The organism is Runella defluvii, from assembly GCF_014195535.1.
In the GTDB taxonomy this organism is placed as follows: Bacteria; Bacteroidota; Bacteroidia; order Cytophagales; family Spirosomataceae; genus Runella; species Runella defluvii.
Genome location: NZ_JACIBY010000006.1, coordinates 173,015 through 504,424, shown reverse-complemented (window position 1 = coordinate 504,424; position 331,410 = coordinate 173,015). Strand labels below are relative to the sequence as shown.

The 331,410-nt window shown below is 45.8% G+C and carries 258 protein-coding genes and 1 tRNA gene (1 of these 259 running past the window's edge); 123 read left to right on the top strand and 136 right to left on the bottom strand.

Annotation, left to right across the window (positions count from 1 at the left end; all coding sequences use genetic code 11):
- Positions 1-138: 138 nt before the first annotated feature.
- The 4 genes from FHS57_RS17010 (at position 139) to FHS57_RS16995 (ending at position 4,820) form a co-directional block, all read left to right on the top strand.
- Positions 139-1,131 carry a DUF6438 domain-containing protein gene (locus FHS57_RS17010; RefSeq protein ID WP_183975720.1) on the top strand — a complete coding sequence of 331 codons (993 nt, stop codon included), beginning with the start codon at positions 139-141 and terminating at the stop codon, positions 1,129-1,131.
- A gap of 73 nt (positions 1,132-1,204) precedes the next feature.
- Entirely contained in the window at positions 1,205-1,639 is a 435-nt protein-coding gene (locus FHS57_RS17005; protein WP_183975718.1) for a DUF5990 family protein, read from the top strand.
- A 133-nt stretch (positions 1,640-1,772) separates the two neighbouring features.
- Positions 1,773-2,111 carry a PadR family transcriptional regulator gene (locus FHS57_RS17000; RefSeq protein WP_183975716.1) on the top strand — a complete coding sequence of 113 codons (339 nt, stop codon included), beginning with the start codon at positions 1,773-1,775 and terminating at the stop codon, positions 2,109-2,111.
- Between the two features lie 18 nt (positions 2,112-2,129).
- Entirely contained in the window at positions 2,130-4,820 is a 2,691-nt protein-coding gene (locus tag FHS57_RS16995) for an ABC transporter permease (RefSeq protein WP_183975714.1), read from the top strand.
- Positions 4,821-4,977: 157 nt separating this feature from the next.
- On the opposite strand, the gene FHS57_RS16990 is transcribed toward FHS57_RS16995, so the two are convergent.
- Positions 4,978-7,524 (bottom strand): glycosyl hydrolase, encoded by a 2,547-nt coding sequence (locus FHS57_RS16990; protein ID WP_310587001.1) that lies wholly within the window; start codon positions 7,522-7,524, stop codon positions 4,978-4,980.
- A gap of 229 nt (positions 7,525-7,753) precedes the next feature.
- Here FHS57_RS16990 and FHS57_RS16985 point away from each other — a divergent pair, with 229 nt between their 5' ends.
- The 3 genes from FHS57_RS16985 to FHS57_RS16975 all read left to right on the top strand — a co-directional run bounded on the left by FHS57_RS16985 (position 7,754) and on the right by FHS57_RS16975 (position 9,200).
- Entirely contained in the window at positions 7,754-8,302 is a 549-nt protein-coding gene (locus FHS57_RS16985; protein ID WP_122933610.1) for a ferritin, read from the top strand.
- A gap of 200 nt (positions 8,303-8,502) precedes the next feature.
- Complete coding sequence (locus FHS57_RS16980) at positions 8,503-9,003, top strand: hypothetical protein (RefSeq protein WP_183975712.1); 501 nt, start codon at positions 8,503-8,505, stop codon at positions 9,001-9,003.
- The gene (locus tag FHS57_RS16975) at positions 9,000-9,200 is read left to right on the top strand and encodes a helix-turn-helix transcriptional regulator (RefSeq protein ID WP_122933612.1); all 201 of its coding nucleotides are present in this window, start codon (positions 9,000-9,002) and stop codon (positions 9,198-9,200) included. The genes FHS57_RS16980 and FHS57_RS16975 overlap by 4 nt, the downstream gene beginning before the upstream one ends.
- A 131-nt stretch (positions 9,201-9,331) precedes the next feature.
- Here FHS57_RS16975 and FHS57_RS16970 read toward each other — a convergent pair whose 3' ends face one another.
- The 11 genes from FHS57_RS16970 to FHS57_RS16920 all read right to left on the bottom strand — a co-directional run bounded on the left by FHS57_RS16970 (position 9,332) and on the right by FHS57_RS16920 (position 33,102).
- A complete protein-coding gene (locus FHS57_RS16970) occupies positions 9,332-10,081 on the bottom strand; it encodes a M15 family metallopeptidase (RefSeq protein ID WP_183975710.1) in 750 nt (249 codons plus the stop codon).
- A gap of 12 nt (positions 10,082-10,093) precedes the next feature.
- Complete coding sequence (locus FHS57_RS16965; protein ID WP_183975708.1) at positions 10,094-10,873, bottom strand: DUF4846 domain-containing protein; 780 nt, start codon at positions 10,871-10,873, stop codon at positions 10,094-10,096.
- Between the two features lie 371 nt (positions 10,874-11,244).
- On the bottom strand, positions 11,245-14,766 hold the full coding sequence (locus FHS57_RS16960; RefSeq protein WP_183975706.1) for a VCBS repeat-containing protein: 3,522 nt from the start codon (positions 14,764-14,766) through the stop codon (positions 11,245-11,247).
- 71 nt (positions 14,767-14,837) lie between these two features.
- Positions 14,838-18,200, bottom strand: a complete 3,363-nt coding sequence (locus FHS57_RS16955; protein WP_229601366.1) for a VCBS repeat-containing protein — start codon at positions 18,198-18,200, stop codon at positions 14,838-14,840.
- The gene (locus FHS57_RS16950; RefSeq protein WP_183975704.1) at positions 18,200-20,593 is read right to left on the bottom strand and encodes a TonB-dependent receptor; all 2,394 of its coding nucleotides are present in this window, start codon (positions 20,591-20,593) and stop codon (positions 18,200-18,202) included. The genes FHS57_RS16955 and FHS57_RS16950 overlap by 1 nt, the downstream gene beginning before the upstream one ends.
- A complete protein-coding gene (locus FHS57_RS16945) occupies positions 20,590-21,795 on the bottom strand; it encodes a DUF4249 domain-containing protein (RefSeq protein WP_183975702.1) in 1,206 nt (401 codons plus the stop codon). Before FHS57_RS16945 ends, FHS57_RS16950 begins: the two co-directional genes overlap by 4 nt.
- Complete coding sequence (locus FHS57_RS16940; RefSeq protein ID WP_183975700.1) at positions 21,792-24,572, bottom strand: TIM-barrel domain-containing protein; 2,781 nt, start codon at positions 24,570-24,572, stop codon at positions 21,792-21,794. Before FHS57_RS16940 ends, FHS57_RS16945 begins: the two co-directional genes overlap by 4 nt.
- On the bottom strand, positions 24,569-27,892 hold the full coding sequence (locus FHS57_RS16935; RefSeq protein WP_183975698.1) for a VCBS repeat-containing protein: 3,324 nt from the start codon (positions 27,890-27,892) through the stop codon (positions 24,569-24,571). The genes FHS57_RS16940 and FHS57_RS16935 overlap by 4 nt, the downstream gene beginning before the upstream one ends.
- A gap of 23 nt (positions 27,893-27,915) precedes the next feature.
- On the bottom strand, positions 27,916-28,497 hold the full coding sequence (locus tag FHS57_RS16930; protein ID WP_183975696.1) for a hypothetical protein: 582 nt from the start codon (positions 28,495-28,497) through the stop codon (positions 27,916-27,918).
- Positions 28,498-28,576: 79 nt separating this feature from the next.
- On the bottom strand, positions 28,577-30,073 hold the full coding sequence (locus FHS57_RS16925; RefSeq protein WP_183975694.1) for a RagB/SusD family nutrient uptake outer membrane protein: 1,497 nt from the start codon (positions 30,071-30,073) through the stop codon (positions 28,577-28,579).
- 23 nt (positions 30,074-30,096) lie between these two features.
- Positions 30,097-33,102 (bottom strand): SusC/RagA family TonB-linked outer membrane protein, encoded by a 3,006-nt coding sequence (locus FHS57_RS16920; protein ID WP_183975692.1) that lies wholly within the window; start codon positions 33,100-33,102, stop codon positions 30,097-30,099.
- Positions 33,103-33,399: 297 nt separating this feature from the next.
- Here FHS57_RS16920 and fsa point away from each other — a divergent pair, with 297 nt between their 5' ends.
- From fsa to FHS57_RS16900, 4 genes are all read left to right on the top strand, one after another.
- Positions 33,400-34,056: a fructose-6-phosphate aldolase gene (gene fsa, locus FHS57_RS16915; protein WP_183975682.1), complete on the top strand. Its 657-nt coding sequence runs from the start codon at positions 33,400-33,402 to the stop codon at positions 34,054-34,056.
- A gap of 87 nt (positions 34,057-34,143) precedes the next feature.
- On the top strand, positions 34,144-34,830 hold the full coding sequence (locus FHS57_RS16910) for a cell division ATP-binding protein FtsE (RefSeq protein WP_028524979.1): 687 nt from the start codon (positions 34,144-34,146) through the stop codon (positions 34,828-34,830).
- Between the two features lie 332 nt (positions 34,831-35,162).
- Positions 35,163-36,890: a DEAD/DEAH box helicase gene (locus FHS57_RS16905; RefSeq protein WP_183975681.1), complete on the top strand. Its 1,728-nt coding sequence runs from the start codon at positions 35,163-35,165 to the stop codon at positions 36,888-36,890.
- A 438-nt stretch (positions 36,891-37,328) separates the two neighbouring features.
- The gene (locus FHS57_RS16900; RefSeq protein WP_183975679.1) at positions 37,329-39,179 is read left to right on the top strand and encodes a YgiQ family radical SAM protein; all 1,851 of its coding nucleotides are present in this window, start codon (positions 37,329-37,331) and stop codon (positions 39,177-39,179) included.
- 5 nt (positions 39,180-39,184) lie between these two features.
- Here FHS57_RS16900 and FHS57_RS16895 read toward each other — a convergent pair whose 3' ends face one another.
- Positions 39,185-41,161, bottom strand: a complete 1,977-nt coding sequence (locus FHS57_RS16895; protein WP_183975677.1) for a DUF3857 domain-containing protein — start codon at positions 41,159-41,161, stop codon at positions 39,185-39,187.
- 79 nt (positions 41,162-41,240) lie between these two features.
- On the opposite strand from FHS57_RS16895, the gene FHS57_RS16890 reads away from it, so the two are divergent.
- From FHS57_RS16890 to FHS57_RS16875, 4 genes are all read left to right on the top strand, one after another.
- Entirely contained in the window at positions 41,241-41,633 is a 393-nt protein-coding gene (locus FHS57_RS16890; protein WP_183975675.1) for a hypothetical protein, read from the top strand.
- A gap of 75 nt (positions 41,634-41,708) precedes the next feature.
- Complete coding sequence (locus FHS57_RS16885) at positions 41,709-42,797, top strand: alpha/beta hydrolase (RefSeq protein ID WP_183975673.1); 1,089 nt, start codon at positions 41,709-41,711, stop codon at positions 42,795-42,797.
- A 121-nt stretch (positions 42,798-42,918) separates the two neighbouring features.
- Positions 42,919-45,240 (top strand): ELWxxDGT repeat protein, encoded by a 2,322-nt coding sequence (locus FHS57_RS16880; protein ID WP_183975671.1) that lies wholly within the window; start codon positions 42,919-42,921, stop codon positions 45,238-45,240.
- 9 nt (positions 45,241-45,249) lie between these two features.
- A complete protein-coding gene (locus FHS57_RS16875; RefSeq protein WP_183975669.1) occupies positions 45,250-47,187 on the top strand; it encodes a hypothetical protein in 1,938 nt (645 codons plus the stop codon).
- 86 nt (positions 47,188-47,273) lie between these two features.
- Here FHS57_RS16875 and FHS57_RS16870 read toward each other — a convergent pair whose 3' ends face one another.
- On the bottom strand, positions 47,274-48,026 hold the full coding sequence (locus FHS57_RS16870; RefSeq protein ID WP_183975667.1) for a type 2 periplasmic-binding domain-containing protein: 753 nt from the start codon (positions 48,024-48,026) through the stop codon (positions 47,274-47,276).
- Between the two features lie 156 nt (positions 48,027-48,182).
- On the opposite strand from FHS57_RS16870, the gene FHS57_RS16865 reads away from it, so the two are divergent.
- From FHS57_RS16865 to FHS57_RS16855, 3 genes are read left to right on the top strand one after another with little or no spacing between them, the layout of a single operon-like run.
- The gene (locus tag FHS57_RS16865) at positions 48,183-49,001 is read left to right on the top strand and encodes a hypothetical protein (protein ID WP_183975665.1); all 819 of its coding nucleotides are present in this window, start codon (positions 48,183-48,185) and stop codon (positions 48,999-49,001) included.
- Between the two features lie 5 nt (positions 49,002-49,006).
- Positions 49,007-49,423 carry a hypothetical protein gene (locus FHS57_RS16860; protein ID WP_183975663.1) on the top strand — a complete coding sequence of 139 codons (417 nt, stop codon included), beginning with the start codon at positions 49,007-49,009 and terminating at the stop codon, positions 49,421-49,423.
- Entirely contained in the window at positions 49,420-50,448 is a 1,029-nt protein-coding gene (locus FHS57_RS16855; protein ID WP_183975661.1) for a sensor histidine kinase, read from the top strand. Before FHS57_RS16860 ends, FHS57_RS16855 begins: the two co-directional genes overlap by 4 nt.
- Before the next feature lie 58 nt (positions 50,449-50,506).
- Here the strand turns inward: FHS57_RS16855 and FHS57_RS16850 are convergent, their stop codons facing one another.
- Positions 50,507-50,977 carry a hypothetical protein gene (locus FHS57_RS16850; protein ID WP_183975659.1) on the bottom strand — a complete coding sequence of 157 codons (471 nt, stop codon included), beginning with the start codon at positions 50,975-50,977 and terminating at the stop codon, positions 50,507-50,509.
- 336 nt (positions 50,978-51,313) lie between these two features.
- Between FHS57_RS16850 and FHS57_RS16845 the strand changes: the two genes are divergently transcribed.
- Positions 51,314-51,991: a LytR/AlgR family response regulator transcription factor gene (locus tag FHS57_RS16845; protein WP_183975657.1), complete on the top strand. Its 678-nt coding sequence runs from the start codon at positions 51,314-51,316 to the stop codon at positions 51,989-51,991.
- A gap of 2 nt (positions 51,992-51,993) precedes the next feature.
- Here the strand turns inward: FHS57_RS16845 and FHS57_RS16840 are convergent, their stop codons facing one another.
- The 4 genes from FHS57_RS16840 to FHS57_RS16825 form a co-directional block, all read right to left on the bottom strand.
- Positions 51,994-52,320, bottom strand: coding sequence for a hypothetical protein (locus tag FHS57_RS16840; RefSeq protein ID WP_183975655.1), 327 nt, complete (start codon positions 52,318-52,320; stop codon positions 51,994-51,996).
- Positions 52,304-52,546 carry a DUF433 domain-containing protein gene (locus tag FHS57_RS16835; protein WP_183975652.1) on the bottom strand — a complete coding sequence of 81 codons (243 nt, stop codon included), beginning with the start codon at positions 52,544-52,546 and terminating at the stop codon, positions 52,304-52,306. Before FHS57_RS16835 ends, FHS57_RS16840 begins: the two co-directional genes overlap by 17 nt.
- 51 nt (positions 52,547-52,597) lie before the next feature.
- Positions 52,598-53,905 (bottom strand): cryptochrome/photolyase family protein, encoded by a 1,308-nt coding sequence (locus FHS57_RS16830; RefSeq protein ID WP_183975651.1) that lies wholly within the window; start codon positions 53,903-53,905, stop codon positions 52,598-52,600.
- A gap of 70 nt (positions 53,906-53,975) precedes the next feature.
- Positions 53,976-54,971 (bottom strand): polysaccharide deacetylase family protein, encoded by a 996-nt coding sequence (locus tag FHS57_RS16825; RefSeq protein ID WP_183975649.1) that lies wholly within the window; start codon positions 54,969-54,971, stop codon positions 53,976-53,978.
- A gap of 100 nt (positions 54,972-55,071) precedes the next feature.
- Between FHS57_RS16825 and FHS57_RS16820 the strand changes: the two genes are divergently transcribed.
- The 5 genes from FHS57_RS16820 (at position 55,072) to FHS57_RS16800 (ending at position 60,801) form a co-directional block, all read left to right on the top strand.
- The gene (locus FHS57_RS16820; RefSeq protein WP_183975647.1) at positions 55,072-56,232 is read left to right on the top strand and encodes a serine hydrolase domain-containing protein; all 1,161 of its coding nucleotides are present in this window, start codon (positions 55,072-55,074) and stop codon (positions 56,230-56,232) included.
- Between the two features lie 108 nt (positions 56,233-56,340).
- On the top strand, positions 56,341-57,267 hold the full coding sequence (locus FHS57_RS16815) for an ABC transporter ATP-binding protein (protein WP_183975645.1): 927 nt from the start codon (positions 56,341-56,343) through the stop codon (positions 57,265-57,267).
- A 14-nt stretch (positions 57,268-57,281) separates the two neighbouring features.
- Complete coding sequence (locus FHS57_RS16810; protein WP_183975641.1) at positions 57,282-58,625, top strand: ABC transporter permease; 1,344 nt, start codon at positions 57,282-57,284, stop codon at positions 58,623-58,625.
- A 66-nt stretch (positions 58,626-58,691) separates the two neighbouring features.
- Entirely contained in the window at positions 58,692-59,861 is a 1,170-nt protein-coding gene (gene lepB / locus FHS57_RS16805) for a signal peptidase I (protein ID WP_183975640.1), read from the top strand.
- A 13-nt stretch (positions 59,862-59,874) separates the two neighbouring features.
- A complete protein-coding gene (locus FHS57_RS16800) occupies positions 59,875-60,801 on the top strand; it encodes a glycoside hydrolase family 43 protein (RefSeq protein ID WP_183975638.1) in 927 nt (308 codons plus the stop codon).
- Between the two features lie 93 nt (positions 60,802-60,894).
- On the opposite strand, the gene serS is transcribed toward FHS57_RS16800, so the two are convergent.
- The 4 genes from serS to FHS57_RS16780 form a co-directional block, all read right to left on the bottom strand.
- Entirely contained in the window at positions 60,895-62,166 is a 1,272-nt protein-coding gene (gene serS / locus FHS57_RS16795) for a serine--tRNA ligase (RefSeq protein WP_183975636.1), read from the bottom strand.
- Positions 62,167-62,246: 80 nt separating this feature from the next.
- Positions 62,247-63,605, bottom strand: coding sequence for an aspartate kinase (locus FHS57_RS16790; protein ID WP_183975634.1), 1,359 nt, complete (start codon positions 63,603-63,605; stop codon positions 62,247-62,249).
- A gap of 43 nt (positions 63,606-63,648) precedes the next feature.
- Positions 63,649-63,900, bottom strand: coding sequence for a CBU_0592 family membrane protein (locus FHS57_RS16785; protein WP_183975632.1), 252 nt, complete (start codon positions 63,898-63,900; stop codon positions 63,649-63,651).
- A gap of 54 nt (positions 63,901-63,954) precedes the next feature.
- Positions 63,955-64,638: a glycosyltransferase family 2 protein gene (locus tag FHS57_RS16780; protein ID WP_183975630.1), complete on the bottom strand. Its 684-nt coding sequence runs from the start codon at positions 64,636-64,638 to the stop codon at positions 63,955-63,957.
- A gap of 101 nt (positions 64,639-64,739) precedes the next feature.
- On the opposite strand from FHS57_RS16780, the gene bshC reads away from it, so the two are divergent.
- Together bshC and FHS57_RS16770 are read left to right on the top strand one after the other, a co-directional pair.
- Positions 64,740-66,296, top strand: coding sequence for a bacillithiol biosynthesis cysteine-adding enzyme BshC (gene bshC / locus FHS57_RS16775; RefSeq protein WP_183975628.1), 1,557 nt, complete (start codon positions 64,740-64,742; stop codon positions 66,294-66,296).
- Between the two features lie 85 nt (positions 66,297-66,381).
- Positions 66,382-67,809: a CotH kinase family protein gene (locus FHS57_RS16770; protein WP_183975626.1), complete on the top strand. Its 1,428-nt coding sequence runs from the start codon at positions 66,382-66,384 to the stop codon at positions 67,807-67,809.
- Between the two features lie 28 nt (positions 67,810-67,837).
- Here FHS57_RS16770 and FHS57_RS16765 read toward each other — a convergent pair whose 3' ends face one another.
- The 3 genes from FHS57_RS16765 to FHS57_RS16755 all read right to left on the bottom strand — a co-directional run bounded on the left by FHS57_RS16765 (position 67,838) and on the right by FHS57_RS16755 (position 69,909).
- The gene (locus FHS57_RS16765) at positions 67,838-68,680 is read right to left on the bottom strand and encodes a helix-turn-helix domain-containing protein (RefSeq protein ID WP_183975617.1); all 843 of its coding nucleotides are present in this window, start codon (positions 68,678-68,680) and stop codon (positions 67,838-67,840) included.
- 26 nt (positions 68,681-68,706) lie between these two features.
- Positions 68,707-69,144 carry a hypothetical protein gene (locus tag FHS57_RS16760; RefSeq protein WP_183975616.1) on the bottom strand — a complete coding sequence of 146 codons (438 nt, stop codon included), beginning with the start codon at positions 69,142-69,144 and terminating at the stop codon, positions 68,707-68,709.
- A gap of 81 nt (positions 69,145-69,225) precedes the next feature.
- Positions 69,226-69,909: a hypothetical protein gene (locus FHS57_RS16755; RefSeq protein WP_183975614.1), complete on the bottom strand. Its 684-nt coding sequence runs from the start codon at positions 69,907-69,909 to the stop codon at positions 69,226-69,228.
- Between the two features lie 475 nt (positions 69,910-70,384).
- Here FHS57_RS16755 and FHS57_RS16750 point away from each other — a divergent pair, with 475 nt between their 5' ends.
- Positions 70,385-72,742, top strand: a complete 2,358-nt coding sequence (locus FHS57_RS16750) for a PDZ domain-containing protein (RefSeq protein ID WP_221225646.1) — start codon at positions 70,385-70,387, stop codon at positions 72,740-72,742.
- A gap of 27 nt (positions 72,743-72,769) precedes the next feature.
- Here FHS57_RS16750 and FHS57_RS16745 read toward each other — a convergent pair whose 3' ends face one another.
- Both FHS57_RS16745 and FHS57_RS16740 read right to left on the bottom strand, forming a co-directional pair.
- Positions 72,770-72,943 carry a hypothetical protein gene (locus FHS57_RS16745; protein ID WP_183975612.1) on the bottom strand — a complete coding sequence of 58 codons (174 nt, stop codon included), beginning with the start codon at positions 72,941-72,943 and terminating at the stop codon, positions 72,770-72,772.
- 15 nt (positions 72,944-72,958) lie between these two features.
- The gene (locus FHS57_RS16740) at positions 72,959-73,762 is read right to left on the bottom strand and encodes a hypothetical protein (protein ID WP_221225645.1); all 804 of its coding nucleotides are present in this window, start codon (positions 73,760-73,762) and stop codon (positions 72,959-72,961) included.
- A gap of 223 nt (positions 73,763-73,985) precedes the next feature.
- On the opposite strand from FHS57_RS16740, the gene FHS57_RS16735 reads away from it, so the two are divergent.
- Positions 73,986-74,636: a Uma2 family endonuclease gene (locus FHS57_RS16735; RefSeq protein WP_183975608.1), complete on the top strand. Its 651-nt coding sequence runs from the start codon at positions 73,986-73,988 to the stop codon at positions 74,634-74,636.
- A 4-nt stretch (positions 74,637-74,640) separates the two neighbouring features.
- Here the strand turns inward: FHS57_RS16735 and FHS57_RS16730 are convergent, their stop codons facing one another.
- The 5 genes from FHS57_RS16730 to FHS57_RS16710 form a co-directional block, all read right to left on the bottom strand.
- Entirely contained in the window at positions 74,641-75,426 is a 786-nt protein-coding gene (locus FHS57_RS16730; protein WP_310587000.1) for a helix-turn-helix domain-containing protein, read from the bottom strand.
- Positions 75,427-75,513: 87 nt separating this feature from the next.
- Positions 75,514-76,842, bottom strand: coding sequence for an NAD(P)/FAD-dependent oxidoreductase (locus FHS57_RS16725; protein ID WP_183975604.1), 1,329 nt, complete (start codon positions 76,840-76,842; stop codon positions 75,514-75,516).
- A gap of 12 nt (positions 76,843-76,854) precedes the next feature.
- The gene (locus FHS57_RS16720) at positions 76,855-77,463 is read right to left on the bottom strand and encodes a hypothetical protein (protein ID WP_183975602.1); all 609 of its coding nucleotides are present in this window, start codon (positions 77,461-77,463) and stop codon (positions 76,855-76,857) included.
- A 106-nt stretch (positions 77,464-77,569) separates the two neighbouring features.
- Positions 77,570-79,015, bottom strand: a complete 1,446-nt coding sequence (locus FHS57_RS16715; RefSeq protein WP_229601365.1) for a BamA/TamA family outer membrane protein — start codon at positions 79,013-79,015, stop codon at positions 77,570-77,572.
- Positions 79,012-79,782 (bottom strand): M15 family metallopeptidase, encoded by a 771-nt coding sequence (locus FHS57_RS16710; RefSeq protein ID WP_183975600.1) that lies wholly within the window; start codon positions 79,780-79,782, stop codon positions 79,012-79,014. Before FHS57_RS16710 ends, FHS57_RS16715 begins: the two co-directional genes overlap by 4 nt.
- Positions 79,783-79,936: 154 nt before the next feature.
- On the opposite strand from FHS57_RS16710, the gene FHS57_RS16705 reads away from it, so the two are divergent.
- A complete protein-coding gene (locus tag FHS57_RS16705) occupies positions 79,937-81,403 on the top strand; it encodes a Gfo/Idh/MocA family protein (RefSeq protein ID WP_183975598.1) in 1,467 nt (488 codons plus the stop codon).
- 68 nt (positions 81,404-81,471) lie between these two features.
- On the opposite strand, the gene folB is transcribed toward FHS57_RS16705, so the two are convergent.
- From folB to FHS57_RS16690, 3 genes are all read right to left on the bottom strand, one after another.
- Positions 81,472-81,822 (bottom strand): dihydroneopterin aldolase, encoded by a 351-nt coding sequence (gene folB / locus FHS57_RS16700; RefSeq protein ID WP_183975596.1) that lies wholly within the window; start codon positions 81,820-81,822, stop codon positions 81,472-81,474.
- Positions 81,823-81,906: 84 nt separating this feature from the next.
- Complete coding sequence (locus FHS57_RS16695; RefSeq protein ID WP_183975594.1) at positions 81,907-82,704, bottom strand: DivIVA domain-containing protein; 798 nt, start codon at positions 82,702-82,704, stop codon at positions 81,907-81,909.
- A gap of 74 nt (positions 82,705-82,778) precedes the next feature.
- Positions 82,779-84,227: a M61 family metallopeptidase gene (locus FHS57_RS16690; RefSeq protein WP_183975592.1), complete on the bottom strand. Its 1,449-nt coding sequence runs from the start codon at positions 84,225-84,227 to the stop codon at positions 82,779-82,781.
- Between the two features lie 128 nt (positions 84,228-84,355).
- Here FHS57_RS16690 and FHS57_RS16685 point away from each other — a divergent pair, with 128 nt between their 5' ends.
- The 8 genes from FHS57_RS16685 to FHS57_RS16650 all read left to right on the top strand — a co-directional run bounded on the left by FHS57_RS16685 (position 84,356) and on the right by FHS57_RS16650 (position 101,259).
- Positions 84,356-86,263, top strand: a complete 1,908-nt coding sequence (locus FHS57_RS16685) for a tetratricopeptide repeat-containing sensor histidine kinase (RefSeq protein WP_183975590.1) — start codon at positions 84,356-84,358, stop codon at positions 86,261-86,263.
- Between the two features lie 71 nt (positions 86,264-86,334).
- On the top strand, positions 86,335-88,185 hold the full coding sequence (locus FHS57_RS16680; RefSeq protein ID WP_183975588.1) for a tetratricopeptide repeat-containing sensor histidine kinase: 1,851 nt from the start codon (positions 86,335-86,337) through the stop codon (positions 88,183-88,185).
- A gap of 75 nt (positions 88,186-88,260) precedes the next feature.
- Positions 88,261-88,899: a response regulator transcription factor gene (locus FHS57_RS16675; protein ID WP_183975586.1), complete on the top strand. Its 639-nt coding sequence runs from the start codon at positions 88,261-88,263 to the stop codon at positions 88,897-88,899.
- Between the two features lie 204 nt (positions 88,900-89,103).
- The gene (locus tag FHS57_RS16670; protein ID WP_183975584.1) at positions 89,104-90,750 is read left to right on the top strand and encodes a hypothetical protein; all 1,647 of its coding nucleotides are present in this window, start codon (positions 89,104-89,106) and stop codon (positions 90,748-90,750) included.
- Positions 90,710-95,341, top strand: a complete 4,632-nt coding sequence (locus FHS57_RS16665) for a hypothetical protein (protein WP_183975582.1) — start codon at positions 90,710-90,712, stop codon at positions 95,339-95,341. Before FHS57_RS16670 ends, FHS57_RS16665 begins: the two co-directional genes overlap by 41 nt.
- 19 nt (positions 95,342-95,360) lie before the next feature.
- Positions 95,361-97,343 carry a fibronectin type III domain-containing protein gene (locus FHS57_RS16660; RefSeq protein ID WP_183975579.1) on the top strand — a complete coding sequence of 661 codons (1,983 nt, stop codon included), beginning with the start codon at positions 95,361-95,363 and terminating at the stop codon, positions 97,341-97,343.
- A gap of 13 nt (positions 97,344-97,356) precedes the next feature.
- Complete coding sequence (locus FHS57_RS16655; RefSeq protein WP_183975577.1) at positions 97,357-100,806, top strand: fibronectin type III domain-containing protein; 3,450 nt, start codon at positions 97,357-97,359, stop codon at positions 100,804-100,806.
- A 12-nt stretch (positions 100,807-100,818) separates the two neighbouring features.
- Positions 100,819-101,259 carry a hypothetical protein gene (locus FHS57_RS16650; RefSeq protein ID WP_183975575.1) on the top strand — a complete coding sequence of 147 codons (441 nt, stop codon included), beginning with the start codon at positions 100,819-100,821 and terminating at the stop codon, positions 101,257-101,259.
- On the opposite strand, the gene rdgB is transcribed toward FHS57_RS16650, so the two are convergent.
- The 4 genes from rdgB to FHS57_RS16630 form a co-directional block, all read right to left on the bottom strand.
- On the bottom strand, positions 101,238-101,825 hold the full coding sequence (gene rdgB / locus FHS57_RS16645) for an RdgB/HAM1 family non-canonical purine NTP pyrophosphatase (RefSeq protein WP_183975573.1): 588 nt from the start codon (positions 101,823-101,825) through the stop codon (positions 101,238-101,240). The genes FHS57_RS16650 and rdgB overlap by 22 nt on opposite strands.
- A gap of 66 nt (positions 101,826-101,891) precedes the next feature.
- On the bottom strand, positions 101,892-102,827 hold the full coding sequence (locus FHS57_RS16640; RefSeq protein ID WP_183975571.1) for an FKBP-type peptidyl-prolyl cis-trans isomerase: 936 nt from the start codon (positions 102,825-102,827) through the stop codon (positions 101,892-101,894).
- A 58-nt stretch (positions 102,828-102,885) separates the two neighbouring features.
- Positions 102,886-103,797 carry an FKBP-type peptidyl-prolyl cis-trans isomerase gene (locus tag FHS57_RS16635; protein WP_122933674.1) on the bottom strand — a complete coding sequence of 304 codons (912 nt, stop codon included), beginning with the start codon at positions 103,795-103,797 and terminating at the stop codon, positions 102,886-102,888.
- A gap of 55 nt (positions 103,798-103,852) precedes the next feature.
- Entirely contained in the window at positions 103,853-104,881 is a 1,029-nt protein-coding gene (locus FHS57_RS16630; protein WP_183975569.1) for a DHH family phosphoesterase, read from the bottom strand.
- A 121-nt stretch (positions 104,882-105,002) separates the two neighbouring features.
- Between FHS57_RS16630 and FHS57_RS16625 the strand changes: the two genes are divergently transcribed.
- Positions 105,003-105,422, top strand: coding sequence for a nucleoside-diphosphate kinase (locus tag FHS57_RS16625; RefSeq protein WP_028525028.1), 420 nt, complete (start codon positions 105,003-105,005; stop codon positions 105,420-105,422).
- 197 nt (positions 105,423-105,619) lie between these two features.
- Complete coding sequence (locus tag FHS57_RS16620) at positions 105,620-106,300, top strand: response regulator transcription factor (protein ID WP_037301114.1); 681 nt, start codon at positions 105,620-105,622, stop codon at positions 106,298-106,300.
- Here FHS57_RS16620 and FHS57_RS16615 read toward each other — a convergent pair.
- A complete protein-coding gene (locus tag FHS57_RS16615; protein WP_183975567.1) occupies positions 106,295-107,029 on the bottom strand; it encodes a LytTR family DNA-binding domain-containing protein in 735 nt (244 codons plus the stop codon). The two genes, FHS57_RS16620 and FHS57_RS16615, sit on opposite strands and share 6 nt — an antisense overlap.
- A 604-nt stretch (positions 107,030-107,633) precedes the next feature.
- Between FHS57_RS16615 and FHS57_RS16610 the strand changes: the two genes are divergently transcribed.
- The 8 genes from FHS57_RS16610 (at position 107,634) to FHS57_RS16575 (ending at position 140,629) form a co-directional block, all read left to right on the top strand.
- Entirely contained in the window at positions 107,634-107,813 is a 180-nt protein-coding gene (locus FHS57_RS16610; protein ID WP_028525031.1) for a hypothetical protein, read from the top strand.
- Positions 107,814-107,828: 15 nt separating this feature from the next.
- Positions 107,829-108,938, top strand: a complete 1,110-nt coding sequence (locus tag FHS57_RS16605; protein WP_183975565.1) for an LpxL/LpxP family acyltransferase — start codon at positions 107,829-107,831, stop codon at positions 108,936-108,938.
- Between the two features lie 943 nt (positions 108,939-109,881).
- The gene (locus FHS57_RS16600; RefSeq protein WP_183975563.1) at positions 109,882-116,055 is read left to right on the top strand and encodes an SdrD B-like domain-containing protein; all 6,174 of its coding nucleotides are present in this window, start codon (positions 109,882-109,884) and stop codon (positions 116,053-116,055) included.
- Positions 116,056-116,383: 328 nt separating this feature from the next.
- Positions 116,384-119,161: an Ig-like domain-containing protein gene (locus FHS57_RS16595; RefSeq protein ID WP_183975561.1), complete on the top strand. Its 2,778-nt coding sequence runs from the start codon at positions 116,384-116,386 to the stop codon at positions 119,159-119,161.
- A gap of 228 nt (positions 119,162-119,389) precedes the next feature.
- A complete protein-coding gene (locus tag FHS57_RS16590; RefSeq protein ID WP_183975559.1) occupies positions 119,390-126,241 on the top strand; it encodes an SdrD B-like domain-containing protein in 6,852 nt (2,283 codons plus the stop codon).
- Positions 126,242-126,536: 295 nt separating this feature from the next.
- Positions 126,537-132,704, top strand: coding sequence for an SdrD B-like domain-containing protein (locus FHS57_RS32080; RefSeq protein WP_183975557.1), 6,168 nt, complete (start codon positions 126,537-126,539; stop codon positions 132,702-132,704).
- A gap of 455 nt (positions 132,705-133,159) precedes the next feature.
- Complete coding sequence (locus FHS57_RS16580) at positions 133,160-139,864, top strand: Ig-like domain-containing protein (RefSeq protein WP_183975555.1); 6,705 nt, start codon at positions 133,160-133,162, stop codon at positions 139,862-139,864.
- Positions 139,865-140,200: 336 nt separating this feature from the next.
- Entirely contained in the window at positions 140,201-140,629 is a 429-nt protein-coding gene (locus FHS57_RS16575; RefSeq protein WP_183975553.1) for a hypothetical protein, read from the top strand.
- A gap of 91 nt (positions 140,630-140,720) precedes the next feature.
- Here the strand turns inward: FHS57_RS16575 and FHS57_RS16570 are convergent, their stop codons facing one another.
- From FHS57_RS16570 to FHS57_RS16485, 18 genes are all read right to left on the bottom strand, one after another.
- A complete protein-coding gene (locus FHS57_RS16570) occupies positions 140,721-141,359 on the bottom strand; it encodes a sterol desaturase family protein (RefSeq protein WP_183975551.1) in 639 nt (212 codons plus the stop codon).
- 1 nt (position 141,360) lies between these two features.
- Positions 141,361-141,930: a DUF4833 domain-containing protein gene (locus FHS57_RS16565; protein ID WP_183975543.1), complete on the bottom strand. Its 570-nt coding sequence runs from the start codon at positions 141,928-141,930 to the stop codon at positions 141,361-141,363.
- A 10-nt stretch (positions 141,931-141,940) separates the two neighbouring features.
- Positions 141,941-142,861 (bottom strand): PfkB family carbohydrate kinase, encoded by a 921-nt coding sequence (locus FHS57_RS16560; protein WP_183975541.1) that lies wholly within the window; start codon positions 142,859-142,861, stop codon positions 141,941-141,943.
- A gap of 100 nt (positions 142,862-142,961) precedes the next feature.
- Entirely contained in the window at positions 142,962-143,660 is a 699-nt protein-coding gene (locus tag FHS57_RS16555) for an HAD family hydrolase (protein ID WP_183975539.1), read from the bottom strand.
- 78 nt (positions 143,661-143,738) lie between these two features.
- Positions 143,739-144,740, bottom strand: coding sequence for a lysylphosphatidylglycerol synthase transmembrane domain-containing protein (locus tag FHS57_RS16550; protein ID WP_310586999.1), 1,002 nt, complete (start codon positions 144,738-144,740; stop codon positions 143,739-143,741).
- Between the two features lies 1 nt (position 144,741).
- Positions 144,742-145,674, bottom strand: coding sequence for a CDP-alcohol phosphatidyltransferase family protein (locus FHS57_RS16545; RefSeq protein ID WP_183975537.1), 933 nt, complete (start codon positions 145,672-145,674; stop codon positions 144,742-144,744).
- 56 nt (positions 145,675-145,730) lie between these two features.
- Entirely contained in the window at positions 145,731-146,612 is an 882-nt protein-coding gene (locus FHS57_RS16540; protein ID WP_183975535.1) for an ATP-grasp domain-containing protein, read from the bottom strand.
- A 157-nt stretch (positions 146,613-146,769) separates the two neighbouring features.
- Positions 146,770-147,474, bottom strand: coding sequence for a nucleotidyltransferase family protein (locus FHS57_RS16535; protein WP_183975533.1), 705 nt, complete (start codon positions 147,472-147,474; stop codon positions 146,770-146,772).
- Positions 147,475-147,569: 95 nt separating this feature from the next.
- Positions 147,570-150,125, bottom strand: a complete 2,556-nt coding sequence (locus FHS57_RS16530; RefSeq protein WP_183975531.1) for a DUF5686 and carboxypeptidase-like regulatory domain-containing protein — start codon at positions 150,123-150,125, stop codon at positions 147,570-147,572.
- Between the two features lie 74 nt (positions 150,126-150,199).
- Entirely contained in the window at positions 150,200-151,195 is a 996-nt protein-coding gene (locus FHS57_RS16525; RefSeq protein WP_183975529.1) for an NAD-dependent epimerase/dehydratase family protein, read from the bottom strand.
- Positions 151,192-152,313: a GNAT family N-acetyltransferase gene (locus FHS57_RS16520; protein ID WP_183975527.1), complete on the bottom strand. Its 1,122-nt coding sequence runs from the start codon at positions 152,311-152,313 to the stop codon at positions 151,192-151,194. The genes FHS57_RS16525 and FHS57_RS16520 overlap by 4 nt, the downstream gene beginning before the upstream one ends.
- Positions 152,310-153,515 (bottom strand): serine palmitoyltransferase, encoded by a 1,206-nt coding sequence (spt, locus tag FHS57_RS16515; RefSeq protein WP_183975525.1) that lies wholly within the window; start codon positions 153,513-153,515, stop codon positions 152,310-152,312. The genes FHS57_RS16520 and spt overlap by 4 nt, the downstream gene beginning before the upstream one ends.
- A 149-nt stretch (positions 153,516-153,664) precedes the next feature.
- The gene (locus tag FHS57_RS16510) at positions 153,665-154,288 is read right to left on the bottom strand and encodes a TetR/AcrR family transcriptional regulator (RefSeq protein WP_310586998.1); all 624 of its coding nucleotides are present in this window, start codon (positions 154,286-154,288) and stop codon (positions 153,665-153,667) included.
- A 177-nt stretch (positions 154,289-154,465) separates the two neighbouring features.
- Positions 154,466-155,374 (bottom strand): helix-turn-helix domain-containing protein, encoded by a 909-nt coding sequence (locus tag FHS57_RS16505; RefSeq protein WP_183975521.1) that lies wholly within the window; start codon positions 155,372-155,374, stop codon positions 154,466-154,468.
- Between the two features lie 4 nt (positions 155,375-155,378).
- Positions 155,379-155,723 carry a hypothetical protein gene (locus FHS57_RS16500; protein WP_183975519.1) on the bottom strand — a complete coding sequence of 115 codons (345 nt, stop codon included), beginning with the start codon at positions 155,721-155,723 and terminating at the stop codon, positions 155,379-155,381.
- A 216-nt stretch (positions 155,724-155,939) separates the two neighbouring features.
- On the bottom strand, positions 155,940-156,863 hold the full coding sequence (locus tag FHS57_RS16495) for a hypothetical protein (RefSeq protein WP_122933700.1): 924 nt from the start codon (positions 156,861-156,863) through the stop codon (positions 155,940-155,942).
- A 38-nt stretch (positions 156,864-156,901) separates the two neighbouring features.
- Positions 156,902-157,351, bottom strand: coding sequence for a hypothetical protein (locus tag FHS57_RS16490; protein ID WP_122933701.1), 450 nt, complete (start codon positions 157,349-157,351; stop codon positions 156,902-156,904).
- A gap of 55 nt (positions 157,352-157,406) precedes the next feature.
- Positions 157,407-157,862, bottom strand: coding sequence for a hypothetical protein (locus FHS57_RS16485; RefSeq protein WP_183975517.1), 456 nt, complete (start codon positions 157,860-157,862; stop codon positions 157,407-157,409).
- Positions 157,863-158,051: 189 nt separating this feature from the next.
- Between FHS57_RS16485 and FHS57_RS16480 the strand changes: the two genes are divergently transcribed.
- The gene (locus FHS57_RS16480) at positions 158,052-160,025 is read left to right on the top strand and encodes a tetratricopeptide repeat-containing sensor histidine kinase (RefSeq protein ID WP_221225644.1); all 1,974 of its coding nucleotides are present in this window, start codon (positions 158,052-158,054) and stop codon (positions 160,023-160,025) included.
- An 18-nt stretch (positions 160,026-160,043) separates the two neighbouring features.
- The gene (locus FHS57_RS16475; protein ID WP_183975515.1) at positions 160,044-160,658 is read left to right on the top strand and encodes a response regulator; all 615 of its coding nucleotides are present in this window, start codon (positions 160,044-160,046) and stop codon (positions 160,656-160,658) included.
- 186 nt (positions 160,659-160,844) lie between these two features.
- Here the strand turns inward: FHS57_RS16475 and FHS57_RS16470 are convergent, their stop codons facing one another.
- Complete coding sequence (locus FHS57_RS16470) at positions 160,845-161,567, bottom strand: EcsC family protein (RefSeq protein ID WP_183975513.1); 723 nt, start codon at positions 161,565-161,567, stop codon at positions 160,845-160,847.
- A 416-nt stretch (positions 161,568-161,983) separates the two neighbouring features.
- Here FHS57_RS16470 and FHS57_RS16465 point away from each other — a divergent pair, with 416 nt between their 5' ends.
- From FHS57_RS16465 to FHS57_RS16440, 6 genes are all read left to right on the top strand, one after another.
- Entirely contained in the window at positions 161,984-162,568 is a 585-nt protein-coding gene (locus tag FHS57_RS16465) for an RNA polymerase sigma factor (RefSeq protein ID WP_183975511.1), read from the top strand.
- 53 nt (positions 162,569-162,621) lie between these two features.
- Positions 162,622-163,701, top strand: coding sequence for a FecR family protein (locus FHS57_RS16460; protein WP_183975509.1), 1,080 nt, complete (start codon positions 162,622-162,624; stop codon positions 163,699-163,701).
- Positions 163,702-163,937: 236 nt separating this feature from the next.
- Positions 163,938-167,366: a TonB-dependent receptor gene (locus tag FHS57_RS16455; RefSeq protein ID WP_183975507.1), complete on the top strand. Its 3,429-nt coding sequence runs from the start codon at positions 163,938-163,940 to the stop codon at positions 167,364-167,366.
- Between the two features lie 34 nt (positions 167,367-167,400).
- Positions 167,401-168,906: a RagB/SusD family nutrient uptake outer membrane protein gene (locus tag FHS57_RS16450; RefSeq protein ID WP_183975505.1), complete on the top strand. Its 1,506-nt coding sequence runs from the start codon at positions 167,401-167,403 to the stop codon at positions 168,904-168,906.
- Between the two features lie 252 nt (positions 168,907-169,158).
- On the top strand, positions 169,159-170,058 hold the full coding sequence (locus FHS57_RS16445; protein ID WP_183975503.1) for a ThuA domain-containing protein: 900 nt from the start codon (positions 169,159-169,161) through the stop codon (positions 170,056-170,058).
- Positions 170,059-170,092: 34 nt separating this feature from the next.
- Positions 170,093-173,254, top strand: coding sequence for a PVC-type heme-binding CxxCH protein (locus FHS57_RS16440; RefSeq protein WP_183975501.1), 3,162 nt, complete (start codon positions 170,093-170,095; stop codon positions 173,252-173,254).
- A gap of 94 nt (positions 173,255-173,348) precedes the next feature.
- Here the strand turns inward: FHS57_RS16440 and FHS57_RS16435 are convergent, their stop codons facing one another.
- The 3 genes from FHS57_RS16435 to FHS57_RS16425 all read right to left on the bottom strand — a co-directional run bounded on the left by FHS57_RS16435 (position 173,349) and on the right by FHS57_RS16425 (position 177,557).
- A complete protein-coding gene (locus FHS57_RS16435; RefSeq protein WP_183975499.1) occupies positions 173,349-173,492 on the bottom strand; it encodes a hypothetical protein in 144 nt (47 codons plus the stop codon).
- A 96-nt stretch (positions 173,493-173,588) separates the two neighbouring features.
- Entirely contained in the window at positions 173,589-176,588 is a 3,000-nt protein-coding gene (locus FHS57_RS16430; protein WP_183975497.1) for a leucine-rich repeat domain-containing protein, read from the bottom strand.
- Positions 176,589-176,696: 108 nt separating this feature from the next.
- A complete protein-coding gene (locus FHS57_RS16425; RefSeq protein ID WP_183975495.1) occupies positions 176,697-177,557 on the bottom strand; it encodes an alpha/beta hydrolase in 861 nt (286 codons plus the stop codon).
- A 177-nt stretch (positions 177,558-177,734) separates the two neighbouring features.
- Between FHS57_RS16425 and FHS57_RS16420 the strand changes: the two genes are divergently transcribed.
- The 6 genes from FHS57_RS16420 to FHS57_RS16395 all read left to right on the top strand — a co-directional run bounded on the left by FHS57_RS16420 (position 177,735) and on the right by FHS57_RS16395 (position 187,097).
- A complete protein-coding gene (locus tag FHS57_RS16420; RefSeq protein WP_183975493.1) occupies positions 177,735-178,388 on the top strand; it encodes an RNA polymerase sigma-70 factor in 654 nt (217 codons plus the stop codon).
- A 54-nt stretch (positions 178,389-178,442) separates the two neighbouring features.
- Positions 178,443-179,450, top strand: coding sequence for a FecR family protein (locus tag FHS57_RS16415; RefSeq protein ID WP_183975491.1), 1,008 nt, complete (start codon positions 178,443-178,445; stop codon positions 179,448-179,450).
- Positions 179,451-179,573: 123 nt separating this feature from the next.
- On the top strand, positions 179,574-183,050 hold the full coding sequence (locus FHS57_RS16410) for a SusC/RagA family TonB-linked outer membrane protein (RefSeq protein WP_183975489.1): 3,477 nt from the start codon (positions 179,574-179,576) through the stop codon (positions 183,048-183,050).
- 21 nt (positions 183,051-183,071) lie between these two features.
- Positions 183,072-184,508: a RagB/SusD family nutrient uptake outer membrane protein gene (locus FHS57_RS16405; protein WP_183975487.1), complete on the top strand. Its 1,437-nt coding sequence runs from the start codon at positions 183,072-183,074 to the stop codon at positions 184,506-184,508.
- Between the two features lie 164 nt (positions 184,509-184,672).
- Complete coding sequence (locus tag FHS57_RS16400; RefSeq protein WP_183975485.1) at positions 184,673-185,386, top strand: SGNH/GDSL hydrolase family protein; 714 nt, start codon at positions 184,673-184,675, stop codon at positions 185,384-185,386.
- A gap of 10 nt (positions 185,387-185,396) precedes the next feature.
- A complete protein-coding gene (locus tag FHS57_RS16395) occupies positions 185,397-187,097 on the top strand; it encodes an FAD-dependent oxidoreductase (protein WP_183975483.1) in 1,701 nt (566 codons plus the stop codon).
- Positions 187,098-187,179: 82 nt separating this feature from the next.
- Here FHS57_RS16395 and FHS57_RS16390 read toward each other — a convergent pair whose 3' ends face one another.
- Positions 187,180-187,710 carry a DUF2911 domain-containing protein gene (locus FHS57_RS16390; protein ID WP_183975481.1) on the bottom strand — a complete coding sequence of 177 codons (531 nt, stop codon included), beginning with the start codon at positions 187,708-187,710 and terminating at the stop codon, positions 187,180-187,182.
- A 243-nt stretch (positions 187,711-187,953) separates the two neighbouring features.
- On the opposite strand from FHS57_RS16390, the gene FHS57_RS16385 reads away from it, so the two are divergent.
- From FHS57_RS16385 to FHS57_RS16365, 5 genes are all read left to right on the top strand, one after another.
- Entirely contained in the window at positions 187,954-189,354 is a 1,401-nt protein-coding gene (locus FHS57_RS16385) for a glycoside hydrolase family 88 protein (RefSeq protein WP_183975479.1), read from the top strand.
- Between the two features lie 177 nt (positions 189,355-189,531).
- On the top strand, positions 189,532-190,980 hold the full coding sequence (locus FHS57_RS16380) for an oxidoreductase (RefSeq protein WP_183975477.1): 1,449 nt from the start codon (positions 189,532-189,534) through the stop codon (positions 190,978-190,980).
- An 85-nt stretch (positions 190,981-191,065) separates the two neighbouring features.
- Positions 191,066-191,380, top strand: coding sequence for a type II toxin-antitoxin system HigB family toxin (locus FHS57_RS16375; RefSeq protein ID WP_183975475.1), 315 nt, complete (start codon positions 191,066-191,068; stop codon positions 191,378-191,380).
- Positions 191,368-191,727, top strand: a complete 360-nt coding sequence (locus tag FHS57_RS16370; protein WP_183975473.1) for a helix-turn-helix domain-containing protein — start codon at positions 191,368-191,370, stop codon at positions 191,725-191,727. Before FHS57_RS16375 ends, FHS57_RS16370 begins: the two co-directional genes overlap by 13 nt.
- Positions 191,728-192,498: a 3-ketoacyl-ACP reductase gene (locus FHS57_RS16365; protein ID WP_183975471.1), complete on the top strand. Its 771-nt coding sequence runs from the start codon at positions 191,728-191,730 to the stop codon at positions 192,496-192,498.
- A gap of 9 nt (positions 192,499-192,507) precedes the next feature.
- On the opposite strand, the gene FHS57_RS16360 is transcribed toward FHS57_RS16365, so the two are convergent.
- The 14 genes from FHS57_RS16360 to FHS57_RS16295 all read right to left on the bottom strand — a co-directional run bounded on the left by FHS57_RS16360 (position 192,508) and on the right by FHS57_RS16295 (position 204,070).
- Positions 192,508-193,338: a hypothetical protein gene (locus FHS57_RS16360; RefSeq protein WP_183975469.1), complete on the bottom strand. Its 831-nt coding sequence runs from the start codon at positions 193,336-193,338 to the stop codon at positions 192,508-192,510.
- 84 nt (positions 193,339-193,422) lie between these two features.
- Complete coding sequence (locus FHS57_RS16355; RefSeq protein WP_183975467.1) at positions 193,423-193,803, bottom strand: hypothetical protein; 381 nt, start codon at positions 193,801-193,803, stop codon at positions 193,423-193,425.
- A 36-nt stretch (positions 193,804-193,839) separates the two neighbouring features.
- The gene (locus tag FHS57_RS16350) at positions 193,840-194,376 is read right to left on the bottom strand and encodes a hypothetical protein (RefSeq protein ID WP_183975466.1); all 537 of its coding nucleotides are present in this window, start codon (positions 194,374-194,376) and stop codon (positions 193,840-193,842) included.
- 164 nt (positions 194,377-194,540) lie between these two features.
- A complete protein-coding gene (locus FHS57_RS16345) occupies positions 194,541-195,062 on the bottom strand; it encodes a hypothetical protein (protein ID WP_183975465.1) in 522 nt (173 codons plus the stop codon).
- 475 nt (positions 195,063-195,537) lie between these two features.
- Complete coding sequence (locus FHS57_RS16340; protein WP_183975464.1) at positions 195,538-196,071, bottom strand: collagen-like triple helix repeat-containing protein; 534 nt, start codon at positions 196,069-196,071, stop codon at positions 195,538-195,540.
- A gap of 46 nt (positions 196,072-196,117) precedes the next feature.
- Positions 196,118-196,936, bottom strand: coding sequence for a hypothetical protein (locus FHS57_RS16335; protein ID WP_183975463.1), 819 nt, complete (start codon positions 196,934-196,936; stop codon positions 196,118-196,120).
- Between the two features lie 13 nt (positions 196,937-196,949).
- The gene (locus FHS57_RS16330) at positions 196,950-197,348 is read right to left on the bottom strand and encodes a hypothetical protein (RefSeq protein WP_183975462.1); all 399 of its coding nucleotides are present in this window, start codon (positions 197,346-197,348) and stop codon (positions 196,950-196,952) included.
- A gap of 1 nt (position 197,349) precedes the next feature.
- Entirely contained in the window at positions 197,350-197,694 is a 345-nt protein-coding gene (locus FHS57_RS16325) for a hypothetical protein (RefSeq protein ID WP_183975461.1), read from the bottom strand.
- A 45-nt stretch (positions 197,695-197,739) separates the two neighbouring features.
- Positions 197,740-198,144 carry a hypothetical protein gene (locus FHS57_RS16320; protein WP_183975460.1) on the bottom strand — a complete coding sequence of 135 codons (405 nt, stop codon included), beginning with the start codon at positions 198,142-198,144 and terminating at the stop codon, positions 197,740-197,742.
- A 90-nt stretch (positions 198,145-198,234) separates the two neighbouring features.
- The gene (locus FHS57_RS16315; RefSeq protein ID WP_183975458.1) at positions 198,235-198,525 is read right to left on the bottom strand and encodes a hypothetical protein; all 291 of its coding nucleotides are present in this window, start codon (positions 198,523-198,525) and stop codon (positions 198,235-198,237) included.
- Between the two features lie 57 nt (positions 198,526-198,582).
- On the bottom strand, positions 198,583-200,982 hold the full coding sequence (locus tag FHS57_RS16310; RefSeq protein ID WP_183975456.1) for a CHAT domain-containing protein: 2,400 nt from the start codon (positions 200,980-200,982) through the stop codon (positions 198,583-198,585).
- A 406-nt stretch (positions 200,983-201,388) separates the two neighbouring features.
- Positions 201,389-202,705, bottom strand: a complete 1,317-nt coding sequence (locus FHS57_RS16305) for a S8 family peptidase (protein WP_183975454.1) — start codon at positions 202,703-202,705, stop codon at positions 201,389-201,391.
- A gap of 41 nt (positions 202,706-202,746) precedes the next feature.
- Positions 202,747-203,460: a tetratricopeptide repeat protein gene (locus FHS57_RS16300; protein ID WP_183975452.1), complete on the bottom strand. Its 714-nt coding sequence runs from the start codon at positions 203,458-203,460 to the stop codon at positions 202,747-202,749.
- Positions 203,461-203,470: 10 nt separating this feature from the next.
- Positions 203,471-204,070, bottom strand: coding sequence for an RNA polymerase sigma factor (locus FHS57_RS16295; protein ID WP_183975450.1), 600 nt, complete (start codon positions 204,068-204,070; stop codon positions 203,471-203,473).
- A 150-nt stretch (positions 204,071-204,220) separates the two neighbouring features.
- Here FHS57_RS16295 and FHS57_RS16290 point away from each other — a divergent pair, with 150 nt between their 5' ends.
- Positions 204,221-205,522, top strand: coding sequence for a Gfo/Idh/MocA family protein (locus FHS57_RS16290; protein ID WP_183975448.1), 1,302 nt, complete (start codon positions 204,221-204,223; stop codon positions 205,520-205,522).
- Between the two features lie 53 nt (positions 205,523-205,575).
- On the opposite strand, the gene FHS57_RS16285 is transcribed toward FHS57_RS16290, so the two are convergent.
- The 12 genes from FHS57_RS16285 to FHS57_RS16230 all read right to left on the bottom strand — a co-directional run bounded on the left by FHS57_RS16285 (position 205,576) and on the right by FHS57_RS16230 (position 214,119).
- Complete coding sequence (locus FHS57_RS16285) at positions 205,576-206,394, bottom strand: DUF6597 domain-containing transcriptional factor (protein ID WP_183975446.1); 819 nt, start codon at positions 206,392-206,394, stop codon at positions 205,576-205,578.
- Between the two features lie 78 nt (positions 206,395-206,472).
- Complete coding sequence (locus tag FHS57_RS16280; RefSeq protein WP_183975444.1) at positions 206,473-206,919, bottom strand: ester cyclase; 447 nt, start codon at positions 206,917-206,919, stop codon at positions 206,473-206,475.
- 27 nt (positions 206,920-206,946) lie between these two features.
- A complete protein-coding gene (locus FHS57_RS16275) occupies positions 206,947-207,561 on the bottom strand; it encodes a DinB family protein (protein WP_183975442.1) in 615 nt (204 codons plus the stop codon).
- A 31-nt stretch (positions 207,562-207,592) separates the two neighbouring features.
- Positions 207,593-208,111 carry a DinB family protein gene (locus FHS57_RS16270; protein ID WP_122933749.1) on the bottom strand — a complete coding sequence of 173 codons (519 nt, stop codon included), beginning with the start codon at positions 208,109-208,111 and terminating at the stop codon, positions 207,593-207,595.
- Positions 208,112-208,284: 173 nt separating this feature from the next.
- Positions 208,285-208,620, bottom strand: a complete 336-nt coding sequence (locus FHS57_RS16265; protein ID WP_183975440.1) for a DUF2853 family protein — start codon at positions 208,618-208,620, stop codon at positions 208,285-208,287.
- Between the two features lie 86 nt (positions 208,621-208,706).
- The gene (locus FHS57_RS16260) at positions 208,707-209,420 is read right to left on the bottom strand and encodes a hypothetical protein (protein ID WP_183975438.1); all 714 of its coding nucleotides are present in this window, start codon (positions 209,418-209,420) and stop codon (positions 208,707-208,709) included.
- Between the two features lie 39 nt (positions 209,421-209,459).
- A complete protein-coding gene (locus FHS57_RS16255) occupies positions 209,460-209,885 on the bottom strand; it encodes a gamma-glutamylcyclotransferase family protein (protein ID WP_183975437.1) in 426 nt (141 codons plus the stop codon).
- A gap of 15 nt (positions 209,886-209,900) precedes the next feature.
- On the bottom strand, positions 209,901-210,734 hold the full coding sequence (locus FHS57_RS16250) for a DUF481 domain-containing protein (protein WP_183975435.1): 834 nt from the start codon (positions 210,732-210,734) through the stop codon (positions 209,901-209,903).
- Between the two features lie 40 nt (positions 210,735-210,774).
- Positions 210,775-211,860 (bottom strand): hypothetical protein, encoded by a 1,086-nt coding sequence (locus FHS57_RS16245; RefSeq protein ID WP_183975433.1) that lies wholly within the window; start codon positions 211,858-211,860, stop codon positions 210,775-210,777.
- 89 nt (positions 211,861-211,949) lie between these two features.
- Entirely contained in the window at positions 211,950-212,771 is an 822-nt protein-coding gene (mazG, locus tag FHS57_RS16240) for a nucleoside triphosphate pyrophosphohydrolase (RefSeq protein WP_183975431.1), read from the bottom strand.
- Positions 212,772-212,782: 11 nt separating this feature from the next.
- Positions 212,783-213,868 carry a M20 family metallo-hydrolase gene (locus FHS57_RS16235; RefSeq protein WP_183975430.1) on the bottom strand — a complete coding sequence of 362 codons (1,086 nt, stop codon included), beginning with the start codon at positions 213,866-213,868 and terminating at the stop codon, positions 212,783-212,785.
- Positions 213,869-213,930: 62 nt separating this feature from the next.
- Positions 213,931-214,119: a hypothetical protein gene (locus tag FHS57_RS16230; RefSeq protein WP_183975428.1), complete on the bottom strand. Its 189-nt coding sequence runs from the start codon at positions 214,117-214,119 to the stop codon at positions 213,931-213,933.
- A gap of 64 nt (positions 214,120-214,183) precedes the next feature.
- Between FHS57_RS16230 and FHS57_RS16225 the strand changes: the two genes are divergently transcribed.
- On the top strand, positions 214,184-214,522 hold the full coding sequence (locus FHS57_RS16225; protein WP_183975426.1) for a glyoxalase: 339 nt from the start codon (positions 214,184-214,186) through the stop codon (positions 214,520-214,522).
- Here the strand turns inward: FHS57_RS16225 and FHS57_RS16220 are convergent.
- Positions 214,502-215,311, bottom strand: a complete 810-nt coding sequence (locus FHS57_RS16220) for an alpha/beta hydrolase (RefSeq protein ID WP_183975424.1) — start codon at positions 215,309-215,311, stop codon at positions 214,502-214,504. The two genes, FHS57_RS16225 and FHS57_RS16220, sit on opposite strands and share 21 nt — an antisense overlap.
- 192 nt (positions 215,312-215,503) lie before the next feature.
- On the opposite strand from FHS57_RS16220, the gene hflX reads away from it, so the two are divergent.
- Together hflX and FHS57_RS16210 are read left to right on the top strand one after the other, a co-directional pair.
- Positions 215,504-216,739, top strand: a complete 1,236-nt coding sequence (hflX, locus tag FHS57_RS16215; protein ID WP_028525099.1) for a GTPase HflX — start codon at positions 215,504-215,506, stop codon at positions 216,737-216,739.
- Between the two features lie 114 nt (positions 216,740-216,853).
- Positions 216,854-216,925: transfer RNA gene (locus FHS57_RS16210), tRNA-Arg, on the top strand.
- A gap of 30 nt (positions 216,926-216,955) precedes the next feature.
- Here the strand turns inward: FHS57_RS16210 and FHS57_RS16205 are convergent.
- The 5 genes from FHS57_RS16205 to FHS57_RS16185 all read right to left on the bottom strand — a co-directional run bounded on the left by FHS57_RS16205 (position 216,956) and on the right by FHS57_RS16185 (position 221,046).
- Positions 216,956-217,195, bottom strand: coding sequence for a DUF4926 domain-containing protein (locus FHS57_RS16205; protein ID WP_183975422.1), 240 nt, complete (start codon positions 217,193-217,195; stop codon positions 216,956-216,958).
- A gap of 36 nt (positions 217,196-217,231) precedes the next feature.
- Positions 217,232-217,462, bottom strand: a complete 231-nt coding sequence (locus tag FHS57_RS16200) for a hypothetical protein (protein WP_183975420.1) — start codon at positions 217,460-217,462, stop codon at positions 217,232-217,234.
- A gap of 4 nt (positions 217,463-217,466) precedes the next feature.
- A complete protein-coding gene (locus FHS57_RS16195) occupies positions 217,467-217,931 on the bottom strand; it encodes a DUF6932 family protein (protein WP_183975418.1) in 465 nt (154 codons plus the stop codon).
- Between the two features lie 188 nt (positions 217,932-218,119).
- Positions 218,120-219,418: a serine hydrolase domain-containing protein gene (locus FHS57_RS16190; RefSeq protein ID WP_183975416.1), complete on the bottom strand. Its 1,299-nt coding sequence runs from the start codon at positions 219,416-219,418 to the stop codon at positions 218,120-218,122.
- A 74-nt stretch (positions 219,419-219,492) separates the two neighbouring features.
- Positions 219,493-221,046, bottom strand: a complete 1,554-nt coding sequence (locus tag FHS57_RS16185; RefSeq protein WP_183975414.1) for a S10 family peptidase — start codon at positions 221,044-221,046, stop codon at positions 219,493-219,495.
- A 197-nt stretch (positions 221,047-221,243) separates the two neighbouring features.
- On the opposite strand from FHS57_RS16185, the gene FHS57_RS16180 reads away from it, so the two are divergent.
- On the top strand, positions 221,244-222,251 hold the full coding sequence (locus FHS57_RS16180; protein WP_183975412.1) for a YpdA family putative bacillithiol disulfide reductase: 1,008 nt from the start codon (positions 221,244-221,246) through the stop codon (positions 222,249-222,251).
- Positions 222,252-222,255: 4 nt separating this feature from the next.
- On the opposite strand, the gene FHS57_RS16175 is transcribed toward FHS57_RS16180, so the two are convergent.
- From FHS57_RS16175 to FHS57_RS16155, 5 genes are all read right to left on the bottom strand, one after another.
- Positions 222,256-222,828 carry a helix-turn-helix transcriptional regulator gene (locus FHS57_RS16175; RefSeq protein WP_183975410.1) on the bottom strand — a complete coding sequence of 191 codons (573 nt, stop codon included), beginning with the start codon at positions 222,826-222,828 and terminating at the stop codon, positions 222,256-222,258.
- 251 nt (positions 222,829-223,079) lie between these two features.
- Positions 223,080-224,099: a tRNA 2-selenouridine(34) synthase MnmH gene (mnmH, locus tag FHS57_RS16170; RefSeq protein WP_183975408.1), complete on the bottom strand. Its 1,020-nt coding sequence runs from the start codon at positions 224,097-224,099 to the stop codon at positions 223,080-223,082.
- A gap of 12 nt (positions 224,100-224,111) precedes the next feature.
- Positions 224,112-225,047, bottom strand: coding sequence for a methylenetetrahydrofolate reductase (locus FHS57_RS16165; RefSeq protein ID WP_183975406.1), 936 nt, complete (start codon positions 225,045-225,047; stop codon positions 224,112-224,114).
- 96 nt (positions 225,048-225,143) lie between these two features.
- The gene (locus FHS57_RS16160) at positions 225,144-226,796 is read right to left on the bottom strand and encodes a S41 family peptidase (protein ID WP_183975404.1); all 1,653 of its coding nucleotides are present in this window, start codon (positions 226,794-226,796) and stop codon (positions 225,144-225,146) included.
- Positions 226,797-226,912: 116 nt separating this feature from the next.
- Positions 226,913-227,806 carry an OmpA family protein gene (locus tag FHS57_RS16155; protein ID WP_183975402.1) on the bottom strand — a complete coding sequence of 298 codons (894 nt, stop codon included), beginning with the start codon at positions 227,804-227,806 and terminating at the stop codon, positions 226,913-226,915.
- 320 nt (positions 227,807-228,126) lie between these two features.
- Here FHS57_RS16155 and FHS57_RS16150 point away from each other — a divergent pair, with 320 nt between their 5' ends.
- The 4 genes from FHS57_RS16150 to tamL all read left to right on the top strand — a co-directional run bounded on the left by FHS57_RS16150 (position 228,127) and on the right by tamL (position 237,133).
- On the top strand, positions 228,127-229,131 hold the full coding sequence (locus tag FHS57_RS16150; protein WP_310587004.1) for a pyruvate dehydrogenase complex E1 component subunit beta: 1,005 nt from the start codon (positions 228,127-228,129) through the stop codon (positions 229,129-229,131).
- Positions 229,132-229,263: 132 nt separating this feature from the next.
- On the top strand, positions 229,264-230,001 hold the full coding sequence (locus FHS57_RS16145) for a hypothetical protein (RefSeq protein WP_183975398.1): 738 nt from the start codon (positions 229,264-229,266) through the stop codon (positions 229,999-230,001).
- Between the two features lie 24 nt (positions 230,002-230,025).
- Positions 230,026-234,783, top strand: a complete 4,758-nt coding sequence (locus FHS57_RS32075) for a translocation/assembly module TamB domain-containing protein (RefSeq protein ID WP_183975396.1) — start codon at positions 230,026-230,028, stop codon at positions 234,781-234,783.
- 19 nt (positions 234,784-234,802) lie between these two features.
- The gene (tamL, locus tag FHS57_RS16135; protein ID WP_183975388.1) at positions 234,803-237,133 is read left to right on the top strand and encodes a translocation and assembly module lipoprotein TamL; all 2,331 of its coding nucleotides are present in this window, start codon (positions 234,803-234,805) and stop codon (positions 237,131-237,133) included.
- Between the two features lies 1 nt (position 237,134).
- On the opposite strand, the gene FHS57_RS16130 is transcribed toward tamL, so the two are convergent.
- Together FHS57_RS16130 and FHS57_RS16125 are read right to left on the bottom strand one after the other, a co-directional pair.
- Positions 237,135-237,968, bottom strand: a complete 834-nt coding sequence (locus FHS57_RS16130; RefSeq protein WP_183975386.1) for a helix-turn-helix domain-containing protein — start codon at positions 237,966-237,968, stop codon at positions 237,135-237,137.
- A gap of 1 nt (position 237,969) precedes the next feature.
- Positions 237,970-238,515 (bottom strand): cupin domain-containing protein, encoded by a 546-nt coding sequence (locus FHS57_RS16125; protein ID WP_183975384.1) that lies wholly within the window; start codon positions 238,513-238,515, stop codon positions 237,970-237,972.
- Positions 238,516-238,664: 149 nt separating this feature from the next.
- On the opposite strand from FHS57_RS16125, the gene FHS57_RS16120 reads away from it, so the two are divergent.
- The gene (locus FHS57_RS16120; protein ID WP_183975382.1) at positions 238,665-239,888 is read left to right on the top strand and encodes an MFS transporter; all 1,224 of its coding nucleotides are present in this window, start codon (positions 238,665-238,667) and stop codon (positions 239,886-239,888) included.
- A gap of 221 nt (positions 239,889-240,109) precedes the next feature.
- Positions 240,110-243,745: a T9SS type B sorting domain-containing protein gene (locus FHS57_RS16115; protein ID WP_183975380.1), complete on the top strand. Its 3,636-nt coding sequence runs from the start codon at positions 240,110-240,112 to the stop codon at positions 243,743-243,745.
- Positions 243,746-243,752: 7 nt separating this feature from the next.
- Here the strand turns inward: FHS57_RS16115 and FHS57_RS16110 are convergent, their stop codons facing one another.
- Positions 243,753-244,976, bottom strand: coding sequence for a serine hydrolase domain-containing protein (locus FHS57_RS16110; RefSeq protein ID WP_183975377.1), 1,224 nt, complete (start codon positions 244,974-244,976; stop codon positions 243,753-243,755).
- A gap of 114 nt (positions 244,977-245,090) precedes the next feature.
- Here FHS57_RS16110 and FHS57_RS16105 point away from each other — a divergent pair, with 114 nt between their 5' ends.
- Positions 245,091-245,720, top strand: coding sequence for an LON peptidase substrate-binding domain-containing protein (locus FHS57_RS16105; protein WP_183975376.1), 630 nt, complete (start codon positions 245,091-245,093; stop codon positions 245,718-245,720).
- 43 nt (positions 245,721-245,763) lie between these two features.
- Here the strand turns inward: FHS57_RS16105 and FHS57_RS16100 are convergent, their stop codons facing one another.
- Together FHS57_RS16100 and FHS57_RS16095 are read right to left on the bottom strand one after the other, a co-directional pair.
- Positions 245,764-246,189, bottom strand: coding sequence for a hypothetical protein (locus tag FHS57_RS16100; protein ID WP_221225643.1), 426 nt, complete (start codon positions 246,187-246,189; stop codon positions 245,764-245,766).
- Positions 246,190-246,312: 123 nt separating this feature from the next.
- Positions 246,313-247,509 carry an NAD(P)/FAD-dependent oxidoreductase gene (locus tag FHS57_RS16095; RefSeq protein ID WP_183975372.1) on the bottom strand — a complete coding sequence of 399 codons (1,197 nt, stop codon included), beginning with the start codon at positions 247,507-247,509 and terminating at the stop codon, positions 246,313-246,315.
- Positions 247,510-247,551: 42 nt separating this feature from the next.
- Here FHS57_RS16095 and FHS57_RS16090 point away from each other — a divergent pair, with 42 nt between their 5' ends.
- From FHS57_RS16090 to FHS57_RS16080, 3 genes are read left to right on the top strand one after another with little or no spacing between them, the layout of a single operon-like run.
- Positions 247,552-248,784, top strand: coding sequence for a glycosyltransferase family 4 protein (locus FHS57_RS16090; RefSeq protein ID WP_183975371.1), 1,233 nt, complete (start codon positions 247,552-247,554; stop codon positions 248,782-248,784).
- A 25-nt stretch (positions 248,785-248,809) separates the two neighbouring features.
- Positions 248,810-249,259, top strand: a complete 450-nt coding sequence (locus tag FHS57_RS16085) for a PaaI family thioesterase (RefSeq protein ID WP_183975370.1) — start codon at positions 248,810-248,812, stop codon at positions 249,257-249,259.
- 25 nt (positions 249,260-249,284) lie between these two features.
- Entirely contained in the window at positions 249,285-250,730 is a 1,446-nt protein-coding gene (locus tag FHS57_RS16080; protein WP_183975752.1) for a cellulose synthase family protein, read from the top strand.
- Positions 250,731-250,806: 76 nt separating this feature from the next.
- Here FHS57_RS16080 and rpmB read toward each other — a convergent pair whose 3' ends face one another.
- From rpmB to FHS57_RS16060, 4 genes are all read right to left on the bottom strand, one after another.
- Positions 250,807-251,031, bottom strand: coding sequence for a 50S ribosomal protein L28 (gene rpmB, locus FHS57_RS16075; protein WP_028525126.1), 225 nt, complete (start codon positions 251,029-251,031; stop codon positions 250,807-250,809).
- 77 nt (positions 251,032-251,108) lie between these two features.
- The gene (gene ruvB, locus FHS57_RS16070; RefSeq protein ID WP_183975368.1) at positions 251,109-252,137 is read right to left on the bottom strand and encodes a Holliday junction branch migration DNA helicase RuvB; all 1,029 of its coding nucleotides are present in this window, start codon (positions 252,135-252,137) and stop codon (positions 251,109-251,111) included.
- 71 nt (positions 252,138-252,208) lie between these two features.
- On the bottom strand, positions 252,209-252,946 hold the full coding sequence (locus tag FHS57_RS16065) for a hypothetical protein (RefSeq protein ID WP_183975366.1): 738 nt from the start codon (positions 252,944-252,946) through the stop codon (positions 252,209-252,211).
- A gap of 9 nt (positions 252,947-252,955) precedes the next feature.
- Positions 252,956-254,023 (bottom strand): Ldh family oxidoreductase, encoded by a 1,068-nt coding sequence (locus tag FHS57_RS16060; RefSeq protein WP_183975364.1) that lies wholly within the window; start codon positions 254,021-254,023, stop codon positions 252,956-252,958.
- Positions 254,024-254,132: 109 nt separating this feature from the next.
- Between FHS57_RS16060 and FHS57_RS16055 the strand changes: the two genes are divergently transcribed.
- Complete coding sequence (locus FHS57_RS16055) at positions 254,133-254,858, top strand: 3-keto-disaccharide hydrolase (RefSeq protein WP_183975361.1); 726 nt, start codon at positions 254,133-254,135, stop codon at positions 254,856-254,858.
- 131 nt (positions 254,859-254,989) lie between these two features.
- On the opposite strand, the gene FHS57_RS16050 is transcribed toward FHS57_RS16055, so the two are convergent.
- From FHS57_RS16050 to FHS57_RS16020, 7 genes are all read right to left on the bottom strand, one after another.
- Entirely contained in the window at positions 254,990-257,029 is a 2,040-nt protein-coding gene (locus FHS57_RS16050; RefSeq protein WP_183975359.1) for an OPT family oligopeptide transporter, read from the bottom strand.
- Between the two features lie 58 nt (positions 257,030-257,087).
- Positions 257,088-257,765 (bottom strand): pirin family protein, encoded by a 678-nt coding sequence (locus tag FHS57_RS16045; RefSeq protein ID WP_183975357.1) that lies wholly within the window; start codon positions 257,763-257,765, stop codon positions 257,088-257,090.
- Positions 257,762-258,277 carry a hypothetical protein gene (locus tag FHS57_RS16040; RefSeq protein WP_183975353.1) on the bottom strand — a complete coding sequence of 172 codons (516 nt, stop codon included), beginning with the start codon at positions 258,275-258,277 and terminating at the stop codon, positions 257,762-257,764. Before FHS57_RS16040 ends, FHS57_RS16045 begins: the two co-directional genes overlap by 4 nt.
- Before the next feature lie 14 nt (positions 258,278-258,291).
- Positions 258,292-259,035 carry a dioxygenase family protein gene (locus FHS57_RS16035; protein ID WP_183975352.1) on the bottom strand — a complete coding sequence of 248 codons (744 nt, stop codon included), beginning with the start codon at positions 259,033-259,035 and terminating at the stop codon, positions 258,292-258,294.
- A gap of 215 nt (positions 259,036-259,250) precedes the next feature.
- Positions 259,251-260,570: a S41 family peptidase gene (locus FHS57_RS16030; RefSeq protein ID WP_183975351.1), complete on the bottom strand. Its 1,320-nt coding sequence runs from the start codon at positions 260,568-260,570 to the stop codon at positions 259,251-259,253.
- Between the two features lie 284 nt (positions 260,571-260,854).
- On the bottom strand, positions 260,855-261,550 hold the full coding sequence (locus FHS57_RS16025; RefSeq protein ID WP_183975349.1) for a LytR/AlgR family response regulator transcription factor: 696 nt from the start codon (positions 261,548-261,550) through the stop codon (positions 260,855-260,857).
- A gap of 124 nt (positions 261,551-261,674) precedes the next feature.
- On the bottom strand, positions 261,675-262,784 hold the full coding sequence (locus tag FHS57_RS16020; RefSeq protein ID WP_183975347.1) for a sensor histidine kinase: 1,110 nt from the start codon (positions 262,782-262,784) through the stop codon (positions 261,675-261,677).
- A 167-nt stretch (positions 262,785-262,951) separates the two neighbouring features.
- Here FHS57_RS16020 and FHS57_RS16015 point away from each other — a divergent pair, with 167 nt between their 5' ends.
- From FHS57_RS16015 to FHS57_RS15995, 5 genes are all read left to right on the top strand, one after another.
- Positions 262,952-263,524 carry a helix-turn-helix domain-containing protein gene (locus tag FHS57_RS16015; RefSeq protein WP_122933802.1) on the top strand — a complete coding sequence of 191 codons (573 nt, stop codon included), beginning with the start codon at positions 262,952-262,954 and terminating at the stop codon, positions 263,522-263,524.
- Between the two features lie 35 nt (positions 263,525-263,559).
- Positions 263,560-263,805: a GlsB/YeaQ/YmgE family stress response membrane protein gene (locus FHS57_RS16010; protein ID WP_183975345.1), complete on the top strand. Its 246-nt coding sequence runs from the start codon at positions 263,560-263,562 to the stop codon at positions 263,803-263,805.
- An 85-nt stretch (positions 263,806-263,890) separates the two neighbouring features.
- Entirely contained in the window at positions 263,891-264,832 is a 942-nt protein-coding gene (locus FHS57_RS16005; RefSeq protein WP_183975343.1) for a M20/M25/M40 family metallo-hydrolase, read from the top strand.
- Between the two features lie 24 nt (positions 264,833-264,856).
- Positions 264,857-265,522: a hypothetical protein gene (locus FHS57_RS16000; RefSeq protein ID WP_183975341.1), complete on the top strand. Its 666-nt coding sequence runs from the start codon at positions 264,857-264,859 to the stop codon at positions 265,520-265,522.
- A gap of 122 nt (positions 265,523-265,644) precedes the next feature.
- Positions 265,645-266,925 (top strand): PQQ-dependent sugar dehydrogenase, encoded by a 1,281-nt coding sequence (locus FHS57_RS15995; protein ID WP_183975339.1) that lies wholly within the window; start codon positions 265,645-265,647, stop codon positions 266,923-266,925.
- A gap of 325 nt (positions 266,926-267,250) precedes the next feature.
- On the opposite strand, the gene FHS57_RS15990 is transcribed toward FHS57_RS15995, so the two are convergent.
- Positions 267,251-267,793 (bottom strand): SMI1/KNR4 family protein, encoded by a 543-nt coding sequence (locus FHS57_RS15990; protein ID WP_183975337.1) that lies wholly within the window; start codon positions 267,791-267,793, stop codon positions 267,251-267,253.
- A 75-nt stretch (positions 267,794-267,868) separates the two neighbouring features.
- Here FHS57_RS15990 and FHS57_RS15985 point away from each other — a divergent pair, with 75 nt between their 5' ends.
- From FHS57_RS15985 to FHS57_RS15960, 6 genes are all read left to right on the top strand, one after another.
- A complete protein-coding gene (locus tag FHS57_RS15985; RefSeq protein ID WP_183975335.1) occupies positions 267,869-269,749 on the top strand; it encodes a hypothetical protein in 1,881 nt (626 codons plus the stop codon).
- A 92-nt stretch (positions 269,750-269,841) separates the two neighbouring features.
- Entirely contained in the window at positions 269,842-271,290 is a 1,449-nt protein-coding gene (locus tag FHS57_RS15980; RefSeq protein WP_183975333.1) for a Gfo/Idh/MocA family protein, read from the top strand.
- Between the two features lie 105 nt (positions 271,291-271,395).
- Positions 271,396-272,499: a zinc-binding dehydrogenase gene (locus FHS57_RS15975; protein ID WP_310586997.1), complete on the top strand. Its 1,104-nt coding sequence runs from the start codon at positions 271,396-271,398 to the stop codon at positions 272,497-272,499.
- Between the two features lie 5 nt (positions 272,500-272,504).
- Complete coding sequence (locus FHS57_RS15970; RefSeq protein ID WP_183975329.1) at positions 272,505-273,755, top strand: MFS transporter; 1,251 nt, start codon at positions 272,505-272,507, stop codon at positions 273,753-273,755.
- Positions 273,756-273,761: 6 nt separating this feature from the next.
- Positions 273,762-274,511 (top strand): sulfite exporter TauE/SafE family protein, encoded by a 750-nt coding sequence (locus FHS57_RS15965; RefSeq protein ID WP_183975327.1) that lies wholly within the window; start codon positions 273,762-273,764, stop codon positions 274,509-274,511.
- Between the two features lie 52 nt (positions 274,512-274,563).
- The gene (locus tag FHS57_RS15960) at positions 274,564-276,153 is read left to right on the top strand and encodes a glycoside hydrolase family 28 protein (protein ID WP_183975325.1); all 1,590 of its coding nucleotides are present in this window, start codon (positions 274,564-274,566) and stop codon (positions 276,151-276,153) included.
- 92 nt (positions 276,154-276,245) lie between these two features.
- On the opposite strand, the gene FHS57_RS15955 is transcribed toward FHS57_RS15960, so the two are convergent.
- Positions 276,246-279,206, bottom strand: coding sequence for an Ig-like domain-containing protein (locus FHS57_RS15955; protein ID WP_183975323.1), 2,961 nt, complete (start codon positions 279,204-279,206; stop codon positions 276,246-276,248).
- Positions 279,207-279,476: 270 nt separating this feature from the next.
- On the opposite strand from FHS57_RS15955, the gene FHS57_RS15950 reads away from it, so the two are divergent.
- From FHS57_RS15950 to FHS57_RS15940, 3 genes are read left to right on the top strand one after another with little or no spacing between them, the layout of a single operon-like run.
- A complete protein-coding gene (locus FHS57_RS15950; protein ID WP_183975321.1) occupies positions 279,477-279,956 on the top strand; it encodes an RDD family protein in 480 nt (159 codons plus the stop codon).
- Entirely contained in the window at positions 279,956-280,336 is a 381-nt protein-coding gene (locus FHS57_RS15945) for a DUF2752 domain-containing protein (protein ID WP_183975319.1), read from the top strand. Before FHS57_RS15950 ends, FHS57_RS15945 begins: the two co-directional genes overlap by 1 nt.
- Positions 280,337-280,342: 6 nt before the next feature.
- On the top strand, positions 280,343-281,356 hold the full coding sequence (locus tag FHS57_RS15940) for a threonine aldolase family protein (RefSeq protein ID WP_183975317.1): 1,014 nt from the start codon (positions 280,343-280,345) through the stop codon (positions 281,354-281,356).
- Between the two features lie 408 nt (positions 281,357-281,764).
- Here the strand turns inward: FHS57_RS15940 and FHS57_RS15935 are convergent, their stop codons facing one another.
- A complete protein-coding gene (locus tag FHS57_RS15935; RefSeq protein ID WP_183975315.1) occupies positions 281,765-282,241 on the bottom strand; it encodes a hypothetical protein in 477 nt (158 codons plus the stop codon).
- Between the two features lie 261 nt (positions 282,242-282,502).
- Here FHS57_RS15935 and FHS57_RS15930 point away from each other — a divergent pair, with 261 nt between their 5' ends.
- Positions 282,503-283,096 (top strand): DUF502 domain-containing protein, encoded by a 594-nt coding sequence (locus FHS57_RS15930; RefSeq protein WP_122933820.1) that lies wholly within the window; start codon positions 282,503-282,505, stop codon positions 283,094-283,096.
- A gap of 2 nt (positions 283,097-283,098) precedes the next feature.
- On the opposite strand, the gene FHS57_RS15925 is transcribed toward FHS57_RS15930, so the two are convergent.
- From FHS57_RS15925 to FHS57_RS15910, 4 genes are all read right to left on the bottom strand, one after another.
- Positions 283,099-284,313, bottom strand: coding sequence for an MraY family glycosyltransferase (locus tag FHS57_RS15925; RefSeq protein ID WP_183975313.1), 1,215 nt, complete (start codon positions 284,311-284,313; stop codon positions 283,099-283,101).
- A 94-nt stretch (positions 284,314-284,407) separates the two neighbouring features.
- The gene (locus FHS57_RS15920; protein WP_183975311.1) at positions 284,408-285,178 is read right to left on the bottom strand and encodes a glycosyltransferase family 2 protein; all 771 of its coding nucleotides are present in this window, start codon (positions 285,176-285,178) and stop codon (positions 284,408-284,410) included.
- A 43-nt stretch (positions 285,179-285,221) separates the two neighbouring features.
- The gene (locus tag FHS57_RS15915) at positions 285,222-285,797 is read right to left on the bottom strand and encodes a WcaF family extracellular polysaccharide biosynthesis acetyltransferase (protein WP_183975309.1); all 576 of its coding nucleotides are present in this window, start codon (positions 285,795-285,797) and stop codon (positions 285,222-285,224) included.
- Positions 285,739-286,677, bottom strand: a complete 939-nt coding sequence (locus FHS57_RS15910; protein WP_183975307.1) for a glycosyltransferase family 2 protein — start codon at positions 286,675-286,677, stop codon at positions 285,739-285,741. Before FHS57_RS15910 ends, FHS57_RS15915 begins: the two co-directional genes overlap by 59 nt.
- A gap of 95 nt (positions 286,678-286,772) precedes the next feature.
- Here FHS57_RS15910 and FHS57_RS15905 point away from each other — a divergent pair, with 95 nt between their 5' ends.
- From FHS57_RS15905 to FHS57_RS15895, 3 genes are all read left to right on the top strand, one after another.
- Positions 286,773-287,996: a 3-phosphoshikimate 1-carboxyvinyltransferase gene (locus FHS57_RS15905; protein ID WP_183975305.1), complete on the top strand. Its 1,224-nt coding sequence runs from the start codon at positions 286,773-286,775 to the stop codon at positions 287,994-287,996.
- A 106-nt stretch (positions 287,997-288,102) separates the two neighbouring features.
- Positions 288,103-289,872 (top strand): ABC transporter ATP-binding protein, encoded by a 1,770-nt coding sequence (locus FHS57_RS15900; protein ID WP_183975303.1) that lies wholly within the window; start codon positions 288,103-288,105, stop codon positions 289,870-289,872.
- A gap of 21 nt (positions 289,873-289,893) precedes the next feature.
- Positions 289,894-290,748, top strand: coding sequence for a flavin reductase family protein (locus FHS57_RS15895; protein WP_183975301.1), 855 nt, complete (start codon positions 289,894-289,896; stop codon positions 290,746-290,748).
- On the opposite strand, the gene FHS57_RS15890 is transcribed toward FHS57_RS15895, so the two are convergent.
- The 4 genes from FHS57_RS15890 to FHS57_RS15875 all read right to left on the bottom strand — a co-directional run bounded on the left by FHS57_RS15890 (position 290,745) and on the right by FHS57_RS15875 (position 295,742).
- Positions 290,745-292,337 (bottom strand): serine hydrolase domain-containing protein, encoded by a 1,593-nt coding sequence (locus FHS57_RS15890; RefSeq protein ID WP_183975299.1) that lies wholly within the window; start codon positions 292,335-292,337, stop codon positions 290,745-290,747. The genes FHS57_RS15895 and FHS57_RS15890 overlap by 4 nt on opposite strands.
- 3 nt (positions 292,338-292,340) lie before the next feature.
- On the bottom strand, positions 292,341-293,072 hold the full coding sequence (locus FHS57_RS15885; protein ID WP_183975297.1) for a GDSL-type esterase/lipase family protein: 732 nt from the start codon (positions 293,070-293,072) through the stop codon (positions 292,341-292,343).
- A gap of 354 nt (positions 293,073-293,426) precedes the next feature.
- Entirely contained in the window at positions 293,427-294,803 is a 1,377-nt protein-coding gene (locus tag FHS57_RS15880) for a hypothetical protein (RefSeq protein ID WP_183975295.1), read from the bottom strand.
- 102 nt (positions 294,804-294,905) lie between these two features.
- Positions 294,906-295,742: an alpha/beta hydrolase gene (locus FHS57_RS15875; protein WP_229601364.1), complete on the bottom strand. Its 837-nt coding sequence runs from the start codon at positions 295,740-295,742 to the stop codon at positions 294,906-294,908.
- 156 nt (positions 295,743-295,898) lie between these two features.
- Between FHS57_RS15875 and bamJ the strand changes: the two genes are divergently transcribed.
- The 5 genes from bamJ to FHS57_RS15850 all read left to right on the top strand — a co-directional run bounded on the left by bamJ (position 295,899) and on the right by FHS57_RS15850 (position 301,112).
- Positions 295,899-296,678, top strand: coding sequence for a BamJ family beta-barrel-assembly machinery protein (bamJ, locus tag FHS57_RS15870; protein WP_183975293.1), 780 nt, complete (start codon positions 295,899-295,901; stop codon positions 296,676-296,678).
- A gap of 86 nt (positions 296,679-296,764) precedes the next feature.
- Positions 296,765-298,858 carry a carboxy terminal-processing peptidase gene (locus FHS57_RS15865; protein WP_183975291.1) on the top strand — a complete coding sequence of 698 codons (2,094 nt, stop codon included), beginning with the start codon at positions 296,765-296,767 and terminating at the stop codon, positions 298,856-298,858.
- 3 nt (positions 298,859-298,861) lie between these two features.
- Positions 298,862-299,167, top strand: coding sequence for a (2Fe-2S) ferredoxin domain-containing protein (locus tag FHS57_RS15860; protein WP_183975289.1), 306 nt, complete (start codon positions 298,862-298,864; stop codon positions 299,165-299,167).
- Positions 299,168-299,279: 112 nt separating this feature from the next.
- Positions 299,280-300,611 (top strand): NCS2 family permease, encoded by a 1,332-nt coding sequence (locus FHS57_RS15855; RefSeq protein ID WP_183975287.1) that lies wholly within the window; start codon positions 299,280-299,282, stop codon positions 300,609-300,611.
- 90 nt (positions 300,612-300,701) lie between these two features.
- Positions 300,702-301,112: an OsmC family protein gene (locus FHS57_RS15850; RefSeq protein WP_028525169.1), complete on the top strand. Its 411-nt coding sequence runs from the start codon at positions 300,702-300,704 to the stop codon at positions 301,110-301,112.
- Between the two features lie 78 nt (positions 301,113-301,190).
- Here FHS57_RS15850 and xylA read toward each other — a convergent pair whose 3' ends face one another.
- On the bottom strand, positions 301,191-302,519 hold the full coding sequence (xylA, locus tag FHS57_RS15845; protein WP_183975285.1) for a xylose isomerase: 1,329 nt from the start codon (positions 302,517-302,519) through the stop codon (positions 301,191-301,193).
- Positions 302,520-302,880: 361 nt separating this feature from the next.
- Between xylA and FHS57_RS15840 the strand changes: the two genes are divergently transcribed.
- The 3 genes from FHS57_RS15840 (at position 302,881) to FHS57_RS15830 (ending at position 306,709) form a co-directional block, all read left to right on the top strand.
- Entirely contained in the window at positions 302,881-303,720 is an 840-nt protein-coding gene (locus tag FHS57_RS15840) for a fumarylacetoacetate hydrolase family protein (protein ID WP_028525171.1), read from the top strand.
- Positions 303,721-303,735: 15 nt separating this feature from the next.
- Positions 303,736-304,662 carry a dihydrodipicolinate synthase family protein gene (locus FHS57_RS15835; RefSeq protein ID WP_183975283.1) on the top strand — a complete coding sequence of 309 codons (927 nt, stop codon included), beginning with the start codon at positions 303,736-303,738 and terminating at the stop codon, positions 304,660-304,662.
- 193 nt (positions 304,663-304,855) lie between these two features.
- Entirely contained in the window at positions 304,856-306,709 is a 1,854-nt protein-coding gene (locus tag FHS57_RS15830) for a glycoside hydrolase family 127 protein (protein ID WP_183975281.1), read from the top strand.
- Between the two features lie 25 nt (positions 306,710-306,734).
- On the opposite strand, the gene FHS57_RS15825 is transcribed toward FHS57_RS15830, so the two are convergent.
- Together FHS57_RS15825 and FHS57_RS15820 are read right to left on the bottom strand one after the other, a co-directional pair.
- Positions 306,735-308,558 (bottom strand): ABC transporter ATP-binding protein, encoded by a 1,824-nt coding sequence (locus FHS57_RS15825; protein ID WP_183975278.1) that lies wholly within the window; start codon positions 308,556-308,558, stop codon positions 306,735-306,737.
- Complete coding sequence (locus FHS57_RS15820; RefSeq protein ID WP_183975276.1) at positions 308,555-308,773, bottom strand: DUF433 domain-containing protein; 219 nt, start codon at positions 308,771-308,773, stop codon at positions 308,555-308,557. Before FHS57_RS15820 ends, FHS57_RS15825 begins: the two co-directional genes overlap by 4 nt.
- 98 nt (positions 308,774-308,871) lie before the next feature.
- Between FHS57_RS15820 and FHS57_RS15815 the strand changes: the two genes are divergently transcribed.
- The 5 genes from FHS57_RS15815 (at position 308,872) to FHS57_RS15795 (ending at position 316,221) form a co-directional block, all read left to right on the top strand.
- Positions 308,872-309,438 (top strand): Uma2 family endonuclease, encoded by a 567-nt coding sequence (locus tag FHS57_RS15815; RefSeq protein WP_183975274.1) that lies wholly within the window; start codon positions 308,872-308,874, stop codon positions 309,436-309,438.
- 92 nt (positions 309,439-309,530) lie between these two features.
- Entirely contained in the window at positions 309,531-311,894 is a 2,364-nt protein-coding gene (locus tag FHS57_RS15810) for a PSD1 and planctomycete cytochrome C domain-containing protein (RefSeq protein ID WP_183975273.1), read from the top strand.
- 33 nt (positions 311,895-311,927) lie between these two features.
- The gene (locus tag FHS57_RS15805) at positions 311,928-313,385 is read left to right on the top strand and encodes a DUF1501 domain-containing protein (RefSeq protein ID WP_028525176.1); all 1,458 of its coding nucleotides are present in this window, start codon (positions 311,928-311,930) and stop codon (positions 313,383-313,385) included.
- 109 nt (positions 313,386-313,494) lie between these two features.
- The gene (locus tag FHS57_RS15800; protein ID WP_183975271.1) at positions 313,495-315,636 is read left to right on the top strand and encodes an FN3 associated domain-containing protein; all 2,142 of its coding nucleotides are present in this window, start codon (positions 313,495-313,497) and stop codon (positions 315,634-315,636) included.
- A 39-nt stretch (positions 315,637-315,675) separates the two neighbouring features.
- Positions 315,676-316,221: a DUF2911 domain-containing protein gene (locus FHS57_RS15795; RefSeq protein WP_183975269.1), complete on the top strand. Its 546-nt coding sequence runs from the start codon at positions 315,676-315,678 to the stop codon at positions 316,219-316,221.
- Between the two features lies 1 nt (position 316,222).
- Here the strand turns inward: FHS57_RS15795 and FHS57_RS15790 are convergent, their stop codons facing one another.
- Positions 316,223-316,744, bottom strand: a complete 522-nt coding sequence (locus FHS57_RS15790) for a DUF2141 domain-containing protein (protein WP_229601363.1) — start codon at positions 316,742-316,744, stop codon at positions 316,223-316,225.
- A 130-nt stretch (positions 316,745-316,874) separates the two neighbouring features.
- Here FHS57_RS15790 and FHS57_RS15785 point away from each other — a divergent pair, with 130 nt between their 5' ends.
- Positions 316,875-318,341 (top strand): MFS transporter, encoded by a 1,467-nt coding sequence (locus tag FHS57_RS15785; protein WP_183975267.1) that lies wholly within the window; start codon positions 316,875-316,877, stop codon positions 318,339-318,341.
- 139 nt (positions 318,342-318,480) lie between these two features.
- Here FHS57_RS15785 and FHS57_RS15780 read toward each other — a convergent pair whose 3' ends face one another.
- A complete protein-coding gene (locus FHS57_RS15780; RefSeq protein ID WP_183975266.1) occupies positions 318,481-319,164 on the bottom strand; it encodes a hypothetical protein in 684 nt (227 codons plus the stop codon).
- Positions 319,165-319,401: 237 nt separating this feature from the next.
- On the opposite strand from FHS57_RS15780, the gene FHS57_RS15775 reads away from it, so the two are divergent.
- From FHS57_RS15775 to accC, 7 genes are all read left to right on the top strand, one after another.
- Positions 319,402-319,947: a YceD family protein gene (locus FHS57_RS15775; RefSeq protein WP_183975263.1), complete on the top strand. Its 546-nt coding sequence runs from the start codon at positions 319,402-319,404 to the stop codon at positions 319,945-319,947.
- Positions 319,948-320,007: 60 nt separating this feature from the next.
- The gene (gene rpmF, locus FHS57_RS15770; RefSeq protein WP_028525183.1) at positions 320,008-320,199 is read left to right on the top strand and encodes a 50S ribosomal protein L32; all 192 of its coding nucleotides are present in this window, start codon (positions 320,008-320,010) and stop codon (positions 320,197-320,199) included.
- A gap of 128 nt (positions 320,200-320,327) precedes the next feature.
- Positions 320,328-321,266, top strand: coding sequence for a phosphate acyltransferase PlsX (plsX, locus tag FHS57_RS15765; RefSeq protein ID WP_183975261.1), 939 nt, complete (start codon positions 320,328-320,330; stop codon positions 321,264-321,266).
- Positions 321,267-321,335: 69 nt separating this feature from the next.
- On the top strand, positions 321,336-322,325 hold the full coding sequence (locus tag FHS57_RS15760) for a beta-ketoacyl-ACP synthase III (RefSeq protein ID WP_028525185.1): 990 nt from the start codon (positions 321,336-321,338) through the stop codon (positions 322,323-322,325).
- A 94-nt stretch (positions 322,326-322,419) separates the two neighbouring features.
- Positions 322,420-322,983, top strand: coding sequence for an elongation factor P (gene efp, locus FHS57_RS15755; RefSeq protein WP_122933849.1), 564 nt, complete (start codon positions 322,420-322,422; stop codon positions 322,981-322,983).
- 36 nt (positions 322,984-323,019) lie between these two features.
- The gene (accB, locus tag FHS57_RS15750) at positions 323,020-323,493 is read left to right on the top strand and encodes an acetyl-CoA carboxylase biotin carboxyl carrier protein (RefSeq protein ID WP_183975259.1); all 474 of its coding nucleotides are present in this window, start codon (positions 323,020-323,022) and stop codon (positions 323,491-323,493) included.
- Positions 323,494-323,509: 16 nt separating this feature from the next.
- A complete protein-coding gene (gene accC, locus FHS57_RS15745) occupies positions 323,510-324,853 on the top strand; it encodes an acetyl-CoA carboxylase biotin carboxylase subunit (protein WP_183975257.1) in 1,344 nt (447 codons plus the stop codon).
- Between the two features lie 91 nt (positions 324,854-324,944).
- Here the strand turns inward: accC and FHS57_RS15740 are convergent, their stop codons facing one another.
- From FHS57_RS15740 to aceB, 3 genes are all read right to left on the bottom strand, one after another.
- On the bottom strand, positions 324,945-325,982 hold the full coding sequence (locus FHS57_RS15740) for a dienelactone hydrolase family protein (protein WP_183975255.1): 1,038 nt from the start codon (positions 325,980-325,982) through the stop codon (positions 324,945-324,947).
- Between the two features lie 487 nt (positions 325,983-326,469).
- Positions 326,470-327,759, bottom strand: a complete 1,290-nt coding sequence (gene aceA / locus FHS57_RS15735; protein ID WP_183975253.1) for an isocitrate lyase — start codon at positions 327,757-327,759, stop codon at positions 326,470-326,472.
- A 50-nt stretch (positions 327,760-327,809) separates the two neighbouring features.
- On the bottom strand, positions 327,810-329,423 hold the full coding sequence (aceB, locus tag FHS57_RS15730; protein WP_183975251.1) for a malate synthase A: 1,614 nt from the start codon (positions 329,421-329,423) through the stop codon (positions 327,810-327,812).
- Between the two features lie 283 nt (positions 329,424-329,706).
- On the opposite strand from aceB, the gene FHS57_RS15725 reads away from it, so the two are divergent.
- Together FHS57_RS15725 and FHS57_RS15720 are read left to right on the top strand one after the other, a co-directional pair.
- Positions 329,707-330,129: an IS1/IS1595 family N-terminal zinc-binding domain-containing protein gene (locus FHS57_RS15725; RefSeq protein WP_028522187.1), complete on the top strand. Its 423-nt coding sequence runs from the start codon at positions 329,707-329,709 to the stop codon at positions 330,127-330,129.
- Between the two features lie 388 nt (positions 330,130-330,517).
- Positions 330,518-331,410, top strand: the 5' portion of a protein-coding gene (locus tag FHS57_RS15720; RefSeq protein ID WP_183975249.1) for a porin. Its footprint extends 499 nt past the window's final position; only the first 893 of its 1,392 coding nucleotides appear in the window; the start codon lies at positions 330,518-330,520; the stop codon falls past the right edge of the window.

Genomic DNA, 331,410 nt, shown 5'->3' with positions numbered 1-331,410 from the left:
AAAATGGAATCGATATGAAAAATAGTCCCATTAACCGAGTTCCCATTCTCTAAAATAAGGGACGGTTTTCTGTCCAGTTTTTATCGGTCAGCACATTATTCATTTGAAGATTACTGGCTGAATAAAAGGGCATATCGTATGGATTCAACAGTCAAGCTTTATAATGGGAATCGGAAGCGTTTTAAAATCTCTGAAAGTCAAGAATTTCAGGTGTTTGAATCAGATAGCATCCAGTGGCAAACTAAGGGCAAAATTGATTTGATAAAAGATACATTGATTGTGAAAGAAAAACATCAGGAGACGAAATATGTGCAACTTACGAGAATTACGAAAAATGATTTTGATGAAATTGTTATCAATTCCTCAGGGTGCTACGGCACATGTCCTGTAATGTCAGTCATTATTCAGCATGACCGCAAGGTGTTCTACTACGCAGAAGACCATACCGTTAGAAAAGGTCTTTATCAGGGAGAACTGCCTGAAGAGTTATTTAAAGTAATTTGGTTTCGTTTTACAGCAGGGTATAAAAAGGGATTGAAAGACATCTACATGGCATCTCATACCGACGATGAATCAATAGAAGTTAGCTTTGTTAAAGACGGTAAAATAATAAAATCAGTCTATGATTATGGACGTGAGAGTCCTCAGGAGTTTATGAGTGCTTATGTTTATCTGATGAATCGTATGGATAATCTGGTCGATTTACGAAAATCTAACCAAGTTGAGCCTACTGGAATGTCGTTTGAGTATTCTTTGAATGAAGGGAAAAATCAATACAAACTGCTGCATTCGGAAAGCTTTTGGCTTTGGTCAAGGCTTTTGAAAGCGAAAATTTTAAAACCTAATCAGGTAAATGTGGCTTTGACTTGTATGATTGAAAAGCAAAAAAGTTGGAGTACGATTAATAGGAACGGGCATTTAGAGGACGTGCTTTTAGAATACTACGACCTGATTTTGTTGGATGGAAAGGTGTACAGGGTCAAAAATAGAGCAAAAACCGATGGTCGCTTTTTTTTAATGGAAACAGTGGAAGGTAAGCGACTTTTCCTAGATATTGGCACCAATTTTTTGACGTCTATTATTGTTAATCGCCCACTGAAATATCCATATATTCCTTTTCATTTGGAATAACGATAGCTGCAAAAATGGCTGTTTTTGAGCTAAGCCATGTCACTCTGTTAAATAAACCAAACACCCCAATGCCATGGAACGAGAAATTAAACTTCGGATTATTTTAGAAAAACCAAAGCCTGCTACCGATTTCGGGATTCAGGAAGGGAGTGGGCACAACTACGTCACGCTCCAAAAGCAAAAATCTACGGGCGATGACCTGACTTTTGAAGCAACGGTGCGCGTGAAGCCTTCGGCGGATGGTTCACCCGTTTTTTTAGGGGCGATGACCCAAGGCCCTCCCAAAGAACGTTTTGTCTATATCGACATTGGCCGAGCAGCGGGACAACTCGATACCCTGTGGAGCCGTCGGCTAAAAATTCCTTTGAAAAGCATTACGTGGGAACTTATCCAGCAACTGGAAACTACGCCACAGTCGGCGTTGGAAGTGCGCGTGCCAGGCGTTGGTAAAGATGGTGGGCCAAATTGTGGCGGGGCTAAAAACGTCTTTTTTACGTGTCCACAATAGTACAGTCATTGTCCGTTTTTGGACATCTTCATTCTTCTTTATAGGCTCTAAAAGGCCAAATTAGGCTGTTTTCTGCACTGGCACAGGATTTGATTTGCATTATTATAACTAATCATCCTGAGCCCCTATTTCAATGAAAAGAACTTTTCTCGGTGAGTTTGAAGAAATCGTTTTGCTGGTCGTTGCGGGCTGTGCCGAAGATGCCTACGGCGTCGTTATTTGGGAGCAGTTGCAGCAACAAACGGGGCGAAGCATTACCATCAGTGCAGTACACGCTACGCTGTATCGGCTGGAAGAAAAAGGGTTTTTGAGTTCCCAAATGGGAGGAGCCACGGCCGAACGAGGAGGCCGCCGCAAACGATTTTTTACCGTAACGGCCTTAGGAAGCCGAGCCTTACAGGAAATTCAAGTACTGCGCGACCAGCTTTGGAAGGCCATTCCGCAGGGAAAATTACAGTTGATTGGTCAATAAATCAGTTTACAGTTTTTTATGGCTACCCAAAAAGAAAAATTTGAACCTCAAAACCGCCTCAATGATTCTTTTGAGCCGCCACGTTGGCCCGCTCGTTTGTTGGACTGGTTTGTAGCCCCGCACCTACGCGAAGATTTGCAAGGTGACTTGTACGAAATTTTTCAGAAGCGAGCCGAGCAGGTAGGCATTGCCCGCGCCAAGTGGGAATATACGTGGGCAGTGCTGCATTACCTGACGCCTTATTTTTTTAAACGAAAGCCTAATAAATACCCTAAACGTTTTTTACTCAGCCCTGATATGTTACGAAATTATGTTAAAATCGCTCTGCGGAATTTGGCTGCCAACAAGGCATTTGCTGCTATCAATATTGTAGGTTTAGCAGTTGGACTGGCCTGTTTTATGCTCATTGCCGTTTTTGTGTATGACGAACTCCACTACGATACCCACGCGGCCAACGCACGGAACATCTACCGTGTTCAGCTTTTGGTGACGGGCAACGGTGACGTGGCCGTTTATCCACACGCTGATGCGGCCGTAGGTGAAGGAATGAAAGCCGCCTTTCCCGAAATTAAGGCTTCTTCTCGTCTTCTGTCGGTGAGTGATTTCGTGAAATTTGAAGACAAGCAGTTCAAAGAAGAGCATTTAGCGTTTGCCGACGCCAATTTACTTTCTCTGTTTTCGGTTCCGTTCTTGGAAGGAAGCGTAAAAGAGGCTTTGACGGCTCCTAACACCATTGTGGTTACTAGCGACCTCGCCAAAAAATACTTTGGGAAGCAAAATCCGTTGGGGAAATCGTTGGCCATTGGTACCCAAAAAACACCTTATAAAGTAACAGGAGTCATCGATAAATTGCCCGATAATTCCCATTTTCACTTCGATGCCTTTTTGAGCCTTTCAACATTTAAGATTCCTCACCCGACCTGGAGCAATGTGGGTTATTATACTTATTTGGAACTGAAGGATAATGCCGATGCTCGAAAACTCGAAGCGAAGTTTCCGCAGCTAGTAGCCAAATACGTGGTGCCCGAAGTGCAGCAAGATATGGGAATTAGCTTGGCCGAAGCACAAAAATCGGTCGATACGTTTCGTTTTAAGCTACAACCGCTGACCGATATTCACTTGCATTCGCACACAAAATACGAGCTAGAATCCAACGGCGACGTCCAGTATGTGTATATCTTTTCGATTTTGGCTTTCTTCATTTTGCTACTGGCCTGTGCCAATTTTACCAATCTTTCTACCGCATACGCCGCTCGCCGCTCGCGTGAAGTAGGGATTCGAAAAGTAATGGGTTCCATCAAAAAACACATTGTTTTTCAGTTTTTAATTGAGTCGGTGTTGCTTACGTTTTTTGCCATGCTGCTGGCTTACGCGGTCATTTGGGGGTTGCTTCCTTTCTTTAACCAAGTGACTGACAAGCACACTACTTTTGCCTTTTTTCTCAGTGCGCGAATGCTTTTTGTCCTGTGTTCGGTGAGCCTTTTTGCAGGAATACTGGCAGGTATCTATCCCGCGTTCTTCTTGTCGTCGTTTACCATTTTAACGAACCTGAAAGGAACGTTGTTGAGTCCCAAAATGCAAAAGAAATCGTTGCATAACGGGCTGATTGTCTTTCAGTTTTTTATTTCTACGGTGTTGATTATCTCCACGATTGTTGTCAATCGTCAGTTGAATTATATGCAAAATAAAAAATTGGGGTACGATAAAGACCAACTTCTCTTTTTGCCTGACACAAGGGCGTTAGCGCAAAATCAAGTAGCTTTTCAGCAGCAGCTGTTACAGCATAAAAATGTGATTTCAGCCAGTGTCTCAAGGAATGTTCCCACGAATAAGACCATCGTAGGTACCCAAGTTTTTCCTAAAAACGACACGGGTAATGGCACCGAAATTCACACCGATATTTTTAACGTTGATTATGACTATATCCGTACCCTGAGCCTGACGATGTTGCAGGGGAGAAACTTTTCAAAAGAGTTTGCGACGGATTCGTCGGGGGTTATTATCAACGAAGCGGCCGTGAAAGAATTGGGGTGGAATGGGACAAATCCTGTCGGGAAGACGATTGTTGGTTCGGGGCAAGTGGAGTGGAAGGTAATAGGCGTTGTCAAAGATTTTAATTACACGTCGGTAAAACAAAAAATAGCTCCCTTAATGCTGACGTTGGGCAACAACGGCGGCGGACTTGTGCTAAAAATCAAAACCAATGAGGTGCCAAGCTTTCTGGCAGATTTACGAAAACAATGGCAAGCCTTTACCCCCGATATACCGTTACAATACCATTTTGTGGACGAAAAATACGCCTCGTTGTACGTGACAGAGCAACGTACTCAGCAATTATTTACGGTGTTTTCGCTGTTGGCAGTCATTATTGCGGGGCTTGGCCTATTTGCGCTTTCTGCTTTTGTGATTGAGCAGCGCACCAAAGAAATTGGCGTTCGGAAAGTCATGGGTGCTTCGGTGGTTGGAATTGTTGCCCTTCTTTCCAAGGATTTTCTCAAACTCATTCTGGTGGCTATTGTCATGGCGTCGCCTATTGGCTGGTATGCCATGACGCATTGGCTCGAAAATTTTGCGTACCGAATTGAAATACAGTGGTGGGTTTTTGCGCTTTCGGGTTTTCTTGCAGTAGCTATTGCATTACTTACGGTTAGTTTTCAGGCCATCAAAGCTGCGTTGATGAATCCCGTAAAATCGCTACGGGCTGAATAGAGATTGAGGGGAGAGCTAAAACAAAAAATCGCCGTCGGTAGGACCAACGGCGATTTTCTCTCTCTAACAGCCATAAAAACGAATACGATTATCTATCTAATCATCTTCTTGATTACCTGTACGTTGGTTAGAGAGGTAGCGTTGCAAAAAAAGTAAATTATTTTTTCTCCCAATACTCGATTTTTACCTCACTCAACAATCCCGACGGCATTGCTTGCCACTTTGAGGCGTTGAAAGGCTTGTACTGAATGTCCACCATGTTGATTTCCTGAAACTTTTTCCAGTCGGGCTGCTGCGTGTCGCGGAGGCGCATGTAGTTGGCCGAGAGGTTGGTTACTTCAATTTCAAGGGTATTTTGTTTCGCTTTCAAACTCCCAGCGGGCAATTCGAGACGGAAAGGCAAGCTCCACGCCGTACCGATTTTTTGACCATTGAGCGTCACCTCGGCCACTTCGCGGACATCTCCTAAATCTAATACAACTTTACTGACTTTTTCGATGCCCGCAGGGGCGTCGAAAGTCAACGAATACCGCGCTGTCCCCGAAAAATAACTAGCTGAATCGGATAATGTTGTCCAAGAACCTAAACTAGAAACTGTTTTTGGGGTGGGCAAGTAGGGCTTTCCTTCAATAAATTCGAGTTTTCCATTGCCTTTTAGGGTGAAAGTTTGAGATGGCGATGACGGAACGTTGGAAAGGTTCAAAACCTTTCCAACGTTTGAGTCCAGCTTCAAAAAACACGATTCACCCGAAAGGAGAGAGAGGTGAACCTGTGTTTTTCCTTGTTCCGTTCTGACGGGTAATTCCATCGTTTTATCGGTCAACGGCTGGTACATATACACTCTTTTAGCAGAAGTAGCGAGCGTAATCCACCCTTCGCTGAAAAGCTGATTTTGGTTGGCGATAAAGTAAACAACTTTTCCATTTTGTACTTTACGGATGTACCGCAAGCCGTTTTTAGCCCACGTTTCTTGGCGAATTTTCTGAGTGGCTAGGATACCTTCCAAGTCTCCAAGACTTGGAAAGTGTGATGGTTGACTTGCCCACGTTTGGAGGAGTTTTTGGAAAGACGCTGCCCGCTCTGTTTGTCGGGCAAAACCCGTCGGGAGGCTGGGTAAATGTTCCATAAAAATCACCTTAACGCCTGCTTTTGACAATTCTGCGAGGCGCGAAAGGGTCGCTTCAGGTAAGTAGGTGGTGGCAGGAACCAAAATCGTTTTGTACTTTTTGGTGGCCAACGATGCAAAACGTTGCAACTGCTCGTCGGAAATGAAATCAAATGAAAAGCCGTTGTCCCAGAGCCAGTTAGAGAGTTTTCCAAATGGAAGTTTTAACAACCACTTGTCCACGTGGTGAACTTCCAATAAATGGATTCCTCCGCTGGCACGGGCTTTGGTCGCCCATAAGTCGTGTGCTGGAAAATAAACCAATAGGTCGTTGTCGGCTTGGCTGTTTTGCAAAATCGTTTGACAACGTTCTACGTATTTGTTCAACAATGGATAGTGTTTCCAAAAGTGGGAATGAACGCCGTAGTTGGTGGAAGCATAAAACAACCAGCCTGGAAATGCCTCGCTTTGGGGCGTGTACGTAGTGCCGTGGTAAAACAAATGGTTGATGCCTGATACAAATAGTTCGTCCAACTGCGGCTTGATTTGCGAAAGTGAAACTTTAAAGTGATTGGCCAACCAAGTGGTACTTTCGGAACTTACCCATTTTTTGGAAGCAAGGTGAGCGGCCGAACTCGCAAACTTCATAGCAAGTGCATTGGGCGTGCCAAAACGGTCCACCTCGTATTGGTCATCGATGCGTAAGCCTTTGATGGGCAAGCGGCTTGTGCCAAAAGACTCGGTTTCGGGAATGTCGGAGGCTTCGTATAAATCGAGCAAGTTGCCTGGCGAACCGTGGGCTTGGTAGCGCGTGATGAAGCCTTGCTTGTGCGACCAATCGGTCCATTTTTTGGCATAATTTTCCAATAACAATTCCGAAAGCGTCTGGTGATAGTCGATTTTGACCAAGGCCGTGGTGGTGTCGGTGAAGGCCGCCCATTGACTTTTGAGGTCGTATCCGCGTCGTTGTTGAAATTCATTCAGAAAATCATCCGTCCAGTTGGCGCCATAAACCTCGTAAGAGTCGTTGTACATAGCGCGAGGACGGTCTTTGAAATTGGCAAACGCCGAGTCAAAACGTTGCACATAATGCGGGATGGCTTTGGCCGAAAACGGGTCAAGTACCAGTCCTTCACCGCCAGGCGCCGCGCGTTTGACGGCCTGCTTGGTGAGTGCGCTTTGAATTTCGCCATTGACAACCTGCCATTTTTTGGCCGCAAACTCGGGTGATACGTTCGGGCCGCCAAAAGGCCAGCCCGTTCCCGTGGTCATGTCCACGCCTAATCCGAGGCGTTTTCCTTCCCGAACCGTATGGGCAAGAACCTCCATCCAGCGCGGACTTAAATAAGGAATTGCTTGTTTTTCAAGTCCTTTGACGCCATAAATAGGAATGATGTGAACTCCTCCCAGACCTGCTTTGGCGAAATTTTCGAGCTGCCACGTAATGTCGCTTTCGGTGACGGTACTTCCCATCCACCACCAGTAAGTCCAAGGTTTGGCGGTGTTGAAACTCGCAGAAGAGGAGGCCTTATTGGTCTGTGCGTATGTTTTGATAGACAACGCCAAAAGTAATGCTGCTATCCACGTGTTGAATCTCACTTGTATCGTTGTTTAGGATGATCAATGACTAGGTTTGAAGATTGTTACGCAATTAAAAAGACGAAAATGAGATTACTTACCTTCACTCTCCTGCAAATCGTAGGTTTCTCAAATTCAGACTCATTCCAAATTTTAGGGAAGCACGGTTGAAATAGAACATTTTTGCGTCAAAGGGTGTAGTATTGTTGATAAAAATAATGGAAACTTCCCATTTCAAACTAATATAACTATGAAAGACACCGTTCGTATGCGAACTTCGTTGAAAGAAGATTTAGAAATTGCTTTGAATGCACAAGTAAAAATGGAAGCCGAATCTTCGGCAAAATATTTGGCCATGGCTGCGTGGTGTGATCGCAACGGTTATTCTAACAGTGGCGATTTCTTCTTTGCGCAAGCCGACGAAGAACGTGGTCACATGCTCAAAATCTTTAAATTTATCTGCGATATGGGCGGAACGGCCATCACCCCCGATGTGGTTGGAATTCCGCAAGAATATCCTTCGTTCCGTTCGGTATTTGAAACGGCGTTGGAGCAAGAAATTATGGTTTCGCAGGCCATCAACCGCTTGGTAGGCATCAGCCGCCGCCTCGACGATTACGCGACCGAAAACTTCTTGCAGTGGTTTGTGAAAGAACAAATCGAAGAAGAATACATTGCTCGCCGCCAAGTTGAATTGTTTGATGTGATTGGCGAAGAAGGCATTGGCCGTTTTACAATTGACATGGAAATCGCCAAAGTAACCTACCCAGGAGCCGCGGGCGAAGCAGGAGGAGAATAATTTTTTCTTTTACCTTCCCGAAAGTTTTAAACTTTCAGGAAGGTGGGAAAAAAACTTTCGGGAAGGTAATAAAAGCGCATCGTACCAACTACGATGCGCTTTTATTTTTGACTTTGTGTAAAAAATATTTGCTTAAATGTAAAGTATATTTTACATTTGAATCGAAAATCAATTTTTCAAACAAAAACCTATTAACAGCTATGGATACCAAATTACTTTTGCCCAATCGCTTTAAGAGAATCGGTTGGTTGTTGTTTGTGCCTTGTTTGGTGCTTACGGTGTTGGCGTTGTTGGAAGTAGCTCCCAGCGTCAGTTTTTTTGGAGGAGAACACTTCTTGGTGAAGTGGACGACCATCACCTTTTCGGAGAAAGGAACTATGGTTGCGTTATTAGATGGCAATGTGGCCGATTTTGCGGGTGAACTTTTGATGACCTTGACCACGGTAGGCTTTTTCTTTGTCGCTTTTTCGCGTGAACGCACCGATGACGAATGGATTACGAAAGTGCGTCACGAGTCGCTGCTCTGGGGATTTTATGTGCACCTGATTGGGTTTGTTTTGGCAGCTTGGTTGTCGTATGGCCTTGATTTTTACTTAATTCTATCGTGGAATATGCTCACGGCACCGTTAGTTTTTTTGGCGCGTTTTCACTGGATTGTTTACGTAAAACCGTTTTTTGAAGAAAGGAGGGCTGCCGCATGAAAAATACGATTCACGTAGAACGAGCCATAAAACGCATGACGCAGGCCGATTTGGCCGAAGCCGTAGGTGTTTCGCGCCAAACCATCAATGCGCTGGAGGCGTCGAAGTATGTGCCGTCGGTTGTGTTGGCACTAAAAATTGCCCGCTACTTTGACAAACCCGTCGAAGCCATTTTTGAGCTGGAGAAAGAGGATTAGAGTAGTCCATGGTCGATAGTCCACTGTCCATAGTAATTACAGCCAACTAAAAATCTGTGGACCATTGACTATTGACTAACAACTTCTAACCGTGGACTATCGACTATCGTCTGTGGACTATCGACCATCGACTAAAAAAGCAACTCAGGACGATATTCGAAGTGCATGGTGTCGTAGTGATACCACTTTCCGCCCCAGATAAAGCCGTGTTTTTCAAAGATTTCTACTACTTGAGCGGCTATCTTATTGCGGTAGGAGAGTGGTACATTTTCGTCTTTACAACGACAATCCCACTGCCAATAATGCGACAAATTGAGGTTGATGTCGATGGCTACGCCGTAGCTGTGCATACTGAGGCGGTTGGTGCCGCTGATAAGTCGCCACACAAATGTCCCCGCAGGATTATCGACGTACTTGAGCAATTCGGGATGGCGTTCTAATTCGTCCGAAACGGCTTGAAAATGCTGGTGTACGTTGTTGATTTTTGATACCAATAATTTCTTCTTCAGGGTCTTGGGAAGCCACACAATCTCAACGAGATTTTTGCGGACTTCCGCTTCGGTATTTCCGTACATTTTTCTAAAAAAAGGCTCGTACCGAAACCTCCCTGGGTCGTGGTTGAGTTGGGGAGCTTTTTCTTGGCGTTTTTTGGAATACTTCTGCACCAGTTGATCTTCCAAGTCGGCGTTTTGGAGAAGTTCGGCAAAGGTCTTTTTTTGTCCGTCGTCAAAAGGCATGAGGGTGGAGTCTTTCCACACAATGCCTCGGGACGTAGCCCGCACAATGTGGTCGGGGTAAGCCCGCAGGTATTCCGACTGAGCACGGCTAGTGAGGCTGAGTAGGACAAAAAAAACAAGAAGAAAAGGCTTGAAAAATGACATCGTTTGGGCTAGTTAGTTTTCCTTAAAACGTCGTACATCACTGGGTTCAAAGGTCCATTCGGGGGTTTCCAACGTCTCGTTTTTAAGTTCATACCACGGGCTAAGGGCGGTATTGTTGGGATTTTTCAAAATCTGGGTTTCTTGGGCAGGCATGTAGCTTTGGGCCAACAAAAACAATTTTTGCCCCGTTGTAGGATGTTGAACCATGTCCACTACCATCACCGCATGACCGAAAGGTACACCTTTTTGAATAAAAACGTCGCCAATTTTCAGGTTTTGCATGGAGATAGGCTGCAATTCGTCGTGCAACGAACGGGTGTTGGCCGATGCGAAAATGTACTCCATGTACTTCCAAAATGTTGGATACGAATAGTTGCCTTTGGCGTAGGTGCTGAAATAACGGGGCTTGCCATCGGCCAAAAAATTGAAATGAATTTTGTCAAACTGCTTTTGCTGAAACAAATACTCCGCCCGCAATCGCATGACGGCATCGGCGCATTGATGCAGGTCTTTCTTCCCAATGCCTAGAGCCACGACCGAAGCATAGACGTCGGGGGTGTTTTTGGGACGACCATCAAAATAGAGCACCTTGCTTCCCCAAGGTTTGAGCGGTAGCTGGCGCAAAAACGCATCAAAAGAGGTGGACGCAGCGGCAGTTCGTTGAAACCCCGTAGGAGCAGGAAACCGTGCCGACAAGGTCGTGGCAGTGGGCGACACGGGAGCTTGGGCGTGGCTGGTTTGAAGTAGAAAACTGACCCCAAAAAGCAGGAAACAGGCGAGGAAGCGGTTCATAGAAAAGAGTTTTTTTAACACATAGAGCACATGAGAATAAACACATAGAAAATACAGCTATGTTTTCTATGGACAAAAGCTATCTGATCGATGTGGTTAACTAAAAAGCTTCGTGTAAGAGAGAGCTAATTGACTGTGAAAAAACGAAGCGATGGGCAATTCATTTTTTGAGTAGCTTTAAAAACTTTTTTGAAACGCTTTATTACGTTGTTTATTAAGTTTCTTTATAATTTACCCGCAGATTTACGCTGATTCTAAAACCGCAGATAACCGCAGATTTTGGGTGATTAATTCGGCTAATGAGCTTATCTGCGGGATAAACAATATCATATTACTTTTCAAACAAGGTATTTATTTATCAGTATCGCCGTTTATTGCACCCCAAACACCTGCACTTTGTCTTTGTTTTTGGCCAAAATGACGTAGTTCTTCCCTTGGGCCGTTCGGAGGGTTTTCATGCGGCGTACTTGTCCGCGTACGGCAAAACCCGACTGCGCGGGGCGAACGGGCGCAAAAGTGGGGTGTCCGCTGGCGTTTTTACCCGTATTTTGAAGCAATAAACCATCGTTGCCGTCGTAGCGTCCTATTTCGGGCAGCACATCGAAAAAGTTGCCTGTGAGTAACAAGTCGGTTTTGCCGTCGTGGTTGTAGTCGGTGGCTACAATGCCAAAAATGGGCGATAATTGGGCTTCCAACGGTAACGCTACCAACGTAAAGTTTCCTTTGCCATCGTTGAGTAATAAAGAAGAGGCCGCTTGCACGGCTTTTTTGGTCTCAACGCCTTCGAGTTGGTCGCTGGTAAATAATGCGTCGATGGGTTGCCCTGCGTAATCGACGTGTTTCACGAAACGCTTGTTGATAACAGGCAATACTTTTTGCAAATCCGATTTCAAGACCATCGGGTAAGGTTTGCCGTCAGGATTGTACGAAACGATGATTTGTTCCACGGTACCATTTCGGTCAAAGTCGTTGATATACAGTTCGGCAGGCTCTTTTTCAGAGCACTTGAGTTTGGTATTAAGCCCTAAATTTCCGACCACAAAGTCGATGTCGCCGTCGTTGTCAATATCCGTAGGTTCAATGACGTTCCACCAGCCTTCCGATTGTGGAACGGTTTGCGGAATGAATTTTCCTTTTTGATTTTTAAGTACTGTAATCGGCATCCAATCACCGACTACGACCAAATCGGGGTAGGAATCTTTATCAACGTCGGTCCATTGGGCGTCGGTAACCATCCCCAGTTGCCCGTTGGTGAGGGTTTGCGTGGTAACGTCCGTAAAATTTCCTTTGCCGTCGTTTTGGAGTAGGTGGCTTTTGGGGCTGTAACCATATTGCGCCGACACCATCCGACTGCCGACAAAGACATCAAGGTCGCCGTCACGGTCGTAGTCAGCCGCCGCTACACACGAGCCGTTGTCCAATAACTTAGGGAAAGTGTTGGACAGTGTAAAGTTTCCTTTGCCGTCGTTGAAATAAAGTGCATCGGCCAAGGCAGGGTCGTTAGGTAAGAACTCATTTCCGCCCTTTACCACTAACAAATCAAGGTCTTTGTCACCATCGGCATCAAAAAACAACGCGGCGGTTTCGTCGGCTTGGCTAGGGGTATTGAACGTGGCTTGGTTAGACTTCGTAAATTTTCCTGCACTTGTTTGCAAAAACAACGCCCGTGGTTTTTCCGCCCCTCCGCCAATGTAAGCATCGTCGAGGCCGTCACCGTTGACATCTCCCACGGCCAACGCAGGCCCTTGGGTCGAGTACATTTGCTTGAGGAGCCCGTCGCGGTTGTAGTCCACAAAGGCGTTTTCTTCGTGCAAAAAGTCCAGCCCCGAGGCCGAAGTAAGGTCGTTGAAAGGTAAGTTGGTAAACTGAGGAGGGGTAAATTTCCAAAGGTCGCGGGCGTCGGCGTGGTTCAACGCCAATTCAGTATCGGTCTTGACGTTGGTGAGGGTTTGCTTGCGGTCGTCGGGCCAAATGACCACCAAAGAGTCGATTTGAGGATTTTTTCCCAAACCAAAAACCATCGTCAGGTCGCTCGATGACTGAAAGCCGCGCGTCGGCATTTGTTGCAAACACTGCATTTGGCCTTTTTGGTAAACCGATACTTTGGCTCCAATGGCGTGCGGATTGGCGCTTGTGCCTTTTAAATTGACCCGTAAAAAGCGCGTTTTGAGTTTTTCAACCGAGTGGTTTCGATACACGCTGAGCGGCGAATTATTGTTGTTGACGACCAAGTCCAAGTCTCCGTCATTGTCCAAATCTCCGTAGGCGGCCCCGTTTGAGAAACTAGGTTCGGCCAAGCCCCAAGCGGGTGCTTTGTCGTCGAAAGCAAGGTTTCCCTTGTTTTTGAAGGCAAAATTTGGGATAGGCGTGGTCGAAATCATATCGACAAACTTGCGGTAATCGAACTTCATTCTGCCTTCCAGCATGGCCTGAATATTGTCTTTATCGGCCAAAAAGGCTACGTAGTCTTGGTCGGTGAGGTTTTTGATGATGCCGTTGGCGACAAACAAATCCTTGAGGCCGTCGTTGTCCATGTCAAAAATCAACGCGCCCCAGCTCCAATCCGTTGCATGTACACCCGCCATTTGCCCCACTTCAGTGAAGGTAGGAGGGAGGACTGTATTCTGTTTTGGGTTTCCTGTTTCGAGTTTTCTGTTTTGAGTTTGCTGTTTAGCGTCGCCCATCGACTGTGGACTATCGACTGTGGACCGTGGACTAATCGACTGATTCCCCTGATTCAAATGCAGCATATTGCGCATGTATTGGTGCCAATAATCTTGCTTTAGTTTAAATTCGGTGAGTTCGTAGCCTTCAAATACGGTGGTGGTTTTGAGGCGTTTATCATCGCGGGGGAGCATGTCGGTCACAAAAACATCCAAAAGCCCATCGTTGTTGATGTCGGCAATATCCGCTCCCATCGACGACATGCTGATGTGGTTCATGCTTTGTTCCAACGATTCTTTGAAGGTGCCGTTGCGTTGATTGATGTACAAATAATCGCGTTCGTAGAAGTCGTTGGAGACGTAAATATCAAGCCAATTGTCGCCATTGACGTCCCCAACGGTTACGCCTAAGCCAAAAGCAATCAAACTCCCGTAGATACCAGCCTCTTCGGAGACGTCGGTGAAGCGGATTGGGTTGTTTTTAGATGCCCCTTGCCCTTTGCCTCTTGCCTCTTGCCCTTTGCTGCCCTGAATCATTTCATTTCGAAAGAGCTTGTGGCCGCCGAGGGAGTCGCGAACGGTACGGATGTTTTGGTATTGCAGTTTGTTGACGGGCGTAAAGCTATTGTTGAGCAAATACATGTCTAAGTCGCCGTCGCGGTCGTAGTCAAAAAAGGCGGCGTGGGTCGAATATCCCCCATCGACTAAGCCATATTCGGGGGCTTTATCGATGAACGTAGGCACGCCGTCGGGGCCAATGCCTTGGTTGATAAATAGTTCATTTCCACGGCTATCGCCTTTCACATTTCCCGCATTGCAGACATAAATATCCATGAGACCGTCGCCGTTGACGTCGGCAAAAGTAGCGCCTGTGGACCAAGCCTTTTTGCCGCCTACGCTCGCTTTGGCCGTAATGTCCTCAAATTTCCAGCGTTCTTCGGGATTTTTACCTTTGTTGAGGTACAGTTTATTTTCTTCAAAATTAGAGGTTACGTAAATATCCGCCCAGCCGTCGTTGTTGACATCGGCGATGGCCACTCCGCCACCGTTGTAGAAATTGCGGTAGTTGAAGATGTTCAGTTCTTTTTTGTCAAGAATTTGATTGGTAAACTCAATGCCCGTTTCAGACGAAGAAAGTGTTTCAAACAGGTTGTCGTCAGGAGCGGATTGTTGACAACCGCTTGCTCCTAAAAATAAACTAAGAATAATAAATAATGAGGAATGCTTCATTGGTTACTGGGCCATTCTACGGCTGCCTATTTTACAAAAATACGTAAAGCCGCAAGAACTTTCCGAAAGTTTTAAAACTTTCGGAAAGTTGGGGTTGTGAGGGATAAAATTTGGGCTTTATCGTTGTTTTTTGCCAACAGCCAGTACAATTTTCCTGCCGAATTTTTAAACGGTTTGATGTGCCGAACTTGCCCGTAAATTGGCACTTGGGAAAGTTGAATTTCAAACTGATTTTTGCCTTTGTTGAGCAAAACAGTACCAAAATCGGCGTCATACCGCCCCATTTGGATGTTGTTGTCGTAAAAATTTCCTCCTAAAAACACATCAGGCAGGTTGTCGCCGTTGGCGTCGATAATGGTGGCTGTTTTGTACGGGCTCAACTGCGCCAAGTACGGCAAAGGCTGAAACTGGAAATTCCCTTTACCGTCGTTGACAAACACACCGTTGGCAAATTCGTTGGCTTCTAACACGGCCATTTTGCTCAATTTGTCTTTTCCAAACAGGTTTTCTACCGACGTTTTGGCAAAATCGCGGGCGTGGATGTATTCTTTTTTGATGTAGGGAAACTGCTTGTCGGTTTCCATTTTATTGGCAAAGAGCGTTTCTTCGCCGTTGAGGTAGTAGGTCAAAATCTGGTCAACGCGATCGTTTTTGTCAATGTCACCTACGTACAGCCGAACAGGTTCTTTTTCAGCGGCTTTGATGCGGCTATTTAACCCCAAATTGCCTGCCAAAATATCCAAATCACCGTCTTGGTCAAAATCATGCGTCAACGTAAAATTCCACCAGCCTTTCTGGTTGCTTCCAAGGGGTATTGCTTTTTCAAACCGCCCGTTGTTTTGGTGAAAAACCGTTAGGGATTTCCACTCGATGGACAATAGCAAATCAAGGCGTTGGTCTTTGTTCAAATCCACCAGTTCTACATTGGTCACCATTCCGATGGTGCGCAGTTCGGGGGCGAGTTGCGTTGTTTTGTCCGTAAAGTTTCCTTTGCCATCATTCACGAGCAAATACGAAGTAGGATTGTCGCCGTAGGCTTTGGGAATGGAGCGTCCACCGATGAACAAATCCACCGCTCCGTCGCCCGTAAAATCGAACGCACGCACGCACGAAGCCGTTACGTAGAGGTCTTTGAAGGCATCTTCTTTGCGGGTCAGTTGGCCACGGCCATTGTTCAAATACACCCGTGGCTGGAGTTGATACGTTTTACCAAAAAACTCATTTCCGCCGCTTGCCACCACCAAATCAAGGTGTTTGTCGCCGTTGACATCGGCCCACTGGGCGTCCACATCCTCGTAAATCAGGTCTTTTTCGAGGGTAGGTTGGGGCAAATTCTGAAATTTACCGTTGGCATTTTGGAGATACACTTTGCTGAGGGCATCGCGGGCATTGCCCAAGAAAATGTCTTCAAGCCCGTCGTGGTTAATATCGGCTATCGCTACCGCAGGCCCTGCCGATGAGGCCAAATGCGGAATGAGTGCTTCGCGGTCAAGTTCGTTAAAATTGTTTTCTTGGTGGACAAAGTCAAGGGTTAATGCCGTCGTTTTGTCTTCAAAAGGAACTTTGGGCGTCAGTAGTTTTTGTAAACGTTGGTAATCAAAACGGGGCAGGTTTTCGCTTTGGACGAGTGTAAGCTGTTTTTTCAACTCGCCTTTACGCAATACTTGGTAGGTTTGGTTAGGCCAAACAAAAAGCAGCGAATCCACTTCGTCTATTTTGCCCACGCCTACCACCAACGGAATCTCAGCGCTCGACTGAAAACCACGCACGGGAAACTTCTCGTAGCTAATCACTTCCCCTTTTCGGAATACTAAACACTTAGCCCCAATCGCGTTGCGGTTGCCCGTTTTTCCTTCGATCTGAAGGGTAATCGACTCGTTGGTTGTCGAAAGATTTTCGTAGATAAATGCCTTGTCGTTGATGTTGTTGGCAATCACGTCGAGGTCGCCGTCGTTGTCCAAGTCGGCATAAATCGCACCGTTAGAGAACGAAGGCTTATCGTTTTCAATGGTGTTTTGCCAATCAGCAAATTGAAGATTTTGGGTATTGTGGTAAAACTTATTGGGAAGTTTGATTTCGGGCAAAATATCCACCACGTCGGGGTCATCTTCGTTAAATTCGCCCTTGTTCATTTTTTGCTGAATCGCTTCGTCCGACACAAACTGAATGTAGTCGATGTCGTTCATCCGTTTGGGAATACCGTTTGAAATGAAAATGTCTTTCTTCCCGTCGTTGTCAAAATCCATCATCAGCGGCGACCACGACCAGTCGGTGGCGTGTACGCCCGCGTACATTCCCATTTCTGAAAAAAGGCCATTTCGGTTGAGTTGGAGGTTATTTCGGGCAAATTGATAGCTGTAGCCTTGGCGGATTTTGTACTTAAAAATGTTGTACGAATCTTCCCCTTCCGAACGCTTCAAAATTTCTTTGTCGTTGGGAAGCATGTCGAGCGAGATAATCTCGGGAAGGAGGTCGTTGTTCAAATCGCCGATGTCGATACCCATCGAAAACTGACTCGTGTGCATAATCTGCCGCTCAGAATCTTCGGCAAACGAGCCATTGCGCTGATTGAGGTAGAGGTAGTCGTTTTCGTGAAAATCGTTCCCGATGTACATGTCAGGATAACCGTCGAGGTTGACATCGCCAATGCCTACGCCCAAGCCGTAACCCAGCACGTCGTCGATGATGTGCGCTTGCTGCGTAACTTCCACAAATTTGCCATTGTCGTTGCGGAAAAATTTATCGCCTGCCGTGGGGTGCGGTGTTCCTTGAAAAGCCGAACGAAAGCCAAATGTACCGTTTTGGTGGACGGAATGATTAAGCTGAAAAAAGTCCAAATCACCGTCTAAATCGTAGTCAAAAAAGGCAGCTTGCGTGCCCAGCCCTTTCAAATCGAGGCCATATTCTTTGGCTTTTTCTTCGTAAACTGGGACTCCTTTTGCCGTAATTTCTTTGCAAACAAACAACAAATTTCGCCCGTCCAAACTCGGGATTCCGCCTACTTGGCTGATGTAAATGTCCAGCTTTCCGTCTTGGTTGATGTCCACTACCGACACGCCGTTGGCCCATGCCTTGTTTTGGTTGATGTTGGTTTGAGCGGTGACGTCTTCAAACTTCATCTTGCCCCGATTGAGGTACAGTTTGTTGTCCGACAGGTTTCCCGTAAAGCACAAATCAACGAGCCCGTCGTTGTTGAAATCGCCCGCTCCTACGCCGCTTCCGTTGTAGAAGTACATGTAGTTGAAAATATTGAGCTTGCTATCCGCTTTGAGGGTATTGGCAAACTCAATGCCTGTTTCGGAAGCGTCTAGTAATCGGAATTGGGCAGGCGGTTTGGGCTCGCTCGATGATTGACAGCCCACAAAAACATAGGCCGCGTAGGTAACGAAACAAAGGGCAGAAAAACGATATAAAAGGGTTGAATTAGACATCATCAAAATTCAAAATTATAGGCTAAACTAACAATAGGCGCGCCAAAAATCTGCAAACGTTTTGCTTGGCTAATGTTCTTTTCGGTTTTGAAAAAGACCGAATACACATTCCGACGGGCGTACAAATTATAGACCGTAAAGGCCCATTTTCCTCGGAAGCGACGGTCTTTCATGCTGGGGTTGTAAATGTTCCAAGCAAAGTCCAAACGGTGATAATCAGGTACGCGTTTGTTGTTACGTGCTTCATAAAACGGAAAGAAATTGTTGAGGTAATTGACAAAACCCACGGGCTGTGTGTAAGGTCGCCCTGTGCTATAAATAAACGTAAAACTAAACGAATTGTGTTTGTCAATGCTAATGTCGAACGAGGTATTGACGCTGTGTGGTCGGTCATAATTGGCGCGGTACCAATGCCCGTTGTTGACTTGTTCAATCGAAGGGAGGTCGGTGTAGGTGCGGTTAAAGGTGCGCGAATAGGTATAATTGACCCAGCCGTTGAGCCGCCCTTTTTTCTTGGTCAACATGACTTCGAGCCCGTAAGCCTTGCTCAAACCTTGGACAATCTGCGTTTCGGGGTAGGGTTGGAGCAAAAAATCGGCACCAGGTTTGTAGTCCACCATGTTTCGGGTGAATCGATAGTAGCCTTCCACCGAAATCTCATAGATGTCGTTATCGAACGAATGGTAGTAGCCTGCCGAAAGTAAATTGCTGATTTGGGGTTTGATGTGTAAGTCGCTCGTTTTCCAACGCGACGTAGGAATCGGCGTGGTGGTATTGGAAACAATCTGCAAATATTGACGCATGAGGTTGTACCCAAACTTAAACGATGTCCGTTCGTTTAGGGCATACCGAATCCCGACCCTAGGCTCAAAACCGCCGTAGTGACTAAACACTTTGTTGTGACCCGCTTGTACGGAGTCTATCACGGAGAAGTCGTCGCGGGGTTGGCCTGCTTCGTAATTTCGGTAAAGGGCAGGCCCCAATGTTTGAAAATACGAATAACGAATCCCTATCGAAAGCGCCAGTTGTTTGCTGAAACTGTATTCATTATCGGCGTGCCACGCCCATTCGTTAGCGCGTTCGGAAGGCGTGACGATGTTACTCACACTGGCGCTGTTATTGGGGACTAGCTCGCCAGGTTGAATATCGTAACGCGTAAAACTAAGCCCCGTTTCTAGCTTGTAGTTGGTCAATACATAGTTTAGGTTAGACTTGAGTTGTTTCTGCGTCAGGGCCGAATTCAAATCGACGAAGTTGTCGGTGTCTTTTTCTTGGGTGGAAATTTGTGGGGTATAATGGGCGTAAACGGCCGTGGTTTGAATGTCCATTTTGGGCGAAATCACCGTCAACCAGCGTGCCATAGCATTGGTAGAAGTATGCTGGTAACGGGTAAATTCACCAATCACGTTGGGAAGCCCTGGGAGGAGATTGGTGCTAAAAAGGTCGTAGCTTTTGTAAAACGTGCCCGTCAGGGTGTTTTTAGGGTTAATTTTCCAAAATCCTTTCCAAACGCCTTCGCCGAACTTTGCTTTGATGTCTTTGAGTTTGTCGGAAGCAATTGGCAACAAAAAATCATTGAACGCGCCCCGCGCCGCCACATAAAACCCAAGTTTGTCTTTGACAACGGGGACATTGACCATGAGTCGGTTGGACACAATGCTGACACCTCCCTTGATTTTGAGGCTGTCTAAGGTAGGATTGCGGAGTTTGATGTCAAGCACAGAAGCCGCGCGCCCGCCGTAGCGACCTGGCACGTTGCCCTTGTACAAATCCAAGGTAGAAACGGCATCGGGTGGAAACACCGAAAACAACCCAAACATGTGCGTAGGGTTAAAAATGGGCGTATCGTCTAAGAGGATCAAATTTTGGTCGGTGGTTCCGCCTCGAATATTGACCCCGTTGGAGGCTTCTCCCACGCTCGTAACGCCTGGAAGCATCTGAATTCCGCGCAATAAATCCACTTCCCCAAAGGCCGAGGGAAGTTTTTGGAAGGTCTTGATGTTGATTTGATTCACCCCCAAAATCGGTTGCCGAATGGTTTGGTCAAACCCTTTGGTCGTAATTACAACTTCCTCCAGTTGATTTTCGGTTTTATCCAACAGCACAGTTATTTTCAGGCTGCGGGTCATTGGCGGAAAATACTTGGAATAAGGCACGTACCCCACATAACGTATCGCTACGACGTGACTTTGACGGTCAACGGTCAGGGTAAACTCGCCTTTTTCGTCGGTTTTGGTCGCTCCTTTGCTGCGGTTGTGGTCGAGGATGACGGTGGCACCCGCGAGCGGTTGCTTGCTAATGGAGTCCAAAACCGTTCCACTGATGGTGTATATTTGACCCAAAGCGGCAGAGGCGCTCAAAAACCATCCCAATACTAAGTAAAGTGTTTTTTTCATCGCCAGCCAAGGGGGGTAACAGGTGTGCGGGTAAAACTTGGTTGACAAATGGCCAACGGAACATCAGGACGCTCGTTTGAGAGTTCTTCGAGCGTAACGGGGCGGTTGTTGATAAAGCTATAAAGTCCATTTGGAAGCCCTCCCGTGGTATTTCGGCGGTCGAGCATCACGCGTACTTCGCTCACCGAAGAGGCAGAAAAATAGCCCAATACCAATTCATTGGCGTCTTTTACGTTTCGGATATTTCCTCGCAAAGGCGCAGGAGGCGTATCGGCCAAAGTTCCTGTATTGACGGATTGGTCTTGGAGTAATTTTAGGTAACGATACGTGTTTGGTGACAAGGACATTTGCTGGAGACTTACCAAACAAGGGTTCGACTGCCGAAGGGGGATTTGGGCGGCTAACCTGTTTTTCTGGGGTTTGCCATTGGTATAAACATCCGACAAAATGTTGATGTCCGAACTGTAAAAAATGTCCCAACAGCGCGTTCCGCAGTAATAATCAAAACGGTCGTTGACTTTTAAGGTCAGGTCGCGGTAGCAATCGCCTGTTTCTCCCTGTTCGGTTTCAAATAAGTAATAGCGCCCTTGGGTGCAAGTGGCACAAATGCGCTGAATTTCCCAATTGACCCACCGCCAACGGTAAAAATTCTTTTCGTTGGGGGCGTCATCAAAATCAACATAAATGTCGTTGCTCGAAATCTTTTCACTCGACCCTGCTGCATTGGGAATCCCTGTAAGGTTAAAATCCTCCGATACGTTTTTGATGGCTGGAACAGAATACATCGTCTCGACATCGGTTTCATACACTTTTCCGTTGGCCAACTGAAACCGCAATTGGTACGTATTTCCTGCTTTGGCCCGAAAACCAGTGGGACAATAGTAGTAACCCGCGAGCCGTTCTTCTAGCTGGATTTCGTCTTTCTGGTTGATAATCAGCTTGACGAGGGCTTGCTGCTCAGGGAAATAAGACTGCCGCGCTGGATAGATTTTGGACGTAAAATCGGAGCTTTTGAACGAAGCATCTTTGGGCGTACTGAAAATGGAGACGTACTGTGGCTCGTTCAAGTCGGTCAGTGTCCCATCTACCAGCAAGTATTCTTTAGAAGTGTAAATATCTGCATTGAAATCATCCACGCAGCCGATGAGATAGACCAAGCTACACAAAACTCCCATCGCTATCAATAACCGTTGGCGTATCATAGAATCATCATTTTTTTTGTGGTCGCTTCCCCTTTTGTATTTCTAAGCAGGACGGTAAAAATGCCCTTTTGAGGTGCGGAGGGGAGGCTATGGTGGGTTTGTTGGTATTGGGTCAAGTTGCCGAGGGTGTGTTTGTAAATCAGGGTTCCTAGTATATCAATCACTTCAATGGTATAATCGTCGGTTGTAGGGGCGATGATTTGCAAGTTTACTGCGCCTAAGTCCCGTGCTGGGTTGGGATAAACAACGAGGGCATCCTGTGCTGGCGTCACAACGCTGGTGAGAATCCCCAAATCGGTACGAATGATTTGGGCCGAGGCGGTCTTGTTACAATCCCAATCAAAGGGAATACTCAATTGGAAATTGGCCAAATCATAGTAGGCCGTTTTGGCTTTTAGAGGTGAATCTGTTACAAAACGAACGGGAATCGTTTGCCCATCGAGCAGCACCGCTTTGGGAATGTTCGTTACATTTTTTATTTCCAACAAAATATAACGACTCCCGAGCCCTTGGGCGGAGGTGTGAGTGCGGGTGAGCGTTACACCGATGGTATCCGTCTTGGATTTGCCTGTCAGCTTGAGGAGCTCGTAATTCTGGTTTGTAAGCACGTTTGCCTCCGTGCCCTTGTCGTGGAAAATGGTAAAATCGGAGTTAGGTACCGATACATCTTGAAAAAACTTGATAACCAAACTATCCGAAACGTAGGCATCGGTCGAAGACTTGGCACTGACCGCCATCGGGACAAAACCACCCGCAGGTACATACACGGGGATATTTTCGAGGACTACATTTTCAAAAATAGTACCTCCACCTTGATAAGATTTTTTAGACCAAAAATCAAACCATTTTCCATTGGGTAGTTGCACTTTCCGCACGAGCATTCCGTGAATCATAACGGGAGCTATGAGTAGGTTTTTTCCAAAAAAGAACTGGTCGTCGATGTTTGCTAGGCGATTGGATGGTTCAAAGTAGTCCATCGAGAGGCAGAAAGGCCGCCCCGTTGTGGTGGTTTGATAGGCAAGGCTATAAATGTACGGAAGTAGCTGATAACGAAGCTTTATCGCGGCACGGGTATTGTTGTAAAAAGGCTGCGTCAGGATGTAGGGTTCGGTAACGTTTCGCTCACCATTGACGCGCATAATGGGCGAAAAAGTCCCAAATTGCGTCCAACGCATGTCCATTTCTTCGTCTTTAGGCGCTTTGTCGGAAGGAGTCACGTAGCCCCCAATGTCGGAGTGCATATAGGCTAAACCTGAGTAGCCCGCGTGAATCATCATCGGAATTTGGAGGGTAAGCCCCAGCCAATACCGAGCTACGTTGCCAGTCCAAGGCAAAACGCCGTACCGCTGTGCGCCCGTCCAAGCTGAGCTTGTGAGATGGAACAAGCGACTGGCGGGAAAAGCCGCGCGGTGGTTGTCATAAATGGTTTTGGCCCAGAGCAGTGAGTAAAGATTATGGACTTGTGTCGAGGGATTAGTATTGTTATGGACAAAAAACGTGGGATGTTGCGGTGGCTCCAGCCCGACACTCGCCCAGCCGCCGATACCGTCGTTTGTTCGAGGGGTTAGTTTGCTGGCGAGCCACTGTTGGGTATTGGTTTGAAAAATGTCCAGCAAACTGGTCGTATCACCGCCTTGGGTGAGGAGACCTGTGCTTCCTGAAAGTGTTTTTGTGAGAAGACGAAGCGAATCCAAACTACGGTAATTGGCAGAGGCTTTGTTGACGTAGGGTGAGTTCATTACCACTGTTTTTACACCTTTTGCCAACCAGTTTTTCATCATGTTGGCAGGTGACGGAAAGCCTGTTTGTCCCCAATTCATGTTTCCAAGGTTGTTGGTATTGCCTTGCCACGGGGTATTGATGATGACAGCATCCAAGGGGAAACTCTGACTCTGTAAGTTGGTAATTACATCGTTTAACTCGCGCTCGGTACTGTAGCTGCTTTTGGATTGGAGATAGCCCAATGCCCAACGCGGCACCAACGGCTGCCGTCCCGTGAGGGCAGTGTATTCGTACAAAATTTCGTCGTTGTTGGCGCCGTTGATAAGGTAATACGACCAGAGTCCTAGGCTGCTTATTTGGGCATCTATTCGGGTAGAGTCCAATGCGCCTAAATAAGTCCGCATGTCGCCAGGGAGCGGACTGTCGAGCAAGAGACCGTATTGCCCCGACGCCACAAAAAATGGAATGGTGATGCTTTGAGCCAAGCCGAAGGTTTGGCCATAAATATCATCAAAGTACCACGGACGAAAGGTGTTGGTAAATTCCGAAACCTTGCCCGTTAGGTTTACTTTAGACACCCTTCCGCCTGTCCCGTGAAAAATTTCGTTGGGGTCAATAACGAAGGAAATCGAAACGTTTTGGTTTTTATAGCCAAAAACGTCTTGTTTGATTTTGGTTTTGCCGTTTGATTTTAGCGCAATCGAAATCGGGGACTTGGTGATTTCTAATTGGCTTGAAGGGGTAACAATCGTCAGCGTTGCTGGGGTTTCTACCAGCTGAAATTGGCGCAGCGAAAGCGGCTGACCAACGACGGCGTAGGATGTATCTTGAAAAGCGCTGTTGGAAGGAAACTGCGTTACCTTAAAAACGTTGTTCGAGAAGACCTGCACGCGCACTTCGGCCGATGAACCGACTAAGCGAAGTTCGGTATTTAGAACCGAAAAACGAAGTAAGTTACCTGCGTTTTGTGCTAAAATAGGCCACGAAAAGCACCCGATAAGCGCGATTGTTGCCCCAATAAATTTCCACATTCCTGTCCGCACATTGTTTCTCATAGCGTGGGTTTGGGCTGTTCGATTTTAAATAATTGTGGTATGGAATTGTTCAATAAACCAATCACGTATGGCGTGCCATTGACCTTGACGGGTTTGAGTTGGGTCATTTCGCCTTGCGGAGTAAAGCCCGAAAGGTGGTCGGATACTGCGGCAAAAACGCCTTTCCCTTTGTTGATAAGGATTTTTCCCTTGAAAGCATCCAAACGCGAAAACTGAGGGATGAAGTTGTAGTTGTTGCCACCGAGCAAAATATCTTTCAATCCATCGTTGTTGACATCGACGCAGTAGGTCGCGTTGATGCACGAAATCTGGGCTTCCACTGGGAGTGTTGATAGGCTAAAATTGCCTTTGCCGTCGTTGATGGCTACGGCAGAGTGCATGTAGTTTACTTGTTTGACTGTTGCTTTTGAAAGCACATCGGACGTAAATAAATCCTTCAGCCTTTTGGTTGCGTAAGCCGAGTGTTTCAAACTTTCTTTTTTCAAAATCGGAAACTGCTCCATCATTTCTCGTTTCAGTAGCACGGGACTATCTTCGTCCTCAACGGTTTTGGTTAAGATTTTATCGGTTAATCCATTGTTGTCAAAATCGCTTACCCAAATTTTGATGGGGCTGTTTTCGGAAGCGCGCAACATGAAGTTATCGCCGATGTTGCCCAGCACCAAATCCAAATCTTTGTCATTATCGATGTCCACCGCTTCGATTCTTCCCCAAAAGCCTTGGTACGCTTCTAAACCTGTGTTGATTTGGGTAAAAGCCCCGTTTTGGTACGCAAAAGTCATGGGGTTCATCCAATCACCGACCACCGTCAGTTCTTTGTTACCATCCCCGTTGAGGTCATCCCAAACGGCGTCTCGAATCAGCCCCAAGGTTTGAAAGCTTTTGGGGGTACTGTCTTTAAATTTGAGGTTGCCAAGGTTTTCAAAAACGTAACTGATGGGAGAAAGTCCGTAGGTTTTGGGCAAACTTCGGCTACCGACAAACAAGTCTAAGTCACCGTCTTTGTCGTAATCCATCGGAATTACAACGCTGGTATTCATGCCGTTTGGCGGCAAGGCATTGGCGGCGAGGGAGAAATTGCCTTTGCCGTCGTTGGCATACAAGCGGTCGTTTAAGCCTCGTTGGTTAGGGTCGAGTTCGTTTCCTCCTGCCCCGATATATAAGTCTAAGTCACCGTCTTTGTCGGCGTCAAAAAATACAGCTTCGGTATCTTCAAAATACTTAAAGTCTTCAAAAACCTGTTGTTCCGATTTTTTGAATGAACCGTTGACTTGAAGGTACAATTGCCCTGCTTGGTTGGCCGCTCCACAAATGTAAATGTCGTCGGTGCCATCGTTATTTACGTCTCCCACGGCTGCCCTTGGGCCTTCCTTAGAGAGCTTGACGGGAATGTTTTTTTCTTGGTAAAAATCTTCGTAATCGTTTTCCTTATGGGCATCGAAGGGAGCCTCAGTTTTTGCCAAATAGAGCGACAAGCGCTCAACAGGGGTAGGAGTGGGGAGCTTTTTGCCACTACCAATGCTCAGTTCGTGGGTTCGGTCAGCGGGAAGGTTGTTAAGTTTGCTGATGCGACCATCGTACCAAGTAATGGTCACGGAATCAACTTTGGTCATCGAACCTAACCCAAGAGTTACGGGATATTCGGTACTTGACTGGAAGCCCCGCGCAGGCATGATGTTTTTGCTTAAAATTTGGTCTTTTACATAGACTTTTAATTGCGTTCCGATGGCGTCGCGGTTTTTACCTTCGCCTTTTAGCTTAAACTTAACGTAGTGAACTTCTTTGTTTTCGTTGGTTTTGTTGCGATACACAAACGCTTTTTGGTTGACGTTGTTGACAACCAAGTCCAAATCCCCGTCATTGTCCAAATCGGCATACGCCGCTCCGTTGGAAAAGGATGGTGTTCCAAACCCAAAACTTTTGCTGGCTTCTTCAAATTTGAGGTTGCCTTTGTTATGGAAAAAATTGTTGACAATAGGGCGTGAAGGCATTTGATTGATGATGGCATCAAAGCTCTTTTTCTCTCCCGAGAGCACCATTGTTTGGGCTACTTCGTCGGCAAAGAAGTCAATAAAATCTTGGTCGATGACGTCGTTATAAATACCGTTGGACACATAAATATCGGTTTTCATGTCGTTATCGGCATCAAACATCAGTGCACCCCAACTCCAGTCGCTGGCTTCAACGCCGCTCAAACACGCAATCTCGCTGTAAGTACCATCTTGGTTGTTGAGTTGCAAGGCATTTTGCATAAACTGATTGTAAAACCCTTTTTGTTGCTTGAGTTTGAAGATGTAGTGGCTTTCAAACGAAGTGGTGCTTTTAAGGCGGGTTTCGTCGATGGGAAGCATGTCGGTCGTAAAAATATCCGAGTAGCCATCGTTGTTAATATCGGCAAAATCAGCCCCCATGGATGCCAAGCTGGTATGCCCGATTCGTTTTTCTATTTCTTCTTTAAAGGTCCCGTTGCGTTGATTGATGTAGAGATAATCTTTTTCAAAAAAGTCATTTGAAATATAAATATCGGGGTAGTTATCATTGTTAAGGTCGCCGACGGTCACGCCCAATCCAAACCCAATCAAACTTCCATAAATTCCTGCTTGCTCACTGACATCGACAAACTTGTTGTTGTCGTTTCTAAGTAATTTATCCCCTCCACCTTTCAGATAATCTTTGACGGGCCAATCTTTGGCGCGTAAGTCGCGGTTGTTGTCGTAGTTGAGGGTATTGACAGGAATAAAGCTATTGTTCAAAATATAACAATCTAAATCGCCGTCGAGGTCATAGTCAAAAAAGGCTGCGTGGGTAGTATAGCCATCTTCATCGAGGCCATATTCTTTGGCTTTTTCGGTGAAGGTCATGTCGCCATTGTTGATATAAAGAGAATTACCCTGGTTTTTGATGCGTTTGTCGATGCCCGCATTACAGACATAAATATCCAACAAACCATCGTAGTTAATGTCCACCATCACCACCCCTGTGCTCCACTTGCCTGCGTCGGCAACGCCTGCTTTTTGGGTAATGTCCTCAAATTTAAAATTGCCTTTGTTGAGGTACAGTTTATTTTCACCCATGTTCGACGTCATATACACATCGGGCAGCCCGTCATTGTTGACGTCGCCAATTCCTACACCACCGCCGTTGTAGAAGTTGCGGTAATTGAAGATATTGAAGTTTTCATTGTTGGTTACCTTATTTTCAAAATCAATACCCGAATTGGTTACCGATTCAAAAAGCCCTTCGGTAGCATCTTCACGTTGGCAGCTTGTGAAACCAATGGCGAATAAACTAAGGCAGATATATAGACGAGAATGACGCATGAATGAAATAAGTGCAAAATGGATTAAAAGTAAAGTTGCTGAGGCGTGAGCCCTTGGACTTTTAAAAGGGGCTTTTTATAGACAATGAGTCCTTCTACGGGTTTCCACGTCGCAGGGTTTCCCATGGTGGTGTATTCTCCCACTTGGCCTTTGAGTCGTAAAATAGCTTTTTCTTCGGATAGTGCATCGAGCGTTATTTCGCCCGATGTCATAATGTATCCTAAACCGCGACGATTGACGGGGTCGGTCATGCGTCCAATCATGGCGCTGGCTTGGGTCTGGTTGTTGGTATCAACGGCTTTGGTGATGGGTTTGGTGGCAAACCATTGGTCGCCGCCGATAGCAATCACGGTGTTTCCCTGAAATTGATCGGTGATATTGATGCGGAACGCGTGGTCAAAAGCCGTTATCTCTCCTTTAAAAACACTGCTGTCGCTATAAAATGGCTGATTATCAATGGTGAGCCATACTTTAGCTTCGCCTTCTTTCAAGGTAGCGAGTATGTCGGAAGGGTTTTTTGAAGTTGAAGAACTGGTACAGCTCGACACGGAGCTTCCGAACAAAAAAAGAATAAAATAAAAAGATAATGTACGTGCTGCTATCATAGGTGGGGAAAGTCACTAAAAGAAAAATGCCCGATGTGATTCGAGCATTTTTCTTTGAATTTATAACTACTAAAGCGGATTAATACCCTTGATTTTGCTTCAAGTTAGGGTTAGAAACAAGCGCGATAGCAGGGATTGGGAACAATACAGTGTAGGCTTCTTTGTTGTCAGCACCAGCACCTGTAGTAAACTTACCGTAGCGAACTTCTACCGTACGTTTGCCACCTTCCCAGTACAATTCGCGACCGATTTCGTCGAACATACCGTCTGTGTTGATTGAGGCAAGTGCTTTTGCTTTGCGGGCAGTTCTGATAGAGTTTACAGTTACCAACGCACCAGCAGCGTCACCACCACGGAGTTGAGCTTCTGCTTTCATCATTAGTGCTTCAGCATAACGCATCAAGATGTACTTACCAGCTGTTGCAGGGTGGTACTTGATAGCGCGGATACCTTTATCGGTAGCTGCACCTGCCAAAGGTACGTCACGAGTGAACGAAAGTACTTTTTGCGTACGTGAGTCAATAAGGTCTTTACCTTTATCATCCACTTGTTTGCCAATCAAGAAACCGTAACCGATACCAGAGAACTCAGTACCATCGCCTTTTGCGGCCTTACCGATACGTGGATCATCTTTCTCGAACTTATCGTAGAAGTCAGCCAAGGTCGTAAAACCGTTCCATCCAGATGGGTTTTGACTGTAGTGCAACGTCATAAACCAACGGTTCTGAGGTGTACCTTCCAAGCTCACGAAAATGGTTTCTGAGTTGCCATTTTTTGTAAAGGCATTAAAGTAATCAGTATCAAGCTTGTATCCGTCGGCAGTGATAGCATTAACATACGTTGATACTTTGTCCATATCTGCTTTATCAAATGTATATGGACCTGCTGGAGTCGAAGCTTTGTAAACTGCCTTATTCAAATACAACTTAGCAAGTAAGAAGTTGGCAGCTGCTTTGTTAGCCACACCGTTTGATGCTGATGGGCCTGCTTTTACCAATACGGGAAGTGCTTCTTCCAAATCTTTTACGATAAAGTCGAATGCTTCTGAGCGAGTCATTACGCGAGGAAGATCGTCAACCCCTTGTGTAAACTCTCTGAAAGGAACTTGACCATAGAAGTCCATCACGTGATACATATTCCAGGCACGCAAGAACTTAGCTTCTGCTTTCTGAGCCGCTGTTGCGGTCGTAGAAGCCAAGATTTCGGTGGTTTTAAACACGCGAGAGTTCAAGCTATTCCAAGTATCACGAACTTGTTGGTGGGTCGCATCCCAAGTATGTTGGTCAAGCGTACGCCAAACCCCGTTATCACCCCAGTCAACCCCACGTGTAGGAGGAATCATTTCGGCTGAAGTGTGCATACCCAAAGCGTAAGCATTGGCTTGGTCAGTATAAAACCCTAGGTCTTTGTAAGCAGATTCCAATAGACCAACAGGGTCTCCTGCTACAGGAGTACCACCTTCAGACTGTCTGACGATAGAATCTTTTTCGTTATTTACTAAATCAGTACAAGAAGTGATGGTAGTTAAGCCTAGCCCAACTATCAAAGTTCTTACTATGTATTTATTAGTCTTCATTTTGTTTAGTTTTTTGTTAGTTCTTAGAACGAAATGTTAGCACCAATGGTCCAAGTTCTAGCTCTTGGGTAAGCAGTGTAGTCGATACCAAACGATGGAATACCGTTGATAGACTTGTTGGTGCTTACTTCTGGATCTTGACCAGTGTACTTAGTGAAGGTCATCAAGTTTTGACCTGTCAAGAATACGCGCAAGTTTGAAATAGTTTTACCACTTACTGGTACACGGTAGCTCAAGTTCAAGTTTTGTAAACGAACAAAATCACCTTTTTGCAAGAAACGAGTTGAAACGTCTGGAGCGTTCAATGGACCTTCTTTGCTTGTTACCACATTCTTAGTCACGTTACGTCCGTTTGCAAATGATCCTTTTGTAAAGAACGCATTTTCAGTATTTGAGTAAAGGTAGTTACCAAATACGCCGTTGAAGAACAAGCTCAAATCCCAGTTTTTGTAACGCAAGTTGTTTGTCAAACCACCAGTAGCAGTTGGAAGTGGGCTTTTACCATTCAAGAATTGTTGGTAGTCACCATTCGGATAAAGCGAGTTCCCGTTTTCATCATATCCGCCGAAGTCACGCAAGAAATAAGCAAACAAAGGCTGACCAGCTGCGATACGTTGTGCAAACGCACCTGTCAAACCTTGACCGTTGATTTCACCCGTGTCAAATACCCCATTAAGGTTTTTAACCATGTTTTTGTTGAAACCAGCGTTTAACAATACTTCCCAACTAAAGTTAGTTTGGTCAACCACCGAACCTGTCAATGAAATTTCTAACCCACGGTTTTGGATGTCAGTATCCAAGTTTTTCCACGTAAATGGCGTAGGAGCAGGTTGTGCTGAAATAACGTAGAACAAGAGGTCTTTGGTGTTTTTCTGATAGAAATCAATCGTTCCAGAAAGACGGTTTTTCAAGATAGCAAAATCCAAACCTAAGTTGATAGATGACGTTGTTTCCCATTTCAAGTTAGGGTTGTTAAATGCTACGGCGTTCAAACCACCACCTTCGATGTTATCACCACCCTGGTTGATTCCCCAGCCACTGTAACGGTCACGACGGTCATAGACGTTGTGAGGAATTGATTGGTTACCTGTCAAACCATAGCCCAAACGAACCGATAAGTCATCGAAGATATTCTTAGGAGCGAAGCTTTCGTTCATGATTTTCCACTTAGCAGCGAAAGATGGGAAGAAACCATATTTGTTGTTGCCCCCGAATTTCGTAGAACCGTCTGAACGCAAAGTAGCTGTTAACAAATATTTGTCATTGATACCTACGTTTACACGTCCGAAATATGATTGCAATTCGTCAGTTTCTGAACCAGAGTTGTTGATAACGTTGCTACCAAATTTACCAGCATTTGCTGATGCGATGTTGTTGATCATCAAATCTAAGTCGCTGGTACGGAAGTTAGCAGCTGCAATATTTTTTGAGTAGCGGCTGAACATCTGATACGAATAACCTAACAACGCATTGAATGTGATTTTGTTAAACTCTTTGTCGTATGTGAAGTAGTTTTCCCACAATTTGTTGTCAGTTTCGATATCCGCAACGTAAGCACGGCCGAGTTTGTCAACACCTGTCAACACGAGGTCACGAGAATAAGCTGATTTTCTTGAAGAGAATGACTTGTCAAAACCAATTACTGTTTTGAATTTCAAGTTCTTCACAATTTGTAATTCAGCATTGATGTTACCCAAAGCGCGAAGCGTGTTTGTGTTGTCTTGAGACAATACAATCATTGCCAACGGGTTAGGTTCAGTGTTACCTGGTTGGTTGAACGTACCGTCGCTGTTGTAAACAGGGCGAGTTGGGTTAGCTTTCAAGATGTTACCTAAAAGGTCTCCTTCAAAACCAATGTTCTCTGAGATAGGTACGTTAGCGTCTTGGTTGTTTGAAATGTTGATGTTACTCGCAATCGTCAAACGGTCATTAAGGAATTTCTTAGAACCATTGAAGCCTAAGCTGTAACGCTTGATTTCTGACTCTTTGATAATCCCCTGTTGGTTCAAATAACCCAACGTAAAGCGGTAGCTTCCGTTGTTATCGCCAGCTCCGAAGGCAAAGTTGTGTTGGTTAGTGTAACCAGTTCTGAACAATTCTTTTTGCCAGTCAGTATTACCTTTTTGATCTTGACCACCCGCTGCACGGTATTCATCGGCATTTAGCAAATCATAACGCTTTGTAAGACTACTTGCTCCAAGTGAGTAACCGTACTCAAGCGTACCTTTACCTTTTCCTTTTTTCGTTGTAATCAAAACTACCCCGTTAGCACCACGTGAACCGTAGATTGCCGTTGCCGAAGCATCTTTCAAGATGTCGATGCTTGCAATGTCTTCTGGGTTCAAGAAGTTCAATGGGTTTTTAGCTGGCTGACGACCAACCCCCGAAGCATCTCCACCAGATGAGGTATTGTCACCTGCCAAAGGTACTCCGTCGATAACAAACAATGGGTTGTTACCACCAAATACGGAAGACGTACCACGGATACGAACGTTGATGCCACCACCTGGCTCACCGCTTGACTGAGTGATTTGCACCCCAGCTACGCGTCCTTGCATCAATTGTTCGGGTGATACTACAATCCCTTTTTGGAAGTCTTTTGCACCAATAGCGTTTACAGCACCAGTCGCATCTTTTTTCTTGACTGTACCATAACCTACTACCACTACTTCATTCAGGACTTTGTTGTCTTCGAGAAGAGTTACATCGACAACTGAGCGGGTACCAACCGCAATTTCTTGGTTTGAGTAACCTACGTAGCTAAATACGAGTGTCGCGTTTGTAGGAACGGCAACTTTGTAATTTCCATCAACATCTGTACTCGTACCGCGTTGAGTTCCTTTTACTGCAACTGTTACACCTGGCATTCCTGTGCCTGTTCCATCTTTTACTTTACCAGTGACTTGTCTTTCCTGAGCTTGGACTCCCAAGAAGACCACTGTGAACAAAACTGTCATGGCGATTTTACCAAGGACAGCAAACTGACGAGCGAGTAAAACTCGCCCTACAGAAGGGAAACTGTTCATCATAGGTTTAAAATTGTTTTGTGAATGATTACCTGTTTGGTCCAGTCACTTGGAAGGACTCACTACAAGGGATTTTGGATTGTTCCAAGTATTTCTTGTCCGCAAGTAACCTAACCAGAAAGCAAATTACAATAATAAATTTCTATAATGCAAATTTTGAAAATTAAAAAGGAATAGCCTTTTTGGGTAATAGTGGAGTAAGTTGTACTTTTAAAAGTGGGCAAGTCTATTTTCATGGTAAAAATTTTAGATACGGCCTGCTTTGCCTAACTTTGCACGACATAACTTAAATCTCTCATTATGAAATTTTTCATTGATACGGCTAATTTGAAAGAAATTCAAGAAGCGTATGATTTGGGCGTTTTGGATGGTGTAACCACTAATCCATCGCTTATGGCCAAAGAAGGAATTACGGGAAAAGCGAATGTAATTGCGCATTACAAAGCGATTTGTGACATTGTGGACGGAGATGTGAGTGCGGAAGTGATTTCGACCGATTTGGAGGGGATGCTTAAAGAAGCGAGCGAGCTTATCGAAATAGATGACAAAATCGTGGTAAAAGTGCCAATGATTAAAGACGGGATAAAGGCAATCAAAGCGCTTTCTGACCGTGGCATTCGTACCAACTGCACCCTCGTTTTTTCAGCTGGTCAGGCGTTGTTGGCAGCCAAAGCGGGCGCCACTTACGTTTCTCCTTTCATTGGTCGTTTGGACGATATTTCAATGGACGGTATGGAGCTGATTGAGCAGATTGTGGGTATTTACCAAAATTACGGATTCACAACAGAAGTATTGGCTGCTTCGGTACGCCACCCAGTTCACTTGTTGAAATGTGCAGAACTTGGCGCCGATGTCGTAACTTGCCCACTTAGCGTTATTACATCGTTGTTGAAGCACCCACTTACAGATATTGGATTGGAGAAATTCTTGGCTGATTACAAAAAAGCAAACCAGTAATCAGGCTCAGCAGTTAGCGATTTGCAGTCAGTAAAAGATTGTCAATCGCTGACTGCTGGTTAACTAACTGCTAATCGCTGCAAACAAATGACCGCATTTTCTTCGGAACCCATCATTAAGCTTGAAGGAGTAGATATATACCAAAACGGCAACAAGTTGGTATTGTCGGATGTCAATTTCGAAATCAACAAAGGTGACTTTGTGTTTCTTATTGGCCGTACAGGAAGTGGAAAAAGTTCACTTTTGAAAACTTTGTACGGGGACTTGTGGCTTGAATCGGGAAAAGGAAAAGTGGTAGGATATGAATTGCAAAAAATGAAACAAGCAGAAGTGCCGTTTTTGAGAAGAAAACTGGGCATTGTGTTTCAAGATTTTCAATTGTTTTTTGATCGTAACGTGGAAGAAAACCTAGAGTTTGTTCTTCGTGCGACGGGTTGGACGGATAAGTCGGCCATTAAAACTCGGATTTCGGACGTGTTAATGCAAGTCGGGCTGGGTACGTCTCCCAAAAAAATGCCACATCAACTTTCGGGTGGAGAACAACAACGTGTAGTGATTGCCAGGGCCATGCTCAATGAGCCCCAAATTTTACTTGCCGATGAGCCTACAGGAAACCTCGATCCAGAGGTAGGAGAGCAAATCATGCAAGTCTTCCAAACCATCAATACCGCAGGAACGGCTATTTTGATGGCTACCCACAATTATGACTTCCTAAAAAAATACCCTGCTCGGGTGGTTAAATGCGAAAATGGAGCGGTAACTGAAATCCAGTAGCGAAGCCCGCAAAATTTTATATTGCTACGAAAAATACAAAATTTTATCTCTCATTTGTCGTTTATTCGATAAATAGTCTTACTTTTGCAAAAGTTTTACTGCACGAACACGCTCGTTCGTCTCTGCGATTTTTTGTGTTAGGGTTTACCCCTTCTTTTCGTCCTCAGAAAATACACGCAGGCCATCTGTTTTAACCTACAGAGACTCTTCGGGCTGCAGTGCTTTTTTAAGCGAGTATTGAGTATTCAGTTTGTGGGTGTGGAGACGCTGTCGCGCCTGTATGTGCTGTTGTACTCTATGCTCCCAACACAATATTCAATATAAACAATACAATGCAAGAAGAAACATTAAGTTTTCAAACGTTGGGCTTATCAGATGAACTGTTACAAGCAACCAACGAAATGGGTTTTGAAAAACCATCTCCTATTCAAGCACAAGCAATTCCCCATCTTTTACAAGGATTAGACGTTATCGGACAAGCCCAGACAGGTACAGGTAAAACTGCGGCCTTCGGTTTGCCAGCGCTAGAACTTGTTGACGTTACTGAAAAACACACTCAGGTACTTATTTTGTGCCCAACGCGTGAATTGGCGGTTCAGGTAACCGACGAATTGCGTCGCTTGGCGAAATACAAGAAAGGCGTAAAAATTGAAACGATTTACGGAGGTGACTCGATTGAGCGCCAAATTAAAGCGTTGCGTGGTGGCGTACATATCGTCGTAGGTACGCCAGGTCGTACGATGGATATGATGGAGCGTCGCGCCTTGAAATTAGAGAAAGTAAGTTACATGGTGCTTGACGAAGCGGACGAAATGCTTGACATGGGCTTCCGTGAAGATATCGAAAGCATTTTGGAAGAAATGCCAGGTGAACGCCAAACGGTTTTGTTCTCTGCGACGATGTCAAAGCCTATCATGGCCATTACGCAGAAATTCCAAAATGATCCTGTTCTCGTTAAAGTAACTCGTAAAGAAGTAACCAATGAGAACATCGAACAGGTTTGTTTTGAAGTAAAACAACGTGCAAAGGCGGAAGTAACTTGCCGTTTGATTGATTCTTACGACTTGAAACAAGTGATTATCTTCTGTAATACAAAACGTAAAGTAGATGAAATTACGGAAGATTTGATGATACGCGGCTACCAAGCTGAAGGACTTCACGGCGATTTGCGCCAAGCCCAACGTAACAACGTAATGGCGAAGTTTAGAGCAGGTACAACTACTATCTTGGTGGCTACCGACGTGGCAGCTCGCGGAATCGACGTGTCGGGCGTGGATGCGGTAATTAACTTTGACCTTCCCCTCGACGAAGAATATTACGTACACCGTATTGGCCGTACGGGCCGCGCGGGTCGTACAGGTAAGGCGTTGACATTGGTTGCAAAAGACGAAAAATTCCGCCTCCGCCAAATCGAAAGTTACACAAAAGTTCGCATCGAAAAAGGAGTAATCCCTACGTTTGAGGACATTGTGGGCGTTCGTAAAGCTCGTTTTATTGAGCAAGTAGAAAAAGCGGCGACCGAAGGTGATTTGGATATCTACAGCGATATGCTCACGATGTTGCACCATACGACTGGCCTGAGCACTGAAACAATTGTAGCCGCTTTGGTGAAAATCAACATGGGTGTTCAGAAAAGCGAATTTGCTGATACTGACTTGGCATGGGACGAAGACCGTAAGTTTAAAGACAGAAATGGCGCACGTGATGACCGTGGCGGACGTTTCGAAAAACGTGGTGAAGGTAGTGGCCGTTTTGGCGACCGTGGTGGTCGTGGTGGTGACCGTGATAGCCGTGGTGGTGGTGACCGTCAGAAACGCAATGACCCAGGTATGATTCGCTTGTTTGTGAGCGTAGGTCGTAAAGACCGTGTTCAACCTCGCGACATCGTAGGTGCCATTGCGGGTGAAGCAGGTATCCCAGGCCGCGTGATTGGTTCGATTGACATTTTTGATGCGTATTCGTTTGTTGACGTTCCTGAGCGCGATGCTCGTCGTGTGGTAGAAGCCATGAGTGGCAATACCATCAAAGGAAAGCCAGTGAATATCGAAGTAGCACGATAGATAAAAAAGTAACAATTGGCAGTTCACAGTTTACAATAGCTTATTATATTGTAAATTGTGGACTGTTTTGTTTTGGGGTATTTCTCAAACTATTTTGTTTCATACTTGGTTGAGTAAATTAGCTTCGGTTGTGAGCAACCGAAGCCGTGGTTATGAGTAACCACGCCCACGGCAAGTGCTTTCGGTTGCTCACAACCGAAAAATAGCGGCTAATTTTTAATAGCCGAAGTCGTGGTTATGAGTAATCACGCCCACGGCAAGTGCTTTCGGTTGCTCACAACCGAAAAATAGCGGCTAATTTTTAATAGCCGAAGTCGTGGTTATGAGTAATCACGTCCACGGCAAGTGCTTTCGGTTGCTCACAACCGAAAAATAGCGGTTACTTATAACCGCATGAAGTTGCTAAATTCCCATTCGCAAGAAAAATAGTAAGGTGTTATGTTAGAAAGACCGATAACCGATTGGTTGCCCATTACCAAGAAAGAGGTTGAAAAACGGGGCTGGGACGAAGTGGATGTCGTCATTGTATCGGGAGATGCGTACGTTGACCATCCTGCTTTTGGAACGGCAGTGATTGGCCGAATCATCGAAAGTGAAGGCTTTCGGGTGGCGATTGTGGCGCAGCCCAACTGGAAAGATGATTTGCGCGATTTTAAGAAATTCGGACGCCCTAAGTACTTTTTTGGCGTTACGGCGGGTTGTATGGATTCGATGGTGAATCACTATACGGCTAATAAGCGTCTTCGGTCAAACGACTCATACACGCCTGGGGGAGAAGCGGGGTTTCGTCCCGATTATGCCACAACCGTTTATTCCAAAATATTAAAACAACTCTATCCCGATGTTCCTGTACTTATCGGAGGAATTGAAGCGTCGCTTCGTCGGGTAACGCATTATGATTATTGGCAAGACCGCCTGATGCCAACGATTTTGGCCGATTCACAAGCCGATTTGTTGGTCTATGGGATGGGAGAACAGCCCTTGCGGGAGATTTTGCGTCGTTTGAAAGACGGATACGATTTTTCAGGATTACGCGACATTCACCAAGTGGCTTATTTGCAAAAAGCATCCGACGAACTGCCTAAGTGGAACGAATGGGAAACGGTCGAGCTGGCGAGCCATGAGGTATGTTTGCAGGATAAAATCAAGTACGCGGCTAACTTCAAAATTGTAGAAGTAGAATCCAATAAGTGGCAAGCCAATCGCATTACACAGTTGGTTAATGAAGACGTTTTGGTAATAAATCCACCCTTTAAGGTAATGACTGAAACCGAAATTGACGCTTCTTTTGATTTGCCATACACGCGCTTGCCGCACCCAAAATACAAGAACCGTGGGCCGATACCTGCCTACGACATGATTAAGTTTTCGATAAACATGCACCGTGGGTGTTTTGGAGGTTGTAGTTTTTGTACAATTTCGGCGCACCAAGGGAAGTTCATCGCATCGCGGAGTGAAAAGTCGATTTTGAAGGAAGTGGACGAAGTGACGAAGCATCCCGAATTTAAGGGATACCTGTCGGATTTGGGCGGCCCTTCGGCGAATATGTACCGAATGAAGGGTAAAGACGAGTCGATTTGCGCGCGCTGTACAAGTCCAAGCTGTATTCACCCTGTCATTTGTTCTAATTTAGATACATCACACAAGCCCATTACGGAACTTTACCGTAAGGTGGATGAGCATCCAAATATCAAAAAAGCGTTTGTTGGCTCGGGGATTAGGTACGATTTGTTAGTGGACGATTTCAACAAAAACAACAAGGACGGCAACCACGACGAATACATGGAGCAGTTGATTACGCGCCACGTATCGGGTCGATTAAAAGTAGCGCCTGAACATACCTCCGACGATACGCTCAGGGTGATGCGTAAACCATCGTTTAAGTATTTCAAGCTTTTCAAAAAAAAGTACGATCAGATTTCGGACAAACATAACCTCAAACAACCCCTGATTCCGTATTTTATTTCGTCGCACCCAGGGTGTGAAGAGGCGGATATGGCTAATTTGGCGGCTGAAACAAAAGAACTGGGTTTCCGTTTGGAACAAGTGCAAGATTTTACCCCAACTCCCATGACCGTTGCGGAAGTAATTTATTACACGGGAGTGCATCCTTATACGTTGAAACCTGTTTTTACGGCCAAAACCCGCGAAGAAAAGCAGAACCAAAATCGCTTCTTTTTCTGGTACAAGCCTGAGTACAGAGATTTGATTCGTAACCGTCTCAATAAGCTCAAACGTCCTGATTTGGCCAACCGCCTTTTAGGGGGAGGAAATGCTAAAAAGAAATAAAGACGCTAGCCCTTCTTCAACGAAATCACTTCGCTGTAAGCTTCGTTGAGGGCAGCAACCATTTTATTCCATTCAGGGAAACTTGATTTTTTGACCAAAAGCGAGTTCAACGTCCATTGACTGCGAACCACGATTTGGTCATTTTTTTGTTCATAACTCAGCTTAAACCCAAAGTCAGGGTGCGAAAACGACGCATTGGTAGGAAGGTTGGTTACGGTATATCCTTTTGGAATAGGTAAAACCGTGACCATGTCTTCAATGTGCGTAAACTCGTGTTTCCAGTCGTTTTTGCGACTTTCTTCTTGGCGTTTGTCGGCCCAAGGACGCGTCAAATGAGGATTGATAAAAAGTTCTCCTGCGGCTTCCTGAACGTAATCAGGCACCGAAAATGCGTACTGAAGACGAACAGGCACGTCACGATCTTGAAGTCCCGTGACTACATTTTTTAACAAGGCGCATTTGTTAGAGCCTCGACTGAGTACGTTTTTGTAGTATTCGTCGCGTTGTGGCTCCGAACGGTACTGCACGGCCGATTTGAGCGATGTTTTCCATAGTCCTTCAAAAGTCAAGGTGCCGTTTCCTTTCAATGTTTTTCCGTCAATCGACAGTATCATTGAGTCCACTTTGGTATTTTGATTGGCAGGAACAACAGGCACAGGAACGATTTCATACTTGTCTTCCGAAGTCATTATCAAGGCTTCCTTGCCTTGGATGTGCGAGGTCGGAAGTCCGAAGTCGATGCGGTCGTCGGTGGCATCCAAAAATTGCCATTTTCCTTGCAACTTTACCGCCGCAATCATGTGGTTATCCACGCTCATGGAAGGATTTTCGGCGTATTTGTACGGAATGTCACGCGTTCCAATCCACACCAAATGCGACGGAATACCCGCTAAATTGAGCATCGACGAAGTAAGACTGGCCATGTCTTTGCAATCACCGTAGCGTTTTTGACAAACATCGTTGGCCTGACGAGGAATAAACCCGCCAAGCCCTTCTTCAAAGGCAATGTATTTGACGTGGTCTTGCACCCAATAATAAACCGACCGAATTTTCTCCACTTCGCTTTTGCCACGCGTCAATGAATCCGTAAGGGCTTTGAGCTGCGAACTGGGCTGTTTGTTAAGGTCTTTGACCAAACTTTTGTAATAATTAAAGAGCTTCTGAACGTCGCCCAATACCTCTTTCGTTTGTCCGTTGGCCGTATAACTTTCGATAAACAAAAACACCTGTGGTACGTAATGGCGCAACGAAAGCGATTCCGTTTCCAGAGGCGACGCTTTTAAATTTTGTGCTTTCCACGTATAAACCGTTTTGCCATTTTGGGCTGTTTTGGCAAAAACAATCCCCTTCGTATCGCCGTAGGTTTTGTAGGAAACTTTTACTGAAGCGGGAAATGAAACCGAAAACTCGCTGTTGATAACAGGTACATAATTTCCAAAAACAAAGCCCGAAAGCATATAAGGGCTTTTGACTCTTTCGGTATAGGAAACGGTGCCAATGCCTCCTTCTTTGGCGCCTGGAAAGGTGAATTTTTTGACCTGCATATCATCAAAAAAGATTCCTCCCCCTGGGCTGGGGCGTTCGGTTTTGATGTCGGTGACGGGCGTACGATTATAGCCCGATTTTTCGGGAATGTATGAGACCGCATCAAGGTCTTTGATTTCCTGAAAAGCTTCGGAAAAGTAAATGCGTTCGTCGGCAAAAACACTGGCTCGTTTGTCCAAAAACACGCGGTCTTCTTGGTGAAACACGTCGATTTGAAGTTCCCCATTCACAACCTCGATGGCTACTTTTTCGGAGCGATTGAGGTACGCCATTTCATCGTTAGGAAACTTCGCTTTCAGTTGCGACAAGTTGACTTTAGGTTGAGCCACTGCCGAAAGGTGAGTGACGAGCAGGGCAAAAAAGAAAAAATGAAACGAAACCTTGAAATTCACCAACGCAAAGCGCATCATACGAGAAGGAATTAGTGTAGTTTCCAAATAACGGAAGGTTGGAAATAAAAGTTTTATTTTGCTGCCTTTATTGTGTTCCTCACGGGAGCACGTTTATTTTGTAACAATGCCGCACGAAACAGATAAACTAACAAACTCCTCGCCCGAAGAACTAGAACAGGTGCTTCGGCTACCCAACTTGCTGCGCGATTTGTTGCTACAACTCATAAAAGACTTCCAAACGGCGCAGTTACCCTTAGAGCTCGATATCGACGAACGCTATTCGTTTGAAGAGTTGCGTGAATATTTGGCCCACAAAATAGACGAGCATTTAAAAAAAGGAGGAACCCTAAAATACCTCCTGAATCGGGTTGATTTGACCGAAAAACAAATTCACCGCGCCATTCCTACGGCGATTCATGCTAGTTTACAACTACTTGCCGAATTGATTATCAAACGCGAACTTCAAAAAGTGGTGATTCGGTACTGGTACCGACAGAGTGAAGAGAAAGAGGATTAAAACTAGAAATTTTTAAATTTTATTGAACATTAGTACTTTTGTGGGTGTTAAACCGACACATTTAACCTGTGAGGAATGAGTAACCGTAATGCGTCTTTGGCGCTTGAGTTGACAACTGCTGTTGACGACGAGCGTCCTGTATTTATTTCTGGTAATTTTTGTGAGTGGTATCCTGATATTGAACGTTATCAGATGCAAAAGGTAGGAGTAGGAAAGTATCATTTTCAATTTCCCCCCGATTTTCACTTCGAACAACCCATTGAGTACAAATATACCCGCGGTGGCTGGGACCAAGTAGAGCTGGATGCCTTTGGCGAAGCGCCCCAAAATCGCCGTATTAAGGGAAAAAGTGCTACCCAAAAGGATTTTGTGCCTCACTGGCGTAGGGATGGCCGTGCGTTTGATGTGACGTACGTGCCCACAATTCAGACCGTAGCAGAGGATTTTGAAATACCTCAGCTGGGCAAAAAACGCCGTATTCGTATTCTTCTCCCGCACGACTACAGTACTTCTACCAAACGCTATCCCGTATTGTACCTCCAAGATGGGCAAAACCTCTTTGGTGATGGTTCTATTTTTGGAAATTGGGAAATAGACAAACGCATGGCGGTACTGGCCGAGCAAAACAAAGGCGGTATCATCATTGTGGCTATTGACCACGGAGATGAAGACCGTTTGCACGAATTTGCACCTTATACGCACCCAAAATTTGGTAAAGGAGCAGGGAAAAAGTACGCCAACTTCATCGTTCGTACCCTTAAACCGTACATTGATAAAAATTATCGTACCCGCACCGAGCGCCAATTTACGGGCATCGGCGGCAGTTCGATGGGAGGCTTAATAAGCATATATGCGGGCTTAATGTACCCCGAAACGCTAGGTCGTCTTATGATTTTTTCGCCGTCGCTTTGGGTTTCGGACAAAATCTATTTTGACTCCATCGAATTCTTTAACCCCTTGGAAACCAAAATCTACGTCTATGCGGGGGGGAAAGAAGGACGCTATATGATTCCGAGTGTAGAGCGGCTGAAAGAGGCGATTGAACGACAAGGATGGAACAACGAACGACTTCAATTTAAACTATCGCTCGACCCCGCTGGCGAGCATACCGAAATGCGCTGGGGCAAAGAGTTTCCGAAGGCCGTGGAGTGGCTCTTTGGCTGATAGATAGCCCATTATCAATCATTTTGGCACTTTTATTGCTGTATTCAAAGAAATTTTGCCCATTTCTTTGAATACAGCGACGTATCGTTTTATGCGATACTAGAAAAACTCGGTGCCAGTAATGCTAGTTGTCAGGAAAACTATTTTGTGGGGTTTGCTATTGCTGGTGAGCAGTGTATATGCTCAATATCCGCTATTGCTGAAAGATATTAACCTTCAGGCAGATCCGCTTGCTACCTCTGCCACCTTGGGAAGCGACCCGCGCTTTCTGACCAATCACAATGGAATCCTTTATTTTACGGCCAAACAAAACGGCTCGACCGTGGGGCTGTGGAAATCATCAGGGCGAAATGCTAGTACGGCTAAAGTTCTGGATTTGCCAGGCACAGCCTATTCCCTCACGAGTGTGGGAACTTCATTGTATTTTGTAGCTGACCAAACAGGCTACGGCTACGAACTTTGGAAATCAAACGGCACGGCCGCAGGTACAACCCGCGTGAAGGACATCAACGACGGGCCGCTGGGAAGTATGCCAAGTGGTTTTACGAACGTCAACGGAACACTGTATTTTGTAGCAACCACCGCAGGAGCAGGAAGTGAACTCTGGAAGTCGGGAGGGACGGATGCGACCACGGTTATTGTCAGAGACATTGTGACGGGGGCAGGTAGCTCGAACCCTCAACAACTGACCAACGTCAACGGAACACTCTATTTTGTGGCAAACGATGGCACGAATGGGTACGAACTTTGGAAAACCAACGGTACGGCGGCAGGAACTACTTTGGTCAAAGATATTAATGCAGGAATTGGAAGCTCGAACCCTCAGTACCTCACCAACCTGAACGGAACGCTGTATTTCACGGCAACCAATGGCACTAACGGCTTTGAATTATGGAAGTCGGACGGAACGGCGGCAGGGACGGTACAGGTACGAGATATTTGGAGTGGCTCGATGAGTGGAATGCCGCATTATTTGACGGCGCTCAACGGCACGCTTTACTTTGCAGCCAACGATGGACAAGCAGGAATCGAACTCTGGAAGTCGAACGGAACGGCAGCGGGGACAGTGCTTGCCGTAGATATTCAAACAGGCAGCGGCAGCAGTGACCCCCGAAACCTCAAAACACTCAACGGGCTGCTTTATTTTTCGGCCACCAACGGAGAGGCAGGACAAGAGCTTTGGCGTTCGGACGGCACAGTAGCTGGGACAAAAATGGTGAAAAATATTCGTGTCGGCGGAGAAGGTTCTAACAGTACGCCGTCGATGTTTAATCTCCGAAAAGGCATTGTGTATTTTACTGCCTACGATGATTTTGCGGGAAGAGAACTTTGGCAAACTGATGGCACCGAAGCGGCCACCAACGTGTTGGAGTTGTATTCGGGAACAACGGGAAGTGGAATCAGTAACCTTACCGTGCTGGGTGATACCCTGTTTTTTACGGCAGACGATGGTAAAAAAGGAAGCGAAATCTGGAAAATAGAAGCCTGTATGCCACTACGAATGGCATCGGATACCACAATTTGTCACACAGGGCCGTTGTCATTGCCTGCCCAAGTCGCAAACTATGGCAGCTTTACTACACCAATTTGGCGAAAAGACTCCTACGACGGCCCGATTGTGACGAACCCTACCAACGTGCGCCTAGACAGTACGGTTACTACGTTTTACCTTGAAGCACAATACACAACGGGTTGCACAAGTACGGCCAAAATTACCATTCGAACCATGACCCTCCCCGAGGGCGTCGGTAGTATTCGGGTGTTGTTGGAAGGTGCTTATCGCAATGGTGTAGGTTCGATGACAACGACCCTCAACCAACAGGGATTATTGCCAGGACAAACGCCCGTTAGTCCGCTCGCAACCAAAACGCCAGCGGGACAGCCATACGTGGGAGCGCCGTGGTATTACATGGGCAGTGAAATGGTGTCCACTTATGACCCGTCGGTTACGGATTGGGTGCTGGTTTCGCTACGAACCGACCCTGCGAATCCTGCTACGACGGTTTTTAAAGCAGCCGCCTTACTTCAAAACGATGGCTTAGTGCCTACTATTCAGGGCTGTCCGAGTCGGTTAAAGGAATACACTAATTATTATGTGGCCGTCGAACACCGTAATCACCTGCCGATTGTGGCGGCCACGCCTACGCTTTTTGTGAATGGTGGTTTTTTCTATGATTTTGGTATCAACCAATCCTACATCCCTGCCAATGCTCCAGCAGTTGGGCAAAAGATGCAGGATACGCGCTATATGATGTATGCAGGCGATATCGTCAAGGGGACAAGTGCAGAAATTAATGCAAACGATATGACCGTCTGGAACCAAACTAATGGTTCTTTTGGAAAGTACTTAGCAGGAGATATTAACCTCGACGGCGAAGTGAACGCACTTGACAGGATTTTGTGGATAATCAATAACGGGTTGTTTTCGGGGGTAAGGTTTTAATTTGAAGAAATGATGAAGCGTTGTTTTGGGATATTGTTGTTGTTATTGGGACTTTTTAGAAATGCCAACGCACAGGGCATTCCTAAAGAAGTACTGTACGAACCCGATGAAGGGGGCTATCCGCAAGGCTACACACCCAACGCAAAATTGGGCACTTTTGATTTATCAAGTACTGCCGCAAACGAGCCGTTTCGACACTTATTAAAACTTTTTGAAGCCCAAAAAGTAGTGTGGGACGACGTGACAGATTTTCGAGATTATGGTTTTAAAGCATTTTTTGGTGGAGTAGGTGAGGGCAAACCCAAAGAAAATCGGTATGCGGATATTAACGAAGGTATTTTTCGGGATGCCTTTACGGTGCAGGGTGTAAGTTTTGGAAAAAATCCAGTGTATGTTCCTGACCCAAATCGCCTACTTTCGGCGCAGGGAAAGAATTTTCGCTGTTTTAATGCACCTTTTTTGTCGATAACGATTGAAAATGTGGACGAAGCAGGGAAATGGAATCCTTTTTTACTGACCGAATACGAACTCGACCGCCGAGCCAAATACGCAGGCGATGGGCGCATGGGCTTTTTGCGTTGGGACATTGAAACGTTTTCGAATTCCGAATGGTCGTCCATTTTGCGCGGGCGACAAGTGTGGGAAAACGGAAAATACCGCCATGCCTTCAACGGTGGTACCGACCCTACTTACAAAAATTGGGACGATCAACAGTTTTTTGACCACGTTCAGCACCGCTGGAGTTATGTGTTTACGGAGTTGTTTTACAAAACAAAACTTTACAGCAACGGCGCGAAAATTTGGCAGTACGGAGCAGGCCCTATCAATCAAATGGATCCGTTTATTTTCCCTCAGTTTGATGACAACGGCAATATCCACTCCAATTGGGGTGTACCCAACAATCCCATTTGGAAGCTCAAAAACAAATTTAATAACCGTGCTGTCAATGAAGAACTTAACTACATGGAAGCATGGGATTTTGTGCAGCAGTTTGCCATGTGGGCGGTTCTTCAGTACGATTCAAACGTCAATTATTGGGTCAATACGGACATAATTCGCTTGAAAGAAACCCCCAAAACCAACGTAACAGCGGGCGTTCCTACGCGCTATCACATCGTTGATATTGGAGCCGACCCCAATACGCCTTTGGGGAATCGGCGGGTACGGGTGTCGCTGCACGCCCAAGATGGTAGCCTGCGCAATGCCGATAAAACCTACCGCATCACGTTTCAACACTGGCGAGGGTTTGCCGAAATAGACATTCCTGCGGGGAGCAACAGCGTAGAATTGACCACTACTTCGCCCGAACTGGTTTGGCAAACCGACGACCATTTCTTGTTGCTCATTTGGAGTACCATTTACTGTGCCCGTTACCAAGAACCGACCAAATTAGGCTTTTTAAACTGGGAACCTACGCCGCGTACCTACAACTTTAGCCCTTATTCGTTGGCTACAACCGATATTTTTGAACAGCGTATTTACGACGCTATGATTGGTTTTGCGAACCTTCAAAATTACGGCGTCGTCAACTGGGAGGCCAACACGGTAGGAAAAATAAACCCGATGGTACGCGAGAGTATTATTTTAGCCCAAAAGAAGATAGCACCTTACAAAACCCACATTGAAAATCAATCCCTTGTTCATGTAGATGTGAGTATTGACGGCGGACAAACGTGGATAACGGGTGGGTATCCGCAAACACCTTTTGAAGCGCATTACAATGGCTGGTGGATGGGTGGTTTTTACCAAAATAATCAGCCTTATCCGATGGTATTTGGGTCGTATAATGCTCAGCAACGGACGTTTTTATTCACCCACCTCGCAGGCCGACTTCCTACGGGAACGTTGGGTTATAAGGTACGCGTGAAAATCCCGAGCACTGCTACTTCATATACGTTTGATATGTCTTCCACGCGTGATTTAGGGTATTCGCTCTTTAAGATTTAAAAGCCGTGCAAGTTGTGCTAAGGGTTGCTCACAACCCGTTTCCCATCGTGCTGAGGGTTGCTCACAACCCGACTAAATCGCTGAATTTATTTCAAAAGCGTAGCGTCAATGGCCTTCCAATCAATGCCTTTCACAATTTCGCGGGCGAGTTCGACAGGGGCGGTGATGGTCACGACCAGGTTTTCTACCAATTTCCCCCCTTTTCTAAACTGCGGTTGGTAGCGCGTATCTTGGCCTCTCTGAACAGGCTTAGTATTCCAGCCACCCAACAAAATCACCGTTTCTTGACGACCTGTTGCTCCTTTTAAATCGGGTTTTAGCAATACTTCAAGCGCAAGAGTAGCACCTGAGACGTTGATAACCTGAGACGACTGCACCAAGCGAGCGCTTTCAGTATCTTGTAATCGGTAATTGCCGAGGTTCATTTCTACGCTTATAGAATACGTATCTTGAGCACGCTGGGCAACGGCTTGCGGGTTTTCGGTGTACATCGTGTCGCGGTGAACGTACAACGAAGGCAGGGTCGAAGTGGCAGGTTTCATGGAATCAACCACCGCTTTTCGGGCCGAAGCAATGTCGGCACGCTCCATGATGAGGTCGTAGCGGTCGGTACAAAGGTGCACAAATCCACCCCACTCTGAGGTTACTTCCAACGCTCCCATCGAATGTTTTTCGTCAAAAGTCTTCCAACTTCCCTGCGGCGTTTTGGCCGTAAACTGCCGCTGGAGTTCTTTCACGACGCGCTCGTAAGCGGCGTTTTCTTGGGCTGTCGCTGGGCGGCATTGCGCCTGAATCCAAAGGGGGAAAGAAAGGAAAAGAATACTAAATAAGAGCTTCATTGTGGTCGTGTTGTCGGTTATTCAAAGTTACACTAAAAAACTGTTCTGACCTCAAACTTGTGCTTTTTCGCCACAAATCGCCCCAATTTGGCCACAAACTGTTGATAGCTTATCGCAGAAGTTGTTGGTTTGTTGCCATTAAAACCTATAACAACCATGAAAACATTTTCTTTATTCATCTTTTTTCTCCTGGGCTATGCCCAAGTTTTGTTGGCCCAAAAAGACTCGGTCGTCATTCCTGACCCTGACGAGTACGATTGGAGCTCTCATATTTATTTGGGTCCGTTTATCAACATGAGTATTGGTAATTATGCCCAGCTTAAAAACGCACTTAATCGGCAAGGGATTGATTTTGGTAGGTTTCAGACCAACTCCATGGCCACCCTTAGCTTTGGAATTCAAAAGCAGCGGGTAAAAATAGGAATGGAGGCATTGTATGGATTAAACAATTCAAATACCAGTAAGAAAACAGCTACGCAAACACGGCTAGGATTTCAAGCATGGAGCGTTACGGTGGGTTACGGGCTCATCCGTCAGCGCAATCGGCAGTGGTTTTTAAACGCGGGAATAGGCTTCCAAGAGACTAGGGTCAACATTTACAAAATGGGTGCTGCGAGTTCTGCCCCATCGGTTCCGTTCGATAATTTACTTAATGCTCCAACGGCAGGTCAGTCACCCACTTTGCTGCATCAAAATACATTTCTTGAACTTTCGCTGGAACATACGTTTCGGCCTAAGCGCCCCGTTTCATTGAATCCTGTCGTGAGGTTTGGATATAGGTATGGGACAAAGCCAAGGGATTGGGGTAGTGATGCCAACATCTCGTTCCAAAATGCACCTGCGGATCGGCTCAACCAGTTTTTTATTCAGAGTATTTTTGTGATGAGTAAAAACCACAAAAAACTCACCCCTGCCGAAAAAGAAGCGCGTCGTAAGAATAGAGAAGCGAATACTTGGGGAATTAATCCACAATAAAGGCCATGAAAAACGCACTGATGGTTGGATTGTGGATGGTTTTCGCAACGCCCAACAAAGAACTGAACGAGTCTGGCGAGCGAGGAACGTTGGTTTTGTACCGAAGAAAAGATTACTTTTCCTCTGATTTTACCCTCAAAATCAATAACCAACAGGTAAGCCAAAAATTTAGCAACAACGAATTCATCCGTTTGGATGTTCCCGCTGGAAGGTTAAAAATAGAAACCGAGGGAGGTTTTATCACCGAAAAACAAAGCATGGCGTTCAGCGTCGCACCCAACGAGACGGTCTATCTCAAAGGCATTGTGGATTATGATTACCTGAGCAATGCCTTGTATTTTAAGCGCATAGATGATGAGTCAGCCACCCGCGAAATCACCAAAACAAAACTCGACGAAACTGCCCTCCGACGAATCGAATGAAACGCCCCACGCTGATACCTAGTCGATGGTTCTTCCTTGCCGCACTGTCCCTCGTTGGTGGGTACATTGGCTGGTTGTTGACCGAAAGTTTACATGAACAATTCGGGGAAAATGGGCAAGGACGAAGCGGGTTCTTTACCTTTCTGTTGAGTTATGTGCTTTTGGTAGGGATTGTGTTGGTATTAAGCTGGCTCAATTTTCGGGGTCCGTTTCGTTGGTGGTTGCTTTCGGATAAAAAATGGACGTACTGGACGTGGCTCGTACTGCTAACGTGGCTGACGTTTGAAGGATTGCAGTTTCGAAAAGGCTACGAGCAAGAGTTTGTGGACGAAAACGTTCTGGTGACTTTGGTGTTTGTGGGAATAGTGATTGGGTTTGGGTACGTGGCCGATGCGTTTCGGGTACGACGGGAGCAATTGGTGCTTCATCAACAAAAAACCGAAGCCGAACTTCGGGCGTTGAAATCACAAATCAATCCACATTTTTTGTTTAATGCCCTCAACACCATTTACAACGAAGCTGATGCGGCTGAGAACGAAACGGTGGCGGAATTGGTGCAGCAATTGGCAGGCATTATGCGTTTTACGCTTCAAGAAACCCAAAAAGATTTTACAACCGTCGAACGAGAAATCGCGTTTTTGGAAAAGTACTTGGCGCTCCAACAAGCACGCCTGCCCAAGCGCGAAGGGCTACGAATAGAAGCTCAAATGGATTACGACGGCCGTCCTGCCCGTATCGCTCCACTTTTATTGATTCCTTTTGTAGAAAATGCGTTTCAGTACGGTATCAGTTTGCAACAAGATAGTTTTATTGCGCTGAAACTAGAGGTGGAAGAAGGCAAACTTGTGTTTCAGATTCGCAATAGTATTTCACCCCAAGCAGCGCAGAAACAAGGCCACGGAACGGGGATAAAGAATGTGAAGCAGCGTTTAGAACTGATTTACCCAAATCGCTATGGGTTGTCTGCGGAGGGCAATTCGGGGATGTTTGAGGTGTTGTTACGGATACAATTGGAAGAAAAATAAAGCACTAAGCAGTTGGATAAAAATCTCCAACTGCTCATTATAACTTGCAAATGAAGTACTATTTTTTGATTCTAATTCCAGAGAAAGCCAACACCGAAGTAGGAATACTATCGCGTTGAATCCCTGTGTAGCTCAGCTGATTATTTTTAGAAACATCAGGGCAGGTGATGGCATTTTGGGTATTTGAGCCAAGCTTATACGTGAGGGCTAAGTTATTGCCCGACTTGCTTGCAAAAAACATAGCAGCTGCATTGAGCTTTACAAACACGCTGTCGCCGTATTTGTAGTTGACAGTCAGGTTAAAAGGCGAAGAGGTTAATGGTACAGTTTTTATTTTTTGATCCGAATCCATGTAAGTGATTGAAGATGGCCGTTTGTCATCTAACGTGGAGTAGGTTAAGTTGTAATTGAGGTTGTAAGTGCACGAGCTGTAATCTTCGACAGGTGTTACGGGAGTATCTGATGATGATTGATTACAGCTGGCCACAAAACAAGCCAGTAAACTCCAATAAAGAGAAGAGATTTTCATAATAATGGTGCTTGCGTTTTTGGTGTTAAGTGGCAAAATTAAGGTGCTCGTTTAGTTTGTCCAAATTGTAAAAGCGGCCTTAAAATAACTTTTGGGTAATGAATATGCCTTATCGCCTTTGAATGAGAATCTTAGAAAAGAGTAAGTTGTTGGTAACTTTTCTTTCGTTTTTCGTCTTGAGGAAAGCAGGAGTACTGCGGCGGAGAATAAAATGAAGCAAAAATGTTGTAAATTTGTTTAGGCTTAAAAACAGAACAAACATCATGGAAACAAACAAAAAAAACTTTGGGGAGAGCTCGTTGTATGCTGATTTAGTGTATGAATTGATTTCCTAACATGATTGCTATAGCGCTTGACGACGAACCTGCGGCTTTGCAAATCTTGCAGCGACACGCGGAGAAAGTCCCTTTTGTGGAATTAAAATACGCTTTTGAAAATGCCGCGGAGGCGTTGCGGTACCTACACCAACACCCTGTCGATTTGCTCTTTTTGGATGTACAAATGCCCGATATGTTGGGTACTGATTTTGCACGGCTACTCAAAAACACGACCACAAAAATCATTTTTGTGACGGCCCACGCCGATTATGCCGTTGAAGGCTTTGAATTACAAGCGCTTGATTACCTGCTCAAACCCGTAGAATTTGGCCGTTTTCTTCAAGCTTGCAATCGCGCTTTGGGGCAGCAAGCCAAGCAGACGGGCGAGGCATCAAGTTTGTTTGTGAAAGACGGCTACGATTGGGTGCGGGTCAACGTGGACGAAATTTTATACATCCAATCCGACACCAACCTACTCTTTATCCACGAGCGTACCCGCAAAGTCACGACCCGTATGACTCTTGGTGAAATGATGTCACAATTGCCTACCGAGAAGTTTTTGCGCATCCACAAATCGTACATTGTCGCCTTGAAAGCCATTCAAAAATTAGAACGCCACCAAGTAACGGTAGGAAGTGTAGCGATTCCGTTGGCAGGAACCTATAAAACCGAATTAGAAGAACGGCTATTGAGGTGAGGTTATTTGTTGATTACTAAAATGCCTTTTGGGAGAGTATCGGTAATTAGTAATTCTTTAATTTGGGGCAAAAAAAACATTAATGACTCATACGAATTATCTTTCGTGTCTGCTACAATGACTGTTATTGGGTATTTGTCAAAGTTTTGTTGATACGCAAGGTTTTTATCGACAGTAAGTAAAATATCAATACCTTCGATTAGCATCAAAGCTAATAGCTGTCCATTTTTCTTTCCATTCCAGCCTCTTTCTGAGACAGTTGTTACGTCAAACGAAGAAAGGCGGTATTTTAATTTCTTTGGGATATTTTCGTCAAGCAGCACTTTCATAAAAATGGCGTAGCATTTGTTCGGAAGAGAATGTTTGTTGCACTATTTCAAGTAAGGCCACAACATATTCGTGTTTAACAGAGGGGAAATCTTCAAGAAATTCTTCTAACGAAACCCCCTTTTCTAAATGCACAAACAAGGACCAGACGGGCACACGGGAGCCTGCAAAAACGGGGGTTCCGCCTAAAATTTCAGGGTCTATGGTGATGATTTCGCTGATTTTCATAGTCTTTGGATAAGAGAATTGATGCAATTTACACAAAGCGTATGAAAAAAGTTACTGTTTCAACGCCTTCTGATACGTTGCTAGGCAGCGCTCACGGGCGGCAGCATGATCCACAATTGGTTTGGGGTAGTCAAAGCTGTTTAGTTCAGGAACCCATTTTTTGATGTAAACCAGTTGGGGGTCGAACTTCTGCGTTTGAGAGGTAGGATTAAAGATTCTGAAATAAGGCGCAGCATCCGTTCCTGACCCCGAAGCCCATTGCCAACCACCGTTGTTGGCCGATAAATCAAAATCCAGCAGTTTTTGGGCAAAATACGCTTCGCCCCAGCGCCAGTCGATGAGCAAATGTTTGGTCAAAAAACTAGCCACCACCATCCTGACGCGATTGTGCATGAAGCCCGTCGCGTTGAGTTCGCGCATTCCTGCATCCACAATCGGATAACCCGTACGGCCTTCGCACCATTGTTTGAATTGAGCTTCGTCGTTGCGCCATTCGATGCGGTCATAATCTGCCCGAAACGCCTTGCCTTCGCCCACGTGCGGAAAATGCCAGAGAATCTGCATGTAGAAATCCCGCCAAATAAGTTCGTTCAAAAACGTTTCACTGAGGTCTTTGGTGTGACGCGCAAGCTCCCGAATCGAAATCGTTCCAAACCGCAAATGCACGCTTAATCGAGACGTACCTTGAATCGAAGGGGTATCTCGGCGTTCTTTGTAATTTTTTACCAACTCATCCCGCACTGTTTTTTGGGGGAAAGGTTGTCCTACGGCCTCAAAACCAATCTCGGCTAAACTAGGGAGTGGGAGGGGAGAGGTCTTGTAAAAATGCTGGAAATAAGCTTCTGTCGGATAGGGTTTTAGGTAAAACGAATTCAGCGTTTCTTTCCACTTGCGGCTGTAAGGAGTAAACACCGTGTAGGGCGTTCCTGCTCCGCTTAGCACTTCGCTTTTTTCAAAGATACACTGGTCTTTATACGTATAAAAAGCAATTCCGCGCGCATTGAGCCATTCGCCGATGGCTTTATCGCGGCGAATCGCGGCGGGTTCGTAATCATGGTTCGTATAAACTTCGGCGACGTTATAGTGTTGGGTGAGTCCTTCCCAGCAAGCAGCCGCTGAGCCGCGTTTGACCACCAACGTACTGCCCATTTGCGTCAATTGTGCCTGTAATTCTTGCAAGGCTTGGTGAATAAACTCTACTCGTCGGTCGCGCTTGTCATCAAGTTTGCCCAGGATGTCGGTATCAAAAAGGAAGACAGGAAGCACAGGATTCCCCGATTTGAGGGCGTGATACAAAGCAGCATTGTCGTGCAAGCGCAAATCGCGACGAAACCAAAAAATCGTAATTGGTTGACTCATAAAAAAAGCGTAGTGTTTTGAGAACAACTACGCTTTTGGAAAGAATGTTTTTGTAAAAATAAAGTTGGGATTACTTTACTTTCTTGCGGCGCTCGTACATTTCCCGCCAAGTAGTGAGGACAATCCCTTCTTTGTCCAGAAAAGTTTTCAATTCGGGGTCGAGCATGGCCCAGAAATCGCCATAACGCGTAGGCCAAGAATCGGTGATTTCTTTGAAGTTGTCGCTCGGCGCGGCGCAGTGCATAATTACCATGGTGATGCCAGGTTTCGCTTCTTTGAGGAGTTCGATGTACTTCTGGGTTTTCATTTTGCGCAAATTTTCTTCCGTATTGGGAGTGCTTGCGGGAAGTTTCCAACCGTAGGTGTCGGCAAACAAATCATCTAGCACGGGCAAACCCGCATTCCACAACATTTTTCCCACTTGCTGAAACTGCTGAATTTCTTGCGCGGGGCTGCTGCGTTCTTTCGCAATGAGGGTGGCATGACCGCCCGGTAGCATAACGGGAATTTTTTCTTGAATACCTACTTTGACGTAGCGTTCGGTAAAAGCAGGCGAACCAAACAACGTTCCCATGTGGGAGTCGATGTGTGAGGGTTCGACGCCAAAACTCCGAAAACGCGCAATTTGTGCCCGAATTTCGGTTTCTACTTCATCGGCGGAGGCGTGCTTTACCACATCTCCGACGTTGGACCACATTGCCCCTTCTTTATCAACTAACCCAGGCACTTTGTCTCGTCCCGAAATCGGAAACCAACGGTAGCCTTTCCACTCCGAGGTTAGCGTGAGGTGAACGCCCGCGTCGGTGTTGGGGTATTTTTGAAGGTATTTCATGTAAGCAGGTACCCATCCACAAGGCATCATAACACTCGTAGAATTGGCCACTCCTTTTTCCATCGCAATGATGGTGCCTTGGTTGGCTTCGTACGACATCCCCGCGTCGTCGATGTGGAATAAAATGATTTTTTTGCCTTTGGGATAGCCCAATTTCTCGGCATACGTTTCTTGAGCTTGGCTAGGGCTGTAGAGGAAAGAAATAAGCGCAGCAACAAAAAAAAGCTGTTTCATGGACAAGCAACGGTTATATTTGTTTGTATAAAGTCTTGCAAGGGTAAACCATACCCAATCAAGTCTCGAAGGGAAGTCCTTCTACTTACTTAGCATTCAGATGAAAAGACTATTACGAAAGTCGCTTTTTGGCTTAGGAGGCCTGTTATTGGCAGGCACGGCGCTTACGTATGCGCCGCCTTTGGTGCATATTCGCAACTACGTGGAGCGGGGCGCAGTCGATATTTTGGATTACAAAAAACACCCCGTTCGGCAGGTGTTGGCGTCGGCCCGACCCGAACCTTGGCCGTTGGATTCTACGTTTAACAAAGCCAAGATTTCTCAAAACTTGATTGATACCCTCGAAAAGTACGAAACCACGGCTTTTTTGGTTTTTAAAGACGGCAAACTCAAGTACGAGCATTACTGGGAAGGCTACGACACCAAAACGCTGAGTCAGTCGTTTTCGGCGGCTAAAAGTGTGATTTCGATGCTTGTGGGAATTGCCCTCAACGAAAATAAAATCAAAAGCTTAGACGAGCCGATTTCGCATTACATCGGTTCTTTTTCGGAGGGGGAAAAAAAGAAAATCACGGTTCGGCACTGTCTCACGATGAGTTCGGGCTTGAATTGGCACGAAAAAGACCGTGGGGTATTTAGTAACAACGCCTACGGATATTACGGCGAAGACATTGCCAAAGTGATCGACAATCTCACGGTTGAAAAGCCCGTTGGGAAAGAATTTGAATACCGCAGTGGCGATACCCAAATCTTGGGTTTGGTGCTGGAAAAAGCCTATAACAAGAAAATCTCGGACTTGGTCTCCGAAAAAATCTTTCAGCGGATTGGTTCCGAAACGGATGCCGTCTGGATGTTGGATAAACCCAAAGGCCGCGAAAAATCGTTTTGTTGTTTTGCTCCTACTGCCCGCGATTATGCTCGTTTTGGACACTTGATGCTCTGGAAAGGCGCATGGGGGCAGCAGCGGATTGTATCCGAAAAGTACATGAATCAAGCACTTAGCCCTGCTACCAACCTTCTTGATCCCAAAACCAATGCACCGTTGCAAGTATATGGTTTTCAGTTTTGGATACAACCGTATAAGAACTTACAAACGGTCAGTATGAGAGGCTTGCTGGGGCAATTGGTCTGGGCGATTCCTTCGGAGAATGCGGTGGTAGTACGTTTGGGTCACAAAGAGTCGCCAGGGAAAGTAGGGCCGTATTTCCGTCAAGATTCGGAAGCCTATTTGGCGGCGGCGTTGGAGGTTCTTAGGCAGTAAGAAGGGTAGCGACTGCCATTTATCCTATCAAATCACCAAACATCCACAAGTTAGTTGAATAATCACGGATAAAGACTGTAATTTTCGGTATAATCTTCTACCTAAATTATGTCTCACATTCTCGAAGCGCATGACATTGTCAAGCAATATGCTACTCATCGCGCCCTTGATGGCGTTAGTCTTAATGTTCCCAAAGGATGTATTTTCGGGTTACTTGGACCCAACGGAGCGGGTAAAACATCGCTGATTCGTATCATTACCCAAATCACAGCCCCCGACGAGGGGTATGTGCTATTTGATGGCCAGCGCCTTCAGCCCAACCACATTCAGGACATTGGTTACTTGCCCGAAGAACGTGGTTTATACAAAAAAATGAAAGTAGGCGAGCAGCTGCTCTATTTGGCACAACTCAAAGGGTTGTCGGAGCGCGAAGCCATGGACAAGCTGAAGGTTTGGATAAAAAAGTTTGACATCAAAACTTGGTGGACAAAAAGCATCGAAGACCTCTCGAAAGGGATGCAGCAAAAGGTGCAGTTTGTGGCTACGGTGATGCACGAACCTAAACTGATTATTCTCGACGAACCTTTTTCGGGCTTTGACCCCATCAATGCCAACCTCATCAAAGACGAAATTTTGGAGCTTCGCCAACGTGGTACGACCATCATCTTTTCGACCCACCGAATGGAATCCGTAGAAGAGCTTTGCGACCACATTGCACTCGTCAACAAATCGAGGATTATTTTGAACGGTAGTAAAAAAGAAATCAAAAACCAGTTCAAAGAGAATAGTTATTCGGTGAGTTACCATGGTGAGTTAGGTAATTTGCCTCCTGATTTTGAGTTGATTACTACAAAAGATGCGGAGGGAAGCTTGCAACAAGCTACCATTCGTATTGTAGGCGATGCCACGGTAAATCAGTTGGTTGGCAACCTCATTAACCAAGTGGAATTGGTTTCTTTCCACGAAAATATTCCTTCTTTCAACGACATTTTCATCAAAGCCGTAGGTAGCGACGCTCCCGACGAATCAAAGTAATTTAGAACAATACTATGAAAAACATTTTCCTTGTTCTCAAGCGCGAATACCTCGTACGGGTACGCAAAAAGTCGTTCATCGTAATGACTTTCCTAACGCCTATTTTGATTGCTGCTTTCTACGGAATCATCGTTTGGGCGGCAGTAGGCTCGTTTAAAAGCGAGCACAAAACCATTCAGGTGATTGACGAAAGTGGGTTGTTCAAAGAGAAATTTAAGAGCGATAAAAACACCACTTTTGAGCTTATCAGTGGCCCTGTAGCCACGGCACAGAAGAAACTAAAGGGCAAAGAAGACAAGCTACTCGTCCATATTCCTGCTGACATTATGAGTCGTCCAAACGGCTTGCAGATTTATGCCGAAAAGAACATTGGACCTATGCTCAAAAATCGCATTGAGAAGGTGGTGCAGCAAGGGTTGAGAAACATCAAGTTGTCAAAAGCAGGAATTACGCAGCAAGTGATTGAGGATGCGAATCAAGACGTTGATGCCCAGACTTATAGCCTCGACGATGAAGGTAAGTCGCAGTCGAGCAGTACCATGGCGGCCTACGTGGCAGGCTATGCGGCGGCTTTTTTGTTGTACATCTTTATTCTGGTCTATGGTGCGGGAGTGATGCAGGGTGTCATGGAAGAAAAATCAAACCGTATTATCGAGGTGATTATTTCGTCGGTGAAGCCTTTTCACTTGATGTTGGGTAAAATTTTGGGCGTAGCGGCCGTGGGGCTTACCCAGTTTGTGTTGTGGGGAGTGCTTACGTTTGGCGTATCGAGCGCTACTCAAACGCTCTTTGGCTTTAATCGCTTTACGGCTACGCAAGAGGTAATCAACAAACAAGCTGAGCAAGCCGACCCCGAAGTGAAAAAAGAAATGGAGAAGCAGCAAAACAATACCTTGCAGACAATCGAAAATTTCTCAAAATCAGCCCAGTCGCTGCCATTAGCCAAAATTTTCTTCTGCTTCTTATTTTACTTCTTGGGCGGGTATTTGTTGTATAGCTCGCTGTACGCGGCCATTGGAGCCTCGGTCGAAAACCAACAAGAAGCGGGGCAGTTTACCTTCCCGATTATGTTACCGATTATTGCGGCCATTATTTTTGCGCAATTGGCCATCAATCAGCCCGATGGTTCACTGGCTTTCTGGACGTCGATGATTCCGTTTACGTCGCCTGTGGTAATGATGGCGCGGATTCCGTTTGGAGTACCTGCGTGGGAAATCGTCCTTTCGATGGCGCTGCTCGTGCTTGGATTCGTCGGAACAACTTGGATTGCGGCACGGATTTATCGTATCGGTATTTTGATGTACGGTAAAAAGGTGAATTATAAAGAGTTGTCTAAATGGTTGTTTTATAAAGGATAAATAATTTTCCAAGCCCAACATCCCGAAAGTTCAAACCTTTCGGGATGTTTTTTATTCCCAAAACTCATGGAATCAAAAGAAAAAGTACAAGAAAAAGCAGCGCCGCCAAAGCCTAAAAAATCGGCTTTTCGCGAGTGGATCGATTCGGTAGTGTTTGCGGTAGTGGCGGCGACTTTCATTCGGTGGCTGTTTTTTACGCCTTTTACCATTCCCTCTTCGTCAATGGAAAAAACGCTCCTCGTGGGTGATTTTTTGTTTGTGAGTAACCTCCATTACGGTGCCCGAACCCCCGTGACACCGTTGCAAATTCCGCTAACGCACCAAACGATTTGGGGAACGTCGATTCCTTCTTTTTCGACCTTGATTCAGTTGCCGATGTATCGTTTGCCAGGTTTTACCCACATCAAACGCAACGATGTAGTGGTATTCAACTACCCAGGCGATGCCGACGAACCGTTTGAAGATGTGTCGATTGGGAACGGAGGTTATAAAGACTTTCCTGTCGATTTGAGAAATAACTTTATCAAGCGCTGCGTGGCCGTTAGTGGTGATGTTCTTGAGATTAAAAACGCGGAAGTGTATATCAATGGAGTAAAAGCTCCCGTACCTCCGCACGCCGAGCTTTATTACCGAATGGAGTCGAGCGATGTGTTGGATGATCGCTTTTTTGACAAAGAAAATATTCAAGATTATAGCGCACTTCCTCCTGATTCTGCGCGGACTGGAGTACAACGTTATCAAATCAGAACGACGCCTGAAATCGTTGAAACGCTCAAAAAATACGATTTTGTACGTTCGATTCAGCAAATAGCTCGCTACAATGCCAGCATTTCAGAGCCAGGCATTTACCCCGCAGCACTTGCCCAAAACCAAGAGTTTTATGGGCCTATTCAGATTCCTAAAAAAGGGCTAACCATCACGTTGGATTCGGTCAACATCGCCAAATACGGACACGTTATTAAGTATTTTGACTACAACGATGCCGAAAAAGTAAATGTCACAAAGACGCAAATCAGCATCGACGGCAAGCCACTGACGCAATATACCTTCAAGCAGGACTACTTTTTTATGATGGGAGACAATCGTTATGAGTCGGCCGACTCGCGTTTTTGGGGGTTTGTTCCTGAAGACCACATTGTGGGTAAGGCGCTTTTTACGTGGATGTCGATTGACCCCAATCCTAAATCATTTATTCACAAAATCCGTTGGAATCGCCTATTTCGCTTGATTGAGTAGGTTCGTTAAAGGTATGAAACGTTGGTTATTGTTCTTGTTGTTGGGTGGGACGTTGGTTGCTAAAGCGCAACAAAACGCGTATTTGTTTTCGTATTTCGTGAAAAATGGGGAAGATGGTCTTCACTTTGCTTACAGCACCGACGGGTTGCACTGGAAAGCATTGAAAGGAGGAAATCCTTTTTTGAAACCCACCGTGGGAAAGGATAAGCTAATGCGCGACCCGTGTATTTACCAAGACAAAAAAGGAACCTTCCACATGGTTTGGACGAGTGGGTGGTGGGACAAAATCATCGGTTATGCTTCTTCCAACGATTTGGTAAATTGGTCGGAACAGCGGGCTATTTCGGTGATGGAGCATGAACCTACGGCTAAAAATAGCTGGGCACCCGAGATTGCTTACGATGACAAAACGAAACAGTTTTTAGTATTTTGGGCAACCACCATTCCTGGCCGCCATACTGACGTGGCCGATTCGGAGCGCGAAAAAGGCTTGAACCACCGTATGTACTACGTTACAACCAAGGATTTTAAGACATTCAGCGAAACAAAGCTGTTTTTTAATCCTGATTTCAGCGTCATTGATGCGACTATCTTGAAGCGAGGTAAAAACTACGTGATGTTTCTGAAAAATGAGAACCCCAATCCGCCCGAAAAAAACATCCGTATCACAGAAGCGAAAAGCGCGCTGGGGCCATTTCCTACAAAAGTGTCTGAACCTATCACGGGGAAATACTGGGCCGAAGGACCTACCGCGATTGAGGTGGGAGAGTATGTGTACGTGTATTTTGATAAATATACCCAGCACAAGTATGGAGCAGTACGTTCAAAAGACCTGAAAACATGGGAAGACGTGTCGGAGCAGGTAACGTTTCCTGAAGGTATTCGCCACGGAACAGCCTTCAAAGTACCGATGACGCTGCTGGAAGCTTTACAGAAATAGGAAAAAAACTGAAAAAGACCTGCCAAGTTTCAAAAACTTGGCAGGTCTGCCTACAAAAAGAGGAGGTTGTAAGCAACCTCCTCACACAAATCTCTACTTAATCAGCTCAAACCCACAGTAAGGTACCAATGCCTTCGGAATACGGATTCCTTCGGGCGTTTGGTTGTTTTCGAGTAGTGCGGCCAAAATACGTGGCAACGCCAATGCCGAACCGTTGAGAGTATGTAACAACTGCGTTTTACCGTCAACTTTATAACGCAACTTGAGACGATTGGCTTGGTAGGTTTCAAAGTTAGAAACCGAGCTACATTCCAACCAACGGCCTTGCGCGCCTGACCATACTTCAAAATCGTACGTAAGTGCCGAAGTAAAGCCCATATCGCCACCGCACAAACGAATGATGCGGAATGGTAATTCCAACGCTTGAAGCAATCCTTTGACGTGTTCCGCCATTTCGTCGAGGGCTTGGTACGATTCCTCGGGTTTGCGTACTTGCACAATCTCCACTTTGTCAAATTGGTGAAGGCGATTAAGCCCCCGTACGTGCGCACCCCAGCTTCCTGCTTCGCGGCGGAAACAAGGCGTGTAGCCTACGTTTTTGATGGGTAGCTCGTTTTCGTTTACGATGACATCGCGGTAAAGGTTGGTGATAGGTACCTCCGCCGTTGGAATAAGATATAAATCATCAGCGGTAGCGTGGTACATCTGCCCTTCTTTGTCGGGTAATTGCCCCGTACCAAAGCCAGATTCGGCATTGATAAGAATAGGGGGCTGTACTTCCATGTAACCCGCTTCGACGGCTTTGTCCAAGAAAAATTGAATCATAGCTCGTTGAATACGCGCTCCTTTTCCTTTGTAAACGGGGAAACCTGCTCCCGTGATTTTGGTGCCGAGTTTGAAGTCGATGATGTCGTACTGCTCAATCAAGTCCCAGTGAGGCTTGGCCGTTTCGGGTAGCGTTGGTTTTTCTCCCCAAAGATATACTTCCACGTTTTCTTCGGGCGTACGGCCAGGAGGAACGCTTTCGTGGGGAAGGTTGGGTAGTAATACCAACGTCGCTTGAAGTTGCTCTTCGACTTCTTTCAGACTTTCTTCCAGCGATTTTGCGCGAACTTTGAGGGTGGAGGTTTGAGCTTTAGCCGCTTCGGCCTCTTCTTTCTTACCCTCTTTCATCAATTGCCCGATTTGTTTAGCCAAGGCATTGGATTGGGCTAATGTAGCGTCCAATTCACTTTGAGTGTCGCGACGTTGCTTGTCCAAGCCTAAAATAGTGTCCACCGCTTCGGTAGCCCCTTTAAAATACTTGCGTTCCAACCCTTCGATGGTTAGCTCGCGGTTTTCGCGGATGAAGTTAATCTGTAGCATTACAAATTAGATATAGTTATTCAGGGCTAAAGCCCCTGTGTTATTTACTTCGCGTTTCCACAGCCTGACGTTGTTAGCTGCTATTGCGCATTAAAGATCGTCTTCATTGCATCTTCGTAATAGAAGAGACGCTCGTTGAGGACATTGAGAGCCTCGGCTTTGTCTTTTGACCATACCAAAATCGAAAGGTTGTGCTCCGATGCGCCGTACGAAATCATGCGGATAGGAATGTGCTTCATTGCCTCAAATACCTTCAACGCAATTCCTTCTTTGTCGGCTTTGAAATCTCCAACGATACAGATGATTGACAAGTCGCGGTCGTGTTCTTCCAAGTCTGCGATTTCGCTCAACTCCGCCGTGATTTCGCTCAAGTGCGTATCGTTGTCGATGGTAACCGATACCGATACCTCCGAGGTTGTAATCATATCGACAGGCGTTTTGTATTTTTCGAAAATCTCAAATACACGACGCAAGAAACCGTAGGCATTCAGCATACGAGTCGAGTGAATATAGATAGCGGTAAGGCCGTCTTTGGCCGCAATCGCCTTGATTTCGCGGTCGGTCGTAGTGGTGGCAATCAGTGTACCAAAGGCTTCGGGTTCCATCGTATTTTTCAAACGAACGGGTACGCCGCGCAATTTGGCAGGAGTAATGGTGCTTGGGTGCAAAATCTTTGCGCCAAAATAAGCCAATTCAGCCGCTTCTTCAAACGTCAACTCGCGAATGGGGAACGTACGTTTTACGATGCGAGGGTCGTTGTTGTGCATGCCGTCGATGTCGGTCCAGATTTGGATTTCTTCGGCACGAATCGCTCCCCCAATCAACGAGGCAGTATAGTCAGACCCACCGCGCTTGAGGTTATCTACTTCCCCACGAGGGTTGCGGCAGATAAATCCTTGCGTAACCACGATTTGCTTTTCGGGGTGGTGGCTAAGCATTTCGCTTAATAGTTGTTCGATAGTTTCTAATTCGGGCTCGCCATCGTGGTCGATACGCATAAAATCCAAGGCAGGCAATAGTACCGAACTTTCGCCTACTTCTTCCAAATACGCTTGGAACATCTGCGTACTCATGATTTCACCTTGTGCCACCAACTCTTTGTCTTGTTTGAGGCCAAAAGGGCGACTCTTCAACACCGAACGAATGAAGTTAAACTCATTGTCAACAACGGCTTGTCCTTTCTGGAGTCCTTCTTCGGTGCTATATAATTCTTTGATAAACGCATCGTAGTGCGCTTTCAAAGCGTCTATTTTTTCTTGTACTTCGGCGTCGTTGTTTGCCTTGGCCGAGTCGCCCATCGAAATCAACGCGTTGGTGGTTCCCGAAAGCGCCGATAATACTACGATTTTGCGGCCGCTATCTGCCGTCACTAGATTTCTGATTGAGTGCATCCGTTCGGGTTTTCCTACCGACGTACCGCCAAATTTCCAAACTTGCATTTTGTTACTGAATTATTATTGGTGAGTTGTGTTTGAATCTGATTTAGTGGGTATTGGGCTCCCGTTTAAACATTCCCCAAAGGGCAATGCCCACCCAAATGATATTCACCATAGCGGAGGGAATGGCACCATACGTAAGGGTATTAACAATGAGAAAAGCACTTCCTACCAAATTGGCCCACAGATACGCCTTGGTTGTGGCCTGTAATTTACCGCTGATATTGAGGGCGTACGCGCCCACCACTAGCACCGAACCTATCCATCCGAGAATATCTATGATAAGACGTTCTGTCATTTTTCTGAAATTTTCCGCAAAATTACACGATAAATCCGTACTATCTTGCCCCGTTTACCAATACTTGAAAATTGTCGTAATAATCTTGTAACCTGCTAATACAACGCCCTTTACCGTACCCGATATTTTAGAAAAACCAATACGCTTTCGGTAGTTAACCGCTACTTCTGTTGATTTAAGGTGTTGTTTCGCCGCTTTTAGTTGCATTTCGACCGTCCAGCCGTAGGTTTTGTCTTGCATGTCAAGGGCCAAAAGTTTATCCCATTTAATAGCCCGAAAGGGGCCTAAATCAGTGTATTGAACGCCGTATAAAAGACGTAACAGAAACGTAGCGAGCCAATTGCCAAACACTTGTTGCGGAGTCATGGAACCACGTTCACGTTTACCTAAAGACCGAGAACCAATGACCATGTCATAATTTTGTTCCAAAATCGGCCGCACCAAATCAGGGAGTTCTTCGGGATAATCGGAGTGGTCACCGTCTAAAAAGACAATGATATCGGGTGGCGTTGCCAACGATTTTACGTAATCCATTCCGCGTAAACAAGCCCTACCGTAGGCAGGAAGCGCTTCGTGAACAACAGTCGCCCCTGCTTCTTGGGCACGAAGGGCTGTCTGGTCGGTAGAGCGGTTATCGACAACGACAACCTCACGTACCCAATTGCGAGGGATTTCGGAGATTACTTGCCCAATGGCAGCTTCTTCGTTGTAAGCAGGAATAATGACAATAATGTTCAAAAGATTACAATTTGCAGTGAGGAGTTTGCAAAGATAGGGAAACTTTACGGCGATATGTTTGGTTTAGGGAGATAGACTCAAGGCGCTATTTTTCTTAACTCATGCACTGTCAACCCTTACCACTTGCATCCACAGGGGCGTTTCCCCCACTTTTTTTAGATTACATTTCCCAAAAAGACCAGTTGCAGCCATTCTACGGTTTATTCCCTGTTCTTGAAAACTTTGAAAAACAACTCCAGCAAAAGTCCGCGTTTAGCCCACAACACCGCCAAGTACTGGTACAATCGCTTGAACGTCAGTATGCTCATTTGAGTCAGAAGCCCGACTTTTCGAGTTTATTGAACGAAAATACATTTACCGTTACCACGGGACATCAGCTCAATATTTTTACTGGACCGTTGTACGTCATTTATAAGATTGTAACGACCATCAACTTGGCGCGTCAGCTCAAAGCGGCTTATCCCAAGTATGATTTTGTGCCAGTGTATTGGATGGCAACCGAAGACCACGACTTCGACGAAATCAGTTATTTTAATCTTTTTGGTAAAAAATATACGTGGCAAACCCAACAAAAAGGAGCCGTAGGTCGAATGAACCCAAGAGAGTTGGGCGAAGCGTTGAAAATTTTGCCTGAGCGACTGCCTATTTTTGAAAAAGCCTACCTGCGCCACGACAATCTTGCGGATGCTGTGCGTTGTTACATGAACGATTTGTTTGGCAAAGATGGCTTGGTGTGTGTGGATGGCGATGATGCGGCGTTGAAACGTTTGTTTTTGCCCGTTATCGAAGATGAACTCAAAAATTCAAAGGCGTTTGATTTGGTGAAAAATACCACGGAAGCCATCGAAAGCCTTGGATACCATACTCAGATTAGCCCGCGTGAAATCAACTTCTTCTATTTGGCGGATGGCCTGCGCGAACGGATTGTAAAAGAAGGCGACGAATACAAAGCGCTCAATTCGGATATTTCATTCTCCGAAACCGAAATTTTGGCCTTGGCCAATGAGCACCCTGAGCAATTTAGCCCCAACGTCGTATTACGCCCGTTGTACCAAGAAATCATTTTACCCAACTTGGCCTACATCGGTGGCCCTTCGGAAGTGCCGTATTGGATGCAGTTGAAGGGAGTATTTGATCATTATCAAGTACCGTTTCCGTTGTTGTTGCCGCGCAATTTTGCGTTGTATGTAAACGCTGCGAGCCAAAAACGCGCGGAAAAACTAGGAGTGACGGTCGAAAACTTGTTTTGGGATGATGTACGCTTGCGCAAGTCTTTTGTAGAAAAAACATCGACGGTGTCGCTGGAATTGGCGCAGGAAAAGAAGGCGATAGAAGAGGTTTTCAACGACATTTTGCACAAAGCCTTGGCCATTGACAAAACCCTTGAAGGAGCGGTTAATGCCGAAAAGGTGAAAATGCTGAATACCCTCGAAAATTTAGAAAAACGCCTTCAAAAAGCCGAAGAGCGCAATCACGAAACGGAAGTAAATCAGTTATTGGGCTTAAAAGCAAAACTTTTCCCGAGCGGAGGGTTGCAGGAACGAAGCGAAAACTTCCTTAATTTTTATCTCAACGATAGCACATTCATCGAGAAACTATTGGCGCATTTTAATCCCCTCGATTTTTGCTTTAATATTTTGACCGAAGAAGGAGAGTAAGAGATAGGGCTCAACTACTTAATAGTAAGGGCTCTATCGAAAAGTATATTTTTAGTGATAGTAGGGTTCAAGTAATGTACACGCCATGAGAAACTATCGATTAAATAAACTTTCTAAGCTATGGAGACTTGCTACTTTAGGTTTGATAATACTTGTTTCTTGCTCAAAAGGAGATAGGCCGACTCCCATAAGTTCTGTTATCCCCAGTGGAGAGCTGCCCACTATAAAACCCAGAGGGAATGAAAATTACCTGAAGGAAAACTCTGATTATATCTACAACCAAGAGAAGGTAAAGACTTTTGAGCTAATTATTAAAGATAAAGATTTAGAAAAGCTCAATTTCGACCCCGTCAATCAAGATTATGTAGAAGGAGCTTTGATATTCGAGGGGGATACGATTAGCCCAATTGGTGTACGTTACAAAGGTTCGATTGGGGCGTTTGGAGGTTGTTTGTCTAATCCAGATTGGACGCGGCCTTCAGGCCAAAAGGTTTGTGAAAAGCTCAGTTTGCAAATAAAAATTAACTGGAAAGACCGAAAAGAGCGTTTTTTTGACTTAAATAAGCTTCAATTTCATGCGCAAAACTACGACAAGTCCCAGCTTCGTGAACGCCTAGCGTATTGGCTTTTTGCCGAAATGGGCGTTCCTTCTCCACGTTCAGTGCACGCGCGACTGCTTATCAATAAAAAATATTCGGGATTATACGGCCTAACGGAAGAGGTAGATAATCGCTTTGCGGAATATTTTTATAAAGAAGGTAAAGGGAATATCTACAAGGAAGTTTGGCCACTAAAAGCCAATGGTGAGGTGCAATCGGATGCTGAACTTATCAATGCTTTAAAAACGAATGAAGAGCAGCAAGACATTGGCTTAATCAAAGAATTTGGTCAAGCAATTGCGGCTTCTAACGCATCAAATAACAAAGATGTAGTAAGAAAGTATATGAAAATCAATGAGTTGATGTCATACGTCGTAGTCGATAGAGCCATTCGACATGACGACGGCCCGTTTCATTGGTATTGTAACAATGAAACCGTCAATTCCTGCACAAACCACAATTACTACTGGTTTGAAGATAAAAAAAATAGAAAAATGCACCTCATTCCATGGGATATGGACGGCACGTTTGAACATGTAATCAAAAATGCAAATGAATATACATCTTTGGCGGATAAATGGGGTGGGACATCGAATAACTGCCTACCTTTTGCCAAAGGAAGTGGTAATTTAAAACACCGTTCAGCTGCTTGTGAAAAACTAACAGCAGCATGGGGGGCTTTTGACCAAGAATATGCGTCCATCAAAAGCGATTTTCAGACTAATTTCGTTTCAAACGATAAAATACTTACCCAGTTAGATAAGTGGGCAAAACAAATTCAACCATATATTATTGAGGCAGATAATGTTCATAATAAAGACATTATGTATGCCGCAAATAAAAGAACAACGACACTTCTTGTTTGGGAAAATGCAACAAACACCTTGAGAAGCCAAGTAAAAGCCATTCAGTGAAATGGTTTTTTAAAACGCTCATTGGCTTTTACAATCCAGAAAATTTGTCATTTAGCTTTAACTGGCGTTCGGGATTTAGATTACTTTCTTGAATCAGCATATTGGGCGTAACGCCAGCAAATTGTTTAAAATCTTTGACCAAATGTTGGTAGTCGGAGTAGCCAGTTTGGATGGCGATGCTCAACCAGTCTAATTCTTGGCGGGCATCTTTGAGCGAATAAGCCTGATAAAATCGACAAATACGGGCAAAGTATTTGGGTGTGACGCCCACTTGTCGCTCAAAACGTTTTTCAAATTGGCGAAAACTCAAGCAGGCGTCACTGGCGGTTTGGGAAAGATTAAACCCCTGAGGATTACTCAAAATAATGCTCCCAATTTTATCAATGGGTTCAAATCCAAACTTGACTCGGGTGACCTTCTTCGTAAAGTAGCGGTCGAGAATAAGCGGCAGCTCGTCGTAGGTAGTCGTATGGGCCAGCTGGTCTTCTACATCGTTGATTTCTCGTCCCAAAATCACTTGTGCTTCTACGTATTGATGCAAAAGCTCGTACATCGGAATTCGTAGCAATTTATGAATCGCTCCAGGCTGAAATCGAACATGAACCATCATGTATTCGGAAGGCAAATGCAGATTTTGGCGGGCAATGGGTAACCCAAAAATACAAGTTCGCGGACGTACATTAAACGCTCCTGTTTCAACCGTCTCGGCGGTTTTGGTGCCTCGTATCACAAAGGTCATTCCTTCTTCTGGATTGACGGGGTATGCCTTTATAGGAGGTGGGAGCTCTTTCCCAAATCGCATGTGTAGCACCAAATACTCTTTAATGTATGGGCCGAGAATAGGAGCAGGTTGACAACGTTGGCAAATCATGGCATTTGATTGTCAGTTTATTTGGGTCAATAATAATGTTCTGAAATACTGGTTATTTTCCACGCGTTTCCTACCTTTTCGAGCAATACCACTCGGTGGGCTTTTACTGATTTTCCATCGGGGGCGGTGTAGGTGGTTTGATAATTGGCACTGGCAAAATTTCCCGCTGATTTGATTTTAAAATCGGCATTGCTCACACTGAGTGGCATGGCAGGCGGAAAGGCGTCGTCGCGGGTAAAATCGGCTCCCGTGCGAGACGTGTAGCTGCCGTCGGGTAAATTTACGCTTACAATGGTATGTTTTGTGTCTTTGGGGTCAAACGACCACTGTTTCCGTACTTCGCTGGGTTGATGCGCTTTGAGTGCTTTTGCTTCGGCGAGGAGGGTGGCTTTGATGGCGTCATCGTTGGTTTGAGCATACAAACTGCCCGAACCAACCAAAAGGGCAAACAATAAATTTTTCATTTTTAACAGGTTGTTGGGTGAAACATAACTGTACAAAAATGGGGGCTTAAAACTGGTTTTTAGTGGTAAAAAATCGTTGAATTACGGCTTCCCAAAAAACAGTTGCCAAATTTGATTCAACAATTCCTGATTACCCAAAAATAAATAAGCGACAATTGCCAAATTGAACACATAATATCCGAGGCCAATCAGGTATGGTTTGTAGGTTTTGCGAGTAAAAAATTCTACCCCAAAAAATAATAACCACAAGCCCAACTGCACAGCCAAACCATTGGCAAGCAGGCGAGCTACCGCAGGATTGATAAAAGGTATGATGCTCATCACCATAAATCGGGCGTGATAAGCGGGCTTTCGGCGAAAGTATATAGCCAAGCCATAAAAAACCACGAAAACAGGTACATCGAATAGATTGGCAGTGAAAACAGGCAGGCTTTTTTCTCGACTTTGCTCTTGGTTGATAATCAGTAAAAGAGAGACGACCATCAAGACCACCACTACGTACGACGCTTTGCCTACGAACCGATGCCATTCGAGTTTTTTCTGCACAATCAAAATCGGTTGAACAATGAGCATCAGCAACCAGATGATGATGATGAGAGCGTGAAAGTGAGTAACGGTAGTAATGGCAATAGGAACATTGCCAATGGGACTGATAACACCTTGAAAATCTGGAAATTCACCAAAGTAACTTTGGTAGAAGCAATAGATGACCAAAATAAAAAAGGCAACAAAAAAGTAGGGTAGAAAGCGGTAGGTTTTTTCCATGATGAATGTTTTTATGGTAAGAGGAGGCATTGGCCATTTGCTCATTGACGGTTTTTATCTCCTGTCCAATCACACTTTCCGTGTCGAGGTATTGGTCGGTAATGCAACGGAGGGAGTAATGTGTTCAAAAACCATCCTTTTCTTTGAAATAGAATTGACAGGGTGTACGAATAAATGCCGTTTTTAAATTTGTGTGCTATGCGAAAATTCTATGTGGCCTATGTGTTTACCTTGGCCTAAATACTTGCAAAGTCTCGTACACCCAATTGATAATGACCTAATTCAAAAGTAAACAATGAAGTTCTAAAACAGGATACCGCTAAATAAGTTGCCCCGACGAAGTGGTGTATGATTACGCCTAGGTGTGTCAACAAAAGTAAAAATAGGCGTGAAGTCGCTTTTTTGATGGTAAAATGCTCACTTTGATACACGTAAATCGGCAACTTATTCCTCCATTTCTCAACCTCTCTTTTTGATGATGATACGTTTTTTTGCTTTGTGGGTGATGAACTGCATCTTCGTTTCGGTAGCAAGTGCTCAAGTGACGTACTATGTGGCGCCTAACGGACAAGATACCTATGCAGGTACGCTGCAACGGCCCTTCAAAAGCGTATCCAAAGCCATCGCCCTAGCCAAGCAAGCCAAAGGGAAAAAGGTGAAAATCTATTTGCGAGAAGGAGCTTATTATTTGCCTACTACCATCACGTTGGATGCTGCGGAAGTAAAGGCGTCTGCGCTGGAAATCGAAGGATATACCAACGAAAAAGTGACCATTAGCGGGGGAGAAGCTGTACAGTTAGCTTGGAAACCGTTTAAAAATGGTATGTATCAGGCTCAAGTAAGCGGTAGTACTGCCTTCGAACAATTTTTTGTCAATGGGCAATTACAGCATTTGGCACGTTTTCCCAATTATGACTCTACCGCTCGGGTATTTCATGGAACATCAGCGGAGGCAACAAGTCCCGAACGCGTACGGACGTGGAGTCAACCCGAAGGAGGGTATGTCCACGCCCTTCACTCGGGCGAATGGGGCGGATTTCACTACCTAATTACGGGCAAAAGCCAAAATGGTGAGTTGGCGTTGGAGGGCGGCTGGCAAAACAACCGCCCGTCGTCGATGCACAAACAGCACCGTTTTGTCGAAAATATTTGGGAAGAATTGGATGCACCGCACGAATGGTATTTTGATAAAAAGACCCGTACGCTGTATTTTATCCCGCCATCGAACGTCAATCTTTTCAAGGCGAAATTCGAGGTTTCGGGGCTACATTCCTTGTTTGAACTGCGCGGCACTCCCGAAAAACCGTTGCGTAATGTTCATTTCAAAAACCTGCATTTTACCCATACCGAACGTAGCTTTATGGAAACCAAAGAGCCGTTGGTCCGCAGCGATTGGACGTTTTTTCGCGGCGGGGCCGTGCTGTTGGAGGGAGCAGAAAACTGTACTTTGACCGACTGTGAATTTGCTGATTTAGGAGGGAATGCCATCGTAATGAGCAAATACAATAGAAATAATACCGTTAAAGGGTGTTATATTCATCATATCGGGGCGAGTGCCGTAGCGTTTGTGGGCGACCCCAAGGCCGTACGTTCGCCTTCGTTTCGGTATGAGTGGTCGATTCCCTACGAGCAACTGGATAAAACCCCTGGCCCTCAAACCAACAATTATCCGCAAGCTTGTTTGGTAGAGGATAATTTAATCCACGATGTAGGCCAAATTGAGAAACAGGCCACGGGTGTTCAAATCGAAATGTCGGCGCAGATTACTGTGCGTCACAATAGCATCTACAACACGCCAAGGGCAGGAATAAACATCGGAGATGGGGCCTGGGGCGGGCATGTGCTGGAGTACAATGACGTGTTTAACACCGTACTAGAAACAGGCGACCACGGTGCTTTTAATTCTTGGGGGCGTGACCGCTTTTGGTACGCTAATCGACGTTACATGGATAGTCTCACAGCGGTACATCCAGAACTGATACTGCTTGATGCGCAGCAAACGACGATTATTCGTAACAACCGTTTTCGCTGCGATCACGGCTGGGACATTGACCTCGACGATGGCTCGTCTAACTATCACATTTACAACAATGTATGCCTCAATGGTGGTCTCAAACTTCGGGAAGGATTTTACCGAACGGTTGAAAACAACATCATGGTCAACAACTCATTTCACCCGCACGTTTGGTTTAAAAATAGCCACGATGTGTTTCGGCATAACATTGTGATGAAAAAATATTTTCCTATTCAAATTAACGATTGGGGAAAGGAGATTGACCAAAATTTATTCCCTGATTCAGCCGCCTTGGCGTTGGCCCAAAAGAACGGCACTGACTCCCGAAGTAGGGCAGGAAACCCTGTTTTTGTGAATGCCTCGGAGGGAAATTATACCGTTAAGAACGCATCGGAGGCGCTGACGGTCGGTTTCAAAAACTTCCCGATGCAGTCGTTTGGTGTGCAGAAAATTTCCCTGAAAAAACGCGCTTTACAGCCTGAGTTTCCAGCACTGCTAACCAACGAATCGGTGGAAGGAAAAGCCGTGGCGATTAATTGGTTAGGCAGTTTGCTCAAAAACGTTGAAGGCTTAGGCGAACGCTCTGCTTATGGCTTGCCCGATGAAACGGGCGTCATCATAACGAGTACTGGTGCCAATAGCCTGTTGTCGAAAGCAGGTTTACAACCCAAAGACGTCATCCGCATGGCTAATAACAAGCCAGTCAAAACCATTCGCGATTTGCTGGAAATCTATCAAGAAGTCAACTGGCAAGGGCACATGGAAGTAGAAGCATTGCGAAATCAGCAGTGGGTGAAGGTAAGGCTATCGTTAAAGTAAGGACGTCGAAATATCAGATAATGAATTTCAAGGGTAAATCTCTTGTTTTCGCTTTGTTAAAAAAGGACAAGCTGCCACCAGCAAAAAACCCAAAATAGAAAACCACTCCCTTCCCTGAAAATTCTTGATGACTTGCGGGTGCATTTCATTGATTTTTGCCACTTGCTCGGCGGTAAGGTGCTTGTCAATGAGTGCGTTCATTCGGTGATTTTGAGTTTAGTTTTGGATTCTGCTTATGCCACTTTTCTTGGATTTTGTCAATAAAGCTACTCCCAACCAATACAAAAGAAAAAACGGTATGCCTGGAATAAAGAATAGCATTAATATCTCAAAACCTTTGGGAAAGTTAAATTGAATAAAATAAATCATTATTGCAGTGATTATCCCAAGTAGGCTAAAAATGACGGACACGATTGGTGACCAACTATTGGTGTGCCGCAACTTATAAAAATAGACTGAAAGCCATATTATCAACGAAAACTGAATCAGCCGCCCCAATATGCCAATGTTAACAACAGTTGTGTTGTCATAGTATCTGGCAAAATCTTCTACTTTTTTGCCTTGACTTATCCATTCTTTCATTGCTTCGGGATATAGGTAATGATGCCTAAATTCCCAGCTAAATTCGGCAAAAGCAAGAATAAAAAAGGCTGTCATCAACCACCTCATTAAACGCTTATTTTTGAACGAGTTGCTCATCAATAGCAAGAAGCCAAATACTCCAAAAAGTATTGCTGCGATGAATAAGAAAATATAGCGCAAATGCTCTCGTTCGGGATGTTCAAGCATTTTGAGGCTGAGGTCAGGAGCGGAGGCTAATCCAAATATACCTATCAATGGGCAAACTAGTAAAAACAAAAATGCACCACTAATGGGCACGCCTTCAAATGATTGTAGAGAGTTTTTAAAGAATAACCAAACCGCCAACACAATGGACATCGAAATAACACTACAGATGGTGACATACCTCAGAAAACTATTGCCTTCTACGTAGGGAGAATAGCGCCCAATTAGGCTCATAACCAAAAAAGGCAGTATGACTAAAACGAAGGTTGTCAGAATATATATGGCTTTCCTTTTCATTCGTTCATAAAGAGTTATGTTTTTACAAACGTAGAGATAAGGAGAAAGGAAAGCATAGTAAAAAAACGACATTTTACCTGATAGCACATTCTCAAAAGCGGGTGCGATTGACCTAGCTTATATCAATTTTTTGTATATTTGTTTACCAACTGAACGTATCATGAGCAATCGCCTTATTTCTGAAATTCTGAATGAACCAGATGCTTATTTTTTGATTCAAGCCATTGAAGTGGCACTTGAAAATGAAAAGCAGCGAAGAATTGCTTTTTATAATGACATCACCGAACAAGAAAAAGCGGAATTTATCAATGGTGAAATCATCGTTCATTCGCCTGTGATGAAACGCCACAATACTGCTTCGTTGTTGCTGGCTCGTTTGATGAGTATCTACGCCGATACAAATCAGCTCGGTTTTGTAGGTATCGAAAAAATCATGATTACGCTCACTCGTAATGATTATGAGCCAGACATCTGTTTCTTCAAAAAAGAGAAAGCCGCTATTTTTACCGAAAAGCAAACACTTTTTCCCGCTCCTGATTGGGTGGTTGAAATTTTGTCAGAGGGCACAAAAGAGCGTGACCGCGGGGTGAAATTCAAAGATTATCAAGCACATCAAATAGAGGAATACTGGATTATTGATCCCGACCATCAAACCATTGAACAGTATCACTACGCAGAAGGCGAATACGAACTGATTCTTAAATCGGCAGAAGGGCAGATTAAAAGTTTTGTCATGGAAGGGTTTTACATTCCAATTCGGGCCGTATTTGATGAAGCCCTAAACGTCGAAACCTTGAAAAAGTTGATGTAAGGTTTTAGTATATCACGGCATTCTCAAAATCAAACCCCGAAGGAACGACGCCCGTAAATTGCTTAAAATCTCGTAACAAGTGGTTGGGGTCAAAATAGCCACAATGGTACGTTATATCGACCCATTTTAAAGCAGGGTTTTGTTTTCTTAAGTTCATTACCTGATTGAATCGAAGCAGACGTTGGTAAATTTTTGGACTTACTCCTATGCGTTCCAAAAACTGACGCTCAAATTGCCGAGAACTTACACAAGCGGCTACCGCTAGTTGGTCTAAAGTTTGCGTTCGTAAATTGGTTTGGGTCAGGACAACGTCGATAGGTAATGCTGCGACTTTACTTCTGCTCAGTTGACGAACCAAATACTCGTTTGTCAAGGAAATAACTTCGGTGTCAGAGTCGGCATTACAAATGTGTTCCGAAAGCTGCTTTACCTCTCCGCCCAACACCGCCGCACTTTCTTCATAATTATTTGCAAAATACGTCATCGGTACGTTTAACAACCGATACATACCTCCAGGCTGAAAAAGTATTTTAAACATACAATACCCGTTGGGAACCAGCAGCTTGGTGTTTCCAATTGTTGCCTGTCCCATAATCATCGTGTTAAAAGCTGTTATGGGTTTTCCCGTTGCATCAAAGGGTTGGGGCTGGCTGCGGGGGTAAAAATAGAGGCACTGCTCGGGTACGGGAGCCATCACCAAAGGAACACCGCTCCCCTGACCAAGGCGAAGCAGCCAGTATTCTTTTATGAAAGGGCGCAAAAGGGGCGGGGGTAGAAATTTTTGTAACAAAGCAAAGCAGGTTTAGTATCGTTGAAAATACATTAAACCCACCTGATAGACAAAAAGATAGCATTAAAGTTAGTAAACGGTCTGACGTCAGCGGGACAACCGCAGCTTCTCAAAAAACTCAGGGTTAAAATCGGCCTCTTGGAAGTGCTCTAACACGTAGTCTAACGAGCACTGTTGGCGTATCCACGCGTCGCAAGTAGCGTGACGAAGGCGAGTGCCAAGGGCGTTAAAACCCGTGACTGCCTGTGTGCCTTGGCGGTAGTTGATTCGGATGGCGATTTCTTTGCTTGGGTGCTGCCAATAAAAGCTCTGAATGTCGTCGGGGCATTGGGCGGGGACTTCGCCGTAGGTTTGGTATTCGAGGTCAAAAAACTTGGCCGAATTAAAAAATACGCCTGGCTGGTAAGGCGTCCGTTGACCACCAATGGTCTGAGCAACGGTTTCGCCCATGATGCGGCCCGTGTACCAAATTTGCTCCACCGATTTACGGCCTTGCGGAGGCGTACGGTGTTCGACGCAGTCACCAACCGCATATACGTCAGGAAGGTTGGTTTCTAAATACTCATTGACCAAAATTCCGCGTTGCGTTTCGAGGGAGGTATTGGTTAAAAAATCAATCGTTGGTTCAACGCCGATGGAAATGCCTACAAGCTGACAGTCAATCGTTTCTCCCTGCGAAGTGATAACGCGCTCCACCCGTTGAGTACCTTGCATTTCTTTTAGCTCGCAGCCAAATCGGAGATCAATCCCACGCTTTTGGACATGTTGGGTGACAAGAGTAGATTCTTCGGGAGGTAATACACTGTTCCAATAGCTCGATTCACGCACGAGCATGGTCACATGGATGCCGCGCGAATGAAGCATTTCGGCCAATTCTACCCCAATTAACCCACCACCCACGACCAAGGCTTGTTTTACTCCTGCCGACGACCGTTCGAGTTTTTCCAAATCCTGAAAGCTATAAAGCCCTTGGACGCCATCCAGATGGGTATTGGGCCAGTCGCCAAAACGAGGTACAGAACCCGTTGCAATGATAAGTTTATCGTAAGAAAGTTCGCGTACTTGAGAGGCAGAAGTGGCTGGTTTTGAGGCTACTTTGGTGAGTCGCTCAAGCAGGGTTGGTTGGTAAACTACCGTTTGACTGTTGGCCGAAAGAAACAATTTACGTTGGGCAAAATCAACAGATTCAATCGTTCCTCTGACTAGCTCAATCTTATTTTTTTGCCAAAACCAGTTTTCATAAGGTTGGGTATGCTCAAACTTGAGGTGCCCCATATACACGTACATTAGCGCCGTTCGGGAAAAGAAATAGTCGGTCTCTTTGGAGATAACCGTGATGCGGCAATCGCTACGTTTGCGCAGCTCCCGTGCGGCTGTGATGCCCGCAATTCCATTCCCGATGATAACAACGTGCATATTGAAAAGCGGCTATTGCAAAGGTTTGGGCTTTTTCTCGGTCGATTTGCCTTTGGCACCGATTCCGATGCGAAGGCCAAAATCTTTGCCTTTACTTACGTCTTCGAGCGATACGAGCATTCCCCCTCGGGCCTTCCACGTCGTACGTTTGCCTTGTTTTGAATCGGGTGCGTATTTCCCCGACAAATAGGTGTCAAATTGATTGTACAAACTTTGGGCATCATTGGCTTCGTTGAGATAAATGTCCACGCGGACGCCGTTGAGGGCTTTGTTGTTGTCGAGGTAATAAAGAATATCAATTGCTTCAAAATTCTCCGTTTCGTGCGTGTAGCCTACGTGGTTGGTGCTGTCTTCAAACAGTTCAAACTTCTCTTCGGCCTTGATTTTGCTTAACGGGTCGCCAAACTTAAAACCACGAAAATCGCCCCCTTGAGGCGTAATGACGAGCTTCAATAGCTCTGATTGATTGCTACTTACAACAGGTGTTTTGACGGCATTGGCTGTATCGGTAGCAGCTTTTTGTTCGGCTGTTTTTTCGTTACTTTTTCCACACGAAAACAAGATTGCGACAACGCCAGCCAAGACTAATAAGTAGGTGTATTTTGGGTAATAATGAGTCATTTCGTCCAAATTTGCTTAAAATCCCTGCTAAGTTAGGGCTAAATACGCTTCTATACCAATGACTTACTTCTTTTTAATGGGAAACTAATACTTTGTTGGGTGAAAATCAGAACTCTCGGCCTATCGAAAAATAAGGACGCGCTTCGCCTAAGTGATTGACTGAATAATTGAGTCGTCCCACAAAATTATACCAAGTCACTACATCCAGCCCTATTCCTACACCCATCAACGGGCGGTTGGCCAATGTGCTGTTGTTTAGCGAACTGTATTGGTTTCGGGTATAACCAAAATCGGCGTAGATATTGGGATAAATCGCCAACGGGAAGGTATTAAACTGACGCATTTTGATGAACTTACTCAAGTTAAACGTTCGGTTTAATAATTGGTAGCGCAAATTGGTTTTAGCTAAAGCAAAGTGTTGACCATCAATGACGTACAGTTCGTAGCCACGGACAAGGTCGGTGCCGTAGCCCAACCCCCGCGTCTGTAGAAAAGGCTGTAAAAAGGGGCTAGAAGTCTTGGCTTTGAAACTGTAGCTAAAAAAGAGCTTTTTGCCTAAGGAGAAGTATTGTCCATAGTTGGCAGTAGCCTCCCATTGTTGAACATCATCGGAAGAAAAGAGTCCTAATCGGCTAAAAACTATGCCATAATAAAACCCTCTTAAAGGATATTGGACCCGGTCGCGGCGGTCAAAAAAATGCGAATAGCTCAGTTGGAAATAACGCTGTTGTCGGCGACCTTCCAAAAAATAATTAGGATTTAGGCGTGCCACGGTATCGCTAAGGGTGGTATGGGAATATTGGGCGGTTATTGAATGAAAACCGTAGAACCGTGGCCGATAGGTAAAAGTAACGTAGGGGTTGAGCCGTTCGCGCATACGGCTGTCGCTCGGAAAAAAAATGAGTTTATCGGCACGGGTACGGTAAGGCAAGGTTCGGTTGGTTAGCCGAATCATTCCGACGGTCATGCCTAGTTTTTGTTTTTTACCCAAATAAGGTCGGGAGTAATACAAATCAAGCCGAGGAATAAACCCAAACTCAGCGCGTAGTCGAAGGCGGTCGTTGTTGCCCGTCAGGTTTTGGTGTAAAATGTAAGTTCCGTAAATCGTGCGACTCAGGTCGCGCCCGCGTTCGTACCACCATTCGTTGAAATTGCGGTCGGCGAGTTCAAATACAGGAAAAGCCAGCAAATACCATTGTTCTTTTAGAACGACCTCTACGTCGATGGTTTGGGGGGGAGCGATGAGTTTTCCGTCGGCGGTATAAAAACTCAGCGCGGTGGTGTCATTGTCTAAGCGCTTCTTTTTTAGCTCTACCGTGATGAATAGGTTGGTGTTGAGGATTTTGCGGCGGTCGTACTCCAGCAGCGAATCAAGCTTTTGTACCGTAATCACATCGCCTGCGCGCACATCCATTTCGCGGCGGATAATGTGCTCTCGGGTGCGAAAATTGCCCGTAAAAGTCACTTGTCGGACAAGGACGTGCTGGGTGGTGTCACTGCTGCCAAACAGCGAAAGCCAAAAACTATGAAAAAGTGCGAGAAGGAGCATCATTCAATAAACCCGTATTTAGCTTTTGCTTTGGCGCGAGACAAGGCATTGAAATGCCACCATTCGGTCTGAATCGACGTAAATCCTGCCTTGAGCATGACGCGCCGTAGCAGCTTGCGGTTTTCGACTTGTTGGCGAGATAGTTTACCCGATTTGAGCATTTCGGCTTCGCGTCGTGGTTCGGCACTAACGCCAAAAAAATCAAAAATAGTGCCCATATCCAGCGGCTTGCCATTTTCGTCGGCGATGGTTAGGTCAACCGCACAGCCAAAGTTATGAATAGAGCCTTTGGCAGGGTCGGCCACAAAATCTTCGCGGCGGTTATAGGGCAAGTGACTCATCCGTGCCCAAAAAATCTTGGTAACACTCAGCGGACGAGCGCCGTCGTACACCAACAACGTATAAGTAGGCTTTTCTTGTTTTAAAAACTGATTGGCTTTTACCAATTTTTGGGCGGCCATGGGTTGCAAATAAGCGCGCTCTAAGTCGCCATAGACATCTTCTTTGATGAAGTTATCGGTCGTGGAGTACTTGAGTTCCACCTTGAGCGTAGGGTCGAGGGTTTGGATGTCCACTAGACCGTGTTTGATAAACTTTTTCTCCAACGTACCCACCTTTGTTTGGGCATAACCAGCCAACGAAAGGCTTACAAAAAGCCACAGCGCAGCAATTCTTCTTCTCCTCTGAAACCAATAACCAATAACCGATAACCAATAACCGATAACAGTCTCCCCAATAGTCCACTTTGCTTTTAAGAACGTATTATACATCAGGCGTTTGCTTTTTTGTCTCTAATCAATCTCAAAAGTAAGCAGAGTTTTAGCATCTTTTCTAAAAAAATACTCAATAAAACGGTAATTATTGCCTGCTTTTGTGCTTTAAGTTATGAGTCTGTTCAAACAACTTAAAAAAACTACTAAACCAATGAAATCAAAACAAAAGACCTTATCGGTATCAAGACGTGATTTCGTGCAAAAGAGCGCCTTGGCCGTAGGTAGCTTTTTCATTGTGCCCCGCCATGTGATTGGAAAGGGTTATACTGCACCATCTGACAAACTTAATTTGGCAGCTATCGGAGCAGGTGGCAAGGGAACAAGTGACATTTTTAACGCATCAAACAACGGAGCCAATAACGTGGTGGCGCTCTGCGATGTGGATTACAAACAAGCTGCGAAGTCAATCGAGCGTTTCCCTAACGCAACGAAGTACAAAGATTGGCGTGAAATGTTGGCCAAAGAAGGTAAAAACATTGATGCCGTTACCATTTCTACGCCTGACCACAACCACGCGGTGATTGCGATGGCGGCCATGCAATTGGGCAAACACGTCTATGTACAAAAACCATTGACCCACAATATCTACGAAGCGCGTATGCTTACAGAAGCCGCTCGTAAGTACAAAGTGGTGACGCAGATGGGTAACCAAGGCGCGTCGAACCCTGCCCAACTACAAATGGTTGAGTGGTTCAATAAAGGATTAGTAGGGCCTGTGCATACGGTTCAAATTTGGACTAACCGTCCTGTTTGGCCACAGGGGATTCCTGTACCAACGGGTAAGCCTGACATGCCAGAAGGTGTCGCTTGGGATCAGTGGGTAGGGCCTGCACAGTGGGTTGACTATCACCCTGGCTATCACCCGTTCAAATGGCGCGGTTGGTGGAACTTCGGTACGGGCGCGTTGGGTGACATCGGTTGCCACACCATCGATACTCCGTTCCGTGTATTGGGTCTTAATTACCCAACGGAAGTAGAGTGTAGCATAGGTTCGGTGTTCTTGAAAGACTGGAACCCAGAGTGGATTCCAGAAGGATGCCCGCCATCGGCGTTGGTAGAAATTAAATTCCCTGCCACTGCGAAAAATAAGAGCCCATTGAAAATGGAATGGATGGACGGCGGTTTGCGTCCGTTCCACCCTGATTGGATTCCTGCCAACGAACCACTTAGCACCGACGGAAACGGCGCGAACGGGGTGTTGATGATTGGTAGCAAGGGAATCATTGCCTGCGATATGTACGGCAACAATCCTAAGATTTATTACAAAAACGGCGACAAAGTAGAAATGGCGAAAGACAGCAAGTATGCTGCGCCTACAAACTTGCCAGAATACGGCCACCAAATCCACTGGACCGAGGCTTGTAAGGCAGGTTTTGGTAGCGACAAGCACAAAGGCTTGACGTCATCGTTTGATTACTCAGGACCACTTACTGAAACGGTATTGATGGGTAACTTGGCGATTCGTAGCTACATGCTTCGTCAACCAAAAGGCAATGGCTTCGATTACTACGGTCGTAAGAAGTTGTTGTGGGATGGTAACAACATGAAGATCACCAACTTCGACGATGCGAACCAGTTTGTATCGCGTCAGTACCGCGAAGGTTGGAAATTGGTGTAGGCTATTTCCCCGACGATGATAAACACAACGCCCCCGTTTGCTTGGCAGACGGGGGCGTTTCGTTTGCTTTACCCTTTCATCGTAATGCGCGAACGCGCACAGACGCCCCCGACGGGCGGGTTAAATTTCGACACGCTGACTTCGATGCTTTCTACGCTGGGGTAGGTGGCGCGTAGTCCTTCGATGATATTGTACGCAATGTGCTCCAGCAGCCGACTTGGCTTGCTCATCACTTCTACTACTACTTTATAGACCACTTCGTAATTGACTGTGTCGCGCAGGCGATCGAGGCGGGCGGCTTCTAAAAAATCGGTTTGGATGGTGACATCAATCGAAAACTTGTTGCCAATTTTTTGCTCCTCATCCGAGGTGCCGTGGTAAGCGAATATTTCAATTCCTTCTAGTGCTACTGTTCCCAAAATAAACGTGTGTAAAGATGAATGAAAGCAAACCTATAAGGTGTCACGGTATAACGTTAGCTAAACCTCATAGGTTTTTGGGGGTTAAATTTGGTCAAAGAATGAACCCTCTTGTTTCGGTTTTTCTTCTTCAGAGGCTGGTTCGTCGGTTGTTTCTTCGGCTACAGTTTCTTCCGTAATCGCCTCGGCTACTACTTCTTGTACGGCCTCAGGCGCTATTTCTTCTACAGGAGGTTGGCTTTCCACGATTTCTTCCACAATCTTCTCTGCTTCTAAGCGAGCTTGTTGGGTTTGCTCTCCTTGCAGAATGGCGTCTGATACTTGCGTTTTAAGGTCTTCGAGACGTTCGGCTACCGTATTTTGGGCAAATTTCTTTTCAAAACGCTCCACACTGTCCACTGTATTGTTGGCAAGGGTTTTGAGCTGGACAATCAAGTTGTCGCGGTATTTTTCCATGGCTTTGAAATCACGTTCCTGATTTTTAAAATCATTCATGATTTCTTCGCGCACGTATTTTGCTTGGTTTTCGGCATCAATGACGAGCATATTCGACTTCTTCCGCGCTTCGTTGACGAGTTCTTCGGCTTTTTGGCGCGCGTCTTCGATGTACTTTTCGGCGGCGGTTTTGGCCTGCTCGGTCATTTGCGTACTGGTATCTTCCGCCGTTTTGAGCATTCTAAACATCGTCAATTCTACTTCCCGAAGTTTGTTGAGCTCTTTTTCGGCTATTTCAAGCTGCATTTTTAGCATCTTGTTTTCGTTGAGCACGCGTTCCCATTCGTGTGACAAAGAGGCCAAAAAAGCATTTACTTCTTCTGCGTCGTATCCACGTAAGACTCTTTGGAAAGTATGTTGACGAATCTCAATCGGCGTGATTTTCATTGTCGTTGTTAGATTTATGCCTGATAATTTGGTGTTAATGTATAAAAAAATCCGCTAAAACACTCAAAAATGCCTTAAATATTGCCATTTAACCATTTTTTTCGTTCTAAAACGGCAGGTTCACTTCCTAATTCTTGTAGTTGGACTGTTCCGTCCCCAAAACTAACCATGTGTAAACCTACCCACGTGAGGGCATCGTTTAAGTGATTTTCCAGGGGTAAATTGCTCAAAATACAGTCGTTCCAGTACCACGGAAGCGTTTCCCCCGCAATTTCTTCCACCACTGCTTGGTAGTCTTCCATCGTATATCCTACAAAAGGTATGCCAAATCTTTGCCATAAAGCGTACATAACGTCATCGAGTGACCGTTTGTGGTTGTGAATCTTGCGAATGGTTAGGTCAAGAATTAACGCTGCCAACGCCCCTTTATGATACACCGATACTTTTCGCTGCGGAATTCCCTTCTCGTAGCCGTCGAGCCACAAGTCCCACGATGATTCTACCAGCGATTGCTGGGCATGACGACTATTTTCAAAATGGCGCTTCATGTACGTCTGTAGCTCGCGATAGTAGCCTTCGTCATTGAAGACGCCCGAACGCCGTAGAAACAAATCGCCGTAGTAGGTTGTCACTCCTTCGGCCACAAAGCAAGTCGTGAAGTAATTTTCTTTGGTAAAATCGTACGGCAGTAATTCTTTCGGCCGAATCCGAATGATGTTCCAAGCATGAAATAGCTCGTGTGAGCTTACGCCGAGGAGGTCGAGGTGCAGGCCATCGCCTTCATCGTCGGGGCCAAGTACGACCATTGTTGAGTGGCGGTGTTCGACGCCGTGGTAGTACGGTGTGGGTAAAATCAAGTTTAAAAAGTGGTATTCGGGTTCGGGAAAAGAGCCCATTACGGCGATTTGGGCGGCCGAAAATTTCTGAAAATCGGCAACAATTTGCTCCCAATTGGGCTTGATATTCCCTTGCATCCAAACGTAAAACGTGGTATCCTGCACCTGATAGGTACGGTGTTGAAGCGTTTCGGAAGCCATCAAAGGGCTATCGACGAGTTCGTAATAATCTTTGGCGAACAGCGTTTTGGGCGCAATCTGCGGCAATCCACAGGCAATTTGGTACGTATCGGGAATGGCGAGTTGAAGCGTACAAGGTTGGTTCAAAAAAGCATCGGCATAGACACAAAGATTCACAGGATTAACATACCAAAAGTCGTTATTGACGTAGCTACTTCCTGCATTTTGTACATTGGCATAGTAGTTGTAACGAACCACCACTTCCGTTTCGGCACCCGTTTCTACCCGCCAGCGGTCTTTGGTAATTTTCCGATAAGTAAGTGGCTCATTATTTTTATTGAAAACTCCAAAACGCTGAATATTTTTGGCAAAATGCTGTAGCTCATACCTTCCAGGCCGCCAAGCAGGAAGTTGGATTTCGAGATATTCAGTTTCTACGTCGAGAAATGTACATTCGATTTCAATAAAACGGCTTTCTGGATTGGGGGATGATAGGAGATAATACATACGCTGTTGGTCAGTGGAGGGGGAATAAAACTAGGTAAAAATAGCAAAAAGCGCTTTCCAAAGTCAATTTGTAGTTTCTTTTCCAAAATAATAGTACCTTAAACGTAAATTCTTAACCCTACTTTTAAATGAAAAAAAGCTGCTTATTGGTAGGTTTTTTTGGAATACTTTTAGGTGCAGTGGCGGTTGCCCAAAAACGTACTGTACCCCAATCCGCTGACTCGTTGGTTCAATTTTTAACCACTTCGCCCAAAGATACACTCTACCTGCAAGCACTTGCGGACTATGCCTGGAAGAAAGTGGATGCGTCTGAGTACAAGGCAGCAGACTCGCTGGCGAAAGTACTGCTGACGTTGGCGCAACAACTCAAAAACAAAAAAGGAGCGTTTGATTCGTACGATTTGCGAGGGCGGAGTGCGTACGTGCAAGGAAAATACAGCGAAGCGTTGGACTTTTACAAAAAAACGTTGCAGTTGACCAAATCGTCTTCATTGGGGGCTTCGTCACAACAACGCGCTTTGACGAACGTAGGCATGATTCTTCATTTAATGGGGAACAACGAAGAGGGGTTGAAGTACGTGTTGGAATCTATCAAGATTTTTGAACGAGAGCGCTTACCCAAATTGTCAGGAAGTTCTCCCTACGATATTGCGGCGGCAATCTACCACCTTCAAGGTAAAAATGAGGTGGCTCTGAAATACTTTCAGCAGAGTTTGGAAATCAAAACAAAGGAAAAGAATTACCGTGGATTGGCCGTTACCAACAACCGAATTGGGTCGTTGCTGGCCGAACAAAAAGAATACCAACGGGCCTTGTCTTACCTTCAAAAAGCCGACAGTTATGCGCAGCAAGCTAATTATGAAGCGATTATGGTGGATATTGCCATCAATTTATCGTCGGTGTACAGGGATTTAAACAAACCAAAAGAAGATTTGGCGGCTTTAAAAAAAGGGGAGGAAAGTGCTAAAAAACTTCATCTTACGCATCAGCTTGGGGCTATTTACGGGAATTTAGGCCAGTACTACCAATCTCAAAAACAGTTCGAGAAAGCAGAAATGTATCTGAAAGACGCGTTGTCGATTTTTAAAGAAATTGGCTCGCTCGAATACCAAGGCTATATCTACCAAGCCCTGAGGGAAATGTTTGTGGAAAAAGGAGATTACAAACAGGCGTACGAAAATCAACAAGTAGCTCAAAAACTGAGTGACTCGCTGTTTTCGCAACAACAAAAAGCCCGCATGGATGAGTTGAGCATGAAGTTTGAAACCGAGCGAAAAGAACAACAAATCAAGCTATTGCAAAAGGAATCGGAGCTTCAGTCGCAGCAAAACCGCCTATGGCTCATCGGTGGAGGGCTGGCGTTGCTGTTGGCGTTGGTGAGTATTGTTTTTGTTATTAATCGCGCCAAATACCGTCGTTTGCGGGAGTCATTGCAGTTACGCAACAAGATTGCGGCTGATTTGCACGACGAGATAGGGAGTACTTTGAGTAGTATCTCGCTGCTGAGTGGCCTAACGCAAAAGCAACTGGCGGCCAATCAGCCTCAAAAAGCGGAGCAAATGGTGGGTAAAATTAGCGAAGATGCGCGTCAAATGCTGGAGTCGATGGATGACATTGTGTGGACAATCAATCCACGCAACGACTCGATGCAGCATTTGTTTACGCGTTTGCGGGAGTATGCCAAGCCGCTGGCAGAGTCGAAGGAGATAACGTTGGATTTTGCGACGGATGCCCAAGTGGAGTCGTTGAGTTTGCCGTTGCAAGTACGTCAGAATGTGTATTTGATTGTAAAAGAGGCGTTAAACAACGCGTTCAAATACGCGCAAGCGAGCCAGATAAATGTCGAATTTAGAAGGCAGAATGACGAATGGAATGTGGCAGTAATTGATAATGGAGTAGGTTTCGATGTTGAGGCGGTCAATACGCGTAATGGGCTCAAAAATATGAAAAAACGGGCGGAGGAAATTGGTGGGACGTTGCTCATCATGAGCCAAGAAGGACAAAAATCAGAAGTAAAATTGCAATTTAACCTATAACTCACCCTTCGGTTATGCGCAGAAACAAAGTGTTAATGCCCCTCTTTTTTATGGTTTTTTTGGGGGAAACGATGATAGCTCAAATCCCGAATACACGTGATTCGTTGGTGATGTATCTTAAAACTGCCCCCAAAGACAGCAACTACGTATGGGCGCTCAATCGCTACGCCAATAAGCTTCTCAATGAAACGGATGAATATGATAAAGTGGATTCTGTGCTAAAAATAGCGGAACCGTTAGCGCTAAAATATAACTACTTCTTAGGAAAGTACGCCAACACACGTGTGCGAGCTACGATGTACTATTATAAAACCGATTATGTCAAAGCGTTGGCTTATTTTCAAAAAGCGGTGGAAGAAGCTACACGTTTTCAACTTCCTGGGAGCATACTGTATGAAGCGTACAGCAATGTTATTACGTTACATAATAGCCTAAACAACTACGATGAGGCGTTGAAAATGTCATTCAAGTGCCTTGAAATGCAAGAAAAATACAAACTCAAGCCGTATGCAAGTATTTATGCGGCCATTGGAGATGCGCTCAAAGCCCTTCAGCGTCCGAAAGAGGCGCTTGCGTACCTCAAGAAAGCTATTGTGATAGACAATGAGCAAAAAAATTGGAAAAATGCAGCTATTCACAACAATTCGTTGGGAAATATCTATGATGATCTCTCTCAGCCTAAAGAGGCATTGAAGTATTTTCAATTAGCCCTTTCGCTGGCCAAAAAAGCAGAATTTTTACGCGGCCAAACCGATTATTTGGCAAATACTGGGAGGATGTACCAGCAACTCAAACAGCCCAAAGAGGCAATCCGTTACATGGAACAGTCGTTGCAGCTGGCCGAGCAGCTAGAGGCAGTTACCTCGGTGGCGGTTGCCAAATCCAATTTAGCGTTGGTTTACCGTGAAATTGACCAACCCGAACGGGCCGAAGCGTATTTGAAAGAAGCTCTAGCGCTTGCCAAGAAACAAAATGATGCCGTAAGAATTGCCGAATACCAAGGAGGTTTGTCAACGCTATATGCAGAAAATCAGTCATTTAAAAAAGCGTATCAAAGCCTGCTCGAAAGTACAAACCTTAGCGATTCTACGGAAAAAGTAGCAACAGCACAGCAGCTTCAAGAACTAATTGCGAAGTACGAAACAAAAACCAAAGAGCAACAAATTCGACTGCTTCAACAAGAGTCTAAAATCAAAGACCAAGAACTACTCCAAAACCGCCTGTGGCTCATCGGTGGAGGGCTGGCGTTGCTGTTGGCGTTGGTGAGCATTGTTTTTGTCATCAACCGCGCCAAATACCGTCGTTTGCGGGAGTCATTGCAGCTGCGGAATAAGATTGCGGCTGATTTGCACGACGAGATAGGGAGTACTTTGAGTAGTATCTCGCTGCTGAGTGGCCTGACGCAAAAGCAACTGGCGGCCAATCAGCCGCAAAAAGCGGAGCAAATGGTGGGTAAAATTAGCGAAGATGCGCGTCAAATGCTGGAGTCGATGGATGACATTGTGTGGACAATCAATCCACGCAACGACTCGATGCAGCATTTGTTTACGCGTTTGCGGGAGTATGCCAAGCCGCTGGCGGAGTCGAAGGAGATAACGTTAGATTTTGTGACGGATGCCCAAGTGGAGTCGTTAAGTTTGCCGTTGCAAGTGCGTCAGAATGTGTATTTGATTGTAAAAGAGGCGTTAAACAATGCGTTCAAATACGCGCAAGCGAGCCAGATAAATGTCGAATTTAGAGGGCAGAATGACGAATGGAATGTGGCAGTAATTGATAATGGCGTAGGTTTCGATGTTGAGGCGGTCAATACGCGTAATGGGCTCAAAAACATGAAAAAACGGGCGGAGGAAATTGGTGGGACGTTGGTCTTAGAATCGGTTTTGCAAAAAGGGAGCGCAGTACGTTTAAACTTCAAGAACTAAGCCGTCAATCATATATTTATCCGATTTACAACGAGGCTATCGTCCTTTACCTTTGCCTAATAAACGAGAATTACCATGCCACGTATTTCGATTTACGACGACAACGATTCGTTTAGACATACCATCGCGCTCATCATTGAACTGAGCGATGGTCTTGAGCTGGTAGGCTCGCATCCTGATGCTACGCGGGTGCTCGAAACCGTTCAGGTTGAAAGGCCCGAAGTGGTTTTAATGGACATCGAAATGCCGTCTCGAACGGGCATCGAGGCCGTGGCTTTGTTGCAACAGTTGACTTCTCCTCCCAAAGTGCTGATGCTGACGGCCTACGAAGATACCGAAAACGTCTTTGCGGCCATCGAAACGGGGGCGGTGGGCTATTTATTGAAGAAAACTCCTGCCGAAAAAATCATTGAAAGCATTGACGAAGTACTGCAAGGCGGTGCGGCCATGAGCCCGAGCATTGCGCTCAAAGTGTTGGGGGCTTTCCGAAAACCCAAACAAAAAATAACCTACGACCTGACTCCCAAAGAAATAGAAGTGCTGCATCGCTTGGTTGAAGGCGATAGTTATAAGCTCATTGCGCACCACTGTCAGATTAGTATCAGTACCGTACAGACGCACATTATGCGGATTTACGAGAAACTTCAGGTCAATTCCAAAGGCGAAGCCATCAATAAAGCCCTTCGCGAAAATGTCATTCAGCTTTCTCGCTGACCGTTAACTCAATTCCTACGACCGTTTACTCAAAACCTATTCTCAAAAAATATACTTTTAGAGAATAGGTTTTTGTTTTAATTGTCTGTCTAATAGGTATTTATGCTTTTTTAAATATACGCGAGTAGTTCTACGGTCATATATTTATACGATTGACGAACCTATATAAATGGGCTATTTTTGTTCTACCCAATAGCAAAAACTATGCGCCGATTTCTACTGTTTTTGTGTTTTATCCTGAGCAATGCCATCTATGCTCAAAACTCTTCCTCTCAGGCTGTGAAGTTGTCGGGCGGGTTAAATGCCTACGCGGGACTTTACCAAGCCAGCGGTATTGACGCTCGCAACCAAACCACACCCTTCGGACTGAGCGGTTCGGTCAATGTGGCCTTGCCAGGGGGTGTCTCGTTGCCCTTTTCGATGGTCTTAGGAAACCAAGGAGCTAACTTTCGTCAACCTTTCAATCAGTTTGGCGTAAGTCCTACCTACAAATGGGCGATGGTTCATGCGGGGTACCGCAACGTCCAATTTTCGCCCTTTACCTTGGCGGGGCACACGTTTTTAGGGGGCGGTTTTGAGATAAATCCTGGAAAACTACGTCTGGGAGCAGTGTATGGGCGATTCAACAAAGCCATTTCGACCGACCTCGCCAACCCCGACCAAGCACTGCCTTCGTTTAAGCGGACGGGCTACGCCGTAAAATTGGGCTACGGGACAGCTTCCAATTACGTTGATTTGAATTTGCTCAATGCCGCAGACGATCAAAATTCCATCACCCCCAACGAGTCGATTGCACCTGCCCGCAACACCGTGATAGGGCTTACGTCGCGGTTTACGCTCGTAAAAAGAGTGTCGTTTGAATTGGACGCTGCGGGGAGCGCCTACACCCGCGATACCCGCGCGCAGTTGATTCCGTTGGAACAAGGCTCATTGCTTAAAGCTTTCACCGTTTTTATGCCTGCTCAGCTCAGTACGCAGTTGACGACGGCCCTCCAAACGGCCGTGGGCTACCAAAACAAAGTGTTTGGCCTCAAACTCCAATACAAGCGCATTGATCCCAATTTCCAGACGATGGGGGCGTATTATTTCCAAAGCGATATTGTGAGCTATACCGTAGCCCCAAGTTTCAATTTGATGAATAGCAAACTGCGGATTATGGGAAGTTTGGGGATTCAGAAAGATAATTTGGCCCAAAACAAAAACGCCCAGACGGGCCGTACGGTTGGTTCGGCGGTGGTGTCGTTCAACCCCTCCACTGCCTTTGGGCTCGACCTACAGTTTTCAAATTATGGCATCAGCCAACAAGCAGGGTTGCGGCCCATCATCGACACGTTGCGGTTGGCACAAAACAACTTGAGTCTGATGGGAAACTTGCGTTATAATCTTCAAAATGAGTCTGTCTCTCACTTGTTTACGCTTACGGTCACGCACCAACAACTGTCGGATTTGAACCAAAATACCGCCGAGTTTACCCAAAACCAGAACCAAAATGTGAACCTGAGCTACTTCTTTACGCAATTGGAATCAGGTTTTGGAGCCAATGCCACCGCGAGCTATACCCAGACGTTTTTGCCCCAAAATCAAACGGTTCGGTTTTATGGGCCTACGGTGGGGGTAAATCACACGTTATTGGATAAAAAACTGAACGTATCGGCCAGCGGAAGCTATTTGTTCAATCAACAATTAGGACAAAACGGTCAAGTCATTAATGGTTCGGCCAACGCGAGCTATCAGCTTGGCAAGCGCCAGAGCTTGAGTTTACAACTAGGATACCTTAACTCAAATACGGGACAACCCGATCAAAAATTCAATGAACTTAGAGGCTCACTTGGTTATGGAATCTCGTTTTAACCCCCTCTCAACCTCTCCCAGTAGGGGAGGAGTTGGGCATCCGCAGCGAATTTTAAACCCGTTTATTTTGATAATAGGGTTGATTTGTGGTGCTTTTTTAGCGCCCATTGGGGGTTGGGGGCAGCAAGTGCAGGTAACGGTCAACGTATTGCCGCCCTACAGCGCCTATTTGCAGGACTACCCAGGCCGAGGTAATCAAGTCCAAATCTTTGTGCGGAATACGACTTCGGCGGCGTTGGAAGTTCGCTTTTTGGGAACGATTACGGGCGACAATGGCGTGCGGATTGCCACGCCACAAAACTTCCGTCCGTTGGTGCCGCTGCGGTTGGCTCCCTTAGAAAACAAGCTACTGACGCGTTCGGATTTGGAAGGGTTATTTGATTTGGGGCAAATTGAGGTCCAAGGCGTGGACAAAGCCCAACTTTACCGTGGAATGCCCCTGCCAGAAGGCAATTATCAGTTGTGTATTCAAGCCTTCGACAACCGAAGCAGCCGTCCTCTGTCGGCCGATTTTCCGTTGGGATGTAGCGGGTTGTTTACCCTCAGAAGCGTGGAACCTCCGATGCTCATTAATCCCATTTGTGACAGTAAAGTCGCTGCCAATACGCCACAAAATGTCATTTTTTCGTGGACGCCACCCGTGGGCGTATCGCCCGCGCAGGTGAGTTATACGCTGAGAGTGATTGAATTACCCGATGTTCAGCCAGTAGCCGAAAATGTCCTGAACAATCAATCCAACGTAATCAGCGGTTTCCCGAACAGCGGTCAGGATAAAAAGCCTACCTCTAAACCTACCAAAATTGAAACAACAGAAATTAAAGTAAATACATCCAATGCTCTATTGGGATACGACCCCAACGTTTTTATTGATGCCGTAGTGCTGCCGCCATCGGGCGTAGAGGTGAAAAACATTCGGGTAAACTCATTTTTATACGGTCCCAACCAGCCTGCCTTGAAGGTGGGCAAACGGTATGCCGTGCGCGTTCAGGCGTTTGACGCTTCGCGAAAAATCAATTTTCTGAACGAAGGAAAAAGCCCCGTTTGCTATTTTACGTACGGAGAAGATACAACTCCGAAAAATGATACGCCGACCATAGTCGAGGTTGCCAAAGAGTCCGCTAAAAATGTCAGTATGAACGGCTTCGAAATGGCGGGGTTCAGGGTCGCCGTCAGTCTTACTCCTAAAGATGTACTTAAACCTATCAATAAGAAAGCTAAGCTTTATATCAACGATAAAACAAGTGTACCGGTTGTGCTTGAAAATGTGGTGGTGAAATCTTTTCAGCAAAACAATAAAGTGGAGTTAAAAGCTATCAGCGGCAAAGCAAAAACAGAAGAAGGGGCCACGCTTAAATCGTTTATCATAGCTGTAAGCAGTGAATTGGAAGGCGAAGCGCGCTTTGAGCCCAAATTGTTGGAAGTAATTGCAGATTTGCAAACGGAGGCACCGTTGGACAAACAATTGGATAATAATGCTTCGGTTTTTGAGAAAGCCAAGGCAGGGCCTTTGCAATCAGCCAAAGTATTTGGTCGAATCATCTGGTATTCACTCATAGATGCCGAAAAGGAACTGTCACTACCAGCTACGGGAGGGGCGGTTGTGGTGGAAATGAATAAGGACGGCGTGGCCAAACAGGCCCAAAAAAATGCCGCGAAGGGAGTGAGTGAGGGCTTGGCGAAAAACCCGAACCTAACTCAAACAACTACATCGGAGACTTTAACAGAAGCCAAATTTACGCCTGGTCCGCAAAAATTAACTACCAAAAACGAGTGGTTTGCACTTGAGGTTCACAATGACAAATTTCTCCTGAAAGGCACTGCCGCGTTGGCAAAGGACTATCAGTTTAAACTGTCCATGCCAACTGACTATGAATTGAAACTGTCGGGGGTATTATCGTTGGGGGTAAATGATATCTCTCAGGTAACGGGGGAATTAAGCGGGATAGTAATGATTCCTCATTTGAAAAGTAATGCACTGATCCCTAAATCTTCGTCTGGTTCTCCATCCACTACGGCTTCCAAGCCGAATACAAATGTGGGTGCCGGGGTGGGGACAAAGCCTATATCCAAAAACGGCATCGGTACAGACGCAAACACTTCAAAGGCATTGGAGGATCCGCTTTTATTCAGTACCGTGGGTCTCATGATTCCTTTTACCAACAAAACAAGTCTGGCTTTTGATGCAAAAATTGATGAAACAACCATCACCCTTAACAAAGACGCATCCGTAAAACTCTCCTTTGATTACGCGGTGGTTTCATTGGGACCCGTAAAACCCGCACAGGACCTGAAGATCAATACCCCTTATGGCCTTTCGATGCCTTATGCTAAGGTCGATTTTACGGCCGGAGATAAATCTGTCTATACATTCAGCGTCGGCAGTGCGTACGATAACGGTGTTTTGTGGGTGAAGGCCGAGGAGACGTCGTTCAGTAAAAAAGGGCTTTATGAAGGCTTTCAGGCCAAATTTACTAAAGCCCGACTGGATGTTTTTGAGGGGAAGCTCTTTGAAGCAGTAGTGTATGGCGATGTGTTTGTTCCGTTCATTAACCAAAAATGCAAACTTAATCTCTTTGCCGATAAAAACGGTTTTCAGTACGCATCGGTCAGTAAGTTTGCGAAGCAGAAATTCATGCTTTACGGCAAAACTCAAACCGATAAGGCCGAGATTGAGATGTACGATGCTTATTTTAACAAAGGAGCAGTGGCCATCACCGGTTCTTCGCTGAACTTTTACAATGCGGAAGATGAAGATCGAAATATCTACCTTAAAGATATGCCTATGCCGCCTCTCTACATTTGGCCAGATGGTAGGGTCAGCAATTTGGAGAATACCACCAATTATACTCCTTTGGATAACCAGGTGACTGGAAAATACAACGGATTCAAATACAAAGTCACTCAAACGGCACTTTTCAGCGATACCAACCCTAAAAAATACCATTTCTTTGTTTTCGGTGATTTTGTTTTGGCCGATAACCTGGCCGGTGTAGGTGGAAAACCCATTCAAAAATACACTCACCTTTCGTACATTGATAATACCGTCGTCAACGATCCTTTTCCTGACGGCCCCAAATACAACGTTCCCGACAAACCCGTTGATCAGACACCCGTTAATCCGACGAAAAAGGCGGGTGGCCCTGCCTGGGACGATGATGATACTGGCAGCGGTCTTTTTTATATCGCAAGCAACACAGCTGCTGCTGAAGAACCCAAAATTGAATTTGACCTCGACAATAAGTGCGTAGCCGTGGGTGGTTTTGAATCGTTGCCTATCAGTTTCGGCCAAGTTTGTTTTCAATATTATAGGGATGATCCTACCTGGGGAACCGGTTTTGGAGTATCGGCAAAAGCCACCCTCAAACAACCGGCATCTATTGGTTCTGTCGATGCCCGATTAAAAGCTGGAAAGCGTAAGCAGGATGATTTCACGTATTGGTTTGCGGAGTTTGGCGTAATGAATTTGAACCCGGCCATTGATATATTTCTTGATCTGGAGATCTATGGGTTCAGGGGAAGAGTGTATTATAATATGGAGCATACAGCTGGCTCACAAAGCATCAACGATGCTGATTATATTCCCAAAAAAGGAGGAAGTTTGGGTCTTTATGCCTTTACACCCATCCGTACGAAAGACCGTACGCTTTTTTGGGGCGACGTAGCTACGGAATTGAGCATCGGAAACAAAACCCTTAAAATAGAAGGAAACGGACGATTTATTTCCTCTACCATGGACGGTGAAAATACTCGTGGTAGTGGAAAAGTAACCTTAGATTTTGATTTCAAAAATAAAACCATTCTGGGACAGGCTACCCTGACCAATCTGGATCTCGGTGCTGGTTGTGTCAACGGCGGAGCAACGATTTACCTGAGTCCCCAAAACTTTGTCTTGGCCGTAGGAGGACCATCCAAGACGCTTAATCTCAAAGCTTTTTGCGGTACATTCGGTGATTTATCGCCTCATGTAGATATGTACATGGCGCTGTATGCAGTCAGTAATGATGAAATCAAAAAGATACCGAGCATTGCCTGGGTTCCCAAAGGAATAGGTGCTGTAGTATATGAAAAAGGCACAGTATTCAAATTCAATACCGCTGACTACACGGATACCGACTACGGGCTGACGGCCTCAGCTTATCAGGAGGCCACGATTACGGCTACGATTTCTCCCGAATTTAAAATTTTTGCAAAGGTTGGAGCGGCATTAACCGCTGCCGCTTTCTACAAAGATTACAGTTTTGATTTGGTCAATGAAGCCTTGGAACTTCAGTTCATGTTGCCCGCTCCTATCTGTGTTTCAATCGGCAAAAGCATTTGTATCGGCGGCATCGGCGGCTTTGTCTTTACGGGGAAAGTAAGCATCCCTGGAGGCCCTGCTATCTTTTCGGGCATGTGTGACGGCACTTATCCTGCGGAATGCAACGGACTACTTAATGTGCTGATTAAAGGTCTGAAAAAAGCGGGTGAGTTATTGGGCGATGGGGCAGAAGCGATCGGAAAAGCGCTTGGAGTGGCGGCCGAATGCGTATCCGATCCTTTGGATTGTGCCGAGGATATTGGTGGGGCGATCGTCGATTTTTTCAGTTGGTAATCTCTTCGAATCTAAGATCATGAAAAATATACTTCTTTTATTGGCCATTTTTGGAACCACTGCCAATGGCTTAGCCCAGCAGTTTTTCTACGCAGGCAATACGTCTGTGCCCACTGCTATTCAGTTAAAATGGACACGAAGCAGTCCGAAATTCAATGTTGAGTTTGAGATTTATCGAACGGTGAAAGGTGAAAAGAATTGGAAAAAAATAAACAGCAAACCCATTCGCCCTTTCGACCCTGCTCAGCCCTCTCCCGACAAAAACGCCAACAGCGCGGATTGGACCATGTATCAACAATTCCGTGCGCTTAAATTTAACAACAAAAATGACCAACGAATGGCCGAGATCGGTTTTTATGGTCAAGCGATTCTTAACAATAACCTGGCGCGCTATGCCGGCTTGTATTATAAAGACGAAACGGCAGTTGTCGGACAAACCTATGTGTATATGCTGGTTGTTTCTGACGGCACCAAAAAGCTTCCAGCGGCGTTTTCCGAGCCCATTATGGCCAGGGCTTTTCAGGCCCTGAAGGCCCCCGAAGGTCTGTTGACCAAAGCGGGAAATCGCAGTGTCACGCTTACCTGGAAACGAAGCGACCATTTTCTGTTCTATCATGTGTTTCGTAAAAAAGGCTACGAAAAAGAAATTCAATTGACCAAAAAGCCAGTTTTGGTTCCCGATGCCGTGGATGGAAAAGATTTTACACCTTCTTATACCGACAGCGATACGACCTTGCAGGGAGGAATGGCGTACGGCTATCGGATTGTCGGGGTAGATTATTTTGGCAATATGAGCGAATATAGCCTGCCGAGTACGGCTTTTGTGCGCGACCTCAACCCACCGCAAGCGGCACAGGAGGTTACAGCCATCAAGAATGGAAATAAGGCGGTTATCAGCTGGAAATCTTCTCCTTCTGCCAAGTGCATCGGTTACAATATCTACCGCAGTTTTCTCATCAATGGAAATTACGTCAAACTCAATACGGCCTTATTACCGCTCGGAACCAGTTCGTTTGAAGACCTGATTCAGAACGAAAACCTTACGCATCATTATTACGTGGAAGCCGTTGATGATTTTGGCAACAAAGCAGTTTCCAACATTGCCCGGATCATAGGCGTGGACACCACTCCACCCGCCGCACCGGTCGTGTCTGAGGCAAAAACAGGTAAAGGGGTTGTTTCCATCAAATGGCGGACTAATACCGAAAAAGATGTATTGGGCTACCGCATTTATCGCTCCATTACGAGTGATGCCGAAAGTTTTAATCTTATTCATGTAAAGCCCATCCGTCAGGCAGCCTTTTTGGACTCGCTGCCTCCGGTGGCGCAGAATCGATTTTACTACAAAATCACTGCCGTTGACAGTGCATACAATGAAAGTATCGGCACGGTAGTAGCCCTTAAATTGCCCGACATTGTTGCGCCCCATGCGCCGATCCTGACTGAAATTGCTCTTGATAAAGGAAAAGTAACACTGCAATGGGAAACACCGCCCGATTTGGACCTGAAGGGTTTTACGATCCTGCGCCGAACCGTGAGTGATACCGCTCGGGAGTTTACAAAAATTACGTCTGCGTTGATTTCTCCCAAAGTATTTTCCTTTACGGATGCGTCTGTACAAAGCGGGCGAGGGTATGAATATGTGCTTACGGCCGTCGATAGCAGCGATAATTCCTCGAAGCATTCCGCTCCCAAGCTACTGTATGTAAGCGGCAGCGAAAATCTCGCCATTCCGCAACTTCTTACGGCTGACTACGACAGTTCATCGCGAGTCATCAAAATCCACTGGCGTATGGTAGGCAAAGACACGGCAGTACGGCGCTACCTGCTCAAAAAGGAGAATGACGGGAATTTTATGCCGATTCTGTTAAGAGAGGAACGGGATGAATACCTGCTGCGGGAGGTAGAGCCCAACAGCGGAGAATATCGATTCAAGATCCGACTGCTGGCCGCCAACGGCACCTTAGTTGAGAGCAACGAACTGAATATTACGGTCAGATAGAATTCTCTTCCCCATGAAAAAGCTATTCTTATTTTTAGTATTTATCAGTTTTGGGAAAGCCTTTGCCCAAAGCGAAGCACCTTCCAATTTGGCCGCGGTTGCCGTTTCGAGCAAACAGGTTAATTTGAGCTGGAAAGATAATTCGACTCGGGAGTTGGGCTTTGAAATAGAGCGCTCAACAACTTCTGAAACGGCGGGTTTTACAAAATTAGGAGAGGTAGCAGCCAATGTTGTTTCTTATACCGATGCCAATCCGCCCGCCAATACGTATAGTTATTATCGGGTAAGGGCGAAGTTGACAGCGACCACTTTTAGCGGTTATTCCAACGTGGTTTATGCTTTTCCGCCCGTTGCGCCCAACATTTCAAAAATTGAAGTGAAAGGGACAAACTGGATTGCGATTACGTTTAAGGTGCAAGGGGGAAAAGAAAACGGCAATGTCGTTATTCAGCGTCGGCAAGGGCAGGGTGGAGCATGGAGTACGATTGGTTCGTTTGATTCCAACCTTACGTTTTATGATGACCAAACCGTTCCGTTAGACAACACGGAGTACTGCTATCGGGTGTCTTGGACGGGAGCTCCCAATGAGTATTCTAATATCGCCTGTGCCACTACGCTCGCTTCGCCACCTAACCCCCCGACCAATCTTAGCGCTGTAGCGGTATCGTCAAGCCAAATCAACCTTAGCTGGACGGATGCTTCTAATAATGAGTCAGGTTTTGAAGTTTTTCGCTCTACTGACAATGCTAATTTTTCTAAAATTGCTGATGTAGGTGCCAATGTAACGACCTACGCCAATGCGGGGCTGAATGCTTCTACCCGTTATTATTATTATGTAGGTTCTCAACGGGGCGGAACGCCTTCGCGCACCAAATCCAACACCGCCGATGCTACCACGCAATCGGCCTTGCCCAATGCCCCCGCGCGCTTAACGGCCAACGCCACAAGTAGTTCCCAAATCAATCTTTCGTGGGCAGATTTGTCAGACAATGAAACGGGTTTTGAAATAGAACGTAGTACGGATAGCCGAAATTATAGCAAAATAGCCGACGTAGGGGCTGGAACGACGACCTATGCCAATACGGGACTTGTTAGCAATACGCAATATTGCTATCGGGTACGGGCAAAAAATGGAGCAGGAAATTCGGGTTATACCGACCCCGCTTGCGCCACAACCCAAGCACCACCCGTAACCATTCCTCGTCCGCCGAGCGGCTTGACAGCCACAGCGACGAGCAGCAGCCAAATCAATTTGAGTTGGACGGACAATGCTTCCGACGAAACGGGCTTTGAAATAGAACGGAGTACAGACGGGATAAATTTTGCCAAAATCGCGGATGTAGGTGCCAATGCGACGACCTATTCGAATACAGGTTTAAATGCTTCGACGCGTTATTGGTACCGCGTTCGAGCCAATAATTCAGCTGGAGCGAGTAGTTACACTAATGTCGCGGATGCTACAACCCAAGCGCCACCCGTAACCATTCCTCGTCCACCGAGCGGCTTGATAGCCACGGCGACGAGCAGCAGTCAAATCAATTTGGGTTGGGCGGACAATGCTTCTGACGAAACAGCCTTTGAGATAGAACGGAGTACGGACGGGACAAATTTTGCCAAAATCGCGGATGTAGGCGCAAACGCCACGACCTATTCCAATACGGGCTTAAACGCTTCGACGCGTTATTGGTACCGCGTTCGAGCCAATAATTCAGCTGGAGCGAGTAGTTACACTAATGTCGCGGATGCTACAACCCAAGCGCCACCCGTAACCATTCCTCGTCCACCGAGCGGCTTGATAGCCACGGCGACGAGCAGCAGTCAAATCAATTTGGGTTGGGCGGACAATGCTTCTGACGAAACAGCCTTTGAGATAGAACGGAGTACGGACGGGACAAATTTTGCCAAAATCGCGGATGTAGGCGCAAACGCCACGACCTATTCCAATACGGGCTTAAACGCTTCGACGCGTTATTGGTACCGCGTTCGAGCCAATAATTCAGCGGGATCGAGTAGTTATACCAACGTGGCGGATGCTACTACCCAAGCGCCACCCGTAACCATTCCTCGTCCGCCGAGCGGCTTGATAGCCACGGCGACGAGCAGCAGTCAAATCAATTTGGGTTGGGCGGACAATGCTTCTGACGAAACAGCCTTTGAGATAGAACGGAGTACGGACGGGACAAATTTTGCCAAAATCGCGGATGTAGGCGCAAACGCCACGACCTATTCCAATACGGGCTTAAACGCTTCGACGCGTTATTGGTACCGCGTTCGAGCCAATAATTCAGCGGGATCGAGTAGTTATACCAACGTGGCGGATGCTACTACCCAAGCGCCACCCGTAACCATTCCTCGTCCGCCGAGCGGCTTGACAGCCACGGCGACGAGCAGCAGTCAAATCAATTTGGGGTGGACAGACAATGCTTCCGACGAAACGGGCTTTGAAATAGAACGGAGTACGGACGGGACAAATTTTGCCAAAATTGCAGAGGTAGGCGCAAACGCCACGACCTATTCCAATACGGGCTTAAATGCTTCGACGCGTTATTGGTACCGCGTTCGAGCCAATAATTCAGCAGGAGCGAGTAGTTATACCAACGTGTCGGATGCTACTACCCAAGCCCCGCCCGTAACGATTCCTCGTCCACCGAGCGGTTTGACAGCCACGGCCACCAGCAGCAGTCAAATCAATTTGGGGTGGGCGGACAATGCTTCCGACGAAACGGGCTTTGAAATAGAACGGAGTACGGACGGGACAAATTTTGCCAAAATCGCGGATGTAGGAGCCAATGCGACGACCTATTCCAACACGGGTCTGAATGCTTCGACGCGTTATTGGTACCGCGTTCGGGCTAAAAATTCAGCAGGCGCGAGTAGTTATACCAACGTGGCCGATGCCACTACTTTATTGGCGGTTCCTGCGACTCCGACCAACCTCACGGCTGAACTCGCAGATTATGACCAAATTCGATTGACGTGGGGAACGCTCTCGAACGCCACCAACGTCCTCGTTGAGCGTTCAACCAGTCCTACTACGGGCTTTGCGCAAATTACGCAGCAACCTGCTACGAGTACGTCGTACGTGGACCTTGGGCTCAACGAACAAACTACGTATTATTACCGCATTCGCCTTTCTAACGCCGCAGGGAACTCAGGATACAGCAACGTAGTGAGTGTCACTACGCCCGAAGTCGTGATTTCGGTGCGGCCGCAGTTGTCGGAAGTAGGCTTGACTTTGGTTGCTTACGGCCAGACGTTACGCATCCAAAACGAGCGTTTTCAGCCGTTAGAAATCGACTGGAAAATAATGAGTTTGAATGGACAACCCCTCAAAACCGACGCGGGGATTGTGGCAGGAAAACAGGCGTGGATACACGACCTAAGTGCGTTGAGAGGAGGCGTGTACGTGGTCATTGTTAATGCCGAAAATCATGTTTTTTCAACCAAAATTGTGCTCAATTAATTCTCAAAGAATATGAAGACGTTAGCGATAGTTAGTTGTTGTTTGCTGCTGTTGGCAGGATGTACGCCCCAAAAAGTAGTTCCGATTACGGATTTGATTGGTAAAAAATGGAAAGCCAAATTGGTAAAAGAAGGCACTCAAGTGGTGTTTAGCTTAGGAGGAGCGGCCAACGTGAAGCCAAGTTATGCCAATTTTCGGCTGGATTTGAGCGATCCCAAACAAGTCACGTTCAAAGACATTGACGGCCGAACGTTGGTAGGAACGTGGACGGTTTCGACCGATAACCAACGCCTCATTTTAGAAAACCTCGTGCCCAAACCCACGGGTACGATTGGGACGGTGGAGTTTTTTATTACCGAAACCCCCACCGCCGATTTGCTAAAATTGGAACGCACTGCCGAAAGTCGCAAAACGGGAAATAGCATTAATAGTTATGAGTTGATTCCTGAGTAACTCTGCAAAAACGCTACCAGCTTAGCAAACGCTCGTGAACGGTGGCTGATTTTTCCCTTTTCGTCCAGCGTCATTTCGGCAAACGTGCGGTTGCCGCCTTCTGGCACAAAAATAGGGTCGTAGCCAAAGCCGTCGGTGCCGCGCGGACTGTCGATGATGGAGCCTTCTACAATTCCCTCAAACGAATGGCTTTTTCCTGCTAACGTAAGCGTAATAACGGTTTTGAAACGTGCCTTGCGGTTAGACTCGTTGGCCAATTCACTCAAAACGCGCTCAATGTTGCGGGCGTGGTTGCGCTCGCCGCTGTAATAGGCCGAATGAACGCCAGGCGCGCCGTTGAGCGCTTCTATTTCAAGGCCAGAGTCATCGGCAAAGCAATTGACGCTGTAGTGTTCCCACACGTATTCGGCTTTTTGGGCAGAATTGCCTTCAATGGTATCGGTGGTTTCGGGAAGTTCTTCGTTGCACCCGATTTCTTGGAGGGTTTTTAATTCAAAATTATCGCCCAAAATAGCTTTAATTTCGGTGAGTTTGTGGGCGTTGTTGGTAGCAAAACAAAGTTGCATGATATTAAAAAGGTAAAAGAACAAAAAGCGGCCGTTCAGCCGCTTTTTGTGGTATAAAAAATAAAATTATTTGCGTTTCGCTTCGACCTCAAAGAGCAGCGGAGAGTAAGCTGGGATTTTTCCACCACTACCAGTAGCGCCGTACCCGAGGGTAGAAGGGAAGATGATGATGGCTTTTTCGCCGTAACGCATCTTAGCAATACCGTCGTTAAATCCTTTTACCACACCTCCTGATGCGGTACCTTTAGGGTCAACCACGTTTACGTCGATTGTACCACTGTCAAACTGTACTCCGTTGCGGATGAGTTTTCCAGTATAGACAACACTTAACGTCGTTCCAATTTCGATTTGGGCAGAATCAGGACGAGCCAAAGTCTTTACAAACCGAAGTCCGTTTTCGCTGTTTCTTTCTAACCCCAAAATCTTATTAGCAGCTACGTAGTCGTTAATTTGTTCTTCCTGCGTACGTACTTTTAGGATATTTATATCGTAGCGAATGGGAATATACAATGGGGCTAACAACGAAACATCGCCAGAACCACGCAACGACCACGGAACAAAAAGCGTTACTTTATCGGTCTCTCTTATTTTTTCATAAGGAGCGTTCATGAGTATCTCAAACGACGGCACAGGATTGAAACGGTAAGCCATTGCATAACCAGAAGTGGTGATGTCAGTGGTATTAAACGAACGAATAAACACGTCTCCGTATCCTACTTGGCTACTGTCAATAATGGTTCCATCAAGCCGTCGAGCGATGTAGCTAAACGTTACTTCGTCTCCTATTTGAGGTTTCTGGAGGCTTGTGTCGGCGTTGCTAACGACATAAAACAAGCCTGAATTGAGGCTATCAGCCACGAGTTTGTTCGCGCTCAGATAGTTCTTGATTTCGGTCTTATTTTCGAGCGTTTTACGATCTTGGTACACATCTTCCGTCTGCTTGCAAGCAAACATAGTTGCTACAATACTTGCCGCTGTACCTAAAATTAACTTTCCCCTCATTCTTGTTCGATTGAGTGTGTTTGATTGAATTTGTTTGCGATTTGCAATGGTTGGCTGCTTACTGTTGCCCACCTACTGCGCCAGGCCCTGCGGGAGCTGCTGGTGCTTTTTTCACGTCCACCAATTCAACGTCAAATACCAACACAGAGTTTGGTGGAATCACGCCTGGAGAACCTGCCGTTCCATAAGCTAACGACGATGGAATGATAAACGTACATTTTCCACCTTTTTTCATGGTCATAATTCCTTCTTCCCAGCCTGGAATCACCATTCCTTGGCCGATAGGGAAGTCGATGGGCTTACCACCACTTTGTGGGTTTTTCACTGAGCTATCAAAAACCTTTCCGTCGAGGAGTTTGCCAGTGTAGTGTACGGTTACTACGTTTCCAGCAACGGGCTTCACGCCTGTTCCTTCCTGAGTTACTACATAGTTCAAGCCCGACGCCGTTTCGGTTGCGTTAAGTTTGTTTTTAGCTACGTAGTCGTCGATGATTTTAGCATCTGTTTTTACTTGTTTTTCGCGCGCCGAGGCTTGTGATTTTTGGAATTCTTGCTCATTCTGAACATCCACAAGTTTTACCGTAAACTGAATGTCCGAACCTTTAGGAATACCTGGAGGAAGCGGTTGCATCATGCGTGTAAAGAGTGAATCGGCGCTTACGAAAAACGACGCACTGTCTTGTTTTGAAATCATGGCAAGACCTTCTTCAAAGCTACCTTTGAAAGGAGGTACTTGAAGCATCATTTGCATTGGTTGGCCTTCCTTATAGGTATCACGCAAGACAGAGTCTTTGCTGTTTTTTAATACCAAATGAAATGTAAGAATATCGCCAACTTTTGGTTTGCGGCTATCAGAATGTTCATCGTGAATTTGATATTTAAGACCGGTTTCGCTGACACTAACACGGTTGTTGCAAGCAGCCATGAGGGCAGCTACCGAGAAAAAAGCAATGGTTGATTTAAATTTCATGAAATGAGTGCAAAGCACAGTTTAATTGTATTTGAATTGGGATGCGATTACAAGATTATTTTTTAACGCTTAAAAGCTCGTTTTGGTATTCGGGCAATACTGATAATAAAAGTTCAGTGGTTGCTTTTAATGAGGTATTGGTCCGCCCACCAGAGGCGTTTTTATGACCTCCTCCCGAAAAGTACTGATGGGCTAAGTCGCGCACCGAAAAATCAGACACTGAACGGAATGATAGCTTGATTTCGTCGCGGCGTTCGATGATGAGTACCGACATAACGATGTTTTCGAGCGAAAGTCCATAATTAACAATGCCTTCAGTGTCGCCCATCTCCGATTGAAAGCGTTTTAACTCTTCGAGCGATAAGGTCATATATACCGTACGGTATTCAGGCAAAACGGTAAGTTTTTCTGACAAAACATATCCTAAAAGCCGCGTGCGACTCAGGGTGTTGTTGTCAAAAATAGCCCGATGGACGTCGTTTACTTGCAAACCCGTTTTCATGAGTTCAGCCACGGCAAGGTGTACTTCGGGCGTGGTACTTCCGTGTCGGAATGAACCCGTGTCGGTCATAATTCCCGCGTACAAGCACTGAGCCATGGGCAAGTCCACCAGCGAGGCATCCCCTAATTGCTGAATGAGTTCAAATACATACTGTGCCGTTGCGGCTTTGGTTGTATCCGAAAACACAAAATCGGCAAATGACTCGGGCTCTAAATGGTGGTCAATGAGCACTTTGGTGGCCGTTGACGCCAGTGCAAGTTCGCCCAAGCCTTTGATACGATGCAGGGCATTAAAGTCTAAGCAGCAAATCACCTCGGCATCTTGTATCACCTGCTTGGAGTGTGCTTGAGACTGAACGTTTTGGTCGTACGTAATGACTTCAGCAAAGTCGGGCATCCAGCGCAAATTGGCCGAACATTCGTTGGGAATGATGACCGTTGCACTGTGTCCTTTTTTTTGAAGGTATAATTTCCATCCCAAAGAAGAACCTATCGCGTCAGCGTCAGGATTTTGGTGGGTCAAGATGACAACACGTTTTTGGGGCGAATTGATGAGTTCGTAAAATGCGTTCCACTGTTGCATAGCTTGCAAAATTAGCAATTTTCTTAAAAAAGACCTGCTAGGTTTTCAAAACCTGTGTAGTCTGCGTAGTTTTGCCCCACTTTTTTATCGAAAATTGTTCATTTTAAATCACAACATACTAATGGCAACCAACAGAACATTCACCATGGTGAAACCCGACGCTGTAGAAGCAGGGAATGCAGGCGCAATTTTGAAGATGATTGAAGAAGCGGGATTCCGTATTGTGGCGTTGAAAAAAACATTGTTGACCCAAGAGCGCGCAGGACAATTTTATGCTGTACACGCCGAACGTCCGTTTTATGCCAGCCTGTGTGCTTACATGTCATCGGGCCCGATTTATGCGGCGATTTTAGAAAAAGAAAATGCCGTGGCAGATTTTCGCACGTTGATTGGTGCGACCAATCCAGCCCAAGCGGCCGAAGGAACCATCCGTAAATTGTTTGCTACGTCGCTAGAAGCAAACGCCGTTCACGGTTCTGACTCAGACGAAAATGCAGCGATTGAAGGAGGCTTCTTTTTCTCCTTGACGGAGCAATTTTAGTAAAAAAATAGCCCAAAAAAAGTTTAGGCTTCGAGGTATATCGAAGCCTTTTTTTTTGCCATTTTTCGTGAAACATCAATTTCGTGTAGATTTCACGGGCAAAAAAGTAGGTTTCACGGAAATGTCTTGCGTATGGGGGGGAGCAAAGCGTATCTTCAATACAGTTATAAACTGTAAAATCACCCATAAGTAGAGAAATGAAAAATCCCGAAATGAGATTGCGGAAGATGGATTCGTCCGTATTGATTGCCAAAGAAGAACCGTTTTCATGCGAAGTATTGAGCAAACTTTTAGAGAGCGAAGGCTTCGATGTTGTAGGACGAGCTAACGAGTTGGATGAGCTTATTCAGAAGATTCACACCAAGAAACCAAAGTGCGTGATTGTTGAAGCCAACTTAATTGGAAAAGAGACAAGTCACTTGCTAAAGCAAATTGCGGAGGCATCGAGCCGACCTAAGATGGTTTTGTTTTTTAATGCCTCTAATTCCAGGGAACTCTCGAAAGCACTGGACGCCAATTTTAACGGCTACCTGTACTCGGAAGATAAATTGGAGGAGTTGTACAAATGTTTGTTGTATATCCAGACGCAAACAAAATACTACAGCGATGGCTTCAAGGACCTCATGAAGAAGATGGGAGTCAATGAGGTGGATAGTGAAACGCACCGAAAGTTGAAGTCACTCACAAAGCGAGAACGGCAGATTCTGTACCTAGTAACTGAGGGGCTGACGGGCTACGAAATAGCCGACTCGTTGTCGATTAGTTATCGAACACTGGCGAATCACAAACAAAATTTAATTCAAAAGCTAGGCATTGAGAGCAATCGACATTTACTCAAATTTGGGCTACAGATAAAATCGTACCTCAATACGCTATAGTTGTTTGCTAGGAAGGCTACGGTTTTCACTAAGCGATTTTTTGAAGGCATCCAGCCGAGTACGGGGCATCACGAGCTCTCGTGCTTGGTTGGTACCTTTGACATACACAAGGTATTTCCCTTTTTCCCAGTACGTATAGCTATTAAGGTGGTTCATGTTGATGATGCAACTTCGGTGAATTCGGAAAAAGTGAATTGGATCAAGCTCTAGTTCTAACACAGATAGGGGTTTGGAGACTTGGAAGCGACCTTTGGGGTGTTCCACAAAGTACTTCTCTTCTACTGTTTCAAAAAAGTAGCAATCGTCAATTCTCAAAAATGCCTCACCCGTCGTTGCTTTGCCGTCAATAAACTTGATGTATTTGTCGGCAGATGCAGGGCTATTGACGGTTATGGGGGTATTGATTGAAAATGTAGTAAATGATTCTGATTCAGCAGCAGGGACGGCTTCGGCAAAACTTTTTGGTGGAGCAGGAGGCGCTATTGTCTCTTTAATAACAGTGGCTGCTGGCGAAGAATGCCGACGAAGCGCAATGGCTTGTTTTTGAGAATGTGTTGGAGTGAGTGCATTGATTTGTAAAAAATCGCGCACAAGCGACACATTCAATAAAATATAGCCGAGAATGATAATAAATGGTAGGTACAAAAGATAGGTTTCGATGGTGAAACCATGCAAAATGTATAAATCGAGGTAGCGATTAAACGAATAGTGGGGGAATTCGCGGAGCAAAAAGCGAACATGTAGCGTAACAGGGAAAAAAAGGAAAAATGCTACAAAAAACAGCGGTAGGAATTTTAGTTCGTACCAAAGAATAGATAAGGTATTAAAGTTGATTTTACGGATTCCCCAAAAACGGTGGTATATGTCAATTAGGAAGGACAGTATATATAGGGTACAGAACTCTGGTACTAAAATGCCGATTAAGATATTTTTTGCATAACTAAAAAATGTCTGATACGAGACATAGATATCCAAGCGAGTTTTGGGGGATACAGCCCACCCGAGAATCTCGCAAAAGATTACTATAACCAACAAAAAAATAACCCCAGTCTTTGGGTTTTTATAGAAAGACCGATTAAGCGTCATCGACTTCATGGCTTCTCTTTAAGTATCAACTGCCTCAGGCAGTGTAGGGTATTGTGACTCGCAAAGATACAAAATAGTCAATAGTTACTATAACATTTCATAAATATAGGCATTACTGCGGATTTCCCAGCATGCTTCACTCCTCTACCTTTGTATCATCCAAAGCGGAAAACAACAGTGGGTTAAAAATAACAAATAATGCACTGGTTATCAATAATTTAAAATCACAAATTTAACAACTACAACAATGAAAAAGTCATTCGAAATCAAAGCAAAAAAAGAATTGAACTCTTTTATCCGGGCTGGCAAATTTTATGCCAAAAATGAAACTGCAAAGGTACTCAACCTTGGTGAGTCAGATCCGTTTGCGTCTTGCTACAAAATTGTGGTAAACAACGACGTTGAAAATAAGCTAGTTCTTCAATAAATCTCTCTGTCAGCAATGAGCTTTTCAGGTTTTATAAACTATCAGCGTGCGCTTCTCGACTGTGAAAGTGCATTCAACAAAGTGAATTTACACGATGAAGAAGGGTATATGGTAAGGTTTGCGATATTTTCAGCGAACCTTACCAACTTCCTGCCTGAAATCCCTGTTTCGGAACATGCTGAGATGTTTAGAAAACTACTGACGAGCTTGGCATTTGAGACATTTGATCGTAATGTATTGCACATCAGTGAGGTATGCTCTCTCAATGGCGACCTGAAGGCGTTAGAAACCCCAGGTGCTCCGAGTATATTTTGTACATTTCATTTAGGTTCGTACCGAATCATTGCCAATTTGTTGATTAAAAATGGGCATCATTTTACAACCATTGTAAAAAAAGATGTCTATAAACAGCAGATTGATTCGATGATGGACTATACCGATAGGATGAAACAAACGTACAAAACGGATAGTGAAGTCCATGTGGTGAGTGCAGAAGACCCTAATATTGTACTAAAACTGCTTAGAGAGTTAAAAGCAGGAAGGTCCTTACTGGTATATTTGGATGGAAACGTAGGTGCAAGCGATGAAAAACTTGAGAAAATCACGTTTTTAAGCCAAACAATCACTGCCCGAAAAGGAATGGCCTACCTTAGTTATGTAGCTGGGGTGCCGCTTGTGCCAGTGATTTCGTATCGAAAATCCGATATGAGTAATGTCCTTTACATGGGCGAAGGGATATTCCCTAATAAGTCTGTACCCAAAGAGGCATATTCACAGCGAGTTTTACAACAACTTTTTGATTTTTTTGCCAAATACGTTGCCAATTTTCCCGAACAATGGGAGGGTTGGAATTATATACACCATTCTTTACAAACAGATGAAACGTCGTTATCGCCACCACCCCCTTCGGCTTATCGAAGGTTGAGTTATCAATTCAACGAGCATCGCTACAGTATTTTTGACCTGAAAGAGTCGCCCGTTTTGTTTGATAAACGCTATTATTCTACGTACGAAATATCGGATAGTTTGCGAGATTACCTGCTTGAATCTCCTTTTAGTAACCCTAAAAGAGTATTGGGAAAACCAATTTTTCAAGAGTTAGTTCGCCAAGAAATTATAATTTGAGTGTAGAAAGTCTCCAAATTTGGAGGCTTTTTGTTTTTTACCCCCATCCCAAACCGCCGTTTTTGGTCATTTTTTGAAAATGCTTCACGGGCAAAAATGTAGATTTCACGGGCTAAAATGTAGGTTTCACGGTTTTGGACTTGAAACGGCGTCATCTGTGTTTGTTTTCGTAGTAATTTCGTCACAGAGAATTTAAGCTCAAAAGCAATAAATCGTTTAGCTGTACAGAGACAGCTTGCTCAACGTTATGTAAGGTAATAGGACAACGTTATGAGGTGTCTCCAATTAACGATGACATAATTTTTCAAAGTAGGGTAAAGTGTGCAGCATTGGCCTCATCTCTTTGGGATGGGGCCATGTTTTTTTAGGGCATTTGCTATTGATCTTTACAGTGCTTTCAATGAGATTTGGTTTTATGATACGGCCATTTCATTTGAAAAATAAAATCTTATACCAGATTATTTATGGATTTGAAATAAGAATTTTGGCATAGTATTTGACAGGTGAAGGTATATCCCTTGCAGTGGTCGGTGGCAAAGTATTGTATATCATACTAAAGCATATTGGTCTTGTAAGCGGAGGTTTAAAATTAGACAGGATTACCAACACAACTGTTTTAAATGTTTATGTGTCCAAACAATTACCAACATCTCTCAGCCTTAGTCAAGGATAAGGGCTTGAACCCACCAAAGGGGATAAGGAGGTTACTCAAATGGGGGCTGTTCTGCATATGTTTGTTGCTGAATCAGCAAGTAATGTCCCAAGTAAGTGGAACTGTGTTCCGTGATTTTAACATCAATGGTACACAACAAACCCCATTGAGCCAGGTCTTGAGGGGGTTACCGTCAAAGCCTTTAATGCTTCTAATGCGCAAGTAGGCGCTACTGCCACTACGAACGCTTCTGGGGCATATACCATTGCGGGCATTACGGGAAATGTACGCTTGGAGTTTACGCTTCCCAACACGTTTTATGCCTCCAATGGTAAAACGGGAAACACCACAGTACGTTTCGCAACTGCTCCTGCGACGGGAATCAACTTGGCAGCAAACAATCCAAGCGACTATTGCCCTGGTACACCTGATGTGATTGTTACCTGTTTTGTGAACGGAAACCCACTAGGAGGTGGTACGGCAGGAACGGGTAAAGCCTTGGTGAAGTTTCCTTACAACATAGCGAATGCCTCAACGACTGGTCCTACGGGATTGGCAAATGCCGTTGACGTAGGGTCTGTGTGGGGAGCAGCGTACCAAAGAGAAACAGATAAAGTCTTTACTGCGGCTTTTTTGAAACGCCATACTGGCTTACTTGCTGCAGGCTTAGGGGGGATTTTTACTACCCAATTAGGTGCAACGCCTTCTACGGCCTTGTTGGTCGATTTGGAAACTTTCAGTGGTGCCCCGCATAACATTGATCTTGGTCAGTCGGTGATTGGAACGCGTACCTTGCCTGCGGCAGCCGATGGAAGTAGTGAGGATGCTTCGGCTTTTGGAGCCGTTGGTAAAGTCGGTTTGGGGGGAATGACCATATCGGAGGATGGACGTACGCTCTATGTCATTAATTTATACCAGAAAAAACTTATTTCTATCAATATCGGTGTACCTGCCAAAACAACAATCACATCGGCGGATATAAAAACCTATGATATTCCTAATCCTGGCTGTACCAATGGGGCTTCTCGCCCTTTTGCAGTGCGTTATTATCAAGGGAAAGTATATGTAGGTACCATCTGTAGTGCAGAAAGTGCTGGAGGAACTCAAAATAATCTTAATGCGTACGTATATACGTTTGACCCTGTGGCAACAACTTTTAATACGACTGCTGTAGCCAACTTTTCGTTAAACTATCCCAAAGGAAAAGTTCACACTTTGGAAACTCCTGCTAAGTGGCTTCCGTGGAGTGATAATTTTGCCGATATGTATTTTGGTACTGCAAATAATCCTCCGGCTCCAAGGACAATGCGTCCACAGCCTATTTTATCGGATATTGACTTTGTGGAAAATGGGGATATGGTATTGGGCTTTATTGACCGTGCTGGGCATCAGTTAGGATACCGAAACCGAGGTGTAGGCTCACCTTACAATGCAAATACCTACAGTGGTTACATTGGTGGGGACATCCTTCGTTTAGCGAAAGGGTCGGGCACTTGGACGCTGGAGTCAGGTGGTAATGTAAGTGGGTTAACAGGCGCGGCCAACAGCCAAGGCCCAGGAGGGGGTGAGTTTTATTCAGATGATCAATTTACTGGGATATTAGTAGCAGGTAATCCTCCAGAAGAAATCCACCAAGAAACTTACGTAGGAAGTAGCTTTACAGTTCCTGGGAGTGGTGAAGTGTTAGCAACGGTTATGGATCCATTGAATACTTGGTCGGGAGGGACTTCTTGGTTTAGTAACACCACGGGTAAAGCATCTAAACGCTACCAAATTTTTAGTACAACAGGTGATGGAGGGGTCACTTTTGGTAAAGCGGCTGGTTTGGGGGCGTTGGAACTTAGTTGTGCTCCTTCCCCCATCGAAATTGGTAACCGAATTTGGCTTGATACCAATAAAAATGGTATCCAAGACCCAGGTGAAAATGGAGTGTCAGGGGTTGTGGTAACTCTTTGTGATTCAACTGGAGCAACCATTACGACTGTTACGACGGATAATAACGGTAACTATTACTTCTCTTCGCTAGCGGGAACAAACGTGACAGGCATCAAATATGGCGTAGCCTTAAAACCGTTTACGAAGTATAGATTGAAAATACCATCAGCTAGCGGTAGTAACGTATTAACAAGTACAGATGCGCTGGGCAATGATTTGGCAGATAATGATTTTGCCCTTAACGGAGCCAATGGCGAATTGACTTTGATTACGGGGGGCTCTGGTGCCAACATCCACACCTACGATGGGGGGTATCAGCCTGCCGTAGGTTCAATAGGAGACTATATTTGGAAAGATGTCAATGATAACGGCAAGCAGGACAGTGGTGAAGTTGGAGTAGCAGGCGTTATTCTTCAATTATTACAAGGTGCAACGGTATTGGCTACAGATACCACGGATGCCAACGGTTTGTACGGGTTCCCTAACTTGAGTGCTGGAACCTATCAAGTCAAAATTTTAGTGACTTCTCTACCAGCAGGCTGTGTTATTTCTTCAAAATCCAACGCTGCAGGAGTAGCTGATAGCCTTGATTCTGATTTTGACCCAACAACTGCCTTGAGCCAAACGGTAACAATCACGCCTACGGGAACGGGTATTGCCAAAGATAACCCAACAATCGACGGGGCGCTTTATTCACCGCTAGGTTCTATCGGTAACTTTGTCTGGAAAGATACCAATAATAATGGTAAACAAGACAGCGGAGAAGCAGGACAAGCGGGTATAATCGTACAACTTTTGCAAGGTTCAAGTGTGGTTGATGAAGATACGACCGATGTGAATGGTTTCTACAGTTTCAACAACCTGACCTCGGATACGTATCAAGTTAAGTTGCTTTTGACGTCACTGCCAGCGGGTTGTGTTATTTCTTCTAAACCCAATGCCGCAGGGGTTGCTGATACACTAGATTCTGATTTTAATGCGGCAGGTTTGAGTCATTTGATTACAATTGATACTTCAAAACCAGCGGCCGATACGTTGCGTAACAATCCGCACATCGACGCAGCATTGTATTCACCCAAAGGTTCGATTGGAGATTATGTTTGGAAAGACCTCAATAATAATGGTATCCAAGACGATGGTGCAACGGGTGTAAAAGACGTGATTGTGGAGCTATACAAAGGAAGTACGACGGGTAGTCCCATTGCGAAAGATACGACCGATGCCAGTGGGGCCTATGGTTTTACCAACTTAGATGCGGGCGATTATTACGTCAAAGTCGTTGTTACAAGCCTGCCAGTAGGTTGTGTCATTAGTACTAAACAAGATTTGGGCGGCGACGATACCAAAGATTCGGATGTGAGTCCAGTCACTGGTTTTAGTGCAAAAATCACGTTAGACCCAACCTTGACGGGGCTTTCAAAAGATAACCCAACGATAGATGCGGCTTTGTACTCGCCAAAAGGTTCAATTGGTGATTACGTATGGAAAGACCAAAATAACAACGGTGTTCAAGATTCGGGTGAGCCAGCAGTAGCGGGCGTGATTGTTCAATTGTTGAATTCAACAACGAGCGCCGTATTGGCAACCGACACAACGAATGTCAATGGTTTGTACTTATTCTCAGACCTGTCGAGCGGCACTTACCAAGTAAAAATTGTGACAACGAGTTTGCCAGCAGGTTGTGTCATCAGCAGCCAACAAAATTTGGGTGGCGACGATACCAAAGACTCTGACTTTAACCCAACCACGGGTTTAAGCCAAGTAGTAACCATCAATGCGTTGGGCACAGGCATTGCCAAAGACAACCCAACAGTTGACGCAGGTTTGTACTCGCCGAAAGGTTCGATTGGTGATTATGTTTGGAAAGACCAAAACAATAATGGCGTTCAAGATGCAAGCGAATCAGGAGTGGCGGGTGTGATTGTTCAATTATTGAACTCGACAACCAGCGCGGTATTGGCAACCGACACAACGGATGCCAATGGTTTGTACTTGTTCTCGAACTTGTCGAGTGGCAGCTACCAAGTAAAAATCGTGACAACGAGCTTACCCGCAGACTGTGCACTTAGCAGCCAACAAGACTTGGGCGGTGATGATGAGAAAGATAGTGACTTTAACTCAACCACAGGTTTAAGTCAAGTAGTAACCATCGATGCTTTGGGTACAGGCACAGCTAAAGATAACTTAACGGTAGATGCGGCTTTGTATTCACTCAGAGGCTCAATAGGAGACTTTGTTTGGAAAGACCAAAACGATAATGGTATCCAAGACCCGAACGAATCACCCGTGGCAGATGTAATCGTGCAGTTGTTGCAAGGAGGAACTGTTATAGCGACGGATACGACAAACTTTAACGGTTTGTATTTGTTCCCTAACTTACCAAACGGTACATACCAAGTAAAAATCGTAACAACAAGTTTGCCAGATAGCTGTGTAATTAGCAGCAAGCAAGATTTGGGCGGCGACGATACGAAAGACTCTGACTTTAATCCAACCACAGGCTTGAGTCCATTGATAACCATCAATGTTTCGGGGACAGGTATCGCCAAAGACAATCCAACGATAGATGCGGCATTGTCAACACCGAAAGGTTCGATTGGTGATTATGTATGGAAAGACCAAAACAACAACGGTGTTCAGGATTCAGGAGAACCAGCGGTGGCGGGCGTAATTGTTCAGTTGTTAAATTCAACGACGAGCGCCGTATTGGCAACCGACACAACGAATGTCAATGGTTTGTACTTATTCTCAGATTTGTCAAGCGGTAGTTACCAAGTGAAGATTGTGACGACGAGCTTACCAGCGGGTTGTGTGATTAGTAGCCAACAAAACTTGGGTGGCGATGATACGAAAGACTCTGACTTTAACCCAACGACAGGTTTAAGCCAAGTAGTAACCATCAATGCAACAGGTACAGGCATTGCCAAAGACAATCCAACAGTTGATGCAGGTTTGTATTCACCGAAAGGTTCGATTGGTGATTACGTTTGGAAAGATCAAAACAACAACGGTGTTCAGGATTCGGGCGAACCAGCAGTGGCGGGTGTGATTGTTCAGTTGTTAAATTCAACAACGAGCGCCGTATTGGCAACCGACACAACGAATGTTAATGGTTTGTACTTATTCTCAGACTTGTCAAGCGGTAGTTACCAAGTGAAAATCGTCACGACAAGCTTACCAGCGGGTTGTGTGATTAGTAGCCAACAAAATTTGGGTGGCGACGATACGAAAGACTCTGACTTTAACCCAACGACAGGTTTAAGCCAAGTAGTAACCATCAATGCAACAGGTACAGGCTTGGCGAAGGATAACCCAACGGTTGATGCGGCTCTAGTCGTGCCATGCGTAGAATCAAGTGTAACCCTAACTGGCCCTCCAGCTTGTTCGGCAGATGTACAAACGTACAGCATAACTTTCACAGTGACCAATAAATTGGGTATTGTGAAAGTGAACAAAGGAACGTTGAGCGGAAACAACCCTTACACGGTGACAGGTATCCCATCGGGAGCGAGTGTGATCATTACGGATAGCTTGAGCGCTATTTGTAAATCAGATACGACGATTGTTGGGCCTAACTGTAACTGTAATCCACCAGTCCCTGTATTGTTGACGCCAAGTATGGTCGCTTGTATCGGTGATACCTTCCCGACCTTAAAAGCGACGGTAGTAGGACTAGCAACGGTAGAATGGTTTAGCCAACAAACGGGCGGAACGGTGTTGTCAACGGGCTTGAGTTTCAAACCAAGTGGCACAGTGACGGGCACAACAACGTATTACGCCCAAGCGCGCAGTACCGACCAGACCTGTCCAACGGCAGTGAGTACGAGCCGCGTCCCTGCGACGATCAATGCCCAAACTTGTATTGACACGGTTGACTTAGCATTGAAGAAATCGATTAACACGAAGATAGCGCAGGTAGGTGATGTACTTACTTACACGCTGAAAGTCTGGAATGAATCGAACAAAAATGCAACGGGGGTAGAAGTAGCCGATAGCATTGCAACAACGGTACAGTTCATTGCGGGCAGTTTTGTGGCCAGCCGTGGCAGCGCTACAATCAGTGGTAATGCCATCAAATGGACGATTGGCAACATTGCTGCTAATGGTGACACTGTGACCTTGCGCTACCAAGTACGAGCAACCCAAGAAGGATTGCACTTTAACACGGCTGAAATCTCGAAAGTGGATCAAAAAGATGTGGATTCGACGCCAGGCAATGGTAATCCAGCGGAAGACGACATCGACCGTCAGTGTTTCAGCGTGCCGTTCAAAGTGTGTCCAACCAACCAAGTGGAAGCATCAGTACCTGCACTTTACACAAATGTTCAATGGTTTAAAGACGGAGGAACAACGCCAGTAGCAACGGGCAATGTGGTTCTGTTTAGTGAAGTGGGTATATACACGTTCACCGCAACGAACCAGACCTGTCCAGCAGGAGGATGTTGCCCAATCATCATTGAGCCAGGAGTGAACTGCTGCCCAGAGGATTTGTGCGTGCCATTCACGATTCAGAAGAGAAAGAAAAAGTAAAATAAGGTTGTAGCCAACCACGCCTCCCTTTTTCATTGGAAGAAGGGGGGCTTTTTATTGGTATTTATTTTGAAGAATTAAAATTTAACCAAAAATTAGTAACATACTTAAATTTGGTACATTTATTGCTGGGATATTTAATAGTTGATTTTGGATAATATTTTTACGACAGTTGCTTCTTAAGGCATCCTAAACTGTGGTTTAGGGATGCCTATATCTGCATTTTAGCCATTTCGGCACTATTTTTGCACTTGTCCTTAGCATACGTTCACAAATGCGCTGACTAGCATTTGGTATATTCTTTTCCTACTCTATTATACATACATTTATGATTATCCTCCCAAAGGTGTGTTTGCGCGCTTGCGTAGGCATAGTGGTATCATTAGCAGCATTGTTAATGGATGGAAATGCGTTTGCACATTCCGCAAATAAAACAAAACGTACTTCTTCGCGGGTTTTCACCTGTGTTTCCCCCAAATTTAATTCAGTAACTGTTACATCGGCCACTTGTAAAACGGGCGGAGGGGGCAATAACGATGCTACGATTGCCTTGGTCGCAACGGGAGCCGACAAATACGGTATTTCCAAAGGCGCAACCTATACGGGTCCGACCTATGCCGCGGCCAAAAACCTTTCATCGGGAGCGGCTGATAGTCTTAATATCACCAATGCTTCGTCTTTGTGGACCATCCGCGTATTCAACGGGGACAATACTTGCTTTAAGGATACGACCGTGGTGCTGAACTGTAACCGTTGTGTAGTGCCGTGTACGAACATGACGATTTTGGTGGGGGAAATTACGAATGCGGGCGAAAAAGTGATTATTCAGCCTTTAGATCCCAACAGCGGCACCATTCCTTGTTCGATTCCCAACACGGGGGGAGATGGCATTGCCATTGATCAAGTTAATAAAATCGCTTACATCGGCAGCCCTTTTAGTAGCCCCATCAAAGTGTATAGCTTTGCTCAAGCTACCTTTTTCCCCAATGTACAACCGTCGTCGGGGACTAACTCGTTTGATATTACGCTTTCGGAAGATAAAAAGTACTTACTACGGGGTGGGACCAATGGCCGTGTGGAAAAAATTCGGATTCAGAACGGGCAAGTGGTAGTTTCGCGAGCAACGTCTTTTTTCTTGGATGGCCAAAATAAAATTTGGGGTGTGGCAGCCTACGGCGGAAAGGTGTATGTGACCACGGGCTACAACGACCTAAATACTGCAGGCAGAAGCACTGTACAGGTGATGGATAGCACCTTGTCTAACCCCGTACGCTTACGAACCCGTAATGATGGCAAAATTTATGTGGGTATTACGGTGGACAAAGACGGCACGCTTTGGACAACGGTGGACGGCTACGGAAACGGGGATGCCGTAGAGCACTTAACGGCGGAAGGCGCATTGATAAAAAGCTACCCCATTACGTCGTCCAACCAACAATCACGCCGCCGCCCGTTTGACATTGACTTTGGTCCCGATGGCAACCTTTACGTGGCTACTTTCTACGGTGATTGCGTTTCTAAACTTACCCTCGATTCGCCCGCTAATCCTGATTTTGGGAAATTTAGTACTTACCTCGGTTTTGAGTCGGGAGTACTCAGTAAAAACTTGGCGTTTGTGTGTGGCGATGTGATTTGCCCCTGTGATCAGCCAACGGTGGCCGTGAAAGCGACAGACCCGACTTGTGAAAGTGCGGGAAAACTCGAATTGACGGCTGTCACGAAAGGGAACAAATTTGGAATTAGCAAAGGCACTACCTACGCAGGGCCATCGTATGCCAATGCAACTACTTTACCCAATACCTTTCCACTAACACTTGTCTCAAATATCAATACAACGGCCGATTCTACGTGGACAGTACGGGTGTTTAACCAAGAAAGTGGTTGTTATAAAGATACCACTGTGACCATAAAAGGCGTTCGGGCCAAATCCCTCATTTCGATGCTAGGCACACCGACTTGTTCTGACGATGCCCTAACGTACAGTTTTACCTTCAGCGTGACCAACAAACTAGGGACGGTGAAAGTCAATAAAGGAACCTTAACGGGCAACAATCCCTATACCGTCACGGGGATTCCTTCGGGCGAAGACGTGGTTATTACAGACAGCTCAAGTGCGATTTGTAAATCAGATACCACCGTGACAGGGCTCAACTGTAATTGTAATCCATCTTTGCCCAAAGTGATAACGTCGAGTTTTACGATTTGTATTGGCGATTCGTTGCCAACACTTCAGGCCGCGATTGTGGGCTTGGCTACGGTCGAGTGGTTTAGTCAGTCAGTGGGAGGCGACATCTTGGCCACTGGCTTGACCTACAAACCAACGGGCATCGTGACGGGTACTACGACCTATTATGCCCAAGCTCGGAGTACAGACCCCGCCTGTCCAGTAGCCATTAGTACGAGCCGTACCCCCGCCACCATCAACGCAGACACCTGTACCATTGATTTAGCCCTAAAGAAATTTATTGACAAAAAAATAGCCCAAATTGGCGACACCTTGACTTATACGATAAAGGTATGGAACGAATCAAGCAAAGGAGCTACGGGGGTGGTGGTCACAGACTCCATGACAACGGCGGTGGCTTTTGTGTCAGGTAGTTTCGCCGCAAGTCGAGGCAGTGCGGTCATTAGTGGAAATGTGATTCAATGGACGATTGGTGAGCTTGCTGCCAATGGAGATACGGTTACTTTGACCTACAAAATCAAGGCCATTCAAGAAGGTATTCATTTTAATACCGCCGAAATTTGTACTGCAAACGAACAAGATGTGGATTCTACGCCTTGTAATAACACAGAAGGAGAAGACGACATCGACCGTGAATGTTTTACCGTGCCTTTTAAACTTTGCCCCACCGAGAAAATCGAGGCGAGCGTGCCGCCCAACTATACCAGCGTACAATGGTATAAAGATGGCGGCACAACGCCCATCGCCACTGGAAATAGTATCCTTTTGAGCGATGTCGGGGTATATACTTTTACCGCCACCAATCAGACCTGCCCAGCTGAAGGATGCTGCCCAATTATCATTGAAGAGGGGCTTAATTGTTGTCCTATCGAATTATGCCTGCCTTTTACCATAAAACAATCCAAAAAAGTAAGGAAATAAATATTCTAATGCTACAAATGTCCTGTTTGGTGTAATTGTTGGTAGGGATAATACTACCTTTTTGGGTTAATATTTTAAGGAATAGAATATAATAATTTGACTAATATATTCTACTATTTAAAGTTAATTGTCCTTTTTTGGTGAAATAAGTATTTTTGGTATGTGTTTTGTTGAGAATGGATACGTAATTATAAATGTATCCTTTTACCCTATTCTTGGCAAAGCTTCATGGCAATTTTACACCGTATCCACCAGCGGGAGTATGCAGCGTGGTTTGTGCAATATAGCATAAAAACCCTCACTCTTCTTGGCATTCTCTTGGGGTCTTTCCAACTCGTTCGGGCGCAACAGTGCTCAATTACGATTAACAAAGTGACCGTTTCGGGCTGTTATTTGTTAAGTGGCCAAAGTAAGGCTACTGTGAGCATTGAAGTCGGTTGGTCGGGTGCACCTGCAAACGACAGTATTGAGGTGACACTTGGCGCTGACAAACGGTACATTCGTCCAGGGACGTTTGCCGTAAGTTACCCAGCAACAAACATCAAGGGAAATCAGACCATTGTGACACCTCAAGTGATTGCTTTTGAGGTAAATGCGACTGGAAGCAGTTTGCCAATTACGGCCCAATTTACCACCCAAACTTCGTGTAGTGCAACCTCGACGGCTCAATTGCCTGCGGCTTGCCCACCCTTGGTTTGTAGTGGAAATCAGGCAGGGGGAACGGTCTTTAACGATTATAATGCGAATGGGGTAAAAGATGCGGGCGAAAGTAATGGCGTGGCAGGTGTGACTGTCATTGCTTATGATTGTGCAGGAGGAATCGCCGCCCAAACAACCACTGATGCGTCAGGGAAATATGTGTTAAGTGTCTCAGCTTCAGATTATCCAATTCGGGTAGAGTTTGCAAGCCTACCGAGTTATGCGGGGCAAGGAACAATGCACGGGGCAGATAACCGCACAACTGTGCAGTTTGTGACAGCCCCCGATTGTACGATTGATTTGGGGGTGCTTGATAACAACGATTATTGCCAAACAACTCCCCAAGTGGTGGTGCCTTGTTATGTTTATGGAAAGCCTGATGTGGGTAGTTTAAGTGGACAAATGGATGCTTTGGTGGCATTCGATTATGGCACTACTGGGCCCAAAGACATGTCGAAAATAGCGCTTTTGGCCAAGGCAGAAGAAGTGGGTACACTATGGGGCGTAGCTTATGATCGATATAAGCATAAGGTATATACCTCGGCCACATTGAAACGGCATGCGGGCTTAGGACCACTCGGTTTGGGAGGTATTTATGTGACAGACATGGCAACAAACACGGCGTCTCCGTATGTTGATGTGTCACAACCGCCACTTAATATCAATGTTGGAGCTACCAATGCAGGCAATCCTTGGTTTGGGGTGACCAATGCCACACGAGGACTAAATCCTGACCCAGCCCAACCAAGTGCCGATTCGCTAGCTTTTGAGTTGATAGGTAAAGTCGGAATAGGTGATTTAGAAATTTCAGAAGATGGTAAGTCGCTGTATTTTATTAACCTATTTGATAAAAAACTGTACCAAATAAGTATTAGTGGGGCTGCTCCAAGTTTAGTCGGTTCTTGGGCTATTCCTGATCCAGGATGTACGGGTGGGACACTGCGTCCTTTTGCGACCAAAGTGTATAAAGGAAAAGTATATATAGGTTCAGTTTGCGATGCCTCCACTTCCACAAAATCAAACCTACGGGGTTTTGTCAATGCCTTTGACGGAACCAATTTCTCCCAAGTATTTGATTTTCCATTGACCTATCCCAAAGGAGCAGTTTTGGTAAATACCACACCTGCGGTGGTTGATCGGGTAGGTTGGTATCCTTGGACGGATAGTTTTAATACCGTCAATAGCAATACCACCAACGGAACTTTTATACGGGTATTATATCCTCAGCCAATGCTTACCGACATCGAATTCGACATTGATGGGTCGATGGTGTTGGCCTTGGGTGATCGTACAGGTTTGCAGTCGGGATACAATAACTACCGCCCTTCAGGAACAGGTGTATATACTGGATTAGCAGGAGGCGATGTACTAAGAGCAGCATTTACGAATGGTACGTTTATTCTTGAAAATAATGGGAAAGTGCCAGGGGTTTCAGGCTCGGGTGTGAACAACAACCAAGGCCCTGGTTTTGGAGAATTTTACAATGACGATTTCTTAGGAGGAAATGGTGCATTGACGCACGCGGAGATTGCATTCGGAGCGTTGGCGTTAAAACCAGGGTCAGGCCAAGTAATTACGACGGCAATGGATCCAATCGACCAAAACCAAACGGGCACTAACTTTTCGGGCGGGATTCGTTATTGGAGCAATACCACAGGGCTTGCGCCAAGTGGTGCTGCCATGGGCTTTGTGCTGTACAATACAAACAACGACGTAGGTACCTTCGGAAAGTCAACGGGCTTGGGAGATATGGAGATTTTGTGTGAGCTCCCGATGTACCTCGAACTAGGTAACTACGTTTGGAATGATGCCAATAAAAACGGGGTACAAGATCCATGTGAAAAAGCGTTGAAAGACATCAACGTGACGCTCTACAAAGGCGCGACCAAAATCGCTACGACCAAAACAGGGACAAACGGCGAATATTATTTTTCATCAAAATCAAAACTTACAACGGGGACGTGGACAGGAACAGGTGCTGATACGACGCTTCTTGCTACTACAGCTTATAAGTTGGTTTTTGGTGAAGGTCAATTGGTTGCTGGTAAACTAACCGTAGCAGGTTTGGGTCAATTTGACGTAACGCTCAAAGATGCTACCGCCAGTAACGGCAACGACCAAAACGACAGCGATGCGGAAGTAATCAGTGGTGCTTTTTGTATTAATCTTACTACTGGAAATGCAGGAAGTGTAAATCACACCTTCGATGCAGGTTTTTATTGCACCAACCCATCCATTGGGGCTAATTCAATCGTTGTGACTGCCCCTAAATGTGCGGTAACCGTTCCTCAAAACGATGGGAAAATCAGTTTGAGCAGTGCGATAGCTCCTTATGATAAATATAGAACAAAAACGGGAACGGGCGCATGGAGTGGAGACACAACTTACGCTACGGCAACGGCGATTGGTAGTACCTTCCCCAAAGACTTGGTGACAGGCATTAGCAATGCGGGGGCCACTTACACCATCCGTTTTTATAACGGGGAATGTTGCTACAAAGACACGACGATAACTATTGCGCCAGTGGCATGTTGCGTTTTGCCCGTAGCCTCAGCCACCCCACAAAAACAAACGATTTGTGTAGATGGCACGGCAACGGCCTTCACGGCTACGCCAAGCACGGGTGTGCAATACAAATGGTACGGCCCATTGGCAGACACAACGAGCAGTTTGGGCACAGCCGTGAGCGGTGCAACAAGCGCGACGTTTACGCCGAGTGGCGCAGCGTTGACGACGGATGGAACGAAATACTACGCAGTGGTAGTAAATACGACGGGCGATGTGGCGTGTGCTGATACAGCTTATGTACAATTAGTAGTGAATGCCAAGCCAGTGATTGGTGATGGTTCTGCGACGATTTGTTCAGGCGAGTCTGTGGATTTGACTACAAAAATTACAAACTACAACAGTTACCAAGGCCAAGTGTGGACAGTCGGTACAGCAAACGGCACAGCAGTAGCAACGCCAACTTCAGTGAAGCCAACGGGCACAACGACTTACGTATTGGTTGCTCAAAACGCAGCTGGTTGTAAAGACACGGCGAACGTAGTAGTAACGGTGAATCCAAAACCAAGTGCAGGTAAAGACACGACGTTAGCCTGTGTGAATGCGGCAAACAACACCTTAGCTACGAGCTATACGTTAGTTCCAAGTCCAACGGGAGGCACATGGTCACAATTGGGTACGACCCCAACGACGGCGACGATTACGGGTAACAACGTGACGGGTATGAGTGTGACAGGGACGTACCAGTTTATCTACACGACAACAGCAGGTTGCAAGGACACGGTTGCGGTAACGGTAGCACCGTGCCCAGTTTGTGTAAAACCAAACGCAGGCCCTGATGCCGCCTCGGTATGCCAACCGACAAGTACGGCTAAATTGACGGCAGTGACGACAGGCGGCACATGGGCACCAATCGGCAGCCCAGTGAACCCAAGCGCAGCGACGATAGATGCGAGTGGCAACATCAGTGGTTTGAACGCCGCAGGTACTTATAAGTTTGTGTATTCCATCACCTCGGGTGGTCAAACGTGTACGGATACGGCGCAAGTAGTGGTCTTGGCCAAGCCAACGATTGCCGACGGTTCTGCGACGATATGCGCAGGTGAGTCAGTGGATTTGACTTCAAAGATTACAAACTATAATACTTATTTGAGTCCAGTGTGGACGGTAAGCACAGCGGGTGGCACGGCGGTAACAACGCCAACTTCAGTAAAACCAACGGGTACGACGACTTACGTTTTGGTTGCGCAAAACGCCGCTGGTTGCAAGGACACAGCGAATGTAGTGGTGACGGTGAATCCCAAACCAAGTGCGGGCGCTGATACAACCTTGGTATGCTTAAACGGTAGTGTACCATCAAGCGTGCAGTTGGCTGCGGCGCCAACGGGTGGCACGTGGACGGCGTTGGCAGGTAACCCAACAGGAGCGACCATAAGTAGTACAGGTTTGGTGAGTGTTACCAACGCAACGGCACAGGGCAAATCGTTTGATTTTATCTATACGTTGAATGGTTGTCAGGATACAGTGAAAGTGATTGTCCCAGTATGTGTACAACCCAAAGGTTCGATTGGTGACTACGTTTGGAAAGACCAAAATAACAACGGTGTTCAAGATTCAGGTGAACCAGCGGTGGCGGGTGTGATCGTTCAATTGTTGAATTCAACAACCAGCGCCGTATTGGCAACTGACACGACGGATGCACAAGGTTTGTACTTGTTCTCTAACTTGAATTCGGGTACCTACCAAGTGAAGATTGTGACGACGAGTTTACCAGCGGGTTGTGTGATTAGCAGCAAGCAAGACTTAGGCGGCGACGATACGAAAGACTCTGATTTTAACCCAACGACAGGTTTGAGTCAAGTGGTAACGATAGATGCTTTGGGAACGGGCATTGCCAAAGACAACCCAACGATAGATGCGGGCTTGTATTCTCCGAAAGGTTCAATTGGCGACTATGTATGGAAGGATCAAAACAACAACGGTGTTCAAGATTCAGGCGAACCAGCGGTGGCAGGCGTGATTGTTCAATTGTTGAATTCAACAACCAGCGCCGTATTGGCAACTGACACGACGGATGCGCAAGGTTTGTACTTGTTCTCTAACTTGAATTCAGGTACTTACCAAGTGAAGATTGTCACGACGAGTTTACCAGCGGGTTGCGTAATCAGCAGCAAGCAAGACTTAGGCGGCGACGATACGAAAGACTCTGACTTTAACCCAACGACAGGTTTGAGTCAAGTGGTGACGATTGATGCTTTGGGAACAGGCATTGCGAAAGACAACATGACGGTTGACGCAGGTTTGTATTCGCCGAAAGGTTCGATTGGCGATTTCGTTTGGAAAGACCAAAACAACAACGGCGTTCAAGATTCAGGCGAACCAGCGGTGGCGGGCGTAATCGTTCAATTGTTAAATTCAACGACCAGCGCCGTATTGGCAACTGACACGACGGACGCACAAGGTTTGTATTTGTTCCCGAACTTGAATTCAGGCACATACCAAGTGAAGATTGTGACGACGAGTTTACCAGCGGGTTGCGTGATTAGCAGCAAACAAGACTTAGGCGGCGACGATACGAAAGATTCTGACTTTAACCCAATGACTGGTTTGAGTCAAGTGGTAACGATAGATGCTTTGGGAACAGGCATTGCGAAAGACAACATGACGGTTGACGCAGGGTTAGTTGTTCCTTGTGTCGCATCAAGCGTAACTTTGACGGACGCTCCAGTATGTTCGGCGGATGTACAAACGTACAGCATTACGTTTAGTGTAACCAATAAATTGGACATTGTGAAAGTGAACAAAGGCACATTGAGCGGTAACAATCCTTACACGGTGACAGGTATTCCGTCGGGCGCGAGTGTGATTATTACGGACAGCTTGAGTGCGATTTGTAAGTCAGATACGACGATTGTTGGGCCTAACTGTAACTGTAATCCACCAGTACCCGTATTGTTAGCTCCAAGTTTGACGGCTTGTATCGGTGATACCTTCCCAACGTTGAAAGCGACGGTAGTAGGCTTAGCGACGGTAGAATGGTTTAGCCAGCAAACGGGCGGAACGGTATTGTCAACTGGCTTAAATTACAAGCCAAGTGGCACAGTGACTGGTACGACGACGTATTATGCTCAAGCGCGTAGCACCGACCCAACCTGCCCAACGGCAGTGAGTACAAGCCGTGTTCCAGCGACAATCAATGCGCAAACTTGTATTGATACAATTGACTTGGCATTGAAGAAGTCGATTAATACAAAAGTAGCGCGGGTGGGTGATGTGTTGACGTACACGATAAAAGTGTGGAACGAATGGACCAAGAACGCGACGGGTGTAGAAGTAACCGACAGCATCGCGATGACGGTACAGTTTGTGAGTGGCAGTTTTGTGGTAAGTCGTGGTAGTGCGACGATCAGTGGCAACGTGATTAAGTGGACGATAGGCAACATCGCCGCAAATGGCGATACGGTAACGTTGCGTTACCAAGTGAAAGCGACGCAGGCGGGTGTCCATTTGAACACGGCTGAAATCAGCAAGACCAACGAGAAAGACAAAGACAGCATGCCAGGCAACGGCAAAGGTGGTGAAGATGACATTGACCAACAATGCTTCACAGTGCCGTTTGACTTGTGCCCCAACCAAAAGTTGGAAGTGAGTGTTCCTGCGACATTGACGAACGTACAATGGTTCAAAAACGGTGGTACGGTGGCAGTGGCAACGGGGAATGTGGTGTTGTTCTCAGAAGTGGGAGTTTATACCTTCACGGCGACGAACCAGACGTGTCCAGCCAACGGCTGTTGTCCAGTCATCATCGAAGCGGGTACTAATTGTTGCCCTGTGGATATTTGTGTGCCGTTTACGATTAAAAAGAAAAGAAAGTAAAGGGATATTAAGTTTCTTTTGGTATTCTTTAGAGCGTAAAAAAGGGGATAAAGTTTAGTCTTTATTCCCTTTTTTTAGTGTTTTTGCGTGAATTTTGGCGTGATTGTTGTGGGATATGCGAGGTCTTTTTTAGGTATTATTATACAAAGATTAGATATAAATATTTCAATATTATATCCAATGGAATTGTAGGTATATACTAAATTTTCAACAAAATGTTGAGTTGGTATGTGTTTTGCGGAAAAAGAATAGCAATGGAATGATTTTTCACTTACCCTATTTGTCGCAAAACTATATGAAATTTTTACTCCGAATTTATCGAGGGGAGTATGCCAATCGACTGTTTAGTTTTTGGCTACAGTTGATGGCTATCATAGGTATGTTCCTGTGGAGTTCCCCAGAAGCCCAAGCCCAGTGTTCTGTCACCATTCGCAAAGTAACAGTATCAGGCTGTTACTTGGTAGGCAGCCAAAGCAAAGCCACTGTTAGTGTGGAAGTTGGATGGGCTAATGCCCCCTCAGGTGGCGTGATTACCGTTACAACAGGTTCTCAGACGAGGACGATTACCCCAGGGAACATCACAGTAAGTTACCCACAAGCAAACAACAGTTCGCCGCTGTCAGGTACACAAACAATTGTGAGCCCTCAGGTAGTGGCCTTTGAGGTAGATGCCAATGGTAGTACAAACAACACCATCACGGCTAGATTTAGTGCAACCTGTACAACATCAACGACATTTAATGCTCCAGCAGCCTGTCCTACGGCCGCTTGTAGTGGAAACAATGTCGGAGGGATGATTTTCAAAGACTTTAATGATAACGGAATTAAGGAAGCGGGCGAAACCGCTGGCGTGTCAGGAGTAGGGGTGAAAGCCATTGCTTGCGACGGTACGGTCTATAACACTACTACTGATGGATACGGCTTTTATTCGTTGCCTGTTCCTGCTAATAAATACCCAGTTCGGGTTGAATTTAGTAATGTCCCCTCTATTTATAAATTGGGAGTAAACGGAACCAACTCACGCACATCCGTGCAGTTTGTGAATGCGCCTTCTTGTAATGTCCACTTAGGGCTTGTTAATCCTATTGAATTTTGCTCAGATAACAACCTGAGGGTTTTTGTGCCTTGTTTTACCTACGGAGACCCGCTCCAAACATCGGGAGCTACGGCGGCTAACTTGTCTGCCAATGCTGACGCTTTGGTAAGTATTCCGTACGGCGTTTCTTCTTCTACTTTTCAGGGCGAACAAATGATTACCAAGGCAGGTAACATTGGAACAGTTTGGGGATTGGCGTATAATAAATACAATAAAAAACTGTTTTTGAGCGCGGTTCTAAAACGCCACGCAGGACTAGGACCTTTAGGTTTGGGAGGTTTGTACGTGATGAATTATACAAATTCAGCTTCGCCAACTGTAAGTAACTTCATTAATGTATCAACGATTGGCATTCCTGTTGGAACTATTGCTTCCAACAGCGCCCGTGGCTTACAAGCGGATAAAACCCAGCCTAGTCGCGACACCCAAGCGTTTGCTGCCATCGGTAAAGTGGGGATTGGAGATATGGATGTTTCGGACGATGGTAATAAATTGTGGTTGACCAATTTGAATGATAAGAAGTTGTATTCGATTGATATTACTCAGTACAATCAAGATGGTACAACCCTGCCGACCTCTTCTAATGTGACTGAATTTACGGTGCCTGTTACCTGTACGGGAGGAGAATATCGTCCGTGGGCAGTAAAAGCGTATAATGGGAAAGTATATGTAGGGGGAGTTTGTGACGCTTCTACTTCTTCAAAAACAAACCTTAGGGCGTCAGTTTATGAATTGGATGGAACCACGTTCACGCAAATTTTTGATTTTCCATTGACGTATCCGAAAGGTTATCCAGCAGCAGCCAATACAAGTATTACAGGTTGGTTTCCTTGGACAGATACCTTTAGTGATTTGCTCGAAGGGACAGTACTTCGTCACCCAGTGCCTATTTTTTCTGACATTGAGTTTGACGTGGACGGCTCAATGGTATTGGCTTTTGGAGACCGTACGGGGCTTCAAGGAGGTGATGCCAACTACCGCCCAGACAATACTAGCACGACTTTGTACGAAACCAATTCACAAGCAGGTGATATTTTAAGGGCTTTTTATGCGAATGGTACATTTGTACTAGAAAACAATGCCAAGGCTGGCCCCAATGTTGGGTATGGCCCTAATAACTCGCAAGGCCCAGGTTTCGGAGAGTTTTATAATGACAACTGGATTCAAGATGGTAACCCAAACCGCATTTGGCACGCCGAGCAAATCATGGGGGCATTGGCCCTTAAACCTGGTTCTGGTGAGGTGGTTGTAACGACCATTGATCCAGTAGATCAGCAACCCTACGCAGGGGGAGTTCGTTATATGAACAATACCACGGGCTTAGTGACAGGCTCTTATGCGGTCTATGTGACACGCCTCCCTGGCAATTTTCAAGTACCTGGTACGTTTGCCAAAGCAACGGGTTTGGGAGACATTGAGCTAAGTTGCGACAACCTCGACATTATCGAAATCGGGAACCGTGTTTGGTTAGATACCAACAAAGACGGGATTCAGGATGCGTGCGAAAAAGGCTTGAAAGATGTCAACGTGACTCTCTACAAAGGCACGACAAAAATTGCCACTACCAAAACGGACGCCAATGGGGAGTATTACTTTAGCCGTAAATCAAAACTTACCACAGGTACGTGGTCGGCAACAGGAGCTGATACAACTTTATTGCCTCTTACGGCCTATCGCTTGGTGTTTGGTACATCAGGACAAATCACCAATAGCAATGATACGTTGAAAGTTGCGGGAATTGGGAAGTTTTTGCTTACGACCAAAGACGCAACAACAGGCACTGGAAATGACCATAACGACAGTGACGCTGCGAAAGCCAACGTCGCTGGAGAAGGAGGAAGTTTCCCTGTGATTACTTTGACAACAGGGGTAGCTGCAACCACCGATCATACCTTTGATGCAGGTTTTTACTGCGTAGAGCCGTATAACTACAAAGCGACAGTTACACAGGCGACGTGTACGGGCATTACGGCCAATAGTAACGCAAAAATTGAATTGACCGACGTAAAATGTGCCGACAAATATGCTTTCTCGAAAAACTCGGGTGGTAAATTTACGGGAGCTGCCTACGCATCAGCAACGGCTTTGACGGGAACAACTATTACGTTGAATAACTTAGCTAATCCTGCAACGGCCGCAGGTGATACATTCTACGTTCGTTTGTACAATGGCTTGTGCTGCTACAAAGACACGACGATTATTTTGCCTTTCAAAGATTGTAGCTGTATCAAACCTGTGGTGACTGCCACGCCAAAAAATCAGGTAATTTGCCAAGGAGGAACAATCGTTTCTTATACTGCGGTCACCCTTCCAAGTGCAGGAATAACTTACCGTTGGTATGGCCCATTGACTGATACGACGGGAACGTTAGGAACGGCAATCAGTGGTCAAACCAATGCTTCGTTTACTCCAGCAGGAGGCTTTACAGGAAGAAGATACTATGCCGTGATAGCAACTGGCGTAGCGGCGATATGTTCGGATACGGCCTTTGTATCGTTGACAATTAACGTTCGCCCCGTAGCCAATGCCACGGCGAAACAGCAAACCATTTGCGTGGGAGATTTACCTGCGGCCTTCACCGCTACTCCAAGTACGGGCGTAAGTTACCGTTGGTACGGAGCGTTGAGCGATACGACGGGAAGCTTAGGAACGGCTATTTCGGGCGCGACGAATGCAAGCTTTACTCCATCTGGAAGTGCAATTACAACCGTAGGAACAAAGTACTATGCCGTGATTGTGACCAATACCCAAACGTCATGTGCCGATACGGCTTTTGTTCGCTTAATAGTGAACAAAAAACCAACGGCAGGAGCTGATAGCACGGGAACGAATGCAATATGTAATACAGTAGGTACCATCAATCTTCCCGATGCAGCCTCTGGTGAGACTTGGGTTCAATTAGGGACGACTCCTAAGACGGTGACAATCACGCCTCAAACAGGAGTTGTTACTGGTATGACGGACTTGGGCGTATATCGGTTTATCCTGAGAAATGCTCAAACGGGTTGTGCCGATACGGTAGCGGTTGAGGTGAAAAACTGCCAGAAAGGTTCGATTGGGGACTATGTTTGGAAAGATTTGAACGACAATGGTATCCAAGATTTGGGTGAGCCAGGGGTGAAAGGAGTCATTGTACAATTGTTGAACTCGACGACGAGCGCAGTACTAGCGACTGATACAACGGATGCGAGTGGATTGTACGGTTTCAATGGATTAGAGACTGGTAGCTACAAAGTGAAAATTGTAATTACTAGCCTCCCTGATAGCTGTACCATTAGTAGTAAACAAAACCAAGGTAGTGATGATGCCAAAGACTCGGATTTCAGCCCGACAACAGGCGAAAGTCAGGTTGTAGAAATCAATACGTTGGGTACGGGTTTACAAAAAGACAACCCGACGATAGACGCGGGCTTGTTTACGCCAAAAGGTTCGATTGGAGATTATGTGTGGAAAGACCAGAATGACAACGGCGTTCAAGATTCAGGCGAGCCAGCCGTGGCGGGAGTAATCGTTCAGTTGTTGCAAGGGACAACCGTATTGGCAACCGATACAACGGACGCGAATGGCTTGTATTTGTTCCCGAACTTGTTGAGTGGTACTTACCAAGTGAAAATTGTAACGAGCAGTTTGCCAGCAGGCTGTGTGATTAGTACCAAAAAAGACCTAGGTGGGGACGATACCAAAGACAGTGATTTTGACCCAACCACAGGTTTGAGCCAATTGGTGACAATCAATGCTTTTGGAACGGGGATTGCCAAAGACAACCCAACGGTGGACGGGGCTTTGTTCTCGCCAAAAGGCTCCATCGGAGACTTCGTTTGGAAAGATTTGAATGACAATGGTGTTCAAGATTCGGGTGAGCCAGGCGTGAAAGGCGTGATTGTACAGTTGTTAAATGCAACGACGAGTGCAGTTTTGGCAACTGATACAACAAATGCGAATGGTTTGTATTTGTTCTCTGATTTGTCGAGTGGCAACTACCAAGTGAAAATTGTGGTAACGAGCTTGCCAGACAGTTGCACCATCAGCACAAAGCAAAACCTAGGCGGAGATGATACCAAAGATTCGGATTTCAGTCCGACCACAGGGTTGAGCCAAGTGGTGACGATTGACGCGTTGGGAACGGGAACAGCGAAAGACAACCTAACGATTGACGCAGGTTTGGTCGTACCATGTATCACAACAAGCTTTACTTTGACGGGAGCGCCTGTGTGTTCGGCGGATGTTCAGACGTACAGTTTAACCTTTAGTGTAACGGGCAAAAACGGCGCAATCAAAGTAGATAAAGGCGTATTGAGTGGAAATAATCCATATACCGTCACGGGTATTCCTTCGGGAGCGAGCGTGCGGATTGTGGATACGTTGAGTGCCATTTGCGTCCAAGACACGATTATCACAGGGCCTAACTGTAACTGTAATCCTCCTGTACCAATCTTGTTGGCACCAAGCTTGACAGTTTGTAAAGGTGATACATTCCCAACCTTGAAAGCAACCGTTGTAGGTTTGGCAACGGTAGAATGGTTTAGCCAACAAACAGGCGGAACGGCGTTAGCAACGGGCTTAAACTACAAACCAAGCGGCGTAGTGACGGCCAATACCGTATTCTATGCACAGGCCCGTAGTACCGACCCAACGTGTCCGACGGCGGTGAGTACAAGCCGTGTACCTGCAACAATCAATGCCCAAGACTGTGAAATTGATTTGGCATTGAAGAAGTTGATTAACAAGAAAGTGGTACAAATCGGCGATACGCTTACTTATACCATTAAAGTATGGAACGAGTCAGCCAACAACGCCTCAGGTGTATCGGTGACTGATTCAATAGCAACTTCAGTTCAGTTTATTGCGGGAAGTTTTGTATCGAGTCGTGGAACGGCAAGCATTACTGGAAGCGTGATTACGTGGAATATCGGAAACATTGCTGCCAGTGGAGACACAGTTACATTGACGTATCGCATCAAGGCAATCCAAGAAGGTATTCACTACAATACTGCTCAAATTTGTGCTGCCAACGAAGGCGATGTCGATTCAACACCTTGTAATAACAACGAAGAAGAAGATGACATCGATCGTCAATGCTTTACAGTACCGATTAAGCTTTGTCCAACCGAGCAAATTGAGGTAAGCATTCCAGCCAAATACACCAACGTACAATGGTTTAAAGATGGAGGCACAACACCAGTAGCAAGTGGCAATTCAGTATTATTGAAAGATGTAGGTAGCTATACCTTTACTGCCACCAACAATACGTGTCCAGCGGAAGGTTGTTGCCCAATCATCATCGTACCAGGTGAAAACTGCTGCCCAGTTGATTTGTGTATTCCGTTCACGATTAAGCAAACCAAGAAGGCGGGTAAGAAGCTGTAATAGTTGTAGTTAAGAATACTAAGAGAAGGGGTGGTGCTACGGCATCATCCCTTCTCTTTTTTTATTTGGTGCGATTTTTGTGGGGAAAGATGCCTTTTTAGGACGGAGAGATAGAATTGCTATTTTTTAGCTCAAATCTGTGATTAAGTATAAAAAAAAAGTATATGGGTTATTTTTATTCTACTTGGCATGTTTTTTGGGGGATTTTTTAGGGAGTAAAAGGGCGTGTTTTGGAAAAAAAGTTGGATTGTTTATACCAGAGTATGACTATTAAAAATAAGCTGCTTTGATAGGAAAGGATATGATTTTCTTATTACAGAATATTTTTTAAGCAGTTCGAGATGGTGGGTTATTGTGATTTCATACCATGAATATGTCAGGGCAAATAAATGGTTAGAAGCCTGCAAATAGTATTTGTCCTTTATTTCAATACGTTTTTTGATAAGAAATAATTTATGAAAAAGTTAGCTACCCTACTTATTGCCTCGTTGCTTTTTAGCAGGCTTCTTAGTGCACAAACGTGCAAAGTCACAGATTTTATTTATTTGAATGATCCCCAGGATTATCAAACACAGGGTTTTGTTCATAAGCTTAAAATTGGGACGGGAGGTACGCTGACAGAAGTTCCGAATGGCTTAGGGAATATGCCTTGGTTTCCACAAGGTGGTGGATTAGGATCTCCACACGGATTGGGACAAGATTTGAATGGTAATCTTTATATCGGTGCAAATTCAGATACTGGCCCAATTGCTAAAATTACCTGCGAGGGTACTTTAGTCAACCTAAATTTTATCAATGATGCTGGTTTTAATATCGTCTCTAAAGATGGGTATTTATTTGTAAACTCTTCGAGCGATAACCGTATCCGTCGCTATGCCCTTTGTGATGGTTCTGCTCAAGGATACGTAACTCTCAATGGAAGTACTCAGCTTGATTGGGGGCTTTTTATTAGTCCAAACGGTACTTTTTATGCAACGACAGGCCTTGATCCAGCATTTGCCAGCGCTACTGGTACGAAAGCTATCTACAGATTCACCCCTACTGACGCTGATTTTGTTAATCATACAAGTTACTCTCCATTGGTTTCTGCCAACGACGTGCCGCCAGGTGTAGCAGCAGCGAATCTACCTATTCAGTCGGCATGGCTTTGGGGGATTACTGCCGATGATGCGGGTAATATGTATGTAATAGCTGAAGATCCGTGGTTTAATCATCAAGGGACCACTTGGACGGGATTTACTTGGATATTAAAATATGACCCTAATGGTAATTTAGTAGCTTGGACAAAAGATGAACAAACAACCACGCCTGTATCTGGATTTAAAGGTGGTCGTGGTATTCTTTATTATCCTGCAAAAGATGTATTGTATATTGCTGCTGGCCAGTATGGCGATTGTGTTGCAATGATTAAGCCATCTGATTTATCCTATATGGGGGCAGCAGCAGGGAATGTTCCAAATCAAAATCCTAAAACTCTCCGAATTGCTTCTGAGGCTTGCCCCGTGAATGCGTCAACTAAGGTTGATACGACACTTTGTAATGTAAAAGTGGGAGATAGAATCTTTCTTTCTCAAATCGTTGGAGCTTGTAATGCCCCAATTTGTGGCGGGACTTGGACCGCCGCCCAAGCCAATGTAGGGATGACATTCAATCAATGTGATTTGAGTTTTACTGTAACGGGATTGAATGGCTGTGGAAAATTTACGCTAACCAATGTCGGAGGAACGTGTGGAGATTTTACTATTGAGGTAAACGTTGATTTTGCCAATATAACTGCATCGGTGATAACTGGTAATCAAACGGTGTGTGCAGGTACGGATCCTGTTGCTTTTTCGGAAAGTACCCCAGCTACGGGTAGTGGGACGGTTAGCTACCAATGGCAAAAAAGCACCACTTCGTGCACTACAGGTTTTACGGATATTGCAGGAGCTACTAATAGTACCTATGATCCTCCAGTTGTTTCGCAGACTACGTACTATCGGGTAGTGACTTCGGTCGTAGGAGGATGTAGCTTTCCACAAAAAAAATGTAGCGATACAAGTAATTGTGTGACCGTTACGGTAATTCCTGCTCCTGCATTTGGGAGTCTGACTACTTCAAATCCAACTTGTACTGGACCTACTGCCAACAACAACGGTGTAATCACCCTTGAGTCGGCTACAAACACGGATAAATGTGGAATTAGTACCTTAGGGGCAGCAACTTACGATGGCCCCGCGTATGCTTCAGCCACAGCTTACGCCGCCAATAAAAATGTAAAAACGGGTATTCCAAATACGGGTGGGACGTATATTTTAAGGTTGTTTAATGGCTCAAATGATTGCTACAAAGACACGACGATAACTATTGCGCCAGTGGTATGTTGTACGCTTCCCGTAGCCTCAGCCACCCCACAAAAACAAACGATTTGCGTAGGCGGTACGGCGACGGCCTTCACAGCTACGCCAAGCACAGGTGTGGACTATAAATGGTATGGGCCACTGACGAGTACTTCGGGCAGTTTAGGTACGGCCATCAGTGGCGCAACCAATGCGACATTTACGCCAAGTGGCGCAGCGTTGACGACGGCTGGAACGAAATATTATGCGGTAGTGGTGAATACCACGGGTGATGTGGCGTGTGCGGATACAGCTTATGTTCAGTTGGATGTGAGCAAAATCACGGTACCAACGGTGACGGCACTTTGCCACGCCAACGGCACGCCTGAGAGTGGCACCGACGATTACATGACGTTCAGTATTCATGTGTCCACCGAACCGATGAGCACGAATAAATTGACGGTAACGGCCACGCAAGGAGGAAATCCATTGGCAGTAACGTTGTCAAACGGCAGCGCGGCGACGGCAATTAATTGTGGGTTAAATACACCTCTACGCACGCCAGCGGGTAGCTCGGGCAAAGGTAATGTGACCTTGACAATTACGGATAATGTAACGGGCTGCTCGACGACTTTGGTGGTGACTGACCCAGGAACGTGCGCCGTGACTTGTGTGCAGGGCACGCCAAGCACAGTGACGTATGAATATGGCACCCAAGTGGATATTACGGAGTTGAACTCCTTGCCGATAATTATACCAAAGTTTGATGAACAAGGCGGCACGCGTGTTTTACAATCGGTGAAATTGGAATATACCGTAGGAGGCAAAACAGCATTTGTGTTTGAGAACAGGGCCGCGCAATCGCAGTCGTTCAATGCCAAAGCAAGTTCGGAGGCGACGCTTACGTTGAACTCGACGGATATTGCGACGAATACGTTGGAGATGGCGATTCCTCAAACGACGTTGCCAGGGGGAGTTTTAGTGCCCGCGACGGGCAGCTGGGCGGGCGATAGTATTCCATCACCCACGCCCACGCCAACGACTTTGGGTCGAATGGAGTCTTGGGTGAGTGATTATTTGACGGTTTTCAAAGACCCTCGCACGGATGCCCGCTGGGTAACGAACGCAACGGGAGATGCGACTGACGATGATGATATGTACCTAAATCCGATGATAGCAGATTCGGCAAGTGGGACCTTTACCTACAACACAGCGTTGGCGTTGGCACCCTTTATTGGGACGGGAAATGTACCATTAGAAGTGAGTACGCTATCTGGTCTTGCGTTGACAGGCGGTGGCGGTAATTTAATCTACATTCAGCGTACACGAGCGTATGCGAGTGCGAAAGTGACTTACACGTTTGAATGTATTTTATGTACCAAACCCGTGGCAGTAGCTACGCCGAAAACACAAACGATATGTGCTGGTGGTACAGCAACGGCTTACACGGTCACACCAAGTACAGGCGTAGAATACAAATGGTACGGCCCATTGGCAGACACGACGAGCAGTTTGGGCACAGCGGTGAGCGGCGCGACGAGCGCGACGTTTACGCCGAGTGGCGTAGCGTTGGCGACGGCAGGTACGAAATATTATGCGGTAGTAGTAAATACGACGGGCGATGTGGCGTGTGCAGACACAGCTTATGTACAATTGGTAGTGAATGCTAAGCCAACAATTGCCGACGGTTCTGCGACTATCTGTGCAGGTGAGTCAGTGGATTTAACTACAAAGATTACTAATTATAACAGTTACCAAGGCCAAGTCTGGACAGTCGGTACAGCGGGCGGCACAGCAGTAGCAACGCCAAGTGCGGTGAAGCCAACGGGCACAACGACTTACGTATTGGTTGCTCAAAACGCGGCTGGTTGTAAAGATACGGCGAATGTTGTTGTGACGGTGAATGCTAAACCAAATGCGGGTAAAGACACGACGTTGGCTTGCGTGAATGCAGCGACAAATACCTTGGCGACGAGCTACACCCTAGTGCCAAGTCTATCGGGAGGCACATGGACGCAATTGGGTACAACGCCAGCGACGGCGACGATTACGGGTAACAACGTAACAGGCATGAGTGTAACAGGCACGTACCAGTTTATCTACACGACAACGGCAGGCTGCAAGGACACGGTAGCTGTAACGGTCGCACCATGTGCGGGTTGTGTAAAACCGAATGCAGGGCCAGATGCGGCGAATGTTTGTCAACCAACGAAAACGGCGAAGTTGACGGCGGTGACAGCAGGTGGCACATGGGCACCAATCGGCAGCCCAGCGAACCCAAGCGCAGCGACGATAGATGCGAGTGGTAACATCAGTGGATTGAATGCAGCAGGTACGTATAAGTTTGTCTATTCGGTGACAAGTGGTGGCCAAACGTGTACGGACACGGCGCAAGTGATTGTACTTGCCAAGCCAGTGATTGCTGATGGTTCTGCGACAATTTGTGCAGGTGAATCGGTTGATTTGACGTCGAAGATTACGAATTACAATACGTACTTGAGTCCAGTGTGGACGATAGGCACAGCGGGTGGCACAGCAGTAGCAACGCCAAGTTCAGTGAAACCAACGGGCACAACGACCTATGTTTTGGTTGCCCAAAATGCAGCAGGTTGTAAAGATACGGCGAATGTGGTGGTGACGGTGAATCCAAAACCAAGTGCAGGTAAAGACACGACGTTAGCTTGCGTGAATGCAGCAAACAATACCTTAGCGACGAGCTATACCTTAGTACCAAGTCCTACGGGTGGCAGTTGGGCGCAATTGGGTACGACCCCAACGACGGCGACGATTACGGGCAACAACGTGACAGGTATGAGTGTAGCAGGCACGTACCAGTTTATTTATACGACAACGGCAGGTTGCAAAGACACGGTTGCCGTGACAGTAGCACCATGTGCGGGTTGTGTGAAGCCAAATGCAGGTGCCGATGCGGCGAATGTTTGTCAACCAACGAAAACAGCGAAGTTGACGGCATTAACAGCAGGAGGCACATGGGCAGCAATTGGCAGTCCCGCCAACCCAAGCGCGGCGACGATAGATGCGAGTGGCAACATCAGTGGATTGAACGCAGCGGGCACTTATAAGTTTGTCTATTCAATTACCTCAGGCGGTCAAACATGTACAGATACAGCGCAAGTGATTGTACTTGCCAAGCCAGTGATTGCCGATGGTTCTGCGACGATTTGCGCAGGCGAGTCGGTTGATTTGACAACGAAGATTACCAATTACAATACGTACTTGAGTCCAGTGTGGACAGTCGGCACGGCAAGCGGAACAGCAGTAGCAACGCCAACTTCAGTGAAGCCAACGGGCACAACGACTTACGTATTGGTTGCTCAAAACGCAGCAGGTTGTAAAGACACGGCGAATGTGGTGGTGACAGTGAATGCCAAACCAAGCGCAGGTAAAGACACGACGTTGGTATGTTCAAATGGCAATGTTCCATCAAGCGTACAACTATCAGCGGCGCCAACGGGAGGAACATGGTCAGCTTTGACGGGTAATCCAACGGGCGCGACGGTGAACAGTGCTGGTTTGGTAAGTATCACTAACGCCACCGCTCAAGGCAAGTCGTTTGACTTTATTTACTCGGTGAATGGTTGTCAAGATACGGTGAAAGTGATTATTCCGACTTGCCCCGCTCCTTGTATCAAATCGTCGATTAGTTCAGCGGCGCCTGTATGTTCTAACGACGCCCAAACCTACAGCTTCACCTTCACGGTGGCTAACAAGTTAGGGACGATTAAGGTGAATAAAGGCACGTTAACGGGAAGTAATCCTTACACGGTTTCAGGCATTCCATCGGGTCAGAATGTGATTATTACCGATAGCCTGAGCGCGATTTGTAAGTCAGACACGATTATCGCGGGCGTGAATTGTAACTGTAACCCAGCGATGCCACAGTTGTTGACACCAAGTTTGACGGTTTGTATCGGCGATACGTTCCCAACGTTGAAAGCGACGGTGGTAGGACTGGCAACGGTAGAATGGTTCAGCCAACAAACGGGTGGTGCGGTGTTGTTCACAGGTTTAAATTACAAACCAAGTGGCACAGTGACGGCTAATACGATATTCTACGCCCAAGCACGTAGCACAGACCCAACGTGCCCAACGGCAGTAAGCACAAGTCGCGTCCCAGCGACGATTAATGCGCAAGATTGCACGAAAGAAGTGGATTTAGCTTTGTCTAAGTCGATTAGTAAGAAAATTGCTCAGATTGGCGATGTGTTGACTTATACCATCAAAGTGTGGAACGAATCAGCGACGAATGCAACTGGAGTCTCGGTGACGGATAGCATCGCGACGACCGTACAGTTTGTGAGCGGTAGCTTTGTGGCGAGTCGTGGCAGTGCGAGTATCAGCGGCAATGTAATAAAGTGGAATATTGGTAGTATATCAGCCAATGGCGACACGGTGACGTTGACTTACCAAATCAAAGTAACGCAAGAAGGCGTCCACTTCAATACGGCGGAGATTTGCACGACCAACGAGAAAGATGTGGATTCAACGCCTTGTAACCACGATGATACTGAAGACGACATCGACCGTGCGTGTTTTACAGTGCCAGTGAAACTATGCCCAGGAGAAGTAGTGGAGGTAAGCATTCCAGCCAAATACACCAATGTCCAATGGTTCAAGAATGGCGGTACAACGCCAGTAGCGAGTGGTAATTCGGTGTTGTTCTCCGATTTGGGAAGTTACACTTTCACAGCCACGAACCAGACGTGCCCAGCGGAAGGCTGTTGTCCAGTCATCATCGAAGCTGGTACGAACTGCTGTCCAGTTGATTTGTGTATTCCGTTCACAATCAAGCAGACCAAGAAGGCGGGTAAGAAGCTGTAAAAAAAGTAGGCTATAAGTAAAAAAGCCGTTTCGACTGAAACGGCTTTTTTATTGGGTTGGTTTGATAAAATTGTACTATTTTAATATGTTATTGTAAAATAAAATTTGGTTTTAATCCCGTTTTAAGGCCCATTTAACCCTGTTTTAACCCTTTTATGGGCGTTTTTAGAATTTTCAACAGAATATAATTCCGTTTGTATTTATTTTAGGTCGTTCGTCATTGAAAAATACCCTTCGTCATTAACTACTTTCAGGAATGGCAAAAACAGGCAATCTTTGTATCAACAAAAAGCAAAACACAAACAGAATTACAGCCACATACAAATAAATAAAACCATGAAATCGCTTATCACAACCATCGCATTAAGTCTTGTAGGTTTAACCACTGTAGCAGAAGCTCAACCTACTAGAAAGTTCACCCAAGCTGAATCTCAATTGTTGGCTACTTTGCCAACTGAAGATGCAAATGCTGCCACTTTCGTATCAGTTTCAACAATGACACCACAAATGCTGATTGCTTCATTGCCAGTAACTGATGAAAATATCGAAACTCCTGCTCCGCGTATCAGTGGTGCAAAATTGTTGGCCTCTTTACCAACGGTTGACGAAAACCCAGGCTTGCCAATGGTAAAAATTAACTTTACAAAGTTGTTGGCAGCGTTGCCTACCGCAGATGAGTTTACTCAAACAACGGTTTTGATTGACAGCCCAGTGAATGTTGATACAAAAAGCCACGCAACGGCAGTTCGTTTGTCGGAAGAATAAGCCAAGCCGCTATACGATTCCAAAAATCAAGATTATAAAAAAAGCCCTCCTCTGAGCGATTCAGGGAGGGCTTTTTCTTTGGAAGAGATTCCTATTTTGTTTCTACATGTTTTCGTTCCGAAAAATCAGAATTAAAAAGCTTATCCCACAACTCCGAACTAACGCCGTATCCTTTATCGGGTTCGGCATAGTGGTGCAGCATGTGGTGTTTCTTTAGTTTCTTCCAAAAACCAGCTTTAAAGTTGGCATGATGTAAAGCGTAATGTGTCATGTCATAGAACAAGTACCCCGTAATAAAGCCTGCAAAGAAAGCAGCTACAACGTATTTGGTCATAAAAACAGTGAAGAGCAGATAAAACGCCGTTGCCAACGGGATACTGACCGACGGAGGCATTACCAAACGTTTGGCATCGTTGGGGTAGTCGTGATGAACTCCGTGGAAAATGAAATGGATACGTTCCATCAATTTCCCTTTAGGCGTGAAATGGAACACAAAACGGTGCAGAAAATACTCCGTAAACGTCCAAATAAACAATCCACCAGCGTAATAGCTTAAAAAAGCCAGCCCACCTACTTGGCCTTCAAAGAGAGATTGCCAAGTAAAAAATAAAATAACGGGAATAAAGATAAATAACGGAACACTGTAGTGTACTTTGGAAAGAGCTTCCAACAAGTCGCTCTTGAACATTCGGGTAGATTCCGTTGAATTTGAAATAAAAAGCTTTGGCATATCAGGATGGTTTTATGCGTTGAACCATGGTTTTTCCTGAGACGACGTCAGTGCCTTTGAGTTCGATAAAAAGTACGTTGGGTGACCAAAACGAGCCTCCATCGATGCGGATAAAGACGCGACTCAGAACACATTCTTTTTTGTTGATATCGGTATAAACGTGGTACTTGTTATGGGCATCTTTTCGTAAATGCAGTGGTAGCTTAGAGTAAGCCACCGACCGCAAATCGTAACTTCCGTTGCTGTTGGCTTTGACGTTGATGCCGTACGCAAACTTACGCTGGATAAAATTGAGCTCCTTGCGCATTCCTCCTTCGGGGTATCGAATCCAGAAAACGTGCACGGGGTCTTCGGCTTCAAAATTGCCGTTTTTATCCACATTTAGCTCATAGCAAATCGTGTTGGTATTGGGGTCGCGTTGGATATAAAATAGCAACCCTGGAATACCGTTGGGCACGGGAAACGTTTCGGGGTCGGGCAGCGGGGTATTGACCGCCGAGCTTTCGGGCGAAACGGCAGAAAACAAAAAAGGGATGGCTGTAAATAAAAAAACAAAAAGACTTTTCTTCATAATAACAAGGCTATTGAAGCAGGGCTTCCGACCACGAAAAGACCTTTCGGTATCCGTTGTGAGCACCAAACTTTAGTACGTTTTCTACTTTTTCAAAATCACTAGAAAATGGCCCCGATGCTTCGATTTTAATGGTGGCCATGGCGGCACCAAACTCGCCTGCTTCTTGGACGTGTGCCCCTTTGATGCGTTGATACAAATACCCCGCCATGTAGGTATCGCCGCAACCCGTAGCGTCGGCTACTTGGGAGGGGGTAAACGCAGGAATTTTGTGAAATACGCCATCGGTATAGATAACCGAGCCGTGGCTTCCCAAAGTGATGATTACCTCTTTAACGCCCAAATCGGCCAAGTATTCTGCCCCATCTTTCACGCGGTGGTGGCCTGTCAATACCTCCATTTCAAATTCGTTGGCTTTTAAAACACCGATATAAGGAAGCAATGCTTTTTTGTCGGCCCAATCGCGATAACGTACTTTTTTATTATCAACGTAACGCAAAAAGCCTTGAATATCCAACGAAACCATGCCGCGACGCGCCAGTTCTTTCACCAACTCCGCCGAAATATCATCGGAAAGAAGCGGGCCTAAGTGGAAAATCCGCGCTTGGAGGTCGGGGAGAGCGGGAACGTCAAAGGGCGTAGCTTTTTGCAAAACGTTTTGCTCACGGTGGTTTTGGTCAAAGCTGTAAATGTTTTCAAAATAGACCGTGTGCTCGCTAGGTAAGGCAAACACTTCAGTGCCTGATTTGCGCAAGTCTGCTACTACTTTTAACTCTTCCGTCGCCACGGCCGTAACGAGGGCGTAGTTTATTTCGGCATTTTGCAATGCTTTTGAAAAGTAAAAAGAAGTGCCGCCAGGCATGTAGTTGGTTGATTTCGGGGTCACTACCTTATCGAGGGTAATGTGCCCAATAGTGCAAATGTCATACATGGTTGTTAACGATTTTGGTGTCTGTGCAAAGGGCTGCTCCCAACCCGCTCTTTGTGTCAAGGGTTGCTCACAACCCGTTTTGTTCGTGTCAAAGGGTTGCTCACAACCCGCCTATTACCTCAGGAATCTGCGCAAAGTCATCTATTTCAACGTCAGCTTCAGAACTTACCTCGGTAGTTTCCCAGCCTTTGACGTTGAGCCAAATGGTTTGGCAACCAACGGTTTTGGCGGGTAAAATATCTTTGCTGTACGAATCACCAATGACGACGCATTCGTCAGGCGAAAAACCCAGTTCTTGTACGCCCAAGGCATAAATGGCCGCATCAGGTTTCCGGACTCCCACAACCGCCGACTCAACGATGGTTTGGAAATACCCCGCAATTCCGAAGTCTTGCAAGACCGTGGATAAGTTTCCGTAAAAATTAGAAACCATTACCAAAGGATAGCGGTTGGCCAATTGAGCCAAAACGGGCGCTGCTTGCTGAACAGAGCTTTTGGCGAACTGATAACAATCGTGGGCAATGGCCTTGCCAAGTGAGGCGGGTAGGTCAATGCCTTCGTTGCGCAAAAACAAAAACTGCTGTTCTACCTTCAGTTGTAAGGTATCTAAAAAAGTGTGCCGAGGCTCAATAATCGGGTGAATGGCCAAGGCCCTTTCTCCGTAGGAATAGGCTTTCAGAAACACGCCTTCGGGTACACCTGCTTGGTGTTTTTCGTAGCTGTCCCAAAGCACCCTTCCCCAGTGGAGGCCGTTGGTGTCGATGGTGCCTCCGTAATCAAATAGCAATCCTTTTATCATAAGTAATGGTCTCTGTTAACAGTTAATTGTTATCCGTTAACGGTGTTAAATATCAGTAAGTGAGCTCTTCTTCTTCCTTCACAACAGGTTGTGCTTTTTGGTTCTCATCATCAATAGCCCAATCCCAATCCAAACCACTTCACGGATGCGCGTTACCAACCCGATGAACACCCCCGCCGTGGCAGGCATACCCACGGCCGTCAGGGCCAGTGCCAAGCCACCCTCGCGGGTGCCGAGCTGCATGGGTAAAAAGAAAATAAGGTTGGCAAACAACGACGACCCAGAGCTGATAATCAGCGAATCGACGATGGACATATTGAGCCCAATGGCTTGGCCTGTAAAGTAAATTTCGGCACAACCCACCACGCGCGCTGCAAATTCGAGCCAAAGAGAAGCGTGAAAACGAGGGCGTCGTTCGGCGTAAAGAATCCGAATTTGGTCGTCGATTTCGTGCAACGTATCGGCTTTGTTGGCCAGCATGGCTTGTACTTTATTACCGACCCAAGGCAGGCGCGTCAACAGGCGAAACGTACTGACGGTAAAGCCGCGCTTGTAGGCTCGCATAAACCAAAATCCCAGTACCAGCCCCACCACCAGCATAATCAAACAACCCGTGAGCATCAAAGGAGCCAGAGGGACAAATGCAAAAATGAGCAAGATAGACGCCAGCCAGAAAATCACGTGCGAAAACATGTGCATCAGGCTGTAGAGCAGCACCGACGAACTGGCTTTCTGGAGCCCCAGCGTGGGCTTTAATTCCATAATGCGGTAAGGCTCACCGCCCAACGCCACAAAAGGCGTGATGTAATTAATCACATAGCCCGTAATGGTGAGCCGCAAAACTGACCCAAATGACAGATTGCTTTGGGGTAAATTTGGCTCCTGAATGATGGCTTTGAACGCCAACGCATTGAGGATATAAATCACCAGCCAACTGCCAATGACGGGCACAAACCACCAACCTGTTTTTTGGATATTTTCCCAAATAACCTCAATACCCAAGCCATGCACCATGTACACCAGCGTACCGATGCCAATGGCCATGAACAGGATTTTGTAGGTAACAGCGTTGATTTTCACGTTAGGCGGTTAGTTTGTGGTAAAAATGACGGCTTACTTTTTCCTGACTTACGCACATGTAAATCAAGATAGGGTTAAGCACGAAAATGTCGAAGAGAAAGTAAATCCACGCTTGGTCGATGAAAAGCCACAAAAACAAAAACAGCACGCGGGTGTTGAATTGTACGATGTTGGTATATTTCATCAACGGCTTGTTCATCGCCCGAAAATCAGTGATAAGCCATTCGGGCAAGCCGTTTTGAAAGCGTTCGCGTACGACGCCCAAAAGTTTTTGAAGATTAGGCGAGAAGCTTTCTTGTAATTTGGTGTAATTGAGGTAATTACGGGCAACGAGTTTCGGGAAGAAATGATTGCTCCACGAAAGGGCATCGTATTCTTTTTGCAAATCGCGACTGTTGTCTAACTCACTCCCAGAAGTTCCTTTGATAAAAAACAAATGGACGTTGCGATAGTAATCAGCCATGGCTGATTGAACGATGTGAGATAATCCTGCCACTACGCCAGGCACCCAAATCAAGGCGCTCCAGCCTTCGTTTTGACTCCGCAAGCAGATAGCGACGTGAATGGCAATGAACCAAAAATCGCCCGCCAGTCCGTCCAAAATACGTCCCAAACGGCTTTTGTTATTGGTCAAACGAGCCAATTGTCCGTCGGCGCTGTCGAGGGAGTTGGCAAATACCAACGATAACATCCCGATGACGTTAATCCACAGTTCTTGGTAATAAAAGAGAATCCCCGCTGCTACGCCAAAGAAAATACTGATGATGGTAACGGCGTTGGGCGTAATGCCGATTTTGGCGCAAAAAAGGGCAATTTGGTAGCCAATGGGGCGGTAAAACCAAATGTCAATTCGTTCTTCGGTATCGCTGGACTTGAGCGAACTTTGAAACGCACTTGCCTGAGGGGCTTGGGTATCTTTTGTCAATGTCTCCATTCGTTATCGTTAGTATAGGTAATGGTTAAAAAGTAGCAGCGAGCAACTGGTAACAACTAACTCACAGCTACGGGCTGTAGCTCAAATTGCTCGGCAATGGCTTGAGCAATATAAACGGATGCTTCTTGGCGGCAAGGCGCAAAGCTTGGCCAGTCGTTGACGTCGATGAGGTGAAAATTACCGTGTTTGTCGATGATGGCATCGCCTCCGTAAATGTGAATGTTGAGCACTTCTGCCGAGGCGTTGGCGGCTTGTTGTAAGGCTTTTTCGTCAAACGGATAGTAAACCGATTGGCCGTTGATGTGTTCGTACTCGGCGTACTTGTGGTGATTGTTGGCGTACGGATAAAACCAGAAGAAAAAGTCGGTGTTACGTACGGCATAAAACTTTACCAAATCGCCACGAAGGTGTTCCGAAATAACGGCATCGGGAATTTCGCGCAGGGCATATTCTTGCAGCATTTCTTTGGCTTCTTCGGCAGTAGCGGCAAATGACACGTCTTCTTTGTGGATGGCGTGAAAATCTCCTCTTTTTACCCAAAAACCCTTTCCTGGAAGGTTTTCAAAAACATCGTTTCCGTCGTAATCGGTTGGGACAATGTAGCTTTTTGGGTACGGAATTCCGTTTTCCAACAAATTTTTGGTCATGTTGGTACGGAAGCAGTTTTCAATCCCAAAGCCCGAATTGACGACGGTTTTGCCTTCGTTTTCAAGCTGTTGTAATTTCTTCACAACTCGTTTTTGGCGGGCCATGGTGAAAATATACTGTTGAGGGATTTCGGTGGCTGCCAAGAAGGTATCTTCGTCCCAAAGTTGGACAGAGTAACCCATTTTTTCGAGCTCTTGGGTAACTAAAGAAAAAATCGCGCCGTCGTTCCCGACGTGGTTGGGCGAAAATTTCTTGTTTCTAGTTACTCCTAGTAATGTAGTGGTTTTCATCGTAATAATAGTTGATGTCAAAAGAGACCTTCCCAGACTTGGAAGGTCATGCTAAGTTCTCAAATGAGACCTTTCAAGTTTGGTTACAAGCAAGTTCAAAACTTGGAAGGTCTTTCTAAGTTCTCAAAAGAGACCTTCCAAGTCTAGGAAGGTCTTGTTAAGTTTCGCCTAAAAACAGTTCGGCTGTTGTAATGTCTCTTACGTGGTCGATATCGACGATTTTCTGAAAGGGAAACGCTTTTAATTGTAACCCTTCGGCGACTAAGCGGCGCTGAAAGTTGCGCATTCGATTGGTACCACTTTCGACCGCCTGCGTTACCTGCGCCAGGGCTTTGCTGCGTAAACAGTAAATACCGCCTGACACATAGGGCATTGGCTGGTCGTTGGTGTCACAAAAATCAGTAATTCCAAGTTGCTCGTTGGTACGGACAAACAAGGGGCTTTCATCATCCACAAACGACGTAACCGCCATCAGTCCGTCGAGGGTAGTTTCTGCTTCAAAAGCCTGAATATATGCCTTGAACTCTTCTTCCTTAAATACAGTATCAGTGGTAGTTAAGCAAAAATCGTTGGGGGCTTCGGTACTTTTTAGTAATTCGTAAAAACTATGAAGCGAGCTAGGCGTTGTTTTTTTTACAATATGAACAGGGACGGGATACTTGGCCTGCAACAAATGCGTTTCGAGCACGGCTGAGTTTTCGTTGATAATGATATGAACGGATTCGGCGCGGTTGCGGGCAAATACCGCAATCAGGCGGTCAATCAGCATTTCGCCGTGCAGCTCCACCATGGGTTTGGGAAGGGTAAATCCTTCCTTCGCCAACCGCGAACCTTCTCCCGCTGCTATGATTCCGTAATTCATGTTGGTGTTTGTTATCTGTGTATCTGTTAACCGTTATCTGTGTATCCGTTAACCGTTATTGAACGGATAACTAGTAACCAATAACAGATAACCAATTAAAAATCAAGTCTAAAGCGTGTTCTTACTCCCCACTGAACTGTATTGGGGTTGTTGAGATAGCTAAAACGTCGTACCAAATCGACCCGAACTAATTTGAAAATATTGGCCACGCCAACGCTTCCTTCAATGTACGGCTGACTGCCTAGGTTATAGCTGATGCTACGTCCTTCCGAATCGACGGGGAAACGAAAAACAGACGCGCCTTTATTAGGATTATTTTCATCACGAAGGCCACCTACCAAGGCTTTTAGGCTCACCACTTCGCGCAATTTGAGTCGTTTTAACAATGGTATCTTGTTGAATAAGAAGCCGTTGAAGTAATATTGTACGTCGATGCTCGCGTAGCGGTCGCTTACAAACTCAAGGAAGTTCATCAAGTTGTAAGAGTTCAATTGGTACGCGTAGGTTTGGTTGGCGCGGTGAATCATCAACAGCGGAAACGGAATGTTTTTGCCAAAAATGTAACCACCCTCAACTGTGACGTCGGCAAAACCGTATTGTGACAGATAAACACGCTTGGCCACATTTCCCGTAACCGTGTGGTAATCAGTTTCTCCCGATAATAGTCCTTTTATCCCAGCGTTGTAGCGCAACGTGAAAATGGGGTAACGATTGATAAGCGGAGTACGGTAGAGTTTTCCTTGATAAAATTGCTCGTTGGGAGCATAACGCAGCTCTAAGCTCAATTCGGTATTGTTGAGTTGAGCTACATTTTGAGCGGCACCGTCGGTGGTTCGTTCGTATTTGAGAATGCCTGCGGGCGTTTGCGCCCACTGAGTAAAACCTAATTTATACGAAAAGTGATTAGTAAACTCGCGGATGTATTCCAGCTTCAACACATCGTTGTACAGCCAGCGGTTATTATCGCCGCGTTTGAACGAGAGCAGGAAGTTGTCTTCTTGGACAAACTGCAACTCTTGCCCAGGGATTTTGGTGTCGCGCTGATAACTCGCTCGAATGTAGTGCAGTGGAAAATGATAGACTGATTTATTGTTGAGCGAAAAGGTACTGCTCGCAAAATATTTCCACTTTTGGTCTTTGAAACCGTATGCTCCATACCCTTCAAAATAGAGCCGATTACTAAGTTCGGTAGTGGTGCGCCCGCCAAATCGGAGTCTAAAACCTTCTACGGGGTTGAAACTATAAAACGTGTTGGCAGGCCCGATTTCTACTTTTCCAAACGATTTGTATCCCGCAAAAAACAAGGTCGTAATGTCCATGATTCGACGGAACGACGGAATCGTTTGCAAGGTATCGACGTTGCGGTAGATGTTGCTCTCCATGCGGTCGAGGGGCAAGTGGCGCAAATTTTGCCAATAGGCTTCATTGTTGGTATTTAGCTGGGCAAACGTCGGGGCATTTTCTTGGGCTGGGCCTTTGTAAAGGCTATCAGGACGGGGTTGGTTGGTTAAGAAATTTTTGAAATTTACCACGCGCTGACCATACAAACCTGCGGCTTTTTCGCCCAACGAAAACTCCATCCCCAACGACGTTTTGCTGGGGCGGTAGCGTCCATCTTCCTCTTTGACAAATTCAATTTTGGCCTCAAGGTCACGCATGAAATTGAGGTTAATGTCTTTGTTTACAGTTAAATACGCATTTTGAACGCTGTAGTTTCCATCGAGGGTGATAAACAGTTTACCCTCAAAAAGCATGTCGGCTTTGTTGCGAGGCACAAACCCAAGCTCAATCAACCAAGGCGTTTGGGTCTTGACGGTATCACGAATAAAAAACTTATAAAACGTAGGAGCGGTGTTGGCAATGGGGCTCAAAAGCAAATTAGTCGCAATTGAGATGTCATTTTTATAAATATCAATGTCTTCGTACAAGCGTCGGAAATAAGCATTTAGCCCGTCGTTGTCGATGAATTTTTGGTCAAATTCGGCCTTGCGGTCGGCCTGTACCCATTGTTTTTTGGTATAGGGGTTTTTGCGAAAATATACTTGTGATAGTTTTTCCTGCATGTAAGCGGGTAGCATATTTTTACCGCCCATTCCAACCGAATCTTGGGTTACAAACAAAAATTGATAATTACGAAAGATACGCTTGTCCTTAAATTCATCAGAAAGATTGCTCAGAGCGAGCGAGATTTTTTCGTACTGCTCGTACTCCACGTAGTCGTTTTGGGTCATGCGGTTCTGCTCCTTGTGGTCAATCACCTGACGAATGAGCTGAACTGCAGGATTATCCTTGTTGCGGTAGCGTGTGGTTTTTCCCTTAATGACAACCTCCTTGAGCAAAAGCGCATCCACCACCATTTTGACGTTGATGGTTTGCGTATTACCTGGCGTAATGGCTTTTTCGATGCTTTGGTAGCCGATGTACGTAAATTTGATTTTAGGCTGTTTGTTGGGTACGTTGAGTGTGTATTGTCCATCGGCATCGGAGGTGGTTCCGATGGTCGTGCCTACTACCTGTACGTTGACAAAAGGTAGCGTTTCGCCCGTTTTAGCGTCCGAAATGACTCCTTTTACAACCGTTGCGCTTTGGCCGAAGAGAAGAGTAATCGGCAAAAGCAGCACTAATACGATGAGTGTGGTTATTCTTTTCATTTTGTTATTTCAAGAAGTCTTTGTCGTTCACGTCTGTTGCTGTAATGGTAATGGTTTTTGTAATCGGTTGGCTATCAGAGCCATTGGTTTTCTTTATACCACGTTAGGGTTTCGAGAAGCCCTCTTTTTAAGTCATATTTTGGTTGGTAGCCGAGTTGCGATTGGGCGGCGTCGATGCTACAAAACCAGTTTTGAGCCGTCAATTCTTTGAGTTTTTCGCGGTTAATGACGGGCGTATTTTTTGAAAATGTATAGCATACTTCCAAGGTCGTTGCGACAATTTTCATCAACCCCAAAGGAATATGAATCCGAACGGGCTTTTTGCCACTCCATGCGTTGAAAATCTCGGCCAGTTCATAACGGTTGTATGCGCCTCCGTCCGATACGTTGAAGGCATGGTTGGCGGTGCTGTTGTGAAGCGCTGCTTTTACCGTTGCATCTGCTAAATCCTTTACGTAAACAAAGCTGAAACGTTGCGCACCACGGCCAATGTAGGCGTCGATGCCGCTGTTGAGGGTTTTGAAAAGGATAAACACATCTTTTTCGCGGGGGCCATAGACTGCCGTCGGGCGAATGATGGAGGTTCGCAACCCTTTTATTTCAGCTAAATAGTGCTCGGCCAACAACTTGCTTTTCCCGTAATCGGTGACAGGCATTGGTGGCGTATTCTCGGTAATTGGTTGTTTTTCAGCGTACGATAACGGCCCAAGGGCGGCCAAACTGCTCACAAACACAAACCGCTCCAACGGTTGACTGATTTGGCAGGCTGCTTCGGCCAACCGACGGGTATATTCGGCGTTGATGAGGTTGTACGTGGCACTGTCTTTGGCGCGCGTTGCACCTGCTGAGTGGATAATGTACTGGTATTGACCCTTCTCCAAAAACGACCGGAGCGCGTCGGTTGAACGGTAATCGGGATACACAAAAACAGGAGCTAAGGGTGCAAGGTGCGACACGTCGCTCGATGGGCGCACTGCGGCATGGACTTCCAATCCCGCTTTTTGGGCTGCCTCAATCAAGTGGTATCCAATAAACCCGCTTGCCCCTGTTATCAATACGCGCCCGCTCATAGTTCTTTTTCGTACAACCGATACCGCTTGTATAATTTTGCGTTGATTTGTTCGATGGCGTGGTTCATGAGGTAATTGTCTTCAAGCATCCACGAACATTCGCCACCCGTAATTTTTGTTCCGTACGTATTTTTAATGATGGTACCGTACAAACAGGCTTCGATACCCAGTTTGCGGTAGTTTTCAAGAACGCCAAGCGCCAATACGCGCAAACGAGTAATGTTTTTGCGTTGGGTCAGCAACTTGAAAATCCCCGTTGGAAACAACCGACCTCGTTTGATTTTAATCAAGATTTGGTTGAGATCTGGGACGCCGAGGGCAAAGCCGATAAATTCACCGTCTTTTTCGGCAACGAGGCAGAACCTAGGGTCGAGCAATAACTTCAAATCGTTGGCCAAAAAGTCAAACTCTTTGTCGGTCATGGGGACAAACCCTAAGTTTTTGTCCCAAGCCTTGTTATATACTTCACGAATCTTAACGGCCTCTTGTTTGAAGTCTTTGAGATTTACCTGACGAATGGTGATTCCTTTGTTTTTCAAACGGCTTTGCAATACCTCCAACAGTTTGATAGAGCGGTCGTTAGACTCGCTTACTTCCAACTCGTAGGCCAGCAAATCGGTCATTTTTCGCAACCCTATGCTTGACAACAACGTGTCGTAGTAGGGCGCGTTGTAGGTCATCATCACGATGGGTGGGCGTTCAAAACCCTCAACTAACACCCCCGAAGGGTCGTTGGTAGAAAAGTTAACGGGGCCAATAAGGCGGGTTAATCCTTTCTCTTTCAGGTGATTTACTGCGGTATCAATCAGTGCTTGGGCGACTTCTTGGTCGTTGATGCAATCAAAAAAACCAAAGAAACCGTCTTGTTTCCCCGTAAATGCGATGTGATTGCCATTGACAATTGCCGCAATTCGACCCACAATGTGGTTGTCTTTATAGGCTAAAAACAGCTTTACCTGCCCGTGTTCGTGGAATGGATGCTTCTTGGGAGAAAGCATATCACGTTGGGCAATAAAGAGTTCGGGTACGTAATTGGGGTCGTTTTTATACAAATCGTGCGGAAAATCAATGAATTTTCCTACCTCTTTGCTAGACTCTACGGGGGCTATACGAATCATATATGTTGCTTTAGCGCTTCAGGACAAACTTTTTGGGCAACTCGTGCCAATTTATCCACGGCTTCTTCGATTTGAGTGAAGGTATGCGTGGCCATCAGCGAAAAGCGAATGAGGGTGTCTTCGGGGCGTACCGCTGGCGATACGACAGGATTGACAAATACCCCTTCGTCTTGTAAAAACTTGGTCATAAGGAACGTGCTTTCGTTGTCACGGATATAGATTGGGAGAATCGGGCTTTCGGTTGGGCCTAAATCAAAACCGCTGAGGAGCAATAATTCTTTGGCATAGCGGGTATTGGCCCACAAACGCTCGATGTGGAACGGCTCTGACTCAATAATGTCGAGTGCTGCAATCGTACTCGCCGCCGTAGCGGGGGTCATGCTGGCGCTGAATATGAGCGAACGCGCACGGTGTTTGAGGTATTCGATGGTCTCGTTGTCGCTGGCAATAAACCCTCCCAACGATGCCAAGGACTTGCTAAAAGTACCCATAAACAAGTCGGTGTTGTCGGTTTCGCCAAAATGCGAGGCAGTTCCCGCTCCGCGTTCGCCAATAACGCCTAAGCTATGGGCATCGTCCACCAGCACAGACGCATCAAACTCAGCGGCTACTTTGTTGAGTGCGGGTAGGTTTACGATGTCACCTTCCATGCTAAAAATTCCGTCGGTGGCAATGAGCTTCACGGCTTCATCAGGCAGGAGACTAAGTTTTTTGCGAAGGTCTTCCATGTCATTGTGGGCGTACTTAATGACCTTGGAAAACGACAACCGACTTCCGTCGATGATGGAGGCGTGGTTCATTTCGTCCAACAAAATGTAATCATGGCGACCTGTCAGACTAGAAAGCGCCCCCAAGTTGGCCTGATAACCCGTGCTGAACAAGATGGCAGCCTCTTTTCCTACATAGGCGGCGAGTCGGCGTTCTAGCTCGATGTGAATGTCGAGCGTACCGTTCAAAAACCGTGAACCCGCACAGCCTGTACCGTACTTTTCAGCGGCTTTTTGAGAAGCCTCAATGATGTAGGGGTGGTTGGTTAGTCCTAAGTAAGAATTAGAACCAAACATTAAAACGGGTTTACCGTTGATGAGAACTTCAGTATCCTGCCCCGACTCAATCGGTCTGAAATAAGGGTAGATTCCTTTCTCTTTAGCAATCGCAGCGTCTTTAAACTCCGCGAGCTTGTTGCGTAATTTGTTTCCCATACTGTCAATAGCGTGTCAGACTTTGATAATACAACGGATCCGATGAAGCATCGGCACGTTGTTTTTGGTGTAATGGTGGTTAGGTAATGTCCTATCCTTGAAATACAAACAACTCTTTTTTGAGAATTGTTTGTAGAGTGACAGAAAAACTAAGAAGCTGTTTCTGGTACAAACAGGTACTCAGTAATCATGCTGATAATAAGGTTTTTATGGCATTCGGCGAAGTGGTTGAACTCTTCTTCGCAGGTGTTATGAAGTTTCATATTCATTTTTTTGCCCACAAAAATGAACTGAAGACTTCCCATAATGAGTGGTATTAAATGGTCGGCACTGATGTCGCGCATTCGACCATTTTGTACTTCTTCTTTAATTTGAGTTGTCAACGTCCCATGCAACAACTCCTTGAACTTCGATAACTCGGGGAGGAGCTGTTCGGAGTCGCGCTGAATTTCATTCATCAGAAACAGTACCAAGTTGGGTTCTGCCTTCATGACCCTAAAATCCTCTTCAATCAATTCGATTAATTTCTCGCGAATACCGACGGGTTTCTCAAAAATCCTCAGGGTGTTTTGGCAATAGTAGTTGAACAAATCCCTGAAAATTTCAATAAACAATTTTTCCTTGCTTCGAAAATAATAATTCGTCAAAGCAATGTTCATGTTGGCCGCTTCAGCTATATCTCTTGCCGTTGTTCCTGCGTACCCCTTTTTCAAAAAAATAGCCCTTGCCGCTTCTTTGATTCTCTTTTCACTAGACTGAGTAATACATGTCACGATAACCTCCATTTTCAAATTTCCGCAACAAAAGTGAAAACAAATTTTTGATTGAACAATTATTTTAAATGTTATTTTTAAACAAATGTTTAAACCATTTGATTAGTCCAAGAAAAACTTTTTTTTGGCCAATTTTACGAGGCCAAAACAGATCATATTGAACAGTTACTGATAACCTTAATTGAAGGAATGCCTAAATTCGAGGGGGCTCTGGTTGGTCTTGGCTTTGAACAGTTTATTGAACGATTGAGAATGTTCAAACCCCAATTCGTAGGCGATTTCGCTCACGGTAAGTTCGGTGGTGGACAGTTTTTCTTTGGCCTTTTCAATCAATTTTTCGTGGATAAGCTGCTGAGTAGTAAGTCCGATAAGCTGTTTCAACATGCTACTCAGGTATTTGGTCGAGAGGTTAAGCGAATCGGCAACGTGCTGAACGGTCGGTAGCCCTTTTAAGACCAAATCTTCACTGTTGAAATAGGTGCTCAATATCTCCTCTAAGCGGGTGAGAACCTGATTGTTGGTGATTTTTCGGGTAATAAACTGGCGCTCGTAAAACCGTTGGGCGTAGGTAAATAGCACGTCCAGTTGAGCAATGATTACGTCTTGGCTGAATTTGTCAATGTTGGCGTGGTATTCTTCTCGGATGTTATTGACAATACCGTTGATGGTCGTTTCCTCTTTGTCGGATAAAAACAACGCTTCGTTGGTTGAGTACCCGAAGAACTCGTACTGCTTGATTTTTTTGGCAAGTGGGGTATTCCACAAAAAATCAGGGTGAACAAAGAGCATCCAGCCGTCCAAATTATCAGGTACGCCGTTGGCTTCTCCGCGCAAAATTTGCCCTGGCGCAATGAACGCCAGCAAGCCTTCGTCGAAGTCGTATTTTTGCTGGCCATAAAACAATTTGTCGCAGCCTCTTTTGAGTGAAACCACATAAAAATCGGAAAGCACAGCCTGAATGTTGGGGGCGGATTTTAGTATTTTGAGGTCAATCATGCCGATAAGCGGGTGCTGGGGCTTCGGCAGGTTCATCAACCGATGAATTTCGGCAATGGATTTGATTCGGTACGGTTTTTCTTGGGGCATACTGCTAAAATTTAAAAGGGTATTTTAACCAAATCAATAGCAATGGCAACGTAAGAAATGGAATTTCGATGAAGGCCATTTTGACATTTCCTGCCCGCAACGAAAACGCCATAATCAACAGAATAACAATCGCATTGAGCAGGTTGCCCACAAAAAAAGTTTGGGGAAAGAGAAGCATTAAACCGATAATAATGGAGAGTGCGCCCACAAAAGGCATGAAGGATTTGGTAATGCCCAAGTCGGCCATCATTTTGGCTTGCTCGGCAGTGGCAGGTTGGAAGGCATCCCAGCCGTGTTTGAGGCTCAAAAACGACGAAATGAGCAGGAGTGCGATGGTGACGAATTTCATTGTTGCTTTTGTTTTTTTAAAGTTACTCCAATTTTTGGAGTTATTTGATAGTGCAAAGTTCTGCAACAATTAAATAAAGGATGTAGCCAAAAGTCGCAATGTTGTAGCTAAAAAGTACAAAGGGAAACACAACAATTGGAAAACAGACTAGGGGCTACAACAAAAAGTGGTACCGAATTGCTTCAGTACCACTTCAGGAGGGGAGAATAAAAATAATCAGAGTGTTACGGCGTAGCTCAGCGTAATTACTTGGATATAAACAGGCTTAAAAGGTTTCTCTTCCAATGCTCCTCGTAGCGTAGCGCGGTGGGTCAGGTAGATGTTTTTGATGAGTTTGATTTTGGTGATAAAAAGGCCGTCGAGTGCACCATTGTCCAATAATTTTTCAGCATAACTCGACTTGATGGCTAAGCGGTATTGCATTTGAAGCCACTTCTTAAATTTGCGATCGTACCAAATGTTCAATTCTGCTCCTTGTTTTTCGATGATTTGTTTGACGTAATCACTCCCGTTGGGTTGATAGCCTTCAGTATAAAGCCCAGTGTTTGCAATGGCCTGACTTATAAGTCCATAAATTCGGAAAGTGTAGGGCGAAAGCGAGACTCGAAATGCTTTAGTAGGTTGCCACTTGATTCCAGGGGAAAGTATCAGTTCGTAAGGATTCAGAAAACTTTGGACTCTACTACCACCTGTGGTATCTCGAAACATGCCGTCTTCGTAGGTGCTGAACACGCCCGTTTTGGTTTTAGCGATGATATTAATGTTCCATTCACGGTCGGTGGATAACCCTGTGGATAAGTCGTGTAAACTGAGTAGTTCGTCGGCCGTTTTTTGGGTAATGCTTTTGAGACCCGCTTTGTAAAGGGAAAACTGCCAGTGAAATTCGTTGGTCGAAATGATACGGTTTTTGGTATAATTGATATTGAGGTCGATGCCGTTGGTGGTCGAAAAACCTAACCTGCCTGTGTTTGGGACGCCATTAACTTGCATGGTATGCGAGAGATTGAGGCCCAAATTGATGGCAATTTCCCAGGCTTTGGCCGTAGTGTCTTCCTCAATTGCAGTGGAATCGGCCTGGGCTAGTACGTTTTTCCCAAAAAAAATAACCCAAACCAATAATAGTTTTGAAAAAGTAGCCATAAAAGTAAAGATGGATGATAGCGTATTTAGGTAAAAGCTCAGTTCTTTTTCCCATAAAACACCACTGTTTTTGAGGGTGTTGGGTCGGGAGCAATAACCCCTAGTTCACCATTGATAAAGGTGACGAGCTTGGTAGAGCCTTGGTATCCTTCTATTTCGCCAGTGGTTGTTTTTTTAAGAATGAGGCCATCGTAGGTTTGAAATGAATCTGCGGCTTTGCCAGCTTTATCGGTAAGGGTAAAGGTGACTTTAAAATTGGCTGATTCGTCACCGACTTTTGTTACTGATATTTTACTGGTGGCTACTACCCCTGCGGCGTTGGTAGCAGGTAGGCTGATGCGCGTAGTTCCTACAGTGTAGTAAGTACCTGTGTATTCGCCTGCCACTTGGTCGGCAAGCGAGGGCTCAACTTCTTTTTGGCAGGAAAAAAATAAAAGTGTAAAAGCTACAAAGAAAAGAGCGTTACGAATGCTGCTAGAAGATTTCATAATGGGTAGGGGGAAAGGAAGAAGCAGTTAAATAACCACTTCTTCCGAGTGGGTTTTAAAACTCAATCGTTAACATTTTGCCATTTTCGGTGACCTCATAGGTGCCTTTACGAATAAGATAAGAGCTAACTAGTGCATTCTCTAATTCTATTTTGTAAGGCTCTTCGACCACAAATTGATTATTGGCAAAGTGTTTTGAGATAGTCTCACTGGACATTGAGCTTTTGAGGAGATTCACAACGAGTTTTCCATTAGACATACTGGCAGTTCCTCTACCCGTGTTGGGTTCTACCGCACTAATGTCAATATCAATCGGGCCTTCCGACTGAAAGCTGCAAACACCTGTTCGGGTACATCCCGAGCTTTTTTTGCCAAACTTGAGCTTTACTTTGATGATGGCGTGAGGACTCGACGACAATTTTGCCGAAGAAGAACCCGCAGAAAGAATGTTGTTGTCGTTTGAGAAGATTGTGCTAGATACAATCACGGCGAGTGCAATTAGAAGTTTCATTTTTGTGAGCGTTGATAGTGAAAGAAAAGAACTTTTTGCTCTACAAAACTACACCTGCTCCCCTTCCAAAATCAATCGGCTAAAAATCCGATTTTTTAAAAATCCGCCTTTTGGAGGATTTTATTAAATGGTTTTGTTCCAGAACTTTACCGTCGTAAATTAGAAGGGAAAACCCTATCCTTTACCTCGATGAAACCATTACTCACGCTTGTATTTTTGATGGTAGTGCCGTGTTTGGTATGGAGCCAACAAGAACTCATTGATAGCTATCGACAAGAGCTAAAAAAAGAAAAGATTGATACCTCACGCATTCACATTATTGGAGATTTGTCGCGGATGCTCATCATGAATGCTGATACCACGGAAGCGCTGGCGTTGTTGAAAGAAGGCTTGGCGTTGTGTAAAAAACAAAACTATGATTACGGATACGGGCATATTTACAACGGATACGGCATCCATTATTTAGAAACTTCCCGATTCGATCAAGCCGAGGTTTATTTCCAGAAAAGCTATGACTATTTTAAAAAGAGTAAAAAAGATACCGCTCCGTTGGGAGTAGCTACTGCCTTGGGAAACTTGAGCCTCATTGCCGAAACCAAACGAGACATCGAAAAAGCTGTTCGACTACAGCTACAAGCGCTGGACGTGTGGCAGGCGTCTGTCTTTCCTGAGCGGTTTGTGGCGGTGGGAAATATGTATCTCAATATTAGCAATTTATATACCAAAGTAGGCCAGCACGATAAAGCCATTATTTATACCAAAAAAGCAGTAGAAACGCGCCTCAATGCGGACTTGAAAGATGCTGATTTGGCGACATCGTACATCTATTTGTTGAATAGCTTCATCAAAAACAATCAATTGGATAGTGCCCAAAAATACTTGCTTACCACCCAAACTTTGGTCAACGACCTTAAAAATCCCGTCGTTTATATGCGCTATTACGCCGTGCTGGGAGAAATTGGGGTGGCTGAAAAGAACTATGAAAATGCCCTCGGGCAATACCAATTGGCGTTGCAGTATGCTCAACAAACCCAAAAAATGACTTTTCAGATAAGCAGCTCAATGGGCATTGCACGCTGTTATCAAGAATTGAAACGGCCTGCCGAAGCGATTCCATTTTTGACGCAAGCGCTTCAATTAGCCGAAAAAGGGAACCGCCTAGAAGCCAAAACAAGGGCGTTGAAAGGCTTGGCGGAGGCATATCATCAGCTCAACAACGACCAAAAGGCTTTTGCTTATTTTACCCAGTACAACGCCCTGAAAGATAGCATTCAAGCCGAAGAAACCAAGCTTAAACTCAATGAGATAGATACCAAATACCAGACAGTGCAGAAAGAGAATCAGATTCTTCAGTTAGAAAAAGACAAAAGCCGCCAAAATACGCTCATTTATGGGTTGGTGGTGGGACTAATTCTCATAGCAAGCATCGGAGTATTGATGTACCGTAACGCGGCTAACCAACGAAAAATAGCCCAACAGCAAACCCTCCTGAAAGAAAAAGAAATTCAACAATTACAGCAAGAACGACAACTCGTTGCCACCAATTCTATTTTAAAAGGCCAAGAAGAAGAGCGAACGCGCGTAGCCCGCGATTTGCACGACGGCTTGGGCGGAATTTTAACAAGCGTAAAACTAACCTTGGGGAAAGTGAGAGGAAACTTTATTTTGCCCGAAGCAAGTACGGTCGTATTTGCTCGGGCGTTGGAACAACTAGATCTCGCCATTAATGAAATGCGCCGCGTCGCTCACAGTATGATGCCCGAAGCGCTCGTACGCTATGGCCTGCCTGACTCGCTGAAAGATTTTTGTGAAGACCTCAACGAAACGGGGCAAATCAACGTGCATTTGCAAGTACTTGGGATGGAAAATCGGCTTGATTCGTCGGTCGAAGTGGTGCTTTATCGCATCGTGCAGGAATTGCTGAACAACATTCTCAAACACGCCCAAGCTACCGATGCCTATGTGCAGTTGGTTCGGAGGGACGAAATTGTACACCTCACCGTGGAGGACAACGGCAAAGGTTTTGACCTAAAACAAGTCGAATATCGTAGAGGGGCGGGAATGCGAAATATCGAAAATCGTGTGGCGTATTTGGGCGGTAAGTTGGATATTCAAAGCACAGTAGGAGAGGGCACTTCGGTAGAAATTGAAATAAAACTGTAGCCCAAAACACGATTCGAGATGATAAACGTATTTATAGTAGATGACCACCCGCTAATTACCGAAGGCTTGAAATCGCTTCTTAATGATTGCGTGGATATTTGTGTGGTAGGTACAGCCTCCAACGCCATTGATGCCCTCGAAGCATTGAAAAAACAGCCCGTTGACGTCGCTTTTTTAGATATTAACCTCCCCGAAATCAGCGGAGTAGAGTTGTGTAAAAAGATTCGGGATAAGCTACCTCACATCAAATGTGTTGCCCTCACAACCTCCAACGAACGGAGCCATGTGAGCCGAATGATGCAAAATGGAGCCATGGGCTACTTGATTAAAAGTTCACCCAAAGAAGAACTGGTCAAAGCCATTCGGCAAGTGCATTTGGGAGGGTATTACATGAATGTGAATGTGCAAGAGGTAGCCCCTAAATCCGTGCAAGTGCCGTTTTTAACCCGTCGAGAAAAGGAAGTTTTGGGGTTGATTTCGGAAGGGATGACCAACAATGAAATTGCAGAAAAGCTTTTTGTGAGTCCTGCTACTGTAAAGACCCACCGCGAAAATTTGCTGATGAAATTTGAGGTGGCCAACACGGCTGCACTTATCAAATTAGCAGCGCAACAGGGGTTACTTTCGGGCTAATGTTTTCAGAATTCTTGTTTTGCTTTTGGCACGAGGATTCGGGTTGTGAGCAACCCTCAGCACGAAACTGTTTAGGGTTTCCAGTTTACTGTTTTGGGTTTTCTGTTTAACCCCTTTGCTCCTTGCCCCTTTTTCCTTCGCCCCTTGCTCCTTGCTCTTTGCCTTTTGCCCCTCTTGCCCTTTCCATCACTTTCCCACACCTTTCCGCATTCGGTAGGCATTCATGGCGGTTTTGCCTAGTTTGTCGATGAGTTGGTAGTTCACGACCACCCCCACGGCAGCGCCGATGCCAGGAATGAGTTGCGCCATTTTTGCCAAATCAATGTAGTCGCGGTACTCTTGTTGAAACGTTCGCCAGTCGAAGGCGTGTATGTCTTCGGGCAGAAGCTTACTTTTTTCCTCCCAATCAACGATTTGAAGATATACCTCTCGCCGCCGTTCTTGGCTCGAAAATGCCAGCTGAAAAATGTGTAAAAGAAAAATCCGTTCTCGATAATCGTCGATGGGATAGCCATAACAAGCCGTAATATCGAAAAGGAGTTTCATTTTGAGACTAAGCAACAGTGGAAAGTCGGCCAAAGCCAACCAGAAGCCGCCCGCGCCTGCAACACCCCCCTCGGCTGCACCTGCGGTTTTGTAAAAACTAATGCGCCGCCGCACCTCCTCTTCTTGTTCTTCGAGGCTAGTCACAGGGGCAGGGAGTGGCGTGATAAACTCCGCTCCAAAAAGTACGCCGCGCGTCATTTGTTTGATGGTAGTCGTGATGATTTCGTGGATTTTCTCAGGAATCAACCCATTAATCCACTTTTGGGTGGCTTTGGCAAGGCGATTTGCTGCGGAAGGCTTTCGCTGCATTTGGCGTTGCCAGAGGCGAAGTTCTTTTGCGATAGTTTCTTCGTAGGGGGTCATAACAAGATGGGTGAGGCAGTCAAGTTAGTGAAATTTTAAAAATATACGAAAAATAGAAAAACCCTTGGTTGAATTCCCATCCCCAAAAACGCCTCGGCGAGGCGCAACATTTGTAGGATAATGAATGTAGAAGTTAGAGTGCAAAATGTCGAATAAAATGAAATATAAAACGCCTCGGCGAGGCGCAACATTTGTAGATGTTGAATGTCCATTCCCAAAACGCCTCGGAGAGGCGTAACATTTGTGGATTATGCTTGAAAATCAAATGGTTATGTGAATTTTTACGTGGCCAAAAAATGTAGAAATAAAAAAATAAAAAAATAATGAGAAAAAATAGGATTAAAAAACGGCATTCTTGGCATTAGTAATTGAAGCTATCGAAAATTATTCGACTGTACTACTTAATCCGACGTTCTGTGACTCCACACCATTCACATACTGCGCTTTGGGATGCTTTCCGCGAAGGAGAACGATGGGCCTTCAAGCGGATTTATGAGCTTTATGCCCAAGAGTTGGTGCGTTATGGGCACAAGGTTACCTCAGATGCGCGCCTGATAGAAGACAGTATCCACGATTTGTTCATCGAATTGTGGCAAAGCCGAACTCGCCTGAGTGAGACCGATTCCATCAAATTTTACTTGTTTAGGTCGTTGCGTAATAAAATTACGCGGGCGCAGCAGCGCGATGAGTTTTATGCCGCCACCAACGTTGATAATGTTGACAATGCCGACGAAGCAGGCACCATTGAGCACCAATGGATTTCGGACGAACGCCAAGAGCAGTTATTGCGACGCTTGCGGGAGGGCTATCAAACGCTTAGTCCACGCCAGCAACAGGCCATTGATTTGCGATTTACCCACCAGTTTAGTAACGAAGAAGTCGCCCAATTGATGGGCGTGAATTATCAATCAGCTTGCCGATTTATTTACACCGCCCTGAAAACATTGCGCGAAACCGTCCGAATTTTTTCGATGGCGCTTACGATGTTTTTTTTCTACTAACAGAGAAACTCGTTATCCACACCCTATTTTTTAAAATCGAACATCTTTAACCTATGGACTATTACCAATTTACAGCCGAAGAACTTGCCGCCGATGAGTATTTTCGGGCTTGGGTTTGTGCGCCTACGCCCGAGAGTGATGCTTTTTGGCAACAATTTTTACGAGATTGTCCCGAACGTTATTATCAACTCGAAGAAGCGCGCCGACTTATTTTGGGGCTTCAAGAATTACACGATTCAAACGCAGAAAGCGTAACCGCCGCCGTGATTTGGGAGCGAATAGAGCATAGCATAGATACGTTAGAATCAACGCCGAGCGTGCGGACACATTCGTGGTTTTGGCGCGTTGGAGGTTGGGCGGCAGCGGCAGTAGTCGTGCTGGCTTTGGGCTATGCTTGGCAAAGGGGCGAAATTGCCCCCGCCGAAAAAACAGAAGTAGCCACCAAAGCACTACCAGAATGGATGGAGGCCGTTAATTCATCGGATAAAATGATGCTCATTCAACTCTCAGATGGCAGTCGGGTAGAATTAGAAACCAACAGCCGCTTGAAGTACCCGCGTCGTTTTCAGAACGATACGCGTGAAGTGCATTTAGAAGGAGGTGCTTTTTTTGACGTAGAAAAAAATCCAAAGCGTCCTTTTTTGGTCTTTGCCAATGGCTTGGTAACAAGGGTACTAGGGACAAGTTTTCACATTGCGGCCTATCAAAAAGACCCCAACGTGACCGTCGCGGTAAAGTCGGGGAGGGTATCGGTATATGCCGACCGCCGCGACCCTCGCCAAGATCCCGAAAGTAAAGGCATTGTGCTCACCCCCAACCAGAAAGCGGTATTTGTACGCAGTGAGGCAACCATCCGAAAGCTACTCGTAGAAACGCCTATACTGCTATTGCCGCCCGCCGAAATGGCCCGCTTTGTTTTTGACGCAGCACCCGCGCCTCTGGTGTTTGCAGCGCTAGAAAAAGCCTATGGTATTGAGGTGGTTTATGATGAAGAAGTATTGAAAAACTGCTTACTTACCATTAACCTTACCGACGAAAACCTTTTTGAAAAGCTGGAAGTTATTTGTAAAGTACTTGATGCAGACTATAAATTGATTGATGGTCAGGTGATTATTTATGGCAAAGGGTGTTGATGCCCGACTTGTTAAAGTGATATATTATTAAACCTTTCTACTTAACCCCTTAACCCCAATTTACGACTATGAAACAGTTCTGTTGTTCGTCCTGATGTAAAAGAAACACCAGCAGTGGTTGCAACACCGCTGGTGCCGTTAGCCTCCCCTTGTGATTTTGGTCGATCGGCAAGCGTCTCGTAAAAGACGTGAGGGAGGTGTTTTTGCCTAATTCTTAACAAAAACATTCAAATCTAATGAAAACAAAGGTACGTTTCAAACCCCTCTTTTACCACCTTATGAAATTATCACTGATACAATGCCTGCTGGCGGTGATTTTTACGGGTGTGTCGTTGGCCAATGAAGTCAATGCCCAAGAAATTCTCAAGCAAAAAGTGTCTGTACACGTTGAAAATCAAGGAGTAAGACAAGCGTTGACGGTCATTGAAAAGCAGATTAAAATCCGCTTTGCTTACCGTCCGACGGCGCTTCCTGCCGACCGTAAAATCACGCTGATTGCCTCCAATGAGCCTCTTTCGGAGGTATTGGGGAAACTCACCCGCTCGCTTAGGCTACGTTATGAAATTATCGGGCAGCAAATTATTCTAACGCCCGAAAAAGAAGCGGCTCCTGTTCCTGCGTCATCGGGAGCGTTACCCCGCGAGGCGGTAGCGCCCTTGGCGCGAAAAGTTGGCGGTGTCGTCAACGACGAATCTGGTACGGGATTGCCAGGCGTTAGTGTGGTCGTGAAAGGTACGACCCGTGGCACGACGACCAATTCCGACGGTCGTTTTGACTTGGAAGTCCCAAACGATAATGCCACGTTGGTATTTAGCTACTTGGGTTATGTTACCCAAGAAATAATGGTAGGAAACCAAGTCCAACTAACCATCGCGCTCAAAGTCGATGCGAAGTCGTTGGAAGAGGTGATTGTGGTAGGTTACGGGGTGCAGCGTAAGTCAGACTTGACGGGTTCGGTTGGAACGGTCAAAGGCGAAGCCTTGCAAGAACGCCCCTCGGCGTCGTTGAACCAAGCCCTTTCGGGGCGCATTACGGGGGTAAACGTATCGGTCAATTCAGGTCGCCCTGGAGGTCGTGCCAATATCCGTATTCGTGGAAATACCTCGGTGAGTGTGGCCAACAACCCGCTTTATGTGATTGACGGCGTGATTTTGAACGCCACTGACCTTGCCAATGGTAGCACTCCCATGGACTACATCAACGCCAATGATATTGCGTCGATTGAGGTATTGAAAGATGCCTCAGCCACCGCAATTTACGGAGCGCGGGGTGCCAACGGGGTAATTTTGGTATCGACCAAACGCGGAAGTAAAGACGGTGGGCGGGTCAACTATGATACCGATTTCAGCGTGGGCGTATTGCCCCGCAAAATTCCGTTGTTGAACTCAGAAGAGTTTTTACGCATAGAAGACGTGGCCTACGAAAATGCCAAGAAATACGATCCCGTAGGCTGGGCAGGCGGCAAGTACGTTGATCCTAAAACCAAACGCACCAACCCATTGCTTTTTGATTCAAACGGCAAGCCATTGTACAACACCGACTGGCAAGACGAGTCGTTTCGGAAAGCATTGACCCAAAACCACCAATTGTCGTTTACGGGTGGAAACTCAAAAGATAACTTTGGGGTGTATTTGGGCTACCGCAACGAAGACGGATTGATGACGGGCTCGTGGTTGAAGCGCTTTTCGGGGCATTTTGTGGTGGATAGCCAAATCAAAAAATGGTTGAAAGTGGGCGGTGCGTTGAGTTATAACGACCAAAACGAGAGCCAAGTCGATCCACTTGGCGGGGGCGGAATTATCGCCATGCGTCAGGTGTTGGAGGCGTTGCCAATCATCCCCGTACGCTATCCCGACGGCCGTTGGGGCGGAAACGAAGACTACCCAGGCATGGAAGGTGGCGGTAACCCCGTCCACGTAGCGACGGAGCGTTTGTATTACCTCAAAACCCAAACCATGTTGGGGAATATTTATACCAACATTACGTTGGCCAAAGGTTTGGAACTACGCACAACGCTTGGAACCAACATCATCAACCAGCGCAACGATTACTACGGTGGGCGGACGTTGAACTACATCTCGCGCAACCAAGGAGGAGATGCCTACATTACCAACGAACGTCACAATTCTTGGCAGTTTGAAAACTACTTGACCTACAATACCAAATTTAAGTCGATTCACTCCGTGAACGCCTTGTTGGGTTTGGCGTGGCAGCACGTTGATCGTTTCTCGTCGCAAGCCAGAGCCCAACGTTTCCAAGATGATTATTTTCAGTTCAATAACTTAGGGGCAGGGGCTGTTGCGGTAGCGCCGACTTCAAGTACAAGTGCTTATGGCTTAAACTCTTACTTCGGTCGTATCAACTACAGTTTGAAAGAAAAATACCTGTTGACCTTCACGGGACGGATTGATGGCTCGTCTAAATTTGGTTCGTCCAATCGGTACGCAATATTCCCGTCGGCGGCGTTGGCGTGGCGGGTTATTGACGAAGATTTTATGAAAGGCATCCCCGTTATTTCTAACCTGAAATTACGCACGAGCTACGGATTGACGGGTAACTCCGAAATTACGGCCTATCAAGCCTTGGCGGGATTGGGCAACTACTCGGTGATTTTTAACAATACGCGTCAGATTGGTATTGGGGTCAACCGTTTGGCCAACCCTGATTTGCGTTGGGAAAAAACGGCCCAAGTGGATGCAGGTATCGAAATAGGTTTGTTTAACAACCGCCTGAACCTCGAATTTGACGTCTATCGCAAGCTGACTTCCGACATGTTGTTGAGCGCGCCTGTGCCATCAAGTAGCGGCTATACAACTGTGAGCCAGAATATTGGTAGCATGGAAAACCGTGGGATTGAATTGGGAATTAATTCCGTGAACGTAGCAACCCCTAATTTCAACTGGAGCACTGCCTTTAATATCTCTATCAACCGAAATAAGGTAATCGCCTTGACGGGCGGCGCCGACATCTTCAACGGCTCGACCATCATTCGCGAAGGACAGCCTGTGGGTTCGTTCTTTGGGTTTGTTCACCAAGGCACGTGGAGCTTGGCCGAGGAGTCAGAAGCCGCACGTTACTTGAAAAAACCAGGGGACATCAAGTACCAAGATGTGAATCAGGACGGTGTTATCAACGACAACGACCGGGTGATTATTGGGAAAGGGATTCCTGATGGGTTTGGGACATTGACCAACACGTTTTCGCACAAAAACCTAGAGTTGATGGTGGATTTGCAGTTTATGTACGGCAACGACGTGCTGTTCCGAAGCAAGCACTCTGCCGAAGACCGCACGGGAATTGCCAACAGTTTCAAAACGGTATTGAACGCTTGGACACCTGAAAGACAGAATACCAACATCGCCCAAACTCGCCCTGTTTCGGCAGGATATAACACCAACAACGACACCGACCGCGTGCAAGATGGGTCATTCATTCGTGGACGTAACCTGTTGTTGTCGTACCGCTTCCCGACCAAAATGATTGAGAAAATTCATTTGAACCGTTTGCGCGCGTTTGCATCGGTACAGAATTTCTTCCTCAGAACCAAGTTCGAAGGTTATGATCCAGAAGTTTCTACCTCAGGTTCGGCCTTTGACCAAGGCGTGGATTTGTACGCTTATCCAAAACCACGGGTGTTTATGGTAGGGTTAAATATCGGTTTGTAATTGTTGTATCACCTTCATTAAAAAGAAATCAAGCATGAACGCGACAGTAAAATATATCAGCCGATGGTTAATTAGCGGAGCGCTATTGGTATCGGCAGGAAGTTGCTCGGAGTTTTTGGAAGAACCCGACCGCTCAAACTTCACCCTCGAAAACTATTTCACCAAACCCGAACACGCCGAAAGCGTGGTCAACTCCATCTACGAAAACCTCCGCAACGTACTGGGAGGAGGTTTTGGAGGAGCCCCTTGGATGATGCTCGAATTTGCGACGGGCTTGGCCAATACTGAATTGGGGCAAGCCCAAAACAGTATTTTTGTGCGTAACTTGGTCAACAACTCCGACAATGGCTACGGGGCGACGTACTGGACCAACCACTACCGTGGCATTGCCAATGCCAACTTGGCCATTGCCAAAATCCCTGGCATTACGATGAACGAGGCTGCCAAAAAGCGGTATTTGGGCGAAGCACGTTTTTTACGGGCATTGTACTACTACGAATTGGTGCGCATTTTTGGCAGCATCCCGTTGATTAAAGACCCCATCGACCTCAAATCACCCGATTTGTACGCACCACAAGCATCTGTCGAAGAAATTTATAAATTGATTGAAGCTGATTTGGTAGAAGCTGAGGCTTCGGGCTTGCCCAATGCGGATGTGACGGGGCGCGCTTCGTTGGGTGCAGTGAAGTCACTGCTATCTTCGGTATATCTGACGATGGCGGGCTATCCTTTGCAAAAAGGCGCTGAGTACTACAAAAAAGCGGCTGACAAAGCCCAAGAAGTAGTTCAGATGAAGAGCTTTAGCCTGTTTCCATCGTACGACGACTTGCACAATCCTGCCAAGAAAAATACGGGCGAAAACATCTTTATGGTGCAATTTGCCGCCTTTGTATTGCCTTCCAACTGGCAAACGTCGATTATTCCGTACAACCAAGGTATTTCGGCTTATACCGACGAAACGGGTGCGATTTTTGCCAACAAAGAGTTTGTGGAATCGTACGAACAAGGAGACAAGCGGGTCGCTGAAAAGCAATTTTACTATTCGTCGTTTTCGTTGCGCAGCGACCGTACCAAAACGCGTAATTTGGGAGGCTATTATTTGTACAAACATTTTGACAACACCGCCCAACTTTCGACCACTAGCAGCGACTTGAACTGGACGGTATTGCGCTATGCTGAGGTATTGTTGACATTGGCGGAGGCGTCAAACGAAGCAAATGGCCCAACGGCGGCGGCGTATGAGGCGGTCAATGCCGTTCGTAAGCGCGCCGAATTACCCGAATTGAAGGGCTTGAGCAAAGAAGAGTTGAGAGAAGCCATTTGGCGGGAACGTTGGTACGAGTTGAGCTTTGAAAACAAAACGTGGTACGACATGGTGCGTTTGCGTAAAGCTTTCAACGTCACAACCAAGAAGTTTGAAAACTACGTGGGTCACAAGTTTTCTTACGGCCCTACGCTCAAAGACCGTGAGTTGCTGTTCCCTATTCCAACGGCTGAAATCCGTAACAATAGCAAATTGAAGCAAAATCCTGGTTATTAGGTGTCATTTGCTTTAAACACATAGCGCACAGTAGAATAGACACATAGAAAACATAGTGAACTATGTGTATTGCAGTTAACGAATAACGGTTAACACGTATTAAAAGGGTGCATAAATAGATAGAAAGCTTGATTCATACCGTAGGCATCTTTTAATCAGAAGCCTACGGTATAAACTCCAATTTGGCTACTTTTTATACAAACACATCGTTTCCTTTTTTAACCAACACAGAAGCTTAATCAGTACATGCCGATGAACCAACCGACCCACCGTCATTCGAAACTCCGTACCCTTTGGAGTTTTGGCCTTATTTCTTTTCTCTCACTTTTTATTGCTTGGGTGCTTCCGTCGCAGGGCGTATTGGCACAAAAAAAACCGTTGGTGGTTTTTGTGTGCGGCGACCACGAATACAGCGGCGAGCAAACTTTGCCATTGATAGCCGCCGAGTTGGAAAAAAACTACGGCGTTCGTACCAAAATCCTCTCGTCCTATCCTGACCAAAACGCCGAAAAAAACATTCCAGGGTTAGAAGCGCTCCGCGAAGCTGATTTGGCCGTGTTCTTTTTGCGTTGGCGGCAGCTTCCCGCCGACCAACTGGCTTTTATTGATGAATACTTAAAGTCGGGAAAACCTGTGATGGGTTTCCGTACCTCTACCCACGCCTTTAATTTCCCCAAAGGTGACCCTTCCGAAGTGTGGAATGCCTTTGGTGAACGCGCTTTTGGTACGCCTCCAGGTTGGGGCAGAGCGGGGCACACGCACTACGGCCACAAAAGTACCACCGACGTAACCATCATTCCTGAAGCGGCCAAGCACCCGATTTTGAGAGGAGTACCTGCCTCGTTTCATGTGTCTTCGTGGTTGTATCGCGTCAAACCCGATTATCCTCCTCAAGGTTCTGTTTCGCTTTTGCTGGGAAAATCAGTGAATCCCGACAAAGCGGCCATTGACAACCCCGTAGCGTGGACGTGGAAAAATAAGGAAGGTGCAAAGGTGTTTTTTACCACATTAGGGCACCCCGAAGATTTTCAAGAAGAAGGGGTTCAGCGCCTGACCATCAATTCAATACTATGGCTATTGGATAAGCCTGTTCCAAAAAAATGGAAGGGAAAAATAGCCATTCAGGTACCTTACCGTGGTATTGTAAAATAGAAAAGTAAACCCTATTACATAAATTCCTAAATCCATGAGAAGAAGCGTCCAAGGATTGCTGATCGCTGCGAGTGCGGCGTTCATTGCCTTCAGTGCTTTTCAGCCAGAGTTAGCCACCCCACTGAAAATTGAAAAAGGAACGCACATTTCGTTAATCGGGGGGAATCTTGGTTCTCGAATGCTGAACTACGATTATTTCGAAACAGAAATGCAGCTCCGTTATCCCGACAGTCAACTGTACATTCGTAACATGTGCGACGGCGGCGATACCCCAGGTTTTCGACCTCATGCGAGCCGAAACAACCCTTGGGCGTTTCCTGGAGCAGAGAAATTTCAAACCGAATACGCCAATAAATCGGCCAGTGAAGGCTTTTTTGACGCGCCAGACCAGTGGTTGACGCGCCTCAAAACCGATGTCGTCATCGGAATGTTTGGCTACAGCGAGTCGTTTCAAGGAGCGGCAGGTGTTGCCAATTTCAAAGCCGAGCTGGATGCGTTTATCAAACATACCCTCAGCCAAACCTACAACGGAAGTGCAGCGCCTCAGTTGGTGTTGGTCTCGCCGATTGCGTTTGAGGACTTATCAAATTTGCACGATTTACCCAATGGCGTGAAAGAAAACGCCAATTTGCAATTATATACCAATGCCATTAAAGAGGTAGCAACGCGCAACAACCTTTTGTTTATTGACGCTTTTACTCCTTCCAAACAATGGTATGCCGAGTCGAAAGAACCATTGACCATCGACGGTTCGCAATTGACGGAAGATGGATATAAAAAGTTCGGAGTGTTTTTGGCCGATAAATTAGCAGGAAAAACGCCTGCCAAAGCCGAAAGCAACCGTACGCTCGTTCATGCGGCCGTAGCAGAGAAAAACTGGATGTGGCACAACGATTTCAAAATTCCTAACGGAGTACACGTCTATGGCCGCCGCTACAATCCGTTTGGCCCTGATAATTATCCTGCCGAAATTGAAAAAATTCGTCAGATGACGGCCATTCGTGATACAGCTGTGTGGTTGGCAGCGTCCAAAGGTGCAAAGATGGACATTGCGGCAGCCGACGCTAAAACGCGGACGTTGCCTCCCGTTAAAACCAACTTTAATCCCGACAAAAATGGTAGTCTGACCTACCTCTACGGAGACGAGGCAGTGAGTAAATTGAAAGTACCTGATGGATATAAAATTGAGTTGTTTGCCTCTGAAAAAGAATTTACCGACTTGGCCAACCCCGTGCAGATGTCGTTCGATAACAAAGGACGTTTGTGGGTAGCCACCATGCCAAGCTATCCGCACTATAAACCAGGAGACGCCAAACCTAGCGATAAAATCATCATCTTGGAAGATACCAACAACGACGGTAAGGCCGATAAACAAACGATATTTGTGGAAGGACTGCACTTGCCGTTGGGTTTTGAAATCGCCAAAGAAGGCGTGTATGTATCGCAAGGAACGAATCTAAAGTTATTTACGGATACCAACGGCGATGACCGCGCCGACAAAGTAGAAATTTTGATGAGTGGCTTCGACGACCACGATACGCACCACAACAGCAGCGCGTTTTGTGTCGATCCATCGGGGGCTATTTATACGGGAGAGGGTGTGTTTTTGCACACCAACGTCGAAACATCGTACGGAACAGTACGCGCGACCAACGGTGGTTTTTATCGATACGCACCTCAGTTGCACAAATTGGAACGCACGGCTCAACTCTCAATTCCTAACCCGTGGGGCATTGCCTTCGACGATTGGGGACAGCCTTTCTTTGCCGAAACGTCCAGCCCTGACGTGCGTTGGATGTTGCCAGGTTCGGTATTGCCTCGCTATGGCCAAGCCACCCACAAATCGGTGCAGTTGATTGAAAAAGACCACATGGTACGCCCAACGTCAGGCTTAGAGTTCTTGTGGAGCCGCCACTTCCCCGACGAAGTTCAAGGGGATATGTTGATTAACAATACCATTGGTTTTTTAGGAACAAAACAACACCAAGTGTGGGACGACGGCACAGGTTTTAAAACAAAACACCGCCAAGACCTGATTGTAAGCTCCGACCGCAACTTCCGCCCTGTGGATATGGAAGTAGCGCCCGATGGCTCGTTGTACGTCATCGACTGGCACAATATCCTCATCGGTCACATGCAGCACAACGCCCGCGACCCGCTCCGTGACCACGTTCACGGCCGTATCTATCGCGTAACGTACCCATCGCGTCCGTTGGTTACTCCTGCCAAAATTGACGGGGCTTCGGTAGAAACATTGTTAGACAACCTAAAACTACCCGAATACCGTACCCGCTACCGCACTCGCCGCGAACTTCGGGGCCGTAATGCCGCTGAAGTATTGCCAAAAATCACCAAATGGGCGGCGAGCCTCGATAAAAGCGACCCGCGCTACGAGCATCATTTGTTGGAGGCACTTTGGGTAAGCTGGGGATTGGATAAAGTAGATCAAAAACTATTGCGTCAGTTGCTCAAAGCCAAAGATTACCACGTGCGTTCGGCGGCGGTTCAAGTAGTTCGCTACACAGGCCACCAAGTGCCCGACCAAGCGGCTTTGCTCATGCAAGCGGCCAAAGACGAAAATACGCGCGTTCGCTTGATGGCGATTGTGGCGGCCTCGTGGATTGGCAAAGAAAAGGGCTTGCCAATTTTGGCCGAAGCCGCCAAAAAACCATTGGACGATTGGATGGTGTATGCCCACGAAACGGCAGTGGCTCACTTGAAGGGAGAGAATGTGGTGGTGAAGAAAAAAGAAGCAGAAGTAGTATCGACCTTGAAAGGAGCAGAATTGGAATTGTTTAAGCTGGGTAAAACCATTTATGGCAAAGAAGGCTATTGCGCTACCTGCCACCAAGCCGACGGAAACGGACTGACAGCTTCGGGCTTCCCACCGTTGGCAGGGACGAAGTGGGTACAGGGCAACGAAGAACGTCTTATCAAAATCGCTCTCAAAGGACTCATGGGGCCGATTGAAGTAAATGGCAAACAATACGCTGGCCAAGTGCCAATGACGCCGTTTGCAGGGTTGCTAAACGACAAAGAAGTCGCGGCTGTTTTGACCTACGTCCGAAACTCCTTTGGCAACAAAGCCTCGGCCATTACGCCCGAAAAAGTAAAAGAAGTACGGGCAGCCACGGCCAGCAAAAGCGATATTTATACTTCAACAAAGCTCCTGAGCGAGCATCCGTTGGAGAAGTAATAAAAACGCTGTCAGGGTTCGTTAACTACTATAACAAAACCTGACAGCGTTGAAATTTGATGAAGCAGAGGCGCATTATGGTACCTCTGCTTTTTTATTTGGAGGCGTTAGCCCGTGCTTTTTCGATGGTTTCTTGAAGTTGTTTCATATCTATTGTTTTAGCATCCGCATTGGCAATTCGTAGCTTTTCTTCTACAATATTGTAGCCTTGTCTTGGCGACTCATCTGTTGTTTTCATCTTAAAGAGCGTTTGAAATCAAAAAATAATCATATTGTTGATTAGCCTCAAAAGGTGCAGGGTGAATAGTATCAAACCTAAAGGCTTCTACTGTACTTAGATAAAAAATCCTTTAAAAGTTTCCCATTGTTCCAATAAAGTGGGAAGTTTCTTTTCAATGTCAACGCTTAGGAAGCCAATCGCGACAACATCTTTTAGGTCTTTTAGTTTTTTGAATGTTCTGTCAATAATTGAAATTGATGTTTTTTGTTGCGATTTTTCTTCGGCGTCTTCCAGCTTATTAAATTCATCAAGTGCTTTTATTAAGGCTTTTTTCCAGTTCTCATTTTCAATATTATACTCTTCTAAATCAAGTAATAACTCTTTGATTTCTGAAAATTCTTTTAAACCGCCCACATCTACTTTGATGCTTACAGTAGCCTTGTTTACATTTTTTTGTTCAAAATGAGGTTTATTCTCAATTTTTATATTTATTCCATCGTGTCCCATTTTTCGTTGCGTTTGGTTTTTATCCTCAAATAAATCTAAAACTTCTAAAACATCAATGTTGGAAAGCTGGTAACTTGGATGATAGGGAATAATTCTAACACCGTTCCGCAAGCTGTTCAACATTTCATCGTAAGGCAGAAAAGTTTCGTTGCCGTCTTTTTGATACAATACTTGCTCTTTGAAATCAAAATTATGGTAAATACTCAAAATTTCCCTAAAATCAGCCCGTATCACTTCCCAAAAACCTCTGATGTTAACTCCCTTTATCCAACAATCAATTTGTTTTGAGTAGAGATTGGTTTCTATCAAAGCATAAGTTTCACTATCTGGATGTTTGATGTAAATTCCTGATTGCCAATAATCTTTCCCTTTTATTTTTAAGAGATTTTTGGCAATAAACCTATGAATGATAAGCATCTCAAAAGGGGAATCAAATTGCAAACGGTAAGATCGAGCTTCCTGTTTGGCAAAGCTATAGTCTCTATTTGGTTTTTCACCAAAAGCAGAGGGTACCAGAAAACTGTTTTGTTGGAAAGGGTCTCGTTGACATAAATCGTATTGAAGCATTAGTTCAATAATAAATTGAAACTGATTCTCGGTGTATTTAATTCGAATGGTTTTATCAGAAAAAATTTCTTTTTCGTCTTTGAAAATCTCTTTCAAATCATACCAAGATAAATGGCCTTTGTTGACTCTGTTTTGTTCAGAAACTAAAATAGAATAAGCTCCTGTTGTAAGCCATTCGGGATTCAAGACTTGCAAATCCTCTAAAATAGGTTTGTCAAAAAATACAATAGAGCCTATTGAGTCTAATATTTTCAACAAGTTTTTTTGTCTATCAAGGTCATCGTATTCTTCTTCGTTACACCATTTTTGATACGTTTCGTAAGTGATATAGTTTCTGCCTACCGAGACTTCTTCCTCTAATCTTTGCTTTATGTTAAACCATTTAACCAAATACTCAGCATTTAAGCCTTCATTTCTTAAAATATGTGCTGTAAGGGCTTTTTTGAACGATTCTATACCTTCTCCTGTTTGACAGGACAGTAAAAATGGCTCAGGAACTTTTGGGTATTTTTTTCGTAATTCATAAAAATTACTCAGGAAATCCGCCTTTTTATCTTCTTCCTGTTTGCAATTGTAAGCAATCAAAATTTCTGAATCACGGCCTAATTTTTCAATTTGGTCGAGCCAATAATTGGCTTTTTGGTCATTACGTGGATTGAGCACTAATACGTAGATAACACGCTCAGTAAAGAAAAATTGATGCAGAGAGTGTTGAATATGTTGCCCGCCAAAATCCCAAAGATTTACTCGGATTGTTTCCCCTTTTTCATTCTCAATTTCTTCCCACGCAATTTTATTGATACCATGTGTAGTAACTTCATTTTTGTCGAATGTATTAAAAACTACTCTTCGCATTAGGCTTGTTTTACCTACTCCGCCATCACCTACAAAAATTAATTTGCACTCATTTAAAGGTTTCCTTTTTCCTACAAAATATTCAATAACGGCCTCTCGCCCCTGCTTTACTATTTCAAGCGGAGGGTTGACAATTGGATTATCTTTTAAGCCAATTTTGCCTTCTAACTCCCAAGAATATTCGTTTTCTAAATCTATTTCCAAGCCATTGTTTAGCAATGGCAATAATGATTTAAGGTCGTTGGTTTGATTGAAGTTCAGGTTTAACAATTGTAATGCTGTGAGTTTTTCAAGAAAACGAATATCGGAGATTTGATTGAAGCTCAGGTTTAACGATTGTAATGCTGTGAGTTTTTTAAGAAAACGAATATCGTTGATTTGATTGAAGTTCAGGTCTAACGATTGTAATGCGGTGAGTTTTTCAAGAAAACTATAATCGGAGATTTGATTGTTGCTCAGGTCTAACGATTGTAATGCGGTGAGTTTTTCAAGAAAACTATAATCGGAGATTTGATTGTTGCTCAGGTATAACGATTGTAATGCCGTGAGTTTTTCAAGAAAACGAATATCGGAGATTCGATTGTTGCTCAGGTATAATGATTGTAATGCCGTGAGTTTTTCAAGAAAACGAATATCGGAGATTTGATTGCTGCTCAGGTTTAACAATTGTAATGCCGTGAGTTTTTCAAGAAAACGAATATCGGAGATTTGATTGTTGCTCAGGTCTAACGATTGTAATACCGTGAGTTTTTCAAGAAAACGAATATCGGAGATTTGATTGATGCTCAGGTCTAACGATTGTAATGCCGTGAATTTTTCAAGAAAACGAATATCGGAGATTTGATTGTTGCTCAGGTCTAACGATTGTAATACCGTGAGTTTTTCAAGAAAACTATAATCGGAGATTTGATTGTTGCTCAGGTCTAACGATTGTAATGCCGTGAGTTTTTGTAAGACAACCAATTCATTTCCTTTAAAGCTATTTTTTTTGCCTCGATTAGAAGTTGTAACCCATTTTTTAATCTCTTTATCAAAATAAAAATCTCCTAAATTTAATTTTTCCAACCAAACACAGTCCAACAATTCTTCGGGTAATTGATTTTTTAATCCACAATTTCCTAAATCTAAAAAAGGAGCTTTGGTGCGTTTGTTTTCGGCAATGAGGCGGAGAGCAAGTTTAGACATAGTATAAAAAGGGGAGGTTGAGTAACTACCAAAAATAGTAGAAGTTTCTTTGGGTTCAAAAAAAACGCTGTTAGGACTTTTGTCTCGGTCAGACGATAGTCAGACCGATTACAACACCCCCTTAAAAAATCCCGCCATCTTATTCATCAATTCTTTCTTGGCATACTCAGGGCTGGAGTGGCCTGCGTTGGGAATAAATTCAATCTGAACGGGTAGGTTCTTACTTTTGTAAACACTCATCAATTCGATGGATTGGTTGATAGGTACCTGAATATCTTGCTCGCCGTGCACAATAAAAAGGGGCGGCGCATTGGCAGTTACCTGATAAACAGGGCTGGCGAGTTTGGCTAGGTCGGGCACTTGCTCAACGGGTTTGCCCAATAAAATGGCCAAGGCAGGCAAACGTACGTTCAGGCCGTGCGGTGTTGATTGGTTCAGAATGGTCAAGAAATTGGTTGGGCCAAAAAAATCAATGCACGCTTGTACCGATGAAGAAGTAGAGGTGTATTTCCCAAGCGTTCCTTCGAGCGTTGGATGGTTGTTGGTCGTAGCAACCAACGCCGCCAAATGTCCACCCGAAGAAGCTCCCCAAATGATGATTTTATCGGCTCGGTAGCCATAAGTAGCGGCGTTGGCCCTCAAAAAGCGAATTGCGGCTTTGATGTCATGCACGGGCGCAGGGAAAGCCTTTTCGGTACTCGCCCGAAAATCAACACTTGCCAGCGCATAACCATGTTCCAACATCCCTAAAGGCGGGTTTTCTTTGCTGCCCGAATGCCAAGCGCCGCCGTGAATCCAAACAATTAAGTAGGGAGAAGTATGCTGCTTGAGTTTATAAATGTCCAGTTGGAGCTTTTTGCCGTCGGCTTCGGCATATACAATGTTTTTGACAACAAGCGTATCTTCCTGAGCCTGTGCCCAAAACGTAAGAAGGCAAACCCAAAGGGTTAAAAAAGGGAGTTTCATCATTATTAGTATCTCCAAATGAGTTCAAAGATAAATAGTAAAGTCGATAGTTGACGAAGGAGTAACACTACGATTAGCACATTAATTTCAAAATTTCTGATAGGGAACTAAGGGGAGTTTTTAGAAAACTTGTCTCTATTATATAAAGTGTCTAAGAAATTTTTATCCAAAACCCATAAAATGCAATCGACCTTACTGGATAGTGCGGGTGATGAAGCACCGAAACCGAATGTGCATTCATTACTGAACGAAGAGGCTACCAACGAGGAATTGGCCAGCGAAAAACGGGAATGGAATGACAACGAACTGTTTATCCGACAAGCTTTTGTCGAGAACCCTTCTCAGGGTTGTGCGTTGTTGTTTCGCCGTTATCACAAAATCCTGTGCAGCCATGCTGTGCGATTTGTGTATTCCAAAGACATTGCCGAAGACCTAGTAAGTGATGTGTTTTGTCGGTTTTGGAAAACCAAAGCCTACGAAACCGTCACGAGTTCGTATCGTCTTTATTTGTTTAGAAGTGTGCGAAATGAGGCACTTAACTACTTACGTTGGGAGTTTAAAGAAACCGAAACCATCGAGTTGGCAGAATACCGCGAATCGCCCCGTGGCCAACAACCCGACCACGCCACGCAATACGAAGAAGTTGTCAAAAAAGTGGAAGAACTCGTCAATACCTTACCTCCACAATGCCAAAAGGTGTTTTTAATGAGCCGTTTTGAGGGAAAAAAATACCAAGAAATAGCGGATGAAATGGCCCTCTCCCTCAAAACAGTCGAAGCTCATTTAGGGAAGGCGCTGAGTATCATGCGAAATGGGCTCAAAAACCACCTGTGACTAAGGGGAGTTGGCCTATTTCTTATCTAAATAGTAACACACTATCTGAAACAAATGAAACAAGACATAAGCAAAGAGTTGATATTTAGCCATTTTGCCCATAAATCTTCGCCATTACAACGAAAGATGATTGACGAATGGTTACAAATCGAAGCCAACGAAGAGCAGTATTTCGCGTGGCTCGAAGAGTGGGAGCAGACGCACCCGCAATACTTACCTCAGAGCGAATTGGCCTTAGAAAATTACGAGGCATTTTTGGAAGCCAACCCCCATACCCACCTCCAAGCCGAATTGGCCGCGTCGGAACCCGTGGTTTCCTCAAACCGTCGCTACTGGTTTCGTTGGTTAGCCGCGGCGTCTGTTGTGTTGGTGTTGGGCGGCGTGGGCTGGCTGTTCCGTGGCAGTTTATTATACCAAACCTACCAAACTGCCTTTGGCGAAACCAAGTCGTTGCTGTTGCCAGATGGAAGTAAAGTGACGCTCAATGCCAATTCGTTGCTACGGCTCCCGCGTTTTGGTTTTGGGACAAAAAATCGGGAAGTGTTCTTGAAAGGGGAAGCGAGTTTTTCAGTTACGCATACGCCTGACCATCAGAAGTTTGTGGTAAAAACCAACAAGCAATTTGAGGTGGTGGTTTTGGGGACGGAATTTTCGGTATATGCCCGCCAGCGGATTTCTAAAGTGGTATTGAGCAAAGGGAAAGTACAGGTGCGCTACCAACAAGGCCGTACCCAAAAACAAATTGTGCTTACACCTGGCGATTTGGTCACGCTCGACCGCGAGAATAACATGGATAAAAAGGCCGTGTCGCATCCCCAAAACTACGCCGCATGGGAGCAAAAACGATTTGTGTTTGAAGAAACGAGCTTGCAGGACGTCGCCTATCTGCTGCAAGAAAACTACGGGTTGGAGGTCGAGATCAAAGACAAAGATTTGTCCGAGCGGGTCATTATGGGGTCGTTTCGGGCAGAGAACGTTGACCAACTCTTACAGTCCATTTCGGAGCTGCTGGATATTAGCGTAGTTAGGCAAGGGAATAGAGTTCAACTGTCTGATAAATAAGTGAAATAGCCGACTTTCCAAGTTTAAAAATCTATTGATTATCAAAGAGATGAGCTTGAAACTTGGACAGTCTATAGTGGTGTAACTGTTTAATTAACTAAGCGAATTTAACTTATCGAGAATATGAAAAAACGATTATCAAATTCCTCCAAAATTGGGCTTCTCCTCACAGTGATTTTACTGGGAAATCAGTTGGGACGAACGCAGACGTTTGCCAAAGCCCAAACGGTTATCAAAAAAAACAACGATAGCGCTCGCACGGCTGCGCCGCGCCCGCTCAAAGAGGTGCTCAGTGAGCTGATGAAAACGTACCAAGTAGAGATTATGTTTGAGCGCGATGCGGTCGAAGGCTTGGTCGTTCAAGCAGCGCCCGTGAATCAACAATTGAAGCTTGAAAAAAGCCTAGACAACCTGCTGCGACCGTTGGGGTTGAAGTACAAAAAAGTAAACAGCAATTCTTATTTGATTATTGGCGAGCGTAAAAAATCTTCCAAATCGTCCAGTGGCGTTTTGGAGCGGTTCCCCGAGGGCATGTTGCCTGGGCAAGAAGTAGAACGAACTGCCACCACAACGGAAGTATTGACGCCGTTCGAGACAAGGGCGGCGGTTGAGCAAGTACTTAAAGGCAAAGTCACTGATGCCGAAAAAGGCGATGGGCTGCCAGGGGTAAGTGTTTTGATAAAAGGAACAACAAAAGGCACAACCACCAATGCCAATGGGGAGTATTCACTCCCAATTCCTGACAATGGCGCCGTGTTAGTGTTTAGCTTTGTTGGCTACGAGCCGCAAGAAATGGCCATTGGTAACCAAACTCAGCTGAACATCGCTTTGAAAGCCGACATCAAGGCGCTGAACGAAGTAGTGGTAGTTGGTTATGGACAAGTCAAAAAAAGTGATTTGACGGGTTCGGTAGCGACGGTGGCCGTTGAGGAAATCAAGAAAGTGGCGGTTACGTCGCTCGACCAAGCCTTGCAAGGGCGCGCGGCGGGGGTGCAAATCACCCAAAACTCAGGTGCGCCAGGGGGCTCTACCACCATCCGAATTCGCGGAGGAAACTCAATTCAGGGAGACAATGAACCCTTGTACGTTATTGATGGGATTCCGTTCAAAAACGATGGTGCGGGCAGTGGGTCGAGTTTCAACGTGTTGAGTACGCTCAATCCCAGCGACATCGAGTCCATGTCGGTCTTGAAAGATGCTTCTTCTACGGCCATTTATGGTTCGCGCGGGGCCAATGGCGTAGTGATTATTACCACCAAACGAGGCAAAGCAGGCAAATCCACCATCAACCTTGAAAGCTATTATGGTGTGCAAGAAGTCCGTAAGAAATATGGCGTATTGAACGGCCGTGAATACGCCCAGTTTGTCAATGATGCCAATACCAACGAAGGACGCGCCGCCGTTTATACCCCAGACCAAGTGAACGCTTTTGGCGAAGGTACAGACTGGCAAAATGAGATTTTTCGCTCGGCGCCCATTTCTAACTACCAACTTTCGATGAGTGGTGGCGATGAACGAACGCAATACGCGCTTTCGGGAGGTTATTTTAAACAAAATGGGATTGTGACAAACTCCGATTTTGACCGTTATTCGCTCCGACTCAACTTAGACAGAAAGCTCACCAACCGCCTCAAAGTAGGAAACAGCCTTACCGTTAACCGTACCGTGACCAACCAATCGCGTACCGATGGGGATTTGGGAAGCGCGGGATTGGTGACGATAGCAGCCTTGCAATTCCCGCCCATCCTGCCCGTTTATAACCCTGATGGTACTTACCTTATCACCAGTCCAGCGTTATCTTTTACGGCCGATAACCCCGCTGCTTTGGCCAAAGAAAGCCAAAATACTACCACCGCGATGCGTGTTTTTGGAAATGTGTTTGGAGAATACCAAATCATGGAAGGGTTGAATTTTAAAGTGTTATTGGGGGCAGATGCCATCATTCAAAAGCGAGATTCGTACCTGCCGCGTAGCGTAGGGAGTGGTTTGGCGCAAGGTGGTGCGGCGTCTATTTTCAATGGACAATCCATGACGTGGTTGAATGAAAATTTGTTGAGCTACACCAAATCTTTTGGCGTCCATAACATCAGCGCCCTTATAGGCTATACCCAACAGGCCAACCGTACCGAAAACAATACGGCGGCTTCGCGAAACTTTGTAAATGATAACTTAAATTCGGGCAATTTGGGGGCAGGTTCGGTGCCATTGGTACCTTCGTCGGGCATTGGTACGTGGGGCTTGCAGTCGTACTTGGCCAGAATCAATTACGGTTACCGCGACAAATACCTCTTTACGGCGTCTTTTCGGGCCGACGGTTCTTCGCGCTTTGGAGCCAATAATCGCTACGGATATTTCCCTTCGGCGGCGTTGGCGTGGCGTGTGTCAGAAGAGGATTTCTTGAAAAATGCCCGAGTAATTAGTGACTTGAAATTGCGGGCTACCTACGGTTCTACAGGAAACCAAGATGGTATTGGCAATTATCCAGCATATTCGTTGTTAGGAACGCAAAATTATATTTTTGGCAATGCCGTTTCGACGGGAATTGGGCCTTCCCAAATTGCCAACCCCGATTTGTCGTGGGAAACGACGACCCAAGCGGATTTGGGTATTGATGTTGGTTTCTTCAATAACCGAATCACCTTTGTGGCCGATTTGTACCTCAAACGTACCAAAGATTTATTGCTTAACGTAACCGTTCCGAGTACGTCGGGGTATTCGAGCGCTATTCAAAATTTGGGAAAAGTAGAGAACAAAGGGATAGAATTTAGCCTTTCGTCGCGCAATATTGATAAAGCGTTTAAATGGAATACCGACTTCAATTTTGCCACCAATCGCAACACTGTTTTGGACATTGGCGGCGCTCCCCAAATTTTTGCGGGCCAAGTAGCCAACATTGCCCAAAACGTCAACTCTGGTGTTATTCGGGTGGGCGAACCGTTGGGGTCGTTTTATGGCTACGTGACCAATGGCCTCTATCAAACAACCGATGAGCTGACGGCACTGAGCGACCCGCAGGCGCGGAAACCAGGCGATCGCAAATACGCTGATTTGAACGGCGATAAGAAGATTGATGACAACGACCGTACCATCATCGGTCGCGCCCAGCCCAAGTTTTTGGGAGGTATCAGCAACTCCTTTTCGTACAAAGGCTTTGAGCTAACCCTGTTTTTGCAAGGTGTTTATGGGAATAAAATCCTGAACGCCAATCGGTTTGAGTTGGAGTATTTGAGCGGGGTCAACAACCAAAACCGAGATATGTTGAACCGTTGGACGCCAACAAATACCAATACAGATATTCCAAGGGCTTCAACCACGCGGCCTGCCAACCGTATTTCGTCGCGCCAAATCGAAGATGGTTCGTACTTACGGTTGAAAAACGCCCAATTGGCCTATAACCTGCCCACATCGGTGATAAAAGCGCTCAATATTCAGTCGTTTCGGGTGTATGTGACTGCACAAAACTACCTGACTTGGACGAAATATTCGGGCTATGACCCTGAGGTAAACCGCTTCGGGCAAGATAGTCGTAGTCAAGGGTTTGATTACAGCAGCTACCCTGCCGCAAAAACCTTGTTATTGGGCATTAATGTCGGTTTTTAATTCATTAAACTCATGAATACAATGAACGCAAAATATATACTTACAGGTCTTTGTCTGACACTTTGTGTTGCGTCTTGCAACGTCTTAGAGCAAACGCCTGAGTCGAATTTTACCCCTGAAAATTTTTACCGAAATGCCGATGACGCCAAAGCCGCAGTAAGTTCGGTCTATGACCTGATGAATACGGCCGAAATGTACAATCAAATCGTGTGGATTTTGCAAGACCAAGCCACCGACGACTCCGAATGGGGCGGAGGACGCTCAACGGCCAACCAAGCCAAAAACGATTTGGATAAATACACCTTTACGCCTGCCACGAGCACTTTTCAATCGCTCTGGACGGCTACTTACCGTGCCATCAATCGGGCCAATACCGTCATCAGTCGCGTACCTAATGTGACGATGGATACTGACTTGAAAAACCGATTAATTGCCGAAGCTAAGTTTATGCGTGGTTTTTATTATTTCAACTTGGTGCGCTTGTTTGGGGGCGTTCCGTTGGTGACTAAAGAGACCACTTCGCTCAACGATTTGGCCGTAGCACGGGCGTCGGCCGATGAGGTGTATCAGCAAGTTATTCAGGATTTTACGGAAGCAGAGGCGGTTTTGCCAGCTACTTACGGAGCGGGCGACCGTGGCCGCGCCACGAAGGGAGCCGCAAAGGCGTTTTTGGCCAAAGTCTATTTGACCCGCCAAGAATGGCCCAAGGCATCGGCAAAGGCCAAAGAGGTAATGGATATGGGGGTGTATGACCTTTGGGCTAACTACGCCGACGTGTTTGCCATTGCGAACAAAAACGGAAAAGAAGCCATTTTTGAAGTACAAGCCCTCGGCGGTGGGGTTGGAGAAGGAAGCTTTATGCAGGGCTACATGCGGCCTAATTTTGACCGAGTTAATGGCGTCTCTGGTTTTGGAGATGACCCCGTAACCGAAAACCTTTACCGTGCTTACCGCGCCGACGATAAGCGCCGAAACATCAATTTGCGACTTTACACGGCCACAGGGACTCCTGCGGCTCCAGCGAGTGTCGCGTTTCCGTGTTATGTATATAAATATTTAGACCCCACCGCTACCGCCAATGGAGAAGGAAGCAATAACTTTCCCGTACTTCGGTATGCCGATGTTGTTTTGATGTATGCCGAAGCCCTCAACGAACAAGCAGCTGCTTCTACCGAAGCCTACGCTAACGTCAATCGGATTCGTAGTCGTGCGGGGATTCCGAACTTGACGCCCAACCTGACGCAGGCACAATTTAGAGATAGTTTGCTGTTGGAAAGACGCTTAGAATTGGCCTTTGAGGGACATCGGTGGTTTGATTTGTCCAGACGGAAAAAACTGATTGAAGCCCTGAAAATCCAAAACCCGAGCATCAAGGTTGAGGAGTATCACTATTTGTACCCCATTCCGCAAACGGAGAGAGATTCTAACCCCAAACTAAGTCAAAATCCTGGTTATTAGAGGAGTATTCGTGGTTGAGCAAGGTACAAAAACTTCTATTTTTTGGTGCCTATTCTATTGTGTTCTATGTGTTTTCACTGATAGAACACAATAGCCAGAGTAAATCTAAACGTAGTTTTGGTTTATTATCATAACGCGTCGGGAACGGGCATTAACCTTTTTTTATGAAGCGTCGAAAATTTATTCAGCATACAGTTTTGGGTTCGTCATTGCTGACGATGGGTATAGCTCAAGCCAAAGGTATATCTACAGAAATTATCAACTCAGGCGTAGGTGGTAACAACACGGTCGATTTATTGGCCCGCATCGACAAAGACTGTTTGGCACACCAGCCTGACTTAACGATATTGATGGTAGGAACCAACGATATGAATAGCCGAAAATTCATTCCGTTGGCAGAATATGAGAAAAATATGCGCCAAATCATCGAAAGGATTTTGGCTGTTAAAAGCAAAGTTTTACTCATGAACCTACTGCCTGTATATGAACCATACTTAATGACGCGACACAAGCCTGAGTTTTATCAACCCGAAGGCCATGCGGGTCGTAAGGCACAAATGAACCAGTTGATTAAACAATTGGCAACGGCTTATAGGCTGTCTTTTTTGGACTTACATCATCTTTTTGAAAAAGTGGGCAACGTGAGTTTAGAAACCAGTAGCTTGATAAAAAACGAAGCAAACAGCAAAACAACGGATGGGCTACATCCAACGCCCGACGGCTATCGAGTAATCGGAGTAGCAGTGTATGAGCACTTGATTAACAATGAGTTGCCTCGTCAAAAAATAGTTTGTTTTGGTGACAGTATTACCATTGGCGATGGCAAGCCCGATGGCGCCAATTATCCCGCGTACCTGAAAAAACTTTTAAATTCCTAAACCATTTCTAATGAAAAAAACATCCCTTTTAATTTGGCTTTTGGGGGCTATTCTTTTCTTGCCAAGTTTCAAAACCAACCGAACGCTGGTTCCTCACGCTTTGGTTCGTAAAGCCGACGTGATTATTTACGGCGGTACGTCATCGGCGGTGACGGCGGCGGTGCAGGTGGTAAAAATGGGTAAAACCGCCATTATCGTTTCGCCTGATAAACACCTCGGTGGGTTGTCGTCGGGTGGGCTTGGGTTTACCGATACGGGCAACAAGCAAGTCATTGGCGGGCTTTCGCGGGAGTTTTATCATCGCTTGTACCAGCATTACCAAGAAAATGAGTCGTGGCAATGGCAAAAAAAGGAAGAATATGGCAACAAAGGCCAAGGAACGCCCGCCCTCGATGGTGCCAACCGTACGATGTGGATTTTTGAACCCCACGCGGCAGAACAGGTTTTTGAAGATTTTGTCAAAGAAAACAAATTGGTGGTGTATCGCAACGAATGGCTCGACCGTTCGGCCAAAGGTGTTGTCAAAAAATCGGGAAAAATTACCTCGTTTCGTACCCTAAGTGGCAATGTCTATGAAGGAAAAATGTTTATTGACGCTACTTACGAGGGTGATTTGATGGCCGCTGCGGGCGTGAGTTACCACGTGGGGCGTGAGGCCAACAGCGTCTATGGCGAAAAATGGAACGGTGTACAAGTAGGGGTGTTTCAGCACGGGCATTATTTCAAAAAACCAGTGAGTCCGTACAAAGTTGAGAATGACCCTAAAAGCGGACTTTTGCCTGAGATTTCGTCCGAAACACCAGGTGAAAATGGGTCGGGGGATAACAAACTCCAAGCCTACTGCTTCCGAATGTGTTTGAGCAACCACCCCGACAACCGCGTGTTTTTTACCAAACCTGAAGGGTATAACCCCGACCGATACGAGTTGGTAGCGCGGGTGTTTGCGACGGGTTGGCGCGAGACGTTCGATAAGTATGACCCCATTCCGAACCGTAAAACGGATACCAACAACCACGGGCCTTTTAGTACCGACTACATTGGCAAAAACTACGATTATCCCGAAGCGAGTTACGAACGTCGTAAGGCTATCATCAAAGACCACGAATTATACCAAAAAGGCTTGATGTATTTCTTGCAAAATGACCCTCGCGTTCCTGCCGACGTACAAGACAAAATGAAACAGTGGGGCTTACCCAAAGATGAATTTAAGGACAACGGCGGCTGGCCGCATCAACTATACATCCGCGAAGCACGACGGATGAAAGGTGTTTTTGTGATGACCGAAGCCGATGCTTTGGGCAAAACGAATGTGCCTCAGCCTGTGGGAATGGGGTCGTACTCGCTCGATTCGCACAATGCCCAGCGTTTTGTGACTAAAGCGGAAGGCCGCCCCGAAGCCTACGTTCAAAACGAAGGCGACATCGGCGTTCATCCCGATAAGCCATATTCGATTGCTTATGGGGCAATTTTACCCAAAGAAACGGAATGTGCCAATCTGCTGGTACCCGTCTGTGTATCAAGTTCGCACATTGCTTATGGTTCTATCCGTATGGAGCCTGTGTTTATGATACTGGGACAGTCGGCGGCAGCAGCGGCGGTCTTGTCCATTGAAAACAACGTTTCGCCTCAAAAATTGCCGTACGAGAAACTTCGTCAGGTACTTGAGAAGGAAAACCAGCGTTTAGATTGGGAAACAAGCCAAGGGAAATAAGACCAAGGCTTACACAAAATAAACCACATAGCGCACAATTATTGTGAGCTATGTGGTTATCTGCCAAGGTTTGTACAACAGGTTACTGATTTACACTAAAAGCTACTTCTACATTTTCCCACAACAGTGAAACCTTGCCTTTGGGAGAAATGGTGTAGAGCAGTTTTTCGTTGAATTGCGACGATTTTTTAGGCTGTACACTCACGCGCAACGCATCCTGTTTTTCGTCGTACTTGAAAGCTCCCCACTGCGCCGCTACTTTGTTGAAAATGAGCGTCCATTTCCCCTCGCTAGGAATGACAAAGAAACCGTATTTGCCCGCAGGCAAGGTAGTGCCTTCAATGGTTGCATCTTTGTCGATTTCAAAAGTGGTAGCCTCGTTGGCCCCCGCCCGCCACACTTGTCCGTAAGGCACCAATTCCCCCCACACTTTGCGGCCTTTGACCGAAGGCTGACCGTAGTTGAGACTAATCGTAATGCCACCTACTTCCCGAGATACTTGAGCGGGCGGGCTTGGGCGTGTGCTTTTGTCTTGGGCAATGGTGTTGAAACCAAAGAAATAAACCAAGGTAAAGGCAAAGAATGTCAGGCTGTTTTTTAGGTACGATTGCATAGCTTACAATAATTTGAGTGGTTAATAAAAATGACTGCGACAAAATTGTGGAACCCTTCAAAAACAACCCGTTCAAACGTGGTTCAAATTGGTGCAAGTTGATTCAAGGAAAACTGGGGAGAACTTTGTGGGAAACTCAAGTAGATTTTAGTCAAAAAACGGTTTATACTACTGACCAAAAAGAAACATTTCTGCTCGGAAAGCGGAACGTTTTCCTCGACTATTAACCGTTGACTATACCGAATGATTCAGATTAACTCCACCCTTACACCTTCTGATTTATCAGCCAAGCTACACGATTTCTGGGCGCTTTCGGCGCAAAAAATCCGCGCTATTGCCGACCACTACGACGTCGCTAAAGGCTCACCTGTTTTTACCGTACAAGGTCAATACACCACGCGCGGCTGGACCGAATGGACACAAGGCTTTCAGTTTGGCGCGGCTATTTTACAATTTGATGCCACGGGCGACGAAGCGTTTTTGGACTATGGTCGCAAAAATACGCTCTCGGTCATGGCCCCTCATGTGAGCCACATTGGCGTGCACGACCACGGCTTCAACAACGTCAGTACCTACGGCAATTTGTTGCGATTGATGCACGAAGGGAAAATCCCTTTCAATGAATGGGAGAAAAATTTCTACGAATTGGCCCTGAAAATCTCAGGGGCTGTGCAAGCAAGCCGTTGGACGACCATCAAAGGCCGCGACGGTGAAGCGAGCGGCGGCTTTATTCATTCCTTCAATGGCCCTCATTCATTGTTTGTTGATACCATTCGCTCGTGCCGCGCTTTGGTGGTAAGCCATCAATTGGGACACGTTTTTCAGGGAGAAAATGACGTTAAAATCAACCTACTCGAACGCGCACTTCAACACATCAAAGCCACGGCCGATTATGCCGTCTATTACGGAGAAGGACGCGATTCGTACGATCTTTGGGGACGTACCGCCCACGAAAGCGTTTTTAACACAAAAGATGGGAATTATCGTTGCCCCAATTCGCAACAAGGTTATACTGGATTCAGTACTTGGACGCGTGGCTTGGCTTGGGCAATGTGTGGTTTCCCTGAGCAGTTGGAAGCCCTCAGTCATATTTCGGACGAGGCGTTAGAGCCGCTGGGAGGACGCGCGTCTATCGAAGCCATGATGCTCAAAGCCGCCCGTGCTACTTGCGACTTTTTTATTGCGCATACGCCTACCGACGGTGTGCCTTATTGGGATACGGGCGCGCCAAATTTACACAAATTAGGCAATTACCTCGACCGTCCTGCCGAGCCGATCAACGACCACGAACCTGTCGATAGTTCCGCCGCTGCCATTGGCGCACAAGGGTTGTTGCGTCTGGGTAAGTATTTGACAGACAAAGGTGAAGCTGCCGACGGACAACGTTATTGGCAAGCAGGACTCACGGTGATGGATACGTTATTGCAAGCGCCTTACCTCAGCACCGACCCTGCGCACCAAGGACTATTGCTACATTCGATTTATCACCGTCCCAACGGTTGGGATTATGTACCAGAAGGTAGTAAAATCCCGTACGGAGAGTCGAGTATGTGGGGCGATTATCACATTCGAGAAGCAGCCCTGTACTTGCAGCGTAATATCAATAACGAACCGTACTACGCTTTTCTAAACTGTGTAAAATGAGGTCAGACGGTAGTCAGACCTCAAACGAGCATAAGCGATAAAGCACCCCGTCTGACTATCGTCTGACGGGGGTAAAGGTCAGACGATAGTCAGACCTCAAACGAGCATAGGTAATAAAAGCTCCGTCTGACTATTGTCTGACGGAGTAATCCAGCAATCACGAACAACAGAACTCCCATGAGCAGCGGAAAATACAAACCCAAATATACCCGAGTGGCCCAGTTAAAAACGACGGCCGATTTGAAGAAACACTTAGAAAATAGCCAAGTTGATTTGGCGTTTGACGAAACTTTATTGCCTCCTGCCGAAAGCCCATTTGGTAAAAAGATTACCCTCAAATCGGGCAAGACGATTGGTAACAGCCTGTGTATTTTGCCCATGGAAGGCTGGGACGGCACACTCGACGGGAAGCCATCGGAGTTTACCAAAAACCGTTGGGTGAAATTTGCGGTGAGCGGAGCCAAGCTATTGTTTGGTTGTGAGGCGGTAGCGGTATGCCACGAGGGAAAGGCCAATCCCAATCAGTTGGTCATGAACGAAGAAAATTTTGAAGAGTTCGTTCAATTACGGCAACTGATTTTGGATAAACATTATGAAAAATTTGGCACCACCGACGACTTAGTCATTGGCCTGCAACTCACGCACTCGGGGCGTTTTTGCAAACCCAATAGCCACAAAAAGTTTGAGTCGAAAATTTTGTATTCGCACCCGTTTTTGAATAAAAAATTTGGCATGGAAGCCGATCACCCCGTCTTGACCGACGAAGAGGTGGACGAAATCATAGACATGTACGTAAAAGCAGCGGTGTTGGCGCAGAAGGCAGGCTACGATTTTGTGGACATAAAGCACTGTCACGGCTACTTGGGGCATGAGTTTTTGAGCGCCATCGACCGCGACGGAAAATACGGTGGTAGCTTTGAAAACCGTACACGCTATCTCCGCAACATCGTCGCGGGTATCAAACAGGCCGCTCCAGGGTTAGAAATGGGGATTCGCTTGAGCGCTTTCGATTTTATACCGTTTAAAAAAGGCACCAACAACCAAGGTGAACCCGAACAAATGGAGACCTATCCGTATGCGTTTGGCGGGCAAAAAGACGGTCTTTCGATTGATTTGGCCGAACCCAAAGCCTTTTTGAGTTTGGCGCAAGAGTTAGGAATTCAGTTGATATGCGTAACGGGGGGAAGCCCTTACTACACGCCTCACCTGACACGTCCTGCGTTGTTTCCGCCGTCGGACGGTTACTTGCCGCCTGAGGAGCCTTTTGCGGGTGTAAAGCGCCAAATTGATGTGACGGCAGGGTTAAAAGCTGAATTTCCTGAATTGGTGATTATTGGTTCTGGCTATTCCTATTTGCAAGAATGGTTGCCCAACGTGGCGCAATACGTGCTTCGCAATGGCATGGCCGATAGCGTGGGTTTTGGGCGTATGGTGCTTTCGTATCCATCTATGCCCGACGATATGATTCAAGGAAAAACACTCACTCGCAATCTCATTTGCCGTACATTTTCCGATTGTACCACCGCGCCACGCCACGGCCTAATCTCAGGTTGCTTCCCACTAGACCCCTATTACAAAAAACGCCCCGAAGCCGAGGAGCTAAAAGCGATAAAGGAAGGGTTGTAGGGAATGGCATCAAAATAGTAAAAATAAATTAGTAGCAAACAAAAAGTTCGCATTTTGCGAACTTTTTGTTTTAACTTTGCAGAGTATGAGAATACATGCCTTGAAAACATTAAAACAGTTTTGGGAGAAATATCCTGACTCGGAACCAAACCTAAGGCACTGGTATGGTAAAATTGAGGGCAATCACTACAAAACGCCTCAGCAAGTGATTGCTGATTTTAAAAATGCAGACTTTGTAGGTAATGAAAGAATAGTATTTAACATAGCACGTAATAAATACAGATTAATAGCAGCATTCAACTATGAATTCCAGCTTTGTTTTGTGAAATTTATTGGCACTCATGCAGAGTATGATAAAATAGATGCTAAAACAATAGATTTTGACTCATGGAAGCAATAAAACTTATTAAAACAGAGGAGGATTATGATAAAGCATTGAAACAATTAGAAATTGTTTTTCATGCAAAACCTGATACTCCAGAAGGAGATTTGTTGGAAGTAATCTCATTATTAATCCACGAATACGAGCAAAAACATTATAAAATCGTACCTCTTACTCCATTAGAAGCACTGAAATACGAAATGGAAGAACAGGGGCTGTCTCAGTCAGGGCTGGCTAAGAGAATGGGGTTGAGTAAAAGCACGATTTCCGAAATTTTGGGTGGTAAAAAACAAATGAGCATCAATTTTTTGAAGTTCATGCACAATGAATTAGGGATTCCAGCACATATTTTATTGGCTTATTAAATGAAAAAAGTAGCATTCGTCACGGGAGGAAGCCGTGGAATAGGGTTGGGAATTGCGGAGCATTTAGCCCCAAAAGGATTTGATTTGGCTATCAATGGAGTACGCGATGAAGCAGCGGTCAGCGATGTCTTGGAACATCTGCGAACGTTGGGTGCCGAGGTCATCTATTGTCAGGGAGATATTGCTTCGGCGGAGGCGCGTGCTAGTATGTTGGCCAAAATAAAAAGCCATTTTGGCCAACTCAATGTATTGGTTAACAACGCGGGAGTTGCCCCCAAAGTGCGTGCCGATATTTTGGAAGCCGCCGAAGAAAGCTTTGATTATGTGCTCAATACCAACCTCAAAGGAACGTATTTCCTGACGCAAGCTGTCGCTAATTGGATGGTCGAACAAAAAGAAACATCACCAGATTTTGAAGGAAGTATCATTACCATTTCGTCGATTTCGGCCACAGTAGCGTCCGTCAATCGCGGGGAGTATTGCGTGGCGAAAGCAGGATTAGGCATGATGACGCAGCTTTTTGCTGCTCGATTGGGCGAGCTGGGCATCCCCGTCTATGAAGTACGCCCAGGGGTCATCAAAACCGACATGACGTCGGGGGTAGCGGCTAAGTACGATAAACTCATCGCCGAAGGACTTACCGTGCAACCTCGCTGGGGCTACCCTGACGACATCGGCAAGGCCGTGGCGGCCATTGCCGATGGAGCGTTTCCGTACTCAACGGGCCAAGTATTTGTCATTGACGGAGGGTTGACGTTGGCGCGGTTGTAGGAAGTATTCCTAGTATTGATATTCGTAAAATACCTTCGTGCCATCGCTCCGCTGAATGGTCATGCGGGAGATGCGTCCGTTGCCATCGAAGGTGTAAGAAAAGTCGAGAATGAGATTGCCAGATGACATACCTGAGGTAGCGTTAATGGTCATTTTTTTAACCAAACGGCTGCTATATTTACCTAAAAAATCGCCACGCATCGAAAAATGAGGAGTAATCCAGCTAGTGATTTCTTGACGAATGGTATTTGGAAGGTCGGTGTATTCGTAAGAAGCATTTGTCGTTAGTCCTTGGTGATTAACACCACTCCACGAAAGCAAATTTCCTTGGCCATTGTACTCAAACTTAGTCAGTTTAGTCTCATTGGCCATGCTTACCAAAAAACCGTTTTTGTAAAAATAACGGGTATTGACTTCACGTTTAGGAGTGCTGGCGGTAGTCCCTTTTGAACTTTGAGCCAGTCCTTCAGCATTCAACTGAAATGTCGTTGTTTCACCACTTACTTTACTAAAAGCTGTTTTAGTCGTACGGTCAGTTCTTTCCTGAAAAATAGTGTCGTTGCCTGTAACGATGTGAAGAAGTTCGTTGTTTGAACCATATTTGAAAGAATAAGTGCCCACAAATAACTGATCAATAGCCACTTTGACCGAAGACGGCTGTGCATTGTTCAGGGCGGGAGACGCAATGTCAGGATGCGTTTTTGCGTAATTTTCAGCTTGTTCTGCCAGGGTAGGCTCATTGGGTTTTAGCGGTTCTGGTTCGGTTTCCAATCCCGCCTGGCGACAAGAGAAACTCCCCAATGCCACCATCAATGCGATAAGTAAAAATGAAGCTTTCATAGAAGTAAAGATAGAAACGTTGTAGATGTCTGTTTCTAACTAAAACGCTCTATGAAAGCTAGTTAGTGTGTGGAGATTGATTTTTTACTCTCCTTGATTACCTATTTTTTCAAACACAGGAACGTAGAACTGTAAACGCTTGTCGCGATAGCCCCAGCTTTGTAGTTGTGCGTCGGTTAGTTCGTGTTCGGCTATGAGGATAGACTCTTTGCAGTTGGGCATGATCCACCGATACACTGCCGTTACATTGTCGCCATTTGGCTCTTCCGAATACGCCTCAAACTGAAATGTTTTTTGGGTATAACCCCAGCTAATAAGCTGCTGGTCAGTATAAATACTTTCGGGCAATGACATAAAATCTTTGGTAACGGGCGATATCCAGCGATTGACTACTGTAGTTTGTTGGGCGATACTGTGCCCAGCTACGCTTGCCCACAGGCAAAGCGAGAGGAGGAGGGGTTTCATAAATGTATTGTTTTGGGAGGGGGGGAAAAGAGTATCTTACTTACTTGCATTGATAATAAATGCACCGTAAGAGGCATCGGTGGCTGAGGTAATGCGTGGGAAATTGGTTATGCCAAAGCCAAAAGTAGCAGCCCAACCTAATGCTTCCTGAGCTCTTTCACGGGCACTCGTACCCATGATTACATTGTCAGACGTGAGCGTTAAGGAGTTGTTACTTAGATTGTAAGTGAAACTTACGACATCTTCGTTGGTGGATTGGTCTATGAAGACAACCTTTTTGATTCCATTTACTTTTTCTTGACGATAGTTGTACGTTGTATTGCCTATGGTGACGGTGCCCGTACTAAAATCCAGAAAGTCATTAGGAATACGAGTCGTTGTACCTCTCTGATTATACAATGTGTTGTTGGCAGTGTATTTCAACTCCAATTGAACATTGCTCATTTTGTAAGTGCCCAGCAGTGGCCAGGCGGCTTCTACCGCTTTCTGGAAAAGACCGCAGCTTGTAAGCGTAGCAGTGAGCAAAATGGCTACAAGCGAGGCAGTATGAATAGGTCGAATGAAGGTCTTCATTTTATTTATTATCTTGAAGAAATGACTTAGTGTAATTTTTGTAAAGTGGCTTCAAAAAAAGCAACAATTCCCATTTGGTGAATATGAAACCATACCCGTGCGCTCGTACCTACTACTTCTTTGTAGCGTTGGGTCTTGAAAATAGCTTGGTAGCAGCCATCTTCTTAAAAAATAGTAGTTATTTGTACGGGTGATACCCCCTCAACTATCAGTTGAACTTTAACAAATAGTTCATCTTGGTGCGGTTTGGGAATCCGTTGAGTAACGGGAGGGCGGCCAATGGTGATAAATTCTAAAGTCGGGTCTTCATTCAGTCGAGATTCTAATACCAATTTCTCTTCTACAAAATCCATCTCAGTGGTTGTGGGAGTTAGGGCTTTCTGATATACAACTGAGCCCACAATAGAAAGTGCCGATGTAGATAACGTGCCGTTTCCACCGCTAAAATCAAAATCACCTATGGCGGTATCCCAGCGTAGCCATGGAGGAAATTGGCGTGCGTCATCAACGTCTATGCCAGGCCTATCTGTGCCAAAAAGCGTTATTCTTACTTGAAATGGACTTCCGACCTCTTCTGGTGCAAACTTAAATTTGGCCGATACTTTTACCTTTCTGCACCATTCTTGATTGCTGTTTTGTACCCGATCACCACCGATGACCATAGATACATTTTCTACTTTTGCCATGATTGTAAATGTATTAGAAGTGAAAAATTGATGGAAGCCGAACGATTACTCCTCATTTCATCTGGAAAACCGTTGAAGAAATTGTTAAGCATTGCGTTTAATGTTCATAAACCATCTTGATAGGGGTGTACGAGTAAATGCAGGTTTTAAGGGCATTCATTCTAAAATACATAGAGCACGTTAGAATAAACATAAAAGACAGCCCAGTCACCTGCAAAATTTCGCACACCCCTTGACCCCTTTGATAGGTGTATTCAAGATATTCGGTTATTTTGCCTGTATCATATTTCGTACATACAGTGTTCCTTCTCCTATTATCGAAGCATAGGTTTCATAGCTTCTGCCTCCTTGTGTCCATCTGATGACACGGCCATTGTCATACTGACACGGTTGTGTTATAGTGTCGTTTTCATTTTCTGTGACCGATTTGCGCGATGTGATGATTGATTTAGAAGATTTAAATGTTGAGGAAAGATTAATCGGGTAAATTGTAGTACTTTTTGACGGCATTGTAGTCTGAAAAATCAATATCAGGCAAGCCAACACGGCCATTGATGAGGTTATTGGCAGGGATGATAATAACTTTTGTCATGCTTATGGAAGAAACGTATACACCTGATTGTCGCCTAATCTGAAAACTACGGCTGGACGGGATTAAAAAGTATCTAAAATCGTCTCCTGCAATCATGCCAGGGATTGGATATAAATTGTTTGGATCATTGCTTGTTCGAATATATACCAATATCGCACTTGAATTGAGGATATCCGTGGTGATTGCTGGCGGAAAAGTAAACGATTTATATTCTGTGGCATTAAATGTTTGATTAAACGTGACTTGTGTTACGTTGGCGTTGCCATTCTGCCCAGCAGGGCCTTGTGGACCTGCTACACCTTGCGGCCCCGCAGGCCCCTGTGGTCCAGGTTCACCGCTCGTGGGGGTACAGGCAATTGATAAAAATAAAAGAGAGGCACTGAGAAGTGCAGTTGAAAGAGAGTGTAGGGTCTTCATGAGATGAGAGAAATGTATTTGATTGTTTGAGAGATATGAAATAGTTTTATCGTTTACCATTCCACCACATAGTTATTTTTGAGCCTCGACATGGACCGTTGGTGTCTGTCCAAGTACCTGAAAAAGACGAGTTACTGCCTAACGTAAACTGAAAGGTACCGCTGTAGGTAAGATTGGGGCATGTAATACTATTTTGATAGATTACTTCGTACCACGTGCCTTTAAGCACATGACCATCGAGTGTACCTAGCAGGAATCCGCTGTGCTGATTCCCTTTGCTGTCTGAGCCTCCGCCCCACGCTCCGTACCAACGAGCTTTATTATGAGGGTCTTGTTTGAAGCTGAGTTTAGCACTTGATACGATCTTACCGTTAGAGTTACAATCTGACCATTCGGAAGCCCAGCAGCCATTGAAAGTCATAGGGTTTGGCGCTTGAACGGATACTTTACAGTCTCGGGATGCACTTTCGCCAGTGAAACGGTGCCAAGGTGTTCCCGAGCATTGGGCAATTTGAACACCATTCAATAAAACCGTTAAGGTTTCTAAATTCCAATTATCGTAAGTATCAGGAAATTTTCTGGGAGCACCGTCGTAACGGATACGAACAGCAGCAATGTTACTTATATTTGGTATAGGTTGTATCTGAAAAGACGTAGTATGCATGGAGTTATTTCCCCAACCTGCTCCTTGATTCAAATCGAATTCTTGTGAAACGGTGTTATTGCGGTATATGAGTTGGACAAAGGCTGCTTGCCCGCCTCGTAGGTCGTCGCCTCCTGTGCGAATTGTAACCGTTAATTGTGCACAAAGAACATGAGAATAACCTATCAGCCCCAGAAAGAGGCTCATTATAAGTGTTTTCATTGTAATAAAATGTTTAAACTGTTTCTACTTCGGCAAAGCCTGTATTGATTTTTGGGCAGATGCGACAGGCATCGCCACCCTCTTGCATAAACCAACGGCAGGTGGTTCTGATACTGCACGCAGGTAATAACTCATCGACATGCGGCTCAATATGCGCCAATTGGCGGGCGATGTCGAGTACCATACAATGATGACCTGACCAATTAGCGCACCCTTTGGCCGCGCACGGACTGGCAAACCGAAAACGCTGGCCAAGGTCGCGGCCTTGCGAGGCGGTTTCGATAAAGTGTTCGTCTATCTCTATACGTTGAGATAGCAGCGCTACTTCGCCATCCTGCTTTACTACGCCTAGTAGTACCGCGCCAGCCTTTGGCTCAGCACTGGGACAAGTGGCTTTTTGGTCGGGTTTCATGTTAGCGAAGTAGTTGAGGTTTTTCAAAAGCGCCTCGAACGGCAAAGTCTGGGAAACTTGCCTTCAAACGATCTAACTGTACTATTTGGCCAGGTTTAGGTTGTTTCCACAGAATGTACCCAAACCACCATTTGGGGCGTTTAGGAAGGACAAAAGGGGGAAATCCAGTGTCTTCTGGATTTTCAGGGTTGGGCTTGTACGCTAAAAGCCCGTCGCTGAATCCATTGTCCAGCTTCGCCAAAAACTGCAAAGTAGTTTGTTGAAGGGCTTTTTCAAGCTCTTGGGCTTGTTTTTCGTTGAGGTCTATTCCTCCCAAATTGACCTCAAATTTTGGTGACTGAATCATTTTTTTGAATTTAAGAATGATGGAATTGATTAAAGGCTGGTACTTTTACTGCTTTGTCCCAGTGAAACTGAAATTGGCAAAAGTTGGGCTTGATGTGTTGGTGAGTCGATAGCTCCCAGTGATATTAAGGGTGTTTCCATTGACTGTTATTTGTCCACTGTAAGAAAATCCATTACGAGTTCCAGAGAATGTTCCATTAGGGAAGCCTGTCAAGACCAATTGATAGGTAGAGGATGTAATGCCTACCGACGATACGTACAAGCGATTATCCTGAGTTGAGGTAGTCACATTAGCACGGGTATTTTGAATAATGCTCGTGTTGTCCTGTGCTGAACCCATATAAGTTCCTGCCGCACTGGCGAGAGGGTCGGGGTCTTTTTTCTTGAAAATATTACACGAACTAAGCCCTAAACAGGCGATATAAAATAGGGTCAGTGAAGCTGTTTTCATGTGTTTGGTAGTAAGCATATTGTGCGATTTTGCTTTCAATCTCTTAGTCGTAGGCCGACAGGACGAGGGAAACAATTTTTTTCATTTTTTTTAAAAAGAAGAAACCGACGACGGCCGCAGCGATAATCGGTGCAAGACAAATTCGGCAAAACCTCGTTCGTAACGGATTCGGCTGTGCTTACGTTGGGAGGCAAACGCGAGGATTTTTATTTCGGCAAATGATAGTCTTCCTTCGCCCGTTCGGCGAAAAATTTCTAGGGTGTCTCGGTGGCTTTGGATATCCACTTGAAGTTGTACGCTCATATCCTCCGATTGGTACGTCGATTGGGCGTAGTTGGTAAGCCAGCCACAGCAGAGGGCAGTAATCAGTAGCGGTTTCATGATTGAAAAGTGGTTTCAATCAGTTAGTCGCAATAATGAAACAAAAGGGAAACAAACTTATTTTTTTCGCCGCCACCACCAAACTCCCCCCAAAACTCCCAGCCCCAACAACCCTAAACCCAAAATAATAAACCGTAAACCGTCCATTGCCAAAGGGGCAGTGTCGCCGACCAATATCATGCCTGCCCATTGCGAAGGGAGGGCGTCGGCAGCATTGCCTTGGTTCAGCCAGTCGAGTTTGGCGCGTTGGAGTGCTTCGTCCTTGGGGAGCCCTTGGTCTAAGTAGTTGTAAAATAGATTGGTTAATTCGTAGGTTGGTTGGTCTTCTACGCTCCAGAGCGTGGTGATGGTGCTTGGGATTCCCAAGGCCGCAAAGCCCCGTGCCAAGCTAAACACCCCCTCACCGCGCTGATTTTGCCCCACGCCCGTTTTGCAGGCGGAAAGGACCAGCAACTGCGCCGCAAAGCGGTCGGCTTGGGTAAGTTCAGACAGACGCAGTGCCGCATCGTGAAAATAAATGCGCGGTTCGACGGCCTCGGTACTGTCGGCGTCGGCGTGGGTAAAGAGCTGAATCACCCGCGAATTGGGGGCATAACGCATAAACTGCGCCTTGGTGGCTTCGTTGTTTCTTAGCGTTTTTCCCCACCAAAACTTTTCTTCTACGGCCTCCAAAGCCGCGACCGAACCTTTGAGCGAAGCTTGGCGGAGCGACGGCTGAAAAGTCTCAGGTGCAAACCCAACGAAGCTACGGTGGAATAGTTTGTCACCCTGACGTAAGGAAGGGGCTAAATCTGTCTGGTTTTTTGCCAAAAAATTAGCCGAATACGTGTAGCTAATGGCGTGGTGTTTGAGCAAAAAATCGTTCTGGTTTGGCTGAACAAGCAAGGTTTCAAAGGGCAAAAACACGCCATCTTGGGAGATAATCACGCGTGAGGCAGTCATTCCAAGCGGTTTCCATAGAAGTTGGTAAAGCCGATGGGCCAGCGCACGATACTGCGGATAGTGAGCATTGAGGCGGGAGCGGTCGGCGCAAAGGGAAAGAAACTCGTTGGCCAAAGATTGGTAGTCAGATGGATGTAGGGAAAGGCGAACAAGTCGCGCTTTTTGGTCCAAACAAAAGGCATAAATAGCACTGTCGCCGACAAAGTAAGACACGAACCCCACCGTGCGTGCCCCCGACCCATTAGTCGAGATGGATTTTTGAAACTCAGCGATAGTTGGGGTACTGTTGTCGTATTTGTAACGGTAATAGGCGGGGTTTGTTGATTCGAGTTGCTTGCGAAAAGCCTCAAAATCGTCGTTAAATTGTTCCAAACGGCGTTGGATACCGCTTCTTTTGGCGTCGTTGGCAGGCAGGCTGGCGAGTTGGTTTTGGAGATTAGCGATGCTGTCGCGTAGGGCACGTTGACGTTTGGCGCTACTTTCTGTCAGTTGTTGATTCGCCCCTAGTTCATTCAACTTGTCGGAGAGCAGGACGGCTTTTGATTTTTCAAAGAAACGAAATGCGGCCTCGGCATCGCCCGCCAAATAACTGGCTTCGATGGCACGTTCGTACATGCCACGCGTTTTTTGCCGCCAAAACAACTTAGAGCCTTCCCCCACGTGTTCGTAACGCATAAAATCAATCATGCTATCGGCGAGGGCGTAGGTTTTGAGGGCGTTGGTTAGGTGGCTTTTGGTGTTGGTTGCTTTGTAGTAATCAAGCCAAGTGTCGGCTTTGTCTTGGATGAGGGTGAGGAGGTATGATTTGCCAGCGGCATTTTGAATAGATTTTGCGGGAGGGTTTTGCCAAACTTTGGATGTAGTAAAATTAATTGGAGCAATGAAAAGGGCCTCTTGATACGTTTCAATACTTAATTTATATTGGCTGATTTTTCCGTATGTTTCTGCTATGTTTCCTAAGATTCGGCTTTTGGCAAATCGTTCCTCAGCATATTTCGATGCTTCCTGAAAATAAAAAAGGGCGTTTTTATAATCTCGTAAGTTTTCAGAATATATGTTGCCTATGTTATTCAGAGTCACTGCAAGATTTTGTCGGGAGTCGATGCTGTTTTTTGACTTATAATCATAGGCGGTAAATGATTTTTTATAAACTTCAATTGCTTTTATATAATTTCCTTGAGAAGCATAAACATTAGCTGTTTGTGATAACAAAAACCCTTTGGTATCAGTATCAGTTATTTTTTCAGCTATGGTAATTGTATTGTGTAATACTTGAAAAGCCTCATCTACTTTTTTGAAACTTAGTAATGACTGAATTTTTTCAAATCTATTATTGACAAGTGAACTAATATTATTCTGTTTAATAGCCTCTCTCTCGCCTGCCTCGGCAAATTCGATACTTTTCTGGTAATCTCCAAGAGTGTGATAAAGGTTGGCTAGTTCTTGGTAAGAAATAAGTGCTATATTTTTCTTTTCAGGGTATTTTTTTGCTAGTAAAATGGCTTTTTGTAACATAATAATAGCTGTACTGGTGTGATTTAAGTCGCGCTCTATACGTCCTAAATTAAAGTAAGTCCCTGCACAGTTTGCTTTGCTTGCAGAGGGATTGGATAGTTGATTAATTTCTATAGATTTTAAGGAAAAAAGCCTTCCAGTTTCAGGACTACCACTGAGCCAATATGAACGTCCTAAAAAGTGTAAAACACGTGCATACACAGAGTCTTTTGTATAATTACAAGTTTCACACGTTTTTTTTAATTGTAAAGTTAAATTGAGTAATTCATCATCATTTAACACTTGATTTCCTTTTTCTACTTCTTGCCAAATATGAATTCGCGATGGACATTGAGCTTTTAGTTCAATGTCCATCGCGAGTAAACTAATAAATAATATCATTAAAAATAAAGGAATATGCATGGATTTATGGGCTTTGGATCGTTCCCACTTTCACTTTAGAAGGAGCAGTGATTGGTGCAACGCCTATACTCTGAAAAAGTACATCTCGATCTACTTGTAAGCCTGACCTTAATAAGGCTGCCGCTTTTCCTGCTGCTATTGGAGTGGCAAATGAACTCCCTTGTCCTCCCCAATAGCCTTCTAAAACACCAATTCCGCATTCGCCATAGCGAGCCGTTACAGCTAAATCAATGTATTGGTTAGAAAAGTTTTGGGTATCGCATACTTCGTATGGATTTTTATTAGTTTTGCTTGATGTAACAGACACCAATTTGTTCGCATCTGTAAGGCATGCAGGGTAAAATTTAAAGTGTCGTTGTGCCAAATCTCTAAGGTTACTTATACGTTCTGTTCGATCGATTGTTGGATTTGCATTTCCAGCAGCAGTAAAAATCCAAGCTTCTGTATTGTCAAGATATGTTTTTAAGAGTTTAGATGGAATGGAATCAGACGGGGCATAGAAGCCTAGACTCAAGTTGACTATATCTACATTTTGATTTTTTAGAGATGCTAGTCCACATACTAAATTAAATAAGGTTCCTTCTCCTTTGGAGTCTAAGACTTTAACTGGAATAATTTGTGCTTGATTTCGTAAAGCCCCCATGCTGTTCATAAGCAACGCTGTTACTGTTGTGCCGTGTAGTTGCGGGTCTTCATCATGAAAGTCTTTAAAATCGGGGCAGTTTATAGATCCAGGGCTATTTATTAGGTTTATACTTGTATAATACCCTGTGTCAAAAATAGCTATTTTAACTTGAGGGCTTGTGACTTTCTGGGGTTGTTCTAAACTATGTAATCTGTTAGCTGCATCAAAGGAATTTTTGAAATTATCACTGTCGTAGTTTAGTGGAGTAGTTATTTTGTAGTTAGGTGAAAAGAAAGCAATATTACTATCGATAAATAGCTCATCTCCCGATTTATTAGTGCTTCTTTGAGTGAGAGGTTCACTGTTTTTATAAATTTTTTTTAGAGGGAAATTTTTATAACCTCGTAACATTGGGTCACATGAACAAGAATCTATGTATTCCTTTTTAATTCCCCAATCTCTTTCGTATTTATGTATGGTATCAATAGGAGTTCCATCTTTAAATTTAAAAACAAAGCTATTAGGAATTCTACCATCCCCAAGGACAAGCCCTGTATTGTCTTTTGAATATAATGATTTGTTGGAAGCAACAGTGTCTAATTCCCAAATAAGTGTGGGAGAGTTTTGCTGTGTGTCTCGACAGCTTACTAGAGAGAATGAACAAAGGATAGTAAAAAAGTAATATAGCTTTCTCATGGTTTTGTTAAAATTTAAAAGGGGATTTTTTTTAGTTTCTCTCACTCCACATCCTTCCATCCCTCCAATTTATGCCTCTTTACTTCCTTGAGCAAATTTTGCGCGGACTTTTGAGTTAACGGTTCATTTTTCATCAAAAGCGCGATGGCTTCGTAAAATTTGCCAGGATTTGAGACCAAATCAGTGCGGGTGCCAAGGCGGTGAAAGTGTTCAATGGCTTGGTCGTATTCCTTGAGGCGAAGGGAAACAAGACCCGCATTTTTTTCTGCTTCGGCATTGGTGCTGTCGCGCTGGAGGAGTGCTTCAAAAATAGCCTTGGCCTTTTGCAAGTCGCCTTCGTTATAGCTTCGGATGCCCCATTGCAGGCTATCTGTTTCGGCATTTCCTAGTTTAAGTCCGTCGAGGGTTGAGAGGTTTTTTTCGATGTACGTACTTGCCCATGCTTGGTTGTAATCGCTTTCAACAACCGACTTTCGAAGCCATACGTACCAGCTAATGCCCAAACACAAAACCACCGAAGCAGCCGCACTCAAGGCATAATAAAGACTGCGGCGACCTTTTTGTTGGAGTTGCTGCCCTAGCTGCGTCAACTCTTCTTTGCGCCGCGCGCGCGCCTCCGCTTGGGCGGCGGCACGGGCTTGCAGCCAAAAAGCAACCTCTTGGGCCAACGCTGGATTGGCCTTGAGTTCTGTCTCAAACTCAGCCCGTTCTGCTTCCGAAAGGGTATGATTAAAATAGTTTTCTATTCGTTCCATAAATCGCTCCCTAGTCCCCAAAGGGAGATTTGTATTTTTCTTTCAATTTTTCTAAACACCGTAATCGACTTGTTTTGGCTACGGCGGCGGTGTTGTAGCCCATCGTTTGGGCAATTTCTTCGTCGGAGTACCCTTCTCCCCACGCCAAAATCATCTCACGGCACTTGTCTCCCAAGGCCCGTAAGCGCTGCTGCAACGTTTCTATTTCACTTTCCACAATCAGTTTCCGTACGGCCGACTGCGTTTCGTCGGGTAGCCAAGCGAGCGCATCTTCCAAGCCAATGCTGTTGGTATGAACCTCCGCTTTGTTAGTCGTATTTTTTCGGATATTATCAACACATTTGTTCGTAAATATCTGAGTTAGATAGGTTTTTAACTCCGAACGCCCCTCAAAACGACGACTGACGACGTGCTCGATGACGGTCAAAATCGCGTCAGAATATGCGCTTTCGGCATCGTCTTGGCTGATTTTGTGCTTGAAACAGGCTTCCCGAACGAGGTAGTGGTATTTTTCGTACAGTTTATTTTCATAGAGCCGCCTTTGGGTAGTTCCTGCTTGAAGACCTTGCAGGAGGGCGTCATCTTTTAAGACTTTATTAAAAATAAACATTCAGGTAGGGATAAGTGGATTTTGCTGTCACTAAAATGGTAAACGATTTCCAGAAAAACAAGTATTTCTTTCCCCGAATAGCCTTACTGTGCGTAGCTGCTGTACTTCTTTCAAACGATGATACAGTTCATTTCAAACCCTTGACTTCCAATGAAACACACACCTTTTTCCCGCCGTTCGTTTATTAAGACGGCGGCAGTGGGCACGGCTTCGTTGTCCTTTCCAACTATTATCCCTGCCAGTGCTTTTGGCGCCAATGACCGCGTGCGCGTCGCCGTCATCGGTATCAATGGCCGTGGGAAAGACCACATTTCTGGCTTTTCAAAATTACCCAATGTAGAAGTGGCTGCCTTGTGCGACGTGGATAACGTGGTTTTACAAGAAAGAGCGGCTGATTTTGAGAAAAAGAACAACAAAAAGGTCAAGACGTTCCAAGATTTGCGGAAGGTCTATGAAGATAAAGACATTGATGCCGTCAGTATTGCTACCCCCAACCATTGGCACGCGTTGGCGGCGATTTGGGCTTGCCAAGCGGGTAAAGATGTCTATGTGGAAAAACCAGGCTGTCATAATATTTACGAAGGACGAAAACTCGTAGAAGCTGCGAATAAATACAATCGGATTGTGCAGCACGGGGTGCAGTTGCGGAGTTCGGTGGCCATACAAGAAGCCATCAAACACCTCCGCGAAGGACTGATTGGGAATGTTTATATGGCGAGGGCGTTGATTTACAAATGGCGTCCCGATATTGGCAATCAGCCCACGTCGCCTGTGCCTGCGGGGTTAGATTGGGACTTGTGGCAAGGTCCCGCCCAAGCCCGTGCTTTCAGTAAAAACTATGTACACTACAACTGGCACTGGTTTTGGGATTATGGCAATGGCGACATTGGCAACCAAGGGATTCACGAAACCGACCTCGCGTTGTGGGGCTTGGACGTAGGGCTGCCCGAAGAAATTACGTCGGCAGGCGGGAAGTTTTTGTGGAATGACTGCAAAGAAACGCCCGAAACGTTGACGTCAACCTACATTTATCCCAAACAAAAAAAGGTGATTGAGGTAGAAGTCCGCCCGTGGATGACCAACAAAGAAGACGGTGTGGAAGTCGGAAACCTGTTTTACGGCGATAAAGGCTACATGGTCATCAACGGTTACAACGACTATAAAACGTATTTGGGGAAAGAGCGTACGCCAGGCCCTGCGCGCAAAGAAGGCGGCGACCACTACCAAAACTTCATTGATGCCGTGCGTGCGCACGACAAAAAACTCTTAAATGGTCCAGTGGAAACCGCGCATTTGTCGGCGTCGTTGGCGCATTTGGGCAACATCGCCTACCGTCTCGACCGCAAACTTAAGTTTGACCCAACTACCGAAAAATTTGTAGGAGACAAAGAGGCCAACGCGATGCTCACTCGCAAATACCGCGCTCCTTTTATTGTACCAGATAAAGTATAGAATTGTTGATTCAGAATGTCAAAAGCCACCCAAGGTTTCGGCCTGCGGTGGCTTTAATTTTTGAGATAATTGGCCAACTCAGCGTTATTTTTTACGTAAAGCGAAGGGGCTTTTCCGATAAATTCGGTGAAGTCTTTGATAAAATGCGATTGGTCGTAGTAGCCATAATGGTAAATAAGGTCCTGCCAATCGTCTATTTTCCAGCGCTTTTGGGCTAGTTCGTTGCACAAATGCCCCACCCGACGAATGCGAGTGTAGTATTTGGGACTGACGCCTACTTTTTGCAAAAACTTCCGTTCAAACTGTCGGCGGCATACGTAAAGTTCGCTGATGACATCGTTGATGTTGATAAGTCCGCGTTTATCCACAATTAGGTTTGCGGCAAAGTCAGTACGGTCGGCAACGGGGTTTTTACGAAGAAACTGCACGTTGACAAATTGCTCCAGCAGCGCTAATCGCTCACCGTGCGACGACGCCTCTTCTATTTTATCGCTGTATTCATCCACGCATTTTCCCAGCACATCACGCAGGTTGGTTCGCTCGTCCGAAAACTCATACATCGGCATTCCAAACAACGTATGCAAGCCCGCAGGCCGAAATACGATGCCCACCATGCCAATTTGCCCCGAAAGCTGTAACTGATAACTTTTGGTAGCTTGTCCCGTCAGGAAGTTTTTGGGGACGAATCCACCGTTTAGTTTTTGGGATGTAACGCGGTAGGGAGTGCCGTAGTTAAAAACAATCGACGCAAAACCCGAAGGTGGCGACTCAACAGTGAGGGGTTTGGCCAGTGTTTTACTGTATTCCCAAATGTAGAAACATTCGACAAAGGGCTGTAAGTGGGCAGGTGGAGGAAACTTTCGGTAAAACATGGGGTTAGTCACGATTTACCGAAAGTTAAGAATTAGTGGAAAAAACCTCAAAAACAACAACTATTATTTATCGAACGGTTACGCACCCGTCAATTGAGCCACAAAATTTTCGTGGTTCCAGTTGATGCTTACATCCGTGATTTTATCATTTTCATCAAAACGAAACACGAAAATATGGTCGCTATTGAATTTCAATCCCTTGCTAGGAAGCCCCATAAATTCTTTTTCTTGCGTTCCAAAAATCGCCACTTTACACGTCACCGTGTCGTCTTCGGAATACATACTATCAACGGTGTTGTCAATGTCGGGAAAGCAGTCCATCAACAAACCCCAAACCGCTTTGCCAAACTCGCGGAATAGCCCTTTGCCGCCTTCACCCAGCGGCTGAAACGACACGGTTGCTTCGGGCGTGGCAAGGTTAATCATGCGTTCGGTATCAAGGTCTTGGTAAGCCGAGAAAAACTCGATGCAAGTGCCTTTGCGGGTCAGTTCCGCGATTGATTCGGTCGTCTTTGTTGTTTCCATCTTTTTTATTGTGAGGGTTGGAATGCGTTATTTCGGATAATTAGGATGCGTTTTTACTTTACGGATTTGGCGTAAATGGCGATCCACGTGTCCCCATTGAAAAATCAACACTTGATGCATATTTCGGGGGTTGGGAGTACCAGTAAATTCAAAATGCGCCCGCAAATCAGCTTGTGTAGTCTCAACAAATGCCAGGTTAATGGCATGATTTCGCAGAAAGAAGGCCAAATTATTTTTACCTTCGACAAAGCCTGTTGGTTTGGTATAGTCGGAGGCGTTATGTTTGGCGTCTTCCATGATAAACTCATTGTAATAGCTGTCGGGGCGGCTGCTGGCGTTGAGTTCGGGAGTTGGTTTGTTCCGAACCCCAATGCTGATTTCACGGTTCCAAATAATTTCCCATAGGGCCAAATGCTCCACAATTTCACCGATAGACCAGCGGTCGGCCGACTCATGAAACGCCCATTGTGCTGGGGTAAGGTTTTGGGTTTCTTTGACCAACTCATCCCGAGTTCGTTTCATGTTATCGAGTGTGTACTGACGGTCAGCGGTCGTCCACAATTTGGGTGTCGTATTTTCTTGTGCTTGTAAAAATGCGACAGTCGTTGTCAATAAAAATAGGCAGAAAAATAGCTTTTTCATATGCTGGGGCTATGATTGTAAAAACGACTTGCTAAAACAATCCTTCAGCTGGCGGTTTAATGCCTTTGAGGCGGAGATAAATGGTCGTTTGGCCGCGGTGGTGGCACACGTGTTCAAACGACTTTGCAAAAACACTTTCAACCGTCAGTTCTTGTCCAAAGACTTTTACTTTTTTCTCAAAATCAGCATCGGGTACACCTTTCAGGGCTTCGATGGTAAAATCAATGCTTTGCATGACGGTCTTGGTGACAGTTGCTTTAGAGTGGTCGGCTGATTTTTCGGCCGAACCTTGATACGGACTTGCTTTGCCACTCGCGGCGGAAGCAAAGGCAAAGTTGGCGTCGGCGATGTGCATCATTTGCTGGGCATACGTACGAATTTCTGGCGTAGGCTGAAAGCCATAGCCATCGTCGGGCATGGCGGCGAGGTATTCGGTCATAAATTTTTTACCCCGTTCCCAATCTGCCAGTAAGCGAGATTTGGCGCTTTGGGCATAGCTAAGTTGGCCCAATAGTGCGAACATCGACAGCAGTAGTAGTGATTTTTTCATGGAATTGGTACGTTTTTTAAATAGGATGTTTCAAAAGTAATAGGACGCTTTTTGTCGTCATTGTAAAAATGCGACATCTTGCTTAGGAGAAGTGAGGGGGGGGGATTTAAAACCAACAGAGCCGACTTTCTTAAAAGTCGGCTCTGTTGTCGTCAGATTAAAACAAAAGTGTTTTAGGAATAGATAGCTTCTTTGCCAAATTTTTTAACCAAAAGATAGTAAACCACCACGCGGAGCTTGCGGTTTATGCCTTTGAGCGTTGCCATAGTTTCGGCAATGGCAGCATCGAGTTCGGGGCCATCAGTCAAGCCCAATTTCCCAATCAAGAAGTTTGTTTTTACGCGCTCAAGTTCTTCGGGGTCAGAGGCGGCCACCAATGAAGAATCTAAGTTGTAAATCGAGGGGCCTAAGCCTTTTGCTACGGCAGAGACAAGCGCTTCGTCAGCGGCAGCTCCCACACCCGTAAGTTGTTCGATAGATTTCTCTACTACTTCGGCAAATGCACTCATGGTAATAAAGTCTTTTTGTGGTTAAATTGAAATAGGATATACAAATGAATCGAATAATCGGAAAAAGCTTTGAAAAGTACAACTATTTAGTGCCTTTTTTTGATTCTTTTGTAAACATTCCAGCATTGGAGTACTTCGTAGGTAAGGTCGTAGTCGGTCGATAAGAGCAAAAACTCCTCCGAGAAGTCGCAGAAATACCGAAAACGCTCCAGATTTTCGCCACTCAGGTCGGTAGCTTGCCCTGCAATCATCCCAAAACGGTAATTGGCCAAGTCGCGGCGGCGCTTTTCTTGCATGAGCATGGCCACCTTGCGGTCTTCTTTGGCCGATTTACTGAACAACTCGTACAATAACGTTATTGGTGATTGTGCCATGGATACGGCCTCCCCAAACGATAAATTCTTTTTGGCTTCGGGTTCGGCGAGAACTTGTTTGATTTCTTTTTCGAGTTGTTGCTCGCGTTTGGAGGCTACCCTTACTTCGGGGAGTTCGATGGCTTTGTCCAGTTTTTTGAGACGAAACACGATTTCTTCGGCATTTCCATTCCAACGAAAAGCCCCTCGCTCGTGGGTGAGGCTCGCGATTTCAATCGAATCGCCCACCGAAGCATCCAAAAAGAACACGCCTTCTTTATTGGTGCGCGTCATGTCGCGGTTTTTGAGGTTAGTAATGGTGGCTAGATTGACACCTTGGCCAGTGGCAGCATCCAACACTTTACCCAAAACATATCCCTTTTGGGCAAAGGTTTGTCCAGTTAATATACAAAAGAAGAAGAAGCAATAATATTTAAAGTAATTCACAGGTATAAAAGGTACGGAAATAGACTTAACGCCTGAAAGTTACAAATGTTGTTTGTCGTCTAAAAGCCATTGGCGATAATCGCCGTGTTTAATTTGGACAAAAGCGTCGGTGGGTTGGCAATATAGATAGGCCCAAGCTAGTTGTACTTGCCCAGTTTCGAGTAAAACGGGAATAGGCTCGCGTACGTATTCGGGCTGAGAATCATGAATGCCTTCATAGTAGTCGAGGCTGGTAATAACGGCGTTAAAATCTGAAATTTCCCAAACTTCCCCGTGAACGAGCGAAAGCGTATTTGAATTAAAAACGGCGCCAGGATAACTACCTAAATCGAATAGTTGTCCAGTAAAGGTGGCTTTTCCTCGCCAAATGGCATTTTTACGTAATTTTTTCGCGAATGGATTAGAAAACCCTTGCATCAATGTTCCGTAAACAAAGAGGAGCGGAATTGAGTTTTTTACCTCCATTTGATTGGTAAAGGATTAATTTTCAATGGAAAGCCCGAACGTCCAGCGAAAATCGTTTGATTGCCGTCCTGGTACAACGTAACTTTCGTAGGCATCTTCAAATTTAGTGCGCAGACTAATGTTTTTATTCAAGCGATAGGCCAAAACGAGGGTGCTACTCCAGCGAAAATTGTTGCGCATCGAAATCGCAGGTTGCAAAAACAAAACGCTGTTGATGGTAAAACGCCCCGATGACCCAGGGGAAAATTCTCCAAAAAAACGAGTCGAATTTCGCCATACATCAATGTCGGTACGTTCGATAAAATCGGTGTTTTCGTGCAGAATTAAATTGGTTATCGAAAGATAAGCGCGTTTTTTCTGAATGATTTTTATCCCGATACCCGCGCCTTGCGACCAGCGGTTGTTGATGTGCCGCAAATTACTGCGTTCCCAAGCGACAAAACCAAGCCCATAAACCACTTTTTGGTGCCAAAGCGAAGCGCGTAAATCGGCGTTAAATTCTCGTTCGGTGAGCTGTCCGCCTTGTTTTCCATAGACAAACGACGGGCTACTTGATAGCTTAAATTTGGAATTAGGTTTCCAATCCAACGCACTTGAAAATTGCAAGAGCAAGCGCTGGACGTTGCCCGTCGAAGCGGTTCCATCGACAGTAAACTTTTGGTAAAAATGGCTACTGCTGTCTTGATCGGCTTCAGCAACGGCATAATTGGGGTCTTCGTCCTCTTCATCGCCTGTCGAAGTAGCAGGCTGAGTAGGCGGCGCTGTTTGTAAAGTATCAGGGACTTGGGCAAAAGAAGGCTGCGAGTACAGCCCCAAAATGAGTAGGGAAAAATAAATGATACGATTCATGTAGCTCAAAGATTGACTACAAAAGTAACTCAAAACTCGGTTACGGCATTAGGAAAAGTTTGGCATTGATAAAAGTGGTGTTTGTGGTGCCAATAAGCCAATAATACCCCTGCGGAACGTGGGTTTGAAGTACATACTCGTCTAGTCCACTGGAAACCCATTGAAACGGAATCTCTTGCCCCAACATGGAGACGAGGCGAAGCTCAGAAGGGAAAAGCTTATGCAGCCGAATCCGAATAGATTGGGCCGAAGTAGGGTTTTCAAAAACCCAGATTTGAGGCTGTTCGGGTTCGATTTTTACGGCAATGATTTTAGAGAACTCCGTACTTCCATCCAAATCGGTTTGGCGGAGTCGGTAATAGTTGATGCCCACCAAAGGTGTTAGGTCTGCAAATTGGTACGTAGTTTGGGTCAAATGGTCGCCTCGGGAAGGCGTTCGGCCAATGGTGACAAACTCTTTTAAATCCGCACTCCGTTGAATGTCAAAATGGGAAGAATTGCGTTCCCAAGCCGTTCCCCAGTTGAGTTCAATTTGATTGGAAAACGGTTTTCCTTGAAAATGCGTCAGTTCTACAGGCAATGGATTGAGAATGACCGTGCCGTTGATGCGTAGGTTATCGAGTCGAAGTGCTCCTTGGCTGCTGGTAGCGGCATAGCCATAAATCCGAAAGGTGATGGTTCCTTGGGCGTCGTTGACAAAAAGAGGAACGTTTAATCCCGCAAAACCCGAACCCACGGGAGACGTACCGAGATTATTAGAAAAATTATCTTGACTAAAACGCACCGCGATTTGGTTGGGGCCGTCGGTGGTGTGGTTGAAACTAAAGGAAATCGAAGAAAGCGAAAAACGGTAGTTGGGAGAAGTTACCGAAACTTCGGCATAGTCAGTAGAACTCAGCTCGCCCGTCGGCCAAAACTGAAGACTCACGGCATCGCCCGTTTGTCCTACGGGATAGCCCAAAAGTCGCACGCCAGTAATATTTAGAGAAGAAACGCTGATGTTAGGGTTGTTGCTGCTGCCGTTGGAGTTGTTTTCAAAATCCCACGCTGCCGTAAAAGAAAGCTGTCCTTGCGAAACATACGACAGCACACAACCGAGAATGAGTAAGTAGCTTTTGATACGCATAAACCAAGTCGTTTAAACAAGAAGAATCTCTACCTGTTTAAAAGACTTGATTAGGCAAAAAAAGTAACAAAGTGCCTGAAAAACAACGCTTACAATTTTTTGGCTTGGTTCCAGTACTCGTCCATTTCGGCGAGGGTCATTTCGTGGAGTTGCTTGCCATCGGCCCGCGACTGACTTTCGAGGTAATTGAAGCGTTTGATGAATTTTTTGTTGGTGCGTTCGAGGGCTGTTTCGGGGTTGAGGTCAATAAAACGGGCGTAATTGACGAGCGAGAACAGCAAGTCACCAAATTCACCTTCGGCTTTTTCGGGGTCAATCACCGAGTCGTCTTCGGCATTAAAATGCTCTTTAAACTCCGCCATTTCTTCCTCTACCTTTTCCCACACTTGCTGTTTTTCTTCCCAGTCAAACCCAGCCCCGCGCGCTTTCTCCTGAATCCGCATGGCTTTCACCAGCGCAGGCAGCGACTGAGGGACACCGCCCAACACTGATTTTTTACCGTCGCCTTCTTTGAGCTTGATTTGCTCCCAGTTTTGCTTTACTTTCTCTTCGGTGTCGGCTTGCACGTCGCCATAAATGTGGGGGTGCCGTACGATGAGTTTTTCACAAATCCCGTGCAGCACACTCGAAATATCAAAGTCACCCGTTTCGGAGCCGATTTTGGCATAAAACACCATGTGGAGGAATAAATCGCCCAATTCTTTTTTGATTTCGGGCAAATCATTCTCCAAAATGGCATCCGAAAGCTCGTACGTTTCCTCAATCGTCAGGTGGCGCAGGCTTTGAAGCGTTTGCTTTTTGTCCCACGGGCACTTGGCGCGCAGGTCGTCCATGATGTTTAGCAATCGGTCGAAAGCGAGAAGTTGCTCTAAGCGTTCGGGCGAAATATCAGACAGCGTACGAGTTTGCATAAGTGTTAATTCTATAAAATCACGTCTTCCAACATTTTGATGTATTGAGCGACTCCTTCTTCGATTTCGTGGAGGTAAATAAATTCATCCGCCGTGTGCGAACGCCCCGAATGGCCTGGCCCCATTTTGAGCGATGGGCAGTCGATAAGCGCTTGGTCGGAGGTGGTAGGCGAACCGTAGGTGTTTCTTCCCAAACGAACACCCGCTTGTACGATAGGGTGCTCCATCGGGATGCTCGACGGGCGCAAACGTACCGAACGCGCGGCAATTTCGGATTTGATGTTTTTATTGATAATGTCAATGATTTCTTCCAAAGTGTATTGGTCAGTGACGCGGACATCAATGGTAAATTTGCAGGAATCAGGAACCACGTTGTGCTGCGTACCTGCGTTGACAATCGTCACCGACATTTTGATGGGGCCGAGCGTAGGAGACACTTTGGGGTATTGGTACGAACGAATCCACTGAATGTCGTCAATGGCTTTGTAGATAGCGTTTTCGCCTTCTTCCCGTGCCGCGTGCCCCGATTTCCCGTGGGCAATGCAATCCAGCACCAACAGCCCTTTTTCGGCCACAGCTAGGTGCATTTCGGTAGGCTCACCCACAATGGCAAATTCGATGGGAGGAAGGTCAGGTACAATCAGTTCAAGCCCCTCGCGTCCCGAAATTTCTTCTTCGGCAGTGGCAGCCATTACAACATTGTAGGCCAAATGAGGGTTATCATAAAAATGGCAAAACGTCACGATGAGCGAACAAAGCGACCCACCCGCGTCGTTGCTACCTAATCCGAAGAGTTTTCCGTCTTTTTCGAGAGGTTCGTACGGGTTGAGCGTCCAAGACGGATTGGGTTTAACAGTGTCGTGGTGAGAGTTGAGTAAAACCGTGGGTTTGCTGGCGTCAAAGTAGCGATTGTAAGCCCAGATGTTGTTTTTTTTGCGGTGGAACGGAATCCCTTTGCGTTGGAAGAATGCTTCAATCAAAGCGGCAGTTCCTTCTTCTTCTCGACTAAACGACTGAGTAGAAATCAGTTGTTTAAGTAATGCGATGGCCTCTTGCGCAAGCGCGTTAGGCGATAGTGTCATGTTTGTTTCAGACATAAAAAGCTGTTTTGTCTGCCGCAAAGTTACGCAAAGGGAATGTATAGTTGACAGCTTGTAGGTTAAAATCCAATGAATACCGTGGGTTGGGCAAAAAAAACCTTTGCATGGGGAGAATCCAACTCGTCGGTAGGTCGGGTTTTGAACTCGTCGGTAGGGTCGGTTTTGAACTCGTCAGTAGGTCGGGTTTTGAACTCGTCAGTGGGGTCGGGTTTTGAGAAACCCTCCACACGGTGCAGAGGGTTTCTCAAAACCCGACTTTTTAATCAAATGTAGTACAAAGGGTTTCTCAAAACCCGATTAGTTAATCAATCAATGAACCTAGTGATTTCCTCCGCCGAACAGTTTCAGAATGATACCCTTCGGCCCATTCTTAAAGCTCAAAATGAGTTGTTGGTAGCGCTATTTCGCCATTACTTACAAAAGCGAAAAATCGCATTTGAACGGTTTTCGCCCGAAGACCAACTGGCGCATATCGAGCAAATTATTCGTAAAGATTTACAATTTAGGAGTTTGTTGTTGGGAACAATTGTAGGCCATTTAAGCCCAGCGCAGTACCTGATTTTTCTTCAAGACGAAGAGGAACTCAACCGCCGAACCATCAATATGCTGATTCGCAGGCTGCAAAGTCAGTTAGTGGCGGTGGGGAATTAATAAATAATTGAGCCGTTCTTGATAGCGCTTAGAGGTGTCCAAATCGCGATGGGTACCGTTGGGAATCGTAGTAAGGGTGACCTTGGCGGAGGTGGGTGCCCGAAGAAGAAGTTGGCTATTGGCGTAAGGAACGACGCGGTCGCGGGTGCCGTGGAAAAGTTGAATAGGGCAGTGAATGTGCTGAAAACAGCTATCGGTACGAAATTTATAACGGCTCAACCATTTGTAGGGATAAATGGGCAATTGGGTGCGAAACAAGGTCGGAATAGTAGCGTAAGGCGCTTCCAAAATCAACAACCGAGGTCGGTGGTTGGCCGCTACGCGCGAGGCCATACCTGTACCCAATGAATACCCATAGACAACGATGGAGCCTTCAACGCACTGCTTTCGTATAGCGTTATAGACGTAGTCTGCGTCGTGGTGCAAAGCGACTTCGGAGCGAGGACCCGTGCTTTTGCCGTAGGTGCGGTAGTCGTACATGAGGACATCGTAGCCCCGTTGGGTAAAGCGGGTAGCGTATTCGCGCCCCCATCGGGTGAGGTTGTCGCGGTTGCCGTGAAAAAACAAAACAACGCCTTGTCGAGGCTGCGCTGAAGTCCGAAACCAAAGGGCGTTGAGGTGTACATCAGGGGCAGGTTTGAGGGTAACCTCCTGAAAAGGTTGGGGAAACTGATACCGAAAATCGGCAGAAAGGAGGGTAGGTTGAAACAAGATAAATGGATGCCCCGCCCAGAACAGCAGCCCCACTAGCAAGTAAAAAGCGAACAAATAGACCAAAAAACGCAGCATAAAAAAATGAGGCAGGAAAGACCAATCCGAATTTTTGGGGACTTTTCGAATGGACAAATTACAAAAAATCAGCGGAATGTCTTAATTTCGTCTTTTTCCAAGAAACTTTCTGAGAATCAACACCGTTTACTTTTATCCGCTGCAACAACAGCGAAAACTATCATCCTGACGATTCGGGAACAACTATTGTAAATGAATTCAACTGCAAAAAAACAAGAAACAGCGGTTTTGGTCGCTGTCACTACCCAACGACAGTCGCCCGAACAGACCCAAGAGTATTTAGAGGAATTGGCATTTTTGGCTACCACGTTAGGTGTCCAAACCGTAAAGACATTTACCCAAAAATTAGAACATCCCGATAACCGTACGTTTGTAGGAAAAGGCCGTTTGGAAGACATCAAAATCTTCGTGACGGACAATCCTGTTGATATGATTATCTTCGACGATGAGCTTATTCCGTCGCAAGTACGTAACCTTGAAGCCGAATTTAAGGAAATCAAGGTGCTCGACCGTAGCTTGTTGATTCTTGATATTTTTGCCATGCGTGCCCAAACAGCTCAGGCGAAAATTCAAGTGGAATTAGCTCAGTATCAGTACATGTACCCACGACTTACTCGTATGTGGACGCACTTGAGCCGTCAAAAAGGTGGGGTAGGGATGCGTGGTCCTGGGGAAAAAGAGCTTGAAACCGACCGCCGTATTGTCCAAGACCGTATTGCGTTTTTGAAGGATAAATTGGCCAAAATCGACAAGCAAAGCATGACGCGCCGCAAGGAACGGAGCCGATTGGTGCGCGTGGCTTTGGTAGGATATACCAACGTAGGGAAATCAACGTTGATGCGCCGTTTGGCCAAGGCCGAGGTATTTGCCGAAAACAAACTCTTCGCTACGGTTGACTCTACCGTGAGAAAGATGGTGCTTGATAACATCCCGTTTTTGTTGACAGATACGGTTGGGTTTATCCGTAAGCTACCCACGACGCTGATTGAGTCGTTTAAGTCCACGCTCGACGAGGTGCGGGAGGCGGATATACTGCTGCACGTGGTGGATATTTCGCATTCATCGTTTGAAGAGCAAATTGAGATTGTAAATCAAACCTTGGCCGAAATCAAAGCGGGCGATAAACCGACGATTTTGGTGTTTAATAAAATTGATGCCTACCAGCCTAAATTAGAGGCGTTTGATGAAGTGATTGAGACGGAAGAGGGCGAGGTAGTGGTAGAGCAGACCAAGGAGAGCGTTTTGGAGAAATTAAAGCAAAGCTATCTGACGGGAAAATCAGACCACGTCGTGTTTATTTCGGCCCAAAACAAGGAGAATTTGGACGAGCTTCGTGCCAAAATGTTTGATTTGGTGAAGGACAAACACTTTATGATTTATCCCAATTGGCTTGAGATGCCTTTCACGAACTTTGATTTTGCGGAATAGTTTTCGAAATTCGCGCAAAATTCAGCTGACCCCGTAGTTCAACGGATAGAGCGGAGCGCCGCCCGATAAGCGTTTCCTAAACGCTTGATATGGGAAAAAGTGAAAAATAGTGTTGACCCCGTAGTTCAACGGATAGAATAAGCGTTTCCTAAACGCTTGATATGGGTTCGATTCCCGTCGGGGTCACAACTTTGATTTATAATTTGTACGCTCTATTTAGACTGTGTTGGTAGAAACGTTGGCTACGTGGAGGATAGCATTTTGTGGCTGAACTGCAAGAATCTCACTTTCGCTCAAAGTAGCAACGGCTACAGTTTCACCTATAGCATTTATAAATTCAACTTCATAGAGGCCGCCGTCGTTATACATAAATGCGATAGTTCCAACGTGCCCCCGCACTAGCTCTTTTTCTGGCAAATCCTTTACAATAGCTACTAAATCACCTTCTTTATACATAATCTATGGCAGTTATGTTATTTCCTGTTCCATTAACTACGCTGCGTTTGCCCCCTGCTCAAATCGAACAATAACCCCGTACTGTTTCATCAATTGAGCCAATTCGTCAAAATAGTGGGCGCGTAACTCCATATACTGTTCGATTGCCAAACGGTCGGGTTCGGGCTGCTCAGAGTGTATTTTTATGGCCTCTGATTTACGGGCTATCAATTCGGTGAGCCGTGCCACTCGTTCACTCCATTCGTCAGAAATGATATTTGGTTGCATGGTTTTAAAAGTTAATTTGAATGATTCCTTTCTCTCTTTTATTTACGAAAGACCGCCCAAAGTCAAATTGCCACTGTAAACGGTCAAACTCGAATAGTTGCCTCTGATGATGAGTTTCTGGATAACACTTGACAAAGTATCCGTCAATTTTATTTCCTCTCCTAAATCTTATTTTACGCACTTCTTCTAGTTGTTTCTCGTACCGTTGATATATACCGAAATCAATAAACGTTACAAGGTCAATGTCATTTGGGTTACGTTTAAGAGTGGTGAAACTCCCATCAATCCACTGATAAAACCCTCCTCCTATAATTTGCTTGAGGTCGGAGAGGTAGTTTAGGTATGCTTCAAAAATGCCTGAACGAGTAGAAGAATGAGTAAAATCAGTAACAAATATTCGCTCAAACGCTGCTAAGTCAGTATCAATAATGTCGTAGGGGACTAAATGCCCGTAGTTGTCAAACTCCATTAGTTCACAATTTTAAATACTCCCTGTTTTTCCTGCGTAAAGAAGGGATGTTTAGTCATTCGGTGAACTGCCTCCTTGCGACTTTGTCTAAATAACATTATAGACAAAGATAATAAAAAAACACTATCCTTAAAAAACCAGAAAAGCCTCTTTCGGAGGCTTTTCTGGTAAAATGAAAGGGATTTTTGTCAGTCATCAATGGATTGATAAATCACTTGACGGAACAAATTATTGAGGTTATCGCCGCTGCTTTGGGTTTGTTTCATAATCACGCCAATGATTTTCTCTTTGGGGTCGGCAAAATAGTTGGTGTTGAAATATCCCCCCCATTCAAACGTGCCTGTGCTTCCTTTCGCCCCCTTATCTTCGCCCGCTTTATTGAGGAGGCCGAAGGCTAAACCATAAGACGAATTGGCTTTTTCGCCACCCAATAAATCACCTACTTGGTTGCTCAAAATGGTTTGTATCGTCGTGCGACTTAAAAAACGTTTTCCGCCCAATTCACCGCCGTTGAGGTACATCATCAAAAACGTAGCGTAATCTTTGGCCGTACTTGATAATCCAGCTCCTCCTGAGAAAAATGTTTTTGCCCCTTTAATGGGGTACTCGGTATCGTAAAAAGTGTTGGGGTAGCGCACCCATTGCCCGTTTTGCGGTTTTTGAATCGCCACCAATCGAGACGCCTTGGCATCGGGCAAGTAGAAGTAGGTATCGCCCATGCCCAACGGCTCAAACAACCGTTTCCGCAAAAATTCATCAAAAGGCATTCCTGACATCAGCTCAATAAAATAGCCTAATACGTCCAATCCTTCCGAATACACGTACTTTTCGCCTGGGTGATGGTGAAGGGGGAGTTTGGCGAGCTTCTTGATGTTGTCACCAATTTTGACAGGTTCGGTCGTGAATAAATCAACGATGCCCGCTTTGTGGTACATGGCTTTGAAACGTTCGTCGGCATCAATGACCCCGTAGCCAAGCCCCGACGTATGCGTCAGCAAATGACGGATGGTGATTTCTGATTTTACGGGTTCGGTCGTGTAGGTGGAGTCCTGAAACTTGAAGTTTTTGAGAACTGTTTGGTTTTTAAATTCAGGAATGTATTTCGAAATAGGGTCGTCGAGTTGAAACTTTCCTTCTTCCCACAACATCATCACGGCCGTGGAGGTGATGGCTTTACTCATTGATGCAATCCGAAAAATATCATCCCGCTTCAGAGAGCGGTTTGCTGCATTGTCGGCCATTCCGAAGGCTTTGTAATAGACAATTTTACCGTTTCGTACGATAAGTGCAGATACCCCTGGGACGCTACTTTGTGCAACCGCATTTTGGAGGACTCCATCAAGGCGGTTGAGGCGCTCCGACGACATGCCGACGGTCTCAGGGGCGGCTTCCGTAAGTGGAGGGGAATTTTTGAGCGATTTGGTTTGGGCCTGAACCAGTTCAGTTGCGAGGCCAAAAAGGCTTAAAAGGAGGAAAACTTGCTTCATAAGATTCGGAAAAGTTTATCCCCTTATGAAGCAAGTTTTCGCTGAATTTTACTGATACTATAACCGCCTATTCACTAGTACTTGGCAGGCTGGTTCGACTTCGGTGTTGACTTCTTGATAAAGTCGCGAATGTCGTCATTTGACTTTTGAAGGTCTTCCTTGCGCAAATACATCATGTGACCGCTGCGGTAGCCTTTCCAGCTCATGCGGTTTTTGAGTTTTCCAGCAGGGTCCATTTGCCACATGTTGTATTGGGCATTGAAATAATCGCAAGCGCCGTCGTAGTAACCCGACTGTACCAATAAGTGCAAGTAAGGGTTCTGAGCCATGGCCTGACGGAGGTTTTCGCCCGTTTGGTCGTTAGAGCGATCCCAAGGGTTGACAGGGCCAAACATGTAGTATTTGAGGTCGGTTTTGTAATTGAGCTCGTTACGAAGGTACATGTTGATGGCAGGCGTAAACGAGTGCAACCACGACGTCAACTCTGCGTTAAAATCGGGGCGGTCGCCAGCGTCTTTGCGGTCGATGCCTTTGTAGCGAGAATCCAAACGCCCTACTGTGTAGCCTTCGTCGCGCAAAAGCTCTTTCCAGAAGTATTGAAGCGGCATGTTGAGGTTATTTTGGAGAACTTCTTTTTCCGAAACTCCCGTATAACGAGCGAGTTTAGCCGCGATGGCTTTGCGTTTGGCATCATCCAAAAAGCCGCCCATGCTTACGGCAGGAAGAAGCTCATTGATGGTAAAATTCTCAACTTCGGGTAAGAAATCGGTCAAGTCTTTTTTCTGTAAATCCGCAGGAAGTTTTTTGTGGTACCAAGCGGTAGCAGCACAGTAAGGTACTTTCAATGCTGCCTCAGAAGCTTCACCACGCTCGATACCAAGCGTAGTCGGCGATACCAAGATTACGCCGTTGATGTACATCCATTGGTTGCTTTGCAGCTCAAGTGCCAAGCCTGAGACGCGCGTCGTGCCGTAACTTTCGCCGATGAGGTATTTCGGCGAATCCCAACGATTGTTGCGAGTCACAAACGTACGAATCCATTCGGCCAAATATTTGATGTCGGCATTTACCCCAAAAAACTTCGATGTAGGAACATCTTTGCTAACGGGGCGCGAATAACCTGTATTAACGGGGTCAATGAACACAATATCGGCTACGTCCAAAATCGAATAGGGGTTTTTCTTATAGCCATACGGTTGTAGCGGATAGCCCTCGTCGTCGATGTTGAGCAGGACAGGGCCAGTGTAGGCCATGTGCATCCACACCGATGCTGTTCCAGGTCCTCCGTTGAACGAGATAATCAACGGGCGTGTGCCGCGGTCTTTTACGTCGCTGCGTTCGTAGTACATGTAAAATAAGCCAGCGATGGCTTTGCCCCCTTCGTCAAAAACGGGCATGGTGCCAGTGGTGGCTTTGTAAGGCACGCGCTGCCCTTTTACGGTTACTTCGCTTTCGGTAACAACAAAGGAATCAGGGTTAAACGGAATGCTCTCGCCCGATTTGTCGTCTTTTGAGGGAGCCGTAGAGGTAGAGGCTTGGCGCTCGCCACCGCCTGCGGGGCGCTGTTGGGCATGGGTGAGGTAGCTTCCTACGAGCAAGGCCGCTGCCAAGAGTAATGGTTTTTTCATTTAGGTTTAGTTTGATTGAAAGTTATAATTGACCAGACACGCAATGTGAACGCTTATGCAAGAAAGCATTCTAGGCTACAAATGTAAAATTGTATAGCTTTAAAAGCCTAAAATGTCGCTATATTACCTTATTGATGAGACTACTTTTGGGATGAAAGCCGTAATTTTGGGACTTCACTAAGTAATCGTAATCCACCATGCAATTGTACGATGTATTGATAGTAGGCGCGGGGCCTTGTGGGCTGGCGGCTGGGATAGAGGCTGCGAAGGCAGGATTGAGCCATTTGATTCTTGAAAAGGGGAGCATCACGGAGTCGATTCGACGCTATCCCAAACGAATGCGTTTTTTCTCTACTGCCGAAAATATTGAGATTGGAGGCATCCCGTTTCCCATTTCGGACGTCAAAGCCAACCGCAGTGAGGCGTTGCAGTATTATCGGAAAGTGGCGGGGTATTATCACCTCAACTTTAAATTGTTTACGGAAGTAGCGCAGGTTGTAAAACAAGACAACGAAGTCTTTGAAATTCAGACGGTAGGAGGAGAAAATTACTATGCCAAAAAGGTCATTATCTCGACGGGTTATTTTGACTTTCCTCGCTTTTTGGGGATAAATGGGGAAAAACTTCCGCATGTTTCTCCTTATTATGACGAACCGTTTCAGTACTCATTTTCCAAAGTTGTGATTGTGGGAGGAGCCAATTCTGCCGTGGAGGCCGCGCTGGAAATGTACCGCCACGACGTGGACGTCACTGTCGTTCACCGAGGGGAGGATTTCCGTCCAACTGTGAAGTATTGGCTTATTCCTGACGTCAAAAATCGGGTCAAAGAAGGGAAAATAAAAACGCGTTTTAATAGCCTTACCAAAGCCATAGAGCCGAAGCGGGTGTTGATAGAAAATACCCAAACGGGTGAGGAAGAATGGCTTGAAGCTGATTTTGTATTGATGCTCATTGGGTATATACCAGATGGAGCATTGCTTCAGCGGTGTGGGGTGGAGTTGCGCCAACCAAGTATGGTGCCAGTATTTGACCCAGAAACCTTTGAAACCAACGTCTCTGGGTTATACTTGTGTGGCACCGTGGTGGCAGGTATTCATACAGAAAAAGTCTTTATCGAGAATGGGCGCGACCATGCAGCCGCTATCATTGACCATATTGCGGGTCGTAAGGTACGTAAGGTCAAAGAATTGATTGATCGGATTTAACGAACTACCGTCGGTTTATTTTACCATAAAACTGGAGTTGGTATTTTTTGGGAGTCATTTGAAAGTACTTCTGAAACATTTTGTTGAACTTAATCGCAGAGGATGCACTGTAGCCAATCATCGCTGCTATTTCGTTTGCTTTATACCCTTTTTTCAAGAGCGAAGCAGCTTGCTCCATTCGCTTTGTTGTGTAAAGTTGATAAAATGGCTGTCCATATACTTTTTTAAACAGACTTTTAAACAAGGCAGGTTTAATGCCATGATTTTCAGTGATTTCTTTTTCGGAAGGAGGCACTTTGCTGAAATCTCCTTGAAGGTATTCATCATGGATTTTTTTTATAATTTCAAGGTAATTGTCATTAGAAGTCGAATCACCATCAGTGGCTGTTTTTGGAGAAGAATATCCATTGTATTTCACTTCAAAGGCAATCTGTTGGCGAACCAATTCCAAACAACATTCTTGAAAGTCTTTTGCATTTAAGACAATCATGATTTTACTATTTTCCTTTTGAGAAGATGCCGATTTTTCTAACCCGCTTCCTTCTTTGGAAGTGCTTGGTTGTAGGGCGATGTTCATAATGATATTTTGGCTAGAATGAGTAATCATTAATGTGCGAAAACAGTCAAAAATTGCCCCAATGTTCAGTAAAATCAATCTTTTTTTAGCGAACTGGCCACTAAATGCAATCAACTATTCAAAAACTGTTATGTCGTGGTAAAAGTAGTGTCTTTTATTACCATGGAATTAATAGTTTTATCGGTTGGATAAAATGTAAAATTTTGATTTACTGATAGTTATTCGTAAAATTATTTAAAATAGACTTGGCATTAATATGCTTTAAGTTGTAAGATGGCTTGCGCTGTAGCCGTGGGGTTGTCGTCGGTAGGGTGGAGGTGATGAGAAATAGTGCGTTGAGAAAGCTCGTAGAGGTAAGCTTTGTCGTAGTAGTTGAGCGAAATATCGGCTACAGTAGCGTAGTCGTGGCGTTGGAGGGCCTCAATGGCGGCTTTGTAGTGCTGGCCGCCAAGGCGTTTTTTGATGCGCTCGGTAGCCGCTTGCAGTAACGTGTGGTCGTAGCAAGCGTATTCGCGGACGAGGCGTTGAATGCGAAGGTCTTTAGGAAGGTCAACAAAAACAAACTCCGTCGGTTGCTGCATTTGTTGCCAAAAAGCCAGCGGAATAAAACAGCCTCCAATGTGCCGACTTTCGCTTTCTAGCCACACCCGTTGGTGTGGGTTAAGCAAACGCCATTGTTGATGCAGCAGGTTTTCAAATTGCTCCGACGAAGGCTGTGGCGCTTGGCCAATTGCGCCGTAGGCCGAGCCTTTATGGTGGGCGATGGCCTCCAAATCAATGACTTGTTCGCCCATTTCGGCCAGCGCACGTAGAATGTCGGTTTTGCCGCTCCCTGTTGGGCCACCCAAAATGGACATGTTTTGCGGGTGCTGAAACGACTCCAAAACGTGGTTGCGGTAGGCTTTGTAGCCACCTTCGAGGGTTGATACGCGGAAGCCCGCAGTTCGTAATAACCACGCAAAGCTTCCACTGCGCATTCCTCCGCGCCAGCAGTGAACCAGCACTTCCCGTTGAGGAGCGACTAAGTCGGCTTTTTTGACGAATAAAGCGAGTTTAGGCCCGACCATTTCTAACCCTAATCGTACGGCAGCATCGCGTCCTTGTTGTTTGTAGCAAGTGCCTACTTTGACCCGTTCATCGTTGCTAAAAAGCGGGATATTGATGGCACCAGGAATGTGAGCGTGGCTATATTCGCCTGGCGACCGCACGTCGATGATGGGCAAGCGCTGAGAGGCTTGCAAAAAATCAGCGGGAGAGAGTGCTGTCGCCATGAAATTTTCCGATTAGTTATTTCTTAGTCCTTTTGCTACAAGCCGCTCACGTAGTTGATTGACCATGTAAATAGATGCTTCGATTTCGTCTTTACGGATGGCCACACTTTCGATGTTAAAGCCAAAAGGAATGGCGTGCTCGTCACAAAACTCAATAAGTTCATCCGCAATTTGTAAGCAAAGATTCACCGACGTTTCGAGGATGTTTTCAGATTCCAGCAAGGTTTCTTTGACCGAATCAGGCACGTGAATACCCAACCATTCCATGAAGTGGAGTGTTTTTTTTGACCCACAGGCGGTAATGGTAAATACAAACGTAGGAAGGGGCAATTGTTGCGCTTGACAGGTGTTGACGACGGCCGTAAGCATTTGTTTGGCATAGGCTACGTTGAACACACACTGGGAGACAAAATAACTAACCCCGCTGGCTACTTTGTCAAGGATGCGTTGGTCTTCGTCGTTGAGAACAGCATGTCGTTCGGGAATGGTTACAGCCCCAATGATAGAATTTTGTTCAAATTCCCGCCAAACGGCGTAGGCGTTGGGTAGGCTGGTGACGGGCATAAAATCAGGCGAGGGAACGCCCACAAACACAGGATAAAAGCCTTGTTGGGTCAAATCGCTCACCCACTGACGAAGTTCGTCTTGGGTAAACTTTCCTGCGGGGCGATAAATAATTTTGGGGATTTCAAGAGGTGCCAAATGCTGACGGGCAAAATCAAAGGGGTCGAGGGCGGTAATAAATGGAAACGGCCGTTCTTCCGAAGTGCGACTCGATTCATCTTGGACGTCATACACAATGAGGGCGTCGATGTCTAGCCCTTGCAAACGGGCCAGTGTTTTTTCGGCAATCTCACTTACTTTTTCAGGAGCGGTTTGTGATTTGGGAGGAGTGATTCCGTAGAGCAATAAACCCGACTCTTTTGATTTGATTTTCGTTAAAAACATGCTGCAATTCGTAAATGGAGTTGCAAATGTAGGAAATAGGGGGAAAATACCGAATACATTGTGGGTCGGGCTGCTCATAGCCCGACCCACGGAGACTTATTTCTGTCCTTTCAATATTTTTTCGTAGCGAGGCATGTCTTTAAACAAATCAAGCGCTGCCTTTACTTCGGCATCTGTGCGGAATACGTATTCGCGCTCCCCTTTTTGGAGGTAATAGTGCGACACAATCTCCCGCTCTAGCAAATGCTTAATGTCTTTTTTGAACATAGCCAAATCACTCTCTTTGCTATGGCCTAGCTTGGTTTTAAGCGCTTTGAGTTGTTCTTGGATAACATCAAAATACTTTTCTTTTTTTGCCGACGCCTCAAGCGTGCCGAGGTCTTTCTCTACCTGCGTCACGTAGTCGTATTCTTTGTCTTTTAACCAAGTCGAAAATGCTTGATAATCGGCATCGGTCAGTTCAAATTCCTTGGCAGTTTTGATGGTCGGGTGTGCTGCGCGGTAGTGCAAGGCATAGTCAAACAACAAGCCTTTGGCGTTTAGACTTGTCACAATTGTCGGCAATGCGGGCAGTTCGGTAGCTACATCAGGTTCTACCCCACCACCGTCATATACCACGCGGCCATTGCGGGTTTTGAAGGCCACTTTGAGCGAGTCAGGTACTTTTGCTACGCTTCCGTCGGGGTTGCGGTGGCTATAATCAATGGCCTGAATACAGCGCCCGCTCGGGATGTAGTACTTCGCAACGGTTACTTTCAATTTGGTATTGTACGACAAATCGCGGGTTGTCTGGACAAGCCCTTTGCCGTAGGTTCTTTGCCCCACCAACACACCACGGTCGTAATCTTGCATTACTCCCGAGACAATTTCAGAAGCTGAGGCACTGCGGCCATTGACCAGCACCACCAACGGAATGTCGGTGTCCACGGGGGCCATTGGAGCCGTATAAGTTTTGTTCCACTCCGTTACTTTTCCACGGTTTGATACCACTTCAGCATCTTTGGGAATGAATAAGTTACAAATCAATACAGCTTGGTCAAGCAATCCACCTGGGTTTTCGCGAAGGTCAAGCACCAATTTTTTCATGCCTTTTCCTTTGAGCTCCACCAGGGCATTTTTTACCTCGCGGGCCGCCGTTTGATTAAAATCTTTGAGGTCGATGTAACCTACTTCGTTTTCGAGCATTCCGTAATAAGGAACATTGCCTGTTTTGACAAATTCACGCGTTACATTGACTTCAATCAGGTCTTTGGTACCCACACGGCGCACGGCGAGCTTCACCGACGAATTGGCCTGCCCTTTCATGAGTTTGTCGGGGTTGGCGTCCTTGCGGGTTGTGATGTCTATTCCGTCGATTTTGACAATTTCATCTCCTACGTGAAGGTTTGCTTTGGCGGCGGGAGAATCTTCCAGAATAGAATAAATGATTTGTTTGCCTTTGTTGGGAGTGATTATTGCCCCGATGCCCGTGTATTGGCCCGTGGTCATGGTGCGATAATCTTCAATTTCGTCTTCGGCGTAGAAGTTGGTGTAAGGGTCGAGGTTTTTAAGCATAGATTCTATGCTCATTTTAGTCAACCGATTGGGGTTGATTTCGTCCACATAATAGCGATTAAGTTCCTTAAACAGCGTGGCATAAATGTCTAAGTTACGGGCGATTTCAAAAAAGCGTTCGTCATTGCGGAAGGCAAAAAAACCTACGGACACAACGCACACAGCGGCAAGAATGAGTTTACGGAAATGTTTCATGGTGGTCCTTTTTATCAAAAACGCGTAAAGTGTCACGAAGTTATGAGATTTCCCCAAAAAAACGAGCGATGCCTCGAAAGACATCGCTCGCCATGGTTGGGAAAGGTTTTTAGACCTTATTTTCCTCCTTCAAACATTTGGAAGAATTGGTCAAGTTTTGGAAGAATAACGATTTCAGTACGACGGTTTACGCTGCGGTTTTTGCTGCTGTCGTTCGCTACTTTTGGTACATATTCTCCACGGCCACCTGCGGTCATACGCTCAGGTGCTACGCTGTATTTTTTCTGAAGTGTACGTACTACTGACGTTGCACGCTTAGCACTCAAATCCCAGTTGTCTTCCAACACCGATGCGCTGTTGTACGGTACGCTGTCTGTGTGGCCTTCTACCAAGATGTCGAAATCTTTGCGGTCGTTTACTACTTTAGCAATTTTGCTCAACACGGTTTCAGCTTGTGGCGTGATTTCGTAGCTGCCGTATTTGAACAACATTTTGTCTGAAAGCGAGATATACACTACGCCTTTTTTCACTTCGATGTTTACGTCTTCGTCGTTCACATTGTCAAGTGAGCGCTTGAGGCTCATCACCAACGCCAAGTTAAGTGAATCCTTGCGACGCAAGTTTGAGTTCAAATCTTGGATGTAAGAGCTCTGACGGTTCAAGGCATCCAATGATTTTTTGATGCTTTCTGCTCCATCTTTACTTACAATAGACAAGTCAGACAAACGGTCAAGAAGGTTGGTGTTTGTACGTTTCAAGTACGCCAATTCATCTTCCAATGCTTTGAGTTTAGCACGTTCGTTGGTAACATCGCCATCTTTCAACTTGATTTGGCTTTTCAAATCGCTGATGTCATTGTTCAATTTTGAGGTCAACGCGTCGCAATCAGCCTTGTTTTTGTCCAACAATGCTTGGAGTTCAGCTTTTTCTTTGTTGAGTTGGGCCAGTTGTTTCTTGTTGCAAGATGCAAAGAGGAGAACAGACAATGAAAATAAAACAATTTTTCTCATTTCTTATGAGGTTAAAAGTGGATTATATAGTTAGGTATTTGCTACAAACTTAAAGCGTTTGCTTCAACTTTTCGCTATATAAACTCAATTCTTTGCATTTTTTACCACTGTAAGGGCAATTTTTTTTCAAAAAAAGCGATTTGGAACCCTTTTGAGCCGTTTTGGAGTAGTAATGTACGAAAGCTTCCTACATGTCTAGGTGGGCTATGTGGGGCGCTTACCATAGAAATGAAAAACAGCAAGTGGCGTAGGGGAAGTCGTGGCCAAATGACTAGATTTACGAAAAAATTCCTATTTTTACGGCCGTTTTCAACCCCCAAATCCAGAATTTTACACATACAATGAGACAAATACTTTTCCGTGAAGCTTTACGTGAAGCCTTGAGCGAAGAAATGCGTCGTGACTCACGCGTGTTTTTGATGGGTGAAGAAGTAGCCGAATACAATGGAGCTTATAAAGTAAGTCAAGGAATGCTTGACGAATTTGGGCCCGAACGCGTTATAGACACACCTATTGCAGAATTGGGTTTTGCTGGTATCGGGGTAGGTGCTGGAATGAACGGTTTGCGACCTATCATCGAGTTTATGACATTCAACTTCTCGTTGGTAGCCATCGACCAAGTGATCAACTCTGCTGCTAAAATCCTTTCGATGTCAGGTGGACAATACAGCTGTCCTATCGTATTCCGTGGGCCTACTGGGAACGCGGGTCAGTTGGGCGCACAGCACTCTCAAAACTTTGAAAACTGGTATGCCAACACCCCAGGCTTGAAAGTGGTTGTGCCGTCAAACCCTTATGATGCAAAAGGATTGTTGAAGGCATCTATTCGTGATAATGACCCCGTTATTTTCATGGAGTCAGAATTGATGTATGGCGATAAAGGCGAAGTACCAGAAGAAGAATACATCATTCCACTTGGAAAAGCGGAAGTGAAAAAGGCAGGTACTGACGTAACCATTGTTTCCTTTGGTAAAATGATTCCGCGCGTTGTGAATCCTGCCATTGAAGAATTGGCCAAGATGGGTATCAACGCCGAATTGATTGATTTGCGTACGGTACGCCCTATCGACTATGCAACGGTGATTGAGTCTGTCAAGAAAACCAACCGCTGCGTGGTGGTAGAAGAGGCATGGCCATTGTCGTCGATTGCTACGGAACTTACTTACATGATTCAGCGCAAAGCGTTTGATTATTTGGATGCTCCTGTGGTACGTGTGAATAGCATGGATGTGTCGCTTCCGTATGCGCCAACCTTGATTGAAGCCGCTTTGCCAAACGTAAAACGTACGATTGATGCCGTGAAAACGGTGATGTATCGTAACTAATAAACAGTGCATACTGTAGATAAAAACAAAAAAGCCCCCGACGGGGCTTTTTTGTTTGGCACGATTTTTTAATGGTATCCTATCATAAAACCATTATTTTTGGAGTTATTCATCCAAACGTCTTTTTTAACGATGAAACAGCTAGTTGTAACCTTCTTTTTGGCCGCTGTGGTAAGCACAGGGCTTTATGCGCAGACTTCAGACGCAAAGGCAGATTCTGTCTTTTTAAAGTATTATACAGCCACGGGTGGCAAAGCATTGTGGGATTCGGTTCAAACGTACACCCTCAAACAAGCCTACCGCGCAGGAACGGCCAACGATTTTGATTTGGACATCAAAGCCTCCCTGCCCTCGCAGGCAATGGTAAAGGTGCGTACCATTTTAAAACGCGATTTTATCTATGGCATCAAAGCAACCGATGGCTGGCTCAAAATCCCTATTGGTAGCCGTGACAAGGTAACGCAGTACCAAACCAGCAACTTGAGCGATAAAGAACGTGAGATTATGCGTCGCGAACTCACAGATATACTTATTCCTTTTGATGATTATACCACCAAAGGTTACATTGCTACCGTCGTTGGAACGGAGCAAATCAACGGTGCCACTGCCACGCAAGTAGAGTTAGAAGGAAAAGGAGTGAAATACAACCTGTATTTTGATGCAAAAACGGGCTTGCTACTCCGCGAAAAGTTGACATTGGCAACGGGCGAAATTCAAACCCGTGACCATGCCAAATACGAAAAGTCAAAGTATGGCCTTTCGTATCCTTCAGAAACGACGTATGTAAGTAGCATTGATAAAAAACCGATGAAGGTCACAACGTTGACGGACTTCAACGTGAAGTTTGCCGAAGATCCGTTTGTGAAATAGAACATCTAATGAAGGGGGTATTGAGTGAAAAAAGTAGGTAGAGGCATATTGTTTGTTGTATTGGGGCTACTGCTAGTGGTCGGTTCGGGGGTGGTTTGGCTACAAACTACTTCGGGCCAAGACTGGCTGACCCAACAAGCAGTGTCGTACCTTCGTAAAAAGCTTAATACAAAAGTGGACATAGCCCAAGCCCGCTTTTCATTGCCCGACTGGATTGAACTACGTGGGGTGTATGTGGAGGATTTGAAGCGTGATACGCTACTTGCAGGGGGGCGCCTATACGTGGACTTAGACGTGTGGGGCTTGCTGCAAAGTCGGGTGGGTATCAACGAAATCCAACTGGAAGATATTCGCCTCAAAGCCTACCGTACACTCCCTGATACTACGTTCAATTTTGCCTTTGTCGCCAAAGCCTTTGCATCGGAAGATACAACGCCCGACACCACAACAGCACCGCTGGATATGCGACTGGATGCGATTCAGCTTCGGAATGTGCGTTTGTCGTATCAAGATGCCGTCATTGGCACCGATGCCGACCTGTCGCTGCCCGACGCACGCGTTCGTTTCTCGGCTTTTAACCCTTCTCTGAACCGCTATCATTTGTCAAAAACCGACATCCGTTCGGGAAATATGACGGTGAAAATGTACCAACCCCTTCGTCAAGATACGACGAAGACGGCGGCCTCGGCTCCTGCTTCTGACTCGCTTGATTTGAAGCTGGGAACGCTGCTCTTAGCCGATTATCGGGTGGTGTATGAAGACGAAAAACAACAAATAAAAACCGCCGTCACCGTTGGAAAAATAGAGGTCGAAGCTGAAAAATTGTTTTTGACCAAACCGCTGGTTGCCCTCAATAAATTAGGCATTGAAAATACCGACATTACTTTTCGTTCGGGTGATTTTGTCGTAGAACTCCAGCGTTTCCAAACCCAACTGGACAGCTTTTTGTTTGCCCCCGAGCGCATTTCGGGGCAGTTGAAGTCGGGGAGTTGGGTAGAAAAACGACGCGGAGTGGTGCGCCAACTTCGTGCTGATTTTGTCTATACGCCCCGTGAAGTATCACTACAAAACCTGCTGCTGCAAACCAACGAGACACTTCTTCAAGATCGGGTTGTGCTGCGCTATGCGTCGTTGGATGATTTTTCAAAAAACATAGGAAAAGTGGGGGTTGACGTGCGTTTGACCAAAAGCCAACTTGGTTTTAAAGACGTCCTTGCTTGGGTACCTTCGCTGCGCAAAACTCCACCATTTGCCAAAAATCCTGCGGCCATCGTCAAATTTAATGGCCTTGTACAAGGCCGAATCGACGATTTGAGCTTAAAAGGAGTTGACATAAGTACGTTAGAAACGACCCATTTACGGGCCGATGGACGAATTAAGGGTTTGCCCGACCCGCAACGAATGGCGTTGGACTTAAACATTGCTGATTTATCGTCTTCGCGGCGAGATTTGCAGCGGATTTTGCCCGATAGCGCCCTGCCTGCTACCATCGAATTGCCCGAAAACCTGCGTTTATCGGGCAAAGTGAAAGGGAGCTTAGACAACTTGCAGTTGGATACCCAATTGGCCTCCGACCGAGGGAATGCAACCTTTGCGGGAAACCTCAAAAATTTTGTAAAAGGCCGTCAACAAAGCTACGACGGAACGCTTGTTTTGCAGGAATTTGATGCAGGAAAATGGCTCAAACAACCGCCTTCGGAGTTGGGAAAACTTTCGCTCAAAGCAACGGTTGTTGGTCAAGGCATTGACCCCAAAACGCTCCAAGCAGACTTGACTGGTGTCGTTGAAAAGGCCGATGTGAAAGGCTATGTTTATCAAAATTTGGCACTAAAAGGGAGTGTGCAGGAGCAAGTCGCTGACCTAACAGCCGCCATTGCTGATTCCAACGCGACCCTGACATTGGTTGCCAAAGCAGATTTGCGGACGGACTATCCCACGTTTTCATCCCAATTAGACATCCTAACGCTGCGCCTAAAACCGCTTCATTTGTACGAAGAAGATTTGGAAATCAAAGGGGGGATAAACGCCAACTTTACTTCTACTGACCCCGAAGACCCACGCGGAACGTTCCAAATTACCAACGGGATTTTGGTACAAAAAGGCAAAACCATCCCCCTGCAAACTATTCAAGTCGTGCTCGATAATCAGCAGGGAGAGCGCTTGGCGCGGATAGATGCCCCTTTCTTGAAAGCCAAAGCGACGGGTACGTTTCGCTATGTGCAGTTGGCCGACGTGGTGTTGACTGAAATCAATCGTTACTTTGCCCTTCCCGATGTCTCTTACAAACCTGTGACCAGTCCGTATCGCTTGTCGATGGACGGAAAAATAGCCAATCACCCTGCGATTCAGGTATTTGTTCCTGAACTGACTCGAATGGATACGGTTCGTTTTTCGGTGTATTTGGACAGCCAGCGCGACACTACTTTGTTGGCGCGTATTTCGGCACCGCACGTTGAGTACGATAGCATGGTGGTTAAAAATGCCGATTTTGGCGTGTTAGGAGTCGAAAATCAGGCCAATTACGTGGGGCATGTGGACAACTTTTTGTACGATACTTACCAAATCAAACGGGCAGCTGTAGAAGGTCAGGTGGCTAATAGCTTGGTGGGCTTTAAGGCGTCGTTTAAAGATTCATTATACCAAAAACAACACGAATTGGCAGGCACACTGGCAAGCGTGGGCAATGCGTATCGCTTACAACTTGTACCAAATGGCCTGTTGCTTGACTATAAATCTTGGCAAGCAGCGCCTGATGGATACGTTCAGTTTGGCAAAGAAGGATTGTTGGTCAAACAATTTGGTTTGCAACAAGACCGCCAACGACTGCTCATTAACACCACAACCAATACGCCCAACGGCCCCTTGCGGGTTGAAATGGATAGCCTTGATTTGGGCTCACTGACCTCTTTGGTGATGGATTCGTTGCAGGTAAGCGGTAAGTTGGGAGGAAATGTGTTGCTACAAAATTATACCGAGTCTGCCGTCTTTACGGGCGACTTGGGCATTGAAGGGTTTAAATACACCAATATCCCAATCGGAGATTTGAAAATCAAAGCGGCCAACGAATCGGCGTCTAAGATTGTGGCGGAAGCGACCTTAAAAAGTCCTCAAAACGATGTGCGTTTGACGGGAAACTACCTGCTGAAAAGTAAAACACCGCTCGATTTGCAGGTGGACATTCGTAAGCTTGGAGCGCAGACGATTGAGGCATTTAGCGCAGGACAGCTTCGTCGCGCTACGGGGGCACTGTCAGGAAAAGCCACCATTCGAGGAGCGACCGATAAGCCGCAGGTAGAAGGGGAGGCGCTGTTTGACAGTGTGGCCTTTAACATAACCAAGCTCGGTGCTACGTACCGCATCCCCAACAGCCGTTTGCAGTTTGCTAATTCTGATATTTTCCTCAAAAAATTTGTGGTCAGAGATACCCTTAACCAACCCTTGCAGGTGGACGGAAAAATCAATTGGGCTAACCTACCGAACGTAGCCTATAACCTGACGATTGAAGGAAAAGACTTTACGGTATTGAACGCCTCACGCAAAGAAAATGACTTCTTCTACGGCAAAGGCATCGTGGACGCCAACTTGCACATCGAAGGCGTAGGTACCAATCCGACGATTGATGGGTCGGTCAAACTCAAACAAGGAAGCGATATTACGGTCATTATGCCTGACGATGATTTGGGCAAGGCAAGTACGGAAGGGATTGTCGAATTTGTGAATAAATCGGACACCACTGCTACCCCAACTACAGGTGCCGAAACGGCCGCGCCCCTGGCTTTTGGGGCAGGGATTTCGCTCAACTTAGAAGCCGACGATCGCTCTCAGTTGACCATTGTGGTGGATGAACTGAACGGAGACAACCTAAAAGTAAAAGGCAATGCGCAGCTCAATGCGGGCATCACACCCGAAGGACAACCGTATATTTTGGGATTGTATGAACTTACCCAAGGGTCTTATAATCTTACGTTTGAAATTTTAAAACGAGACTTTACCATCCAAAAAGGAAGTCGCCTGCTCTGGACGGGCGACCCTATGAAGGCCGACGTGGACATTACAGCGGTGTACCCCGTCGTTGCCGATTTGGCTCCCCTTCAAGGCAAAGCCGCGCAGTTTGGCAAAGTGCCGCTTGAGGTATTGCTCAAAATGCAAGGAAGCCTTAGCAATCCACAAATTAGCTTTGAAGTGCGTCCCGACCCCGCCAAGGTGTCGGCCAACGTGCGTAGCCGCATCGAAGAAGATGGGGTTTTTAACAACATCAAAGACCCCGTTCAGATGAATAAACAGGTGTTTTCTTTGCTGGTTTTGAATAAATTTATGGGAGAACAGTCGTCTGATTTCTTCTCGTCGGTCAATCCCGAAGTAATCGCCCGCCAAAGCGTGAGTAAGCTTCTGACCGACCAACTCAACTTGTTGGCTTCGGATTTGATCAAAGGAGTTAAACTCAATTTTGATGTAAACTCGACTGCCGTGGCAACGGGAAGCGGCAGTGCAGGCCAAACCGACTTGAACGTGGGGCTGAGCAAAGCATTTATGAACGAACGTTTGACGGTGAATGTGGGCCGAAACTTTGAGATTGAAAGCGGAAACCGTACCCAAAAATCCACCGAATTGGTCGATAACGTCAACATCAATTATAACCTAACCCGCGACGGGCGCTATGCGGTTCGCGCTTATCGAAAAAATCAGTACCAAACCGTATTAGAAGGATTTATTGTAGAAACAGGCGTGAGTTTTGCCGTTGTTTTGGATTACGAAACCTTCAAAGAAATGTTCAAAAAATAGGTTCTCAAATTAAAGATACATGTCAAGAATCACGGCTGTCTGGCTTTTTATGGTTGGAATCGTGCTGAGTAGCTGCTCGGTATCGAAGCACTTGCCTGCGGGAGAGAGCCTGTACATGGGGGCGGAAGTGAAAGTGGTGGCCGACTCGGCAGTATCGGCCAAAGATGCCAAGGCGGTGAAGGCAATGGTAGAACCCTTGATTCGGCCTGCGCCAAACAGCAGTTTGTTGGGTTTCCCATACAAAGTTTGGTTTTATTATTTTATGGGTGAGCCTACCAAAGAAAAGAGTTTTCGCGGGTGGTTTCGGAAGCGCTTTGGCGAGCCACCCGTGTTGGCAAGTCGTCGGACGGTTACTGCAAACGGCGAAATCGTAACGAATTACCTCCAAAATGAAGGGTATTTCCGCACCGAAGCCTCGGGTGAGTTGGTTGAAAAAGGGCGCACCGCCAAAGCCCATTATACGGTTGCACTAAAACCACGGTATTTGATTGAAAACGTCGAATTTGTAGATTCTAATACGGGCCGAGGTTTTACCCGAGAATTTCTCAAAAACCGCCAAGCGTCCCTGCTAAAATCTGGGCAACCTTACCAGCTTTCGGTCATTGAGGCCGAGCGCCAGCGGATTGAACGAGATTTGAAACGCGTTGGGTTTTATTACTTTCGTCCCGACTACCTCATTGTCAAGGCCGATACCAACCTCAAGCGTAATCGGGTGAATCTGTACGTGGAGCTAAAACCCAACACAACTCAGTTGGCCCTAAAAAGGTATTTTATTAAAAATGTCTATGTCATTTCGGACAATGGCCTACTGCGTTCTGATACCTTAGCGGGGGCGGTGTATCGGCGTGGTTTTCAGATAGTGGACCCTGCGCGGGCGTACCGTGTTCGGACATTTGCCGATGCCATTGGTTTTCGTCCTAAAGCAATATATAGCAGCGATATACAAGATGTGTCGTTGTCGCGGTTAATCAACCTCAAGAACTTTAAATTTGTTAAAAACCGCTTTGAATTGCTTCCTCGTTCCGATTCGGCTTTGTTGGATGTGTATTATTATTTGACACCGCTTAAAAAGAAATCGCTGCGGGCAGAATTAAGTGCCGTTACGAAGTCAAACAACCTGACAGGGTCGCAGCTAAACCTGACGTGGATGAACCGAAACCTGTTTCGGGGGGCGGAAATGCTACGCCTAACGGCCAATGCAGGGATAGACGTACAGCTGGGAAGTCAGCGAAATATAAAAGTGCGGGATTATTACCGAACCAGCGTAGAAGGCGAGTTGTCGTTCCCGCGTTTTGTCTTGCCTTTTTACCGAATGAATCCCGCCAAAAATCAAACATTACCCAAAACAACACTGACGGTAGGGTACGAAGAGTTATCTCAAAAAGATTTTTATACCCAAACCTCGGTGAAACTTAACTGGGGCTACATGTGGCGACGAAGCACGCGGATAGAACATTCGTTTACGCCGATTTCGCTCAACATTGTCAAGCCCCGAAACATCAGCGAGGCGTTGGTGGATAGCATTACTTCGCCTACTATTCCTTTGCAAGACTTACTTCGGTATTTTAGTATCCTCGAAAACCGTCTCATTTTGGGGGCGCAGTACAACTTCAGCTTTACCCCTCAGCCTGCTTTTGGTAGTAAAGGAAAGTTTGTGTTGAACGCAGGGGCTGATATTGCGGGCAATGTAGCGGGGCTCATTTCCAAAGGTCGCCAAGAAGTGGGTTTGGTGTTTGGGATTCCGTACGAACAATACGCGCGTTTCGACGCAGATATGCGGTACTACTACGATTTTACCCCTTCCATCCGTTGGGCTAATCGCCTCCTTGGAGGGGTCGGAATCCCTTACGGAAACTCGTTTGCCCTGCCTCAGTTTAAACAATATTTTGCGGGTGGAAGCAACGGCATTAGGGCGTTTCGTGGGCGAGCCGTTGGGCCAGGAAGCTACCAGCCCGACTCGCTGAGCTTGTTTGGCTTTACGTCGTTTGGGGACATTCGACTGGAAGCCAATACCGAACTTCGTTTTAAAGTAAATCAGTACATCGAAACGGCCCTTTTTGCCGATGCGGGCAATATCTGGATGTATCGAAATTTCGATAATTCGTTTTATTTCCCCGAAGACAATGCCGTTTTTACCAATAAATTTTACAAACAAGTAGCCGTAGGAGCGGGGCTTGGCCTGCGCCTGACCTTGCCGTTTTTGTTGCTTCGTTTTGATTTAGCGACACCCCTTCGCAAGCCTTGGCTTCCCGAAACCGACCGCTGGGTCATTCGTCAAATGGATTTTGGAAGCCGTAGCTGGCGAAAAGAAAACTTGGTACTCAACATTGCCGTTGGGTATTCGTTTTAGACTACACTTCTGCCACGCCAAAGGCGCGTTCGGGGGCTTTGCCTTCGGCAATCAGAAAACCGTTGGGCGTCAGGTGCGTAAACTCTTTAAAGTCGCGTACCAAATGTTGATAGTCGTAATAGCCCAATTCGAGCGCAATCGTGAGCCAATCTTTGTGAGGTTGGGCATTTTTGAATTTGACGGCTTTTTCAAAACGCGTAATTCGGTCGAAGGTTTTGGGACTCACGCCGACTCGTTCGGTAAAGACGCGGTGAAACTGGCGTACACTCAAGCAGGCGTCGTTGGCCAAAGAATCCATGACGGGGGCTCTGTTTTGATATAAAAGCACTTGTGCCACTTTATCAATTCCGAGCAGCGGGCGTTTTGATTTTTTGATACACTCTTCCAGAAAACGCTCCGCCAGCCGAATAGCCCCAAAAGGGTCGTCTAAATTGGAAATCGCTTCGTGAACCGAACGAATATTACTTCCCCAAATCGCTTCTGCGTCAATAAAGGTATTGGTCAATTCGGAAGAAGGAAGACCCGTGAGTCGAAATAAAGCCGTTGGTTGTAACACAATCTGCAACGCCCAAAAATCGCGTCCAATGTATCGGTTTGTCAGCAGTGTATGTTGGCCGTTGAGGGTACATTTTGGGTGCTTTTGCAGTGGTACATCGTTGGAATAACCTACGTTTTGTAAATCTCTTAAATAAAAAACCAAACACTGTTCGGGGCGGGGCACGTAGGCTTTGAAAGGCAATACCTCATTTGTCCCAAACTTAAATCGGATGATTTGATGTTTGCGGACGTATTCTTGCAAATGCAAACTGGGTAAAACGTCTTTCAGAATAACCATTTTAGTCGAGGCTTAAAGGTGGTCCTACATTTTTCATGCCGTGCGCCATGGTGATTTGTTGAAACTCCTCTTCAGTGGGCGGCGCTTTCAATTCATTCATTTTCAAGAAAAATTCTTCCATTTTTCCCGCTGGTTGCACCATATAAATCAACTTGCCCTTGTCGCTAAGTTGAATCCAAGTGTGAGGTATTTTTCGGGGTAAAAATATCGTATCCCCCTGATTTAAAACCTCTTCTTTTTCGCCCACCCGAAACCGATAGCTTCCTTCTACCACGGTAAAGATTTCGTCTTGGTCGTTGTGTACGTGCAGTACGGGACCTTCTTTCACATGGCCAATATACTCAAAAACAGCCAATTGTCCATTGGTATCTTTTCCCGAAATTTTAACATCGTTGGGGTTGATACCTTTGTAGGGTGTATGAACCCCAAAACGAGCTTCGCCATTTTTGATGAGGAAAGGTTTAGGGTTACTTTGGGCAAACGATTTGGGGGCAAAACTGCCAGCAGTAGCTACGACCGCCGCAGAAAGAAATGTTCGACGTTGCATACGAATGAAGTAAATTTTGTGCGTGAATGATGACACAAAAGTGGAAAGACGACGGGGAAGGTTGGTGGTAAAAATCGGACGTTTTGGGGCAAGGAGAGTAATTTTTAGGGTTTGTTTTCTTTTTTGAGCATTCGCCTTAAACCTTAATCATGTCGCAGAAATCCACCTTACAGCACCTTGTCCAAATTCCCGTTATCGTTGCCGCACTGGGATATTTAGTAGATATGTACGACCTCTTTTTGTTCAGTGTCGTACGCGTCAATAGCCTCAAAGCTTTGGGCGTTTCGGCCGAGCAGCTTCTTCCAGAAGGGGTTTTCTTACTCAATACGCAGTTGGCAGGTTTGCTGGTTGGTGGTGTGTTTTGGGGTATATTGGGCGATAAAAAAGGCCGTCTTTCTATTCTTTTTGGTTCAATTTTAATGTACTCGCTGGCCAATATTGCCAATGGCTTTGTCCAAACCGTTGAGCAATATGCTTTCCTGCGCTTCATTGCGGGTATTGGCCTTGCGGGCGAGTTAGGCGCAGGAATAACGCTTGTGTCAGAAGTATTGCCCAAAGAAATCAGGGGCTATGGCACCACCGTTGTTGCGACAATGGGGCTGGTGGGCGCCATCATGGCCAATTTTGTGGCTGATTGGTTCGACTGGCGGGTGTCGTATTTTGTCGGTGGAGGGATGGGGCTAGTGCTGTTGGTTTTACGCTTAAATGTGTTTGAGTCTGGCCTGTTTGAAAAAGTAAAATCCCAGAAAGTCCAAAAAGGCAATATTTTGATGTTGTTCAATAACCGACGCCGTTTTACGAAATACATACTGTCGATTCTGATTGGAATTCCCCTGTGGTTTGTGACGGGTGTCTTGATGACTTTCTCGCCAGAATTTGGCAAAGCCGTCGGACTAACCGAACCGATTGTAGCGGGAAAATGCGTCATGTTTGCCTTTTCGGGGCAAATTGTTGGGGATATCGTCAGTGGATTGGTGAGTCAGTACCTCAAAAGCCGCAAAAAGGTCATGGGACTATTCATCCTGCTTTCGTTCGTATTTATGCTTACGTATCTGCTATTCCCCGTCAAAAGCGTCGATTCGTTTTACGTAATTTGTGTGTTATTAGGCTTTTGTAACGGTTACTGGACGATTTTTATCACGATTGCAGCCGAGCTTTTTGGGACAAATCTCCGCGCAACGGTCGCTACCTCCGTGCCTAATGTGGTACGTGGAACCGCCATCATTCTTACGTCGGCCTTTGTCGCTCTAAAACCTAGTTTAGGCATCATCAACAGCGCCGTAGTGATCGGAACAGTCACGGTAATCATCGCATTGGCATCGCTGTATTTCTTGGAAGAAACTTTCACCAAAGACCTCAATTACGAAGAATGAGTTGAACTCCTATCGAGGGATTGTATATTTTATTACCTTACCGTTAAATGCGACAAAATTTTCGGTAAGGTTTTTTCGTTTTTAGTAAGACTTACCCCCTTTGAGATTAGATTTTGCTTAGAAACGCAGCGTAAACAACGAAATTTGCGTAAACAAGATAACAACATAATACGTTGAAATTAGGCACAAGATTTGAGGAAGAGGAGAAAGAGACTAAACCAATGAGAAAGCAACCCTACATATTTCTTGTTATTATCGGCTTATGGGCGTTGGGAATGGCGTTGCCTACCCAAGTACACGCTCAGTTTGACGTAAAAGGTAAACTGTGTATTCCAGATGTTGAGTGTAAGAGTGATTCTGTGACGTTCTCGGACACACTCAAAACTTCTACGGCTTGGCTTTGGGATTTTGGCGACCCAGGCAGCGGTACCCAAAATACCTCTACCAAAGTCAGTGCCAAGCACTTGTATCAAACGCCTGGGCCTTATACCGTGACGTTGACGCGGACGGTAAATGGGGTACCGCAGACAGTAACAAAAACCATTAACATCGGAGTGCCTCCGCCACAATTTCCAGGATGGCGGCGCGATACGATGATTTGTAAGGAAGACTTGGGGAAATTAATCCTGAATCCTTATCCCTCCAATGCACCTTCGGGAGCGAAGTACCTGTGGTTTCCCAACGGAGATTCTACCCAAACCATGCGCGTGGACAGCTCGGGCTGTTATTCGGTAGAAGTAACCAACGCCGAAGGCTGTACCTACGAAGACCGCATTAACGTGAAGGTTTGTTTGGAACAAAGTAGTCAAGAAGGCGCAAAGTGGTATTTTGGGAACAATGCGGGTTTGGATTTTTCGGGCGGCAGTCCAACCCCCCTCACCAATGGTCAGCTGAATACGCCAGAAGGGACGTCGTCAATTGCCAATTCGAAAGGACAACTCTTGTTTTATACCGATGGGATAAGCATTTATGACAAAGGGGGTGCATTGATGCCTTCCAAAGATGGAACGACTACGCCTTTGGGAGGAAGCCCGAATTCTACCCAATCGGCTTTGATTGTGCCCAAACCCACCTGCCGAGGATGTGAATACTTATACTACGTGTTTACAACTTCTGACATTAATGGCAAAAAACAACTCAGTTATAGCCTCGTCGATATGCGCCGTAACGGAGGAAAAGGAGAAATTGTAGAAAAAAATCAAGTACTAACCGACAATACAACCGAACGTATTACGTCGGTTCGGAACGACCAAGATTCGACCTACTGGGTAGTAACCCACGATTATAATAGCAACGCTTTCAAGGTATATCACGTAACCAAAGCGGGTATTGAAGGGCCTACGGCTTATCCGTTGGGAACGCTCCAAAATACACCTAGCCAAGCAGAGGGATACATGAAGTTTTCGGCCCAAGATAGTACGGGTTCGAGACGATTGGCGATGGTCGTACCTGGGCCACCCAAAAACTTGGTACAGATTTATACTTTTAGCGATTCGTCGGGGAGGCTTTCAGCGCCTTTGACCATTGACATAGGCCCTGCGCCGCCCAAGGCATACGGGGTCGAATTTTCGCCCGATGGTACCAAAATGTACGTCACCCTGCAAAAAGATGACAGTGATACCACCCTGTCGCGTCTTTATCAGTACGACATTAGTTTGGGTGACTCTGCCCGCATTGCCGATTCCAAAATACTCATCGACAGTTCGGCGACGCAAGTGTATGGCGCTTTGCAAGTAGGCTCAGATGGGCGTATTTACATGGCTATCAAAGGCAGTCAGTATTTGGGGGTCATTAACTATCCCGACGAAGATTCTCAGGACGAAGTACGGTTTGTTGAAAGGGGGATTAATTTGGGAGGAAAAACCAGCCAAATAGGCTTGCCCAACTTTGTCTTCAACTTTACTCAAGAGTCCTCTGGGCCAGGTTTTACGTATTCGGATACCTGTTCCAACCAAGCGACCAATTTCCAAGCGTCCCCTCTCTGCGACCCCATTAAAGATTCATACACGTGGAATTTTGGGGATGGCTCTGCGCCAATCGTTGGCCAAAACCAACAAGTACAGCATACCTACCGAAACCCAGGTACCTACACCGTGAGTTTACGTTTGGTCAACCGCTGTAAAGACACTACCATTACCCAACGACTCACGATTGTAGCTACCCCTGACCCGATTAACTTGAGGTCGCCTATTGATACCTGCGTCAATCGACTGGTGCTGGATGCGGGCGTGCAAGCCGAACAGTATATATGGCTGAGGAATGGCGCGGTGATTGGTCGAACAAAAACGATTACGTTGCAACCCAATGGGGGTTCTGGAACGTATCGGGTGATTGCTGCCAATGGAATAGAAGGCCAGTGTCGGGTACAAGGAGTTACGCAAATAACCATGCGAAGACCGCCCGCGTATGTATTGCGTGATACCAGTTTGTGTGTTGGAGGCGGAACCGTCGTATTAGATGGAAAACCTTCTCTTACAAATTGGAATAAATTTCAGTGGAGCACAGGTGAAACTTCACAGACCATCACGGTCAGCAGACCAGGGCCATATTCAGTTCAAGTGACTATCAATGCGGGCACTCCTCAAGCCTGTGTAAATGAAGATACCATTCAAGTTCGAGCCTTACCCAAGGCACGAATGCAAGCGACGCTTACTCCACCCACGGGCTGTACCACGCGCGACGGTAGGATTGTGATCGGGAGTATTACGCCTGCGGGAAATTATGCGTTTAGCTGGTTTGGCCAACCCAATGACACCCCGCTAACGGGCACAGGAAGTAGCTTGGCGAATTTAGGAGAAGGAACGTACAAGGTTCGACTGACGGGTAACCCAACGGTTTGTGCCACCGATTCGTCGTTTACCTTGCGGGTGGTCAAAAACCTACGACTGCAACCGACGGTGATCGATGCGCGTTGTAAAGAGCCTAATGTAGGGGCTATCAACCTTTCTACCCTTGCAGGAACTCCTACGCGCTATGTTTGGACCAATGCCACGGGCGGCACCGTGGGCACAAATGCGCCGATAATCAGCAACTTGCTGCCAGGGAAATACAACGTGCTGGTAACCGATGCGGGTGGGTGCGATACGACCCTGCGCGACATAACGGTGGGTGTCATCCCAGAAAAATTCTTGAGCCTCGGCCCCGATCGTGAAAAGTGCGTTGGAGATACGGCTTTGTTGGTGCCAACCCTTCCCAATATTGCAGGAAATCAATACCAATGGAGTACGGGAGAAACGACCAACCGAATCACGGTGAGTCGAGCAGGAACGTATTCATTGACAGTGACCAACTCCGTGACGGGTTGTACCGATACCGACAATTTTGTGTATTCGTTGGCGCCGCGCCCCGTCTATGATTTAAACCGCGATATAGGTTTGTGTGATTTGGACGTGGGTGCTACAGCGACGTTAATTATTCGTCCTACTACGCCCAATTTACGCTATCGTTGGTTTCCGCCTCTTGACGCAACAACGATGCGGGTCACCGTCAATCAGGTTGGAACGTACCGAGTAAGCATTACCAGCCCAGCGAGTTGTGAAGTGACCGACTCAGTGCAAGTGGTGGTGCGGTGTGAGCCTCGATTGTTTATCCCTGACGCGTTTTCTCCAAACGGAGATGGCCAAAATGACCTGTTGGATGTGTATGGCGACCACTTGAGCGATTTTGAATTGAAGATTTTTAACCGTTGGGGCGAAGTCATTTTTTATACCAACGATATGAACGAGAAGTGGGATGGAAAATACCGAGGTACGTTTTATCCTCCGATGACCTATCCTTACGTGGTCTCATTTAAGTCTAAATTTTTCCCCGACCGCCCTCGTATTTCTCAACGAGGGGCGGTGACGCTACTTCGATAACCAAAAATTACCGTGAGAAAGCTTCTAACACACGCTTGATAATCCCATCAAGCGACGAGTTTTCAATCCAGCGAACGACCATCACGAGTTCATGGTCGGGGTCAACATAAACGATATTTGTCCCGTTACCAACGTGGTAATAAACGTTCGCTGGAGCACTCGGAAGCGGTTTGCGGTCGGTATTCAAAAACCAGTTCATATACCCATAGGTCGGTTGAGCTGTTGTAGGGGTTGTGGCTTGTTTCACCCATTGCTCTGATAACAATTGTTTACCGTTCCAGCGTCCACGATGGAGGGTTAATAATCCGAAGCGTGCCATGTCGTAGGCATTGATAAACATTCCTCCTCCCCAATGCCCGCCGCCACTTACCGACTGAGCAGGCTGCCCGTCAAGTACAATCCATGCATTGCGATAGCCCGTCCAGCGCCACGTAGTTGACGCCCCAATTTCGTCCATGATTCGTTCTTTTAGTACTTGAGGCAGAGGCTTTCGCCAAACGCTCGTGGCAGCCAATGCCAGTGCATTTACGCGGACATCGTTGTACTCATATACTGCGCCAGGGGCATTCCGAGGACGCGTCAGCCACTTCGACGCATCGGCATCGGGGCGGTCGGCCCAGTCAGGTTTTCCCCAAAGCGTCCCTTCCCAATCTGAGGTTTGGCGTAGCATGTGGTCCCACGTAATGCGGCGATTGTGGGGTGTATCAAATAAATTTAGAAGTTCCGATTTGCCAAACTCTTCGGCTGGGCGCTGCACAGGTTGTCCGTACAATTCGATGGGGGGAACATAGCCCGCTACCGTGTCGTTCACGCTACGAATCAGACCTTTGTCCACCGCCAGTCCCACCACTGTGGATAAAAAGCTCTTGGTGACACTGTGCGTAATATCGCAGCGGTTGGGTTCGCCCCACTGCGCCACAATATACCCTTTGTAAACAATGATGCCTGTTTGGTCGCCACGGTCGTTGAAGGGGCCAATGGCAAATCCGTAAGGTTCTTTTCCAAAAGTCTGGTAGTGTGACTGCTCCATGCTTCGCGGGTTTTTAGACTCGGATGCTTTCGCAAAAGCAATCGCTTCGGCCAATTTGCTAGGATTTAAACCCAGTTCGGTGGGTGTTTTTTGTGCCCACGTGTGAGCAGGAGGAAAGTAAGAGGTTGGGGTAGTATTTTTTTGACCAAAAGAAGAAATAGCCAATGTCCAAAAAATCAAACCAGTAGCAACAATACGCATAAACAGTGAGTTAAAATGTAAATTTAAAAGTAGGAAATTTTCAAAAAGCAGAAGTACATTTGTTACAACTGTTTTTTAACATTTCTGTCTATTCACTGGCAGTGTCGTAATCGTATGGAACGTTTTCTCCCGCTTTTTCCTTTGGCCTTGGTAGCTTATCCTACCGAGAATCTCAATCTGCACATTTTTGAGCCTCGTTACCGTCAGCTTATTACGGAATGTATAGAGGAAAAGAAAACATTTGGGATTCCTACGTTCATTGGCAACAAACTCCCAGGTTACGGAACCGAAATGGAAGTTGTACGCCTAGCCAAATTTCACGAAGATGGTCGGATGGACATCAAGACGCGAGGAATACGGGTTTTTAGAATACTTACGTTACAAAATCCAGTGGCAGGAAAACTGTATTCGGGAGGAGAGGTTGATTTTTTTGAAGAGCCTGAGTCACTACAAGGCGCGATTCCTGAATTGCTTTTTCAACTCGACCGCCTTTATACCCTACTTCAAACGAAGGTCGATTTTAACCCTGATGTAATGCCTTTTTCGTACCAAATTGCGCATAAAATTGGTTTATCGCAGGAAGAAGAATATCACTTGCTGACGATTCGTTCGGAACCAGAACGCCAACAATATATTTTACGGCATTTGAATAAAGTACTTCCCGTAATGTCAGAAATGGAGCGTACCAAAGAACGTATCCGCATGAATGGTCACTTTAAGAACCTCGATCCGTTGAATTTTTAACGGTTTTCTTCTGGTTATGAGCAATCAGAAGCACTCGTGCAGCTTATTTGGCCTGATTTCTAAGCTTTTGCACAGTTTCAACAGATACATCAGCTAACGACGCAATTTTAGCATCATCAAAGTCCGTTTCAGCCAGCAGGGTATTTACAAAATGCTGCTTTTGAGTTTCTATGCCTTTTCCTACCCCCTTTTTCTCCCCTTTGGCTAACCCTCGCTTTTCTCCCAAGCGACGTTCGCGCTCCAACACAAATTCAACAATCCCCATCGTTTCTTTCGGTTTGTTTAACAATAACTCTATCGCTTCGTCAAATTTAACATCATTTTCCCGTTTTCCAAAACGTACGTAAAGCTTCAAAAATCCCATCAACGCCTCTATCTTTGCTCGACTAAAACCCTTACTAACCAACCGCTTGAGCAATTCTACTTTTTGTTGTAAAAGCTCCTCTTCTGTTACTTTCCCCTTCTGCAATGCGACCAAAACTGTCAAGACAATCATCGCAAAAGGGTACACTGTGTAGCGGGTTGCTCCCAACCCGCCCTTGCGGCTGAACTGGCGGTTTTCTTCTGGTTGTGAGCAACCTACTATAATCCCTTACTCTCGCATTCGGAAGAGATTTTCTAGGGGGCGTTTCCCTGAAATAATATCGGCTGCAAGTTCGCCCAAGGCGGGGCCGTGCTTATAACCGTGTCCAGAACCTCCTCCCAAAAACCAGCAGTTTTCGGCCTCAGGATGCGTATCCAGAATGAAGTTGCCATCGGGGGAGTTTTCGTAAGGACACACGCGGTTTTCGACCAAGGGAGCATTTTTTAGCGCGGGAAAACGGTGTGCCATAAAAGCCCGTGCTTTGGTCAATACCTCCGCATTTGCTACACGTTCTCCGTCGGTGGGGTCAAAAATCTCCCCTCGTTTGTCAACCCCAACTTTAAAGCCTCGGTACGCATTCCCTGGAATTCCGTAATAAAAATCGTCCCCATCGAGGTCAATCCAAGCGGGCATTTGGTCAAAATACGCTGTATGCGACGCAGGTACTCCCAAGTAATAGGCTTCTTGTTTGGTGCACGTAATGATTGCTCCAAGTACATCAGGAAACAGTCGCCCTAGCCAAGAACCACAGGCAAATACGTATGCGTCAGCCGACAGCCGCGTGCTGTTGGACAAAGATAAAGTTGTCATCTTACCGTTTTCAATCGCGGCGGATTGAACCAACGCATTCACATAGGTTCCTCCTTCTCGTACAAATGCTTCGAGTACCGTTTGGCAACTTTCACGGGCTTTTAGGTAGCCGCCATGAGGGTCGAGAACGAGGTGGTGTAGGTCATTGGTAGCAATATGAGGATAGCGTTGTGCTGCTTCGGTTTTGGATAGATATTGGTATTCTAAACCGTGTTTTTTCATAAATGGCAACGTCGCTTCAATCATTTCGGGGGCTTCATCGTAACAAAACCACAGTACACCTGAGTTGAAAAACATTTTTTTGTCCCACTTTTGTTGGTGTTCGCGCCACAACTCAATGGCCCGTACGTTGAGGTCGAAATAGGTTTCGTTGGCACCATAAGTGGAGCGAATGACCCGCGTTTCGTCGCCCGAGCTTGCCCGCGAGTTACCTGGCCCCCAAGCGTCAACCAACGTTACCCGAAATCCTAAACGGCGTAACCACAAGGCCGTCCAGCCCCCAAAAACGCCTGCTCCCACCACCGCAACGTGGGCATGAGCATCGAGTAATGCCCCTTGGCGTGGAGTCTGAAAGATTTGGTTATTTCGGGGAGCAAAGGTAGGTTGAGCAGGCATAGGTTTAAGATTTAGGACTTTACTGTATCTTCGCACCAACTTATGAGAATTTTACTAATTCACCAATATTTTTTGGAAGACAACGACGGCGGAGGTTCGCGTTGGAACGAAATGAGTCGGTTTTGGCAAGAATCGGGACATCAAGTCATTGTGCTTGCGGGCATGGTGCATTACATGGGGCATCGTCCTGCCAAATACAATGGGAAATATTTTGACCGCAGTACCAACCAAGACGGCGTGGACGTCATTCGTTGCCACGTTTCGGAGTCGTATAACAAAAGCTTTGTCGGGCGGCTGTGGGCGTATTTTTCGTTTACATTTTCGAGCATTTGGGGTGGCCTTCGCTATGCCCGTGGCAATTATGATGTTATTGTGGTGACGTCGCCACCTCTTTTTGTAGGAATCACGGCCTACGTCCTGTCACTGTTCAAACGGACTCCTTTTGTTTTTGAAATCCGCGACTTGTGGCCCGAATCCGCCATCGACACGGGTGTCTTGACCAACGGCATACTTATCAAATTTGCCTATTGGTTTGAGAAATTGATGTACCGCAAAGCCTGCCTTATCAATGTACTCACTCCCGCTTTTCGCGATAAATTGATTACCAGTAAAGGAGTTTCTCCGTCAAAAATCATCTTTATTCCCAACGCCGCTGACTTTTCATTGTCGGAAGAATTGCTCCAAACGTTCGATGTTGCCGCTTTTCGTCGTGAACAGCAGTTGGAGCAGCACTTTGTGGTAACTTACGTAGGTGCGCACGGGGTTGCCAATCACTTAGTTCAGGTGCTTGACACGGCCGAATTGCTGCGTGATACCAACGTTTTGTTTTTGCTGATTGGGGATGGAATGCTCAAGGCTGAACTAAAAGCTGATGCTCTGCAACGTGGCCTGACGAATGTCCGTTTTATTGATTCTGTTCCCAAGCGAGATGTGTTTAAATACATTTTGGCTTCCGACGCAGGGGCGTCAGTTCTGAAAAAAGTAGATACATTTAAGACCATTTATTCTAACAAAACCTTTGACTATATGTCTTGCCAAAAACCTATTTTAATGGCCATTGACGGTGTTTCGAGGCAATTGTTGGAAGACGCCAATGCAGGTTTGTACGTTGAACCCGAAAATCCAGCCGATTTTGCCGCCAAAATTCGTGTATATTTACATAATCCATCGTTGGCAAAACAGCACGGGCAAAACGGCTACCGCTACGCCCAAGCCCATTTTGACCGCGAAGTTTTAGCCAACAAGTACCTAGCAGCATTGCAACAAGTAAAGTGAATTATTCTCCACTCACAACAACTTCATGACTAACGAAACCAATCCACGTTTAGACTTTTTTCGTTCTCAAATCGGCCAACAAATGACCAAAAGCCCATCGGGGCTTGGGCGCTGGCTTAACGGTAAACTTGTTGATATTCAATCCAATGCAATGGTCGTCGAGTTTGTCGTACGCGAAGACATGACCAACCCCATGATGACCCTCCACGGCGGGGCGGCGGCTTCTATTATGGACGATATTGTGGGCATGTTGGTGTTTACACTAGGCCGCGAATACGCCTATACTTCTGTCAACCTCAACTGTGATTTTCTCAACGCCGCTCGCGTCGGCGACGTACTCACCGCTAGAGCGGAAGTAATTCGCGCGGGTAAAAATGTGATTCATTGCGAAGCACGGATTACCAATGCTGACCAAAAGATTATCGCAAAGTGTAGCACTAACCTGATTCAGACCTCGATGAAGTTGGCGTTTTAGGCAAACTCATGATGTAGCGTTGCGTATGGAATTTTTGGTGATTTTGTTGTACCTCCTCCCCACCTGTGTGCTGTTTTTGTACAGTTGCGCACAGCTGAGTTTGGTTTGGAGTTATTGGCACCGTCAAGCACCGATAGAGGAGCTGAGTTTGCTAACTAGCTTGCCAAAAGTTTGTGTACAACTCCCTATTTACAACGAACGCTACGTCATCGAACGACTCATTGATGCTGTTTGCGCTTTTGAGTATCCCCAAGAATTGCTTGAAATTCAAGTATTGGATGATTCCACGGACGAGACCGTTGCGCTTATCGCCCAAAAAGTAGCGCATTATCAATCAGTAGGGTTTGCCATTTCGCACATTCGCCGCCCTCAGCGTGAAGGCTTCAAAGCAGGGGCGTTGGCCTACGGACTGACGCTTACTCAAGCTGAATTTATTGCGATTTTTGACGCTGATTTTATTCCTGCGCCCGATTTTTTACAAAAAACACTGCCTCATTTTTCCTCGTCTTCGGTGGGGGTGGTACAAACCCGTTGGGGACACCTCAACGAATCGTACTCGTTACTTACGCAACTTCAGGCTTTTGGGTTAGACGGGCATTTTGTGGTCGAACAGGGCGGCCGCAACGCCGACGGACATTTTATCAATTTTAACGGAACGGCAGGCGTTTGGCGAGCGAGCTGTATCACCGACGCAGGTGGTTGGTCGTCGGATACCCTCACCGAAGACCTCGACTTGAGCTACCGTGCCCAACTTCGGGGGTGGCAGTTTGTGTATCTCGAAAAGGTAGAAAGCCCTGCCGAGTTGCCTGCAACCATGCCCGCATTTAAGTCGCAGCAATACCGTTGGATGAAAGGTGCTGCCGAATGTGCTCGCAAAAATTTGTGGAAAGTATTTAAAAATGAGGCGCTTAGATTTTCTACAAAAACCCATGCAGCGTTTCATTTACTCAACAGCGGCGTGTTTATTGCGGTGTTTGTAATGGCGCTGCTGAGTATTCCTGCCTTACTTATCACGCACGAGTCGCCGCGTTTTAATTCGGTACTGGGGATTTTTCAGTTTTTTCAACTGAGTGTTGTTATTCTTCTTGGATTTTATGGCACAACGCACTACGGCCGAAAATCGCTTTTTGAACTAGCGTGGCAATTGCCCTTGTTTTTGTCCGTTATCATGGGGCTTTCGCTGCATAATTCGATTGCGGTAATTGAAGGATATTTTGGAAAAAAAACGCCTTTTGTCCGTACTCCTAAATGGGGAATTGTACAACATCAAGGAAATTGGCAGCAAAAAAAATACCTCGTTCGGAGCCTCAACCTGCTTACTTGGCTGGAGCTAGGTTTGGTTTTATACTTTGGTTTTGGCCTTGCCCTGGGTTTATATTGGCAGACTTACTCGTTGGTTGGGCTGCACAGCATGTTGGTGTTGGGATACGGGTTTGTGGGTTATTATTCCGTCAAACACTCGTTATCTTAACTTTTTGGCTCAAAAGGGCAACAAAAAACCCCGCCGTCGCGGGGTTAAATCTTTTGCAAAAGATGGTCGTGTATGACTACAACGCACCTACTTCTTTCAAAACTGCTTCAATACCTTTTTTATTGATAGTACGAAGAGCTGAAGTAGCCAATTTAATTTCTACCCACTCATTCAAAGAAGGAATAAAAAACTTCTTTGTTTGCAAGTTTGGATAAAACTTACGCTTGGTTTTATTGTTAGCGTGCGATACGTTATTACCAACTCGTGTTCTTTTGCCCGTAATTTCACAAACTCTGGCCATGACAATTGTTGTTTTCAGAATGAGGGTGCAAAAGTCGTAATTTTTCAAAAAAATAACAAGTGTTTTCTAAAAAAAGACTAGCCAAATAGGTCGCCCGTCCTAAATTTAGGGACAATTCCTAGGTGTCGATAGGCTTTTTCGGTGGCTTCTCGTCCCCGTGAGGTACGTTTTATAAATCCTTCTTGAATCAAAAAAGGCTCATAAACTTCCTCAATCGTCTCGGCTTCGTCGCCGCAAGCGGTTGCAATGGTTGTAATTCCCACGGGCCCACCTTTAAACTTATCAATAATGGTACTCAAAATACGAATATCCATTTCGTCGAGGCCATGCTGGTCCACATCAAGGGCTTTGAGGGCAATCTCAGCTATCTCAACCGTGATGCGTCCTTGGCCTTTTACTTGGGCAAAGTCGCGGGTACGGCGTAATAAATTATTGGCAATACGCGGCGTGCCACGGCTACGGCGGGCAATCTCAAAGGCGCCATCGTCTTCAATCGGTGTGCCCAAAATGGCAGAAGACCTTTTTACAATGGATGATAACAATTGGGCATCGTAATACTCTAGGCGGCAATTGATTCCAAAACGAGCTCGTAGAGGTGACGTAAGCAAGCCCGCGCGGGTAGTAGCACCAATAAGTGTAAAGGGATTCAAGCTGATTTGAATACTCCGCGCATTCGGCCCAGAATCGAGCATGATGTCGATTTTATAATCTTCCATGGCCGAATACAAGTACTCCTCCACAATTGGGTTGAGGCGGTGAATCTCGTCGATAAACAGCACATCGTTCGGTTGGAGGTTGGTCAGCAACCCCGCCAAATCGCTTGGTTTGTCCAATACAGGCCCCGACGATGTTTTCATGGTAGAGCCTAATTCGTTGGCAATGATGTTAGAAAGGGTTGTTTTCCCCAAACCTGGAGGCCCGTGAAGAAGCACGTGGTCGAGTGGTTCGCCCCGTTGTTTGGCTGCCGTTACAAAGATCCGAATGTTTTCAAGAATCTTGTCTTGCCCCGCAAAATCACTGAATGACAACGGCCGTAATGCCTTGTCAATTTCTTTTTCGATGGGCGAAAGCGGCTCTTTATTTCCTGATAGATAATCTTGACGCATACATCAAAGATACGTTAAAATGGTGAATAGCCGAAGTCTTTGTGGACAAAGCGGTGTTTTACTACAAAAAACTAATCTCCTGCAAAGAACAGTCCTTTGATGTAACTTTCCCACGGTTCGTTTTTGTTGAGACGTAGCCATCCGATAAGCCCAAAATCGGTACGAACCAGAAAATGTTCTTCTAGTTCAAAATCAGGGCGGCCAAATTCGGCCATTACTACTTCGACTTTGTAGCCTTTGGGGAGGGTTGCTACTACCTCTTTGGAGGTTTTGTCTTTGTACAACGTAAGCTCTTTCAACGCCACTGATTGTAACCCCACGTAGTAAAAAGGTTGGGTGATTTCGGCGATGGTGTCGTTTTTGATTTGAAACTTCCGACGTTTATCAAACAAATTATTGGTATGTCCGCTGACGTAAAAAGTGGTGCTATTGGTCAGGAATAGCTGCAATCCATTGACCGTTCCGAGGGTTTTGCCCGATTTGGTCGCAATCATAAAATTGGGGTCTTCGCTGGGTCCGTGTGAAAACAACACATACAACGAATCGCTGATTTGCGGATGTTTAAAAATCGCTAACCGTTCATAAACAGGGGCGTCGGGGTCGGGGCAATACCAAGGGCTATTTTTGGGAAACTGCGTACATTTTTTGCGACTGAGCTTGATGGTAGCTTTGTCGTAGCCAAATACCACAGGGTTCATACCGCCATCGACGCGAATTTTGGTCAGTTGCGGAAAATAGTTGGGTGTTTGTCCGCAGGCGATGTGCGTCACTAGACTGCAAATCGTCAGGGTGAAAAATAGTTTTTTCATAAAGGTTGATTATAAAGAAACACCAAATCGTTTGCCAAGTTCTTCCAGAGATTGTACGACGGGGTCGAGCAAATCGAGTCCGTTTTCGAGGCGGTCGGCTTCGATGGCGCGTTCGGGGTCGCCAGGAATCAAGACTTGTTTGCCCTCAACGGCCTCGGCCGAGCGAAAACGGCGAATCCACGTGTCCATGTGGGCTTTGAATTCGTCGGCAGGGCGGAAACCGTCTATCCGCATCGCGCCAAAAAAATGCCCAGTTCCTTTTCCTACCCCTTCGTTGGCACTCATAAAGCCTGCCGTAGCAAAAGGTGGTACCCAAGGTCCGTAATTAGCCCCCGATAATACGCCCGAAAAAATATCTACAATCGCCCCTAATCCGTAGCCCTTGTGGCTACCGTGCTCGCGGTCAGAGCCAAGTGGAAGCAATGCCCCGCCGTTTTTGATGGGGTTGGAGTCGGTCGTGATGTTGCCTGCCGAATCTTGCGCCCAGCCAAGGGGAGCTGGCAGGTTTTTGCGTTGCAAAATCTCAAACTTACCGTAAGCCGCCGCCGTACTGGCAAAATCGGCGACAAAGGCAGGCTCTTCATGGGCAGGAACGGCCACGGCAATGGGGTTGGTACCGAGCATTTTTTCCAATGAAAACGTGGGGGCAACCAACGGGGCGGCGTTGGTCATGGCCATGCCTATCATGTCGTGGGGGAGGGCAAGCATGGCGTGGTAGCCCGCAATACCAAAGTGGTTGGAGTTTTGCACCGAAATCCAGCCCGAACCGACGTTTTTGGCTTTTTCAATGACAATTTCCATGGTTTTTGGCCCAACAACCAGCCCGACACCAGCGTCACCATCGACGACGGCGGTGCTGGGGGTTTGATGTACAATTTTAATGGTTGGGGTAGGGTTGAGCCGTCCGTGGTCAAACAGCCGTACGTAACCTGCCAAACGAGCGATGCCGTGCGAGTCAACCCCGCGTAAGTCGGCGGCAATGAGGACAGTGGCGGCTAGGGTGGCATCTTCTTCCGAAAAACCGATGCTTTGGAATATATTTTTGGTAAAAGTTCGTAGTTGTTCAGCAGAAAACATAGTGAAAAGTATCTTGAAATTGTTTGGGCGCAAATGTCGCAAGAAATGCACGAAAGTAAAATAGTCTGCTTCTTGGCTTTGGATAGCAACAGTCAAACTAATTTTAACGATGTATAAGCTAGTACTTTCGCTCGCCCTGTTGATGGGAACTTGGGCCGCTCAAGCCCAAACACAAAATGCCCTTTCGTCCCAAGAAAAGAAACAAGGATGGGAGCTGTTGTTTAATGGGAAGGATGTGTCGGGGTGGCATACGTATGGTAGCAAAGGCGTAGGAACGGCGTGGAAAGTGGAAGGCGATGCCCTCAAGCTTGATGTGCCCACCCGCGCGGGAAACAAAGCCCCTAATGGCGGCGACATTGTTTCAAATGTGCTTGTTTCGGGGGATTTTGAGTTTAAAGCTGACTGGAAAGTAAGTCCATTGGCCAATAGTGGTATTTTCTTTTTTGTGAAAGAAGCGGAGCAGTATAAAAACATGCACAATACGGGGCTTGAGCTTCAGGTGTTGGACGATAAAATTTACGAAGGTGCCGCCGAAAACAAACACCGCGCGGGCGATTTCTTTGGTGTCGCCAATGCACGTCTTCGTGAAATCAATCCTGTCGGCGAATGGAATCAGGTGCACGTAGTGTTTCGGAAAAATAAATTAACAATTACGCTCAACGGTTTTGTGGTTCAAGAACACGACTTATCGAGTGCTGATTGGAAGCAACGAATAACTAATAGTCCGTTGAAAAATGCACCTATTGCTCAAAATCAGCTAACGGGTGTCATTGGGTTACAAGATTGGGGAAGTACAGTTTGGTACCGAAATGTCAAACTTCGGAAGTTGAAGTAGTGGAGCATTGCCTGAAATTTTTCCCACAGATTTTCCCAGATTTAAAGCCGCAGATTTTCGCTGAATAATTGCTTTATGAAGTTCTTGTTCGGCGAAAATCTGCGGGTGAAAAATATTTTTGTACAAAAATCTTATCGCTTCATTGCTACGCGATACAACACTACGGCCATGGCGGCAAATAAGCCTGCGCCGAGGAGTTGGTATCCGCCTTCACCGAAGACTGAAGCAAGGGCGTGTTCGAGGTTGATGTTGGCAAGGGCATTAAAAATACTGTCGTTGACCGAGAGGAGAGCTACAACCACGCCCGCCAACGCACCACCTGCCACCAATCCCGTCGAAAACAAATTCCCTTTGCCCAAGTCAGCGTCTTCTTCTTCGATTCCTTGGCGTTTTGAGTTCCAGTTGACAAACGCTTTGACGCAACCACCCGCAAAAATGGGCAACGTTGTTGAGAGAGGAAGGTACAAACCCACGGCAAACGAAAGCGCGTTGACTCCCATGATTTCGATGGTGAGGGCAATAAAGACACCTACTAATACAAACTGCCAATCGAGGTTAAACGATAAAAGTCCTTTGATAAGCGTAGCCATCAACGTGCCTTGAGGAGCAGGAAACTTGTCGGTGCCAATCGCATGCTGAATGCCTTGAGCAGCCAAATCAGGGGTGGGTGTGTCGAGCAATTTGACGGTAGCACCAATCACCAACGACGACACAATGACCCCGATGAAAAGGGCAATTTGTTGATAACGCGGCGTAGCACCCACCAAATACCCCGTTTTGAGGTCTTGTGAGGTGTTTCCTGCATTGGCGGCGGCGATGCAAATCATTCCCCCAATGACCAAAACGGCAGGTTCGTACATTTTTCCTGTTAGCCCAAACCCAATGAAAACCAGTGAAGTAGCCATAATGGTAGCAATGGTCATTCCCGAAACAGGCGACGAACTTGAGCCAATAATACCAACAATGCGGCTGGCGACGGTGACAAAGAAAAAGCCAAAAACCACGACCAACACCGCAATCAAAAACTTGGTTAAGAACCCGTCACCAGGAATTTGGGGTAAAATGACCATCAAAATCACTAGGGCCAAACAGCCAAAAAGCACCACTTTAAACGACAAATCTTGTTCGGTACGGAGGCGAGTGGCATCAGCGCCTGCTTTCATTGAGGCTAAACTCTGGCTGAAGGATGAAACAATCGTAGGAATGCTTTTAATCAAAGCCATAAAACCACCCGCTGCCACGGCACCTGCGCCAATCTGACGGATGTAAGCGCGATAAATGGCCGATGCGGTGTCAGTAAAGCTATGAGAATCAGGGTTCCAGCCACCTGGGCCGCCTGCGGTAGCGAGGTCTTTGAGGTAGCCTAATTTGATAAGCTGCTCGGCGATGGTATCGGCAGGAACGAGGGTTGCTAAGAGAGGAATGAGCCCTAGCCAGGCCAAAAGTCCGCCACCTACCAAGACGGCTGAAATACGAAAACCAATGATGTAGCCTACGCCTAAGTATTCGGGGGTAATTTCACCGCTGACGACGGCCGAGGGGAAAATTTTGCTGGCTTGAGATGAGGCTAATTTGGGTACTTCGGCAATCACATGTAAGATTTTTTGGAAGAAAGCATACAGCATGGCCACGCCAAGCCCTTGATAGGCTGTTTTGGCAAGGTCACCGCCTTTTTCGCCCGCAATCAACACCGAACCGCAAGCCGTCCCTTCGGGGTAGGGAAGGGTGCCGTGCTCTTGCACGATGAGCGACCGCCGCAGTGGAATCATCATAAACGTCCCTAAGAATCCACCCAAAATGGCCAACGTGAGAATGGTCCAATAATTGAAAAAATCGGCCCCGATGCTTTTGCCCTCTTCGGTCATGGAAAGAAACAAAAAGCCGGGCAATGTAAACACCACGCCCGATGCGATGGACTCGCCCGCCGAACCCGTGGTTTGAATGATGTTGTTTTCGAGGATGGTGGTGCCTAAAAATTTGCGACCCAGCGAGATAGCCAAAACGGCAATGGGGATAGAGGCCGAAACAGAAAGTCCTGCTTTGAGCGATAAATAGACCGTAGCAGCGCCGAACAATACGCCAAAAATAGCACCCATGACGACCGATTTGACAGTAAATTCGGCGACGCTACTTTCGTTGGGAACGTAGGGTTTGAAGTCTTTTGATTCCATAAAATTTTAAGGTTTAGGAGATAAACCTTAAAGATAGCATTGAAATAGAAAACCACAATTAGGTTTCCAAAATCAACAACATAGCATCGTTCGATAATGCTTCAAATTCTACCTCCGTCACCGACGAAAGCGATAAACCATCGCGAGCATGAAGCAGGCGGTTTTGGACTTCAAATGCACCTTCTATCACAAAAACATATACTCCTTTTCCTGCGGATTGCACTTGATAACTATCCTCTGCCCGCCCGTCATAACGCCCGATGAAACCTGGCACACACGCATTAAAAAGAGGAAGCAACTGATTCTTTTGCGAAAAATTGAACGTATTCATCTCTGTTTTTGGGGTAAAATCTTCTGGCGGACGCTTTAGCCAAATTTGCAAAAAATTCACCAGATGGTCAGGATACGGGTTGGTTACTTTGTAGCTCATCCCTTCCTTTGCCGAAAAGACCTGCACTTGCCCAGCTTCTACAAAACCCGTTTGGTGTAGGCTATTTTCGTATTCCAAAGCCCCAACCAACGGAATCAAGACCACATCCGTCGCTTGGTCAACCGTCATTTCGATGCTACGTTCGTAATCTAGGGTGTCGTCGTTCAGCACGCGTAACGCACCAAATGGCTCACGGTTTTCGGCGCGATAGGCCCCAAAATTGAAACTATGGTAGCTCCGAAACCAGTCGAGTTGTGACACTCCACGTTGGTCGGCTAAAAAAATGACAGCGTCGATTTGGGTCATAATGATTTTTGCAAAGAAGAAATACTCAAAAAGGGTTGAAGAGCAATTAAATCGGTCTCAATGTCTGCACCGTTCGCTAAGGCAGTTCGATGGTCACCGTAGGCCACCAATAAATGGTCGCCGACGGTGTCAATCCAAGTAAGAGGGTCGCTATAGAAATAAATAGCTATTTTATGTTCAGCCTTGTTCTGAATGTTCGATTGAACAATCTCAAACCGAAAACGCTTGAACGGAAGACAAAGCTTGCCGTGAGTGTTGGCTATGTCAGGGATTATATCGTTGAGTTGGCGTAAGTACCCAATCGCTGCTGTACTCACCATACCGTGAATCTGCTCGGCATTGGGCACATGGTCGAGTAGTTCTTGCAAGGTTTTATAACGGCTATTAGGGTCAAAATACTGCGCCCTCATAAAAAACTCAAGATGAGTATCGTCAAAAACAAACTTATCCCAAGCTTTCTGTGACGATGCGTCAATCACTTTCCGATAACACAGACTGATTAGTCCTTTCATAAATCCACTAACTATTAGGCACTTACAACAATTGTATGAGTAATTGTATATCCATTGGCTACGCTTCCCGAAACCGTACCAAGCTCGTTGGTATATCCATCCCCAAATACGTTGTCTTTTTCGTTAGTCGTATCCGCTTTGCCTTTTTTGTAATAGTTGGTGGCGGTAGTGAATACGGTGTCACACACATCGGCAGGAAAAGCGATTTGGGTGACCAACAACGACTTGCCCGTAGAGTCATAGATGTGAACGTGGATGTGTACTGCACGACCCGAATACCACCCAGGGAAAATAGTTGTAAAACCTACATTACCCGACGCATCGGTAGTTTGGCGTCCTCTCAAAAAATGCACTGATGTATAGTTGGTACTTTGCATACCTGTACCGCCGTATTCTGAGTAGTTTCCATCCGCATCGCAGTGCCAAATGTCAACGAGTGCTCCCGACAGCGCTGCGCAGCTATTATTTTTATTTTTGATGGTAATAGTAACTGTCATAGGAAGCCCCGAACGGTCTGAACGAATATCTTTCATGACCAATGAACTCGGAGTCTTGGTTGGGAACGGCCCTTCGGTTTCCGAATTTGTGACTGTACAATTCGAGCTTGACGAGCCATTGGTAGAGCCTTGCGAAGTAGTAGAGCCCGAAGTAGTGGAGGTTGGGTCAACAGTCTCTTTGCTACAAGAGCTGACAATAGGGACTACGGTTGCAATGCCTAATACCGATAAGCTTCTTTTCAAAAATTCCTTGCGTTCCATATTCGTATGATTTTGGTTAGAATGAGTGATTTTAATTAACCATACGTACAAGGCATTTACAACGTTGTGCAAAAAGCCTGTTTTGAGGTAAAGGGCTCAAATGTTGCGGTAAACACAGGTCAGACGATAGTCAGACCAGTGTTTACGATAACATCCTTCGTGGTCTGACTATCGCTGACCAGTGTTTGAGGACTCTTCTACTCTTCGTGGTCTGACTATCGTCTGACCACGGTGTTTTTGACCATTTTTTTGTCAAGTGTTTGGTTCATGGTCACTTGTTCGGCCGAAAGGCGGGCGTTGCTTGCCACGGTGAAACTACCCGCCTGAATATAGTTGAGTGTTGCAGCCAAACAGTTCTCCTGCGTATCGCCCCAATTTTTGCTGAGTCCATCCGCCACCGCCGCATCTACCGCCAAACCCGTATAATAATCTCCTACATTTTGGGCATTCACCGTTTTAAACGCAATCGGAGCAATGACGTAATCCATCACCTCAAAACCGTACATGCCTACGGGCTTACCATGCGTGGTGCTGCCAATTGTTTTGACGTCCAAATACGGCTTTAGGTTATTGATAAGTAATTCGGATGCTGAAGCAGAGGCCGACGACGTAATGAAGAAAATTCGAGAAAGATTCAAAGCGCCTGTTTTAGAAAAGCGAATCGTCTCGTTCCACTGCGAAAGTTTGGTGTTGTGAAGATAGCTAAACATCACCGACGACTTGGTGACACTCGTAGGAGCAAGCGTGTTGGCCAACATAATTTGCGTTTCGACGTCCCCACCGCCATTGTAGCGCAAGTCCACGATGAGTTCGTTGACTCCTGCACTTTCAAAATTGCTCAACACCGCTTTTAGCTCATTTTGCGAAGGGGTTCCTGTAAAACTATTGAAGACAAAATAACCCACTTTTCGTCCCGCCACGTCGTAGGTTTTATTAAAAAGCACCGTATTCATCGTGTAAGTCGCGGCTGTTAGCGCAACGGTGGACGTCGTTCCATCTGATTTCTCAAACCCAAACGTCGTAGAAGTCGCATCATAGAAGGCACTAACAATGGCATCGTCCGTCATTGATTTTACCGATTGCCCGTTCAGTGTCGTCAGTTTCCAGCCCCGTTCTACCCCCGCTTTTCCAGCAGGCGATTGGGCATATACATACCGTACCCGCAGGTCGTTGTTGGCATCGTATTTTATCCAAAAACCAAAATCCTGTGTTTCGCCGTCCGAAAAATAGCTATTGAAGGTACTCGCCTTTTCCACAAACGACCAGCGGTCTAATGTTTGATAGGTACGCAAGGCATCCATCTCACTTTCAGGGTCGGCATACGAACGGGGGTTGAACGTAGTAGGAAGTTTGTCGTACCACAAATACACATCTTGCATATACAGCCAAAGCGAATCGCGTATATCGGCTGTGGTAGCGGACGTGTTTGACGAAGTGGAGCCGTTGGAAGTGGTTTGAGGGTCGAGGTTGTTTTGTTTGCAACTGAAAAGGGCAATACAAAACGCCACAGTCATTCCAATAATAAGTTTTGCCATGTTGCTCATGAGACTGTTTTTAAGTTAGGTGAAGAAAAAAACAGGGAGAGGTATGGCAAATTCGGGTGATGCTCAAAAAGTGGATGATTGCGTTAACAATTGCTGTTACGCATATCTTTTCGAGAGCGTTGCAGAAAACCGCGCTCGTGTTTTCTTCGCCATACTCGTGTTTTCTTCGCCGTGCTCGTGTTTTCTGTGCGGTGCCCGTGGTTTCTCAAAACCACGGACTCAACAGACGCGGTTTTGAGAAACCGCTAACACAGTAGAGAAACTGCTGACACTTACTAGGAAGAAAAACGTTTGAAAAATTCTGCTTCGTAGCTACTTCCAATCGGGATTTCATTTTCACCCAGTGCAATTACTTTATTTCGAACGTTTTCAATGCGTCGCAGAGGTACAATAAACGACCGATGCACTCGTATAAAATCCCGTGCTGGCAGTTTTTCAACCATGCTTTTCATGGTCATACGCGCCACGATAGGTTTCGCATTTTCGAGCTGAATTTTGAGGTAATCGTCTAGCCCCTCGATAAACAAAATGTCAGCGATGGCAATTTTATAGGTGCTGTAATCGGCTTTTATGTACAAATATTCAACAGCAAGCTCAGGTTCTGCTTTTTTGATGAACTGAGAATAATCCAGCGCTTTTTGAACCCCCTGTTGAAAACGCTCGAAGGTAAATGGTTTTAAAAGATAATCAACCGCGCTGAGGTTAAAGCCCTCTACGGCATATTCGGCGTAGGCCGTCGTAAAAATCACCATCGCAGCTTTTGGAATCGCTTTATAGAAATCAATCCCCGACATGGCGGGCATATTTATATCCAAAAAGAGCAAATCCACCTCATTCTCGGCCAAATAAGCCAGCGCCTCGTCGGTACGCGAAAAGGTTTTTTGTAAGTCAACCAAAGATACTTGACTGCAAAAATGAGAAATCACCCGCAGGGCAGGGGGCTCGTCGTCGATGGCAATTGCTTTTAGCATAGTTTGGTATGTTGTTTACATATAAAATAACAGGGTTGTGAGCAACCTTTTGCACGTGAGGTCGGGTTTTGAGAAACCCTTTGCACGTAGGGTCGGGTTGTGAGCAACTCTCTGCACGGTGGTTTTACGCTATTCGCAACTGCAAATCTACCGTAAAACTATCCACGCTATCCCCGATTTTCAATTCATAATCATCAGGGTAGAGCAATTCCAGTCGCGTTCTTGTGTTTTCGATACCTATCCCACTCGCCGCTTCTTCATCATAAAACACCCGTACTTTTTTGTTAAATGTAGTTAAGGTCAATACCCCTTCTTTTACCGAAATCCGTAGCTGAATCAGCGATTTTTCCTGAGGATTTACGCCGTATTTAAACGCATTTTCGATGAATGAAATCAAAATCAACGGTGCAATTTTATGGCCATTGGGTTTGCCTTCTATCCCAAAGTCCAGCTCTACGGTATCCCCAAGGCGAAGCTTTTGCAGTGCTACATAATTGGAAATATACCCAAGTTCGTGCTCCAATGCCACCCAATCTGTAGCTGCTTCGCGCATGACGTACCGCATCAACGACGACAGCTTCACCACCGCGTCGGCTGTGTGTGGCGACTGCTCAATCGCTAGTGAATAGATGCTATTGAGCGTATTAAATAGAAAGTGGGGGTTGATTTGTGCTTTCAAAAATGACAGTTCGGTATTCAGTTTTTCGCTCTCAGTTTGCCGCAAACGATGGTTGATACGCAACGCTAATGACACAAAAACGCCGACCAAAAACAGAAAAAGCGCATGGCTCAGTTCAAACCCCATAGGAGGTTTGTTATCCGTTATCATTTGGTGAGAAGAGGGCGGGGGAGGAAAATCATGGGGGCTTGCTTCAGCATTGGATGGCGGGGGTGGGTGACCGTGTTCCTCAAAGCGACCTCGGTACATTTCAGGCCCAATTGCTGTTCGGTCGATGGAAGCTAGAAGCAGGAAAATTATCCCAAAAGCAGCTCCAATGCTCAGAGCGTATCGAACATATTTTTTGGGGAAATAAAGGGCAGGAATCAGGTAGTAGTAATTCAAATAAAAGAAACCCAACATAAACAAATACGAAGCAAAACTGGTGAGTTCGTGTGGATTGGAGGTCAGGTGAAGGAGTTGCGAAAGCCCGTTGGGCGCAAAAATGTAGGGGAGAGCCAAAAATGCCAGTCCTCCTAATACATGTACCGTCAGCTGCCACGCGGGGCTTTTCATAAAAGGGTATTTTTGGGGAAAATTAGAACTCCTCTTTATTCCTCCCAAATTCTTGAGGTCATCAGGCATAATTTGTCGGTAGATAAGTATTTATAGCATAGGTTTTGGTTTTTGGTATAGATACGCCTACTTTGTCCCCAAATCCTATAATTGTTTGTTCTGTAGTTATGGCCAACGAAGTACTTCTGCAAATTAGCAGTAAACTGAAAGATTACCGCAAGTCGAAAGGAATAACCATTCAACAATTGGCAGATCGTGCCCAAGTAAGCAAGGGACTTATCTCGCAAATTGAAAACAATCGGACGATTCCTTCTTTATTGGTACTGATCAATCTCATTCGCTCGCTAGGGGTGGATTTGAACGATTTTTTTGCCGATGTAGAACAAGCTTCTGAAGCCAAAGTGCTGGTCAAACGCAGTAGCGAGTATCAGTCGTTTGAAAAAGAACAGTCCAAAGGTTTTTTGTACAAACGCATCATGACGCGCAACATCCAAAGTCTTCCTACTGACATTGTTATTTTGGAACTAGCCCCCAAAGCTACCCGTGCTTTCATGGTCAAAACCAATGCCTACGAATATAAATACATCATCAGCGGAGAAGTAGAATACACCGTAGGTGACCAAAAATATACCTTGAGTGCAGGAGATTCTATCTTTTTTGACGCGAACCTCCCGCACAAACCCGTCAATGTGGGTGATACCACCGCTTCTATGCTCGTCATGTATTTCTTCAAAGAATAACTTTGTTTTATTATCAATCCTAAACCTTTACTACCATGAGTCATTTAATTTATGTATTGATTGTAGGTGCTATTTCAGGATGGTTGGCTGGTCAAATAAGACGCGGCTTTGGATTCGGTCTTTTTGGCAATATCGCTGTCGGCATTGTAGGTGCTTTTGTTGGGAATTGGGTCTTCGGTCAGCTCGGCGTCTCGTTGGGAGCGGGTTTATTAAGCACGATTCTCACCTCCGTTATCGGGGCATTGTTGGTGTTGTTCGTGATTGGCCTCATCAAAAAGTAGAGCGTTTATCAACATTTTATACCCAAATAGCCCGTATTTTGCGGGCTGTTTTATTTTAGTCACTCCATTTTCTGTTTTTAGTAGTATGAAACCTTTTATTGTTCTCGCTTTTTTTCTCGTATCTCCGTTGTTATACAGCCAGTCGGTACGTCCAACCACAGAATCCGTCGCAAAACACATTCAGTTTTTGGCTTCCGATAAAATGAAAGGACGGGGTACGGGAAGCAAAGAGAATGAAAAAGCAGCGGCGTATATCATCAAACAATTTAAGAAAAATGGGCTTACCCCCCTTGGCACCGACGGTTTCTTGCAACCCTTTACGGCAAAAGTGCGCCGCATTGTGGTGCCCGACAGTATTCGTCCTGCTTCAAACGTGATTGGTTTTCTGGACAACGGCGCGCCCTACACCATCGTCATCGGTGCGCACTACGACCACTTGGGCGAAGGCCGCCAAGGAAGTCTGCGCGATGCCAACGCCGTAGGGCAAATTCACAACGGCGCCGACGATAATGCGTCGGGTGTGGCAGGATTGATAGAATTGGTGCGGTATTTTGCCAAAAACGACGTCAAAGAGTCTTACAATTTCTTGTTTATTGCCTTCGGAGCCGAAGAACTGGGTTTGGTAGGGTCGCGGTATTTTGTAAATAATCCTACTTTGCCGTTGGAAAAAATAAATTTCATGGCCAACATGGACATGATTGGCCGCTATGCTCCCGACCGTGGCGTGGGTATCGGGGGGTACGGCACCAGCGATGCTTGGCCCGCCATTTTTAAGGAAGTGAATGGCGGAAGCGTCAAATTTTTTACGGACAATTCGGGCAGCGGCGGTGCGGATCACGCCTCGTTTTATGCCAAGAAAATCCCCGTTTTGTTTTTCCACACGGGTGGCCACGACGACTACCACAAACCTACCGACGATATCGAAAAAATCGATCTCGTGTCTGAAGTGGGTATCTTAAGCATTGAAATTCAGTTGATTGAGAACGCCATGAAATTGCCCAAGCTGAATTTTACTGAGGTGAAGTAATCACATTTTAATCCTTTTAACGTTATGAAGTTTACCACACTCTTAGTCATTGGTTTGTTATCGCTATCAGGCTTTGCTTTTGCTCAACAAAAGGAAATTTCCATTGACCTATTACCGCTAATCAACAAAGAGAAAGAAATTCCCAATGTCCTTTTGAGGATTCCCCACGCAAATCATAGGGGGAATTATAGGCTAAAACTTGGAGGAAGCTTGAGCAGTAATAACACCAATCCATTTATGGAGCAAAGGAATAATAATGCACGGATAAATCTTGGATACGAGTTCTATCGAACGTTGAAGTCTATTGACTTTATATATGGGTTTGAGGTGTTGGGAGACTTTCAATTTAAAAAAAATACAGATCCTTTTTGGGAGGGAAGGTCGTATTATTTTGATGAAAACAACGTACAAACCGAACAAATCGTGAAGCGTACGATGCTAAATAGCCAAGGTTTTGGGAGTAATCTTTTTGTAGGCTTTCGGAAAGTGTTTTGGCAAGATTTATCGCTCTCGATAGAAACCGCAACTGCCATTGAGCTGTATTTTTCAAAAGTGGAGTTAAGAGAAACTATTACGAAGCCTTCGATCGGATTCTTTAGTGAATCAGTTCGCTCCGAAAACAGAAACTCTTCTTTCGCCAACCTACATCCTCTTTTTGCAATACGCTTGGGGTACCAATTTGGCAAATGATGAAGTAGGTTCGAAGTGGATAGAATTGGAGTAAGCGGGTATTTCAAAACTCTACCAACGTTATAATCTGTTTTCAAAGTGCTTTATACCAAAGTAATCTAACTTCAACCTCCTTTTACTTTATGTATCCATTTCTACGAACGCTTTCTGTGGCTGCGGTACTGGCCACAGCGAGTAGTCTGGCCGCTTACAAAAGTGACCCCTCTTTACGCCCCGCTAAAAAGCCAGCCGTTGCAGCTGCCGATATCAAAGTGCCTGCGGGTTTTAACGTCACTATTTTGGCTGAAGATTTAGAAACACCTCGACATTTGGCCGTTTCTAAAGGCGGGGATATTTACGTCAAAATCAACAAACTCAAAGAAGGCAAAGCCATTTACCGCCTCCGCGACACCAATGGCGACGGCGTTATTGATGAAAAAATTGGCTTTGGCGATTACAAAGGCTCGGGTATGTACATCCGCGGCGGTTATTTGTACGCGTCATCGTCCACGAGTGTTTATCGCTACAAACTCAATGATAAAGAAGAAGTTATCGACTACGATCATCCCGAACTTATCGTCAAAGGGCTGGTAGCACGCGGCCGCGACGAAGCTAAAAACTTGACCGTCGATAACAATGGCTATGTGTATGTAAACGTAGGTTCGTATGACGAAACTTGCAAACAACCTGGCACCAAACAGGGCATCATGCCTTGCCCGTTGTTGGATTCTATCGGGGGGATTTGGCGCTTCAAAACCGACCGTTTGAACCAATATTACAGCGATGGAATCCGCTACGCTACGGGTTTAAAAAACGTCGTAGGCTTGGATTGGAACTCGACTAACAATTCGCTTTTTGCCCTTATGCACGGTCGCGGGAAGTTCCATGAAGATTTTCCTCAGTATTATACCCCGCAAGACAGCGAAAAATTGCCTGCCGAAACGCTTTACGAACTTCGCCAAGGCGACGATGCGGGCTGGCCTTACGTCTATTATGACCCTTTCCAAAAGAAGAAAATCCTTTGCCCCGAATACGGCGGCGACGGCAAGAAAACGGGAGGAGAAAAAGCGGTGAATCCCGTAGCTGATTTTCCTGCCCACCTTGGCCCTAATGCGTTGTTGTTTTATACGGGTAAAATGTTTCCTGCCAAGTACAAAAACGGTGCATTTATTGCCTTCCACGGGCAGTCACCTGTGTTGAAAAAGGGCTACATGGTGGCTTTTGTACCGTTCAAAAACGGCAAGCCCTCTGGCCCTTGGGAGATTTTTGCCGACAATTTCGCAGGCACTGATTTAGCCAAGCCCACAGGCCCCGTTCAACACCGCCCCACGGGCCTCGCCCAAGGTCCCGACGGCGCTATCTACGTCACCGACGATTTGAACGGAACGTTGTACAAAATTACGTACAAGGCTCCTAAGAAATAGGTTTTCCCAATTGTATAAAAAATCCCGCGTCGGTAATTGGCGCGGGATTTTTTTGTGTATGCCTTAAAAACAAAATAGCCTCGGTAGAGGCGAAACATTTGTAGTGGCAGTGGGAGATTTTTTTAATTTTTGCTTCGGAGAAGCATAACAAAGCAACATATTATGCTTCTCCGAAGCAAAAGGCAAATAAATACATCCCCTCCAAGCCCATTCATTCTTTCTACTAAGATTTAGCTCCTCTGGAGCAATGAGGCAGGATGGGGCGCCGTGGAAGAATGGCCACAAGGATTTTGAAAACCATTTTAGCCGAAATATCTTCTCTTCCTCAAACTTTGATAGTGCCATCAGTCCACCATTTGATAAATGTGGCTAAGTTTGGGGCAACCCATGTCCTACTATCGGTTTCATGATCCCAAACAAAAATATCGTAACGGTCAAACTTTCTATTGAGCGTTTCAAAACCAAATAAATCTCCATTGCCTGCGTCTGCAATAAAAAAAAGCTGCTCAAAAGGTATTTGAAGTTCTTTAAAATCTGCTCCAGTCCGATATTCTTTGTTTATCTCAATAACTCTATCTATTGTCCAAATTAGGTGTCCTATTTCTTCGCCATTCAGAAGTTCGTCCACCCCATTTGTTTCATAATATAGTTCTTCAAGTTCCCTTGGAAGTTCTTCGAGACTAAATTGAGCACTCAAATCCTCCAATAGGTTAGCTGAAACAGGCAAATTAAAACCATAACTTAACCCCTCGACAGTTAAGCTTAATGTTTTTATGTATTCTTTCCAATCCATTGTGGTCTCACTAAGGCTGTTTTTAAGGCATTTTTTCAAACTCCAAGTTACTAAAGAAAATTTTCTTTCTTTCATTTACCCCAAAATCCCCCACCTTCCTTAGTCCAAATCTTCCCATCCAACGTATTCTAAAAAAGACCACTGAGAGATATGAAAAAACTAGGTTGGTGTAGCCTTGTACTGGGAATTGGTTTATCTACAAGCTTCGCCCAAACGGGCAGCGTCCACGAACCTGTGCGCTACGTAGGTGGCATCAGCGCCGACCCGCAAGTCCACGAAGGGCGGCTGCGCTATGCCATTGGCGTGGAAAGTCGGCAAACGCTGCGGGTCAACCGTACGCATCCTGAATTGGCCGATGGTTTTGGCTGGACGTACAACCACGCCTCCACCCTTTGTTATTGGAACAACACCTTTTACCAACAATACCTTAGCAACCCCGTCGATGAACACATCGCCCCAGGCCAAACCTTGGTGGTTACTTCCAAAGACGGCCGCACTTGGAGCAAGCCTACTGTGGTCTTCCCGCCGTATGTCGCACCCAAGGGTGTCAAAATCCCCAAAGGGTCAGACGGTTACATGATGCACCAGCGCATGGGCTTCTACACCGTGCCCAACGGCCGTTTGTTGGTGCTGGCTTTTTATGCCCACGCCGAAGAACCGTTTCGGGAAGGGGGAATCGGGCGAGTGGTGCGGGAAGCCTACAAAGATGGCACGTATGGCCCCATTTATTTTATTCGGTACAGCAGCCATAAAACAGTGGATGGGGTTCAGTGGACCGAGAAAAATACCAGTTATCCCTTTTACCAAAAATCAACCGACCAAGGGTTTGTGGAGGCTTGCAACGCGCTTTTGGGCGATAAACTCATGACGCTCCAGTGGCGAGAAGAGGACAACGGCTTAGACGGTTTTTACAAAAACAACCTCGATAAATCGCTTGATATTCAGGCGCTCTCGTATTATCACCGCAAAGATGGCAAGGTCGTTGCTCTCTGGAAACGGTCAAAAGCTGCTTTGTCGGATGACGAAGGAACGACGTTTTCTACGCCTGTCAAAGTACCTACGTTGACCATGGCTGGGGGCAAACAATGGGGGCAACGCACCGACGACGGGCGCTATGCCATTTGTTATAATCCCATTGAAATGGACGAACATCGCTTTCCGCTGGTCGTCATCACGGGCGACGACGGGGCTATTTTCGATAACATGCTTTTGGTACAAGGCGAAGTGCCGCCGCGTCGATTTTTTGGCCGTTGGAAAGATTTTGGCCCTTGTTACATGCGCGGCATGGAGGAAGGAAACGGCAACCCGCCTGGCAACGATATGTGGTTGTCGTACAGCATGAACAAAGAAGATATTTGGATTAGCCGCATTCCTACGCCCGTGCGATACGAAGTGAAAGGCGATGTCAGCGATGACTTTAATGCGCTTCAAAACAACGGCTCAGTGCCTGATTGGAACATTTATGCTCCGCAATGGGCACCCGTCACGGTTGTGGCAACGCCTCAAAAGCAAGGAAAGTGCCTCGAATTGGCCGACAAAGACCCCTACGATTACGCACGCGCCATTCGGGTGTTTGAAGAGGGTACCCAAATCGAATGTTCGCTGACGGTATCACCCGCCCAAAACAAGACAGGTTCCCTAGAAATTGACCTCACCGACTGCTACGGCAACCGCCCTGTTCGGCTACGTTTCGACGACAAAGGCAACATCGTCGTGACTGATGGCGGTACCGAAAAAATCGTCCAAACGTATGATGCTTCGCAATGGTACACGTTAACGTTCTCGGTCAATGCCCAGCTCGCGGGCGGCTCTTTCGACTTAGCCATCAACGGCAAGAAAGTGGTGGAAAAGGCGGCGTTGGCAGAAGCGGTAAAATCAGTAGAACGCTTATCGCTACTCACGGGGCCGTACCGCGATTTACCCAACCGAAAGACCCCCAACGAAGACCCACACCCGCCACTTGCGGGAGCTGATGAACCCGTTGCAACTGCCATTTTTTTCGTGGATGATGTAATGGTGAAAAAACGATAAATCCGTGAGAAAAATCGGAGAAAAGGGGGGTACTATTGCACTAAAAATCAGTAGTATAGAAAATTCTTAAACCCCCAAAAACCAGTATTCTCATGGAAGAAAAAAAAATCACTCCACACGCCAACAGTCGTCGCAATTTTTTGAAAGCTTCGTCGGTGGCAGCCACTTCTTTTTTTATTGTTCCTCGTCACGTATTGGGCAAAGGTTTCGTCGCACCGAGCGATAAACTCAACATCGCAGGAATCGGTGTCGGCGGAAAAGGAAAAAGCGATTTAGCGTCGTTTGCCAACAGTCCCAACGTCAACATTGTCGCTCTCTGCGACGTGGACGACCGCCAAGCCGTTGAATCCCGCACGCGTTTCTCTAAAGCCACGTATTACAAAGACTTCAGAGAGATGCTTGCGAAAGAACATAAAAACATCGACGCTTGCTCCATTTCTACCCCCGATAACACCCACGCCGTGGCGACGCTGGCTGCCATGCAATTGGGCAAACACGTTTACACCCAAAAACCACTCACGCACGACATTTACGAAGCGCGGATTTTGGGGATGGCTGCCAAAAAATACAAGGTGGTCACCCAAATGGGAAACCAAGGTGGTTCGGGCAACGGCGTTCGTCGTATGAAAGAAATCTATGACTCGGGCATCATCGGCGATGTGCATAAAGTATTGACGTGGACCAACCGCCCCGTTTGGCCGCAAGCCATCCCAACCGACAAAACCTACGAAGTTCCCAAAGAATTGGACTATGATTTGTGGCTTGGCCCCGCCAAAAAAGTGCCTTACAACGAAGCGTACTTGCCTTGGAACTGGCGCGGTTGGTGGCCTTATGGTACGGGAGCGCTCGGCGACATGGCTTGCCACATCATGGATCCCGTGTATCGTATTTTGCCAATTGATTATCCCACTTCGGTGGAATGTAGCGTGGCAGGTACGTGGACGTTTACCCTTCGCCCGCAAGACGATAATCCCGATTGGACGCCTTTTTCAACCTCCATCCACTTGGATTATCCGCGTAAAGACGGCAAAGGCAACATCAAAGTAAGTTGGTACGACGGCGGTATTTTACCCGAATTACCCGAGGAGTTATTGCCAGGTGAAAGCTTCGGAAACTCAGACGGAGGGGTATTGTTTATTGGAACCAAAGGCAAACTCATGGCCGACTGCTACGGCGCTAAGCCTCGTTTGTTGCCTTTGAAAGCCAACGAAACCCTCAATATTCCCGAAACCATACCGCGGGTTCCCAACGAAGACCACTATTTGCAGTGGGTGAATGCGTGCATTGCGGGCTACGGCAAAGGCGTAACCAGTTCGCCGTTTGAGTATGCGGCACCGTTTACCGAAAGTATTTTGATTGGTAACTTGGCCATCCGTAGCTGGATGTTGCGCGATAACCCAACTGCCAAGCGTTCGGTTGACCGATATAATGGCCGTAAGAAATTATACTACGACGCGCCAAACATGAAAATCACCAATTATGACTTGGCCAACCAATTTGTAAAACGCGACTACCGCGAAGGCTGGAGCTTAAATCTGTAATTTTTTTAGTACGTACTCATAGACCTTCCAAGTTTCCAAAACTTGGAAGGTCTTACTGTTTTATAAACATAAGTTCAGTAATTATAAACAAAAACCACCACCTTTGTGATTTCACTTTCATTCGTAAAAAAGGAATTGCAAACAATGGATTCGGGAAATATAGTAGTGTTTACTGCATCGGGGCAGGAAATGGAATTGGTGAACAAAAAGTTGCCTGAATTACGCCCAGGTGAAATCTTGGTTCAGAACCACTATACCACCATTTGCGGCAGCGATTTACACACATTTTGCGGGCTACGAAAGGAAAAAACGCCCACGGTCTTGGGCCACGAGATTGTCGGAAAAGTGGTCAAAATAAGCGATGCGCATTCGGGGAACGATTACTCAGGAGCACCGCTTCGTCAGGGCGACGTCGTTACGTGGAGTATTTTTTCGGCCAATGACCAATCCGACATGGCGCAACGCGGAATGCCCCAAAAATCCGAAAATGTCTTCAAATATGGCCACGCCCTTGTTACCGACGACGACTGTTTTCACGGTGGATTGGCCGAATATACCATTCTGAAACCCAACACGGCGGTGCTCAAGCTTCCTGAGGAAGTGCCCCTTCCCGTGGCGGCAACCATCAACTGCGCCGTGGCTACCGTCGCAGGAGCTTTGCGCCTCGCGGGCGAACTCACCCACAAAACGGTACTTATCACGGGCATGGGGCTGCTGGGTGTTGTGTGTGCGGCGATGTGTCGAGTAGCAGGTGCGGCCAAAATCATCGCCGCCGACATCGACGAACTCCGTTTGCAACAGGCAATTTCTTTTGGGGTGAACCAAACGCACTTGCTTCAGCATCAATCTATTGACACCCCCATCGATGTCGTTTTTGACATGAGTGGAGCACCCACTGCCATGGAAGCAGGCATCGAAGCCCTTGGCGTTGGAGGCGTAGCGGTGTGGGTTGGGGCGGTCTTTAAAAACCGTAAAATCGAAATTGACGCCGAACAAATCATTCGCCGCTTGATTACGATTCGCGGATTGCACAACTACAATTACGACGACTTTGCCAATGCCGTGGCCTTTATTTCTGAGCACCATCGGTCGTTTCCTTTTGAACAGATTGTGGCCAAAGAGTTTTCTCTTCCTGAGGCCGAACAAGCCTTCCAATATGCCCTCACACACAAACCCCTCCGCGTAGGAATTCGCATAAACCACCTTTAACTTACATGAATTCATCTTTCCGTAGTCAGCAGTGGAAAATGTTGTTGGTCACGATGCTGTGTTACTTGTTTTTTTACACAGGTCGGCACAACTTCGGGTGGGCTGCCAAAGGCATGGCCTCTGCCCTCAACGTTCCTTATTCGTTCATTGGTTGGATTAGCTTTGCCATGCTGCTGGGCTATGCCATTGGGCAATTTATCAACGGCAACCTTGCCGACCGCGTCAGTGCGCGGTTTATGATTGTCACGGGAGCATATTTGTCGGTACTTACCAACATCGCCATTAGTTACAGCAACTCCATCACCGTCATCCTGATTTTGTGGGCTTTCAATGGCTATTTTCAGTCGATGGCTTGGGCGCCTGGTAGCAAACTTATTAGCAATTGGTGGAGCAAAGCCGAACTGGGGAAAGCCTTCGGGTTTTATACCATGGCCGCGGGGTTTTCGTCGGCCGTTACTTACCTACTTTCCATTATTTTGCTCCAGCAAGGCATGGAATGGCGAATGCTTTTCCGACTTCCAGTACTATTGTTACTGGTAGCTGCCACCATTTTTTTGATTTTTGCCAAAGACACCCCTTCGCAAGCAGGTTTTACACTAGACAACGAACATGCCTCCCAAAACGTAGTACAGGAAGGTTGGTGGAGTCGCTACCGCACCGTACTGTCGCATCGCCATTTTTTGTTTACGGCTTTGGCACTCGGTTTTGAAAGCATGGCGCGTTATGGGCTTATTTTTTGGGTTCCTGTTCATTATTTGGGTAAAACGTGGAAAGAAAACCCCAGCAACCTTTGGGTAACGTTTTTGCTACCCGTTGGCATGGCCTTCGGCGCGCTTTCTTTTGGGCTATTGTCCGATACTTTTTTCAAAGGAAATCGCATCCACGCCATCCGTTTTGGAATGGCCGTCAGTGCGGTTATTTCATTGCTTGTTTTTATAACCCCAACGGATAGTTTGGTGCTAGGTGGTTTTTTGATGCTGTCGGTGGGCTTTTTTGTTTATGGCCCTCAATCCTGTTTTTGGGCACTTAGCCCTGAGATGTTGGGGCAAACTTACACGGGTACGGGCGTGGGTTTGATGAACATGTGTGCCTACGTTTTTGCCGCCCTTGGTGAGCCTTTGTTTGGATATATTATTGACAAAACGGGTAATACCTCCACCATTTTTATCTTTATTGCAGGAATTTGTTTCTTGTCGGTCGTGATGATTTCATTGGCAAAAAGGGCTTGGGCAAATTCAGTTCAACGCGTAGTTTGATAAACAATGGACATCTCTTCGACTTTTACGTGGCAACTTTGGGCGTTGGTCTATTTGGGCGCTTTTATCATTGGCTTGGCCAAAGCGGGCCTCAAAGGCGTCGAAATGCTCAACGTGACCATCATGGCTTTGGTATTTGGTGGAAAAGCTTCTACGGGCGTGGTCTTGCCAATGCTCTGTGTTGCGGATATTTTGGCCGTTTTGTACTATAACCGCCACGCCCAATGGAAATACTTTTGGCAACTGTTACCTTGGATTATTTTTGGGGTGTTGTCGGGGGTATATATTGGGAATATACTGGAAGAGGCGGTTTTTAAGAAAATTATGGCTTTTGTCATCTTACTCATTGTGGGAGTAATGAGTTGGCTCGAATACCGCAAATCGGCTCCTATTCCCACCAGCAAGTGGTTTGCCGCTATGATGGGAATTGTGACGGGGTTTACGACCATGCTGGGCAATCTGGCGGGGCCACTCTCGACGATTTATTTTTTAGCCCTTCGTCTTTCCAAAAACGATTTGATTGGCACCGCCGCTTGGTTGTTTTTAGTGATTAATTTGTTCAAACTTCCGTTTCAGGTGTTGGTATGGCACAATGTCACGTTTGATACCCTTCAGCTTAATTTGATGCTGCTGCCTGCGCTGGTGCTGGGCTTTTTTGTGGGCATCCGAATCGTTTCTATCATCCAAGATAACAATTACCGTCGGGTGATTTTGGGATTGACATTGTTAGGAGCGTTGGTGATTTTTATGCGTTAAATAGTATGATTGAGTACGGAAAGAGTACTATTTATACGTTAAAAAGCCCCGTATGAATCGTCTTTTTCTTCTGTTTTTGTTTCTTTATCAAGGAGTTGTAATTGCCCAAAAAGAGCGAAGTGTCAACGTTAAAACCTTCGGTGCGAAGGGGAATGGAACAACACTGGACACCAAAGCCATCCAAAAGGCCGTTGACCATTGTGCCGCCCAAGGTGGTGGAACGGTCTGGTTTCCCGCTGGCCGTTATTTGACAACCACCGTTTTTCTGAAAGACAACGTCACGCTTGATATTCCTGCGGGTACGACCATTTTGGGCGCGACTGATATTTCGTTGTACCCTGTTCTTACCCCCAAAATCCCTTATTACAGCAATGATAACATTCATTTTGCGCTGTTTTATGCAGAGGGAAACCAAAATATTAGCCTACGTGGCAACGGTATCATCGATGGCCAAGGGGCTGCTTTTAAAGATACTTCACCTGCTTTTCCCAAAAATTATAATGCACGGCCGTTTGTTTTTTGGTTTGTACAAGTGAAGGGATTAACCGTCAAAGAATTACACTTGCGAAATTCGGGGTTTTGGATGCAACACTACTTGAATTGTGAAGAAGTGTTGATTGATGGTATTGAGGTATTCAACCATAGCAACAAAAACAACGACATGATGGACATCGACGGTTGTAAAAACGTTCGGATTGTCAATTGCCTTGGCGATAGCGACGACGATGGCATTACCCTCAAAAGCATGAATCAGTACCCTGTCGAAAATGTCGTCATCAGCAATTGTATTTTGAGCAGCCATTGCAACGCCATCAAGTGCGGTACCGAGTCGTCGGGAGGGTTCAAAAATATTGCCATCACCAATTGTATCGTACGGCCGTCCATCGTTTCTGACCGCGCTATTTACGGCAACCCTACAGGTAATTCAGGGATTACGCTTGCGACCGTCGATGGTGGAGAACTGGACGGTATTGTCATTGATAATATCCGCATTTCGGGGCCACAAGCACCTATTTTTTTGAGGTTGGGTAATCGGGCACGGCCTTATAAAAAGGACCAAGAAAATGTCCCCGTTGGTGCATTGCGCAATGTGTACATTTCTAATGTGGTAGCTACAGGAGCTTCCCGTTTGGGCTGTTTGCTGGCGGGTTTGCCTGAGCACCCCATTGAAAATGTGCATTTATCCAATATTTCTATCTCGTTTTCGGGTGGTGGCACATTAGCCGATGCGCAAAAACAATTGCTCGAAAATGAGAAAAAATACCCCGATGCCGAGCAGTTTGGCCTCAGCAATGCCTATGGTTTTCAAGTGCGACATGCTCGTGCTATTTCACTGAAAAACATTCAGTTGAATTATTTGAAAACCGACGACCGTCCTGCGGTGGTTTTGGATAATGTACAACAAGGGACGGTAGAGGGAATAAGTGCTGTAGTATCGCCCAACGCCGAAGCATTTGTGCAACTGCGGAATTGTCAGGCCATCAAAGTAATTCATTGTTTTCCCGAATTTGCTTCAACCTCCGCGTCCTTTCTCAAAGCTTCTAATGTTAAAAATGTATTGTTGTTAAACAACGATTTAAGAGGTTTTGCCAAGCCCATTGCCACCGAAAATACGGCCGCCGAAGAAATTATGCTCAAATAAAGCGGCCTTTAAAACGCCAACCCAAACGCCTTCTCGCATATCAGCCCATGTGAGAAGGCGCTTTGGTTATTAAAGCATTGCTTTCGCTTCTTTTATTGTTTTATCCCTTTTAGAGTCAAATGCGTTTTATCCTCGTAATTCACCCGAATCAGGTAAATTCCCGTCGATAAATGCTCGCCAAAACTCACTTTTGTACCTCGCATTATTTTTTCAAGTCCAACGCGCTCTAGCCCTAAAATATCATATACTTTGAGCGTTTCGACGTTTTTGCCTGACACCCACGTAAACACATTTTGAGTAGGGTTAGGATAAAGCAAGAACGCATCGGCAGATACCAGCTCCTCGGCGGCTACCCTTGCTGCGGCGCATACGTTCACCGTTTTGCAGTATTGCTTGTACCAAGGCGAAGCCGAATAATTTACCCCTACGCAAACTTGGCCACCCGAAAACCATTGGCCAAAATTAATCGTCACCTTGTAAGGCTGACCCGAAGTTGGGGTAATACTTTGTACCGAACCCGTACTCCACCACGAATAGCTGGTGGCGTTGGCTCGATTGGTGACATTTAGCTCAAACGGTTTTACTGAATTGACGGCGGCACAGTCATCGCCAATAATATCAGCGGTTGTGGTAGGGGGCGCATTTACCGTTACGGAAACCGCCGAAGAAGTGCTCGTTGCGCCTTGGTTATCAGTCGCTTTGGCCGTTAAGCTATAAGAACCTGCCCCAACGTTTACCCAGCTAAAGGTGTAGGGAGCGGTGGCATCTTCGCCTAGCTTGGTGCTACCGCTGTAAAACTCCACCTTGGCGATACTGCCATCCGAATCAGAGGCATTCGCCGCCAACGAGATGGAAGCAGGTGCCGTAAAAGAGGCATTATTGGAGGGGGCCGATAAACTCACCGAAGGGGCTTGATTGACAACTGGGGCATTTACCGTCACCGATACCGCCGAAGAAGTGCTCGTTGCGCCTTGGTTATCGGTCGCTTTGGCCGTTAAGCTATAAGAACCTGCGCCAACGTTTACCCAGCTAAATTCGTACGGCGACGTCAGGTCTTCGCCCAACTTCGTATTTCCATTGTAGAACTCTACTTTTGAAATACTACCGTCGTTGTCGGCGGCAGTGGCAAATAGCGCAATCGTTGCAGGTGCCGTAAAGGAGGCATTGTTCGATGGAGCCGTTAGACTCACCGAAGGGGCTTGATTGACAGGAGGTTGTCCCGTGCAGAGTGTCACTGTTTTACAAAACTGCTTGTACCAAGGCGCAGCCGAGTAATTGACGCCAACGCACACTTGTCCGCCCGAAAAGTTAGCCCCAAAATTGATATTAACTTTTGAAGGTTGCCCCGAAACGGCCGTAATGCTTTGGGTAGAACCCGTACACCACCATGAAAAACTGTTGGCGTTGGGTAGATTGATAGAATTTAGCTCAACTAATTTTGTTTCATTCGCACTCACGCAATCAGGCCCAATGATGTCTGCGGAAGGATTGCCAGGGCTATTTACATACACGGTTACACTGCCTGAATTTACCACCGAATTTTGGTTGTCAGTCACTTTAGCCGAAATCGTGTATGCGCCTGAGGCCACGTTCGTCCAGTCAAAACTATACGGCGCTGAGGTATCTTCCCCCAGTTTCGTCGAACCATTGTAAAACTCCACTTTCGCGACACTACCATCACTGTCGGCAGCATTGGCCGCAATCGAAATGGTGGCTGGAGCCGTAAAAGTTGTTCCGTTGGTGGGGGCTGTAAGGGTAATTGTAGGCGGTTGGTTAGGTGCAGGAATCGCCGTCACTTGCACCAGCGACGACGTCAGTGGAACGCCTGAATTAAGCAACGCTTTTACGGTTAAATTATACGTTCCTGCTTGGATGTTCGACAGGGTCAATGAATACGGGGCGGTGGCATCTTCGCCCAGTTTGGTCGTACCATCGTAAAACTCTACCACGGTGGCGGTGGCATTTCCCACGTTGGCCGTAATGGTCAAATTGGCACCAATCGTCACCGTCGAATTGTTGGCAGGGCTACTAATCGTGACAAAAGGCGTAGGAGGGCCAAAATTATCGGCAGGATTTAAGATTTTATCTTTGACCCACGTTCCCGACGTGCTCGTATTGTTCCAGCCATTGTTGCCACAGGCTCCAGGCATCAACGCCGCAGAAGATTCGTCTTTGTCGCAATAACTCCAGTTGCACCAGCTAATTTTCATTCCAGAGGAGTTATTGCCCCCCATAAAACTCACCCAATTTTGGGCGTTGGTGTAATCGTTCCCGCCGTTGCCTGAATAATTACTCGTGCCCCATTCTGATACGAACAAAGGCACCGTTTTAATCACATCGTCGATGTAGCTTTGGGTATAATGCGAACCTGCGTAGAAGTGGAAGGTGTACATGATGTTGTGGGCGTTGGACCCCGTCAGTGGATTAGAACGGACGTCGCCTGGCGAACCGCTCCACGAAGGTGTACCCACCAAAATAATCGCGTCGGGGTCGTACTGACGGATGGCTGGGATGACCTGCTCAGCATAACTTTTGACCGACGACCAGTTGACGCCGTTGGGTTCATTGCAGATTTCGTAAATAACGTGTTTTTTACCCGCGTGCTGCTGCGCCATTAACTGAAAAAACTCAATGGCATCGGCGGTGTGCAGGTTAGGGTCACCAGGGTTCAGAATATGCCAATCGATGATGCAATACATCCCAAACTGAGCCGACCAATCGACCAACTGGTTGACTTTGTTGCGCAGACCGACTTTGTTGTTCATGTACCCACCTTCGTCCACGTACATGGCTGCCCGAAATACGTCAGCGCCCCAGTCGTTGGCCAGTGTTTGTAAGGCCGAAGAATTATAACATTGGTCAAACCAATGCAACCCGTGCGAACTCATTCCCCTCAGCTGAATGGGCGTTCCTGCTTCGTTACAAAGCTGGCGGTTGATTACCTGTAAGCGGCCGTTGGCTGCCAAAGGAGTGGAGGATTGTCCAAAAGCAAGAGAATGGACAATGAAAAGGAGCGCAGACACTCCGAAGATACGTACAATTGCGTTTTTCATACACCTAAAACTTAATGGAACAATAGATAAAAAATACGTTCCCTGCGCTATCTTCAGCGAAGAGAATAATGCCATTAAAAAGTAGGGGAAAATGCGATTAGGGGTAAATATACGGGTTTTTGGCTTTCTTTAACCTCATTTAAGACAATCTTTTTTTGAATCTCTACCTAGGCTTTCTTTTGTCTATTTTCTGGATAAAAACTTGTTTTTTGTCCAGAAAACTCTTGCTTTGCATAAGTTCACTTCTTTCATCCCTAAACCTCTATTTGCATGAATACCTTTCCACTTGCTGGGTTTGGCAACCGCTTGGTCGCCCAAATCATTGATAGTATTATTGTCGGGATTGCTTTTAGCCTTATTCTCGTTCCTTTTGGGGGCTTAGCTGCCCTGATTGGTCTCAGTTCTGCCGATGCCCTTGAAGGCTCCGACGAAGCTACGGCCGCCGTGATGGGGCTTTTTGGCATTGGGCTTATCGTTCTAATTTTAGCCAGTATCTTTACTCCCTTTGTTTACGATGCTTTTATGGTAAGCTCAAGCAAGCAAGCCACGTTTGGCAAAATGATTATGAAAATAAAAGTGGTAGGCCCTAATGGAGAGCGCCTTACGTTTAGCCAAGCGTTAGTTCGTTCACTGATTAAGTACATTTCAGGCCATTTTTGTTTTCTGCTGTGGTTATGGCCTTTATTTAACCCTGAGGAACAAGCCTTGCACGATTTAGCGGCCAAAAGTTTAGTCATTCGAGAAGCCTAATGATAAAAAAAATCATTTTAACGGTAACGGCCTTGGTCATTACCGTTTTTTATTTTTATTATAATCCTGCTGTTCAATCGTTTGGGCCGCCTTGCCTCATTCACAAAACTACGGGTTTGTATTGCTGGGGCTGCGGTGGGCAACGGGCGTTTCATGCGCTACTTCACGGAGAGTTTGGTAGGGCATTTCAGGACAATGCGCTCATTTTCTTGGTTCTGCCACTTTTAGGCTTGGTTTTGTACGCCGAACTTTTCGACGATGTCCGTCCGTTTCATTATCTTCGCCGCCGCTGGGTAGTCCTCCTGGCCGTAGGAATATTTTTCCTGTTTACGATTATTAGAAACCTAAATGGATTTGATTTTTTAATTCCAACAAACTAATTCATCATGCTTACCATTGACCTTCGTTCCGACACCGTTACCAAACCCACCAAAGCAATGCTTGAAGCCATGTTTACCGCCGAAGTCGGTGACGATGTCTTCGGTGACGACCCCACCGTTAATGCGTTGGAAACAAAAGTAGCAGCTTTATTTGGTATGGAAGCGGCGCTTTTTTGTAGTTCAGGAACCCAAACCAATCAATTGGCAATACGTGTGCACACTCGCCCTGGCACGGAGGTCATTTGTGACAAACTTTCGCATATTTATTTGTACGAAGGCGGTGGCATCGCGCTCAACTCGTTGAGCTCAGTCAAACTGTTAGACGGCGACAAGGGGCGCATCTCTGCGCAACAAGTACGAGATGCCATCAACAACCCCGACGACGTACACGCGGCCGTATCGCGGTTGGTTTCCCTCGAAAATACCATGAACAAAGGCGGCGGTTGTTATTACAGTTTCAGCGAAATTGAAGCTATTAAAGACGTTTGTACCCAACATGGTTTGGCACTTCATTTAGATGGAGCTCGCTTATTTAATGCCCTCGTCGAAACGGGCGAAACTCCGCTCCAATACGGGCAAGTTTTCGACAGCATCAGTATTTGTTTGTCCAAAGGGCTTGGCTGCCCCGTAGGGTCGTTGTTGTTAGGCAGTAAAGACTTTATTAAACAAGCGCGTCGAGCTCGTAAGGCCATGGGAGGCGGCTGGCGCCAAGCGGGCTATCTTGCTGCCGCAGGAATTTATGCCCTCGACCACCACGTTGAGCGTCTTCGTCAAGACCATGCTCGCGCCCGTGCCATCGGAGAGCTACTAAAAGGCCGCCCCGAAGTAGAAGAAATTTATCCGATTGATACCAATATTGTCATCTTTCGCCTACCTGAAACCATCCTTGCTACCGACTACGTAGCTCAGCTTGCTTCTCAAGGCATCAGAGCCGTGACGTTTGGGAAGCACTTGGTTCGCTTTGTGACGCACCTTGATTTTACGGATGAGCACCTTTCAGAATTACAAAAACGGCTCTAAAGTTATTTTTCGGTAACAAAATGCGTATTTCTACGCTATAATTTTGCCCAAAAAGTTGGCACTTTTGTTGCTGTAAAATTTTTGTGATTTTTTTTAAACCTTTTTGTACTTTTTCCCGTCTAAAGTAAAAATAGGTGCAAAAAGCAATGTGATTGAGAAAAAACCAGAAATGATGTTTTTTCTACAATAGCAAGGCAGAAAGTCCGTTAATTGAGCTAAATTAGTTGTTTTGTTAATTTCTAAATCGTCCGTCAAAGCCATGAAAAAAGTCGTCAAACTCTTGTCAGTTGCTTTAGCAGTGGGTGCAGCCGTATATACATACAAAAAGTTGCAACCTAAGAAAGCATAAAAAGGGGGCGTTGCTGAGGGTCAGCAGCGCCCTTCGCTTTTATGTTCAGTTTGACTTGTTTATGAAGCAACGCCTAAGCGTTCAAAACCAGCATTCTTCTCTGCGGTAGTTTCAAAAATACCCTTCGTTTTTTCAACGTGATATTCCCGAATCACCATCTTTTGGGCAATTTGTACGAGTTCGTTTTCATCAACTCCTTCGGGGACTTCACCTGCCCACTGCAAGAAAGTTTGGTAGTCTTTAAAGTCGCATATCGGTAGCGACATAGCCAAAATTCTACACAAGCCATCAAGCGTTGTTGTATCAAAACAACAATTCCACGGGCTATTCCACATCTTACTGTAACTTTTTTTGGCGGCTTCAGGAGTGGGTACTTTTCCCAAATGATGGCAAAGGGGAATTTTTTCCGAAAACCAATGAAGCAACTTTTTGTCAGTGGGCCTATTTTTGGGATAATCCTCTATTGCCCAAGCAAGAAGACTTGTCAATAAGCCCATGTAATAGGCTGAGTGAGTAGGGTTGGGTTTACGTGGCATAGAACTAAATGGTTTAGATGTCGGTACACCAAACAACTAAGTATGCGCACGAAAGTACTTTTAACGGGGTAAAGTTAACACCCTGTAAAAATGAAACGAATGAATTTAAAATACTAGGAATGAAAGTAGAAAATTTTAGGAATCTTATTCATGGGTATCAACAAGGAACTTCCCTCGACCAATAGCAGTTACTAATTCATAACATTTCATAGTGATTAGCCTTGGAAAGTGCAGTTTCCCTAATTCGCTATTTATTTCAAAATGCTCCAAAATCGCTTCATAAAACGGGTTTTTGCCTACTTTGTACGGGGGCTTGTACTTGTTGCTCCCACGTATTTTACGTTCCTAATTATCAAAGAAGGAATTTCATACTTAGACAGTATTTTACCCATCTACATTCATACCGATGCCAAGCATCCACTTTATTTGCCAGGGCTGGGGCTGTTGATTATCGTCTCAAGCATTGTTTTTTTAGGGTTTATTTTTTCCCGCTTCGTGCCCCAATCGGTATTTAGTTTTAGCGAAAGCATTTTGAAGAAAATGCCGTTGGTGAGTTTGATATATTATTCTATCAAAGACCTTATTTCGGCGTTTGTGGGCGACAAGCGTAAGTTTAACCAACCTGTGTTGATTACAATCAACCCGCAGTCAGACCTAAAAAAACTGGGTTTTATAACGCAGAACGACCTTTCTAGCTTCGAGCTTAGTGAGTACGTAGCCGTTTATTGTCCACACTCTTACGCGTTTTCGGGAGAGTTATTTATTGTAGCAAAGTCCAACATCAAGATTCTCGACAACGTATCGAGTACTGACGTCATGAAGATGATTGTTTCGGGAGGGGTTTCGGTCAAATAGCTTTACAACCCACGAATCACACGGCGTGCCCATGAGTTACGTCCGCGTGGCGTGTCGGGGGCTTTGAAAACATCCGTCCAAGTCATTTGTTTCTTGCGCTTCATCGCCCGAATTTTAAGGAAGTAGCCTGCACCAAGGTAAACACAAAATAAACCCACCAAAATAAAGAAGGCTTCGGTATTGGTGATGTATTCAAAGGTGAGGAAATAGCCCATCACGTTGACAATGGTCATGCCCCAAAACGTAAGCGAAGTTTGGATGTGGGTAAATCCATTGTCTAAAAGTACGTGGTGCATGTGATTGCGGTCGGCTTTAAACGGAGAGCGGCGGTTAAGAATACGTACCAAAAACACGCGCAATGTATCGAAAATAGGAACAATCAGAAGCACTACTGCAAGAATAGGCGCATTGAAGAACGCAGTAGAATCATGTTGGTAAGTGATGTTAAGACGGATAAACTTCACGGCAAAAAATGCCAACAAGAAGCCAACAATCAACGATCCCGTATCGCCCATGAAAATTTTGCTCGTCTTTGAAAAGTTGAACCGCAAAAAGCCTAGAAGGGCCCCCGAAAGCGAGAAAGCCATGCAGGCCATTGAGAAATGGTGATTTAACAAAAACCACGTTCCAAAACTCAAACTTGCAATAAAAGCAATTCCTCCTGCAAGCCCATCCACGCCATCAATGAGGTTGACGGCATTGATAATGGCAATGAAAATGAAAATTGTGAATGGAATACTGATGACATCTGGAATGTGCGTCCAGCCAAAAATACCAAAGAAGTGATCAACTTTCAGTCCTCCAAGTAATATCAAGGTAGAAACGGCTACGACTTGAAGCAAAAGCTTTTTGTTGGGGTCAAGTACTAAAATATCGTCTTTGAGCCCTAAAAAGAACAGTATTGTAAGCCCTACTACTGCCAAACTTGTCAGGTAAGCATCGGTTTGCTCGTTGGTGTGAGGCCACAAAAAATGGGCAATGAGAAGCGAAGCATAAATGGCAATTCCTCCAAACTCAGGCGTTTCTTGCTGGTGAGAACTGCGGAAGTTGGGTTTCTTTTTCAGTTCCAACAATCCACTAATATTGATAATCACTGGAATAGACGTAATGGCCACAGCGCAGGCAATCAAAAAGGATATAAGGCACTGATACACTTCGTGTTGAAGTATATTTTGATATTGGCTTCTGAGTACGTCTATTAGTATATCTGCGTTCATAGAATTCCGTTTCTGCCTTTTTGTCTCTCATAACGGAAGACAAAAATTATAAAAATTAGCTTATCTCACAAAAAACACTCCCGAAAATACGATTCTATTTATTATTCGGTCGTTTTGGTTTGTAAACAAATTGTAAAACCTTTCTAAGGGGTTTGAGCCATAAAGTAAACCAATAGGGCTCCAATCCATTCAGGTGCCACGCTTCTCGGTCACTTTGATTTGCCTTTAAGCGATTCCCCACTGTTTTGTTACTTACCCCACCCGTTCGCATCACGGTGACAATCTCTGGAAGGTAAGCGACCTTTAGACGTTGCTTGTATAGGAAACGTAACATTAATTCGTAATCTGCCGCGCTTCCCAAATCAAGACGATACGTTCCAAGCTGCTCATAAGACGCTTTTTTTACAAAAAACGTTGGGTGAGGGGGCATCCAACCGAAAAGAAATTTTTTTCTATCAAATCCGCCCGACTTCCAATAACGTGTTACCTGTGCCGTATCGTTTGCATCTACGTAAACCAAATCGCCATAGATGCCGTCAGCGTCCGTTTCTTTCAACTTTGTCACTAACTTCTCAATGACTTGGTTGTCTGCATAAAAATCATCGGCATTCAAGATACCAATTACCTCGCCCGTTGCGTGGGCGATACCTTTGTTCATCGCATCATAAATCCCTTGGTCTTTTTCAGAGATAAATACAGCAATTTTTGTGCCGTAATTAGCGACTATCTTAGGTGTATTATCGGTTGATTTTCCGTCAATTACGATGTATTCTATATCGTGATATGACTGATTTAGTACCGATTCTATACAACTCTTTAGGGTCTGTTCTCCGTTAAAAACTACTGTAATAATACTTACTTTCAAAGCCTCTTGGGTTGGTGATGAGATGATGTCTAACGTTTTAGCGTTACTCCGTTATTCTACGTTCGCGGATCCACTGAGCGGGATTCCCTTGATAAATACCGTATGGCTCTAAGTCGCGCACGGCCACCGAATTGACGGCTAACATAGCGTGTGAATGGCAGGTAACCCCTGGACAAACCACCGCTTTGGCGCCAATCCATGCGCCTTCTTCGAGAATAATTTTACCCACTTTCAAATCAAACGTACTGCGGGTATAGTCGTGGTTCCCAGTCAGGAGCATGGCTCCTTGCGAAAGGCACACATTGTTCCCAATCACAATCTCGGTTAAGCTATCAATCCATACCTCTTCGCCTATCCAGACGTAATCCCCAATCGTAAGTAACCAAGGATACTTGATGTTTACTTTGGGTTTAATCATCACATTGTGCCCGACTTTCGTGCCAAAACCTCTCAAAATAAAACACTTAATAGAGGCTGGCAACGGAAAATACGAATTAAAAAAAAGTGCGTTTACCAAAAACCAAAGCACATTTTTCCAAAAAGGCGGATGCTTGTACCAACTATTGTCGTACCGAGACAGGTCGGTTTTGAACCGATGAGAGGTCTTTTCCGTATTCATTTCGGAAAAATTCAATGATAGCTTGTTTATCTTTTCCAACTCGAAACTCTACTTCAAACAGTTTGGCGTCCACCAAGAAACGATACCATAATCCCTGTAAAAAGTGCCATACTAAGCCTTTTTTACCGTCAAGGAAGCCAAACTTTATAAAATAACGATACAAAAAATAAGCGAATGGACGAGTAAAAAGGGGTAAGGAAGCATACTTTTGCTTTAAATAGCGCTTCCGTTGCTCTTGTGTTCCAAAAAGCTTGGGAATAACGCGCTCCGCTTCTGCAAAATTATACTTTATGTCCAATAAATCAATCACTTCTCGAATGGCATAATTATTATGCTTTTGTGTCCACCACGTGAGGTTATTCAAATTGTGATCCACAATGTCATTTTTGAATTGGATAGTTTCCCCTTCTGAAAGTTTAATGTGTTCATCCATCCAAAGTTCCTCGCAAATCCCTTTGTCGCGGTGCCATAAGCGTAACAACCAAATGGGATAATACCCCCCGCGCCGAATCCATTGGTTCATAAACATCACACGGCGCTTGACATATACACCAGTAATTGTAGGTGCTAGTCCAGCAAGGGTTTGATTGATTTCGTTGGCCAACTCAGGCATTACGTACTCATCGGCGTCCATACGCATGAGCCATTTGGTCTGAAAAGGGGTATTCTCAATCCCAAAATTAAACTGCGTAGCGTAGGTAATCCACGGGTTATGAACGACTTTCGCACCTAATGATTCGGCGATTGCCACTGTGCGGTCGGTAGAACCCGAATCCACAATAAAGATTTTGTCCGTAAACACTAATAAGCTACGGAGACATCGTTCGATGTGTTTTTCTTCGTTGTGTGTGAGGATAATGACTGAAATATCAGATTTCACAGTTGTGCGATTTCAAGCTGCAAATTGTACTTTTTTAGGTTGAAAAGCAAAAAAATGGCCTTAACTTTGTAAAATTATCAGATTATCGACTCTCAATGCAAGCAGTAACCGTTTACCCACCTCTGGCTCCCATTCAAGCCAAAATCCAGTTAGCAGCTTCTAAAAGCGAAAGTAATCGCGCTTTGATTATCAATGCGTTATCGAATTTTGGAGGGCAACTTTCTAACGTATCAGCCGCTCGTGACACCCAAACGATGCTGCGTTTGTTGCAATCGTCGGAAACGGTCGCCGATGTACTTGACGCTGGTACGACCATGCGTTTTCTCACTGCTTATTTTGCAGTGACAGGCCAAAATAAAACCATGACAGGAACGCCACGCATGTGTGAGCGCCCGATTGGGATTTTGGTCGATGCCCTACGCACGCTTGGCGCAGATATTACGTATTTGGGAAAGGATGGATACCCACCAACCCAACTAAATGGTTTTACCTATTCGGGAGAAAATAAGGTAAGAATACGGGGCGATGTGAGTAGTCAGTATATTTCTGCCTTGCTAATGGTAGGCCCTACGCTTCCCGAAGGGATTACGTTAGAGCTTACAGGTGAAGTTGGTTCACGCCCTTACATTGAAATGACGCTTCAACAAATGGTTGCTTTTGGAGCAACGTTTGAAGCGGATTGGGAACAGAAAATTATCCGCGTTCCTGCCCAAAAATATACCCCAACTCACTACCAAGTAGAGTCTGATTGGTCGGGGGCAAGCTATTGGTACAGTGTGGTTGCTTTGGCCGAACAAGCTGAAGTAGAGCTTTTGGGTCTAAAAGAAAACTCATTGCAAGGCGATAGCGCCATTGTCGATATTATGCGACAGATGGGCGTGGAAAGCACTTTTACGGCGCAAGGAGTTCTTTTGACCAAAATTCCTGCCCAAGAAGCGTTTGCTTGGGACTTCACTGACTGTCCTGATTTGGCACAGACCGTGGCTGCTTGTGCCGTAGCTAAAGGCATTACGGTAACAATGACGGGCATTGAAAGCTTAAAAATCAAAGAAACCGACCGTGTAGCGGCTCTTCAAGCAGAGTTGCCTAAAATTGGTGGAGAATTAGTAGAAGTTGAAAGTAATACCCAATACGTGGTAAGACGTACCGTAGCGCCTACAACACAGCCTACCATCGAAACTTACGACGACCACCGCATGGCCATGGCGTTTGCACCTGTAGGAATGGTAATGCCTATTGTTATTGAAGAACCGCACGTGGTGGCCAAGTCGTACCCAAGTTTCTGGGAAGACTTGAAAAAAGTCACAACTGTTGAATAAATCGTAGGAGCATCGCTCTCCATACGCCACTACCTTTTGCCAGCCCGAAGCTAATACCTTCGGGCTAAAATCATTGTTTCATTTTACTGATATTTGTCTCCAAACAATGAAAAATCCCTATTTCTCGCTCTTACAAACGGCTTGGCGATATGCACGCAAGGAAAAAGGGCGATACGTGTTGGTATATGGCCTTTTTGTCCTTGCCAATGTGGTTTTTGCGCTTAATCCTCTTTTGTACGGCTGGTTTGTCGAAGCCATTCAAAAAGAGGGAACGGGTGTAATCAAGCACGTTTGGATGTATGCAGGCGGCTACCTATTTTTGATGCTGTTGGAGTGGGCCTTTCACGGTCCTGCGCGGGTGATGGAGCGCGAACTCGCGTTTAATCTGAGCCGTAATTTTTTAGAAGAACTGTATCACCAATCGCTGCATTTGCCCGTTCGTTGGCACCAAGACCACCACAGCGGCGCTACCATCAACCGTATTCGGAAAGCCTACGAAGCCTTGAAAGACTTCTTTCAGAACGGCTTTATGTTTTTGCACGCCTTTTCAAAGTTCATCTTTTCGTTTTTGGCCATTCTGTATTTTTCTCCGCTTTACGGAAGCATTGGTGTTTTGATAGGCGTTTTTACGGTTTGGATTATTTTTAAGTTTGACAAACCCTTCATCAAAGCCCTCGACGAAACCAACGAAAAAGAACACGTCGTGTCATCGACCTTGTTTGATAGTCTTTCCAACATCATTACAGTGATTACCCTGCGCCTCGAAAAACGCATGGAAAATAGCCTGTTGGCCAAGGTAAAAGAGATATTCCCGCCATTTCGCCGTACGGTGGTTATCAACGAATGGAAATGGTTTGTGGCGAGTGTGCTCATTGGGGTTATTTATGTGGTGGTTGCGGTTGGGTACGTGTATCAAAATTACGTTCCCAACGCAGTGTTTTTAGTGGGCGGGCTGGTCACTTTGTTGGGTTATGTCAATCAATTTACCAGTGTTTTTCAGGATGTTGCGTGGCAATATACCGAAATCATTCGCTACAATACCGACGTTCAAACGGCTCGTTCCATCGGCGAAGCCTACCGTCAGCAACACCGCGCCGAAGCAACTGAAATTCTGCCGTCTGATTGGAAAACAATACAAATCAACCAGTTGAGTTTTTCGCACCACGATACCTACGACGCCCAGAAATCGGCGCATAGCCTTCATCAATTAAACTTGCGCATCGAACGAGGCCAACGCATTGCTTTTATTGGGGAAAGTGGTAGCGGAAAAAGCACCCTTTTGGCCTTGTTGAGAGGGCTGTACGAACCCGAAAAAGGAGCAGAATTGACCATTGATGGAAAACCAGTGGAAGGAGTTGGCCTGATTACGGACACCGTGACGTTGTTTCCACAGGAGCCCGAAATTTTTGAAAATACCATTGCTTACAACATTACGTTGGGACTGCCTTTTGAAGAGCAAGATATTTGGCAAGTATGCGACACGGCCCAATTTAGCGAAGTAGCCCGTCAATTACCGAATGGGCTTGAGTCCAACATTCAAGAAAAGGGCGTCAATCTTTCGGGGGGACAAAAACAGCGTTTGGCGCTGTCCCGTGGTATTTTGGCCGCCCGAAGCAGCGATATTGTATTGCTCGATGAGCCTACTAGCAGCGTTGACCCCAAAACTGAGTCATTGATTTATGACCAATTGTTTGACGAATTTAGGGGCAAAGCCGTACTTTCGTCCCTGCACCGTTTGCACCTTTTGACCAAATTTGACTACGTGTATGTGCTCGAAAACGGCCGAATTGTTGATCAAGGTACGTTCGAGTCCCTCAGGGCCAATAGTCCAGTTTTTCAAGAACTGTGGAAACATCAAGAGAAAACTTCGAGTTAGTGAATCATAACCAAGACATTTATGCTAACCATCAACCCTAAAGACGTTTCAGTACCTGTTTTGCATCACTTTTTGCAAGGTGCGGTGGCGCCCCGCCCCATCGCTTTTGCCAGCACGATTGATGCTGAGGGCAACGTAAATCTCAGCCCATTCAGTTTCTTTAATTTGTTTGGGACAAAACCCCCGACCTTGATTTTTTCGCCCAATCGCCGCGTGCGAGACGGAAGCAACAAACATACGCTGGAAAACGTACAGGCCGTGGACGAGGTGGTGATTAGCATGGTTGACTACGCCATGGTTGAACAAATGTCGCTGGCGAGTTGTGAATATCCGCGTGGCGTCAACGAATTTGTGAAAGCAGGTTTTACCGAAGTGCCGTCCCAACTGGTACGCCCGCCGCGCGTTGGCGAATCGAAAGCCGTTTTTGAGTGTAAAGTCAAACAAATTATTTCGTTGGGCGAAGAAGGAGGAGCAGCCAATTTGGTGATTTGCGAAGTAATTCTAGCCCATTTTTCGGAGGATATTTTGGGAGAAGATGGCCGCATCGACCAGCGCAAAACGGATTGGGTAGCCCGCATGGGGGGTGATTGGTACGCACGCGCCTCGGGCGACGCAATTTTTGAAATTCCCAAACCAAGTACTCAAAAAGGAATTGGGGTGGACTTGATTCCTGATTTTATCAAAAACAACCCTGAATTTTCGGGAAATAACTTGGGACGTTTGGGTAACATCCAACAGTTGCCTGAAACCGATAAAATTGAAGCATTTAAAGCCCAACATGCGGGACAAGATTGGGTAACGACAGCCAAGCAGTACCTTTCGGAAGGAAAAGTTGAACAAGCTTGGCTATCGTTGTTGGCTTCGCAAGGAAGTTAGGCCAGCGCTTTACCTTGTAGTACAGGGCGTTTGTCTTTTGCCCCCGACATGCGGTTGATGCTGTTGTCAAAACTTACCGTCAAGGCATCACCGTCAAATTGGCAAATGACGTAATTTCGGTGTGGTGACTCGTAGTAACGTAGCGTTATTTCAAACGTTTTCGGGTCTTTCCACGTACCACTTGCCGCTATTTTGGCGATTTTTTCGGTTTTAATTTTCTGAGAAGCAACCAAATTGGGTCTTGGCAAGTCGGTTTGTCCAAAGACCCATTTTTCCAATCCCACTTCTACTTTATGCTCACCTGCTGCATCTTTTAGCATGAATTGATACGTACCTCCTTCGCGGTAGGCCAGTGAAATTTGTTGTACATTCATCGAATTTGCTTCGATTGCAAACGCTTTCCCCGATACTTTTACCGCTTCCGAAGGCTTTACGTTTCCTTTGGGTGGCAACAAAGCCAAAGCCGCCATTCGCTGCTTCAACGCATTGACCGAAGCCGCATTGGCAGGTAATGCTTGAGGTTTCATGGCGGGCAATAGATGCTCCCATACCAAGTCCAAAATCCCCTGCATGTCAGGAGTTTCGCTCGTGATGGCTAAGACTGCGTCTTGGTCGGGCATCACTATTGTGTATTGTCCATACGCTCCGTCGCCTCGGTACGCGTTGTGCTGACAACGCCAAAACTGGTAACAATAGCCCTGAAGCCAGTCATTTTTTTCGTTGGGGCGCGTTGGTTTTGCGGGAGAAGGTTGCTGAATTTTGAAGGTAGTTGCTTCTTCTACCCAGGCTGCTGGAATGATTTGTTTGCCATTCCACTTGCCTTTTTGGAGGTACAATTGCCCAAACTTCGCCATGTCTTCGGTACGGACGCGCAATCCCCACCCGCCTGTGTTGATACCTAGCATATCTTCTTCCCAATCAGCACCTTCAATGCCAAGAGGCTCGAACAAACGAGGGCGTAGATAGTCGATAATTTTTTGTCCTGTTACTTTTTGCACAATGGCCGAGCACATGTAAGTAGCCATGCTATTGTATAAAAACGTGCTGCCTGGGTCGTTTTGAATCGGGAAAGCCAAAAACGTTTTTATCCAATTGGCTTCATCCCGAATGCTCTGGCCCGTGGGATCCACGCCATGCCCTACCGACATCGTTAGGAGGTCTTTAACCGTCATTTTGGCCAAATAATCACTGACCGTTGCGGGCGCGTATTCGGGGTAAAATGAAATTACTCGGTCGCTGGTTTTGAGCTTGCCTTCATTTACCGCAAACCCTACGGCCGTGGAAGTAAAACTTTTACTCATCGAGTACATGGTATGTTTCAATTCCGCCCGATACGGTGCCCACCAGCCTTCGGCCACCACTTGGCCGTGCCGAACGAGTATCATACTGTGAAACTCATGTTTACTTTGAGCAATGGCGTCCAAAAACGCATTGATGTTTGCCGAAGCAACCCCTTGTGCTTCGGGCGTACTACGGGGTAACCGAACGGCTGATTTGCTCCAGCTGTCCAACGGCAATGCCGCCGAAAGACCCAAGCTAATTCCTGCCAAACCTAACTGTTGGATAAACTGACGACGCGTAGTTTGCATGCTCTATTTGTATTTTTTTTGTAGAAAAGGAACAAGAATTTTGGCGTATTCACGATAGCCTTGCGGGTTGATGTGTAGGCTGTCTTTGGTATATAGTTCGCTTTTTACCGTACCATTAGGGTGGAATAATGCGGGATTAATATCCACGTACGACAAACGTTTCCCCGTACTGAAGGCTTTTACCATTTGATTGCCTTTGGTCACTTCAGGCCAATGTTGGCGGCGCGACGGCGATAGTTTCATTGACACAAAGCAAATGTGAGTTTTGGGAGAACGCTTCTGAATGAGCGATACAAAATCACGGTAAGAGTCAAAAAGCTGTTCGGCCGACTTGAATTTTTTTCCTGATAAATCATTCTCTCCTCCGTAAACAACCAATAATTTCGGCTCGTGCGGAATCACCGTTCGTTCTGCATAATGAATCAGTTCGGGAATGGTAGAACCTCCAAAGCCACGGTTGACGACGGGCAATGGGGCTAAGTCGGTTGCCATGTCTTTCCATAGGCGCCAACTGGAACTTCCGTACAAAACAACTTGGCCTTTTTTGATACCCTTCGTGGCATCTTCTTGCTCAAATTTCTTAATTTCCTCTTCAGAGCGGTCGATTTTATAGTCTAGCGCAAAAGGTTCAGCAATGGGTTGATAGGTGAGGTTACTACGTTGGCAGGAAGCCACCACTAGAAGCAATAAAAAGCTACTTACAAAAAAGTTGCGTTTGGTAACTAAAGGGGTCATAGGTGGAGTGTTTTCTAGTTGAAAGCGCCAAACGGTTAGAATTTACGCTTAGACCGAAAAAAAAGCTACCCTAAGAAGGTAGCTTTTTTTGCTCACAAACACTTGACCTAGTTTTCAAAAAAAGATTGATGATGTGTCTATAGTAAGTCTCTTAGCAATGCCACGAGACGTAGTTACAAGTCAAAGATAAGATATAAAATCGCCATTTCCTCACAAATAGTACAGTTTTACACAAAAACTAAAATTGTCAGTTGGGGCAGTTCTAACAAACAAAAATCCGACTTCTCATCGAAAAGTCGGATTCTCACACGATACCTAAACCTTTACTCTACTGAAGGATGGAAAACTCTTTTGTTAGATAAAAATCTGATATTGTAACGTCAGGGCACTTCGGCGACCGTTGGGGCTCAGGCGGCCGTCGGTCGCATTTTGATACACTGGACGGTTTTGATAATCGAGTGTAATTTTGGAGTTATGGCCTTTAATGAGCCAATTCACCCCTACACTGTAAATACTTGCCGTTTTTGACAAGCGCTGGTAGTTGGCTACTTGAGCCGTGGCGTAGGGCATTAAAGTACCGTTTTTGCCCAACAAATCGGCGGCACACAAGTAGCCCAGTTGGCTATAGACCACACTTCCTGTTCCAAACATCGGAAACGCATTGCCTTGCACACCCGATACCCCCGAAAGCCCTTGAGTAGTTCCACTGGCAGGATTCATGATGCCATTAAAACGTAAATAATTGGGGCCGTAGTCGGTATGAAAATAGCCTAAGTATCCCGAAAAGGCAGTTCCTTTAGCCTTATTGATTGGCATATCAGCAAACAATGCCAACGACCACAAATTCATCGCATTATACACCGTGTCTTTGCCTTGGTTGGCGGTGTTCCACATTGCTTTTTTCTGAGAAATAAACCCGCCTTCTAGGTTCAAAATCTTCTTTTTTCCTAAATAAGTGCCTGTCATGTAAGGTGTTTGGTGCGTGTCTTTGTCGAACAAATTATACACCAAAAAACCTTGGTATTGCTTGTGGTGGCCTTTGGCCGCGAAGCTAGAGTTGGTCGAAATCGCTGGCGTAGCAGCGCCGTTGGTGGTGATGGGGAATGGGTCGGTTAATCCTATACGATAATCCCATTTGCCTACCTGACCACGGGCATAGACGGTGAGTTTGCGAGAAAACTCATCGGTTTGGTCCACAGTGGCTTGCGCAAACACAGGCACATCCATCGTCATAATCGTGGTAACACTCGGCTGGCTAAAACGCGAAAGTCCGTTCAAGATGGTTAGTCCACCCCCAATTTTTAACCAATCTTTGTTGGCAAAAGCCGAATATTCTACCACGGCATCATGGATAAAAAAGCCTACTTTACGGTTGGTAGGTACTCCTTGGGCATTTCCCAAAGCAGGAAAACCGTTCAGGAAGTTGAAGTTGTTCATTCCCAATTGGAAATACACAAAGGCGCGGTCGGAAATCTGCCCAAACAACTGCATACGCGTCCGACGAAGACCTAAATCTAAGGTTTGTGAGGCAGATTCATTTATCACAGTCGTACCTGGATTGCTTTGGTTGAAGCGTACCCAAGTCTGATTCAAAAAAGTAGCTTTAAAGAAGTGCGTACCCGACGCATTTAGGTTGTATTTTAACTCATTTTTGTCGGGAGCAGGTTTGACCGAATCCTGTGCCGTAGCAATTCCTCCCGTAAGAAGGAGCATCCAAATAAGGTGCTTCATGGTGCGCTTTTTAAGTATTGTTTACGCTCACAAAGCACCTACTTGACTATTAATACCACATGAAAAAAAAATTAAAATCATGTTAAAGCAAAGGGGATGGGCTTAGTTACCAAAAGCCCACTGCAAGAAATCTGGCATTATCCGTGACCACGTTGCTTGGTCGTGATGCCCGCCTTTTACCTCTACGTAGCGCACTTCTTTGCCCCACCGAAATCCTTTTCGTTCGAGTTCGGCTACAAGGTCTAGCGTATCTTCTATAGAATCAATGATCCCGTTGTGGTTTCGGTCGTCTTTTTCATCGTCGGTGCCCGTTTGGAACCAAAAAGTGGGCGTAAGTTCTTTAAATTGCTCTCGCCGTACCGACGATTCGCGCACCAAACGGTGCATAATGCGGTCTTGGTGGTCGTCGTAATGATTTTCGTAAGCCCGTTGGCGCCACCAAAACGACCCTGAAAAAGCCCCCGCTTTGCCAAATATTTGGGGATGATGCCACACAATATCAAACGCCGACAAGCCGCTCAGCGAAAACCCGCAAAAGACCGTGTGCGGCGGGCCTGTCAGAACTCGATACTGGTTTTTGATGTAAGGAAGAAGCTCTTCTAGTACAAACGAAGTATAAGCCCCGGCTCTTGCACCACGGTGTTTGTAATCGGCTTGGGTTGCTGTGCCGTATTCTTGAATGCGCTCACCGCAATGTACTGCTACAAGAATAAAAGGAGGCACTTGCTGATGGTGATACAACTCACTTAGCACACGCGTCATTTGTAGGCGTTCTAAATCCTGTCCGTCGTTCATGTACAATACGGGATAGGCCGTATTCGTTGCCTCATAGTGAGGCGGTAACACCACGTCCATGACAATGTCGCGATGCAGGTGCTGCGAATGAAGTGTTGTGTCGTGTTTTACGACCAGTTCAGAAGGAGTGATGAAGTGTTCCAATTAGATAAAAGCTTTGAAAGGCAACAAAAATACAAATAACCCAATATGGGGTATTAATTTCAAATAATTCATTCTTCCAAACTTTTTTCGGACATTTTTGCGTTTATTTACGAAAACTATCAAAAATTGATTTTAATCCCAAATTTTTCTAATTGCATGAAGTATCCCATCGCGCTGACCCTCACGGTAATAGCATCAACCGTTGTTTCATTTGCTCAAACCAAGAAAGCGCCCGTAAAACCTGCTACACCTGCTGCTAAAACAGCCGCACCTGCCAAAACTGCTACGCCAGGCAAACCTGCGACAGGGTTAAAAATGACAAACGAGTTAGATTCCGTTGCTTATAGTATAGGTATGAATATTGCCCAAAACTTAAAAGGGCAAGGACTTGATAAAATCAATGTAGGCTTACTTTCTAAAGCCATTCAGGATGTGTTGAAGTCGAGCAAAACCGACCTCGACGATTCTCAGGCGCAGATGATTCTTGGCAATTTCTTTAACAAACTTCAAGCCAAGCAGCAGTCGGAAGAAGCTAAAAAGTACGAAGTTGTGAAATTAGCTGGCGAAAAGTTTTTGGAAGAAAACAAAAAGAAAAGCGGCGTAGTTACACTTCCAAGTGGTTTGCAGTATGAAATTATGAAAGCAGGTGATGGCCCTAAACCAACGGCCAATAACACCGTAAGAACCCATTACCACGGCACGCTTATTGACGGAACAGTATTTGATAGCTCAGTACAACGTGGCCAACCTGCCGAGTTTCCTGTAGGTGGTGTCATTCAAGGCTGGGTAGAAGCCCTTCAATTGATGCCTGTGGGGTCGAAATGGAAATTGTTTATTCCTTATAACTTAGCATACGGTGAGCGTTCGGCTGGCCCAACCATCAAACCGTATTCTGCCCTTGTTTTTGAAGTAGAGTTGTTAGAAATAGTTAAATGATTTTAGCGGGTTGTCGCTTTTGACATCCACTCGCAAGGCTGGTTTTAGAAGTCGCCACACTAAAGTCAATAAATCAGTTTATGAAAATGAAAAGCCTATTAATCGCCTTAGCTCCAGTGTTGCTGCTTGGCCTGCAACCTGATGATTCTCGCTCGCGGGGAGTGATTGCTTCTCACCCCTCTGCCATTAGTGAAGACGACTTGAAGCCTACCATCACCCAAGAAAAGGTGGAGGCGTACGTGACCAAAATTTTCTCGGGATACCATTACCGCAAATTTGGTCTCAACGATTCGTTGTCGAATAAAATGTATGAGAACTATCTTAATGAGATTGACCGTGCAAAGCTTTATTTCTTAGCGAGTGATGTACAGTCGTTTGAAAAATACCGTAACCAATTGGATGAGTCACTTAGCAATGGAGACTTAACTGCGGCTTACGATATGTACAATACGTTTAGAAAACGCTATCGCGAGCGTAGTGCTTACATTGAGAAACTATTGACGAAGCCTTCTTTTGATTTTATGGTCGATGAATCATTCAATACCGACCGTGAAAAAGTAGCTTGGGCGAAAACGCCCGACGAGTTGAATGAAGTTTGGCGTAAACTGATTAAAAACGAGGCACTTGAGCTTAGAATTTCGGGCAAACCCGATTCTTCTATCGTTACGTTACTCAAAGACCGCTACAAAAACCGTGAGCGTAACTTAGGCCGTTTTCGCAGCGAGCAAGTCTTCCAAATGTACATGAACGCTTTCTGCGAAGTGCTTGACCCGCACACGCGGTATTTTTCACCTGCTGAGTCTGACCGCTTCAAGCAAGATATGTACCAAGCCCTTGAGGGGATCGGTGCGGTGCTTCGCGAAGACGGAAACTACATCAAAGTCGTAGAAGTGGTGCCAGGTGGGCCTGCTTTCAAAGACAAGCGCTTGAAAAAAGATGACCGTATCATCGGGGTAGCCCAAGGCGACGAAGGGAAATACGAAGATATCGTTGGTTGGTACGTGGACGATGCCGTAAAGAAAATCAAAGGAGCTAAAGGAACGGTTGTTCGTTTGCAAGTTTTAGCGGCGGATGCCCTTCCAAGCGATCCTCCAAAAGAAATCCGTTTGGCGCGCGAAAAAGTAAATTTGCAGACTTCTCGGGCTAAAAAGGAAGTGGTTACCATTACTCAAAACAAACACGATTATAAGATTGGAATTATTCAGATTCCGTCGTTCTACCGTGACTTCGAGAGTGCTGGCAAACGTGATAAAGATTTTGCAAGTACCACCCGCGACGTACAAAAGCTATTGGATTCACTCAAAGCTGAAAACGTAGAAGGGGTAGTGATTGACCTTCGTAACAACGGTGGTGGTTCGCTTACGGAAGCTATTTCACTCACTGGTTTGTTTATCTCAAAAGGGCCTGTAGTGCAAGTTCGTGAGCAAACGGGAGAAACAGAAGTTCAATCTGACCTCAATCCCGAAGTAAATTACGACGGGCCACTCGCGGTACTTACCAACCGTTTCAGTGCCTCTGCTTCCGAAATTTTTGCGGCGGCTATTCAAGACTACAAACGTGGTATCGTATTGGGCGAGCAAACTTACGGCAAAGGTACGGTACAAACCATGGTGGACTTGAACCAGTGGATTAAAGACCCCGACAAATTGGGCCAAATCAATATCACTGTTGCGAAGTTTTACCGCATCAATGGTAGCAGCACGCAGCGCAAAGGAGTGTCACCTGACATTGAGTTCCCGTCGGCGTTTAGTGCCGCAGAATACGGTGAAAGTTCACAACCAACGGCGCTCCCTTGGGATCAAATTGCGACTACTCGTTATGATTTGACGAAATACTTGAACGAAAAACAAGTAGAAAAGCTGCGTGAAAAATACCAACAACGCCTCAAAAACGAGCCCGAGTTGAAAACGTTTACGGAAGAACTTGAGCTTTTCAGAAAAGCCCGCGAAAATACCGTTGTTTCTCTCCAAGAAACCAAACGTAAGAAAGAACGCGAAGAAGCGGAGAAAAAACGTCAGGCGTTGAAAAAGTTGGAAACCGAAGAGGAGGATGACGACGAAGGTACGGTAGCTACCAAGCCTGCCGACAAAAAGAAAAAAGACATTTACATGATTGAAACTGAGCGCATCTTGGCTGACTATATTGCGTTGATAAAGTCGCCTTCGATGGCCAAACGCTAATTTATGAAATACAAAAAGCACGTTTTTATTTGCGCTAACCAAAAAGATGGTGGCAAGAAATGTTGTGGCGCCGAACACGGAACGGCCCTAGTAGATGCCTTCAAGACATCGTTGAAAGACAAAAATCTCCATATTGATATCCGCGCTCAAAAAGCAGGATGCCTCGATGTGTGCGCTTTGGGTCCTGCCTTGGTGGTATATCCTGAAGGTATTTTTTACGGCAATGTCCAGTTGTCTGACGTCGAAGAAATCGTAGAAAGCCACTTGGTAAACAATACGCCAGTGGAGCGCTTAAAACTTCCATTCTAAGCCGTTCTTTTGATTTTTTGAATGCCATTGCGGGCGAGTAAATGTTTCAAAGCTTTACTTTCTGCAATGGCATTCTTATTTTTACTGCTACTCAAACCTCCACCTTCTCTCCATGCTCGAACGTTACTTTTCGCTTTCCCATCACCAAACTACCCTTCGTACCGAAACCATTGCGGGGGTATCGTCATTTTTGGCAACGATGTACATTATCGTCGTTAACCCCGCCATTTTAAGCCAAGCAGGTTTGCCCTTTGGAGCCGTCCTGACGGCGACCGTCTTGCTGTCGTTCTTTTGTAGCTTGATGATGGGATTATATGCCAAAAACCCGTTGCTCGTTGCGCCTGGCATGGGGCTGAATGCCTTCTTTACTTTTACGGTAGTCAAAGGAATGGGAATCGCTTGGCAAACAGCGCTTGGTGCGGTGTTCTGGGCGGGCGTATTGTTTTTGATTTTATCCATTTTCAACGTCCGTACGCACATTGTTAAGGCCATTCCTAAACCGCTACGGTATGCCATTTCGTCGGGCATTGGCTTGTTTATTACCTTGATTGGTTTTACAAATGCCAAATTTATTGTTGGCAATCCTGCTACGCTCGTTGGGATTGGCAACCTCAAAGACCCCGTTCTGATTACGTTTTTGGTAGGTTTGCTAGTAACGGCGGTGTTGGTCGCAAAGCGCGTTACGGGCGGGATTGTCATTGGTATTATTACGACCACGCTTTTAGCCATTCCCATTGGCCGTTGGTGGGGCGATGCGTCAGCGATTAATTTTGGTCAAAAAGCCCTCGTCAACTGGAACGGCCTGCTTGCTTCGCCCGATTTTAGCCTTTTGTTTCAACTCGATTTAGGCGGTTCGTTGAGCCTGGCGTTGTTCCCCGTTATTTTTGCTTTTGCTTTCACTGACCTCTTCGATAGCTTATCGACCTTCGTAGGAGTGGCCGAAGCCGCCGATTTGTACGACGAAAACGGCGACCCGCGTCACATCAAAGAATCGCTACTAACCGACGCCGTGGCTACTACACTGGCGGGGGTCTTGGGGACAAGTCCAGGCACTGCTTACATCGAGTCGGCGGTGGGGATAGAGCAAGGAGGGCGTACAGGTCTAACCGCCGTAATCGCCGCTTTTTTGTTTTTGCCTTTCATGTTTTTGTCGCCCTTGCTGTCGGTGGTGCCTAGTATTGCTACCGCACCTGCGTTGGTGATTGTGGGGGCATTTATGATGAAACCCGTCACTAAAATTGACTGGTCGCGCATGGACGAAGCCATCCCTTGTTTGCTCGCCCTTGTCCTGATTCCGTTCAGTTATTCCATCACCCAAGGCATCATCTTTGGTTTTTTGAGTTGGAGTGTTTTAAAAACGATGACAGGCCAAACAAAAGACGTCTCGCCAACGCTCTGGATTATTAATATTTTTGCCATTGGCTCCCTGATTTGGGGACATTGATTGAATTTAGAAAGCAACAAATCACAATTCCTGACTATTTTTGAGTGTTTATATATAATCCATTCAATTTTATTCAAACGCAACAGAACTATGAAAAGAACAGCAGCTGCCAATTGGCAAGGAAGTGGTAAAGAAGGCCACGGAACGGTTTCAACGCAAAGCACGGTATTAGACGGAACGCAATATTCGTTCAACACGCGTTTTGCCGATGGCATTGGCACTAACCCCGAAGAGCTCGTTGGGGCAGCCCACGCGGGTTGTTTTACGATGAAATTAAGCTTTGTAATTGGAGAATATGGTTTAACGGCCGAAAATATCGACACCAAAGCCACCGTTACGTTTGAAAACGGCGCGATTCCAAACATTCACTTGTCGGTAAAAGCAAGTGTACCAGGCATGACAGCTGAGCAATTTGCCGAAGCGGCTCAAAATGCAAAAGCGAACTGCCCCATTTCAAAATTGTTGAATACCGACATTACCATGGACGCCGAATTGGTATAGTCCTTTAAATCAAAACGCCAGTCGGATTTTTCCGCTGGCGTTTTGCACTTGTTAAGATGAGGTGGGTTGAATCAATGATTAAATGTATTGATTCAAGATGTTTTCGAATAATTCTTGCTTGCCGCTGATGAGCTTAGGCTCGCCATTGGCTACGGCAAAGCTATGAAGGTCTTCCAACGTCAGTTTTCCTGCTTCAAAATCTTGGCCAGCGCCGCTGTCAAACGAAGCATAGCGCTCTGTACGGAGTTTGCTGTACGGAGATTTTACCAAAATATCGTTGGCAATCACCAACGAACGCGCAAACGCATCCATACCACCGATGTGAGCAATGAAAATATCGTCGAGGTCGGTAGAGTTACGGCGGGTTTTTGCATCGAAGTTGATACCTCCTGCGGTGATACCACCTGCTTCCAAAATCACCAACATCGCTTCCGTTAGCTCGCTTAGGTTGATGGGGAATTGGTCAGTATCCCAGCCGTTTTGGTAGTCACCACGGTTAGCATCGATACTACCCAACATGCCCGCATCGGCGGCCACTTGCAACTCGTGTTGGAACGTATGCCCTGCCAATGTAGCGTGGTTTACTTCGATGTTCAATTGGAAATCTTTCTCCAAACCGTACTGGCGCAAGAAGCCAATCACCGTTGCTGAATCGTAATCGTATTGGTGCTTGGTAGGCTCACAAGGTTTAGGCTCGATGAAGAACGTACCTTTGAAACCATTTTTACGCGCGTAATCACGAGCCACGGTCAAAAACTGCCCTAGGTGATCCAATTCGCGTTTCATGTTGGTATTGAGCAAGCTCATGTAACCTTCACGACCACCCCAGAACACGTAGTTTTCACCACCCAACGCAATCGTTGCGTCAATGGCGGTTTTCACTTGTACGCCCGCATGAGCCACCACATTAAAATCAGGGTTGGTCGATGCGCCGTTCATATAACGAGGGTTTGAGAATACGTTGGCCGTACCCCAAAGCAATTTTACCCCACTTGCTTGTTGCTTCCCTTTCGCATAGTCCACAATGGCTTGCATACGGCGTTCGTACTCCGAAATGCTTGGTCCTTCGTCCACCAAATCCACATCGTGGAAGCAGTAGTAAGGTACCCCTAGCTTGGTGATAAACTCAAATGCCGCGTCCATTTTGTCTTTGGCACGCTCTACGGCATCTGCTTTGGCATCCCAAGGAAATACTTTTGTTCCTGGGCCAAAGGGATCAGCGCCTGTTCCGCAGAACGTATGCCAGTAAGCTACGGCAAAACGCAAGTGTTCTTTCATGGTTTTTCCGCCAATGATACGGTTTTCATCGTACCACTTAAATGCAAGCGGATTGTCTGAATCGCGACCTTCAAACTGAATTTTGGAGATGCCCTTGAAATATTCGGAATTTCCGAGTGTAACTGACATAAAATAAGTTAGTTTAAATGTTTTCTCGAAAGCGTAATTACTACTAAAAGAGCGAATTTTGCTTTCTTACTGATGCAAAAAAAGAAAATAATTGTCAAATTGACAATTTTATATTTAAACTTGCACTTGACAATCTTTTTTCAAACCATCAAAAAACCGTCAATGGGCTATCATACAGCACATTAACTTTATTGTACGTATATAAAAAAAGACAAAAAAAATAGAAGTGCCGCCGCTTCTATACGCAACTCTGAACGAGTTTTGGTAGTCTTTTTTACCTAAAACTGCGTAGTAAAGAAATCCAAGTATGGTAATTTATTGAGCAAAGTCTCTTTTGACCGAGAGAACCCAAAAATATTCTATGAAACTCTATCGTACCACCAATGGCTTTTATGCCGAGGCTGATGGCCAATTTTATAAAATCCCAACCTTTATTTGGGACGAACTTATCAATCGCGACGATTTGCACGCTTATTTGCGAACCACCATCGCTAGTCTTGCTCCCGAAGCGTCTTTCGACGAAAGTAGCATTGTGGCTCCCGTAGGAACGCAAGAAGTGTGGGCGTCGGGAGTGACGTACTATCGCAGTAAAATTGCGCGGATGGAAGAGTCAAAAGACTCAGGAGGTGATACCTTCTACGATAAAGTATATGATGCCGAACGTCCTGAGTTATTTTTCAAAAGCCTTGCCCACAAAGTAGTGGGAAGTGGTGGCACTGTCAACATCCGTCCTGATTCGTCGTGGAACGTACCTGAGCCAGAATGGACGCTTTTTGCGACATCAACGGGAAAAATTGTTGGGTACACCATCGGAAACGACATGAGTTCGCGTAGTATTGAAGGAGAAAACCCACTTTATTTGCCTCAAGCCAAAGTCTATGACGGTTCGGCAGCTTTAGGGCCTTGTTTGTACGTACCCGCCGAGCCAATGGCTGTTACGACCACCATCGACATTGAAATTTTACGGAATGACGCAAAAGTATTTGAAGGCCGTACCACCCTCGAACAACTCAAACGCCGCCCTGAAGATTTGGTGAGCTATTTGTTCCGTTCTAATACATTTACCACAGGCGTATTCTTGATGACGGGCACAGGACTTGTGCCTTCTAACGAATTTACGCTTCAAGTGGGTGACGTTGTCAATATCCGTATCGATAAAATCGGCCAATTGACCAACACTGTTGCGTTTGCTAAAGCTTAAAATACACCAATCTATATGCAAGATACACTCCCACAGGGCTTTATCCCTGTGATGCTCACCCCGTTTAAAGAAAATGGTGAGATTGATTTCGATGGTTTGACCCAACTTACTGAGTTGTATTTACAAGCAGGAGCAGCGGGTCTTTTTGCCAATTGCCTCTCGTCCGAAATGTACGAACTCACCGAAGACGAGCGCCTTGCCATTACGCGTCACGTAGTGGAGGTGGCCAATGGTCGCGTGCCCGTGGTTGCGACAGGAACGTTTGGCGGACCGATTGCCGAACAGGCTGAGTTTGCCAAGAAAATTTACGCAACGGGGATTCAAGCAGTCATTGTGATTACTAGCTTGTTGGCCGATGCCAACGACTCGGATGAGGTGTTTATGGAGCGAATGAACGAACTTCTTCACCTAACGCCAGGCGTCATTTATGGACTGTACGAATGTCCGGTTCCTTACAAACGTCTCGTTACGGCCAAAGATTTGGGAGAACTCGCCGCTACGGGTCGGGTGGTTTACCACAAAGATACGTCGCTCGACATTGACAATGTAAAAGGTAAAATCGCCGCCACCCAAGGGCAGCGTTTTGGCGTATATGATGCCTACATGGAGCACGCCGTGGCATCGTTGCAAGCAGGTTCGGCAGGTTTATCGTGTATTCAAGGGAATTTCTTCCCAGAAGTTATTGTGTGGCTATGCGCAAACTATAACAACCCTGACCAGCAAGCAGGCATTGCCCGCGTTCAGCAGTTGTTGATTGAGACCATGCCCGTCATCCATTATGCCTATCCTACGGTTGCTAAGTACTACTTACAAAAACGCGGTTTCCCGATTTCGCTTTATACCCGTCGCAAGGTAGAAGAATGTACGGCAGAAGTGAAAACGGAGGTCGATGCACTTTACGAGCGCGTTGAGGCACTTTCCAAAGAACTCGGGATTGGCTAGATATTATAGTAGATATTCCTGCAAATCTGGGATTTAATTCTCGATTTGCAGGAATAATTGCTAAGACACCTTCACGGTCAGCCCCTATTAGGGCTGGCATTTTTTTTGCCTGTCTTTCACCAAACAATGACTGATAGCCATTAAAAATACGTTGCTCTACGCTTTTCTTCCTAGTAAAACTATCTACCTCTCCATGAAACCCTTTTTCTACTTCATCATCGCTATGGCTGGAGCTGTGAGTGCGTTGGCACAGCGGCAAATTGTACCTGTTAATTTTTCGCAGGTGACGGTCAATGATTTTTTCTGGAAACCTCGAATTGAGAAAGTGCATTCAGCGACCCTCCCCGTGTGCATGACTTACACCGAAGACTCAACGGCTCGGATTCGTAATTTTGAAAATGCAGCCAAACGAAGCGGGCAGCATAAAGGCATTTATTTCGACGATTCGGACGTCTATAAAGTCATTGAAGGCATTGCGTACACCCTTAAAACCACCCCTGACAAAGCTTTAGAAGCCAAAACCGACGAGTGGATTGATAAGATTGCAGCAGCGCAACTTCCCGATGGTTATTTGAATACGTACTACACGCTCAAGGGACTCGACAAACGCTGGACCGACATGGAAAAGCACGAAGACTACTGCTTAGGGCATTTGATAGAGGGGGCAGTGGCCTACTACGACGCTACCAAAAAACGTAAACTGCTTGATGTATCCATTCGGTTTGCCAATCATTTTGATTCGACGTTTCGGCTTCAAAATCGACCTTGGGTAACAGGTCACCAAGAATTGGAGTTGGCACTGGTGAAACTCTACCATACGACCCAAAACGACCGTTACCTCAAACTTGCCGACTGGCTGATTGAGCAGCGCGGCAAAGGAAACGGTCGCGGGCAGATTTGGACAGATAAAAATTTTGATGGCGCTCGCTATTGTCAAGACGATGTGCCTGTCCGTGAAATGACCGACATCAAAGGCCATGCCGTACGGGCCATGTACCTCTACACAGGTATGGCCGATGTAGCCGCCGAAACAGGCGACCGTGGCTACACCCAAGCCCTCGAACGCGTCTGGGCCGATGTGGTTGAACGAAATATGTACATCACGGGCGGTATTGGCTCTTCGACCAAAAACGAAGGGTTCACGGTTGATTATGACCTACCCAACGAATCGGCTTACTGCGAAACGTGTGCTTCGGTGGGGATGGTTTTTTGGAATCAACGCATGAACCTCTATTCGGGCGAGGCGAAGTACGTGGATGTGCTCGAACGTTCGCTTTACAACGGTGCGTTGGCAGGTGTACAACTGACGGGGAATTTGTTTTTTTACGTCAACCCGCTGGCTTCGTTTGGGATGCACCACCGCAAAGCTTGGTACGGTACGGCTTGTTGCCCCAGCAACGTCTCACGCTTGATGCCGTCGGTAGGAGGCTATATTTACAACACTTCGGCGAATACGCTTTGGGTGAATTTGTACGTTGGTAGCAGTACTGAAGTGAAATTGGGAACTAACAAAGTGAAGTTTACCCAAAAAACCAATTACCCTTGGGCGGGCGAAGTAGAGTTTAAAGTCGTTCCCGATAGCAGCAAAGTGGACTTTGGGGTTAAATTGAGAATCCCTGCTTGGTGCGATAAATACAGCGTTGAAGTCAACGGCAAGGCAGTTTCAAACTTGGTGGCAGACAAAGGCTACGTGACAGTTGCGCGCACATGGGCAAAAAATGATGTTCTCAAACTTCGCATGGAGATGCCCGTTAAAGTCGTAGCGGCCGACCCGCGCGTGCAAGCCAACGTAGGCAAACGTGCCATTCAGCGTGGCCCGCTTGTGTATTGCATTGAAGAGCAAGACAACCGTCATTTGGATTTTGACCAAATGGTACTTTCGCCCAAAACCCAATTTACAACAGCATTTGAGCCTGCTTTGCTCGGAGGTGTTACTACGATTAAGGCCCAAAATGGCGGCGATAACTTTACGTTAATTCCCTACTATTCGTGGGACAACCGCCAAGCTGGCCGCATGAAAGTATGGATGGACTGGAAGGGGAAATAACCGCAAACGGTTCGGTATCGGAAGTTTAGCTTTGCATTAAGCTCAACTTCCGATAAAAACTTTTTTCTTCCTTTAAAAGCTCGTCGTGCGTGCCGCGTTCGATGATTTTTCCACCGCTTAATACCAGGATTTCATCGGCGTGCTGAATGGTGCTGAGGCGGTGAGCAATGACCAAGGTCGTACGATTTTTCATCAAATTAGTCAACGCTTCTTGCACCAACTTTTCAGATTCGGTGTCCAAGGCCGAAGTCGCTTCGTCCAAAATTAAAATCGGTGGGTTTTTCAAAATCGCCCGCGCAATGCTCAAACGCTGCCGTTGTCCACCCGAAAGCTTTGTGCCTCGGTCGCCGATGACGGTTTGGTAGCTATCGGGCTGTTCCAGAATAAAATCGTGGGCATTGGCAATTTTAGCCGCCGCCATCACTTCGGCTTCGGTGGCCTCGGTGCCAAAAGCGATGTTGTTGAAAATTGTATCGTTGAAAAGAATCGACTCTTGCGTTACAATCCCCATCTGGTCGCGCAGCGATTTTGTGGTGATGGAACGTAAATCCAGTCCATCAATCAAAATTTGCCCTTCGGTGGGGTCATAAAAACGAGGAATCATATCGGCAATCGTTGATTTACCCCCGCCCGACGAACCTACAAGCGCAACGGTTTTGCCTTTTCTGAGTGAAAAAGAAATGTTTTGCAATACAGGAACGCCCTTTTCGTACTCAAACGAAAGATTTTTTACTTCAATGGCCGAGTTAAACTGCTTGAACTGCTGGGCATTGGGCGCATCTTGAACTTCCAAAGGCATGTCAATCAAACGCATGATGCGCTCGCCCGACGCCACGCCGCGTTGGATGCCACTGATGGCGTTAGAAATCTCTTTGGCAGGCCGTAACACCTGTGAAAAAATAATGATGTACGTCACGAAGGTGGAAGCCGAAAGCTCAAAGTTGTCGGAAAGTACCATCGACCCGCCGTACAACAATATCCCCGCTACGACCGAAACCCCCATAAATTCCGACATCGGCGGGGCAAGTTCTTGACGAAACACCATGCGCAACAAGGAATGGCGGTAGCCTTGGTTTTCTTCTTCAAAACGGCGACGAATGACTTTTTCGGCATTAAAACCTTTCACCACCCGAATCCCACCAAACGTTTCGTCGAGGACGCTGATGATATTACTCAAACGCTGCTGCACTTCCGAAGCCGATTCTTTGAGTTTTTTGGCCAATGTTCCAATAATAATTCCCGAAAGAGGAATGACGATGAGCGTAAAAAAAGTCAGTTTGACCGACATGGCAAAGAGCGTCACGAAGTAAAAAATGAGCGTAAACAACTCTTTGAACAACGCACTAAACGCCCGTCCGAGCGAGTTTTCGATTTCTTGGACGTCGGTAGTAACGCGGGAAATAAGGTCGCCTTTACGCTCGTTGGAGAAAAACGAAAGGCTCAAACGAATGGCACTGTCAAAAACCGCTTGGCGCAGCTGGGCTACGGTGTGCGCTTTAAAATTTTCAATGATTCGAATGGAAAGGTATTTGAAGACGTTGGCCAAAAAAACGCACAACAAAATAGCTCCGCAGACAAACTGTAACGCTCCTAGTTTGCCGTATTGTTGAATGGCGTGCCCAAAATAATATTGGAACAAATCGACCAAATAGGCGGCATCGAAACGGAACGAGGGAAAAACCAGTTGAGACGGAATTTTTGCTTTCCCAAAAAGAACATCTAGTAAAGGTTGAATCAGTGTAAAATTGAGTACCCCAAACAAGCTACCCAATAAAGAGGTAAAAAAGTACGGCCCAACGTATCGGCTAAGCGGGCGGGCGTACTGTAAAATGCGCCAGTAAATTTTCATTTAGATGTGTAAATCAATTTTGTCAATGCACAGGCCAACAAGTCCTCACGTTCTAAGTCAGGAAATTGTTGTAAAATATCTTCTATGCTATCGCCCCCTGCAAGGTATTCCAATAACCCTTCTACCACTACCAAGTACCTGGTATTTCGGATAGTAGGCTTCCCGTGCCCAATCGTAGGGTTTAACGTAATGCGAGTCAAGAAAGTAGTCTCCATACATTTGTATTTTGCTGCCAAAGTTACTAAATAAAGATAGTGATTGAAAATCATGTATAATGTATCATTTTCCGTATTTTTGATAAAAACATAGACCTATGCAAACCTCCACTTCTGTCACTGTTGAAGAATATTTTGATTTACTTCAAAAATCTGATGTCAAACTAGAATACCATGCAGGGGAGGTAGTTGCAATGGCAGGTGCCCAGCCTGCTCATAATCGGATATGCGTGACGCTTTCTACTGCGCTGGAAAATTGTTTACGAACAGGAGCGTGTATAGTACTAAATAGCGACCAACTTATCAAAATTGAAGGATGTCAAAAATATGTTTTTCCTGATTTGGTGATTGTTTGTAAAACACCCGTTTATGAGAAAGCTCCGAATGGGTTGGATGCGTTGGAGAATCCTGAAATTATTATTGAGGTCTTATCCGATTCTACCGAAGCCTACGATAGACTAGAGAAATTCGATTGTTACAAAACAATTCCTTCGTTTCGGGAATATGTACTTGTGTCATCTAAAAAGAAGAAAGTAGAAGTTATCAAAAAATTAAGCGAGGCGGAGTGGTTGAGTCATACCTATAATGAAAACGATACGACACTTCAAATCGGAGAATGTTCAATAGCTTTGGCCGACATTTATCATAAGGTAATGTTCGGTTAAAACATTCACGAAAAGTGAGTAGAAAACAGTTTTTAATATTTTTTAAAATATATTTGTACTTATTATAAACTGTTCCTGCCTTTATCGTGAAAATGAATCGAAAAATACTTGCTTACCTGTTCAAAAACAGGCTTTTAGTAGGAGTGGGCATTGCGGTTAGCTGTGTGACTACTGCTTGCTTTCTGAATGGAGGTAGCACGTCGGCAGCTTCTGTTCCTGACGAGGTTGATTATAACTACCACATCCGACCGATTCTCTCGGATCGTTGCTTTAAATGCCACGGCCCCGATGCCAATAAGCGCGAAGCTGATTTGCGTTTAGATACCGAAGAAGCCGCCTACGCCGCGCTGAAAGACAATGCCAAGCTTCATGCGATTGTCCCAGGAAAACCCGACGAGTCGGCGGTGTGGTTGCGTATCATTACCAAAGATACGGCTGAAATTATGCCGCCTTTGGAATCCAACCTGAAACTGAACGAACACGAGATTGCGCTGATTGAAAAGTGGATTAAACAAGGCGCTAAATACAAACCCCACTGGGCGTTTATTGCGCCAGAAAGACCCAAATTGCCCAACGTTAACAATGATGCTTGGCCTAAAAACTTCATCGACTATTTTACGTTGGCTAAAATGGAAGAGAATGGCTTGAAGCCCAACGAGGAAGCCGATAAAGAACGGCTTTTGAAACGGGCGGCCTTGGATATTACGGGACTTCCGCCTTCGCTTGATTTGCAAGAACGCTTTTTGAAAGACGAATCGCCTAATGCCTACGAAAAGGTGGTGGACGAATTGCTAAGTTCAAAACACTACGGCGAAAAAATGGCGATTCCGTGGTTAGATGCCGCTCGGTATGCCGACTCGCACGGGTACCAAGACGATGGACTGCGGACCATGTGGCCGTGGCGCGACTGGGTAATTCATGCTTTTAATCAAAATTATAGCTACAGCAAATTTTTGACGTGGCAACTTGCGGGGGATTTGATTGTAAAACGTCAGAAGGGTAATCCCGCCAATCCGCGCATCAAAGAGGCATTGCTGGCAACGGGCTTTAACCGTAACCATAAAATCACGCAAGAAGGTGGGGTGATTGACGAAGAATACCGCATCGAATACGTAACCGACCGTACCAATACATTTGGGAAAACGTTCTTGGCACTGACCTACGAATGCGCCAAATGCCACGATCACAAGTACGACCCCATTCTACAAAAAGATTATTACAGTGCTTTTGCCTTCTTTAACCAAGTGCCCGAAAAAGGTTTGGTAGGAACCATTGATGCTTCCTTCGCCGACCCTCCAAACCTCAAGTTGACGACCAAAGACGTCAAGAGTATTTTGACCTTTGTCAACAAAACCGATACCGCCGATGTGACGGTAATGGTGATGCAAGATTTGGATACGTTGCGCAAAACGCACGTGTTGGGGCGCGGTAATTATGACCAACCGACCGATGTAGTTGGGGCTCAAATGCCCAAATTCTTATTGCCTTTTGATACCAAAAAATACCCCGACAACCGCCTCGGGCTTGCACAATGGATGCTTGATGCGAAAAACCCGCTGACAGCGCGGGTGTTTGTCAACCGAGTGTGGCAGGAGTTCTTTGGACGTGGCATTGTCAAAACTGTTGGTGATTTTGGAATGCAAGGAGAGTTGCCTTCGCATCCGCAGTTGTTAGACTGGTTGGCGGTGGATTTCCGTACCCACGATTGGAACATTAAGCGTTTGGTGAAACAAATCGTGATGTCGGCCACCTATCGACAGTCGGCTGTGATTACGAAGGAACACTTGGCCAAAGACCCTGAAAATGTACTATTGGCGCGTGCCCCCCGAATGCGCCTTTCGGCGGAGTTGGTACGCGATTTTGTGTTATCTACGAGCGGACTGCTTAGCCCTGCCATTGGCGGGCCGAGTGTCAAACCTTACCAGCCAAAGGGCTTGTGGGAAGTAGCAACTTCGGGGCGTGGAAGCCTTAAAAGCTACATCCAAGACCACGGCGATAGCTTGTATCGAAGAGGAATGTACGTCTTTATCAAACGGACAGTGCCGCCGCCGTCGATGCTGATTTTTGATGCTTCCAACCGCGACCAATGCGAGGTAAAACGTTCCCGAACCAATACACCACTTCAGGCATTGGTAATGCTCAACGACCCTGTTGTACTAGAATCGGCGAGGGTATTGGCCGAAAAACTAGCACTGGAAAAGAACTCGGACGAAGACAAAATCAAGAAAGCATTTCGCATCGTCGTGTGCCGAACTGGAAAAGAAAAAGAACTCAGTGTGCTCGAAAAATATTTTGAAAGTGAGCAATCGGTGTTTGCCAAAGACCCCAAAAAGGCCGCGAAACTGCTGAGTGTAGGAGAACGTCCGCAAGCACGAATCGCTAATCGTCCTATGGTAGCAGCCCTTATGCAATCCATACTGATGATGTATAACTTGGAAGAGGCGATTATGAAATAACTGGGCAAGAACACACAACAATTCATTAGAACTATGAATAAGAACGAATTTTTTGAAAACCGTTTGAATGTCAACCGTCGGCATTTTATGGGAAAAATGGCAGCGGGGATTGGTAGTGTTGCGTTGGGGTCTTTGCTTGTTCCTGATTTGTTTAAGGGGGCGGGTGATGACGTAGAAGAACTTCCTTTGGGGATTGCTCAGTTTGCCCCCAAGGCAAAACGAGTCATTTATTTGTTCCAAAACGGGGCTCCATCTCAGTACGAAAGCTTTGAATACAAGCCGTTGCTCAATAAAATGGCGGGCGAAGAACTCCCTGCCTCGATACGGATGGGACAACGCCTGACGGGAATGACGGCCAACCAAGCCAAGTTTCCGTTGGTTGGGTCTTACTTTAAGTTTGCACAACATGGGCAGTCGGGGATGTGGATGAGCGAGTTGTTTCCCAACATTGCCAATATTGCCGACGACCTCTGCATGATTAAAACCATGAACACGGAGGCCATCAACCATGACCCTGCGCTCACTTTTATGCAGACGGGTGCGCAACAAGGCAATCGCCCTAGCATGGGGTCGTGGGTGAGCTATGGTTTGGGTAGTGAAAATAAAAACTTACCTGCGTTTTCGGTGTTGCTGTCGCGCGGGAAGGGAAATGGACAAGGGGTGTATTCAAAACTTTGGTCCAACGGATTTTTGGATTCGACGCACCAAGGCGTGGTATTTAGTAGCGGCGAAGACCCTATTTTGTACCTCAACAACCCCGCCAATTCTGACCGAGCGTCGCACCGAAAAATGCTGGATAATCTGGCAGAACTGAACAACATGGCGTTCGACGATTTTGGCGACCCCGAAATCAAAGCCAAAGTGCAGCAGTACGAAATGGCGTATCGGATGCAAACCGCCGTTCCTGAGTTGACAGATTTGAGCAAAGAACCTGACCACATTGTAAAAATGTACGGCCCTGAGTGTTTGGTGCCAGGGACGTTTGCTGCCAATTGTTTGTTGGCACGTAAACTTTCGGAAGCAGGGGTACGTTTTGTGCAATTGTATCACCAAGGCTGGGATCAGCACGGAAACATGGTGGGAGAGATGCCATTGCAAGCCAAAGATACCGACCGTGCTTCGGCGGCTTTGATTACCGATTTGAAACAACGTGGCTTGCTCGACGAAACATTGGTGATTTGGGGAGGAGAATTTGGGCGTACCAATTACGGTCAAGGAACTTCAACCAAGGATAACTACGGCCGCGACCACCATCCACGGGCGTATTGCACGTTTATGGCGGGTGGAGGAGTAAAACCTGGAACGGTCTATGGCCAAACGGATGACTTTGGGTACAACATCGTGCGTGACCCTGTTCATATCAACGATTTTCACGCGACGGTGATGCACTTGATGGGTATCAATCACGAAAAACTTACCTATAAGCACCTCGGCCGCCGCTATCGCCTGACCGACTTGGCTGGAAAAGTATTGCCTGGGCTAATTGCGTAATTGGCTGGAAGCCTGCTAATAGTCGTCGCCGCACGGTCGGCCCCGTCGCATCCTGCGAGCGACGACCTTAAAATTCGACATTCTGCCCTCTAACCTCGACACTTAAAAAATGTTTCGTTTCCAAACCCTTCTATCTTATTTACTGGTTGGTCTTCATGTATTATTGTTGTTTTTGTTGATTTTTCAGGAAAAAGTCATGCTACCCGCTTGGCTTCAGCCCGTTGGACGAATGCACCCGATGCTGCTGCATTTGCCCATTGGCCTGTTGGTTATTGTGGGGCTACTTTGGCTTTTTAAGCGGGAGTTTGTGGGGGAAAGCTTTACAAAACTCATGAAATTTATCTTGGGTATAACTGCTTTGTCGGCCGCAGCAGCTGCGTTGATGGGTTTCTTTTTATCAAGAGAAGAAGGCTACACCGCCGATGTACTCAATTGGCACAAATACACAGGCATCGGGCTGAGTTTCTTGTGCTATGGGCTGTGGGCCTTGTACCAGACTGCGGAAGAACAACGTCTTTTTACGCCACTTTTGGGGCTTAGTGCCGTGGCAATGTTCGTGACGGGGCACTTTGGCGCAAGTTTGACCCACGGCGAAGGCTACCTGTTTCCCACTACTGACGCAGCCTCGCAGTTGACCTTTACGGACGACACCCCTGTCTTTGAAGCGGCGATTCAACCCATTTTGAAAGCCAAATGCTACCAATGCCATAACGAACAAAAAACCAAAGGTGAGCTGTTGATGACCACCCTTGCGGGCTTGCTCAAAGGAGGGAAAAATGGCCCGATATGGGTAGCGGGCGATGCGCTAAAAAGCCACCTTATTCAACGGGCAAATCTGCCATTAGAAGATAAAAACCACATGCCACCCAAAGGCAAAGCGCAGTTGGCGGCCGACGAAATTGGGGTACTAACCGCTTGGATTAACGCAGGTGCTAATACCAAACAGAAGGTGGGTCAGTTGGCTGCAAATGATCCCATTCGGGCTTTTTTGAACAAAGAAAAGAGCGCTGAAACCCAAGTGGCCACGTACGATTTTGAGCCTGCTAGTGAAGAGACGATTGAAAAGCTAAACACTCCTTTTCGCGTTATTTTTCCGATTGCCAATGGCTCACCCGCATTGCATACCGATTTTTTTGTGCGTCAAGCTTACAAGCAAGAACAGCTGGGAGAGTTGTCCGAAATTAAAGACCAGTTGGTGGCTCTGAACTTGTCAAATATGCCCGTCAAAAACGAAGACCTGAAAACCATCGGGCAGTTTGAACAACTTGAAAAATTGGTGTTAAACAATACCGATATTACCGACGCGACTTTGTCGAATTTGCAATCGTTGACCAAATTGAAGTCGTTGTCTCTTTCAGGAACGAAACAGACAAAAGCAGGCATGGCGGCATTGGCAAAACTTCCAGTCCTTAAAGAGGTGTTTATTTGGAATACCCCTATTTCGGAGGCCGAAGCCAAAGAACTTCAAAAGCAATACCCTGCCATTCGCTTTGAAATGGGGTATGTACCTACCGATGCCGAAAAATTGAAGCTCAACCCTCCTGTTTTGGTCAACGAAAATTTGGTTTTAACCAATGCTACTCCCGTTTCGTTTAAACATCCCCTCAAAGGTGTCACCATTCGTTATACCACCGACGGAACTTTGCCCGATTCGCTGACGGCACCAGCTTATCAAAAACCGTTTGCGCTGAACGGCTACACCATCGTAAAAGCACGGGCTGTAAAAGACAAATGGTATGCGAGTGACATAGTCGAATACACTTTTTTCAAAGGAGGATACCGCCCCAAAACGGTGGAATTGCTCAACGAGCCTAACCCACAATACATGGGTGAAGGAGGTGGGACGCTGGTAAACTTTAAAAAAGGGGAAGCCAACGACTTTAAAAACAAGGCATGGCTGGGCTACCGAGAAAAGCCGTTGGAAGCACTTTTTGTTTTTGATAAACCAACGCCCGTTAAATCGGTGATGTTGAGCATAGGGCGAAACTTAGGAGGGTATATTTTTCCACCAGCGTCGATTGAAGTGTGGGCAGGAAACGACCGTACTAAACTCGAATTAATGCAGAAGCTAAATCCTGTTCAGCCGACCCAAAACGAAGCCGCGCGGATAGAGGCCATCGAGACTAAGGTAAAAGAAGGTAGTTATACTTTTATCAAGGTGATTGCTCGACCTGTAGCCAAACTCCCCGAATGGCACGGAGGCAAAGGGCAACCCGCTTGGGTATTTGTGGACGAAGTATTTTTTAATTGAGTACGTATCGTTTTATTTGTAAGATAAACCCTTTTACCTATGAAAAAAGCCCTCAAATGGATAGGCATCGTGGTCGGTGTACTAGCCGTAGTGTTGTTTATTGCTTTCAAATTTATGCAAGCAAGCACCAAAAAAGCAAGCCCAGAAGCAACGGTTAATTACAAAAAAGATGATACCGAATTGTCGGTGTTTTACTGTCGTCCTTCTAAACGAGACCGCGAGATTTTTGGCGAATTGGTGCCTTACGGTAAAGTGTGGCGTACGGGCGCCAACGAGGCCACGACCTTTACCACCAACAAAGATTTAACCATTGGAGGTAAAACCCTACCAGCAGGAAAATACACCCTTTGGACGATTCCTCAAGAAGACAAATGGACAGTTATCTTCAACAATAAAATGTACGGTTGGGGGGTGAGTTTTGGAGGAGAAGCAAGCCGCGAAGAAAGTGCAGACGTTCTTCAAGTGGAGGTGCCTGTCACTATATCTTCGATTCCAATAGAAAGATTTGAAATTTCATTTGACGAAAATCAACCCGCTCTCGTCTTGGAGTGGGATATCACCAAAGTGGTCGTCCCTTTCAACTAACCTAGTCAATGAGCTTGATTTTCTGACGGTTTTGGGGGCTGTTTTCCTTGATTTCAATGGCACAGTCCTCAAAACTTGGCGCAGACAGAATCGGCCTGAAATTCTTACTAAACCCAAACGGTTCTTTGGGGTAACCAACCAAGTTTTTATCAAGTTTGCCGTTGTCGTTGAGGTCATGATAAACCGCAATGACGTACCTTCCTGCGGGTAAGCTAACGACCACTTGCTGCGTCGTTGCTGCGGTAATCGGTACTACTTTAAAGAAATCTGGTTTTGCTTTCGGACCTGTAAAAGGATTTCCTTCCCGAAAAATTCCAATGCGAAGACTTCCCCTCGTTTGTGTAATATTGGATACATCCATAGAAACCGAAATAGTGTTTTCATTGTGTGGCTGGTTGCTCTCCTCGTGTGGCTGGTTGCTCACAACCAGCTTAAAACTCGCAATAGCATTCCGAAAGATTTTATTCGTGGCCGAATGCATTGAAAACAGGGCAAAAAGAAGGCTTACAAGAAGATTTTGCATGGGATAACGGCGGAGATGGTTTATTGTTTTCATCCTAATTTTTATAACTTAAATGTAAACCAGAAGGTTTGCAATTCGTTGCTAATTGTCTATACTTGCAGAAATACTTGATTTTAAACTTAACCTAGTGATGAAAGAAAAAAACAATTTAAGTTTTTGGCAAATTTGGAACATGAGTTTCGGTTTTTTGGGGATTCAGTATGGCTTTGGATTACAGCAAGCCAACATGAGTCCAATCTTCCGATACCTCGGTGCCGACGAAGCTTCAATCCCTGGCCTTTGGCTCGCAGGCCCACTCACGGGGCTATTACTTCAACCGATTATTGGTGCGGTATCTGATCGCAGTTGGTCGCCCAAATGGGGTCGTCGTCGTCCGTTTATATTGGTAGGTGCACTTGTTGGAAGCCTTGCCATGATTCTCATGCCCAATTCTTCGGCTGTATGGATGGCGGCAGGGTTGATGTGGATGCTCGATGCGGGTCTCAATTCGGCCATGGAACCTTTCCGCGCTTTTGTGGGTGACATGCTCAACGAAAAACAACGCCCCGTAGGTTTTGCTGTACAATCGTTTTTTGTTGGTTTTGGACAAACCCTCGCCAACCTCATGCCGTATATTTTGCCACTTTTGGGCGTTTCGATGGTCTTGAGCGACGAGCAACTTTCCAATGGTATCCCTAACTCGGTTCGTTATCCTTTTTACATTGGAGCCGCGTCGATTTTGATTGCCGTGTTCTGGACCATGCGCACCACCAAAGAGTACCCACCCGAAAATGATGACTACAAGAAAAAGCATGTTTTTACCGACGAAGAGAAAAAATCTATTTCCTTTTGGCACCTATCGCTTGCCGTGGGAGCCGCTATTTTGGGCTTCGGATTCGCCTATTTTTCAGGAGGGTTGGCAACGGGGCTTCAGTGGGGATTAGGAATTTTAATCGGAGGCTATTTGATTTTGATGCTTCCTGTGTTTAAAGAAATTTTAGCGCCGTTGTCGTCGATGCCTACCGTGATGCGTCAGCTTTGGTGGGTGAAATTCTTTACGTGGTATGGACTTCCGTTGATGTGGCAATATTTATCGCTTTCCGTGGCCAAATACGCCTTCAATGCGCCCGATGCCGTTTCTAATCCTACGGGTTTTGAGGAGGGAACAAAATGGGGTGGTTTATGTTTTGCCATGTTTAGCGTATCCTGCGCCGTGATTTCGTTTTTTATTCCTCGTATTGTAAAAATCGTGGGTAGCTCGCGCGGAACGCACGCATTATTTCTGGTTCTCGGGGCGATGGGCTTTTTTATGACATTACTTTCCAACGATAAAATGGTCTATCTCGCAGGAATGACCATCATTGGTTTGATGTGGGGTTCTATCATGTCAATGCCTTATTTAATGCTTGCAGCAGCCGTTCCCAAAGAAAAAATGGGCGTATATATGGGGATTTTCAACGGCTTTATTTGCGTACCTCAATTTATCGGGATGTTGACCGTGCCTATTTTCTACAAAACCCTTCTTGGCGATGACCCACGCAATGCCCTTGTATTGGCGGGTGTGTGTATGTTGTTGGCGGCAGGGTCTTGTTTTTTGGTAAAAGAACAACAAGCGTAGGGCGAATTACGAATGAGGGAATTGGGAATTACGAATGAGTAAAATAGAGAAGGGGCTTGAATCTCAAAGCTGAGTTTCAAGCCCCCTTTTTCTTTTGCGCCAAACTGTGATTTGAGACAAACGTCTCTGACGCAAAATTCTATTTCTTTCCGAAGTTATAGCCTAAGGTCACAAAGAAAATTTTTGACTCTGTGTTGGCATAAGGTTTTACGCCATTTTCTGAAAAATCAGGATTCAAAAAATCAGTGAGATAATACTGAACCTTCAATCCAAAACCTTGTTTGGTTTGGAATCCTGCAAAAACGGCAGGCATAAAAGGGTTAGACCGATTGCTAAACCACTCGTTGAACTTATCAACTTTTTCGCCGTTGATAAATGTCTTTTGTTTGAAGTTAATAGCATAGGCGGCTTCGGCACCACCATAGACATAGAACTTACGAAGGTCGCCGATTTTGATACCCACAGGAACCCCCAAAGCATACACCCGTTGTTTGTATTTAAAGACGTCGGTTTTGACGGTGCCAACGATTGTTTCTTCAGTAATCATCCCGATGTTAGTCAAGTTCAAACCTGCAAAAAGGCCCAAGTGGTTCCCTAAATCGACGTTGGCGTTGGTGCCAATGTTGACAAACATCGTAAAACGTGGGATAGAAGATACCTCTTCACCGTCGCGGGTAACTTGGGCAAATGAGAGCAAGCTGGCATTTCCTCCTTTGGTATAATATACTTTGGAGTTATTTTTTTTCTCAGAATAATCGTCTGAGTTTTGGGCAAAAGCACTGAATGAAGCAGCGAAGGCGAGAGCGAAGATGAACGTTTTCATGGCTATAAATTTGTTTAGTTTAAGAACTGATTTCGATAGCAAGATGCAGCAACGACCCCAAAAAGTTGCGCGATTAGGATAAACGGAACGATTTACGGGATAAGTGGTTTATAATGTAGTTGGAAGAAAAGAAAGCAGCTGGCTTTTGGAAAAAACCTTTAAAAAACAGCAGAAACTTTTTTTGACTTGTGAATATTAATAATTAATTCTAACTTTGCAGCCCATTTTGACAGAGAAGTGAAAGCGCTAACACAGTACGACATAGACATTTACGGCTTAAAAGAAAAGCAATATGTTTTTGATTTTGAGTCTAAAAACGAGTTTTTTGAAGAGCTGGAGCAAGAACTCATTGAAAGTGGGCACTTTAAAACCCATTTAAAACTGGACAAATCGGCTACGATGCTGATGCTTACTTTCCACATTGTTGGAAAAGTAGAATTGGTTTGTGACCGCAGTCTTGAGGTATTTGAAGAACCTTTGGACATTCAGGAACGGCTCATTTTAAAGTTTGGCGATCACAACGAGCAGCTTTCTGACGAAATCGAACTGATTCGTCAAGACACGGTTCGTATCAATGTGGCCAGTTATATTTTTGAGTACATCGCATTGGCATTGCCAATGAAAAAACTTCATCCACGATTCCGAACCGACGAGGAGGAACTAGAAGACGAAGAAGAAGTTGACGGAATTTTGGTGTATCAAACTCCCGAGGAAGAAACACCAGAAGAACCCGAAGAGAAAGACCCGCGCTGGGCAGCCCTAAAAAAGCTAAAAGGCAATTAATACGCACTTTTTTAAGTATTTATAAATAGCAAACGAACAATTAATTAAAGACATAAGGTAATGGCACATCCCAAACGAAGACACTCAAGCACACGCCGTGACAAGCGCCGTACGCACGACGCATTGACGGGCAAGGCTCTTTCTACTGACCCAACAACAGGCGAAGTACACGTAATGCACCGCGCCCACGTTTTTGAGGGTAATTTGGTTTATAAAGGCAAAGTTGTAGTAGAAGGCTACGCAAAAGTCTAGTTTATAAAGCATTGTATATGAAAGCATTTCATCACAACTTGTATAGAAAGTTGCGATGAAATGCTTTTTTAGTATTGCTTATCTACTATTTTTACAGCCTCTTACTACCCAATACCTACAATAGAAAAATGAAAATAGGAATAGATGCAATGGGAGGGGATTTCGCCCCCGAGGCAATTGTCGAAGGTGCTGTCTTAGCAGCGGCTAATTTACCGACCAATGTCCAGCTGGTGCTAATCGGCAAACAAGACATCGTCAATCAGTTAGTGACTAAGTACGGCTATCAAGGCTCGCAAATTGAGGTCGTACACGCAGAAGACGTGGTAGAGATGGGTGAACACCCCACTAAAGCCTTATCCCAAAAACCTCATTCGAGCATTTCAATTGGGTTTAAGTTACTCAAAGAAAAGAACATAGACATCTTTTGTGGCGCAGGCAATACGGGAGCAATGCACGTAGGCGCTTTGTTTAGCATCAAAGCGATTGAAGGCATTATTCGCCCCGCCATTGTTGGGCTTGTCCCTCAGAAAAAAGGAGGATACGCTGCCATGCTTGATATCGGAGCCAACGCCGACTGCAAACCAGAGGTGCTCGAACAATTTGGCGTGATTGGTTCTATCTACGCTCAATATACCTTTGGCATCGACAAACCACGCGTGGCGTTGATGAACATTGGTGAAGAAGAGCAAAAAGGCTCGCTCGTAGCTCAGGCCGCACACCAGCTTTTGAAAGAAAATAATCGTATCAACTTCGTTGGTAACATGGAAGGTGGCGACTTTTTCGATGACAAGGCCGACGTAATCATTACGGATGGTTTTACAGGAAATGCCCTTTTTAAGCTCGCTGAGTCGTTTTATACGGTTGCCAGCGAACGAGGTATCAAAGATGACTACATCGACAAAATGAACTACGAAGCGGTGGGAGGAAGTAGCATCGTGGGTGTAAATGGCAATGTGATGATTGCACACGGTATTTCGTCACCAACGGCTATCAAAAACATGATTACTTGGGCTTGCAAACAAGTGGAAGCCCAAATCCATGTCCATATTGCTAAAGCATTGAGTTGAAACCACCTTTATCGTCGTCCCTCTGAGTTATAAAGAGGTGAGACCTAATCACTTATATCAAAGTAAAAAATGAGTCAAATTCGCGCGGCTATTACGGGGATACAAGGATACTTACCCGATTATGTACTAACCAACGCTGAGTTGGAGAAAATGGTAGATACCAACGACGAGTGGATTACGGCCCGTACAGGTATTAAAGAACGGCATATCCTCAAAGGCGAAGGACTGGGTACATCCCACATGGCCGCCGAAGCAGTAAAAGGGCTTTTGGCCAAAACAAACACTGCGGCAGGTGATATTGACTTGTTGATTTGTGCAACAACTACTCCCGATTTTGTATTTCCGAGTACAGCCAATCTCATCTGCGACATGGTGGGTATTAAGTCTATTGGAAGTTTTGATATTCAGGCGGCTTGCTCGGGCTTTATTTATGCCCTGACGGTGGGTTCGCAGTTTATCGAAACGGGTAAATACAAAAAAGTGATTGTGGTAGGAGCGGATAAAATGTCGGCTATTATTGACTACACCGACCGTACGACCTGCGTGTTGTTTGGGGATGGAGCAGGCGCTGTTTTGCTCGAACCGAACACCGAAGGACTCGGAATTTTAGATACCATTATCAAATCAGACGGAGCTGGTCAGCCATTCTTGCACCAAAAAGCAGGAGGAAGCCGCTTCCCGCCCACGCACGAAACAATCGACAAGCGCTGGCACTATGCCTACCAAGATGGTCAGTCGGTATTTAAGTTTGCCGTCACCAATATGGCCGACGTTGCGGCTGAAATCATGGAGCGTAACCACCTCTCAGGCGACGATGTGGCGTGGTTGGTACCTCACCAAGCCAACAAACGCATCATTTCCGCAACGGCCAACCGCATGAAAGTCGGGATGGACAAAGTGATGCTGAACATTCATAAATACGGAAACACGACTGCGGCAACCATTCCTTTGTGCTTATGGGATTATGAATCGCAACTTAACAAAGGCGATAATCTCATTTTTGCCGCCTTTGGAGGAGGCTTTACGTGGGGTTCGGTATATGTAAAATGGGCGTATTAACGAGGGAACTTCTCAATTCTCAAAAATCAAATTTCGATAAAAGGCTAGGGTTATTCGTGGCCTTCAATCTAATGAATTAACGATTCATACTAAAATGGCAACAACTGCAGACATCCGTAATGGATTAGTAATTAATTTTAACCACGATTTGTTTCAAATTGTCGAGTTTCAACACGTTAAACCAGGTAAAGGGGCGGCTTTTGTACGTACAAAACTTAAAAGCCTTACCAGTGGTAAAGTGTTGGACAATACCTTTAACTCAGGGGTGGCAATCTACCCTGTGCGCGTAGAGCGCCGAGAGTTTCAATTCTTGTACAAGGACGAAGCTGGCTTCAACTTTATGGACAATGAATCGTTTGAGCAAATTTCAATCGACGAAAAATTGGTTGACGGGGCTGACTTGATGAAAGAAGGCCAAGTGGTAGAAATTTTATTGAATACTGAAAACGAAGCACCCCTTACGTGCGAACTTCCAGCCACAGTTGACTTGGAAGTAGTATATGCAGAGCCAGGCATTAAAGGCGATACTGCCAACAACCCTCGCAAGGCAGTAGAAGTAGAAACGGGAGCGCGTATCATGGTGCCTATGTTTATCGAACAAGGTGATAAAATCCGCATCAAAACGGCTACCAGAGAGTACTCAGAACGCGTTAAGTAAGACGTAAGTCTCCAAAAAACCTAACTTCAAACAACAATGGAAATTAAAGACATTCAAAAACTACTCGATTTCATCGCTCACTCAAGCTTAGACGAAGTAAACATCGAAACTGGTGAGTTTAAGGTAAGCGTAAAGCGCAACGCCGTGACTACCGTGGTTGCCGCAGCCCCTGCTCCAGTAGCCGTAGCACCAGTGGCCGCCGCTCCAGCTCCAGTAGTTGCTACTCCTGCGCCAGCAGCAGCAGCTCCTGCCAAAGCGGATGAATCGAAGTATTTGACCATCAAATCACCAATGATTGGTACTTTCTACCGTTCGGGCGGACCAGATAAACCTTCGTTTGTAGAAGTAGGCGACGAAGTTGCAACTGGAAAAGTGGTTTGTATTGTAGAAGCGATGAAGCTTTTCAACGAAATCGAATCGGAAGTATCAGGTCGTATCGTAAAAGTATTGGTTGAAAATGCTACGCCTGTAGAATACGACCAACCATTGTTCTTGGTAGAGCCTGCTTAACAATTTCCAAAAACTCATGTTCAAGAAAATACTAATCGCCAATCGCGGGGAGATTGCATTGCGCATTATCCGTACTTGCCGCGAAATGGGCATAAAAACAGTCGCTGTGTATTCCACAGCAGATCGTGATAGCCTTCACGTTCGCTTTGCTGATGAGGCTGTTTGTATTGGGCCTCCACCAAGCCGCCAATCATATTTGAGTATTCCCAATATAATTTCTGCCGCAGAAATTACCAATGCGGATGCCATTCACCCTGGATACGGGTTTTTGTCAGAAAACGCTGAGTTTTCGCGAATTTGTGCCGAATACGGTATCAAATTTATCGGAGCAACGGCCGAGCAAATCAATTTCATGGGGGATAAGTCAACCGCCAAAGCAACGATGAAAGCCGCTGGAGTTCCCGTAATTCCTGGTTCAGAAGGGTTATTGGAATCGGTTGAAGAAGGAAAAGAACTTGCGAAAGGAATCGGTTATCCTGTGATTGTCAAAGCCACTGCGGGTGGTGGTGGCCGTGGGATGCGGATTATCAAAGACGAAAGTGAATTTCAGAAAGCATGGGACGACGCAAAAATGGAATCAGGAGCAGCCTTCGGAAACGATGGCTTGTACCTTGAGAAGTTTGTAGAAGAGCCACGCCACATCGAAATTCAGGTAGTAGGTGACCAATATGGCACCGTTTGCCACCTTTCGGAGCGAGATTGCTCGATTCAGCGTCGTCACCAAAAATTGGTTGAAGAAACGCCATCACCAATTGTATCTCCCGAGCTTCGTGAGCGCATGGGCGAAGCGGCTATCCGTGGTGCCTCAGCGATTGCCTACGAAGGCGCAGGAACGATTGAGTTTTTGGTGGACAAATACGGCGAGTTTTATTTCATGGAAATGAACACGCGTATTCAGGTAGAACACCCAATTACGGAGGAAGTGACTGATTTTGACCTTATTAAGGAGCAAATCAAAGTAGCTGCTGGTGAGCGTATTTCGGGCCAAAATTACTCTCCAAAGCTATATGCAATGGAGTGCCGTATCAACGCCGAAGACCCTGCCAACGGTTTCCGCCCAAGCCCAGGAAAAATTACGCAGTTGCATTTCCCTGGAGGACACGGTGTTCGTATCGACAGCCACGTGTATGCAGGTTATACCATCCCACCAAACTACGACTCAATGATTGCGAAAGTAATTGTGAGTGGACAGTCGCGGGAAGAAGTAACAACGCGTATGAAGCGTGCCTTGCAAGAGTTTGTAATTGAAGGTATCAAAACAACGATTCCTTTCCACATTCGCTTGATGGACGATGCAGGCTTCCAATCGGGAATGTTTACGACAAAATACCTCGAAACATTTGATTTTAGTGGTTTGTAATAAAGCACAAAACGGTGTTTCCGTTGCTTAAAATAAACATGGAAAGCGGGCTGTATGGCCCGCTTTTTTCATGTCGTTATCCCAATTAGGATTACAAAGTCGCCGCTAACCAGCTTGAAACTTTGGTACGAGCAGCGGCTTTGGCAACGGCGTCGTCACCCGTTGTTTTTTCGTCGAAAGAGTGGTTGGCGTTTTCGTAAGTCACCAATTCAATGCTTGTTCCTGCACCGTTTAATTTGGCACGGTCGTATTGTACTTGGGTGGCAGGAAGCAAATCATCGTTTTTCCCAATCAGAATCAACAGCGGGGCGTAGTTGATGTACTTGCCTTTGGTTGCATCCGAAACACTTCCAAAATAGCTAAAGAACCCACCTCCAGGATAATAAGCAACGGCCGTTTTGAATCCACCTTGGGCAGGACGAGCAACGGGAGCAGCGACATTGTAAGTCTTATTTTGATACCAAACTGTCCACTGGCTTTTGGTGACTAATGTGGTATTGACAAGTGCTGCCATGGTCGTAGAACCTCCGTGAGAGAAGCCCATTAACCCAATTCGACTTCCTTGAACGTAAGGCAAGGTACGCAAATAAGCCAAACCAGCGTAGGCATCGTAGGTGCGTTCGTAGGCAGGAGAGCAGATGCTATCGTTGAGTGGAGTACGGCCGCAAAACTCCACGATTGGCTGACTATTTTCAAGGCGATTGGTGTAGCTGTCGATAAATAATGACGCAATTTTCTTCGTAGTAAAATCGGCTGCCCATTCGTTGAAATTGGTTTTCATTTTGTTGGCAGCTACGTTATCGTTTGACCACATTCCGCCGCATCCGTGCATCACAACCATGGCAGGAATCTGCTCGCCAGGTTGGAGGGCAGGTACGTATAGCTTGGCAGTAAGCGTTAATCCTTTGGCATTTTGGAAGGTGACATTATAAACGGTGTCGTTGGTTGCAACGGCGATGGCGTCGGTAGCAAGGCGGGCACTAGCGGTGATTTTGTGGGGGGCTGGAGCTACCTCTGCATTTGGTTCTTGGCAGCTTACAACGAAGAGAGAAACGCCTAAAATGGCGATTAAAAGGGCTTTTTTGGAAATTGTGTTGAACATTGAACGTACTGATTTGTTTGTTTTCATGGCTTGTATGTGTTTAAAAATTTGACGCTGCAAAATTGGGGAAGAGCTCCAAAGCCCTGAAAAAATCTTCGGTTAGCCTGCCAATTTTGTCGCTAAGCCGTGTAAAATTTTGGCTAAACCGTCTGAAAGAACCCCCACCATTAGCGCGCAGACAAAAGCTTTTGAGAAATTTCAAACAGCCTCGGCAGAGGCTCAACGTTTGTAGATGCTCAACGTTTGTGGAGATTTAAGGAATTCAAAAGTAGCCTCGGCAGAGGCTCAACGTTTGTAGATGCTCAACGTTTGTAGAAAAAAAAGCAGACAACGGAATTGTTGCCTGCTTTCAAACCATTTACCCTAAACGAAATCCCTGAATTATATACACAAATTCAGTGACTAGACTTTCCAAGTTGCGTTGTTTGTCGAAACTCAAACTTGGAAAGCCTTCAGTGGCTAGACTTTCCAAGTTGCGTTGTTTGCTGAAATCCAAACTTGGAAAGTCAGGCTGCTAATGAAACTGTTCTTCTTCGGTCGAGCCCTTCATGGCGACAGTAGCAGAAGTACCCGCGGTTACGGTATTTTGAACCGCATCAAAATAGCCTGTCCCCACAAAAGCTTGGTGTTTCACGGCTTTAAAGCCTTTAGCTTGGAGCGCAAATTCACGTTGTTGTAGTTCTGAGAAACCAGCCATTCCGCGTTCTACGTAAGCCGACGATAACTCAAACATGGCCGTATTGAGGGCGTGGAAGCCTGCCAAAGTAATGAATTGGAATTTATACCCCATTTCTGCAATCTTTTCACGGAAGTTAAGCATTTGCTTTTCGTCCATAAATTTCGCCCAGTTGAACGACGGTGAGCAATTGTAGGCCAACAATTTATCAGGAAACTGACTGCGGATGGCTTCGGCAAACTCACGCGCTAGTCCTAAGTCGGGGTTGCCTGTTTCCATCCAAATCAGGTCGGCATAAGGGGCGTAACTCAACCCACGATCGATGCCTTGTTCAAGTCCATTCCGAACGTAGTAGAAGCCTTCGGGCGTACGACCCAAGTCGCGGCGGATAAATTTCTCATCGCGTTCGTCGATGTCGGATGTGATAAGATTGGCGGCCTCGGCATCGGTACGAGCAATAACCAGCGTAGGTACACCCATGACATCGGTGGCAAGGCGTGCCGCGACCAGCTTATTGATGGCTTCTTGGGTAGGAACCAATACTTTCCCGCCTAGGTGTCCACATTTTTTTGCCGAAGAAAGTTGATCTTCAAAGTGAACGCCAGATGCTCCCGCCTCAATCATCTGTTTCATCAATTCAAACGCATTGAGATTGCCTCCAAAACCCGCTTCGGCGTCGGCTACGATAGGGACAAGCCAGTCGATGTTGCCGTCATGGCTCACCGATTGAATTTGGTCGGCCCGCAAAAGAGAATTGTTGATGCGTTTTACGACTGCTGGAACGCTGTCGGCAGGGTAAAGGCTTTGGTCGGGGTACATTTGCCCTGCTAAATTGGCATCGGCAGCTACTTGCCAGCCCGAAAGATAAATGGCTTTCATGCCTGCAGCTACTTCTTGCACGGCTTGGTTGCCCGTGAGTGCGCCCAACCCTGCGACCCATTGGTCATTTTGGAGCAAATTCCACAATTTTTCAGCGCCCATACGAGCCACCGAGTGTTCGATTTGGTACGAACCCGCTAGACGAACTACTTCTTCTGCCGTGTATGGGCGCTGAATTCCGTTCCAACGAGGGTTGGTCGTCCAATCGGCAATGAGCGATTGAATGCGATCTTGTGTGCTAATTTTCATTGTTGTTGATGTTTGTGATGAAGTGTATTTGATAAAAAAGAGGAAGATTGCTAGGCGTCTAAGAGGTCGTAAGCGGGGAGTGTCAAAAAGGGCTCGAATTGTGGCTGCGTGACCAAGCGGTCAAACAACTCGGCAGCTTGTTCGTAATGGCCTTTGGTAAACGCTTCGGTACCAACGTCTTCTTTGATTTTAGTGAGTTCGTCGGCAAAAACATTTTTGTACCAATTGAGGGTAATTGGGCGGCCTTCAAAGGTTTTGACTTCGTGATGCAGCCATTGCCATACCTGCGCCCGAGAAATTTCGGCGGTGGCGGCATCTTCCATCAGGTTATGAATGGCAGCGGCACCTACGCCACGTAGCCAAGAGGCAATGTACAGGATACCAATGTTGATATTGGCACGTAAGCTGCTTTCACTGATGGTTCCCTCCTTGATGTAAACGTCGATAAGCGCTTCGGCTTCGATGCGGTCATGTTCACGTTTGATGTGTTTTTGGTGAGGCTGAGCACCAAGCATAGCGTCAAAAGGAGCTTTGGCAACCGATACCAAATCGGGATGCGCAACCCACGTGCCATCAAAGCCAGTTTCTACTTCCAATTGTTTGTCGGCTTCTACCCGTTCGAAAGCAATGCGGTTGACCTCGGCATCGCGGCGGCTAGGAATGAAGGCCGACATCCCGCCGATGGCGTGGGCGCCTCGTTTGTGACACGTTTGAACCAAAAGCCGACAATAAGCCCGCATAAATGGCATTCGCATCGTGACTTGGGTACGGTCGGGCAAGATAAATTCGGGGTAATCTTTGAATTTTTTGATGATACTAAAAATGTAATCCCAGCGCCCCGCATTTAGTCCAGCCAAGTGGTGTCGAAGTTCATAAATGATTTCGTCCATTTCGAAGGCGGCCAAAATTGTTTCTATCAAAACCGTCGCTTTGATGGTGCCCAGAGGTAAGTGGAACCACTCTTGCGCAGCGATAAATACGTCGTTCCAGAGCCGTGCCTCTGAGTGACTTTCCAGCTTGGGGAGATAGAAATACGGCCCGCTGCCGTTTTGCAACAATTGATGAGCGTTGTGGAAAAAGTATAATCCAAAGTCGAACAATGAAGCCGAAATGGCTTGATTGTCAACGAGTAGATGTTTTTCGTGGAGGTGCCATCCGCGCGGACGAACCACCAACGTAGCTATGTTGTCGTTGAGCTGGTAGGTCTTACCATTTTCGGCCGTAAAGTCGATTTGGCGACGAATCGCGTCGTACAGATTGGCTTGCCCTTCTACCATGTTGCTCCAAGTGGGAGAAGAGGCATCTTCAAAATCGGCCATAAATACATTCGCTCCCGAATTGAGGGCATTGATGACCATGCGGCGGTCAACGGGGCCTGTAATTTCGGTACGGCGGTTTTGTAAATCATCGGGAATGGCATTGACAGTCCAATCGGCTTCGCGAATAGGAGCAGTTTCGGGAAGGAACTGCGGCATTTCGCCTTTTTGAATTGCGATGGTACGAAGGTCGCGGAGGCGAAGGAGTTCGAGGCGGCGCCCGTTAAAGCGTCGATGCAAGTGAGCGATAAATTGCAGAGCCTCAGGGGTTAAGATTTGGTCGTACTGGCTACACATCGTTCCTGTGATGTCAATGTCTTCAAGGAGGGTGTCGGTTTGAGTACTCATTTTGTTCAAGTGTTGATGAAGTGTAATTGATGTTTCAAAAGTATGTTAGCGAAAAATATAAAACAAGCGAAATTTCGCTAAAATAAAAATTTCTGCAAGGTGGAGGTTGTTAAGTTGTTGAAAATCAGGGGAAAGCTCAAAAAAGAAAATTTGAAAGCTATAGTTAATTAGCAAAACAATACTAAACGTGACCAAAAACATTTTTTTATATGAATAGTCCTATTAGCTTTGGTAAATTACTATAGGACACTTCCTCTAATTATAACTTAACCATTCCTTTTTCATGGCAGCAACACTCAAATGTCCCAAATGCGACAGTCTCGAAACTGTCAAGAACGGAATCATCAAAGACCGTCAGCGTTTCCGTTGTAAAAAATGCGATTACAATTTTACGGTCGATAAACTTGGCAAAGGAATTAGCTCCTACTACGTGATTAAGGCGCTTCAGTTGTACATTGAGGGAGTTAGTTACCGTGAAATAGAGCGACTTCTGGGAGTTAGCCACGTGTCGGTGATGAACTGGGTAAAGAAGTATCAAATCAAAATGCCCGACCGAATTACGCACCATGCTACCTACAAAGTGATGAATCACAAAGAGCTGGCTGAGTTTTATGCCGACCGTAAAAATTTGGAAGGAACGGGCATGATTGTGACCGAATTAGGGGACAAGTTTATGATGATTAAATGGGAAAGATTCAAAGATTAATTACACCAATAAGTGCATTGAGGCGGGGGTAACACATCATGTTACCCCCGTTTTTTTATATTAAATGACTGTTTATTGCTAAATTACTATATGTTTGCTAAATTAAAATAGATGATTTTTAGGGCGTATTTTCAAAATAGTATAGGGGAAACTTCCGACATGGCCTTTCATTTATTGCTTAATCTTCTTCCGTACTGTATTTTTCTACTGATTTTTACTTAAAAACAGCCGTTTTGTTTGCTACCTATATGCGTTTAGCATAACAACATCACCCAAGCGGATTTTTAAATCCTTTCTTCCACTTTTGTCGAGTGATTATTCAAAAAAATATTTGAATAACACAAAATGAACCGACCTCTTTTTTTAACCTCTTTTCTTTAACGTACCTATGAAAAAGTGTTTAACCATACTGGTATTGATGGCCAGTAGCCTCTTGGCAACAACGAGTTATGGCCAAGGTTCAACTGATTACGGAACGGGTATCAAACTTGATTTGAACCCCGAAAAAACAAAGTACATTCGTGTGATTACGTGGAACCAAACGTGGTTTAGAGCGTCGCAGTTGAACCCTGGGACGACCGTGGGGGGAGAGCCTGCCAAATCAAATTTTGATATTTCGGGACGCCGTCTTAGGATGTTGGCCTATTCACAAGTAAGCAAACGGTATATGATTTTGGCTCACTTTGGGATTAACAACCAAACATTTATCAACGGTGGTGGCTCTGGAAGTACAGGAACGGGGGGCTACGGAAATGGCAAGAAACCGCAAATGTTTTTTCACGATTTTTGGAACGAGTACCACTTGATTTTACCTACGAAAGAAAACAAAAACTCAAGTTTGAGCGTGGGAGCAGGGTTACATTATTTTATGGGTATATCGCGGATGACAATGGCTTCAACACTTAACTTTTTGACCGTTGACTCGCCTATTTTCTCTTGGGCAACGATTGACAATGCCGACCAGTTTGCTCGTCAATATGGCTTTTTTGCCAAAGGGAAATTGAATAAACTTGAATACCGATTTGGCTTAAATAAACCCTTTAACACAAGTCTTGCGCCAGCAAATGTAACAGATGGCGTAAAAGCAGTGGCCGTTGATAACAACGGGACGAGCAAGTGGGCCAAAACGGGATACGTGGAGTACCAATTCTTAGATTCAGAATCAAATCTGTTGCCGTTCAAAGTAGGAACCTATTTGGGAACGAAGCGCGTGTTTAACATCGGAGCTGGGTTTTATAGCCAACCTGAAGGGACACGCTCATCGGTCAATGGCACGGTTAC

Coding starts and splice junctions, on each gene's coding strand:
- FHS57_RS16185 (WP_183975414.1), bottom strand. CDS start 221,046: ATGAAAAAACCATTACTCTTGGCAGCGGCCTTGCTCGTAGGAAGCTAC.
- FHS57_RS16005 (WP_183975343.1), top strand. CDS start 263,891: ATGAAACCTTTTATTGTTCTCGCTTTTTTTCTCGTATCTCCGTTGTTA.
- FHS57_RS16790 (WP_183975634.1), bottom strand. CDS start 63,605: ATGCAAGTTTGGAAATTTGGCGGTACGTCGGTAGGAAAACCCGAACGG.
- FHS57_RS15805 (WP_028525176.1), top strand. CDS start 311,928: ATGAATAAGAACGAATTTTTTGAAAACCGTTTGAATGTCAACCGTCGG.
- FHS57_RS16630 (WP_183975569.1), bottom strand. CDS start 104,881: ATGCAACAGTGGAACGCATTTTACGAACTCATCAATTCGCCCCAAAAA.
- FHS57_RS16305 (WP_183975454.1), bottom strand. CDS start 202,705: ATGAGAAAGCTATATTACTTTTTTACTATCCTTTGTTCATTCTCTCTA.
- FHS57_RS15785 (WP_183975267.1), top strand. CDS start 316,875: ATGAAAGAAAAAAACAATTTAAGTTTTTGGCAAATTTGGAACATGAGT.
- tamL (WP_183975388.1), top strand. CDS start 234,803: ATGTCAAGAATCACGGCTGTCTGGCTTTTTATGGTTGGAATCGTGCTG.
- FHS57_RS15830 (WP_183975281.1), top strand. CDS start 304,856: ATGAAACCCTTTTTCTACTTCATCATCGCTATGGCTGGAGCTGTGAGT.
- FHS57_RS15980 (WP_183975333.1), top strand. CDS start 269,842: ATGGAAGAAAAAAAAATCACTCCACACGCCAACAGTCGTCGCAATTTT.
- FHS57_RS16220 (WP_183975424.1), bottom strand. CDS start 215,311: ATGCTGCGTTTTTTGGTCTATTTGTTCGCTTTTTACTTGCTAGTGGGG.
- FHS57_RS16635 (WP_122933674.1), bottom strand. CDS start 103,797: ATGAAATTTAAATCAACCATTGCTTTTTTCTCGGTAGCTGCCCTCATG.
- FHS57_RS15795 (WP_183975269.1), top strand. CDS start 315,676: ATGAAAAAAGCCCTCAAATGGATAGGCATCGTGGTCGGTGTACTAGCC.
- FHS57_RS17010 (WP_183975720.1), top strand. CDS start 139: ATGGATTCAACAGTCAAGCTTTATAATGGGAATCGGAAGCGTTTTAAA.
- FHS57_RS16690 (WP_183975592.1), bottom strand. CDS start 84,227: ATGTATTATCTCCTATCATCCCCCAATCCAGAAAGCCGTTTTATTGAA.
- FHS57_RS15945 (WP_183975319.1), top strand. CDS start 279,956: ATGATAAAAAAAATCATTTTAACGGTAACGGCCTTGGTCATTACCGTT.
- FHS57_RS16310 (WP_183975456.1), bottom strand. CDS start 200,982: ATGTTACAAAAAGCCATTTTACTAGCAAAAAAATACCCTGAAAAGAAA.
- FHS57_RS16605 (WP_183975565.1), top strand. CDS start 107,829: ATGAGCTTTTCAGGTTTTATAAACTATCAGCGTGCGCTTCTCGACTGT.
- FHS57_RS16455 (WP_183975507.1), top strand. CDS start 163,938: ATGAAAACAAAGGTACGTTTCAAACCCCTCTTTTACCACCTTATGAAA.
- FHS57_RS16275 (WP_183975442.1), bottom strand. CDS start 207,561: ATGAAAAAGCTATTTTTCTGCCTATTTTTATTGACAACGACTGTCGCA.
- FHS57_RS15880 (WP_183975295.1), bottom strand. CDS start 294,803: ATGAAGCACCTTATTTGGATGCTCCTTCTTACGGGAGGAATTGCTACG.
- FHS57_RS16955 (WP_229601366.1), bottom strand. CDS start 18,200: ATGATGTCTAATTCAACCCTTTTATATCGTTTTTCTGCCCTTTGTTTC.
- FHS57_RS16755 (WP_183975614.1), bottom strand. CDS start 69,909: ATGGAAAAAACCTACCGCTTTCTACCCTACTTTTTTGTTGCCTTTTTT.
- FHS57_RS16450 (WP_183975505.1), top strand. CDS start 167,401: ATGAACGCGACAGTAAAATATATCAGCCGATGGTTAATTAGCGGAGCG.
- bamJ (WP_183975293.1), top strand. CDS start 295,899: ATGAAGTATCCCATCGCGCTGACCCTCACGGTAATAGCATCAACCGTT.
- FHS57_RS16765 (WP_183975617.1), bottom strand. CDS start 68,680: ATGATTTGCCAACGTTGTCAACCTGCTCCTATTCTCGGCCCATACATT.
- FHS57_RS16365 (WP_183975471.1), top strand. CDS start 191,728: ATGAAAAAAGTAGCATTCGTCACGGGAGGAAGCCGTGGAATAGGGTTG.
- FHS57_RS16160 (WP_183975404.1), bottom strand. CDS start 226,796: ATGAAACATTTCCGTAAACTCATTCTTGCCGCTGTGTGCGTTGTGTCC.
- FHS57_RS16265 (WP_183975440.1), bottom strand. CDS start 208,620: ATGAGTGCATTTGCCGAAGTAGTAGAGAAATCTATCGAACAACTTACG.
- FHS57_RS16300 (WP_183975452.1), bottom strand. CDS start 203,460: ATGGAACGAATAGAAAACTATTTTAATCATACCCTTTCGGAAGCAGAA.
- FHS57_RS16110 (WP_183975377.1), bottom strand. CDS start 244,976: ATGCGTATTGTTGCTACTGGTTTGATTTTTTGGACATTGGCTATTTCT.
- FHS57_RS16875 (WP_183975669.1), top strand. CDS start 45,250: ATGATGAAGCGTTGTTTTGGGATATTGTTGTTGTTATTGGGACTTTTT.
- FHS57_RS16880 (WP_183975671.1), top strand. CDS start 42,919: ATGCTAGTTGTCAGGAAAACTATTTTGTGGGGTTTGCTATTGCTGGTG.
- FHS57_RS16480 (WP_221225644.1), top strand. CDS start 158,052: ATGAAACCATTACTCACGCTTGTATTTTTGATGGTAGTGCCGTGTTTG.
- FHS57_RS15820 (WP_183975276.1), bottom strand. CDS start 308,773: ATGGAGACTACTTTCTTGACTCGCATTACGTTAAACCCTACGATTGGG.
- FHS57_RS16040 (WP_183975353.1), bottom strand. CDS start 258,277: ATGAAAGGACTAATCAGTCTGTGTTATCGGAAAGTGATTGACGCATCG.
- FHS57_RS16980 (WP_183975712.1), top strand. CDS start 8,503: ATGGATACCAAATTACTTTTGCCCAATCGCTTTAAGAGAATCGGTTGG.
- FHS57_RS16685 (WP_183975590.1), top strand. CDS start 84,356: ATGAAAAAAAGCTGCTTATTGGTAGGTTTTTTTGGAATACTTTTAGGT.
- FHS57_RS16965 (WP_183975708.1), bottom strand. CDS start 10,873: ATGAACCGCTTCCTCGCCTGTTTCCTGCTTTTTGGGGTCAGTTTTCTA.
- FHS57_RS16670 (WP_183975584.1), top strand. CDS start 89,104: ATGCGCCGATTTCTACTGTTTTTGTGTTTTATCCTGAGCAATGCCATC.
- FHS57_RS16410 (WP_183975489.1), top strand. CDS start 179,574: ATGAAAAAACGATTATCAAATTCCTCCAAAATTGGGCTTCTCCTCACA.
- FHS57_RS15995 (WP_183975339.1), top strand. CDS start 265,645: ATGTATCCATTTCTACGAACGCTTTCTGTGGCTGCGGTACTGGCCACA.
- FHS57_RS16870 (WP_183975667.1), bottom strand. CDS start 48,026: ATGAAGCTCTTATTTAGTATTCTTTTCCTTTCTTTCCCCCTTTGGATT.
- FHS57_RS16640 (WP_183975571.1), bottom strand. CDS start 102,827: ATGAGGGGAAAGTTAATTTTAGGTACAGCGGCAAGTATTGTAGCAACT.
- FHS57_RS16190 (WP_183975416.1), bottom strand. CDS start 219,418: ATGAAGCAAGTTTTCCTCCTTTTAAGCCTTTTTGGCCTCGCAACTGAA.
- FHS57_RS16505 (WP_183975521.1), bottom strand. CDS start 155,374: ATGCCCCAAGAAAAACCGTACCGAATCAAATCCATTGCCGAAATTCAT.
- FHS57_RS16855 (WP_183975661.1), top strand. CDS start 49,420: ATGAAACGCCCCACGCTGATACCTAGTCGATGGTTCTTCCTTGCCGCA.
- FHS57_RS16445 (WP_183975503.1), top strand. CDS start 169,159: ATGAACCAACCGACCCACCGTCATTCGAAACTCCGTACCCTTTGGAGT.
- FHS57_RS16940 (WP_183975700.1), bottom strand. CDS start 24,572: ATGAGAAACAATGTGCGGACAGGAATGTGGAAATTTATTGGGGCAACA.
- FHS57_RS16625 (WP_028525028.1), top strand. CDS start 105,003: ATGGCAACCAACAGAACATTCACCATGGTGAAACCCGACGCTGTAGAA.
- FHS57_RS15990 (WP_183975337.1), bottom strand. CDS start 267,793: ATGAAAGAAAGAAAATTTTCTTTAGTAACTTGGAGTTTGAAAAAATGC.
- FHS57_RS16175 (WP_183975410.1), bottom strand. CDS start 222,828: ATGAACATCGCCCTACAACCAAGCACTTCCAAAGAAGGAAGCGGGTTA.
- FHS57_RS16820 (WP_183975647.1), top strand. CDS start 55,072: ATGAAAAGACTATTACGAAAGTCGCTTTTTGGCTTAGGAGGCCTGTTA.
- FHS57_RS16810 (WP_183975641.1), top strand. CDS start 57,282: ATGAAAAACATTTTCCTTGTTCTCAAGCGCGAATACCTCGTACGGGTA.
- fsa (WP_183975682.1), top strand. CDS start 33,400: ATGAAATTTTTCATTGATACGGCTAATTTGAAAGAAATTCAAGAAGCG.
- FHS57_RS16225 (WP_183975426.1), top strand. CDS start 214,184: ATGAACCTAGTGATTTCCTCCGCCGAACAGTTTCAGAATGATACCCTT.
- FHS57_RS15890 (WP_183975299.1), bottom strand. CDS start 292,337: ATGCAAACTACGCGTCGTCAGTTTATCCAACAGTTAGGTTTGGCAGGA.
- FHS57_RS15885 (WP_183975297.1), bottom strand. CDS start 293,072: ATGACCCCTTTAGTTACCAAACGCAACTTTTTTGTAAGTAGCTTTTTA.
- FHS57_RS16825 (WP_183975649.1), bottom strand. CDS start 54,971: ATGAAACAGCTTTTTTTTGTTGCTGCGCTTATTTCTTTCCTCTACAGC.
- FHS57_RS16380 (WP_183975477.1), top strand. CDS start 189,532: ATGAGCAGCGGAAAATACAAACCCAAATATACCCGAGTGGCCCAGTTA.
- FHS57_RS16055 (WP_183975361.1), top strand. CDS start 254,133: ATGTATAAGCTAGTACTTTCGCTCGCCCTGTTGATGGGAACTTGGGCC.
- FHS57_RS16760 (WP_183975616.1), bottom strand. CDS start 69,144: ATGAAAAATTTATTGTTTGCCCTTTTGGTTGGTTCGGGCAGTTTGTAT.
- FHS57_RS16595 (WP_183975561.1), top strand. CDS start 116,384: ATGATTATCCTCCCAAAGGTGTGTTTGCGCGCTTGCGTAGGCATAGTG.
- FHS57_RS16920 (WP_183975692.1), bottom strand. CDS start 33,102: ATGATGAACAGTTTCCCTTCTGTAGGGCGAGTTTTACTCGCTCGTCAG.
- rpmF (WP_028525183.1), top strand. CDS start 320,008: ATGGCACATCCCAAACGAAGACACTCAAGCACACGCCGTGACAAGCGC.
- rdgB (WP_183975573.1), bottom strand. CDS start 101,825: ATGCAACTTTGTTTTGCTACCAACAACGCCCACAAACTCACCGAAATT.
- FHS57_RS16000 (WP_183975341.1), top strand. CDS start 264,857: ATGAAGTTTACCACACTCTTAGTCATTGGTTTGTTATCGCTATCAGGC.
- FHS57_RS16500 (WP_183975519.1), bottom strand. CDS start 155,723: ATGAAATTCGTCACCATCGCACTCCTGCTCATTTCGTCGTTTTTGAGC.
- FHS57_RS16845 (WP_183975657.1), top strand. CDS start 51,314: ATGATTGCTATAGCGCTTGACGACGAACCTGCGGCTTTGCAAATCTTG.
- efp (WP_122933849.1), top strand. CDS start 322,420: ATGGCAACAACTGCAGACATCCGTAATGGATTAGTAATTAATTTTAAC.
- FHS57_RS16945 (WP_183975702.1), bottom strand. CDS start 21,795: ATGATACGCCAACGGTTATTGATAGCGATGGGAGTTTTGTGTAGCTTG.
- FHS57_RS16950 (WP_183975704.1), bottom strand. CDS start 20,593: ATGAAAAAAACACTTTACTTAGTATTGGGATGGTTTTTGAGCGCCTCT.
- FHS57_RS16250 (WP_183975435.1), bottom strand. CDS start 210,734: ATGAATCGTATCATTTATTTTTCCCTACTCATTTTGGGGCTGTACTCG.
- FHS57_RS16570 (WP_183975551.1), bottom strand. CDS start 141,359: ATGCCAAAGCTTTTTATTTCAAATTCAACGGAATCTACCCGAATGTTC.
- FHS57_RS16015 (WP_122933802.1), top strand. CDS start 262,952: ATGGCCAACGAAGTACTTCTGCAAATTAGCAGTAAACTGAAAGATTAC.
- FHS57_RS16060 (WP_183975364.1), bottom strand. CDS start 254,023: ATGTTTTCTGCTGAACAACTACGAACTTTTACCAAAAATATATTCCAA.
- FHS57_RS16930 (WP_183975696.1), bottom strand. CDS start 28,497: ATGATAGCAGCACGTACATTATCTTTTTATTTTATTCTTTTTTTGTTC.
- FHS57_RS16970 (WP_183975710.1), bottom strand. CDS start 10,081: ATGTCATTTTTCAAGCCTTTTCTTCTTGTTTTTTTTGTCCTACTCAGC.
- FHS57_RS16490 (WP_122933701.1), bottom strand. CDS start 157,351: ATGAAATCTTCTAGCAGCATTCGTAACGCTCTTTTCTTTGTAGCTTTT.
- FHS57_RS16975 (WP_122933612.1), top strand. CDS start 9,000: ATGAAAAATACGATTCACGTAGAACGAGCCATAAAACGCATGACGCAG.
- FHS57_RS16065 (WP_183975366.1), bottom strand. CDS start 252,946: ATGAAAAAACTATTTTTCACCCTGACGATTTGCAGTCTAGTGACGCAC.
- FHS57_RS16860 (WP_183975663.1), top strand. CDS start 49,007: ATGAAAAACGCACTGATGGTTGGATTGTGGATGGTTTTCGCAACGCCC.
- hflX (WP_028525099.1), top strand. CDS start 215,504: ATGAATTCAACTGCAAAAAAACAAGAAACAGCGGTTTTGGTCGCTGTC.
- FHS57_RS16165 (WP_183975406.1), bottom strand. CDS start 225,047: ATGTTTTTAACGAAAATCAAATCAAAAGAGTCGGGTTTATTGCTCTAC.
- FHS57_RS16785 (WP_183975632.1), bottom strand. CDS start 63,900: ATGACAGAACGTCTTATCATAGATATTCTCGGATGGATAGGTTCGGTG.
- rpmB (WP_028525126.1), bottom strand. CDS start 251,031: ATGGCCAGAGTTTGTGAAATTACGGGCAAAAGAACACGAGTTGGTAAT.
- FHS57_RS16010 (WP_183975345.1), top strand. CDS start 263,560: ATGAGTCATTTAATTTATGTATTGATTGTAGGTGCTATTTCAGGATGG.
- FHS57_RS15900 (WP_183975303.1), top strand. CDS start 288,103: ATGAAAAATCCCTATTTCTCGCTCTTACAAACGGCTTGGCGATATGCA.
- xylA (WP_183975285.1), bottom strand. CDS start 302,519: ATGTCAGTTACACTCGGAAATTCCGAATATTTCAAGGGCATCTCCAAA.
- FHS57_RS15925 (WP_183975313.1), bottom strand. CDS start 284,313: ATGAACGCAGATATACTAATAGACGTACTCAGAAGCCAATATCAAAAT.
- FHS57_RS16815 (WP_183975645.1), top strand. CDS start 56,341: ATGTCTCACATTCTCGAAGCGCATGACATTGTCAAGCAATATGCTACT.
- FHS57_RS16985 (WP_122933610.1), top strand. CDS start 7,754: ATGAAAGACACCGTTCGTATGCGAACTTCGTTGAAAGAAGATTTAGAA.
- FHS57_RS16245 (WP_183975433.1), bottom strand. CDS start 211,860: ATGCGTATCAAAAGCTACTTACTCATTCTCGGTTGTGTGCTGTCGTAT.
- FHS57_RS16925 (WP_183975694.1), bottom strand. CDS start 30,073: ATGAAGACTAATAAATACATAGTAAGAACTTTGATAGTTGGGCTAGGC.
- bshC (WP_183975628.1), top strand. CDS start 64,740: ATGCACTGTCAACCCTTACCACTTGCATCCACAGGGGCGTTTCCCCCA.
- FHS57_RS15935 (WP_183975315.1), bottom strand. CDS start 282,241: ATGCCACGTAAACCCAACCCTACTCACTCAGCCTATTACATGGGCTTA.
- FHS57_RS15840 (WP_028525171.1), top strand. CDS start 302,881: ATGAAACTCTATCGTACCACCAATGGCTTTTATGCCGAGGCTGATGGC.
- FHS57_RS16900 (WP_183975679.1), top strand. CDS start 37,329: ATGTTAGAAAGACCGATAACCGATTGGTTGCCCATTACCAAGAAAGAG.
- FHS57_RS16080 (WP_183975752.1), top strand. CDS start 249,285: ATGGAATTTTTGGTGATTTTGTTGTACCTCCTCCCCACCTGTGTGCTG.
- FHS57_RS15815 (WP_183975274.1), top strand. CDS start 308,872: ATGCAAACCTCCACTTCTGTCACTGTTGAAGAATATTTTGATTTACTT.
- FHS57_RS16025 (WP_183975349.1), bottom strand. CDS start 261,550: ATGCTAAAAGCAATTGCCATCGACGACGAGCCCCCTGCCCTGCGGGTG.
- FHS57_RS16315 (WP_183975458.1), bottom strand. CDS start 198,525: ATGAAACCGCTACTGATTACTGCCCTCTGCTGTGGCTGGCTTACCAAC.
- FHS57_RS16120 (WP_183975382.1), top strand. CDS start 238,665: ATGTCGCAGAAATCCACCTTACAGCACCTTGTCCAAATTCCCGTTATC.
- FHS57_RS16460 (WP_183975509.1), top strand. CDS start 162,622: ATGGACTATTACCAATTTACAGCCGAAGAACTTGCCGCCGATGAGTAT.
- FHS57_RS16020 (WP_183975347.1), bottom strand. CDS start 262,784: ATGAAAAGCCCCGCGTGGCAGCTGACGGTACATGTATTAGGAGGACTG.
- FHS57_RS16270 (WP_122933749.1), bottom strand. CDS start 208,111: ATGAAAAAATCACTACTACTGCTGTCGATGTTCGCACTATTGGGCCAA.
- FHS57_RS16750 (WP_221225646.1), top strand. CDS start 70,385: ATGATGATACGTTTTTTTGCTTTGTGGGTGATGAACTGCATCTTCGTT.
- FHS57_RS16910 (WP_028524979.1), top strand. CDS start 34,144: ATGACCGCATTTTCTTCGGAACCCATCATTAAGCTTGAAGGAGTAGAT.
- FHS57_RS16200 (WP_183975420.1), bottom strand. CDS start 217,462: ATGCAACCAAATATCATTTCTGACGAATGGAGTGAACGAGTGGCACGG.
- plsX (WP_183975261.1), top strand. CDS start 320,328: ATGAAAATAGGAATAGATGCAATGGGAGGGGATTTCGCCCCCGAGGCA.
- FHS57_RS15780 (WP_183975266.1), bottom strand. CDS start 319,164: ATGAAAACGTTCATCTTCGCTCTCGCCTTCGCTGCTTCATTCAGTGCT.
- FHS57_RS15985 (WP_183975335.1), top strand. CDS start 267,869: ATGAAAAAACTAGGTTGGTGTAGCCTTGTACTGGGAATTGGTTTATCT.
- FHS57_RS16565 (WP_183975543.1), bottom strand. CDS start 141,930: ATGAAGAAAAGTCTTTTTGTTTTTTTATTTACAGCCATCCCTTTTTTG.
- serS (WP_183975636.1), bottom strand. CDS start 62,166: ATGCTACAGATTAACTTCATCCGCGAAAACCGCGAGCTAACCATCGAA.
- FHS57_RS16440 (WP_183975501.1), top strand. CDS start 170,093: ATGAGAAGAAGCGTCCAAGGATTGCTGATCGCTGCGAGTGCGGCGTTC.
- FHS57_RS16405 (WP_183975487.1), top strand. CDS start 183,072: ATGAACGCAAAATATATACTTACAGGTCTTTGTCTGACACTTTGTGTT.
- FHS57_RS16655 (WP_183975577.1), top strand. CDS start 97,357: ATGAAAAAGCTATTCTTATTTTTAGTATTTATCAGTTTTGGGAAAGCC.
- FHS57_RS32080 (WP_183975557.1), top strand. CDS start 126,537: ATGAAATTTTTACTCCGAATTTATCGAGGGGAGTATGCCAATCGACTG.
- FHS57_RS16385 (WP_183975479.1), top strand. CDS start 187,954: ATGATTCAGATTAACTCCACCCTTACACCTTCTGATTTATCAGCCAAG.
- FHS57_RS15835 (WP_183975283.1), top strand. CDS start 303,736: ATGCAAGATACACTCCCACAGGGCTTTATCCCTGTGATGCTCACCCCG.
- FHS57_RS16530 (WP_183975531.1), bottom strand. CDS start 150,125: ATGAAAAGAATAACCACACTCATCGTATTAGTGCTGCTTTTGCCGATT.
- FHS57_RS16660 (WP_183975579.1), top strand. CDS start 95,361: ATGAAAAATATACTTCTTTTATTGGCCATTTTTGGAACCACTGCCAAT.
- FHS57_RS15825 (WP_183975278.1), bottom strand. CDS start 308,558: ATGAAAATTTACTGGCGCATTTTACAGTACGCCCGCCCGCTTAGCCGA.
- FHS57_RS16285 (WP_183975446.1), bottom strand. CDS start 206,394: ATGTTTTACCGAAAGTTTCCTCCACCTGCCCACTTACAGCCCTTTGTC.
- accB (WP_183975259.1), top strand. CDS start 323,020: ATGGAAATTAAAGACATTCAAAAACTACTCGATTTCATCGCTCACTCA.
- FHS57_RS16045 (WP_183975357.1), bottom strand. CDS start 257,765: ATGACCCAAATCGACGCTGTCATTTTTTTAGCCGACCAACGTGGAGTG.
- FHS57_RS16580 (WP_183975555.1), top strand. CDS start 133,160: ATGAAAAAGTTAGCTACCCTACTTATTGCCTCGTTGCTTTTTAGCAGG.
- FHS57_RS15915 (WP_183975309.1), bottom strand. CDS start 285,797: ATGAATACGGAAAAGACCTCTCATCGGTTCAAAACCGACCTGTCTCGG.
- FHS57_RS16485 (WP_183975517.1), bottom strand. CDS start 157,862: ATGAAACTTCTAATTGCACTCGCCGTGATTGTATCTAGCACAATCTTC.
- FHS57_RS16960 (WP_183975706.1), bottom strand. CDS start 14,766: ATGAAGCATTCCTCATTATTTATTATTCTTAGTTTATTTTTAGGAGCA.
- FHS57_RS16995 (WP_183975714.1), top strand. CDS start 2,130: ATGGCTACCCAAAAAGAAAAATTTGAACCTCAAAACCGCCTCAATGAT.
- FHS57_RS16575 (WP_183975553.1), top strand. CDS start 140,201: ATGAAATCGCTTATCACAACCATCGCATTAAGTCTTGTAGGTTTAACC.
- FHS57_RS16095 (WP_183975372.1), bottom strand. CDS start 247,509: ATGCCTGCTCAACCTACCTTTGCTCCCCGAAATAACCAAATCTTTCAG.
- FHS57_RS15740 (WP_183975255.1), bottom strand. CDS start 325,982: ATGAAAACAAACAAATCAGTACGTTCAATGTTCAACACAATTTCCAAA.
- FHS57_RS16475 (WP_183975515.1), top strand. CDS start 160,044: ATGATAAACGTATTTATAGTAGATGACCACCCGCTAATTACCGAAGGC.
- FHS57_RS16125 (WP_183975384.1), bottom strand. CDS start 238,515: ATGCAACGTCGAACATTTCTTTCTGCGGCGGTCGTAGCTACTGCTGGC.
- FHS57_RS16865 (WP_183975665.1), top strand. CDS start 48,183: ATGAAAACATTTTCTTTATTCATCTTTTTTCTCCTGGGCTATGCCCAA.
- FHS57_RS16320 (WP_183975460.1), bottom strand. CDS start 198,144: ATGAAAACAGCTTCACTGACCCTATTTTATATCGCCTGTTTAGGGCTT.
- FHS57_RS16840 (WP_183975655.1), bottom strand. CDS start 52,320: ATGAAAGTGCTGCTTGACGAAAATATCCCAAAGAAATTAAAATACCGC.
- FHS57_RS16590 (WP_183975559.1), top strand. CDS start 119,390: ATGGCAATTTTACACCGTATCCACCAGCGGGAGTATGCAGCGTGGTTT.
- FHS57_RS16800 (WP_183975638.1), top strand. CDS start 59,875: ATGAAACGTTGGTTATTGTTCTTGTTGTTGGGTGGGACGTTGGTTGCT.
- FHS57_RS16435 (WP_183975499.1), bottom strand. CDS start 173,492: ATGAAAACAACAGATGAGTCGCCAAGACAAGGCTACAATATTGTAGAA.
- FHS57_RS16935 (WP_183975698.1), bottom strand. CDS start 27,892: ATGCGTCATTCTCGTCTATATATCTGCCTTAGTTTATTCGCCATTGGT.
- FHS57_RS16665 (WP_183975582.1), top strand. CDS start 90,710: ATGAACTTAGAGGCTCACTTGGTTATGGAATCTCGTTTTAACCCCCTC.
- FHS57_RS16620 (WP_037301114.1), top strand. CDS start 105,620: ATGAAAAATCCCGAAATGAGATTGCGGAAGATGGATTCGTCCGTATTG.
- FHS57_RS16325 (WP_183975461.1), bottom strand. CDS start 197,694: ATGATTCAGTCACCAAAATTTGAGGTCAATTTGGGAGGAATAGACCTC.
- FHS57_RS16770 (WP_183975626.1), top strand. CDS start 66,382: ATGAGAAACTATCGATTAAATAAACTTTCTAAGCTATGGAGACTTGCT.
- FHS57_RS16290 (WP_183975448.1), top strand. CDS start 204,221: ATGAAACACACACCTTTTTCCCGCCGTTCGTTTATTAAGACGGCGGCA.
- FHS57_RS15940 (WP_183975317.1), top strand. CDS start 280,343: ATGCTTACCATTGACCTTCGTTCCGACACCGTTACCAAACCCACCAAA.
- FHS57_RS16520 (WP_183975527.1), bottom strand. CDS start 152,313: ATGATTCGTATAGCCCCCGTAGAGTCTAGCAAAGAGGTAGGAAAATTC.
- FHS57_RS16235 (WP_183975430.1), bottom strand. CDS start 213,868: ATGTCTGAAACAAACATGACACTATCGCCTAACGCGCTTGCGCAAGAG.
- spt (WP_183975525.1), bottom strand. CDS start 153,515: ATGGGAAACAAATTACGCAACAAGCTCGCGGAGTTTAAAGACGCTGCG.
- FHS57_RS16115 (WP_183975380.1), top strand. CDS start 240,110: ATGAGAAAGCAACCCTACATATTTCTTGTTATTATCGGCTTATGGGCG.
- FHS57_RS16540 (WP_183975535.1), bottom strand. CDS start 146,612: ATGAAAACCACTACATTACTAGGAGTAACTAGAAACAAGAAATTTTCG.
- FHS57_RS16030 (WP_183975351.1), bottom strand. CDS start 260,570: ATGGCAAAACTTATTATTGGAATGACTGTGGCGTTTTGTATTGCCCTT.
- aceA (WP_183975253.1), bottom strand. CDS start 327,759: ATGAAAATTAGCACACAAGATCGCATTCAATCGCTCATTGCCGATTGG.
- FHS57_RS15955 (WP_183975323.1), bottom strand. CDS start 279,206: ATGAAAAACGCAATTGTACGTATCTTCGGAGTGTCTGCGCTCCTTTTC.
- FHS57_RS16835 (WP_183975652.1), bottom strand. CDS start 52,546: ATGAAAATCAGCGAAATCATCACCATAGACCCTGAAATTTTAGGCGGA.
- FHS57_RS16280 (WP_183975444.1), bottom strand. CDS start 206,919: ATGGAAACAACAAAGACGACCGAATCAATCGCGGAACTGACCCGCAAA.
- FHS57_RS15860 (WP_183975289.1), top strand. CDS start 298,862: ATGAAATACAAAAAGCACGTTTTTATTTGCGCTAACCAAAAAGATGGT.
- FHS57_RS16850 (WP_183975659.1), bottom strand. CDS start 50,977: ATGAAAATCTCTTCTCTTTATTGGAGTTTACTGGCTTGTTTTGTGGCC.
- FHS57_RS16370 (WP_183975473.1), top strand. CDS start 191,368: ATGGAAGCAATAAAACTTATTAAAACAGAGGAGGATTATGATAAAGCA.
- FHS57_RS15960 (WP_183975325.1), top strand. CDS start 274,564: ATGAATCGTCTTTTTCTTCTGTTTTTGTTTCTTTATCAAGGAGTTGTA.
- FHS57_RS16085 (WP_183975370.1), top strand. CDS start 248,810: ATGACTAACGAAACCAATCCACGTTTAGACTTTTTTCGTTCTCAAATC.
- FHS57_RS16675 (WP_183975586.1), top strand. CDS start 88,261: ATGCCACGTATTTCGATTTACGACGACAACGATTCGTTTAGACATACC.
- FHS57_RS16390 (WP_183975481.1), bottom strand. CDS start 187,710: ATGCAATCGTACCTAAAAAACAGCCTGACATTCTTTGCCTTTACCTTG.
- FHS57_RS16395 (WP_183975483.1), top strand. CDS start 185,397: ATGAAAAAAACATCCCTTTTAATTTGGCTTTTGGGGGCTATTCTTTTC.
- FHS57_RS16155 (WP_183975402.1), bottom strand. CDS start 227,806: ATGAGAAAAATTGTTTTATTTTCATTGTCTGTTCTCCTCTTTGCATCT.
- FHS57_RS16735 (WP_183975608.1), top strand. CDS start 73,986: ATGAGCAATCGCCTTATTTCTGAAATTCTGAATGAACCAGATGCTTAT.
- FHS57_RS15725 (WP_028522187.1), top strand. CDS start 329,707: ATGGCAGCAACACTCAAATGTCCCAAATGCGACAGTCTCGAAACTGTC.
- FHS57_RS16350 (WP_183975466.1), bottom strand. CDS start 194,376: ATGAAGACCTTCATTCGACCTATTCATACTGCCTCGCTTGTAGCCATT.
- FHS57_RS15800 (WP_183975271.1), top strand. CDS start 313,495: ATGTTTCGTTTCCAAACCCTTCTATCTTATTTACTGGTTGGTCTTCAT.
- FHS57_RS16375 (WP_183975475.1), top strand. CDS start 191,066: ATGAGAATACATGCCTTGAAAACATTAAAACAGTTTTGGGAGAAATAT.
- FHS57_RS15850 (WP_028525169.1), top strand. CDS start 300,702: ATGAAAAGAACAGCAGCTGCCAATTGGCAAGGAAGTGGTAAAGAAGGC.
- FHS57_RS16745 (WP_183975612.1), bottom strand. CDS start 72,943: ATGAACGCACTCATTGACAAGCACCTTACCGCCGAGCAAGTGGCAAAA.
- FHS57_RS15790 (WP_229601363.1), bottom strand. CDS start 316,744: ATGCAAAATCTTCTTGTAAGCCTTCTTTTTGCCCTGTTTTCAATGCAT.
- FHS57_RS16400 (WP_183975485.1), top strand. CDS start 184,673: ATGAAGCGTCGAAAATTTATTCAGCATACAGTTTTGGGTTCGTCATTG.
- ruvB (WP_183975368.1), bottom strand. CDS start 252,137: ATGCGTCAAGATTATCTATCAGGAAATAAAGAGCCGCTTTCGCCCATC.
- FHS57_RS16430 (WP_183975497.1), bottom strand. CDS start 176,588: ATGTCTAAACTTGCTCTCCGCCTCATTGCCGAAAACAAACGCACCAAA.
- FHS57_RS16050 (WP_183975359.1), bottom strand. CDS start 257,029: ATGGAATCAAAAGACTTCAAACCCTACGTTCCCAACGAAAGTAGCGTC.
- FHS57_RS16105 (WP_183975376.1), top strand. CDS start 245,091: ATGGAACGTTTTCTCCCGCTTTTTCCTTTGGCCTTGGTAGCTTATCCT.
- FHS57_RS16720 (WP_183975602.1), bottom strand. CDS start 77,463: ATGACTCATTATTACCCAAAATACACCTACTTATTAGTCTTGGCTGGC.
- FHS57_RS16415 (WP_183975491.1), top strand. CDS start 178,443: ATGAAACAAGACATAAGCAAAGAGTTGATATTTAGCCATTTTGCCCAT.
- FHS57_RS16885 (WP_183975673.1), top strand. CDS start 41,709: ATGAGTAACCGTAATGCGTCTTTGGCGCTTGAGTTGACAACTGCTGTT.
- accC (WP_183975257.1), top strand. CDS start 323,510: ATGTTCAAGAAAATACTAATCGCCAATCGCGGGGAGATTGCATTGCGC.
- FHS57_RS16330 (WP_183975462.1), bottom strand. CDS start 197,348: ATGAAACCCGACCAAAAAGCCACTTGTCCCAGTGCTGAGCCAAAGGCT.
- FHS57_RS16090 (WP_183975371.1), top strand. CDS start 247,552: ATGAGAATTTTACTAATTCACCAATATTTTTTGGAAGACAACGACGGC.
- FHS57_RS16560 (WP_183975541.1), bottom strand. CDS start 142,861: ATGTATGACATTTGCACTATTGGGCACATTACCCTCGATAAGGTAGTG.
- FHS57_RS15950 (WP_183975321.1), top strand. CDS start 279,477: ATGAATACCTTTCCACTTGCTGGGTTTGGCAACCGCTTGGTCGCCCAA.
- FHS57_RS15965 (WP_183975327.1), top strand. CDS start 273,762: ATGGACATCTCTTCGACTTTTACGTGGCAACTTTGGGCGTTGGTCTAT.
- FHS57_RS16035 (WP_183975352.1), bottom strand. CDS start 259,035: ATGGAACGCAAGGAATTTTTGAAAAGAAGCTTATCGGTATTAGGCATT.
- FHS57_RS16495 (WP_122933700.1), bottom strand. CDS start 156,863: ATGGCTACTTTTTCAAAACTATTATTGGTTTGGGTTATTTTTTTTGGG.
- FHS57_RS16340 (WP_183975464.1), bottom strand. CDS start 196,071: ATGAAGACCCTACACTCTCTTTCAACTGCACTTCTCAGTGCCTCTCTT.
- FHS57_RS16830 (WP_183975651.1), bottom strand. CDS start 53,905: ATGAGTCAACCAATTACGATTTTTTGGTTTCGTCGCGATTTGCGCTTG.
- FHS57_RS16740 (WP_221225645.1), bottom strand. CDS start 73,762: ATGAGCCTAATTGGGCGCTATTCTCCCTACGTAGAAGGCAATAGTTTT.
- FHS57_RS16205 (WP_183975422.1), bottom strand. CDS start 217,195: ATGTATAAAGAAGGTGATTTAGTAGCTATTGTAAAGGATTTGCCAGAA.
- FHS57_RS16425 (WP_183975495.1), bottom strand. CDS start 177,557: ATGATGAAACTCCCTTTTTTAACCCTTTGGGTTTGCCTTCTTACGTTT.
- FHS57_RS16725 (WP_183975604.1), bottom strand. CDS start 76,842: ATGCACGTTGTTATCATCGGGAATGGAATTGCGGGCATCACAGCCGCA.
- FHS57_RS16905 (WP_183975681.1), top strand. CDS start 35,163: ATGCAAGAAGAAACATTAAGTTTTCAAACGTTGGGCTTATCAGATGAA.
- mnmH (WP_183975408.1), bottom strand. CDS start 224,099: ATGGCGACAGCACTCTCTCCCGCTGATTTTTTGCAAGCCTCTCAGCGC.
- FHS57_RS16650 (WP_183975575.1), top strand. CDS start 100,819: ATGAAGACGTTAGCGATAGTTAGTTGTTGTTTGCTGCTGTTGGCAGGA.
- FHS57_RS15970 (WP_183975329.1), top strand. CDS start 272,505: ATGAATTCATCTTTCCGTAGTCAGCAGTGGAAAATGTTGTTGGTCACG.
- lepB (WP_183975640.1), top strand. CDS start 58,692: ATGGAATCAAAAGAAAAAGTACAAGAAAAAGCAGCGCCGCCAAAGCCT.
- FHS57_RS16295 (WP_183975450.1), bottom strand. CDS start 204,070: ATGTTTATTTTTAATAAAGTCTTAAAAGATGACGCCCTCCTGCAAGGT.
- FHS57_RS16610 (WP_028525031.1), top strand. CDS start 107,634: ATGAAAAAGTCATTCGAAATCAAAGCAAAAAAAGAATTGAACTCTTTT.
- FHS57_RS16255 (WP_183975437.1), bottom strand. CDS start 209,885: ATGGAGGTAAAAAACTCAATTCCGCTCCTCTTTGTTTACGGAACATTG.
- FHS57_RS16705 (WP_183975598.1), top strand. CDS start 79,937: ATGAAATCAAAACAAAAGACCTTATCGGTATCAAGACGTGATTTCGTG.
- FHS57_RS15905 (WP_183975305.1), top strand. CDS start 286,773: ATGCAAGCAGTAACCGTTTACCCACCTCTGGCTCCCATTCAAGCCAAA.
- FHS57_RS16345 (WP_183975465.1), bottom strand. CDS start 195,062: ATGGCAAAAGTAGAAAATGTATCTATGGTCATCGGTGGTGATCGGGTA.
- FHS57_RS16545 (WP_183975537.1), bottom strand. CDS start 145,674: ATGGAGACATTGACAAAAGATACCCAAGCCCCTCAGGCAAGTGCGTTT.
- FHS57_RS15930 (WP_122933820.1), top strand. CDS start 282,503: ATGCTCCAAAATCGCTTCATAAAACGGGTTTTTGCCTACTTTGTACGG.
- FHS57_RS15810 (WP_183975273.1), top strand. CDS start 309,531: ATGAATCGAAAAATACTTGCTTACCTGTTCAAAAACAGGCTTTTAGTA.
- FHS57_RS15895 (WP_183975301.1), top strand. CDS start 289,894: ATGCTAACCATCAACCCTAAAGACGTTTCAGTACCTGTTTTGCATCAC.
- FHS57_RS16360 (WP_183975469.1), bottom strand. CDS start 193,338: ATGAAAGCTTCATTTTTACTTATCGCATTGATGGTGGCATTGGGGAGT.
- FHS57_RS16715 (WP_229601365.1), bottom strand. CDS start 79,015: ATGATGCTCCTTCTCGCACTTTTTCATAGTTTTTGGCTTTCGCTGTTT.
- mazG (WP_183975431.1), bottom strand. CDS start 212,771: ATGCAAACTCGTACGCTGTCTGATATTTCGCCCGAACGCTTAGAGCAA.
- FHS57_RS15865 (WP_183975291.1), top strand. CDS start 296,765: ATGAAAAGCCTATTAATCGCCTTAGCTCCAGTGTTGCTGCTTGGCCTG.
- FHS57_RS16130 (WP_183975386.1), bottom strand. CDS start 237,968: ATGGTTATTCTGAAAGACGTTTTACCCAGTTTGCATTTGCAAGAATAC.
- FHS57_RS16680 (WP_183975588.1), top strand. CDS start 86,335: ATGATAGCTCAAATCCCGAATACACGTGATTCGTTGGTGATGTATCTT.
- FHS57_RS16695 (WP_183975594.1), bottom strand. CDS start 82,704: ATGAAAATCACGCCGATTGAGATTCGTCAACATACTTTCCAAAGAGTC.
- FHS57_RS16890 (WP_183975675.1), top strand. CDS start 41,241: ATGCCGCACGAAACAGATAAACTAACAAACTCCTCGCCCGAAGAACTA.
- FHS57_RS17000 (WP_183975716.1), top strand. CDS start 1,773: ATGAAAAGAACTTTTCTCGGTGAGTTTGAAGAAATCGTTTTGCTGGTC.
- FHS57_RS16180 (WP_183975412.1), top strand. CDS start 221,244: ATGCAATTGTACGATGTATTGATAGTAGGCGCGGGGCCTTGTGGGCTG.
- FHS57_RS16470 (WP_183975513.1), bottom strand. CDS start 161,567: ATGACCCCCTACGAAGAAACTATCGCAAAAGAACTTCGCCTCTGGCAA.
- FHS57_RS16525 (WP_183975529.1), bottom strand. CDS start 151,195: ATGAGCGGGCGCGTATTGATAACAGGGGCAAGCGGGTTTATTGGATAC.
- FHS57_RS15855 (WP_183975287.1), top strand. CDS start 299,280: ATGCTCGAACGTTACTTTTCGCTTTCCCATCACCAAACTACCCTTCGT.
- FHS57_RS17005 (WP_183975718.1), top strand. CDS start 1,205: ATGGAACGAGAAATTAAACTTCGGATTATTTTAGAAAAACCAAAGCCT.
- FHS57_RS15760 (WP_028525185.1), top strand. CDS start 321,336: ATGAGTCAAATTCGCGCGGCTATTACGGGGATACAAGGATACTTACCC.
- FHS57_RS16335 (WP_183975463.1), bottom strand. CDS start 196,936: ATGAAAACACTTATAATGAGCCTCTTTCTGGGGCTGATAGGTTATTCT.
- aceB (WP_183975251.1), bottom strand. CDS start 329,423: ATGAGTACTCAAACCGACACCCTCCTTGAAGACATTGACATCACAGGA.
- FHS57_RS16195 (WP_183975418.1), bottom strand. CDS start 217,931: ATGGAGTTTGACAACTACGGGCATTTAGTCCCCTACGACATTATTGAT.
- FHS57_RS16355 (WP_183975467.1), bottom strand. CDS start 193,803: ATGAAACCCCTCCTCCTCTCGCTTTGCCTGTGGGCAAGCGTAGCTGGG.
- FHS57_RS16420 (WP_183975493.1), top strand. CDS start 177,735: ATGCAATCGACCTTACTGGATAGTGCGGGTGATGAAGCACCGAAACCG.
- FHS57_RS16145 (WP_183975398.1), top strand. CDS start 229,264: ATGAAACAGCTAGTTGTAACCTTCTTTTTGGCCGCTGTGGTAAGCACA.
- FHS57_RS16535 (WP_183975533.1), bottom strand. CDS start 147,474: ATGAATTACGGAATCATAGCAGCGGGAGAAGGTTCGCGGTTGGCGAAG.
- FHS57_RS16555 (WP_183975539.1), bottom strand. CDS start 143,660: ATGATAAAAGGATTGCTATTTGATTACGGAGGCACCATCGACACCAAC.
- FHS57_RS16710 (WP_183975600.1), bottom strand. CDS start 79,782: ATGTATAATACGTTCTTAAAAGCAAAGTGGACTATTGGGGAGACTGTT.